Below are 445,482 nucleotides of genomic sequence, written 5' to 3'. Positions count from 1 at the left end.
GCCGAGCCCGTACGGCTCCTCACTGAATCTCTCGGCGGTGAGCACCTTCGCGTACGGATCCTGCGCGGCGTCGCCGGCCAGTACGGTGTCGTCACCGGAGATCCCGTACGCCTTGCCCTGCTGGAAGAGCACCAGGCAGCCGGTGTCGGAATCGGCGGTGATCGGCTTGACCGCCGGGTTCTCCTTGATCAGGTTCGTCAGGCTGGTCGATCCCGCGGGGGCGCAGATGGTCTTGCCGGACAGCTGCTTGACGCTGGTTTCCTTCGCGTTGAGAGGTACCAGCGTCTTCTGGCCGGAGCGGTAGTACTCGGCCGAGAAGGCAATCTGGTCCCACCGCTCACAGTTGATCGTCATGTTGCGCGCGACGATGTCGACGGAGCCGTTCTGCAGTGACGGGATGCGCTGCGGGCTGGAGATCACCCGGAGCTCGAGATGGCCTTCCCAGGTGCCGAAGATCGCCGTCGCGACGGCCTTGACCATGTCGATGTCGAAGCCCTCGATCTGGCCGGTGATCGGGTTCCGCGCGCCGAGGTGCAGGCTGTCGGCCGAGACGCCGGCGATCAACCGTTGGCGGTCCCTGATCGTCTTCAGGTATCCGGTCACCGGCTCCTCGGGTTTCGGCAACGTGGCCGGCGGCACGTACGAGGCCAGCGGGTCCTTCCCGTCCGTACAGGCCTTGGGCTCGGTCGGGGTCGGCGGTGCGGCTGCCGACGGCGACGGCTTGGTCGGGATCTGGGTGGCGGCGTAGTTGCCGGTGCTGCAGGCGGTGAGGAGCAGGGCGGTGGTGGCGGCGATCGGGATCAGTTTCTTCATCGGTACTCCTCCAGGCGCTGCGACATGCCCCAGGCGACCAGCAGTGCGGCGACGATACCGATCGGTATCCCGAGCCAGCCGATGGGAGGCAGGCCGTCGCGCGCGTCGGACAGGTCGCTCGACACCGCGTCGCTGCTCGCGGTCAGTTGTTGCGACGAGGAAGCGTCGAAGGCGGCGAACGTCTGCGCCGAATCGTCGGTGCCGGCCTTCTCGCCGCCGACGGCCATCACGACTGCGCCGTCCCAGTTGCCGCTGGAGTCGGCCTCGCGGACCTTGCTGTGCACCTGCTTGTACTCGGCCCAGGCCTGCTGGAGGCCGTCAGTGGTGCCGGACGACTTGCCCAGCTGGTTGTCGACCTCCGCGGCGGCGGTGTTGTACGCCTTGTCGAAGGCGTCGCCGGAGCCGCGGGCGATGAGGGTGAGGCTTTCGTTGGAGCGTGCGTCGTACGCGGCGATGCGGGCTCGGGAGAGCGCGAGCGTGCGTTCGTACTCGGAGTTGCGGGTGTCCTTCGCGGCACCGGAGGCGCTCGCGAGGGAGACGCCGCCGATGACCGTGGTCAGCAGGACGAGGGCGGCGCCGGCCGCGATCGGGAGGTTGAGGTAGCGGTGCGTACGGCGCGCCAGCCAGCGCAGGGTGATCACGAAGACCACCAGGCTGAGGAGGCCGCCGACGAGGATCCAGATGGTGCCCTTGCTGATGCCGTCGAACTCGGCGTCGACGCGCTTCTCGTTCGCCTCGACCAGCGCCTTGACCAGCGGGAGCGAGTCGTCCTGGAGTACCGAGTTCGCGTCCTTCAGGTACTGCGAGCCGATCGGGAGGCCCTGGCGGTTGTTGGCGCGGGCCTGTTCGATCAGGCCTTCGTAGGTGATCAGCGTCTTGTTCAGCGCGCCGAGGACTTCGCGGTCCGCGGGCTGGGCGCTCGCGGCGTCGGCGATCAGCCCCGCAGCCGCGGCCATCGAGTTGACGAAGTGCGCGCGCTGTTCGGGCGGCTCGAGTCCGCCGACCAGGAACGCGTTGGTCGCGTCGGCGTTCGCGCTGACCAGGTTGGTGTGGATCGCCTGGATGCGGACGAGCTGGGCGGTGTTCGCTTGCGCGCGTTCGAGGGAGCCGTCGGCCTGGCTGAAGCCCTGCGCGGCGGCGAGCCCGAACACCACGCTCATCGCGGCGGCGAGGATCAGGAACGCGCGCATCCGGCCCGGCGTACCCTCGAACCACTGCGCGACCGCGCCGCGTGGACCGGCGCTCCGGGCGTTCGGCGCCTGCCCGGCCGCACCCTGCGGCGGGGCCGCCGCCACACTCGGGGGCGGCGCACTCTGCGTCTGGGTCACGCCTGTTCTCCTCGTTCGCTCTGCTCCGTCTGCAAACCCTCGGCCGGCGTACTCGGCCCGGCCTCCGCAGCCTCAGCCTGCCCGGCCTCACCCTGTGCCGGCTCACCCTGTGCCGGCTCGCCCTGTGCAGCCTCACCCTGTGCCGGCTCGCCCTGTGCCGGCTCGCCCTGCTGCGGCTTGACCGCCGGTGCCGGCTGTTCTGCTTCGTCGGTCAGGTCGGCGGCAATGATCTGACGCAGTTCGTCCCTGGTCGGTGCCTTGACGTCCCGGAGGCGCCAGGCCTGGCGGCCGATGGCGGCTTCCAGGATGTTGCGGGCGAAGCGCCCGTTGCCGAAGGAGCTGTCTCGTGGGGTGACCGCGAGGATCTCGTGGAACTCGTCGACCGCCTCCGGCACCAGCTCGTAGTCGGCGGCCTCGGCGAGCCCGGTGAGGATGTCGGTGAGCTCGTCGTCGCTGTAGTTCTCGAACTCGATGGTGGTCCGGAACCGGCTCGCCAGCCCGGGGTTCGCGGCGATGAACACTTCCATCGGTTCGGGGTACCCGGCAACGATCACGACCAGGTCGTCGCGCCGGTCCTCCATCTCCTTCACGAGCGTGTCGACGGCTTCCCGCCCGTACTGGTCGGCGCCCAGGTCACCGGCGGTCAGGCTGTACGCCTCGTCGATGAACAGCACGCCGCCCGCGGCCGACGCGACCACCTCGGCCGTCTTCGTCGCGGTCTGCCCGAGGTACCCGGCGACGAGCTCGGACCGGTCGACCTCGACCAGCTGCCCCTTCGACAGCAGGCCGAGCGCCTTGTAGATCCCGCTCACCAGCCGCGCGACCGTCGTCTTCCCGGTCCCCGGATTCCCCACGAAGACCAGGTGCCGCGTGATCGTCGGACTCTTCAGCCCTGCCTCGGTTCGCAGCTTCTCGACCCGCAGTACGGCGACCTGTCGGTGCACCTCCTGCTTGACCCGGGCCAGCCCGGTCAGCTCGTCCAGCTCCGCCAGCAGCTCCTCGACCGTCTTCACCGGAGCAACGTCCTCCGCCGCCGTCGTAGCCACCGCAGCCGCCTCGGTCGTGCCGGCTGCGGCGGCCGGTGCGTCCGCGGTCGGCGGCACCTGCGCAGGTCCATGTCCGACCTGCAGCGGCCGCGCGCCCGCCGCCTGCAGTTGTGCAGCAGCCGCGACCGACGCATTCCCTACGACCCGCATCGTCGGTTCGCCCAACGTGCAGGCAGCGGAGGCCACCTCCGCGAGCGCCTCGGCGTACGCCGACTTCTCGGACGAACCGTTGGCGATCAGCTCGGTGAGTACGGCTGTGGGCGCGCCTCGCCAGCGACGGCCGCGAACGGCGGCGTCGAAGAAGTCCTGTGTTGTTCCGCCCGGGACCGCCTTGCCCCAATCCGCCGAAGCGCCCGGCGCCGACTCGGCCAGGGCCGCGGCGAGCGACAGCGCCTCGCTGCGCGCGGTGTCTTCGGCGACGCCGGCCCGGCCCGCCACGGTGAGGAGCGCGGACAGCGCCTCCTGAAGTCCCCCCGCGCCGCTCATGACCCTCCTCGTCCAGGTGGTGGTGCCAACGGTCCCGCCCCGGGATCGGGTGGCGGGGTCGACGCGGTCGGTCCGAGGGCCAGTCCGCCGCCGGTGGAGCCGGTGCCGAACTTCTCCTGCAGGAACCTGCCGTGGGCGATCAGCGCCGCCGCGTCGGCGCGGTTCACCGCGTCGAAGACCTTGTCCATCGTCGCGGCCAGGAGGTCCAACTGGTCGATCAGGATCATTAGCGACGTCTTGCCGCGGTCCACCGGGCGGGTGTCGGCCCACTGCCGCGGCAGCCGCAGGTACCCGCCGATCGCCTCCGGCAGGTAGTCCGTCGCGGTCGCCATCACCGAGTACGCCTGCACGCTGCCGCCCAGGTTGCCGAGCCGCGGGATCGTCTCCCGGACGACGCGCACCACCCGTGCGACGCGGGACGCCACCACAGCCGGTACGGCGCCGCCCGCGACCAGCTGCTCGACCCGGACCAGCGCCGCCAGCAGGTCGTCGTTCGTCGGCGGCCCGGGAACCGGCGCAGGCTCGGGCTCCTCCTTGCGACCGGTCAGCCGCGCGAAGAAGTCACCCAGAGCCAACGCCGTACCCCCTTACTTCCTGTTGCTTTCCAGTGACTCAGCGACCGAGGTTGAGGTCGAGGCTGCCGTGCACGACCTGCTGGTTCTGCTGGGCGACCCGGTCCAGGTACGAACGGGACTTGGTCACCTCGGTCTCCAGCGTGCCGATCGTCGCGGCCATGTTGTCCAGGGCCTCCACCTTGAACGTGTCGATCGCGTCCATGGTCGCGTAGATGTTCGCGAACGCGGCCTGCAGCTGCGGCAGCCCGATGGTCGCCGACGCGGCCTGCTGCTGGATCGCCACCGAGTTGTCCTTCAGCATCTGCGAGGTGCGCTCGATCATGCCGCTGGTGGTGGTGTTCAGCGCGGTGATCTGGTCGAGCACGAGCTTCTGGTTGCCGAGCGCCTGCGCGACGATGACCGCCGTACGCAGCGCCGACACGGTGGTCGTGGACGCCCGGTCGACGCCCTTGATCAGCTCGATGTTGTTCTTGATCACGATGTCGATCGCCAGGTAGTTCTGGATCGACACGGCGAGCTGGGTGAGCAGGTCCTGGTGTTTCTGCCGGACGTAGAACAGCACGTCCTCGCGGAACGCCTTCGCCTTGTCCGGGTTGGTCGCCTCCAGCTCCGCGATCGCCGCGGACAGCCGCGCGTCGAGGCGCTCGGCGACGTACACGTACTGGTTCAGCCGGGTCATCGCGTCCCAGAGCTGCTGCTTCTCCAGGTTCAGCGCGGCGTTGTCCTTGCCGAGCTCGTCCTGGCCGTTGCGCAGGCTGTGCAGGATGCCCTCGAGGTGATTCTGCGCGGTCTGGTACTTGCGGAAGTAGTCCTCGATCTTGTCCCCGAACGGGATCATCCCGAGGAACTTCTTGACCCCGGTGGCTTCCTTCGGGTCCAGCTCCTCGACCGTACGGCGCAGCTCGAGCAGGGTCTTGCCGACCGTCGACCCCTCCGACAGGCCACCCTCCTGCAGCGCCCGGACCGGCGACTGCAGCAGCCGGTTCGAGCTCTCGGCCGCGGCGCGGATGTCGACGTCACCCATGCTCCGCACGTCACTGGCCTTCGCCGCGAACTCCGGCGACCGCGGCTCGGCCGCCATCAACGCGGTCAGGAACGTGTCCACCTTGCTGTCCAGCCCCGGCAACGCGGCCGGGTCGACAGCCGGCGCCATGCTCGGCGCCGCAGTGGCCGCAACAGGCTGTGACGGCGCCGGAGCGGTCAGTATCAACCCCGGCGCGGTCGCGGTCGGCGGCTGCAGCGGCATCGCCGCGGGCTGCGCGGCAGCGGCCTGAGCAGCTGTGTTGTCGGCTTCAGTCATCGTGTTCCCCTCCGAGAGGTCCCCTGGACACCTCCGTGACGCGCGCCCAATCTACGCGGTTCCAGGTCTTCCTGACTGCCCCGTTGCCTACTCGTTGTTGGCTGCGACGAAAGGAAGGACGGGTGGTCTTGCGTGACCCAGCGTAGTGCGAGCGAGTTATTGCGCAGGCTGCTTCCAGCCAGGCCGCCGCATGGTCCTGTCGTTCAGGATGCCAACAACCGCTGCGCCTCGTTGAGTCAGACTCATGTCGATGATTTCGCGGATGTGTTCGGTCGACGCTCCACTGGTTCCGATTAGGCCCAACGACAAGAGGTCTGTGAATATTGACATTGTCATGTAGGACTGAACGTTCTTGAACGAGAAGTAGCGTCCGCCGTGATCGCCGCGTGCGTCGCGGTCATTGAGGTGTATCTCGGCCTGCTCGCGTGCCAGGTAAATGCCGGGAACGACGGAGAATTTGTCAAGTTGCATCGATTCGAGCTGGCATATCTTCAGATAGCTGGGAGTCGGCGACAATCGGTACTGTGAGCCATCTTGAGCCATGCAATCGGAGTCGAGTGCTCGCATTCGCGCGATCTGCTGATCGAAATGAGCGTCTGGTCGGTAGCGCATCTCGCCAGATTCGGATGTCATTCGCTTGTACTGCAGTAGCGCATAGCTGTGATGCTGGACGTTGTAGTAGATAAGGTCGCATCCCAATGCGGTCTCGGTGGCCCATCGATTGACATTCAAAATGCGCAGTTCTTTGCCGGCTCCGTTCGTGAACGACCGCACGCCGATCTCATCGGTCTCTTCGGGTTCCCAGCCTAGAAACCTTCCCCGATCGTGCTCGATCATCGTGTCCTCGAGTGGAGTGATGCCATGTGTGCTGGGAAGGAAGGTTCGCCTGTTCCCGGTGAGCCATGAGCGGTCTGTGCTCAGAGCCGCGTCAGGTGTGAACCTGGCGATCTCGAGCAGCGTCGCGACGGCGTCACGTTGCTCGGCGAGAGGACGAAGATCTGGCCTTTCCGGCGGCAGGGACTCAGCTAGCAGTGCGCTCAACGCATCGGTTAGGGAGGGGCGTTCTCGCATCAATACGTCTAGAACTCGCTGGGTCGCCTTCTCGGACAGAGATCCTCCGGGCCGTTGCAGCGGCCTCCGCTGCGTCGAGAGAAGTGCGGCTCGTAACTGGTTCGCGGGCAGCGGCGGTTCAACCTTGCTGACCAATTCCAGTTTGATGCTACGTCGAGGTCCTGATCGATGGCCACGCGTAAGCCTGCCGACAAAAACTATACTGTCCTGCCAGACGAGGAGCGCCATGGAACCCCGGATCGGACTGTCCTGCGCCTCCTGCAGAGAAGTCTCGGCGCTGAACTGAGGTCCAAGGATGTGATAGAGATGGGCCAAATAGTCGAAGTCCAGTTGCTCGAGGAATCCCACCCCGGCTGTTGTCCTCATAGCACCTCACTATTCGGAGAGGCCAACGCAATTGGAATTGTCGCGTCGTGTCAAGGCGTACAGCCGGGCCAGTAGCTAACGAACGAGTACCCGTCGCGTGGGTCGCGACGGGTTTCGGTCCAGGTGTCCGGAGTCAGGGTCGGGAACGTGACGTCGCCGTCGGGTGACTGGTCGACCTCGGTGAGTTCGAGGGCGTCGGCGTGCGGGAGGGCCTGGCGGTAGATCTCGCCGCCGCCGGCGACGTACAGCGTGCCGTCGTACTTCAGGGCGTCGTCGAGGGAGTGGACCACCTCCACGCCCTCGGCGGACCAGTCGTGCTGTCGGGTGACGACGACGGTACGGCGGCCCGGGAGCGGGCGGCCGATCGAGTCGTAGGTCTTGCGGCCCATGACCAGGGTGTGACCGAGAGTGAGCTGCTTGAACCGCTGCAGGTCTTCGCGGATCCGCCAGGGCAGGTCGTTGTCCCGGCCGATCACACCGTTCTGTCCGACGGCCGCGATCAGGATGATCGTCATACGGCGATCGGGGCCTTGATGCCCGGGTGCGGGTCGTAGCCGATCAGCTCGACGTCGGCGATCTCGTAGCCGTCGATCGAGTCGCGCTTGGCCAGCTGGAGCGTCGGCAGTGGCCGCGGCTCGCGGGTGAGCTGCAGGCGGGCCTGGTCCAGGTGGTTCAGGTACAGGTGGGCGTCGCCGAGCGTGTGCACGAAGTCGCCGGCCTCGAGCCCGGTCTGCTGAGCGACCATGTGGGTGAGCAGCGCGTACGACGCGATGTTGAACGGCACGCCCAGGAAGATGTCGGCCGACCGCTGGTACAGCTGGCAGGACAGCCGGCCGTCCGCGACGTAGAACTGGAACATGGTGTGACACGGCGGCAACGCCATGTCGTCCACGTCGGCCACGTTCCACGCGTTCACGATGTGCCGGCGGGAGTCCGGGTTGTTCCGGATCGAGGCGATCAGGTTCGCGATCTGGTCGACGTGCCGCCCGTCCGGCGTCGGCCAGGACCGCCACTGGTAGCCGTACACCGGGCCGAGCTCACCGTTCTCGTCGGCCCACTCGTCCCAGATCGAGATGTTGTTCTCGTTCAGCCACTTGACGTTCGTCGAGCCGCTGAGGAACCAGATCAGCTCCCCGATCACCGACCGCAGATGCAGCTTCTTCGTGGTCACCGCCGGGAACCCGTCCCGCAGGTCGTACCGCGACTGGTACCCGAACACGCTCAACGTGCCCGTCCCGGTCCGGTCCCCCTTCTCGGTCCCGTTGTCCAGCACGTGCCTCAACAGATCCAGGTACTGCTGCATGCCGCCACGCTACAACCTGCCGTCGGGGTCACCGAGTCAGACTCGCTCGGGCCCCCACCTCGTCGGCCAGCGCCTCGAGATGACCGGCCAGGTCCGGCGTGACGGCGAGCACCTCCCGGAACGCGGCTTCGGCCTTGGCGGTCTTGCGGCGTACGAGGTGCTTCGCGCACTCCGCGGCCGCCTGCGCGTCGCCGTCCACGCGCTTCCAGACCTTCTCGGCCTCCTTCACGTTGCCGCCGTACACCAACCGGCAGCCGAACATGAACCAGGCCCGCGCGGTCAGCTCGGGTCGCCCGATCTCGGTGAGCCGTCCGATCGCCGCCTCCGCTCCGCGCATACCCTCCACCTGGTGGAAGGCCGCCGCGACCCAGGCGGCGCCCTCGGGCGCGTGGATCGGGTGACCGGTGTCCATCGCCTTCTCGAAGGCCCGGAGTGCGGATTGCAGGTCGCCCTCGTGGAGGAACTGTTCGCCGGCGTGGACCGCGCTCGCACCGACCAGGTCGGGGTCGGACAGGTCGAGCTGCTGGGCGCGGGCGTGGACCTCGTCCAGGTCGCCCAGCTCGGCGAGCTGTGCCAGCAGGCGGTTGCCCTTGGCGACGTCGTCGGGGTCGCCGATTTCGACCGCCAGCTGGTACGCGGCCGCCGCGCCGCGGACATCCATCAGCCTGCTCCGGACCAGGCCCAGGTTGATCGCGGCCTGACCGCTGACGTGCGGCTGGCGTAGCTCGGCCGCCTTCGCGTAGGCGTCCCGCGCGTCGGTCAGGTCACCGTCGTCCTCGAGCAGGTTGCCCAGCTCGAACAGCGCACCCGCGGCGATGGCCGGCACCGGGCACTCGCCGGCTTGTTGCAGGGCGTCGGCCACCGCGTCGTAGTCACCCTCCGCGCTCAGCAGGGCGGCCCGCGCGAAGGCTGTCCGGCCGACGACCTCCTCGGGGGTGGCCGGTTCGGCTCGTACGGCGATCTCGTGCTCGCCGAGCAGGTGCAGATTCTCGGCGGCGAACCCGGCGACATCCCCGGTGCCGTTGTCGGCGGCGTACCGGAGCGCGGCCTGGGCAGTCTCCAGGTCCTGGTCGACGAGCAGCCCGGCGATCCGCAACGCCGCGTGCGGGCCCAACTCAGGCTCGCCGCCCTCGACGATCCGCGAGAACCACTCCAGCGCGTCGGCGGTGTGGCCGTGGACGGCAAGGTCTTCGGCGCACTCTGCCATCAGCTCGGCGGAGGCTCGGTCGCCGGGCAGGTTGGCCGCCATCGCCAGGAACGCCAGGTTGACGCCGCTCTCCGGCGACAGCTGCGGAACTCTCGTGATCTTTCTCGTCATCGCCCTGTCAACGTAGTGCATCCGAGGTGCTGGCAGACTCGCGGCGTGGAACAGGTGCTGACGCTCGTGGTGCGCGTCGAGAAGAACGCCCGGCCGGCGCAGACTGATGCGCTGGAGACGGCGGCGCGGGCGGTGCTCGCGATGCTGGCCGACGAGCGGTCGTACGGCGAGGGGGAGTGGGCGGAGGCGATGGCGGCCTGGCAGGACAACCGCATCCGCAAGATCACCAAGCGTGCCCGCGGTATCGAGTGGCGCCGCGCCGAGGCCCTGCCGGGAATCACCGTCCATGGGTACGGCACCGGCGCCGAGCCCGAGTCCGCGGCGGCCGAGGTTCGGGTGTTTCCGCCGACCGGGGTGGACGAGGTGCCGGTTGACCTGTTCAAGCTTCAGGTGAGTGGTACCGACTTCGAGGACTCCGGTGAGCTGCCGCCGGTCGCGGCCGGCGTGCCCGTGCTGTGGGTGAATCCGGCACTGGAGATGTCGAGCGGGAAGGCGATGGCGCAGGTTGGTCATGCTGCTCAGCTCGCCTGGTGGGCGTTGCCGGCGCAGGCGCGGAAGGAGTGGGTGGCAACCGACTTCGAGCTCGCCGTTCGGACGGCGACCCCGGAGCACTGGCGAACGCTGCTTACCAGCAATCTCCCCGTGGTGCAGGACGCCGGCTTCACCGAGATCGCCCCCGGCTCCCGCACCGTCATCGCCGACCACCCTCAACTCCGGCGGTAACCCTTCTACCGGACGACGCGGTAGTGCAGGTGGGTGACGCGGTCGCCGTGGACCACGCGAGGGTTGTCCAGCAGGACTTGCGGGCCCACGTAGTCGCCGAAGAACTTGATGCCGGTGCCGAAGAGGACCGGGACGACGTTGTAGGCGATCTCGTCGGCCAGGCCCGCCGCCAGCGCCTGGCCGGTGAGGTTTCCGCCGGTGACTGCTACGTCGTGGTCGCCGGCGTGTTCCTTGGCGCGGGTGATCCCCTCCTCGATGCCGTTGACGAACGTGAACGGGGCGTCGGGGAACGGCCATTCGGCCGGCGGCTGATGGGTGACGACGAAGACGTGGTCACCCACCGAGGGCACGCCGTCCCAGCCGTTGGTGATGTCGAACAGCCGCCGCCCGATCACGCAGGACCGGACGTTCGGCCAGGTCGAGTTGATGTAGTCCGCACTCGCCCGGCTGACGTGGAAGGGCCGTCCGGGGTCGGTCCCGTACACCTCGACCGGCCCGTTGTTGTACCAGTCGAACAGCGGCCCGACCGCGTCCTCGGTGTCCGCGACGAAGCCGTCCAGCGAGACGGCCGCCGTAGCGATGACGCTGCCCATTACCTCACCACCCGGTACGTGAGGTGCTGCGCGGCCGGCGTCGACACGGCCTCGATCAGCTCCAGCGCGTACGCCGGTGCGCTCTCGGCTGGGAACAGCCGGGTCCCACCACCGAGCACGATGGGCGCCAGGTGCAAGCGCAGTACGTCGGCCAGCCCTTCCGCGAGCACCTCGTGGCAGATCTGCCCGCCGCCCATCACGTACACGTCCTTGCCGCCGGCAACCTCCTTGCCCTGGGCGACCGCCGCGGCCGGACTGCCGACGAAACGGAACCGGTCGCCCAGCCGGGGACTGGCCGGCGGTGTGTGGGTGACGACGAAGACCGGCGGGTTGACCTCGCCGGTCGGCTTCGCGCCGTACCCCATCTCGTCGCTCCACCCGTCCGGGGCGTCGATGACGTCGAAGAGGTTCCGGCCCTGGACGACCGCTCCGCTCGCGTCGAAGGCGGCGTCGAGGACGGCGCGGTCCGCGTCGGTGCCGTGGAAGACCCAGTCGTGCAGAGCCTCGCCGCCGTCGCCGAGCCCGTTGCCGACGCCGGCGTTGGGCCCGGTGACGTAGCCGTCCAGCGACACCGAGATGTCGACGACGACCTGGCTCATGTCAGCCCTCCTTCGCGACCAGCTCGGCCAGGCGGTCCATCGAGTCCTCGATGCCGTTGGCCATGCCGTACTCGATCGACTGGTCGCGGGCCTCGACCGACGGGAACACCGACCGCTGGTGCAGCCGGACGCCCTTCTCGGTGGGCTCCAGGGTCATCTTCTCGATGCACACCTCGCCCGGCGCGCCCTCCCACTCGAACGTCTGGATGACCAGCTTGTCCGGCTCGACGGTGTGGAAGACGCCGCGGAACGCGTACTCACCGGACTCGTCCTTGTGGATGTAGCGGTACTTGCCGCCGGTGCGGACGTCGTACTCCTCGATGGTCGCGTCGAGGTTGCGCGGGCCGAGCCACTGGGCGACCAGGTCGCGGTCGGACATCACCCGGAACAGCTGCGCCGGCGTCGCGGCGAACTCGCGGGTGACCTCGACGAACGGGGTGCCGGCCGGGGTGTTGATCGTGGTGCCGTTCATGGTTACTGCTCCTTGTCCAGTAGCGCTTCCATCCGGCGGAAGCGGCGTTCGGTCTCGAGCCGGTACTCGTCGATCCAGCTCGTCAGTGCTTCGAGGGCGGCCGGCACCAGGTGGCACGGGCGGCGCTGGCCGTCCCGGGTCCGGGTGATCAGCCCGGCGGCCTCGAGCACCTGGATGTGCCGCGACACCGCCTGCTTGGTGATCGGGAACGGGTCGGCCAGCTCGTTCACCGTGGCCGGTCCGCGCGACAGCCGCGCGATCATCGCCCGTCGCACCGGGTCGGCCAGTGCCGCGAACGCCCGGTCGAGCTGATCGTCGTCAACCATCATCTTTATCAACCATTCCTTTGATCAACTGATGCGTTGAATATAGTCAGGCGCCGAGGCGGTCGTCAACCCGTCGATTCGAGCAACTGTGGTTGACAATCTTGAGTTGTCAACTTAGGTTGCTTAGATGACCGAGTTGGTGGATCCCGAGGACCCCGCGGCCGGCCTGGCCGCGGTGGTGGCGCTGCGCCGGCTGGCCGACCGGCTGGAGGACAGCCAGGTGGAGCGCGCGATGCGGGCCGGCTGGAGCTGGTCCGACGTGGCCGAGGTGCTGGGGGTCACCCGGCAGGCCGTGCACAAGAAACACGCCCGGCGGCTGGTCGCCGCCGGCGTCGCCCTGAGGAGGCGCTGATGCCGTCCGACGTTCGTTCGATCCTGGTGCGGTCCGCGCGCGACGAGGCGCGCCGCGACGGCTCCCGCACCATCGAGGCCGAGCATGTGCTGCTCGCGCTCGCACGCCGCGACGAGACCGCGGCCGCGCGGTTGCTCGCCGAGGCCGGGCTGACCGAAGGCGCGATCCGCGACGCGCTGAACCGCGAGTGGGAGCAGAGCCTGGCGATCGCCGGGATCGCCGTCCGGATCGGCTTGTTGCCCGAGGCAACGCCGGACCCCGATCGGCACCCGCAGATCGGCGAGTCCACGAAGCTGCTGCTGAAGCGCGCGATGGACGCGCCGCCGAAGATCGGTGGCGGCGGCATGGGGCCGATGCGGATACTGGTCGGCATCCTCGACACCGAGCGCGGCCGCGTGGCTCGCGCCTTCACCGCGGCCGGCGTCGACCGCGCCGCCCTCCGTGCCCGAGCTGTCACGGCCTTGGCCGCCGGCACTCGCTGATCCGGCGTGCCTAGATCGTCTCGAAGGCCGCCATCATGGCCATGTCCTCGTGTTCGAGGTTGTGGCAGTGGATCAGGTACTTGCCCTTGTGGGCCGTGAACCTGACGAGCACCTCGACAACCTCGGCCGGGCGGATGTCGACGGTGTCCTTCCAGCCGCGGTCGTACGCCGAGATCTTGCCGCCGCCGCGGCTGAGGACCTGGAACGGGGCGAGGTGGACGTGCACCGGATGATGGACATCGGTGACGAACGACCAGATCTCGTCCTGGTCCAGCTTCACCTGCGCCTGCATCACCGCCGGATCGAATCCCTTCCCGTTGATCGTCCAGCCGCGGTGATCGCCGGCGCTCCCGCGCCGGAACCGCCACTCGCGCCGTACGACGCCCTTCGGCCGCGGAGTCGTGGCGTACGACGAGAGCGTCGCCGGGATCCTCGTGTCGTCCGGCGCCTTGCGCGCGATCTTGAAGCGCAGCACGTTCGCGTTGCCGTCGAGCTTGTTGACGACCGTGACCTCGTCGCCCGGCTGGTACTGCGAGAAGTCCACGATCACGTCGAACCGCTCGGCGGGCGCGATCACCAGCGTCTTGTGCTCGACCGGCCTGTCGAGCAGTCCGCCGTCGCTGCCGATCTGCACGAACGTCGCCGGGCCCTTGTCGAGAGCGAGCTCGTACCGGCGGGCGTTGCTCGCGTTCAGAATGCGGAAGCGGTACCGGACCGCGTCCACCTCGTGCACCGGCCACGGCGCGCCGTTCACCAGGGTGACGTCGGCGACGACACCCTCCATGTACGCCGACTCGACGCCGGGGCCATCCTTCGCGGCCGGGTACAGGAACGACCCGTCCGCGTCGAACGCGCGGTCCGCGATCACCAGCGGGATCTCCCGATCGCCCTTCGGCAGCGGAAGATTCTCCTCCTCGTCGTCGCGGATGATGTGCAGGCCGAACAGGCCGCGGTACACCTGCGGTGCGGTGTAGTCCATCGTGTGGTCGTGGTACCAGAGCGTCGCGGCGCGCTGCGTGTTCGGGTACGTGTAGGTGCGCTTGCCCATCGCCATGTCGCCGCCGGACATGTGGTGTCCGCCGTGCTGACCGTTCGCGGGCATGATCAGGTCGAGCGGCCAGCCGTCGCTCGGCGCGGGTGTGTGGCCGCCGTGCAGATGCACCACGGTCGACACGTCCAGCTCGTTGACCTGCTCGACCACGGTGGTCCGCCCGCTCCGCACGTCGAAGGTGGGGCCGGGGAACAGGCCGTCGTACCCCATCACCTCGGTCTTGAGACCGGGCAGGATCTCCAGGCTCGCCTTGCGCTGGACGACCCGGTAGTAGTCGGCCTTCGCGTCCGACCGGGTCGGCTTCTTGACCGGTGGGACCGGCAGCGGCACCTGGAACGGAGCAGGGAGTTTCGCCTTGCTGCGCAGGAGTTCTCCGGCCTGCGCGGGCTTGGCCTCCTGGCCGCAGGCGGTGAGAACCACGGCGCCGCCCGTGGCGGCCAGAAGTCCTCGGCGGGAAAGCCTCATCGTTTCGCCTCCTGGCGGCTCAGACGTGCGGTGCGGCGGAACGACCAGACGGTCATCCAGCAGACGGTGCCGACGATCGCGGTGCCGAGCGGGACGTGGACGGCGAAGTTCTGCAGGTAGCCGAAGGTGAGCTGGACGATCTCGGCGACGACCAGGACCACGGAGATCAGGGCCGGCCAGATCCGGCCGCGGCTGCCGATCGCGTAGCAGACGGCCGCGACCGTCTGGAGCAGCGCGATCATCCAGATGGTGCCGCCGATCACGCTGTGCACGTTCGTCATCGCATCGACGTTGCCGGCCAGGAAGTACCCGGCCGCGATCGGCTGCGCGATCACGAACGCGGTGTGCAGCAGCAGGCTGCCGCGCAGCACCTGCAGACTGACGCGCGGCCGTCGTACCTTGGCAGCCGGCTGGGGCTCGAGGGTGATCACGCGGCGACCGCCTGACGCCTGCCGACCCGGAGCGCGAAGGCGACCGAGACCACGACCAGCGCGATGCCCAGCGGGACGTGGATCGCCAGTTGGCGGCCGTACCCCATCGCGACCTGGACGACCTCGCCGGCCACGATCAGCAGACTGACCGCCGGCGCGATCCGGTCGCCGCCGGCCCGCCACCAGACCGTTGCCAGCAGCAACTGCGCGAGTCCGAGGAAGACCAGCGCCAGGCCGATCGGTTCGTGCAGGCGCAGGCCGGACGGCGAGCCGTTCAGGTACACACCCGCGAACACCGGTTGCAGGCAGATCGCCAGCGCATGCACCGCGGCCGTCACGCGGAGCGCGTTCAACACCTTCATGTAGACAGACAATAGTAGTCTGGCTACATGTAGAGCAATCAGGTATTACCCCGAGGGGTCAGGTGAGGTGCCCCAGGGGTGCGACGGTGATGCCGGCCCGCTCGCAGACCCAGTGCGGGTCGGGGCCGAGCTCGGGCTCGATGCGGAGCTCGTGGTCATGCAGGTCGTCGCAGGCCGTGCAGCGCGGCCAGCGGACGCCGGAGTCGACCAGGCGGTCCTGGACGTCCTGCGCCACCAGGCCCGCGATGTGCTCGGCGCCGTCGGGCCACTGGTCCAGCCACCACTGACGACCGGCGACGGCGTCCTCGAGCAAGGACACCATCACCGCGTCGTCGAAGCCGCGCGCGGCGAGGTCGTGCAGCACCATCGCCCGCGCGGTCAGCAACACCCCTGGCTCGTTCATCGCCCTTCAGGGTGCCAGACACCTCCGACAAAACCACGCCGCCGCCTGTCCGCATTTGGCTGGCTGACCAGCCAAATGCGGGGTTCGTCACTCCTGTTCAGGGTGGAGAACCCGCAAGCTCGGTGGTCAGCCAGGCAAATGGGGGGCGGTCAGCGGGCGGGGCTGGGGCAGGTGGGGGTGGGGTCGATTCGGTTGGCGAGACGGAGCTCGCGTTCGGCGGCGGACCGCAGTACGGCGCTCAAGCGCGCGCGGACCGCGATGGTACGGCGCGGCGTTGGCTCGTCGTGTGGCTGCTGGGGAGCGTTCGGGAGCGCGGACTGGGTGAGAGTGCGCGCGTTCTCGACGGCGGTGTTGCCGGCAATGAAGTACGTCATGGTTCTGCTCCCTCCTGAGAGCGTGGTCGATCGACCCGGGAACCGGACGGTTCCTGGGGAGATGTGTGTGGTTGTCAGTGCTTGTTAGGGCTTGGGCGCGGGTCCGCTGCTGGAGCGGACGATCAGCTGCGTCGGCATCAGCAGCTGGCGCTCGGTCGAGGCCGGGTCGAGCAGGATGCGGCCGACCGCGCGCCCCTTGTCCTTGATTGGCTGGCGGACCGTCGTCAGCCCGGCGGCCGCGGCGGCCGGAATGTCGTCGAATCCCGCCAGGGTCAGATCGCGACCCGGGGTCAGGCCCCGGACCTTCATCGCCTCCAGTGCGCCGAGCGCCTGCACGTCACTCAGCCCGACGATCGCCGTCGGCCGGTCCTGCGAGTCGAGCACGAACTCCGCGCCCTTCAGCCCGGACGCGAACGCGTTGTGCCCACCGGAGACGATCCGCAGCCGGGCGTCCGGCATCGCCTTCTGCAGGCCCTGGATCCGCAGCTCGCAGTCGGTGTACCCGACCTCGTCGAGCGTCAGCTCCACCGGCCGGCCGCCGGCCGCCTGCGCGTTGTCGACCAGGACGACGACCTCGCGGTGACCGAGCCGGGCCAGGTGCTCGCCCAGTTGCGCGGCCGCCTCGACCTCGTCGATCGCGACCCAGGACAGGTCCGGGTGGTCGCCCCGGTCGGTCGACACCGCCGGGATCCCGCGGTTGGCGAGGATCTCGAGCGCCGGGTGCCCGCCCGGTACGCAGAAGATCGCCGCCGCGTCGATCGCGGCCTGCTGGACGGCGTTGCTGCCGCCGGCGATGTCGGTCGAGCTGAGCGGCATCAGCAGCAGGCTGGTGGCGAACTCCTCGGCGACCTCCGCGAGCCCGGCCAGGAAGCCGACCGCGTACGGGTCCGAGAAGGCGTAGGCCAGCTTGTCCGTGAACAGCACCCCGACGGCGCCCGCCTTCCCGCTGCGCAGTGCGCGGGCCGACGCGTCCGGTCCGGCGTACCCGAGCTCCTGGGCGGTGGCCAGGATTCGCTCGCGCAGCGCCGTGGAGAGCTGGTCGGGCTTGTTGTAGGCGTTCGAGACGGTCGACGGCGAGACGCCCACGGCCTTCGCCACGGTCTTCAGCGTCACTCCCGCCACCTCGATCACCTCGTCTGTATCGTTCTTCTAAATCGTTCTAGAAAAACGATACAGATGGTCGTGCGCGAGTGCAACCGCAATATGGGAGATGATGGCGCGCATGGGTTCGTTGCTGGAGATCATCGCGTTGCATCCCGCGGACGCGGAGGCGGCGCAGGAGGGCGGGGCGGACCGGCTGGAGCTGTGCGCCTCGATGGAGGCGGACGGGTTGTGCCCGTCGGTGTCGACGGTCAGTGCGATCCGCCGGGCCACCGACCTGCCGCTGCGGGTGATGCTGCGGCTGGAGAACTCGTTCACCGCCAACGGCGCCGACCTCAACCGGCTGACCGCGATGGCGCAGTCCTTCCTGGCCGCGGGCGCGGACGGCTTCGTGCTCGGGTTCCTGACGCCGGACAACCAGGTGGACGTCGAGTCGGTGTCCGCGCTGGTCAGCACGTTCGCCGGGACGCCGTGGACGTTCCACCGCGCGATCGACGCGGTCCTGGATCAGCAGCAGGCCTGGCGCGCACTGCGCACGCTGCCCGGTCTGGACTGCGTGCTGACGGCGGGCTCGTCGATCGGTGTCAGCCACGGTCTGGACGACCTGTGCAAGCTGGCGAAGGAGGACGCCGCGGTGGCGGGCGTGATGATGGCGGGCGGCGGCCTGCAGCCCGAACACGTGCCCTGGCTCTACCAGAGCGGCGTCCGCCGGTTCCACGTCGGTACGTCGGTCCGCCAGGACGGCTCGTGGACGAAGGCGTACGTGAACTCCCGGTTCGTGCGCTCGTGGCGCACCCTGCTCGACGCCCAGGACGCGCGCGAATGATCCTCATCGACCCGCCCGCCTGGCCGGCCTGGAACCGGATCTGGTCGCACCTGGTGAGCGACGAGTCCCACGAGGAGCTGCACGCGTTCGCGAAGGCCAACGGCATCCCGGAACGCGGCTTCGACCGCGACCACTACGACGTACCCAGCGACCGGTACGACGACCTGGTCGCCGCCGGCGCCGTACCGGTGTCCAGCCGTGAACTGGTCAGCCGGTTGATCGCGTCGGGGCTACGGCACAGAAAACGGCCCCCGACCGGGTAGGTCGGGGGCCGTCGTTCAGTCGAGCAGCTCGGTGACGGTGCCGGCGGCGACCGTGTGGCCGCCCTCGCGGACCGCGAAGCCGAGGCCGACGTCCATCGCGACCGGCTTCTCCAGCTCCACGCCGAGCTCGATCGTGTCGCCGGGCATCACCAGGGCGATCGCACCCAGGTCGATCCCGCCGGACACGTCCGTGGTCCGGAAGTAGAACTGCGGCCGGTAGTCCGCGGCGAACGGGGTGTGCCGGCCACCTTCGGCGGTGGACAGCGCGTGCAGGTTCGCCCGGAACCTGCGGTGCGGCCGGACACTGCCCGGCAGCGCCACCACCTGGCCGCGACGGACCTCGTCGCGCTTCACGCCGCGCAGCAGCACCGCCGCGTTGTCGCCCGCGTCCGCGGACTCCAGCGACTTGCCGAACGTCTCCATCCCGATCGCCGTGCTGGTGATCGTCGGACCGAGCCCGACCACCTCGACCGCGTCGCCGAGCTTCAGCGAACCGCGCTCGACGGCACCGGTGACCACGGTGCCGCGGCCGCTGATGGTGAGCACGTTCTCGATCGGCATCAGGAACGGCTCGCCGAGCTCACGGTCCGGGACCGGCACGTAGTTGTCGACCGCGTCCAGCAGTTCGCCGATCGCGGCGGTCCACTGCGGGTCGCCCTCCAGCGCCTTCAGTCCGGACACGCGAACGACCGGTACGTCGTCGCCGGGGAAGCCGTACTCCGAGAGGAGCTCACGGACCTCCAGCTCGACCAGGTCGAGCAGCTCCGGGTCGTCGACGGTGTCGGCCTTGTTCAGGGCGACGACCAGGTACGGTACGCCGACCCGGCGCGCGAGCAGCACGTGCTCCCGCGTCTGCGGCATGGCGCCGTCCTGCGCGGACACGACCAGGATCGCGGCGTCCACCTGGGCGGCGCCGGTGATCATGTTCTTGACGTAGTCGGCGTGCCCGGGCATGTCCACGTGCGCGTAGTGCCGGGTCGCGGTCTCGTACTCGACGTGCGAGATGTTGATCGTGATCCCGCGCTGCATCTCCTCCGGCGCACGGTCGATGCCGTCGAAGGCGACGAAGCGGTTGACACTCGGGTCGCGCTCCGCGAGCACCTTGGTGATCGCGGCGGTCACCGTGGTCTTGCCGTGGTCGACGTGACCCATCGTCCCGATGTTGAGGTGCGGCTTGGTCCGCACGAACTGGCTCTTGGCCATCAGAAATTCCTTTGTCTGTCAGAAGGTTCGGTGTGAGCCAGGACCCTCCGGCAAGCCCTCACAGCGCTGTCACCGCGTGGAGGGGGCCGGTTCGGGCCACCCTCCTCCGCGGGTCCTGCTGGGCAGGAGGAGGGTCAGCTTCGCGCGCCGGTGCAATCGACTGACAGAGCCCACGTGGGAGCGCCCGTCAGGCCGGTGCCTGACAGGTCGGACTCGAAAACCACGCGGAACATGCGGATCACGGTAGGTGTCAACAGTGCCGGGAGCAACAGAATTCCCGGGCCCTCAGTTGAGCGCGAACAGCCGGGTTCCGTCGGAGAAGATCGGGCGGGCGGCGGCCACCGTGACGGCCGGCCTGTTGCAGGTGACTTCCTCGGACTTGGCCACCGGCTGCGTGTTCGGGCTGGGCAGGATCGGTCGCGGCTGGACGCCGGTGGTGCCGATCATCACGGGGGAGCAGCTGCCGTTCGGCTGCGGCATCAGCGTCACCACGCGCCCGTCCGGCAGCAGTGCGAACCCGTTCCGCGGGTACTCCGGCTGCTGCAGCCGCGGCGGTACCTGCAGCAGGTGGTGCCACTGCGGTGTCCCGTCGGCAGGGCTCGACGACGACACGTCGTACGTCTGCGGTTGTCCGGGGTCGTTCCCGGTCCGGCAGGTGATCAGCACCAGTGCGGCGTGCGTCGCGGCCAGCTGCGCGTCGCAGGACGAGGAGCCGAGCCGCGGGCGCGGGGTGCCCGGGACAGGCGTGGTCCAGATCAGGTGGCCTTCGCTGATGTCGACCGACCACTGGTACAGGGTGCCGCCGGCGGCGCCGGTCCAGATCAGGCCGGAGACCTCACGGGTGTCCGGTACGGCGACCAGGTCGCCGACCCACGTCGACGGGTCCAGCTCCGAGCTCAGGTCGATCCGTGCGCCCAGGTCGACCTCCCACCGCTGTGCGCCGGTCTTGATGTCCAGGCCGCGGACGACGGCGCCGTTGCCAGCACACGCGTCAACGACGACTGCCTGGTCGCCGACCAGCGCGCCCTGGGTGACCGTGCAGCGCACTTGCGCCCGCCAGTGTGTCGGGCTGCTGACGCCGTGCGCGACCACATAGTTGTCTTCAGCCACGAGCAGCTGGTCGGCGTCGACGGCCAGCGCGGTCCCGTCGGTGTCGACCTCGGTCAGCACCTGTCCGCTCACCGCGTTCAGTACGGCGTACGTCGGCAGCTTGATGCCCGCGGGGGCACGGTTGTCCGAGCGCGGGAGATGCGCCACGACAGTGCGTCCGTCGGCGGACACCACCAGGCCCTTGGCGCCACTGGACGCGGCGTCCTGGACGTCGGCCCGGGAGTACCGCCACCTGATCTGGCCCGTGGCCGCGTCGGACATGACGACGCCGTCCGGCCGCAGCTCCGCGACGCCGCCCGCCGTACCGGTGATAGCGCCGGTCGCCGGGACCTCACGGCTCCACGCCAACGTCCCGTCGAGCTGGACCGGCAGCTGGGTCGGCTGCGCGGTCGTGGTCGTGCTGACCGTGTTGGCCGTCTCCAGCCGGGCCTGGACGAACGGTTCGCCCGCCGAGACGACGACCCACGCCAGCAGCGCGCCGCACACGACGGTCGCGCCGACGCCCAGCCAACGCGGGGGAGCCTGGGCGTATGGCGGGGCGAGCCGCAGCCGTCGTGCCAGCGCCAGCAAGGCGCCGGCGAGCACCAGTGCGACCGAGGCGATCAGGAGGTACGGCCAGCGCTCGGACATGGCTGCACCGGGCTGGGCGACCGGCCAGCGCCACCAGCACACGCCGACGGCGATGAGCCCGACAGCCGCGAAGACGATCGCCGGAACGGTCACCAGCCGCTGCTGCGACCGCCGGAACCACGCACAGGCCAGCGCGGCCGCCACCGCCGTACCGGCGATCGGGGCCCACACCGGGAAGCCGCTGATATCGGCCGGTTCGGCCGGCCACTTGGCGGCCGCGCCGAGGCCGCGGCCCAGCAGGACCGAGGACGCGACGACCGCTCCCAGTGCCGCACCGAAGTAGACGACCGGGATCAGCCCGCCGATCGGTCGGGCCGCCTTAGGGCCCAGCGAACCGACCTCCCGGGTCAGGTTCTCCCTGGCCGGCCGTTCCCATTCCTCGTGGCCCTTGGCGGTCGCGTACAGCCGGGTCTCGCTCAGACTCTGCAGGAACGACATCCGGCCGCGGGCGAAGTCCCGGTCGGCGATGTGCTCGTACTCCTGCCGGATCCCGGCGGCGTACTCGTCGTACCGTGCGGCCGGCAGGCTCAGGATCCGCAGGTCGGCGTCGCAGAGCACGGCGCCGTTGCGGTCGTCCGCCGCGCAGTCGTGCTTCGCGGTCAGCCGGACCAGGCGGCCGATCTCCTCGACCCGCGCGGCCTCGACGCCGTACGCCGCCAGCTCGAGCTCGGCCAGCTGCGCCGAGACCTCTTCGTTCTCGCCGGGGTCGGCCTGCGGGTCGTAGATGGCGTCGTGGAACCAGGCCGCCAGCCGCACTGTGTCCGCGTCGTCGGCGTACTCGGCCAGCTCGTCGATGGTCTGGAGGACCTCGGCGAGGTGCTGCTGGTCGTGATAGTGGCGATGTTGCTCTGCGTAACGAGCCAGCAGGTCGTCGCCCAACGGCTGCGCGTGCGGCAGCAGGCGATTCCACTGGTCGCGCAGGTCCATGGCCAAGGAGTCTGGCACCGGTAGGGAGCCGTCGCCGACCGATCCGGCGTTCCCGGATCGGTCCGTGGCCAAAGCGATATCGGCTCGTCACCTGACCGCTCCGGCAACTGCGCTCCGCAACGAATTGCACCCGTGGAATTGCGGCGCAGATCACACTCCGGCGCGGCCTCCGGGCCTCGCGGACGACCCCGGCTACGCGCAGTCACTAGCGCAGGGCGATGACGGTGTTCCGGCCGGAGGTGAGGACGAGGTTGCCGACGGCGCGGGGGTCGCGGCTGCAGGTGATGCCGGTGGGCAGGCGGGTCTGACGGAAACCGGCGCGGCTGATCACGTTGGCGACGCAGGCGGTGGTGCCGCGGGCCAGTGAGACGACTCGGCCGTCCGCCGTGACCGTGACCTTGTTTCGCGGGTTCACCGGTGCCAGGGCCTGCCAGGCGGTCAGGCCGGTGTTGGCGTCGATGGCGGTGACGATCGTCCGGCGGCTCACCGTGGTGCTCGGGCCGGGGCAGTCGATGACGATCAGGTACTTCCCGGCCGCATTGAGCAGCGTGCGGCAGGCCCAGGTCTTCGGCACCTCCCACCGCCACCGGATGTCGCCGGTGCGCGGCTCGATCGCGGTCAGCGCTGCCGGTACGTCGGAGTCGCCGCCCGGCTCGGCCACGACGACGAGACCCGCGACCACGACCGGGCGGCGGTAGGTGTCGGCCGAGGTCTTGGTCCACAGTTTCTTGCCCGACTGGACGTCCAGGGCGGTCATCTCGTCCGGCCGGTCGTCGCAGGTGTGGCTGACGAAGGTGAGCACGGTCTCGGCCGTGGCGATGGCGCCCATGTCGGTGCAGTCGCCGGAGTCGTACGTCCAGCGCTCGTGACCGCTGGGGTCGACACCGTGCAGCTTGCCGGAGCGTTCGCCGACCAGGAGCGGTTGAGCCTGCAGTACGAAGCGGTCCCGGGTCCGGCCGGGCCACGCCGCCTTGCGGTGACCGGTGTTCGCGTCGAGCAGCAGGTAGCCGACGTCGGCGAACTGGGCGAGCACGTACTCGCCGTTGCCGGTGGCCGCGATCACGGGCTTCTCGTCGGAGTCGGAGCGGCTGTAGCGCCAGCGCAGCGCGCCGGTGGCCGCGTCGAGCATCTCGACCACGCCGTTCGGGCGCGGGATCGCGACGCCGTACCGGGTGCCGATCGCCTCCTCCGCTCCGGTGCCCGCGACGGAGTCGCTGACCCACGCGACGCCGCCGTCGAGCACCGACGGGCTGGCCTTTCCGGCCGCACGCGCGGCTCCCTCGATCCGCTCGTTGGACCGGAGGACGTACCCGCGGGACAGCGGTTGGACGATCAGCAACAGGACGAGGGCGACTGTTGCGGGTACGGCGAGCCAGGCGAGCTGCTGACCGAGGTTGCGGGCCGGCAGGAAGCGAGCGGTCCGCGTACGGAGCAGCGAGGCGACGAGGGCAGCCGCACCGGCGCCGAGCAGCAGGATCAGTGCGGAGATCAGCAACGGGACGCGCAGGCCCACGCCGACGGCCGGGTTGGTTCTGGGCGCTTGAGCCCAGGCGATGAGCAGTCCGGTGACAGCAACCGCCACTACGGCGCCTGCGATGAGGCGGGCGCGCTGGCTGGCACTGCGGGCGCAGCGGAAGAGGACTGGTGCGCTGAAGAACGAGAGGACGGCCAGGGCTACCGTCGGCCAGCCGGCCTGGTCTTGTGCGGCCGGGGTCTGCCAGGACGCGCCCGACGCCGCAATGGCGACAACCGCGGCCGCAATCGCGGTGAAGGTGGCGATTGCGGTCAGGGCTGCCTGTTGCCAGCCACGCCACGGGGCCGGGAGCTCGCTGTCCAGTTCGGCGAGCTCTGCCTCGAGGTTGACCCGGGCGACCGGACTGAGGCGTTGTCGCGCCAGTTGGGTCCGGTACAGGTGGCCGCCGAGCAGTTCGCGGACCTCGTCGTACCTGTGCTCCAGTGCGGCCTTCCGGTCGCCGGCGTCGCGTCGTACCTCGGCTGTGTGGACGGCGTACCGGCTGGGGTCGGACGCGAGGACGGCGTTGACGGCATCCAGCAGTACGTCACCGTTCGCGTCGCGGCGCGGCGGCGCGTAGGAGTCCGGCGGCGGTGCGGCGAGGTCGCCGGTCAGCCGGATCAGCCGGGCGACCTCGGCGATCCGGACAGGAGGTACGCCGTACTGCGGCAGCAGCTGCTCGGCGAGCCGGGCCGATGCTTCGGCGTCCTCGTCCGGGGTGCCGCCCGGCTCATGGACCGCTCGATGGAACCAGGCCGCGAGGCGGACGCTGGTGGGGTCCGTGGACAGCTGGATCAGCGAGTCCAGCGCGGTGAGGACGATGCCGAGGTAGTGGTCGCGGTAGGCGCGACGGGTGCGCTCGACGTACCGCGCGACCAGGTCGTCGGCCAACGAGGCAGACCCGGGCACCAAGTCGTCCCACCGCGCCCGGAGCTCCACCACTGCTTCAGTCTGCCAGCCGCACTTCTACAACCGTCCCACGATCACCCCACCGCGAGCTTGCGGTTGCCTACTGCTTCGCCGACAGGATGCCCGTGAGCAGGCCGGGGTAGAGGGCCTCGAGGTCTTCGCGGCGCAGGATGCTGATCCGACGGGTGCCGTCGGTGTGGGTGGACAGGACGCCTGCCTCGCGCAGGATCTTGAGGTGGTGGGCCCGTGTGGACGCGGTCACCGGCAGCTCGATCTCGCCGCAGCAGACGCCGGCCGGGTTGTCGGCGAGCGCGCGGACGATGGTCAGCCGGACCGGCTCGCCCAACGCCTGGAGAACCGCCTCGACGCGGATCTCGTCCCGCCCCGGCTGCGGGAGAACTTTCGTGGCCATGGCTCCATAGTACGACGCCTGTCGAAGTTCGATGAACTTCGTAGTACGATGATCGTCGAACTAGTGAACCTCGTCTCCGGAAGGTCTTCGATGTCCGCACGGATCTACTTGCTCGGCGCCGGTGCGTTCGCGGTCGGCACCAGCGCGTACGTCGTCTCCGGTGTCCTGCCCGACGTCAGCTCGGAGCTGCACGTCTCGCTCACCGCCGCGGGTCAGCTCGCCACCGCGTTCTCGCTCTCGTACGCGATCGGCGCCCCGATCCTGTCCACACTGACCGGCCGGTGGGAGCGTCGCACCCTCCTGATCGCCGCACTGGTCCTGGCCGCGCTCGGCAACCTGATCGCCGCGGTGGCCGCCAACTACCCGGTCCTGATCGCCGGCCGGGTCGTGGCCGCGCTCGGCGCCGCCCTGTACACACCGGCGGCCACACTGTTCGCCACCAGCCTGATGCCACCTGAGGAACGCGGCAGGGCAGTGGCCATCGTCTTCGGCGGTCTCACCTTCGCGCTGGTCCTCGGCGTACCCGCCGGGACACTGCTTGGTCCGACGCTCGGTTACAAGGGCGTCTTCGCACTCATCACCGCGGTCGCCGTACTGGTCGCCATCGCCGAGCGTGGCGTGCTCCCGAAGGTCGACGCTCCGCCCGTGGTCAGTCTGCGCGAGCGCTTCGCGGGTGTGACCGACCGGCGTGTGCAGGTCGTCCTGGCCATCACGGTGCTCGCCGTCCTCGCAGCGTTCAGCGTGTACATCTACATCGTGCCGCTGCTCAAGCACACCGCCGGACTGACCGGCAACGTCACCGGCCTCCTCCTGCTGCTGTACGGCGTGGGCGCGGTGATCGGGAACTTCCTCGGCGGACGGATCACGGACCGGTTCGGCAGCCTCCGCACGCTGGTCGTCCTGATGGCCGGCATCACGGCCGTCCTCGCCACGCTGGACCTGACGCTCACGACCGAGGCCGGCGCCGGGGTGGCCCTCGTGGTGTGGGGCATGCTGACCTGGGCGTTCAACCCGCCGATCCAGAACCTGCTGATGGAGCTCGGCGGCGGACTCCTGATCTCCCTGAACGCGTCCGCGATCTACCTGGGCGCCGGACTGTCGGCCGTGGTCGGCGGACTGGTCATCCAGACCGTCGGAGTCGGCTATCTCCCCGTACTGGCCGCAGCGCTGTCGCTCGTCGTGCTCGGCCTGGTCTACGTGCTGTGGCGTGACCCGTCTCTGCAGCGCGTCGAGGAGCTCGAGCGTGACGAGGACATCTACGTCACGGCTACGGCTGACTGAGAACTGCGGGCAGGTCCTCGCTGTGCAGGACGACCAGTGAGGTGACCGCACGAGTCAGACAGACGTAGAGGCGGCGGAGCCCGGTCCGCTCGTCGGCTTCACCAGCCACGATGCCGGCCGGCTCCACCAGCACCACGTGGTCGAACTCGAGACCCTTGGCGAGTGAGGCCGGTACGACGTCCAGGTGGGCCTCGACGTCGTCCTCGTCGCCCAGCACCGAGAACGGGATGCCCTGCAGAGCCTTGCGGGCCGCGGGGACCAGCGCGTCCGGGACGATCAGCCCGATCGAGCCGAGACGCTCCGACACCTCGCGGACGGTGGTGACCGCGGCGGCCAGGCTGTCGGGCACGCGCGTGATGGTCAGCTCACCGCGTGCCCGCCGTACCGCCGTCGGCGGTTTCAGGTGCGGGGCGATCGACGGCAGCAGGCGGGCGGCGTACTCGATCACCTGACCGGGGACGCGGAAGCCGGCGGTCAGCTCCTCGGTGTGGGCGCTGGTCTTGCCCAGGTGCTTCAGCGCCTCGTCCCACGACGGCGTGGCCCACGGCGTGGTGCCCTGTGCGATGTCGCCGAGCACCGTCATCGAGCCGGTCGAGCAACGCCGCCCGACGGCCCGCAGTTGCATCGCGGACAGGTCCTGCGCCTCGTCCAGCACCACGTGCCCGAGGGACGGCGTACGGTCGACCAGGTCGGCGATCTCGTCGATCAACGTGGCATCCGCGACGGACCACTTGGCCGCGCCCGCGGACCGCGGCACCTTGTCCCAGATCAGCAGCGCCTGCTCTTGCGCGGTGAGGATGCCGTCGGCGTGCCGGGCCAGGAGCTCAGGGTCGGTGAGCAGGCGGAAGAGCAGCTTCGCCGGGTCCACAGCCGGCCAGAGCGCGTCGGCGTACTGCTTGACCGGGCGGCTGCGGGCCACCGAGTCCTGCACGCGGTCGTCGGGGGAGTCGCCGGCCGCCTCCATCCGCAGCAGGACAGCGTGCGCGAGCCGCTGCGGCAGCATCGCGCGGCCGGCGCCGTACCGGATGCCGCGGCCGCGCAGCTCGGTGACGAGCTCCTCGGCCTGGTACGCCGCCACTCGCCAGCGGTGCGCCCCACGGGGCACCACGAGCGACTCCTCGGGCAGCTTGACGTGGGACCAGACGGCCCGGTGCAGCACCTCGGCCATCCGCGCATCGCCCTTGAGTACGTCGACCAACGCCGGCCCGGGCCCCGCCACCTTCACGCGGGCGACCATGTCCTCGACGGTCGTCTGCTTCGCTTCGATCTCACCCAGCGCGGGGAGGACGTCGCCGATGTACCGCAGGAAGCTCGCGTTCGGACCCACGACGAGGACACCGGCCCGGCTGAGCTGGTCCCGGTACGCATAGAGCAGGTACGCCGCCCTGTGCAGCCCGACCGCGGTCTTACCGGTACCGGGGGCGCCCTGGACGCAGATGGTGTCCTCGACGCCGGCCCGGACGATCACGTCCTGCTCGGGCTGGATGGTGGCCACGATGTCGCGCATCGGGCCGGACCGTGGGCGCTCGATCTCCGCGTCGAGGATGTCGCTGTGCTGGTCGTCCTGACCACTCGCGGTGAGGTCCTCGTCCTCGAAGGCGGTCATCTCGCCGTGCGTGAAGCCGAACCGGCGACGGACCCCCACGCCCATCGGCTCGGTCTTGCTGGCCCGGTAGAACGGCACCGAGATGTCGGCCCGCCAGTCCACCACCAGCGGCTCGCCCAGCGCGTCGTTCACGTGCCGGCGGCCGATGTGGAACGTCTCGTCGGTCGGCTCGAGGTAGTCCAGCCGGCCGAAGAACAGGGGTACGTCGGGGTCGTCCTCCAGCTCCTTCATCCGCTGGAAGATGGCGGCCTGCAGGAACTCCTGGTTCACCCGGTCCGCGCTGTGGATCTCCAGCGCGCCGGTCTTCTCCCGCATCTGCGCCAGGGCCGCCCGGGAGGTCTTCAGGTAGTCCTTCTCGGCCTGGAGAGTGTCGGACGTGTCTGAGGGCATGCTGAAACCTCCGGCGAGTGTGGGGAGCCCAGCTACGTTACTTGAGCACTCTGCGCGGCGGAACTGAATTACGGGTCCATGGCCTGTCTGCGTGCAGGCCGCGCCGCAAGAGCAACGGCAGGCTGGCCGCCAGCAGGACCAGCGCGACCAGGCCGTCCAGCCAGTAGTGATTGGCGGTCACGACGACGACGCCGAACGTGATGATCGGGTGCAGCAGCCAGAGCCAGCGCCAGCGCGACCGGGTGATCAGGATCATCGACAGCGCGATCAGGGCGGCCCAGCCGACGTGCAAGCTCGGCATGGCGGCGAACTGGTTCACCGCTCCGCCGGTGTGGTCCGGTCCGTAGACGGACTGACCGAACCGCAGCCCGGTGTCGACGAAGCCCGGCATCATCCGCGGCGGCGCCAGCGGGAACGCGATGTGACCGATCAGTGCCAGTCCGGTCAATGACACCATCGTCCAGCGGACATGCGAGTACGCCTGCGGCCGCCAGATGCTCAGCCAGAGCAGTACGGCGGCCGTCAGCGGCGCGTGCACGCTGGCGTAGTACAGGTTGGCGCCCTGGATCAGGTGGGGGAACTGGAAGGCCCAGTGCTGGACCGCGGCCTCGTTCGGCAGATGCAGCCAGTTCTGGAACGACAACACTTCGTGGGCGTGGTCGAAGGCCGACCCGGAGTGCCGGGCAGCGAGCTGCCGGCCGGCGCTGTAGACGAGAAAGAGGGTGGCCAGCAGGACTGCTTCCCGGGCCACTCTCCAAAAAACCTTCTGCTGTTGTTCCCTGCCCTGCCCCACCCGCTCCAGCGCCTGTATCCCCATACCGTTCGACGGTACTCGCCGGACCCTCAGGATGGGCCCAGGCCGGTCCCTGACGTTGCCCTGGGCAACCCCTGAGCGGTCAGCCCTTCACGGCGCCGGTCAGCACCCCCTTCGCGAAGTGCCGCTGCAGGAACGGGTAGATCACCAGGATCGGCACGATCGAGACGACCAGGATCGCCATCTGGATCGAGGCCTGCGGCGGCAGCAGTTCGGTGCCGAGCTCGGCGCTGCCGAGTTGCGTGTCGTTGATGACGTACGTCCGCAGGACCAGCTGCAACGGCCACAGCCTGGAGTCGTTCAGGTACAGCAGCGCGGAGAAGAACGCGTTCCAGTACGCCACCGCGTAGAACAGGCCGATCACCGACAGCACGGCCTTGGACAGCGGCAGCACGATGTACGAGAACGTCTTCAGCTCACCCGCGCCGTCGATCCGTGCGCTCTCGGTGATCTCGTTCGGCAGGTTCATGAAGAACGCCCGCAGGACGACCACGTTGAACGCGCTGATCATCGTCGGCACGATCAGCGCCCAGATGCTGTCCAGCAGCCCGACGCCCTTCACCGTGAGGTACAGCGGGATGATGCCGGGGGAGAACAGCATGCTGAACAGCACGACCAGCAGGATCGGCCGGCCCGCCACGAAGCCGGGGCGGCCCAGCGCATAGGCCAGCAGGCACGACACGGTCAGGCTCAGCAGTGTGCCGACGATCGTGACGAAGATGCTGACGAACAGTGCCCGCGTCACCACACCGCCGGCGAACAACGACTCGTACGCCGCGAAGTTGATCGACTTCGGCAGCAGCACCAGACCGCCGGACTCGTTGATCTGCTTGTTCGGTGCCACGCTGGTCGAGATCACGCCGACGAACGGAATGATCACGACCGCGCAGAAGACCAGCAGCACCAGGCCCTTGAAGGCCCGCATCGGCCAGCCAGGCATCGGGACGCCCTGGACGATCTTCCGGCTCATTTCTGGTACACCCCTTGCTCGCCGAAGATGTGGGCGACCTTGTTCGCGGTCAGCACGAGCACCACGCCGACAATGCCCTTCACGAGCCCGACCGCCGCGGCCACGCCCCAAGCGCCGCCCAGCACGCCGTTGTTGTAGACGTAGGTGTCGAGCACTTCGCTGACGTCACGTCCGACCGCCTGCTGCTGGAGGATGATCTGCTCGAAGCCGACGGTGAGCGAGTCACCGAGGCGCAGGATGAACAGCAGGATGATGATCCCGCGCAGGCCCGGCAGCGTGACGTGCCAGAGCTGTTTCATCCGGCTCGCGCCGTCCACGCTGGCCGCCTCGTACAGCTGCGAGTCGATCTGGGACAGCGCGGCCAGGAACAGGATGGTCGCCCACCCGGTGTCCTTCCAGATGATCTGCGACGTCAGCAGCACGTGGAACAGCTCGGAGTTCCCGATGATGTCGATCGTCGACAGGTCGTGGGACCGCAGGTAGTTGTTCAGCAGCCCGCTGCCGCCGAGCATCTGCTGGAACAGCGCGACCACGATCACCCAGGACATGAAGTGCGGCAGGTACAGGATGCTCTGTGCGATCCGCTTGATCCGCTCCGAGAACAGTGAGTTCAGCAGCAGGGCGAGCAGGATCGGCGCCGGGAACACGAAGATCGACTGCAGGCTGGTGAGGATCAGCGTGTTCTTCAGCGCCCGCAGGAACGCCGGGTCGCCGTTGAAGATCACACTGAAGTTCGCCCAGCCCGACCAGTCGCTGCCGCCGATCCCGAGGAACGGCTGATAGTCCTTGAACGCGATCACGTTGCCCAGCAGCGGCACGTAGTGGAACGCGACGATCAGCGCGACACCGGGCAGCGCGAACAGCAGCAGCACGCGGTCCCGCAGCAGCCGCCGGCCGAGGCTCAGGCGCTGCTGCGGGTGCTTGGCGGATCTCTGCAGCATTACTTCCCTGCCGTGTCGGCGTGCGCCTGCTCGAGCTCGGTGCGGATCTTGTCGCCGCCCGAGGACTTCCAGGTCTGCACCGCGGCGGTCCAGTCCGACACCGGCTTCTTGCCCTGCACGATCTGGCCCTCCAGGTCGGTCATCGTCTTGGACAGCTGCGTCTGCTTCTTCGACTGGGTGTCGGAGTACAGCCCGTACGACGCGTCGTACACGAGCCGCTTCGCGACCTTCTCCTGGATCGCGTGCTGCTTGCGCGGGACGTCAGGCTTGCCGGCCCAGTACAGCGCGAGCGTCGAGTCGCTGATGTACTGCAGACCGATGCCCGTCTCCACTACGCCGACCTTCGTCGGGACCGGGTCGGTGCCCTGCAGCGTGTAGTGCCGGCCCGCGACGCCGTACTTGCGGAACATGTACTCCTCGGTGCCGAACGGGGCCGCCATCCAGTTGGCCACCTTCAGCAGCGTCTCGGCCGAGTGCTTGCTGGCCTTGCTGAACGACGTCACGTTGTTCAGCGCCGAGCCCATCCACGGCTTGCCCTCGCCGCCGTCGAAGCCCGGTACGTCGAGCATGTTCACCGCGAACGCGTCGCCGGCGGTGTTGTCGTTGTAGTACTGGTTCCAGGCGACGAAGCTGTCGTAGTCGAACGCGGCGATGCCGCCGTTGAACCACTGCTTGCGGGCGCTGGCCTTGTCGTTGAAGGCGTCCGGGTTGATCACCCCGGCGGCGACCATCTTGCGGCCGGCCTCGAGCGCCTCGAGCTGCGCCTCGTCCTCGAACGTCGAGGTGAACTTGCCGCCCTCCTCCTTCCAGACGTTGGCGATCCCCAGCATCTGCCGGATGGTCGACAGCGGCACCCGCGTCCAGGCCCACTTGTTCTGTTTGGCCGCGGTCATCTCCTTGGCCAGGTCGAAGAACTCCTGGAAGTTCTTCGGCGCCGGGTCCTTGATGCCCTTGGCGGCGAGCAGGTCCTCGCGGTACAGCGCGAGCGACGTCCGGGACATGCCGCGCGGCACCGGCACGCCGTAGATGGCGCCGTTGAACACGCAGCCCTTCCAGTACTCGGCCGGGATGTTCGCCAGGAACGGGTATTTCTTGATCGCATCACCCGACAGGTGCTCGGTCAGGTCCATGCACTTGGACTTCACCAGGCCGGGGATCTGCGGCGTGTCGGTCGGGATGTTCAGGATGTCCGGCAGGTCGCCGCCGGCGATCCGGGTCGCGAACTTGTCCTTGTACTCGTCGTTGGACGCCATGCTGATCTGCAGCTCGGAGCCGAGCCGCTTGTTCAGCTCCTGCCAGAACTGGTTCTTGTCGGCGGCCGGCGGGATCGCGCCGGGGATGTTCGTCATGAACGTGATCGGCGAGCCGTCGCCAGGAGCCTCGGCGATCGCCTTGACCGGGTTCGCCGGGTACTTCAGGAAACCGTCCAGCACCACGTCGGTGCCGGGCAGGTCCGGCGTGATCTCGCCGTACTTCGTGTACGTCGGCAGCTTCACGGCCGCGTTCGCCGCGGCGGTGTTCTTCTTGTCGGACGCGCACCCCGCCAGCAGCGGCGTACCCGTGACCGCGACAGCGGCGGCGGCCAGACCGCCGCCGAGGAATGTTCTTCTGCTGACCGGCATGAGGCCTCACTTCCATCGGAGGCCCACACCATGACATAGTACGTCCTATGTCATCAAGAGTCGGCGCTTCGGAAATCTTCGATCCGGCGGGCAGCGGGTATCACACGTTCCGCATCCCGGCGATGCTCGCGCACGGCTCGGTGCTGCTCGCGTTCTGCGAGGGCCGCCTGCACGGCTCGGGTGACGCCGGCGAGATCGAGGTCGTGCTGCGCCGGTCGCTCGACGGCGGGCTCTCGTGGTTGCCGTTGCAGGTGGTTTCGGCGCAGCCCGGCAAGACGTGTGGCAACCCGGTGCCGCTGGTCGATCCCGCATCGGGCGACATCGTGCTGGTGACGGTGCAGAACGGCGCCGACGCGGTCGAGATGTCGCTTGCCCGGGGCACCGATCCGGTCGACGGCCGGCGGGTCTTCGTGCAGCGATCCGCGGACGACGGCGCGACCTGGAGTGCGGCCGTGGAGATCACGTCCCAGGTGAAGCCGGGCGACTGGGGCTGGTACGCGACCGGTCCGTGTCACGGCATCACGCTGCGCTCCGGGCGTCTCGTCGTACCGGCGAACCACTCGTTCGTCCTGGACCGGCCGGTGGACAACCTGATCCGGCTGAACGGCGGGCACTGCATCTACAGCGACGACGGCGGTGTCACGTGGTCGGTCGGATTCGTCGACCGCAACGACGGCGCCGAGATCAACGCCAACGAGACCACCGTCGCCGAGTTGCCGGACGGCCGGTTGTACTTCAACGCCCGCAATCACCAGGGCACCGGACCGGCCCGGGTGCACGCGTGGTCGTCGGACGGCGGTCAGACGCTCGATGCGCCGTACGCCGGGATTCCCGAGATCACCGCACCCGGGATCCAGGGCAGCGTGCTCTGCCTGCCCGACGGGCGGTTGCTGCTGTCCACGCCGGTGAACCCGGACAGCCGTCGTGAGCTGACCGTCTTCGTGAGTTCGGACGACGGCGCGTCCTGGAAGCCGGCGCTGGTCGTGCACGAAGGCATGGCCGGCTACTCCGACCTGGTGCTGCTCCCCGACGGTTCGGCCGGAATCTTCTACGAGGCCGGTGAGACCTCGTCGTTCGCGACCTTGCGTTTCACACCATTCGCCCTTTGAGGTTGGGAGACCCCTTGACCGCATCCGCCCGTCTGGCCGGCGTCGTACCGCCGCTGGTCACTCCGCTGACCCCCGAGTACGACGTCGACACCGCATCGCTGGCCCGGCTCATCCAGTACCAGCTGTCCGGGGGTGTGGACGGGGTGTTCGTGCTCGGCACCTCCGGCGAAGGCACCTTCCTGACCGACGAGCAGCGCCAGGTCGTGCTGGAGACGGCTGTCGGCGAGGTGGCCGGACAGGTCCCGGTCCTGGCCGGCGTCATCGACACGTCGACCAACCGGGTTGCCTCCCACGTCTCCGCGGCACTGAAGGCCGGTGTGTCCGGCATCGTCGCCACCGCGCCGTTCTACGCCGCCACCCATCCGGCCGAGATCGAGCGCCACTTCACGCGCCTGGCGGAGCTGACCGGCGACACCCCGTTGTACGCGTACGACATCCCGCCTCGCGCCGGCACCAAGCTGCCTGCGTCGCTGGTGACATCCCTCGGCGAGCGGGGCGTGATCGCGGGGGTGAAGGACTCGTCCGGCCAGGAAACCTCTTTGCGCGAGCTGGTCATATCCCGCCGTGAGAAGAACCTGGACGACTTCGTGATCATGACCGGCTCGGAGGTGACGGTCGACTCCGCACTGGCGTTCGGCGTCAACGGCGTCGTCCCCGGGCTGGGCAACGTGGACCCGGCCGGCTACGTGCGTCTGTTCAAGGCCGCGGTGGCCGGCGACGCGGCGGCGGCACGCGACGAGCAGGACCGGTTGTTCCGGCTGTTCGAGATCATCAACGTCGCGGACCGCTCGCGGATGGGGGCGAGCTCGGCGGCGCTGGGTGCGTTCAAGGCCGGCCTGTACCTGTTGGGCGTGATCTCCTGCCCGCTCACGGCGTACCCGAGCATCCCCTTGGACGACACGGAGATCGCCGCTGTCCGGCCGCTGCTGGAACGCGCCGGATTACACTGAGCGATCTCAGACAATGGGAGGCCGGCAGTGACAACGGGTGGGCTCAGCCGGGCACGTGGTGCGGCAGGCAACCAGTCCTTCATCCGGGACGCGATGAAGTCGTACATCCTGGAGCGGGGGCTGAAGGCGGGTGACCCGCTGCCCAACGAGCAGGAACTGATGGCGCAGCTCGGTGTCGGCCGGCATCCCTTGCGCGAGGCGATGAAGGCGCTGCAGGCGGTCGGCATCATCGAGATCCGGCACGGGTACGGCACGTACGTCGGAGAGGTGAACCTGCAGTCCCTGGAGGACGGACTCGCCTTCCGGATGTCGCAGTCGATGGCGGGCGACCTCCGCGACGTACAGAACGTCCTGGAGGTCCGCCAGGCCATCGAGGTCGGCCTCGCCGACGACGTGGTCGACCACTTCAAGCAGCACGGCTACGAGACCCTGGAACCGATCGTCGAGCGCATGGAGGCCACGGCCGCCGAGGGCAAGTACTTCCCCGACGAGGACTGGGCCTTCCACCAGGCCCTCTACGAGCCGCTCGGCAACGCCCTCGTCATCGACCTGCTCTCGGTCTTCTGGCGCACCTTCGCCCAGGTCGACGCCCGCCTCCCCGGCGCCCGCTACACCCCCGCCGACGCCGCCGCCTGGCACCGAGACCTCCTGGTAGCCCTGGAGTCCGGCAACCCCGCAACCTACGCCCACTCCATGAAGTCCCACTTCAACGGAATCCACACCCGCTTGGACTCGTAGCGACCGTGCAAGCTCGACAGGACGTATACGTCCACTGAAAGTGACTTGTCGGTCGGCTGAGCGTGCCTTGCACACTCAGATGCGGACACGTCCTGTCGAGCTTGCACGCCTGTGGATGAACCACAGCACTGTGCGGCCGGTCTGGGGCACCATCCTCGGATGGAATCGGTCGGCGCGGTCCTCGAGCGCCATGGCGGTTGGGCGACCCGGTCCGAGCTGATCACGGCGACTTCCCGCCGCGCCGTCGAGACCGCGCTCGAGTGCGGTGAGGCAGAGCGGATCGCGCTGGGGATCTATGCGTTGCCGGGTCTTCCGGCCGAAGAGCTCGCCGTGGTCGCGTACGACGGAGTGCTCTCGCATATGAGTGCAGCGCATGCGCTCGGGCTCCCGCTGCTCACAGTGCCGGAGAAACCCCACGTCATCCTCCCGCCCAAGCGCCATCCCCGTCCGGGGCCGCCGGCTGTTCTGCATTGGGCCGACACCACCTCCGGCGAACGCCGCAAGCGGATCACGTCACTCCTGCGGACCGTCGTGGATTGCTCTCGCACCCTTCCGTTCGGCGAAGCGTTGGCGGTCGCGGACGCGGCTCTCGCGACCGAACGGCTCAGCCAGGACGAGTTGCTCGCCGCCACAGCCGCGCTACGTGGTCACGGCTGTCCGAACGCTCGCCGAACAGCCGCGGCAGCGAGCGGCCTGTCCGACAGTTTCCTCGAGTCCGTTCTCCGGGCGCTTCTCATCAGCGCGGGTGTCGAGGGCTTCGAACCGCAGATGCTGGTGATCCATGGGTGGTTTCGGGCTCGGGTCGATCTCGGGCACCGGGCAGCTCGGTTGGCGCTCGAGGCGGAAGGGTTCGAGTTCCACGGCTCCCGGCGCGACTTCGCCGCCGACTGCCATCGGTACGACGAGTTGGTGGCCGCGGGGTGGCTGGTCCTCCGATTCACCTTCGAGCAGGTCATGGGTGATCCGGCCTGGGTCGTCGCGACCGTCAGGGCCGCGCTGGCTCAGCGGCTCGCAGGGTGACCGTGTGCCAGCTCGACAGACATGTCCTTCGGATCACGCCCGGTACTGCGAGCGCTGAGCGTGCGGCACACGTCCGCACCTCGACACGTCCTGTCGACCTTGCACGTTTCTCAGGCGAAGAGGTTTTCGGCGTCGACGATGGTGTAGGCGTAGCCCTGTTCGGCGAGGAAGCGTTGGCGGTGGGCGGCGAACTCGGCGTCGATGGTGTCCCGGGCGACGATCGAGTAGAAGCGGGCGGTGCGGCCGTCGCCCTTGGGGCGCAGGACGCGGCCGAGGCGCTGGGCCTCCTCCTGGCGGGAGCCGAAGGTGCCGGAGACCTGGATGGCCACGGACGCCTCGGGCAGGTCGATGGAGAAGTTGGCGACCTTGCTGACCACCAGCCGGGTGATCTCGCCGTTGCGGAACGCGTCGAACAGCCGCTGCCGTTCGCGGACCGTCGTCTCGCCCTTGATCACCGGGCATTCCAGTCGCTCGCCGAGCTCGTCCAGCTGGTCGATGTACTGACCGATCACGAGCAGCGGCTCACCGGCGTGGTGCTCGGCGATCCGGCGGACCAGCTTCGACTTGGCCGGTGTGGACGCGGCCAGGCGGTAGCGGTCCTCGGGCTCGGCGGTCGCGTACACGAACCGCTCGGTCTGCTCGAGATCCACCCGCACCTCGATGCAGTCCGCCGGCGCGATCCAGCCCTGCGCCTCGATGTCCTTCCACGGCGCGTCGTACCGCTTGGGGCCGATCAGCGAGAACACGTCGCCCTCGCGGCCGTCCTCGCGGACCAGCGTCGCGGTCAGCCCGAGCCGGCGCCGGGTCTGCAGGTCGGCGGTCATCCGGAAGATCGGCGCGGGCAGCAGGTGCACCTCGTCGTACACGATCAGGCCCCAGTCGCGCGCGTCGAACAGCTCCAGGTGCGTGTAGACGCCCTTCCGGCGCGTCGTCATCACCTGGTACGTCGCGATCGTCACCGGGCGGATCTCCTTGCGCGCGCCGGAGTACTCGCCGATCTCGTCCTCGGTCAGGCTGGTGCGGCGGAGCAGCTCGTCCTTCCACTGCCGCGCGGACACCGTGTTCGTGACCAGGATCAGGGTGGTCGCGGACGCCTGCGCCATCGCGGCCGCGCCGACGATCGTCTTACCGGCGCCGCAGGGCAGTACGACGACACCGGAGCCGCCGTGCCAGAACGAGTCGGTGGCCTGCTCCTGGTACGGGCGCAGCTCCCAGCCGTCCTTCACCAGGTCGATCTGATGCGCCTCACCGTCGACGTACCCGGCGAGGTCCTCCGCGGGCCAGCCGAGCTTCAGCAGGGTCTGCTTGAGGTGACCGCGCTCGGACGGGTGCACCAGGACCGTGTCGTCGTCGATCCGGGCGCCCAGCATCGGCTTGACCTTGTTGCTGCGCAGGACCTCTTCCAGCACCGGCCGGTCGGTCGTCACCAGGACCAGTCCGTGCTGCGGGTGCTTCTCGAGCCGCAGCCGCCCGTACCGATCCAGGGTCTCGGCGATGTCGACCAGCAACGAGTGGGGGACCGGATAGCGGCTGTAGCGCAGCAGCACGTCGATGACCTGCTCTGCGTCGTGCCCTGCGGCCCGCGCGTTCCACAAGCCGAGCGGGGTGAGGCGGTAGGTGTGTACGTGCTCCGGCGCCCGTTCCAACTCGGCGAACGGCGCGATGGCCTTCCGGCACTCGTTGGCGTCCGCGTGCGCCGTTTCCAACAACAGCGTCTTGTCCGACTGCACGATCAGTGGACCGTCTGTCACCCGCAACTCCTATCGTCGCCCCGACCCTCCATTGTGCCTCCTACCTCAAAAGGACTCGGTGGCTCGGCGCTCCTCCCGCATCTCCCGGCGCGTTCCCGGGTTGCCTCCAGCGGCGAAGACGACCTCTGCGCGGATGTGCTTCGCGTAGGCCGACAGGTCTTCGTCGGCCGAGCCGGGCCAGCGCTCCCACGGGCCGCCTTCACCCAGGAAGCGCTGGGCGTAGGCAGTGCCCAGCTGCTCGTCGAGGTAGATCAGCGTGGCGAGTGCCTGCCCCTGGCACTGGGTGTTGTGGCCCTCCGGCTCGACGGGCAAGGCGAGCACGTGGTCGAGGTAGCCGGCGAGGATCCGGGCGTCGGCCTCGGTACCGAGGCAGGCCAGCGCAGTGCAGTAGCTGTAGGTCCAGCCGAAGCCGCGTGGCCGACCCGCGAGCATGTGTTCTTCGATCACCGGGCGGAGGTCGGCCCGCTGCGCGGACGCGATCAGCCAGATTGCGGCCATGTTGGTCCGCCAGCCGCCGGATTCCAGCATCAGAGTCAGGTCTTTCGCGGGCGCCAGCCGGCCGCCCCACCGAAGGCGGAACTGGTACCACCACTGTCGCGGCCGTGGCCAGACCCACGCTCGGACGATCAGGGGCAGGTAGCCGCCGTTCGGCGACCAGCGAAACATCGCCCAGAACGCTCGGTTGTCGTCGTCGTCCATCAGTCGACCGCCCGGGCCGCAGAGATGCGGTGCAGCGCGTAGGTGCGGGGGTTGTCGGTGGTGTCGTCGTAGGCGGTGAGCCAGCCGTCGGCGACGCGGACCGGCTCGACGATGCGCTCGGAGGAGTGGCCGTTGTGGTCGACGTACGCGATCCAGGTGCGGGTGTGCGCCTCGGCGGCGTTGGTGAGCACGGCGATGGTCTCCGCCGGGGCCGCGGGCTCGATCAGGCCGTCGTCGCCGGGGCGCTCGGCGGCGATCCGGTCGCCCGCGCGAACCTTCTCGATGACTGCCTTCACCTGGTCGTCGGTCAGGTCGAACGCGCTCTCGTTGAAGTCCCTGCTGGTACGACGACGCGGCGCCTCGCCACGGCGCGGCGCACCGGTTACATGCACCGATCCGTCGAACGTCTCCGCCAGCGGCGCCAGCCCCGCGTCGCGCAACCTGCTCAGCACCATGTCCGGCGGTGACGGCGACACGACCACGGTCGGTGCCAGCCGACGGAACCGCACACCGGGCAGATTCGAGTTGAGCAGCTGGGTCAGCACAGTCTCGTCGTCACAGCGCAGGTACGTCGACGCGGTCCCGAGCCGCAGTACGCCGTGGCGCCGTGCAACGTCGTCGATCAGGTACGCCAAGGGCTGCGGCACCGGGGTCCGGGAATGCTCCGCGAGCCACGTGTGCAGCTGCTCCGCGGTACGTCCCAGGTCGAACGCACGCCGTACTGAGCTCTCACTGAACCGGTAGACGCCGGCACCGCCGTCGGACTCCACGTCCGCCATCGCCGACAGCTCGTCCTGCACCGTACGCACCAGCGGTCCAGGGGCCACTGCGGTGAGGTCGGCCTGCAACAGCACCTCGGAGACCGGTTCGGGCATCAGCGGACTGATCGCCTCGGCCAACTCGTCGGCAGTCGGCTCGGATCCCAGCAAAGGCTGAGCGTGCGACGCCAGCATGCCCAACCCGGTCAGCCCGAGCAGGGCGGCCTCGGACACGCTCCACTCGACCAGGTCGTCCCGGAACTGCCCGCCACGTCGTGGGCGATGCCAAGCCACCCAGGTCACCACGGTCTCCGGAGCCGGCGCAGTCCCCGGACCGGCCTCGGCCAGCGCGTGCAGTGCCAGCAGCCGGATCTCCGGCGCCAGCAACCGCTCCAGGTCCGGTGCCAGTGCGTTGATCAACCTCTCGCGCGCAGCCGCAGTACTACCTGTGCTATCGCGCCGTCCGATCAGCCCGATCGCGCGGAGACCTGAGAACCAGGCCATGACGAGCTGAGCCCACCGATGCGCCAGGTCCAGCTCCAGCCAGTCGTCGTACGAACTGGTTGGCAGCCACAGCTCGCTCGTACCGACTTCTACCGCTGCTACCAGCCCAGCGGCGTACGCCATCTCCAGCACAGCTGCCGCGGTGTGCTCCTCGGCACCGATCTTCCCGGCCAGGCTGCGCAGCTCACGGACACCGACACCACCCGTACGCAGGACGGGCGGCGGCTCCGTGCCCAGCTGCTCCAGTGCCCGGTCCACCAACCGCACCAGGTCCAGAGCCGCACCGGCAGCGGCCCGGTCCGCGATAGTGGCAGACACCTTCTTGCCGTCCAGCGGCGGCGGTACCGGACGCGTCGACGCCAGCACCCGCCCGCCGCGGAGGTGCAGGCCGATCTGCCGCGGCAGCACCACCGTGTTCGCGTCCTTGGGTACGACGAGACCGCGCGCCAGCAACCGCTCCACAGGCGTGCGCGCCGACGCGATCGTCACCGGCCGGTCGGCCTTCTCGACCGAGCCGGTCGGCGGACCCCAGGTCAGTTTGTCGAGGACCGCGCGCGCGTCCGGGCCGGCGTCGTCGATCAACTTGTCCAGATCACCGAAGTGCCGGGTCGTGGTCGGGCCGAGTCCCGCCGGCGTCGGTCCGAGCAGCTCGTGCACCGCACGGATCGGACGCAGGTCGTCCTCGGCGCCCCAGACCAGGGCGAGGTCCAGCAGCTCGGCGACCCGCGGCTGGACGACCTCGACCGGCTGGCCGACGCCCCGCGCCAGCGCCTCCAGGTCCACCGGCTCCGGCAGCGCGGACAACGACTCCAGCAGGTCCACACCGAACTCGTCGAGCCGGTTGATCGCCCGCGCCGCGGACGCGTTGCTCGTCGCCCGGGCCGCGAGCTGCCCGGTGTCCGCGGGAATCGGCAGCGCCAGATCCGGCCGCCGCCGCAGCAGCTCACCGAGCGCGGCGTCACCCCAGCCCCGCAACGCCTCGGCGAGGGTACGGGGGCGGGTGGGCTCGGTCGTGCTCATCCCTACAACGGTACGGGATCCGCGCCGAGGTCGGTCAGGATCTTCGCTACGGTCTCGTCCAGCGTGCTGCCGGGGCCGATCACGGTCTGCTGGACGCCGTCGAGTACGTCGCGCTCTCGGTACCAGTCCTGCATCATCTCGGGGCTGACGCCGGGCAGGTCCCGCGTCCCGTGCCGTACGACGGTCTCCGCGAAAGGGATGTCGAAGTAGTAGTGCAAGGTCGCGCCACGGTGGTCCGCTGTGAGGCGGCGCAGCATGTCGCCGTACCGTGCGGCGTCCAGGATGCCCTCGAGCACCACGTCGTACCCGTGGTCGAGCGCGTAGCGGACGGTGGTGTCGATGAGCCCGATGTTCACCCCGCGGGGGTGGTCGTGCTCGCGGAGCAGGATGCGGCGGATGTGGTCCTGCTCGACCCAAGCCGTACCGCGGCCAAGGCGTTCACGCAGCGTCCGGGCCGTGGTCGACTTGCCGGAGCCCGAGTTGCCGCGCAGTACGACCAGACGGGTGTCCGGACTCCCTATCACTCAGCTGCTCCGGCGTGTCCGATCCGGTGGAAGCCGACGCGTTCGTAGACGGCTGCGACCGCGTCCGACTCCGCGGACAGCAGTACGACGTCCACACCGTTGTCCAGCGCGTGCTCGACGAGCGTCGAGGTCACTGCGGCACCCAGGCCGCGCCGGCGCATGGACGGCAGCGTGCCGACGCCGACGATCTCCGTCATGGAGCCGACCGGCTGGTGAGTCCCGCTGGCGACCATGCCGTCGTCGGTGAACGCACCGGCGGTCACAGAGACACCACGCCGCATCCGGTCCTGCAGGGCCGCGACCGTGTCGGCCGCCATCCCGGCAGCCGCAGCGTCCCGCTCTGCCGGCCCGGCCGAGCCAACAGCCGTGCCTGGCTCGCCGAATGCGAGTCCGGCGACCGCACGGGCCTGTCGTACCGGGCCGTCGTCGGCCGAGATGATCTCGCAGCGGGCATCTGCCACGGCAGGGCGGAAGTCCGCGCGCTCCAGCACCAGCAAGGGGTGTTCGACCACAGTGAGCCCGGCTGCCGCCGCTGCCGGACCCAACGACGGGCAGGTCTCCACGACCCACTCGAAGCTCAGCGGGATCTCCAGCTCGGCACACCGCTCCCGTACGAGCTCGATGTCAGCCGGCTGGATCGTCGCCCCGGAACTGGGCACCGGGCGTGCGTAGTACGGCCAGATCGTCGTACTGCGGAACAAAGTGAACGGCCCGACCTGTTCGGGAACCGCGCCGGACAAGGGAACCTTGTGCAGGTAGTCATCGACTCGCGTGATCATCGCGAAGCAGTGAACCACCCCGGCAGCCCAAGCGCCACCGACTATGTCGAAGTGCGTCGTCGGGCTCCGACGTCGCTGACGTCAGCCACGACGAGCGAGGAGCATCAGATGGAGAAAGTGACGTCAGCGGACGGCACGACGATCGCCTACGACCGCCTGGGCAGCGGGCACCCGCTGATCCTGGTCGGGGGAGCGCTGTGCGACCGGCACGCGCTCCGGCCGCTGGCCGACGAGCTGGCGAGCGACTGCGACGTGGTGACGTACGACCGCCGCGGCCGCGGGGACTCCGGCGACAGCACCCCGTACGACGTCCAACGCGAGGTGGAAGACCTCGCTGCGCTGCTGACGGCCTTCGGCGGTACGGCGGCGGTGTACGGGCACTCGTCCGGCGCAGGCCTGGCGGCGATCGCGGCGAGTCAGCTGCCGGTCACGAAGGTGGTGCTGCACGAGCCGCCGTACGGACCCGACGACGTGGACCCGACGGACGACGGCGAGCGGGTGCTCGAACTGATCCGCGAGGGCCGGAACCGGGAGGCCGTCGAGCTGTTCATGCTGATGACCGGTGCGCCGCGGCCCGACGCGCTGGAGGTGGCCGCGCTACCGGGTGTCGCGGAGCTCGCGCCGACGCTCGCGTACGACTTCGCGGTGATGGCCCACGAGGCCAACACACCGGTCGAGACGCTCCGCGCGGTCACGCAGCAGACCCTCGTGGTCGCCGGGACCGCCACCGCGCCGTTCATGCTCGACGCGGCCCACCGGATCGTCTCGATCCTGCCGAACGCGACGCTCACCGAGCTCCCCGACCACCACCACGTCGTACCGCCGGAGGTGCTCGCCCCGGTGATTCAGGCGATGATCTCGATGGACACCTTGTCCGGGTAGAACGCGACGTGCTCGCGGATGTCCGCGACCGCGTCGTACGGCTGCTCGTACGTCCAGACGGCGTTCACCAGGTCCGGCAGGATCGTGTAGTACGACGCGTCGCCCTTGTACGGGCAGTAGGTCTGGTGCTCGGTGCGCTCGAGCCGCGTGAAGTCGACGTCCGCGCGCGGGATGTACTGCACCGCCGGATAGTTCGCCTCCTGCAGCGACAGCGCGTCGCGGGTGTCCGCGATCACCACGTCGCCGACCTTCACGACCACCCGGTCCGGGTTCTTGCCCACGGTGATCGGGTGGTCCGGCCCGGGAATCTTCACAGTCTTGTCCGCCATAACCGCTGACAACCCCGCCCGGCCCGGCGCCATTCCCAGGATCGGCGATGATCGGCGGGTGGAGTTCCGACAGATCCAGTACTTCGTCACCGTCGCGGAGCTGCTGAACTTCGGCCGCGCCGCGGAGCAGCTCGGGATCGGCCAGCCGGGCGTGAGCCAGCAGATCGCCCGTCTGGAACGCGAGCTCGGCGTCCAGCTCTTCGACCGCTCGGCCCGCGCCGTCCGCCTCACCGAGGCCGGCCAGCGCTTCCTCCCCGCCGCCCGCTCCGTCCTGGCCGCCGTCGAACACGCCCGCACCGCGGCCACCGCCGCTCCCACCCGCCGCCTCCGGCTCGGAACCAGCACGGGACTGGGCGAACGGCTCGAGGTCGTCGTCGCGGAGCTTTCGTCCGAAGGCATGCACGTGGAGCTGGTGAGTACGTCGACGCGCGCCCGGCTGGAGCGGGTGAAGGCAGGCCAGCTCGACGCGGCCTTCGTCCGCGGCACGGACGAGGCAGCCGGCCTGGAGTTCGTCCCGGTCTGGGAGGACGACCTGCTGATCGCCCTGCCCAGGACCGCCGCGCCGGGCCACGATGTCGACCTGACCGATCTTCGCGAACTTCCCCTGAGGATCACCGACCGCCGCACGAACCCGCCGCTGGTCGACCTGGTCCTGTCGGCCTGCGCTGCCGCCGGCTTCGAACCGGTCCTCGGCCCGCGCTCGAACAACCTGCAGGACACCCACGCCGCGATCGGCGCCGGCGCCCCGAGCTGGACCGTCATCTACGAGTCCCACGCCCGCCTGCTCCGCGAGGGACGCGTCGTCTTCCGCAGACCACGCCCACGGCTGGCGCTGACCACCAGCCTCGCGGTCCCGGCCGGTACGACGGTCGGCGGCGACCTCGCCGTACTGCTGGAGGCCTGCCGGAGGGCGTCCGATCAGTTCGAGTGATCGCAGGACATCGCAACTGCGTCTCGTTCGCGGCGGCCCTGGCGACTGGAATGGGCTCAGAAGCCGTCAACGAAAGGAAATCCGATGCCCGTCGTCACCGTCCTGCAGGGTCCGCGGACCCCGGAACTCAAGCGCGAACTGGTCCAGAAGGTCACCGACGCGTTCGTCGACAGCCTCGGCGTCCCGGCCGAGAGCGTCCAGGTCTGGATCCAGGAGACCCCGCCGGAGAGCTGGGCGATCGGCGGCACACTCACCGCCGACAAGTAGACCCAGCCCTGCCTACGGTCGTCGGGTCAGTCCGCGGTGAGCTCGACGACCAGGCAGGGGCCGCCGTCGAAGGCGCCGCCGTCGATGCCCAGGGCCAGGCCATCGGCGTACAGGTGCGGCCCGGTCAGGAACTGCGGGTCGATGCCGAGCTGGTCGGCGACGATGCTGTGGCCGTGCACGATCCGGCGGCCGCCGAGATGCTGCAGCATGATCCGGGCCACCTCGGGACCGCTGGGGCCGCGGAACGCGTACCGCGACGTCATCCGGCGCCAGATCTCCCACCACACCTCGATGTCGTCGGAGTGCAGCTCGGCCCGGGCCGCGGCGTTGATCTGGTCGATCGTGTCGCCCCACTCGACGTACTCGGCGGTGTCGGAGTGCATCAGCAGCTGGTCGGCGTCCAGCCCGAGCATCGGCCGGTCGAGCAGCCAGGCCACGTCGTCGTCGGTGAGCAGCTCCTGGTCGCGGTCCTGGCCGCCGTTCAGGGCCCAGGAGCGCTCGAAGCTGCGCAGCGTGAGGCCGTCGTGCGGGACGAACGTGTCGCCGAACTTGTACATCCCGAGTGCCAGGATCTCATGGTTGCCGAGCAGCATCCGGACAGTGCCGTCGGGTGCCTGGTCGATCAGGCCGCGCACGAAGCGCAGGACGCCGATCCCGTCCGGGCCGCGGTCGAAGAAGTCGCCGAGGAACCACAGCCTGACGTCCGCGCCCGCCCAGTTGCCGTCGGCATCGGTGAGGCCGGCGGCGTGCAGCGCGGCGGTCAGTTTCTCCAGGTGGCCGTGGATGTCGCTGACGGCGTACACCCGGGTCACGTCATCCCCGCAGCGTCAGCACGATCAGTACGACGTTGAGGGCCGTGACGGCGGTGGCTACCAGGCATGCCGCGAGAGTAGTCGCCCGGCGGTTGACGAAGTCGCCCATGACGCGCCGGGAGGCGGTCAATCTCACCAACGGCCACAGCGCGCACGGGATGCCGAAGCTCAGCACCACCTGTGAAACCACCAGTGCGCGGCTGGGGTCGATGCCGATCGCAAGGACGAGCAGCGCGGGGATCAGTGTGATCAGGCGCCGTACTGGCAGCGGGACATGACGCTGCCAGAAGCCGTCCAGGATGACCGAGCCGGCGTACGTCCCCACCGACGAGGAGGCGAAGCCGCTGGCGAGCAGCGCGAGCGCGAACAGCAGGGCCGGCAGCTGACCGAGCCGGTCACCGATCGCGACGTGGGCCGCCTCGAGGGAGTCGGCGCCCGTGCCCTTCAGGGCCGCCGCGGCCACCACGACCATCGCCAGGTTGACCGCGCCGGCGAGCGCCATCGCGACCGCGACGTCGAGCCGGGTGGCCCGCAGCACGCGGGACTTGCCGTTCTCGGAGCGGATGGTCTTCCAGTGCCGGTCCGTCACCAGTGCGCCGTGCAGCCAGATCGCGTGCGGCATCACGGTCGCGCCGAGCATGCCGGCCGCCAGTACCAGCGACTCAGTCCCGTCCAGCCGGGGCACCAAGCCGCCGATGACGCTGCCGGCCGACGGGTCCGACTTCACGGTGGACACCACGAAGCCGACCAGGACGACGGCGAGCAGACCGATGATCGCGGCCTCGAACGGCCGCTGGCCGCGTTTCGACTGGTAGACCAGCAGCGCGAACGACACCACACCGGTGATCACGCCGCCGACCAGCAGCGGTACGCCGAACAGCAGGTTCAGCGCGATCGCGCCGCCGACCACCTCGGCCAGGTCGGTCGCGACCGCCACCACCTCGGCCTGCGCCCACAGCCCGGTCGACGTCGAGCGCCGGAACTCGTCGCGGCACAGCTGCGGCAGCGTCCGCCCGGTCGCGATGCTCGCCTTGGCCGCCAGGTACTGCACCAGGACGGCCATCAGGTTGGCGCCGACGACCACCCAGCACAGCAGGTAACCGTAGGTCGCACCGGCGGCGATGTTGGTCGCGAAGTTACCGGGGTCGACGTACGCGACGGCAGCCACGAACGCCGGCCCGAGCAGTAACAGCCCGGACCGACTCAGTTGCCGCCGCAGCGGTGCCGGTGCGTACATGAGAGAAGTCTCTCTGTCTGTACCCAGCGCGCAACCCCTGTGCGCGTTTTGAGACGCGAGTTACGCCCAGGCGAAGTGCACCTGGAGCGAGACCACGACGGTTTCGTCGCCGGGTACAACGTTGATTGCGGAGTCGTACGCGCCTTTGGCCCCGAGCATGGCCTCAGGACGCATCGGGACGTGACCCTGGGTTTCGGAGATCGCGGTCACCGAGCCGAGTGAGTAGCCGGACAGGGCGGCCAGGTGCGCCGCCTTCTCCTTGGCCTCCTGGAAGGCCAGCTCCCGGGCCTGGGCCAGCAGCGCGGACTTGTCCTCGATGTCGAACTGCAGCCCGTGCAGGGCGAGGCTGTTGCCGATAGCACCGACAGCCGCGTTCAGCAGCGCGCCGAAGCCGGTCAGGTCCTTCGTCTCCACCAGCACCGTGTGCGAGGCCCGGTACGCCGGGTCGGTGCCGGGCTCCCGGTACTCCTGGAACACGCTCACAGAACTGGTCCCCAGCTGCGAGTCCTGGACGCCCTGGGCGCGCAGAGCCGCCAGCACGGCGTCCGTCCGCTCCCCGACCGTAGCGACAGCCGCCGCCACATCAGGCGCCACCTGCTCGACGCCGAACGTCACCCGCAGCACATCCGGCTTACCGGAGACCTGCCCAGACCCGACAACACTCACCCCTGTGTCCATAACGGTCAGTTTGGCATCACCTGCAAGTCATCTGGGCATCTCACACTGCAGCATCGACTTTCGATCCGAGGAGACCGTCAATGCGCAGACGACTGCTGACATTCGCCGCCCTGACCGGTGTGTTGCTCACCGGTCTGACCACCGCCCAGGCAACCGGGCGGGACTCCGACGTCACGCGTGCCTTCCAGGCCACGGACCGCAGTACGGCCTGGAAGCTGGTGCAGCGTGTGCCGTTGAAGTTCCCGACATACCACCCGCAGGGGATCGCGCTGGTCGGGGACCTGATCTTTCTGAGCAGTGTCGAGGTGCTGGAGGCGCCGGTGAAGTACCCGGTGCCGGTGGACGGGTACGACCGGACCCCCGGGAAGGGGATCGGGCATGTCTTCGTGCTGGACCGGCAGGGGAATCTGAAGAAGGACATCCGGGTCGGTGAGGGTACGGCGTACCACCCGGGCGGGCTGGACTTCGACGGGAAGGACGTGTGGGTGCCGGCGGCGGAGTACCGGCCGAACTCGCGGGCGATCGTCTACACGGTCGACCCGAAGACCTACCGCGTCACGGAGCGCTTCCGGGTGCAGGACCACGTCGGGGGAGTGGTGCGCGACCGGACGACCGGTCAGGTCCACGGGGTGAGCTGGGGCTCCCGCACGCTCTACGACTGGACGCCCGCCGGCAAGCAGCTCGGCAAGATGGCCAACGAATCCCACCTGCTCGACTACCAGGACTGCGACTACGCCGCCCGCGGCAAGCAGCTCTGCGGCGGCGTCACCACCCTGGCCGGCCCCAACAACACGTCGTACGACCTGGGCGGCCTGGCCCTCCTCGACCTCCGTACCAACCGCATCCTGCACGAGATCCCGTTCCCGTACTTCTCCCCGACCACCAACCACAGCGCCACCCGAAACCCGGTAGCCCTCGAAACCACCCCCACCACCCTCCGCCTCTACACCGCCCCCGACGACGGCGAAAACCCCGGCGGCACCGAACTCCAGGTCTACGAATCCCCGCTCAACTAGCCCGCGGAATGATGCGGGCGGGGATGTCGTGGTGGTGGCAGAGGGCCAGTAGGGCGGTGCCGTCGATGAGTTGGAGGGGTTTGCCGTTGGCGAACTGGTAGCTGGTGGGGCCGAAGCCCGAGGTGGTGATCAGGATGCCTTTGGTGGCGCCGGCGTCGACGACGGTGCCGAAGAGGTCGCGGACGGCGGACGGTGGGACGGTGCGGGTCCAGAGCTTCGCCTGGACGACGAACTTGCCGCCGGTGATCGGCCGGGGGTCGTAGGCCACGCAGTCGATCCCGCCGTCCGTCCCGCGCCGGAACAGTCTGGTCTCCAGCCCCATCCGCGTGAGCAGGTTGTGCACCAGGTGCTCGAAGGCCTCGGGAGTGAGCTCCAGCAGGTTCGGGCGGGCGTCGATCTCGCTGATCACGTCGACCGCCTCGACGGCGCGCGGGTCGGCGAGATCGAACTCCAGCACCGGCTCGACCGGCTGCAGCTCCTCCGGGTGCCGTGACACCTCAGCGGCGAAGTAGTGCCGCACGCACGCCACCGGATCGAGCTGGTCGAGCACCAGCGCCTGGTACTGCTCCCGGGTCGCCCGCAACGTGATCAGACAGGGCCGCACGGTCTGCCCGGTCGTGAGGTCGACCGACTCGACCATCCCGTTGAACACGACGGTCTCGACCACGCCGTACCTGTCGCTCCCGAACACCGAGTGCAGCGCGCGCAGAGCCAGCTGCGCCACCAGCTGCTGATACAGCCGCCGCAGCTCCAGCGGCTCCCGCATGACCGGCAGCACCGCATCCAGCGAGCGGTCATAGCGGTACGACGCCTCGGCCGGTACGGCGCCGACGTCGGGCAGATCCCACTCCACAGCGAGCAGCGTCGACTCGGGGACGTACCCGACCTTGCGCCGGCGTGGAAAGTCGAGCGGCTCCAGCACGCGATCCAGCGCCCGGGTGAAGTACCGCGTCACGGCGGCGCGATCGCGGGTGCGGACCGCGTGTTCGTACGCGTCGATCCGCGCATGCTGTTCCGCGGTCGCCTCGTCGAGCCGGCGCTGGTGCTCGAGCTGCTCCCGCAGCGCTCGTGCCACCCGCTCCTTGCGGGCTTCCTCAAAAGCACGGTGCCGCTCGATCGCCTCCGCGAACCTGTCCTCCGCATCGGCGAGCCGGCGCATGAACCGGCGCTCGGCGCCCCACCACCGGAACCGGCCCGGCTGCTGGGGCACGAACGCATCCCAGACAGGTCCGGGATGCGCCTCGAGATCGGCCGGCGGCACGGTCGGCGGTGCGCGCCGCGGCGCCCGCTTCAGGGTCTGCAGATCGGTGCCGTGGACGTCGACCGCCAGCGCGCCGGCGAGGATGCCGCCCAGGACCTGGACGCGTTCCTGCACCGCAGCGGTACGTTGCGCCGCCTCGGCAGTACGCCCGGGCGGACGGTCGCTGCGGGCGTGACCTTCCACGGATCGGCCCATCGCCTCACACCTCTCCACTCCAAGGTAACGGCCCAAACACGCTCCGCGACCGACGTGACGCAGAGTTGGTAAGGACATTGCTTGCCGTCCACCCCCTGTTTCCTGCCGCACGTGCACTTGCAGACGCATTTGACGAGCGTGACGATGGCAACCATGAGCCAGCCGTCGTACGCGTCCGGGGTGTCCGAGGTTCCGTTGCTGGGCGAGACGATCGGCGCGAACCTGAGACGCACGATCCGCGAGTACGGCGACCGCGAGGCGCTCGTCGAGGTGCAGACCGGGCGGCGCTGGACGTACGACGAGTTCGGCGCCGAGGTCGAGCTGGTCGCGCGCGGCCTGCTGGCCCGCGGCATCGCGAAGGGCGACCGGGTCGGCATCTGGGCGCCGAACCAGGCGGAGTGGACGATCACGCAGTACGCGACCGCGCTGATGGGCGCGATCCTGGTGAACATCAACCCGGCGTACCGCACCCACGAGCTGTCCTACGCGCTGAACCAGTCGGGGGTCCGGCTGCTCGTCTCCGCGACCGAGTTCAAGACCAGCGACTACCGGGCGATGGTCGACGAGGTGAAGCCCGACTGCGCGGCCCTCGAACAGATCGTCTACCTCGGCACCGGCGACTGGGACGGACTGCGCGACGACGCGTCCCGGATCCCGCTCGACGGGCTGCACGCCCGCGAGGCGGAGCTGTCCTTCGACGACCCGATCAACATCCAGTACACCAGCGGTACGACGGGGTTCCCGAAGGGCGCGACGCTCAGCCACCACAACATCCTGAACAACGGCTTCTTCGTCACCGAGACGATCGCGTTCACCGCCGACGACCGCCTGTGTATCCCGGTCCCCTTCTACCACTGCTTCGGCATGGTCATGGGCAACCTCGGCTGCACCACGCACGGCGCCTGCATGGTGATCCCGGGGCCGGCGTTCGACCCGGCCGCGACGCTCCAGGCCGTCCAGGACGAGCGCTGCACCGGGCTGTACGGCGTACCGACGATGTTCATCGCCGAGCTCGGCCTGCCGGGCTTCGCGGACTATGACCTGACCAGCCTGCGGACCGGGGTGATGGCCGGGTCGCCGTGCCCGGTCGAGGTGATGAAGCGCTGCGTCGCGGACATGCACATGGCCGAGGTCGCGATCTGCTACGGCATGACCGAGACCTCGCCGGTGTCCACGCAGACCCGGCGCGACGACGACCTGGACCGCCGGACGTCGACCGTCGGCCGGGTGATGCCGCACGTCGAGGTGAAGCTCGTCGACCCGGCGACCGGGCTGGTCGTCGAGCGCGGCGAGACCGGCGAGCTGTGCACCCGCGGGTACTCGGTGATGCTCGGGTACTGGGACGAGCCGGACAAGACCGCGGAGGCGATCGACGAGGCCCGCTGGATGCACACCGGCGACCTCGCGACGATGCGCGAGGACGGCTACGTGAACATCGTCGGCCGGATCAAGGACATGGTCATCCGCGGCGGCGAGAACGTGTATCCGCGCGAGATCGAGGAGTTCCTCTACACGCACCCGGCGATCGCCGACGTCCAGGTGATCGGGGTCCCCGACGAGAAGTACGGCGAGGAGCTCTGCGCCTGGATCAAGCTCAAGCCGGGCGCCGACCCGCTCGACGCCGACGCGGTCCGGACATTCGCCGCCGGCAAGCTCGCGCACTTCAAGATCCCGAAATACGTCCTGCTCGTCGACGCCTTCCCGATGACGGTCACCGGGAAGATCCGCAAGGTCGAGATGCGCGAGAAGTCCGTCGAGCTCCTCGGACTGAACTGAGCAGCGACCCCGCGCCGAAGGCCGCGCCCAGGACGCACACGGCAATCCAGCCGGCACGCTCGTACAGCGCCGTGGAGGCGATCGCGCCGACGGCGCTGCCCAGCGAGTAGAACATCATGTACCCACCGATCAGCCGGCTGCCGGCGTCCGGCCGGTAGATCAGGCTCTGGTTGGTGACGTGGATCGCCTGTACTGCGAGGTCGAGCAGCACGGCGCCGATCGCCAACCCCACCAGGGAATGCGCCGTCACCAGCCAACTCGTTGCCAGCAGCATCGAAGCTCCGATGACGACGATCCGCCCCTGTCCGCGATCCGCCAGCCGCCCGGCCGGCCCGGCGGCGAACGCCCCCGCCGCGCCGATCAGTCCGAACGCGCCGATCTCGGTGTGCGACAGCCCGCGCTCCGTCAACGGCAGCGCGATCGAGGTCCACAACGTGCTGAACGACGCGAACACGAAGAACGCCCGAACGGCACTCTCCCGGAACAGCGGCTCCCGCCACAGCCCAACCGTCGACCTCAGTAGCTGACCGTAGGTCGGCACCGAACCCGCGCCCAACGGCGCCGGCGCGCTTCGGCGGGTGAAGAGCAGGGCGATTGCCAGGCAGGTGGCGCAGGCGGCGAGGTACACCGCTCGCCAGCCGAGGAGGTCGGTGAGGATGCCGGACGTGGTTCTGGCGAGGAGGATGCCCAGGACGATTCCGGTGGTGACGGTGCCTACTGCGCGGCCGCGTCGGGTGGGATCAGCCAGCGCGGCGCCGTACGCGACCAGGGACTGGGTGACTACGGCGAGGGTGCCGACGGTGGCCAGGCCCAGCAGGAGCATCGCGGCGTTCTGGGCGAGGCCGGTCGCGAGCAGGGCTGCGGCGAGCAGCAGGAACTGGAGTTGGATCAGGCGGCGCCGGTCCAGCAGATCGCCCAACGGGACAAGGAAGAACAGGCCGAGTCCGTAGCCGGCCTGCGTCACGGTGACGAACAACCCGACCGTCCCGGCGGCGATCCCGAGGTCCGCGCCGATCGTCACGAGCAGCGGCTGGGCGAAGTACACGGTGGCGACCGCGACACCGGCTGCCATCGCGAGAAGTTTTGGTTGCATCTTGCTACCGTAAGATCAGTTGGTAGCATGTTGCAACCAGGAGGTGCGGGATGGTCAAGAGGACCCGGTTCGACGACGAGAGTTGCCCGGTCGCGCGGTCGGTGGACGCGGTCGGCGACTGGTGGTCGCTGCTGATCGTGCGCGACGCGTTCGACGGCAGCCGCCGGTTCGGCGACTTCCAGCGCAGCCTCGGCGTCGCCAAGAACATCCTCAGCGCCCGGCTGCGGTCCCTGGTCGACCAGGGGATCCTCGAGACGGTCCCGGCCGGCGCCCGGCACGAGTACGTGCTGACCGCCAAGGGCGAGGCGCTGTTCCCGGTGATCGTCGCGCTGCGCCAATGGGGCGAGGCCTTCGCCTTCGAGCCCGGCGAACCGCATTCACACCTGCTGGATCGCCGCGATCAGCAACCGCTCCGGCCACTAGAAGTGCGCGCTGCCGACGGCCGTCTCGTCGCTCCCGCCGACACCGAGGTGCACAAGCTCGTCAGCTGACCTTGAGGTGTTCCGCGAACGCTTGCAGGGCAGGGGTTTCCTCACCGCGGCGCCAGCTCAGGGCCAGGGCCGAGTCGGGGACGCCGGTCAGCGGGATGCTGATGATGTCGGCGCGCTGGTTGCGGCTGGCGGTGGCCTGGCAGACGAGCATCGCGCCGCGGTCGGCGGCGATCAGTGAGAGGCCCTCCGAGAAGGTGCGCACCTCGGGGCCACGATGGATCAGTGATCCGGCCGGGGTCTGCGTCGGGGCCTGGGTCAGGCGCCAGTAGGTCGGGGCCGGGCCGGAGAAACCGATCAGGGTCTCGCCGGCCAGGTCCTCCACGTCGACCGACGGGCGGCCGGCCAGCCGGTGCCGCTTCGACACCGCGAGGGTCTGCGGCACCTTGGAGAAGATCGGTCCGACCACGAGGTCGTCCTCCGCGATCGGCAGCAGCGCGACGGCCGCGTCGACGTCGCCGCGCCGCAGGGCGCTGAACGGATCGTTCATCGGGAGCTCCCAGACGTCGATCAGGCAGTTCGGGTTGCGCGACTGGAAGGCCGACACCGCGTTCAGGATCTCGTCGTTCACCGTGCCCTGGAAGCCGATCCGGAGCTGCCCCTTGACGCAGGCGGCGTACTCGCGGGCATTCTCGACCACGCGCTCCAGGGCGACGTACGCCGGGCGCAGCGACGTCAGGAACTCCTTGCCCAGCGGGGTCAGCGCCACCCGGCGACTGGTCCGCTCGAACAGCGGTCCGCCGATCCGTCGCTCCAGCGCCTGCAGCAGTTGACTGACCCGGCTCTGCGAGAGGTACAGGCGTTCCGCCGTACGGCCGAAGTGCAGCTCGTCGGCGAGGACGAGGAAGCACTCCAGCTCACGGATCTCGACAGCCACGGCGTACCTCCGATCGATGAGCTCAGCTAATACAAGCATGACCAGATCGCCGTTGTTCCGCACCTCCTCCTGACGGCTCACTGGAGGTATGACGACGATCTGCGCCGACGAGACAGTCACCCGGGGATGGGCCGCACCGATCACGATGGCCGTGACGGTGTTCACCGTGGTGACCGCCGAGATGCTCCCGGTCGGCCTGCTCACACCGATCGGCGAATCACTCCACGTAACAGAAGGCACCGCGGGCCTCGCACTGACGACAACAGGCCTTGTCTCGGCAGTGGCCGCGCCTGTGCTGCCGCTTGCGCTGGGCAGGTTGGACCGCCGGGCAGCGCTGGGTGGGTTGATGGTGTTGCTCGCCCTCGGGTCGTTCGTCGTCGCGATCGCACCGGTCTACTGGATGTTCATCGCAGCGCGAGTCCTGATGGGCCTTTCCATCGGCGGTGTCTGGACGCTGACCATCGGCCTGGCCCGCCGCGTCGTACCCGAGCATGCAGCCGGTCCTGCAACCTCACTCATCTTCAGTGGCATCGGAATCGCTTCGGTGCTGGGCATCCCGGCCGGCGCATACGTCGGTGAACTCCTCGGCTGGCGCTGGGCCTTCGCAGGCGTCGGCGTGCTGTCCCTGGCGCTGGCCGTCGCACTGACCTTCCACCTTCCGTCGCTCGCACCGGAGCAGGCGGTGGGGTGGAAGGACGTACGCGATGTCCTGCAGATCAAGCAGGTCCGCGTCGGCCTCCTGCTGGTCACGTTGATCGTGACGGGCCACTTCGCGGCGTACACCTACATCCGTCCGCTCCTCGAACCGCACACCGGTCCGGCGCTGATCGGGACCTTCCTGCTCGCGTACGGCGTGGCGGGTGTCATCGGCAACTTCCTGACCGGCGCCCTCCGCCCGTCCCGGGCCCTGACCGTCATCGCGGGCGGCATCGCACTGTCCGCACTGGCCATGCCTCTCATCGGTACGACGATCGCGGGATCCCTTGTCCTGCTGGTGATCTGGGGTCTCGCGTACGGCGGGACGAGCGTCAGCACCCAGGCTTGGGGACACGCGGCGGCGCCCAGTGCCCCCGAATCGTCGTCCGCTGTCCTGGTGGGGGTGTACAACGGAGCGATCGCACTGGGCGCCTTCACCGGCGGCCAGGTCGGCGACCGCCTCGGTACGACGGCGGTCACCTGGCTGCCCGCGGTCCTCGCGACCGCGGCGCTGCTCGTCCTGCTAGCGAACCGCCGCCAGCGCGGCTGAGTCCTCGTCGCCGAAGTCGTCCTCGAGCTTCTCCGGCGAGTAGTCGAGATCGATCCCGGCGACGTCGGCGCCGACCGCCGACTCGATCGCGCCGAGCCGGCGGGTGGCGCGATCGCCGGCGTACGTCATCAGGGCCGTCGGGTTGATCTCCGGCGGCAACTCCGGCGAGTTGTCGAGCGCCCACTGGATCTGTACCAGTGCGTGCGGGAGGAGCTCCTCCATCGTGTCGGTGACGACCTTCCAGTTCGACGCGTCGGCGGCGACGTGCCGGCGGCAGGTGAACGTGCCCCACGCCATGTGCCGCCGTTCGTCGTCACCGATCCGGCGGATCAGCTCCTGCATCCCCGGCAGCACGCCGCGCGACGTACAGAGCAGGTTCCACGCGTGGTACCCGGTCAGCGCCAGAGTCCCTTCCACCACGTGGTTGTAGGTCACCGACGCGCGGACCTGGTTGGCCGGCGACGGGTCGTCGGACAGCGACTTCAGCGCGACCGGCAGTGCCTCGTAGAAGATCGCGCGATAGCCCGGGTTGTTCTCGACGTAGCGGTGCAGGTCCTCGGTGACGCCGACCGCGTCCAGCCAGAGCCGGAAGACCGCGGTGTGCTTGGCCTCCTCGAAGCAGAACTGGGTCAGGTACATTTCGTCGCCGAACCGGCCCTCGGCCGCCATCGCCTGCAGGAACGGCTGCAGGTCCTCGGTCACCGCCTCCTCGCCGGCGATGAACTGCGAGCAGAGCATCAACGCGTTGTCCTTGTCGTTGTCGCTCAGCTCCTGCCAGTCCTTCGCGTCCTGGCTGAAGTCGATGTCGCGCGGGTTCCAGAACTTGCGGTTGCCCTTGTCGAACAGCCGCAACGGCATCGCGTCCCAGTTGAGGCCGCCGGCCTTGAGCGAGCTGAAGCCTTGCCTGTGCAGGTCGTTCATACGTGCTGCCTCCGGGATTCGGCGAGGAAGGGTGACAGAACACGAGCCAGCTGCGCCGCCACCACCGCCGGGGGAGGGCCGGGGGTGACGATGTGGCTGATGACGACGCGCAAGGCGACGTCGACGCAGCTGGTCGCGTCTTCCGCAGGCACCTCCGGCCAGTGCTCCCTGACATGGGCATCCAGTCGGAGGTGTGCCAACTCCAGCACCTGCTGCCCCCGTGTGGTCAGCAGTTGACTGGCCTGGTCCGATCCCGGCTGACCCAGCGCCGCCTTCACCAGCGGGTTCTCCCCGGCCAGTGTGAGCGCCCGCTCCACGGCGGCCCGGAGGCCGTCGATCGGATCGGACTGCTCGGCGAGCGCTGCGTTCACATGCAGCAGGAACCGCTCGGTCTCGCGTGCCGCGACGGCCTCCAGTACGCCCCACTTGTCGCCGAACTCGTTGTAGACGGTCTGCCGGGACACCCCGGTCCGACGAGCCACTTCGGCCATCCGAAGCCCGTCGTACCCACCTGTCTCGATGGCGTCCTGCGCAGCGTCCAGCAACTCGTCCCGCAGCCGGCGTTTGGTCCGATCGGCAAACGAGTCCATGCGGACGAGGGTTTACAAAATCGGTCCTGATGTCAAGCACTCGGACATCATGTCTTCAGTTGTCAAGTGCAGAGAAATGCGACGCGTCGCCCGTTCGCGGCGTACTGCGGACACCGTCCACGCTCACCGGGACGTCGCCGGCGAGCGTGATCCGGTGCAGCCGGCGCGGCTGGTCGTCGTAGTCGGCGACCCCGTAGTGCTGCGTCGCGCGGTTGTCCCAAATGGCCAGGTCGCCCGGCTGCCATTGCCAGCGGACGGTGTTGTCGAGGTTCGTGACCCGGTTCTGCAGGAGCTGGAACAGCGCGGTCGTCTCGGCGCTGCTCAGCCCGACGAACCGGCGGACGAAATGGCCGAGCACGAGCGCGCGCTCGCCGGTCTCGGGATGGACGCGGACCGCCGGGTGCTCGGTCTCGAACACCTTCGACTCGAACTGCCTGCGGTGCTCCTCGACCTTCACGTCCACGCCGCCGATCCGCCCCTCGTCGGCGTGCCCGGCGTAGTCGTACTTGTTGCTGTGCACGGCCCACAGTCGGTCGACGAGGGCTTGCAGGGACCGCGGCAGGTTCGCGTACGCCGTGACCGTGTTCGCCCAGCTGGTGTTCCCGCCGTACGCCGGGAGCGTGACCGCGCGGAGCAGGCTGATCGCGGGGATCCGGTCGACGAACGTGACGTCGGTGTGCCAGCTGTTCGCCTTGCTGTAGTCGGAGTCGATCGGCAGCACGTTCGCGGCGCCGTCGAGGCTCTTCGAGGTGGGATGCGCGAGCGTCGGCGTACCGAGCAGCTTCGCGAACGCGAGCTGACCCGCGTCGTCCAGATGGTGCTGCTCGCGGAAGAAGATCACCTTGTGCTCGAGCAGGGCCTGCCGGATCGCGGCCACGGTCTCCCCGGCCAGGTCGCCGCCGAGGGCGACGTTGCCGATCAGGGCGCCGAGCGCCCCGCCGGCCTTGGTGACGGTGATCTCCGGTGCGTCCAGTTGCGTGGTCATGACGGCTCCTTCACGGTCGGTTAACAGCCATAATCCAACCGAATTACTAGACATATCGGCCGTTTCGGGATGCGAGACCACGCCGCCGGCGGGAGCACGTAGGGTTGGGGACGTGTCAACCGCCGCTCTTGAACCCGCCCCCGATACCGCCGACGTGCCGGAGTTGGTGGTCGGGTTCGACCTGGACATGACGCTGATCGACTCCCGCCCGGGGATCCAGGCCGTCTGGGACCTGCTGGCCGCGGAGACCGGCGTACCGATCGACACCGACCTGGTGGTGAGCCGGCTCGGGCCGCCGCTGACCTGGGAGATGGCGAACTGGTTCCCGGCCGAGCAGGTCGACACGATGGTCGCGCGGTATCGCGAGCACTACCCGTCGCACGCGATCACCGGCAGCCTGCCGCTGCCGGGCGTGGCCGAGTCGCTGGCCGCGATCCGGGCGCTGCGTGGGCGGACGATGGTCGTGTCCGCGAAGCACGCCCCGTCGGTCCGGCTGCATCTCGAGCACCTCGGGCTCGACGTCGACCAGCCGGTCGGCGACCTGCACGGCGCCGAGAAGGGGACCGCGCTGCGTGAGCACCGGGCCACGATCTTCGTCGGCGACCACACCGCCGACATCGACGGCGCGCACGCGGCCGGTGCGGTCGCGGTGTCGGTCGCGACCGGCCCGTTCACCGCGGACGAGCTGCGGGCGTACGGCGCCGACGTCGTGCTGAACGACCTGACCGAGTTCCCCGCCTGGCTCGACGCGTACGTGCTCGAGCAGCGGCTCGAAGCGCTCATGCGGCGGCTGTCGTCGTACGACAAGATGGTGGTCGCGTTCAGCGGCGGCGCCGACTCGGCGTTCCTGCTCGCGGCCGCGGCCCGGGCGATCGGCCCGGCGAACGTGGTCGCGGCGACCGCGGTGTCGCCGTCGCTGCCCACGGCCGAGCTGGAGCCGGCGGCGCGGTTCGCGGACGCCCTCGGGGTCCGGCACGTCACGCCGCACACGCACGAGATGGAGCGCGAGGGGTACCAGGCGAACTCGGGCGCCCGGTGCTACTTCTGCAAGGCCGAGCTGGTCGAGACGCTGCAGCCGATCGCGGACGACTTCGGCATCACCGCGATCGCGACCGGGACGAACGCCGACGACGCGATCGCCGGGTTCCGGCCGGGCATCCGGGCCGCCTTCGAGCGGGGCGCGCTGACGCCGCTGAAGGACGCCCGGCTGACCAAGGCGCAGATCCGGACGGCGTCGCGCAGCTGGGGTCTGGAGACGTCGGACAAGCCCGCCGCGGCCTGCCTGTCCAGCCGGATCGCGTACGGCATCCGGATCACCCCGAACCTGCTCGTCCGGGTCGACCGCGCCGAGCAGGCGGTCCGCGCGCACCTCGCGTCGTACGGCGTGCAGAACGTGCGCGTCCGGGACCTCGGGGAGACCGCCTCGATCGAGATCGACGCCGCGTTGCTGGACCGCGTGGACCACGAAGCGCTGGTGAATGCGGTCATGGCCGCAGGGTTCCCGGCCGCGCAGGTGGACCCGCGCGGGTTCCGCTCCGGCTCGATGAACGAACGGCTGGCGGAGCCGGAGAAATACCGGAACCTGTAAGGGGTGCGGGGAGGCTGCTCGATCAGGTAGTTTCCCGGAGGCGCCGTCGCGCGGTGTCACGTACGCTGGGTTTCCTGATCGGGCCTCACGGCCCTGTTGCTTCCGACGATCGACTGAAGAGGTTGCCGTGCCCGTTGGCAAGGTGAAGTGGTACGACTCCGAGAAGGGGTTCGGATTCCTCAGCAAGGAGGAGGGCGGGGACGTCTATGTCCGCGCCGAGGCCTTGCCGTCGGGTGTGACCAACCTGAAGCCGGGCCAGAAGGTCGAGTTCGGCGTCGTCGAGGGACGCAAGGGCGAGCAGGCGCTGCAGGTCCGGCTGATCGACCCGCCGCCGTCGGTGGCCAAGGCGATGCGCCCGAAGCCGGAGGAGATGCAGGTCGTCATCGAGGACCTGATCAAGCTCCTCGACCGCCTCGGCGAGAACTACCGCCGCGGCCGCCAGCCCGACAACAAGTCCGCCCGCCAGGTCGCCACCGTCCTGCGCGGCGTCGCCGACAAACTCGACTACTGATCAGCCGCTGCGGCGGTTGATCAGGGCCTCGATACCGTCCAGCACCGTGGTGAGGCCGAAGTAGAACTCCGACGGGTCGTTGTCGACGTAGTCCTGCGGCTCGTCGAGCCCGGCCGCGATGGTCGGGAACCGGTCCGGGTCGGCCAGGCTCCGCAGCCGGCGGGCATACCGCTCGCCGGCCACCGCGGCCTCGTCCGGCGGCAGGCTCAGCATGCTCGCGCTCAGCCCGGTGGTACCGCGGACGTAGATGTTCACCAGCAGCATCGCCGACATCCGGTCGGGCGGCGTCAGCGGTGTGTTCTCGAACGCGCGCAGGCCCTCCTCCATCCAGACCAGCTGGTTGGGTGACAGCGGCGGCTCGACCACCGGCACCTGCAGGATCCACGGGTGTTTCAGCAGCGCGGCCTGGAACGAGGTCGCCCAGGCGGTGATGCGGTCCCGCCAGCCGTCCCCACCGCTCGCCCGGGCCGGTAGTCCGAACGCCTGGTCGAGCATGACGACGTACAGGTCGTCCTTCGACTCGACGTAGCGGTAGAGCGCCATCGTGGTGACGCCGAGCTCGGCCGCGACCTTGCTCATCGACAGGGCGCCGAGCCCGCCCGCGTCCGCGAGCTTGATCGCCGCACGGCCGATGTCGCTCACCTGGAAGGCCGGCTTCGGCCCCGGGCGGCTCCGCCCCTCGATACCCCACAACTGCTGCAAGACCCTCGGCAGCTCGCTCTCGTCCATGCGCCGCAGTCTATCTGTTTACAGCATAGACAGTCTTGTGTATGGTCTGTGTACGGCGCACACAGTGTGCGGCATATACAGATAAACCGGAGGGGTGTCATGGGTACCACCGAACGGGCGGGCCGCAAGGAATGGATCGCGCTCGGCGTGCTCGCACTGCCGCTGCTGCTGGTCTCGATGGACGTGTCGGTGCTGTACTTCGCGGTCCCGTTCATCAGCGCGGACCTCGGCGTCGACGCGACCGAGCAGCTGTGGATCTTCGACATCTACGGGTTCGTGCTGGCCGGCCTGCTGATCACCATGGGGTCGCTCGGCGACCGGATCGGCCGCCGCCGGCTGCTGCTGTTCGGCGCGATCGGCTTCGGGCTCGCCTCGGTCGCGGCGGCGTACGCGCAGAACCCCGAGCAGCTGATCGCGGCCCGCGCGCTGCTCGGGATCGGCGGCGCGACCCTGATGCCGTCCACCCTGGCGCTGATCCGGAACATGTTCCACGACCCGAAACAGCGGTCGAAGGCGATCGCGTTCTGGAGCGCGGTGATGATGGGTGGGATCACCCTCGGTCCGGTGCTCGGCGGGTTCCTGTTGGAGCACTTCTGGTGGGGGTCGGTGTTCCTGATCAACACTCCGGCGATGGTGCTGCTGGTCGTGCTCGCGCCGGTGCTGCTGCCCGAGTTCAAGGCTCCGGTGCGCGGGCGGTTCGACCTGCTGGGTTCGGTCCTGTCGCTGGCCGCCGTACTGCCGGTGATCTGGGGGATCAAGGAGCTGGCGGCGCACGGTGTGTCCGCGCTGCCGGTGGCGGCGATCGTGGCCGGGCTGGTGTTCGGGGTGCTGTTCGTCCAGCGGCAGCGGACCGCGGAGCACCCGATGGTCGACCTGTCGATGTTCCGCAACCGCGCGTTCAGCGGGTCGCTGGCGGCGAACACCATCGGCACCCTGGCGCTCGTCGGCAACGCGGTGTTCCTGACCCAGTACCTGCAGCTGGTGCACGGCCTCTCCCCGTTCAAGGCCGCTCTGTGGTCGCTGGCCCCGTCGGTCCTGGTCGGCGGCGCGGCTCCGCTCGCCACCGCGCTGGCCGGGAAGATGGACCGCGCCTATGTGATCGGTGGAGCGTTCGTGCTCGCGGCTTCGGGGTACGGCGTGCTCACCCAGATCCAGGTCGACTCGTCACTGGTGGTGCCGCTGCTCGGCGCCGGGCTGCTCGCGGCCGGGCTGGTGATGGTGATGACCCTGGTGACCGAAGCGGTGGTGGGCTCGGTCGCGCCGGAGCGGGCCGGGTCGGCGTCCGCGGTGATGGAGACCTGCGCGGAGTTCGGTGGCGCGCTCGGGATCGCCGTCCTGGGCTCGATCGGCACCGCGGTCTACCGCGCCGACGTCCCGTCCGGTCTGCCGGCCGGCGTCGCGGCTCCGGTCCGCGAGGGGCTGCCCGCGGCGACCGCCGCAGCCGCCCAGCTGCCCGCGCAGCTGGCCGACACCGTCCTGGCCACCGCCCGGCACGCCTTCACCCACAGCATGAGTGTGGTCGCCCTGGTCGGCGCCGTCCTGCTGCTCGTCACCGCAATCGGCAGCACCCTCACCCTCCGCGGCACCAGCCACGCCAGTGCTCCCGCCGAGGAGCCGGCGGGCGAGGAGGCGGACGTAGCCACCGTCTGAACCAGGGGCAGATGGGAGCGCGGACACCTGGTGTCCGCGCTCCTTGTCGTTTGCCCGTGGATCAGCGCGGTGGGCGGCGGGGGTTGCTGCCGGGGCGGCGTTTGAACGGGCTGCGGTTGCGTTCCTCGGTGGGTTCCTCGGACCAGGGCTGCGGGTTCTCGCCGGTGTTCTCGTCGTCCTCGGGCTGGCCGCTCCACCAACGGCCGATGGGCTGCTCAGGCGGCGGCTTCCGGTCGCCGGTGCGCCACTCGACGGTGGGTTCGTCGTGCGAGCTTGAGCGGCGCCGGCGGTTGGCCCGCTGCTCGGCAACGCTGAGGATCGTCCGGGTCGTGCTGTCCGCGTGGTGATCGCCCTCGTACGCCGGGTCGTGGTCGCGGTCGTGCGGGTGCGCCGCAGCGTGCGGCTTGGTGTGTGCGTCGGTGCGCGGGCCGCCAAGACCGCCCGGGCGCAGCGGCCCCGGGGTCGTCCGGGAACTCGGCCGCATCCGCAGTACGAGGATGACGACCACCAGCAGCACGCCCGCGAGGAAGCCGAACCCGAGGCGCGGGATCAGCGGCAGCACGATGCCGCAGCCGCCGCCGATCACCCACGCGAGCTGCAGCACCGTCTCGGACCGCGCGAACACCGATGTCCGCACGGACTCCGGCACGTCGCGCTGGATCATCGCGTCCAGCGACAGCTTGCCGAGCGAACTGCACAGGCCGGCCACCAGGCCGAGGGCGATCAGGATCGGCAGGCCGTACAGCACCGCGACGGCGACCGCGACCGCCGCGTCGACGAGCAGCACCACGAGCACGACCGTTTCCGGTTTACGGGCCCTGAGCAACGATCCGAGGAGGGTGCCGAGGCTGTTGCCGATACCGGCCGCGGCGATCACCGCCGCGGCCGCGACGGCGCCCTTGACCCCGCTGACCGGCTGGTCGCGGAGCAGGAACGCCAGATACATGGTCAGGAACCCGGACACGAACCGCAGTCCCAGGTTGCACCGGATCCCGCGCGCCACCGCGGCGGTGATCGCGCGCCGCCGGGCGTCGCGCCCCGCCGTACCGGTCACCTCTTCGTCGGCGGGGGAGTCGACCGCGGCGGGCAGCCGGATCGCGAGGATCAGGCCGACGATGTACACCAGCGCGGCCCAGCGCAGCGACCACTGCGGCCCGATCGCGGCGAACGCGGCCGCGATGCCGGCCCCGATGGTCGCGCCCGCGACACCGGCCAGCGAGATCCGGGAGTTGGCCGTGACGAGCGTGATCTGCTTGGGCAGCAGCCGCGGTACGGCGGAGGCGCGGGTGACGCCGTACGCCTTGGAGGCGACCAGGCAGCCGAGCGCCGCCGGATACAGCCAGGCGGAGCCGTCGCCGGCGATCGACGACGCCAGGCTCCAGACCAGGAACGCGCGGACGCCGAGGGTCGCCCCGATCGCCCAGCGGCGGCCGTGCCGGAACCGGTCGAGGATCGGGCCGACCAGCGGCGCCATCAACGCGAACGGCGCCATCGTCAGCAGCAGGAACAGCGCCACCCGGTCGCGCGCCTCGCCGCTCGGCACGGTGAAGAACACCGTCCCCGCCAGCGACACCGCGAACGCCGTGTCACCCGCCGCGTTCACCGCGCCGAGCTCGATCAGCCGCGACAGCCCCGACTCACCCGCGCCCTGGGCGCTGGTCAGCCCGCGGATCCGGCGCCCGGTCGCGCGACCGACCTTCCCGCTGACCTCCGCGGCCTTCTTCGACGCCGACGCGACACCTTCCGCGCCCACCTTCGACGCGTGCCCGACCTTCTTCCCCGCGGTCCCCATCCGCCCGCGCGCGTCACTGAACCGGTCGCCGGCGGACTTCCCGGCGGCCTTGGGCCCGCCCGCGTCGCCGCGCGGCGGACCGCCGGCGGCGTTGCCGCCGGGATTCGCCTTCGGGTCCGGGGAGTGCATGGAACCATCCTGCCTCGTGCCGGGGACAGACCGCAGGCAACCGCGCGTACGAGCGGTGCGCGGCGGCCTGGGTGACGGCGGTTCGGCGTACTGCGGACGGCGTGCGAGAATGGGCGATTGTGACTCCCGTCAGAACCCCCGAACCGGTACGCGCCAAGCCCGACGCCGTCTGCGTCGCGGCGGTCGAACCGGCACGTGAGGCCGCGATCGCCGAGGCCGGCGCCGCGCAGGTCGGGGAGCACCTCGGTCATTCGGTCGAGGGCGAGCGCCTCGTCACGCACTACTTCGCCTCCACCCACCCCGGGTACCGCGGCTGGCGCTGGGCCGTCACGCTGACCCGCGCGTCACGCGCCAAGACCGTCACGGTCAACGAGGTCGTGATGCTGCCCGGCGACGAGGCCGTCGTCGCGCCGGAGTGGATCCCGTGGTCGGAGCGTGTCCAGCCCGGCGACCTGCGCCCCGGTGACCTGTTCCCGACCCACGCCGACGATCCGCGCCTCGAGCCCGGGTTCACCGACACCGCCGACGCGCCGGAGGAGGTGCTCACGGTGGTCGAGGAGCTCGGCCTCGGCCGCGAGCGCGTACTCTCGCCGGTCGGGCGGGAGGAGGCGGCCGAGCGGTGGTACGCCGGCGACTTCGGGCCGACGTCCGCGATCGCCCAGGCCGTGCCGTACAAGTGCTACTCCTGCGGCTACTGGATCCGCCTCGCCGACAGCCTCGGCCAGGCCTTCGGCGTCTGCGCCAACGAGATGGCCCCCGGCGAGGCCCGCGTCGTCGCCTACGACTACGGCTGCGGCGCCCACTCCGACGCCACCATCGACATCACCGAACCCCCCACCCCCGACCACGCCTTCGACACCACCGGCTACGACACCCTCGAACTCGAGAACTAGCCCGCCAGATCGCGTCTGTTCGGCCGGGGGAGGTCAGTCTTCGGTTTCGGGGCGGTGGCCGGCTTGGATGGCGGCCCAGCGGCGTTTGCAGTACCAGAGGCCGATCAGGCCGAGGCCGATGCCGGCGACGGGGACCCAGAGCCACCAGTCGAGGCCGTTGGCCTCGAGGTGGTCGCGGAAGATGAACAGGACGACGAGGGCGACGGCCCAGAGGGCGATGCCGGTGATCACGCTGGGGATGCCGGACAGGTCGAGCGGCTTGACCTCGGCGTGGACCAGTTCGCCGCGGGCCAGCTGACTGGTCGGGTCGGTCCGCTTCTTGGCTGCCCCCTGATCCTCCGTCACGCCACCTACCTTAGGGCATGTCTCCCGATCCCACGCCTACTGCGCGGCACTCGGCACGGCACCTCGCCGCACGGGTGCAAAGGCCACGATGCTCCGCATCGAGACCTTCGCCCCCGCACGCCGATGCACCGCACCGAGCACCTGCTCGCTACGACGTGGGATCGGGAGACATACCCTAGCTTCGTTTCCGATTAGTGCTCGCAACTGCCCGGCAGGAACTGGCACGATGCGGTCATGAGCTCGTCCCAGGCCGCGACGGCCCGCTCCGGTTCCGGTCCTCTCGACTCGTTCTTCAAGATCACAGAACGCGGATCCACGCTCGGCCGCGAGGTGCGCGGCGGGCTGGTCACCTTCTTCACGATGGCCTACATCGTGGTGCTGAACCCGCTGATCATCGGCACCGTGAAGGACGGCGCCGGTCAGTTCATCGGCGGCGGCACCGACCCGGCGGCGGCGATCGCGAAGGTCGCGGTGGCGACCGCGCTGGTGGCCGGCGTGGTGACGATCCTGATGGGCCTGTTCGCGAACTTCCCGCTGGCGCTGGCCACCGGCCTGGGCCTGAACGCGTTCATCGCGTTCTCGGTGGCGACCAAGATGACCTGGGCGGACGCGATGGGCCTGGTGGTCCTCGAGGGCCTGATCATCCTGGTGCTCGTGCTGACCGGCTTCCGCAAGGCGGTGTTCGAGGCCGTGCCGCTGCAGCTGAAGATCGCGATCAGCGTCGGCATCGGCCTGTTCATCACGTTCATCGGCGTGGTCGACGCGGGCTTCGTACGGCGTCCCGCGGCGCCGGGCGGTCCGCCGGTCGAACTCGGTGTCGGCGGCAACCTTCACGGCTGGCCCGTCCTGGTGTTCGTGGTCGGCCTGCTGCTGATCGTCACGCTGTACGCCCGGAAGGTGAAGGGCGCGATCCTGATCGGCATCCTGGTCTCGACCGCGCTGGCGATCGTGCTCGAGTCGATCGCGACCATCGGCGCCCGCACCGACAAGAACCCGGGCGGCTGGGGCCTGAGCGTGCCGAAGCTGCCGGACCGGTGGTTCACCACACCGAACCTGGACACGATCGGCGAGTTCAACCTGTTCGGCTCGTTCGAGAAGATCGGGGCGGTGTCGGCGCTGCTGCTGATCTTCACGCTGATGCTCGCGGACTTCTTCGACACGATGGGCACGATGACCGCGATCGGCGCCGAGGCCGGCCTGAACGACAAGGACGGCATCCCGCCGAACTCGCAGCGGATCCTGGTCGTGGACAGCCTGGCGGCGGCCGCCGGCGGCGCGGCATCGGTGTCCAGCAACACGTCGTACATCGAATCCGCATCAGGTGTCGGCGAGGGGGCGCGGACCGGGCTCGCGAGCGTGGTGACCGGGGTCTGCTTCCTGATCTCGATGGTGGTCGCGCCGCTGGTGACGCTGGTTCCGTACGAGGCGGCGACGCCGGCGCTGATCCTGGTCGGGTTCCTGATGATGACGCAGGTGAAGGGCATCGACTTCGACGACATCGAGGTCGCGTTCCCGGCGTTCCTGACGATCGTGCTGATGCCGTTCACGTACTCGATCTCGGCCGGTATCGGCGCGGGCTTCGTCTCGTACGCCGTGCTCAAGACCGTCCGCGGCAAGGCCCGCGAGGTGCACCCGCTGATGTGGGTGGTGTCGGCGCTGTTCGTGGTCTACTTCGCGATCGGCCCGTTGACCGACTGGCTCACCTGACGCAACTCGAGGTACTCGGTGCGCGCGGTGAACAGGTCGCGCAGTTCGGCGCTGACGGTGTCGAGGAACTCGGTGCGGTACGTCGAGTCGGTGAGCAGCGCGATCGAGTAGTACAGGCCGGTGAAGTTCGCGATGCCGACGGCGACCTTGATCAGCGAGGCGCTGAGGACGAGCGGGTGGTCCAGCAGCGTGAGGTGGTACGACCAGGAGCCGGCGTCGACGCCCCACTGTTCGTAGATGTGTTCGCTGATCGCGAGCATGCCGAAGGCAACGAAGAACAGTCCGACGCCGGCACTCACCACCAGGACCTGCATCCACTGCCGGATCACCAGGCTGACGCTGACGTTGAAGCGCTGGATCGGGCGCAGCGGCGGACCGGACCCGGCGGTGCGCTCGATCGCGTCCACCTCCAGCGGCAGCCGGATCAGCAGGAACACCGTGCTCAGCAGGGTGAAGGCGATCACCGAGAAGACGATGAAGGCGGCGGGCATCCCCGCGAACACCTGCCACATGTCCGCGGTCATGAACAGCACCAGTGAGAAGACCAGCAGGAGCGGCAACGCCCGGATGAAGCTGGCGACCGAGTTGGCCAGCTCGCGGGCCAGCTGGCGCATTCCCCAGACGACGGTCGCGATGAAGCCGTAGCCGACCACGACGTACACCGCTCCCAGCAGCACCAGGTTGCCGCCGGCGACGCCGAAGAACTGCTTGAGCTGTCCCTGGGTGACCACCGGCAGCAGTGCGGGCAGCAGCACGAACACCGCCAGCTCCGGGATCCCGAACCGGGTCGGCAACGACCAGAACGGCCGGCCGCGGAACCCGTTCAGCAGGCCGAAGCCGACGACGAGCGCGACCAGGCCGCCGATCGCGGCCAGCAGGTTCTGCCACCACAGCCAGTCCAGCGAGGTGGCGCCGAGCATCTCGGCCAGGAACACCAGCCAGAGCAGCGGCGCGGCCCGCGTGTAGATGTCGTGCGTGGGCGAGAAGTCCTCGATGAACAGCGGCAGTCCCGCCCGCCGGAACCGCTGCTCGTACCGCTCCAGCTCGGCCGTCGTCCCCATGACCGCGAACTCTAGGCCATGGCCGTGGCGGGCCGGGGAATACCAGCCGGTGGAAACCGGTTTTAGTTAGCAAAAGTAATGAGTTAAGGTAACGACATGCCCGAAGTCGTAGCGCAGCAGGTGAAGAGTGACGTCGGGCTGGCGAGTGCTCTGCGGTCGTCGACCCTGCGGCTGTCCCGGCAGATCCGCCGGCAGCGCGAGCCCGGTCACGACCTCACCGCGAACCAGCTGAGCGTGCTCGGCGCGCTGGCCAAGCACGAGGCGATGACGATCGGCGAGCTGGCCGCGCACGAGCAGGTGAAGCCGCCGTCGATGACGCGGATCGTGACGAACATGGAGGAGGCGGGCCTGGTGGTCCGCCGGCCCCATCCGACCGACAAGCGCCAGATCATGGTCGAGCTCACCGCCAGGGCCGACGAGCTGATCCTGGCGAACCGCCGGCGCCGCGACGAGTGGCTGCAGACCAAGCTGAAGCAATTGACCCCCGAGGAGCGCGACATCCTGCGCAAGGCAGCACCTGTACTGGAACGACTGGCGGCTCGATGAGCCCCACGTTCCGTGCCTTCAAAGTCCGAAATTTCCGTCTGTACGCCTCCGGCGCGATCGTCTCGAACGTCGGTACCTGGATGCAGCGCGTCGCTCAGGACTGGCTGGTCCTGGAGCTGACCCACTCCGGTACGGCGCTCGGTATCGTCACCGGTCTCCAGTTCCTTCCGGCCCTCCTGCTCGGCCCGTACGCCGGGCTGGTCGCCGACCGCTTCCCGAAGCGGCAGGTGCTGACCGTGACCCAGATCGCGATGGCGAGCGTCGCCCTCGTGCTCGGCGGCCTCACGATCGCCGGTGTGGTCCAGCCATGGCACGTGTATCTGCTGGCGCTGCTGTTCGGTGTCGGCACCGCCTTCGACGCCCCGACCCGGCAGGCGTTCGTGGTCGAGATGGTCGGCCGCGACGAGCTGTCGAACGCGGTGGGTCTCAACTCCGCGTCGTTCAACGCGGCCCGGCTGCTGGGCCCGGCGCTGGCGGGCCTGCTGATCAACTGGATCGGCACCGGACCGGTGATCCTGATCAACGGGTTCACCTACTCCGCCGTGATCCTGTCGCTGCACCTGATGCGGGTGGGTGAGCTGCACACGCCGAAACCCGCGGCCCGGGACAAGGGCATGATCCGCGACGGCATGCGGTACCTGTGGCGCCGGCCGGATCTGATGATGGTGCTGGTGGCGGTGTTCTTCGCCGGCACCTTCGGCCTGAACTTCCAGCTGACCTCGGCCCTGATGGCGACGGAGGTCTTCCACAAGGGCGCGGGGGAGTACGGCATCCTCGGTTCGGTGCTCGCGATCGGCTCGCTGGCCGGTGCCCTGCTGGCGGCCCGCCGGGTCCGGATCCGCGCTCGACTGGTGATCGGTGCCGCCCTGGCCTTCGGGATCGCCGAGGTCGTCAGTGCGCTGATGCCGAGCTACCTGGGCTTCGCGCTGGTGCTGCCGCTGGTCGGCCTCGCCTCGCTGACCATGCTGACGTCCGCGAACGCGACGATGCAGCTGAGTATCGAGCCGACGATGCGCGGCCGCGTGATGGCGCTCTACATGACCGTTCTGATGGGCGGTACGCCGATCGGCTCGCCGCTCATCGGCTGGGTCGGGCAGGAGTTCGGCGCCCGCTACTCGCTGATCGTCGGCGGCGGGCTGACCGTGCTCGGAACCGTCGGCTCGGTGCTGTACTTCTCCCGCCGGCGCGGTCTGGCGATCCGGCCGCGGCTGCTGCCGCGCCCGCACCTCGAGGTGCTGCCGCAGACCGAGCTGCTCGGCGAGAAGGCGGTCCTCGACGGCTCCCCCGAGGTCGAGCCCAAGAAGACCGCGGACCCGCAGGTCGCCTAGGGCCTGATCCGGGTCAGCAGCCGGGCCGCGAAGAAGAGCGCGTCGACGTCCGTGTGCCGCCGGCTCACCATCGCCGCCGGGTCGTGCCTGGGCTTCGGGCGTACGTCGGGGGTCGCGGCGGTCGCGATCCGGAGGAATCCGCGCGCGCCGAAGCGGCGCTGCTCCGGCATCCACTCGACGTCGAGGATCTCGCCGAGCGGCACCGGCCAGAGGTCGCCGTGCGCCTTCTTCTTCCGGCCCGCGAACCGGTGGTAGGTGAACGTGAGGCGCCCGTTGGCCACCACCAGCGTCGCGTCGTGTCCCTCGAACTGGTCCGGTGCGGCCGGCGGCGCGACCAGCCACGCGGCGGAGGCGGTCTCCGGTACGTCGCGCCGTACCAGGACCTGGGCGACGTCGCGGGCGATGTCCTCGGCGAGATCCCGGTCGACGTCGGGGAAGTCGTAGACGTCGATGAGCCGGGTCACCGACCGCAACGGGTCGGCGCCGTCGCGCAGGACGAGCCGGAGCCCGGTCCCGGTCACCTCGACCGACCGTAACGCCTCGACCGGCAGCACGCGCTCGCCCAGCCGGGCCCGGACCGCGGCGGCGAGCGGATGGAACCCGCCCGGCGTGCCGTCGTACCGGATCCGGAGGGTGCCGAGGCCGTCCCAGACGACCGTGCCGTGCCTGCTCGTCAGCTCACCACTCACCACGTGTCCTATCTTTCACCGTGGGCGGGTCCAGCGCAGTCCTTGCGGGTCAGGGGCACAATGAGGCGTGACCCATTACGACCTCGTCATCATCGGGACCGGCTCCGGCAACACCATCGTCAACCGGCGGTTCGCCGATTGGAAGGTGGCGATCGTCGAGCGCGGCACGTTCGGCGGCACCTGCCTGAACGTCGGCTGCATCCCGACGAAGATGTTCGTGCACGCCGCCGACGTGGCCGCGACACCGTCGGTGAGTTCGCGGTACGGCGTCGACGAGCAGCTGCTCGGCGTCCGCTGGCCCGAGGTCCGGGACCGGATCTTCGGCCGCATCGACCCGATCGCGGCCGGCGGCTCGGAGTACCGGCACCACAACCCGGACAACGCCAACGTCACCGTGTACGACGGCACCGGGCGGTTCACCGGCTTCAAGGAGCTGACCGTCGACACCAAGGACGGGGCGTCGAGCGTGTTCAGCGCGGACCGGTTCGTGATCGCCACCGGCAGCCGGCCGATCGTCCCGCCGATCCCGGGGCTGGAGGACACCGGATTCCACACGTCGAACACGATCATGCGGCTCGAGGAGCTGCCGCGCCGGCTGGCGATCATCGGCAGCGGGTTCGTGGCGGCCGAGTTCGCACATGTGTTCGCGTCGTTCGGGGTCGAGGTCACCGTGGTCGCCCGCTCGAAGGAGCTGCTCCGGACCGAGGACGCGGAGATCGCCGCGCGCTACACGGAGATCGCGCAGGCGAAGTACGACGTCCGGCTCAACCACGAGACCATCCGCGTCGCGCGCCGTGACGACGGCACGATCCTGCTCGGGATGCTGCACCCGGACGGCTCCGACGAGCTGGAGGTCGACGAGCTGCTGGTCGCCGTCGGCCGGGAGCCGAACTCGGACCTGCTGAACCTGGACGCGACGGGTGTCGAGGTGGACCACGAGGGGCGCGTGGTCGTGGATGCGTACCAGCAGACCACCGTGGAGGGCATCTACGCGCTCGGCGACGTGACGAACCCGCACCAGCTGAAGCACGTCGCGAACCACGAGGCCAGGGTGGTGAAGCACAACCTGCTCAACCCCGACGACCGGATCGAGGCCGACCACCGGTTCGTCCCGCACGCGGTGTTCAGCTCGCCGCAGATCGCCTCCGTCGGACTCACCGAGGAGCAGGCGCGGGACCGCGGGATCCCTTATGTGGCGGCGGTTCAGCGGTACGGCGACATCGCGTACGGCTGGGCGATGGAGGACACCACCGGCTTCGCGAAGGTGCTCGCCGACCCGGAGACCGGGCAGATCATCGGCTGCCACGTCATCGGCCCGCAGGCGCCGACCGTGATCCAGCCGGTGATCCAGGCGATGAGCTTCGGCCTGGACGCGTACACGATGGCGCGCGGCCAGTACTGGATCCACCCGGCGATGCCCGAACTGATCGAGAACGCCCTGCTGAAGCTGGACCTACGTCCGGAACGCTGAGATCACGTCGGCCACCGTGGCGAGCGTGTCGAGGTCGGGGAGGCTGATCATCACCTCGGTCACCCCGGCCTCGGACAGTTCGCGGAAGCGGCCGATCTGATCGTCGACGGTGCCTGCGTTCACGTGGGCCGCGTACTTCGCGGGGTTCACGTTCCGCGGCCGGAGCTTGCGAATCAGCTGGTCGAGCTGTTCGTGGTCTTTCCCCACGAGCGTTGTGGACAGATGCGTCAGCTCGGCACGGCTGTCCTGCAGGTGGCCGGCGGCCTTGCGGACCGCGGTGGCGTCGCCGAACACGTTCACCGCGTCGGCGTACCGCGCCGCCAGCCGCAGGGTTCGTGGGCCGCTGCCGCCGACGAGCACCGGCAGATGTTCCTGCAGCGGGCGCGGATAACACGTGGTGTCCGGTACGTCGAGGACCTTGCCGCGGAACGGTTTATTGCCAGGGCCCCATAAAGCCGGCAGCAACTGCAACGCGTCTTCGAGCAGCGCGTAGCGCTCACCGACCGGCGGGAACGGCCAGCCGTACGCCTTGTGCTCGGCCTCGAACCACGCGAGCCCGACGCCGCAGACCGCCCGCCCGCCGCTCAGCACGTCGAGCGTCGCCGCGATCTTCCCGAGGTGCGCGACGTTGCGGTACGTGATGCCCGAGACCAGCGTGCCCAGCCGGACACGCGTCGTACAGGCCGCGAGGTAGCCGAGTGTCGTCCAGCTCTCCAGGAAGTCCTCCCAGGCCCGCCCCACCTGCGGGATCTGCCGGAAATGGTCCATCACGTAGATCGCGTCGAACCCGGCCGCCTCGGCCCGTTCCGCCACGTCACGAACCCACGTGGCCGTCCCCGCCCGTCCCGCCGGATGGCTGTAGCTGCTCAGCTGCAGCCCGAAGCGCAGCCCGACCGGCGCTTCCGACTGCCGGGTCTGCGCCGCGGTCGACTCGACGAACACGTTCGGCACCACCCGCGCGGCGGTCGGCTCCAGTACGTCGTCGTACCCCTCCGTCGGCAACTCTTTCTTCACCGTGGCCCACGACCGCAGCTGTGCCGTCAGGGCGTCGGCAGGGATGCGCTTGTCCCGTTGACGATTCCGCCGCCGGCACTCCTCAGCAGGTGTATCGAAAGCCACCGCAACACAAGCCATCCCGGCATCCCGGGCCAGCGCCAGCCAGGACCTTCGCCGGTCAGCGTCCAGCCCCAGGGTGTCGATGACAGTCGTCAGGCCTCGCCCGATTCGTTGCCGCACCACCACGTCCAGCACCGCGAACGCATCCGCGCTCGCCGCGATGTCGTCCTCGCCGGCCCCGACCAACGCCCGCAACCGGTCACTGGACACGATCAGGTCGGCGGCGAAGTGCTCCGCCGCCCAGGTCGACTTCCCCGAGGCCCCCGGACCGGCCAGGATCACCACACACGGCGACGGCAGCTTGAGCTCGGACACAAAAGCAGTTTCCACCACGGATACGCTTTTCGGATGCGATTGTTCGTGGCCGTCGTGCCACCCAGCGAAGTAGTGGAGGATCTGAGCGAGTTCGTCGAGCCGCGCCGGCAGCATCCGGACGACGACATCCGATGGGCGTCGGACGAGCACTGGCATCTGACGCTGGCGTTCCTCGGCGAGGTGCCGGACTGGAAGACCGAGGAGCTCGAGGAGCGGCTGGAGCGGGCCGCGAAGCGGCAGCAGCCGTTCGCGCTGCAGCTCGCCGGAGCGGGTGCGTTCCCCGGGGTCCCGGACGCCCGGGTGCTGTACGCCGGGGTGCGCGACGAGACCGAGTCGCTCAAACACCTGTCGATGACCACCCGGGCGGCCGCCAACCGGGCCGGCGTCACCGTCGAGGGGCGCAAGTTCAACCCGCACCTGACGCTCGCGCGGCTGCGGCGGCCCGTCGACGTCACCAAATGGGTGCGGATCTTCGACACCTACGAGAGCCCGGTGTGGACCGCGGGCAGTCTCCAGCTGATCGAGTCCAGGCTCGGCGAGGGCCCGGGCCACAGTGCGGCGTACGTCACGGTAGGCGAATGGGACTTCTTAGGTTAACCTCAGGAAGGTTAGCCGTACCTAATGCAATGAGAGAGTCCCGCCATGCTCGCGAACTACCTGATCGGACTCCGTGAAGGACTCGAGGCCTCGCTGGTCGTCAGCATCCTCGCCACCTTCCTGGTCAAGTCGGGCCACCGCGATCGACTCAAACTGGTCTGGATCGGTGTCGCCACGGCGCTTGCCGTGGCGGTCGCCGCCTGGGGTCTGCTCCAGTTCGTCACCGCGCTGACCGCGAAGTCCTTCACCACCCAGGAGACCGTCGGCGGCGTGATGTCGATCCTCGCGGTCGGCTTCGTCACCTGGATGATCTTCTGGATGCGCAAGGCGTCCCGGAGCATCGCCCGAGAGCTCCGGGAGCGGATGGGCCAGGCGCTCGAGGTGGGGTCGCGCGCGGTCGTGATCCTGGCGTTCCTGGCGGTCTTCCGGGAGAGCATCGAGACCGCGTTCATCGTGTACGCGTCGGCCGCCACCGCGACCACCGCCGTACCGTTCGTCGGCGTCCTGCTCGGGCTCGTGACCGCGGTGCTGCTCGGCGTCGCGATCTACAAGGGCGCGGTGAAGATCAACCTGGCCGTGTTCTTCAAGTGGACCGGCGCGGTGCTGATCCTGGTTGCGGCCGGGATCTTCGCCTACGGCTTCCACGACCTGCAGGAGGCGAACATCCTGCCCGGCCTGCACACGCTGGCCTTCGACATCTCCCACGTGATCCCGCCCGACAGTTGGTACGGCGTACTGCTCAAGGGCATCTTCAACTTCAACCCGGCCCCGACCGTGGTGGAGGCGACCGCGTGGGTCGTCTATCTCGTCCCGGTGATGGTGCTCTACTTCCGCCCGGTGAAGAGCTCCGCACCGCCCGCCGTACCGGCGACGACCGCTCACAAAGCGGCCTGAATCCCCAGGAGAACCATGCGCAGCACTGTGGCCCGTCGGGCCTGTGTCATCGGTGTCGTCCTCGGCCTCGCGGCGCTGACCGCGTGTGCGAAGGAGGAGCCGGCGGCCAAGGACGACGGCACCGGCCCGGTGTCGGTCAAGGCGTCCGACTCCGGCTGTGACCTGAGCCGCCGGGACGTGAAGTCCGGCACCAGCACCTTCTCGGTGGAGAACGCGGGCAGCAAGGTCACCGAGTTCTACGTGTACGCCGACGGCGACCGGGTGATGGGCGAGGTGGAGAACATCGGGCCGGGCCTGAAGCGGGATCTGATCGTCGAGCTGCCGACCGGCAAGTACCAGGCCGTCTGCAAGCCCGGCATGGTCGGCGACGGGATCCGCGGCGACCTCACCGTCACCGGCGACGCGCCCGCGCAGGTCGACACCGACGCCGCGCTGAAGCAGGCGACCGAGAGCTACCAGCGGTACGTGAACTCGCAGACGGTCGCGCTGGAGCAGAAGACCACCGAGTTCGTCACCGCGGTGAAGGCCGGCGACGTGGCGAAGGCGAAGGCGCTGTTCCCGGTGTCGCGCACGTACTGGGAGCGGATCGAGCCGGTCGCCGAGTCCTTCGGTGACCTGGACCCGAAGATCGACGCCCGCGTCAACGACGTCGAGCCGGGCACCGAGTGGACCGGGTACCACCGGATCGAGCAGGCGCTGTGGGTCGCGAACTCGACCAAGGGCATGGACAAGTACGCCGACCAGCTGCTGACCGACGTGAAGACGGTGGTCGCGAAGGCGAAGACCGTGAAGCTCACGCCGCTGCAGCTGGCCAACGGCGCCAAGGAACTGCTCGACGAGGTCGCCACCGGCAAGGTCACCGGCGAGGAGGACCGCTACTCGCACACCGACCTGTGGGACTTCCAGGCGAACGTCGAGGGTTCGCAGGCCGCGATCCAGGCGCTCCGCCCGGCCCTGCAGAAGCGCGACGCCGCGCTCGTCACCCAGCTGGACACGCAGTTCAAGGCCGTCTTCGCGTCGCTGGACAAGTACCGCGAAGGCGACGGCTTCAAGCCGTACACGGCCACCGAGCCCGAGAAGAAGGCCCTCGGCGCGGTCGTCGACGGCCTGGCCGAGCCGGTCAGCAAGGTCGCCGCAGTACTGGCCAAGAAATGAGCGGACGCACGGGATTGTCCCGCCGCGGCCTGTTCGGGGCCGCGGGTGCCGCTGTCGCCACCGGAGTCGCAGGGTACGTCGCCCACTCGGCACTGACCGGTGAGGAGTCGCAGGCGGCTGACGACAACGGGCCGGTGGAGTTCCACGGACCGCACCAGGCCGGTATCACCACGCCTGTGCAGGACCGGCTGCACTTCGCTGCCTTCGACGTGACCACGACCAAGCGGGACGACCTGATCGCCCTGCTGAAGGAATGGACCGCCGCGGCCGCGCTGCTCACGGCCGGCCGCGACATCGGGCAGTACGGCGCGGTGAACGGACCGGGCGAGGCGCCGCCGGAAGACACCGGCGAGGCGGTCGGCCTGCCGCCGGCGCGGCTGACGCTCACGATCGGGTTCGGGCCGTCGCTGTTCGACAAGCGGTTCGGGCTGGCGTCGAAGCGTCCCCAGGCACTCGTCGACCTGCCGCACTTCATCGGCGACGACCTGGACCCGGCACGGTCCGGCGGCGACATCGCCGTCCAGGCGTGCTCGGACGACCCGCAGGTCGCCGTACACGCGATCCGGAACCTGGCGCGGATCGGGTTCGGGCGGGTCGCCGTCCGGTACTCGCAGCTCGGATTCGGTCGGACGTCGTCGACGTCGCGGGCGCAGGCAACGCCGCGGAACCTGTTCGGGTTCAAGGACGGGACCAACAACCTGAAGCTCGAGGAAGCCGACAAGCTCGAGCAGCAGCTGTGGGTTCAGCCCGAGGACGGCCCGGACTGGATGGTCGGCGGCGCGTACCTGGTGTCGCGGCGGATCCGGATGAACATCGAGATCTGGGACCGTACGTCGCTCGGCGAGCAGGAGACGATCATCGGCCGCGGCAAGGGCACCGGCGCGCCGCTGGGCAAGGCGGACGAGTTCGACGCGATCGACTTCACCGCCAAGAACGCCGACGGCGCACCGAAGATGCCGGTGGACTCGCACGTGCGGCTCGCGCACCCGCAGTTCAACAAGGGCGCCGAACTGCTCCGCCGCGGCTACAACTTCGTCGACGGCTCGGACGGTCTCGGCCGGCTCGACGCGGGCCTGTTCTTCCTCGCCTACCAGCGCGACCCGCGCAAACAGTTCATCCCGATCCAGAACCAGCTGGCCAAGAACGACACGATGAACGAGTACATCCACCACGTGGGCTCCGGCATCTTCGCCTGCCCAGCAGGTGTGACACCCGGCTCGTACTGGGGCGAGAAGCTCTTCAGCTGAACCGGTCGGTCACTAGATTGTGGCGGTGAGCAACCATCAGGGCGGTTACCCGGGTCAGCAGCCGCCGTACGGGGGACAGGCTCCGCAGCAGCCGCCGTACCCCCAGCCGTACGGGCAGCAGCAGTACGGCGGTTACCCGCCGCCACCCCCGCCGTCGCGCAAGGCGGGGCCGATCGTGGTCGCGATCGTCGGTGCGCTGATGCTCATCGGTGCTGGTGTGTTCGTGGTCACCCGGTTCACCGGCGGCTCCGACGACGCCGCTGACGGTTCGGCCAAGCCGGTCGCGCCGTCGGCGAAGCCCACGGCGAGCGAGGCCCCGACGGAGGAGCCGAGCACCGGGGGCAGCCCTACCGCTGGTGACAGCCCCAGCGCCGGTAGCAGCCCCAGCGCACCGGCTGCGCCCTGCAACGGGTGCATCCCGGGCGCCACGGTCACCTCACTCGTCACGTCGTTCAAGTCCAAGGGCTACGTCTGCAAGCTGGACCGCCGCTGGGAGTGCAACAAGGGCACGCTGGACGTCTACATCAGTCCTCATTACTCGAACAAGAACTACGCCGAGTACGTCGACGTGAGCGGCAGCAGCAGCGCCCGCGTGCAGAACTGCCCGCAGTGCATCACCGGCGCCGTCGCCTCGCTGAAACAAGGCCTGCCCGGAGCGCTGGCGCTGTTCGTCAAAGACGCATCCGTGCGCCAGCAGATCGCCGCGTTCGCGATGCAGGGCGCAGGCATCCCCACCTCCGGACCCAGCTCGACCCGCGACACCAAGATCGGCGGCTACCGCCTGTCGACCCAGGGCTACAGCGGCGCAACCGTCGGCAAGAACGGCAAGTACGCCAGCTTCTACTCGACCTCGGTCTCCATCCGCGGAGTCTCCGAGTACTGAGGCCGGACCGCCAGCACTCATCAATCGCAGCCGAGGAAGGGCCGCCACGCTCAGGCGGTCGTTCCTCGGACGATTGATGAGTGCTGCAGATCCGTCTACTTGACCGCGCCGGCGGTTACCCCGGCGACGAAGTGTCGTTGGGCCAGGAGGAAGCCGATGACGACGGGGACGCTGACGACCAGGGCCGCGGCCATGATCTGGTTCCAGTAGATGTTGGTCTGCGTGGAGTACTGGCGCAGGCCGACCGACAGGGTGCGGTTGGCCTCGGTGGTCATCACGGACGCGAACAGGACCTCGCCCCACGCGGTCATGAACGAGTAGATCGCGACCGCGATCACGCCGGGCCGGGCCGCGGGCAGGACGACCCGCCAGAGCGCACCCATCGGACCGCAGCCGTCGACCAGCGCGGCCTCGTCCAGCTCACGCGGGATGCTGTCGAAGTACCCGGCCAGCATCCAGATCGAGAACGGCAGGCTGAACGTCAGGTACGTAATGATCAGCCCGAGCCGCGTCCCGACCAGCTGCAGCCCGAACTGGTTGTTGATGTTCACGAAGATCAGGAACAACGGCAGCAGGAACAGCACGCCCGGGAACATCTGCGTCGACAGCACCGTCGTGGTGAACACGGTCCGTCCGCGGAACTTGAACCGCGACACCGCGAACGCGGCCAGGATCGCGATCGCCACCGAGAACACCGTCGCGGCCACCGACACGATCGTCGAGTTCACGAAGTACTTCGCCAGCGGCACCGTCTTCCACATGTCCACGAACGGCGCCAGCGTCAGGTTCGACGGCCACCAGGTGAACGCGCCCTGCACGTCCTTCAACGGCTTCAGCGACGACGTCGCCATCACGTACAGCGGGACCAGGACGAACAGCCCGAGCACCGTCAGCGTGACACCGCGGTAGATCTTGAAACCCCTGGTCTCACGCACGGCGCGACCTCCTTCCGGTGACGAGCAGGTACGCGCCGGTGACGATCATCAGGAAGATCAGCAGCAGCACGGACATCGCCGCACCGGTGCCGAAGTTCCAGGTCAGGAACGACGCGTTGTAGATGTGGAAGGTGATCAGGTCACCGGCCGGCGGCTGCGCCGTACCGAACAGCACGTACGGCGTGTTGAAGTCGCTGAACGTCCACAGGAACAGGACCAGCACGAGCACCAGGTTGACCGGCCGCAGCGACGGCAGCGTGATGTTGCGCCACTGCCGGATGTTGCCGGCGCCGTCCACCGACGCGGCCTCGTACAGGTCCCGCGGGATGCTCTGCATACCGGCCATCAGGGTCAGGAACGCGAACGTCCACAGCTTCCAGCCGGCCACCGTGATCAGCGAGATCAACGCGTTGCCGCCGATCAGCCAGAACGTCCCGCCGTCGCTGAGGTGCAACTGTTCGAGGACGTGGTTGACGGCGCCGGTGTCGCGCTGGAGCATGAAGTTCCAGGTCAGGATGCCGGCGTACGCCGGGAGCGCGTACGGCACCAGGAACAGCGTGCGGACCAGGCCCCGGCCGCGGAACTCCGGCTGCAGGGCGACCGCGGCGGCCATCCCGAGCACCCACGAGAACGCGACCGTGACGAGCGAGAAGACGACCGTGACGCCGAAGGACTTCAGCAGCCCTGCACCGACCGTGTTGTTGAAGTCGAGCGCGACCTTGTAGTTGCCGAGCCCGGCGCTGGGCGCGGAGGACCAGTTCGCGATGAAGAACTTGGTCAGTTTGACGAAGCTCATCCAGATCCCGACCAGCATCGGGATGATGTGGATGAACAGTTCCAGCAGCACGGCCGGGGCGAGCAACGCGTACGGCAGCCACCGGTTCAGGCCCGGCCGGTGCTCGAGGCGGTTGCGGTTCCTGGCCGGCTTGGCCGGCGCCGGAGCGGCGGTTTCTGTGGCGACGGACATCCGGGGGTGTCGCCTCCTGTCTGTCGGATCGGTGGGCTGACGCGGGCAGTGGCCCGGACGCTGCCGTCCGGGCCACTGGGGACAGGTCAGCTACTCGCCGCCACCTGGTCCTCGGCGGTCTTCAGCGCCGCCTTGACGTCGTCGGCGGTCACCGTCCCGCCGGTCGCGATCTTGGCGAACATCGCGTTCATCGCCTTGCCGACGGTGCTCTCGAACTGGTCCTCGGCCGGCACCAGCGGCAGCGGCTTGGACTTGGTGTTGTAGACGTCCTGGAACGTCGCCGCCTCGGCCGCGTCGGTGGTGAACACCGGCTTGGCGTCCTTCAGCACCGGCAGCGACGAGAACGGCTTGCCCAGCGTGGTCTGGGTCTGCGCGTCGGTCATGTACTTCACGAACTTGAGCGCCGCGTCCTTGTGCTTGGTGTTCTTGAAGACCGACAGGTTGATACCGGCCACGTGGCTGGCCACCTGCTCGCCGCCGGCCGGAGCCGGGAACGGTACGACGCCGTACTCGCCGGCCTTCATGCCGTTGGCGACGATCGAGGAGTCGGCGTTGTTCTGGTTGATGACCATCGCGACCTTCTTGGTGGCGAAGTCGTTCACCGACTTGGTGCCGTTGTCGTACTGCGCGTTCGACGGGTTCGCGACCTTGTCCTTCTGCATCAGGTCGAGGTACCGCAGCACGCCCTGCACGTTGCCGTCACCGGTGAAGGTCGGCTTGCCGTCGCCGTTGAACCAGTCGGCCTTGTTCTGCGCGGCGTTGATGAACGCGAAGTGCACGTTCTCGGTGTAGCTGCCGGCCGCCAGCGCCATACCCCACTGCTTCTTCGCCGGGTTGGTCAGCTTCTGCGCGGCCGAGACCATCTCTTCCCAGGTCTTCGGCGCCTGCAGGCCGGCCGCGGCGAACATCGCCTTGTTGTAGTACAGGCCGTAGGCCAGACCGTAGAGCGGGACCGAGGTCGGGTCGGTGCCTTCCTTGCCGCCGGTCGCCAGAGCCGTCGGCACGAACTTGTCCTTGCCGCCGATCGCGGTCATCGCGTCGCCGTCGAACGGCAGGAACGCGTCGGTGGCCTGCAGCGAGGCCGCCCAGGTGTTGCCGATGTTGACCACGTCCGGCGCCTGGCCGGAGGTGATCGCGGTCTGGATCCGGGTCTGCAGGTCGTTCCAGCCGATCACCTCGAGGTTGACCTTGATGCCGGTGTCCTGGGTGAACTTCTGCAGGACCGGGGTCAGCACCTCCTTGTCGTTGTCCAGGCTGGTGCCCTGGTTGCTGGCCCAGTAGGTCAGCGTCTGGTCACCACCGGAACCGCCGCCGGACGCATCGTCCGAATCGCCGCCCCCGCAGGCGGCCAGGCTGATTCCCAGGGCGGTCGCCGCCACCGCGGCTACAAGCGAACGCAGTCTCACGTCGGACTCCCTCGTCCCGTCTCGAGCCCCCGCGGACCTGCGGGGGCGGATCGGCCCCATACTGGCCTAACCGGTTAAGTTCCGAAACCCTAACCGGTTCAGTTCGAGCGTTTTCGTTACGACCTCGTGACCCGCCCAACCTTCACCGCGCACGCGGAAAACGCAATCCAACACTCTCTGGAAGCGCCCGATTTCACACAGTCTTCAAACTGAGCCACAGTACTCCGAAACGCGGCCCCGCCCCGCGCGACGCGGATGAGCGCCCCGGGTGGACCCCATTTGCCTGGTTGGCCCACCAAATGCGGGGTTAGGCACCCTGAACCTGGGTGGATAACCCCACATTTGCCTGGTAGGCCAGGCAAATTTCGTGGTGAGCTTCAGGAGGGGGCGGGGCCTGAGGATTCACGGTGGCGGAGTTCGCCGGGCGGCGCTTCCTCGTGGAGGGCGGTGTCCGCGGTGATGGTGCGGAGCAGCAGGTCCGCGGCGGCGCGGCCGCGTTCCATGGTCTTCTGGTCGACCGCGGTGATCCCGGGCCGGGCGAGTTCGCACAGCGGTGAGTCGTCCCAGGCGACGATCGAGACCTCGCCCGGCACCGCCGTACCGAGATCCATCGCGACCCGGAGCGCCGCGACCGCCATCAGGTCGTTGCCGAGCACGATCGCGGTCGGCGGGTTCGGGCCGGTCAGCAGCCGGCGGGTGAGTTCCGCGCCGTCGTCGTACCGGTAGGTGCCCTCGATGTGCCGCACCGTGATGCCGTGCCGCTCGGCGTGCTGGAGCAGCGTCTGCACCCGCAGCCGCTCGTGAATGAACGTGAACGGCCCGCTGATGTGCGCGATGTCGGTGTGCCCGAGCCCGGCCAAGTGGTCGAGCAGCAGCCCGACGGTCTCGTCGGGCGAGCTGATCAACCGGCCGACCGAGTCGTCGGGCGCGTTCGAGCTGACCACGACGCACGGCATCCCGAGGTCCTTCAGCAACTGGATGCGCTGGTCGTCCTCGAGTTCGTCGAACAGGATGAACCCGTCCACGCGACCCTGCCGCGACCAGCGCCGCAGGACGTCGAGGTCCTCGCCGTGCTCGCCGGTGAGCCGGAGCAGCAGCGACGAGTCGACCTCGTTGAGGTACTGCTCGATGCCGACCAGCGTGCGCATGTAGAACGCTTCGGTCGAGATCAGCGTGGGGTCCCTGGCGATCACGATCCCGATCGTCCGGGTCCGGCTCGCCGACAGCGCGACGGCGGCGGAGTTCGGGTGGAAGCCCAGCTCTTCGGCCAGGTCGAGCACCCGCTGCCGAGTCTCCTCGCTGACGCCGGCGCGGCCGTTCAGTGCATACGAGACCGAGGCCTTCGAGATGTGCAGGCGACGCGCCAGGTCGCTGATCGTGACCCGGTGGCTGCGACGCGTGCCGCTCCCCGGGCCGTCGCCGTCGGCGTCGTCGCCGTCCGCAACGGATCCGCTCGTCGTCATCGCCCGGCCACCCCTCGCACAGACGGAAAAGTGTTCATGTCAGACCGGAGGTTAGCAGCGGCGTTTGAGGGCTGGTCTGTGTCCCGAGAATTGGATAGCGTTTTCCCATGCTGCCGAACGAGCCGTTGCGACTGGATTTCCTGCCGTGGGAGTACGCCCGGAAGGCCTCGGACGCGGAGCGTGAGAGGCAGGCCGAACGGCAGGCGCGGCTCGGCGGGTCGGTCGAGCTCGCCGCCGATGTGTACGTCGCCGAGTCGGCCGCGGTGTACTGCGACGAGCTGCGGATGGGGGACCGGTCGTACATCGCCGCGCACGCCTACGTCACCGGCCACATCGCGCTCGGCGCGGACTCCACGATCAACCCGTTCGCCGCGGTCCGCGGCAAGGTGACGATCGGCGACGGCGTCCGGATCGGCGCGCACACGTCGCTGCTCGCGTTCAACCACGGCACCGCGCCCGGCGAGCCGATCTTCAAGCAGCCGCACACCGCCGTCGGCATCACGATCGGCGACGACGTCTGGATCGGCTCCAACGTCACGATCCTGGACGGCGTCACGGTCGGGCCGCACACGATCATCGGCGCCGGCGCGGTCGTCACCAAGAACATCCCGGCCAACTCGGTCGCGGCCGGGAACCCCGCCCGAATCCTCCGCTCGCGGACAGGAGCGTCCATGTCAGGTGATCTGCCCACCCTGCTGAAGGAGTTCGCCGCCAAGGCCCGGGAGCAGGTCGACGACGTGCTCGCGCGGTGCTGGGACGGCGTCCGATTCGTCGACCGCCCCGGCATCGACCGGGAGCCCGAGATCCGCCCGTGGTGCGACGCCGTCGAGATCGCGGACCTGCTGGTACGCCGTACGCCGGCCGGGCACACCCGCGACGACCTCGTCCGGCGGCTCCGCGCGCGCCAGGATCCGGCGACCGGACTGGTATCGCCAGGAGACCTGTCCGACGACGGTCTGGGCAAGCCGTCGGATGCCGAACTCGCTGTCCTGGAAGGCCCCGCGAGCTATCACGTCCTGTGTGTCGGCTACGCGCTCCAGGTCCTCGGAAGCAGCTTCGAGCACCCGATCAGCACCGACTTCACCCTCGACCAGCTCGACAACTTGCCCTGGGCAAGGAGAGCCTGGTCCGCCGGCTCCGGTATCGACGGCCTCGGTACGGCGCTCGCCTTCAACGGGAAGCCCGGCGAACTCGAGCTGCTGATGGGCTGGCTGCACACCCGCGTCGATCCCGGGACCGGCGCGTGGGGCTCATCGCATCCCGACGACGGGCTGCTGCAGGTCGTGAACGGTTTCTACCGCCTCACCCGCGGCACCTACGCGCAGTTCGGCCTCCCGCTGCCGTACCCGGAGCAGGCCGTCGCCACGGTTCTTGCGCACAGCAACGACCGGCGGATGTTCACCGGCGACAACTACAACGCCTGCAACGTTCTCGACGTCATCCACCCGCTGTGGCTGGCCCGCAAACAAACGGCGTACCGCGAACAGGACGGCCGTCGCTGGGCCGAGGAGCAGTTGCGCGCGATCCTCCCGCGCTGGATCGACGGCGCCGGCTTCGCCTTCGCCCCCGACGGCACCGACGACCGGGCGATCCCGGGCCTGCAGGGCACCGAGATGTGGCTCGCGATCATCTGGCTGCTGTCCGACTACCTCGGCCACTCCGACGCCCTCGGCTACCGACCACGCGGCGTACACCGCCCGGAGCCGCTGGTCAGCCTGCGCTGAACCGGAGTCGCGGCGGCCGCGCTGCGGGAGATCGGGCGGCGGGTCGACCCCCACGGCACTCCGGCCGGGAACTTCCCCATACCCTGACCACGTGGACCCCCGCACGCGCCGACTGGTGACCTCGCTCGTACTGGCCGCCCTGGTCGTCATCGTCGTGGTGGCTGCCCTCGTCCGATAACGTCGCCGCATGACGCCCTCCGCCGGTGAACGTTCGTCGTACCTGATGCGGGCCGGGCTGGTCCGTAACGTGCGGTCCGGGGAGCACCTGACCACGTTCGTGGTGTCCGGGGTGGCGACGGTACTGGTGACCCGGCTGATCCTCAGCCTCAGCGGATACCCGCAGATCGGCGGCAAGGGCCTGCACATCGCCCACGTCCTGCCCGGCGGGCTGCTGATGCTGATCGCGATCTCGCTGCTGCTCGGGTACGTCGGGCCGGTGGTGCGGCCGGCCGCGGCGACGATCGGCGGGATCGGGTTCGGGCTGTTCATCGACGAGGTGGGGAAGTTCGTCACCTCGGACAACAACTACTTCTACCAGCCGACGGCCGCGATCGTGTACGTCGTGTTCGTGCTGATCGTGCTCGGCACCCGCTTCCTCAGTACCCGCCGGCCGATCGACCCGCGGGAGGAGCTGGCCAACGTCATCGACCACGCCGTCGAGGGGGTCGCGGGCGGTCTGTCCCGGCGCCGCCGGGCCGAGGCCGCCGAGCTGCTCCGCACGGTCCCCGCGCAGGTCGAAGGGCGCCGGCAGACGTCCGAGCTGCTGGCTGCCTGCCCACCTGACGAGGTGGAGCTGGCTGCTCCGGTGGACGCCGCCTGGCGGGCGCTGCAGCGCGGGTTCGAGCGGCTCGCCACGCATCCGAAGGCGCCGCCGATCGCTGTCGCCGTACTGGCGGTCCAGTTCTTCGCCGCGCTCGTCATCGCCGCGGTGCTGGGTAACGGTGTCAACCACCTCCCGGTGCTCGGGGTGGCGATCGGGAGCTTGCTGTCGGCAACGTTCACCGTGCGTGGCGCTCTGGCGCTGCGGAAGCGGAACCGGGCGCGTGCTGTCCGCTTGTTCGAGCTGGCGGTGCTGGTGTCGTTGCTGATGACGCAGGTCTTCCAGTTCGCAGCCACGCAGTTCGCGGCGGCAGGCGGGATGCTGCTGGACCTGGTGATGCTCGGGCTGCTGCGAGCGGAGCGGGAGCGGATGCGGCGCGAGCTGGACAACGCCACCAAGGCTAGGACGCTCCGACTGCCACCCGATCTGGATCTGCCGCCGTTCCCGGAGGATCCGTCGGACCCGGTGTAGCCCGCCACTTCTCGTGCCGGCCGATCAGCACCGGTGACATCGTCGCGATCAGGTAGATCACGCCCCCGGCGAGCAGCGCGGGCGCGAGACCAATGGCCGTCACGGCAGCCCCGGCGACCACGCCGCCCAGCGGTACGCCGGTCCAGCAGGCCGCGTTGGACAGCGAGTTGACCCGTCCGAGCAGGTGGCCGGGGATGCGCTCGATCTGGATCGCGCCGAGCACGGGGTTGATGAAGCCCGCGCCGATGCCGCCGACGGCGTACACCGCCATCAGAGACCAGATCGGTACGTCGGTGGCCATCGCCACGAAGCGCGGCGCTCCGGCGATCAGGAACGCGACCGTGAAGACCAGTTTGCGCGGGATGCGGTCACCGATGGCCGACGCGAGCAGGGCGAACAGCGTCGCGGTCACTCCGAACGAGGTGAGGATCAGACTGGTGTGACCTGGACCGTAGCCGTGCTCCTTGATCCAGACGGGCAGCAGTACTGTGCTGGTCGCAGCGTCGAGCAGGTTGGTCACCGCGATCATGACGACCAGCGGCAGCAGGAGCCTGTCGGTGCGCAGGAAGGTCCAGCCCTCCAGGAGCTGGCGACCGTAGCCCTGCTCCTTCGGCGCGGACGTGGCGGACTTGGGGACCCAGCGGGTGATCAGTACGGCGCAGACGCCGAACGACGCCGCGTCGATCCACAGGGCGTTGACCGCTCCGACCAGGGTGATGAGGCCGCCGGCCAGCGCGTACGCGAAGAAGCCCGCCAACCGTTCCGTCGTACTCTCCAGACCCGTCACCCGCTCCAACGGGACCCTGGCCGCTCTGGCGATGTCGGGGATCAGCGTGGCCTTGGCGGCGTCGCCCGGTCCGCGGAGCGCTCCGGCGATCGCGACCAGCACCAGCAGCGTCGGGAAGTGCAGGAAGCCGAGTGTGTGGAGCAGGGGGACCAGCGCCACCACCGCCGTACTCGCGGTGTCTGCCACGACGCTGACCCGGCGGGGGCCGACCTTGTCGATCAGCGGGCCGCCCATCGCCTTCACCACGACCAGCGGCGCCATCTCGGCCATCGCCACCAGGCCGGTCTTCACTGGCGATCCTGTGGTGATCAGTACGAACCACGGGATCGCGATCGCGCTGACCCGGGTCCCGCAGATCGACACGACGTTCGCCACCAGGAACGCAGCCAACGGCGCTCGATTGCCCTTGTCGCCCATCATTGCCTCACCCCGTGTGCTTACTGGCGCGTCTCGCGCGGGAACGCCTGGATCTGGACGGTGACCTGCTCGGCGCCCTCCGGCAGCGGAGCGGTGAGGTCCGGCGTCTTGTACTTCTCGAGGACCGCCATGACCTCGCGCATCATCGCCGCCAGCTGGTCGGGCCTCAGATGGAAGAAGTAGTCCGAGAGCATGCTGGCGTCGCGCCAGTCCTCGGGCATCGTCTGCATCGCGTCGATGAAGCCGAAGATGTTCTCGGCGTACGTCTGGCCGACGCCGTGCAGGAAGCCCAGCGCCAGCTCAGGCTCCTGGTCCAGCAACTCGGCCGCGTTGAACTCGGTGCCCTGGTGCGCCGACTTCCACCAGCGGTCGCGGGCGTTGCCGCGGCTGTCGTCCTCGACCACCAGTCCGGCGTCGGCGAGCTGGCGGAGGTGGTAGCTGGTCGCGCCCGTGTTCACCCCGAGCCGCCCGGCCAGGGTCGTTGCGGTCTGCGGCCCGTACACGCGGAGCAGGCCGAGGATCCGGTTCTGCATCGGGTGCGCCAGCGCACGCACGAGGTGCCGATCCAGCTGGACGGTGCGGGTCGGCTCCACGCTGTGGTTCTCGTCGCTCATGGCTCAGAGCATAGGATTGCAAAGACTCTTTGCAAAGTGTTTTTGCAAAGAAGTTCTGCAGTCTGGTTGTCCACAGATCGCAGATCGCCCCGCCGGACCGGGCGCGATCACGGCATCTTCTCTGTCGACCACGAACTCCTACGTGCCTACTTGAGGAAGAGAGATGTCCCGATGATCCGAGTGATGTTCGACGACGCCGACTACTGCGACGTGCCCGCCGATCTGATGACCTTCACCGACGGCGCGGTGATCTTCTGGCTCAAGGGCGAGGAGGTCGGCCGCCACCGCCAGGCCCGCATCCGCTCCCTGGAGCCCGTCAACCCGCACTCGATGACCCGCAAGATCCAGAAAGCCCGCAGAACCCACCCCAACGCCTTCCGCCCGTGGTCCCCCGAAGACGAGCAAACCCTGATCGAGATGCACAACAACGGCGCCCCCATCGACGACCTCAGCGAAGCCCTCGGCCGCCAGGAAGGCGGCATCATCACCCGCCTGAGAAACCTGGGCCTCCTCGACGAAGACCCAGACCCAGCCACCCCCACACCCACCCCATGACTCCACCCAACCGCCCTCGGCGCACGCCCCGTCCACCCCAACGAAGCAATTGCCGTCCGCAGGACCTCCGCGAAAGGATGCCGTCTGGCCCCGTCCTTCGCCGACAACACATGCCGCCGGACGTGCCGTGGGGCGGCGGCTGTGTTTCCGGCGGCCTTCGGCGCCCCGTCCTGCCGTGCGACTGCGTCGGCGTGGCAACTCCTGTCCGCGGGACCGCCGCGAGAGGACGCCCCCTCACGGTCGCATCCTTCGCCGACCACTCGCACTACCGGCGGCAAACTGCCCTCCGACCGCCTGCGGCACGAGCCCTGTCCTGGCGCCTAACCGCCCCGACGAAGCAACCGCCGTCGGCAGAACCGTCGCGAATGACCGCCACCCCGCGCTCCCGCCCTTCACCGACATCACGCACCGCCGGACGTGCCGTGGGTGTCGACTATGTCCGGGCGCCCTCGGCGCCGGGACCTCTGTCCTGCGACGCGACCGCCCCGGCGAAGCAGTTGCCGTCGGCGGGAGCATCGCGAAGGACTCCGCCTCGCGCCCCGGGTCCTTGGCCGACTGCAGGTGCCGCTTGGCGTCCTGTCTGCGGCGGGTTGGAAAACCCCTGTCGCCGCAGACCCCCGACGAATATGGTCGCGCTCATGACCGACGGCGACTGGAGAGATGGCGGTTTCAGACAACGTCGTCCCTCCGCGGAGACCCTCGCCTGGGTTGCGGCGTCGATGGGCCGAGGCAGCCGCGTCGTCGGCTATCGCCGATTGACCGGTGGCGTCTGCTCCGCCGTGAATCGCCTGACTGTCGAGCGACGTGGAACGCGAACGTTCGTCGTACTGCGGCAGTACCCGGCCGGCCTTGACCTGCAGGAAGCCCTGAAGAAGGAGATCGCCAACCTAGGTGTGGTGGCCGGAAGCGGGCTCCCGGTTCCAAGCATCCTGGCCACCGACGTTGCCGGTGCTTCGACGGGCGGCGCGCCATCGTTGCTGATGACACGCCTGCCGGGCCATGTTCACCTGAATCCAGCAGAGCCTCGGTCGTGGCTGACGAGGATCGCGGAGATCGCCGTACTGCTGCATTCCCTCGATCTCCCCGCAAAGACGTTCAGACCATGGACAGATTCCTGGATCGCTCCTCGGGACGGGTTTCAGGTGCCGGTCGACGCACAGAAGCCGGCGGTGTGGAAGTCGGCATTCGGTGCCATGGCCGCACCACCGCCAAAGGACACCGCCGTCTTTCTGCACTGCGATCTGCTGCCCGTCAACATGCTGTGGTCACGCGGAAGAATCACCGGCCTGACCGACTGGAACTCCATCCACCGGGGATCGCGCGCGATCGACGTCGGGCACTGCCGGCGGTACCTGGCGGCGCTCTACTCGCCCGAGTGGTCGGAGCAGCTCCGGTCGCTGTACGAGTCGATCGCCGGGGCGACTCTCGATCCGTGGTGGGACCTGTACACCCTGCTGCACTACGACGCCAGCGGCTCGAAGTGGATCCGCGGTCAGGTCGCCGGGCGCCGCCCCGTCGACGTGCCCGGCATGACGTCCCGGGTCGAGCTCGCCATCGAATCAGCCCTACGGCGCCTCGGCTAACCGCGGGTTCCCCACTGGCCAGCCTTCCAGTTCTGGTACGCCGCGACCTGCGCGCCCGACCTACACGTTCGACGCCGGCGTGCGTCGTGGGCGGGCGACCTGCGCGTACGACGCGGGCGGGCGACGAGGGCGGGCGACTGCGCGCCCGACCTGCGCGGGCGACGTCGCCGTACGACTGCACGGGCGACGCCGGCGTGCGACCTGCGCGACCGACCTGCGCGCCCGACCTACGCGGGCCAGCGTCGGTGTACGACGTGGGCGGGCGACCTGCGCGTTCGACGAGCGCGCAAGACCTGGGCGGGCGACCTGTGCGTCTGCGCCTTGTTTGCTGTGGGGGAGGAGGGGGCGGGGATGGTCTGTGTGGGGTTTGTGTGCGGGTAATTGCGGTGCGTTGGCGAGGTGCGGGGGTTAGATTGCGTGGGATGACTGCGGACGACGGTGTGCTCTCAGGCCTTTCGTTTCTTGGTGTGCCGCGGGGGCCGATGGTTCGTGTGCATGGCGGGTTTGCCAATCGGATGTATCGGCTCGAGACCGACCAAGGGTCGTTTGCGGTGAAGGAGTTGAATCGGGTCGATCGGCGCTGGGTTTATCGCGTCGAGGACGTGTTCAGGTTCGAGCGGGCGGCGTTTGCTGCTGGTGTCCCGATGGCTGAGCCGATCTGGGCCGGCAGCGATCTGCTCGTACACCGGTGGGTCGAGGGGGAGAAGGTGCCTGAAGAGCCGGTGGCGGTTGCTTTTGCGTTCGAGGTCGGGGAGATTCTCGCGCTCATCCATTCGCTCAACGTCGAGTGGACTCGCGGGGTGATTGACGAGCCGACGCCGCGGGACTGGCCGGAGCTTGCCGAGCGGGCGGTGGCGACCGGGCAGCCGTGGGCGGATGAGCTTGCCTCCCGTGTCGAGACGTTTGTTGCGATCGCCCAGTTCGTCGACGCGTGCGAACGTCCTGGTCCAGTTGTGTTGACCCACAGGGATATTCAGCCGTGGAACCTGCTTGCTCGCGACGGACGGCCGGTGGTGCTCGACTGGGAGCTGTCGGGGATGATCGATCTGTCCGGTGAGCTCGGCTCGACCGCGCTCAGCCTCTCGAAGGGGCGTGGATTCGACGGCGTCGAGCCCGAGGTCTTCCGCGCGGTGCTCGACGGGTACGTCGCAGGGGGCGGGGTGCTGCCGCCGCCGGGGCCGAGCTGGTTCGCGTACATGATCGCCGGTTGGTTGGGACACATCAGGTGGAACATCCTGCGCTGCCTCGCCGGCGTCGAGGCGACCACCGGTCCGGAGTTGGCGCTGTCCCACGAGTCTGTGCGCAACGGTGTGCGTGGTCTCCCTGACCTGTTCAGCCGGCTCCCGGAGCTGCAGAAACTGCTCGCCTGACCTGTGGCTGGTTGGCGTGTGGCCTTGCGCTGGGGTGCGCCGTCGGGAGTGGTGTGTCTAGGCGTTGCGTGCTGTTCGGCAGGCTGGGGCGTCGTCTAGCGGGAGAGGTAGTGGGTGATTACGTCTACGCAGCGCTGGAATTGGGCTGGGGTGGCGGGGTTTTTCCAGGCGAGGAGTTCTAGGGTCCAGTCGATGGCGAAGGCGGCGGTCAGGGTGGGGTTGGCTGGGGCAGTGATGCGGGCGTAGCCGCGGCGGAGGAGATCTGGGCGGTCGTGGAGAGGGGCGCCGGCGGAGACCTCCCAGCGGGCCAGGTCGAAGGCGGGGGAGGCTGGGCCGGCGAATTCCCAGTCGATGACGCCGGTGAGGGCGCCTTCGTGGATCAGGAGGTTCTTGGGCAGGAAGTCGCCCTGGGCAAGTGAGACGGCAGGCGGCGGAGTGGTCGTCACGACCTGGCGCAGGAAGTCGGCGCCGCGTTCGACAACCTGCGCTGCCGACGTGTCGAGGGTCTCGGTGACGATCCGCAGGATCCGGGTGACGGCGGTCTCCTCGGGCAGTCGCAGGTCGTGCTGGAGGCCGCGCCCGGCGTCCGGCGTGACGCTGTGTACCCGCGCCAGAATCTCACCAGCGTCCACAGTCAGGCGCTCTACATCAGTCGCAGGCAGCGCGCCCATGAGCTCGTCCAGAGAACGGCCAGGCAGGTACTGCTGGATCGAGAAGGAGAGCAGCTCGCCGTCGTGGTCCAGGTGCTCGAGGCCGAGCACTTCTGCCGTCGGAACGCCCGCAGCGCGCGCCTGCCCCATCAAGTGCGCCTCGTCGATGAACCACGGCGTCCTCTGCCGCGCGATCCGGACGACGACCCGGGCATCGCCGGCCAGGTCGGCGCGGTAGGTCTCGTTCATCCCTCCGCCAGAGAGAGGCACAAGACACTCGACGTCGCGGCCACAGACCGACCGAACCACCGAGTCGATAATCGTGCGAGGCGTCGTCACCATCGGCCCAGTTTCACGCAGCGCCGACGGCACGGCATCCGTATTTCGGTCACCCGGAGTAGGCAGTCGGTAGGAGACCCTTTTGTGATCGACCCGAGTGGTCGGCGACAATGGCGCGATGCAGCCAGAGGTGCGGTCGGGCGAGCCGGCGCGGCCGGAGGAGTCCGGAGCGCTGGGGGTGATCCGCGCCGCCCTGCTCGATCGGAGCGGTCTGGTGCGCGCGCTGGCCTCGGGGCGGCGGCGAGGGCTGGACGCGCCGGCGTACCTCCGGGTCGAGGTGCGGTACGTCGATCTGAAGGGGCAGCGGCACCTGCAGATCACCGAGTTCGACGAGCGCCAGGCCCACACGCGGAACGTGCCTGAGGCCGAGCTGGAGAAGACGGTCGACGAGCTGCTCGACCTGCCGTACGGGTCGTGGCACGTCGAGACGACGACGGAGACGCTGCGGCTGCGCTACACCAAGAAGGGCAAGGAGCTGCTGCACCGGCAGGAGGACCGCCGGGAGCAGGCGACCAGCCACGACCGGGTCAAGCGCCGGGTGCTCGACCCCGCCGCGCCGTTCCTGATCGAGCTCGGGATCAGCGACCACCAGGGCCGGGTGAAGCCGTCGCGGCAGGCGAAGTACAAGCAGATCGAGGAGTTCTGCAAGCTGCTCGCACCCGCGCTCGACGAGGCGGTTTCGGCCGGGCGGATCGCGCAGAACAGGCCGCTGCAGGTGGTCGACCTCGGCTGCGGGAACGCGTACCTCACCCTGGCGGCGTACCACCTGCTCACCGCCGCCGGGCACGACGTCCGGATGACCGGTATCGACCACAACCCGGCGGCCCGGAAACGGAACACCCGGGTGGTTGAGGCGCTCGGCTGGCAGGAGCACCTGCGGTTCCTCGATGCGACGATCGAGGGCGCGGAGGTGGACGTCCGGCCGGACGTCGTGCTGGCGTTGCACGCCTGCGACACCGCGACCGACGACGCGCTCGCGCGGGCCGTCGGCTGGGAGGCTTCGCTGGTGCTGGCAGCTCCGTGTTGCCATCACGACATCCAAAAGCAGCTCAAGAGCGTCACACCACCGGCGCCTTATGCGCTGATGACGAGATATGGCATCGTTCGTGAGCGGTTCGCCGACGTCCTGACGGATTCCCTGCGGGCGGCGGTGCTGCGACAGGTCGGTTACCGGGTGGAGGTCGTGCAGTTCGTGGACAGTCAGCACACGCCGCGCAATCTGCTGCTCCGCGCTGCGCGGACCGGCGCCAAGCCGACCGCCGATCTGCGCGCCGAGTACCAGGCGATGGTGACCGAGTGGCACGTCACACCCCGCCTGGCCGAACTGCTCCTCCCACCATCGGAACAGCCGGCGAAGGCCGGCGCCGAGGTGGTGTCGTGAGGCAGCTCCGCACTGCGTTCGCGCTGCTGGCGGCGACGCTCTGCACCCTTGCGGGTGTGGCGCTGCCCACATCGACAGCGAGCGCGACCTCGGACGCGGGCCCGACGACGCCGGCGCCGAAGAAGCTGTTCACGATCCGGGACAGCCGGATCCAGGAGTCGTCGGGACTGGCGAAGAGCGTCAAGCACCCCGGCGTCTACTGGACCGTGAACGACTCGGGTGACACCGGGCGGGTCTTCGCCGTCGACACCGCGGGCAAGGTGAAGGCCGTGCTCCGGTTCGGCGCGAAGGTGGTCGACGTCGAGGCGCTCGGCGTGGACCGGGACGGCACGATCTACATCGCGGACATCGGGGACAACAAGGCGAGCCGGGACCAGATCGAGATCTACACGATCCCGGAGCCCGAGACGCTCGAGGACGAGTCGAACGTCAAGTACCACCGGTACGACTTCAAGTACCCGGACGGCGCCCACGACGCCGAGACCCTGCTGATCGAGCCGGGCACCAGCCAGCTGTACATCGTGACGAAGGCGCTGAAGGGCACCGGAGCGATCTACGCGGCACCGCCTGCCCCGTCCCGTGAGGGCACGAACGACCTGACCAAGCTCGCCGCGGCGCCGTCGGGCGTGATCACCGACGGCACATTCATGCCGGACGGCCAACGCGTCGTACTGCGGACGTACGCCGACGTCACGACCGTGGCCTGGGGCGAGACGCCGAACGCCATCGCCCGCGGCACCGCGCCGCTGGGGCAGGGGGAGACAGTCGCGGTCGGCCCCACCGACGAGACCGTCCTGGTCGGCAGCGAAGGCCCGAACTCGGCCGTCTACCAGGTCCAGGTCCCCGCGAAGGCCGCCGCCTCCAAGCCGCCCGCGGCCGGTGCCACCCCGAAGCCCGGCAGCGCGACCGAGAGCAACAGTTCCAGCTCGGGCAAGAGCAACAACTTCCGCTGGATCATCGTCGGGGCCGCGCTCTTCGCGCTGATCATCACCGTCGTCACGTTCCCGCCCGGCCGCCGCGAGCGCCAGGACCGCCAGGCCGAGAACGCCCGCCTGACGGGCCAGACGTCTTCCACTTCCCGCCGCCGGCAACACTCCTGACGCCAACGAACAACCGCCGCCCCCCGGACGGGGAGCGGCGGCTGTGAAGGGCAGTGCGGTTACTTGAGGTTCTCGACCACGTAGTCGATGGCCTGGGTCAGCTTCTCGACGTCGTCCGGGTCCACCGCGGGGAACATCGCGACGCGGAGCTGGTTGCGGCCGAGCTTGCGGTACGGCTCGGTGTCGACGATGCCGTTCGCGCGCAGCGTCTTCGCGACCGTGGTGGCGTCGATCGCGTCGTCGAGGTCGATGGTGCCGACCACGAGCGAGCGGGCGTCGGGGTCGGTGACGTACGGCGTGGCGTACTCCGACTTCTCGGCCCAGGTGTACAGCCGGTTGCTGGAGTCCGTCGTCCGGGCGACGCTCCACTCCAGACCGCCCTGGCTGTTGATCCAGTCGGTCTGCTCCGCCATCAGGAACAGCGTGGCCAGCGACGGGGTGTTGTAGGTCTGGTTCTTGCTGGAGTTGTCGACCGCGGTCGCCAGGTCCAGGAACGCCGGGATCCAGCGGCCGGACGCGGCGATCTCCTCGACGCGCGCGAGCGCCGTCGGGCTCATCAGCGCGATCCACAGGCCGCCGTCGGACGCGAAGCCCTTCTGCGGCGCGAAGTAGTAGACGTCGGCCTCGTTGAGGTCGACCGGCAGGCCGGCCGCGCCCGAGGTGGCGTCGATCGCGACCAGCGCGCCCTCGTCGGCGCCCGCGGGCCGCTTGACCGGGGCCATCACGCCGGTGGAGGTCTCGTTGTGCGGCCACGCGTACAGGTCGACTCCGGCCTCGGCCACCGCGACCGAGCGGCTGCCGGGCTCCGCCTTCACGACCGTCGGGTCGGCCAGGTGCGGTGCCAGCTGAGCGGCCTTGGCGAACTTCGAGGAGAACTCGCCGAAGCTCAGGTGCTGGCTCTTCTCCCGGATCAGCCCGAAGGTCGCGACGTCCCAGAAAGCGGTCGAGCCGCCGTTGCCGAGCACCACCTGGTACCCGTCGGGCAGCTGGAAGAGCTCGGCGACGCCCTCCTGGACGCGCTTCACCAGGTTCTTCACCGGCGCCTGCCGGTGGGAGGTGCCGAGCAGCTTCGCGCCCTCGGTCGCCAGCGCGGCGACGGCTTCCGGACGCACCTTCGACGGACCGGCGCCGAAGCGGCCGTCGGCGGGCTTGAGCTCTGCAGGAATCTGAATCTCGCTGGTCACCAGCGCGTTCCCTTCGTCGTCTGCCAACTAGTAGGCCGACGACGCTGTCAGCGCACCCCATCTTCGCACACCGTCCCCAGCCCGCCCCGCCAAGGTCCACTTTGTGCATCGGATCCGCACGCCGGGCACCCCGCCGTACGGATCCGGTGCACAAAGACGGGCCCCAGGGACGGGCGGCGGGCTACTCGTGCTTGCGGTCGATGGTCTGGGTGCCGGTGAGGAGGGCTACCGGGCCGTCGGGGGTGTCGGTCCACTCGCCGCAGGCGCCGCCGCCCTCGGCCACCTCGAGCGTCAGTTCGGTGCCGTCCATCCGCAGCGCCGGGTGGTAGTACTGCGCGACGCGCTCGGCCTCGCCCTCGATGTAGTGACCGATGAGCGCGCGCCGGAACCGGTCGGTCGTCGTGTTCGGGTTGCTGCCATGGACCAGCGCGCCGTGGAAGAACAGCACGTCACCCGGCTCCATCACCACCGGTACGGCGGCCTCGGCCGTCGGCAGCGGGACGGTGACATCGGTGAAGCTGACCGTGGTGTCGGCCTTCTCCGTGCACAGGATCGGCCACCGGTGCGACCCGGGGACGACCTCGAGGCACCCGTTCGCCTCGTCGACTCGGTCGAGCGCCATCCAGGCCGCGACGCAGGTCCCGGGATCGGCCTTCAGATAGAAGTTGTCCTGGTGCAGCGCCTGCCCGCGCGAGCCCGGCGGCTTGAAGTAGATCATCGTCTGCACGGCGTACGGCGACCTGCCGAGCAGCGTCGTCATCACCTCGTCGATGCGCGGGTCGATCATCCACCGCAGCGACTCGTCGTCCCAGCGGTGCATCTGCGCCATCCGCGGGTACCGCTTGAGCGGGTCCCGGTCGGTGGACGTGTGACCCGCGAAGTCGTGCGCCCGCGGCCCGTGCTGCCGGACGTCCATGTAGTGGTCCCGCAGCCGCTCGGCCTCGGCGGGGGAGAACAGTCCCCGCACCAGCGTGTACCCGGTCCGCTCGAACTCCGCCCGGTGCACCTCGGCGACATTGTATGAAACGCTCATGCACGACTCCCGCGAAGCTGTCCTAGGATTCCGTCGACTCCAATTTTCCTTCCGAGGCGTGACGCACGGCCACGGACGATCCACGCGAGGAGTTGAACTTTTGTCGCATCGGCTGCGGATCGAGCGGATGACGGCGCCCACCTTCTGGCGCTGTGAGGCGAGCTGGTCCTGGACGTCGCGCCCGCTGTCCGACCACCTGCTCTGGTGTGTGCTGGACGGGCGTGGCGAGCTCGAACTCGCCGGCCGGCGGCGCGAGCTGCGCCCGGGGGTGTGCGCGGTCTTCGAGCCGGGTGACGCGCCGCGGGCAACGCACGACCCGCACCGGCGGCTGCTCGTCTTCGGCATGCACTTCGACGTCGGCCCCGATCCCGGCGTGAGCGCAGGCGTGGCACCCGAGCCTCGCTGGGGCGAGGTGAAGGACCGCGAGTTCCTCGGCGTCCTCGCCCGAACCAGCGACGCGTCGTACCGCCGGGCGGACGCACTGGGCAGGCACCAGGCCGAACTGTGCCTGGAGCAACTGGTTGCGCTGGTCCGGGACGCCGTCCACCACCCGGGCCGCAGCGCGACCGACGCCCCGGTCGACGAGATCGCGAGGCAGCTGCGGCAGGACCCGGGCCGGGACTGGACCGTTGCGGAGATGGCGCGCCGCGCCTCGCTCAGCAGGGCCCAGTTCACGCGTCGTTTCGTCGCGCAGCTCGGGATGTCACCCGCCCAGTACCTGATCCAGGCGCGGATCGACCGCGCACACCAGTTGCTCACCGAGAGTGGCATGACCGTCACCGAAACGGCCGCCGCCCTCGGCTACACAGACGTTCCCTACTTCAGCCGCCAGTACAAGCAGCGCACCGGCCGCACCCCGAGCCAGGACCGCTAGGCCCAGGAGGGGTTCCAGCCCTCGACCGAGTCGGCCGGACGCGTCGCCGGGCCCGAGTAGATCGCCGACGGACGGATCAGCCGGCCGGTGCGCTTCTGCTCCAGCACGTGCGCGCTCCAGCCCGCGGTCCGTGCGCAGGTGAACATCGACGTGAACATCGGCGGCGGCACCTCGGCGAAGTCCAGGACGATCGCCGCCCAAAACTCCACGTTGGTTTCCAGCACCCGGTCCGGACGCCGCTCGCGCAGCTCGGCCAGTGCGGCCTGCTCCAGCGCCTCGGCCACCTCGTAGCGCGGCGCCGCCAGCTCACGCGCCGTACGACGGAGCACCCGGGCACGCGGGTCCTCGGCGCGGTACACGCGGTGCCCGAAGCCCATCAGCCGCTCGCCCGCGTCGAGCAGACCCTTCACGTACGCGCGGGCGTCGCCGCTGCGCTCCACGCCTTCGATCATCGTCAGCACCCGCGCCGGCGCGCCGCCGTGCAGCGGTCCGGACATCGCACCGACCGCACCGGACAGCGCCGCGGCGACGTCCGCCCCGGTCGAGGCGATCACCCGCGCGGTGAACGTCGACGCGTTCATGCCGTGCTCGGCCGCGGACGTCCAGTACGCGTCGACCGCCCGCACGTGCTTCGGGTCCGGCTCGCCGCGCCAGCGGATCATGAACCGCTCGGTGATCGTGGTCGCCTTGTCCACTTCGCGTTGCGGCACCATCGGCTGCCCGATGCCGCGCGCCGCCTGCGCGACGTACGACAGTGCCATCACCGCCGCGCGGGACAGGTCCTCGCGGGCCTGGACGTCGTCGATGTCGTAGAGCGGCCGCAGCCCCCAGGCGGGTGCCAGCATCGCCAGCGCGGACTGGACGTCGACCCGCACGTCGCCGGTGTGCACCGGCAGCGGGAACGGCTCGGCCGGCGGCAGACCCGGCGTGAACGCGCCGTCGACGAGCAGGCCCCAGACGTTCTCGAACGGCACCCGGCCGACCAGGTCCTCGATGTCCACGCCGCGGTAGCGGAGCGCCGAACCTTCCTTGTCCGGCTCGGCGATCTGCGTGTCGAACGCGACCACACCCTCCAGCCCGTGCTGCACCTCGGTCCTCGGATCAGACATGCGACTCCCTCGTCCTCGTGTCGGGACACAGGCCCACCAGGAGAGCCCGCGCACCCTGGGCGCTCAGGCAGCATAGTTCTCGGTGACGGCGTGCGGACAGATTTGTGACCGGTTCGGAGGTTCCCGGGGTGGACCGCACCGAGGTCTAGTCTCGAGGCATGACCAAGCCCCTCCCCGCCCTCGGGCTCGTGATCGGCGTCATCGCTACCTACGTCGCCGTGGGTACGGCGTCCTATGCCACCACCCGGCTGACGGTGCGCCTGCAACTGTTCCGCGACAACCTGGGCGAGCTGCTGCCCTGGCTCGCGCTGCTGGTCGTCATCGCGGTCGTGCTCGGCCTGCTGATGATGGCGCCGGCGATCGGCGCCGGCGTGACCACCGGATCGGGGCTGCTGCTGACCATGGTCGGGCTGGCCGTCATGCTGCTGCCGGTGCGGCAGTCGTTCGACCTGGTGAAGCTCTTCCAGTTCCCGGGGTCGCGGTTCGGCTCGTCGTACCTGCTGTTCGACGGCTCGGTCATCCTGCTCGGCATACCGCTGTTGCTGGTCGGCATCCGGCGCTGGAGCCAGGAGGCCAAGCTGGCCAGGCTTCCCAAGCCGCCGGGGCTCCAGGACTCCTCCGGCTACCAGTCGACCTACCCCACGCAGCAGTGGGGCGGCTACCCGGGCCAGCAGCCTTACCAGCCGCCACAACACCCGGGCCAGCAGCAACCACCGCGGTAACTTTCCCGGCGGAGCCCGCATCTGGCTCTGCATGGAAACGCTGATCGCCTACACCTTCGCGAACGACAGCGCGGCGCGGGCCGCTGCCGGTCATGCGCGCGTGGAGGGGTACTACGGCGCTCTCTGGCGGAACGAGGCCAAACACCAGGGGTACGACGGCCTCACGGTCGGACTGCACATGTGGGACCGCCACGACGGCTCCTGCCTCTGGCCGTCGTGGCACGACACCGGTGACGTCCGCGTGGCCAGTGTGCACGCGCCGCTCGGCTATCAACGGCTGATCGGCGACATCGAGCCGTACGACGCCCCGGCGTACCTCGCGAAGGCGGTACGGCGTACTCCGGCAAGCTTTCTCGACCTGGCGCCGCCGTTCACGATGGCCGTCCTGGATCCCGATGCGGAACGCCTCGACCTGTTCACCGACTCGGTCGGCGTCGGACGGCTGTTCCAGCTGCGGCTGCGCGACGGATGGGTCTGGAGCAATCGGCCCGCCGCAGCCTTGCTCTTCGCGGGCGTGCCTGCCGCGGCAGCGCCCAGGGGCTGGACCTTTGCCGCGGCCTGCGGCTGGTTCATGGACGACAGCACGCCGTACGACGGGGTGCTGACCGTTCCCGGCGCAACCCACATCGTTGCCGACGGCCACCGTCAGCAGCGCACCGTCAGCCGGATCGAGACCACCAGCGTCTGGTCGACGGACGACACGGACACCGCGGAGGAGACGGCGGCCGCCCTGCAGGACGTGGCGCGATCGGTCGGCCGGCTGTGGCCGGGCAGGCCGACGGTCGACCTGAGCGGCGGCCGTGACTCGCGGGTGGTCGCGGGCGCCTTCCTGGCGGCAGGCGTCGACCTGAAGCTGAACAGCTACGACGCGGTCCCCGGCGAACTGGACGTCGCGGAGTCCCTGGTCGAGTTGCTGCCGCAGCCGGTCGAGCACGTCGTGAGCCGGAAGACACCGGGCAAGTCTGTGCCGGCCAAGCCGATCGCCGCACCACCGTCGCTGGAGATGGTCGACCGAGCGCTGCGCTGGCACCGGTACGCCGAGGGGCTGCGGCCGGCCAGCTACCTCTTCCACACTCCGCCGGCATCGCTCGCCGGCGTCACCCATCTCGCGATCGGCGGCGCGGGCGGAGAGGTGGCGCACGGCCACTTCTACCCACGCGACGTCCTGCACCTCGACGCACTACCGCTGCAACCCAAGCTGCATGCCTTCAGCAACCATCTGCAAGCCCGGCTGGTGCCGGCCGCGGGACCTGCGCACGAAGCCCGCTCAGCCGTCGCCGAGCAGGTCGACCGGGTCCTGCGGGCCGCGGTCCACGGCGGCATCGAGAACGCGACGATGCTCGACTACTTCTACGTCGTCGAACGCCTGCGCCGCTGGGGTACGACGGGGGAGCGCACCGGCGTCGTCTCGCCGCTCTTGATCCCGTCGTTCGTCCGGTCGGCCTTCGCGCTCGACCCCGCGCAACGCGTCGAGAACGCCTTGCACCGCGAACTCGTCCGACGGCTGGTGCCCGCGTGGGCCGACGTACCCTTCTTCACACCGAGTCCGACGGTCAGCACGCGCAGGCGCCCGGCGAAGGTTCGTTGCCTCGCCGACGCAGCTGACCGCGACCTGATCGAGCAGTTGCTCCGCGACGTCGAAGGATTCGAGTCGCTCGGCACGCTGTGGGCCGCGTCCGTCGCCGGGGCCAGCTCGGCGGCAGGCGAGGCGACGCTCCGTCAGGCGCTCTGGCGCGCCGCTTTCGACCAGCACGTGGCCGAGGTGAACCGGCACATACCGAACGCACGCACCAAAGTTCCAGCAGTCACACCCAAGCCGCCCGGCCCGCGTCGTCGCGGCCCGCTGGTGCGCGCGGTCGGACGCAGCAGGTTGTGGAGGGCCTATCGGCGAATCCAGCGCGGCCGTCAGTAGGCTCGTGGTTGTGGACCTTGCGGAGATGCGGGAGACGTACGGACTCGGCGAGCTGCTCGAGAGTCAGGTCGCTGCCGACCCGGTCGTGCAGTTCCAGACCTGGCTGGAGCAGGCCAGGGCGGTCGGCCTCGCAGAGCCGAACGCGATGGTGCTCGCGACGGCCGACACGGACGGACGTCCCTCGGCGCGGACCGTACTGCTGAAGCGCGTCGACGAGCGCGGGTTCGTCTTTTTCACCAACCAGCAGTCCCGTAAGGCCGACGACCTGGCCGCGAACCCGCGCTGCGCCCTGGTGTTCCCGTGGCACGCGATGGAGCGGCAGGTCCGGATCGAGGGCACCGTCTCCAAGCTGCCCGGTGACGAGGTCGACGAGTACTTCGCGAGCCGCCCGCGCGAGTCACAGCTCGGCGCGTGGGCGTCCCAGCAGAGCCAGCTGGTGGAGTCCCGCGAGGAGCTCGACCTGCAGTACGCGTCGTACGAGCGGCAGTGGCCGGAGGGCACCGAGATCTCCACGCCGTACTTCTGGGGCGGCTACCTGGTCGCCCCGGAGGCGTTCGAGTTCTGGCAGGGCCGCACCGGCCGGCTGCACGATCGCCTCGCCTACCGCCGGACCAGCTCGTCCTCCTGGGAGCTGCTCAGGCTCCAGCCCTGAGGTTCCTCGCGGAAACCGTGCCGCGACCACCACTGCGCGAACGGCCGCGGCGCCCACCAGTTCGCCCGGCCGAGCAGCCGCATCGTCGCCGGCACCAGCAGCGCCCGCACGATGGTCGCGTCCAGCGCGATCGCGATCACCAGCCCGACGCCGATCATCTTCACGAACACGATGCCCGAGGTGGAGAACGCCGCCACCACGATGATCAGCAGCAACGCCGCGCTGGTGATGATCCCGCCGGTCCGCTGCAGCCCGAGCGCGACCGCCTGGGTGTTGTCGCCGGTCCTGTCGTACTCCTCCCGGATCCGGCTGAGCAGGAACACCTCGTAGTCCATCGACAACCCGAACAGGACCGCGAACAACAGCACCGGGTTGGTCGCGTCCAGGAACCCGGCCGGGGTGAAGTCGAGCAGCCCGGACAGATGCCCGTCCTGGAAGATCCACACCATCGCGCCGAACGCCGCGGACAGCGACAGCACGTTCATCAGCAGTGCCTTCGCCGGCAGCACGAACGAGCCGAAGGCAACGAACAGCAGCGCGAACGTCACCAGCACGATGAAGCCGGCCATGTACGGCGCGCGCGCCTTCAGCACGTCGAGCAGGTCGATCACCGCGGCCGTCTCACCACCGACCTGTACGTCGGTCCCTGACGGCGCCGGCACCGCCCGCACCCCGTGAACGACGTCTCGCGCCGGCAGCTCCTGCGCGGTGAAACGGGTGTGCACGACAACCGAGGCGACACCGTTCTCGTAACCGCCGAGCCGGACGTTCTCCACGTCCCGGACCTGCTGGAGCCGAGCGATGTACGGCGCCAGCGCCGCCGCGGGATCGGTCGGCGCGGCGGAGAACCGCACCGCCGCGTAGATGTCCGACCCGCCGGCTCCCGGGAAGTCGCGCTGCAGCGTCTCGGTCACCGTTCGCGAGGTGGCGCCGGCCGGCAACGACCGGTGGTCCACGCCGCCGAGCTGTGCGCTCAGGAAGGGAATCCCCAGCACCAGAAGCACCGGCACGAGGATCAGCACGTAGCGCACCGGCCGCCGCATCACGCTGTGCGCCAGCCGGTACCAGGCGCCGTGCTCGGCGGCCGCGCGACGGGTCTTGAAGATCCGCAGGTTGTTGACCCGGTGGCCGAGGACCGCGAGCAACGCCGGCAACGCGGTCAGGGCCGCGAGCATCGCGATCGCCACCGCGGCCGCGCCGCCGTACGCCATCGACTTCAGGAACATCACCGGGAACAGCACCAGGCTGCTGATCGCCACGCCGACGGTCACCCCGGAGAACGCCACCGTCCGCCCGGCGGTCGCCATCGTCGCGGTCAGCGCCGTCTCCACATCGTTGCCGCGAGCAAGCTCCTCGCGGAACCGGGTGACGATGAACAACGCGTAGTCGATGGCCAGCCCGAGACCGATCATCGTGACGATGTTGATCGAGAAGATCGACACATCGGTGATCGCGGACAGGCCGCGCAGCAGCACGAACGCGCCGAGGATCGCGAGCGCTCCGACGAACAGCGGCAGCGCGGCGGCGACCAGACCGCCGAACACGACCACCAGCAGCACCAGCACGATCGGTGTCGAGATCGACTCGGCCTTCACGATGTCGTGCTCGGTCTGCGTGTTGACCTCGTCGAAGACCGCGACCTCGCCGCCGACCTTCGTCTCCAGTCCGGCGGGCCCCGTCCGGATCTGCGAGGCGATCCGGTGGAACGTCTCGAGCCGGTCCTCCGGCGTCGCGCCGGCCAGCGTGAGCACGGCGTACGTGCTGTGCTGGTCCTTGGAGACGAAGACCGGTGACTTGGTGCCCCAGTAGGTGGCGACCTCGGTCACGTCGGCGGCCGGCAGCCCGGACAGGTGCTGCTCGACCGCTTGCCGGAACGCGGGATCGGCCACGGTCGACGACGGGCTGCGGTAGAGCACGACCACGTCGGTGCCGGTGCGGCCGACGTTCTGCTCGATGGTCTTCACGGCGTTCGCGGCCTCGGTGTCCGGCGCGTCGAACCCGCCGTTGGCCAGCGAGCCGAACACGCCGGTGCCCCAGGCGAGGCCGAGGACGACGAACAGGCCGGTCAGCGCGAGCACCAGACGGCGCCGCCGGTAGGCGAAATGGCCGAGCGTCTCGAACACGGAACTGTCCCCCAGGGCGTAGATTGAGCGGCAGGAGCTTGAGTGAACAGCGTTAACTGTTAACGGTGTTCACTCTAAGCTCGCCCCCTACGGTGATGTCAAGGAGAGTTCTGACGGTGGACAGCCGGGATCGGCGACGCGCCGCGACGGTGGCGGAGATCAAGGCGGCGGCGCGCCGGCTGCTGGTGTCCGGCGGTACGGCGGCGGTCGGTCTGCGGGCCGTGGCCCGTGAGCTCGGCCTGACGCCGCCGGCGCTGTACCGGTACTTCCCGAGCCACGAGGCCCTGATCAGTGCCTTGATCGCGGAGCTGTACGACGAGCTGACCGCGGCGCTGATGGACCTGCAGTCCACGGACGGCGAAGTGGATCTCGGCGCCCGGCTGTACCTGCTCGCCAACGGCCTGCGGGACTGGGGCCTGGCGCACCCGGCCGAGTTCGCGCTGCTGTTCGGGACGGCGGTGCCGAGCCCGGACGCGGAGGACCACGAGGAGACCCCCGGGCATCAGGCGGCGATGCGTTTCGGCTCGGTGTTCAAGGAGCTGGTGGCGCAGATCTGGCACTGGAAGCCGTTCCCGTACCCGCCCGACGAGGTGCTCGGGTCCGAGCTGGTCGCGCAGCTCACCCGGGAGTCGGAGCACTTCGGCGGGATGCCGGCCGGCGCGATCTACCTGTCGCTGACCTACTGGACGCGGCTGTACGGCCTGATCTGCATGGAGATCTTCGGCCAGCTGCACTGGGTGCTGCCCGACGCGGCGGCGTACTTCGAGGCGCAGCTGTTCGAGATCGGCCAGGCGCTCGGGCTGGACTGCCCGGCCCCTGAGTAGCGGTCCGGACAGAAAGAAGCCCGCGAGCGCTTCCAGGGACACGACCGGGTGGCCGAACTCTGGGTCAGGCGGACTGACCTGACTGCCCGCGGGCCCGGTGGCGGCGTTGGATTGGCCGACCACATGCCCACTAACTTGTGGTTGGCGGTTAGCCCGCCGCCACCTCACGAGTCCGATAGCAATTCATGCGTTGGACCACCTCCCTTCGCGTGTACTGCGAACCTACTGCCACGCGGTTCGCCCTTCAACCGTTTTTCGCCCAGGGATGAACCACAATCAGGACATGATCAGACTCGGACTGCCGGCGATCGTGCTGTTGATCGGAACCGCCTGGGTTGCGTGGGCGTCGTACCGCCGGGCCGTGAACGCGGAGCAGGCACTGGCCGAGCTGAACGCCGAACACCGGGCGCTGATGCACGAGGTCAGGGCGCTGGAACGGGCGGTCGCGGCTGCGGAGCAGGGCCTGCGTACGCTCAGCTCGCATCCGTCGGTGCCGCGGGACGTCGCGGTCACCGCCGACCTGACCCTCGCCGATGTCCGGCGACTGGTGAAAGAACACAAGGAGCTAGACGACTGATGGCAAAGCTGGGGAACGCTGCTACGGCGATCAAGCCCAAGGGGGGCGGCAGCGGCAAGGTCAAGGTGATCGGATTCCTGATCCTCGCCGTGATCGTGGTCATCGTGCTGTTCAACATCTTCAACTTCGCCAACACCGACGCGAACCGGATCGGCCTGCACTACGGCGGCGGCGTGATCGAGGACAAGAAGTTCAAGTCGGTCGTTCCGCCGGGCTCGACGAACAAGATGATCGGTCCGGGCGACACCCTGTACACGTACCCGATCGACCAGCGTTCGTACATCATCGGCGGCGACGGCGCGGACACCGACGCGGCCGACGAGGTCACCGTGGTCAGCAAGGACAACGTCCGGCTGGGCGTCCGCGTCCAGGTCTACTTCACGCTGAACCGCGACAAGGACGTGCTGAAGTCGTTCCACGAGCGGATCGGCCTGAAGACCGAGGCGTACGAGGAGCAGGGCTGGAACGACATGCTGCAGAGCTACTTCCGCCCGCAGATCGACCGGGCGCTGTCCGCGGTCGCGACCAACTACGGCTGGGCGGAGCTCTACAACAACGAGAAGATGAAGTCGCAGTTCCAGTCCGCGGCGGCCAAGGAGTTCACCCGGCTGCTGCCGGCCGCGGTCGGCGGCGACTACTTCTGCGGCCCGGGGTACAACGGCAACAACGACTGCGGTGAGCTGTCGTTCACGGTCCAGAAGCCGATGCCGCTGGACAAGGGCATCATCGACGGCCTGGAGGCCAAGCAGCGCGCCGAGCTGGCCCGGGCCACCCAGGAACAGAAGAACCAGCAGGTCCAGGTGGAGCTGCAGTCGGTCCAGCAGCAGGTCAAGCTTCTCGGGGCGAACGGCTACCTGCTGAAGTCCGCGATCGAGTCGGGCAGCGTCCAGTTCATGGTCATCCCGCAGAACGGCAACATCAGCATCCCGGTGCCGACCACGACCAGCCAGCAGCCGACCACGCAGCCCTCGCAGCCGACGACGCAGCCCTCGCAGCCTGCGCGGTGACACGATGAGTGCGCTGCCGTCCCATCTCGAGCTGGTGCAGGGCGTCGTCCTGCCCAAGCCGGTCGGCGCGCACCCGGTGCTCGACTTCGTCAACACCCGGTCCGAGTGGACAGGCAGTGGCCCCGCCCGGACCGAGTGGCTGACGTCGTACGAGGCCTTCCTGGTCTGGAACTCGTACGTCGGCCTGCTGTCGCCGGCGACCGTGCTCCGCCTGATCGAGCAGGCCGGGGCGGGCGAGGCGGCGCGGCGGCTGCAGGCCACGCTCGACTTCCGCGCCGAGCTGTACGACGTACTCACCGGGCAGGCGACCGATCACGCCTTCGAGGCCGCGGCCCGGCTGATCGAGAAGGCCTCCGGCCGACGGCACCTCGCGCGCTCCGAGGACGGCGCACAGTGGGAGCTGCCCGAGGACCTGGAACTCCCGCTGCACAACCTCGCGGTCCTGGCCGGTGAGTTGCTCACCGGCCAGGACCGCGCGCACGTCCGTACCTGCCCTTCGTGCGGGTGGCTGTTCCTCGACCCGCGTGGCCGTCGCCGTTGGTGCTCGATGGCGACCTGCGGCAACCGCGCGAAGGTCCGCGCTCACGCCGCCCGCACAGCAGCTAGTTGAACGCCGCCGGGTCGACCGTGATCCATGTGTGCTTCGCGCGGGCCAGGACGCGGCCGTCGGCGTCGTACAGGGTGCTGGCGGTGTAGGTCTTGCGGCCGTCCTCGCCGAGGTAGCGGCCGAGCGCGACGCACTCCTCGCCGGCTTCCGGCCGGGCGTCGACGCAGGCGGTGAGCTGGCCGAGCACGGACGGGCGTCCCTCGAGATCGATCGTCCAGCCGCCCGGGCAGTCCAGAGCCGCCCACAGGAACACCTCGTCGACCAGGCCATCGGTGGCCAGATCCGCGGCGGGCGTCCACGTGCACGCCGTCCGGCCGTCGCCGATCGGTCCGGGCTTCAGCTGCAGGCCCTGCCGGTTGGACGGCCCGCAGACGAAGCAGGTCGGGAACGGGTGGCCGTGCAACCCGCGGTACGACGCCTCGGCCGCGCGGGCCTCGTCGGGTTGCACCGGATCGATCGTCGCGTCGGCGAGGAAATCGCTGCCGACCGGTGCCGCTTCCGCGACCACGGCGTCACCGTCCGTGAGCTTGCCGGCCGTCAGTTCCAGGTCCTTCTCCAGTGGCGGCGGCATCCGAAGAGTCACCTTCGGGACCGACTCCGCCCCGAGCTCCGCTGCGAATGCAGTCCCGACCCGGCCGGCGACGTACCCGCCGTTGCCCGACCGCTCCGGCCCCTGGAACCGCCGCTCGACCCGCACCAAAGTCATGGCTCGCGAGCATAAGGCACTCACAGTTTTCACTCGTTCGCGCACAGGCTGTGGTGGAGGTGTGAAGGAAGAAGTCGGTGGGAAGAAAAGGGTTTCAGAGAAATCTGAGGATTTCTCGGGACAAGTGAGCTGAGCCCTCCAGTTCAAACGACCGTTTGAACTATGCTGACTGCAGGCTACTGCGCGTGAGCAGGTGGGGTGCCTGCGCGAGCAGTAGCCGGGGGGAAGGAGAACTCTGTGGAGACACCGGTCGAGACGACCAGGGAGAGGTTGCTCAACGTCGCCGAGCAACGGTTCGGTGAGGGGGGCTACGAGGGAACGTCGCTGCGGGCCATCACGGTCGCGGCAGCCGCGAACATCGCGGCGGTCAACTATCACTTCGGTTCGAAGGAAGCCCTGCTGCGCGCCGCCGTGTCCCGGGCGATGGCGCCGGTCAACGCCGAACGCCGGCGCCGGCTGGACCAGTTGGAGGCCGGCGGGTCGCCGGCGCCGGAGGCCCTGATCCGGGCCTTCGTCGAACCCGGCCTGGAACTGGTGCTGCGCCGCGGTGAGCGTGGCGCCGTGGTCGCGCGGTTCATCGGCCGGATCGCCTTCGATCCGAGCCGGCGGATCCGGGAGCTGTACGCGGCCGAGTCGGAGCCGATCGAGAGCAGGTACCTGGCGGCCCTGCAGCAGGCACTGCCGCAGGCGTCACCCGACGCCGTCGCCTTCGGGTACGTGAACATGCTCGGCCTGCTCGCGCTGCACCAGTCGCAGGCCCTGTCCCCGACGCCGGGTGCCGCCGGCCCCGAGGATCCGGGCAAGCTCGCGGAGAACCTGGTCACCTTCCTGGTGGCCGCGTTCGACCACGGCCTGGGTTCCTGACGCCGGAATCGACGGGACCACGTGCGCATTGGTCCGGGTGAGTTTTGTCCGGGTTTTGCTCATGGATGTTCGGACTGCCGGGTAACGCTGCATAATGGCGCTCCGTGGACCCCTGTGAAGTCGTGGTTGCCGTCGACCTCGGTGGAACCCGGATGAAGTGCGGCCTGGTCGCCGCGGACGGTGCCGTGCTGCACCGCGAGACCAGGCCGACGCCCCGGGCCGACGTACGTGACGGCGGCCGCGCCGTGCTCGACGCCCTGCTGGAGACCGTCGTCGAGCTCAGCCAGAAGGCGACCGCGGAGGGGCATCGCGTGCGCGCCATCGGTGTCGTCGTGCCCGGTGTGATCGACGCCGAGCACGGCACCGTCGGCGCCGAGAACCTGGAGTGGGTCGGGACGCCGGTGCTCGCCGAGCTGAAGGCGGCGGTTCGGTCGACGGGCGGCGACGACGTGCCGATCGTGCTGGCCCACGACGTCCGCGCCGGCGGGTACGCCGAGCTGCGCCAAGGCGCCCTGGCCGGCACCACGAATTCGATGTTCCTGCCGCTCGGCACCGGGATCGCGGCCGCGATGATCGTCGACGGCTCGCTGGTCAGCGGCGACGGGTACGCCGGTGAACTCGGCCACTCGAAGTTCATCCACGGCGACGCCGCCGAGCTCTGCGCCTGCGGTCAGTGGGGCTGCCTCGAGACGGTCGCGTCCGCGGCGGCCCTGGCCCGGCGGTACGCCGCCCGTACCGGAAGGACGGTCGACGGCGCCCGCGAGGTGATGGAGCTGCTCGCGGCCGGGGACCCGGACGCCGCTCAGGTCTGGCAGGACGCTCTGGCCGCGCTCGTCGACGCGCTGGTTCTCTACACGACCCTGGTCGCGCCGACCCGGATCGCGATCGGCGGCGGTCTGGTGGGCGCCGGCGAGACGCTGCTGCAGCCGCTGCGCGAGGGTGTGCATGCGCGCCTGACGTTCCAGCGCGAGCCCGAGATCGTGGCGGCGGTGCTGGGCGAGGAAGCCGGCATGCTCGGCGCCGCCTTGATGGCCTGGGACCGCGCCGACGAGGAGACGACAGCATGACAGTATTGATGCCACGACTCCGTCGCGGCAGGTCATGGGGCTGTTGCTCCCAGTCTTCCCTCGTCGCTCCGGTCGCTTCGCTCCCTCCACTCCTCAGTCCAGACCGGGAGGCCCCATGACCACGTACCGCGTGGGCCGTGTGGTGACGCCGGACGACGTTCTGGAGAACGCCTGGATCCAGGTGGACGGCGAGGACATCCGCGCGTTCGGCCGCCGGTCCGAAGGGATGCCGGCCGACGGCAAGCGGCCCGAGGACCTCGGCGACGTGACCGTCGTCCCGGGGTTCGTGGACATCCACACGCACGGCGGCGGCGGGTCGACGTACTCGACCCTCGATCCCGAGGAGGCGCGCAAGCTCGCGGCCTTCCACGCCAAGCACGGGACGACGACCACGCTCGCCAGCCTGGTCACGGCGCCGCTCGACGAGCTGGTCGCGCAGACGGCCTGCCTGGCGGAGCTGATCGCCGACGGCGTGATCGCGGGCGTCCACCTCGAGGGGCCGTTCCTGTCCGAGGCGCGCTGCGGTGCGCACGAGCCGTCGCTGCTGCGGCCGCCGCTCGAGGACGACGTCGCGAAGGTGCTGAGCGACGCGGTGAAGATGGTGACGATCGCGCCGGAGCTCGAGAACGGGCTGGACGCGATCCGTCAGGTCGTCGACGCCGGCGCGGTCGCCGCCCTCGGGCACACCGACGCGACGTACGAGCAGATGGTCGCGGGCGCCGACGCGGGCGCGACCGTGGCCACCCACCTGTTCAACGGGATGCGGCCGTTCCACCACCGCGATCCCGGCCCGGTCGGCGCCGCGCTGAACGACGAGCGGCTGCTGCTCGAGGTGATCAACGACGGCATGCACCTCGACCCGCAGGTCGTCCGGGTCGCGCTCGCCGCGGCCGGCGTGAACCGGATCGCGCTGATCACCGACGCGATGGTCGCCACCGGGATGCCGAACGGCCGGTACAAACTCGGCAGCCTCGAGGTCGACGTCACCGACGGCCTCGCGACACTCGCCCACGGCAGCCACTCGATCGCCGGCAGCACGCTGACCATGGACGTCGCGTTCCGGAACGCGGTCAACGCCGGGGTATCGCTGGTGGACGCATCGCGGATGGCCTCGACGACGCCGGCCCAGACGTTCGGCTGGTACGACGTGGGCTCGATCGAGACCGGGAAGCGGGCCGACCTGGTGCTGCTCGACGACGAGTACGCCGTCCAGAAGGTGATGCGGGCCGGGTCGTGGCTGGACTGATCGGCACCGTCACCCTCAACCTCGCGCTGGACGTCACCTACGAGGTCGACGAGTTGCGGGTCGGCGGCAGCCACCGGGTGGACCGGATCCGCAGGCGCGCGGGCGGGAAGGGCGTGAACGTCGCGCGCGTCGCGGCGACCCTCGGGCACCAGGTGCTGGTGCTCGGATTCGTCGGCGGCGTCACCGGTGAGCTGGTCGCCGAGGAGCTGTTCGACGCCGGGCTGACCGCGCTGCTCACCCCGATCGCCGGCGAGACCCGCCGTACCGTCGCCATCGTCAACGACGCCGATGGGGACGCGACGATCTTCAACGAGTCCGGGCCGTCGGTGACCGCGGACGAGTGGCGCGCGTTCGGCGACCGGATGCCGTGGGGCCGGCTCGGCGTGCTCGCCTGCTCGGGCAGCCTGCCGCCGGGACTGCCGGCCGACGCGTACGCCGAGATCGCGGTGCGCGCCCGGCATCACGACGTCCTGACCGTGATCGACGCGGGCGGTGACGCGCTGAGCGCCGCGGCCCGGGCCGGTGCGGTGGTGCGAGCGAACGCGGCCGAGCTGCGCGCCGCCGTCGGTGACGTCGAGGTCGAGGAGGGCGCGTCCGAGCTGGTCGCGCTCGGCGCGACCGCGGCCGTGATCACCGACGGGCCGCGCGGCATGGTTGCTGCGAGCAACAAGGGTGTTTGGCGGGCGCTGCCGGTGGAGACCGTCCGCGGCAATCCGACCGGCGCCGGCGACGCGTGTACGGCGGTCGTCGCCGCGGCGATCGCGGAGTCGCCCGAGCCCGACTGGTCCGTCGTCCTCAAGTCCGCGGTGGCCGCGTCGGCCGCCGCGGTTCTGACGCCCGTTGCCGGCGACATCGATCTCGCCGCCTACCGGCGTTGGCAGCCTCAAGTGACTGTGAATGTAGGGGGTGTCTGATGGGTTCACGCCTACTGCGGCGCACTCGGCACGGCACCTCGCCGCACGTGAGCAAAGGCCACGATGCTCCGCATCGAGACCTTCGCTCCCGCACGCCGAGCTACCGCACCGAGCACGTCCTCGCTACGGCGTGAACCCATCAGACACCCCCTAGGAGAACTCATGCCGTTGGTATCCGGTGCCGAGGTCGTACTGGCCGCCGCCAAGGCCGGTCGTGGGGTCGGCGCGTTCAATGTGATCCAGCTGGAGCACGCGACCGCGCTGATCGCGGGCGCCGAGCAGGTCGGCGCGCCGGTGATCCTGCAGATCAGCGAGAACGCGGTGAAGTACCACGGCGCGCTGAAGCCGATCGGCGTCGCGACGCTCGCCGCGGCCGCGGCGTCCTCGGTGCCGGTCGTCGTGCACCTGGACCACGCGATGGACCGGGACCTGGTCACGGAAGCCGTGCAGCTCGGGTTCACGTCGGTGATGTACGACGCGTCGAAGCTCGAGTACGCCGACAACGTCGCCGCGACCAGCGAGGTCACCGCCTTCTGCCACGACCACGGGGTGTTCGTCGAGGCCGAGATCGGTGAGGTCGGCGGCAAGGACGGCGTGCACGCGCCCGGCGCCCGCACCCGCCCCGACGAGGCCGTCGCGTTCGCCGAGGCCACCGGCGTCGACGCGCTCGCGGTGGCCGTCGGCTCCTCCCACGCCATGACCGAGCGGACCGCGACGCTCGACTTCGAGCTGATCGCCCGCCTGCACGAAGCGGTCGCCGTACCGCTCGTCCTGCACGGGTCCTCCGGGGTCGCGGACCCCGACCTCACCCGCGCGGTCGAGGCCGGCATGGCCAAGGTCAACATCGCCACCCACCTCAACAACGTCTTCACCGACAAGGTCCGCCAGGTCCTCGCCGACAACCCGAAGCTCGTCGACACCCGCAAATACCTGGGCCCCGCCCGCGACGCGGTCGCAGCCGAAGTCGCCCGCCTCCTCGGCGTACTGAAGGCGGTCTGAAGCCGGTCTAGAGGGTCGCGCTGCCGCGGGTCCAGTGGGCGCGGAGGTCGTCGCGGGCGCGCTGCACCTCCGCGCGGGCGGCGGGGTCGGGGACCTCGAAGTCCTCGATCAGGCGGGTGAGCGCGAGCTCCAGGGCCGCGACCAGCGCGTCCTCCTCGGTGAGGTCGGCCTCGGCCACGCCGCGCAGGCCGGCCGCGAGCGCGGTGAGCCCGGCCCGCTCCTGGTCGGTGAACCGCACCTGGATCTCGGTCCTGGTGTCCACGCTGTCCTCCTCGACGGTTGGTACAGTCATGGTGCAGTGCAACGACCGTGTTGCACAAGAGTGAGGGGCCGCGGATGACGGTGGCGGTGGACGAGACGCTCCGGACGGCGACAATCGCCGTCCTGGCCGAGCACGGCTGGTCCGGCGTGACCCTGGAGCGGGTCGCGGAGAAGGTCGGGCGGTCCCGGGTCACGCTCTGGCGCCAGGGACTGACCGTCGAGACCCTGCTGGACTCGCTGCTCGACGCGCTCGCCGACGACTACCGGGACACGATGTGGCCGGTGCTGGCCGGCTCCGGGACCGGGCGTGAGGGCCTGATCCGGACGCTGGAGGCGTTGTTCGACGTGATCGACCGGCATCTGCCGCTGATGCTGTCGTCGGACCTGGTCTTCCACCAGGAGCAGGCGCGCAACGGGCCGGTCTCGTTCCTGGATCCGTTCGAGCGGTTCCTCCGCGAGGGCGAGATCGACGGCACGCTGCACCCGCACGGGCGGGTCAGTGACGTCGCTGAGGTGTTGCTGGTGTCGGCGGCCTTCACCTACGTGCACATGCGCGGCCGGCACCACTGGTCGCGATCCCGGGCCCGGCGCCTGACCCTCGACCTGGTGCTCCGCGGAGTCGTCGAAGCGTGAAACATGCCTGTTGCATTTTCCGCAACGAGCATGTTTCACTGGCGGCATCGACAACCGTTTCTCGCTGGAGGCCGCCATGACACTTCCGTACGCCGAACCGCTGGTTCGCCTCGAGCCGCAGCCGCGGGTGATCCCGGAGCCGGCCCGCGTCGGTGAACCCGGCGGCCCGCACTGCGGTCTGTGCGACTGGCTCGCCGACTTCGAGCACTCCGAGCACGAGCCGCCGATCTGGTACGACGACAACTGGGCCCTGTGCCGCGCGACCGGAGTCACCATTCCGGGGCTGGTGTGGCTGGCCAGCCGCGGCCACCACGACTCGTTCGCCGACCTGCCCGACGACGTCGCGCAGAGCTACGGCCCGGTCGTCGCCCGGATCGAGCGGGCGATCCTGTCCGTCGGCGACATCGCCCGTCCACGTCTACCGCTGGGGCGACGGCTCCGCGCACTTCCACGTCTGGTTCTACCCGCGTCCGCTCGGCATGCTGGAAGCGCGCCGTGAGATGCTCCCGCTGTGGGCGGAACTGATGCCCGAAGCTCCGAAGGAGGCCGTCGCCGATGCCGAAGCCAAGATCGCGGCGGCGATGGCGGCGGGCATCTGACGTGAACAACGCCCAGCACGAGCAGCGCCGGCCGGACCCGGGGCAGGCCGAGTCCGGCACGGAGCGGCAGGCATCCCCGGCCGGCGCCGGGTTGGCGCGGCGGTTGGGGCTCGGGGACGCTGTGCTGATCGGGCTGGGGTCGATGGTGGGGGCCGGGGTGTTCGCCGTCTGGTCACCCGCTGCTCGCGCGGCCGGCTCCGGCCTGCTGGTCGGTCTCGTGATCGCCGCGGTTGTTGCCTACTGCAACGCGGTGTCGTCGGCGCAACTGGCGGCGGTCTACCCGGTCTCGGGCGGGACGTACGTGTATGGCCGCGAACGCCTCGGCGAGTGGTGGGGGTTCGCGGCCGGCTGGTGCTTCGTGATCGGGAAGACCGCCTCGTGCGCCGCGATGGCACTGACCTTCGCCACCTACGTGACGGACATCAACTGGCTGCGCCGGCTGATCGCCCTGGCGGCGGTCCTCGCGCTCGCGGCCGTCAACTACCGGGGCGTGACCAGGACGGCGCGCCTCACCAGGGTCCTCGTCACCTGCACCCTCGTCATCCTTGCCCTCGTGCTGGTCGTCCTGTTCACCGGTGCACCGCAGCAGCACGCGACGACCGGCGCCACGCCGTACGGCGTCCTGCAGTCGGCGGGCCTGCTGTTCTTCGCGTTCGCCGGCTACGCGCGGATCGCGACCATGGGGGAGGAGGTCCGCGAACCGGCGCGCACCATCCCGCGAGCGATCACGATCGCGCTGGTCATTGCCATCGGCATCTATCTCGCGGTCGCCCTGGCGCTGCTCCGCTCCGGCGACCCCGCGTCGACCGCGGCGCCCCTCGCAGCCGCGGTCGACGGGGCCGGTGCGGTCTGGGCGGTACCGGTCGTCCGGATCGGTGCCGCGCTCGCCAGTCTCGGCGCCCTGCTCGCCCTGATCGCCGGCGTCGGCCGCACCACGCTCGCCATGGCCCGCAATCGCGACCTGCCGTCCTGGCTGGCCGCCGTCCATCCCCGCTACCAGGTCCCGCACCACGCCGAGCTCGCGCTCGCCGTGGTGGTCGGGATCCTGGTGCTCAGCACCGATCTGCGGGGCGTGATCGGCTTCTCGTCCTTCGGTGTCCTGCTGTACTACGCGATCGCGAACGCCTCCGCCTTCACCCAGCCCGCCGAGCAGCGCCGCTGGCCGCGGGCCGTCAACGTGCTCGGCCTGACCGGCTGCGTCGTGCTCGCGGTCACCCTGCCCTGGACGTCGGCGGTCGTCGCCGCGGCCTTCCTCGCCGCGGCCCTGGTGGTGCGGCGGTTCACGACAGGTCGCGCCGGATCCGCCAGAAGCTGAACCCGCAGAGCAGCAACGCCAGCCCCAGGAACAGGCCGAACTCGCGCCACTGCAGCGCCCAGAACGTGTTCGCCGTGTAGTACCGCACGTGCTGCCGGTACCCCTCGTCGGCGAGCCGCTGGTAACACGCGCTGCGATCCGCCGGGTTCGTCCCCTGCTGGGTCATCCCGGGCGGCACGGGCGCGCAGTCGATCACCCAGGACGGCAGCGTGCTGACCGCCTTGCCGGACTTGTCAACGGTCTCGTCCGACAGCTTCCAGGCGCCGACCGCTCCGGTCGCGACCTCGAGCTCCTTCACCTGCGGACTCGGCCCGTCTCCGCTGAGCCCGAAACCCCGGACGTTCTCTGCGGTCGCGACGATGTACTTGTCCGTCGGCGCGAGCAGCTGCGGCCGGATCAGTGTCGGTGTGAGGACCTGCACCAGGATCACCACGGTCAGAGTGACCGCGAGGGCGACCACGGTACGCCGGATCACGAGCCCCGCCGCGACACCGAAGGCGAACGCGAACGCGGCGTACCCCACCGGGACCAGCCCGCGGCCGGAGAAGACCGACGGGAACATCCGGGGGAGGTAGGTGTTCGAGTCCTGCCCGGCGTTGATCGCGCTGTCGATCGGGTCGGACCACCAGGTCACCGCCAGGCTGAGCAGCCCGGTGATCGCGATCGCGGCTCCTCCGGCCAGGCCCAGTTTGGTCGCGAGCCAGCGCCACCGGCCGATGCTCTGGCTCCACACCAGTCGGTACGTGCCGGTCTCGAGTTCCCGCGCGACCAGCGGTGCTCCCCAGAACGCTCCGATCACCGGCGGAGCGGTGTACAGCAGAATCTGGCCGATCCAGTACAGCAGTGGGTTGAGCCGTTGGAAGCCGAGGTTCTGGATGAACGAAGTGGTGAGCCGCCGGTAATCGTCGGCGAGCCCCGGACCGGTGACCGCGAGCGTGATGCCGGCCGCGAGGATCACCGCGGCGACCACCAGGAACTGGACGCGGAACTGCCGCCATGTCAGCCAGATCATCGCTGCACCTCCAGCGCCGGGCGCTCGGGCTGGACGTCGCGGCCCATGTAGGCCAGCACCAGGTCCTCGAGCGTGAGTTGGGTGACCGTCCAGGCCGGATCGAGGATCGGCTTGTCGGTTCGGATCAGGTACGTCGACTGCCGGTCGGTATGGCTCGCGGTCACGACGTGCTGATCGCGCGGCAGATCCTTCTGGTCGCGCCGCGGCCCGGTCAGCCGGAAGTGGGTCGCGAGCAGCGTGTCGATCTCGCCGCTGACCTGGACGCGGGACTCCACCAGCACGACGAGGTAGTCGCAGGCCCGCTCCACGTCGGAGACCAGATGCGAGGACAGCACCACACTCAACTCCTGCTCGGCGACCGCCTCCATCAGGTCCTGGAGGAACTCGCGCCGGGCCAGCGGATCCAGCGCGGCCACCGGCTCGTCGAGGATCAGCAACTCGGGGCGCTTGGCCAGGCCGAGCGTCAGCGCGAGCTGCGCGCGCTGACCACCGGACAGCCTTCCCGCCCGCTGCTTCGGGTCGAAGCGGAGGTGCTGGATCCGTTGCTGGGCAAGGGATTCGTCCCACGCGGGGTTGAGTCGCGCGCCGAGCCGCAGATGGTCCGCGACACTCAGCCGGCTGTACGTCGGCGTGTCCTGCGCGACGTACCCGACCTTGGCCTGCTGCGTCCCCGCGGCCGCTCCCAGCACCTCCACCGATCCCGCGCTGGGTGTCAGCATCCCCACCGCCAGATTCAGCAAGGTGCTCTTACCGGCCCCGTTCGGCCCGACCAGCCCGACGACATGCCCGGCCGGCACCTCCAGATCACAATCGGTCAGCGCCCACCGCCGCCCGTACTTCTTCCCCAGCCCCTGGGCTCGCACAACCGTGTTCACGCTATGTCCTCCTGAGCGGCGGACCGAAAGGTGGTCAGGAACAGGGCCTCGATGCTTTCGTCGTCGAGGCCTGCTTTGCGGGCCTTGGCCAGCCAGCGGCGGAGGTCCTGGCGGAGTGGGCCGTGGGCGGCGAGCGTGTTGTCGGTGAGTGTGCGGGTGACGAACGTGCCGCGCCCGGGCCGGGCCTGGACCAGGCCCTCGTGCTCCAGTTCGCGGTATGCCTTGAGCACAGTGTTCGGGTTGATCGCCAGCGCCGCCACCACGTCCTTCACGGTCGGCAACTGGTCACCTTCCCGCAGCAGTCCGAGCCGCAGCGCGTTCCGGACCTGCTGAACGATCTGCTGGTACGGCGAGACCCCCGACCGGCCGTCCAGATGGAACTCGATCATCCATAACCCCATTCATCTAGGTAACTAGCACTATAGATGTGTGAGGCAAGTGGGCGTCAAGGGGGCGGACGCGCAGCACTCACCAACCGCGCGGACCGCGGGGGTGCTGAGCGTGAGGTGAGCCGCCGAGCGGCGGTTGATGAGTGCCGGCGGTCCGCGTCAGCGGATCGCGTCGTAGCGGCGAAGGGATTCCTGGCGCGCCTCGGCATGATCGACGACAGGAGCGGGATATCCGTCGGCGCCGCCGTGCTTCCACGGCTCGTGCGCGGCCTTGCCCGCGAGGTCCCGCAGCTCCGGGACCCACCGCCGGACGTACTCGCCCTGCGGGTCGAACTTCAGCCCCTGCGTGATCGGGTTGAAGATCCGGAAGTACGGCGCCGCGTCCGCGCCGCAGCCGGCCACCCACTGCCAGTTCAGCGAGTTCGACGCGAGATCGCCGTCCCGCAGCGACTGCATGAACCACCGGGCGCCGTGCTTCCAGTGCACATGCAGGTCCTTCACCAGGAACGACGCGACGACCATCCGCACCCGGTTGTGCATGAACCCGCTCCCGGCGAGCTGCCGCATGCCCGCGTCGACGAACGGGAAGCCGGTGCGGCCTTCGCGCCACGCCTCGAACAGCTCGTCCGGTTCGTCGTACTGCATCTTGTCGAACTCGGACCGCAGCGGTTTCCACGCGGCGTGTGGGTTCCGGGACAACAGGTCCGCGCAGAACTCGCGCCAGGCGAGCTCGCGCGCGTACGCCTTCGCGCCGTCGCTGCGCCGGCGAGACAGGTCCGCGAGCATCGTCCGCGGGTGGATCTCGCCGTACTTCAACGGGATCGACATCCGCGACGTGCTGTCGAGGTCGGGCCGGTCGCGCTGGTCGTCGTACTCCGCGACGCTCTCGAGGTAGTCGTTCCAGTGCTTCAGCGCCGCCTGCTCGCCGGCGCCCTCCGCGTCGCCGTCCGGCAGGTCGTCGCCGTCGGCCGGCACCCAGGTCACCTTCGGCGGCGCCTCGACGGGCTTGCGCCACCCGTGCTCGAGCCAGGCCTTGAAGTACGGCGTGAACACCATGTACGACCGGCCCTGCTGGTTCAGCACCCGCCCGGGCGCGATCGCGTACGGCGAGCCGGTGCGCACCAGCGGACAGTTCAATGCGGCTTCAACTTCTCGGTCGCGCTGCTGTCCGTACGGCGCGTAGTCGGCGGCGATGTGGACGCCGGCCGCCCCGACCTCCTCCGCAAGGGCCGGGACAACGGTTGCCGGATCGCCCTTCCGCAGCACGAGCCGGCCGCCCATCGACTTCGACAGGCTGCGCAGTGACGCGGCCAGATGCTCCCGCCGCGGGTCGCCGGATCGCTCCCAGAGCAACGGATCCAGGACGAAGACGCCCAGAACCCGGCCGTCGCCCGCGGTCACCGCGTCCAGGAGCGCGGGGTTGTCCGTCAGCCGGAGGTCTCGCCGGAACCACATCACCGATGTCATCGCGCTCATCCTGCACCGGTACCCAGCCGGAATTGGGTAAGGCTTGCCTCAATAGGTGAGAATGGTTGTCGTGAGCGACCTGATCGATACCACCGAGATGTACCTGCGGACCGTCTACGAGCTGGAAGAAGAAGGCATCGTGCCGCTGCGGGCGCGGATCGCCGAGCGGTTGCACCAGTCCGGCCCGACGGTCAGTCAGACGGTCGCGCGAATGGAACGCGACGGTCTGATCAAGGTGGAGGGCGACCGCCACCTGGAGCTCACCGACGTCGGCCGCAAGCAGGCGGTCCGGGTGATGCGCAAGCACCGCCTGGCCGAGCGGCTGCTGGTCGACGTGATCGGGCTCGAGTGGGAGGACGTGCACACCGAGGCCTGCCGCTGGGAGCACGTGATGAGCGACGCGGTCGAGCTGCGGCTGCTGCAGCTCCTCGGCAACCCGACCGAGTCGCCGTACGGGAACCCGATCCCCGGCCTGGAGGAGCTGCAGAAGGACCACCAGGTCAGCGACATCGGGGACTTCCGGATCGGCGTCGAGCCGCTCGACCAGGTCCTCGACGCCGCGACCGGCGAGAGCGTGCGGGTGCTGGTGCGGCGGATCGCCGAGCCGGTGCAGACCGACGACGGCGCGATGGCGGTGCTGCGCAAGGCCGGGGCCCTGCCGGGCCGTGAGGTCGACTCCACGCTGGATGCCGAGGGTGTTCTGGTCGGCAGCCGCGAGGCCGGCGGCGTGATCAGCGACGAGACCGCCGGGCACATCTTCGTCAGCCGCGTCTGACAGTCCCACCTGGTCAACTCTCTGTTAACGCAGTGCACCCGATGCGGCACGTCGGGTGTACTGCGGGTAGCGTCGGGCCGCGATGTCTGAGAATCCTGTCGACTGGCCGCAGTACCTGCGGGAGTTCCATACCGCCACCCCGGGCAGCACCGAGGCGTTGCTGTCGCGTGCGGTGGCCGGCGACCACACGCCGTACCGCTGGCTCGTCCGCGCCGTCTCCGGCGAGGCGCGCAGGGTGCTCGACCTGGCCTGCGGCAACGGCCCGGTGGCCCGCGAGCTGTACGGGCGGTGGGTGGTCGGTGTCGACAACAACGCCGCCCAGCTCGAGAACGCGCCCGGCCCCAAGGTGCAGGCGGACGCGCTGCACCTGCCGTTCGCGAACGAGGTCTTCGACGTCGTCACGTGTTCGATGGGCCTGATGGTGCTGCAGCCGCTGCCGGAAGTGCTCGCCGAGGCGGCCCGGGTGCTGCGGCGCGGCGGCGTCCTGGCCGCGATCGTGCCCGCCGTACGGCCGCTGCGGCGGGGGGATATCCGCACGCTGAGCGGTCTGACCACGCGCCTGCGTTCGACGCCGCAGTTCCCGGCCGGTGGTGAGATCACCGAGCTGAAGGATCAGCTGAAGCACGCCGGGTTCGACGTGATGGAGAGCCAGCGCGAGCGGTACGTGTACATGATCCACAGCCGCGACGACGCCACACGTCTCGTCAACGCCCTGTACCTGCCGGGGACGCCGGACGCCCGCCGGGACACCGCCGTGGCCTGGCTCGCCGACCGCGCCGAGTCCAAGGACGGCCTCGAGGTCGCGATTCCGATCCGCCGGATCACCGCGATGCGGACCAAGGTGGCACTCGCCACCTCCTGACGGCCGCCAGTCGGTACGGTGTGCTCGTGAGTGCGCTGCGCTGGTCCGTCCGGACGCTCGACCGGGCGCTCGACGGTGAGACGGTCTACCGCGAGCTGCTGGCCGGCGAACCGGTCGCGTTCTGGCTCGACGGCAGCCTGACCGACCGCGCGTCCCGGCGGATCTCGGTCCTCGGGACGACGGCCGGCGCCGACGTCGTGGTCCGGGACGTGGCCGACGGCGACGTCTTCGCCGAGCTGAACGAGCTGCTCGCGGCCCGGGCCGCGGAGCCGCCGCCCGAGCTGACCGGGCTGTTCTGCGGCGGGTACGTCGGTTACTTCGGCTACGAGCTCAAGGCCCTGACCGGGGGAGCGACCGCGCACGAGGCCCCGACGCCGGACGCGCTGTGGATCTGGGCGGACCGGTTCCTGGTCATCGACCATGACCGCGACCTCACGTACCTGGTCGCGCTCGACGGCGGCGAGGACTGGCTGGACCGGGCCGAGGAGGCCGCGTCGAACTGGTGGATGGGCAGCGTCGACGTCCCGGCGATCGCCCGGATGGATCTCGAGGCGCACCTGGAGCAGGACCGGGCGACGTACCTGGCCGGTATCGCGCGCGTCCTGGCCGAGCTCGAGGCCGGCCAGACGTACGAGGTCAATCTGACGAACCGGATCCGCCTGCCGGCCGTGCCGGACCCGTTCGAGTTCTTCCGCTGGCAACGGTCCGCGAACCCGGCGCCGTACGCCGCCTTCCTCCGGTACGGCGATCTCGCCGTGGCCAGCTCGTCGCCGGAACGGTTCCTGACCGTGGACGCGGACGGGTGGGCCGAGTGCCGGCCGATCAAGGGGACCGCGCCACGCGACCTCGACCCGGCGCAGGACCAGCTCGCGGCGAAGGCGCTGGCCGAGGACGACAAGACCCGCGCCGAGAACCTGATGATCGTCGACCTGATCCGCAACGACCTCGGCCGGGTCAGCGTGCCGGGGACCGTGACGGTTCCGCAGCTGATGCAGGTCGAGAGCTACCGCACCGTGCACCAGCTGGTGACGACGGTGCGCGGACGGCTGCGCGACGGCGTGACCGCGGTCGACGCCGTCCGGGCGTGCTTCCCGCCGGGATCGATGACGGGCGCGCCGAAGATCCGCACCATGGAGATCATCGACGAGCTCGAGTCGAGTGCGCGCGGGGTGTACTCGGGCGCGCTCGGCTACCTGGGCGTGGACGGGCGGGCGGATCTCAGCGTGGTGATCCGGACGGCGGTGCTGACGCCGGACGAGACCGTGGTCGGGGCGGGCGGTGCGATCGTGCTCGATTCCGACCCGGTCGCGGAGTACGAGGAAATGGTGCTGAAGGCACAGGCTGCCGTCGGCGGACAAGGTGGGGGAGAATGACGGAACTGCAGGTGGCGGACTCGTTCCTGGTTGCCAATGGCAAGGTTCGGGGGCTGGAACTGCATCGGGAGCGGTTCGTCCGGTCGGGTGCCGCGGCGGGGGTGGCCGCGGAGCGGTACTGGGACGAGCAGATCGGGCGGCTGCCCGGGTTCGGGCGCTGGTTCCCGCGCTTCGAGCTGCGCGCTTCGGGTGAGCTCGCCGTCCAGCTTCGCCCGGCGCCGCCGATCGGCGGCCGGGTGCGGGTCGCCGTTCACGACGGGCCGGATCCGCGGACCGCGCCGCGGGTGAAGGGGCCGGATCTCGAGCTGCTCGGCAAGTTGAAGGAGTCCGCGGCCGATCGTGCCGACGAGATCCTGCTGCTGGACGCCGACGGGACGGTCCTCGAGGCCGCGTATTCGGCCGTCGCGTGGTGGGAGGACGACACCCTCTGCTTCCCGGAGTCCGACCGTCCGTTGCTCGCGTCGGTCACTGCCCAGTTGCTGCGCCGGATCGCCGCGGCGCAGGGCGTCGAGATCATCGAACGCTCGATCACTCCGCAGGCCCTGCAGAACAGCACCGAGGCCTGGCTCCTGAACGCGCTGCACGGCATCCGCCCCATCCACGCCTGGGGTCCGTCGGCCATCGACCCGCTCCCGAACTCGCACTCCACGCTGTGGCAGTCGCACCTCGAATCCCTCGCCACCCGGCTGCCCTGACAGCTCCCAGTCCCCGCGTCCTGGCGGCCGCCTGTTGTAAATGTGATATCACTTTGCTACCTTGGAGCTATTCGAGAGGAGCATGTGATGGTGGATGTCGCGGTGGAGATGCCGGCCCCGAAGGTCGTCGAGCGTTCCGGGTGGGAGCTGAACGGGTGGCCGATGGCGGGGCTCGCGTTCGTGCTCGCGGTGGTCGGCGTGCTGGTGTTCGTGCTCGGCGCCGGTGACGGGAACGGCGTGCTGATCACACTCGGGATCCTGGTCTTCCTGGCCGCGTTGATCGTCGCCGCCGGGCTGACCGCGGTCTCGCCGGGTCGGGCCCGGGTGCTGCAGATCCTCGGGCGGTATGCCGGAACCATCCGGACGGACGGCCTGCGCTGGGTGCACCCGCTGTCCTCGCGGCGTGAGGTCTCCACCCGGATCCGCAACCACGAGACGGCTGTTGCCAAGGTCAACGATGCCGACGGCAACCCGATCGAGATCGCCGCGGTCGTGGTGTGGCAGGTCGAGGACACCGCGCAGGCGACGTTCGAGGTGGACGACTTCGTCGAGTTCGTGGCCATCCAGACCGAGACCGCTGTCCGGCACATCGCCAACAGCTATCCGTACGACGTGCACACCGACGACGGCGGCCTGTCGCTGCGGGACAGCACCGACGAGATCACCGAGAAGCTGTCGGCGGAGATCGCCGCGCGCGTCCAGGCGGCCGGTGTCCGGGTGATCGAGTCCCGCATCACCCACCTCGCGTATGCGCCGGAGATCGCCCAGGCGATGCTGCGCCGCCAGCAGGCCGGTGCGGTCGTCGCGGCCCGCCAGCGGATCGTCGAGGGCGCCGTCGGCATGGTCGAGCTGGCGCTGGACCGGCTGTCGGAGCACGAGGTGGTCGAGCTGGACGAGGAGCGCAAGGCGACCATGGTGAGCAATCTGATGGTGGTGCTGTGCGGCGATCGCGACGCGCAGCCGGTGGTCAATACCGGCTCGCTGTACCAGTGAGCCCGTCGTGGCCGTCGAACGGAAGAAGGTCCTGCTCCGGCTGGATCCCGCGGTGCACGACGCGCTGGCCCGGTGGGCGGCCGACGACCTGCGCAGCACCAACGCCCAGATCGAGTATCTGCTCCGCCGGGCATTGGCCGAGGCCGGCCGCTTGCCGAGCGGCGTGACCAAACAGCGCCGCCCGGGCCGGCCGTCCAAGGAGGAAGCCGATGACTAGACGCAGTGCGCCGGCCGGGGCGGACCCGGCGGCGCGGAGGGGCGGGCGGCGAGGTTCGGTGAGGACTGCAGGCCGGCTGGGTCCCCGTCTTCCCGCCGGGCCGGCTGGTGCGACCGGGAGGGCACGCGGGGCCGGCAGGCCAGTTGTTGCTCTTGGCAACACTGGGGTGCCGGATTCCATCGCCGCCAGGGTTTTCCTGCTCGCCTACGATCCAGCGAAGGGGCGGCTGACGGCGCGGTCGAAGCTCGGGAAGGTTGTCCGGGCGGCGGTGCTGGTCGATCTCCTGCTGCAGGGAAACCTGGTCGACGAGGACGGCCGCGCACGGGTGACCAACGCCCCGGCGCCCGCGAACCCGGTGGCCGCGGCGGTCCTCGAGGAGCTGCGCGCGACCGGCCCACGGCGCTGGCGGCACTGGATCGATCGGCGGGGTGGTGCGACCGTGCGGCAGGTTCGGGACGAGCTCGCCCGCGCGCGACTGATCAAGGTCGAGCCGCGCCGGGTGCTCGGGATCTTCCCGGCGGACCGCATCACGCTGCGCCATCCGCTGGTACGCCGCCACCTGCTGCAGAGCGCCCATGACACGTTGCGACCGTCCCGGCTCGTGTCCCGCGTGGACCTCCGGGACGCGTCCGTCGTCGTCCTCGCGTCGACGGCGGCTCTGCGCACGGTGCTGACGAAGGACCAGCGCACCCGCCACAAGGACCGCCTGGCGCAGCTCGCGGTCCGCGTCGGTCCCGTCGTACCGGCGCTGAAGAAGTCTCTCCAGCAGTCGCAGTACTCCGCGGGTGGGTGACCCGGTCAGGCGCTACGGTTCCTTACTCAGGTAACGAACCGAGGAAGGGGGTGGGTGATGTTCGACGACCGGAGTCCGATCTACCTGCAGATCGCCGAGCAGATCAAGAACGACATCGTCTCCGGCGCGCTGGCCGAGGACGAACAGGTGATGTCGACCAATCAGTACGCCGCCTTCTACCGGATCAACCCGGCGACCGCGGCCAAGGGATTCGCCCAGCTGGTCGACGACGGCATCCTCTACAAGAAGCGCGGGATCGGCATGTTCGTCACGCCGAACGCCCGCGACCTGCTCCGCACCGGCCGCCGCGACTCGTTCTTCGCCGACGTCGTCGACCCGATGATCCGCGAGGCGAAGGCGATCGGCGTCCCGCTGCAAGACATCGTCCAGCACGTCCGGACCTACGGAGACGCCTGATGACCGCCCTGACTGTCAGGACCGAGAACGTTTCGGTCCGGTTCGCCGGTGTGCCCGCGCTGGACCGGCTCGACCTGCGGCTGGCGCCGGGGAAGATCCACGGGCTGCTCGGCCGTAACGGTTCCGGCAAGAGCACGCTCGCCGCGACCCTGGCCGGGTTCCGGCGGCCCGACGAGGGGCGGGTGCTGATCGAGGGCGGCGACCTCGGCGCGGCGCAGGAGCCGTACGAGAACGCCGTCGTCACCAGCCGCGTCTGCCTGATCCGCGAGTCCGGCGACCGCCCGGACGCCGTACCGGTGAAGTACGCCGTCGGGCTCGCCGCCGCGCTGCGCCCGTACTGGGATGCCGACCTCGCCGGCGACCTCCTGGACCGCTTCGAGATCCCGCTGAACAAGAAGATCCAGAAGCTGTCCCGCGGTAAGAAGTCCGCGCTCGGTGTCGTCGTCGGCATCGCCAGCCGCGCCCCGCTGACCATCTTCGACGAGAGCTACCTGGGCATGGACGTGCCGTCGCGGAACCTGTTCTACGACATGCTGCTCGCCGACTACGCCGAAGTGCCGCGCACGATCGTGCTGTCCACCCATCTGGTCAGCGAGGTGAGCCCGATGCTCGAGGAGGTCCTGATCCTCGACCGGGGCCGACTCGTCACCCAGTCGCCGGTGGACGCGCTGCGCGGTCGCGGCGCCTCGATCGTTGGACCGGCCGCGGCGGTCGACGAGTTCACCGCGGGCTTCACCGTGCTCGCGGAGGAGCGACTGGGCGGGACCAAGTCGACCACTGTCCTCGGTGACCTCGACCCGGCGTTGCTCGCGCAGGCGACCGCGGCCGGCCTCGAGATCGGCCCGGTCGGTCTGCAGGACCTCTTCGTCCACCTCACGGGAGCAAAGGCATGAGCACGGCGGTTCGGAGCAGGGCGTTGCCGCGGGGCGCCACCGACGTACACCGGTTGAAGAACGTGCTGTGGTCGCTGGTCATCGGTCTCCGGCCGATGCTGCTCGGCTACTGGGCCGTGATGGTGGTCGCGTTGTTCTTCGGAGGACTCGCCGTCCAACTCGTCACCAGCGGCGTCACCACCAGCGCGTGGGACTACGGAACCCAGTCGCCAAAGTACTTCTCGATGGCCGTCGGCATCACCGTCACCCCGGCGTACTTCGCGTTGCTGATCTCCCAGGGCATCACTCGCCGGATGTTTTCGTTTGCCTCAGGCATCTATCTGGCGGGTGCCGCGGCCGGCACCTCGCTGCTCTGGGTGCTGATGTATCAGCTGGAACGCTTGCTTTACGCGGCGCAGGGCTGGCCCGACACGATGACGAACCCGCACCTGTTCACCAGCACGACGCAGGCCGGCCTGATCTTCGCCGAGTTCTTCCTGCTGATCCTGTCGCACGAGGTCACCGGCTGGCTGCTCGGTATCACGTTCGTCCGGTTCGGGGCCTGGCGCGGCATCGTGCTGCTGCCGCTCGCGCTGCTGCCGGCCGCGGCGGCCGAGTTCCTGCTCGTCGCCCAGTGGCTCGCGGACGTGCTCGACAACATCGGGTACCGCCGTCCGCCGCTCGCGATCGCGGTACCGGCGGTCCTCGTCGTCAGCGCACTCGGTGTGTACGCCGGCTATCGCGTTCTGCGACCGATGGCAGTCAAACCAACGAAAGGTTGAGGGACGTTATGCACAGGGGGTGTGTATAACTCGGACCAATTCTGTGGATGGGTGCACAATCATTGTGGACGACGGAAAACTGCTGCCTGGAAGGGGTTGTGCGGGCCCGTCGGCAGCGGTAGAAATATCGACACGCTACTTCGATCGGGGTGGCGGGTCGAACGGAAACCGAGTGCCCTCGCGGTGGGGATCCCCACCGAGGTAGACCGGTGACGGGGTCTGCCGGCATCTACGGACCCGCTTCGGGAAGCTGGAGACGTCACTTTCCTTCAGCTGTGCGGGCCCCTCCGACTCATACTCGGAGGGGCCCGCTTTCTGGTCCGCTCGAAGACTCCGCAGTGCCGATATCCGGACAGCACAAGGCCGGCCGGTGCGCGGAACGGTCGCGCACCGGCCGGCCAGGGCTCAGCTCAGGTCCGACTCACTGCAGCGTGATGGTGAGCGCCGTGTGCGCACCGCGCGCCGGCACCCGGACCTCCGTTCCACGGCTGGTCGTGACGAGCTGGTACGTCGCCGCGTGACCGTCGACCGCCACGCTCCGCACCGTCGCGCCCTTCGGCAGTACGGCGCCGACCGTGAGCGCCGCGCCGACGCCCTTCGCGGTCACCTCGGTCGACAATGCCTTATTTGTAAGGCGTGCCGACACATCGACGGCTCCATGACCGACCTTGATATTGCTACCGGCAACCTTCTGCTGACCTTCCGGCAGCTGCGGTACGACGGCGATCCGGCCGTGGCCCAAATCAGGGTCGACGCCGAGCTGCTGGTGGATCACCGGCCAGAGGATCCCGTACGCGCCCCAGGCCTGCAGTGCCATCGAGCGGTCGTAGAACGGCCGGCCGATGTTCGCTGCGGAGTCGGGCGACGGGGCGATCTCCGGCATCGCGCCGGGCAGTTCCCAGACCGACGGGTCGAGCTGGATCCGCGCGTTGCCCGTGGTGTAGACCTGCTGCTGCTTCGTGCCCAGCCGCCCGAAGTTGCCCTCAGCAACGGCCATGATGGAGGTGTTCAGGCCGAAGATGCTGCGCTCGCTCTGTACCTGCGACACGATCGGGTCGCAGGAGTCGCCGCGGTTGCCGCCCTCGGCCGACGTCGGGCCGGTGCCGGTGTGGAACAGGCCGAACTCGCCCGTGTAGCAGGTGGTTTCGCGCTGGTCGAGGGCGATCCGCGCGTGCGCGTCCGACGCGAGCGGCGAGGTCTGTCCCGGCCGGGTCAGCACCGCTTCCATCGGCGTGACGCCGATCCAGTGCCGCTGGAAGATCGGCGTGTTGTCGTTCGCCGGATCGGCGGGGTCGTCGACCGAGTCGGCGTACCCCTTCGCGGCCGGCACCCACCACTGCGCCTCGAACTTGGACTCGAGGCCGGTCGCCCGGGCAGTCGCCCACTGCTGCACCTTCGTGTCGTGCTTGGACGCGGCCAGGTCGGCCAGGTCCCGCAGGCCGCGGGCCAGGTACACGGTGCTGTCGAGCTTCTCGACACCCATCCCGGCGCGCTCGACGTTCGCCAGGCCCTCGGGCCAGCCGTCGTTGTCCTTGTCGAGCTCGCGGTACACGTACTGCAGGTTCCGGACGCTGAAGTCGTACATCTCGTCGCGGAACTTGTCGTCGCCCGTCCACCGCCACAGCAGCGCGACCGTGCTCGGGAACTTGACCGTCTCGTCGGTGTTGCCGGCGCTCTGGTTCGACCCGAAGTACACGTCACCGGTCGGCGTCACCTCGTGCGCGACCTTGCCGCTGCGCTGGTTGAGCAGGTCGCTGACGTCGCGGAGTGCGCGCAGGTGTTCCTTCACCGTGTCGAACTGACCGGCCGCGACGGCCGCGAACGCGGTGTATTCGCCATCGGTCGCGAACAGCCAGGGGTAGTCCGGGAAGCCGGCGCCGAACCAGCGCGCGGCCGGGACGGTCCCGACCGGTGCCGGGTAGTCCTTGCCCTCGTTCACGTCCCGGATCCGCAGGTTGCGCGCCTCCTGGACCGAGTCCGCGAGGTTCTGCTTGCTCCACTCGACGCTCTGCTGCAGCAGCCGGTCACCAGGAAGGTCCACTGCGGACTGCGCGTCGATCAGCTGCCGTGCGGAGGTCTTTGCCCGCAGCAACTTCTCCGGGTTGCTCAACGCCTTGCCGAACTCGCGCTCCGCGGCGCCGCTGCCCTGATCGGATCCGGCGACCGCGAACCAGATGGTCTTCGACTGTCCGGCCGCGAGCGGTACGTCGTAGGTGAGCCGGCCGCCCGTGCCCTTGCCGACGAGCGAGTCGTCGCACCGCGCGGGTGTCGTACCGTCGGCCGGGCAGATCACCGCCGGGCTCTGCGGTCCGCGGTGATCCGGACCGAGTTGGTGGTCCGACGGACGCAGGGACGATCCGACGAACGCGGCGTAGTCGTGGGCGGCGGCGTTCGGGTACGTCGGGGTGCCTTGTTCGCGGAAGCGCAGTGCGCTGCCGGTGAAGTCGCCGGTGTCCGGGAGGTTCGCGTCGGCGGCGCTCGGCGTGGTCCAGCCCCACGGGTACGACTGCATGAGTTCGGAGTGCGCGTCGACGTCGAGCGTGACCGTCTTCGCCGTACTCGAGCTGAGCGTGAGACCGACGAGCGTCGCGCGGATGCCGTCCGGCACGAAGTCGGTACGGCGGACGTTCACCGCGCCGGAGTAGTCGATCCGGCTGTAACCGTGCCCGCTGGTGTACTTCGCGGCCGGCATCTGCTTGCCGAGCCAGTTCCCGTCGAGGCCGAACCAGATGCCGTCGAGGAGCTTGATCGGCTGCGACCAGAAGCCGCCCATCTCGCCGCGGACGTGCCACCCGGCGGCGGGGTACAGGCCGGACTCGTCGCCCATCGCGTAGGCCCGGTCGCCGACGACCAGCGAGCGGCGATCGGTCAGGCGCGTGGTCTCGGAGAGTTCGGACCCGCCGGTGGCGACGGCGGTTGTGGTCGAGGACCCGGCGGCCGGTCCGGCGATCGCGGAGGCGGTGCCGGCCAGAACGGTCGCGGCGGCCAGCAGAGCGATCCCGGCGGTCCGGCGGGCCGGTCTGCTTCGGGGCGGGGCGGAGCTACTTCGGTTGGTCGGATAGGGAGTCATGGCGGTTCCTCCTTCTCGCGGCGCCCGGGGAGAAGCGCCGAATATCAGCCAGGGGCCGAGCTGCCCCTGATCACCAGTTCCGGTTGCAGCAGACGTCCGGCGCGTGCGGTTTCACCAGGCCCACCGGTCAGGATCGTGATCAGCTCCTCGGCGATCTGTTCCATCGGTTGCCGGAGGCTGGTCAGGCCGGGGGAGACGACTTCCGCGAGCGGCGAGTCGTCGAAGCCGGTGACGCCGACGTCGCGGCCGGGAGCGAGACCGCGGCGGGTCAGCTCGCGGAGCGCGCCGAGCGCGAGGATGTCGCTCAGGGCAACGATCCCGTCGACGGCGCCGTCGTCGTCGAGCAGCCGCGCGGTCGCGCGGGCGCCGTCCTCGATGGTGTCCTCGCGGCAACGGACCGCCAGCCCGGCGGTCGGCAGCCCGAGGTCCGTGCACGCGTCGCGCCACCCGCCGGCCCGGTCCTCGGCCAGGCCCGACGTCTTCGGCCAGCCCAGGAACGCGATCCGGCGACGGCCGGTCGCGTGCAGGTGCCGGACCGCCGTCGCGGAGCCGGCGGCACCGTCGACGTCGACCCAGGCACCGGGCTGAGTGGTTTCCTTCCACACCCGGCCGAAGCTGACGAACGGGATGCCCTGCTGTTTCAGCCACCCGTGCCGCGCGTCGTGCGTCTCGGTCTGCGACAGCACGAACCCGTCGACCAGCCGGCGCGCGTGCAGGTCGTCGTACGTCGGCATGCCGTCGACGCCGCCCGGTGCGGTGAACAGGAGGATGTGCCGGCCGGTGCGTTCCGCGGCGGCGCACAGCGCGTGCAGGAACTGGTCCATCACCAGGTGCGTCTGGTTCGGCCAGCTCGGCACGCAGTACCCGATCAGTTCGACCGCGCTGGTGCGCAGACTGCGGGCGTTACGATTGGGCCGGTAGTTGAGCAGCTCGATCGAGCGGTTCACCCGTTCGAGCGTGTCCGGGCGGAGGCGGTGCGGAGCGTTCAGCGCGTTCGACACCGTCTGCACGGAGACCTCCGCGTGGGCGGCAACCTGCTTCAAGGTAGCCACAGCGACCTCCCACGGGGGTTTTGAACGTTAAAAACATCCGCAGTCTGCACCGGAGCCGTCGCGCTGTCAACGGTTCAGAGCGCCGGCGGCCCCTGGCGCACGATCGCCAGGGTCTCGTCCGCCGGCATCGGCGCGATCCACCGCCCCCACCACGTGGCACCCGCCACCGCGAACGCGCTCGGGTCCCCGCCACTCACCTTCACGTCGGACGCGCCCGCTGCCAACAGCCCGACGACATCATCGGGCGTGATCTGCTGCGGTGCGTCCGTACTGCCTTTGTAAGCACACGATCCGTCCCACCGCAGGATCCGCCGCCGCACCGCGGGCACAAGAAAGTTGCCTCCGACCCAGATCGGTATCCGCGGCGTCTGCACCGGCCGCGCCGTCAGCTGTGCGTTCTCCAGCGTGTAGTGCTTCCCGCGGAAGGTCACCGGCCGGCCCGTCCACAGCTCGTCGATGATCGCCAGCCCTTCGTCGAGCATCTCCGCCAGCACCCGCGGACTCCTGCCCTCCAGGAACGGATCGCCCGGATCCCCGATCCCGACGCCGAGGATCATCCGTCCGCCGGACAGCTGATCCAGGGCGACCGCCTCCGCCGCCACCTTCCACGGCCGGCGCCGAGGCAGTGGAGTGACGGTCGTCCCGATCCGGATCCTCTCGGTGGCCATCGCCATGGCGGCCAGACAGATCCACGGGTCGTACGTCGGCTGGGACGCGTCCCCCTGGTAGACGAGGTAGTCCTCCAGGAAGCACCCGTCCCACCCGGAGTCCTCCACCACTCGAGCAAGCTCCGCCAGCCCGCGCGGATCCCGCCCGACCCCTGCCGCCCCCACCGTCACCGAAAACTTCACCCACCCGACGGTAACCCCACCCACCGTCAGGAGCGGGGGACCGCTCGACAGGTAGTGCACCTGCGAGACGCTGTACGCGCGGCGGCGATTGCGCTCAGCTGTACTACCTGTCGTGCGGACACCTCCTGTCCGGAGGCACCGGATCAGGCGGTGTGCCCGCCGTCGATGGTGAGCTCGGTGCCGGTGATGTACGCGGCGTGCGGGCCGGACAGGTAGGCGACCGCGGCGGCCACCTCGGCGGGGGTGCCGAAGCGGTCGAGGGCCAGGTCGGCGATCTGGGGCGCCGCGAACGGGCCGTCGGACGGATTCATGTCGGTGTCGGTCGGTCCGGGCTGGACGACGTTGGAGGTGATGTTGCGCGCGCCGAGCTCGCGGGCGAGCGCCTTGCTCAGGCCCACCAGCGCGGCCTTGCTCATCGCGTACAGCGTCATCCCGGGGCTCGTCACGCGCGCGGCCGCGCAGCTGCCCAGGTGGATGAGGCGGGCCCCGTCGGACAGCAGCGGTACGGCGGCCTGCGTGGCGGCGTACACGCCCCGGATGTTCACGGCGAGCACGCGGTCGACGTCCTGCGGTGCGAGATCGGTGATCGGGGCGATCGCGCCGACGCCGGCGTTGTTGACCAGGATGTCCAACCCGCCCAGGGATTCCGCGGCCAGGCGGACGCCGTCCGCGACCGCGACCGCGTCACCCGAGTCGACGGCGTACGCGAACCCGCGCCGCCCGAGTGCCTCGATCTCCTTCACCACCGCGGCCGCGGCGTCCGCGGACGAGTTGTACGTGATCGCGACGTCCGCTCCGCGCTCCGCGAGCGCCACCGCCGTCGCCGCGCCGATTCCGCGGCTGCCGCCGGTCACCAGGGCCTTCTTGCCAATCAGTTCGTTCATGTCTCCAGTCCAGCGGCCCGGGTCTGCCGACGCTGGCGAGAATCCGCCACCGGATCCTTGCGTCGCATTCCCGCGACCGGCCCTCCACCTCCATGTCGTAAATCCGCTAGCGACTGTCGGTGGCGGCAGGGATGCTGGAGGGCGTGTACGAGTGCAGGGAGCGATGCGTCCGCGCGGTGCAGTCCAAGGACGCCCGGTTCGACGGGTGGTTCTTCACGGCGGTGCTGACGACCAAGATCTACTGCCGGCCGAGTTGCCCGGTGGTGCCGCCGAAGGTCGAGAACATGCGGTTCTACCCGAGCGCGGCCGCCGCCCAGCAGGCCGGTTTCCGGGCCTGCAAGCGGTGCCGGCCGGACGCGAGCCCGGGCTCGCCGGAGTGGAACGATCGCGCCGACCTGGTCGCGCGGGCGATGCGCCTGATCGCGGACGGCGTCGTCGACCGCGACGGCGTACCGGGCCTGGCCGGCCAGCTCGGCTACAGCGTCCGTCAGGTGCAGCGCCAGCTCCAGGCCGAGCTCGGCGCCGGCCCGCTCGCGCTTGCCCGTGCGCAGCGGGCACAGACCGCGCGCCTGCTGATCGAGACGAGCGAGCTGCAGATGGCGGACGTCGCGTTCGCCGCCGGGTTCTCGAGCGTACGGACGTTCAACGAGACCGTTCAGGAAGTCTTCGCGCTGGCGCCGACCGAGCTGCGCCGGCGGGCTCGCCGGGGGACGACGACCGCGGCGCCCGGCACGATCTCGCTCCGGCTCCCGTTCCGCGCGCCGTTGACGCCCGACAACCTGTTCGGCCATCTGATCGCGACCGGCGTGCCCGGGGTGGAGGAGTGGCGCGACGGTCACTACCGCCGCACGTTGCGGCTCCCGCACGGTCACGGCGTCGTCGCGCTGCGACCGATGCCGGACCACATCGCCTGCCAGCTCTCGCTGACCGACCAGCGCGACCTCGCGATCGCGATCAGCCGTTGCCGCCGGATGCTCGACCTGGACGCGGACCCGGTCGCCGTCGACGACCTGCTCGCCACCGATCCCGTGCTCGCTCCGCTGATCGCGAAGGCCCCGGGCCGACGTGTCCCGCACACCGTCGACGGCGAGGAGTTCGCCGTCCGGGCGGTGCTCGGGCAGCAGGTGTCGACGGCGGCGGCCCGGACCCACGCGCAGCGCCTGGTCCTGCAGCACGGCGAGCCGATCGAGGACCCGTCCGGCGGGCTCACGCACCTGTTCCCGACGATGCAGGCGCTGGCCGGGCTCGACCCGGAGACGCTGGCGTTCCCGAAGTCCCGCCGTACGACGCTCACCACGCTGATCGCGACGCTCGCCGCCGGTGAGATCGACCTCGGGGCCGGCGCCGACTGGGACCGTGCGCGCGAGCAGCTGGCCGCCCTGCCCGGGATCGGGCCCTGGACAGTGGAGTCGATCGCGATGCGCGCGCTCGGTGACCCGGACGCCTTCGTCGCCAGCGATCTCGGTATCCGTTACGCCGCGCGTGACCTAGGCTTGCCCGAGGCCCCCAAACTCCTGACCGACCACGCCCGCGCGTGGCGGCCCTGGCGTGCGTACGCCGTGCAGTACCTGTGGGCCACCGGTGACCACGCGATCAACACGATCCCCGCGGAGTGACGATGACCGAACTGACCACCGACCGCCTGCTGCTCCGGAACTGGCGCGATTCCGACCGGGAACCGTTCGCAGCGCTGAACACCGACCCGGCGGTGATGGAGCACTTCCCGGCGCCGCAGACGCGCGAGCAGAGTGACGCGCTGATCGACCGAAACCAGCCGCTGATCGATGAGCGCGGCTGGGGGCTGTGGGCGCTGGAGGTCCGGGACACCGGTGAGTTCATCGGGTTCACCGGGTTGTCGGTGCCGAGCTTCGAGGCGCACTTCATGCCGGCCGTGGAGATCGGCTGGCGGCTCTCGAAAGGTGCCTGGGGCAACGGTTATGCGACCGAGGCGGCCCGCGCGGCGCTCGCGCACGGGTTCGGCCCGGGCGGGCTGGACGAGGTGGTGTCGTTCACCACGACCACCAACCTGCCGTCCCAGCGGGTGATGCAGCGGATCGGGATGACGCACGACGAGCCCGGCGACTTCGACCACCCGCGGATCCCGGAAGGCCATCGGCTGCGCCGGCACGTGTTCTACCGGATCGACCGCGCGCAGTGGGAGTCCACCCGGTGACGTACGCCGTCGTCGACAGCCCGCTCGGTCCGCTCACCCTGGTGGGCACCGACGCGGGCGAGCTGACCGGCCTGTTCATGGACAAGCAGCGGTACCGCCCCGATCCGACCAGGTTCGGCGATCGCGACGACTCCGCCCTGTCCGCGGTGGCCGAGCAGCTCGACGAGTACTTCCACCACGGCCGCACGACCTTCGACGTACCGCTGCTCCTGACCGGGACGGAGTTCCAGCGGCGGATCTGGGCCGCTCTCCAGGACATCCCGTACGGCGTGACCACGACGTACGGCGGTCTCGCCGCGGACCTCGGGCTGAAGCCGCAGTCGGCCCGCGCGGTCGGACTGGCCAACGGGAAGAACCCGGTCAGCATCATCGTCCCGTGCCACCGGCTGGTCGGATCGACCGGGAGTCTCACCGGGTACGGCGGCGGCATCGAGCGCAAGCGGGCGCTGCTCGCGCACGAACGCGGAGAAAAACTGCTCATTGGATGAGCACTTATCCGGCGCAAGCTGGTCCCATGGAGACCTTGGACTGCGTGGATGCGAACCAGTGGCGTGCCTGGCTGGAAGCCAACGGCCGGAGTGAACGATCCGTCTGGCTCGTGGTGCACCGCCAGGCCGACGGCCTGAACCTCGCGGCCGCGGTCGAGCACGCGCTGTGCTTCGGGTGGATCGACAGCAAGACGGTCCGGCGCGACGAGCGGACGACGTACCAGTGCTTCACGCCGCGGAACCCGCGGAGCACCTGGAGCAAGGTGAACCGCGAGCGGGTCGAGCGGCTGACCGCGGCCGGCCTGATGCGCGCGCCGGGGGAGGAGCTGGTGGCGCACGCCCGGCGGACCGGCACGTGGGACCTGCTGGCGGACGCGCAGAACCTGATCGTCCCGCCCGACCTGCAGGCCGCGCTCGCGGCCGACCCGCGGGCGGACGAGCAGTTCCGGGCCTTCCCACCGTCCACCCGCCGCACGATCCTCGAATGGATCACCCTCGCGAAGCGCCCGGAGACGCGAGCACGGCGCATCGCCGAGACCGTCGCCCGGGCAGCCGCCGGAATCCGCGCACGCTGACGCTCCGCTGGTCGGGCGGACGCCCCGCACTCACCAACTGGCTGTGCACGAGTCGACGCACGCTCAAGCCCGGCCGTAGTCGGGGCACCAGCGGTGGTTGGTGAGTGGTGGCGGTCCGCGTCGCCGATCAGCTTGTGGGTGACGAAGGCGCCGTGGCTGTGTCGTCCAGACGCTCCGCGGCCGGGGCGTCGGTCGGCTTCCGCGGTTTACGGGTCAGGCGGCGGGCGATCGGTTCGGTGTAGCGGGCCGCGACCGGTCCGAGGATGACGAGGATCAGGACGTACGCCGTGGCGAGCGGGCCGAGCTTCGGCTCGACACCCACCGCGAGACCGGCGATGACGATCGAGAACTCGCCGCGCGCGACCAGCGTCCCGCCGGCCCGCCAGCGACCCGCGGGCGAGATGCCGGCGCGCCGGGCGGCGTACCAGCCGGTGGCGATCTTGGTCAGCCCGGTGAGGATCGCCAGCCCGAACGCGACCGCCAGCACCGGCGGGATCTTCGCCGGATCCGTGCTCAGGCCGAAGAACACGAAGAACACCGCGGCGAACAGGTCCCGCAGCGGGCTGAGCAGGTTCCGGGCGCCGTGCGCCACCTCGCCGGACAACGCGATCCCGACCAGGAACGCGCCGACCGCCGCCGACACCTGCAGTTGCTGTGCGATCCCCGCGACGAGCAGCGTCAGGCCGAGGACGACGAGCAGCAGCATCTCCGGGTTGTCCGAGGAGACCGCCCGGCTGATCACCCGCCCGTACCGGAGCGCGACGAACAGCACGACGCTGACCGTGCCGAGCGAGATCAGCAGCGTCATGCTCCCGCCGGCCAGTCCGACACCGGCCAGCAGCGCGGTGAGGATCGGCAGGTAGACCGCCATCGACAGGTCCTCGAGCACCAGGATCCCGAGCACCACCGGCGTTTCCCGGTTGCCCAGCCGTCCGAGATCGCCGACGACCTTCGCGATCACGCCGGACGAGGAGATCCAGGTGACACCTGCCAGCGCGACCGCCGCCACCGGGCCCCAGCCGAGCAGCAAGGCGACAGCCGCACCGGGCAATGCGTTCAGCAGGAAGTCGACTGCTCCCGAGATGTACTGCGTCTTCAAGGTGCCGACCAGATCCGACGCGGTGTACTCGAGTCCGAGCAGCAACAGCAGCAGGATCACGCCGATCTCGGCGCCGGTGGCAACGAACTCCTCGCTCGCAGCCAGCGGCAGCAGGCCGCCGTGCCCGAACGCGAGCCCGGCCAGCAGGTACAGCGGGATCGGCGAGAACCCGAGCCGGCCGGCGATCCGGCCGAGGATGCCGAGGGCAAGGATGACCGCGCCCAGCTCGATCAGCAGGGCAGTGATGTTCTCGTGCATGCTCAGCCCCCGGCGATCAGGTCGGCCACGGCGTCCACACCTTCGCGGGTGCCGACCACGACGAGCGTGTCGCCGGTCGCGAACCGGAAGTCCGGCGTCGGCGACGGCGTCGCCCCGGTGCGGCGCAGGACCGCGACGATCGACGCGCCGGTCCGGCTGCGGGCCTGGGTGTCACCGAGCGTCCGCCCGGAGTACGGCGACTTGGCGGTGACCGGGATGTGCTCGGTGACCAGGTCGATCTCGATCTCACCGCGGACCGGGTCGAGCGGTTCCGGGATCAGCAAACTCGCCAGCGCGGCCGCCTCGTCCTGCCCTAAGGGGACGCTGGCCTGGCACTCGTCGTCGTCCTCGGGATTGTGGAAGCCGAGGAACCGGCGCCCGTCGTTGTGCACCACCACCGAGACGTGTTTGCCGGCGTCGGTGACCAGGTCGTACCGCAAGCCGATACCGGGCAACGTCGTCTTCGTCGGGTGGTTCATGGATACTCCGCTCCGGGATAGATGGCGTCTGCAACCATTCTCTCAGACCTCATCAACCTTGTCCGGACAAGTGATGTGACCTGGGCTGCAATCAGGTGCACTGCAACGAGTTGCATAGGTACGCTCCGGGAATGGCGCTGGAGCACGCGATTCTGGTTTCGCTGACCGAGCGGGCCGGGTCCGGGTACGAGCTGGCCCGGCGATTCGACCGGTCGATCGGGTACTTCTGGCCGGCCACGCACCAGCAGATCTACCGGGTGCTGCGGCGGATGGACGAGGCCGGCTGGGTGAAACACACCGAGATCGCCCAGGACGGCCGCCCGGACAAGAAGGTCTACCGGGTCGCGGCGGCAGGGCGTGCGGAGTTGTCGCGCTGGTTGGCCGAGCCAGAGGACCCGGCCGTCCTGCGGGACGGGCTCGGCGTGAAACTGCGCGGCGCCTCGCTGGGTTCGGTCGACGTGGTGCTGAAGGAGATCGAGCGGCACCGGGCCGAGCACGCGACGCGGCGCGAGGTGTACCGCGGGATCCAGAAACGCGACTTCCCGAAGCCGGCCACGCTGCACGGCCGGGACCTGCATCAGTACCTCGTGCTGCGGGGCGGGATCCGCGCCGAGGAGTCCTTCGTCGCCTGGTGCGACGAGGTGATCGACGCCCTCCGGAAGGACAGCCGATGAGTTCGTACCCGAAGCTGCTGGAGCCGCTCGACCTCGGCCATGTGGTGCTGCCGAACCGGGTGATCATGGGGTCGATGCACACCGGCCTCGAGGACCGGTTGAGCGACCTACCCAAGCTTGCCGCGTACTTCGCCGAGCGTGCCCGCGGCGGCGTCGGGCTAATGGTCACCGGCGGCTACGCGCCGAACCGGACCGGGTGGCTCACGCCGTTCGGGTCCACGCTGATGACCAAGCGGCAGGCGCGCAGGCACCGGCTGCTGACCGGCGCCGTGCACGAAGCGGGCGGCCGGATCGCGCTGCAGATCCTGCACGCCGGCCGGTACTCGTACCACCCGTTCAGCGTGTCCGCGTCCGCCCTGAAGGCCCCGATCAACCCGTTCCGGCCACGCGCGCTGTCCGATCGCGGCGTCCGGAAGCAGATCCAGGCGTACGTCGACTGCGCGGCGCTCGCCCGCGACGCCGGGTACGACGGCGTCGAGATCATGGGCTCGGAGGGGTACTTCATCAACCAGTTCCTGTCCGAGCGGACGAACCGGCGGACCGACCGCTGGGGCGGCAGCCCGGAGAACCGCCGCCGGCTCGCGGTCGAGATCGTCCGGCGGACCCGGGAGCGGGTCGGCGACGACTTCCTGATCATCTACCGGTTGTCGATGGCCGACCTGGTCGAGGGCGGGCAGGCCTGGGACGACGTGGTCACGCTCGGCCGCGAGATCGAGGCGGCCGGGGCGTCGATCATCAACACCGGGATCGGCTGGCACGAGGCGCGGGTCCCGACCATCGTCACGTCGGTGCCGCGGGCCGCGTTCACGAGCGTGACCGCGGCGTTCAAGCCGCACGTGACGATTCCCGTGGTCACGTCGAACCGGATCAACCTGCCGCAGGTCGCCGAGGAGGTGCTGGCCCGCGGCGACGCCGATCTGGTCAGCATGGCCCGGCCGTTCCTGGCCGACCCGGAGTGGGTGCTGAAGGCAACGACCGATCGGGCCGACGAGATCAACGTCTGCATCGCCTGCAACCAGGCGTGCCTCGACCACGTGTTCGCGAACCAGAAGGCGAGCTGCATGGTTAACCCCCGGGCGGCCCGCGAGACCGAGCTGCGGCTGCTGCCGACCCGGCGGACGAAGAGTATTGCGGTTGTCGGGGCCGGGCCGGCCGGACTGGCGGCGGCCGTGACGGCGGCCGGGCGCGGGCACCGGGTCGAGCTGTTCGAGGCGGACGCCGAGCTCGGCGGGCAGTTCGGGATCGCGCGCCGGATCCCGGGCAAGGAGGAGTTCGCCGAGACGATCCGGTACTACCGGCGGCAGCTCGACCTGACCGGTGTCAAGGTGCACCTCGGCCGCCGGGCCGGCGTCGACGACCTGACCGGTTTCGACGAGATCGTGCTCGCGACCGGCGTCGTGCCGCGGGTGCCGGCGATCCCCGGGATCGACCACCCCAAGGTGCTCTCGTACGTCGAGGTGGTCCGCGACGGCAAGCCGGTCGGGGACTCGGTCGCGGTGATCGGGGCCGGCGGGATCGGGGTCGACGTCAGCGAGTTCCTGACCGGTAGGTCGCCGGATCTCGAAGCCTGGAAGGCGGAATGGGGCGTCGGCGATCCGACCCAACTGCCGGGCGCGCTCGCCGTACCGCGACCGGAACCGTCGCCGCGCACGGTGTATCTGCTGCAGCGCAAGGCCGGGAAGATCGGCGCCGGGCTCGGCAAGACGACCGGCTGGGTCCATCGGGCCGCGCTGAAGAACAAGCAGGTCGAGCAGTTGCGGGGCGTCAACTACGAGCGAATCGACGACGAGGGGCTGCACATCACGTTCGGCCCGAAGCGCGAGAAGGCCCGCGTCCTGGCGGTCGACACCATCGTCGTCTGCGCCGGCCAGGAACCGGTCCGCGACCTGGCCGAGGCACTGCGCGAATCCGGCCGCCCGGTCCACCTGATCGGCGGCGCCGATGTCGCCGCCGAACTGGACGCCAAGCGGGCGATCGAGCAGGCGACCCGGCTGGCCCTCTCACTCTGAGGCGGACCTGGGTCACTCACCAACCAGGCCCGCCGCAGCGGTCGCACGCTCAGCGTCGGGCGTGCACGGCCGGTCGGCCGCACTTGGTGAGTGGTGGCGGTCCGCCCCCGCCGGGCGGATCTGGTGCACCACGGCCGGTGTACTAGTGCGCGCTGGCGTCACACCCTCTACCTAGTGCACCGTGTACGGCGTACGCGCACTAGTGAAGGGGTTTGTGAGATGAAGACTGTGCTGATTTCCGGTGGCGGGATCGCGGGGCCGGCGGTGGCGTTCTGGTTGCGGCGGTTCGGGTTCGCGCCGACGGTGGTCGAGATCGCGCCGGGGCCGCGGCCGGGCGGGCAGACGGTGGACCTGCGCGGGGTGTCGCGGGTGGTCGCCGAGCGGATGGGGCTGATGCCGGCGGTCGCCGAACGGCAGCTGCACGAGCGCGGGCTCGCGTACGTGCGGGCCGACGGGCGGCAGTCCGCCGCGATGCCCGCGGAGCTTCTCGACGGCGCGGGGCCGGTCGCCGAGATCGAGATCCTGCGGGGCGACCTGGCCGGGATCCTGGCCGACGCGACGCACGAGGTGGAGTACCTGTACGGCGACTCGGTCACCGAGCTGACGCAGGACTCGAGCGGCGTCGACGTCACGTTCGCGAGCGGGACCCGGCGGCGGTTCGATCTGGTGCTCGGCGCGGACGGGGTGCACTCCCGGGTCCGGCGGCTCGCGTTCGGGCCGGAGGAGGAGTTCGTGCACCACCTCGGCGGCTACACGTCGTACTTCACGGTCGAGGCGCCGGAGGACCTGAAGCACTGGATGAAGCTCTACACCGCGCCGGGCGGGCGCTGGGTCGGCCTGCGGCCGGATCGCGATCCGCGGTTCGCGAAGGCGCTGTTGAGCTTCCGGTCGCCGGTGCTCAGCTACGACCGCCGGGACGTTGAGGCGCAGAAGCAGTTGGTGCGGTCGCGGTTCGAGGGGCTCGGCTGGCATGCCCCGCACATCCTGAACCAGCTGGCCGCGGCCGACGACTTCTACCTCGACTCGACCAGCCGGGTCGTCGTACCGCAGTGGTCCCGCGGGCGGATCGCTCTGGTCGGTGACGCCGGGTACTGCGGGTCCCCGATGGCCGGCCACGGTACGGCGCTGTCGCTGGTCGGTGCGTACGTCCTCGCGGGCGAGCTGGCCGCCGCGGACGGCGATCACGCGCGGGCGTTCCCGGCGTACCAGCGCCGGATGCGGGCGTACGTCGAGCAGCGGATGGAGCTGCCGCCGGGCGGGATCAAGATGGCGATGCCGATGAGCAGGTTCGGGATCGCGTACCGGGATCTCGTGCTGCGCGTCATGACGTCGCGGCTGATGGCCGGGACGCTGGCGAAGGCAGCGATCGCGAAGCCGGACGCGATCGACCTGCCCGACTACTCAGTCCAGCGGGGAGACCCACTCCGGGTTGCGGCCGAGGAGGCCGAGTAGCTGGTCGAAGTCGGGGGCCGTGCCGGAGACCTTGACGCTGCGTTCGAACGCGTAGCCGGCGCCGCGGTTCGCGTCGGTGTCGGGGATCCGGCGGGCCAGCTGGAGCGCCTGCTCGACCATGTCCGGCGGCGGGTTGTACGGGACGTCGATCGCGCGGGCCAGGTCCCAGGCGTGCACGACGCAGTCGAGCTGGTGGAAGGTCAGCGCGATCCGGCGCGGGAACGAGCCGAACTCGCGGACCTCCACCAGCCGGTCCAGCGCACCGCCGTCGGCGAATGCGTCCGCGACCCGCACGTTCGAGCGGCGATAGGCGCCGGCCGGGTTGTCGCCGAGACGTCCGCTGTTCCAGGTGTGGACGGAGGCGGTGCCGTTCAGCGCGGCGGCGGCCAGGCCCTCGTTCTGGCTGACCAGGTGGCGCATCAGGCCCCGGACTGTCCAGTCCGGGCACGGGGTGGGAAACCACAGGTGCTCAGGCCGGACCTGCATCACGACTTCCCCGAGCACCGCACCGGCCCTGCGATCCAGATCCCGGATGTCCATCCGCGCTCCTCCCGTCGCCCTAGCGAGCATAGAGCGGTACGCCGGACTTCGCAGGGAATCTCGTGGAGTACAAGGGACAACCCGCGCCCGGCTGCTACAGATCGGGCGCCGGTGTCTCGTGGATCAGGCCTTGGCGGCCGCCTTCGCCGCCTTCTTGAAGTTGCGCACCTCGCCCAGGGACGCGGCGTCCGTGACGTCGGCGATCGAGCGCCGCGAGCCGCGGTCGCCGTAGTTGCCGGCCGCCTCGCGCCAGCCCTTCGGTGTGACGCCGCGCTGCTTGCCGAGCAGAGCGAGGAAGATCTTCGCCTTCTGCTCCCCGAACCCCGGTAGCGCCCTGAGCCGCTTCAGCACCTCGGCGCCGTCCGGCTTCGGGCGGCCGGCCAGCCAGATGTTGGCGGCGTCGCCGTCGTACTTCGCGATGATCTCCTGCGCGAGCGCGTGCACCCGGCGGGCCATCGAGCCGCCGTACCGGTGGATCGCCGGCGGGGTGACGCAGAGCTCGACGAACGTCTCCAGGTCGGTCGCGGCGATCTTGTGCAGGTCGAAACCGTCCATCCGGTTCGCGATCTTCAGCGGGCCGGAGAACGCGTGCTCCATCGGGTACTGCTGGTCGAGGAGCATGCCGACCAGCAAGGCGAACGGGTCGTCGTTGAGCAACTTGTCGGCGTCCGGGTTGCCGGTGAGGTGCAGTTCGCGCAGCATGCGGCCCATCTTGACACGACGATCAGCGCGTGGGCACCCGCGTTCGCCAGAGCAGATGGACGAAGTACGGCGCCCCGATCAGCGCGGTCAGCAGACCGGCCGGGATCTGCGCCGGGGCGAGCACCGTACGACCGAGGCTGTCCGCGAGGATCACCAGGTACACGAGCCCGAACGTCAGGACCGCGGCGACGGCCGCGACCCCGGACAAAAGCCAGATACTTGCGGACGGCAACAGGATGAGCGTCGCGATCACGGCACCGCACAGTACGCCGGAACTGGCATAGTGCGCGTACGATGTACGTGCACTAGGAGGGGTGATGGGTGAAGCGCCGTACCAGATGATCGCCGCGGAGCTACGGCGGCGGATCGAGGCCGGGGAGTTGCGGCCGGGTGAGCGGGTGCCGTCGACGCGGGCATTGGTCCGCGACTTCGGAGTGGCGATGGCGACCGCGACCAAGGCGTTGCAGGTGCTGCAGGCCGACCGGCTCGTGCATGCCTCGCCCGGCGTCGGGACCGTGGTCGGTCCGCCGCCGCGCTCCCGGCGTACCGCTGCCGGTCCCGATGACGTGCCCGACCTGGACCGCGACGAGATCGTCCGGATGGGGATCGCGATCGCGGACGCCGAAGGGCTCGCGGCGTTGTCGATGCGCCGGATCGCGACCGAGCTCGGGGTGTCGACGATGGCGCTCTACCGCTACGTCGGGGGCAAGGAGGCGCTCGTCGTCCAGATGGTCGATGCGGCCCTCGGCGAGTTTCCGTTGCGAGAGGTCTCCGGGAGCTGGCGAGACGCGGTGACGGCGGTGGCGCGCGTGCACTGGGCGGCGTACCGGCGGCATCTCTGGCTCGCCAGCGCGATCAGTCTGAGCCGGCCGCAGTTGGTGCCGCGGCTGCTGCCGCACACGGATGCGGTCCTGCGGGCGTTACGTGGGTTCGGGAAGAGCGCGGCGTTGTCGGCGACGATCAGCCTGTTCGCGTACGTGCGGGGGATCGCGCTGGTGATGGAGTCCGAGGCGCAGGCCGAGCAGGACACCGGCGTGACCGCGGACGAGTGGGCCGACCGGCAGGGCGACCAGCTGGCGGCGATGATCGCGGCCGGAAACCTGACGGCGTTTCAGGAACTCCTGGCCGACGGCTTCGACTACGACTACGACCTGGACCAGTTGTTCGAGTTCGGCCTGGCGATCTTCCTCGATGGACTTTCCGCACGGCTACGCTGAGTGCTGACGTCTTCTCCGGAGGTGGCGATGGAGCCTGTGTTCGCGCCGGGTGTGCCGGTCGGCGTACGGCGCTTGTACGAGCGCCGGCCGGAGTTGTTCGTGGCGGCCGACGCGCCGCGGCCGAAGCGGCAGACGTCGTGGTCGGCGGCGCCCGGCAACACGTTCGGGACGTTGCTGGTGTGGCTTGCGGTGTGTGTCGGGGGATGGATCCTGGCGCTGATCATCATGGCCGCCACGCTGCCGGCCTCCGTTGCCGCGTGGGGATCCGTCGGGCTGGCGGGGGTCGCGGTGCTGGCGACCGGCGGCATCCTGGTGAAGACGGCGGTCGAGGACCGCGGGCACAAGGCGGTCCGGTTGCAGCACCGGAAGTACCTGCTGCCGCAGGACTTCGACGACCAGGCCGCGCGGCTGCTGACCCGGGCGCAGCGCGCGGTGAAAACGGTGCTCGAGGCAACGGTCACCCGGCGCGGTCTGCTCGACGAGGTGAAGAACGAGCTGGTCCTGCCGGAGCAGCTGTGGGACATCGCGCAGGTGCTCCGCGAGCAGACCGTACTGCGGGCCAGGCAGGCGGACGTCGCACCCGGCATGGCGACCGCTGAGCTCGACGCCGTCCTCGGCCCGCAGCGCCGGGCACTCGCGCTCTCGGCTGAGGCGATCACCCGCAAGGTGGACCTGCTGGACCAGTACGCCGACCGAGTCCGCTCCGCAGACGCCGCCCTGCGCGCCGAGGCGGCACTGGAGGACGGCGACCGCTACATCGAACTCCTCGCCCGCACGGAACCCGTAGGCGACACGTCCGTAGTCCAAGGCTTCACCGACGAGGCAGCCGCCCTCAAGGACACCCTCACCCGCTCCATCAACGCCGCCCGCGACGCCGGCCGGACACTCGCCCTCCCCGAGTAGGCCGCCCGCCCGAATTTGGCTGGTCAGCCATCGAAATGAGGGGTTCGGTACCCGCAACCAGGGTGCAGAACCCGGACGTTGGTGGGTCAGCCAGGCAAATTGTGATGGGCGAGGAGGGTGGCCTCGGCGTCTGGGGTGAGGCCGATGGCGAGGGGTGGGACGCCGCGGTCGCGATCCCAGTGGAGGACGTCTTCGACGGTCTGGCGGAGGGGTGTGACGGGCATGCCGGCGGCGCGGGCCTTGGCGGGGTTGCGGCGGCGTTCGCCCCACTCGGCTTCGGGGTCCATCAGCGGGAAGCGCGGCGGTACGGCGTCGAACGGGATCGGGATGATGTCGGCGGTTGTGCCGGACAGGTCGGCCGCGGTGTGGATCAGTTCGGCGATCGTGGAGTCGGGGCCGACGGCGTTGTAGGCGCCGGAGCGGTTGTCGGCGACGAGACGTAGGATCAGGCCGGCGACGTCGCGACTGTCGACCAGTTGCAGCGGGGCCTCAGGACTGGTCGGGAGGGCGATCCGTCCGCCCCGGGCGCCGCGGCGGATCCAGTACAGCGCCGTACCGGAGGAGTCGCCGGGCCCGGTGACCCGGCCGGGGCGGACGAGCGTGGCGCGATCGCCGTACCGCTCGACGACGTCGTCCTCACAGGCGACCTTGCAGGGGCCGTACGTGTCGTTCGTGAGCACGTCGGCGTCGCGCAGCGGCTCGCGGCGGGGCGCGGTCTCGTCGGTCCCGGCCGGCAGGTCCCGGACGTAGACCGCGTGGCTCGAGACGAACACGTACCGCCCGACCCGGTCGCCGAGCACGTCCATGGCCTGGCCGACGTCCCTGGTCCGGAACCCGCTGGTGTCCACGACCGCATCCCACTCACCGGTCCGCAGCGCCGCGTAGTCCCCGGCCTCGCGGTCCCCGATCAGCTGCGTCACGCCCGCGGGCAGCGGCCCCCCGCTCTTCCCGCGACTGAACGACGTCACCTCGTGGCCCTGGGCCAGCGCGTCGTCCACGATCGCGCGCCCGACAAACCCGTTCCCGCCCAGCATCAGAATCCGCGCAACCGCCCAACCTAGCCCCGCCCCGTCCCCACCGCGACCTGATTAGGCTGGCCGCCATGACCAACACAGTGGTGGTTGCCGGTGGCACCGGTGCGCTCGGCGTGGCGGTGACCGCGGAGTTCCTGCGCGCGGGGTGGCGGGTCGTCGTCCCCGGGCGGTCCGAGGAGTCGCTCGCCCGGCTCGGCACCGACCCGGCGCTGAACCCGATCGTCGCCGACCCGTTCGACCCGGCCGGTACGGCGGACGTCGTGGCGCTCGCCGCGTCCGACGAGAACGCCCCGCTGACCGCCCTGGTCAACCTCGTCGGCGGGTTCGCGTCCGGCGCGCGGGTGCACGAGACGCCGGTCGAGGACTTCGAGAGCATCCTGCGGCTCAACCTGCGGCCGACGTACCTGATCACCCGGGGGGTCCTGCCGCACCTGGTCGCGGCCGGTGGTGGAGCGATCGTTTGTACGTCGAGCCGGGCGGCGCAGCACCCGTTCTCCGGCGCGGCCGGGTACATCACCGCCAAGGCCGGGGTGATCGCGTTCGCCGACGCCCTGCACGCGGAGTACGCGCGTGACGGCATCCGGGTGAACACCATCCTGCCCGGCACCATCGACACCCCCGCGAACCGCGCCGCGATGCCGGGCGCCGACACCAGCCGGTGGACGCCGCCGGAGCGGATCGCCGCCGTGGTCCGGTCGCTCGTCGAGACCGAAGGGTTCGACGGCGCTCATCTGACCGTTTGACAACCGATTGACCCTGTAACACGTCTGAACAGGTACAGCGTGCATCCTTCGGGGCACACTGATAGCGGGGGATCGACGGGGAGACAGGGATGCCGATGGGGACTGCGCGCGCGACCGCGAAGCGGCCGCGGTCGATGCCGAACTTGCTGGGATTCACCCTGCTGGGCGCCCTGCTTCCAGGACTCGGGCTGATCATCGGCGGGCGGCGGCGGATCGGTGCGTTCGTGCTCACGCTCTTCCTCGGCCTGATCGGGCTCGGCGTGTACGTCGGTCTGACCCGGCGTGACGAGGTGCTCGCGGCCACCGTCGTACCGAGCCGGCTGCTGATCACGTCGGTGGCGATCGGCGCGCTGGCGTTCGCCTGGATCGTGGTCGTCGTGGCGTCGCACCGGTCGTTGCGCCCGGCAACGGGAGGGGCCGGCGGCCGGGCCTTCGGCGCGCTGTTCGTCGGGCTGTTGTGCTTCGCGATCGCCGCGCCGGCCGCGGTCGGCGTCCAGAGCGTGCTGGCGCAGCGGACGCTGGTGCAGGACGTCTTCCAGGCGCAGGGCGAGAGCAAGAGCGCGACCAGGCCGTCGACGGTCAATACCAAGGACCCGTGGGAGAACAAGCAGCGGCTGAACCTGCTGCTGCTCGGCGGGGACGACGCGCCCAGCCGCGAGGGTGTGCGCACCGACACCGTGATCGTCGCGAGCATCGACACCAAGACCGGGAACACGGCGCTGATCTCGCTGCCGCGGAACCTGACCTTCATGCCGTTCCCGCCGGACTCGCCGCTGTACAAGTACTACCCGGCGGGCTTCGGCAAGGAGGGGCTGAGTCTGGACGGCCGGCTGGAGTGGATGCTGACCGCGATGTACCAGAACGTGCCGGACGCGCACCCGGGCATCCTCGGGCCGTCGGACAACGAGGGCGCGGACGTGCTGAAGCAGTCGGTCGGCGAGGCGATCGGGCTGAAGCTCGACTACTACCTGCAGGTCAACCTGCAGAGCTTCCCGGAGATCGTCGACGCGCTCGGCGGGATCCGGGTGAACGTCAACGAGCGGGTCGCGATGGGCGGCATCAGCAGCTCGCACATCCCGCCGAAGGAATGGATCGAGCCCGGACCCGGCCAGCACCTCGACGGACGGCACGCACTGTGGTTCGCCCGCGGGCGGTACGGCGCCGACGACGACCAGCGGCAGATCCGGCAGCGGTGCGTGATCAAGAGCATCGTCGACGCGGCCGATCCGCAGACGCTCGTCACGAAGTACAAGGCGATCGCCCGCGCCGGCCAGCACCTGCTGCGGACCGACATCCCGCAGGAGTTGCTGCCCGCGATGGTGCAGCTGGCCCTGAAGGTGAAGTCGGGGACGGTCTCGAACGTCACGCTCGACTCCGAGAAGCTCCGCCTGAAGTACCTGCATCCCGACTACCAGGCCCTCCGCGAGACCGTCGAGACCGCGCTCGAGTCAACGCCGCCGCCGACGACCACCCCACCGGCCACCCCGGCCGCGCCGCCCACCACCCGCAAGCCGGCCGCCCCGACGACCACCGCACCCCCGGGCCCGACCCAGAACCTGGCCGACGCCTGCGCCTACAACCCGGCCGGCGACCAGCCCAACTGAAATTACCCGGTGCCGGGTGTCGATCCGGCCGGGGCCTGCTCGACGTGAGAGTAAGTGATGAACCGAAACCACGAGGAGCGGCAGCGATGCGTTACATGATCATCAACAAGGCGGACGCCGACAGCGAGGCCGGGAAGTTGCCGGCGCCGGAGGTGGCCGAGGGGGTCGGCGGGGTCGTCGAGGACCTGTCGAAGGCCGGCGTGCTGCTGTTCGCGGAGGGCGTGCATCGCAGCTCGCTCGGCGCCCGGGTCAGTGTCGACGGCGGCAAGCGCACGGTGACCGACGGCCCGTTCGCGGAGACCAAGGAGCTGGTCGGCGGGATGATCGTCGTCGAGGTCCGCAACCGCGACGAGGCGATCGAGTGGGCGGCCCGGCTGGCCGAGGCCCTCGGCCAGGAGGTCGAGGTCCGCCGGGTCGTCGAGGAAGCCGACTTCGGACCGGATGCGGACGTCTTCTCCAGCTGACTGTCCATTCGGCGCGGTCCCGTTCGTGGCACTGCCATGAACAACACACTGAAGGTTTCCGACGCAGAGCTGTACTACGAGGTGCGCGGATCAGGACCGCTGGTGGTCCTGGTCGGCGCGCCCATGGACGCCGACGCGTTCGCGCCGCTGGCCGACCTGCTGGCGGCCGACCGCACCGTGCTGACGACGGATCCGCGCGGCGTGAAGCGGAGCACGCTCGAGGCCGGCGGTACGTCGCGGCCCGAGCAGCGCGCCGACGACCTGGCCCGGCTGATCCGGCACGTCGACGCCGGGCCCGCCGTCGTCCTCGGCTCCAGCGGGGGAGCAGTCAGCGCGCTGGCGCTGGCGCAGGACCACCCGGAGCTGGTCCGGACCGTGATCGCCCACGAACCGCCGCTGGATCGGCTGCTGCCGGATGCGGACGAGCTGCTCGCGAAGTCGGAGAAGTTGATGGCCGACTACCTCGCCGGGGACGTGACCGGCGCCTGGAAGCAGTTCTTCGCGGTCGCGAACATCCAGCTGCCCGACGAGGTCGTGGAGATGATGTTCGGCGCCGACCGCGACCCCGAGCAGCTGGCGACCGAGCGGTTCTGGTTCGGCCACGAGATGCGCGAGTCGATCAGCTGGCTGCCGGACTTCGACCGGCTCCGCGCGGCCGACGTCGTGGTCGGGATCGGCGAGGAGTCCACCGGTCAGCTCTGCGACCGGACCTCGACCGCGCTGGCCGCCGGCCTGGGCGTCGAGCCGACCCGTTTCCCCGGTGACCACACCGGTTTCGTCGAGCGTCCGGAGGCGTTCGCGAAGGCGCTGCGCGACCTGCTGGAAGCCGTCCGCCGGTCGAGGTGAGACTCGCGCGTGGGTTGTCGGGGAGAGTATGTGAAGCTGGGGGTGTTCGGTGCGTACGCCGGGGTGTGCGGGCGGTCGCATCGGGCACCGGTCGGGACGCCGCGTTCGTCCGCGTGGCGACTTGACCTCAACCGTGGTTGAAGTTTCAAGCTGGTGCCGCTGAGACAGGACATCGGAGATATCGGCCCTCGCGCGGGGCCCTGACGAAGGAGCAGAGTTGACCACGTACACGCTTCCCGACCTCCCTTACGACTACGGCGCACTCGCGCCGAGCATCGCCGGCGAGATCATGGAGCTGCACCACGACAAGCACCACGCGACCTACGTGAAGGGTCTGAACGACACCCTCGACAAGCTGGCCGAGGCCCGCGAGAAGGGTGACTTCGGCGCGATCGTCGGGCTGGAGAAGACGCTCGCCTTCAACCTCGGCGGTCACGTCAACCACTCGATCTTCTGGAAGAACCTGTCTCCGGACGGTGGCGACAAGCCGGACGGCGAGCTGGGTGCGGCGCTCGACGACGCGTTCGGTTCGTTCGACGCCTTCCAGGGCCACTTCACCGCGGCGGCGACCACCATCCAGGGCTCCGGCTGGGCCATCCTCGGCTGGGACGCGCTGGCCGGGCAGCTCCTGGTCCACCAGCTGTACGACCAGCAGGGCAACCTGCCGGCCGGCCAGATCCCGCTGGTGATGCTGGACATGTGGGAGCACGCGTTCTACCTGCAGTACAAGAACGTGAAGCCCGACTACGTCAAGGCGTGGTGGAACGTCGTGAACTGGGCCGACGCCCAGGCTCGCTTCGACGCGGCCCGCGCCGGCGCCGGCGCCCTGATCACCGGCGCCTGACACACCCCGCACTACGACGAAGGGCGTCCGGCGTGCAGCCGGACGCCCTTCGCGTGTCAGGCACAGAACCCGGCGATCACCGGGGCGATCGCCGCCGCCTTGATGACGTGGTTCTGACCCGGTACCTCGGTGTGCGCGGCACCCGGTACGGCCGCCGCGAGCGCCCGGGTCGAGTTCTTCATCCAGGTCGGGCTCTTGCCGCCGTTCACGACCAGCACCGGCTGCTCGATCCCGGCCCACTGGGTGGCGTCCATCGGGTCGCCGAAGCAGTTGCCGCCGAGCACCTGGGCGTCGTACGGCAGGGTGTGCGCGATCGCCTTCATCGGCTTCCAGGCCGGCATCAGCTTCATCATCGTGACGAAGATCCCGGGCAGCCCGATGCCCTTGGTGAAGAAGTACCTGATCGCGTCGTTGGGCTCGAGCGCCTGGAGATCGGACACCCAGCTGCGCGGGATCTGCTTCCGGCTGTCGTCGACGACGTACGGCGGCTCGAACGCGACCAGCTTCTCGATCGGCAGCCCGGCCGCCGCCGCCCGCAGCGCCAGCGCCGCACCGGACGACGAGCCGTAGACGTACGCCGACCCGCCGGCCGCCTCGATCACGGCGGCCAGATCCTCGATTTCGCGCTCGACCGAGTACTCGTTGGCGTCGCCGGAGTCGCCGCGGCCGCGCCGGTCGTAGTTGTGGACGGTGAACCGGTTCGCCAGCGCCTCGGCGAGCTCGGGCATCGGACCCTGCGCGCGGGAGCAGAGTGCGCCGTCGACCAGGACCAGGGCCGGGCCGTCGCCGCGCCGGTCGTACGCGATCGCCGTACCGTCCTTGGAAACGACAGTGCTCATCGGTGCGCTCGCTTCGTTCGGGGCGCGGCCGGTGGGCGAGCCGCGCTGTGGTTGACGAGGACTTCACTCGGCTCGTTCATCCGAAGAACTCCGTGAGGAACGGCGCCAGGGCGGTGGGGTCGACATTGTGCTGCTGGTCGGGGACCACGCGGTGGGTGGCGCCGGGGATCGCAGCCACGACTGCTTCGTTGCCGAGCTTCATCCAGTCCTCCGACGCGCCGCCGGTGAACACCCGGGTCGGCACCTGCACCGCCGACGCCGCGGCCGGGATCGAGTAGTCGCCCATCACGGTCGCGTCGTACGCGAGGGTGTGCGCGATCGCCTCCTGGGCCGGCCACCACGGCGACTCCTTCGCCATTGCGACGAACTCGGCCGGCAGTCCGACCACCTCGGCCATGAAGTACTCGGCTGCCTTGTCCCGGCGGCCCTCGGCGACGAACGCGCGGTAGATCGATGCGGTATCGGCCGGCGGCATCTTCCGGGTGCCTTCGAGGATGTACGGCGGCTCCCACAGCGCGAGCTTGGTCACCGGGCGCCCGGCCGCCGCGGCGAGCAGGGCGAGGGCGGCCCCCGACGACGTGCCGTACAGGTGGGCTGTGCCACCGGCGGCGGCGAAGATCGCGTCCAGGTCCTCGAACTCGCGCTCGATCTGGTACTGCGCGCCGTCGCCGGAGTCGCCGCGGCCGCGCCGGTCGTAGTTGTAGACGGTGTGGTCCTGCGCCAGCAACGCCGCCAGCGGTGCGTTCGACATCCGGTCGACCGACCCGCCGCACACCAGAACAACCGCGGGTCCGTCACCCAGCCGGTCATACGCAATGGCGGTGCCGTCCGCGGAAGTGACCTTCTCCATGATGTTTCCTCCAGTCTCGAGAGGCCACTTGGCCGGCCTCGTCTGGTGCGTCGAACGTTGGGCCGGCGGCTCGACACTCTGTGATCCAGATCACAGCAAGCCTTGACGATTCACAGGGTCCGGTCGAGCCGACACACTGCGTGGCCTCCGTGCGGATGGGTACCGGGCGGTCAGCCGAGGATGGGAGGAACCATGACGACGCGCCCGGATGTCGTCCGGCGCGAGGCCGGAGTGACCAAGGTGAACGGCCAGAGTGAGCCGGTCGGTGCGTTGGTGAGTCACCTGACCACCGACCTCAGCCGGCTCGTCCGCGACGAACTGGAACTGGCCAAAGCCGAACTGAAGGTCAAGGGCAAGGAGGCCGGCGTCGGCGCCGGGCTGTTCGGCGGGGCGGGCACGGTCGCGCTGTACGGTCTCGGGGTCCTGATCGCAGCGGCAGTCCTCGGACTCGCCACCGCGGTCCCCGCGTGGTTGTCGGCCCTGATTGTGGCCGGTGCGCTCTTCGTGATCGCGGCCGTCGCGGCCCTGCTCGGCAAACGCCACATCTCTCGTGCCACTCCGCCCGTTCCGCAGCGTGCCGTCGGCGGCATGCACGACGACATGGAAGCACTCAAGGGCCACCAGCCGCAGGGAAAGGCGATGCCATGACCACGAAGAACGCCACGCATCGGGAGCCGATGTCCGAAGCCGAGACGCTCCGGGTCGACCTCGAGCAGACTCGAGCGAGCCTCGCCGACACCGTGCAGGAACTGAGCCGTCGGCTGAACGTGCCGCATCGGGTCAAGGAGTCCGCCGGAAACGCCGGGCACCGGGCGGCCGACGCGGCCGGTCGGGCCGGGCACCGGGCGGCTGCGGTCGCCGGTCAGACAGGTGAGCGGATGAGACACGTACCTGGCGCGCTGATGGAGTTGCCCGCGCTCGGCCGGCGCCACCCGAGGGCCTCGGCGGCCGTCGGCGGAGCGGTGGCGCTGTGCGTCGGCGTCGGGGCCTGGATGGCAAGACGAACCAAATAGGGCCGCCCGGCTATTGGCCGGCCGGCAAGCAGGCCGCCGCCCGCTCGAGCAGGAGCTTCCGCTCGCGTTCGTTGCGGGTCAGGGCGGCGGCCTTCTCGAACTCGACCCGTGCCTCGTCGAGCCGGCCGAGCTTGAACAGCAGGTCCCCGCGGACGCTCGGCAGTAGGTGATAGTCCTTCAGGGACGGGTCGTCCGCGAGCAGGTCGACCGCCCGCAGGCCTTGTTCCGGGCCGAACGCCATCGAGATCGCGACCGCCTGATTCAGCTCCACGACCGGTGACGGGGTGACCTGGGCGAGGACGGCGTACAGGCCGGCGATGCGGGCCCAGTCGGTGTCCTCGGGGTCGGCCGCGCGGGCGTGGCAGGCGGCGATCGCGGCCTGCAGCAGGTACGGGCCGGGCGGCTTCTCCAGGGCCCAGGCGCGGTCGATTCCTTCGAGGCCCCGGCGGATCAGCAGCCGGTCCCAGCGGCGGCGGTCCTGGTCGAGCAGCAGCACCGGCTCGCCGTCGGCGCCGACGCGCGCGTTGGCCCGCGACGACTGCAGTTCCATCAGCGCCAGCAGGCCGAGGACCTCGGGCTCGGTCGGCATCAGCTCGACGAGCAGCCGGCCGAGCCGCATCGCCTCGTTGCACAACGCCGGCCGCATCCAGTCGTCGCCGGCGGTCGCCGAGTAGCCCTCGTTGTAGATCAGGTAGACGACCTCGAGCACGGACTGGAGCCGGTCCAGCAGGTCCGGTCCGGACGGCACCTCGAACTGGACCTCGGCCTTGGCCAGGTTGCGCTTGGCGCGGACGATGCGCTGCGCGATCGTCGCCTCCGGGGAGAGGAACGCCCGGGCGATCTCGTCGGTCTTCAGGCCGCCGAGCAGTTTGAGCGTCAGCGTCACCCGTGCGTCCATGGTGAGCACCGGGTGGCAGGCGGTGAACACCAGCCGGAGCAGGTCGTCCTCGATATGGTCCTCGAGGATGGCCTCCACCCTGCGTTCCACGCTGTCCTCGACGCTGTATTGTCCGCCGTCGATCTCCAGCTCGTGGCCCATCTCGGCGAGCTTGCGCTGGTAGGTCTCCTTGCGCCGGATCAGGTCGATCGCCCGCCGCTTGGCGATCGCCATCAGCCAGGCGCCCGGGTTGTTCGGTACGCCGGACTCCGGCCACTGCTCCAGCGCGGCCACCAGGGCGTCCTGCGCCAGCTCCTCCGCGAGCCCGACGTCCCGCACGATCCGCGCGACGCCCGCGATGATCCGCGCCGACTCGATCCGCCAGACCGCGTCGACCGCCCCGCCCGCGTCAGTAACCGTCACCCGCCGATAGTAGCCAGGAACGCGGTCGTCAGGTCCTGCTCGGCGGCTGTGCCGACCGGCGCCAGCATCAGGTCGGTGGCGCCGGTGCCGGCGAGCCGGGCGAGTTGGTTCGTGAGCGACCGTTCGTCGCCGGCGAGCAGTACGTCGGCCGGTCCGGCGACGCCTTCGCGGTCGAGCATCGCGCGGTACTCCGGTACCTGCCCGGCCAGTGCGAACTGCTCGGCGAACCGCTCCCGTACGGCGTCCTCGGCGGACGTGAGACACACAGCAAACCCCGCCACGACCCGTGGTGCCCGGCCGCCGGACGCTCGGGTGATCGACGGTACGACGTGGTTGGTGAGCGTCCGGGGTCCGGTCATCCAGGTGATCGTGCCGTCGGCGAGTTCGCCGGCGACCGCGAGCATCGCGGGCCCGAGCGCCGCAACCAGCACGGACGGCGCGGCGACCGTGCTGCCGCTGTCCGCGGGAAGAGCCAGGGCGCTGGACGCGGTGTAGTACTCGCCGCGGTGATCGACGGGTTCGCCGCGCAGGAGCGGGCGGAGCACTTCGAGGTACTCACGCAACCGTCGCGCCGGACGATCGGTGGGCAGGCCGTACATCGAGCCGACCATCCGCGAGATCCCGGCGCCGATCCCGAGCGTGAGCCGGCCGCCGACCGCGGCCTGGGTGGTCAGGGCCTGTCGGGCGAGGATCAGCGGATGCCGCTGCGCGAACGGGACCACCCCGGTGCCCAACTCGATCCCGCCGGCCGCAAGCCTCGGGCCGACGGCCGCAAGGGCCGTCAGGGCGTCCCAGCCGACGCCGTCGGACAGCCAGGCGGCGGGGACGCCAGCCGCGGCCGCTTCCTGAATCTGCTGGGCGATCCCGGGCAGCGGGCTCGGTCCCCGCACGTCGCCGAACGCCATACCGATGCGCATGCAAAGTCCTTCCGATTAAGTGGGGTGTCACCCCGTTTACGCTTCGGTACGATATGGGGGACCACCCCATTTAGGCAAGGACACCTCGATGCGAGCCGATGCGCAGCGGAACCGGGAGCGGATGGTCGCGGTCGCGGCGGAGGTGGTCGCGGAGCAGGGTGCGGACGCGTCGCTGGAGGAGATCGCCCGGCGCGCCGGCGTCGGATCGGCGACCCTGCACCGGCACTTCGGCGGCCGGAGCGCGCTGCTGGAGGCGGTGTTCCGCAGCAGGATCGACGCGGTCTGCGAACGGGCCGCCGAGCTGCTCGCCGAGCCGGATCCCCTGCGGGCGTTGACGGTCTGGCTGCGGCTGATGGTGGCGCACGCGACCAGCAGCCGAGGTCTGGCGACGGCGCTGATCCTCAGCGGGGACTGCGGTTCGGACGCGCACACCCGCCTGCTCGACGCCGGCCGGAAGCTGCTCGAGCGCGCTCAGCACGCCGCCGTCGTACCGTCGGAGGTCCGGATCGAGGACCTGCTGAAACTGGTCAACGGCATCTCGCTGGCCAGCGCCGAGGACACCGCGCAGGGCGACCGGTTGCTCACCCTGGCGATCCGGGGGATAGCACCGGCAGGCAGCGAATAGACTTCGTGACCGGAAACCCCCGACCGATGGCATGAGGTTTGCTGTGCTCACCATGCAGGACGCGCTGCTCGCGCTGACGAAGTACTGGACCGACCGGGGCTGCATGGTCGTGCAGCCGTTCAACACCGAGGTCGGTGCCGGGACGCTGAACCCGGCGACGATCCTGCGGGTGCTCGGTCCCGAGCCGTGGCGGGTGGCGTACGTCGAGCCGAGTGTCCGGCCGGACGACAGCCGGTACGGCGAGAACCCGAACCGGCTGCAGACGCACACCCAGTTCCAGGTGGTGCTCAAGCCGGACCCGGGCAACCCGCAGGAGCTGTTCCTGGACAGCCTGACCGCGCTCGGTATCGACATCGACGCGCACGACGTCCGGTTCGTCGAGGACAACTGGGCGAACCCGGCGACCGGCTCCTGGGGTCTCGGCTGGGAGGTCTGGCTGGACGGCCTGGAGATCACCCAGTTCACCTACTTCCAGCAGGCCGGCGGGATGACGGTGGACCCGGTGTCGGTGGAGATCACCTACGGCATCGAGCGGATCATGATGGCGCTGCAGGGCGTCTCGCACTTCAAGGACATCGCCTACGCGCCCGGCATCTCGTACGGCGAGGCCTTCGGCCAGGCGGAGTACGAGATGAGCCGCTACTACCTCGACGACGCGGACGTGGAGTCACAGAAGCGTTTGTTCGAGGAGTACGCCGCTGAGGCGCGCCGGATGATCGACGACCGGCTCCCGGTGCCCGCGCACATCCAGGTGCTGCGCTGCTCGCACACGTTCAACGTCCTCGACGCCCGCGGCGCGGTCAGTACGACGGAGCGCGCGAAGGCCTTCGGCCGGATGCGCACGCTGGCCCGCGAGGTGTCCCGGCTGTGGGCGGAGCGCCGCGAGGAGCTGAAGCACCCGCTGGGTCTCGCCGAGCTCCCGCCGGCCGCGCCGGAGCCGACCGAGTTCCCGAAGATCAGCGGGACCCGGCAGCTGACGTTCGAGATCGGCACCGAGGAGATGCCGCCGTCGGAGGTCACCAAGACCGCCGCGGCGGTCCAGGCTGCGCTGGAGGAGAAGCTGGCCGCGACGCGGCTCGGCCACGGGAAGATCACGACGTACGCGACGCCGCGCCGGGTGGTGGCGTTCGTCGCCGAGGTGCAGGCCGGCGAGCCGGACGCCGAGCGGGTGGTGCGCGGTCCGCGGAAGTCGGCCGCGTACGACGCCGACGGCAACATCACGAAGGCCGCCGCCGGGTTCGCCCGCGGTCAGAAGGTCGATGAGAGCGAGCTGCACGACCTGGACGCCGACGGCGTCGAGTACGTCGCGGTCACCAAGCCGGACCCGGGCCGCGGTGCGGCCGAGGTGCTGAGCGGCGTCCTGAGCGAGATCGTCGCCGGGCTGCGCTCCGACAAGAACATGCGGTGGAACGACGCCAAGCTGTCGTTCACCCGGCCGATCCGCTGGCTGGTCGCGTTGCTCGGCGACGAGATCGTGCCGGTCTCCGTCTCCAGCCTGGCGGCCGGCCGGACGACCCGGGTGCACCGGACCGCGGCGCAGCCGAAGGTCGAGATCGCCTCCGCCGAGGGGTACCTGGACCTGCTCCGGATCCACGGCATCGAGGCCGATCCGGCACGGCGCCGCTCGACGGTGGTGGCCGCGGCGACCGAGCTGTCGAAGACCGTCGGCGGCACCGTCGACGTCGAGGGCGAGGCCGCGCTGGTCGACCAGATCGTCAACCTGATCGAGGAGCCGACGCCGATCCTCGGCGGCTTCGCGGCCGACTACCTGGATCTGCCGAGCGAGATCCTCACGACCGTGATGCGCAAGCACCAGCGCTACCTCCCGGTCCGGGACGCCGACGGCAAGCTGCTGCCGCACTTCGTTGCCGTGGCCAACGGTTCGGTGGACGAGGACGTGGTGCGGGCCGGCAACGAGGCGGTCCTGCGGGCGCGCTACGAGGACGCCGCGTTCTTCTGGCGGGCCGACCTGGACACGCCGCTGGACGCGATGAAGAACGAGCTGGACAAGCTCGCCTTCGAGGAGCGGCTCGGCTCGATGGCCGACCGCGCCGGCCGGATCGCGCGGGTGGCCACGAAGCTCGCCGAGGTCGTGGAGCTGGGCGGCGACGACCTGACCACGCTGCAGCGGGCGGCCGAGCTGGCCAAGTTCGACCTGGGCTCGCAGATGGTGGTCGAGCTGACCAGCCTGGCCGGCACGATGGCCCGCGAGTACGCCCGGCGCGCCGGTGAGACCGAGGCGGTCGCGCAGGCCCTGTTCGACATGGAGCTGCCGCGGTCGGCCGGCGACCCGGTGCCGTCCACGACGCCGGGCGCGCTGCTCGCGCTCGCCGACCGGTTCGACCTGCTGGCCGGCCTGTTCGGGATCGGCGCGAAACCGACCGGAAGCTCCGACCCGTTCGCGCTCCGGCGCGCCGCGGCCGGTGTGGTCGCGATCCTGCGCGAGCACCCCGAGCTGCGGGCGATCACGCTGCCGGTCGGCCTGCAGGCGGCGGCGGACGAGATCGGCGCGCAAGGCATCGACGTACCGGCCGACTCTCTCGACGAGGTGGCCGACTTCACCGTCCGGCGGTACGAGCAGCAGCTGCTCGACCGCGGCGACGACCACCTGCAGGTGGCCGCGGTGTTGCCGTTGGCAACTGCTCCGGTGGTCGCCGACGAGACCCTGGAGACGCTGCACGGCCTGGTCGGCAACAGCGAGTTCGCCGACCTGGTCGCGGTGCTCCAGCGGGTCCGCCGGATCGTGCCGGAAGGCACCGCGGCGGAGTACGACGCCGGCAAGCTCACCGAGCCGGCCGAGGTCGTGCTGCACGAGGCGGTCCAGAAGATCGGCGCCGCGCCGACCGCGCTGGCCGACTTCGTCGCGTCCGCGACGGTGCTGGTCGAGCCGGTGAACGCGTTCTTCGACGAGATCCTGGTGATGGCCGAGGACCCGGAGCTCCGGGCGGCCCGGCTGGGGTTGCTGGCAACCATCAGCAAGCTGGCGGCTCCGGTGCTGGACTGGCAGGCGCTGGGTACCAGCCTGAACCCCACGGACTGATGACGGCACCATGTCGTCCTCGACCTTGGTAGCTGCGCTTGCGTGAGTTCGTCGTGCTCGGGACCGGCAGCCAGGTGCCGTCCCGCGAACGGACGCAGAACGGGTACTTCCTGCGCTGGGACGACGAGGGCTTCCTGTTCGATCCCGGCGAGGGGACGCAGCGGCAGATGATCTTCGCCGGGATCGCGGCCGGCGCGATCACCCGGTTGTGCGTGACGCACTTCCACGGCGATCACTGCCTCGGGGTGCCGGGCGTGGTGCAGCGGCTGTCGCTGGACGACGTACCGCATCCGGTGCGGGCGCACTACCCCGCGTCGGGGCAGACGTACTTCACGCGGTTGCGGTACGCCGCGTCGTTCTACGAGCGGGCCGAGCTGCTCGAGGAGCCGGTCGAAGAGGACGGGTTGTTGTCCGTCGGCTCCTTCGGGCAGTTGTGGGCGCGCCGGCTTGAGCACCCGATCGAGTCCTTCGGGTACCAGTTGATCGAGCCGGACGGCCGCCGGATGCTGCCGGACAAGCTCGCGGCGTACGGCGTCACCGGACCGGCCGTCGGGCGGCTGCAACGGGCCGGGTCGTTGGAGGTGAACGGCCGGACGGTCAGGGTCGAGGACGTCAGCGAACCGCGGCCCGGCCAACGGTTCGCGTTCGTCATGGACACGCGGCTGTGCGAGAACGTGCTGCGGCTGGCCGACGGCGCCGATCTGCTCGTGATCGAGTCGACGTACCTGTCGTCCGAAGCCGAGCTCGCGCGGCGTTTCGGGCATCTCACCGCCCGGCAGGCCGCCCGCGTCGCCGCCGAGTGCGGTGTCCGGAAGTTGGTGCTGACGCACTTCTCCCAGCGGTATCTGGAGCCCGAGCGTTTCCACGAGGAGGCCGCCGCCGAGTTCGCGGGGGAGATCGTAGTGGCTTCCGATCTCAGCCGGCTCTCAGTTCCGGCCCGTCGTTGACGAACAGTGCGTGACGCCTGGGCAAACAAGGGCTTCGGGCCGCGATTGCGGAATTAGCATTACCGGCGAATATAAATCGCCGATCCCCAGGAGCCCTCCGTCGTGCGCAGTCCACGTCCCGTGCCGGCGGCTGTCGCAGTGGTTGCCCTGGGCACCCTTCTCGCGGTGACGGTGTGGCGACCGTGGAAGAGCTCGGCCGACGCAAGTACCGCCTCGACCGGGATCACGGTGTCGCGCAGTCAGTGCGGACAGGGCTGGACCGGCGCGAAGGCCGGACGGCAGACACTCGTCGTGCACAACACCGGCGACGCGGCCGCCGAGGTGGATGTGGTCGAGGTCGACAGCTCGAAGGTGTACGGCGAGGTGGAAGGGCTGGGCCCGAACACGAGCGCCTCGATGGAGGTGCAGCTCGGCGCCGGGCGGTACGCGATCCGCTGCCTGATCGAGGACACCGATGTGATCACCGGCCCGACGGTCACGCTGACCGGCGACGCGGCGGGCGGCCCGGCCGTCGTACCTGTCACGAAGAACGACCTGCTGCCGCTGGTGAAGAAGTACCAGGCCGGTGTCGCTCGCGGTGTCGCAGACTTGGTCGTGAAGACGGACAAGCTGCGTACGGATGTGGACGCCGGTGACCTCGCGGCTGCTCGCGCCGACTGGCTGCCGGCGCATCTGGCGTACAACTCCCTTGGTGCGGCCTACGATGCGTTCGGAGATTTCGCGGACAAGACCGACGGGTCCGGCTCGGGCTTCCATCGGCTGGAGAATGGCCTGTGGCACCAGGCTTCGGCCGCCGGGCTGAAGCCTGTCGCGGATCAGTTGGCGGCAGATGTCCACGGTTTGCAGAAGGACCTGCCTGACGAGCAGGTGGATCCGAACGACCTCGGGCTGCGTGCGCACGAGATCATGGAGAACGCGCTCCAGTTCGAGCTGACCGGCGAGAACGACCAGGGCAGCGGTACGTCGCTGAACACCGCACTGGCGAACCTGAACGGCACGGCGAACGTGCTGGCCGTCCTGAACCCGGTGCTGAAGCCCCGCTATGCCGATCTGCCTGAGGTGCAGAAGTGGGAAGACCGAGTGCGCGCGCTGCTGACGGCGCATCAGGGCACCCCGGTCGAACGGCTGGACCGGACGACTCGGGAACAGCTCAACGGCGCCGTCGGCGAGCTGCTGGAGAAGCTGGCACCGGTCGCCACCATCTGTGAAGTCCGGAGGGCGTCATGACGGGCGTCGGGCGTCGGTCCTTCCTCCGTGGCGCGCTCGCCGGCACCGGTGCGGCAGCGGTCGCCGGGCTGCCGGCGTCTGCCGACTCGGCGACGCCGGCCGCGGTGCCGTTCCATGGCGTCCACCAGGCCGGTGTCACGACCGCCCAGCAGAAGCAGGCGATCTTCGCATCGTTCGATGTGATTGCTGTAGGCAAGCATGAACTGACCGACCTGTTCAGGACGCTGACGGACCGGGCGCGACTGCTCACGGCAGGTAGTGCACCGGCGCCGCTCGGCATCACCGCCCCGCCGGCCGACTCCGGCGTACTCGGTCCGGACATGCCCGGCGACGACCTGACCGTCACCGTCGGCGTCGGAGCCTCGCTGTTCGACGAGCGGTACGGCCTGGAGGATCGCAAGCCGGCGAAGCTGACGCCGATGAAGGAGTTCCCCGACGACAGCCTGGACGAGAGCCTCTGCCACGGGGACCTGAGCCTGCAGTTGTGCGCGTCGGAGACCGACACCGTGCTGCACGCGCTGCGGGACGTCGCGCGGCACACGCGCGGCGCGATGCAGCTGCGCTGGCGGGTCGACGGCTTCCGGAGCCTGCCGCGGCCGGCCGGTACGCCGCGCAACCTGATGGGGTTCAAGGACGGCATCGTCCAGCCGGCGCCGGTCGACCACGACAAGCTCGTCTGGGTCGGCAAAGGGACCGGTGAGCCGGCGTGGACCGAGGGCGGCAGCTACCAGGTGCTGCGCCAGATCCGGATGCTGGTCGAGTTCTGGGACCGGGTGCCGGTCGGCGAGCAGGAGAACATGTTCGGCCGCCGCCGCGACTCCGGAGCGCCGCTGGACGGCAGCAGCGAGACCGATCGCCCGGACTATGCGGCCGACCCGACCGGTACGGCGATCCCGCTGACCAGCCACATCCGCAGGGCCAACCCGCGGACCGCGGAGACGGCGGCCAGCCAGTTCCTGCGCCGCGGCTACAACTACGACAAGGGCACCGACGCGGTCGGTGACCTGGACATGGGGCTGCTGTTCTGCGCCTACCAGCAGGACATCGCCCGGCAGTTCGAGGCCGTGCAGACCAGGCTGGCCGACGAGCCCCTCGTCGACTACATCCGGCCGGTCGGCGGCGGCTACTTCTCTGTGCTTCCCGGTGTTCGGGACGGCGACGACCACTTCGGGCGGTCGTTGCTCGGATGAGTAATCCAGAAGGAGAGAGGCATGCGCGCAAGACTCCCTGTCGCCGCCACAGCCGTTGCGGCTGCGACGGGCTTGTTGCTGGCCGCCTGTAGCGCCCCCGGCGCCACCCAGCAGGTGACCAACGCCGCCGCGACGTACCCGGTGGCGAACCCCGCCGACTGGCATCAGGTGGTCCGCCCCACCACCCCGATCCAGCATCTGGTGGTGATCTTCGGCGAGAACGTGTCGTTCGACCACTACTTCGGCACCTACCCCAAGGCCGCCAACACCGACGGTACGCCGTTCACGGCGGCCCGGCACACGCCGACGGTGAACGGCCTGTCCGGGAAGTTGCTGACCGACAACCCCAACCTTTACGACCCGAAGCGGCTGTCGCCGGCGCAGGCGCTGACCTGCGACCAGAACCACGGCTACGGGCCGGAGCAGAAGGCCGTCAACGGCGGCAAGGACGACAAGTTCGTCGAGAACACCGAGACCGGCAAGTGCACCGGCCAGCCCGTCCTGTTCGGCGAGCCGGGTCTGGTGATGGACTACTACGACGGCAACACCGTCACCGCGCTGTGGAACTACGCGCAGCACTTCTCGATGAGCGACAACTCGTTCGGCACCGTGTACGGCCCGTCCACACCGGGCGCGCTGAACCTGATCTCCGGGCAGACCCACGGCGCGCAGGCGTACGACCCGAAGACGGGGCAGCCGACGACCGACGCGTACGCCGTCCAGTCGCCGGACGCGCACGGGATCGGCACCGTCACCAACGACCCCGACCCGTTCTACGACGACTGCTCGAACAACAACGGCAAGTCGGCGAACAACCTGGCCGTCATGCACGGGCAGAACATCGGCGACCTGCTCAACCAGAAGCACGTCACGTGGGGCTGGTTCCAGGGCGGCTTCAAGCCGACCGGATCCGCCAACGGCAAGGCGGTCTGCGGCGCGCAGCACACCAACGTCGGCGGCAACGCGTCGACCGACTACAGCCCGCACCACCAGCCGTTCGAGTACTACAAATCGACGGCGAACCCGAAGCACCTGCCGCCGTCGTCGGTCGCCGCGATCGGGCACACCGACCAGGCCAACCACCAGTACGACACGTCGGACTTCGATGCCGCGCTGGCGGCGAACAACCTGCCGGCGGTCAGCTTCCTGAAGGCCGGGGAGTACCAGGACGGCCACGCCGGCTACTCCGACCCGCTGGACGAGCAGGCGTTCGTCGTCCGTGAGCTCAACGCGCTGCAGAGGTCGAAGGACTGGTCGTCGACCGCGGTCGTCATCGCGTACGACGACTCCGACGGCTGGTACGACCACGTCACGCCGCCGAGCGTGAACGGCTCGAAGGACGCCGCGCTCGACCAGAGTGCGCTGTGCGGGACGAAGCCGGTGTCCGGCGGGTACGCCGACCGCTGCGGGTACGGTCCGCGGCTGCCGTTGCTCGTCGTCTCGCCGTACGCGAAGACCAACCACGTCGACCACACGCTGACCGACCAGACCTCGATCCTGAAGTTCATCGAGGACAACTGGCGGACCGGCCGGATCGGCGACCATTCGTTCGACGAGCGCGCCGGCAGCCTGAACAGCATGTTCAGCTGGCGGGCGCACCCGAACCCCGCGAAGCTGATCCTGGACCCGAAGACCGGAGCCGTCGTCAGCTAATCCTCGGCATCGCCCTGATCGGCGAGGAAGTCGTCGATCAGGGCGTTGACCTCTTGCGGCGACTCGAGCGCCGCGAGGTGGGCGGACTGCTCGAGGACGACGAAGCGCGCGCCCGGGATCGAGTCCGCCATCTCCTCGGTCTCCGCGACCCCGAAGGTGGGGTCCTCGGCGCCCGCGACCACGAGCACCGGCGTCCGGATGCTGCCGAACAGGGCGCGCTGATCGGGCCGGTGCGGGACCACGCTGGTGACGGCGTGCCGGCCGGACGTGATGTCCACCGTGCGCGCAAGCTCGTTGACCCTGGCAACGACCTCGGGCTTCTCGCGTTTCGCGGTCGGGCCGAGGAAGGCGTCGCGCACCGGCCCGGTGAGCGGTCCGCGGATCCCGCCGAGCAGCCGCGCCGCGCCGACCAGCACGCCGTACTCGAACCGTTGCCGCCGTCCGGCGGGGGAGGCGGTGGCGTTCATCAGGACCGCGATGCCGAGCCGGTCCGGATACCGGGCCGCGAAGGTGCCGCCGATCATCCCGCCCCAGCTGTTGCCGATCAGGTGGATCCGGTCGACGCCGAGGTCGTCGACGATCGCCAGGATCACGTCGGCGCACTGCTCGAACGTGAACGGCCCGGTGAGCGGCGCACTGCCGCCGTGCCCGGGCGGATCGACCAGGATCACCCGGAAACGGTCCGCGAAATGCGCGGCCTGCGCGGACCACAGGGTGCCGTCCATCAACAGGCTCGGCCAGAACAGCATCGCGGGCCCCGACCCGTCGACGCGCACCCGGATCCGGCCCAGCACGGTCTCGACGTACCGATCCTGCATGTCTGAACGGTACCGGTCAGGCCCCCGCGATCGATGCTGACAGGCGCGTCGTGAGTTCGCGGATCGCGTCGACCAGCTCCGGCGGGTCCTGGACCTCGAAGGGCAGGCCGAGGATGCCGAGGTACAGCGCGACCTGGTCGAGCGAGTTCGCGCCGGTCTCCACCAGCGTCGTCGCCTCGTCGATCGGCGTCACCGACGCGACGTTCGGCCCGTAGCGGTCGGCCACCTCCGCGGCGGGCGCGTGCACCAGGATGCGCGCCCGGTAGCGGTAGCCGCCGTACGCGACCCCTTGGTTGGTGGTCGCCAGCTCCGGCACCTCGCGCGGGGTGAAGCGCGGGCCGGTCGGGATCCGCGGCGCGATCCGGTCGACGCGGAACGTGCGCCAGTCGTCGCGGTCGACGTCCCACGCGACGAGGTACCACCGGCGCCCGGTGTGCACGAGACGGTGCGGCTCCGTCGTCCGCGTGGTCGCCGTATCGTCGTGGTTGCGATAGTCGAAGCGCAGCCGCTGATGGTCGCGACTGGCGGCGGCCACGGCCAGCAGCACGTCGGGTTGCACAGACGGGCCGCTCGCGGGTGTGACCGTGATCTGCTGGAGCAGCTCGATGCGATAGCGCAGGCGCGACGGCAGCACCTGCTCCAGCTTCGTCAGCGCGCGTACCGATGCCTCTTCGGTGCCGGCCACGGTTCCTTGGGCGGCCGCGCGCAGCCCGACTGCCACCGCGACGGCCTCCTCGTCGTCGAGCAACAGCGGGGGGAGTGCGGCTCCCGCGCCGAGGCGGTAGCCGGCCACCCCGGGGACGGCATCGACCGGGTAGCCCAGGTTGCGCAGCTTGTCGACGTCGCGCCGTACCGTCCGGACTCCGACGCCGAGCTCGCCGGCCAAGGCGGTGCCGCTCCACTCCTTGGGTTGCTGCAGGAGGCTCAGCAGTTTGAGCAGTCGTGCGGACGTCTCGATCATGTTGTCAGTCTGCCAGCCAGCTAGGACTGAAGCTGTCCTAATCGGCTGTCAGAGTAGAGACATGATCAAGCCGTTCAGCATCGACATCCCGCAGAGCACCCTCGACGACCTCGCCGCCAAGCTGGCGAGCGTCCGCCTCCCCGCTCCGTTGCCCGGCGACGACTGGGACACCGGCGTCCCGGTCTCCTGGCTCGCGTCGCTGGTCGACTACTGGCGTACGTCGTACGACTGGCGCGCCGCCGAGAAGGAGCTGAACTCGTATCCGCAGTTCACCGCCGAGATCGAGGGCCAGCGGATCCACTTCATCCACGTCCGGTCCGCGGAGCCCGACGCGCTGCCGCTGGTCCTCACGCACGGCTGGCCCGGGTCGATCGTCGAGTTCCTCGACCTGATCGGGCCGCTCACGGACCCGGTCTCGTTCGGCGGCCAGGCGTCGGACGCGTTCCATGTGGTGATCCCGTCGTTGCCCGGGTTCGGCTTCTCCGGGCCGACGGCGGACGGCGACTGGACGTTCCCGCGGATCGGGCGCGTCTGGGCGGCGCTGATGGCGGAGCTCGGCTACGAGCGGTACGGCGTCCAGGGCGGCGACCTGGGCGGCTCGGTGTCGCCGGAGGTCGGGCGGGCGGCGCCGTCGCACGTCGTCGGCGTCCACACCAACGGCGGGACGAACCTGCCGCCGCTGCAGATGTCCGAGGAGGAGCTGCAGACGCTGACTCCGCTGGAGCAGGACAAGATGGCGCGGATCGGTCAGTTCATGAAGGACGAGTTCGGCTACATCTCGATCCAGTCGACCCGGCCGCAGACGTTGGCGTACGGGCTGGTCGACTCACCGGTGGCGCAGCTCGCCTGGATCATGGACAAGTTCAAGGCCTGGACGTATCCGGCCGAGACCCTGCCGGAGAAGATCATCAGCAAGGACCGGCTGCTGACCAACGTGATGATGTACTGGCTGACCGGCACCGGAGGCTCGGCGGCGTACATCGGCTACGCCCAGCCGCGCTCCTGGGCGCCGCGCCCGAGCTCCGGCGTCCCGACCGCTGTCCTGGCAACCGCCCACGACGTCGCGATCCGTCGGTACTGCGAGACGTCGAACAACGTCACCCGCTGGACGGACCTCGACCACGGCGGGCACTTCGCAGCGCTCGAGGTCCCGGAGGAGCTGGTCGCGGACGTCCGCGCCTTCTTCCACGACCTCCGCGGCTGACCCGCGGACGCCCACCCGTCAGATGCGTCAGCTGAAGTCGGTCGACGTGCTGAGGTGGGCCCAGGTGGCGGCCTCGTCGGCGCGGGAACGCGACGAGCTGTCCGCAAGGGTGAGGGCGTCGGTGCCGAGCAGGAGCCGCAGCGGCGGGTTGTCGAGCGCGACGATCTGAAGGATCGCCTGGGCCGCCTTCGCGGGGTCGCCCGGCTGCTTGCCGTCCATCTCGATCCGGCGCCGGTGCATCTCCCCGACGGTGGTCTCGTAGTCGGGGTGGACGTCGGCGAGCTCCATCGACGACCCGCCCCAGTCGGTCCGGAAGCCGCCCGGCTCGACGATCGTCACCTTCACGCCGAACGGGCGCACCTCGTTGTTCAGTACCTCGGAGAAGCCTTCGACGGCGAACTTCGCGGTCTGGTACGCGCCCATCCCCGGTGTCCCGCCGGCGCGGCCGCCGATCGACGAGAACTGCAGGAAGTGCCCGCTGCGCTGCTCGCGGAACACCGGCAGCGCGGCCTTCGTCACGTTCACGACGCCGAACAGGTTCGTCTCGACCTGCGCCCGGAAGTCGTCGTCGGCCATCTCCTCGATCGACGCGCTGTTCGCGTAGCCGGCGTTGTTCGCCACCACGTCCAGCCCGCCGAACTCCTCGACCGCCGTCCGGACGGCGGCCCGTGCGGCGCCGGCGTCCGTGACGTCCAGCGCGACCGCCCGGAGCTGGTCGCCGTACTTCGCGGCCAGGTCGTCGAGTTGCTCGGGTTTGCGGGCGGTGCCGACGACGCGGTCGCCGGCCGCGAGCACCGCCTCGGTCAGCGCGCGACCCAGGCCGCGCGAGCTGCCGGTGACCAGCCAGATCTTGCTCATGTTCCGTTCCTCACTAACCGTTCGGTTGGATGACCTCTATCTAACCAACCGGTTGGTTGGAAATCAACTAACCAGTTGGTTGGTAAGCTCGCCGTATGCAGCAACGGAACGCAGACCGGACCCGGGCCCGCATCCTGGAGGCCGCCACCGAGGAGTTCGCGGCGCGCGGGATCGCCGGCGCCCGGGTGAGCCGGATCGCCGAGGTGGCCGGCTGCAACAAGGCGATGCTCTATGCGTACTTCGGGAACAAGGACGACCTGTTCGACGCGGTGTTCAGCGCGTCGCTGGAGAAGTACCTGGACGAGGTCGGGTTCGACGTCGACGACCTGCCGGCGTACGCGGGGCGGGTGTTCGACTACTTCGAGGAGCACCCGGACCGGTTGCGGCTCTCGGTCTGGTACCGGCTCGAGCGGCCGGACGGGCGTCCGCTGGAGGCGATCGTCGCGGTCAACCAGAGCCGGCTGGACGAGCTGCAGCGCGGCATGCGCCGGCGGGCGGTGCCGAAGCGCTTCACCCCGGTCAGCCTGCTGTCGCTGATCCAGGCGATCGCGACGAGCTGGTCGTCGATGAATCCGGAGCTCGGCGTCGAGCTGCCGGACCCGGCCGTGCGGCGGCGCGCGGTGGTGACGGCGGTGCAGCAGATTCTCAGCTGATTCATTGGCCGGCCCGATGGAGTTCTCAGCCTGGCGAGCTCTACTCGAAGGCAGAGGGAACTGGCCGAGGAGGGCGACAGCAGATGAACGAGAGCGCTGGACCGGGAGAGTACAACGGGCCGCAGCACGGCGGGCAGCAGTACCCGCAGTACCAGCAGGTGCCGCAGCAGGGGCAGCCGTACGGACCGCAGTACCAGTACGGGCCGCAGTACGGGCCTCAGTACGGTCCCCAGTACGGGCCGCCGCAGTACCCGTTCGGGGGGCAGCCTCCGGCGCCGAAGAAGCGCGGACGGCGGCTGCTCGGTGCGGGGGCGCTCGGGCTGGCCGCGGTGCTCGTCGCCGGTTCGGTTGCCTGGGGCCTCGACCAGCGGGCCGGCACGAACAGCTCGCAGCTGTCCCAGAAGGCGTTCGACGCGGCGGCCGTGGCAGCTCAGGTGTCGCCGGGACTGGTCGATGTGAACACCGTCCTCGGCTACCAGAACGCGCGGGCGGCCGGTACCGGCATCGTGCTCACCTCCGACGGCGAGGTCCTCACCAACCACCACGTGATCGAGGGTGCGACGTCGATCACCGTGACGGACATCGGCAACGGCAAGACGTACAACGCGAGCGTCGTCGGGTACGACGAGGCGCACGACATCGCCGTCCTGAAGCTGAAGGACGCGTCCGGCCTGCAGACCGCGAAGACCGGGAACTCCGACCAGGTGAAGCTCGGCGACCAGGTGGTCGGCGTCGGCAACGCGGGCGGCGTCGGCGGGACGCCGAGTTACGCGGCCGGGAAGGTGACCGGACTCAACCAGGCGATCACCGCGACCGACGAGAACGGGCAGGACCCGGAGAACCTGACGAACCTGATCCAGACCGACGCGAACATCCAGGCCGGCGATTCCGGCGGGCCGTTGGCGAACGCGAACGGCGAGGTGGTCGGCGTGGACGTGGCTGGCAACGGCGGCAACAACGGCGGGCAGGGCCGGCCGGGACAGACCGCGGCGTCCACCGCGCAGGGCGCCACCGCGACGCTCGCGGCCTGGGGTGACGGCGGCACCGGCGACGGCAACGGCTTCCCGTTCGGCAACGGCGACGGGACCGGTAACGGCAACGGCTTCGGTAACGGCAACGGCTTCGGCAACGGGTCGGGCGACGGCTCGGGCGACGGGTCCGGCAACGGATCGGGCCAGGGCAACGGCTCGGGGCAGGGCGACGGCAGCGGGACGACGACCGAGGGGTACGCGATCCCGATCAACCAGGCGCTCGACATCGCCGACCAGATCGAGAACGGGAAGGCGTCGGCCGACGTCCACATCGGTGACTCGGCGATGCTCGGGATCTCGGTCGTGCCGACCACCGGTACCTCCGGCGCCGTCGTCGGCGACGTGGTCGCGAACGGCCACGCGGACGAGGCCGGGATCGAGGCGGGCGACGTGATCACCTCGTTCGCGGGGCACACCGTCGAGTCGCCGGACGCGCTGTCCGGGCTGCTCAACCAGCAGCACCCTGGCGACAAGGTCGAGGTCGGCTGGACCGACCAGGCCGGCCAGACCCACAAGGCAACCATCGAACTCATCACCGGCCCGGTCCGCTGACCCAGCGCTCCCCTCGCTGCAGCGGACCGTCGAGATCGGGCCCGAGCGCTCTCTCCCCCTCGGAGCGCCGGGCCCGATCTCTCGTTCGCGCCCGTTACACGAACCCGGCTCGCCACGTGGGGTGGGTGGGGGTCCAGCCGAGGGTGCGGGCGTGGGTGTTGGAGGCGCCGCGGGCCCACGGGGTTCGTGGACCGGCGTACGACGGGGTGGGCGCGCCGGCCGATTCGGCGAACGCCGGGGCCCACGCATCGGCAGGAGCCGGCTCGTCGTCGACGACGTTGACGGGGCCGGACGGCCAGGACAAGGCGGCGACAGCCGCGCCGGCGGCGTCGTCGACGTGGAGGAAGCTCGTCACGTCGGGTCCGGCGGGGAGCTTGCCGGCCGCGGCCAGGTCGGCCATCAGGCCGCCCTTGGTGTACCAGGTGCCGGGCCCGTAGAGCATTCCGTAGCGGAGGACGACCCACTCGGGTGCTTCGGCGGTGATCGTCTCGAGGGTGGCGACGGCTTCGACCGTCGTACGGCGGTGGGGGTCCGTGGCGTGCAGGTCCAGCGGGGTGGCCTCGGTCGCGGGCGTCGGACCGGGCTCGTAGGCCCACGCGATGCTCTGCGCGACGATCCGCCGTACGCCTGCAGCGAGCGCGGCGTCGACCAGGTTGCGGGTGCCCTCGCGGCGGAGCCGGCTGTTCGCGGCGAAGTCCCGCGATCCGAGGTCGGTCAGCTGATGCATCACCACCTCCGGCCGCGCCGCCACGACGAACTCCCGCAGCCGCTCCGCGTCGTACACGTCGCCGGCGACGGTCGTCACGCCGTCGACAGCCGAGGCTCGACGGCTGAGCGCGGTGACCTGATGCCCGTGGGCGACCAGGAGCGGGACGAGGCGGCGGCCGATTGCGCCGGTCGCGCCGGCGACGAAGATCCTCATGCGCACCACCGTAGGTAACTGTCCACCGGTCACCCTGGTCCAATCGGTGAGCGGTTTCCCGGTCCACTTCCGGATGGGGTGAACGAGCGTTTACGATGCCTCGAGTAAACAACTGTTCACCACTGTGAGGACTCCGCCGACCGTGCCCGCTCGCCCCCGCCTGATCCTTGCCGCGCTCGCGTTCTGCGGCGTCCTGGTCTCGATCAGCCAGACGATCGTCGTCCCCCTGCTCCCCGAACTGCCCGCGATCACCCACAGCCCGGCGTCCGACGTCAGCTGGCTGATCACGGTCACGCTGCTCACCGGCGCGGTGTTCACGCCGCTGCTCGGCCGCGCCGGCGACATGTACGGCAAACGCCGCGTGCTGCTGATCGCCCTGTCCTCGATGGTCGTCGGCTCCCTGCTCTGCGCGAGCAGCTCGAACCTCAGCGTCCTGATCGTCGGCCGCGCGTTCCAGGGCGCCGCGGTCGCGGTCGTACCGCTCGGCATCAGCATCCTGCGCGACGAACTGCCGCCGCGCCGGGTGATCCCGTCGATCGCGATCATGAGCTCGACCCTCGGCATCGGCGCCGCGTTCGGCATCCCGGCCGCGACGCTCGTCGTCGAGTACGCGAACTGGCACACGATGTTCTGGATCAACCTCGGACTCGGCCTGCTCGACATCGTGCTGGTGCTGCTGATCGTGCCGGAGTCGGCCGTTCGCACCAGCGGCCGCTTCGACGTGGTCGGCGCGCTCGGCCTCAGCGGGTTCCTGGTCTGCCTGCTGCTCGCGGTGTCGAAGACCAGCACCTGGAGTACGCCGACGATCGTCGGTCTGTACGGCGCCGCGGTGCTGCTGATCCCGTTGTGGGGCTGGTACGAGCTGCGGACCACCAGCCCACTCGTCGATCTCCGGGTGTCCGCGCGGCCCCAGGTGCTGTTCACGAACCTCGGCGCGTTGCTGATCGGCTTCGCGTTCTACGCCAACTCGTTGTCCACGGCCCAGCTGGTGCAGGAGCCGACCTGGACGGGGTACGGGCTGGGCGAATCCATCGTGGTCAGTGGCCTGTGCCTCCTGCCCGGCGGTGTCGCGATGGTGCTGCTGTCGCCGGTGTCCGCACGGATCTCCGCCGCCCGCGGGCCGCGGTTCACGTTGGCGATCGCGTCCGTGATCATGGCGGCCGGGTACGTCGTGCGGCTGTTCACCAGCGGCAACGTCGCGGGGATCGTCGTCGGCGCGACGGTGGTGAGCGCCGGAACGGCCGTGGCGTACTCGGCACTTCCGGCGTTGATCATGCATGCTGTGCCGGTGACCGAAACGGCCGCCGCGAACGGACTCAACACGCTGATGCGCACGATCGGGCAGGCGATCTGCAGCACGATCGTCGCGACCGTGCTCGCCAATATCACGCTCACGAACGCGGGCCGGGTCGCGCCGGCGCTGTCGGCGTACCTGATCGTGTTCGTGATCGCGGGTGTCGCGGCCCTGGTCGCCGCCGGGCTGGTGCTGCTGATCCCGGTCCGGCGTCCCGCGCCGGCGTACGAGGTCACGACGCCGTGACCGATCCGGGGCGGACCGCGATCCTCCGCGCGGCGCGGAAGGCGTTCGCGCGCGAGCCGTACGACGCGGTCACGCTCCGCGGGGTCGCCGCGGACGCGGGGGTCAGCGCGGCCCTGATCGTCAAGTACTTCGGCGGCAAGGAAGCGCTCTTCGAGCGGGTCGCGGACTTCACCGAGGCCGCCCAGCTGCTGCTCGGCGCGCCGAACGAGCGACTCGGCGAGCACGCCGTCCGCACCCTGGTCGGGTACCGCCGCGAGAACGACCAGGATCTGCTCGTCCGCGTCGTGTTCGCGGCCGGCAAGGGCGACGAACGCGCGTTGATCCGTGAACACTTCCGCGACCAGGTGACCCGGGCCTTCGCCGCCCGCCTGACCGGCCCGGACGCCGACTTGCGGGCCGGCCTGATCACCGCCCACCTGCTCGGCCTCGGCGCCGCGCTCGCGATCGACAAGACCGGCCCGATCGCCGCCGCCGGCCTGGAAACCGTCGTCGCCCTCTACGCGCCGGCGGTCCAGGGTCTCATCCACTGATTGAACGCCCGTCCTAGAATGTGGACAGGGCACTTGGCGTCAGGTGTGACGCCACTAACATGGAGCATCCAGGCCGAGAGGCGCTGCAACGGACCCAGGTCCGCCACGCTCGACCTGGAGCACCGACTGCAAGGGCGCCTCCGGAGAGTTCTTCTTCTGGAGGGGTTGGCAGATGAGTGAAACCGCGCTGCGGGAGCTGCTGGATCAGCGGATCGCGGTCCTCGACGGCGCCTGGGGCACGATGCTGCAGGGCGCCAAGCTGCAGACCGCGGACTTCCACGGCGATCGGTTCGGCAACCACACGCACGACGTGACCGGTGACCCGGACCTGCTGAACCTGACCCGGCCGGACCTGATCCTCGACGTCCACCGGCAGTACCTGGCGGCCGGCGCCGACATCACCACCACGAACACGTTCACCGCGACCAGCATCGGCCAGGCCGACTACGGCCTGCAGGACTACGTCCGCGAGATGAACGTCGCCGGCGCGCGGCTGGCCCGCCAGGCCGCCGACGAGGCCGGCAACAAGTTCGTCGCCGGGTCGATCGGCCCGCTGAACGTGACGCTGTCGCTGAGCCCGCGGGTCGAGGACCCGGCGTACCGTGCGGTGTCCTTCCAGCAGGTGAAGGACGCGTACGCCGAGCAGATCGCGGCGCTCGCCGAGGGCGGTGTCGACCTGCTGCTGATCGAGACGATCTTCGACACGCTGAACGCCAAGGCCGCCGTCGCCGCGGCCCGCGAGGTCGCGCCGCAGCTGCCGTTGTGGATCTCGGTGACGATCGTCGACCTGAGCGGCCGGACCTTGAGCGGGCAGACCGTCGAGGCGTTCTGGAGCTCGGTCGAGCACGCCGACCCGCTCGTCGTCGGCGTCAACTGCTCGCTCGGCGCCGCGCAGCTGCGCCCGCATGTCGCCGACCTCGCGCGGTTCGCCGGCACCTACGTCGCCTCGCACCCGAACGCCGGCCTCCCGAACGCGTTCGGCGGGTACGACGAGACGCCCGACCAGACCTCGGCGCTGCTGCAGGAGTTCGCGGAGTCCGGCCTGGTCAACATCGTCGGCGGCTGCTGCGGTACGACGCCCGCGCACATCGAGCGGATCGCCGAGTCGGTGCGCGGCCTCGCGCCGCGCGACGTCGTACGGACCGACCACACCACCCGGTTCTCCGGGCTCGAGCCGTTCAGGATCGGGCCGGACACCGGGTTCGTGATGATCGGCGAGCGGACCAACGTCACCGGGTCGGCGAAGTTCCGCCGGCTGATCGAGGGCGACGACCACCAGGCTGCGGTCGACGTGGCGCTGGAGCAGGTCCGCGGCGGCGCGAACCTGCTGGACGTGAACATGGACGCCGACCTGCTGGAGAGCGAGCAGGCGATGACCACGTTCCTGAACCTGATCGCGACCGAGCCCGAGGTGGCCCGGATCCCGATCATGATCGACAGCTCGAAGTGGTCGGTCCTGGAGACCGGGCTGAAACACGTGCAGGGCAAGGGCGTGGTGAACTCGATCAGCCTGAAGGAGGGCGAGGACGAGTTCCTCGCGCACGCCCGGCAGATCCGTGACTACGGCGCCGGCGCGGTCGTGATGGCCTTCGACGAGCAGGGCCAGGCCGACACGGTCGCGCGCAAGGTGGAGATCTGCGGCCGGGCGTACGACCTGCTGACCGGGATCGGCTTCCCGGCCGAGGACATCATCTTCGACCCGAACGTGCTGGCCGTCGCCACCGGCATGGCCGAGCACAACGACTACGCGAAGAACTTCATCGACTCACTGCCGCTGATCAAGGCGCGCTGTCCGGGCGTGCACATCAGCGGCGGCATCTCGAACCTGTCCTTCGCGTTCCGCGGCAACGACATCGTCCGCGAGGCGATGCACTCCGCGTTCCTGTACCACGCCGGCAAGGTCGGCCTGGACATGGGCATCGTGAACGCCGGCCAGCTCGCGGTCTACGAGGACATCCCGAAGGACCTGCTGGAGCTGGTCGAGGACGTCATCTTCAACCGCCGCGACGACGCCACGGACCGGCTGGTCGCCTTCGCCGAGAACGTGAAGGGCAAGGGCAAGCAGCGTGAGATCGACCTGACCTGGCGGGAGGGTTCGGTCGAGGAGCGGCTGTCGCACGCGCTCGTGCATGGCATCGTCGACTACATCGAGGACGACACCGAGGAGGCGCGGCAGCAGCTGCCGCGGCCGCTGGAGGTCATCGAGGGTCCGCTGATGGCGGGGATGAAGATCGTCGGCGACCTGTTCGGCGCGGGCAAGATGTTCCTGCCGCAGGTGGTGAAGAGCGCGCGCGTGATGAAGCGCTCGGTGGCCTACCTCGAGCCCTTCATGGAGGAGGAGAAGGAGCAGGCCCGCCGCGAGGGGCGCGCGGAGATGGTCCGCGGCCAGGGCAAGGTCGTGCTCGCGACCGTGAAGGGCGACGTCCACGACATCGGCAAGAACATCGTCGGCGTGGTGCTCGGCTGCAACAACTACGAGGTGATCGACCTCGGCGTGATGGTGCCGGCGGCACGGATCCTGGACACCGCGGTGGCCGAGGGCGCGGACGCGGTCGGCCTGTCCGGGCTGATCACGCCGTCCCTCGACGAGATGGTGTCGGTGGCCGACGAGATGCAGCGGCGCGGGCTGAAGCTGCCGCTGCTGATCGGCGGCGCGACCACGTCCAAGCAGCACACCGCGGTCCGGATCGCCCCGGCGTACGAGAACACCACGGTGCACGTGCTGGACGCGTCGCGGGTGGTCGGTGTGGTGTCCGACCTGCTCGACGCCGACCGCGCCGTAGAGCTTGCCAAGAGCAACAGCATCGAGCAGGAGCGGCTGCGGGAGCAGCATGCGAACAAGCAGCGCGCCCCGATGCTGACGCTGGCCGAGGCGCGGGCGAACCAGGAGCCGGTCGAGTACGGCGAGCTGCCGATGCCGGCGTTCACCGGGCTGCGGCACGTGTCGCCGTCGATCGAGACCCTGCGGGAGATGGTCGACTGGCAGTTCCTGTTCCTGGCCTGGGAGCTGAAGGGGAAGTACCCGGCGATCCTGGAGCAGCCGGTGGCGCGGGAGCTGTTCGACGACGCGAACACCTTGCTGGACGAGATCATCGCCGACGGGTCGTTCACCGCCGAGGGCGTGTACGGGTTCTGGCCGGCGCACAGCGAGGGCGACGACATCGTCCTGGACGGACTGGACAGGTCGTTCCCGATGCTGCGCCAGCAGACCGCGAAGCCCGCCGGCCGGGCCAATCGCTGCCTCGCGGATTACATCGCCCCGGCCGGGGACCACCTCGGCGGGTTCGGCGTCGCGATCCACGGCGCCGAGGCGCTCGCGAAGTCGTACGAGGACCGCAACGACGACTACCGGGCGATCATGGTGAAGGCGCTGGCCGACCGGCTCGCCGAGGCGTTCGCGGAGTGGATCCACCTGGAGGCGCGGCGGGCGTGGTTCGAGCCGGACGCGGAGCCGGTGCTGGAGGACCTGCACGCGGAGCGGTTCCGCGGTATCCGGCCGGCGCTCGGCTACCCGGCCAGCCCGGACCACACCGAGAAGCTGGACCTGTTCGAGCTGCTCGGCGCGGACAAGATCGGGCTCGGGCTGACCGAGTCGTTCGCGATGACGCCGGCGGCCGCGGTGAGCGGGCTGATCTTCGCGCACCCGGCGTCGCGGTACTTCAGCGTCGGACGTCTCGGCCGCGATCAGATCGAGGACTACGCCGTCCGTCGTGGGCTCCCGGTCGCGGAGGTGGAGCGCTGGCTGCGGCCGAACCTGGCGTACGACCCGGAGTGAGCGGCGTCATCGCCGGGTCCTGAGTGAGCCGCCTGAGCAGCGGATCCACCTTCTCGGCGACCGTCCGGACGGAGTCGGCCGCGAGCTCCGGCTTGCCCTGCTCGACGGCCGCGGAGAAGTCGCGCCGCAGAGTGCCGAGCGCTCGCCAGTGCTCGCCCTCGGACAGTTCGTCGGTGCCCGGAAGCAGCGAGATCACTGCTTCCCAGCGCTGGTCGGATTTCACCGACAGCATCCAGTCGGAGAGTGCGGCGAAGTCCTCGGGTCCGGCCGGCGTACCGCCTTGCTGCCGGACGACTTCGGTCAGCAGCGCCCGGGCCGCCGCCGTGGCCGCCGGATCCCGGCCAGGGAAGGTGAGGTCCGGCACCTGGTCGGCGGGGAGGAACTTCGCGGACTCGGTCTTCGGCCAGACCTCGGCCAGGCGTTCCTGCGTCCAGACGTCGGCCAGACCGGTGTCGAGCGCGGCCTCGACCTCCCAGATCCCGCCGATGTGGTCGGGCTCCGGGCTGCTCAGTCCGGCCGCCTGGGCCGTCATGTACGCGGTCGCCTGCACCAGCTTCGCCTGGTCCCGCACCGGAAGCCCTGCCGCGCTGCGGGCGTGTGCGTCGCGGATCGAGTCGGCCTGGTCCTCTGGCAGGAACAGCGGGATGCTCAGCTGCCGCAGGTCGTCCTTGGGGTCGCGCGGCGTCCATCCCGCAGGCTTCTGCACGATGTCGATGCCGCGCCAGCGGATGGGGCGGTTCGTGGTCTCACTGACGGCTTCGGCGACCGAGTCCGTCCAGGAGAAACACGGATCGTCGGGGTGGATCAGACCAATAGCCATTGTTCTCCTCGGTGAGCCCGGCGCAGTCAGCGTAGGGGCGCGCCGGGTTCACCGGGGCGATGTCACACTTCGACGCCCGGAAACCTCATAAGCGGTATGAACCCAACGGAGGAGTTCCTCGAGCACCGGGAGCTGTTGTTCTCGATCGTGTACAACGTGCTGGGCAGCGTCGCGGACACCGAGGACGTGCTGCAGGAGACCTGGCTCGCCTGGTCGGGGCGGTCCGGCGTCCAGAACCCGCGGGCGTACCTTGTGCGCGTCGCGGTGAACGCCGCACTGGCCCGGCGTACGTCGATCAGCCGTCGCAAGGAGGAGTACGTCGGGCCTTGGCTGCCGGAGCCCGTCGTGACGCCGATCGACCCGGTGGAGCGCAGCGAGGCGGTGTCGCTCGCGGTGCTCGTCGTCCTGGAGACGCTGTCGCCGCTGGAGCGGGCGGTGTTCGTGCTGCACGAGGTGTTCGGGTACCAGCTGACCGAGGTCGCGGAGATCCTCGGGCGGACACCGGCCGCCGTCCGGCAGCTCGCCCATCGCGCCCGCGAGCACGTCCAGGCGCGACGGCCGCGGTTCGTCGCGGATCCGCAGGTGCGGCTCGAGGTGACGCAGCGGTTCGTCGACGCGGTCGTCGGCGGCGACCTCGACGCGTTGCTGGAGGTGCTCGCGCCGGACGTCACGCTGTGGGCCGACGGCGGCGGCAAGGCACGCGCGGCCGGGCTGTACCCGGTGCTCGGCCGGGACCGGATCGGCCCGCTGCTGATCGGCGACCGGATCCGGCGCCCGGTGCCGTCCCTCGACGTGCGCTACCGACGGGTCAACGGCGATCCGTCCGCCTTGCTGCTGTCCGGCGACACGCCGTTCGCGGTCGTCGTACTCGATGTCGAGGGCAACCAAGTCACCGGCATCTACGCGATCACCAACCCCGACAAGCTCACCTACGTGGAGATCTGATGACGCTACGGCTCGTCGTCCTGGTGACCGTCGCGATCAACGCGTTCTCCGGCACCGCCGCTCTGCTGCACTGGAAGCCGATCCTGCACGGGATGGTGAAGGCCGGTGTCCCGGAGTCCTGGCTCAGCTTCCCGATCGGGACCCTGAAGACGGCCGGTGCCTTGGGCCTGCTCGCCGGTCTGCTGGCGGGGTCGCCGGCGCTGACGGCCGCCGCCGCGATCGGCCTGGTGCTGTTCTTCGTCTGCGCGCTGTACACGCATGTGCGCGTCGCGGACTACACGGCACAGTTCTTCCTCGCGGTGTTCTTCCTGGGCATGGCGTGCGCCTCGCTGGTGCTTACCCTGACGGCATGACTGTGAGACCTGCTGTTGCCGGGGACGCGGAGGCGGTGGCTGCGATCTGGTACGCCGGCTGGCGTGACGGGCACCTGGGGCATGTGCCGGACGAGCTGGTCGCCGTACGGACCGAGGAATCGTTCTGGACCCGTGCGGCAGAACGGATCGCGGACACCACCGTGGCCGTCGTCGGGAACGAGGTCGCGGGATTCGTGATGGTGGTGGGGGACGAGGTCGAGCAGGTGTACGTCGCGGGCGCGCATCGCGGGTCGGGCGTAGCCGGGACGCTACTCACCGAAGCCGAGCGCCAGGTGCGCGCAGCGGGCCATCAAGCAGCCTGGCTCGCCGTCGCGACCGGTAACGCGCGGGCCCGCCGGTTCTACGAGCGCAACGGCTGGCGGGACGGCGGCGCGTTCGACTACCCGGCGACCGTCGGCACAGGCAGCATCCCCGTCCCGTGCCACCGCTACGTGAAGCCTGTCTGAACGCAGGTTTCCCCTGGAGTTGCGGCGTGCGGCAGGTACATCGGCCACGGATGGAGTTAGCGTGCCTCTCGCAAGCTTTTCCGGTTTTGGAGGGGTCACCATGACATTCCGGACATTCCGGGCATTCCGGGCATCCCGTACCTGGCGCCGGCCGTCCCGCCGCATGGTTCTGAGCAGCGTCGCGGCGGTCGCGATGACATCGGTCGTCGGCGGGGTCGCGTACTCGGCCGGTGTCGCGACGCAGCAGCCCGCGATCCAGACGTCGACGCCGCACAGCGAGAAGCAGGTCACCAACATCGACGTCCTGCGCCAGCAGTTGCGCAACTACTACGGCGACCCGCTCGGCTCCGGCACGTTCGCGGCGGACAGCAACTACGCGAAGGAAGCGCAGAAGGCGGCCGCGGCGGGCACGCACTGGATCTCCGCTGCGCACCACACCGGCGCAAAGACCAAGGCGATCGTGCTCGACGTCGACGACACCACGCTGGCCACCTGGAACTACGAGATCTTCAGCAACTGGGCGTTCAACCCGGTCACGAACGCCGACTACGTGCTGAACCAGCGGTTCCCGGCCGTCCCGGGCATGGTCGACATGGTCAAGACCGCCGAGCGGGAGGGGTACGCGATCTTCTTCCTGACCGGGCGCGGCGCCGCGCAGGAGCAGGCCACCCTCGGCAACCTCACCGCGGACGGTATCGGCATCGACGCCGGCTACCCGAAGCCGACGACGCTCAGCAACGGCGAGGACGGCCTGTTCACCAAGCCCGCCGTGGCGAACTACCCGGACTACCTCAAGCAGGCCTGCGCGAACGACCCGAACGGCGCCTGCACGACGATCCACTACAAGTCGGCCACCCGCGCGCACATCGAGTCCCTCGGCTACGACATCGTCGCGAACTTCGGAGACCAGTTCTCCGACCTGAAGGGCGGCTCCGCCGACCGCACCTTCAAGCTGCCGAACCCGAACTACTACCTGCCCTGACGCGGCAGCGCGCCGTACAGCAAGGTTCGAAGGCCGTCGGTCAGGGCCGGCTCGAACTCCAGCCGGAGTGCGGCCAGGCCCGGATCGGCCTCGTAGGCGGCCAGGATCGCCGGGACCGGATGGGAGTGGGACCAGAGCGCCCCCGCGAGCAGGCTCGCGTGGGCGATGAAGCGGCCCGCCCCGTCCGGCCCCAGTTCGGGCAGGACGCCGGCGATCACCGCGATCATCCTTTCGAACGCGACCGCGGCCGCGCGCTTGAACGCGAGCGCGGTCCCGGTCGTGATGTTGCGCTCCAGCACCGCCGCCTGTGAGCTGATCAGGTCGCAGAGCACCGGCCGCTTCGCCAGTGTGCCGACGACCGTCGCGACCAGACGCTCCGCTCGCTCGCCGGTCTCCGCGGCGGGGGAGATGTCCGCCGTCGCGCTCGCCAGGTCCTCCACCCAGGCTGCCAGTTCGCTGCTCGACAGCTCGAGCAGGACGGCCTCGCGGGAGTCGAAGTAGTTCAGCACGTTCGACTTCGCCAGGCCGACGCGACGGCTCAGCTCGTTCAGGCTGACGTCCGCGACCGGCATCTCGGTCAGCATCGCGGCCGCGGTGGCGAGGATCGTCCGCCGCCGCTCGGCTCGCTGCTCGGCACTCCGGGCGCGCTGGAAACTCATGCCCACAGTCTACAGACCGACGGTCTGTTGTTATCGGACCATCGGTCTGATAACGTCAGAACCGTAACAGACCATCAGTCTTTTATGGAGTGTGGATCATGTACGACGTCCCCGACCAGACCGGCAAGCTCGTCGTCGTCACCGGCGCCAACAGCGGGACCGGCAAGGAGGCTGCCAAGCGGCTCGCGGCCGCCGGTGCGCGGGTGATTCTGGCGGTCCGGACGCCGGCCAAAGGTGCGGCGGCGCGCGCCGAGATCCTCGCCGAGCAGCCGGACGCCCAGCTCGAGGTGCGGCGGATCGACCTCGCGGATCTGGCCTCGGTCCAGGAGTTCGCCGAGAAGCTCGCGGCCGACGAGCAGCACCTGGACCTGCTGGTGAACAACGCCGGCGTGATGACGCCGCCGGCCCGGATGACCACCAAGGACGGTTTCGAGCTGCAGTTCGGCTCGAACTACCTCGGCCCGTTCGCGCTCACCGTCCGCCTGCTGCCGCTGATCCTGGCCGCCCCGGCCCCGCGGATCGCGATCATGTCGAGCGGCGCGGCGTACCTGGGCCGGATCGGCTTCGACAACCTGCAGTGGGAGCGGCGCTACCGCCCGACCTCGGCGTACGCGCAGTCCAAGCTGGCCGACCTGATGCTCAGCAACCACCTCGCCAAGCTGTCGGTCGACCGGGACTGGGGCCTGGTCAGCGTCGCGGCGCACCCCGGCTACACGCGCACCAACCTGCAGACCGCCGGCGCAGCCCTCGGCCGCGAGCGCCCTTCGCTGCTCAACCGGCTGATGATGCGCTACAACCCGCTTCCGAAGCAGGACGTCGAGATCGGCACGGAGCCGCTGCTGTACGCCGCCGCCGACCCCGCGGCCAAGTCGGGCGAGTACTACGGACCCGCCGGACGCTTCGGCCTGGTAGGCCCGACCACGCTGGTCCGCAACCCGAAGAGCGCCACGGATCCCGAGCTCAACGCCCGGCTGTGGCAGGTCTCGGAAGGTCTGACGGGGGTCTCGCTGCCGTCTATCCTGCGCAAGTGACTGAATGGTCGAGCGGGGGAATCTACGAGTCGTACGTCGGGCGCTGGAGCCGGCTCGTCGCCCCGCAGTTCGTCGGCTGGCTGGAGCAGCCGGCCGGACTGCGCTGGCTCGACGTCGGCTGTGGCACCGGCGCGCTGACCAGCACGATCCTCGGGACGGCCGATCCGGCGTCGGTGCTCGGGATCGACCCGTCGGAGGGCTTCATCGACTACGCCCGGCAGGCCGTCCAGGACCCGCGGGCGGCCTTCGAGGTCCGGTCCGCGGCCGAGCTGCCGGACGGCCCGTTCGACGTCGTGGTCGCCGGTCTGGTGCTCAACTTCGTCCCTGAGCGGGTCGAGGCGCTGCGCCGGATGCGCGAGATCGGTACGACGGTCGCCGCGTACGTGTGGGACTACGCGGGCGGTATGCAGCTGATGCGGTACTTCTTCGACGGGATGCGCGACGTCCGGCCGCAGGACCGGGACCACGACGAGGGCCGCCGGTTCCCGTTCTGTACGGCGGAAGGCCTCGAGGCGATGTTCCGCGAGGCCGGATTCGCCGATGTGCGGACGCGCGAGATCGTCGTACCGACGGACTTCGCGTCGTTCGACGACTACTGGCAGCCGTTCCTCGGCGGGCAGGGCGTCGCGCCGGCGTACCTGCGCAGCCTGGATCCCGCGGACCAGGAGGCACTGCGGGAAGCGGTCCGGGCACGGCTGCCGATCGAGGCGGACGGGTCCGTCAAGCTGACGGCCCGGGCGTGGGCGGTAGCCGGCTGAGGTAGTCGTCGCGGAGCAGGCCGAACAAGACGTCATCGGTCCATTCGCCCTTGAACCAGGAGTTGGACAGCCGCAGTCCTTCGCGGGTGAAGCCGACGCGCTCGAGCAGCCGGGCCGACGCGGTGTTGCGGGCGTCGGCCTCGGCGGACACCCGGTGCAGCTCGCGGTCCACGAACAGGTGGTGCAACAGCCCGCGCACGGCTTCGGACGCGTAGCCCTGGCCTTGGTACTGCGTAGCGAGCGTGAAACCGAGGTCGGCCTGCATCAGGTTCTCGGACAGGTTCAGCCCGAGATCGCCGATCAGTACGCCGTCCAGGTCGACGGCGTACTGGAACCAGCCGGGCTCCTCCGGATCGCCTTCCGCGAACCGCTCGACCGTCCGCCGCGCGTCGTCGAGCGGCACCGGTGCGTCCCAGGACTGGAAGCGGGCGACGGCCGGATCGGAGCGGTACGCGGCGAACTGCTCGGCGTCCGCGGGGGTGAAGCGGCGCAGGATCAGCCGGTCGGTCTGCACGAACATCCGGTCATCATGTCAAGACCGCGCGCTCGACTCCGTCGTACCTGTGAGAGGAGAGCGCCGATGAAGTTCTTACTGATCCTGCAGGGTGAGGGTGAGCCGCGGCTGCAGCGCGACGAGTTCGAGCGGGTCGCCCAGGACGCCGGTGAACTGGTCAGCGGCGAACTGCTCGCGGACCGCCAGCTGTCGGTCTGCCTGCCGGCTGCCGAGCCGAACCGGATCGACGGGTACTACGTGATCGACGTCGAGAACCGCGACCGCGCCGTCGAACTCGCCCGCCTGCTACCGGACAGCCGAGCCAGCGGCCGCTCGGTCGAGATCCGCGCCGTCATGCACTCCACCGCTGCCGACTTCTGAGGGCTTACCTGAGCACCTTGAACCAGAGGCTGGTGGCGAGTGGGGTTTCGGTGGTGCTGAGGCGTTCCAGGCGGACGGTGCGGCCGCCTGGGTGGTCGAAGAGGCGGGTGCCGTCGCCGAGCATGACCGGGGCGTAGAGGAGCAGGACCTCGTCCAGCGCGCCGGCCTCGATGCACTGCTTGGCGATGTTCGCGCCGATGACGTTGACGTACTTGTCGCCGGCCGCCTCCCGGGCCTCGGCGAGTGCCTTCGCGAAGTCGTCGACGTACGTGACGCCGGCCTCCGGCGCGGGCGGCGGCCGGTGCGTGACGACGTACGCCGGTCCGCTCCAGCCACCGCCGAACGCCTCGCCCTCGCCGGCCTCGCCCTTGTACGGATCGTCGCCGTCGTGCGACCGGCGCCCGATCAGCAGCGACCCGATCCGGGGGATCAGGGCGTCGACCTCCGGGTTGGGGCCGAGGTACGGGCGCATCCACTGCATGTCGCCGCCCGGGCCGGTGATGAAGCCGTCCACCGACATCGTCACCGAGTACAGAACCTTCGCCATCGTCGTTCCTTTCGTTCGGTGGTGTTGAGACGAACGACGCGGGTAAAACTCATCGGCGGCGGCCCCGGTGCGGTCCGCGGACGGCTGGGTGGATAGCCTTCCGAGAATCCGGCTTTCCGGATCACGGCTGACGGATCGAGGTGCGGCGCGGCGATGCCCCGACACGACGACACGCACCGGCCGCCGCGCGCCGACGAAGCGGCCGCGATCGACCTCGCCCGCGCCTCCCAGGCCCGGGTCTACGACCTGCTGCTCGGCGGCAAGAACAACTTCGAGGTCGACCGGCAGTTCGTCCAGGAGCTGCTGAAGATCGCGCCCGAGATCTCCGAGCTGACCCGGCAGAACCGCCGCTGGCTGGCCGACGCGATCGGCCGGATGAGCGCGGACGGCGGGATCGACCAGTTCCTCGACCTCGGCGCCGGCCTGCCGACCGCGCTGAACACCCACGACATCGCGCTGCACGCCGACGCCGCGGCGAAGGTCGTGTACGTCGACAACGACCTGACCGCGGTCTCGCACGGACAGGCGCTGCTCGCCGACGACCGGCGCAGCTTCTTCGCCGACGCGGACGTCGCCGACCCGGCCGCGGTCCTCAGCCATCCCGCGGTGACCGAGGCGCTCGACCTGACCCGCCCCGTCGGGATCCTGCTCGGCCTGGTGCTGCACTCGATCCCCGACCCGGCCGGTGTCGTCGCGGACTACCTGGCCGCGGTGCCGTCCGGCTCCTACCTGGCGCTCACGCATCCGCTCAACCCGCGCGACGGCGGCCGGCTGGCGGAGTTCGCGACCGCGATCGAGGAGAAGCTGCGCGACGCGTTCCCGCACATCCGGTTCCGGACCCGCGACGAGATCGCGGAGCTCGTCACCGGGCTCGACCTGGCCCGGCCCGGCCTGGTCGACCTCGCCTCCTGGTGGCCGGACGGCGAGCGGACCCTGAACGCGTCCGGCACCGGCCGGCTCGTGCTGGTCGCCCTGGCCCGCAAACCGTAGGAATTCGCTGGTGTCCGGCGAGCACCCGGACCATGATGGGTCGCATGTCTGCCAAGGCTGCTGCCGCTCACTGATCGTCACCGCGCCCGATGACTCCCGGCGCGTCCGATCAAGCCCGTCCCGTGGACGGGCCCCTCAGCGTGCAGTCCATCAGCCTTGGAGCCGGTCTTTCCATGACTTCTCAGTCCTGGGTCGAGGTCGCGTGTGACGAGTCGGGGTTCTCCGGAACCAACCTGCTCGACCCCGCCTCACCCGTCATCACCCATGCCAGTGTCGATCTCTCCGTCCCCGCGGCCGCCGACGTGATCGACGTCCTGCGAGCCCGGCTGCACCGCCGGACGGAGTACAAGTCCAACCAGTTGCTGCGGCCTGAGCAGCGGCCCGCGCTCGAGTGGCTGCTCACCACCTTGCAGGGGCACGCCCATGTCCACGTCATCGACAAGACCGCGTACGTCGCCGCGCGGGTGTTCGAGCTGTTCACCGAGGAGCCGTCGTACGGCGCCGGCACCAGCCTCGGCACGGACCACTCGGAGCTCGTCCTGGCGCTGCGGCACCGGACCGGCTTCCTGGCCGCCTTCGTGGACCTGGCCAGGACGAAGCGGGTGCGGCTGATGGACCACGCCGCCGTCGACCGGTTCTTCGCGACGATGCCGGCCGACGTCCCGGCGTTGGGCGGGCTGACGCGGTCCCGCGTCGAGGAGGTGATGCAGCGGCTGATCGACGAGGACCCGGAGCTTCCGCCGCCGTTGGAGCCGCTGGTCCCGGCGCTCGCCGAGACGGTGCTGTACTGGAGCGCCGACGGTCGCCAGGTCGCCGTGGTGCACGACGAGCAGAGCGCGCTGACACCGGGCCGGGTGGCCAGGCTGGGCGCGTTCCTCGCCGCGGGTGCGGAGCCGGGGCCGCTGCGGTCGTTCGTCCAGGTCGATTCCAGATCCGATCCACGGGTCCAGGTCGCCGACTTCCTGGCCGGGATCGCGCGCCGGCGGACGCCGGACCTCGAGCAACTGCTGGAGCCCTACACCTGCGCCGCCACGAACTCCTCCCAGGTGTGAGTGCCGACGGTGGCGCCGGTGAGCGTGAGGTTGCCGCCCGCGCGGTACACCTTGCCTGCCTTGCCCGGGACGCGGATCGGCAGTGACAGCCGGTGCTTCCCGGTGGTTCGCAGGTAGTCGCGGGCCAGCTCCGCCAGGCTGTAGACCTTCGGGCCGACCAGATCGGGGACGAGGCCGAGCGGCTCACCGAGCGTCAGTTCAGCGAGCCGCTCGGCCACGTCCCGGCTGTCGACCGGCTGGAACCGGAGGCCGCCGGGCACCGGCAGGACGGGCAACTTGGCCATCGTCCGTACGGCGTTCCAGGCGAACTCGTGCAGCTGGGCAACCCGCAGCACGGTCCAGGGCACCGACGACCCGCGGACCGCCTGCTCGGCGCCGAGCTTCGACGTGAAGTACGTGAGCGGCAGCTGGTCGACCGCGGTCACCGAGATGTGCACCAGGTGCCCGACCTTCGCGCGCTCGGCCGCCGCGACCAGGTTCCGGGTGCCGATCTCGTCGCCCTTCGGGCCGCCGGCCAGATGCACGACGACGTCCACGCCATCCAGGGCCTGGTCCAGCCCTTCACCGGTCAGGAGGTCGACGGCCAGGTACTCGATGCCGTCGCCGCGGTCGTCCGCGCGCCGGCTGAGGACGCGGATCTTGCTGCCGGCCGCCTGCAGCAGCGGGACCACCCGGCGGCCGATCGTTCCGGTACCGCCTGTCACCAGGATCATGAGCTTCTCCGTTCCTCATCGTGCCTCTGCAGCGCTGACGGAGCCCGGTGGGCGGAGTGTGACCGAATGTGATCCGGAATACATCGGGGCAGAATGTCGAGGGCCTGCCGGCGCCTCCGACGTCCGGGGTGCACGGGATACCGACACAGGAGGTTCTGTCATGAAGTACGTGGTCCTGATCCACTCCAACCCGCAGCCGTGGGGTCACCCGACGATCGACTTCACCGAGGTCGGCCGCGCGATCCCGGCGGACGAGCGGGCCGCGATGGGCAAGGAGTTCGACGAGATGCTGACCGAGCTGTCCGCGTCCGGCGAGCTGGTCACCGGTCTGGCGTTGGACGCACCATCGACCGCCCGGACCTATCGCTGGGAGGGCAAGCGCCCGGTCAACACCGACGGCCCGTACGCCGAGTCCAAGGAACAGCTGGCCGGCTTCTTCGTCCTGGACTGCGCCACCCGGGCCCGGGCCGAGGAGCTGGCGGCCAAGTTCGCCGGTCCGGGCGACGTCATCGAGCTGCGCCCGGAAATGGAGTTCTGACGACGATTGCGGACAGTAACGCGCGGATGTGACGTAGGACGGGGTTTTGGAGTGACGTACGCCGTACCGCGGGCGCGGCCGGTCCCATAATCTGGGGGACTCACCAGGGGTCAGGAGGGGCGCCATGACGACTGTCTTGTTGATGGGACCGCCGGGCGCGGGCAAGGGGACGCACGCGGGTCACCTGGCCGGACATCTCGGCGTGCCCGTCATCTCCACGGGTGACCTGTTCCGCCGCAACATCAAGGACGGCACCGAGCTCGGCCGGACCGCGCAGCGCTACCTCGACGCCGGGGAGTACGTGCCCGACGAGGTCACGAACGCCATGGTCCGCGACCGCCTCGCGGCCGCCGACGCCCGTCCGGGATTCGTCCTGGACGGGTATCCGCGCACGCTCGAGCAGGCCGGCGTCCTGGACGACATCCTCGGCGGGCAGGGCCGCTCACTCGATGCGGCCCTGGTGCTGCAGGTCGAGCCCGACGCGCTCGTCGACCGGCTGCTCCGGCGCGCCGAGATCGAGCACCGCTCGGACGACACCGAGGACGTCATCCGCCGCCGCTTCGAGGTCTACCACGAGCAGACCGCTCCGCTGATCGAGTTCTACGCCGGCCGTGGCATCCACCACGAGGTCGAGGCCTCGGCCGACATCGACACGGTCCGCGCTCGCGTCTGGCAGGTCGCCGTACGCCTCAAGCCGGCCGCGTAGCCGTCCGTCGTCAGGCGCGCCAGGTCGGGGCCACCGTCTTGCGGTAGGAGCGGCCGAAGACGCCGGCGATCACGGCCAGGACCGGCTTCGGGACCGTGCCGGTGATGGCGGCGGACTCCGCCGGGGTGGCTCCGTCGAGCGCCCAGGCGAAGAAGGTTCCGCCCTGCGCCGGGCCGACCTTCGCGAACTCGCGACCCATCGCCTTCATCTCGGGCGAGCCCTCGTTGGCCAGGTAGACCGGTTCGATCTCGGCCTCCTCGTGCTCGAGGTGCTCGACAGTGACCCGTTGCAGCTCCTGGATCGCTGCGTGTGCGGCTGCGGCGTCCTCCGCGCTCGCCGTGCGTCGCAACGTACCCATCGCGGTCCGCGACGCCGCCAGCGCGGCCGCCATCGTGTCGTGCTCGGCGTCCAGCTGCGTCAGCAACTCCGGGCTGACGCCGAGTTTCTCCAGCGCCGGCCACGCGATCTCGTGCTCACCCTCGTGGTGCCGGGTGAGCTGACTGTCGAAGTTCTGCCAGGCCGTGGCCAGTTGCACGGCCCGCGTGCGGTCCCCGGCCGGGAACCGTTCCAGTGCGTCCAGGAACCGATCCAGATCCCGCCGGACAGCGGCATGGATCGCCTTGTTCATGCTCATCTCCCCCATGGGTGGGAGTATCCGTCCCGGGAACAACTGTTGACCAGAGCAAGTTGGTGCTGAATATGCATGGTGAGTACAAGGTCCCGGGCGGGAAGCTCGTCGTCGCCGACCTGGACGTCGTCGACGACCACGTCCGGAACGCGCAGATCTCCGGTGACTTCTTCCTGGAGCCCGACGACGCGCTGGAACGGATCAACGGAGCCCTGGCCGGTCTGCAGGTGGCCACGTCCGCGGCCCAGATCGCGGCCCGGGTGCGCGGCGCGCTCGGCGACGGCGTCGAGATGCTCGGGTTCTCACCCGAGGCCGTCGCGGTCGCGGTCCGGCGGGCGGTGACCGGCGCGACCGGCTGGCGCGACCACGAGTGGGAGTTCGTGCACGACGTACCGCGGGATCCGGCATTGCAGATGGCGCTCGACGAGGTGCTGACCGAAGAGGTCGGGTCGGGGCAGCGGCCGCCGACGTTGCGGGTCTGGGAATGGGCGTCGAACGCGGTCATCATCGGCAGCTTCCAGTCGCTGCGCAACGAGGTCGACCTGGGCGGTGCGGCCCGCCACGACGTCACCGTCGTCCGGCGGATCAGCGGCGGCGGCGCGATGTTCGTGGAGCCGGGCAACACGATCACGTACTCGCTGTACGTGCCGGAGTCGCTCGTGTCCGGCCTGTCGTTCGTCGAGTCGTACGCGTTCCTCGACGACTGGGTCATTGGCGCGCTCAACGATCTCGGCATCGCGGCGACGTACCAGCCGATCAACGACATCACCTCGCCGGCGGGCAAGATCGCCGGTGCCGCGCAGAAACGGTTCGCCGGCGGCGCGGTGCTGCACCACGTGACGATGGCCTACGACATGGACGCCGGCAAGATGCTCGAGGTCCTGCGGATCGGGCGCGAGAAGCTGTCCGACAAGGGCACCACGAGCGCGAACAAGCGCGTCGACCCGCTGCGCAGCCAGACCGGTCTCGACCGTACGGACGTGATCTCGCGGATGGTCGGCACGTTCCGGAACCGCTACGGGCTGGCGGACGGCGTGATCTCGGCCGGCACCGTCGCGCAGGCCGAGGAGCGGGTCGGCGCCAAGTTCGGCACCGAGGAGTGGCTCACTCGGGTGCCGTGATCGGTACGGCGTTGCCGCTCACCCGCACGCGGTTGTCGTCCGGGCGGAGCTCGACCGTGATGAGGCTCGGCCGCCCGAGATCCGCGCCCTGGTGCAGGGTGATCGTCGGCCGCGACTCACCGAGCTCCCGCAGGTAGGCGCCGAAGGCGGCCGCGGCGGCGCCGGTCGCCGGGTCCTCGACCACACCGCCCACCGGGAACGGGTCGCGCACGTGGAAGACGGCCGGCGATTCCCGCCAGACGAGCTGCAGCGTGGTCAGGTCGCGGTCGAGCATGTACGCGAGCAGGCGGTCGAAGTCGTAGTCCAGGTCGGCCAGTCGTTGCCTGGTCGCCGTACTGAGCACGAGATGCCGCGCCCCGGCGTACGCGATCCGCGGCGGCAGGGCAGGGTCGAGGTCGTCGGGTGACCAGCGCAGGATGTCGAGCACGTCGCCGAGCTCGCCGGCCGGCTCGACGTACGGCTCGACGCTGGTGAGTGTGGCGCGCAGGTTGTCGTCGACCGTCACCGGGACTTCACCGGCCTGCGTCGCGAAGACGATCTCGCCGGGGCCGGTCCGCTCCGCCAGCGCGACGGCGGTCGCAACGGTCGCGTGACCGCAGAACGGGACCTCGGCCTTGGGGGAGAAGTACCGGACCGGGCGGATGTCGCCCTCGCCGGTGAGGAATGCAGTTTCGGAGTACCCGACCTCGGCCGCGATCGCCTGCATCGCAGCGTCGTCGAGCCCACCCGCGTCGAGCACCACACCGGCCGGATTTCCACCGGCCGGGTCGGACGTGAAAGCCGCGTAGCGGAGAACAGTCGCCATACGCCTCATCCAATCACCCTGCGCGCGAAGATACGGCGCGGCGCCGACAATTGGCGGTATGGAGATCGGGTACGTCATCTTGTACGTCGAGGACCTGGACGTGTCCGTGCGGTTCTACCGCGACGTGGCCGGGCTGGCGTACAAGTTCACGGACGCGGGGTACGCCGAGTTCGACGCCGGCGGGGTGCGTTTCGCGTTGTACGAGCGCCGGCGGGCGGAGTGGTTGACCGGGCGGGCGGTGACGCCGGGCGCGGGCGGGGAAGTGGTGGTGCCGGTGGAGGACGTCGACGCGTACGCCGAGCGGCTGCGGGCGGCCGGCGTACCGGTGCTGAGCGGGCCGGCGGACCGTCCGTGGGGACACCGGACGGTCCACGTCGCCGACCCGGACGGGTTCGTCGTGGAGTTCGCGGAGGAGATCCCGCGGACCCGGGGGCGGCTCTAGGTCAGCGGTCGATCAGCGGTAGTGACGCCTGCGGGACATGCCGCTGATGAGGATGATCCAGAACATGCCCCAGAGGAGCCAGGGCGCGGTGAGCGCGACCGACGTGACCACCAGGCCGATCATCAGGAACGGCACCAGCATCAGGAACGGCGGCGGCGGACCGGTACGACGGCGGAGGGCCGCCGGAGGTTGCGCGACCTGCAGCTCCGTCGACGCCGGCAGGTCGTCGAACAGCGGCTCGAGGTCATCGGCGTACCGTGCCTGCGTCACCACCTCGCTCCGCTCCTCGAACTCGGCCTGGGTCAACCGGCCGGCCACGAAGTGCTCGCTCAGCATCGAGACGGCGCGGTCCCGCTCGGCGTCACCGATGCGCACCCGCTTCACGTCGCTCCGCGGCCGCTCCGGGGTCTGCGCACCTGACGCGTCGGCGCGGCCGGCGTCGTCCCAGCGTGCTTCGCGGCCGGCATTATCCGAGGCGTCGTCGGGGCGGTCGGTGTTCCAGGCGGCGGCTCGCCACTCGCCGCTCCAACCGCGGCCGTGCCAGTCTCCGCCCCAGCCGTGCTGCTGCGGACGACCGCCCGGCTCACCGAACCAGCCCTGCCCGTTCCAGACCTGTCCGTCCCAGCCTTGGCCTCGCCGGCGTGGCCGGCCGCCGGGACCGCCTCGCCGGGGGCGGTCCCGATCGGCGGAGCTCATGAACGGTCCTGCTCGTTGCCGTCGTCGTCCTCGGCGAGGATGCCGTACAGCTTCCGGCGCAGGTCGGCGACCGCCTCGCGGGCCCTCGCCTGCTGCTCCGGCGTACCGCTCGCCAGGATCTGCCACATCGCCGTCGCGACCTGCCCGAACAGCGGCTTGAACCCGTTCTCGTCGTCACCCGACGGAGCGCTCATCGCCTCCCACGGCGCGGACACCTCGTCCTGGTGCTCGGCGACATACGTGCGGCCCTCGTCGGTCAGCCGGAACGTCCGCCGCCCGACCTCCGCGTCCGCGGTCACCAGGCCCTCGTCCTCGAGCTGCTGCAGCGTCGGGTAGATCGAGCCCGGGCTCGGCTTCCACACGCCGCCGCTGCGCTCGGCGATCTCCTGGATGATCCCGTAGCCGTTCATCGGCTGCTCCGCGAGCACGGCGAGGATGGCCGCCCGGACGTCGCCGCGGCGCGCCTTCGGTCCACGCCAGCGCGGCGGCGGTCCCCACGGCGGCCCGAACATCTGCCCGCCGCCGCCGAACATGCCCCACGGCGGCCCGAAGTTCTGCTGATGCCCCCGGTGCCCCTGGTGCCCGCGGTGACCGCTCATCGCCGCGCGCAACTCGTCCAAGATGTCGTCGAAGGTTGAACAGTGCCGCGCGAACTGCGCCCAAGGCCAGCCCGCGGCGTACGCCGATCCGGTCATCTGGACCACCCGTCCCTCACGAAAAGTGATTGCGATAGTTCGACGATATATCGCGAACCATCGCAACCCAAGGGACTCATCCGTTGAACTTGAGGTCCTTCGCGGCCGCGGTCACGACGACCGAGTTGTCCACGACGCGGATCCCGGTCAGCTGGGCGCCGAACGGCAGCTCGGGCAGCGTGATACCGGTCGCGAGCTGGCTGCGGATCGCGTCCTGGACGTACGACGGGATCGAGTCCGACATCTGGCCGAGCGCCAGTGCGACCCGGCCGTCCGTGACCTGCGGCGTGATCGGTACGTCAAGGTTGAAGCCGCGGATCGAAGCCTTCGCGTGCAGCCTGCCGTCGACGACGGCCAGCGACAGCCCTTCGAGCCCCGTACTGCGAACGGCGAGCCGGGCCAACTCGCGCGGCGAGAGCTGCAGTTGCAGATCTGTCGTGTCGATCGTCACCGCGCCGGACTGCTGGGTCAGCAGCGATCGCGGCACGTGCACGTTCTGCAGCTCGACCTTCAGGTCCTCGCCGGGCACTCCCGAGAACGTCGGCTTCTCCATCGTCAGCGTGACCTTGGAGAAGTCCTCCTTGGCCAGCTGCGGCAAGAACCCGAACCCGCCGATCTTCACCGACGTGCCGGCCGAGCGTACGTCGTACTGCTTGGCCTCCTTCTCGGCCATCGACGCGAGCTGGTTCTCCGCCACGTACGCGGCGGCGCGATCGACGACGATCGCCAAGACCGCCAGCACCACCAGCGTGACGACGAGCCGGCGGAACCACCGGCTTGGTCTCCTGGAACTCATCACTGCCCTTCTCCGGTCGACGCGCACAGCCTAGGCCCTGTCTGGTGAGACTCCGGCCGGCGTCACCCGGTTGGCGCCGGCGCCGCTCCGGAAAAAACGATTGCCTCGAGGGGCACGGCTCGCGTTGGCTGGACGGCATGGCTGAACTGCGTACCGATCGCCTCGTCCTGCGCCGATGGCGAGACTCCGACCTCGAACCATGGGCGGCGATGAATGCCGATCCCGAGGTCCGTGAGCACCTGGGCGACCTCCTGACCCGCGAACAGAGCGATGCCTCGGTGGCAGCGTTCCAGGCCGAGTTCGACCAGCGAGGCTACGGCTGGTGGGCCGTCGAGGTGCAGGCCACGAGCGAGTTCATCGGTTTCGCGGGCCTGGACCGGGTGGACGACGACATGCCGTTCACCGGAGTGGAGATCGGCTGGCGGCTCGCCCGATCGGCCTGGGGCCACGGCTACGCCACCGAGGCCGCGCTGGCGGTGCTGACGTACGGCTTCGACGCTCTCGAACTCCCCGAGATCCTTGCCGTGACGACGGCTCTCAACCAGCGTTCCCAGGCGGTGATGCGCCGGATCGGCATGACCCGTGACCCTGCCGACGACTTCGACAACCCCACCGCACCCGAAGGTCCGCTGCGTCCGAACGTGCTGTACCGCATCGAGCGTGGTGCGACCGGACGCTGACGTTCTCCGCCGTACTAGCGCCGCAGTTCCTCGACGGATTCGCGGAGTGCGTCGTCGACCGGCGTCGGTTTGATGCCGAAGGCAACAGTCGCGGCGGTCGAGTCGAGGACGAACGGGCGCCGCCACTGGTACTGCGTCTCGACCAGTGCGCGCGCTGCCGGGTTGAACAGTCCGGCCAGACGCAACGCGGTCACCGGCATCGCGGCGATCCGCGCGGGCGGTGCGCCGGCCAGGTCGGCCGCGCGGGCCGCGAGGGCCCGGACCGACACCGGCTCCGCGCTCGGCACGTGCCACGCGCGACCCCACGCGCGCTCGTCGTCGCCGACCGCGATCAACGTGCGCGCGACGTCTCCGACGTACGTCCAGGTGTGCGGCGCGTCCAGATCGGCCGGTACGGACGCCCGCTTGCCGGCGACCACCTTGGGCAGCACCATCACGCTGAACGTCGTGAGCGCACCGGCGCCCAGATAGTCCGAGCCCCGCACCTCCGCGGTCCGGATCCGCCCGGAGCGATGCGCCTCGAGGGCGTCGGTCCACAGTTTGGCCCGCACCTGTCCCTTGATCGAGTTCGGACGCAGCGGCATGTCCTCGGTCATCGGCCGGTCCACGGCGCCGTACCCATAGAGGTTTCCGGTCGTGACGAGGACGGCCCCGCTCGCTTCGGCCGCCTTGACCAGCGCCGCTCCGAGCGGGGGCCAGTCGGTCGGCCAGCGGTGGTACGGCGGGCCGGCGCACGAGTAGATCGTCGACGCGCCCTCGGCGTACCGGGCCAGCACATCGGCATCCGTCGCGTCCGCCGCGATCCGCTCGACGCCCTCCGGGCCGCTGCCGGAGCGGGTGATGACGCGGACCTGGTCGCCCCGCTCGGCGAGCAGGCGTGCCGTGGCCGTGCCGACCGGTCCGGCGCCGACGACGATCTGCAGAGACATGAGACCCCTCCGGGTGGAGAACACTGTTCTCGGAACAGTTCACTGCACTGCGACGGTCTTGTCAAGAACAGTGTTCTCGTTACGCATCAGCGTTCTCGATCTGTGCCAGACTGGGGCCATGTCAGCACCGTCGCTCCGCGCCCGCGTCCGATCGGAGATGAGTCAGGAGATCAAGGCGGTCGCCCGTCGGCACCTTGCGACCGACGGCGCCAACCTGTCGCTGCGCGCGGTGGCCCGCGACCTCGACATCGTCGCCTCGGCGCTCTACCGGTACTTCCCGAGCCGCGATGCGCTCCTCACTGCGCTGATCATCGACGCCTACGACGACCTCGCCGATGCCGCGGGCGCCGCCGAGTCCGCCGTACCGCGCGACGACCTCCGCGGGCGGTGGCTCGCCGTGTGCCGCGGCGTCCGTGACTGGGCACTCGCGCATCCGGCCGAGTACGGCCTGATCTACGGCAGCCCTGTGCCCGGGTACGCGGCGCCACCGGACACCGTCGAGCCGGCGACCAAGGTGATCCTGGTGCTGGCGGCGATCGTCGCCGACGCCGATCCGCCGTCGGCCGGCCTGCCCTCGGCGCTCCACGACGATCTGCATCGCCTCATCGCGGGCCGCGGCGGCACCATGCCCGAGGATCAGCTCGACCGCGTGCTGGTCGCCTGGACGCACTTGTACGGCGTCCTCAACTTCGAGGTGTTCGGCCGCCTCGACGGCATGATCGAAGCCCGCTCCGGCTACTTCGACCACCACATGCGCCTGATGGCCGATCTGGCCGGTCTCCCCGAATGACAGCGGGGCGGGACCATGTCCCGCCCCGCTGCCTGGGTTGACGTCAGGAGGTGGCCGCCAGGGCGTTCACCATTCCGGCGCCGTAGAAGGTCGTGCTGGACGGTCCGCCGGTGCACTGGCGGACGTCATCGGCCGGCCAGTTGGCCGGGCAGGCGGTCGGTGTCGCAGTGCGGCGGATCTGCGCCGCCACGGCACCTGGGCTCCAGTTCGGGTGCAGCTCACGGATCAGCGCCGCCACACCGGCTACGTGCGGCGAGGCCATCGACGTACCGCTGATCCAGACCCAGCGATTTCCGCTGGCGTCCTCGACTCCGCGTCCCGCGGCGGCCAGGGCCTCCCACTGACCGGTTCCGTCGGTGCTCGACCAGCCGGCGAGGATCCGGCCGTACGTCGTACCCGGGGTCTGGGCCGCGTCGCCACCTGGTGCGGTGACGTCGACGGTCGGACCGCCGGTGTTGGAGTAGCTGGCAAGCGTGCTCACGCCGGACGCCGATACCGCAACCACGCCGGGGAGTTCAGCCGGCGCGACACGGCAGTTGTTGTGCACGATGCGCTCGACTGCCGCGTCCGGCGGCCAGTCCGGGCTGATGACGTCGGTCGTCGGGTGCCCGAGGTCCTGCGCCTCGTTGCCGGCCGCTGCCACGATCACGACACCGCGCTGCTGTGCGTACCGCGACGCGCTCTGCAGGTCCTGCAGGAGCGCCCGCTGCTCGGCGTCGTTGCCGCAGAAGTACAGCCACGGGTCGGCGAACAGGCTCAGGTTGACGACGTCGAGACGCTGGTCACCGGCGTACCGGAGCGCGGCCGCGACCGAGTCGGCGAAGCAGTAGCCCGCGATCGTGCAGGCCTTGATCGCGACGATCGTCGCGTTGGGGGCCACCCCGGCGATGCCGACACCGTTGAGGCGTCCGGCGATGGTAGTGGCCACGTGCGTGCCGTGGCCCTGCAGATCCTGTACGGCGGCCTTGTTGGCGCAGTTACCGTTCGCGATCTCCTGCGGGTCGGCCGTCGGCGTGGTCGAGAAGATGAACGAGCAGGACCGAGCGACGTCCAGATGCCCGGTCAGGTCGGGGTGAGTCAGATCGACGCCACCGTCGATCACCCCGACGTTGACGCCGGCGCCGGTCGCGTTGGCGTACGACGCCGAACCGACCCCGATCCGCCGCATGTCCCACTGACAGGCAGACAACGGCTCGGGACCCTGCGCGACACCGAAGAACGCAGCGCAGTTGGCTGACGCCTGTGCCGGCGTCAGAGCGCCCGGGGTGGCGGCCGCGGCTGGAGTGATCAACCCCACCATCAGCGCGAGCACAGCCCCCACGAGCAGCACGAACTTTCTCATTCCGAATCCCCTTCCCCCAAGGCGGTGCGGTGGCACCGCCCGATCGATGCCTCATAATCGGTCGGCACCTGTGGTCGCGCAACGACTCGGCGATGATGGGCAACAGGTACCGCCGTTGCTAGGGGGGCTCGCCACTATGTTTCTGCTTCAGATGTCAGGCGTTCCGGGCTCCGGGAAATCCACCGTCGCCGCGCACGTCGTCGCCACCCACGGCGCGGTCGCCGTCGACTACGACGTCCTCAAGAGCGCCGTCCTCGACGCGGGCTTCGACCTCACCAGCAGCACCAAGGCCGCGTACGAAACCATGTACGGGCTGGCGCGGCATCTGCTCGCCCAGGGGCACAACGTCGTCATGGACAGTCCTTGCTTCTGGCCCCGAATCCTCGACGAGGGCATGGCCATGGCGGCTTCGCAGGGCGCGGTTTACAAGTACATCGAGTGCCGGATCACCGATCTGCAACTGATCGACCAACGCCTCCGCCAACGCCCCCGCCTGAGAAGCCACCGCCCGGCTGTGAACGACGCACCCGCGGACGTCGGCACTGAGGCGTCGGACGGCGAGACCCTCTTCCGGCAATGGCTGGATCGCGCCGAACGTCCCGCAACCAGCTACCTCCAACTGGACATGCACCGCCCATTGCGGGAAGTCCTGCCCGAGGTCGACGCCTACCTGAAGACCTAGCTCCTCCCGCAGGCCGCACCGCGGAGCGCATCGCGTGACCCCGGCATGGTTTCGCCTCGGCCGCTCAGCTGTTGGTCGTCAGCTGGTGCTGGGTGTGGAGTTTGGTGAGCCAGGCGGCGAAGGCGCGAAGGTCTTCGACATTCGTCTGGGGGATGTGGAGTTTGCGGCCGCGCGTGGAAATGATGGTCAGGTAAGGCGCGGCGAGGCCGCTGTTGGGTGTGACGAGGGTGGTGCCCTCGAACTCGGCCCACGGGATCTGCCGCCACCAGGCGGACCGGATGCCGGTGGCGCTGACGGTCACTCGCGGGTGCCCGAGGAGGAACAGGACGGCGAGCGCGATACAGGCGGCGAAGAGTACGGCGAGGAGCGCCACCCGGACCGTGAACCACGTGCCGCGGCTGTCGAGGTCCCGGACGACCGAAAGGATCGGGATGCCGGCCAGCGTCAGCACGACGACCAGCCCGCCGAACGCCAGCGCCCGCCGAACCGCAAAGACCACCCGGCCGGAACGATGCCACTCGGCGTCCCAGGCGTCGATGTCCTGATTCCCCATCACCATGTGCCGATCCCCTCCGCGCGCAACTGTACTGACAGGCGTCCGCGACCCTGGCAGCCGGATGAACGACCAGGCTGGTGCTAGGCGCTCTTGACCGATGGGGATGGTGCGGGCGGGGATGCGGGGGCAGGTGCTCTGCCGTGGCGCCAGGAGAGGATGACCCAGAGGATTCCGACGGCTCCGACGATGGCCAGGGAACCGTCGTACACCCCTTGGAAGACCCACATCTCTCCTTGTGTCGGGAGCCCCTCCCAGTAGGTTCCGTCCGGCCAGTCCGCGATCCATCCGTGCCCGGTGAGTCCTTGAGACAGCCAGATGGACCAGCCGTTCGATGCGTCCCAGGTTCCGTGGAGTGCCGCCACGCCCAGCAGCGTCCACAGGACCCGCGGGGTGATGCGGAACCCGCCCTTGGGCGGAGCGGCAGCGGCGAACAGAGCACCGCCGAGCAGCGCGGACCACGTCAGGTGGCCGAACGGGGCGAGCATGGCTCGCGACACCTCGGTTTGCAGAATGCTCAGCTCGGGGTGGGCGTCCGTGTGCTGGACGTACGCGTAGAAGGCGTAGCCCGTACTTTCGAAGGCGGCGAAGCCTGCGCCCACCGTGGCGCCCAGGACCATACCCCCGTGCACCGTGCGTTCGCGGACCCGCCAGGCGACCGCCACGAGCACAGCACCCTTGGAGACTTCCTCGATCAAGCCGACGCCGAAGAACCCGAGCGCGTTACCCACCGGCCCTGCACCGGTCGGCAGCAGATAGATCTCCGTCACGGCCGACACGACCACTCCGACCGTCCCCGCGGCGAGAAACCCCAGCAGGATCACGTTGCTGGTCAGGTGACAGTCGTCCAGACGAGCCAGCGCGAACACCACGACCGTGACCGGCACCAGGAAGCTCCCGATCAGGAACAGTGTCGGAACCAGGATGTCGTCCTGGGTGATCGCCGTGACACCGGCTGCCAGTATCCAGACCAGCACGCCGGCCAGCAGAACCACGAGCCATGCATGCTTTCGCGCGGCAACAGGGAACCCGACAGATCGATCGGACACAAACCAACCCTGCCACTCGACCGGCCGCACAGCCTCCCCCAGCGAGGGTGAATGTCGCCCGAGTCGCCATGAGTTCGGCTGTCGGTTCGGGTAGCGGCTCCGCCTGCATTCGGCCCGCCGCAATCATCCGGTCGGGATGAGTGCACCGCCCTCCGCCATCGGCACGATGGTGACGATCGACGCGGGAGGGATGTGCCGTGGCATGAGCGAGCAGGCCAGCGCACGTGGATGGCGCTGGTCGAGCGTTTGTGCGGTGATCGCGCTGGCTGCGCTGGTGACCTCGTGTACGTCGTCTCCGAAGGCCAAGCAGACGTCGGACAACGGCTCGCCGAACCCGGCGGTGCATCTGGTCGCGGCCGCGCCGGGAGTGGTGACGTTCTATCTGGCCTTGCCGTACAACGCGAACTCGTTGACCGATGCCGCAACCAAGGCCGCCAGCCCTGGCCCCGAGTACCGCCACTTCGTCCCACTCGCGCGGGCCGGTGGCCAGTACGGCGCCACCGACAAGGACATCTCCACGGTCGGCGATGCGGTGACCGGCCTGGGCCTCGGCTTCGCCGTTGACCCGACACGGCTGTTCGCCCGGGTGTTCGGTACGCCGGCACAGTGGCAGAAGGCGCTCGGGTCGCCGCTCGGGCAGCAGGCCGGATCAGCGAGCAACCCGTTCGTCACCTACTCCCTGCCGGATGAGGTCCCGGACCAGTTGCAGTCGAGCGGAACGACTCTCTTGGTCGGCGATGCCGATGTCTACGACGCTGCGAGCGATGGATCTCGTCCCTCCTCGATCAACAGCCCGGACGCTACGAAGCCGGGCGCAGAGGCCTGGCCGGTAGACACCGGCAGCCCACTCACTGCGTCGTGCCAGAACCCGCTGCTGACGGCGAAACAGGTCTACACACCCGCCCAGATCCTTGACGCCTACGGGATCGACCAGTTGACCGCACGAGCGAAGGGAACTCCCGTGGTGACCGTGATCGACCTGGGCGGAGGCTGGTCCGACCAGGATTTGGCCCTCGCCGGCCAGTGCTGGGGATACGCACCGCCGGCAGTCGCGCAGTCGCAAGGCGACGGCGTACCGACCCGGATCACCAATGTCGACGACGAGACGTCCTTGGACTTACAGACCGTCGCGGCCGTCGTACCGGGAGGTCAGCTGCGACTTGTCCAGACGACGAACGGCGACGCCGCCTTCCTGGACGGCTTCAGCCGGGCGATCGCCGACCCGAAAGGGCAACCCGACGTCCTCACGGTCTCGTACGGCGGGTGCGCGATCGCCGAGCAGGACGCCGATCCCGGCTACGTCAAGGTCGTCGACTCCGTCCTCGCGATGGCCGCGCTCACCGGCGTGGCGACCCTGATCGCAGCAGGTGACTCCGGTTCGACCACCTGTGGCGCCGCGGTGGCGGGGACCACCATGTCGTACCCGGCCGTCTCGCCGTTCGTCACCGCGGTCGGCGGCACGCGACTGGTGCTCGGGCAGGGCAATGAGCGCACCGGCGAAGTGGTCTGGAACGACAGCGTGTACGGCGGCCAGGGGGCCGGCGGTGGTGGTACGAGCCGCACCCAGTCCAAACCGTGGTACCAGAGCAAAGTCAACCCCGGACCGATGCGCACCGTCCCCGACGGCGCGGCGCTGGCGGACATGAGCCCGGGCTGGCCCGTGGTACTCGACGGCGCCCTGCAAACCGTAGGCGGAACCAGCGGAGCCACTCCGTTCACCGCCGCCGCACTCGCTCTGGTCAGCGCCAACGAGCGCGCCGCCGGACGACCACCCATCGGATTGGCCAACGGCTGGTTCTACTCGGTCGAAGGTCAGTCCGGAACGTTCTACGACGTCACCGAAGGCAACAATGACCTGGAGTCGGTCGGCTGCTGCCAGGCCGCCCCCGGCTACGACCGGGCAAGCGGCCTCGGAGTACCTCACTGGGCGACGCTGCCTGCCACGGTGCCAGCGGTCGGCTGAGCGATCCGGCGCCGAATGCAGGAATCCGTAGACAGAGTGGTAGGCGGCGATGAGAGCCCGTGGAGGAAGATGATCCCAGCTATCGTGCCCGCCAGCGGCCAGGTGACCCCGAAAGCGCCCGTCGGCTCGACGGCGGCGAACAGGGCGCCGCCGAAGATCGCCGTCCAGTTGCCGGCGCCGGGTTCCGCGAAGGAACCTCTGTTCAGAGGCGCAGGAGTGAGTCGCCCACAACTTGCGTCGCCAGCAGTTCGCACCATGGATGGCCGTACTTGAACGCAAGCGCCGGAGGCTGACTCCCGGCACGAAGCGTCTGACCTGCACGTTTCTATGGTGCCCCGGCAGGATTAGGAAACCGACGCACCCGACCGACACGCGTCCCTGCCCGTGCCGCAGTGGACTGAACTGGGCTTGTGGTCGAGGCTGCAGCCAGCAGCCCGGTCCGGCCAGATGCAGGCCCAGTATTAGTTGGGCACCGGACCTGCAGATCACAGCTGGGTGGGTCGGCCGGGTTCGAGCCACGTGACGAGGTGCCGGACGCCGGCGGCGCGGTCGAGCGTGGTGCGGACATGGTTCGTCGGTTCGCTGAAGTGTGACCAGCCGTCGTAGTGGACCGGTACCGCCAACCGTGGTCCGAGGAGGGCTAGGAGCGACGCCGCGTCGCGGCTGTTCATGGAGTAGCGGAGCGGACCGGTGATGGGAAATCGGACGTTGCCCAGGTGCATGAGGACTATGTCGACGTCGAGTTGGCGGGCGAGTCGGCGGATCGGTCGATGCAGGACTGTGTCGCCTGTCATCCATACCGACACGGTGGAGGCGTGTCCGAGGGTCAGGGCGAATCCGATGACTGGACCTGTCACGGGTCTGCTCAGAGCTGGGCCGTGGCGGCAGGGCGTGGCTTGGATGGAGAGGTGTTCCTTCCCGGCCGCGTCCAGCGAGGTGGTCTCGCCGGTGCCCAGGCCGCGGACGTTGGAGGCGGCGAGCCGCCGAGCGCCTGGCCTGGTGGTGAGCACAGTGCCTGCAGCGGTGAGCAGGTCGCGGCCGCGGTCGTCGAGGTTGTCGGCATGGTGGTCGTGGCTCAGCAGGACGACGTCGACGGGCCCGATCTCGTCTGGCTGGAGTGCAGGGCCTGCGGTCTTGATGGAGGATGTGCCCCAGCCGAACTTGTACTTGCGTCCTGGTGGGTCGAATGTGGGGTCGGTGAGTATCCGCCATCCGCCGAGCTCGAGGAGGACGGTAGGCCCGCCCAGGTGCGTCATCTGAACCATGGACGGGCCGTCCGATCTATTGTTGGTTGTCGGTCAGGAGGTGGCGGTGCGGCCGGACACGACTTGCGCGTGCTCGAGTGCCCAGGTGAGCGCGTGGTCGGCCACGGCCTCCCAGCCCGGGCCGCCGCAGGTCCAGTGGTCGCGGCCCTTGAACTCGTGGTACTCGGTGAGGGCAGGGGACTTCTTGTAGTGGTTGGCGTTCGACTTGTTCACCGACGGCGGCATGATGTGGTCGTTCTCGCCGGCGATGAACAGCAGCGGAGCGCGGTCGGCGGAGTAGTCGAGCCAGGTGTCTTGGTGGCCCGGTTTGAAGTTGGCCAACAGGCCGAACTCCCATACCCAGTTGCCCGGCGCGGGGATGTGGTAGCGGTCCCAGACCGCCTTGGACTCCTCCTCGCTGAGGGTGTTGGTGAAGGCATAGTGGAACTCCTCGGGGGTGAAGCCCACGGCCTTGTGTCGGTTGGCCGGGTTCTTCAGCGCGGGGAACAGGGACTTGGCCTGGGACAGCGGGCTCACGCGTACGCCCTCGGTCGGGGCGGAGTCGACGACGACGCCAGCGGAGCCGAGGCCGCGGGCCAGCAGCAACTGGGTGAGGGTTCCGCCGAAGGAGTGGCCGATGATGATCGGCGGAGTCTCGATCTTCTCGATCACGGTGGCGAGGTGGTCGAGGGTCTCGGGCACGGTCAGGTTCGCGATGATGTCGGGGCTGGTGCGCAGGCCTTCCACTTCGATGTCGAAGCCGGGGTATCCGGGTGTCAGGACGGTGAAGCCCTTGGCCTGGTAGTGCTGGACCCAGTTTTCCCAGCTGCGGGGCGTCATCCACAGGCCGTGCACGAGGACGACGGTGTCGGGACGGCGGTTGTCGCTCATGATGTTTCCCTTCCGGTCAGACGTCGATGAACTCGAGCAGATCGGCGTGCAGCCGGTCGCGGTCGGTGTCGGGCAGTGCGTGGCCGCTGCCTCCGTAGACCTTGAGTACGGCGCCGTCGATCATCTCGGCGGATCGCTTGCCGCCGACCTCGAACGGCACGATCTGATCGTCGTCGCCGTGGATGACCAGGGTCGGTACGTCGACTTTCTCCAGATCGGGGCGGAAGTCGGTGGCCGAGAATGCGGCGATGCACTCGTAGGCGCCCCGGTGGCCACAGGCCATGCTTTGCAGCCAGAACGCGTCCCGGAAGCCCTGGTCGACGTCCTGCTTGCGGTTGTGCCCGAAGAACGGGCCGTCGGCAAGGTTGCGGTACAGCTGTGACCGGTCGGCGGCCTCCCCGGCCCGGATCTCGTCGAACACCTCGATGGGGAGTCCTTCGGGATTGTCGTCGGTGCGCAGCATGAGTGGCGGCACGGCGGACACGAGGACGAGCCGGGAGACGCGGCTGCTGCCGTGGCGGCCGAGGTAGTGGACGATCTCGCCGCCGCCGGTGGAGTGCCCGACAAGGGTGAGGCCGTGCAGGTCCAGGGTGTCGATGAGGCAGGCCAGGTCGTCGGCGTAGGTGTCCATCTCGTTGCCGTTCCAGGTCTGGCTCGAGCGCCCGTGGCCGCGGCGGTCGTGGGCGATGACGCGGTGCCCGTGTTCGGCGAGGAAGCGGGCTCCGGCTTCCCAAGCGTCGGAGTTCAACGGCCAGCCGTGGCTGAGGATCACCGGGGAGCCACCGGCTCCCCAGTCCTTGTAGAAGATCTCGGCGCCGTCATCGGCGGTGATGTAAGGCATGGGTCCTCCTTGACCGAGGTTTTCCCCGAGCCTGCACCGGTACGGGTAGGCGCGGACCACGTGAAGCACGTAGTCCTGACGATGTGCCGGCCGTCAGGATGGCGGGTGGATCCGGTCGGCGAGCTGCCGACGGGAGGAGACTCCGAGCTTTTGGAAGACCTTGCGCAGGTGGTAGTCGACGGTGTTGACGCTGAGGAACATGGTGGCGCCGATCTCGGCGTTGGTGTTGCCGGCCGCGGCGAGCCGCGCGACTGTCAGCTGCTGGGCGGTGAGGTCGAACGGACCGGGTTCTCCGGCCGCGGGCGCGTGCTCTCCGATGGCCTCCAGTTCGTTGCGAGCGCGTTGCGCGAACCCGGGCGCCTCGACGCGCTCGAAGATCTCCACGGCTAGACGCAGCTGTTCCCGCGCGTCACGGCGGCGCCGCGTACGGCGCAGCCATTCGCCGTACAGAAGATGGGTCCGGGCCAGCTCTATCTCGATGCCGGTCGGGGCGAGCGTGGCGACAGCCGCTTGGTAGTGAGGTTCGGCCCCGTGGTCGTCGACGAGCGCGCGCGACCGCTGCGCGAGACCAGCTGTCCATGGCGACCCGTTGGCCCGCGCCAACCCTTCCAGGTGCTGTACCAGGCCGGCTGCCTCCTCGAGATGTCCGCTGCGGACCGCGGCCTCGACGAGATCGGGGATCTCCAGCGGCGTGACCTGCAGGAAGGGGTCGTCCACGAGCGGTTTCAGGCGGTCGTACGCGTCGCCGTAGCAGCCTTCGGCAAGGTCTCGGACGGCGAGGGCTGCGACCCCGGAGGCGTGCACGCCGCCAAAACCCATCGCGCTCGCGCCCTCGGCGATCATTTCGATTTGGGGTCGGGGCGCCCCGGTCCAAGCCAGCAAGGCGACGTTGACCACGTGTTCGGCGTCGTAGCCGATGGCGCGGCGCAGCTCACGAACCTGCTCGATGTACTGGCCTGCTCGTTGCGGAGTTCCACCCTTCAGCTCGGCCAGGGACATGATCCAGAGCGCGGTGTCGAGCAGTTGCAGCGAGCCGGCGTCGCGAGCGGCCACGGCCGTGCGCTCGAGGCAGTCGCGTCGCGCAGCTGCGTCCCACAGGGCCGTGGTAAGGGCGACGCTGATCGAGCCATACTGCAACAGGGACTCTGGGCCCAGCTGGGCGATGGCGTCCACGGCAGTCCGCATGATCGGGACCGCCTCGTCGTAGGGCAGCAGGATGTGAGCGCTGAGGGCGCGCAGGATGGTCGCGGCAATGCCATCGCGGAGCTCGGCGCCCTTCCGCATGCGGGCGCCGAGCTCGGTGAGAGTCGCGCCTTGAGCGAGGCGTTCGGCCGGCAACGTGTACTCGAACGCCTTGATGAGGGCGTTTTGCTCCAGTGTGGCGTCGTGGCCACGGAACAACTCGGCAGCGGCCAGCATATTCGCGCCCGCGTTCATCAGCGCCGGGTCCGCGGTGAAGATGGCGATGCTGGCACGGGCTGAGATCAGTCGGCCCCGCGAGACCGCGTCCAAGGCATCATCGTCCACCTCGTCGAGCAGGCTCTTGGCCAACTGTGCCGCGCCCGCGGCCAGGGCCGCCTCGGCGGCGGCAACCAGCCGCGCGTACTTGCGACCTCCCTGTGGCGTCAGCGCGGAGGCCTGGGCCAGCACGCTGGCGCGGGACGAGAAGCCACCGCGCCGCCCCGCCAGGTCGGCGACGCGTTCCAGCCGATCCGCCACGGCAGGGTCGGTGCCCAGCGTGGCCTTGGCGGCGTGCCAGGCTTCCAGCTCGACCAGGCCTAGCCGACCGGCTGCCACCGAGAGCGCACCGTGGACGCGCCGCCGCTGTCCTCCCTGGGCGGCGTTGTATGCCGCCGACCGCACCAGCGGGTGCCGGAACCGCGTTGACGGCGAGAGCTCCACCAGACCGGCGGCCTCGGCCGCCTCACCAGCGCTGTCCGGCACGTCGAGTTCCTGACCAGCTGCGCGGATCAGGTCGACGTTCCCGGTGGAGTCGGCTGCTGCGATCAGTAACCACTGCTGCAGATCAGGAGCGAGGTGGCGGATGCGGCGCACATAGAACGCTTCGAGGTGGCGTCCGACCGGAAACGGCTCGTCGGCGAAACTGGATTCGGTCAGCTGTTTGATGCTGAGCTCGTTGGCCAGGTCGATCAGCGCGAGCGGGTTACCACCCGACGCCGCAGCGATCTGTGCTGCCGCCGCCGGATCGATGACTTCGGGCAGGGAGGACATCAGCAGCCTGATCGCCGATTCGGGAGCGAGTCCAGCGAGGCTGAGGGTGGGGATCCCGGCCATCTGCGCCACGCGATCGGCATCGTCGCGGCCGGCGAAAATGATTGCGGCCGACTCCGCCTCGAGTCGTCTGGCAACGAATGCCAGCACGTCCAGCGACTCGGAATCCAGCAGGTGCGCGTCGTCAATCGCGCACACGACCGGCTCTACCTCGCCCGCGGCTGCCAGCATCCCCAGCACGCCCAACCCGACCAGGAACCGGTCCGGTGGCGGGCCGTCGGCTACCCCTGCCGCCACCTGCAGCGCCTGTTGGTGGCGGCCCGGAAGCACGGGCAAGTACGCACGCAGCGGGATCATCAAGCGTTGCAGGGCGGCGAACGGGATTGTGGACTCCGCTTCGTAGCCATCAACCCGCAGCTGCCGCATACCGGTCGCACCCGCCAGAGCGGCTTGCAGCAGCGAGGTCTTTCCTATCCCTGGCTCGCCGGACACAAGCAGCGCACCACCGCGCCCATTTCGCGCGTGCCCAAGCAGAATACGGACCTGTCGCTGCTCAGCATCCCGCCCGAGCAGACCCCCCTCTACTCCCATGACTGCTGACCCTAAACCGGCCGCGTCAGACCCACCAGCGATAACTACTACGCGTCTCACGTGGTCCGGGCCAACCGGAGGTCGATCCAGGATGCGTTCACTGGTACCGACCCAAGGAGAGCATCATGAAGCTCCGAGCACCACGCCGTCTGCATGTGCTGGCTACAGCGCTGGCCGCAGGTCTCGTCGGGATCCTTCTGCTGACCGGGTCCCTTCTCAACGCCACCGCCTCCCCGAGCACGCAGCAGGCCAAGTCCCCGCAGGCGCGCGCCGCAGCCCTACACTCCGTGGCAAAGCCCACCATCGTCTTCGTACATGGCGCATTCGCCGACTCCAGCGGCTGGAACGCAGTTGCCGGCCGCCTGCTCGAGGCTGGTTACCCGGTCCTCGCGTTCTCGAACCCACTGCGCGGACCTCTCGCCGACGGCGCGTATCTCCGCGACTTCCTGGCCACCATCGAGGGGCCGGTCGTGCTGGTTGGCCACTCCTACGGAGGCGCCGTCATCACGAACGCGGCCACCGGCAACCCGAACGTCAAGTCCCTCGTGTATGTCGCCGCCTACGCCCCAGACGAGGGAGAGAGCGTCGCCGCCGCCAACACGTTGGGGGGCGGGCACACCGAGGTCACCGACCACCTCGTGCTCCGACCCTTCCCTGGAGCCGCTGAAGGAGACGCCGACGCCTACATCGACCCGGCCCATTTTCACCGGCTCTTCGCCCAAGACCTGTCACAGGAAGCTACCCGAGTCATGGCCGCAACTCAGCGTCCCGGCGCACTGGCCGCGCTCGTGACGCCCTCCGGGCCACCGGCCTGGAAGACCATCCCCAGCTGGTACCTCGTAGCCAATCAAGACCGCATCATCCCGCCCGAGGCGGAGCGAGCGATGGCGGCCCGGGCCGGCTCGACCGTCGTACAGATCAACAGCTCACATGTCGCGATGATGAGCCACCCCGGCGACGTGGTGAGGCTCATACGGGCCGCCGCCAGAGGCTGACCAGCGACCCTGCACGGGCCGACGCCCAGCCGCCCCGCACACGCGGGGCGCCTGGGGTGTCGATCACACGGTCGGCTACTTGGCGCACGGTCTGCCCCGCTCGATCGATCCCGACAGCGGTGTCACACTGTGAGTTCCGGCATGGTAGGCGATGCCAAAGTGAAATCCGCGCACAAGCACTGGTGCCCCCGGCAGTGTTGTGGTTCAACACATACCGGACGGGTGTCTCACGACATACCGGACTGATGTCTCAAGACATCGGAGACAGATCGTGCACGCTCGGGCATGTCGAAGGCCCGGTTGGTGATCACCGCGATCACGGTGGAGAAGCGTGCGGTGGCGGAGGTGGTCGCGGAGTACGGTGTGGCGCGGTCGTGGGTGTATGAGTTGCTGGCGCGGTGGCGGGCCGAGGGTGAGGCGGCGTTCGAGCCCCGGTCGCGGCGTCCGAAGACCTCGCCGCGGGCGACTCCGGCCGCGACGGTGGAGCTCGTGCTGGCGCTGCGCAAGCAGCTGGCCGAGCAGGGTTTGGACGCGGGCGCGGACACGGTCGGGTGGCACCTGCAGCACCACCACGAGACCACGTTGTCGCGGGCGACGATCCACCGGATCCTGACCCGGGCCGGCGCCGTCGTTCCCGATCCCGGGAAGCGGCCCAGGTCGTCGTACCTGCGATTCGCCGCCGAGCAGCCCAACGAGTGCTGGCAGTCCGACTTCACCCACTACCAGCTGGCCGGCGCCGGCAATTCAGCTGGCCGCGGCGTGGAGATCATCAGCTGGCTGGACGACCACTCCCGCTACGCCCTCAGCGTCACCGCCCACCCGCGGATCACCGGCCCGATCGTGGTCGCGTCGTTCCGGGAGACCGTTGTGCAATATGGGATCCCGGCCTCCACGCTCACCGACAACGGGATGGTCTACACGACGAGATTGTCCGGCGGGAAAGGCGGCCGCAACGGCCTCGAGACCGAACTGCGCCGCCTGAACATCATCCAGAAGAACTCCCGCCCCAACCACCCCACCACCTGCGGCAAGGTCGAGCGGTTCCAGCAGACGATGAAGAAGTGGCTGCGCGCCCAGCCGGTCCAGCCAGCCACAGTCGCTGAGCTGCAGGCGCTGCTCGACGTCTTCGTCGACGAGTACAACCAGCGCCGCCCGCACCGGTCGCTGCCGCACCGAGCCACTCCCGCGGCCGCCTACACCGCCCGGCCGAAAGCCAGCCCCAGCGGCGACCGGACCGGCGAGGTCCACCACCGGGTCCGCACCGACCGGATCGACCACACCGGCGTGGTCACCCTCAGGGTCAACGGCCGGCTCCACCACATCGGCATCGGACGAACCCACGCCCGAACCCACGTCTTGATCCTCGTCCACGACCTCCAGATCCGCGTCGTCGACGCCGCCACCGGCGAACTCCTCCGCGAACTGGTCCTCGACCCAGACCGCGACTACCAGCCCACCGGCAGACCACCCGGACCCATCCCCAAAAGAACCAGGTGAACCCACGAATCGTGGGTTCACCTGTCCGGTATGTCTTGAGACATCACATGGTGCCCCCGGCAGGATTCGAACCTGCGACGCACGGTTTAGGAAACCGACGCTCTATCCCCTGAGCTACGGGGGCGCACGCGGGGACAGCTTAGCGGAGTTGGGGGGTGGGTCAGCCGGTCAGGGCGGTGACGCCGAGGTGGCCGGTGATGGACTTGTAGCGTTCGGCGTAGAGGGTGGTGCAGCGGGAGGCGGCGCAGCCGGCGCCGGCGAAGGTGATGCCGCGGACGGTGGCGGAGCTGGTGCCGCGGCGTGAGTAGACCGGGCCGCCGGAGTCGCCGCCGATGATCGCCACCAGCCCGCCGCGGGTGGCGCGGATGACGTACGTCGTACAGCCGTCGGCGTCGCAGTACTTCGCGGACGTCGAGCGGACCGTGAGGTTGCACAGCGACGTACTGAAGCTGCCGGACTGGCAGATCACCGTGCCGACGCCCGGGTCGCCGCCGCCGGTGACGGTGCGGGTGTTGACGCTGTCGCCGGGGCCGTCTGTCCAGATCTTCGCGCCGTACGCGCTGCCGGTGACCAGGGCCTGGTCGTAGTCCGGGTAGTTCGTGCGGACCGTGGTGGTGCCGTAGTAGTTGGGGCCCGACTTCCAGACCGTGCCGGGCGCGCCGCAGTGGCCTGCGGTGACCGACCCGCGCTGACCGTTGGAGCGCCGTACGACGGAGAAGCCGGCGCTGCAGTTCTTCAGCGACGAGGTGATGCGGGCGCCACCCCAGTGGCCGCCCTTCGGGGTGTCGCTCAGCCGCGACGTCCGGGCGAGCGACCCCGCCACCAGCTGTACGCCGGACAGCTCGTGAAGCCCGGCCAGCGACGCGGGGGAGGTGGTCGCCTGGTCGTACTCGACGACGACATTCTCACTGACCGGGTCGAGGTCTGCGGAGTACGTCGTCCGCGACGCGTCGTTGGACCACGCGCGGTCGCCGACCGCGTTCCAGGCGTCGGCGATCGACTGCGCCGAGCGGCAGCTGGCTTCGACCTTGACCAGCGGTTTGCCCGCGGCCGGCAGCTTGCGCGCCATCGCGGACTGGTACTTCTTCGCGTCGAGCTTCGCGGAGTCGACGACGACCTTGTAGCCGCTCGTCGCCGAGCCGACCACGCCGATCACGCCCTGGCTCAGCCCGTACGGCAGGCCGGACGTCGGGCGGCCGCTCGCATCCAGCGGCTCGAGCGACTGGACCGCCGCGGAGATGCCGTCACCGAGGGACTCGCCGAGCGGTCGCGCGTCGGAGGCGGACGTCGGCTGCGCGAGCCGTTTCGCCTCGGTCGAGCTCGTGCTCGGTTGGGCGTGGGAGCACGCCGCGGCCCCCGTCACCGCACCCGAGGAGGGCGGGGCGAGAGCGACTGCAAAGAGTGAAGCGGAGCCGAGTGTGACGAGCGGGACGGTGACAGAGAGTCGCACAAAGCTCCCCAGATCGGTGGACCAAACCACTAGATGGTCCGGTCAGGGACTCCGTTCCGTCAAGCCCTGATCACCGTCCGCGAACAGATTCGACTACCGTGCGCGAGCGTAACTGGCAAGTTGACGCCCGTCGGCGCCGAAGAGCTGCAGCGTGTCGCCGCTGACCGCGATCCGCTTCGCGGCGTGCAGTATGCCGGTGTGCGGCACGTTCTCGCAGCCGACGAGGTGCTGCGGGCCGACCGTCGCGGTGAACGCGCCACGCTGACCGATGGTGTACGTCCCCTGCAGCCCGTTGCAGCCGTCGGAGCCCGTCCAGGTCCCGTCCGGCTTGAACACCAGCACCGGATCCTCGGGCCGCGCTTCCCTCAGCGCCCGCGTGCCGACCATCTGCACGGCCCGCCACTTGCCGGCCACGGCCTGGCTGGACAACACCTGTGGTGTCGCGCCCACAGCAGCGGTTGCCTCGCCGGTGGCGACCGGCGTTTGCGTCGGCTTGTCCTGCGAGCCGGCCAGCCCGAACCCGGCGACGGCGATCGCCGCCACGGCGGCAGCGGCGCTGCCGGAAATGATCCAGGTACGCCGCTGGGCGCGGCGGGCGCCGACGGTGGCGCGCTCGGCCAGCCCGTCGGCCTCCGGCACCGAGGCCGCGGCGCGTTCGAAGGTCCCTCGCAGGTCATCCTCGAGATCGGTGTTGCTCACGACAACCTCTCATCAACACGGTTGGAGTCTCTGGTGGAGTCCCTGGCTTTGCGGAGCGAGGCGAGCGCCCGGCTGGCGGTCGCGCGCACCGAGGACGGTTTGATGCCGAGCACGTCGGCGATCGTCCGGTCGTCCAGGTCCTGGTAGTAGCGCAGGACGAGCACGACCCGTTCCCGGGCGGACAAGGTCGCCAGCGCGCGCCACAGGTCGTCGGAGTTGACGACGTGTGTCGCGTGGTCCGGCACGGTGCGGCGCGGTTCGAGGTCGGCCGTCGGCGCCTCGCTGAACGAGCGCCGCCGCGTCATCGAGAGGTACTCGTTCACGAGGATCCGCCGGACGTAGTGGTGCGGGTCGTGCGCGGTACGCACCTTCCGCCAGGAACGGAACGCCTGCATCAGCGCGATCTGCGCCAGATCCTCCGCCCGCTGGTAGTCGCCGGAGACTGTGAACCCGAGCCGCACCAGTTCCTGTCCACGGGCGGACACGTACTCCTCGAACTCCACTCGCCACTCCCTGGCTGGGCGTGCAACTCCTCACGTCTATTAGACGCATCGAGTCGCCCAGCTGATGCAACCGTTCGTACACAGTTCGATCTCTAGTGCAGTAGGAACTCCCGGACCTCCTCCTGCCCGCGCGGATCGCGCTGCACGCTGTGGCCGCTTCCCGGTACAACCACCAGCTTCGCGTCGCGCGCGTGCGCCTCCTCCCATCTGGCCCAGTCCAGTGGGCAGAACAGGTCGTTGCTCCCGTGCAGGATCAGTGTGCGCGGCAGGAGCTCCTGCCCCGGCGGGTACGTCGACACGCGGGCGGCCGGCCAGCGCAGACAGCCCTGGATCATCAGTTGGCTGCGTGCGGTCGCCACGTCGTACGGGTACAGCTGTTTCGGGTCCAGGCGGTGTATCGCGTCGTCGAGGGCGGCCTTGCGGTCGGGCTTGCCGGACCAGGGGAACCGGAGGTCCGAGCAGAGGGTTGCCATGTGGAGGCCTGCGGACAGCGTGTCGTAGGTCAGGCCCTTGCTGGTGGTTTTGTAGAACAGCTGCTTCAGGCCGGCGTCGTCGCCGTTGCGGGCGGCGTGCAGGATCGCTGGGATGCCTTTGAGGGACGGGTTGACCGAATTGAGGCTGGCGACCGACAGCGTCTCCATCAGGTCGGTGCCGCTCACACCGTTCCGCACGAGCCAGGCCAGGTCTTCGACCGGATCAGTCGTGCACGCGACGTCCTGCCGGCAGGTTGCCTTGAGGATCTCGGCGGATGCTGCCATGAGGTCCACGCCCAGCGGGTCGAAGCCCTTGTGCGGTACGACGGAGTCCAGCACGAGCGCCTGCACGTGGTCGGGGTACTTGAGTCCGTACTGCGCTGCGGTGAAGCTGCCGTACGACGTGCCGTCCAGCGTCAGCCGGTCGACCTTCAGGGACTGGCGCAGCTGCTCGATGTCCTCGACGGTGTCCGGTGTGCCGTAGTACCCGAGGCCGGGTCCGATGCGCTGAGCGCACTCGTCGACCGCCGTGGCAGGTGGGGTGAGGAAGTCCGAACCGCCCACAGTCTCTTGCAGCGCAGGGCAGTTGATGCCGTTGGATCCCGTGCCGCGCTGATCGAACATGACGAGCCGGTACTCGCGCAGCACGTCAGGGTGCACGTTGCGGCGCAGGTTACGAACCAGCGGTACGCCGGGTTGGCCGGGACCGCCGGTGAGGAGCAGGAGAACGCCCCGGGGTGCGTCGACGTTGTCGGCGGCGATGACGGAGAGGTCGAGCGACGGGCCGTCAGAGCGTTGCCGGTCGAGCGGCACGTGCAGCGTCGTACAGGTGAAGCCCTGGATGCAGGGGCTGCTCTCTGTTTCCGAAGTCGAGCAGGCCGTGCAGGCGAGGACGAGCGCGCACAGCAGCCGGATCGTTCGCATTCGCCCCTCCCTCACGCCGAGGGTGCGGTACAGCGGCGACCGCCGCAACCTGCCTCGCGGGTCGACCTCGAGAGGGACCCGCAAGGCAGGCGCGGGTTGACCCCACGTCGGACGGCTTCGGGGTGCGCGTCCGCGCGCGAGGTCAGCGCAGGCCGAGTGACTTGGTCAGCTCGGCGGTCACCTGGCGCGGTGCCGGCAGGGCGCCAGGCTTGCCCTGGCCTTCCAGGGAGGTCGCCACGAGGCGGCGGCAGCCGAACGCCTCGGCGGTGAACGACAGCACGCCGCGGTCGTTGTCGGTGAACCGCAGGACGTACGTGGGGCCGAGCTCCTTGGTGCAGACGGCCGGCTTCTTCGCGACGGGTTTCGCCGCGTCGATCAGGGCGAGCAGTTCCGTGGCCTGCTTACCCATCCGCTTGGTGGTGACCGTCGCGTAGTCCTGCCCGGTCGCCTGTGGTTCGTACTGGCAGATCGCCACGCTGACGGGGTTGAACTTGGAGGTCGCCGCACCCTGGCCCCACACCGCTTTGTCGGTGGCGGCCCGGACGGCCGCGACGGTGTCCGGGCAGTCCATGCTCGGCGTACCGCTCGGGCTTGCTGTCGGGCTGGCGGAGGGGGTGGCCGACGGGGTCGGCGATTGGGTGGGCTGGGCGGCGGGCGGGGACGAGGCGTCCTCGGTGCCGCAGGCGGCGGCAACTCCGAGTACAGCCACGACGAGCGTCGCACCGATCAGGCCCCGTGTCCGTTGTGCACTCACGACTCGGTCCTTCCGGGTTGGCAAGGTCCACCATCATGGTGGAACGGGGTCACGTCGCGCGTGCCGGAACATCACGGCGGCGCGTCTATCCGGTCACGTCGCCGGATCGATCCCCAACCGAGGCGCAGCTGTAACGTCCGGGCACTGGCCGCAACCGCCGCTCCGTGCGGCCGCCGACGTTCCGCCCGCAGAGGTGATGAGGGCGGAACTCGATCCCGGACCGTCGCGCCGACTCGGTAATCTGGAGGCATGACGAGCCCGTACGAAGACGACGAGCCGCTGCTGCCGGACCAGACGCGCGACGACGACCCGCGGACCTGGGGTGACAACGACTTCGGCAGTGACGACGACGATCGCATCCTGAACGAGGTCCCCCCGCACCACGGATGACGGCGGCGGTGCTCCTCGTCCACGGCGGCCTCTGGGAAGCCATGGACGCAGAAGCGTTCTGGGGTACGACGGGCATCACCGATGGACTGCGCGCCGCCCTGGACACCGAAGTACTTGCCCCCGACCGGCCGCGATGCGCGAGCCGATGGGACGCCGAGGTCGAGGCCCTCGGTGAACAACTGGCGAAACGTTCCGGTCCGGTAAGAATCGTTGGAGCCTCCAATGGGTGTACCGTCGCGGTCCTGCTGGCGCTGAGGTTTCCCGGGCTGGTCGATCGCCTCCTTCTGGCCTGGCCCGCGACGGGTGACGACGCCGCCGCGAACGAGCGTGCCCGGGCCGGGATGGTGGGTCGTGGCTGCCCGTCGGCGGCCGCGGACGGGCTGCTCGCGGGCGGCATCCTGCGGGGCGTGGCGGACGACGAAGTGGCGTCGCTGGAGCGAATTCGGGTGGCGGTCCTGCCGTCGGTGCCGGAGAATCCGTCGCATCAGCGAAAGACGGTCGACGCGTTGCTGCGGTCGATCCGGGGGAGTCGTGAGCTGGCCGGGTGTCCGGAACCGCCGACGCCCGCGTTCCGTGACCGGAACGGCCCGCCGTACCTGGATCAGCTGGTGCGAACGATCGTGGAGTTCGTCAACTGAGGGGATGAGCGTGGAGCTTCGGGGGTTCGACGACGGGTACGGCGTCCAGGTCGCCGGCTGGGCGCTGGACGAGAAGGAAGTGGCGTTGCTGTCCGGGCGGGTGGTCTACCCGTTCCCCGACGAGCTGCTGGCGAGTTGGCGGACGGTCGACTCCGACATCCACTCCTATCTGCTGTTCGACGGCGAGCGGCCGGTCGGGTACGGCGAGGTCTGGCTGGACGACGAGGAGGACGAGGTCGAACTCGCCCGGATCATCGTCGATCCGGAGGTCCGGGGTCGTGGGGTCGGCGGTGAACTCGTGCGGGCGTTGCTCGGGCCGGCGCTGGATGCCGGCTACTCGGAGGTGTTCCTGCGGGTCCGCCCGGAGAACGCCGCGGCGATCCGGGCTTACCACGGCAGCGGCTTCGTCGACGTCCCCGCCGCGTTGATGGAGGAGTGGAACGACGGCCAGCCGGTCCCGTACCGCTGGATGCGTTATGCCGGTGAGCAGGTGGACGTCGGCGAGCTCAGGGGCTGAGGGTTTGCGTCCACCTGCCGCGGCGGATGTTACCGACGGGCGCTCAGCAGGTCCCGGATCTCGGTGAGCAGTTCCTGGTCGGTGGTCAGCGGGGCGGGCTCGGGCTCCTCGCCGCGCTGGCGACGCTCGGCCAGCTTGTTCAGCGGCATCACGATGAAGAAGTAGACGGCCGCCGCGACGAACAGGAAGTTCAGCGCCGCGTCCAGGATCAGGCCGATCGAGAACTCCGCGCCGTTGATCTTGAAGTTCCAGACGCCGGTCAGATCGGTCTCGCCGAAGATCGCCGCGATCAGCGGGTTGATGAAGCCGGCCACGACCGCATTGATGATCTTGGTGAACGCTGCGCCGATGACGACGGCGACCGCGAGGTCGACGACGTTGCCGCGCATGATGAATTCCTTGAAGCCCTTGAGCATGTGGGTGCCTCCACGAAGCGGGTGGTTGTCCCCGGACAAGTTAGGGCTGCAGGTTCGGCAGAGCGAGCGACCGCGCCGCATCGTGACACATCGTGCCGTGACAAATCCGACGAGTGATCAACTCGTGTCCGGCGTCAGCGCGACAGTGATGCGTGCGTTGGCCCCGGCCTGAGCTAGCCGGGCGGCCGCCTCCGGCGCGGCGGCGACCACGATCAGCGCTCCCGAGGTGATCGATCGAGGGGCCGGCAGAGCGACCACGGGAACGGCGCGGGCCAGCACGGTCGCGGCGTCCGCGGTGGTGCTCGCCGCGGCGTACAGAGTGATGCGGTCGCCGACGCGGAGGAGGGCGGTGACGTCGGCGTCGTCGACGCGGAACGGGTAGGCGACCGAGCCGGACGGCACGGCCGGCGGCGCCAGGAATCTGGCGTCGGTGAGCGGTTCGCCGGCCCTGACCGGTCCGCTGAGCACGCGATTCGTCAGCTCGCTGCCCGGTCTGAGCGCACCGGTCGGCACCGCACCCGCTGGTAGATCGACGGTCCGCAGATCGTCGCGCGCCGGTGTGACGCCGCCGGTCAGGTCATGCGCGGCAGCCAGCACTGCGACGGTCGGTGGCGGCGCCGGGGACAGGGCGAGAAGCCCGAAGTACACGGCGGCCGCGGCGGCGACTCCGGCGAGCAGCCGGCGGTGCCACCGGGCGGCCCGGAGCAGGTCACGAGGGGAGGGGATTTTCATGCCGGAGAAGGTACGAGTTTCTCCGGCAACCGCCCTTCAGTTATCCACAGGCGACGGTCAGGCCGCGCTGGAGCCCGAGGACGACGACGAGCTGCTCGAGGACGAGGAAGATCCCGAGGACCCGGTGGACGACGACCCCGAGGATGTCGACGAAGAAGACGAGGACGAGCCGGACGACGAGGACGACGACTCGGCCTTCGCCGGCGCCGAGCCCTTGCCGGACGACCGGCTGTCGGTCCGGTAGAAGCCGGAGCCCTTGAACACGACGCCCACCGCGTTGAAGACCTTGCGCAGGTTGCCCTCGCAGTTCGGGCACACGGTCAGAGCGTCGTCCGTGAAGCTCTGGCGCACCTCGAGCGCTTCGCCACAGTCGGTGCACTGGTACTGGTACGTCGGCACGGTCGGTTCCCTTCAGGCCGCTGGCACTCCTACTACCCGACTGCTAATAATGCGTCAGCCGCCCGAAGTATTCCAAACCCGTGTCCACTTACCTCAACTCTGCGTCCATGTCCAGCCGACGCAGAGCAACGCAAAGTTGTGAGGGACCCCATTTGGGGAGGGCGGGGGGATTCTCTACGGTTGGGTCCGTGCGTCGCCTGCTTCGAGTTGTCATCATCAGCGGAATCGCCCTCGCCACGGTCCTCCTGGTGATCGCGGGAACCGTCGTCTTCGTCGTCCGCCACTCGTTCCCGACGTACGACGGAACGATCGAGCTGGACGGCCTGGACGGCGATGTCAGCGTGGTCCGGGACGCCAACGGCATCCCGCAGATCTACGCCGACACCCCGGCCGACCTGTTCGCCGCGCAGGGCTACGTGCACGCGCAGGACCGGTTCTTCGAGATGGACTTCCGCCGGCACGTCACGTCCGGCCGGCTGAGTGAGCTGTTCGGCAAGACAGCGCTCGAGACGGACAAGTTCATCCGGACCCTCGGCTGGCGGCGGGTCGCCGAGAAGGAACTGCCGCTGCTCAGCCCGACCACCCGGCAGTACCTCGACGACTACGCGCGCGGCGTCAACGCCTACCTGACCACCCACAGCGGCTCCGGTCTGAGCCTGGAGTACGGCGTCCTGTCCCTCCAGCCCGGCGGGCCGAAGAACTACCGCCCTGAGCCCTGGACCGCCGCGGACTCGCTGGCATGGCTGAAGGCGATGGCGTGGGACCTCGGCGGCAACCTGGACGAGGAGGTCACCCGGACGAAGCTGCTGTCGGCGTTCCCGGCGCGCAACGTCGAGAGCCTCTACCCGCAGTACCCGTACGACCGGAACCAGCCGATCCTGTCCGGCGGCTCGATCGGCAAGGACGGCAAGTTCACCACCGCGCCAGTCAGTCCGGAGCTCCGCCGCGGGATGCTCACCCAGGACCTCCTGAAGTCGCTGGACTCGGTGCAGAAGGTCGCGAAGGGCCTGCCCCAGCTGCTCGGCCAGGGCGACGGCGTCGGCTCGAACTCCTGGGTGGTCTCCGGTGACCACACGACCACCGGCAAACCGCTGCTGGCCAACGACCCGCACCTGGGCGCGACCATGCCGGGCATCTGGACGCAGGTCGGCCTGCACTGCAACAACGTCGGCAAGAGCTGTCCGTTCGACGTCTCCGGCTTCAGCTTCTCCGGTCTGCCCGGCGTGGTGATCGGCCACAACAACGCGATCTCCTGGGGCTTCACCAACCTCGACCCCGACGTCCAGGACTTGTACCTGGAGCGGATCGACGGCAACAACGTCCTCTACAACAACAAGTGGCGCGCCATGGCCACCCGTGAGGAGACCTTCAAGGTGGCCGGCGAGGACGAGCCGGTGAAGATCACCGTCCGCGAGACCCGGCACGGTCCGCTCATCTCGGACGTCGGCGAGGACGAGCGCAAGGTGGGTGAGTCGGCCGCCACGCAGGCGAAGTACCCGACGGCGTACGGCGTGGCGCTGCAGTGGACCGCGCTGAATCCGGGCCGGACCGCCGACGCGCTGTTCGCGATCAACACCGCGCAGAACTGGACCGAGTTCCGGGCCGCCGCGCAGCAGTTCGAGGTGCCCTCGCAGAACCTGGTGTACGCCGACACCGACGGCCACATCGGCTACCAGGCGCCCGGGCTCGTGCCGATCCGCACCACCGGCCGCGGCGACTGGCCGGTCCCGGGCTGGGACCCGAAGTACGCCTGGAAGGGCTATGTCCCGTTCGACGCGCTGCCGACCGAGTTCGACCCGCCGGACGGCATCATCGTCACCGCCAACCAGGCCGTGGTGCCGAACGCGTACAGCTACTACCTGACGAACTCCTGGGACTACGGCTACCGGTCGCAGCAGATCCTCGACCGGATCAAGGCCGCCGGGAAGCTGGACGCGAACGCGATGGCGTCGATCCAGTTGGACACCAAGAACAAGATCGCCGAGATGCTTGTCCCGTACCTGCTCCGGATCAGCATCGACGACGCGTTCGACAGGCAGGGCCAGGACACCCTCCGGAACTGGGACTTCACCCAGCCGCCGGACTCTGCGGCCGCGGCCTACTTCAACGTGGTCTGGCGCAACCTGCTCGCGCTGACGTTCCACGACCAGATGCCCGAGGGCACCTGGCCGGACGGCGGCTCGAGGTGGTTCGAGGTGATCCACACGCTGATCGCGCAGCAGAACAGCGCCTGGTGGGACAACATCGGGACGCCGCAGCGGGAGAGCCGCGACGACATCCTGCGCGAGGCACTGATCAACGCGCGGACCGAGATCACCCAGAAGATGGCGCGGGAGCCGTCCAACTGGCAGTGGGGCCGGCTGCACAAGCTCACGCTGACCAACCAGACGCTGGGGACGTCGGACATCAGCCTGGTCCGGAAGATCTTCAACCGCGGCCCGTACGAGCTGGGCGGCGGGGCGTCGATCGTCGACGCCACCGGCTGGGACGCCGCCGAGGGGTACGCCGTGACCGCGACCCCGTCGATGCGGATGGTCGTCGACCTGTCGGACTTCGACAAGTCCCGCTGGGTCAACCTGACTGGTGTCTCGGGCCACGCGTTCTCCTCGAACTACACCGACCAGACCGACCTGTGGGTCAAGGGCGAGACCCTGCAGTGGGCCTACACCAAGGGCGCCGTGGAAGCGACCCGCAAGCACTCCCTGACGTTCACCAAGCCGGACCGGTAGTCACCAGGCGGGCGCGACGGCCTCGGCGAACAACTCCTCCGGCCAGGTCCAGAGCGCCCGCTGGGTCAGCAGGATCGAGATGGTCCCGTCGACCGGGCTGTTCGACCACAGCGTTCCCAGACCGCCTGCCCAGCCGTACCGGTCGGCGCTAACGGACACCCCGTAGCCCCAGCCGGTCTCCGGCCCGAGGAAGTCAGCAGCCGCGGCACGCTGTTTCGGGGTGAGTTGATCGGTCGTCATCTCGGCGGCCGCTGCCGGCGACAACACGCCGGCGCCGCCGGTGAGCAGCATCCGCGCGAAGGCGTGGAAGTCGTCGACCGTCGAGATGAGTCCACCGCTCGCATCAGGGAACGGCGGCGGCGTCAACCACTGGCTCCCCGCAGCCGGGTCCAGCAGGTCCTCACCGATGTACGCCGTGGTCAGCCGCCCCGGATCCACCGCCGTGAACCCGGTGTCGCGCATCCCCAGCGGCTCGAAGATTCGCTCGCGCAGGAAGTCCTCCAGGGGCTGACCAGTGACCCGCGCGATGAGTACGCCGAGCACATGCGAGCCCGTCGAGTACAGCCAGCGCTCACCCGGCTGGTACTGCAACGGCAGTGTTCCGAGCCGCCGCATCCACTCGCCCGGCTCGAGCGGAGTCCGCGGCACAGGTGGACCGAAGGTGTGGAGCTCCAGTTCCTCCTCTCGCTGCCTTAGCGAAGCGTTGTCCGATTCGCCCAGCCCGAGCCGGAAAGTGAGCAGGTCCCTGACCGTGATCGGCCGCGCCGCCGGCACTGTGTCGTCGAGCGGTCCGTCCGGATCCCGCAGTACGACGGGGTGCGCCAGCTCCGGCAGTACGTCGTCAACTGGCGCGTCCAGGGACAGCCGAAGCTCGTCGACCAGAACCATGGTCGCGGCCGCGACGATCGGCTTCGTGAACGAGGCGATGCGAAACAGGCTGTCCCGCTGCAGCTCCGGGCCGTCGTACGCCGTCCTCCCGAGCACCTCGACGCGTGTCTCGTCGCCTCGGCTCAACAGGCTGATCAGACCGGGCACTACACCGCTGTCGACGTATCTCTGCAGCATCAGCTCAGTCCAGCAGCGAACGGCATCTCCCGCCACTGCGCGGCGAACATGCGGATGCCGTCGGCCAGTCCGGGGAACTGTGGGACCAGTGGGGTGCACACCAGGACCTGGAGTGCACGGGCCAGGTCCATCACCTGCTGGACGCGGGAGTCCAGCGTCGGGAGCCCGCGGGCGCGTGCGCCCTCGTCGTACGCGTGGCACAGGTCCGGGCCGAAGCCGGCGAGGTCCCACTCGAGTGGGCCGACGGACACGTCCTCGAAGTCCGCCCACAGCGGCCCGTCGACGGTGGTGATGAGGTTCCACGACGGGGCGTCGCCGTGCAGCGGCTGGACGGTCGCGGACGGGAAGACCGCCTCGAAACCGGACCTGCTGGTCAGGATCGGCTCCAGGACCTTCCACTCGGCTCTCGCCCGGTCCAGGTCGTCCTGCTCGAACAGACCCGGCACTGCCTCGGCGGTCGCCAGACCGGATCCGATCAGCCGCAGCGGACTCATCCAGGACAGCTCGCCCGGGTAGCTCGCGAGCCGAGCGTGCAGCTCCGGTACTCGCGCCGTCGCCGCGATGTAGTCCGGTTCAGCGGCCTTGTCGACCTCGACGTACGTCCAGAAGGTCATGGTCAGCCCGTCCTGCTCCGCCGGTTTCAGCGGTACCAGAGGGCTCGGCGGCACCACGGGCACACCCTGGTCCACCAGCCAGGTCACCACGTCGAGCTCGCGTTGCTGGCGCCCTGGTTCCTGTTGCAGGTCGCCTGGCAGGTTCATAGGCACCCGTGCGACGACAGGGGACGGCTGCAGGTGCACGACTGTCGAGAACGCCTCGTAGAGGACAGTCGGGTCGGCGACCGTGAGGCCGAGGGAACGTGCGGCTGTGGCTGCGGCTTGAACCGCGGTCTCAGTCATCTCCTGATCTTCGCAGCGGGATCAACCGATTTGGCGTCAGTGCGGCGTCGACCGGCTGGTCGTGCGTGTCGCAGGGGAGGGCGTCGACGATCTCCGTGTCGTAGACGGCTGCCCACACCGGCGTACCGGGACGGACGCGGGCCAGCGCACGGTCGTACGAGCCGCCGCCGCGACCGAGGCGTACGCCGTCACGGGCGACTGCCACGGCCGGGCAGATGACCAGGTCGGCGGTGGCGATCGCGTCGGAGCCCAGGTCGATCGGCGGCTCGGACAGTCCGAGCCGACCGGGTACCAGGTCCGCTGCGCCGGGTGCGACGCCCCAGCCCAGGTCGTTGTCTGCGTACAGGATCGGCAGCAGCACCTCGCGGTGCGTCGCGAGCAGCCAGTCGATCAGCGCCCCGGTCTGGGGCTCCGGCACCCTGGACACGTAGAGCGCGACTCGGTACACCTCGGGCAGCACCTGTTGGGCGCTCGCCAGCAGTCCCTCGGCGCGGGGCCGCTGCCCCCGCGCCGCCAGGAAATGCTGCCGCGCCACGGCCTTCGTCTGGAACACAGTCCGATCGTATGAGCGTGACGAGCGCAACACTGGGATTACCGTGCGTCCCCTAGGGTTGGTGCATGGGTGAGGTGGGTCTCAGACAAGCGCAGGAGAAGATGCGCGCGGCCGGCGCTGCCGATGTCGCGATCCGCGTCTTCACGCACTACTACCAGTTGCTCGAGTCCGGTCAGCAGGGAAAGATCCGCGAGGCCGACATCGAGCCGGTGGGCGAGCTGCCACACCTGGACCACCTGGACACCGATCCGGAAGCGCTCCGCTCCGCGCTGGCCGAGACGGTGGTCATCAAGCTCAACGGCGGCCTCGGTACGTCGATGGGCGTCACCGGCCCGAAGTCCGCGCTGCCGGTGAAGAACGGGCTGAGCTTCCTGGACATCATCGCCCGCCAGATCCTGAGCACCCGGCGGGCGTACGACGTACCGCTGCCGCTGGTGCTGATGAACTCGTTCCGCACCAGGACCGAGTCGCTGCAGATCCTGAGCGAGTACGACGGGCTCGCGGTCGACGGCCTGCCGCTCGACTTCCTGCAGAACATGGAGCCGAAGCTGCTCGCCGACGACCTGACGCCGGCCGAGTGGGAGGCGGATCCGGAGCTCGCCTGGTGCCCGCCCGGGCACGGTGACCTGTTTACCGCTCTGGTCGCCTCCGGCACCCTGGACGCGCTGCGGGAACGCGGTTTCCGGCATGCGTTCATCTCGAACGCCGACAACCTCGGCGCGACCCCGGACGCGCGGATCGCGGCCTGGATGGCCGAGCACGACGTGCCGTTCGGGATGGAGGTCTGCCGGCGGACCCGGTCCGACCGCAAGGGCGGTCACGTCGCGGTCCGCACCTCCGACGGCCGGCTGATCCTGCGCGACAGCGCGCAGGTCGCGGACGAGGACTCGCAGTACTTCCAGGACATCACCCGGCACAAGATGTTCAACACCAACAACCTCTGGATCGACCTCGACCGGTTCGCCGAGCTGATGGCGGGGCACGACGGGATCCTCGGGCTGCCGATCATCGTGAACCGCAAGACCGTCGACCCGGCCGACCCGTCCTCGCCGAAGGTGATCCAGTTGGAGACCGGGATGGGGACCGCGATCGAGACCTTCGAGGGATCGCAGGCCGTGGTCGTCGACCGCAGCAGGTTCAAGCCGGTCAAGACCACCAACGACCTGCTCGTGCTGCGCTCGGACGTGTACGAGCTCGACGAGGCCGGCGACCTGACCACGACGCACGAGGGCGACGAGCCGTACGTCGACCTGGACCCGGAGTACTTCAAGATCCTCGCCGACTTCGACGCCCGGTTCGCGGCCGGCGTACCGTCGCTGGTCCGCGCCGACCGGCTGGAGGTCCGCGGCGATGTTGCCTTTGGCAAGGACGTGGTGGTGGTCGGGGACGTCGAGGTGGCCGCGCCCGACGGCGAGCGCCGGGTGATCCCGGACGGAACCGAGCTGCGTTGATCGACGACCTCCTGGTGCGTCCGCTGGAGCCGTCCGACACGGGCGAGGCGGCCGCGCTGTGGTGGCGGTCCCGCCACGCCGACGGGGCTCAGCTGCCGCCGGCGATCCATACCGCGGAGCAGGTCGCCACCTGGTTCGCCGACGTACTGCTGCCGGACGGGCAGACGTGGCTCGCGCTTGACGACGGCCGGATCGTCGCGGTCCTGACGCTCGACGGCGACGACCTCGACCAGCTGTACGTCGCCCCGGAGGCGGCCGGCCAGGGCATCGGCTCGGCCCTCGTTGATCTGGCCAAGGACCTCCGGCCCGGCGGTCTGGCGTTGTGGACGTTCCAGAGCAATACGCGCGCGCAGGCCTTCTATTCGCGGCACGGCTTCCAGGAGGTTCGCCGGACCGACGGCGCGGCCAACGAGGAACGGGCCCCGGACGTCCGCATGGTGTGGGGTCGCCACCCGGAGGCGGACCTCACCTAGAACCCGGCCGGACTTCTTGGCGCACCCTCCCGGAACTATCGCCTGGAACGGCGGATCCGTGGATTAGGGTCGAGCTCGTGAGACGAAGTGTGGATGAGCATCTAGAGGTCGTACTCGGTCGGGTCGCGGCCCTGCCGGCGTTCGACCAGCCGTTGATGGACGCGGTCGGGCTGGTGCTCTGCGAGGACATCGTCTCGGGGGTGAGCCTGCCGGGCTTCGACAACTCCGCAATGGACGGATACGCCGTTCAGGCGGCCGACCTGGCCGGCGCCTCGGACGAAAACCCGATCAGCCTGCCGGTGGTCGGGGAGTTCCGGGCCGGGCACAGCGAGCCGATCGTGGTCACCCCCGGGACCTGTGTGCGGATCATGACCGGCGCGCCGATGCCGCGCGGCGCGGACAGTGTGGTGCCGGTCGAGTGGACCGACGGCGGGACGGTCAGCGTGCGGATCACGCAGCAGCCGCCGCTCGGCGGGTCGGTGCGGCGTGCGGGCGAGGACGTGACGGCCGGGGCGCAGGTGCTGGACGGCGACACGGTCCTCGGCCCGCGGCAGATCGCCGTGCTCGCCGCGGTCGGCCGGGCGCGGGTGAAAGCGAGACCGCGGCCGCGGGTCGTGGTGATCTCGACCGGGGCCGAGCTGCGCGAGCCGGGCAGCCGGTTGGGCGACGGACAGATCTACGACTCGAACAGCTACACCCTGGCCGCGTGCGCGCGGGACGCCGGGGCAGTGGTGTATCGCGTCGGCATCGTGGACGACGACCCCAAACGGATCATGGACACGCTGTCCGACCAGTTGGTCCGCGCCGACCTGGTCATCACCACCGGCGGCGTCAGCATGGGCGCGTACGACATCGTGAAGGAGGAGCTCTCCAAACTCGGCACGGTCGACTTTCCGCAGGTCGCGATGCAGCCGGGGAAGCCGCAGGGGTTCGGGGTGATCGGGGAGGACGAGATCCCGATCTTCACGCTGCCCGGCAACCCGGTCTCGGCGTACATCTCGTTCGAGGTGTTCGTGCGGCCCGCGCTGCGCAAGATGATGGGCCAGATGCCGTACCGGCGGGCGCTGGTCCCGGGCGTGACGCTGGACGGGTTCAGCTCGCCCGCGGGGCGGCGGCAGTTCGTTCGCGCGGCGGCCACATCCGGCGACGAGGGCTGGATGGCCAGTACAGTCGGCGGGCACGGCTCACACCTGCTGGGCGGGTTGAGCCGGGCGAATGCGCTGATCGTGGTGCCCGAGGACGTGACCTCGGTCCGCGCCGGCGATCAGGTCGAGCTGATGCTGTTAGGGGATGTCTGATGACCGAGCCGCCCACGGGCCTGACCCATGTCGACGAAACCGGGGCCGCGCGGATGGTCGACGTCTCGGCGAAGGAGACCGGCGCCCGGCGAGCTGTTGCCAGCGGCAAGGTTCTGGTCTCGGCCGAGGTGGTGGCGGCGCTGCGCGGCGACGGCGTGCCGAAAGGCGACGCGTTAGGGGTCGCGCGGATCGCCGGCATCATGGGTGCGAAGCGGACCCCCGATCTGGTCCCGTTGTGCCATCCGATCGCGATCACCGGTGCCAAGGTCGACCTGGAGGTCGCCGACGACGCTGTGCTGATCCAGGCTCAGGTGAAGACCACCGACCGGACCGGCGTCGAGATGGAGGCGTTGACCGCGGTCGCCGTCGCCGGGCTGGCTGTCATCGACATGGTGAAGGCGCTGGATCCGGCCGCGGTGCTGACCGACGTGCGGGTCGAGCTGAAAGAAGGCGGTAAGACCGGGCATTGGGAGCGGCCGTGAGGGCCCTCGTCGTCAGCGTCTCCAACAGGGCGGCCGCTGGGGTCTACACCGACACCACTGGTCCGCTGATCGCGTCGCGGCTGGCGTCGTGGGGTTTCGACGTGTCAGGACCTGAGGTCGTGCCCGATGGTGCGCCGGTCGGTGATGCGCTCCGCGCGGCGGTCGACGCGTCGTACGACGTGGTGCTGACGACTGGCGGCACTGGGATCTCCCCGACGGACGAGACACCCGAGCAGACAGCCGCAGTGCTGACGAAGATCGTGCCGGGCATCGCCGAAGCCATCCGGGCGTACGGCGTGGCCAACGGCGTACCAACGGCGTCGCTGTCCCGCGGGCTGGCTGGAGTCGCCGGTCGCACGGTCATCGTCAACCTGCCTGGTTCACGGGGTGGTGTGAAGGACGGTCTCGCCGTGCTGGAGCCGTTGCTGCGCCACGCGGTCGAGCAGGTGCACGGCGGCGACCATGTCCGGACGGACGGCGACTGATGGCAGTTGTCCAGTGGCCGGTCGAGCTGAAGCACGGCCAGGTCGGGCTGCGACCACTGCGAGCCGCCGACGGGAGCGAGTGGGCCGCCGCACGCCAGCGAAACGTCAGCTGGCTGCGGCCGTGGGACGCGACGCAGCCACCGGGTGCGGACGACGGTGCGCGCACGTTCCGCGCGATGGCACGCGACTGGAACCGGCAGGCGCGGTATGGGCGGATGCTGCCGTTCGTCATCACGTACGGCGGTGCCGCGGGCGCCGGCGCGCGGGCGAAATGGCCGCTGGTCGGGCAGCTCACGGTGTCCGGAATCACGTACGGCTCGGCGCGCTGGGCGAACCTCGGCTACTGGGTCGACGAGCAGTACGCCGGGCGCGGGATCGTGCCGACCGCCGTCGCGATGGCCGCGGACCACTGCTGGTTCACCCTCGGCCTGCACAGGATCGAAGTGGCCATCCGGCCGGAGAACAAGGCCAGCCTGCGCGTCGTGGAGAAGCTCGGCTTCCGGTTCGAAGGCGAGCGGCCGAGGTTCCTGCACATCGACGGCGACTGGCGCGATCACCGCATCTTCGCGCTCAACGTCGAAGAGGTCGGCCCCGGTCTCGTAGCGCGACTGGTTTGACTACCCTGCGTGCTATTCACATCAGTCACACGAGTCTTCTTGCGACACACCGACTCACGTACCTCATCTGGCCCCCGCCGCGCCTTAGCGTCGTCGCATGGGGACGACAGGGCTGATCTATGTGGCGATCGTCGCCGCGTGGGCCGCCTACCTCGTCCCGATGTGGCTGAAGCGGGGGGACGAAGCGCGGCGCCGCCCGATGGTGCCGTCGTCCGCCGAAGCGCGCGTCCTGTCCCGTGACCCGTCGCGGCCGCGGTACGTCGTACGCCCGGCCGGTCCGACCGCCACCGACGACCCGTCGCCACCCAAGCGGTACGTTCCCAACCGAGCCCGCCGGGTGGCCGCGATGCGCCGTCGGCGGGTGCTGTCGATCCTGACCCTTTCGCTGCTGTCCGTCGTGGCTCTCGCCGGACTGGCGATGCTGCCGTGGTGGTCGGTGGCGATCCCGGGCGCGTCGATCGCCGCCTTCGTCGTCCTCACCCGGGTGCAGCTGCGCCGCCAGGACCGCGCCCGCGCGGAAGCCGCCGCGGAACGCCGCGCCCGCGCCCAGGCACGCCACGACCGCGGCCCCGCCGGCAAGCCCGCGCCGTCGGCCGACGAGGAGATGACCATCGAGGTCAAGCTCCCCGCCGAGCCCGCTCCGGAGCCCGAGGTCAAGCAGCCGTCGGAGGGCCTGTGGGACCCGGTGCCGGTCACGCTGCCGACGTACGTGCTCAAGGAGAAGGCCCCCGACCGCACCGTCCGGACGATCTCGCTGACCGACGACGAGGTCTTCTCCAGCGCCCGCACGACGGACCCCGCCGACAAGCCCGCGATCGCCGAAACCGTCGCCCCCAAGCCCGAAGAACTGCCCGAGGTGAAGCGCGCGGTCGGCGACTGATATCCGGTTTTAGTCTGCGGGCCTCTACGTGTTAGAGTTTCGCGGTCGCCAGGGAAACCAGGTGACCAGTTCGGGGCTGTGGCGCAGTTGGTAGCGCGCTTCGTTCGCAACGAAGAGGCCAGGGGTTCGAATCCCCTCAGCTCCACGAAGACGATAGGCGAGGTGTGCCGCGCAGTTGCTGCGCTGGCCGCCTCGCCTTCGTCGTGTTGTGCGGCTGCGCTTCGCTTGCCGCGGGGCGGGGGCTCCGCCACCCGCACCCCCTGCGCCTTCGCTTCGCTCGGCTCCTGGGCTGGGTTGGGCAGTCGGCGCGGAGCTTGGCTCGGGCCTGGTGGTTCGCGTTGGCTCTGGAGTGGTCAGCTCGGGGCGTAGGGCTGGAAGGCCGATCTCCGTCACGTCCAGCGTCGCGGATGCGACGGCTGTGTGTTGCTCTCGGCGCAGTTCGTCGAGGATCTCGTAGGTCTTCATGACATCAGCCTGGCTATGCCGCCAGGGGCTGAAGACCGGCTCGGCGCGGGGGCTCAGGTCAGTGAGGTGGTGGCGGTGCGGAGGTCTTTCAAGGCGGCTAGGACGTGGGGGGCCAGGTCGGTGTTGGCGTGGGACGGGTCGGTCCAGGTCGTGTAGCCGCGTTTGAAGGCCAGGACTCCTAGCTCGGCGGCCAGGTGGGCTAGTGGGTCCGGGACGCCGCGGGCGAGGAGGGCCTCGGTCATGGCGGTGGCTAGGCCTACGCGTTTCAGGGTGTCGCGTTCTTGGAGTTCGGTGCTGGCGGCGATGGCGGCTTTGAGGCGCGGGCCCAGTTCGCGGTTCATCGGGCCCATGGCGTTCGAGGCGCGTTCGAGGCCTACGGCCACTGCCTCGAGAGGAGTGGCTGTTTCGGGTGCTTCGGTGATGCCCTCGACGAGCAGGCGGCACAACGTTTCCTGGCCGGCTACCAGGAGCTCCCGCTTGTCGGGGAAGTGGCGGAAGAACGTGCTCTTGGTGACGCCGGCGCGTTCGGCGATCTGGGCGACCGTCGTCGCGTCGTAGCCCTGGTCGGCGAACAGGTCCACCGCGGCCAGGACCAGCCGATCGCGCGCGCCGGGTTCCCATCGAGCCATGTGGCCATTCTAGGTGATGGGACCTTTGTCCCGTCAGGTGCTACGGTGATGGGACAAAGGTCTCATCACTCCCAAGGAGCATCTCCATGCAGGTCTTCATCACCGGCGGTACCGGGCTGATCGGGTCCGCCGTCGTCCGCGAGCTGCTCGACAACGGCCACACGGTCCTGGGGCTCGCGCGTTCCGGCGCGTCCGAAGCGACGCTGAAAGCCGCCGGCGCGGACGCCGTTCGTGGCGGGCTCGCCGACCTGGATGTTCTGCGCGCCGGTGCGGCCAAGTCCGACGGTGTGATTCATCTTGCCTTCAGCAACGACTTCAGCAGCCCGGAGGCGCTCGCGGCGGGAATCGCCGAGGAGAGTGCCGCGCTCGCGGCCATGGGAGAGGAGTTGGTGGGCAGCAATCGTCCGCTCGTGACCGTGTCGGGTACGCCGTGGATTCCGGGCCGCGCCTCGACCGAGGCTGATCCGCTGCCGACCGAGGGGCCTGTCGGTGGGCGGGGTCGGTCCGTCATGGCAGCCCTCGCGCTGGCCGAGCGCGGTGTGCGAAGCGCCGCCGTACGGATGCCGCGCACGGTTCACAACCAAGGCGACGGAGGATTCGCCGGCCTGCTGACGCAAATCGCGCGCCAGACAGGTGTCTCCGGCTATCCGGGTGACGGCATGCAGCGCTGGCCCGCCGTACACGCGCTCGACGCCGCCGTACTCTTCCGGCTGGTCCTCGAGAATGCGCCGGCCGGGACCGCGTGGCACGCCGTCGACGACGAAGGCGACGCCGTACGAGACATCGCAGCCGTCATCGGTCGCCGCCTCGGCCTCCCGGTGCAGTCGGTCCCGGAGGAGACGTACGGCCCACTCGGCCCGATCTTCGCCGCCGACCAGCCGTCATCCAGTGCCCACACCCGCCAGGCCCTCAACTGGCAACCGCGCCACCCGAGCCTGCTCGAGGACCTCGAGAACGTCCAGCCAGGTTTAGGCCCTGTCTGGTGATCCATCGCCTACTGCGGGGCACTCGGCACGGCACCTCGCCGCACGGGTGCAAAGGCCACGATGCTCCGCATCGAGACCTTCGCCCCCGCACGCCGATGCACCGCACCGAGCACCTCCTCGCTACGGCGCTGGATCACCAGACAGGACCTAGGAAACGCGGAAGCTAATCTTGACTCATTCCAGAAAACGCGGAAGACTGCGGGGCGTGCCGACAGTGGATGAGCTCCAGGGGTTGTTGCGTGGAGCGTCGTTGCGGGTGACTCGGCCGCGGCTGGCTGTGCTGGCCGCGGTGTACGGGCATCCACATGCGGACACCGACTCGATTATCGGTGCCGTGCGCAACGAATTGCCCCAGGCGTCGCACCAGGCGGTGTACGACTCGCTGCACACGTTGACCGCGGCGGGACTGGTGCGGCGGATCCAGCCGCTGGGGTCGGTGGCGCGGTACGAATCGCGTGTGGGGGACAACCATCACCATGTCGTCTGCCGCTCGTGCGGCGCCATCGCCGATGTCGATTGCGCGGTCGGGCATGCGCCCTGCCTGACCGCGTCGGACGACCACGGGTTCGTCATCGACGAGGCCGAGGTCATCTATTGGGGCCTGTGCGCGGACTGCGCACGACGTACCTGACTTCCTTTGAAAACGTCCAGTCCTGGAAGGAATCCGATGTCCGAGAACCATGAGCCCCTGCCCGGCGAAGCCTCCGCGGAGAGCCGCGGCGCCGAGACCGGCGGCTGCCCGGTGAACCACGGTCAGGGCGTGCACCCGACCAGCGGGAACGCCAACCGCGGATGGTGGCCGAACCAGCTGAACCTGAAGATCCTGGCCAAGAACCAGCCGGTGTCGAACCCGCTCGGGGAGGAGTTCGACTACGCCGCCGAGTTCGCGACGCTGGACCTGGCCGCGGTCAAGGCGGACATCGCCGAGGTGCTCACCACGTCGCAGGACTGGTGGCCGGCCGACTTCGGGAACTACGGCCCGCTGATGATCCGGATGGCCTGGCACAGCGCCGGCACGTACCGGATCCACGACGGCCGCGGCGGCGCCGGCGCCGGTCAGCAGCGGTTCGCGCCGCTGAACAGTTGGCCGGACAACGGCAACCTGGACAAGGCCCGCCGGCTGCTGTGGCCGGTCAAGAAGAAGTACGGCCAGAAGATCTCCTGGGCCGACCTGATGATCCTCACCGGCAACGTCGCGCTGGAGACGATGGGCTTCAAGACCTTCGGGTTCGCCGGCGGCCGCGAGGACGTGTGGGAGCCGGAGACCGACGTGTACTGGGGCCCGGAGACCAGCTGGCTCGCCGACGAGCGGTACTCCGGTGAGCGCGACCTCGAGCGTCCGCTCGGCGCGGTCCAGATGGGCCTCATCTACGTGAACCCGGAAGGCCCGAACGGCAACCCGGACCCGGTCGCGGCGGCCCGCGACATCCGCGAGACGTTCGGCCGGATGGCGATGAACGACGAGGAGACCGTCGCGCTGATCGCGGGCGGCCACACGTTCGGCAAGACCCACGGCGCCGGCCCGGCCGAGAACGTCGGCGCGGAGCCGGAGGGCGCGCCGATCGAGGCGCTGGGCCTGGGCTGGAAGAGCACGTACAACAGCGGCAAGGGCAAGGACTCGATCACCAGCGGTCTCGAGGTCACCTGGACCACGAAGCCGACCCAGTGGACGAACGACTTCTTCGAGATCCTGTTCGGCCACGAGTGGGAGCTCAGCAAGAGCCCGGCCGGCGCGAACCAGTGGGTCGCCAAGAACGCCGAGGCGATCATCCCGGACGCGTACGACGGCCCGAAGAAGCTGCCGACGATGCTGACCACCGACCTGTCGCTGCGCTTCGACCCGATCTACGAGCCGATCTCGCGACGGTTCAAGGACAACCCCGACGAGTTCGCGGACGCGTTCGCGCGGGCCTGGTACAAGCTGACCCACCGCGACATGGGCCCGATCGTGCGGTACCTCGGCTCCGAGGTCCCGAGCGAGGTGCTGATCTGGCAGGACCCGCTCCCGGCCGTCGACCACGAGCTGATCACCGACGCCGACGTGACCGCGCTGAAGGCTGCGATCGCTGCGTCCGGCCTGTCGGTGTCGCAGCTGGTTTCGACCGCGTGGGCGTCCGCGTCGACGTTCCGCGGCAGCGACAAGCGCGGTGGCGCCAACGGTGCGCGGATCCGCCTGCAGCCGCAGAGCGGATGGGAGGTCAACAACCCCGACGAGCTCGCGCAGGTACTGCGGACGCTCGAGGGCATCCAGCAGTCGTTCGCGAAGCCGGTCTCGCTCGCGGACGTGATCGTCCTGGCCGGCGGTGTCGGTGTCGAGATCGCCGCGAAGAACGCCGGGTACGACGTCGTTGTACCGTTCACGCCCGGCCGGGTCGACGCCTCGGCGGAGCAGACCGACGCGGACTCGTTCGCCGCGCTCGAGCCGGTCGCGGACGGGTTCCGCAACTACTACGGCAAGAGCAACCGGCTGCCGGCCGAGTACCTGCTGCTCGACCGTGCGAACCTGCTCACCCTGAGCGCGCCGGAGCTGACCGTGCTGGTCGGCGGCCTGCGTGTCCTGGGCGCCAACTACGACGGCTCGAAGCACGGCGTACTGACCGAGAACCCGGGCACGCTCACGAACGACTTCTTCGTGAACCTGCTCGACCTCGGCACCGAGTGGCACGCCACCGACGAGAGCGAGGAGACGTTCGAGGCCACCGTCGACGGGGCGGTCAAGTGGACCGGCACCCGCGCCGACCTGGTCTTCGGCTCCAACTCCGAACTCCGCGCCGTCGCCGAGGTCTACGCGAGCGACGACGCCAAGGAGCGGTTCGCCGCCGACTTCGTCGCCGCCTGGCACAAGGTCATGGAGCTCGACCGCTTCGACCTGCACCGCTGACGAAACCGAACAGGCTCCCCCGCGACGGGGGAGCCTGTTCGCGTGTTCAGCGGGTGTGACCCTGCTTGGCTTCCTTGCCGCGGATGACAGCGGCGAGGGTCTTGTCGTCGACGCCGGCGTCCTTCAGTTGCTGGTAGTTCTCGTGCGGGCTCCCGGGCGGCGCCTGAAAGCCGGATCCGGTGAACTTGGCAACCAGCCCCGCGGCCTCGCGGGGATCCCGCGCGTCACCCAGCCGGGCCCGGGTCTCTTCTTCGCTGATCTCGTCGGCCATTCAGCACTCCTCGGATATTCGCAGCGTGTTGACCCGAGATCTTTCCGCAGGACGGGTTCAGGTTAGTTGCCGCAGGTACGCGGCGGGGCCGACGGCTGCTCCGAGCCGCCGTCGGGGTCCACGAGGACCGGGCGGAGGTCGGTGACCCGAAGGGGGACCGAGCGGCTGAAGTCGAGGGGGATGTCGCCTTGCATACCGCCGCCGGTCCAGTGGACGGTCCAGTACGCCGTCGCTGTGACGTTGTAGGCGCCGGACTTCTCACAGCGCGAGGACTTGGCGTATCTGAACCCGCAGGTCGGTGAAGCAGGCATGTCTTTCAAGGACTTGCCGGCTGCCATCTGGCGGGTGAACGGCGTACCGGCGCCTTTGCAGGACACGGTCTCGCCCGCGCCCATAGACCATTCGATCCGGTCGACGGTGCCGGTCGCGGTAATGGAAACGCCGCCGAGCGCGGCAGTCTTCGTCTGCGGCCCGGTCGTCGTCGGTCCGGGATCGGTCACCCACATCCAGACCGGCACGTTGACGATGCCCACGCGGTCAGCACTCTGCACATACGGCGAGACCCCAAGCTGCGGCGCCACGAAGCTCATCGTCTCCACCACCTGCCGAGCCGCCACCCGCGGATCAATCGTCCGCGTCTCACCTGGCTCCCGGATCACCGGCTCGAACTTCTCAATACCTTCCGGCTTTCCGTCCACAACATCGAGAATCACCCAGCATCTGTAGTACTTGGTGCCCGGTGGCCGCTCGCCGCCCTGAGTCATCGTAGGCAGCCACGTGTCCGCCAGCGTCAGGTAACAGCCCGACGCCGCATCAAAGAACCCATTCTCCGTCCGACACGGCACCACCTGCCCCTCGAAGACGCAGGCAGATCCACCGGGTTTCTTGCTCCCCGGGGTGTTCTTGACGGACGTCGTCGGCGGATGTCCGTCGTCGCCGATCCGCAGTAGGCATTTGCCGGTCACTGGATCCCTGTCGCAGGCAGGCGCGGGAGGGGTCTGGGGAGAGAGCGGAACTCCGAAAAGCAGGCTGACCGCTACGAGGGAGGAGATCAGCACGATGCCCCCTGGTTCTTGCCCTTGACGACCTTCCAGACACCGCCGATAAGTTGCAGATCGCGGTTGTCGAGCCAGCGAGTGGGTGTCCCCGGAACGCGGATGGTCTTACCGGTCGAATCGACCGCTCGGGCCTTGGACGTGTCGTAGCAGGCCTTGACAGAGGCTGTCGTGATGTCGGCGCCTGGGGGACCCATCTTCACCGCCTTGACCCAACGGATCTCGATTCCGCCGATTGTCTTGATCTTCTCGCCCCGATACCGCTCGGCTTGAATCTGCGATTTCGCGAGTTCGACGCCAGAGGCAACCTTTGGCAAGTCCTGCACCGCAGTACCGCCGCTTGACGTCATCGTGTTGATCACGGCGATGTATCGACGGTAGGCGGCAACGGCTGCGTCGCCGGCTGCCTTCGACTTATCTACGGGTGTGCTGGTTGTACTGGGGGTCTCGGAGGGTGGCGTGGTGTTCGGTTGGCCGGCATCTGGGGAGCCCTGGCAGGCGGTTAGCGTCAGGAGGGCGCTGAGGGCTGCGGCGGTGGGTCCGAGGGCCGGGTGGCGCGGCATGGGGGCTCCGTTCTGGATGCTGGGGGTGTAAGCGTCGCATACGGAGGGTGTTCGTCGGGTTGGTTATCCACAGGGCTGCGGGGGTTACCAGTTGGTGAAAGAGCCGTCGGGGCGATGGAGGGTGGGGAGGGGGCGGGGTGGGGTGGAGTGGGCTCGGGCTAGGTCTCGGTCGATGTCTATGCCTAGGCCGGGGGTGGTTGACGGGAGTACTCGGCCGGGGGTGATGGTGGGGCGGTGGGTGAAGAAGCGGGCCAGAGTGTCGTCGGGGTCCGACTGGTGTTCCTGGATGGCGGCTACGGGGGTCGTGAGGTTGAGGTGCAGGGATGAGGCGGCGGTGACGGGGCCCAGGGGGTTGTGGGTGGCTAGTTTGATGTAGTGGGTTTCGCAGGCGGCGGCGATCTTGCGGGCCTCGGTCAGGCCGGCGGCGATGGCGATGTCGACGCGGGCGTAGTCGATGAGCTCGTTCTCGATCAGTGGCGCGAACTCCCACTTGGACGCGAACTGTTCGCCGGCCGCCAGCGGTACGCCGGTTCGCGCGCGCAGCATCCGGTACGAGTCGGGGTGTTCGGCGCGGAGCGCGTCCTCGACGAAGTACGGGCGGGCGGATTCGATCTCGCGGCACAGCGTGACCGCTTCGGGTGGGTCGAGCCGGGTGTGGACGTCGAGGATCAGCTCGACGGAGTCACCGACCGTGTCGCGGACCTCGTGGAACAACGCGATCCCGTCCCGCAGCGTCCGGCGCTCGTCGAGGACGTCGCCGTCGTGCGGCACCGAGAATCGTAGGTGGGTCCAACCGTCGGCGACGAGCGTGCGGCACCGTTCGAGGAAACGCGGGCGGTCCGCCATCCCGTCGCCCAGGTGGACGTAGCACGGCACGTAGTCCCGCACCTGCCCGCCGAGCAGTTCGTGCACGGGGACGCCGTACGCCTTGCCGCGGATGTCCCACAACGCGACGTCGATCGCCGCGATCGCGGACGCGATCACCCGGTCGGCGGGGTAGAACCCGGACCGGAACATCAGCTGCCACAGCTGCTCGGTGCGCAGCGGGTCCTCGCCGAGCACCAGCCCGCCCAGATGGGACAGCGCGCCGGCCACGGCCTGTTGCCGGGACCGCAGGCCGACCTCGCCGATGCCGTGGATGCCCTCGTCGGTGTCGACCACGACGAGCATCATCGCGTCGCCCCGGTCGGGGAGGGTGAGCACTTCCCAGCCCGTGATCTTCATCTGACCTCTGCTCTGTTTCAGGAACGTTGTCATCGCACCGTATCTCACGATTTCAGGCGTACGCCAGAGCTTCTGTGAGAAAACAGAAACGAGCTGTTGACACAACCAGGAACGATTGCAAACATGTTTCAACGCTGAGCCCCGAGATGCGAGAGCAAGGAGATCCGGATGGCCGCCACGGTCAGGGAAGTCGCGCAACTGGCGGGTGTGTCCCCGTCGACGGTGTCCCGGGTCTTCACCGCGCCCGACCAGGTGCAGGAGGCGACCCGGCAGCGGGTCACCGACGCCGCGCGGCAGCTCGGGTACCGGCCCGACCCCGCGGCCCGGACGCTGCGCAGCGGCCGCACCGAGTCGCTGGGGCTGGTCGTCCCGGACATCGCGAACCCGTTCTTCCCGCCGATCGTGAAGGCGATGCAGGCGCGGGCCCGCAACCACGGCTACACGCTCCTGGTCGCGGACTGCGACGAGCGCGAGTCCGACGAGCTGGAGACCATCGACGCGATCGTGAAGAAGGTCGACGGTCTGGTGCTGTGGGCCTCGACCCTGTCCGACGGCCGGCTGCAGGAGCTGGCCCGGGAAATCCCGCTGGTCCTGGTGAACCGGCAGGTCAAAGGCATCCCCGAGCTGCACATCTCGCTGACGTCCGGCATCAGCCAGGCCGCGGAACATCTGCGCGCGCTCGGTCACACCAGTTGTGTCTTCGTCAACTGCTCGCGCCCGGAGCACCTGCGGGGCAAGTCGATAAGAGAAACCTTCGACGCCCAGGGGCTGTCGGTCGTCGAGCTCGGTCCGTACGAGCCGCGTTTCGAGACCGGTCTGCACGCCGCGACCCTGGCCGTGGCGAACGGCGCCACCGCGATCCTCGCGCACAACGACCTGGTCGCGATCGGCATCCTGCACCAACTCGCCCACTCCGGGGTGGACGTGCCCGGTCAGGTCAGCGTGATCGGCATCGACGACACGCTGCTGGCCGCGATGTCGATCCCGGCCCTCACCACCATCCGGATCTCGCCGCAGACCGTGGCCACCCACGCCACCGACCTGATCGTCGAGACCATCAACGGCGCGGAGCCGCAGTCCGTCGAGGTCGGCTCGCGGCTGATTCCCCGCGCTTCCACAGGTCCCGCGCCACACCGCGCCTGACCCGAGCAGGTCCCACCACAGTACGGCGCGCCGCCCCGCCGTACCGATCCCTCCTGGAGACATTCAATGGCTACACCCATGCGTGTTCGTGCTGCCCTGGTGGCGGCCGCGACCGGGCTGGCACTGACCGGCTGTGCGGGACTCACCCCTGCCAAGGACGATGCCGGCACCGACGTCGTACTGCGGGTGCAGGGCATGCCGGCGCCGACCGACAGTGCCGCGCTGGCCCAGTTCAACCGGCTGGTGCAGGACTTCCAGGCGAAGAACCCCGGCATCACGATCGAAGGCAGCGAGAACCGCTGGGATCCGCTGACGTTCTCGGCCAAGCTGGCCGGCAAGACGATCGAGGACGTCATCCAGGTCCCGCTGACCGAGCCGCAGGGCCTGATCGCCCGCAAACACGTCCAGCCGATCACCGAGCAGCTGAAGCAGTGGACGCACTACCAGGAGTTCAACCCGCAGGTCTTGCAGCCGCTGAGTGACGGCGCCAAACAGGTGTACGGCGTTCCGCAGGCGCCGTTCGCGCAGGGCCTCGTCTACAACCGGAAGCTGTTCACGCAGGCCGGTCTGGACCCGGACAAGCCGCCGGCGACCTGGGACGAGGTCCGCGCGGCCGCCAAGCAGATCAGCGCGAAGACCGGGAAGGCGGGGTTCGTCCACGAGTCCAAGGGCAACACGGGTGGCTGGCAGTTGACCATGCTGACCTACACCCACGGCGGCTCGATGGAGACCGAGCAGGACGGCAAGGTGGTTGCTGCCGTCAACGACCCGGCGACGAAGCGGTCGCTGGAGCTGCTCAAGGCGATGCGCTGGGCCGACAACTCGATGGGCCAGAACCAGCTGATGGACCAGGACGACGTGGTCAAGCAGTTCGCCGCCGGTCAGATCGGCATGTTCATGGGGACGCCGGGCACGTACAAGCTGGCCAAGACGAAGTTCGGCATGAAGAGCACGGCTGACTACGGCGTCACGTCATTGCCGCAGGCCGGCGGGAACGCGACCCTTGGCGGCGCCGAGGTGTTCATGGTCCCGGCGTCGGTGCCGAAGGAGAAGGTCGACGCGGCCGTGAAGTGGCTGCTGTTCGCCCAGGCCGAGGCGCAGTACGAGCCGGCGGTCGCGGCCGAGCGCGCGAAGGAGCTGGCCAAGGATCCGAAGGCCGCGGTCGGCGTACCGACACTGCCGATGTTCAGCACCGCGCAGCAGCAGAAGATCGACGCGGCGATCAAGCCGTACGTGAACGTGGAGCTCGAGCATTTCCGGCCCTGGCTGGAGGGTACGCCGAAGCTCACGCTGAAGCCCGAGCCGCCGCTCGCGGCGCAGAAGCTCTACACGATCCTCGACACCGTGGTGCAGTCCGTGCTCACCAAGAAGGACGCGAACGTGGACGCCCTGCTCACCAAGGCGCAGGCGGACGCCGACAAGATGCTCGCCGCGGAGCAGAAGTGACAACACTGCTGGAGCGCCCGGAGGTCACCAAAGCCGAACCTGCGGCGGTGGCCTCCCGGCGGCGGGCGGGACTGCGCCGGGAACTCCTCGGCCTGCTCTTCCTGGCGCCTGCTCTGCTGGTGTTCGGGCTGTTCTCGTGGTGGCCGATCGTGCGCGGTCTGCTGATCTCGTTCCAGGAGACCAATCTCGTCGACCCGGCGGTGTGGGTCGGCCTGGAGAACTTCCAGGCGGTGCTGACCGATCCACTGGTCGGCAAGGCGATGACGAACACCCTGCTGTTCGTCGGCCTCGGGCTGGTCATCGGCTTCCCCGCGCCGATCGTGCTGGCGGCCGTGATGTCGACGGTACGGCGGTTCGCCGGTGTGTACCGCGTCGTCGTCTACCTGCCCGTCGTCGTACCGCCGGTGGTCGCGATCCTGCTCTGGAAGTGGTTCTACGACCCCGGCTCCGGTCTGTTCAACCAGCTGCTCGGCCTGATCGGACTCGGCCCGTACCCGTGGCTGCAGTCGCCGCACACCGCGATGCTGAGCCTGGTGCTCGAGGCGACGTGGGCCGGGATGGGCGGGGCCGCACTGATCTACCTGGCGGCAATGACCGGCGTACCCGCGGAGCTCTACGAAGCGGCCGAGAGTGATGGAGCTGGGATCTGGCGGCGGATCTGGCACGTGCTGCTGCCGCAGCTGCGTCCGGTGATCGGGTTGCTGCTGCTGTTGCAGCTGATCGGCACGATCCAGGTCTTCACCGAGCCGTACATCTTCACGCAGGGCGGTCCGGACGACGCCACGCTGACAGTCCTGCTGCTGATCTTCCGGTATGCGTTCCAGGACGGCCGCTACGGGCAGGCCGCCGCGTTGTCCGTCCTGCTCGCGCTCGTTCTCGCTGTGCTGTCCGCGGTCTACCTCCGCCTGACCAGAAGCTGGAGCACCAAGTGAGCGAACCGATGACGACGTTCACCTCGAGCAACGACCTGCGCAGACCGGCGACGGCGTTCGCGCTCCGGGCGGTCCAGGTACTGACGCTGCTGGTCCTGGTGGCGATCGGGATCGGGCCGCTGTACTGGACCGTCAAGGGCGCGGTGTCGTCGCCGACCGAGATGGTCACGAACCCGCTGCGGCTGTGGCCCGCCGAGGCCGAGCTGGGCAACTTCGCCCGGGCCTTCACCGAGCTCCACGTCGGGCGCTACCTGGCCAACACGGTGACGGTGGTGATCGGTTCCTGGGCGGTGCAGTTGCTGGTGGCGATGACGGCGGGGTTCGCGTTCGCGGTGATCCGCCCGCGGATCGGCCGGTACGTGTACGGCGCGATCCTCGCCACCATGTTCGTGCCGTACACCGTCTCGCTCGTCAGCCTGTTCCTGACCGTACTGGACGTGAATCTGCTCGACACCTACTGGGCGATCTGGCTGCCCGCGGGAGCGAACGCGTTCAACGTGCTGCTCGCGACGCGGTTCTTCGAGGCGTTGCCGCAGGAGCTGTACGACGCCGCGAAGGTCGACGGCGCCAGTACCTGGCAGCTGCTCACGAGGATCGTGCTGCCGATGAGCCGGCCGGTGATCGCGGTGATCAGCCTGCTCGCGATCATGCACTCCTGGAAGGAGTTCATCTGGCCGCTCGTGGTGATCTCCGACCCGCGGCTGCAACCGATCAGCGTCGCGCTGGCGAACCTGGTCGACTCGGCGCCGCTCGACGAGCTGATCGCGGCGATGGCGATGGCACTGGCGCCACCCGTGCTGGTCTTCCTCGTGTTGCAGCGCTACGTGGTCGCCGGGCTCGGATTCACCGGGGTCAAAGGATGATCAGCCGGCGAGCAGTCCTCGGCGGCGCCGTGGCCGCAGCGGCCGCCGGGAGCGCCACGAGTCCGGCGTATGCGGCCGATGTGCAGATCACCGACACCGGGAACACGATCACGCTGATCGGGGCACCTGACACTGGTGAGGTCAGGGTGCTCGACGGCGGCGGGATCCAGCGCTTCGCCCTGACGACGTTCGAATACGCGTACGGGACCGGCACGAGCAAGGTCGTCGTCCGGACCACCGGGATCACGAAGATCGAGGCGAACGGCGGGCAGCAGTTCACGGTCACGTACGGCGCGCCCGTCGGCCAGGTGGTCGGGACGTTCACGCTCGGTCTGCGGAAAGCACGGATCCGCTGGGACGTGACCGGCGTGACGGATCTGCGGACCGACAGTTTCCGCGTCGCGCGGGTCGTGTCGGGGACGGCGACCGAGCACTTCGACCCGGTCGTGTTGTGGAACCGGGACCGGGATCCGGGCACCGGCGCGCTGCGCGGCGGCGTGCCGTACGAGACGACCAACGGTGTCTGCTACTCCTACACCTGGGCCGACAACCGTGCCGTCATCCGTTTTCCGCAGAGCACGGTTGCCTTCAGCAACAACGGCTACCTGCACGCGGTCGGCGACGACAGCGGTTTCCTGGAGAGCACGATCGTGCTCGGCGCGATGCGGCCGCACTCGGCCGGCGTCATCGCGCGCGACGGCGATCTCGGCATCGACCTGTGGACCGCCCAGCCCTTCGGCCTCTGGAACACCGGCGGCGCCAGGACTGTCAGCTTCGAGGTGGTCAATGCGGCGCTGAGCACCCGGACCGTGCGCGTCGACTGGGTCGCGCGGGACTGGAACGGCGGCTCGACCAGCGGTACGGCGAGTGCATCGGTCGGGCCGCGCGCGGTCTGGAACGGGAACTTCTCCGTCACCCTCGGCGCCCGCGACATCCGCTTCGTCGAGGCGGTAGTGTACGAGGGCTCGACAGAGGGGGCGTTCGCCCGAACAACGCTTTCCGTGCTGTCCGCCTACACGTACGGCGACTCCGAGCAGAGCATGTTCGGCATGGGTAACTTCGCCTACCTGTCGGAGCCGTCGAGCACGGATGTCCTCGGGCTCATGAAGCTCCTCGGCATGCAGTGGATCCGGACGGCGTATCGCCAGTACAACGCGCTGCCGGCCTCGCCCGGCCCGACCGTGGACGCACTCGACCAGGCCGGTTTCCTGCACAACATGCAGCTCGCCGGCACGCTGCCGTGGGGCGTGGACGGAGCGGCCTGGGCCGACGACATGGTCGGCCGGGCGACGTACTCCGGCGCCCGGTACTACGAATGCGCCAACGAGCTGAACCTCACCGCGTCGGACAAGACACCGGCCCAGTACGTGAACGACGTCCTCGAACCGTTGCGCGCGGCAATGACCGCCAAGGGCGCGACGTTCAAGGTGATGACCTGCGGTCTTGCCGGATACCCCGAGCAGTGGGTGCAGGACCTCGGCGCGGCCGGCGGCTGGGACCACGTCGACGTCCTGGCGTACCACCCGGGCCGCGGAAACTACACCGCCGACTACGAGCCCGTGGAACCGTGGACGAACGAGACCCGCTGGAACTTCCTCGGCACCCTGAAGAAGGCAACCACGGCGAAGGGCACCAAAGAGCTCTGGCTGACGGAGGCGTACGCCGGAACGCAGCCGAACCGCTGGTGGACCGACACCTACCGGAACGCCCCGGAAAACGTTCTACTCCAACTCGCGCTGGCCAAGGCGTACGGCGTCCGCTGCGTGACCTGGTACACGCTCAACGACTCGATCCAGCAGCAGCCGATGGAAGCCGATCCGGACAGCGTCGAGTACCACCACGGACTGCTGCACCGCGACCTCGGCGCGAAACCCTCGCTGCTGGCCTTCGCAACCGCCGCACGCTGGCTCGACCAGTCCACGTTCGCCGGCTGGGCGGACCTGGGCGATCCGGACCTGTTCGGGCTCGTGTTCAACACCCCGACGGGCAAGGTCAATCTGCTCTGGTCCCGCAAGGACGGCTACATCCTCAACAACGACCCGGCCCGCCGCAGTCAGGCGAGCCCTGCCTACTACCGCAGTCCCGAGCCCTGGGAAGACCTCTGGCCGACCAAGACGAACGTCACCGTCCCGACGCCGGCCGCGACCACGTCGGTCCGTGAACTGAACTGCCTCGGCATGGACGTCGGCACGCACCAGGCAAGCAACTCCCAGGTGACCGTCACCCTCGACGGCGCACCGCGGATCTTCATCGGTCTCTCCCTGCCTCTCCAGACCACCGGAGGATTGTCATGAAACCCACCAGGCGGACGTTCGTCGCCGGATCGCTCGCAGCCGCGGGGGTGGCCGGCGGCCTGCTCCCCGCGGGCGTCGCCCGCGCCGCGACGGCGTACACGATCACCGCGGACGGCATCACCGTGTCCGCCGAGACCGACGGCACGATCGTCGTCGGCGACGGCACCGAGCGGATCCGGATCGCGCACTTCCAGGTCAAGGACACCGTGCTCGGCGGGCAGCGCACGTTCGGCGGCAAGCCGTCGCTGGTCACGCTCCCGGACGGCCGCCAGGCGATCCGCGTCGACTATGTGATGGGCGCCGCCGCGAAGACGATCACGGTCACCGGCACCTTCGACGTCACCGCCCGGCGCCTGCACATGCGCTGGGACGCGACCAGCTCCAACCAGATGTACCTGAACTCGCAGTTCACTCGCACCGTCGTCAGCCCGACCGCCGCGGAGTACTCGACCGCGGTCACGCGCTGGAACCGCGACGCCGGCGGCGGCGTGCCGTACGAGACCAACGACGGCATCCTCTACACCGAGACCTGGGCCGACACGAAGGCGTACTTCCGGCTTCAGTCGAGCCGCCCCGACTGGACGACGGCCTCCTGGATGCACATCGTCGGCACGTACGACGCGCTCGGCGTCCTGCGGCACGAGGCGGATCTCGTGTTCGGAAACCTCCGCGAAGTTTCCGCCAACGCGGCCGCCGTCGGCCGCCCGGTCGGCCTCGACGTGTGGACCGATCAGCCGTTCAACCTCTGGTACGAGAGCGGCCACGCGATGCCGGTCAACGTCCAGGTCGTGGCCGGCAGCACCGTCACCGCGCCGGTGACGCTGAGCTGGTTCGCCCGCGACTTCGACGGTACGACGCTGACGAGCGGATCGACCGTGCTCACGCTGGCGCCCGGCCAGAGCGCCGACCACAAGATCGTCGTACCGGCGCTGCAGCAGCAGGGCGTCGCCTTCCTGGAGGTGCAGGCGGGCGAGGCGTTCGCGCGGACCACGCTTTCCGTGCTCCCGTCGTACGACTACCAGGGCGGCGGCATGTTCGGGATCGCGAACTATCCCTGGCTGCTCAAGCCCAGCAAGGCGGACGTGGCGACGCTGCTGCAGAAGATCGGCGTCGCGTCGGTCCGGATCGCCTACAACGGGGCGCCCGGGATCCCGCCGGCCGAGCTGGAGGCGCTGGGCATCACGCCGAACATCCAGCACGGCGACGTGGTGTTCGACGCGACCCCGGAGCAGGCGAAGACCTGGGCCGCCGAGCTGGTCGACGTGGTCGTGGACGCCCGTGCCCGGTACTTCGAGGTCGACAACGAACGCAACCAGCCGTGGATGTCCGGCCTGTACGCCGACAAGTACATCCGCGACGGCCTGCGCCCGGTGGTCGAGCGGCTCGCCGAGGTCGGGTCCGACGTGAAGGTGATGAACAACGGCCTCGGCGGCATGGACGTGAACTGGGTCGACAGCTTCCACGCGCACGGCGGCTGGGACCTGATCGACGCGTTCGCGTTCCACCCGGGCCGCGGCAACTTCACGCCGGACTACGCGCCGACCCCGGACGAGTGGGTCACCGGGTCCAACGGCAGCTACTGGAACTTCCTCGGCGGCGTCCGCGAGGCCAAGCGGCGGATCCGCGAGTACGGCGGCGGCAAGGAGCTGTGGCTGACCGAGGCGTACGCGTGCACCCGGCCGAACCAGTGGTGGAACGACACCATGCGCCAGGCGGCCGAGAACGTGCTGCTCACGATGGCGCTGGCAAAGGCCGAGGGCGTCGACGGCGTGAACTGGTACCAGCTGTACGACAGCACGATCCACCATCCGCAGGAGGCCGATCCGGCGAACCCGGAGTACCACCACGGGCTGATGAACCGGGACCTGTCGGCGAAGCCGTCGCTGCTGGCGTTCGCGACCGGCACCCGAGTGCTCGAGGAAGCCGAGTTCGTGCGCTGGCTGGACCTCTCGAAGATCGAGCGGCATCTGCAGGGCCTGCTGTTCATGACGCCGGACGGGCCGCTGTCGGTGCTGTGGAGCCGCAAGGACGGGTACCTGCTGAACGTCGATCACACCGAGGGGCAGGCGTACTACCCGCACCCGGAGGTGTGGGAGGACGACTGGCCGACCAAGACACACCTCACCGTCCGTGGCGGCGAACTGGTCGAGATCGACTGCATCGGTCGCCGCCGGACGCTCAGCGGATCGCGGATCAAGCTCACCCTCGACGGTGCGCCGAAGCTGTACCGCGGGTTGTCCGCGCAGCCCGAGCAGCAGCTCCGGCTCGCGTGAACCGGGTCCTCGTCACCGGAGCCGGCGGCCGCATCGGGCGAGCCGTGGTGGACGCCTTGCAGGTACGCCGCGTCGCGGTCACCGCCCTGGTCCTGCCGGGGACGCCGTGCCAGGCGGATCGAGTGGTCGAGGGGTCCGTGTGCGACCTGGCCGCGGTGCGGGCCGCGATGGCCGGGGTGGACGGTGTCGTCCACCTCGCCGCGCGGCCGGCGCCGCACCGCGGGACGCCGTACGAGGTGTTCGGCGAGAACACGCTCGGCACGTTCACGGTGCTGGAGGAGGCCGGGCGCGCCGGGGTCCGGAACGCGGTGGTCGCGAGCAGCCTGGCCGCGAACGGGCTGCCGTTCGCGGCCGGGTCGCTCAGCCCGGCGTACGTTCCGCTCGACGCGGCGGTGCCGAGCCAGGCCGAGGACCCGTATGCGTTGTCGAAACTCGCCGACGAGCAGACCGCCGCGATGATGGCGCGCCGGCACGGGACGACCGTGGTCGCGCTGCGGTACCCGTTCGTCGGCGGTTTCGCCGAACGCCTCGAGGAGCACGCCCGCAAGGTCGCCGCCGACCCGGCGCTCGGCGCCGCCGACCTGTGGTCGTACCTGGAGACCCGCGACGCCGCCCGCGCCGCCGTGCTGGCCTTGCAGGTCCAGGGCGGTTCGCACGTCTTCCACGTCGCGGCCCCGGACACGCTGGCGCCGTACCCGACCCTGGACCTGCTCCGCCGCTACCACCCGAGCACCGCGATCCGCGCCGACCTGCCCGGCCGCACCACCCCGCTCGACCTCGGCCCCGCGCGCGAGCTGCTCGGGTTCACCGCCGAACACACGGTGTAACGGCGCTACGCTGGTCGCGTTCGGACACGGGCGGAAGGGGTCTGACATGCGGTTTCACCATGATCGGGAGCCGGCGGGAGACCTCACTTTCAGTGACGTGTTCCTGGTGCCGAATCGGTCCGGCGTGGCGTCGCGACTGGACGTGGATCTCTCGACCAGCGACGGTACGGGAGCCTCGATTCCGGTCGTGGCGGCGAACATGACCGCGGTGTCGGGGCGGCGGATGGCCGAGACGATCGCACGCTGCGGCGGCCTCGCGGTGATCCCGCAGGACATCCCGGTCGACGTGGTGTCCGAGGTCGTTGCCTGGATCAAGGAGCGGGACCCGGTCCACGACACCGCGCTGACGCTGCCGCCGACCGGGACCGTCGGCGAGGCGCTGAACCTGCTGCCCAAGCGCAACCACGGGGCAGTGATCGTGGTGGACCAGGGCCGGCCGGTCGGCGTGGTGACCGAGGCCGACTGCTCCGGGGCCGACCGGTTCACCCAGCTCGACGCGGTCATGTCGCGCGAGTTGCTGACGGTGCCCCAGGGGATCGATCCCGAGGCCGCGTTCGAGCTGCTGCACGACGGCCGCCACCGGCTCGCCCCGGTGGTCGATGCCGGCAACCGGATCGTCGGGATCCTCACCCGCCAGCGCGCGCTCCGGGCGACCCTGTACGACCCGGCGCTGGACGGCAACGGCAAGCTCCGGGTAGCCGCCGCGATCGGGATCAACGGCGACGCGGAACAGAAGGCGAAGGCGCTGCTCGAGGTCGGGATCGACGTCCTGGTCGTCGACACCGCCCACGGCCACCAGGAACGGATGCTCGAGGTGGTCGAACAGGTCCGTGCCCTCGGCCCGCGGGTGCCGATCGTGGCCGGCAACGTCGTCACCGCCGAAGGCGTCACCGACCTGGTGAACGCCGGCGCGGACATCGTGAAGGTCGGCGTCGGGCCCGGGGCGATGTGCACGACGCGGATGCAGACCGCGGTCGGCCGGCCGCAGTTCTCCGCGGTCCTGGAATGCGCGACCCGCGCGCGGGAGCTCGGCAAGCACGTCTGGGCGGATGGCGGCGTCCGGCATCCGCGCGACGTCGCGCTGGCGCTGGCCGCGGGCGCGTCGAGTGTGATGATCGGGTCCTGGTTCGCCGGCACCTACGAGTCGCCCGGCGACCCGCACCGCGACAGCCAGGGCCGGATCTACAAGGAGAGCTTCGGGATGGCGTCCGCCCGCGCCGTCCGCTCCCGGACCGCCGAGGACTCCGCGTTCCAGCGGGCCCGCAAGGCCATCTTCGAGGAAGGCATCTCGACCGCGCGGATGTACCTGGACCCGGAGCACCCGAGCGTCGAGGACCTGCTGGACTCGATCGTGTCCGGCATCCGCAGTTCGTGCACGTACGTCGGCGCTGCCACCCTGCCCGAGTTCCACGAACGCGCGGTGGTCGGCCTGCAGACGGCCGCCGGGTACGCCGAGGGCAAGCCGCTCGACACCAGCTGGCTGTGATCGTGGACAACGCCCTCATCCCCAGGATGAGATCGCGGGTCCGCCGGAATCATGCCCCGGGCGATGGTGACGGTCGGCCATCGGTGGCACCTTGTAGGCAACAGGGGGAGGAAGGGCACCGGAACCATCCGTCGGGGGGTCGGGGATCTCGCTGGGGGCAGCGGGTCCGATCGACGCGGGGGCTCAACAGTCACCGGTGTCCTGCTCGTGGTCGCGGGTGGTGGCAGAGGGTTCGGCCGAGGCTTGGGAGGGCGACTCGGGGACCTGCATCCCACCGCCCGCGACTGCTGTGCGGTGGACGGCCCTTGATCACGTGCGGGTGACGGCGCATAGTCGAGTGATCGATACCGCACTGGTTGTGGGGAGTCGCCGTCGTGGAAGGAGAAAGGGCCGTCCCGCTGCGGGTTGACGCGGAGACGGCGATCATCCTGCGCGAGGCGTATCACAAGATCGAGGCGCTGTTCAGATCCGACCACTACGGTCTGTACGACTACGTCCGGGTGGTGGCCGGGAAGATTGCGCATGTCGACGCGTTCTTCGTCGGCTTCCTGCAGGGCAGCAACCGGGTGCGGTACCCGTACGGGTACGACGACGGCGACTACGTGACCCCCGACACCCACATCTTCGGCCCGGACGGGCAGACGGCCTGGCTGCTCAAGCACCGGCACACCTACCGCTTCGCCTACGACGACGGTGCCGTGCTGCACGCCGGCATACCGGTCGGCGACCCGGCCCGACGGTCCCGGGACGCGGTCACGGTGCCGATCTTCCGGCCGGCCAAGGACGGGCCCGACCAGTTGTTCGGGCTGCTCTCGATGCAGAGCTACATCCCGAAGTCGTACGACGACAACGCGGTGCGGGCGTTCGAGTGGCTGTGCGAGGTGGTGGAGCGGGTGCTGAGCCGGGAGGGCGAGGACCGGGAGGCGCTGCGCCGTCTGCCCGCGGGCGATGTCGGCCCGAACCTGCTGACGTCCGACCATGTGATGGAGTACCTGACGCACCGGGTCGCGTCGATCCGGGAGATCGCGACCGAGGCGCTGGACGAGTCGGACCTGGGGGCGCCGGTCCGCACCCATCTGGAGCGGATCGTGGACACCGCCGAGCACATCCAGTCCGAGCTGATCGAGATGCTGATGGAGACCGACGAGGCGCCGGAACGCCGGTTCACCAGCCTCACGAAGGCGCAGCAGGGGGTCGCGCTGCTGCTGGCCGACGGGCTCGACAACGACCAGCTGGCCGCCGAGCTCGGTGTCAGTCTCAACACCGTCAAGACCCACCTCAGCGCGATCCTCCGCAAGTACGGCTTCCGCAGCCGGTCCCAGGTGGCCGACGACGTCCGCAAGTACCTCGCCCGCTAGGCCCTGTCTGGTTATCCATCGCCTACTGCGGGGCACTCGGCACGGCACCTCGCCGCACGGGTGCAAAGGCCACGATGCTCCGCATCGAGACCTTCGTCCCCGCACGCCGATGCACCGCACCGAGCACCTCCTCGCTACGGCGCTGGATAACCAGACAGGACCTAATACGAGCGGGCCACGTACGCGACCACACCGGGCTCGTCGTCGCTCAACGGCAGCGCGCCGTCGGCACGCTGCAGGCAACGGACCGTGACGCCGGACTCGGCCAGTCGGTCCTCGCCCTCCTCGCCGACCGCGTCGTACGGCAGGGTCGCCCAGCCGGACGCGGCCGCCTCGATCGCCTCGTCCACCGTCGACACGGCCGTGACGCGAGCAGCCCGGCGAGCGGTTGCCGCGGCCAGCAGGTGCGCCTGATCAGCCTCGAGCGCCGACACCACCGCCATCGCGAGCCCGGACAGCTCGACCGCGGTCTTGGCCGAGTCGCGCAAGCGCCGTACGACGGTTGCGGTGCCCGCGGCGAGATCGCGCGGGCCGAGCTCGATACGGACCGGGACGCCCTTCAGCTCCCAGTTCACCGCGCGTCGCCCGAACGGCTGGTCGGCGCGATCGTCCACGCCGACCCGCAGACCCGCCGCGCTCAGCTCGTCGGCGATCCGCCGGGCGGCGGCGGTCGACTCGTCCTTCACCGCGAGGACGACGACCTGCACCGGAGCGACCGCGGGCGGCACCCGGAGGCCGGCGTCGTCGCCGTGCACCATGATCAGTCCGCCGACCATGCGCGTCGTACTGCCCCAGGAGGTCGTCCAGGCGAGCTCGCGCCGGCCTTCGCCCGACAGGTACCCGATGTCGAAGGCGCGCGCGAAGTTCTGCCCGAGCTCGTGCGAGGTCGCCATCTGCAGCGCCTTGCCGTCGCCGGTCATCGCCTCGAGCGTCATCGTGTTGATCGCGCCCGCGAACCGCTCCCGCCGGGTCTTCCGGCCGGCGACGACCGGGATCGCCAGCACGTTGACCATGACGTCGCGATAGACGTCGGACAGGATCCTGGTCGCGAAGGCGCGCGCGTCCTCGGCGGAGACATGGGCGGTGTGGCCTTCCTGCCACAGGAACTCCGTCGTCCGCAGGAACAGCCGCGGGCGCAGCTCCCAGCGGACCGCGTTGGCCCACTGGTTCAGCAGCAGGGGCAGGTCGCGGTAGCTCTGCACCCACTTCGCCATGTACTCGCCGATCACGGTTTCCGACGTCGGCCGGATCACCGCGGGCTCCTCGAGTTGCTTGCCGCCGGCGTGCGTCACGACCGCGAGCTCGGGGCTGAAGCCCTCGACGTGCTCGGCCTCGCGCTGCAGGTAGCTCTGCGGGATCAGCAGCGGGAAGTACGCGTTCTGCGCGCCGGTCGCCCTGATCCGGCGATTCATTGCCTCCTGCAACAGTTCCCAGATCCCGTACCCGTACGGTCGCACGACCATGGTCCCCCGGACCGGCCCGTTGTCGGCGAGCTCGGCCTTGGCGATCACGTCCTGGAACCATCGGGGGTAGTCCGTCTCCTGCGACGCGAGAACGGAACGGGAAGCTGTCATGCCGGCCAGTGTAGGAACCCGATCGTGGGCCCGGCCACGCATTTGTGCCGGCCGCTCAGCCGAAACTCAGTCGGTGGAATTCACATCGCGGTCCACGGTCGTTCATCGGCGGGCCGAAAAGTTGGCTCGTGTTCCCCGTGGACTTGGAGGAGTTGTGAGAGTACGTCGTACGCCTGTGATCTCCGTCTGCCTGGCGCTGATCGGGCTCGCGGTCGGCGGTCCCGCCGCCGCCGCGGACAGCGGTCCGCAGACCTACACCTTCGCCGTGATCGGCGACATCCCGTACGGCCCGGCGCAGATCGCCCGCTTCCCGGCGGTCGTCGACCAGATCAACGCGGACAAGCCGGTGCAGCTGGTGACCCACCTCGGTGACATCAAGGACGGCTCCTCGGTCTGCAGCGACGAGTACTTCGCGCAGGTGAAGACCCAGTTCGACCGCTTCGCGGATCCGCTCGTCTACACCGTCGGCGACAACGAGTGGACCGACTGCCACCGCGTCAACAACGGCGGTTACAACCCGTTGGAGCGCCTGGCCAGGATTCGCAGGGTGTTCTTCCCCGAGCCGGGCCGCACGCTCGGGCGGCACTCGGTGAAGGTCGAGAGCCAGGTCGCGCAGGGCATTCCGGAAGACGTCCGTTTCACCCGGGGCGACGTGGCGTTCGCCGCCCTGCACATCGTTGGCAGCAACAACAGTATGGCGCCGTGGACCGGCCGGACGGCGCCGACGCCGGAGCAGACCGCCGAGGTGCTGAACCGGACGGCGGCGGTCATGCAGAGCATCCGCGACACGTTCGCCCAGGCGCGCGACGAGCACAACAAAGCCGTCGTACTGCTCACCCAGGCCGACATGTTCGACCCGACGGTGACGTCGCCGTCGTTCGCGGACTACTACGCGTTCCAGCCGATCGTGCAGGAGATCGCCCGGGAGGCGGCGAACTTCCGCGGCCCGGTGTACCTGTTCAACGGTGACAGCCACGTCTACAACAGCGACAAGCCGCTCGCGGCCACGTCGGCGTGGACGAAGCTCTACGGTGTGACCGCGCCGGTGGACAACCTGTCCCGGATCACCGTTGACGGCTCGACCGGCGACAACGACTACCTCCGCGTCACGATCGACTCCCGTAACCCCGCGGTCCTGAGCTGGACCCGCGTCCCGTTCACCTCCTGAACAAGGCAAAGACGCCCGGCGAGCAGGTCGCCGGGCGTCTTCGCGTACTACGTCACAGCGAAGCGAGCGCGTCGTTCCAGGTCTTGGAGGGGCGCATGACGGCGGCGGCCTTCGCCGGGTCGGGCTGGTAGTAGCCGCCGAGGTCGACGGGGGTGCCCTGGACCGCGAGGAGCTCGTCGACGATGGTCTGCTCGTTCGCCGCGAGCGTCTCGGCGAGCGGGGCGAACGCCTTGGCCAGGTCGGCGTCGTCGGTCTGCTGCGCCAGCTCCTGCGCCCAGTACAGCGACAGGTAGAAGTGGCTGCCGCGGTTGTCGATCCCGCCGACGCGACGGGTCGGGGACTTGTCCTCGTTCAGGAACGTGGCGGTCGCCCGGTCGAGCGTGTCGGCCAGGATCTGCGCCCGGGCGTTGCCGGTCGCCTGCGCCAGGTGCTCGAAGCTCGCGGCCAGCGCGAAGAACTCGCCCAGGCTGTCCCAGCGCAGGTAGTTCTCCTTGACCAGCTGCTGCACGTGCTTCGGGGCCGAGCCGCCCGCGCCGGTCTCGAACAGACCGCCACCGGCCATCAGCGGAACGACGGACAGCATCTTCGCGCTGGTGCCGAGCTCGAGGATCGGGAACAGGTCGGTCAGGTAGTCACGCAGCACGTTGCCGGTCACCGAGATGGTGTTCTCGCCGCGGCGGATCCGCTCCAGCGAGAACGTGGTCGCGTCCACCGGCGCCAGGATGCGGATGTCCAGGCCCTCGGTGTCGTGGTCGAACAGGTACTTCTGCACCTTGGTGATCAGGTTGGCGTCGTGCGCGCGGGTCTCGTCCAGCCAGAACACCGCCGGGTCGCCGGTCGCCCGGGCCCGGTTGACGGCCAGCTTCACCCAGTCCTGGATCGGGGCGTCCTTGGTCTGGCAGGCGCGGAAGATGTCGCCCGCGGAGACGGCCTGCTCCAGGACGACGGCGCCCGTGGTGTCGACGAGGCGGACGCTGCCGGTGGTCTGGATCTCGAAGGTCTTGTCGTGCGAGCCGTACTCCTCGGCCTTCTGCGCCATCAGGCCGACGTTCGGCACCGAGCCCATGGTGGCCGGGTCGAAGGCGCCGTTGGCGCGGCAGTCGTCGAGGACCGCCTGGTAGATGCCCGAGTAGCTGTGGTCCGGCAGGACCGCGAGGGTGTCGTGCTCGGCGCCGTCCGGGCCCCACATGTGGCCCGACGTCCGGATCATCGCCGGCATCGACGCGTCCACGATCACGTCCGACGGGACGTGCAGGTTGGTGATGCCCTTGTCGGAGTCGACCATCGCCAGCTTCGGGCCGGCTGCGAGCTCGGCGTCGAAGGAGGCCTTGATCGCCGGCCCCTCGGGCAGCGCCGCGATGCCGTGCAGGATGCCGCCGAGGCCGTCGTTCGGCGTCAGGCCGGCCTTGGCGAGCACATCGCCGTACTGCGCGAACGTCTCCGGGAAGAACGCCCGGACCACGTGGCCGAAGACGATCGGGTCGGACACCTTCATCATGGTGGCCTTGAGGTGGATCGAGAACAGCACGTCCTCGGCCTTCGCCCGGGCGACCTGCGCGGTGAGGAACTCGCGCAGCGCGGCCACGTGCAGGACGGACGCGTCGACGACCTCACCGGCGAGCACCGGGACGGACTCGCGCAGAATCGTCGTGGTGCCGTCGTCGCCGACCAGCTCGATCCGCAGCGATCCGTCGGCCTCGATCACCGCGGACTTCTCGGTGGCCCGGAAGTCGTCGGTGTCCATCGTCGCGACGTTGGTCTTCGACTCGGCGCTCCACGCGCCCATCCGGTGCGGGTGGGTCTTGGCGTAGTTCTTCACCGAGGCGGGCGCGCGGCGGTCGGAGTTGCCCTCGCGCAGCACCGGGTTCACCGCGGAGCCCTTGACCTTGTCGTAGCGGGCCTGGATCTCCCGCTCCTCGTCGGTCTTCGGCTCGTCCGGGTACTCCGGCAGCGCGTAGCCCTGGGACTGCAGCTCGGCGATCGCGGCCTTCAGCTGCGGGATCGAGGCCGAGACGTTCGGCAGCTTGATGATGTTCGCGGCCGGCGTCTTGGCCAGCTCGCCGAGCTCGCCGAGCGCGTCCGCGATCCGCTGGTCGTCCTGGAGGTACTCCGGGAACACCGCCAGGATCCGGCCGGCCAGTGAGATGTCCCGGGTCTCCACGCCGACACCGGCCTGGCCGGCGTACGCCTGGACGACAGGGAGGAACGAGTACGTGGCGAGCGCCGGAGCCTCGTCGGTGTGGGTGTAGATGATCGTCGAGTCAGTCACGGGCCCACCTTATCCGGCGGACGTCGGACTCCTACGTGGGCCGGATCACGCTCAGGACAGGTCGTCCGGGTGCGCCAACGTGATCCCGGCGGCGACGGTCACGGCGCTCGTGAAGGCCAGCGTGTCGATCGGGGACGCCGCCGCCACGGTCGCCCCGGCCAGCGAGGCGAGGCCCTTGGCGCCGTCCCAGGTGCAGTCGACGAACACCGCTTTGGCCGCCTTGACCTGGGAGAACTCCACACCGGACAGGTCACAGCCCCGGAACACGGCGCCGGTCAGGTCGGCGGACACGAAGTCGGCGCTCTGCAGCCGGCAGTCGGTGAGCTCGACCTTGACGAACTTCGCGAACCGGAACGACGCGAAGTCCAGCACGGTGTCGCGGATCGTCACGTGCTGCAGCACCGCGCCCGGACCGGCGAACCCGATCATCCGGGCGCCGGCGATCGCGACCCGGGTCAGCGCCGCGTCGGACCAGCGGGAGTTCGCCAGGTCGCACTGGGTGAGCTCGGTGTCGACCAGGATCAGCTTCTCCAGATCCGAACCGGCCAACTTGCTCCGGGTGAAGCGGCAGCCGCTGATCTCGACGTGCTCGGCCTCCAGATCGCTGAGGTCCGCATCCTCCAGCCCGAGATCGAGCAGTCGCTCCTCGTCCTCGATCTCGTTGGGCAGGCCGGACTCAAGCCGGGCACGGAGGCGGGGCGCGGCGATCTTCACGGTCCCGACCGTAGCGGGGGTTACCGACAGGTGGCGGACCTGCGTCACTCAGCAAGCGCCGGGCACGCGGCCTGGCTCACGCTCAGGCGGCGTCGTGGAGAGGCCGCTGGTCAAGGTTGGTGAGTGGCGCAGGTCCGCCTCAGGAGCGGAGGTAGTGGGCGGCGGCGCCGATCAGGGCGGAATGTTCGGTGTCCTTGGTCGCCGAGGCCGGGAAGTCGAGAGTCGATGTCACCAGGTCGAAGGCGCCCGAGATCGAGCCGCCCAGGACTGTGTGAGTGACCCCGAAACGCTCCAGCCAGGGCCTCAGCGCGTCCACGAGGTCGGTGAACGCGGCGCGCAGGACGGCGAGAGCGGCGGAGTCGCCGGCGCGGGCCTGGTCGGCGATTTCCTTGACGCCGGGGGCCTCGCGGCCGGTGCTCTCGGCGTAGCGGCGCAGGATCGCGCGGGCGGAGATCGAGTCCTCCAGCGGTTTCCCGGCGTACGACGTCTTGTACAGCTCACCGCCGGGCGGGACCGTGCCGCCCTCGCGGACCACCTGGCCGTCGGCGAGGAACGCCGTACCGATACCGGTGCCGATCGTGACGCCGACGCAGCGTGCGGCGCCGCGGACCTCGCCCGCGGTCCACTCGCCGACCGCGAACGCCTCCGCGTCGTTCATGAACAGCAGCCGGTCGATCCCCAGCTCCTCGCTCAGGGCGGCGCCGAGGTTGAACCCGTACAGCCGGTCGAACTTGCCCTGCCCGCGGTACCACGCGACGCCGGTGGCGAAGTCGAACGGACCGGGCAGCGCGATCGCCAGACCGTTTGCCAGCGGCAACTTCCGGGCCGTGTCCGCGAGCTGCGCGACCACTGCCTCGGCGGCCGCCCGGGACTCGAGCTCGGCCCGGTCCACCTCGGTCACGTCCCACGTTCCGGGCGCCACCACGGCCGCCGTGACGTGGCTTCCCCCGATCTCCAGCACAGCTACGTCCATCCGCACATCATCGCAGCAGGTCAGTACTCCGCCCGGAACACCCGCTTCCCGGCGCCGTCGTACATGCTGACGTAGATCGGGTCGGCGTTGCCGTTCCTGATGTCGGCGGTGTACACGCGGTGCACCCAGTACCCGTCCTTCATCGCGGCGTCCGCGTGCTGTCCGAGGCCGGCGAACGCGATCCGGGTGACTCCCTCCGGCACCCGGCCCGCGTAGCTGTAGACGACGCCCATGCAGGACGCGAAAGCGGGCCGCTCGACCTTCGCCGGACCGCACGCCTGACTCCAGTACCGCTGGATCTGGTAGGCGCGGGTGATGATGCCGGTGTTGAGCAGGGTCGCCCCGAAGCCGCCCAACTGGTGGCCGCGGATCGGTACGCCGGCCACGCAGTAGGCGTATTGCGATCCGTCGGGCGACCGGCGGACCGTGATCGTGCCGTCGGCATCGCTGGCCTCCACGACCTTGTCGGTCCACCCGCTGCTGACCTGCCGGCGCCAGGCGTCGTCGTTCGCGGTCCGGAAGAAGTCGTCGGACTTCGCGCACAGATCGGTGACGGCGGCGGGAGCGGGCTCGCTGGGCGTCGGCGCCGGTTGCGGCTGCGCGGTGATCCGGCCGACCAGTACCGCGGCGACCACGGCGGTCGCCGCGGTGACGGCCGTGGCAGCGGTCAGCGTCGCGCGACGGACCCGGGTCCGGTGCCGGCCGGCGGCGACCAGTTCGGTGACGTCCGGCGCGAACGACGTACCGCGTTCGGTGGCCCGGTCCAGCAGGGTCTTCAGGTCGTTCGTCATCTCGTCCCCACAACCTCGAAGAGCTCGGCCAAGGACGGGTGCTCGCGCAGTTTGTCCAGAGCGCGCAGCGTTTGGCTCTTCACGGTTCCGGGGCGGCAGTCGAGCGCGATGGCGGTCTCCTCGACGGACAGCTCGTCGAAGTACCGCAGGACGACGCAGGCGCGCTGGCGGGGCGGCAGTTCGGCGAGGGCCTTGGTGATCACCAGCCGGTTCTCGACGACGCCCAGCGCGTCGGCGTCGGCCTCGTTGGCGAAGTACTCGTCGCCGCCGACGACCTCCTGGCTGGACTTGCGGCGGAGCCCGTCGAGAGTGGTGGAGACGACCACCTTCCGCGCGTACGCACCGATTGCGCCCTTGCGCTGGATGCGGCCCCAGATCCGGTACAGCCGGATCAGTGCCTCCTGGGTCGCGTCCTCGGCCCGGCGCCAGTCCCCGCACAGAAGGTAAGCGGTCCGGCACAGAGAGTTGGCGTGATGGGTCACGAACTCGACATAGTCCTGCTCCGTCTCCGGTCTCACCCGCGACCCTCCCCAGTCATGCCGGGTCAAACGTGGTGGGGTACACGTTCGGTTGCACGACGACGGCACTCTCTTTCAGTGCTCGAGCACTGAGGGAACGCCCGCGTGCTCCCGACCGTACAGTGACTGCGAGGGGATGAGATGCCGACCGAGAGCAGGACGACGTCCGTGGTCGCGGCGCTGAGCGTCGCGGTGGCGGTGGTCGGTCATGCCCTGGTCGGGGGCGGCGGCGTGCCGCTGGGCATCGTGCCTCCGTTGGCCGCGCTGGCCGGTGTCTGCTGGCTGCTGGGTGAGTATCTGGCAGGCGAGCGGTTGCTGACCGGCCTCGTGCTCGCCGGTGTGCAGCTGTTCGTCCACGTCACGCTGGACTCGGTGACCATGCACCACGGCATGTCTCTCGCGACCAGCGTGCTGATGACCGCGGCGCATCTCGCCGCGCTGCTGGCGGGCGTTCTCGCGATCGGCCGGGCGCACAGCTGGCTCCATCGGGTACGGCGGGTCTTCGCGCGCCTGCTGCCCGAACTGCCGGTGCTCCGTCCGGTACGGCGGATCGCGGCGGAACACGTTTTCTTCGCGGCCTGGACACCGAGCGGGTCCCCGCTCGGCACGAGTCTGTCCGGGCGCGGGCCTCCCGGCGTACGAGGAATCGCAGCTGCCTGAACCGGCCGACCGTGCCGGACTACTCGTATGCCCCGAAAGGTTCTCTCATGCCCAGGAGATTCGCCCTGCGTGCCGCCGCGATCGGCGCGGCGTCCGCACTCGTCGTGATCGGCGCCGCGAGCTCGGCGTCGGCCCACGTCTCGGTGTCGTCGCCGGACGCCAAGCCCGGCGGGTACGCCAAGCTCGTGTTCCGCGTGCCGACCGAGTCCGACGACACCAGCACCACGAAACTCGTCGTCTCGCTGCCCACGGACCATCCGTTCGCGCACGTCGGTGCGCAGGTGAAGGACGGGTGGAAGGTGGAGAAGAAGGAGACGAAACTGCCCGCCGCGGTGAAGGTCGGGGACGTCACACTGACCAAGGCGATCACCACGGTCACCTGGACCGCGACCGCGGGCGGGATCCCGGCGAACGACTTCGACGAGTTCGCGTTGTCGGTCGGCAAGCTGCCCGAAGGGGTGGACTCGCTGAGCTTCCCGGCGGAGCAGACGTACAGCGACGGCGAGGTGGTGAAGTGGGCCGACGTCGCGAAGGACGGCGCTGACGAGCCGGAGCACCCGGCGCCGGCGCTGCAGCTGACCGCGGCGGTCACGCCGGTCGCGGCGACGACGTCGACCGACTCCTCCGACACCGTCGCGCGCTGGCTGGGCGTCGGCGGACTGGTGGTCGGACTGCTCGGTCTCGCCTTCGGGCTCCGGTCCCGCCGGCCCGTGGCGGTCGCAGGGGAGAAGCAGTAGCCGTGCGCCGACTGATCGCAGTACTCGTCGCGTCGCTGGTCGCGCTGGTGGTCTCCGCCGGCGTGGCGGCGGCGCACGCGAAGCTCGAGTCGATGACGCCGGCCGACGGTTCGTCGATGGCCGCGCCGCCGACGAAGGTGGTGCTGACCTTCAGTGAACCGGTCGGCGCCACCGGGACGCAGGTCCAGGTGAAGTCGCCCGGCGGCACGAACGTCGCGACCGGCGACGTCCAGGTGGTCGACAACACCGTCACCCAACCGGTGGGCGCGATGATCGAGGCCGGTAAGTACACGGTCGAGGCGCGTGTGGTCTCGGCCGACGGTCACCCGATCACGGTCGCCGGGTCCTTCACGGTCACGCACGCCGGTCACCCGGCGACCCAGCCGGCCGGGGCCCCGCCCCAGGCCGAGGGGAACTCCAGTGTCGTGACGATCGTCGCCATGTGCCTGGTGATGCTCGTCGTCGTGGCGCTGGCCGTCGTCATCGTCCGCCGCCGCCCGGCCGCCTGATGGAGGTCAGGCGTCCCCGGCTGCTCGTCCTGGCGATGATTGCCGCAGGCATCGGTGTGATGCTGGTCGCGCTGCTCGCCGCCGGCGGTGCCCCGGGGAAGCCGGCCGACGGGCTGCTCGGCGCCTCGCTCGGTGTGTCCTGGGCGGTTCCGGTCCTGCGGTTCCTCGCCGACGCGGCCGCGGTGGCGACCGGCGGGGCCGTGGTGGCGGTGATCCTCTTCCTGCCGGCGAAGGACGGGCAGCTCGGCGCCAAGGCGATCCGCGCCTGTCAGGACGCCGCGCTGGCCGCCGGGATCTGGGCGGTCGCGAGCATCGGCGGCCTGGTCGCGACCGCGACGGTGATTCTCGGTATCCCGCTGTCCCACCTCGCCGAGCACGCCGAACCGGCCGGCCAGCTGAGCCAGGTCCGCGCGCTCGCGGTCGCCGTCGTGCTCACCGCCGTACTCGCCGTCGTTCTCAGCGGCACCAAGACGCTCCGCACCGCGCGGCTGGCCGCCGTACTCACGATCGCGGCTCTGACCGGCCCCTTGCTCACCGGCCACGGCGCGCTCGACCGCACCGACCTGTGGTCCGTCCTCGCGACAACCTCGCTCGTCGTCCACGTCGTCGCCGCGACCGCGTGGATCGGCGGTCTGGCTGCGGTGCTGCGCTACACCCGCTCGCGCGAGGCCGTCGAGATCTTCAGCACGCTCGCCCTCGTGTGCGCGGTGACGATGGGGGTCACCGGGCTCCTCACCGCCGAGATCCACCTCGACGGGCGGCAGAGCGGCTGGGGCCTGGTCACGCAGTGGGTGACGACCGGGTACGGCGCGCTGGTGTTCTCGAAGGCCGTCGCGTTCGCGATCCTGGTGACGATCGGCTGGTGGCACCGCCGTACGACGCTGCCCGAGCTCACCGCCGGCAACCCCGCCGCGTTCCGCCGGCTGGCCGCGGTCGAGCTCCTCGTCATGGCCGGCACGGTCGGCCTGGCCGTTGCCCTGTCGCGCACTCCCTAGCGCGAGTCGATGACATGTCAACTTTTGTCCGTACAATGGGCAGATGGTGGAACCGCGGTGGCTCGGCGAGCAGGAGGCCGCACTCTGGCAGTCGTACCGCGACACGCATCGTGAACTGATGCGTGCCCTCGAGGCGCGGATGATCACGAACTCGGGACTGTCCGGCGCCGACTACGCCCTGCTGCACCCGCTGTCCGAGGCCGAGGACGGCGTGCTGCGCACCCGCGACCTGGGCCGGTCCGTCGGCTGGGAACGCAGCCGCCTGTCGCACCAGGTCAGCCGGATGGAGAAGCGCGGCCTGGTCTGCCGTGAGGAGTGCACCTCCGACGCCCGCGGGTCGATGGTCCGCCTGACCCCGCTCGGCCGCAAGGCGATCGAGTCCGCGGCCCCCGACCACGTCGCCGCCGTTCGCACGTACTTCTTCGACCACCTCACCGCTGAGGAACAGACCCAGCTCGCCACCCTCCTGGACCGCGTCGCCGCCGGCATCCCCAGGACCTGCGTCACCCCGGACTGCGACGAGTAGGCGGGACCGAAGGGCAGGACGTAGTGCCCTTTGCCGGCCGTCTGGCTCGGCGGCTGAGCGCGCGCGTGCACCGGTCGGGCGGACACCTCCTGTCCGTCGGGACCGGTGACACGCCGTTACGGCGGGCGGGTTCCGGCATGCCCCCGACAGAATGATCGCGTCGGGTTCGGATGCGCGCTGGATTTGACAATCGTTTTCACTAAGGTGAGGATGTGGCGCGTGTCCGAGGCTTTGGGTAGGCGTGGGTTCCTGGGGATGGCCGGGGGTGCCGGGCTGGCGGCGATCGCCGGCTGCGGGGCGGACGGGGGTGCGGCGGCGCAGCCCAAGCAGGGCGGGCTGCTACGCGCTGTGTACGCCGGGGGCGGGGCGAAGGAGGTGCTCGACCCGCACGTGCAGAGCCTGTTCGTGGACATCGCGCGGCACAAGGCGATCTACGAGAAGCTCGTCGAGCTCGGGCCCGATCTGCGGCCGGTGGGCCGGCTGGCGTCGACGTGGGAGCACGACGCCACGGCGACCACCTGGCGATTCACGCTGCGGGACGCGACGTTCCACGACGGCGCGAAGCTGGTCGCGGACGACGTGCTGTACAGCTTGAGCCGGATCGTGGATCCCGCCGTGCCGGAGCGGGTCGCGCAGTCCTCGCTCGCGACGCTGGATCTCAAGCGCAGCAAGGCGATCGGCCCTTCCACGGTCGAGCTGGTGCTGACGCAGCCGAACGCGGAGTTCCCCGCGTTGCTGGCCGGCATCGGCACTCAGATCGTGCGGGACGGCTTCAAGGATCCGGCCAAGCCGATCGGCACGGGTGCTTTCCGGCACGTGTCGTTCGAGGCCGGGCGCTCGCTGGTGGCCTCGCGGTACGACGGGTACTGGGACGAGCCCGCGCGGATCGAGGAGTTGCACATCCTGTCCGCGGACTCCGAGGCGCGGGCGACCGCCGTCCAGGGCGGGCAGGCGGAGTACGCCAACGACATGACCGCGACGTTCGCGCGCACCGCGGAGGCCGGGAAGACGGTCCGCATCGTGGCGTCGAAGGCCAGCACGATGCAGGCGTTCGTGATGAAGGTCGACCGGCCGCCGTTCGACAACCCCGACGTACGGCTGGCGTTCAAGCTGGTGGCGGACCGGCAGCGGCTGGTCGACGTGGTGCTCGCCGGGCGCGGCGAGGTGGGGAACGACCTGTTCGGCAAGGGATATCAGTACTACCCGGCCGATCTGCCGCAGCTCGAGCGGGACGTCGACCGCGCGAAGTCGCTGCTCGCGAAGGCCGGGTTGGCGGGCAAGGAGATCGAGATCTTCACCGCGGACGCGTCGGCCGGGTTCGTCGAGGCGGCGACGCTGTTCGCGGAGCAGGTCGCGGAGGCCGGCGTCCGGCTCAAGGTGACCACCGGGAGTCCGCAGACCTACGCCAAGGACCTGCTCACGAAGGGTGCCATCGGCAACCACCGGTCCGGCGCGATGCCGATCCCGCAGTACGTCACGGACCGGCTGCTGTCGCACTCACCGTTCAACGTGACGCACTGGCGGCGGCCCGCGTTCGATGCGGCGTTCGCGGCGGCGCGGGCGGTCACGTCCGAGGCCGAGCGGTCGGCGAAGTACGGCGCACTGCAGAAGACGGTGCGCGGCGAGGGCGGGATCCTCGCGTGGGGCCTGCCGGACTACCTGATCGCGGTGTCGGCCAAGGTCCAGGGCGTGCAGGCGGTGCCGCCGAACACGCTGGACCAGGGCCGGTTCGACAAGGTGTGGCTGGCCTGAATGCGGTCCTACGCCGTCCAGCGGGCAGGGCTCGCGGTCGTGCAGCTGGCCGTGCTGTCCGTGCTGGTGTTCGTGCTGACTTCGTTGCTGCCGGGGGACGCGGCGGAGATGCGGTTCACCGAGACGCTGACGCCGTCGCAGGTCGCTGCGCTCCGGGCCGAGCTCGGTCTCGACCAGCCTCCGGCCGAGCGGTTCGTGCACTGGCTGGGGAACGTGCTGACGGGTGATCTCGGGACGTCGCTGATCAGCGGGGGACCGGTGGCCGACATCGTGCGGGACTCGATCGGGGCGACGCTCGTGCTCACGCTGACGACGCTCGCGGTCGTCGTACCGCTGGCCGTTGCCCTCGGCATCGTGATGGGCACGCGCGAGAACGGGCGCCTGGACCGGGCGATCACGTCCGTCACGCTGGCGTTGTCGGCGATCCCGGACTTCGTGATCGCGGTCGTCCTGGTCGCGGTGTTCGCGCTGAAACTCGGCTGGTTGCCCGCGACCTGGGTCGGCGGGGATCTCCTGGCTTCGCCGGCTCTGCTGATCCTGCCGGTCGGGGTGCTCCTCGGCCGGACGGTCTGCCTGTTGTCGCGTCAGGTCCGGGCGGGGACGGTCGCGGCGCTGAACGCGGAGTACGTGACCCAGGCCCGGCGGCTGGGCGTTCCGCGCCGTCAGCTGCTGCTTCGCCACGTCCTGCCCAACGCGGCGGTTCCCGGCGTACAGGAGCTGGCGCGGACCGGTGACACGCTGCTCGGCGGAGTGCTGGTGGTCGAGGCGATCTTCGCGATCCCGGGCTTCGCGACGGCGCTCGTGGACGGTGTGGAGACGCGGGACGTCCCGACGGTGCAGGGCCTGACGCTTGTGCTGGCCGTCGCCGCGCTGCTCATCAACCTCGGTGCCGACCTCGTCTGCAACCGTCTCGTACCCCGGACGGAGGCGCTCCGATGAGCGTGCTGCGCGGGGCCGCGGGGTGGGTGGCGGTCGCGCTGTGTGCGGTGCCGTTGGCGGTGGCTGTGCTGGGGCCGTTCCTGCCGTACGAAGCACGCGCTGGGCTGCCCTACTCGTCCGAGGGTCTGCTGGGGACGGACGGGCTGGGGCGCGACGTGCTGGGGTTGTTGCTGGTCGGTGGGCGGACGGCGTTGGGGATGGCGTTCGGCGCGGTGGTGCTGGCGTACCTCGTGGGCGGCCTGATCGGCCTGACGGCCGCGTCGACCCGGCACCGCTGGTTGGACGAGGGGATGATGCGGCCCCTCGACGTCCTGCTGCCGCTTCCGTCGTTGCTGGTGATCAGCGTGGTCGCCGTCGGCTGGCAGGCGTCCGCGCCGGCGATCACGGTGGCCGTCGCCATGGTGAACGTGCCGACCGTCGCGCGGCTGGTCCGGGCAGCGGCCTTGGACGCAGCCAGCGGACCGGTGGTCGAGGCGCTCCGGATGCAGCGGGAGTCGTGGTTCACGATCCAGCTCGGGTACGTCGGACGCTCGGTGCTCGGGCCGGTCGCGGCGGATCTCGGTACGCGGATCACGCTCGCGGTGTTCCTCGTCGCCTCGGTCAACTTCCTCGGCCTCGGTCTGAGCCCGACCGCGCCCGACTGGGCGGTCAGCGTGTCCCGCAACCGCGAGGGCCTGCTCCTCCAGCCCTGGTCCGTGCTCGCCCCTGCCCTCCTCCTCGTCTCCTTCACGCTCGGCTTCAACCTCCTCGCCGACCGCCTCGTCCACCGCTCCCGTCGTCTTGTCGGGAGCCCCGCATGAGCCGCGACCCGCAGACGACCGAGCCGCGGGTGGGTGAGCCCGACGCGGGCGAGCCTCACGCGGTCGAGCCTCGCGCGGCCGAGCCGGAGGGGGAGTCGGCGGTCGGCGAAGCGTTGGTGCGGGTGGTTGGGCTTTCTGCGGTTGCTGGGGTGGAGGTGTTGGTGGACGGGGTGTCGTTCGAGGTTGTGGCGGGGGAGGTGACGGCGCTGGTCGGGGCGTCCGGGTCGGGGAAGACGACCTCGGCGCTGGCGTTGCTCGGGGAGCATGGCGACGGGGTTCGGCTGGGCGGGCGGGTCGAGGTCGGCGGGCGCGTGGTTGTCGATGGCAACGGCGTGACTGCCGCCGCGGCGGCGGTGCGCGGCCGAGTCGTGGCTTACATGCCGCAGCACCCGGGGAGTGCGCTCAATCCGGCGCGGAGGATCGGTACGACGCTCCGGGAGCTGGCGAAGCTGCACGGCGGCGATCCCGAGGAGGCTGTCCGCCAGGCGCAGCTGCCCGGCGATGACGCCGTCCTCAAACGTTTTCCGCATCAGTTCTCCGGCGGTCAGCGGCAACGCGTGGCGCTCGCGCAGACGCTCACCTGCCGCCCTGAGGTGCTTGTGCTCGACGAGCCGAGCACCGGCCTCGACTCGGTCACCCGGCTGCAGCTCGTCCACGAGCTGAGGGAGCTCACGGCCACCGGTCTCGGCATCTTGCTGCTCAGTCACGATCTCGACCTGGTCCGTGCGCTCGCCACCCGCGTGGTCGTCCTCGACGCCGGTCAGGTGATCGCCGCCGGCACCACCGACGTAGTCCCGCGAACGCCGGACCTGGACGCCCCGGGAACCTCCACGGCGGGCAAACCGTTGCTAACGGCAATGAACCTGAAAGCCTCGCTGCGTCCGCGCGGCCGTGAAGTCGTCCTGCACGAGGCCGATCTGTCCGTCCGCGCCGGCGCCTGCCTCGGCATCGTCGGGCGTTCCGGCAGCGGTAAGACCACGTTGGCGCGCTGCCTGGCCGGACTGCACGAGCGCTACACCGGCAGCATCCTGCTGGACGACCTGCCGCTGCCGGTCCTGCGCAGGCGCACCCGCGACCAGCACCGCCGCGTCCAGTACGTCTGGCAGGAGGTCCGCGGCTCCTTCGACGAACGCCGTCCCGTCGACCAGCAGGTCGCTCGTACGGCGCAACGCCTGCGTGGACTCGCGCCGGACCGGGCCTACGCCGAGGCCGTCGCCATGCTCGCCCGGCTCGGCGTCGCCGCGATCACCGCCGCCCGTCCGCCGAGCCGTCTGTCCGGGGGCGAGCTGCAACGGGCCGCCCTCGCGCGTGCAGTGCTCGCGCACCCTGACGTCCTGATCTGCGACGAGATCACCACCGCCCTCGACGACCGCGGTACGGAGCTGGTCCTCGACCTCCTGACCGAGCTCAAGCAGCGCGGTACGGCGCTGATCTGGATCGGTCACGACCTGCGGCTGGTCGCGGCCGTCGCCGACCGGGTGATGGTCCTCGACGCCGGCCGCGTGGTCGAGCAGGGCCCGCCCGAAACCCTCACCACCGAACCGCGCCACGCCCTGACCCGCCAACTGGTCGCGGCTGCCCGGATCGGCCACCCCTCATCTCCGCCCGTGCCATCCATCGACACAAGGAGCGAACCGCGCCGATGACGCGACTGCACGACCACCTGGCGGAGGCCATCAAGGATCCCGATCCAATCCGGGTCGGTTCCGCCGCGGGCGACGACCTGATCTGCCTGCGGTTCGAGACCATGAAGGTGTACTCCGCGCTCGGCGCCGTACGCCATCTGCTGGACACCGGGCAGGTCCGGCCCGGCGACACGCTGATCGACAGTTCGAGCGGGATCTACGCGCACGCACTCGCACTCGCCTGCCACCGGTACGGGATGAAGTGCCACATCGTCGGCTCGACCACGGTCGACCGGACGCTGAGGATCCAGCTCGAGATCCTCGGCGCGACCGTCGAGCAGGTGCCGTCGTCGAACAACCTGCAGCTCGACCAGAACCTCCGGGTCCGGCGGATCGGCGAGATCCTCCGCGACAACCCGTCGTATCACTGGATGCGGCAGTACCACGACGACATCCACTATCTCGGCTACGCGGCGGTCGCGGACCTCGTGGCGCGGCTGGTGCCGGCGGGTCCGCTGTGCCTGGTCGGCGGCGTCGGGACCGGAGCGTCGACCGGCGCGATCGCGGCGTACCTGCGCGAGCGCGGGCGGGACGTGAACCTGGTCGGCGTGCAGCCGTTCGGCAGCGTCACGTTCGGGGCCGGGCACACGCAGGACCCGGAAATGATCATCGCCGGGATCGGCAGCTCGATCGAGTTCCGGAACGTGCGCCACGAGCTGTACGACCGGCTGCACTGGGTCTCGTTCGACTACGCGATGTCGGCGGCGGTCGACCTGCTCCGCACGTCCGGCGTTTTCGCGGGACTTTCCGCCGGTGCGGCGTACCTGTCGGCGTTGTGGGAGCACAACTGCGACCGCGGCCGGAAACACGTTTTCCTGGCCGCGGACACCGGAACGCGGTACGTCGAGTCCGCGTTCGCGCGGCACGCCGAGGCGCGGCCGCTGGCGTCGATGCGGCCGCGCGAGATCGACTCGCTGGACGAGCTCGCGGTGCCCTGGTCGGCGATGTCCTGGGACCGCCGGGAGTCCGCGCAGGCCCGGCGCGAGGAATTCCCATCTGCGACTCCGTCGCATTAATGTGGTCCTGCTGGTTGCACTACAACCCCGAAAGGCCGGCCGATCTCCCATGACCGCTCACGTGGCTGATCTCATCGCTTCTGTTCTGGACGGATCGCGCGGTCCTGCACCGGCAGAGTTCGACGTCACCAGTGCGTTCTGGCTGCACCACACCACCCGGCTGACCGGCGCCGACGTCACCTACCGGAACTACTACGTGCTGCTGCGAGTGGGCGAGGTCTTCGGTGCCTGCTCCTTCGAGGCCGGCGAGCTCGACCCGGCGTACTGCGCCGACACCTCCGGCCGCACGCTCGCCGACGTACTCTCGTCCGACGATCCGCTCCCGGTCCGCATCGCGGCGCTGGACGCGTACCTGGCCGCGGTCGAGCCGCACCACACCTCGCCGTATGCCGAGGAGATCGTCCTCCCCGCCGGTACGCCGGATGTCCGCGCCCGCGCCCGCGACGCCGCCGTCGCGGGACTGCTCGACGTTGCCGAAGGCACCAAGGTTGCGCTGATCGGCGTCGTCAACCCGCTCGTCGACGCGATCACCGAGCGCGGCGGCAGCTGTCTGCCGTGCGACTTCAACCTGCGGGAAACCGCGTCCGGCCTGCCCGTTTCCCGTGACATGACCGAGGTGGTCGACGCCGCCGACGCGGTCGTCGCCACCGGGATGACGCTGTCCAACGGCAGCTTCGACCTTCTCCTGACTCGTTGCCGTGAGCAATCGAAGCCGCTCGCGATCTACGCTCAGACCGGCAGCGCCGTGGCCCGCGCGTTCCTCGGGGCGGGCGTCACCGCGCTGTCGGCGGAGCCGTTCCCCTTCTCCCAGTTCAGCTCCCGCCCGAGCAGCCTCTATCGCTACAGGACGGATACATGACACAGACCCAGCCGGTCACCACCGAGGTGCCGGGCGACCTCCGGATGGCCAAGAGGCTGTGGCCGTTCCTGCTGGCCTCGACGGTGAGCCTGATCCCGTTCACGGTGTTCGGGATGTTCCTGGTGCCGATCGCGGACGCCGCCGGCGGGAGCGTGGCGGAGATCGGCGGCCTGCGCGGGCTCGGCGGGCTGGCGGCATTGGCGGTCGGGGTCCTGCTCGCGCCGCTGATGGATCGGGCGCCGCGCGAGCTGGTCGCGGCCGGCGGCCTGGCCTTGCTCGGTATCTCCGCGGCATTGGGGGCTGTGGGCAACGTCTTCGCGCTGGCCGCGTTCTGTCTGCTGATCGGCGCCTCGACCTCGATCCTCGCGCCGTCGATCGGGGCCGCCGCGGCCGACCGTTTCAGGTCGCCGGCTGCGGCCGGTCGCGCGGCGACGCTGGTGTCCGCGACGACCTCGGCGATGGCGATGCTGGCGGCCCCGGTGCTGGCCGGGCCCGGGCTGATCTGGGGCTGGCGGGGCAACCTGCTGGCGGCCTCGGCGATCTCGCTCACCCTGTCGGCGCCCTTCTGCTGGCGCGGGCGCGGCCGGAAGGCGCCGATCACCGGCAAGGAGCGGGTGAGCTATCTGGCGACGTACCGCGAGCTCGCCCGAATCCCGGGTGCCCTGCCGCTGCTGGCCGTGGCGATGCTGAGGACGGCCGCCTTCATGGGCTACCTCGCGTACCTGGCCGCGTTCTACGACGAGAAGTTCGACCTCGCGCCCGGCTGGTTCGCGCTGGTCTGGTCGCTGAGCGGCGCGTCGTTCTTCCTCGGCAACCTGCTCGCCGGCCGGTACCTGGCGACCTCACGTCCGTGGATCGCGCCCGAGCAGCTGCTCCTCGCGGGGATCATCGTCGCGCTGATCGCGGTGTCGGCGTTCTACTTCTCACCGACGCTGCCGCTCACCTTGCTGCTGACCGCGGTGATGGGCGCCAGTCACGCGACGGTGGCGGCCTGCGTCACGACCTTGCTGGTGCACCGCAGCGGTGCGCTGCGCGGTTCCGCCCTCAGCGTCAACGCCGCCGGGATGAGTCTCGGCACGTTCCTCGGCGCCGCGATCGGCGGCCTCGGCCTGGGCCTCGGCGGCTACCCCGGTACGGCGATCACGTTCGCCGCGATCACATTCGTCGCGGTGGGATGCGCACTGCGGGTGCAGCGCCGGAGGATCGCCGGGTAGGGGCTGGCTCCGGGATGAATCGGGGTCCTCACCGAGCCGCTGACGATATATCGTTCGGTCTTATGGAGAACCTGCCCGACCGCCCGCACCCGCACGCGCATCTGCGGGCGTCCGACACCGATCGTGACCAGGTCGTCGACGTACTGCGGGAGGCCCTGATGTCGGGCCGGTTGACGCAGGACGAGCACGCCGACCGGCTCGAGCAGACGCTGGGGGCGAAGACCCTCGGCGAGCTGGAGCCGATCACCCGCGACCTCGTCGTCCCCGGTCAGCCGCTGCCCGCGGCGCAGCCGGTGCGGGCCGCGTCGACCAGCCTGGTCCCGATCGAGGAGCCGGCCGACCCGTCGCAGAGCTTCGACACCATGGTCGCGGTCTTCGGCGGCGGTGAGCGGAAGGGCCGCTGGCGGGTGAAGCGCCGGACGAACGCGTTCGCGGTCTTCGGCGGGCACGACCTGGACATGACCAACGCGGTCTTCGAGGGCCGCGAGGTGACGATCTACGCGTTCGCGGTGTTCGGCGGGATCGACATCACCGTGCCCGAGGGCGTGACGGTGCGCAACGAGGGCGTCGGCATCTTCGGCGGCTTCGGCGCCCGCGGCAGCGACGACCCGGACCCGAACGCTCCCGTCGTGGTGGTCAAGGGCCTGGCGTTGTTCGGCGGCGTCGGCGGCCAGTCCTCGGTCAAACGCCACGGCAAGAAGAACAAGGGCAAGGGCCACCACGAGCTGCACTGAGCAATTCAGGTGCGACCCGGCGGCGGCGCGACCTAACCTTCGGCCATGGACTTCGTGCCGGCCGATTTCGACGTGCCCACCGAACTGATCACGCCGCGGTTCCGCCTCGAACCACTCGGTCCCGAGCACAACGTCTCCGACCACGCCGCGTGGACCGGCAGCATCGACCACGTCCGCGCGACCGCGGGGTTCCAGGGCAGCTGGCCGCCGGCCGACGGCATGTCACTCGAGCGGAACCTCGCCGACCTGCAGCGTCACGCGGACGACTTCGCCGGGCGCCGGGGCTTCACGTTCACGGTGCTCGAGCCCGGGACCGGCGAGGTGATCGGGTGCGTGTACATCTATCCGTCCCGCCAGGACGAGCGGATCACCGACGTCCGTTCGTGGGTGCGCGGCGACCGCGCCGCGTTGGACAAGCCGTTGTACGACACCGTGCACAACTGGCTGACAACCGACTGGCCGTTCGAGACGATCGACTACGCGCCTAGATCCACGACTTGAACCACATGCGGCTGAGCCAGTCGGGGTGCGGGAGCACCTTGTCGGTCAGGATCGGCCAGATGTAGGCGAAGTTCAGGACGACCAGGACGACGAAGGCGCCGACGACCGCGCTGCCGATCAGGCGGCGGGGCGTGGCGGTGCTCATCGCGGCGCGGGCCGGGCCGAGGACCTTGCCGAGGACCAGCGCCAGCGCCATCACCGTGAACGGGATCATCGTGACGGCGTAGAAGAAGAAGATCGGTCTGTCGTCGAACGCGAACCACGGCACCCAGCACGTCACGAACCCGACGATCGGCACGCCGAACCGCCAGTCGCGCGCGCCGATCCACAGCACCAGCGCGGCGATCAGTGCGAGCGCACCGCCCCACCACAGCAGCGGCGTGCCGAGGGCAGAGATCACCTGCAGACAGTTGGTGCCGGCGGGCGCGTCACACCCCGGCGTACCGGGCTTGATGTCGTTGACCGCGTCGAAGCCGATCGGGCGGGCGATGATCGGCCAGCCGGCCGGGTTCGAGGCGTAGGGGTGGGTGGCGTGCTTGATGTAGTCGCCGGTGTGGAAGGCGAGTACTTCCTTGTGGTAGTAGGCCAGCGACCGGAAGTCGTCCGGCACGACCTTCATCACGCCGTGCGCCGGGTTGCTCGCGGCCCAGTTGTGGTCGTAGGCGTTGTCGTGCAGCAGCCAGCCGGTCCAGGTGGCGACGTACGTGACGCAGGCGACCAGCACCAGGCTGACGAACGCCGGGATGCCGTCGACCAGCGCCGACTTCACGAACGCGAACCGGACGCCGAGGGCGCGGCGGGCGCCGAGGTCCCAGGCGAACGTCATCACGCCGAACGCGGCGAGCACCCAGATCGCCGACCACTTGGTGCCGAGCGCCAGGCCGAAGCAGACACCGGCGGCGAGCCGCCACGGCCGGATCAGCAGCCAGCGGCCGACACCTCGACGCTCGCCGTCCGGGGTCGGCTTGTCGAGGGTCTCGGCGTGCCGGCGGCGGGTCCAGTCCCGGTCGGCGACCAGGCAGGAGATCGCGGCGACCAGCCAGAACGCGAGGAAGATGTCGAGCAGCGCGACCCGGGACATCACGAAGTGCAGGCCGTCGACCGCGAGCAGCAGGCCGGCGATGCAGCCGATCAGGGTCGACCGCGTCATCCGGCGGACGGTCCGGATCAGCAGCAGCACGGTCAGCGTGCCGAACAGGGCCGGCATGAACCGCCAGCCGAACGGGGTCATCCCGAACAGCTGCTCACCGGCCGCGATCATCCACTTGCCGACCTCGGGGTGCACGGTCAGGCTCGGGGTGTCCTTGAAGACGTCCAGGTTGCCGGCCAGGATCGCCTTGTCGGCGGCGCCCTCGGGCTGGTCGATGAACTGCCGTGCGTAGCCGAACTTGAGCAGGCTGTACGCGTCCTTGGCGTAGTACGTCTCGTCGAAGACGAACTTCACCGGGTTGCTCAGGTGCCAGAACCGCAGCACGCCGGCCAGCAGAGTGATCGCCAGCGTGGCGATCCAGCCCCCGTCGAAGTCCCGCGGCATCGCCGGGTACAACCGCTCCTTGAGCGGCGGCAGCCGTCGTCCGAGCACGTCCCGCCCGAGCGTCTCCCGCTCCGCGCCGGCGTCACTGCGCCGCGCCGTACCGTCCTCGATCACAGCAGCCACGCCCGCCATCGTACGGACGCGGCGGTACCACCGCCTCCTCCGACCTGTGGAAAACCGGAACCTACGGCGCCCGACCTCCTAGAATCACCCGTATGAGCACGCCCCGCGAGGAACTGCACGCGCTGATCGACGAGCTGCCCGACGAAGCCGCCGCGGAGCTCGTTCCCGACATGCGAGAGATCCTCAAGCACCGCCTGGAGGTGCGCCGGCGCCGCGCGGCCGAACCGCGGCCGTGGCCACCGTCCTGGTTCGGCGCCGGCACCGGCAGCCGGCCTGACATCGCGCGGCGGAGTGAGGAGATCCTGCGGGACGAGTTCGGCCGGCCCGAGTGATCGTCGTACCCGAGGTCTGCTACCTCATTCAGCGTGAGGTCGGTGCGAAGGTGGAAGCCGATTTCGTGGAATCGCTCGCTGCGGGCGACTTCACGATCGCCGAGTGCGACACCGAGCTGGATCGGATCGCGGATCTGATGCACAAGTACGCCGACCTGCCGCTCGGACTGGCCGATGCCTCCGTGGTGGCTGTTGCAGAAGCGCTCGGCGCACGGGAGATCGCCACGCTGGATCGGCGGCATTTCAGTGTGGTCCGGCCTCGGCACCTCGACGCGTTCACCCTTCTGCCATGAGCGGGCGACTGGTGCTGGCAGGGACCCCTATCGGGGACGTCGGGGACGCGTCGGCGCGGTTGGGGCGGGTGCTGGCGGAGGCTGATGTGGTGGCCGCGGAGGATACGCGGCGGCTGAAGCGGTTGACCTCCGAGTTGGGGATTCAGGTCGGTGGGCGGGTGGTCAGCTACTTCGAGGGGAACGAGCGGGAGCGGACGCCGGAGTTGCTCGAGGCGCTCCAGCAGGGGCAGACGGTCGTCGTGGTGACGGACGCGGGGATGCCGAGCGTGTCCGACCCCGGGTACCGGCTGGTGGCGGCTGCGATCGAGGCCGACGTGGACGTGACGGCCGTACCGGGCCCGTCGGCGGTGCTGACGGCGCTCGCGCTCAGCGGGCTGCCGGTCGACCGGTTCACCTTCGAGGGGTTCCTGCCGCGCAAACCCGGCGAGCGCGGGCGACGGCTCGGCGAGCTGAAGGACGAGCAGCGGACGATGGTGTTCTTCGAGGCGCCGCACCGGCTCACGCAGTCGCTGGAGGCGATGGCCGAGGCGTTCGGGGGCGACCGGCGGACGGCGGTGTGCCGGGAGCTCACCAAGACGTACGAAGAGGTCAAGCGCGGCCCTCTCGACGATCTCGTCCTGTGGTCGAAGGAGGGCGTCCGGGGTGAGATCACCGTGGTCGTGTCCGGCGCCGACCCGCACCGGGTCATGACGCCGGAGGACCTGGCGCGGGAGGTGGCCGTGGACGAGGAGGCAGGGACGCCGCGCAAGCAGGCGATCGCCGACGTCGCGAAGCGCTTCAATGTGCCGAAACGGACGGTGTACGACGCCGTACTCGCTGCCCGGGACCCCGGTAAATAGCACTGGCGCGCGCCACTACCCTTGTTGACATGTCCGAGAAGGTCTATTACGTCACCACCCCGATCTACTACGTCACGGCCGCGCCGCACATCGGCAGCGCGTACACGACGGTGGCCGGGGACGTCCTGAGCCGCTGGCACGCCCAGCGCGGCGAGCGCAAGTGGTACCTGACGGGTACCGACGAGCATGGCGAAAAGGTGATGCGCAGCGCGCAGGCCCAGGGCATGACCCCGAAGGAGTGGACCGACAAGCTCGTCGAGGAGGCCTGGAAGCCGGCCTGGGTGGACGTCGACATCGCGTACGACGACTTCATCCGGACCACCGAGCAGCGGCACACCGAGCGGGTCCGCGAGTTCTGGCAGACGCTCTACGACAAGGGCGACGTCTACAAGGGCGAGTACGAGGGCCTGTACTGCGTGGGCTGCGAGGAGTTCAAGCTCCCGGCGGACATCCGCACCGACTCCGACGGCACCCAGCGGTGCATGATCCACGGCACCGAGCTGGAGACGGTCTCGGAGACGAACTACTTCTTCCGGCTCTCGGCGTACGCCGACAAGCTGCTCGAGCTGTACGAATCGCAGCCGGACTTCGTCGCGCCGTCGAGCGCCCGCAACGAGGTGATCGCGTTCGTCAAGCAGGGTCTGCAGGACCTGTCGATCACCCGCTCGACGTTCGACTGGGGCATCCCGGTCCCGTGGGACGAGGACCACGTCCTCTACGTGTGGATCGACGCGCTGCTCAACTACGTGACGGCCGCCGGCTACGGCACCGACCCGGAGCGGTTCGAGGAGCTCTGGCCGGCGAACGTGCACCTGGTCGGCAAGGACATCCTCCGGTTCCACGCGGTGATCTGGCCGGCCATGCTGATGGCTGCCGAGGTCGCCGTACCGAAGCAGGTCTTCGCGCACGGCTGGCTGCTCGTCGGCGGCGAGAAGATGAGTAAGTCCAAGCTGACCGCGATCGCGCCGCACGAGATCACCGACCACTTCGGCTCCGACGCCTTCCGGTACTACTTCCTGCGCACGATCCAGTTCGGGTCCGACGGCTCGTTCTCGTGGGAGCACCTGAGCGCGGTCTACACCTCCGAGCTCGCGAACGGCCTGGGCAACCTGGCCAGCCGGATCGCGGCCATGGTCGGCAAGTACTTCGACGGCGCGCTGCCGGAGCCGACCGACCACGGCCCGGCCGAGCAGGCGCTTGCGGACAAGCTCGCGCAGACCGTGGCCACCGCGGACAAGGCTCTGGACTCGCTCGCGTTCCAGGACGCGCTGGCGGCGATCAACGAGCTCGTCGGCGCCGTGAACGGGTACGTCACCGAGCAGGAGCCGTGGAAGGTCGCGAAGGACGACTCGCAGCGGGCCCGGCTGGCGACGATCCTCTACAGCGCCGCCGAGGTGCTGCGCGGGGTCGCCGTGCTGCACAACCCGACGATGCCGAAGACGTCCGCGAAGCTGTGGACGCTGCTCGGCGCGGAGGAGAAGCTCGGCGCGCTCAAGGACCAGCGTGTCCAGGACGCCGGCACCTGGGGCCAGCTCCCGGCCGGCGCCACCCTGACCAAGGGCGAGCCGTTGTTCCCGCGCCTCGAAGAGGCCTGAGAAAAAGTTCGGCCGGGCTGTCGAAGCCGCGGTGGTGGCTCCGATAACGGGGTGAAAGTGACCCTGATGATCGGAGCGAACGATGAGTGAGCGCGTACTTCCTGGAGTGGTCCGGCCCGCCGCGCGGGTTCGAACCGTAGTGCGGACAATGGCCGTCTGGGCCGTGCGGGTGGCTCTGGCCGTGCAGTTCGGAGTCGGCGGGGCCGGCAAACTCGCCGGCTCCGACCAGATGGTGCGGATGTTCGACGACATCGGGGCCGGGCACTGGCTCCGCGTGCTCGTCGGAGTTCTCGAGGTCGCCGGTGCGGTCGGGCTGTTGGTCCCGCGGCTGGCAGGGCCGGCGGCGGCGGGCCTGGTCGGCCTGATGATCGGCGCGGTGGTCACGAACGTGGGGATCCTCGGCAGTTCGCCGATCGCCCCGCTGGCGTTCGGCGTCCTCGCCGCGGTGGTGGCGTACGCGCGGCGGCAGCAGCTGGTCGTACTCGGCCGTTCCGTCCGTCGCTGACCCTCGAGGAGACCATCATGTCCGAGCAGTCACCCGCCGACGCCCTGCGCACTCTCGCGCCGCTGATCGGCACCTGGAAGGTCGAGGGACCGGGCCACCACGGCACCGTCAGCTACGAATGGTTCGAGGACGGCGCGTTCGTCGTCCAGCGGGTCGAGCTGGTGAGCGACGGCGAGACCAGTCGCGGTGTCGAGTACATCGGCGTGGACGCCGATACCGGTATGCTCCGGTCCCACTACTTCTCCAACACCGGCAAGATCCTCGAGTACACCTACCAACTGGCCGGCCGCACGTTGACGATCTGGTTCGGCGGTACCGACTCGCCGGCCAAGTTCGTCGGGGAGTTCGACGCCGGCCACACAGTCAACACCGGTGCCTGGCAGTGGCCGGGCGGCGGGTACGAGTCGACCATGACGCGCGTGGGGTGATCGGCAGTGAAGTACATGGTCATGACGTTCGGGGACGAGTCGGCCTGGGACACCCTCGGGCTCGGCGGCCGGGAATCGACCTGGTCGCGGGAGCAGGTGGACGCGCATTACCAGGCGATGGGCGAGTTCTACGGCGAGCTCGCGGCCAACGGTGAACTCGTCACCGGTTTCGGGCTGGCCGACCCGTCGCACACGCTGACGATCGAGGTCGTGGACGGCCGTCCGGTCGCCTCCGACGGTCCGTACGCCGAGGCGAAGGAGGTGCTGGCCGGCTTCGGCATCATCGAGGTCGACTCGCACGACCGGGCTGTCGAGCTGGCCGCGCGATTCTCGGCGCTGGTCGAGACCAGGGTCGAGCTGCGGCCGGTGCTGGAGCAGGGCGGCCAGGAGATGTGACAGGGCCGGCCGAGGAGGTCCCGGCGGAGGCCCGGATCGAGGACCTGCTGCGCGAACTCGCGCCGCGGGTCCTCGCCGCTGTCACGCGGCGGTTCGGCCGGTTCGATCTCGCCGAGGACGCGGTCCAGGAGGCGCTGCTGGCGGCGGCGAGCGGCTGGTCCGAAGACGGCATACCGCCCAGCCCCGCCGCCTGGCTGACGACCGTCGCCGTCCGCCGGATGACCGACATGCTGCGCAGCGAGCAGGCCCGGCGCCGGCGGGAGCAACTGGACGCGACCCGCCGGCTGCCCGAGAGCCTGCTCGGCGACGACAGCATCACGACCGCCGACCAGGACGACACCCTGGTGATCCTCTTCCTGTGCTGCCACCCCGACGTCCAGCCGGCCAGTCAGCTGACTCTCACGCTGCGGGCGGTGGGCGGTCTGACGACAGCCGAGATCGCCCGGGCGCTACTGGTACCCGAGGCGACCGTCGGGCAGCGGATCAGCCGCGCGAAGCAGCGGATCAGCCAGTCCGGCGCACGGTTCCGGCTGCCGGCGCCGGAGGAGCGCCGGCAGCGGCTCGACGTCGTGATGCAGGTGCTGTACCTGATCTTCAACGAGGGCTACACCGCCTCCTCGGGGACGACGTTGCAGCGGGTCGAGCTCGCCGCCGAGGCGATCCGGCTGACCCGGATGCTGCGCGAGAAGCTCCCGTCCGAGCCCGAGGTCGGCGGCCTGCTGGCGCTGATGCTGCTGACCCATGCGCGCCGGCGGGCCCGCACCGGTCCCACCGGTGACCTGATCCCGTTGGCGGAACAGGACCGGAGCCGGTGGGACCGCGAGTTGATCTCCGAAGGTGTCGCCCTGCTCGAGGACGTGCTGCCGCGACGCCGGCCCGGGCCGTACCAACTGCAGGCCGCGATCGCCGCCGTTCATGCCGAGGCCGAGCGTTTCGAAGACACCGACTGGGCGCAGATCGTCGCGTTGTACGACGTGTTGGTCCGGATGTCCGCGGATCCGGTGGTCCGGCTGAACTCCGCGGTCGCTGTCGCCATGCACCGGGGACCGGCCGCGGGCCTGGAGTTGCTCGACAGCCTCGCGACCGACCCGAAGCTGGCCGGTCACCACCGGCTGGCCGCCGTCCGGGCGCACCTGCTGGAACAGTCCGGTTCGCCGGACACGGCCCGCCAGGCCTACCTCGCCGCCGCCAAACTCACCACCAGCGCACCCGAGCAGCGCTACCTCCGTGCCCGCGCCGCCCGCCTGGTCTAGGCCCTGTCTGGTCTAAACCGCGAGGTAGAGCGCGGCGGCCTGGGTTCGCGTGGTCACGTCCAGTTTGGTCAGGATGTTGGCGACGTGGAACTTCACGGTCGACTCGCTGATGTGCAGGTCGTCGGCGATCGAGCGATTGCGTTGCCCCTGGGCCAGTCGCTCGAGCACCTCCAGCTCGCGGGCGCCGAGCGCGGCCAGCGGGTCGGACGTGACGGTGAGCGGCGCCGGTGCCGTGCGGAGGGTGATCCGGGCCGTCAGGCCCCACCCGGGGACGGCGTCCAGGTCCAGGTCGCCCTCGTGCAGACGCAGTCGCTCGGACAACTGCCCGAGGTCGAGGACGTTCTCGATCCGGCCGGGGCCGTCGTCGCGCACGGTCGCCTGCAACTCGGTGCCGCTCCAGCGCCAGCCGACGCGGATCCGGGTCAGCCGGTCCTGCGTGAGCATCGCGAGCACCACCGCCCGGACCGCCACCCGGCCGGCATGCGCGACCCCGCCCGGGATCAACCGGTCGTTGCCGGGGGCATCCAGCTCGAGCTCGACCGGGCCGTGCCGGAGCAGCGCCCGCAGCGAGTCCGCGAGCCGGTCGAAGGCCTTGCCGACCGGCTCCTCGCCGCTGCAGACGCGGTCGCGCTGGGTGTCGTTGCGAAGTTCACCGAGCCCGTTCAGCGCCAGCTCGACCGCCATCGTGCGAGCGGTCGCGTCGTCGATCCGCTGATTCCGCAGTACGCCGAGAAGCGTCGCGAGCGTCGCCGCCTGAGCTTCACCCAGCTCGGCCGCCACATCGTTGCGGGCCTCGGCGACGGCGCGGTTCTGGGCGATCGCGCCTGGTTCGCGTTCGAGAGTCAGCCGGTACATGTGGGCGGTGACGACGTCCCACAACGCCTGCAGCGCGTCGGCGGCGATCGGTTCGTCGGCCGCGCGGAGGAAGACGACGACCGAGCCACGCGGCGCACGATCGCTCGCGACGGCGAGGACCGGGTGTGTGGATCCGGCGATGTTCACGAGGCCCTGCCAGGGATGTCCGGCAGTGACGGTTCCCAGGAGCGCGGCTAGGTCGGCACCGGTGATCGCCGCGGCGAGCGCGGGATCGCCGTGCGCGGTGACGGGGGTGGACGCGCACTGCGAGGCCAGTTGGGCGACGGCGCGGTGCGGGATCAGGTCGGCGGTGGCGGCCGAGAGCCGGGAGAGCAGTTCCTCGGCCGGCCCGTCGATGACCTGCGCGGCCGCCGCCAGCACCTGTGCGTCGGCGGTCGGCACGAGCGGTTTCGCATCCGGGACCTGCGCGTCCGCAAGCACGTCCGTTTCTCCCATGCCCCTCAGCGTACGTCGGTTGACGCGTCCACCCGGGCCCGTCTTTCGGACGGGGAAGAACTGTCCGATCGGCCAGTCGGGAATAGCCGCGGATCCGCGAACATTTTATTAAAGCGACAACCAAATTGTGGAGGCAGTGCGATGCGAGCGGTGGTGTTCGAGGAGTTCGGCGGGCCGGAGGTACTCGAGGTCCAGGAGGTGCCGGGGCCGCAGGCGGGGCCGGGGCAGGTGCGGATCAAGGTCCGCGCGGCCGGCGTGAACCCGATCGACTTCAAGGTGCGCCGCGGCTGGACGAAGGGTTTCATCGACCCGGTGCTCCCGGCCGTGCCGGGGCTCGAGGTGGCCGGTGTGGTCGACCAGGTCGGTGAGGGCGCCGAGTTCGCGGTCGGCGACGAGGTCGTCGGCTGGTCGGACGGCGGTGCGTACGCCGAGTACGCGATCGCGGGGAACGTGGCGCGCAAGCCCGCGGGCGTGAGCTGGGAGCAGGCTGCCGGCGTACCCGTGGCCGGTGAGACCGCACAGCGCGTGCTTGACCTGCTCGGCGTGAAGTCCGGCGAGACGATCCTGATTCACGGCGCCGCGGGCGCGGTCGGCTCGGTCGCCGTACAGCTCGCGAAGGCTGCGGGTCTGACAGTCGTCGGTACGGCGTCGACCGCGAACCACGACTATCTGCGGTCGCTCGGCGCGGTGCCGGTCGAGTACGGCGAAGGTCTGCTCGAGCGGGTGCGCGCGGCGGCTCCGGACGGTGTGGACGCAGTGTTCGACACCGCGGGCCAGGGCGGTCTGCAGGAGTCGATCGAGCTGCGCGGTGGCACCGACCGGATCGTCACGATCGCCGACTTCGCAGCGGCCGAGCTCGGCGTCACCGCTTCCATGGCCGGGACGGCGACGCCCGCCGAGGTCCGGGCCACCCTCGGTGCCCAGCTGCAGGCGGTCGCCGACGGCACGCTGACGATCCGGATCGCCGAGACCTTCGACCTCGCGGACGCGGCCAAGGCTCAGGAGCTGAGCGAGTCCGGCCACGCCCGCGGCAAGATCGTCCTTGCTCTGTAGGCGGACCTCCAGCACTCATCAACCTCCGCCGGCGGCGGATCGGCCGGGCAGTTCACGCGGGCGCTCGGTCGGCTGTGGCCGGTTGATGAGTGGTGCAGGTCCGGCGCTCAGGCGTACGCGAACCGGGACCGCGGTGTCGGTACCTCGTCGACGCGTGGGTCCCAGCGATCTACGAAGTGCACCCCGGCGGGGACCTCGATGCAGTCTGTCGAGGTCCAGCCGCGGGTGAGGGTGGGGAAGTCCGGCACGTCCGGGTGATAGTGCGGCTTCCCGGTGCCGAGCAGGTCGACGGCCATGGGTGCGCTTGCCGCCTGGTACCGGAAGTCGGCCGACAGCCGCAGGCGTTTCGTCCGGTTCGGCATCGCGCCGTGCACGGTCAGGCTGCCGAACAGCAGCACGTCGCCCGGCCGGTACGACGTCGTCCGCCACTCCGGATGGTTCTCGTCGGCCTCGGCGCGCATCATCCCCGGCCCGTCCGATGCCTTCACGGGCAGCACGCCGAGCCGCGGCGACCCGGCCAGCACCCGCAACCCACCGATCTCGGGCGGCGCCGCACTCAACGGCAGCCAGGTGGTGAGCGTGTCCACACACCCCTGGATGAACCGGTAGTCCTGATGGATCGGCGTCGGATTCGCACCCGGCGACGGCGGAGCGATCCGGCAGATGTGCGCCGGATGCGCGAACGTCTCCTCACCCAGCAACCGCGCGGTCAACGACAACAGCTCCGACCGCACAGCCAACCGGTGAAACGCCTCCGTGCTCTGGATCGCCGTATAGGCCCCGAAGAACCCGGCCGACCCTTCCTCGACGGCCCTCCCGGACGCCACCAACTCCCGCGGATCGGCATCCCGCGCCAACCAGTCGCTGTCGTACAGAATCCGTGCGAGCTGCTCGTGCACATCCCCTACGACATCGGCAGGCAACAGCCCCCTGAAGAACAGGTATCCGTCGCTCGCCAGCCGTTCCCGCAGTACGTCGGCATCCAGTACCTCGCCGGACGAATCCGTCAGTTCTTTCACTTGTTGTTTCCGATCTTGTCCATGGCGGCGGCGATGTCGGCGACGCCAACCTTGTTCAGGTACAGGTCGTTGACGGTCTTGTTGATCTCGGGGGACTTCGCGGTCCAGCCTTCGGCGATCGGGAGGTTGACGGTGCTGCCGGCGGCCGATTCGAGGAAGGGCTGGACGTCGACGTTCTTCTTCTTCCAGAACGCCTGGTACCCGGCGCCGGCGTCGTTGAGCGCCGGGATGATGTAGCCGGCGTCGCCCATCAGCCGCTGGGCCTTCTCCGAGCCGAGGAAGGCGACCAGCTTTCCGGCCTCGTCGGGGTGCTTCGTCTTCGCGAACATCGCCTCGGCGAGCCCGTTGATCACCACGGTCCGGCCGGCCGGTCCGGCCGGCATCGCCGCGACCCCGATCGGGAACTTCACCTCGGGCAGCGCGAACGGCAGCAGGGCGTTGTTCGCCGGGAACATCGCGACTTCGCCGCGGTAGAACATCTCGGTCGCCTGGCCGGTCGGCGGGTTGGTCCGGGTGCCGTCCGGCGACACCTTCCACTTGAACACCAGGTCGCGCGCGAACTGCAGCGCCTCGACCGACTTGTCCCCGGCGAAGTCGAAGCTGCCGTACGGCTTGTCCATCGCGTGGCCGCCGTTCGACGCGATCCAGTTCAGCCACTGGGTCTGGCTGTGGTTCCAGGAGCAGAAGCCCCACTGTTTGCCGACGGTCAGCTTGCGGGCGACCTCGAGGAAGCTGCCGGAGCCGTCCGGTGCCCAGGTCAGCTCGGTCGGCATCGTGACGCCGGCCTTCGCGAACAGGTCCTTGTTGTAGAGCAGGCCGACGATGCCCATGTCCTTCGGCATCCCCAGCTGCTTGTCCTCGAACTTGTACGACTGCACGACGTTCGGGTGGTACGAGTCGAGTTTCAGGCCGGCCTTGGAGATCAGGTCGTCGAGCGGCGTCAGGACGCCCTTGCTCGCGAAGTCGGGGAAGTAGTCGACGGTCAGCCAGAACACGTCCGGTGCCTTGCCGCTGGCCAACTCGGTGGTCAGCTTGGTCCAGTACTGGTCCCACGGCAGCACTTCCATCCGGACCGTGATGTCCGGGTTCTCCTTGGTGAACTCGGCGAAGACGGTCTTGTAGCCCACCTCCTGCTGCTCGTCCCACAGCCGGTAGACGAGCTCGACCTTGCCGCCGCCGGCGGCCTTGTCGTCGGACGAGCCGCAGCCGGCGAGCGCGAGCACACTGCCGGCGCCGATCAGAAATGTCCTCCTGGACAACGACATGAGAGTCTCCGACCTACTTGAGCCCGGTAACGGCGACCGAGCGGACGATGAAGCGCTGGAAGACGACGAACAGGACCAGCAGCGGCGCCAGCGCGATCAGGCTGCCGGCCATCACGGCGTTGTAGTCGACGCCGATCTCCCCCTTGAACAAGGCGATCCCGACCGACAGCAGCCGCTTGTCCTCGCTGCTGGTGACGATCAGCGGCCAGAGGAAGCTGTTCCAGTTCGCCACCACGGCGAGCGTGGTGACCGTGACCAGGATCGGTTTCGACAACGGCAGCACGATCGACACCAGCGTCCGGACCCGCCCGGCGCCGTCGATCCGGGCCGCGTCCTCGAGATCCGCGGGGATGCCGCGGAAGAACTGGCGGAGCAGGAAGATCGCGTACGGCGTCCCGAGCATCGTCGGCAGCATCAGGCCGGCCCAGGTGTCCACCAGTCCGAGCTTCTGCATCATCAGGTACAGCGGGATCATCGTGACCACCGGCGGGACCATCAGTGTCGACAAATACACCCAGAACAGGGCGTCCCGGCCCGGGAACGACAGCCGCGCGAACGCGTACGCCGCGAGGATCGCGAACACCACCTGGCCGAGCGTGATGCCGGCCGTGACGAGTGCGGTGTTGACGAGGTAGCCGCCGAAGCCGGAGCCGAACAGCCGCTCGAACGCCGCCGTACTCGGTGGCAGTCCGGGCTCCCACGGCATCGTCTCGGACAGTTGCCCGGGGCCCTTGAACGCGGTGAGCACGGTCAGGAAGTACGGGAAGATCGAGAACACGCACCCGATCACCAGCACGGCGTAGGTGAAGACGCGCAGTCTCATCCGGACACCTCATAGGTCGTACGGCGTTCGAAGTACGCGAACTGGCTGATCGTCGCGACCAGCACCACCGCGAACAGCAGCACCGAGATCGTCGACGCGTACCCGAAGTCGAACTTGCGGAACGCCTCGTCGTAGATCAGGTACGTCGCGACCTCGGTGCTGTCACCGGGACCGCCCTCGGTCATCACGAAGACCGTGTCGAAGGCCTGGAACGAGCCGATCACGTTGGTGATCAGCACGAACAGCATCGTCGGCCGCAGCAGCGGGAGCGTGATCGTGAAGAAATGCGCGACCGGTGACGCGCCGTCCAGCGACGACGCCTCGCGCAACGACCGCGGGATGTTCTGCAGCCCGGCCAGGAAGAACAGCATGTTGTACCCGGCGAACTGCCAGATGTGGACGGCGGCCACGCTCGGCATCGCGAGCACCGGCGACGACAGCCACGCCGGGCCGTCGATCCCGAACAGTCCGAGGAACTGGTTCAGCGCGCCGCGGCCGGGGTCGAAGATCCAGCTCCACACCAGGCCGAGAGCGACCGGTGTTGCCATCCACGGGATGACCAGCAGCGCCCGGAAGTACTTCATGCCGCGCAGCTTGCGGTCGACCAGCAGCGCCAGGAGCAGCGACAGGATCGTCGTGCCGGGGACGCAGATCACCACGTAGTACAAGGTGACCAGCAGCGAGTGCCAGACGTCCGAGTCCGCGAAGAGCTTCTGATAGTTGGCGAAGCCGATGAACTCCGGCGTCGACAGCAGCTTCCAGTCGAACAGGCTGACCACCAGCACGATGACGACCGGCGCGAGCAGGAACCCGAGTACGCCGACCAGGCTCGGCGCGAGCAGGGCGTAGGCCGCGGCGGTCTGCCGGGCCTGGCCGATCCGGCGGGTACGCCGGGGTGCCGGCCTAAGCATCGGGATCCTTCAGCGGATGCGGGCGCGGCGAACTCGGGACGAGCAGCTCACGGGTGCGGTCGATGCCCCACCGGTCGAGCGCGCCGATCGGGTCGCTGGACATCCGCAGGCCGGGGCCCTGCTCGATGTGCTGCGCCCACAGCTCGCGCTCCTGGACGTCGGGCCGGACGATCAGGCAGTCGGAGTCGTTCGCCCACCACCGGCCGTGCAGGAACTCGCGCGCCACCGAGGTGGACCGGGCGCCGCGCTGGCCGGGCTGGCTGATGTCGCCGGACGGCGGCTCGACCAGCGGATCGGTGTCGGGCGAGATCCGCATGCAGTCGACGAGTCCGAGGCTCGGGAGGATCGGGGCGCCGCAGCCGTGCAGGATCCGGTTCGATCCGACAGCTTGGCGCAGCAGCCGCAGTCCGAGCCGGTACGCCGCGATGCCGTCGACCTGCTCGTGCCGCGGTCCCTCGATCGCGCCGGCGTACAGGAAGTCGAGCTTGAAGTGGTCGTACCCCTGGCGGCACAGCTCGGTGAACACGTCCTGGATGTGCCGCACGGCGCCCGGATGCGTCACGTCGAGGACCAGTTGCTCCTGGCCCCAGTTCGTGCCCGCGGAAATGCCCGGAACGAGCCATTCCGGGTGTTTCCGGGCCGTCTCGCTGCCGCTCGCGACCAGGAACGGCGCGACCCAGATGCCGGCCCGGCGACCGCTCGAACGGATGTCGGCGGCGAGCGTCACGGTCGAACCGAAGTCGTCGCGCGGCGTCAGCCAGTCACCGATCGCGGCTTGGTAGCCCTCGTCGAGCAGCACCAGGTCGACGCTCAGGTCGTGCTGGTCGAACTGGCGTACGTCGGTCATCACGTCGCGCTCGGTGACCTTGCCCCAGTACGCGTACCAGCTGCACCACGACGGCCCGAACACGCGCACCGGCGGCGCGCCGGCCGCGAACGCGTCGGCCCAGTCGGCGAGCGCCTGGTTGGGGTTGGCGTGCGTGCTGGTCCTGACGTCGACCTCGCCGTCGGCCTCGATCACCAGCTTGTCGCCGCGCACCTCGGCGCAGATCGACGGGACCGCGTCGGGGGTGGTGGCGGCGACGGTGGTGACCTCGCCGCCGGTCGCGACCGCGAGCAGGCCCTCGCCCTGGAAGCGGCCGGCCTCGACCCCCGGGCGGTACGCCATCACGTGATGATTCGGCGCAGTCGGGCGGGGCGGGCGGGCGTCCAGCCGGTACCACCCACTCGGGCTCCAGGACTGCCACCCGTGCTCGAAGACCAGCGTGCCGGTGTCGTGGTCGAGCTCGGCGACGGGGCGGAAGGGCACGGGATCCTCGATTCGGTCGGGTGCAGGATCTTGCTGTGGTTCCGCTAATCTTGGAGCGCCGACGAGGGGATCCACCATGACGGAGCCTGCTGACTTCGAGCACGATCTTGCTACCCAGGTCCTCATCGAGCTGTACAGCGAGATCCCGCCGCCGAGCAAGCTGGTCACCGGCCACTTCCACAGCGGCGGCGACTACCGGGTCGTGCGGCCGGACGGTGTGGGTAGTTGGTACCTGCTCTACACGGCGTCCGGCACGGGCCGGTACCTGATCGGCCAGAACAAGCTGATGCTGCGCCACGGGGACGTCGTACTGGTCAGCCCGGGCACCCCGCACGACTACGGGACCGTCGGCACGTACTGGGAGTCCTGGTGGGCGCATTTCCAGCCGCGCCGCGAATGGCACTCGTGGTTGTCGTTGCCCCAGGCAATGCCGGGACTGTCGTACGTGCGGCTGACCCGGTCGTCGGAGACCGATCGCGTGGTGTCGGCGTTCGACCGCCTGCATCGCGACGCGCAGCGCGCCGGGCTGTCCCCGACCGGCGACACCGAGCTGCATCTGCTGGAGAAGAGCGTCGCGACCGAGCTGACGATGAACGGTATCGAGGAAGTGCTGCTGACCGCCGTCGCCAGCCTGCGCCGGGAGACGCAGCACCTGGACGCGCGCGTGCACCTGGTGCTCGAGGCCATCACCGCGGACCCGGCCCGCCCGCACACGTTGACCTCACTGGCCGGGCTGGCGCAGGTGTCCGTGTCCCGGCTCGCGCACCTGTTCAAGGAGCAGGTCGGCGACTCGATCATGAACGTCGTGCTCGCGCTCCGGCTGCAGCGCGCCGCCGAGTTGCTCGGCGCCACCGACATGTCGGTGGCGCAGATCGCGGCCGCGGTCGGGTTCGACTCGCCGCACTACCTGAGCCGGCAGTTCGGCCGCCGGTACGGGATGTCCCCGACGGCCCATCGCAACGCGGTCAGGAAGCCGGAGCTAGAGCTATATTGAGCTCGGTCGCCGCCGCGTAGTCCGCACCGCCGGCCAGTCCGACGAGCCGCACGTAGCGTGCCGTCGTCCCTGCCGGGAAGCGGGCGATCTTCGCGTCGACCGTGCCGTCCCAGGATCCCTGCACCGCCGAGGTGAACGTGACGCCGTCGGTGCTCGTCCGGACGTCGTACGACGAGATGCGGCCGTTCGGTACGTCGGCGTCCTGGCGCGGCGTGTAGACGAGCGCTTCGATCGCCCGGGGTGTCTTGAGGTCGAGGGTGATGTGCTGCGGGAGCGGGGCGTGCGGGCTCCAGTTCGAGTGCCACATCGTCGTACAGCTGCCGTCGATCGCGGCCGACGCGCTGTACGCGGCCGAGCCCTGGCTCGTGGCCGTGGCCGTCATCTCGCTCTGCGGCAGCAGCGTCAGCGGACCGAACGGGCCGTCGGCCGGCGGCGGCGTACCGGGGATCGCGGTCACCCGGCCCAGACTGGGTGCCTTGAGCAACGGGTGGGTGCGCAGGTAGGTGAGGAACACTTCCTGGCCCATCCGCGGCGCTCTGGTGAGATCCGTGTACTGCTGGAAGCCCGGATAGCCGTACTGCGCGCCGTGCAAGGGCATCGCGGCGCTCGTCGTCACGCGATACGTCTTTCCGAGTTGCAATGGTTTGCCGTCGATCAGCACTTTGGCCGGATCGACCCGGTCGCCGACCGGCCGGCCGAGATCGTAGGTGTAGCGGAAGTTCGCCGAGGTCGCGAGCGATGACAGCCGGCTGCAGCCGTACGCCGGTGGGATCCACTGCTGTTCCAGGACGGCCTCGACCGTGGAGCCCTTCATCGACAACGTGGTGATCGGCGAGATCCCGGCGACCGGCCACGCCTCGCCGTACGTCACCGTCCCGGCCTGCAGCCCGGCGGCGATCACGTCGACGCCCAGGTCGGCCGGTACCAGCGCGAAGTCGCCGTCCGCCTCCGACTTGTAGAGGTCCGCGACCAGGTTGCCCGTCCGGCTCTCGGCGGTACGTGCGAAGTCGAGGTCGCGATCGAGCTTCGTGAGCGGCTCCTGCTGACGTGCCGCCCACTTGTCGGTCCAGTACTTCACGATCTTCTGGACACCGGCGTCCGGCGTGATGTCCTTGGTGACCGCGTGGTTGGTGGCGGTGGTCGCGTCCCGGATCACCTCACCGGTGGATGGGTCGAGCGAGAGGTTCACCTCGCCCAGCACGCGCCCGTGGTTGCTCGCCTCCAGGACCGGACGCGGTACGCCGTTCGGGTCCGGAATCATGCACTTGAACGCCGTGTGCCAATGGCCGCCGAGGATCACGTCGATGTCCGGCGACATCGTCCGGGCCGCGTCGAAGATTGGTCCGGTCGGGTTCTTGCACTCGTCGTACAGGCCGCCCTGCTGCCCGCCTTCGTGCATGCTGACGACGATCGCGTTCACGCCCTGGGCCTTCAGCTCGGCCGCGGCCCGGTTCGCTGCCTCGACGACGCCCTGGAACTCGAATCCGGAGCCTTCGATCGACAGCGTCTCGGTCGGCGTGCCCGGAAAGCCCAGCCCGATGAACCCGATCCGCTGCGATCCCGCCCGGGCGATCCAGTACGGCGGCAGCACCGGGCGCTCGGTCCGCGGGTCGACGATGTTCGCCGCGTGGTACGCGTAGTCGGTGCCGTGGAAGTTGCGGCCGGTGGAGTCCTTGAAGCAGCTGTCGAAGCCGGGCTTGCCGTAGCAGGCTCCGGTCGTCATCCGCCGCAGGAACGGGAACTCGCGGTCGAACTCGTGGTTGCCGGCCGCGTCGAAGTCCATCCCGAGCGCGTTCAGCACCTCGATGGTCGGCTCGTTCGCGAACGCCTGCGTGTAGTCAGGCCAGCCGCTGAACTGATCGCCCGAGCCGATCAGGAAGCTGTTCGGCTTCCGGAGCCGGTCCAGGTGCGCCTTCAAGTACCCGGCACCGCCGACCTGCTGGGTGCCCGACGGGCCGGCGATGGTCAGGTTCTCGGTCTCGGTCAGATACCCGTGCAGATCGGTCAGGCTGAAGACCTGCACGGGAATCGGCGCGGGCGTTTCGGCCGGCAGCGCGGTCGACCCCGTCACCAGGCCGAGAAGGGCAAGAACTGAGCTGATCCGGGACATCGACTGCTCCTGTCGATCGGGGCGGAACCTCGCTGCAAGTTACTGGCCGCCGCCCGGCGCGGAACATGGCCCCGAATGCTGACTTCCTGCACGATCCGGCTGTCGATCAGAGGTACGTGATCTGTCCCGGCGGTCCGGACTGCCAATGCGCCGGCAGGAACATCCGGGACTGACTCCGGCACGGCCCTTGGCACACCGGGCAGCCGGCGGCGCTGCAGGTGAAGACCGCCCAGACGCCGTACGGCTCCGGCAGTTCGCGGTACTTCTCGGCCATCCGTCCCTTGCAGTGCAGGCACCGCGGGGCGTCCTGCACCACCCGCGCCGGCGGTGCGAGGTCGGGCCCGCCGAAGAGGTGACGTACGCCGCGCGTGATCGCGCGGAGGACGCGCACCGGCAGCGGCCCGACAACCAACCGGATCGGCGGTCCGACCGGTCGGTCCACGGCCGGCCGGACCACTGCCCGGGCGTGGTAGGCGGCCGGATACCGACGAGGCCGGCGGGGGCTGGTGGACGGTTCGGGTAGGCGTGGCTGGATCGCGTTCATTGGATTCCCCCTCGAGGACCGCCGCGGGTTCGCCGTGCGGCCCGAAATCCGGGTTTCGAACTGGTCTAGCTCCCACGGTCGGGCCACGGCGGTGCTCGGTGCGGGCACGCGCAGATCTCCGTACAAGGACGTACACGGCGGCGTACAGCGCCGGCGCTCGTCGTCCTGTAGCGTCGTGACTACTCGCTGTGGGAGTTGGGGCTTTGAGGGGGGCGCCATGGACGAGCCATTGGTCGAGCCGCGGACAGCTTCACCGGATCATGTCCAGACCCGGATGCAGTTCGCCGACGAGCTGACCGTGCTGCGAACCCGGGCGGGCCTGACCGTCCGGAACATCTCCACCATGGTCGGTGGCGCCCAGCCGCACAGCACGATCGGCGAGTGGTTCGCCGGCCGTAGCGTGCCGTCGGACGCGTCGAAGGCCTTGTTCGTGGAGGTTCTGCGGATCTGCGGGATCACCGACGAAGACGAGATCGAGCGCTGGCTTGAAGCGCGCCGACGCGTCCGGCAGTTGCCCGGGCCGAAGGGCGGAAGTCCGCCGTACCGCGGGTTGCGAAGCTTCCAGCCGGCCGATGCCGAGTGGTTCTTCGGTCGCGAGGTACTGACCGAGCAGATCGTCGACCAGGTCATCTCACGGCACGCCGCGGGTGGCGGAATGCAAACGATTGTCGGTGCGTCGGGCTCAGGAAAGTCTTCGCTGGTGCGGGCGGGCGTGATCCCAGCGCTCACCGACCGGGCTGCTCCCGGCCGGCCGGCGTGGCCAGTCGTGTTGATGGCGCCGGGCGCGGAACCCCTGCGCCAGTTGGCGTCCGGGCTGACGGCCGGTACGCGGGTCGGGTCCGAGGTGTTCGCCGAGCAGTTGGCGAGTGATCCCGCCGCGGTCGTCGAGCAGGCGGCGGCGTACGTGCAGGCGGCGCGGACCAATGCGCCGGAAGGGGCCGCTGTCCCGGCGCTCGATCGCTTGATCATCGTCGTCGACCAGTTCGAGGAACTGTTCACGATGTGTCCGGACGAGAAGGAACGCGGTGCCTTCGTCGCGGCGTTGGACGCTGTCACGCGGGCGCCTGTTCCACGGGAGTCGACGGAGCTGCGATCGGGGGTGGCCACCGTCGTCGTACTGGCTTTGCGGGCTGACTTCTACCCGCAGGCATTGCAGTACCCCGAGATCGCGGCCGCCCTGCAGGGCGCGCAGTTCGTGGTCGGTCCGCTGACCGAGGACGAGCTGCGCAGGGCGATCGTCGAGCCGGCCGCCAAGGCCGCCGTGCAACTCGACGAAGGGCTTGTCGAGTTGCTGATCCGGGACGCGTCACCGGCGCTGGCGCCGGCCGACGCCGCGCCCTCGACGGCCGGGTCGCTGCCGTTGCTCTCGCACGCGCTGCTCGCGACTTGGCAGCGGGCCGAGCGGGGGCGCATGACCACCCACGGGTACCTGCTGACCGGCAGCATCAAGGGCGCCGTCGCGGCGACCGGCGAGGCCGTCTACAACGACTTGAACCCGGCCCAACAGGCCATCGCCCGGCGGCTGTTCCTCCGGCTGGTGAATCTCGGCGACGACTTCGCGATCAGCCGGCGCAAGGTCGTGCGCAGCGAACTCGAAGGCAACGGCGCCGATCTCGGCGAAGTGGTCGAACACTTCGTCGGAGCCCGGCTGCTGACCATGGACGCGGACAGTGTCGAGATCAGCCACGAGGCGCTCATCACCGCGTGGCCCCGGCTGCGACGATGGATCGACAACGACCGCGAAGGGCTGCGGCGGCATCGGCAGCTCGCGGACGCCGCCCGGCAGTGGCGTGATCTGCAGCGGGATCCCGGCTCGCTCTACCGGGGCGGCAACCTGCAGGGTGTCCGCGACTGGACGATGGCCGACCGCGACCTGAACACGCTCGAGACCGAGTTTCTCGAGGCCAGTCTGCGGGCAGAGGAGGCCGAGCACGCGGCGGCCAGGCGTGGGACCCGCAGGCTGCAGCAGTTCGTGGCGGCGCTGACCGCCTTGTCGCTGGTGGCTGTCGGGCTGACCGTGTATGCCTTCTGGAAACGCCGGCTCGCTGACCGGGAACGCGATTTGGCGATGTCCCGCCAGGTCGCGATCACCGCCGACAGGTTGCGGACGACCGACCCGGGACTGGCGGCCCAGTTGTCGCTCGCGGCCTACCGGATCGCCCCGACGGTCGAGGCCCGGTCGAGTCTGCTCGACGCGACCGGTTCGCCTTCGGTGACACGGATCGTGCGTCCGTCCAAGGGAGCACAGAGCGTCGTGCTCAGCCCGGACGGCCGCATCCTGTACGCCGCCGGTACCGGACCCAGCGACACCGCGATCCTGATCTGGGACATCGGTGACCGACGCCGGCCACGCAGCATCGGCGGACCGTTGACCGGGCACACACTGTCGGTGTTCGGGCTCGCCGTCAGCCCGGACGGTCGCCTGCTCGCCACCGGCGGTCGGGACAAGACGATCCGGCTGTGGGACGTCACCGAGCCCGAACACCCGATGTCCCTGGGGGTTCTGCCCGGTAGTCCGAACGGCACGGTCTACTCGCTGGCGTTCTCTCCGGACGGCAGGACGCTCGTGGCGGGGAGCTCGGACAAATCGGTGCGTCTGTGGGCTGTCGACGATCCACGCCGGCCCGTGCAGTTGACGACGATCCCGGCGCTGAGCGGATTCGTGCAGACGGTGACCTTCAGCGAATCCGGCAACGTTCTCGCAGCCGGTGATGCGACCGGTGCCTTGTACCTGTGGGATGTCGCGGATCGTCGTACGCCGCGGTTGGTCAGCCGGACACAGGCCGGGTCCACCCAGATCAACGTCGTACGGTTCGTTCCACGGCACGACGAGGTGCTGATCGGCGGATCGAAAGGTCTGTTCCAGCGGTGGAACGTGGCCAAGCCGGAGGCACCGGCCAAGATGGCGATGCAGATCCAGGTGCCGGAGAACTGGGTGAACGCGGTCGATCTCACCGCGGACGGCCGGCTGATGGCGCTGGGCAGCTCGGACAACGTCGCCCAGGTCTGGGATCTGGCGAGCGGCCGGCTGGTCGCCGAGCTGCCACACCCGGAGCCGGTGTCGTCGGTGGCGTTCGCCGACGGCGACCGGACTCTGGTGACGGCGGGTTCCGACGGCGTGGCGCGGTTGTGGACGATCCCCGGGCCGGTGATCACCGGACCGACCGCGGCCGTCGCCTCCACCGCGTTCACTCCGGACGGACGGTCGTTGGTGACGTTCGGCGGCGGAGCCTTTCTGCTGAACGTCTCCCGGCCTCGAGCTCCTGCGGTGCTGGCGCCACCGCTGCTGTCGCCGCTCGCCGATCAGCCGATCAGCGGCGCCGGTGCGCTGAGCCCGGACGGCAAGACCGCGGCCGGCGGTACGACGGTGAACTCGGTCGTCCTGTGGGACGTCGGAGATCCGGCCCGACCGAAGGTCTTGGCGCCACCACTCACGGGGCCGGCTGCGGTGGTCGAATCGCTCGCGTTCAGCCCGGACCGCCGTACGTTGGCAGCCGGCTCGGACGACGGCAGGGTCTACCTGTGGGACGTCCACGATCCGCAGCACGTCACGCCGCTGCCGACCGCTCCTGGTCCGGACGGCAACTACGTCTACATGGTTGCCATCAGCCCCGACAGCCGAACACTGGCCGGGGTCACAGCTGACGGCATGATCCGGTTGTGGGACATGAGCGACCCGCGCCGGTTGCGCGCCTTTCCCTCGGTCAAAGGCTCCGCCGACCTGCTGTTCTCGGCTGCCTTCAGCGGCGACGGCAAGATCCTCGCGACCGGCAGCGCGGACGGGACGGTGCAACTGTGGGACGCCTCGGACCCGGCGCGGCTGTCTCCGGTCGGAGACGTCCTCCGAGGACCGGACGGCACCGTGACCAGCGTCGCCTTCGGCCCCGACGGGCACACGCTCGCCGCGAGTACTCGGAGCGGGCAGGTCTGGTTCTGGAACGTCGGCAGGCCGACGGTGCCGGCCACCGTCGCGATCCTCTCCGCTTCTCAGGCCGCGGTGTGGGCTGTCGGGTTCAGCCCGGACGGCCACACGGTCGTTACCGGCGGGTCGGACCGGACAGTCCGGTTGTGGGAGATGGAGCCGGGCCGGGCCGTCGACCTGATCTGTGCCGCCGGTGGGGATTCGGTGTCGGGCGACGAGTGGGCGAAGTACCTGCCCGGTGTGCCGTACGAACCGGTGTGCTGACGCTTTTCTCCAAGCGCATGCGGGCAGGGAACCGTACGGTCAGGGGAGAAAGGAGTTCACGATGACTGGGTATCTGGCCGTGGCCGAGATCGATATCGACGCGCCGGCGGCGCGGGTGTGGGACGTGCTGACGAGTCCCGAGCAGCTGAAGAAGCTGTGGTTCGGCGCCGAGGTGGAGACGGACTGGGAGGTGGGCAGCCCGATCACCTGGAGCGGCAACTGGGAGGGCAAGCCCTATCAGGACAAGGGAAAGATCCTCGAGGTGCAGCCCGAACGCCTGCTGAAGCTCACCCACTTCAGTCCGCTCACCGGGCAGGACGACGTCCCGGAGAACTACCACACCCTCACCTACACCCTGACTGGCAACACCCACCTGAAACTTGAGCAGGACAACAACGCAACCGAGGAGGAGGCCGACCACTCCCAGGACATGTGGGAGATGCTGGTGGCCAAGGTCAAGGAGGCCGCGGAGACTCAGTAACCTGGCTCGCATGGGTGATGGTGTGGAGGTGGGTCGGCCGACTCGGGAGCGGGCGGCGGTGGGGGAGGACGGGCGGTCGCGGGACCGGAGCCGGCCGGCGGTGCCGGATCCGTTGCCGATGAGCGTGGTCGACGCGCACTGCCATCTCGACATCGCCGACGGGGAGGACGGGGACTGGCTGAGCCCGGCGGAGGCGATCCGGCTGGCGTCGTCGGTCGGCGTCACCCGGATCGTCCAGGTGGGGTGTGACCTGCCGGGCGCGGCGTGGGCGGTCGAGGCCGCCACGCAGTACCCGAACCTCGTCGCCGGTGTCGCCCTGCACCCGAACGAGGCGCCGAAGCTGAAGGCGGCCGGCGAGCTGGACAGCGCGCTCGCCGAGATCGAACGGCTCGCCGCGAGCTCGGACAAGGTCCGGGTGATCGGCGAGACCGGCCTCGACTACTTCCGCACCGGGGCTGACGGGCGGGCCGCGCAGCACGAGTCGTTCGCCGCGCACATCGAGTTGGCGAAGCGGCTCGGCAAGACACTGATGATCCACGACCGGGACGCGCACGACGACATCCTGCGCATTCTGGACCGCGACGGCGTGCCGGACCGGCTGGTGATGCACTGCTTCTCCGGCGACACCGAATTCGCCCGCGCCTGCGTCAACCGCGGCGCGTACCTGAGCTTCGCCGGCGTCGTCACGTTCAAGAACGCCCAGTCCCTGCGCGACGCCCTGGCCGTCACCCCGCTCGACCGCATCCTGGTCGAGACCGACGCCCCGTACCTGACCCCGTCGCCGTACCGCGGCAAGCCGAACGCGTCGTACCTGATCCCGCACACGGTCCGCAAGATGGCCGACGTCCTCAACATCTCGGTCGCCGAACTCTGCGGAGCCCTCAACGACAACGCGAACCGCGCCTTCGGGGGTCCCTGGTAATGGTCCGGTACGACGACGTGGACGCGCAGGTGCTGTCGCAGGCCGATGCGCTGCGCGGGGCCGACGAGGCCACCGTGGCCGCCGAGGTCGACCGCCTGAAGGCCCTGGCGGAGCAGATCGACGACGAGCGCGATCGCCGGCTGGCACTGATCAGGGCCGCGAAGCTGCCCGAGCTGATCAACGGGGCACCGGCGCCCACCAGCCCGGAGTTCGCGCGGGCGTCCATGCTGCTGGCGCAGGTGCTCGGCAACAAGGGCTCGGCAGCGGACCAGATCGCCCACGCCGAACGCGTGAAGACCGAGATCGCCGAACTGTCCCGGCAGGCGCCGCCGCGCGAATCCCGCACGATCCTGCGGCTGAACTCGACCCTGAAGCGGCTGATCGAGCGCCGCCGGCGCGAGGCCGCGGACGACGGATCGTGACCGACGACGCCGTCGAGATCTCCTCGCTGTCCTGGGAGTACCGGCTGGTGGCCGCGGTCGTGTACGCCGTCGAGCAGCGCGCCGGCGGCGCCGCGGCCGGCGCACGCACGCGGTGGAACGGCCGACTGGTCGAGGAGCAGGATCCGGACTTCGTAGGCGCGGCGGAAGAGGACGGCAGCCTGTCGGTGTCCGTCGCTCAGGTCCTGGAGCCGTTGCGCAGGGCCCGCGATCTCGATCGTCCGCTGACCGACGACGAGGCGTGGGAACTCCGTGATGCCTTCGCGACGCTGACGCACGAGGCCGCGCACCTGCTGGCCCGGTTCGGTGACCCGGACGCACCTGACGCGCACCCGTTCGACGATGCCTCGGAGGCCGACAACGAGGGACGCACCGAGCACTGGACTCATCGCAACCTCGACGCCGTCGTGCTCGCCGTCTTCCCGGACGCCGGGCTGGAGCACGCTCAGGAGGCGGTGCTGTCACAGGTCAACGACGATGCCTACGCGGCGTACACGACGGCTGCCCGGCAACTCGATCAGGCCCTCGCTGAACGCAGCGGGCTGACCAGCGCCGAGGTGACGCAGAAGCTGATGTGCGCCGACGACGTGCAGCGATGGAACGTCGCGGTCGACCTGGTGATCGACGAGCGTCTCGTCAAACCAGGCCTGATGCCCGAGGCACATCGAGCCGAGGTGCGCGAAGCCCTGATCGCTCCGTTGCGCGCTTCCCTCGCCGACCTGGTCGCCGTCGAGGCCGACGAGTCGCTGAGCGACGACGAGAAGTCCGCCGAGTCCGAGCAGGCGGCGCAGAACGCGATCGCCGGACTGGATCACGAACTCGATCGCATCGAACGCAGGTACCGCGTCGAGAAGGCGCAGCGAGCACAGCAGCAAGCCGGGCGGCCGGGCACGCGGCGCACGCAGGCCGTTCGGCAGGCGCAGGACCGGCTGTCGCCGGATCTCGAGCGGCTGCGGGCGGTGACGAGTGGGCAGGCGCCGGCGGCCGGCGCCACCAGTCGGTCGGCGGAGGCCGTCGACCACGCACAGCAGGGACCGAACGACGGCTCGCGTGGGCGGCAGGCCCCTGGCCGGCCGTCAGGGCCGCGGGCGCCGGGGATCGGCTGAGGGGCCTGATAGACAGGGCTCATGGAGTTCAGTGAGGTCGTGCGGCGGCGGCGGATGGTGCGGAACTACGACCCTGAGCGGCCGGTGGCCGCGGAGGTGCGGGAGCGGATTCTGGAGAACGGGCTGCGCGCGCCGTCGGGCGGGTTCAGTCAGGGGTGGGCGTTCCTGACGCTGGAGGGGGACGACCGGGAGCGGTACTGGCGGATCGCGGCCGAGGATCCGGACGAGAAGTATGTGGATTGGATCACAGGGCTGCGCCGGGCGCCGCTGCTGATCCTGGCCTTCGCGCACAAGGACGCGTACCTCGATCGGTACACCGAACCCGACAAGGGCTGGACCGATCGCGACGAGGGCCGCTGGACCGCGCCGTACTGGTACGTCGACACCGGGATGGCGGTGCTGCTGATGCTGCAGACGGTCGTCGACGAAGGCCTGGGAGCCTGCTTTTTCGGGCCTCCTGCGGACAAAGCGGGCCGGTTGCTCAAGGAGTTCGGGGTGCCGGACGGGTTCGATCTGGTCGGGGTGCTGTCGGTCGGTCACCGGGCCCCGGACAAGCGCTCGCCGTCGCTGAAACGAGGGCGCCGGACGACCGCCGAAGTGGTCCATCGGGGGCAGTGGGGCCATCACACGGCGTAAGGGTCCCGTTACACCTTTTTGCGACTCGCCGACCAGGGGATTGGCACTTCCGCGACTTCTTCGTTATGGTCCCGTGATGTTGGCCGGGATCGGGGAAGATTCCGGATGGCACAACCCCTCGGCGGGATCAGGGGCTCCGGGCAGCCAGTCCGGCGTTCGTGATCGGCCTGTGCCGTCCCACCCCGTGCCCGGGTAGCCCTACCTGGGAGCGTTAGTGCGTAAGTCCATCATCGTGGCCGTCAGTGCGACGGCCGCGTTTGCTGTCGCGGGTGGCTCCGCGGCGTATGCCGCGAAGAGCAAGACCGTCAGCCTCTCCGTCGACGGCCAGGTGCGGAAGGTGCACACCTTCGGATCCACCGTGGCAGACGCCCTGAAGGCCGAGAAAGTTCAGATCGGTGCGCACGACCTCGTCGCGCCCGGTGTGGACTCGAAGCTGAAGGACGGTCAGGAGATCGCCGTGCAGTACGGGCGGCAGTTGACCGTCAACGCCGATGGCACCAAGAAGGCCTACTGGACCACGGCCGACAGCGTCAACGAGGCGTTCGCCGACCTGGGTCTGCGGTACGACGGGGCTCAGCTGTCCACCAGCCGGAGCGCGCCACTGGGCCGCCAGGGGCTGGAGTTGACCGTCACCACGCCGAAGACCGTGCAGATCGTGCACCTGGGCAAGACCGTGACGATCAAGTCGCTGGCCGGCACCGTCGGTCAGGCGCTGACCGAGGCGAAGCTGCGCTGGGACGCCGACGACCGGATCACTCCGGCCGCCGCGACCCCGCTGAAGGCCGGCGTGAACAAGGTCGGTTTCGTGCAGGTCCTGCAGAAGACCGTCACCAAGACCGAGGCGGTCGCGCACGGCACCGACGAGACGAAGTCGGCGACGTTGCTCGAGGGCACCAAGAAGACCACGGTGAAGGGCACGAACGGCGCCAAGGCCGTCACGTACCTGTACACCTACCTCGACGGCAAGCTGTCGACCACCAAGGTGGTCGGGTCGAAGCTGGTGACCGAGGCGGTCGACGAGCAGATCCTGGTCGGCACCAAGCCCAAGCCGGAGGAGCCCACCGTCACCACCCAGACCGACACCCCGGCGACCGGTGACACGAGCGCCTGGGACCGGATCGCCGAGTGCGAGTCCGGCGGCAACTGGGCGATCGACAGCGGCAACGGGTATTACGGCGGTCTGCAGTTCGACCACGGCACCTGGGCGGCCTACGGCGGTACGGCGTACGCCAACAACGCCAACGGCGCGTCGAAGGCGCAGCAGATCGCGATCGCGGAGAAGGTCAAGGCCGACCGCGGTGGCTACGGCGCGTGGCCTGTCTGTGGCAAGCGGGCGTAGTGAAACACTGACGAGGTGACCTCGTCTGATTCATCCACATCAGCCGGACCGAGACTGCTCGGTCCGGCTGATGTGCGTTCACTGGCCGCCTCGCTCGGGGTCCGCCCGACCAAGCAGCGCGGCCAGAATTTCGTCATCGACCCGAACACGGTGCGCCGGATTGTGCGCGCCGCCGAGCTGTCCGACGGCGAGACCGTGCTGGAGATCGGGCCCGGCCTCGGCTCGCTGACGCTGGCGCTGCTCGCGGACGGTCACCGGGTCACCGCGGTCGAGATCGACCCGCTGCTCGCGCGGGCGCTGCCGTCGACCGTCGCGACGTACGCGCCCCAGCAGGCGGAGAGCCTGACCGTGGTCGAGGCGGACGCGATGGACGTGGGGCCGGCCGAGATCGGTACGCCGACCGCCTGCGTGGCGAACCTGCCGTACAACGTCGCCGTACCGGTGCTGCTGCATCTGCTCGAGGTCTCGGACTCGCTGCGGCACGGTCTGGTGATGGTGCAGTCCGAGGTCGCGGACCGGCTGGCCGCCGGGCCGGGCTCGCGGACGTACGGCATCCCGTCGGCGAAGGCCGCGTGGTACGCCGACGTGCGGCGCGCCGGGCCGATCGGGCGGAACGTGTTCTGGCCGGCACCGAACGTGGACTCCGGGCTGGTCGCGTTCGAGCGCCGAGACCCGCCGGCGACGGCGGCGAGCCGCGCGGAGGTGTTCGCGGTGATCGAGGCGGCGTTCTCGCAGCGCCGCAAGACGATCCGGTCCGCGCTGGCCCGCTGGATGCCGGACCGTTCCCGGCTCGACGAGGTGCTCGAGGCAGCCGGGATCGACCCGCGGGTGCGCGGCGAGATGCTCGGGATCACAGAGTTCGCCGCCCTCGCCGGTGCAGCTAGGACTGGGTAAGGCACTAGCCTGTCCGACGTGCCACCTTCTGCTGAGGTCACGGTGCGGGCGCCGGCCAAGATCAATCTGGGTCTGTCGGTCGGTCCGCCGCGGCCGGACGGGTTCCACCCGGTCGCCACGGTGTACCAGGCCGTTGCCCTGTACGACGACGTGACCGCGGTCCTGCGGGACGAGGACGGCGAGATCTCGGTCGAGATCGCCGGGGACTTCGCGGACGACGTACCGACCGACGAGACCAATCTCGCGGTCCGGGCAGCGCAGTTGCTGCAGGCGGAGTACGACGTCGACGAGGGCGTCGACCTGACGATCCGCAAGACGATCCCGGTGGCCGGCGGGATGGCCGGCGGCTCGACCGACGCTGCGGCGACCCTGGTGGCGTGCAATCGGCTGTGGGGCCTGCAGCTGACCCAGACCGAGCTGCAGCACCACGCGGCCGAGCTCGGCAGCGACGTCCCGTTCTGCCTGGTCGGGCACACGGCGCTCGGCCAGGGGCGTGGCGAGCAGGTCACCGAGGTGATGTCCCGCGGGACGTTCCACTGGGTGTTCGCGATCGCCGACGGCGGGCTGTCCACGCCGGAGGTGTACCGCGAGCTGGACCGGATGCGCCCGTTGCGGCGCGTCGAGCCGCCGCAGGTCCGCCCGGAGCTGATGTCGGCGCTGCTGTCCGGTCAGCCCGGCGCGCTCGCCGTTGCGCTCAGCAACGACCTCCAGGCGGCCGCGCTGTCGCTGCGGCCGGAGCTCGGCGACACGCTCCAGTTCGGCCTCGACCAGGGCGCGCTGGCCGCGCAGATCTCCGGCTCCGGCCCCACCTGCCTCTTCCTCGCCGCCGACAGCCGCAGCGCCGTCGACCTGGCCGTCGAACTCGCCGAGTCCGGCCGCTGCCGCATGGTCCGCCAGGCCGAAGGCCCCGTCCCGGGCGCAAGGATCCTGCCCGCGATCGTCAGCCGGTAGTACACTTAGCTAAGTGGACTAGGAGGACCGATGGCGCTGACGCAGTACAACATGCACGATGCGAAGACGCAGCTGTCCCGGATCGTTGAGCGGGTGGAGCACGGTGAGACCATCCTCATCAGCCGGGCGGGGAAGCCGGTCGCCAAGGTCGTCCCGTTGACGGACGTGCGGCGGCGCACCGGTAGGGGCTCGCTGGCGGGCCGGATCCGGCTGTCCCCCGACTGGGACTCGGCCGAGGTGAACGAGCAGATCGCGGACGACTTCGGTCTGCCGTCATGAGCTCGGCGCCGGGCACTGCCCGGCTACTGCTGGACACACATGTCCTGCTCTGGTGGGCGCAGGACGCGGACGAGCTCTCGGACGAGCTGAAGGAGCGGATCGACACCGAGTTGGAGGTCTACGTCAGCGCCGCCACCCTGTGGGAGCTGTCGATCAAGGCCGCGGCCGGGAAGATCGACCTGCCGGACGATCTGTCCGACTGGGTCGAGCGCAGCGGGTTGCGTGCGCTGCCGATCGATATGGCCCACGCGGCGGTGGCCGGCCTCCTCCCGATGATCCATCGGGACCCGTTCGACCGGATGCTGGTGGCGCAGGCGGTCGCGGAGCGCCTGACGCTGGTGACGCGGGATCGGTTCATCCAGAAGTACGACGTACCGGTCCTCGCAGCCTGAAAATTCGTTCGTCACCGGTGATGGCCGGTGCTAGCGTCCCCGGGGACACATCTCTCATCGACAGACAGGAGACCGGGATGCGCCGCGGATCGATCGACCTCAGGGTTACTGATCGCTTCGACGCATTCGCGAGGACTCTTGAACTCTCTGACGATGGGTATTGTGGCGCATGTCGACGCCGGTAAGACCAGCCTGACCGAGCGGCTGCTGTATGCCGCCGGCGTGATCGACCGGGTCGGTCGCGTCGACGACGGGAACACGCAGACCGACTCGATGGACCTCGAGCGGAAACGCGGCATCACGATCCGCTCGGCGGTGGTGTCGTTCGCGCTCGGCGACCTGCCGGTGAACCTGATCGACACGCCCGGGCACTCGGACTTCATCGCCGAGGTCGAGCGCGCCCTGTCCGTGCTGGACGGCGCGGTGCTGGTGCTGTCCGCGGTCGAGGGCGTACAGCCGCAGACGCGCCTGCTGATGCGCACGCTGCGCCGGCTGCGGATCCCGACGCTGCTGTTCGTGAACAAGATCGACCGGGTCGGCGCGCGGTACGACGAGTTGCTCGCCGACATCCGGCGGCTGCTGACGCCGTCCGCCGTACCGATGGAAACCGTCATGGACCTGGGGACCCGCCCGGCCGCGGTGGAACCGCTGGCGGTGCAGCGTTCGGAGCTGACGGAGATTCTTGCTGAGCGCAACGATTCCTTCCTGGAGTCGTACCTCGAGGGCGCCGCGGTGGATCAGGCGGCCGAGCTGCGCCGGCAGGTCGCGACCGCGGAGGTGCATCCGGTGTACTTCGGGTCGGCGATGACCGGGACCGGCGTACCGGAGCTGATCGACGGCATCCGTACGTGGTTGCCGCGGGCAACTGGAGCGCCGGGCGACGAGCTGCGCGCGCGGGTGTTCAAGGTCGAGCGTGGCGCGGCCGGGCAGAAGATCGCGTCGGCGCGCGTGGTCAGCGGGACGCTGGCGGCACGGACGCCGGTCGTGGTGCATCCCGTGGACGGACCGGAGTACCAGGTACGACCGAGCGGCGTCGAGGTGTTCGCGAACGGCGCGCGGCAGCCGATCGAGCGGGTCGAGGCCGGCCAGATCGTCGCGCTGCGTGGGCTGAAGAGCATCCGGATCGGCGACCAGCTCGGCGTACCGACGACGCAGGTCGGGCGGTTGTTCGCGCCGCCGACGCTGGAGACCGTGGTCAGTGCACGGGACCGGGTGAAGCTGTTCCAGGCGTTGACGCAGCTCGCCGAGCAGGACCCGCTGATCCGGGTCCGGAAGGCCGGCGAGCTGACCGTGAGCCTGTACGGCGAGGTGCAGAAGGAGGTGATCGCGTCGCTGCTGGAGTCGGAGTACGGCGTCCAGGTCAGCTTCAGCGAGACGACGCCGATCCACGTCGAACGACTGAACGGCGTCGGTGCGGCGATGCGTGACATCACCGAGGGACCGTGGGCGGCCGGTGTCGGTTTCCGGGTCTCACCGGGCCGCGACGGGCTCGAGTACGAGCTGGAGGTGGAGCTCGGCGGGCTGCCGCGGGCGTTCCACACCGCGATCGAGGAGACGGTCCGGCAGACGCTGCACCAGGGGCTGTTCGGCTGGGAGATCCCGGACATCCGGGTCGCTCTGACGCACACGGCGTACGACAGCGCGGGAACCGTGGCGGCCGACTTCCGTCGGTTGGTGCCGTTGATCCTGCTGCAGGCGATCGCGGAGGCCGGGACGACGGTTCTCGAGCCGGTGAACCACTTCGAGCTCGACGTGCCGCCGGACACCATCTCGCGCATCCTGGCGCACGTCGCCGAACACCGCGGCGTCGTCACGCAGGCGACCGACACCCACCTGGAGGGCACGATCCCCGCCGCGACCACGCACCCCTTCGAGTCCCAGCTCCCCACCCTCACCCACGGCGAAGGCCTCCTCACCACGACCTTCCACTCCTACATCCCCGTCGCCACCGAACCTCCGATCAGACCCCGCACCGACGGCAACCCGCTCAACGAGAAGCAGTACGTCCTCCACCTGAACCAGTCGTGAGCGGACGTGTGCCACCCATCAACGGCCGGTCGGCGCCGCGGTTCACGCTCAGCAGTGCGCCGCCGACGGCCGCGGACGGCGGTTGGTGAGTGGCACAGATCCGCCCTCGTCAGTCGAACTGTTCGAGGATCGTGTGGATCTCTTGGACTGTTTCGGCGCGGTCGGGCCAGTGGGCGGTGATGCAGAGGAGTTCCCGCAGGTGCAGGAGCGGGAGGCGGGCACGCCAGCCGGGCGCCGGCGGGTGGACTTCTTCGTAGGCGTCGAAGAAGGTCTCGGACAGCTGGCCGTAGATGAAGAGCGTGGCGAGGTCGGCTTCCGGCCAGCCGTAGTGGACGGCGGGGTCGATCATCGCCGGCCCGCCGTTCGCGGCGGGGAGGAGGTTGCCGTGCCACAGGTCGCCGTGCAGCAGCGACGGCGGCTGGACCGGGACGAGGTTGACCAGGTTGCCCGCGATGCGCTCCAGCCGGCGGCGGTCGTCCGCGGGGAGCTGGTTGTGGCAGTTCGGCTCCTCCAGGTAGCGCAGGAGCCGGTGCTCGGCGAAGAACGTGTGCCCGTCGCCGGTCCACGGGTTCCGCTGCGGGAGCGTGCCGAGGTGGTTGTCGACGTGGTACCCGAACTTGTCCGCGGTCTGCTGGTGCTGCAGCGCCAGCGCCCGCCCCGCGTCCTCCCAGTACGTCGGCGACGGTTCCGACGTACCGAGGTCCGACAGCACGATGTACGACGGCGTCACCCGGAGCACCTCGGGGACGGCGAACCCGCCGGGTGCGCGCAGCGCGTCGAGCCCGTCCGCTTCCAGCGCGTACAGGTTCTCCGGCAGGTTGTCCTGCGTCTTGACGACCACCGATCCGCCCAGGGACGTCCGCACGCGGAACGTTCTGCTGGCGTACCCGCCTTCCAGCGGATCGGCGGCGATCGGGTCGCCGAGGGACAGGCCGTCGAGCCAGGCGGAGGTCAGCACCTGGACGATCCTGGCACGCCTCCCGCGGTCAGCTACCCTTGGGCGCGTTATGGCGGCACCTAACTTGGTCAATCTGGAAGCTGTTTCGAAGGGCTTCGGGACCCGCACACTGCTCGACTCGGTCAGTCTCGGCGTAGGCCGTGGTGAGCGGATCGGCGTGGTCGGGCGCAACGGCGACGGCAAGTCGACGCTCCTGCAGGTCCTGGCCCGGCGTGAGGAGCCCGACGGCGGCCGGATCACCCACAACCGCGACCTCAGGCTCGGGTATCTCGGCCAGAGCGACGACCTCGACCCCGACCAGACCGTGCTGCACGCGGTGCTCGGCGACGTCGAGACCTACACCTGGGCGGCCGACCCGCGGGCACGCTCGGTGATGGAGCACCTGCTCGGCGAGGTCGACCACCAGGCGCGGGTCGGCAGCCTGAGCGGTGGTGAGCGCCGGCGGGCGTCGCTCGCCAGGCTGCTGCTCACCGAGGTCGACCTGCTGATCCTCGACGAGCCGACCAACCACCTCGACATCGAGGCGGTCAGCTGGCTCGCCGAGCACGTCGTCGACCGGGCCGGCGCGCTGATCGTGGTCACCCACGACCGCTGGTTCCTGGACGCGGTCTGCACCGACACCTGGGAGGTGCAGGGCGGCCGCGTCACGTCGTACGACGGCGGGTACGCGGCGTACGTACTCGCCAAGGCCGAGCGGGCCCGGACCGCGCAGGTCACCGAGGCCAAGCGGCAGAACCTCCTGCAGAAGGAGCTCGCCTGGCTGCGCCGGGGCGCGCCGGCCCGGACCAGCAAGCCCAAGTTCCGGATCGAGGCCGCGAACGCGCTGATCGCCGACGAGCCGCCGCCGCGGGACAAGCTCGCGCTGTCGCAGCTGGCGACCGCCCGGCTCGGCAAGGACGTCTTCGACGTCGAGGACGTGAGCCTGAGTTTCGGCGCGCGGACGATGCTCGACCACGTCACGTTCCGGCTCGGGCCGGCCGACCGGATCGGGCTGCTCGGGCCGAACGGCGCCGGCAAGACCACGTTCCTCAAGGTCCTCACCGGGCAGCTCGCGCCGGACCGCGGCCGGGTGAAGCAGGGCAAGACGGTCCGGATCGCGAACCTGTCGCAGACCCTGGAGGAGGTCGACGGCACGGTCACCGTCCTCGACCACATCACCGCGATCCGGCGTACGGCGGCACTGGCCGGCCGGGGCGGTGAGCTGACGTCGTCGCAGCTGCTCGAGCGGTTCGGGTTCACCGGCGACAAGCTGACGACGAGGATCTCGGACCTGTCCGGCGGTGAGCGGCGCCGGCTGCAACTGCTGCGGATCCTGCTCGACGAACCGAACGTGCTGATCCTGGACGAGCCGACCAACGACCTGGACGTCGAGACGCTGACCGTGCTCGAGGATTTCCTCGACAGCTGGCCGGGTGTCGTCGTCACCGTCACCCACGACCGGTACTTCCTGGAGCGGGTCAGTGACATGGTTTACGCGATCATGGGCGACGGCCGGGTCCGGCATCTGCCGCGCGGTGTCGAGCAGTATCTCGAGGAACTCGCGGCCGGAATTCCGCGGCGGCCGGCGTCAAATGCGCTGACACCGGCGGCGGAGATGTCCAGTGATTTGGCGGCCACCGGAAATGGTCAGGTGGTTGAGCGTCCGACGGCTGACGCGGCAGTGGCCCGGGCGGCGAAGAAGGAGCTGAACCGGATCGAGCGGCAGCTCACGAAGCTCACCGAGGCGGAGGCGAAGCTGCACGACCAGCTGGCCGCCAGCGCGAGCGATTACGAGCGCCTCGCCGAGCTGGACGCCGAGCTGCGCAAGCTCGCCGACGAACGCGGCGAGCTCGAGACTGCCTGGTTCGAAGCGGCCGAACGCGCCGAATAGCAGGGCTTCCGAGCCGCGGCGCCCCCTCCGATCCCCTGTGATTCGGAGGGGTGCGCCGAGCTTCTGGGTGAGCGGGCCCCGTGCCGGCCGGCGTTGTTCGGGCCCCGAGCCCCGGACACCACGCGACCGCTTTCGGCGGACCACCTCTTGCCGCCGAAGTCACCGTGTTCTGACATTTTGTAGTCGTTCAGCCACCGACGGTGACGACCCTAGTAGTGGGCCCGACCGGTGTCGATAGTCGACGGCTACAGCAATCTCACGATCTCATTGCAACTAGCAACGATCGGGACGGGGCGGAAGTGACGGGTCGTCTTTTCGGATAATTCCGGCGTTATTTCGGCCGTGCTTTGTCCGCACGAACAGACGGCTTTGTCGGTAGTTACCGGCCGGTTTTCTTTCAGTGCTTTTCGAGGTCGAACGGCCGGACGAGTTCGCGCAGTACGCGGGCGATCTTCTGCTGGTCGCGGTCGCTGAGGCCGCCGAGCAGGGTGCGCTCATGGGTGAGCAGGTCGGCCATCGCGGCGTCGACCTTGTCCCGGCCGGCAGGCGTCAGTTGTACGAGCACCCCGCGGCGGTCGTGCGGGTCCGGGAGGCGCTCGACCAGGCCGCGCGCGGCCAGCCGGTCGACCCGGTTCGTCATCGTGCCGGACGTGACCAGGGTTTCCTTGAGCAGCCGGCCGGGGGACAGTTGGTACGGCGTGCCCGCTCGGCGGAGTGCTGCGAGGACGTCGAACTCCCACGACTCCAGGCCGTGCGTGTCGAAGGCCTGACTGCGGGCCCGGTCGAGGTGCCGCGCCAGCCGGCTGACCCGGGACAGCACCTCCATCGGCGCCACGTCGAGGTCGGGGCGCTCACGCCGCCAGGCCTCGATCAGCCGATCGACCTCGTCCTCCATGGGTTCGAGAGTACTCATCAAGACTCTTGACATCAAGACAAGTCGCGAGGTTAGAGTATCTCGACATCAAGATAAATCCCATCAAGAGGTTCGAGCAGAGAGGTGCAGCCGATGCGCACGTCACCGGTGTGGAGTCCAGTGCAGTACGGCACGTACGCCGACGAGCGCGCCCGGCCGTTCCGGGACCTGGTCGAGCGGGTCCGGGCGACCGGCGTACGGTCCGTGGTCGACCTCGGCTGCGGTCCGGGCGCCCTGACCGCGACGCTGCGGCAGGTCTGGCCGGACGCCGACATCCGCGGGGTCGACAGCTCGCCGCAGATGCTCGAGGCCGCCGCGCAGTACGCCGACGACCGCCTGAGCTTCGAGCTCGGCGACGTCCGCGAGTGGAGCGGCGCCGATCTCGACGTGATCGTCACCAACGCGACCCTGCAGTGGGTGCCCGACCAGCTCGACCTGCTGCCGGGGTTCGTGCGGGCCCTGCGCCCCGGCGGGTGGCTGGCGATCCAGATCCCGGGTAACGGGGACGCGCCGTCGCACGCGATCCTGCGTGAGCTCGCCAACACACCGCCGTACGCCGAGTACGCGAAGGACGCGTCGCTGCGCCCGGATGTCCCCGGCGCGGCGGAGTACGTCGACGCGCTCAGCGCGGAAGGGTGCGTGGTCGACGCGTGGGAGACGACGTACTTCCACCTGCTGTCCGGCGACAACGCCGTCCTGGAGTGGGTGAAGGGGACGGGCGCGCGGCCGGTGCTGCAGTCGCTGCCGGATGATCTGCGGGTGCGGTTCGAGGCGGAGTACGGCGCCCGGCTCGCGGAGGCGTATCCGCAGAAGGACTACGGGACGCTGCTGCCGTTCCGCCGGATCTTCGCGGTCGCGCAGAAGAAGGGCTGACGATGCGACTCGATCATGTGCAGGTCTCGTGCCCGCCGGGAGGTGAGGACGTGGCGCGGGCGTTCTACCGCGACGCGCTCGGGATGACCGAGGTGGAGAAGCCGGAGCTGCTCAAGCCGCGCGGCGGGTGCTGGTTCCGGGCCGGGGCCGCGGAGATCCACATCGGCGTGGAGGAGGGGTTCGCGCCGGCGAAGAAGGCGCATCCGGCGCTGGCCGTCGACGACCTGGACGCCTTGGCGGCCCGTTTGGCAGACCTGGGCTATCCCGTGACCTGGGACAACGAGACGATCCCGGGCCGCCGGCGATTCCACACCGCCGACGGCCATGGGAACCGCGTGGAGATCGTCTGACGGGGACCGTGCGACAGGAGGTGTCCCCGTCCGGGCGGCGCACCTGCGCTCAGCCGAGCGCTTAGCGGCGTGCGAACGGGCGACACCTCCTGTCCTTCAGTACCTAAGCGGCTCGCCCGGCCCCCTCAAGCCAGGCGAGCCGCCGGCTCATTCGGACGCCAGTGCGCCGGCGGGGGCGACCTTGGCGGCGCGGCGGGCGGGGAGCACCGAGGCGAGCAGGCCCGCGACGGCGGCGACGGCGGCGATCGCGATCAGCAGCGTCCCGGGTACGGCGTACTCCACGCTGCCGTCGACCGTCTGGCCGCCCATCAGCGCGCTCGTCCCTGTCCAGCCGTAGATCAGGCCGAGCACGATCCCGAGACCTGCGGCGACCAGTGCCATCAGCAACGACTCGACCGCGAGCATCCGGCGCAGCTGGCGGCGGGACAGGCCCATTGCCCGCAGCAGCGCGTTCTCCCGGGTCCGCTCCAGCACCGACAGGCTCAGCGTGTTGCCGACGCCGACCAGGGCGATCAGCACCGAGACCCCGAGCAGGCCGATCCCGACGATCAGCAGGACGTCGAAGATCTTCGTGTAGCTGGTCCGCTCCGCGAGTCCGCCGCCGACCGACAGCTCCTTGACGGTCGGGACCGACTGCTGCACGGCGTCGAGAACGTCCGAGCCGTCCGCCTTCGGGTCCGAGGCCAGCCAGAAGCCGGTCACCGCCGCGTTGGGCGCCAGCTTCGCGAGATCCGTCGACGCGACCGTGATCGGGTCCAGCCCGTGCGACCGCTGGACCTTCACGGTCAGCTTGTGCGGCCCGGACACGATCGTCAGCGGGCTGCCGTCCTCGACGTCCAGCATCGCCATCGTCTGGCGGTCGACCAGCGCCGTACCGGGCTCGAGCCGGGCCGCCAGCGCCGGGTTGTGGATCACCGAACCGGCCGCGGCCGCGTCGATCCCGGTGACCTCGACCTCCTGGCTGCCGGACTTCACCAGCACCTTGCTGACCGGGACGACCTGGGTGATGCCCTTGATGTCGCGGAGCTGCTGCTCGGCGCCGGGCGGCATCTTCTCCTGGTACGTCGTGACCATCAGGTCGACCGGGTACTGCCCGTCCATCGACACGTCGAACGTCTTGCGCACCGAGGCGATCCCGACACAGGTCAGGCTGATCAGCGTCACGCCGATGAGCAGGGCGGACGTGGTGGCCGCCGTACGCTTCGGGTTGCGGATCGCGTTCGCGACGGCGAGCCGGGCGGGTACGCCGCCACCGCGGGCGGGGAGCGCGCCGATCAGGCGGATCAACGCCGGCACCAGCAGCGACCCGATCGCGAGCACGCCGAGGAACGAGAGCGCTCCACCGGCGACACCGATCAGTACATCTTGCAGCACCGCGCCGCCCGCCAGCAGCGCACCGCCACCGGCAAGGAGCAGGAAGCCCAGGATCAAGCGCAGCAGACCGGCCTTGCTCGCGGCCGCAGGCGCCACCTCGGGCCGGAGCGCGGCCAGCGGCGCCACCTTGGTCGCCCGTCGGGCCGGTACGACGGCTGCCAGCAGCGTGACCGCGATGCCCAGCAGCAGCGGCAGGAACACCGACAGCAGGTCGAGATGCAGCGGGAGCGGCGGGATGCCCCAGTCGAACTCGCGGGACAGCGCCAGACCCAGCGCGGACAGCGCGACACCGAACACGACGCCGATCGTGGACGCGACCGCACCGACCACGGCGGCCTCCGCGAGCACCGACGTGAACACCTGCCGCCGGGACGCGCCGACGCAGCGCAGCAGCGCCATCTCGCGGGTGCGCTGGGCGATCACGATCGTGAACGTGTTGCCGATCACCAGGCAAGCGACGAACAGCGCGATCACCGCGAACATGCCGAACACGCCGCCGAGGACGTCGATACCGTGCGTCCAGCTCTTCACCTCGTGGTCGATGAACGCCTCACCGGTGAGGGTCTGTACGCCGCCGGTCACCGCGGCCCGGGTGGCGTCGGCGAGCTGTTGCTGGGTGACGCCGGGCTTCGCGGCGAGCGCGATCGCCCGGGTGTACGCGCCCGGGTCGAAGATCTTCACCGCGGCCGGGGTCGCCACCGCGGCGGCGGTTCCGACGTACTTCGAGTCGTCCACCAGCCCGACGACGGTGACGGTCCAGGACTTGTCGTCGTACGAGCTGATCCGCAGCGTCTGGCCGACGGTGACCTTGTGCTTCGCGGCGGTCCTGGCCGGCAAGGCGATCTCGTTCGTTGCGGTTGGCAACCGCCCGGACGAGGTGCCGGGGCCGGCGATCCTGGAGCTGTCGTACAGCGCGTCGATCGGGATCGTGGTCGGGCGGACCAGGTCGGCGAACGCGACCTCCAGGTAGGCAGTGGTCAGCGTGACGACCGACGCGGCCTCGGGGACCTTCTGCGCCTTCGCGACGTCGCCGGGGGAGATGGTCGACGAGTCCGGGGCGACGACGGCGTCGACACCCTTGTACTGCGCGCCGATCGTCTCGTCGACGCCGTGCGACGCGGACGAGTGCACGATCATCGCCAAGGAACCGAAACCGACCCCGAGCACGATCGCCAGGCAAGCCGCGATCAGGCGGCCCAGGTGGGCGCGCAACGAGGAGAGGAGCGAGCGTCGCACGTCAGGCCCCCAGCTGGCGCAGTGCGTCGAGAACGCTCTCCGGGGTCGGCTGCAGCAGCTCGCCGGCCAGCTTGCCGTCGGCAAGCATCACGACGCGGTCGGCGTACGACGCCGCGAGCGGGTCGTGCGTCACCATCACCACGGTCTGGCCGAACTCGCGGACCGAACGCCGCAGGAAGCCGAGCACCTCGGCGCCGGACCGGGAGTCCAGGTTGCCGGTCGGCTCGTCGGCGAACACGACCTCCGGCCGGCCGGCCAGGGCCCGCGCCACCGCGACCCGCTGCTGCTGGCCGCCGGACAACTCCGACGGACGGTGCGTGAGCCGGTCCTGGAGGCCGAGTACGTCGATCAGCGTGGTCAGCCACTGCTCGTCGGGCTTGCGGTTGCCGAGTTCGAGCGGGAGCAGGATGTTGTCGCTCGCGGACAGCATCGGCAGCAGGTTGAAGGACTGGAACACGAACCCGACGCGGTCCCGGCGGATCTTGGTCAGCTCGGCGTCCGGCAGCCGGGTCAGCTCGGTCTCGCCGAGCAGAACCTGGCCGCTGGTCGGGGTGTCGAGTCCCGCCAGGCAGTGCATCAACGTCGACTTGCCGGAGCCCGACGGCCCCATGATCGCGGTGAACCGGCCGACCCCGAAGTCGACCGAGACCCCGTCGAGCGCGGCGACCGCGGTGTCGCCCTGTCCGTACACCTTGCGCAGCTCGTGCGCCCGGATCGCGGTCCGCGGCTCCCCGTCCTGCGGCAGCCGCCCCGCCGCAAGCTCCCCGGTCTGCAAGCTCATGTCACTCCTTGGTTTCGTTGTTGGCCAAGAAGTTAGTGATCTCGCCGGCGAATCTCGTCGGACCGCAGACTGGAGTCCGCGTACTACCTGGGTATTACTTGCTGGGCCGGACCAGCCCGGTCTCGTACCCGAGGACGACCAGGGCGACCCGGTCCCGGAGGCCGGTCTTGGCCAGGATGCGGCCGATATGCGTCTTGACCGTTGCCTCGGACAACGTGAACAGCTTGGCGATCTCGGTGTTCGACAGGCCGCGGGCGACCTCGATCAGCACCTCGCGCTCGCGGGCGGTCAGGTCGGCCAGGTCCGGCTGCTCGGTCTGCTCGTCGGGCAGGGCGCCGGCGAAGTGCTCCAGCAGGCGTTTCGTCGTACTGGGGGAGACCACGGCGTCACCGGAGTGCACCTGCCGGATCGCGTTCAGCAGGTCGGCCGGCGGGGTGTTCTTGAGCAGGAAGCCGGCCGCGCCGGCCTTGATCGCGGCGAACGCGTACTCGTCCAGGTCGAAGGTGGTCAGCACGATCACTTTCGGTGCTTCGGGCAACGACTGGAGCCGGCGGGTGGCCTCGACGCCGTCCAGCCGCGGCATCCGGACGTCCATCAGGACCACGTCGGACGCGGTCACCTGGATCTTCTCGATCGCCTCGCCGCCGTCACCGGCCTGCCCGACCACCCGCATGTCGGCCTGGGAGTCCACCAGCATCGTGAATCCGGCCCGGACGAGTTCCTGATCGTCGACAAGGAACACCCGGATCACGTCGTCTTCCATTACTCTCCAGTCGGCAGGTTGTACGGCAGCCTGGCGATCACCTCGTAACCGCCGCCGGCCTTCGGTCCGGCGCTCACCGTACCGCCCGAGACCGACGCGCGCTGCCGCATCCCGACCAGACCGTGACCCGGGTCCGCGCTCGGCGCGACACCGGCGCCGCGGCCGTCGTCGGTGACCACCACGGTCAGCATCTCGCGCCCGAAGTCCAAGGTGACGGAGGTCCGCGCTCCCGGCCCGGCGTGTTTCAGCGTGTTGGTCAGCCCCTCCTGCACGATCCGGTACGCCGTCAGGCCCAGCAGCGCCGGCAGATCGCGAGGCTCGCCGGTGACGTCGTACGTGACGTTGAGGCCGGCCTCCCGGACGTTGTCGATCAGCTCGGGGAGGCTGGAGACGCCGGGCTGCGGGCGGGGCTGGTTCGGGTCGAGGTCGTGCTGCTCGTCCTGTTTGAGCAGACCGAGCATCTTGCGCATCTCGGTCAGACTCGCGCGGCCGGTGTCGCCGATCGTGGCGAGTGCCTTCTTCGCCGCGTCGGGGGACTGGTCGGCGGCGTACAGGCCGCCGTCGGCCTGGACGATCATGATCGACAGCCCGTGAGCGACCACGTCGTGGATCTCGCGGGCGATCCGGGTCCGCTCGTTGCCGACGGCCAGTTTCGCCTCGCGGTCGCGGTCCCGCTCGAGCTGGGCGGCCCGCTCCTCGAGCTGCGCGACGTACAGCCCGCGGGTCCGGCGGCGCTCGCCGAACGCCCAGACGCCGAAGACCAGCGCGCCGAGCGCGACCATCATCGTGACCTGCTGCTTCCAGTCCGAGTTGGCCCAGTACCGCGAGGTCGCCATCAGGACGCCGAGGCCGCCGATCCCCAGCGCGATCCGGCTCAGCCGCACGTCGCCGTACACGGAGATCGCGTAGAGGGCGACGAGCAGGCCGACGTTGCCCGGCATCAGCTGGACGCCGCCGAGCCATTGCAGCACCGCGACCGCGCAGACGCCGAAGAAAACCAGCTCGGGGTGGGTGCGGCGCCAGATCAGCGGGGCCAGCATGCCGAACGCGAGGATGCCGCTCAGGTGCGCCTGGGCCAGCGACAGGAAGCCGAAGATCATGCAGAGGCTGCCGGCCAGCAGCAGATCGAACGCCCTGCTCCGGGCAGGCACCGGCCGCGCGGTCAGGATCCCCGTCATGCTGGCCAGGGTACGGGCTGGCTCTTCGGCGGGGGTCATGCCGCGGGCTGATGTCGCCGTACGACCGGGGTATGCGGACGCCCACCACTCACCAAGGCGGCGCAATCGGCCGTCGGACGGCCGTTCCACGCTCAGCCGGCCCGGCGGGGGTGTGGTTGATGAGTGCTGGCGGTCCGCTACTTGTGGGGCCGGGTGGAGAGCGTGGGCTTGGCTTCGAGGCCGGAGAGGCCGTTCCAGGCGAGGTTGACCAGGTGGGCGGCGACGTCCGGCTTCTTCGGTTTGCGGGCGTCCAGCCACCACTGGCCGGTGAGCGCGACCATGCCGACCAGCATCTGGGCGTACATCGGGGCGTTCTTCGGGTCCAGGCCGCGGCGCTTGAAGTTCTCGGCCAGGATGTGCTCGACCCGGGTCGCGACGTCGCTCAGGATCGAGATGAACGACCCGGTCGACGACCCGACAGGCGAGTCGCGGACCAGGATCCGGAACCCGTCGGAGTTGTTCTCGATGTAGTCGAGCAGCGCGAGCGCGGCCTGCTCGACCAGTTCGTGCGCCCGGCCGGCCGTCAGCGACTGCGTGACACCGTCGAGCAGCGCCCGGACCTCACGGTCCACGACGACGGCGTACAGCCCCTCCTTGCCGCCGAAGTGCTCGTACACGACCGGCTTGGAGACCTCGGCCCGGGCCGCGATCTCCTCCACCGACGTGGCCTCGTACCCCTTCTGGGCGAACAGGCCGCGGGCGATGGTGATGAGTTGCTCGCGACGTTCGGCACTGGTCATCCGGATCCGGCCGGACCGCCGCGGTTTGGGTTCCGTCACGTCGTGATCACGTCAGCATCATGCCGTACTTCGGGTGTTGCTTGCGGAGGTTTAACGGTCAGGCCGCTTTGAGAGTGCGCTGCGAGTTGTCGGTACGGCGCGCCTCGAGCCGCTCCTTGACCGGCCAGCGGACGTCGGAGACCCAGCCGCGCTTCTCGAAGAACCAGATGCAGCGCGCGGACGTGTCGATCTGGCCCTTCAGTACGCCATGCCGTGCGCAGGTCGGGTCGGAGTGGTGCAGGTTGTGCCACGACTCGCCCTGGCTCAGGATTGCCAGCCACCACACGTTGCCGGACTTGTCACGGCTCTTGAACGGCCGGTCGCCGATCGTGTGGCAGATCGAGTTGATCGACCAGGTCACGTGGTGCAGCAGCGCGATCCGGACCAGGCTGGCCCAGAAGAACGCGGTCAGCGCACCGGTCCACGACCACGACCAGAGGCCGCCGATGACGGCCGGCGCCAGCAGGCTCACGGCGACCAGCAGCGGGAACATCCGGGACACCTTGACGATGTCCTTGTCCCTCAGCAGGTCGGGCGCGTACTGGCGCTGCGGGGTCTGCTCGGTGTCGAACAGCCAGCCGACGTGCGCGTGGAAGAACCCCTTCGTGAGCGCGCCCAGCGTGTTGCCGTACTTCCACGGGCTGTGCGGGTCGCCGTCACGGTCGGAGAACTTGTGGTGCTTGCGGTGGTCGGCCACCCAGCGGATCACCGGACCCTCGATCGCGAGCGAACCGGCGATCGCGAGCGCGTACTTCAGCGGGCGGTTCGGCTTGAACGACTTGTGCGTGAACAGCCGGTGGAACCCGATCGAGATCCCGTGGCCGGCGATCGTGTAGAAGACCACCGCGAGCACGACGTCCCGCCAGCCCAGGAACCCGCCCCACGCGATCGGCACCGCCGCCAGCACCGCCAGGAACGGGATCCCGATGAACAGCGCCAGGGCGACCTGCTCCCAGACCTTCTTCTGCTCACCACCGAGCGTCCCGGTGTGCACCTCCTCGTCGACCGGCACGGTACGGGTGGGCGCGTCCGGAGTGGCTACGGCGGGTGGAGTCATAGCTGTTCATCCCTCGAGTCAGGGGTTCCTTACCTACGCCACCGTAACCTACGGACCCGTAGGTAAGGAACCCCTGAGCGTGCATCCACCCCACTCATGGCAAACTGTCCCGGCAACCACGATCCCCCGTGGGGTAATCGGCAGCCCGCGAGACTTTGAATCTCGAAGACCAGGATCGAAACCTGGCGGGGGAGCTAGTACGTCGCACGTTTCCCCACGCGGCACCACGCGCGGCTCCTCTTTCGCCGTGCCGTCGGGCGCCCCATGGACCCGCCACACCGGTTACCCGACCGACGGACGCTCGTAAGTTCGGGCCCATCGCACACCTTCCGGTCGTCAGTGTTCGTCCGGGGCTGAGTGGCGGGCGGGTGGTTGGGGGCGGCGGTGGGCTTGGACTACGGCTGTGATCCAGGTCAGGAGGGCTAGGGTGAGGCCGGTTGCGGCGCCGGGGACGGGGGCGTGGAGGAGGCTGCCGAGGAGCGCGCCGAGGGTGCCCAGGGTGAGGAAGGCGGCGAAGAGGATTGAGAAGGCGTCGCCGCCGGTGCTCAGGTCGCGCAGTCGTTTGGCGAGTGGGCGGTCGCGTTCCATCAGCAGCAGGAGCTGTGCGCTGAGGACCAGCGCGATCAGCAGGCCGAGTGCGTACGGAAGGATGCCCACAGGTTCAGTGTGAGGGGTGGGGCGTTGAGGCGGTTGGGGCTTGCGTTGTGGTTGGTGGTTGCGTTGGGCGGGTGTGGCGCCAGTGGGGGAGGGGCAGCGGTGGACGAAGCGCCTGCGCGGTTCCGGATCGTGCCGGACGACTATCACGTGCCGTACGCCGGGACGGCCGGTGACGGGCGGCGGTTCTTTCTCAGTGACGAGCTGTTCGATCCGTCGAGCGGCGCGGCGTACGTCGGGTTGTTCCTGTGGAACGCGGACGGGACGTTCGACGAGGTGAAGGTCGACGAGGCGGTCCGGGCGGAGTGGGTTCCGTCGGGGCAGGCGGCGTCCGCCGGGGCGGATCAGGTCGTCGCGTCGCGGCTCGCCGAGCTCGGGAAGTACGTGCTCGAGCCGATCGACGTCGCGCCGTTCGCGGTGGAGGTCGACGGCGTGACGTTCGGCTGGGTGGGCGAGGACTTCGAAGGTACGTACTCGCTGCACATCGAACCGGGCAACTTCATCGCGTACTACGAGCCCTGGGACGGCCTCGGCTACGACACCTGATGATTCGGCGGCCTGGGTGGACGGTGGGCACCCAGTACGCGCCGGCGGGTGTGGGGACCGGCGAGGCGTTCCTCGGGCACACGCCGCGCGCGTACTTCGGGGACCCGGCCGCGCCGACGGCGGCCGACACGGCGATCGAGGCCGCTGGACTCGCCGCGTGGGCGGAGCTGGCCGGCACGTCGCCAGCCCCGGACGAGATCGAACGCTTCCTGGCGAGCGACGACAAGCAGCCCGACGACAGGCAGGACGACGTACCTGACGAGGATGTCTTCGTGGAGCTGAAGACGGCCAGGTTCCTGCAGACCCTCGGGCTTCCGCCGCTGCCGCGTTGAGTCAGGACAAGGTCTTCTTGTAGAAGACCGCGGAATCGTCGTACCCGAGTGCCAGATAGAACGGTCCGGCCCGGCGACTGGCCAGTGCGAGGTAGGCGGCGCCTGTGGCGTGAGCCCAATGTTCGGCGTGCTCCATCAACTGGCGGCCGATTCCGTGCTGCCGCAGGTTCTCGTCGACCATGAGCTCCTCGACCCACGCGACACGACCGTTGGCGAGGAACGTGAGATGGGTGTTGCCGAGGAGGTAGCCGGCGATTCTTCCGTCAGCCGTCTCTGCAACAAGCAGCAGCGTGTCAGGTACGTCGACCAACTGCGGCCATGTCGCGTCGAACGCGGTCTTCTCGGGACTGAACGAGGTGGCGAACGCCTGTGCGAGTGGCCAGACGTGCTCGCCGTCGTCGACGCGGGCCGGACGGATGACGATCGGTTTCATAGCTCGTCCTCGAGGCGTAGTGGGGTGCGGCGGAAGTGTTCCTGGTGGGCTTGTGGTTGTGGGGTTCGCAGCAGATGAGGCCCAGGTCGGCGGTGCTGGATTCGATGCGGCGGCAGGCGGTTGCGACGAGGCGGCCGGCCCAGCTTTCGGTGCGGAAGGACGGGAACGTCAGGACGCTGGTCAGGGCGGCGACCTTGTACGTCGTGCCTTCGTGGTGCAGGTCCAGGTGGACGATCTCCAGGTGGCTGACGACGAGGTCGCCGGCGACGTACAGCAGGTGGTGCGGTTCGTACGCCGGGTTGGTGATCCAGTCGCGATACCTGAGCTCGCCGGTGAAGCCGTCCGGCCAGACGATCCGCAGGAACGACAGCACCTGAGCCTTGAGTACCGCGGGCAGCAGTCCCGGCCCGTACTCGGCGTACCGCACTTCCTGACCTTCCATTGCCCGAGTCTCAGTTCGACCCGGCACCCTGAGCAATCCAATATCTGTGGCTGGCCGTTCGGGTGGTGAGTGGGCGCCTGGGGTCACGTTCTAGGGGCGAGCTCGGTTAGTAGGTGGCCGAGTTGGGGTGGGAAGACAGTCTCTGTTGTCTCGAGCAGGTCCTGTGCCGTCCACCAGGCGAAGCCGAGGATGGTGGTTGTTTCGTACGGCGAGAGTTCGGTGGGTGTGGGGGTGAAGTGGGTGACTCGGTGCAGGAGCCATTCCTCGTGGACGTCGATGGATTCCCCGTTGAACTCGTACGTGTGGTCGCGGGTCCAGACATGGCGGCCCGGCGGTAGATCGCGCAGGCCCGTTTCCTCGTACGCCTCGCGGGCTGCGGCTGACTGCAGCGTTTCGCCGGGGTCGCCGCCGCCGCCGACCGGGTACCAGCATTCGGCATGGGTCTTCGGGTCCCGGGCGTGGATGAGCAGCACGCGGTCGTCCTCGTCGAGGAGCAGGAGCTTGACCGCGAGCCTCGCCATCAGAGGCCGACCCAGCGCCGGTACTTGTCCTGGTCCACGTTGCTGCCGCACACGATCGTGACCACCTGCCGGCCGGCGAAGCGGTCGCGGTCCTCGAGGATCGCGGCGATGCCGAGCGCGGCGGACGGTTCGACGACGAGGCCGGCGTGGTCGAGGAGCAGGCGCAGGCCGGCGACGATCGAGGATTCCTGGACGAGGACGGCGTCGTCGGCGACCACGAGCAGGTCGTCGAGGACCTCCGGGATCGGGATCCGCCCGGCGACGCCGTCCGCGATCGTATCGGCAGTTTCGGTGGTGACAACGCGCCGCTCGTGCCAGGAGCGCGTCAACGCCGGCGCGCCGAGCGGTTGGACGCAGATCACCTCGACGGCGGGTGCGAGGGTCTTCAGGACGTACCCGACACCGGTCGCCAGTGCGCCACCGCCGAGCGCGATCAGTACGGCGGGGTCGGTCCCGTGCAGCGCGTCGACGAGTTCGAGGCCGATCGTCGCGGCGCCCTCGCAGGTCTCGAGGTCCAGGCTGTCCTCGAGCAGCCGGATCCCGTCGTACCGCGCGATCTCGGCGGCCCGGACGCGGGCGAGCTCGTGGTCGCCGTCGACGAGCTCGAGTTTGGCGCCCAGTGCCCGGATGCGGTCGAGCTTCGCCGTGGTCGCGAACCGTGATGCGACGACCGTGACGTCCAGTCCGCGGTCGCGACCGGACCACGCGAGCGCCTGCCCGAGGTTGCCCGCGCTGGCACAGACGACCGCGCGCGAGTCGCTGGTCGCGAGCTGACTCGCGACGACCTCTGTACCGCGGCCTTTGAAGCTGCGCACCGGGTTCGCCGTCTCGAGTTTGATGTCGACCGCGCAGCCGAGCTCGAGCGCTTCGCAGCGATACAGGGGACTGTCCAGGAAGATCGGGGCAATGACCTGCCGGGCCGCGCGAATCCGGTCCATGTCGAGCCGTGTCCCCTGCACGACACCGCAGCCTACGGCACACTCGGGGAATGGCAGCGGCGGTCGTCTCGTGGCGTGACCGGGTCGAGATCGCCGTCCTGGTCCTGGGCGCGGCGGTTCCATTGCTGTTGCCGCTGGTGGTGTTCCAACAGCAGTTCGCGCAGGTCGATCCGAGCCAGGACAGCGCAGGTATCACCAGGGACGGGCATCCGCTGAGATGGGGGATGTTGGTGGCAGTGCTGTGCCCGACGCGTGCGCTGGTGGATCCGGGCAACGGTGCCGGTGGCAGTCCTGCTGGCGGCACTCGGCGCCCAGTACGCCGTGTGGGACACATACCTGCTCCCGCTCTTCCAAGCCCCGCCTCCTTAACCGTCCAGGAACTCGCGGATGTGGGACGACCAGGTCTCGGGCTGTTCGAAGTGGCACATGTGGGCGGTGTCGGGGATGACGATCAGGTGGCTGGGGACGGCCTCGTGGAGGCGGTGGGCGAGTTGGACGGGGAAGCCCATGTCCTTGTCGCCGTGCAGGATGAGGATGGGCTTGGCGAACGAGCGGAGGATCTGCTCGGGATCGCCGGGGCACCACGGGTGCATGAGGCCCTGGAGCGCGCGTTCCTCGGACCAGTCGCCTAGGTCGGTGCCCAGGGATTCGAGCAACCGCAGGTACGCCGGGGCGCGGTCGAGGTCCCACACGAAGACCGTGGAGTTGCGCAGGGTGCCGTTGGCCTCGTCCTCGACGCGTTGGCGGCGCTGATACTCGTCCCAGCCCGCCAGATAACCGGCCGCGTCCGCCGACGAGTACGCCGAGGTCGACGCGAGCACCAAGCGCCGTACCTGCTCCGGATGCTTGTCCACGAACTGCATCGCGGCCCGCCCGCCCGTCGAGAACCCGACCAGATCGACCGCGCCGAGCCCGAGCCGGTCGATCAACCGATGCGTGTCCTGCACGACGTACTCCGGCTGCAGATCGTCGTCCGGCAACCCGCGGCTGCTCCGCCCGCACCCACGGAAGTCGAACAGCACCACGTGATGATCGCGGGCCAACGGCTCGAACCCGGGCACCAGGTATCCGTGCCCGACGTCCGGCCCGCCGTGCATCACCACCACAGAAGGCCCGTCGCCCCGCTGCCCGAGCTCCCGCACGAACAGCGTGACGCCGCCGACGTCGACCAGCGAATCACCCATGCCCGCAAGGGTTTCAGGCCCCACCGACAAAATCGGACGACAGCGCCGCGGCGCGCGACTAGGGTCTTGCGGCATGCCGCTGTCCGACGCTTTCCTGCAGGAACAGCTCCGCATCCTCGGGTACGGCGGTCCCGAGCAGATCGCGATCGGGATGCAGGGCGCGGTCTTCCGGCTCGGCGGCGGGAAGGTCGCGAAGATCTGGTTCCACGCGGGCGAGACCGAGCTCCGGACGCTGAGTGAGCTGTACGAGGCGCTCGACGGCCAACTGCCGTACCGGACCCCGCGCGTTCTCGAGCTGCATCACCCCGGCCCGTACTGGGTGACGATCGAGGAAGAACTGCCGGGCGTCCCGCTGCACGAGGTGGCGCCGGAGTTCGGTACGCCGGGCTGGAAACGCGTGCGGGACTGTGTCGTCGAGGTGGTCGACGCGCTGGCGCAGGTGGCGGCGCCGGAGGTGCTCCGCCGTACGTCGGTGCTCGACGAAACCGGCCCGTTCCGCCCGGGCGGCGTGTCGTGGCGCGAGGCCCTGACGGGTCTCGTCCAGCGCCGGGCCGCTCGCTTCGACACGCGGATGGTGGACGACTTCGACGCCAAGCTCGAGGCGCTGCTGCGGCTGCTGGCCGACCTCAAGGAGCCCGAGCCCCGGCTCGTCCACGGCGACGTCACTGCCGGCAACGTCCTCGTCGACGACGACCTGCGCCCGGTGACGCTGCTCGACTTCGGTCTGCTGACGATGGCCGGCGATCCGGTGTTCGAGGCCGCGGCCACCGCGAGCGTCATCGACCTCTGGTCGCCGCGGGCCCGCGAGGTCGAGGCCACGTACGACGCGGCGTTCGCCGACGGCCTCGGGTACGACGCCGATCAACTCCTGCTCTACCGCTGCGCGTACTCGCTGATCATCGCCAACGCCCACGACGACGACCCCTACGACCGCGACAGTCACGCGCCCCTGACGGCGAAGTTCTTCAACAGCCCGCAGATCGTCGCACTGCTCAGTCGATGACGCAGAAGACAGTTCCGTCCGGCGCCTTGAGGACCGTGAAGTCGGCGTCCGGCGGGTAGATCCAGTCCTCGACCCGCTCGGCGCCGAGGCCGATCAGCCGCTCCACTTCGGCTTCCGGTGTCGAGGAACCGTCCACCCACAGGTCGAAATGCGTGCGGTCGGTGCTGTCGAGGTGGACCCTGGTCGGCCGGGTGCCCGGCGGTGGAACGAGGAAGTCCGGGTTCTCGGCGGGGGTGAGGCCGAGGGCCGCGCGCCAGAACTCCGCGGCCGGGCCGGTCGACGGCACGTTCAGGACGATTGCTCCGAGTGTGAGGGCCATGTCTTCCAGGGTTGCAGAAAGCCGCATGTAACGCAGCGAAGGAGTCGCAGCGTCGAGAGGGATGTAGACGACGCCGTACTCGGAGGGGAATCGTTGTGAGACTGAAGACATGCATCCTGGTCGCGCTGACCGGGTCCGTGCTGACAGCAGTGCCCGCGGCCGCCCAGCAGGCCGGGGAACAGGACGGATCGTTGCGCTGGGCAACGACTGCGACGAACCGGCAGCCGGCCACGTTCAACGACGTGGCCACCGGAGCGGGCGGCACCTGGGCGGTCGGTGGCGACAGGAACGGCACCAAGTGGCAGGTCGTCAAGCCTCCTGCCGTACCCGCGGGATCCTTCGACGACGTCGTGATCGCGCCGGACGCTTCGGTCTGGGTCACCGGCTGGGCGGACGTCGGCGGCAAGGAACGCGCCGTCGTCTACCGCTACGCCGGCGGAAAGTGGCGAGCACTCAACGCCGGTCTGGAAGGTTCCGTCAACGGCAACGTCCTGGCCGTGCTGTCCGCAAAGAACGCCTGGCTGGGCCTCAACGCCGGTCTTGCGCACTTCGACGGAAAACGCTGGACGCTGGTCACGGACCTGCCCACCGACGGTTCCCAGATCCCGACCGCTATGGCGGCCGCCGGACCGAAGAACATCTGGCTCGTCGGCGTCCAGTACACGTCGGGCATCGCCCCGCTGGCCCTGCACTACAACGGGACGAAGTGGACCAAGGTCGCGGTCCCGGCCGGCATGGCCCAGCTGTACGACGTTGCGCTGCGTGACAATCGCCCTGTCGTGGTCGGTGAACAGTTCAAGGACAACCAGACCGCGACGCCGTACGTCCTCCAACTGAGCGGCTCGAAGCTCGTCGCCGCTCCCGCACCGAACGCCGCGACCGGCACGCTCACCGGCATCGAGACCGCGAAGGACCGGGTCTGGACGGTCGGCATGTCGGCCGCGTCCACGCAGTCCCCGTTCACCGCTTTGGCCGCGTTCACCCGCTGACCTGCGTCGGCTCGACAGCAGCCGCCCGATCGCGGTGACCGGCGGCTGCTGGAACGCGGTGAAGTGGATCACGAGAACCACGGAGAGTAATCAACGCTCTACGCGCGGTGCGGGGGAGGGTGAGATCGGTCTCGCCGTCCCCGTGCGAGGGGCCGTGCGAACAGCAAGTAGGCTTGCGCGGGCGCTGTTTCGGGTGCCCATGCTGATACTTGTTGAAAGAAACTCGCAGGGAACTCGAGGAGAAGACCGCGTGACTTCCCATCGCCCCACGGCGGTCGTCATCATGGCCGCCGGTCTGGGCACCCGGATGAAATCGGCGACCCCGAAGGTGTTGCACGAGATCGGCGGGCGCAGTCTCGTCGGGCACGCCGTGCACACCGCCCGGGCGCTCAGCCCCGAACACCTCGTCGTCGTGGTCGGCAACGGCCGCGAACTGGTCGAGGAACACCTGAAGGCGGTCGACCCCGAGGCCCGCACGGCCGTCCAGGAGCAGCAGCTGGGCACCGGCGACGCGGTCCGCGCCGGCCTGAGCGCCGTACCGGCCGACTTCGACGGCTCGGTCGTCGTCACGTCGGGTGACGTCCCGCTGCTCGAGGCGGAGACGCTGCACGACCTGATCGCCGACCACGACAAGCAGGGCAACGCGGTCACCGTGCTGACCGCGCGGGTCCCCGACCCGACCGGGTACGGCCGGATCGTGCAGGGGCCGGACGGCACCGTCGCGGCGATCGTCGAGCACAAGGACGCCACCGCCGAGCAGCGCGCGATCGACGAGATCAACGCGGGCATCTACGTGTTCGACGCGGCCACCCTGCGGGACGGCCTGAGCCGGCTGACCACCGACAACGCCCAGGGCGAGCTCTACCTGACCGACGTGATCGGCATCGCCCGGAACGACGGCAAGCGGGTCGGGTCGCACGTCACCGGCGACGCGATGCAGACCGAGGGCGTCAACGACCGCGTCCAGCTCGCAACGCTCCGCGCCGAGCTGAACCGGCGTACGCTCACCCGCCTGATGCGTGCGGGCGTGACGGTCGTCGACCCGAACACCACCTGGGTCGACCAGACCGTCCAGGTCGCCCGCGACGTCACCCTGCTGCCGAACACCCAGCTGCACGGGGCGACCACGGTCGACGAGGGCGCCACCATCGGCCCGGACACCACACTCACCGACATCACCGTCGGGGCCGGCGCGACGATCATCCGCACGCACGGCTCCGGCGCCGAGATCGGCCCGCAGGCCAGCGTCGGCCCGTTCGCGTACCTGCGCCCGGGCACCAAGCTCGGCGTGAAGGGCAAGATCGGCACGTTCGTGGAGACCAAGAACTCCACCATCGGCGACGGCGCCAAGGTCCCGCACCTGACGTACGCCGGCGACGCGACGATCGGCGAGGGCGCGAACATCGGCGCCGGCACGATCTTCGCGAACTACGACGGTGTCGCGAAGCACCCGACGCACGTCGGCAAGCACTCGTTCATCGGCAGCAACTCGGTGCTGGTGGCGCCGCGGACGATCGCGGACGGCGCCTACCTCGCGGCCGGCACGGCGCTCACCGAGGACGTCGGCCCGGGCGAGATCGCGGTCGCCCGCGGCCGGCAGCGCAACATCAAGGGCTGGGTCGCGCGCAAGCGGGCCGGCACCAAGACCGCCGCGGCGGCCGAGGCGGCGCTCTCCGAGCAGCCGGCGGACCAGCCGGACGAGCAGGCCTGAGCGGTACGAGGACAACGGGAGGCGCGGGCGATGAGCGGGATGAAACGAACCACCGAGAAGAACCTGATGGTTTTCTCCGGCCGGGCGCATCCCGGTCTCGCCGAGGAGGTGTCCGAGGAGCTCGGGTCCGGCCTGGTGCCGACCCAGGCGTACGACTTCGCCAACGGCGAGATCTACGTCCGGTTCGAGGAGTCGGTCCGGGGCAGCGACGCGTTCGTGATCCAGAGCCACACCTCGCCGATCAACGAGTGGATCATGGAGCAGCTGATCATGGTCGACGCGCTGAAGCGGGCGTCGGCCAAGCGGATCACCGTGGTGCTCCCGTTCTACGGGTACGCCCGGCAGGACAAGAAGCACCGCGGCCGGGAACCGATCTCGGCCCGGCTGATGGCCGACCTGTTCAAGACCGCGGGCGCGAACCGGCTGATCTGCGTGGACCTGCACACCTCGCAGATCCAGGGCTTCTTCGACGGCCCGGTGGACCACCTGATGGCGCTGCCGATCCTCAGCTCGTACGTCGCCGAGAAGTACGGCGACCAGCAACTGGCTGTGGTGTCGCCGGACGCCGGCCGGATCAAGGTCGCCGAGCAGTGGTCGGCGCGGCTGAACAACGCGCCGCTGGCGTTCATCCACAAGACCCGCGACATCGACCGTCCGAACGAGACCGTTGCGAACCGGGTCGTCGGTGAGGTCAAGGGCCGGGTCTGCATCCTGGTCGACGACATGATCGACACCGCCGGCACGATCACCAAGGCCGCCGACGCGCTGTACGCCGAGGGCGCTGCCGGCGTGGTGATCGCGGCCACGCACGCGATCCTGTCCGGCCCGGCGGTGGACCGGCTGAAGAACTGCCAGGCCAGCGAGGTGATCGTCACCAACACGCTGCCGATCGCCGAGGAGCGCCGCTTCGACAAGCTCACCGAGCTGTCGATCGCGCCGCTGATCAGCCGGGCCATCCGCGAGGTCTTCGAGGACGGCTCGGTCACCAGCCTGTTCGACGGCCGCGCCTGACCGCGACCTCCCGACGCGGCGGCGTCCAGTCGCGCCGCCGCGTCCCAGCAGTGCCGGCGCCTGTCAGGCGGTGATCCGGCGTCCGCTCAGCTTTCCGGTGCCGGAGTCCACGACCTGGCTGAGGCTGCCCGGTGCGAACACGGTGAAGCGGTACTTCGCCGTGATCGTGCCGTGGGACACCGAGCCCCAGGCCTGCACGCGGATCGTCGGCCCGACCGATTCCGGCCCCTGTTCACCGGCGGTCCCGGTCCACATCGTCAGCCGGAAAGACTTCCCGTGCGATGCCCAGGTCCCGGTGAAGGGCGGCCCCGCCGGGCTGATGTCGTGCGACACGATCACCCCGCCGCCCGCGAAGCTCAGCACCAGGCGGACCTTGTCGGGCGTTCCGTCGTCCTGCCGCGTGCAGATCCAGCTGCCCAGCAACCCGCCGCCGCTGTCCGCCATCGCCGGTGTGGTCGCCGCCAGACCGGCGACGGCGACACCTCCTGCTGCCATTCCCGCACCCCTCAGCGCCTGCCGGCGCCCGATCGCGTTCTCGCTCATGAAACCCTCCCCCTGAGGACCGCTGTTCCTGTCCACGCTGCACCCGGGCACGGCGATGTGACAACGGTTCGCCGGGAACGGTGACTGACATAGGTTGGGCGGTAACTGACCGAATCGAGGATCGGACGCCGCATGCGGATCACCGTGTTCCACCCGGGAGCGATGGGCTCGAAACTCGCTGCGCAGCTGGTTGTCGCCGGTCACGAGGTGCACTGGGTGCCGGACGGCCGCAGTGCCGCCAGCCAGGCGCGGGCCGACGAGGCCGGTCTGATCGGTACGCCGTTCGCCGAGGCGGTCGGGGCCGCGGAGGCGATCCTCTGCTCCTGCGCGCCGCAGGGCGCCGTCGACATCGCCCGGCAGGTCGGCGGTGCGGGCTTCAGCGGTCTGTACGTCGAGGCGAACCCGCTGTCCCCGGCGTCGCTGGCGGAGGCGCGCTCCGCCGTACCCGAGGCGAGGTTCGTCGACGCCGGCGTGATCGGGCCGCCGCCGACGGGTGGGGCGAGTCCGACGCATCTGATGTTGTCGGGCGCGGAGGCCGAGACCGCGGCGGGGTTGTGGGCCGGTACGGCGGTCACCCCGATGGTGGTCGGCGCCGAACCGGGCGCGGCGAGCGCGGCCAAGTCGTCGTACGCGCTCTACAACAAGGGCAAGGCGGCGCTGGCGGTGCTCGCGTTCCAGTTGGCGGACAAGCACGGCGTGACCGACGCGCTGATCGCGCAGCAGACCCGGGCGGACGCTGGGTCCCTGAAGGATCCGGGACTGCCCGAGCAGCTCCGCAGCGTCGCGTGGCGCTGGGGCCCCGAGTTCGACGAGCTCGCCGAGACGCTGGACGCCGCCGGCCTCGAAGGCGACGCGGCCCGGGCGCTCCGTCAGGTCTGGACCAGACTCACCTAGACCCGAGCCCTGCAGGACGAACGGCGCGACCTCGGCAACGGACCGAAGATCGGGTGCGGCAACGGGTCACCGGGAACGTCGCCGTCGCCGGAGCAAAGTGCCCCAGGAGGACGGATTTCCCGTCTGGGCAGGCTCGTGGGTAGACTGTTTTGGTTGCCTCGGCGAGGGACGCCCCCCGGAACTGTTGGGCGCGGCTCCGTGATCGACGCGGTGGTTCGTTGCCTGACGCCTTCTCGGGGTCAGCAGGCGCCCGCTGAGGCCGCAGCCGAGTTCCATCCAGTCAACAGATCACCGCAACGCTTTTGAGGAGTGTCATCTCGTGGCCGAGGTCAAGATCCAAGCCGAAGCGCGCAACGAGTTCGGCAAGGGTGCTGCCCGCCGAATCCGCCGGGACAACAAGGTCCCTGCCGTCCTGTACGGCCACGGCACCGACCCGGTGCACATCACGCTGCCTGGTCACGACACCATGCTGGCCCTGAAGACCGCCAACGCCCTGCTGATGATCGAGGTCGAGGGCGGCGAGTCGCACCTGGCGCTGCCGAAGCAGGTCCAGCGCGACCCGCTGAAGGGCTTCATCGAGCACGTCGACCTGGTGATCGTCCGCCGCGGCGAGAAGGTGCAGGTCGAGGTCGCGGTGCACCTCGAGGGCGAGGCCGCGTCCGACGCGCTGGTCGTCACCGAGCACGCCGCGGTCCTGGTCGAGGCCGAGGCGACGCACATCCCGGAGAGCATCGTCGTCTCCATCGAGGGCCTGGAGATCGGCGCCCAGATCCACGCGTCCGACCTGACCCTGCCGTCCGGTTCCACGCTGGCGATCGAGCCCGACACGCTGATCGTCAACGTCACCGCGCAGCCCACCGCCGAGCAGGTCGAGGGCGAGCTGGCCGAGGCCGAGGCCGAGGCGGGCATCGAGCGCGACGAGCCGACGGCGGCCGAGGAGCCGGTGGCCGCCGCGGCCGAGTAACCTCTGCCGCAGCACCAGACATCTTCGGGAGGGCCGGGATCCGTGGCGGACGACGTGTGGTTGGTCGTCGGACTGGGGAATCCCGGCCCTTCGTATGCCCGCACCCGGCACAACATCGGGCATCTGGTCGCCGATGAGCTGGCCGCCCGGTCGGGTGCGAAGTGGAAGCAGAGCAAGCAGGTCAAGGCCGAGGTGATCGAGACCCGGATCAGCGGCCTGCGGGCGGTGCTTGCCAAGCCCCGCTCTTATATGAACGAGTCCGGCGGACCGGTCTCCGGGCTGCTGAAGTTCTTCAAGCTGGATCCGGCCAACCTGCTCGTCGTGCACGACGAGCTGGACATCGACTTCGGTGTCCTGCGGTGCAAGTTCGGCGGCGGCGACAACGGCCACAACGGGCTGAAAGCGCTGCGCAAATCGCTTGGCACCGGTGAGTACTATCGAGTCCGGTTCGGTGTGGGTCGTCCGCCGGGCCGGCAGGCGCCCGCCGACTTCGTCCTCAACGAGTTCTCCGCGGCCGAACGCAAGGACCTTCCGTTCGCCGTCGACCGGACCGCGGACGCGGTCGAGTCGCTGCTCACCGACGGCCTCGAGTCCACCCAAGGGAAGTACAACTCGTGAAGCTCAGCGGTCTGGTCGACACCCTGATCACCGATCCGGTGGTGTCCGAGGCCGTCCGTGACGCCCGCAACGACGGGGTCACGACGCTCGATCTGAGCGCGCCGACGCCGGTGCGCCCGGTCCTGCTGGCCGCGATCGCCGCGGCGCAGAACGGCGCCGGCCGGCCGGTGCTGGCCGTCACCGCCACCTTCCGTGAGGCCGAGGAGCTCACCGAGGCCCTGCAGTGCCTCGTCGAGGAGCCCGGCACCGTCGCGTACTACCCGGCCTGGGAGACCCTCCCGCACGAACGCCTCAGCCCGCGGTCCGACACCGTCGGCCGGCGGCTGGCCGTGCTGCGCCGGCTCGTGCACCCGGATCCGTCCGACGAGACGACCGGCCCGATCAAGATCCTGGTCGCGCCGGTGCGGTCCGTCCTGCAGCCGCAGGTCGCCGGCCTCGCGGACCTGAAGCCGGTCCAGCTGCACGTCGGCGACACGGTCGAGCTCGAGGACGTCGTCGAGCGGCTCGCCGGCGCGGCGTACCACCGGGTCGACCTGGTCGAGCGGCGCGGCGAGTTCGCGGTCCGCGGCGGCATCATCGACGTCTTCCCGCCGACCGAGGAGCATCCGCTGCGGGTGGACTTCTTCGGTGACGACGTCGAGGAGATCCGGTACTTCGCGGTCGCCGACCAGCGCTCGCTCGAGATCGCCGAGCACGGCCTGTGGGCACCGCCCTGCCGCGAGCTGCTGCTCACCGACGAGGTCCGCGCGCGGGCCGCCGTCCTGGCGAAGGAACACCCCGAGCTGGCCGAGCTGTTCGAGAAGCTCGCCGAAGGGCACGCGGTCGAGGGCATGGAGTCGCTGGCTCCGGTGCTCGTCGACAACATGGAGCTGCTTGTCGACCTGATGCCCGCCGGGACGCACGTGGTCGTCAGCGACCCGGAGCGGGTCCGCGCCCGGGCGCACGACCTGGTCGCGACCAGCCAGGAGTTCCTGGAGGCGTCGTGGGCCGCGGCCGCAGGCGGCGGCGAGGCCCCGATCGACCTGGGCGCGGCGGCGTACATATCGCTCGGCGACGTCCGGTCGCACGCACTGGGCAACGGCCTGGCCTGGTGGAGCCTGTCGCCGTTCGCGGCCGCGCCGACCGACCAGCCCGAGCTGCGGGACTCGATGGGCGAGCGGGTCGCGTTCGACATCGACACCGAGGCCGGTGCGGTCACCAGCCGGATCCTGGCCGCCCACGAGGTCGACCCGTACCGCGGTGAGACCGCGGCGGCGACCGAGGACATCCGCGGCTGGCTGCGGGACGGCTGGCGGGTCGTCTGCGTGACCGAGGGCCACGGCCCCGCGCAGCGCCTGGCCGAGGTGTTCTCCGAGGCGGAGCTGCCGGCTCGCGTGGTCGAAGGGATCGAGGAGATCCCCGAGCCCGGGGTCGTGCTGATCTCGCAGGGCCAGCTCGAGCAGGGGTTCGTTGCTGACGGCATCAAGTTCGCGGTGCTCACCGAGAACGACCTGTCCGGCCAGCGCTCGGCGGCCGAACGCCGTTCCCAGCAACGGATGCCGTCGCGCCGCAAGAAGACGATCGACCCGCTGGAGCTGCAGCCCGGCGACCACGTCGTGCACGAGCAGCACGGTGTCGGCCGGTACGTCGAGATGATGCAGCGGACCGTCGGCACCGGGTCGCAGAAGGCCACGCGCGAGTACGTCGTGATCGAGTTCGCGCCGAGCAAGCGCGGCCAGCCCGGCGACCGGTTGTACGTGCCGACCGACCAGCTCGACCAGGTCACCAGGTACGTCGGCGGCGAGCAGCCGAGCCTGGACAAGATGGGCGGCGGCGACTGGGCCAAGCGCAAGGGCCGCGCCCGCAAGGCGGTCCGCCAGATCGCCGGCGAGCTGATCAAGCTGTACGCCGCGCGCCAGGCGACCAAGGGGCACGCGTTCGCCAAGGACACCCCGTGGCAGCGCGAGCTCGAGGACGCGTTCCCGTTCGTGGAGACGCCCGACCAGCTGTCCACCATCGACGACGTGAAGCACGACATGGAACGCGTCATGCCGATGGACCGGATCGTCTGCGGCGACGTCGGGTACGGCAAGACCGAGATCGCGGTCCGGGCGGCCTTCAAGGCGGTGCAGGACGGCAAGCAGGTCGCCGTACTGGTGCCGACGACGCTGCTCGTGCAGCAGCACTACGCGACGTTCGCCGAGCGGTACGCCGCGTTCCCGGTGAACGTGGCGCCGCTGTCGCGGTTCCAGACCGACAAGGAGGCCAAGGCCACCGTCGACGGTCTCGCCGACGGGTCGATCGACGTGGTGATCGGAACCCACCGGCTGTTCAGCGGCGAGGTCGCGTTCAAGGACCTCGGCCTGGTCATCGTCGACGAGGAGCAGCGGTTCGGCGTCGAGCACAAGGAGCAGCTGAAGCGGCTGCGGACCGCGGTCGACGTCCTGACGATGTCCGCGACGCCGATCCCGCGGACGCTGGAGATGTCGATCACCGGGATCCGCGAGATGTCCACGATCGCCACCCCGCCCGAGGAGCGGCACCCGGTGCTGACCTTCGTCGGCGCGTACGACGAGCACCAGGTGACCGCCGCGATCCGGCGCGAGCTGCTCCGCGAGGGCCAGGTCTTCGTCGTCCACAACCGGGTGAACACGATCGAGAAGGCCGCCGCCCGGATCCGCCAGTTGGTGCCGGAGGCCCGGGTCAGCGTCGCGCACGGCCAGATGAACGAGCACACCCTCGAGCAGGTCATCCAGGACTTCTGGGAGAAGCGCTCGGACGTGATCGTGTGTACGACGATCGTCGAGTCCGGGATCGACATCTCGAACGCGAACACGATGATCGTCGAGCGCTCCGACCTGCTCGGCCTGTCCCAGCTGCACCAGCTCCGCGGCCGGGTCGGCCGCGGCCGCGAGCGGGCGTACGCGTACTTCTTCTTCCCGCCGGAGAAGCCGCTCACCGAGACCGCGCACGACCGGCTGGCGACGATCGCGCAGCACGCGGACCTCGGCGGCGGGATGGCGGTCGCGATGAAGGACCTGGAGATCCGCGGCGCCGGCAACCTGCTCGGCGGCGAGCAGTCCGGGCACATCGCGGACGTCGGCTTCGATCTGTACGTCCGGCTGGTCGGCGAGGCGGTCGCGGAGTACCGCGGCGACACCCAGGCCGAGGAGCCCGAGGTCAAGATCGAGCTGCCGATCGACGCGCACCTGCCGCACGACTACATCCCGTCGCAGCGGCTGCGGCTGGAGATGTACCAGCGGCTCGCGGCGGTCCGTGACGACGAGGGCATCGCCGAGCTGGTCGAGGAGCTGCACGACCGGTACGGCGACATCCCGCAGGCGGTGCTGAACCTGATCGAGGTGGCGAAGTTCCGCAACCACGCCCGCCGGGCGGGGCTGCACGACGTCACGCTGCAGGGGAACATGATCCGGTTCGGGCCGGTCGAGCTGCCCGACTCGAAGGTGCTGCGGCTGAACAGGCTGTACCCGAAGAGTCTGGTGAAGCCGCAACTGCATACCATTCTGGTGCCGAGACCTGCGACCAGGCAGATCGGCGGGCAGCCGCTTCGCGACCAGGAGCTGCTGCAGTGGTGCACCCGGTTGATCGACGACGTGATCGCCGAACCTATTGTGGTGCCGGCGTGAATCTGCCCGACCGGGATGGTGGGGCGGGGCAGAAGATGACAGGAACGCGAGGAGATTCGGTGAGCACACGGCTTCGGGCTCTCGGTGTGGTGGCGGCGACGGTGCTGCTGACCGGTGGTTGTGCGGCGGGAACCCACCCGGGCGCGGCCGCCGTGGTCGGCGGGACGGAGATCAGCAGCAGCCACGTCGACGACACCGCCCGCGCGTTCTCGGCGGCGGTCGGCGAGAGCGTGCCGGTTCCGGCGATCGTCAACCAGATGGTCAGCGACGCGCTGACCGCGCAGGTCGGGGAGCAGAAGTCGATCTCGGTCAGCGACGCCGAGGTCGCGGCCGCGATCCCGCTGATGTTCAACGACCAGGTCACCAAGAAGCTCCAGGCCGACCCGCTGAGCAGCGCGTTCCTGAAGGAGATCGCCGCCGGCGCGGTCACCTCGGCGAAGCTCGCCGGCGGCAACGGCCGGCTGGACACCGCCGACGCGCAGCAGCAGCTGCAGGCGGGGTCGGAAGCGGTCAAGGAGGCGGCGAAGGACATCAAGGTCACTGTGTCGCCGCGCTACGGCCAGTGGACCAACGGCAAGCTCGACACCACGATCTCCGGGTCGCTGTCGCAGGAGTCCGACCAGACCGCCGCGAAGCGCAAGGCCGCCGAGTCCGCCCAGCAGCAGGGCCAGGGCTGACGACGCCGCATGGCTGACGAGTCCGCGGGCGGGATCAAGGTCGTCCTCACGAGCCCTCGTGTCGCCCCCGGGCTGCTCACCCGCGCCACCTGGCAGGCCCTCGAGGCCGCCGACGAGATCGGCGCGGCGGGCGGGCCCGACCGTCCCGACGTCCAGGCGGTGATTGGCTCCGGCCTCGTCGTCACCCAGGTCGAGGCCGGGGTCTCCGCGGCGTGGACGTGGCTGTCGTCGGCGGCCGCCGACGGGCGCCAAGTGGTGTGGCTGACCGGTGACGACGGCGAGCCCGGCCTGCTCCGCGTCGTGTCCGACGAGCTCGTCCGCGAGCCGTCGTACGCGGTGGAGATCCTGCACGGCTCGTACGACGTCCCGGGTTCGCGCCTGATCGACCTGGTCCGGGTGATGGACCGGCTGCGGCGCAACTGCCCGTGGGACCAGGAGCAGACCCACGAGAGCCTGGCGAAGTACCTGCTCGAGGAGACGTACGAGACGCTCGAGGCGATCGACACCGGGGACCGTGAGCACCTGCGCGAGGAGCTCGGTGACCTGTTGCTGCAGGTCGTGTTCCACTCCCGGGTCGCGGAGGACGACGAGGAAGGCTTCACGGTCGACGACGTGGCCGGCGGCATCGTCGAGAAGCTGATCCGCCGCCACCCGCACGTGTTCGGCTCGGTCGACGCCGCCGACGCGGCCGCCGTCGAGGCGAACTGGGAAACCATCAAGGCCGCCGAGAAACAACGCTCCTCGGTCCTCGAAGGCATCCCGCTCGCCCTCCCCGCCCTCGCCCTGGCCGACAAGGTCCTGGGCCGCGCCGCGAAGGTCCTCCCGGCCGAGTTCGCCACTCCCGGCGACTCGGACGCCGACCGCATCGGCCACCAACTGCTGGCCGTCGTCCGCGAGGCCCGCACGCTCGGCATCGACGCAGAACAGTCCCTCCGCGTCGCCGTACAACAGTTGGCCACCGAGATCCGCGCCGCCGAATCCTCCTGACCTACTGCGGCTCGTTCGTCCTCGGAAATCGGATGTACGGCGCCGTGCGCGGCTGGCAGGGTGGGGCGGGTGGATGCTGCCGAGGTACTGCGGGAGTACTGGGACCTGAAGCCGTTCCGGGTCGAGGTGCTGACCGGTGGGATGAACTCGGCTGTCTGGCTGGCGCGCGCAGACGAGTGGCGGGTGGTGCTGAAGGCTGTGGATGCGGGCGACTTGGCGTTCGAGCCGGGGCTGCAGCTGGCTGCGCGGCTCGACAATGCCGGGATCCGGACCGGGCGTCCGCGGGCCAGCAAGCACGGCCGGTACGTCGAGTGCGTCGACGGGCGGCAGGTCGCGGTTCTGGAGTACATCGACGGTGTGCCGTTGCCCATGGCGGATCACGCGGCCATCGGGGACCTGCTCGGGCGCGTGCACTCGGCCGCTGCCGTCGAGCGGGGCGAACTCGCCGACTGGTTGGGGTTCCTGCTGCCGTTCGAGGAGTGTCTGGACCTCGAGCCCTGGATCCGTCCGGCGGTGGAGGGTGCGATCGCCGACGCTGTCGCGCTCGGCCCGCTGTCCTGGTCCTGGCTGCACGGCGACCCGGCGGCCGAGGCGTTCGTTCGGCAGCCTGACGGGCAGGTCGCGCTGATCGACTGGGGGAGTGCGATGCGGGGCCCGATCCTGTACGACGTCGCGTCGGCCCGCATGTACAACGACGAGCCCGTCGTACCGGCGTACCTGCAGCGGCGCCCCGACCTGACCGACGAGGTCGAGCGCGGCCTGAACACCTTCCTGCGCGTCCGCTACGCGGTCCAGGCCGGTTACTTCGCGTGGCGCATCACCAACAACCTCCTGACCGGCATCTCCGGCCCCGAAGACAACCACAAGGGCCTGGCCGACGCCCGCCGCTCCTTCGGCCACTAGTACTTTCCTGCCATGAGCCGCGATAGCAGAGCGATCTCCCGCCTGCTCCGTCACACCGCAGGTGAACACGACCTCACGATGAGTGCGGACGGCTGGGCCGCGATCACCGACGTACTGCGGGTTCTCGGGCTCACCCGCGAACGGCTGGACGTCGCGGTGCGGGAGAACGACAAGCAGCGGCTGCAGGTCGGCGGAGAGCGGATCCGGGCGTGTCAGGGGCATTCGCTGGCCGGGATGCCGGTGACACGTGAAGCGCTGGAGAACAGTTGGGAACGGGTTTACCCGGCGGATCTGCTGTGGCACGGCACGAATCGGGCGGTTCTGGCCGCGATTCAGCGCGAAGGGCTGCACGCGGGACGGCGTACGCATGTCCACCTGGCGCCCTCGAAGGACAGCCACGTCGGGCGGCGGACGAGAGTAGAAGTCTTGCTGGGCGTGGATTGCGGCGATCTCGCCGTCTATCGGGCCCCCAACGGAGTGTTACTGACGCGCGAGGTACCTCCGGATGCGATTGTTAGGGTCGACGCGGTCCACTGAGCCCGGTGGTCTGGGGACTAGGCTCAGCAGCGATTCGTCATCGAGAACTTGGGAGTCAATGTGGCCACCATCGAGGCCGTCGGCGCGCGCGAGATCCTCGACTCGCGCGGCAACCCCACTGTCGAGGTCGAGGTTCTGCTCGACGACGACACCATCGCCCGCGCGGCCGTCCCGTCGGGCGCGTCCACCGGCCAGTTCGAGGCCGTCGAGCTGCGCGACGGCGACAAGGACCGCTACGGCGGCAAGGGCGTGCAGAAGGCCGTCACCGCGATCCTCGAGGACATCGACAAGGAGATCGTCGGGTACGACGTCCACGAGCAGCGCCTGATCGACCACGCGCTCCTCGACCTGGACGGTACCCCGAACAAGGCCAAGCTGGGCGCGAACGCCATCCTCGGCGTCAGCCTGGCGGTCGCGAAGGCCGCGGCGGACAGCTCCGGCCTGCCGCTGTTCCGCTACGTCGGCGGCCCGAACGCGCACGTCCTGCCGGTGCCGATGATGAACATCCTCAACGGCGGCGCGCACGCGGACAGCAACGTCGACGTCCAGGAGTTCATGATCGCCCCGATCGGCGCCGCGACGTACGGCGAGGCGCTGATGCAGGGCGCCGGCGTGTACCACGCGCTGAAGGCGGTGCTGAAGGAGCGCGGCCTGTCCACCGGCCTCGGCGACGAGGGCGGCTTCGCGCCGAACCTGGACAGCAACCGGGCCGCCCTGGACCTGATCGCGGTCGCGGTCGAGAAGGCCGGCCTGCAGCTCGGCAAGGACATCGCACTGGCGATGGACGTGGCCGCGAGCGAGTTCTTCACCGACGGCGTGTACGCCTTCGAGGGCGGCAAGAAGTCCGCCGACGAGATGATCGCCTACTACGCCGACCTGGTCGCGTCGTACCCGATCGTCTCGATCGAGGACCCGCTGAACGAGGAGGACTGGGACGGCTGGAAGGCCATCACCGGTGAGCTCGGCAGCAAGATCCAGCTGGTCGGCGACGACCTGTTCGTCACCAACGTCGAGCGCCTGCAGCGCGGCATCACCGAGAAGTCGGCGAACAGCCTGCTGGTCAAGGTGAACCAGATCGGCTCGCTGACCGAGACCCTGGACGCCGTGGACCTGGCCCACCGCAACGGCTTCACCTGCATGATGAGCCACCGCTCCGGCGAGACCGAGGACACCACGATCGCCGACCTCGCGGTCGCGACGAACTGCGGCCAGATCAAGTCCGGCGCGCCGGCCCGGTCCGACCGCACCGCCAAGTACAACCAGCTGCTCCGGATCGAGGAGGAGCTCGACGACGCGGCGACGTACGCCGGTCGCTCGGCCTTCCCGCGCTTCCAGGGCTGATTCTGCGGAGGTTCAGCTATGCCGTCCCGTCGGGATTCCGGTGCACGACCCGGCTCGCGTCCGTCGAGCCGGACCCAGTCGCGCCCACCGGCCCGGCGGGGCGACCAGCCCAAACGCCGTACGGCGGGGACGTCGGCCGAGCCGGCCAGGACCCGCGGGTCGCGCAACCTGACCGGGCGCGCGGCCGTCGTACTGCTGGTGCTGGGCGCGTTGATCGTGTCGTACGCGCAGAGCCTGCGGGTCTGGTTCGACCAGCACCAGCAGGTCAGCGCGCTGCAGCAGGAGATCCGGGACCGGGAGAAGCGGGTCGCCGAGCTGAACGACGAGATCTCCCGCTGGGGCGACGACGCCTACGTGAAGGCACAGGCACGGCAACGACTCGGATGGGTTATGCCCGGCGAGGTCGGGTACCGCGTGATCGGCGCGGACGGTAAGCCGGTCGGTGCCCCACCGGAGCCGTCCGCGCCCTCGGACGGTACGACGGACGCGCAGAAGCCGACCTGGTACACCAAGCTGTGGGGGAGCGTCGAGGGCGCGGGCACGCCGCCGGCGCCCGCCACTCCGGCTCCCGCCAAGCCGACCCCGTCGACGATCCTCACACCGACCCCCGAGGCGACCCGGTGAGCATGTCGGACGAGGAAGCGGTCAGCAAGCAGCTCGGCCGCACCGCCCGCGGGATCCGGTCGATCGCCCACCGCTGCAGTTGCGGCCTGCCCGACGTGGTCGAGACCGAGCCGCGGCTCCCGGACGGTACGCCGTTCCCGACCACGTACTACGTGACGTGCCCGCGGCTCGCGTCCGCGATCGGCACGCTCGAGTCCTCGGGTCTGATGAAGGAGATGACGGACCGGCTGGAGTCCGACGAGGATCTGGCCGCTCGGTACCGCGCGGCCCACGAGTCGTACCGCGCGCACCGCGAGTCGATCGAACACGTCGAGGAGATCGCCGGGATCACCGCCGGCGGCATGCCGAACCGCGTCAAGTGCCTCCACGTCCTGGTAGGCCACTCCCTGGCGGCAGGCCCGGGCGTCAACCCGCTGGGCGACGAGGCCCTCGAAGCCCTGGAGGACTGGGGCCGCCGGGGCCCCTGTGTCTGACGCGGGTGTGCGGGTTGCGGCGGTGGACTGTGGGACCAATTCGATCCGGTTGCTGATCGCCGACCTCATCGACGGTCAGCTGGTCGAGGTCGACCGCCGGATGACGATCGTCCGGCTCGGTCAGGGCGTGGACTCGACGGGCGCTTTCGCGCCGGAAGCCCTGGCCCGGGTCTTCAAGGCCGCCGAAGACTTCGCAGCTGTCATCCAGTCCAAGGCCGTCAGCCGGCTGCGCTTCGTCGCCACCTCCGCCGCCCGCGACGTCAGCAACCGGGACACGTTCGCCGCCGGCATCGAGGAGCGCCTCGGCGTACGACCGGAGATCATCACCGGCACCGAAGAAGCCGAGCTGAGCTTCCGCGGCGCCACCACGTCCCTGGACCTGCCCGCGCCGTACCTGGTGGCCGACATCGGCGGTGGCTCCACCGAGCTCGTCCTCGGCGACGCGACCGGCGTCATCGCCGCCGAGTCCCTCGACATCGGCTCCGTCCGCCTCACCGAACGCCACGTCACCACCGACCCGACCTCCGAGCCCGAGCTGGCCGCGATCACCCAGGACATCGACGCCCTGCTCGCCGGCACCAAGGTCCCGTTGGCCGACGCGCGAGCCCTGATCGCCGTCGCAGGTACGGCGACCACTGTCGCCGCGGTCGCCCTGAACCTCCCGGAGTACGACCGCGACGCCGTACACCACGCCCGCCTCAGCACGACTCAGCTCCGCGACACCACCACGTGGCTGACCACCTCGACCCGAGCGGCCCGGGCGGCCGTCCATTCGATCCACCCCGGCCGGGTCGACGTCATCGGCGCCGGCGCCCTCATCCTGCAACGCCTCGTCGACCGCCTCCCCGTCGACACCCTCACCGTCTCCGAACACGACATCCTCGACGGCGTGGCGCTCTCGCTCGGTTAACGCGCGCGGACGCCGTCCAGGGCGATGGTCAGGACTCGGTCGCGCTGTGCCTGGTCGACGAAGCCGGCGGCGGTCAATCCGCTGACCATGCGGAGAAGGTCGTCGAACGACACGTCCTTACGGGCCTCGCCCGCCTCCTGGGCGCGCTCGAACAGCGGTGCGCCCGCGGCGTACATCGCCTCGCGGGCCGCCTTGAAGCTGTCGGCCTCCCGGTTCAGTGACTCCCAGATCGCGCGTTTCGTCGCGGCGTACCCGACGAAGCGGTGCAGCCAGGTGGTGAGCGCCTCCCACGGCGGGAGGTCGGCGGCCTGCTCCGCCGCGAGGCACAGCTCCTCGATCTCGCCGAAGTAGACCGCGTTCAGCAGGTCCTGACGGGCCGGGAAGTTCCGGTACAGGGTGCCGATCCCGACGCCCGCCTGCCTGGCGATGTCCTCGAGCGACGCGCCGACGCCCTTGCTCGCGAACGCGTCCCGGGCGGCGGCCAGCAGTGCGTCGAAGTTGCGCCGCGCGTCCGCCCGCTGCGGCCGCCGTACGTCGACCTGCAGCACAGGCCTGCTCTGCTCCATTCGATCACCTTAGCCAGTTGATAGCGGAGGCAACCCTCCGTTATAGTGGAGGCATACCTCGACTTTACCAGGCCGGGGAGATCTCGCGCCCTCTGTGTGGCGCACACACCCCTTTCGAAGGACTTCTGCATGCCTGTCATCAGGTCTGGAAACCCCCGCGTGACCTTGGCGGTGCTCGCCACGGTCGTCGCCTCGTTCTCGATGCTGCAGTCGCTGGTGAGCCCGGCGCTGCCCGTCATCCAGCACGACCTGCACACCACCCCCGGCACGGTCACCTGGGTCTTCACCGCGCTCCTGCTCTCGGTCTCGGTCGCCACGCCGCTGCTCGGCCGGATCGGCGACATGGTCGGCAAGGAGCGCACGTTGTTCGTCGCACTGATCGCGCTCGCGGTCGGCTGCCTGATCGCCGCGCTCGCGCCGAACGTCGGCGTCCTGATCGCCGCCCGGGTCTTCCAGGGCGTCGGCGGCGCCGTCTTCCCGCTGTCGTTCGGGATCATCCGGGACGAGTTCCCGGCCGAGCGGGTGCCGTCGGTGGTCGGCGTGGTGTCGGCGATCATCGCGGCCGGCGGCGGACTGGGGATCGTGCTCGCCGGCCCGATCGTGGAGTGGCTCGGCTGGCGCTGGCTGTTCTGGATCCCGATGGCGGTCGTCGCGGTCTCGACGGTGCTGGTCCGGCGGTACGTGCCGGAGTCCCCGAACCGGGTCCCCGGCCGGATCGACTGGCTCGCGGCCGCGTTCCTGTCCGGCTGGCTGATCGCGCTGCTGCTGCCGTTGAGCACCGGCCGGTCGTGGGGCTGGGGCTCGTGGCGTACGACGGGGCTCTTCGGGCTGGCCGTCGTGCTGTTCGCCGGCTGGATCATGGTCGAACTGCGCTCGCGGAACCCGCTGATCGACATGCGGATGATGCGCCGCCCGGCGGTCTGGACGACGAATCTCGTGGCGCTGCTGTTCGGGGCGGCGATGTTCGCGGTGTACGCGTTCGTGCCGCAGTTCCTGCAGATCCCCAAGGCGGCCGGTTTCGGCTTCGGCGCGAGCGTGACGCAGGCCGGCCTGCTGATGCTGCCGATGCTGGTGACGATGGCGATCACCGGGTCGATGAGCGGCCCGCTCGCGGCGCGGTTCAGCGCCAAGGCGCAGGTCGTCTCCGGGTCGGCGCTGAGCCTGGTCGCGGCGCTGATGTTCGCCGAGTTCCACGCGGCGCAATGGCAGGTGGCGGTCTCGACGGCCCTGTTCGGCGTCGGGCTCGGCCTCGCCTACGCGGCGATGACCAGCCTGATCGTGCAGAACGTCCCCCGCGAGCAGACCGGCGCCGCCACCGGCATGAATGCGAACATCCGCACCATCGGCGGCTCGATCGGCACGGCGCTGGCCAGCTCCATCATCACCGGCCACATCCAGCCGTCCGGCCTCCCGGCCGAGTCCGGCTTCACCGACACCTTCCTCCTCCTGTCCGCCTTCGCGGCCGCGGCCGTCGTACTCGCCCTGGCCATCCCGAGCCACCGCCGTACGCCGGTGGTCCCCGTCACCCAGCCGTCCGAGGAGCAGTTGGTCGCTTGACCGTCATGGGCTTGGGGAGGATTTTGTGCCGTCGCGCGCCGCAGATCCTCCCTGAGCTCGCCGTTTAGGCTGAGCGGATGAAGCTTCCGCATCCGTTGACCGGGCAGCTGTTCGACAGTCCGGTGCCGCCGGGGACGGGCTGGCCCGAGGATCCCGCCGTACGGCGTACTCCGGTGGCTGGGGATGCTGCGGAGGTTCGACGGCTCGCGGAGACCGGCGACCTGGCGGAGCTCGAGGCGCGGGTGTCGGTGTGCCGGGCGTGCCCGCGGCTCGTCGAGTGGCGCGAAGACGTTGCGGTCGGCAAGCGGAAGTCGTTCGCGGACCAGCCGTACTGGGGGCGGCCGATCGCGGGCTGGGGTGTCGCCGAGCCGCGGATCCTGATCGTCGGTCTCGCGCCGGCGGCGAACGGCGGGAACCGGACCGGCCGCGTCTTCACCGGCGACCGATCGGGCGACTGGCTGTTCGCCAGCCTGCATCGCGTCGGCCTCGCCAATCAGGCCACGAGCGAACACGCCGGCGACGGGCTGCACCTCATAGGCACGCGCATGATCGCCGCGGTCCGCTGCGCCCCACCCGCCAACAAACCCACGCCGGGCGAGCGCGACACGTGCGCCCCGTGGTACCGGCGCGAGCTCGAGCTCGTCCTTCCGGGCACCAGGTCGATCGTCTGCCTCGGCAAGTTCGCGTACGACGCCCTGCTCGCCGCACTGGTCGCGCTCGGCGCCGACATACCGCGGCCGCGGCCGAAGTTCGGCCACGCGGTCGAGTACCGGATCCCAACCCCACAAGGCGAAGTCAGCATTCTCGGTTGCTTCCACCCCAGCCAGCAGAACACGTTCACCGGCAAGCTCACCGAAGAGATGCTCGACAACGTCCTGATCCGCGCGAAAACCCTGTCAGCTCTCGGCTGACAAGAGTTGACCTGGATACGGGGCGTATTGGAAGCTGCCGACTATGCATGCCGCCCCACGCCGCAGCCCTTATGACGCGTGACAACCTGCCCGAGCACTCTCGGGGACGCCCGGCCGAGCAGAGGCCCGCAGGTGGCGGCGTGGAGCGCGCACCGGCCGCGCCGCGGATGCCGACCGCGCACGAGGCCGCACCGCTGGGGTTCGTGCCGAGCCCGGACCGGTACCACTGGTGGGCGGAGATCCACGACGACGTCAAGGCGTACCTCGAGCGCAAGGTAGGACCTTCGATCGAGTGGTGGGCCGACCTGCACGAGCGTGAACGCGACCGGCCGTACGCCGTCGTGTTCGGGCCTCAGGGTCTGGCCGTGACCACGCCGCGCGTCAACAACCAGGGACAGCGGACGCAGAGTGTGCGGATCGATGCGTTCGTGCCGGGGAGCATCAAGCACGCCGTCGTACAGCAGCAACCGTCGAGGCCGCGCGGCGGTCTGCGTTCGCTCGTGTCCCGCGGCCGCGACGAGCCCTCGCCGCCTGCGCTCGAGCTCACGCAGGACATGCGCGGCACGCTCGGCAACCTGCCGCTGGAAGCGCAGCAACGGCTGCAGACCCCGTTCCTCGGGTCGCAGGCCATCAAGCACTACCGGTATTACTACTACGGCAACGACGAAGACCTCGACCTGTGGGTCTACCTCGCAGGCGACCGGACCGTCACGTTCGCGTCCGGCCACCGCACCCTGCCCACCGGCGCCGACCCGCAGCAAGTGTCCTGGCGACTGACCTGCTACCAGGCGGACGTCGCTAGATGAACTCGCGGCGCGACTTCCGCGACCTCGACGGAGCCGACCCCTGGAAGCTGCTGGGCGTAGCCCGCGACGCCGGCCCCGAAGAGATCAAACGCAGCTACCGCCGCCTGTCCCGCAGCCACCACACCGACGTAGGCGGCAGCGCCACCCAACAGGCCAAGCTGAACCGCGCCTACGAGATCCTCTCCGACCCAAACCGCCGCGCCGACTACGCCGTTCTCCTCAACCCCAAGCCCAAACCACCCGAAACGCCGCACCGCCCCACCCCCGACGAGCCCGCAGACGACCCCTTCGAATGGTCCTCCGGCCCCGCCCCCACACCCCCACGCCGAGACACGTACACACCCCCACGCCATCCCCGGCAGAACCCGCACACCGCCCCGCCGTACCGCGAGTCCTACACCGCCCCGCCGTACAACGACCCCTTCACCGCCCCGACCTACCAACCCCGCCGCCACCCAGGCGTAAGCCGCCAGGCAGTAGCCGCCCTACTCACCGTCCCGTTCTGCTCCCTGGTCTCCATCTACCTGGCAGTCACCGCCCTACGCCAAATCCAATGGAGCGGCCAACGAGGCAAGTCAATCGCCTGGCTGGCCCTCCTACTCAACATCGCCCTGTTCGTCTTCGTCATCATCGGCGGCGTCCTCACCAAACTCTGACCCCTCGCCCGCGCGGCCTCCTCGGTCGCAGCCAGCATGTCGGTAAAGGTCGCCGTCAACATCCGGTCGATCAACGGCCCGGTAAGCCGCCCGAGCGGGCCACCCCTCGGCACGTACCGGTAGTCGAACGTAGCCAACGTCCCCTCGGCCTCAGGGTCGAGCGTCAGCGACGACTCTGCCGCCTTGAACGGCACCGCCCGACTGGGCCGATTCCGAGTATCGATCCGCCGCCCCTCGTCCCAGGCAGTCACGACCTCATCCATACTCCCCACCGGCCGCAACTCCACATGCCGCCGAGCCCCCACCCCCCTGGCCTGCTCCCCAACCCCCACAGTTCCCCGAGGCCCACCCCAGTGCTCGGCAAGATTCGGAAAGTCAGCCAGCACAGGCCAAACCGAACCGGCAGCCGCCGACATGTGCCTGTGCACCACAATGTGACGTTCCTGCACGACAACCACCCCAACTCTCACCCACAAGGAGAGCCGCGCCGTCCCCCCATCGTTCCGAGACGCCCGACAGGTTCCCTCGCCCGGCACGGATGAGATCACCCTCCTCGTGTACGAGACGGTCCCGGGTGGTTCGAGGAGCCGCGCATGGTCACGGCGGTTGCGCATCAGTCAGGCTGATATGTACGGGGATCGAAGTACACCGTGATGGAGTACCAGTCCTCGCCGTCGTCCGTCAGTTCATCGCTGTGGAGCACCAGGTCCATGACCTTGACCGGACCGAGGCCTTCCAGTGTGTCGGCGACCCTGCGCAGCAGTGCTGGGACGTTCCCCTCGCCGGCGCCCCTGGGGTTGCTTTGAGAAAAGTGGCGTATGGTCCAGGACTCTGCCTCGGAGGTATTCACGGCGCAACCATGCAACGTAGGAGAGTTGGGCCCAGCAATCACCGATCGCTGACCACTTCCATGCGATGAGCGCGGGTCGCCTAGGCGGCACGGCGCCTGTTCCTTTATCTACAAGGGGTTGTGGGGTGGGTCGATCCCAAAGTCCTCGCACGGTAGTAGACGGTCTGGTGGCCCACCGACTTTCGCAGTCCGCCGCACGTTTGGTTCGGACCGTGGTCTGGAGGGCGTTTAGCCTGGGGGCCGTGCGAATTCCCGGTATCGGTGTTGACGTTCTGCGGCCTGAGGTCGACGAGTCACGGCTTGCGGAATGGAGCGACGTGATGCGTACGGTGGGTGCGATCGAGCGCGGGGAGTATGCTCCCGCACCTCCTCAGTCCTCACAGCGTCTCCGCGAGCAGCTCACCGACCCGAAGACGACTCGGTGGGCTGGTTATCTGGACGGGACGGTGATCGGTGCCGCCGAGGTCCGTCCCGCCGGTGAGCCGAAGACGGCATTCACGCGGATCTACGTTCTGCCCGAGAGGCGTGGCCGCGGCGTCGGCCGGTCGCTTCTCACTGAAGTAGTCCGTGACCAGCGGGCTGCGGGTATGGAGCTTCTCGCCACGACAGTCCTCGCGGATACACCCGGCGCGAAGTTTGCCCTCGATCTCGGCGCCATGGTCGGTGACGAACTCGTCATCAATGTGCTGGACTTCGCGACCCTCGACCGTGCTGCCCTCGAGCGGAGCGTCGCTACTGACCACGACGGTTACCACTTGGTGCACTGGGCCGGCCGCGCTCCGGACCTCCTGGTCGACTCATATGCCGTGGCAAAGCGCGCGATCGCCGATGCGCCGAACAACCACCTGCCGCCGGGCGCGGTCGTCGTGTGGGACCGCGATCTCGTACGCCGGAGTGAGCGCGAACGCGCCGACCGCGGTGTCCAGCTGTGGGTCACCGCCGCCCTCGTCGCCGGCACGTCCACGGTGGCGGCATTCACCGCGGTGGAGGTCGGCCGCTCAACCGTCGACGTGGGCCAGGAGGACACGGTTGTTGTGGGCGAGCACCGACGACATGGACTAGCGACTTGGGTAAAGGCCGCCATGACCCTCCGGCTCGCGGACGAACTGCCGAACGTACGTCGCCTGTCCAGCACCACCGCTGCCGCCAACACCGGAATGCGAGCCGTCAACGCACGCACAGGCTTCCGCGAACTGACCCGACGACTCCTCGTCACCATCGATATCGCCGATCTGGCAGAGCGACTCCACCTCTGACGGGCCAGACGCTGGGCAACGGGGCGGGCGCCGGGATCACAGCGAATGGCAGCGTTGACCGAAGTGCCACGCCGCGATGCACGAGCTGGTGGCGACTCCACGATCACGTTCGTCAACCACCACGATCTCGCCACCGCCATCACGAACCTGACCGACGCCCAGGTCCTCACCGTCGGCGAGCTACAAACCCCTCTGTCGCAGGTCGATCTGAGTGCTCTCGCTCCCCACGAACACAACCAGATCGACTACTGGAAACCGACTACCGGCGGCGAGCTGCTGTTCAACTTCTGGGACTGAAAACCAATAGCCTGACAGCAGAAACAGTCCAAGATCGTCAAGCCGGACGTATCACGGATGGTCAACCAGGGGATCTGCGACAGCCGAATGCGAGGATCGCGGCTGAGTGCGGTTCGGTGTCAATGTCGTGTGGCCGCGAGCCACCAGTCGAGGGTGGCGGTTCCAGCCTCCAAGCCGTCGAGCTGCTTTCGCGCATGCTCGACGAGATCCGCTGGTAGACGAACGGCGTGGTCGTAGACGTAATGGGCTAAGCCTTCGGGCCACTGATAGGTGCCGTCGGAGAACTCCAGCGCGCCGTTGTGCTTGCCACAGACGCGGCAAGGCGAGAGTCCCATGTAGGAGACGACCATTGTGCCGCTGCAGAGGTAGGACCAGACCAGGTGCCGCTCGTCTGCAGCCCATGACTCATCGACAAGATCCGTCGGGTCCGGGTACTCGGGATGCTTCTCGTTACGCCAGTAGCCGATGAGCCGCCGTTCCTTCACGGGAACAGTCTCGTCCCGCAGTCTGGCGTGCGCCAAGTTGCCGGGCCCCACACGGAACGCACTGAACTCGACATGACCGCGCGGAACGCGGCTGCCATGAGCGGACGTTCGGTGACAGGGTCCGCTGAACCACTACTGTCGAGGCCATGGAGCGTGCTGAGCGTGGGGGTTTGTGCCTGACCCTTGAGGAGGCTGAGATCGTTCGAGCCGCCCTCTTCACCATTGAGCATTACCTGAACAACGTTTGGGATCAGACCGAGGTCCGTGCAGTATCTGGTTTCACGGTCGACCGGTTTGCGAGTGTCCGTCGGGCGATCGACGCGGCCAGCGATGGGCCATCCCGCTGAGCTCGTAGGCCGTGACGGGTGATCACCACTCCGCCTTGATCGCGGCTGCCGGACGTTACTGCTGAACGATGTGGATGAAGACGTCAGGTCGTTCAGCGGCGGGACGGTCGACTAAGAGGTCCACGTATGGCGGCAGCCCATTCGAGTTCGTGTCGCTGACTTGATCGATCGTTCGCGACGTTGTCCACGTGCTCGGCTGCCACTGCATGAACCTGGCGGGCAACTCCTGGTCCCAGCCGGATTCCCTTGGCGGAGCCGGCGATGACGACGAAGGTGAGGGCGGCGTCAGGGCGCTCCAGGTGAGGCGGTAGTCCCCGAGAAGCTTCGCCAATCCGGCGCGATCTGTGGAGAAACGCAGGTAGATCTGGTTGACGTCCCAGTCGCGCAGTTGCACCCACTCGAGGACTTTGACATCCGCTGACAGATCGAGGTCGTAGTACTCGATGTGGTCGCCGAACTCTCGACTCTCGGCAGTCCCACTCGTGATCTCGACATGAGGCTCGAGCCCACAGCCCACGGTGGCGGCGAAGGCGAGCGCAATGGCTGCACCTAAGGTTGCACGACTTCGGCTGCGCACAGCGCCACAGTACGGCAGCCGAAGACACGAAGAGATAGCGATCGGACGGCGCGACTCCGTGTGCTGGTTGGTCCGGTCCTCGGCATGACCGCGCGGAATGCGGCAAATCAGTGAGTTCTAGGTTGCGGCCGGCGGCCCTGGACTCGGCGGCGATCCCGCACAATATGTTGATGGGGACCGTTCCGTTCATACTCGGCTTGGTGGTCGCGCTCATGGTCAGTGGGCAAGTCTTGATGCTGATGGAGCGCCACCGCTCATTCGCTAAGCGGCTTCGTGACCTGGGGTGGGGCGGCGACGCCTTCGGGCTGCTGCTCGTCGGGGTGCTCACGGTGGGCGTGGCAGGTGCCGTCGTAGGAAGCCTGTTCAGCGCACCCGGGGGCGGTGCTGCGGCGGGCCTCGTGATGGCCCTGCTGATGTGGACCGCTGCGGTCATCTGGGCGCATCGACAGCCGCAGTCGGCTGCGCGACATCAACGGTCCGAGCACTAGGCCACAATCGCCGCGGTCACCACGCCTTGGCATGCGCGGATTGCGGCAGAAGCGGACGTTGATCAGGTCGGTCTCGGGTTAAGACCACCTCGGGGAATTAACTGGAGCGACGTGCCGGCCAACTCCTCGATCTTGGCTAGGAGGCCCGGAGCCACTTCCGTGCCCCCGAACGCGAGGACCCGTATCGCCGACGGCGGATCGCCAATGAGACGGACACTCTTCGCGGGCTGGAATTCGCTGAGATGGAACTGGATCTTCGTCCAAGCCACATCCGTGATGCGCAAGGCACCGCCCGCAGAGACCAGGTCGAATTCAAAGAGATCACTCGCAGCCACGGAGCGAGGGTAGCCGTCTCGTGCCGTGAAGTGCCCAATGAATATCCTGAATTCGGCAGTTCCGCGCTTCACCATCAGCGGCATGAGCGAGCGTCGGTGACAGGGGTCCGTAGAACCACTACTGTCGAGGCCATGGAGCGTGCTGAGCGTGGGGGTTTGTGCCTGGCCCTTGAGGAGGCTGAGATCGTTCGAGCCGCCCTTTTCACCATTGAGCATTACATGAACAACGTCTGGGATCAGACCGAGATCCGTGCCGTTTCAGGTTTCACGGTCGACCGGTTTGCGAGCGTCCGTCAGGCGATCGATGCGGCCAGCAATGGGCCATCCCGCTGAGTTCGTAGGTCGCGTCGGGCGATCACCACTCCGCCCTGATCACGGCAGATCCGGACAACTTGCTTCAGTCGCTTCACCAGCTGCCGGCGCACGCTTCGATCCACGCCGCGAGGTCCGGCTCGTCATCGAAGGTGAGCAGTGAGTACGGCGGGCAGCCCGGCAGGGGCGTAACCCCGGTGAATGCGTGGTCCGGCGCGAACAGCAGCAATTGGCCGCCATGACGGTGAGCAAGCGTGAGGTTTCCATTGGCTTCAACCGCCACGGCGTAGTACTCCTCGGGCTCGATAGGGATCGTCAGTCCATCGTTCTCCCAGAGCCATGAGTAGTCGGCAAGCACGTCAGCGACAGGTGTTCGCGCCGCGGCCACGGTGAGGACCTGATTCTGGTTCATCCACTAGGTTTCAGGCTCTCCGAAGCGCTCGATGATTCCGCCGCAGACGACCCAGAAACTCCTGTGAGTGCTGTGGACCTGGCCGGTATCTGGGCGCAGCGGCGGGTAACCGAGCCATCCCCGTCGGTCGCCCGGAGGTCCCCAGGCCAGCAGCTCGTAGTCCGCTCCCGATACAGACACTGGCGTGAGAGTCGCCGACCCCAGCAGAGCTGAGAGCCGGGGTAACCCGTCGACCGCCGCTCGGGTCCATGGCTACTCCTCGCCAACCAGCGCGGTATCTCCGGGTTGGAGGAACCAGGGAGTTTGCCCGAGGAGATGATCCCAGTCGCGCATGATGTGCCAGATCATGACACACGTGCTTTGAACAGCGCGGGCAGCTGTGATTGGCGACGGCGTCCGAACATCGGCTGCTTGTTGTATTGCCTCTAGGACCGATCCTGGCGAGGCTCGGTCCAGGCGCTCGGTCCGTCGCTCTCACATCGGCTGCCCACCGTGCGGTGTGGCTCTCATTTGGCCTGCGCGGGCCGGGCGTCGCCAGGGCCAGGAGAGGCTCAAGAGGGGTTTGCTCGGCTCGAAGCAGCGTTGCCCTCCAGGCTCGACATCCAACAGTGGTTCGAGCATCGGAGAAGTGACCGTGAGCACACGAGCAGCACCGGGTCGGGTCGTCCTAGGGATGGACCCACACAAGCGCTCAGCGACGATTGAGGTGATGACCGCCGACGAGACCGTCGTCGGTAGCGGCCGGTTCAGTACTGATCGCGACGGCTATGCCGCGATGCTGGGCTTCGCCAGGCGGTGGCCCGACCGGGTCTGGGCGATCGAGGGCTGCGCGGGGATCGGCAAGCACATCGCGGTCCGGCTGCTGGCCGGTGGCGAACAGGTCGTCGACGTCCCGCCCAAGCTGTCGGCACGAGCCCGGGTCTTCGCCACTGGGCAGGGCCGCAAGACCGACGCCACCGACGCGCATTCGGTCGCGCTGGTCGGCACACGGATGACCGGGCTGCGGCCAGTGGTCAACGACGAGCAACTCGCGGTGCTGCGGATCCTGGTCGACCGGCGCCGCTCACTGGGTGAGGAGCACACCCGCAAGGTGTCCCAGCTGCACCAGTTGCTGCTCGAGCTCATCCCCGGCGGCGCGAAACGGGACCTGTCCGCGGCCCAGGCCAAGGCACTGCTCGCGACCGTCCGGCCGCGCGACGCGGTCGGCAAGACTCGCCGCCGCGTCGCCGCAGAACTGGTCGCTGACCTGGAGCGGATCTATGCCCGGAAGAAGGCCGCGAACAAGGAACTCGAAGAGCTGGCCAAAGCCACCGGCACGACGCTGCTCGACCTACACGGCATCGGACCCACCGGCGCCGCCCGGCTACTGGTCGAGATCGGCGACATCACCCGATTCCCGAACAAGGCACACTTCGCATCCTGGAACGGCACCGCCCCCATCGACGCCTCGTCGGGCGACCAGACCCGACACCGCCTGTCGCGGGCCGGCAATCGCCAGATCAACCGTGTCTTGCACACCATGGCCCGCGTCCAGCTCCGCAACCCCACCCCAGGCCGGGACTACTACGAACGCAAGAAAGCCGACGGCAAAGCACCCATGGAAGCCATGCGCTGCGTCAAACGCCGACTGTCCGACATCGTCTACCAGACGATGCTCAACGACACCGTCCGCGCAGCCGAGACGGGCCCGGGAGGACAACGGGGACACGACTCTGACTCCAGCGTGACCGGCTCACATCCCCACAACGCCGGCTCTTCGGACAAGTCACTTCCCGGACCCGCCGAACAACAGCCTACGACCCCACTACCGGCCACCTGTTGACACAGAGGGGAGCCTGATCCGTGCGTTCGCCGGGTCCTGTTGGCGGATCAGAGCGCGGAGACTGGCGAGGTTGTTTCCGTGGCGTCCGAGATGTGGCGGTCTCCGGAGTGCGACCATCAACCGCAATCGGGCTGGGCCGCAGAGAGTGCGTGCCATGCGCGAACGGGCCGCGAGGATCGCTGTCCCGTGCGCGTCAGGCGCGGGGCCGCGCGACGCTGCGGTCGTTCGCGCGCGGGAGCGCGCAAGACCCGGGCCGCAGCCCGGAACCCCGCGGGTGCTAGCCCGCAGCAAGCCGGTGTCCGTCGGCAGCGGGAAGATCCGGCGCTGAGCCGGGGGTGGGTGGGAGCGGCCGGAGTGGAGGCGGTGAGGAGCGGAGCGACGAAGTAAGCGCCTGCGTAGGACGCGTGGGTCAGTTCTGTGCCCGGGACGGGATTCGAACCCGTATGCCTGTGAGGGCCGCGAGGTTTAAGTTCGACCTGATCCCCTTCACGACGGTCCGTGGTCGTTCGTGGCCGTCGCGGCCAACTTGGGTGGCACCTCCCCGACTGCTGGCGAACAACTGTGAACTGCAACCGCTGGTGCAACCGCGTCTCCTCGTTGCACGTGGCACGTTAAGTCTGGCGCCATGTCGGCGCGCGTTGTCCCGCATGCTAGACGTGGCCGTAGGGTCTTCTTCAGTTCAGAGGGCCAGGCCCTGGGTGGAGGAGATCAACATGTCGGTTCCGGATTGGATCGCTGCCGGTGCTGCCGTAGGCGCAGCAGTCTTGGTCGGCTGGCAATCGTGGGAGACCCGGAAAAGTGCCCATGCTGCCGCAGATGCGGCGACTACGGCCAACTCCGCAATCGAACTCTCGCGATCCGCGCTTGAAGTTGCGCGGACGGAGGAGGGACACACAAGGCGACTCATCGTTGAGGCGATCAAGACCCGGATTGACGCCAACGCTCATCCGCTGTCGGTGTTCATCAACCACTCGGCCGAGTGGCCACCGCTCGAGCCATCGATCAGTGGTGGTCAAGCTAACCCACTGCCGACAGACAGGATATACCGGCTTCCAAAGGATGGCGGTGAATTAATTCTCGTCCGGTTCGGGTTCCGGATTAACAATCTTGGTGGTCATTCAGTAACAGTAAACATCAACGACGCGTGGATCGGGGATGATGGTACTGGTGGAAATCAGACCGTTGCTGCTGGAGAACAGTGCGTCCTTCCGAATAGCGCTCTGGACGGGTTCTTCGAAATCCAACGAACCGTGTCCGAATGGGTCGAGATCGCTCGTCGTCGCCAGGACGGTCATCCTGGTGAGGAAACGACGTGGACAGTCACGCTTTCCGATGATTCTGAAACCGGTGCTATCGATCGGTTCGAGTTGGTGGCCGGCGGAACGCCTCTGGTCAAGGTCGAGAACGAGGAAGGTGGTTGGCGGCTGAGTCCTGGGCAGTATAAGGATTACGCAAGGTCTTCCCCCGTCATGGCAGCAGTCGAACTCCCGCGGAAACGCGACTACTACCTGTCGAGAAGCAAGGGCCTTCTGCTGGACGAGGCGTTCGCAACCGACCTCAGCACGAATTGACGGTTACGCGTCAAGCACACGGGCAGTCCTCCCGCATCGCCCCGATAGCTGCCGACCTTAGGTTCGGTGCGGTGCGGGTCAAGGGGCGGAGATCCCGGAGGGACGCCGTAGGCGCCCTTGACGCGTGCCGTGCCGGACCGTCCCTTCTATGATTGCTAGCGGGGCGATGCGGGAGCCCATGGCAGGCAGGCGATGGCGGGGCAAGCTGGCCGGAAGCGATGGCCGGCATTCCGGCGCGTGGTGCATCCGCAGGGTGCCGAGCGTTGACGGCGGGTTCTGCTGTCTTCGGCCAGGCACCCTTTGGCACGTGCGCGCCAAGCCAAGGGACGCGTCCAGAGCGCAGCGAAGCGGAGCGGCGGGCAGGCGGCCCGCCCTGTGGTGGCGGCGCGCTTTCGGGCCCTGGAGGGGGCCCGTCTTGAAGACGTAGAGAAATTTGTCAGGTTGACGCTCTACTACTTGAATGCGGTCGCAGCCTTCACCACAATTAGGCCGACAAGTCCGCAACTCTGCTGGCCCATTTGGCCAGCCAACACCTTCGGAGGAAGCATGCCCCAGTACCGCCTGAACTCCCTGGGAGACGGCGAGTTCGAGCGGATGGTGCAGGCATTGCTGAAGGAGGCTATCGGCAGTGGGACGACTACCTTCGGCGCAGGTCGTGATGGCGGCCGAGAGGCCACCTTCTCTGGGACGGCTCCCTATCCGTCGGCCAATGAGCAATGGTCGGGAGAGTGGATCTTCCAAGCTAAGTTTCACAATTTGGATTTGGTCGGGACAGCCAATGCCCGAAAGACGATTCTTCGCGAACTTGACGCGGAGCTAGACAAGATCGTCAATAAATACAAAATGCCGTGCGACAATTACATCTTGATCACGAATGTTCCACTTTCGGCCGTGGCCGGATCCGGCACGCACGACAAGGTTGATAAGATCTTCCTTAAGTACGAAGACTCGATCAAGAACTGTGCGATTTGGGGGGCAGATGATGTCTCTCGGTTACTCGAGAAATATGCCGGAGTCCGCACGGCATATCTGGAGTTCATCGTTCCCGGTGATCTTATTGCCGCATTGCTTGAGACTCACAACAAGCAACTTGATGAGACTGCTACCACCATTCGAGCCTACTTGCAGGTCTTGTACGGCCGTGAGGAAAACGCTCAGCTAGACCAGGCGGGTGACGTATCAGAAGAGCCCGTACGTTTGCAGGAGGTCTTCTTCGAGCTGGACGCACAGCCAATCTCCGCTGGAGCTAGTTTGAAAGGGCAACTCCGAGCAGTAGTGGAAGAGTCCTATGGGCAGGGCCGTAGTGGTGACAGGGTAGCGATGGCTCGCCTGCTCGTTTCTGACAAGGTAACGCGCGCAGTTGTGGTCGGCGGTCCCGGCGAGGGCAAGTCGACAGTCGGTCAGTATGTCGCGCAGTTGCATCGAGCTAACCTTCTGGGGCGGCTCGAAGACATAACCACTGATGAAAGATATTTCCCGGTACTTCCTCGCATTCCATTTCGAATTGTCCTGCGAGACTTTGGGCAGTGGTTGGCTGAGCGGAGTCAGAATCTGCCAGCATCGGACGCGGACACGCTTGATATGTTTATCGCGGAACAAGTCCGCGCGGTCTCTGCACGTGAGATTTCTGTTAGTGAGTTGCACAGAGTTATAAGAGAAAACCCAATCTTGCTAATTTTGGACGGGCTGGATGAAGTAACAGATCCAAATCTTCGGAAGCGCTTGCTCGATCGGCTTGGAGAATTCTCCCTAAAATGTGAGACAGTGTTGAAGGCGGACGTGCAGGTGTTGGCAACCACTCGTCCAACTGGATATTTGGAGCAGTTCGACCCATCGACACACCTTCACTTCAGGCTCGTCACGCTCGAGCCTGATCAGGTTCGCGACTATGTAGAGAAATGGATACGCGCGCGAAACTTGGATGCTGGCAAATCTTCGAGATTACGTGAGAATATAACTGAGTGTCTGGCCGACCCTCAGGTTCAATTGTTGATGAATACTCCGCTCCAGGTAACGATTCTTGTGCTGATTATTTCTGCCGGAGGAACGCCTCCTCGTCAGCGCGAGGCGTTGTTTAACGAGTATCTGGAAGTCATCTACAAGCGTGAAACGGCAAAGGGTCGCAATATTATCCAGTCTGAAAAAGAACTCTTGATTGGGTTGCACAAGTACCTCGGGTACGTCTTGCATGAAGAGGCAACTCGGGCGACGGCCATGAGTGCGGCGTTGGAGCGTCCTGGCTATATCAAACTGGTCGAGACGTTTCTCAAGGCTCATGATCCGTACTCACCCGCCGACGCGCGTCGCCGTGAGCTTCGAGCAATCACGCAAGATGCCGGCGAACGCCTGGTTCTCATCGTTGAATCACCGGCCGATGTTTTTGGATTCGAACTCAGGTCTATTCAAGAGTTCTTTGCTGCGTGTCACCTTGCAGATACATCACTCGATACTGCTCAACGTTACCAACGTTTCGAGGCGATAGCGACCGCGGCCCATTGGCGAAACAGTGCCCTGTTCTTTGCTGGCCGTGTTGGCCGCAATTATCCAGGCGAGGCGTCAAATGTCATTGAGGTTTGCCGATCCATCGACAGGGAGGGTCATGATCGCTTCGTACGTCGAGGAAGCTACCTGGCTTTGGAACTTGCCGCGGATCGGGCGTTCGGACCGAATCGACGGCTGCAGCGTAGCCTGCTCGAAGTAGGATTGGAGGTTCTGCATAGGCCTCTGGCCGCCAGTGGCTTAAAGGCGGTAGCCGATCTGCTACGGCGGCTCCCGTTGGAAGACCTACGCGATCACGTCGTGCCCATCTTCGAAGATGCAGTCACATCGCTCTCGCCAGAACGCCTCGTAAATTTTCTATCTGTTGTGAAAGAGACACGTCCTGACAACGAAGTCGTTCGGATGCTCGTCCGAAGGATTACAGAGTCTCCGAAAGATCGTGTTGAAATGCTGTCCAGGATCGTGGGGAGTAGTATCCCACCAGAAATGATCGGAGATACAGTCCGCGAAGTAGCAGATCAGCTCGACGACGAACAGCTCGGACTGGCATGTCGGTCAAACCTTTGGAATGTAACGCGAACCCGATTGGATTGGCTTTCAAGAGCAGGGGTGACGGAGTCGCGCCTTGCTGGAGTTATGGAAAGTGTTGCTCATACCCGACTGATCGTTCCGATTGGCGAGCGGCATCGTGATGCGGCGATGGAGACGATGGCGTCCTCGTGGCCCGAACGCCCTTTGGATGTTCAGATGCACGCCGCTTCAGTGGTCGCAGGGTTTAATGCGTTCAGTAATCAGATGCGTCGTGGTCGTGTTGCCGGTACCAATGCTGATCAGCGTGTACTGGAAGCCGCAGCGGCCCAATTGCCGCCTCTCGTCAAATCTGGCGATATAGATAGATTCGTTCTCTCGGTCGGGCCGGTTGGGCCCACCGTTGTTGGATTGTTCTGGCTATTGCACTTCCTCCTCGGGGAGGTCAGCCCCCGGTCGATTAAGCAGTTCGGGGACTACTATCAGAAGTTCGACGGTGATTCGCTGCAGGATTTGATGGAGTTTTCTCCGCTGAATGTCTCTCCTGCGCTGGACTATTACCGGGCGGGACACAGTACGGGCGACCCTGACGTGATTGCGAGCGCTGCTGCGATACTGGGTAAGTACGGTGGTTTGCAAGGCGTCCTGGCGTGGGTTAAGGACCGAAACACTGCGTTCCCGCAGTCGATGCGCCGCGAGCACGCTGAGCCTGAGCTGGTTCTTGCTCTGCCTACCGGTCGTCGCGATCTCGAGTCGGCCGTCGGCGCCGCCCTGGTTGACTATGTGCCGTACGGGATCAGCGGTCGCCATGTCTTGCGGTTGGAGCCCGCTGCATTCATGGCAATCGTTGATCATATTCGCGAGAACTCGGTCATGACTAGGCCGAAACGAATGCTAATCCGCCGCCTGCTTGCCTATGGGCGCCGGCGTATTCCGATCGAGGCGCTCGATTCGATTCTCACTTATTTGCTCTCGGTCCAGACCAAGGGTCGAGATCTGGACCTGGTCGCCTGGGTGTTATGCAGGCGTCTTGCGGAACCTACCGAAATTTCCGAAAAGCTGTTGTCCCGTGGTCTGGCGAAGGTTGCAGAGATACCATTCACTCGCGAGGGGTACCTGGGTATTGAAGGAGGTAACCCGGTATTCCGCGCGATATTATCGCGCCTCCTGCCGATAGCGACAGCCGGCAGTTCAAGCACCCGTACTAGGGGTGCACGGTTGATGCTGATCTGGATGGTGTGGACGCGCCTTGCAGAAGCGGAGGAGGGGCCGCTCGTAGAACCGAAGTTCAAAGGCTTTGCTGATCTCCATCGCCAACTATTGCGCTCGAACTCTCCTGACGCGCAAGTTGCTGGTGTAGGACTGTTCTGTCTACGATCTCCATCTTCTGCTGACGACTGGGATCGGCTGCGATCACTGATCCTGACTTGGCCGAGTGCCCAAGGATTCCCGGTCTTGTTGGCGAGCCTTCACGCGGCGACGGATCAGACTCGTCAGCCAGATCAGTGGATAAGCTTTATCTCCTCGTTGCTTGAGCGTGAGACGGAGCTTCCCGGCGAATTGATTGAGCTTCTAGGCCAACGCCTCGATTTTCTTCTCGCTTTTGGCAACCAAAGTCTGGAGGATCACGAAGCAAGCTTGGGATTGCCGCTGCAGTCGAGCGACTAGTGTCGCAATCCCCCGTTACCTCACGTCAATCTGCTGAGACCACCCGTACGACGACGGTCCCCGGGCGCGTTGAATCGAGCCTCGATCCGATCGGCCGGCAACCGCGAAGGACGAGGACTCGCTTTGGGGTCGCCATCGGCTTCCGAGCTGAGGTGTGCTAGAACAGTGCAAGTGGAGCTGCTGCATCGGGGCAAGGTTCGGGATGTGTACAGCGATCGCCCGGGGGAGGTGATCCTGGTTGCGACTGATCGGGTGTCGGTCTATGACGTGGTGCTGCCGACGCCGATCCCTGACAAGGGGAAGTTGCTGACGAGTCTGTCGCTGTGGTGGTTCGAGCAGTTGGCGGACGTGATGCCGAACCATGTCATCTCGGCGACCGATGTGCCGGCTGAGTTCGAGGGTCGTGCGGTTCGGTGCCAGCAAGTGGACATCGTCCAGGTCGAGTGCATCGCCCGCGGCTACTTGGCCGGCCTCGGCTGGGACGCCTATCGGGAGACTGGGAAGATCTCTGGTGTTGAGATCGCCCCTGGACTTCTCGAAGGTGACAGGCTTCCGGAGCCGGTGTTCACGCCGACGACCAAGACGGCTCCTGAGGATGGGCACGACGAGCCGATGACCTTCAATGAGGTCTCGGAGGCGGTAGGGCCGGAGCTCGCGGAAACTCTGAAGGAGAAGACGCTAGAGCTCTTCAAGCGCGCTACGGCGATCACGGAAGGTCGCGGGGTCCACCTCGCGGACACGAAGTTTGAGTTTGGCCTCGCGAAGGACGGAACTCTCGTGCTCGCGGATGAGGTTCTGACCTCGGATTCCTCGAGGTACTGGCGCGACGAGGACTGGAAGCCGGGACAGCGGCAGATCTCGTACGACAAGCAGTTCGTGCGGGACTGGGCTCGGGACCTCGGAACGTGGGACAAGACGCCTCCGGGGCCTGAGATCCCTCCCGCGGTCGTTGAGGAGACACGGGCTCGCTACGTTGCCATGTACGAACGCATCACGGGTCTGAAGTGGGAATGACGATGGCCACCTGGGAAGAGATTTCGGAAGCGCGTCTGCGCGACGCGCTAGAGATCCAGAGGGTGCACAAGCGCCTGATCGCTGCCAAGGCGCAGGGCGTCGAGCCGGATCCGCACGACGCCGAGATCGCCCGTTCTGTCGCCGCGACAGGGTACGGCGGTATTGACCCGATCAACGCGCGGGACGATTACTAGACCGCTGCTAGGTGTTCCATCTATGCTGGCGGTGTTCTAGAACACCGACTAGAGAGTTCGAGGCCTAGCGATGCCCCCGAAGCTGGAGCGTCCCGCTCCGCCGTATCAGCAGATCGCCACCGAGATTCGCACTCGGATCTCCAGTGGTGAGTTGCAGGCCGGCGACTTGGTGCCGTCCGTGCGGTCACTGATGCGGGACTACGGCGTGGCGATCGCTACTGCCCAGCGCGCGCTATCGACCCTGCGCGCCGAGGGGTACATCAAACCTGAGCGCGGCGTCGGAAGCATCGTCACGACCGAGGAAGAGCGCGGTCGAGCCGCCAACGATCGCGTCGACAACTCTCGACGTACCGGCAAGATCTATCCCACCGGTAGCTACGCGAAGATCACTGAAGCTGGCATTGCCGAAGCGTCGGAACAGGTTGCCGACGCATTAGGTCTGAAGCTCGGCGCCCCTGTGATTCGCCGCGTTCGGACGACCTATCGGTCAGACGACAAGCCGACCTCCGCATCGACCTCGTACTACCGCGGGCACCTGGCGGAGAAAGCGCCGCTGTTGCTGAGCAGGGAGCGCATCAAGGAAGGCACGTTCGCCTATATCGCGAACATCCTGAAGCGCGAGGTCGACGCTTGGCAGGACCAGTTCGAGCCAGCAGCCGCTACCGCTGAGCAAGCAGAGAGACTGGGCCTGGACGAGGGTGCCCTCATAATGCTCGGGCGGAACTGGATCTACGACGACACCGGCGAGGTCCTGGAGTACGGCGAAAGCATCACCTTCGGACGTGTGACCTACCGAGGTCGACTCGGGGACTCTCCCACGCGCGTCTCCCGTTGACACTTAAGCGTCAACAGTCGGTCATCAATTAGTTGCAGTCAGTGCTTGTCGATAGCTGGTAGGTGTTCTAGTATCTGAACTAGAACACTCGCTCAACGGGAGCGGGTCGGACGCCTAGAAGGGGCGATTCCTGATGAAGCTGAACATCGACACCACGGGCAAGACGTTCACGGTCACCAAGGGTGTGGAGGAGAAGAAGGACCAGAACGGCCGGCAGAAGGCTGACCGGAACACCAACGAGCTGCTCTGGTCGGTTCAGGTGATGGCGCTCGACGAGACGGGCGGCGAGGTGATCAACGTGACTCTGGCGGGCAATGCCATGCCGAAGGTCAACGTTGGCTCCGTTGTCGTGCCGGTCGAGCTGGAGGCCATGCCGTGGGCCACCAACGGGCGGAACGGTGTCGCGTTCAAGGCCAAGAGCCTCAACGCCGCGTCGGGTTCTGCGAAGTAGTTCTCCACTCGTTCCCGTGATTCGTGCACTGCTCAGCTAGGGGGTAGTCATGTCGCAACCGATGGAAGACCGAACCGTCACAGCGAATCAGGCACGGGCCGAGTACGTGGCCAAGTGCAACGAAATCATCGAGATCGAGATGGTGCTGACCTACCTCGAAACCGCCCTCGTGCGCGGCCTGCAGGTCGCCGAACCGGTCGTGACCGACCATCGCGAGGTGCATGCCGTTTACGCGTCTGACGCGTTCTGGCAACTGCTGGAGATGTACCGCGAGGCCGAGAATCGGCGTCGTGATCTATACACCGCACGCGATTACGCGTTGCTGGTGTGGAAGTCGGCTTCCCCGATGGAAGCCACCGCGGTTGACGCTTACGTGTCAACGCTGATCGACACCATCAACAACCGCTAGCACAACCGCTGGAAACCAAGAACGGCCCTCGAAAGGGCCGCTCCCTGGAATCGAGACGCGAAGTCGGGCTCATGGCCTAGGAAACCGTTCCCGGCTTCGTGTCTTTCCTGACTCAACCCCCTGATCGGGAGGTCTTGTCATGTCCAAATCTACCCGCGCGCGCTCGACACGTCGAGCAGGACGCGGAAGCACCGCCACCGGAACCATCGAAACCATCATCCGGCCGTCTCAGTCGACACCGGTCAAGGTTCTGCTCGCGGTCTGGCGCTGGCGCTGGGAATTGCTCGTCCTGGCCAGCCTCGCCTACGTCACCATCGCCCACGGCGAGGCGATCACCGGCTACTTCCAGTCGAACCCGCTGTGGCTCAACGCCCTGCTGATCATCGTCCTCTGTGGCTGGATCGTCACCGACAACCCGGCACGCCGGTTCGTCCTGAACCGGATCTGGTGCGTGATCACAAGGCATCGGCTGCGCGCCTGCCTGGTTGAGATGCGGACCCTGAACTACTCAGGGAATCTGCCGTTCATCTTCGGATGCCTGTCCACCAAGACCGGCCAGATCGTCTGGCTGTGGATGCGTCCCGGCCTGTCGATGGAAGACCTCGACAACAAGGCCGAAACCATCGCGTCGGCCTGCTGGGCACGCTCAGCAGTCATCGCCCGGTCCAAGCGCAACGCCGCTGTCGTGCGCATCGAGATCAACCGCCGCGACCCGCTGTCGAAGACTCACATCACCTCACCACTGCTCAACGACACCAGCGACATGCCCGAAGCGGCAGTCGCCGACGACGCTGTCATGGCCTTCCTCACGCCCGACACCACCGACAGCGCCCCCAACGAGTCCACCGCGCGGCCGCCGGCCAAGTCCGGCAGTGCCGACACGACCGGTGAGACCCGCACTCGAACTTCCAAGACCAAGACCACCGCTGCCACCAACGACAGCCAGACGGTGATCTTGGGCGCCAACGGAGAAGACGTGTCCGACTATGTCTAGCTTCAACCCGAAATCGGTGTTCCCCCGGCTCACGCCGGGGGCCGCCCCCGCACCCAAGGGTGCCCTGTCCATCTACAACCCGACCTACCTAGGTCTCGACACACGCGGCAAGCCCGTTCGCGTCGGCATGCCGTACCGCAACATCCTCATCGGCGGTGAACCCGGCGCGGGCAAATCCGTAGCCCAAGGCAACATCGTCGCCCACGCCGCACTATGCATCGACGTGGATCTCATCCTGATCGACGGCAAGATCGTTGAACTGCTGCCGTACGCGCCGGTCGCGAAGGAGTTCGTCGGCAACGACATGCCCAAGGCCCTCCGCGTCCTGCGCGGTCTCCAGGGCGACTTGGACGAGCGCTACCTGCACCTGGCCCGCACGGGCCGCAAGAAGATCGTCGCTGGCGACGGCTTCCGCGCCAAGCTCCTGTGCGTCGACGAGTTGGCGTACTTCACCGTCACCGTAGGCACCAAGGAAGAGCAGGAAGAGTTCCGCGTCCTCGTGCGTGACGTCGTCGCTCGCGGCCGCGCCGCGGGCATCATCACCGTCGCATCCACCCAGCGCCCCAGCGCTGACATCGTCCCGACCTCGCTACGCGACCTGTTCGGCTACCGGCTCGCGTTCCGCTGCGCCACCGATTCCAGTTCGGACATCATCCTCGGCACCGGCTGGGCCAAGCAGGGCCACACCGCCGTGGACATCGAACCCGAAGCACTGGGCGTCGGATTGCTCCGCGCCGAAGGCGGATTCCCGCGCCGCATCAAGACCGCGCTGCTCGAAGACGAGCAAATCAACCAGATCGTCCGCCGCGCCGCTCACCTCCGGAGGGCCGCATGATCACCATCAAACCCGTCCCCGCCGACGCCTTCACTCGCGTCCGCGACAAGGACGGCAACACCGGCTGGCTCCACGACTGCGGAGCCTTCGCTTACTCACCCGACCAACCCCATCGCTGCGGCGTGTGCTGGTCCGCCCTGCGCAACGGCCAAGCCCACAACGGCAACTGGCAACGCGCTTACGTCACCAAGGAGGCGTCATGACCACGTACTACGACGCCAACGGCGGCGAACGCGACGACCGGATGTTCATCGGCTATGAGTTCACCGACAACTCGGTGGCCGGCATCAACCTCGCCTGCAACGGCGAAACCCCGCTGGTCGCGATCGACCTCGGCAACACCCCGATCGAGCTCGAGCTCATCACCGGCTCCGTGACCGCGCTGAGCAAACTCATCGACGCGCTCTACGAGGCACGCGCACTCCTCGAAGAACACCTCGTCGACCACGCCACCAAGACCGACACCTGGAACCAGGACCAGGTCTACATCCCCAACGACTGGACGGAGGACCAGCCATGAACACCGACCGATCGGCACGGTTCGAGTCCTGGAAACAAGGGCTCGAAGACATCGGCGCACTCATCCCCAACGATGGGCGACTGCCCGAAGGCACCAAGGTCTGGACCCCATACGGGGACATGGACCGCGGCGGCGATATCCCCGTGACCTACCGCGACCCCGCGTGGGCCTGGTACCAGGGACGAATCCTCGGCCAGTGCGACACGCACTGGTGGTTCGTCTTCCTCGGCTACGAAAACCTACCGTTCCTCTGCCAACGGCACATCACCGAGATCCGCCCGGTCGTCACCCCGCAGGGCACCGAGACGAGCGGACAGAACGAGGCGGTGGATCAGTCATGAGCACCGTCCGCAAGCCGACCCCGGCGAAGCTGGCAGCTCGCTACCGGCGACTCGATCAAGCCATGTACGCCGTGTTCAGCGATGTCCTCGACCACTGCGAAGACATCCGCGTCGAAGCCGAACAACGACTCGGCACCACCGACGAAAACGTCGTGATCGATGACCCCGAGTACGGCAAGGCCCTCGACCTGTTCGGTGAGGTCTTCGACATCAAGACCCGCATCCAGAACTTCCGCACGACGTGGATCGGAGACAACTGATGCACATCGCAACCACACACTCGGCCACTCCGGTCACAGTGCCAACTCTCCAGCCAGAAAGGCCGGCCACCACGACCAAGCTCACCGGCCTCACCATCCACAACACAACGGCCCTCACAGGTATCGACGGATGGATGGTCACCAAGACCACCGCCACCTACGCGGGCAGTCCCACAGCGGCGCTCAACGCCGTACAGAAGCAGATGGATCACGTCCGGGCCACCGAGGGCGGCAGAGCTACTGGCTACGCCTCGCTCATCGCGGTCCGCAACAAGCTGAAGGAACTCAGCACCGGCGGCAGTCACCCGGCCGTCTCGGTCACGATCAAGCGAGCCAAGAAGACCACGGCTCCCAAGGCTCGAAGTGGAACGGGTCTGTCACCGAAGGCGCGGCTGACACGTAAGCGTCAAGACGAGTACACCACCGCTGAACTGGTCTCCGCGCTCGAAGGAGCCTGGGCGGCGATCCGCATCAACCACACCGAAGTGCCTGCCGTCGTGATCATCGTCGGTTCCGGCACTGCCACCAAGCAGGCCAAGTACGGGCACTTCGCAGCCGGTCGCTGGCAGCACGGCGAACAAGCCCTGGCCGAAGTCCTCATCTCTGGTGAAGGACTCAAACGGCCCGTCGAAGAGGTCTTCACGACCCTGCTCCACGAAGCCGCGCACGCTCTGGCCGACGTCCGCGGGATCAAGGACACCAGTCGTCAGGGCCGGTGGCACAACCAGAAGTTCGCTGCACTCGCCTCCGAGCTCGGCCTCGACAGCACCAAGGATCCCCGCATCGGGTGGTCGCCCTGCACGCTCCGCACCGAGACAGCCGCCACCTACAAGAGCGTCCTGATCGACTTGAAGAAGGCGCTCATCGCCTACCGCCACCCCGAGATGGTGGCCGGCACTTCCACGAAGAACAACAACAACGCCATCGCGTGCGCATGCCAGTGCCCCCGGCGTATCCGCGTCGCCAAGCAGGTCCTCGAAGAGGGAGACATCACCTGCGGCGTCTGCGAAGCCGCCTTCGTGGCCGACGAGTAATCCCAGTCACCGAATCCGTTCGTTGCTGGCTCCCGTCTCCGGAACCCACCAGGTCCCGGAGGCGAGGGCGAACACCGAACACCGAACACATCCAGACCACCGAAGGGACACAGCAGTGACCACCGTTGACATCAACGCCTACGCCAACATCACCGCCCACCGGGCGATCGCCGACGTCGAGTTCCTGTGCGACTGGGTCGCCAATGACCACCTCGGCGGCCACGACTGGTGCCCCACCGTCCTCGAGCCCGGCGACGACTACGCGCTGGTCGTCATGATCAACCCCTCCACCGACCCCGAGCCCTACCAGGTTGTCGGCCGCTACTGCATCGGCTGCGGCTACCACCTGTTCGGCACCCCGGACTTCGAGATCGCACCCCCGCCGCTGGCCTGACACGTACGCGTCAACCCGGACGGCCCCGGCGCTACTGGACTGAACGCCGGGACCTGGACCACACCTCACCCGGGCCCGGACTCAACAGGGGCGGCCTTAATCAACCGGTGGCCCCCCAAAGCGACACCAAAACGTTCCGAAAGGAGGACCGACGATGACCACCACCCACAACCACCCGCACGACGTTCTCGGCGGCCTCCAGGAACCGCTCATTGCACTCAAACCGCTCCTGCCCCGCCCCGACGCTGGTAGGCGCTACAACCCCGCCTCAGCCGTCGAGCACGCCGTCCAACGCGCAGCCCAAACCGCGGACTACACCGCCTGGATCGAGCACACCGGATCGGCGGGCGGCTGCGTCCGCCCTATCCAGTTGCGCGGCGAAGCACACGTGGTGTCCGAACGCACCGGACGGATCATCTCCACCCGGCACACCGACGACATGCCCGACCGCGTCATCTACAAGGCCTGCGGCAACCGCCGCGCCGCCGTCTGCCCTTCGTGTGCAGAGACCTACCGCGGCGACACCTACCAACTCGTCCTGGCCGGTCTCCAGGGCGGCAAGGGCATCCCCGCCACCGTCGCGCAGCATCCGTCCGCATTCGTCACCTTCACCGCCCCCACCTTCGGGCCCGTGCACGGCACCCGCTCGGTCCGCACCCGTGACGGCCAGACCTGGACCATCAGGAACCGGGCCTGTCGCCCCCGCCGCGAACCTGACCTCTGCCCCCACGGCGTCGACCTGCGCTGCCACCAGACCCACCGCGACGGCGAGAAGATCCTCGGCACCCCGCTGTGCCTGGACTGCTACGACCACGACCACCAGGTCGTCTGGAACGCCCTCTCGGGCGAGTTGTGGCGACGCACCATGGACCGCGCCAAAGAGATCCTCCGCGCCGAAGCCAAGAAGCACGGGGCGACGGTCAAGCTCTCCTACGGCAAGGTCGCCGAGATGCAGGCCAGGGGAGTAGCCCACTTCCACGCGCTCATGCGCCTCGACGGCGTCAACCCACTCGATCCCGGCGTGATCGAGCCGCCTGCCTGTGCCGCGACCTTCAGCATGCTCGCTGACGCGGTACGCCGCGCCGCTGCATCCACCCGGTTTCGGTCCCTCCCGCACCCCGATCGGCCCGAAGGCTGGCTCATCGAGTGGGGCACCCAACTCGACCTGCGCCCAGTCCGGCTCGCGGTCGACGGCGCGATCACCGACACTGCGGTGGCTGGGTACCTCGCCAAGTACGCCACCAAGGGCGCCGAAGCCACCGGGCACTCCTCCGCGCGGCTCACCAATGCCACCGTCCACCGCTACGCCAATCACCACAGCCATGCCGGCCGATTGGTCGACGCCTGCTGGCGACTCGGACGCCCCGGCTCCGACCTCGACGAAGCCGAAGCCGTCAAGAATTCCGGACGCCTCTCCTACCGGCGACTCCAGCGATGGGCGCACATGCTCGGCTTCGGCGGCCACTTCTCCACCAAGTCCCGCCAGTACTCCACCACCCTCAAAGCGCTCCGTGAGGCACGCGCGAACTGGCGACGCGACCACCACCGCACGAAGGACCACACCGACGACGTAGAGACCACCCTCATCGTCGGCAACTTCACCTACGCCGGAACCGGCTGGAAGACCATCGGCGACGCACTCCTCGCCAACACTGCTGCGGCCAAAGCGCGCGAGCATCGGCGTCTCGTCAAGGAGCTACTTGCCGAGAGCAACATCTAGTGACACGTAAGCGTCAACGAAAGGAGGTTCAGACATGACCGACATTCAGATCTTCCTGACGGTCGAGGAGGCCGCTGCCGCGCTTCGCATCGGCAGGACTCGGATGTTCGATCTGATCGCTAAGGGCGAGGTCAGTTCGGTGCTGATCGGTCGCTCGCGTCGCGTGCCGGTGGATGCGTTGCGCGAGTACGCCAAGAAGCTCGAATCAACCGCGGCTTAGAGGGGAGGAGATCCAAATGGCGCGTAACGCCAACGGTAGGTCATCGATCTACGAGGACGCTGACGGCGTCTGGCATGGCTGGGTGACGGTCGGCATCAAGGCGAACGGCAAGCCGGATCGACGGCACCGGCGCGGGAAGACGAGGACGGAGGTAACCAACAAGGTCAAGGAGCTCGAACGGCAGCGTGCCGAAGGCGTTGTGGCCGTCGCCGGGAAGGTGCCGACCGTCGCTCAGTGGATTCGAACCTGGCTGTCAGACATCGCTCCCCGAACCGCGAGCGAATCCACGATCGAGTCCGTCTACCGTCCTCGGCTCGAGAACTGGGTGATTCCACGAATCGGCCGGCATCGCCTCGACCGACTGAAGCCGGAGCACCTGGACGCTCTCTACATCGAGATCGCCGATGCCGGGTTGGCGAGCAAGTCTGTTCTCATGGTTCATCAGCAGATCAGCCGATGCCTCAAAATGGCGGTTCGTCGGAAGATCATCAGCGTCAACGTCGCCACGCTGATTGATGCGCCGAAGCACCGTGACGCCGAAATCGAAGCGTTCGCGCAGGAGGAAGCACGGGCGATCCTTCAGCAGTCTGTCGGAATGCGGAACGGCGCGCGGTGGTCAGTGGCGTTCGCACTTGGGTATCGGCAGTCTGAGGCGCTCGGTATGCGCTGGAAGTACCTCGACCTGGAGAAGCGGCGCATTCAGGTGTGGCAACTGAAGCGGAAGCGGTTCTCGCATGGCTGCGCCGATCCACGCGGGTGCGCAAAGAGTCGCCACACGAAGAACTGCATCGCCGGATGTGCAAAGCATGCTCGGTACTGCCCAGAGAGACAGGGCGGCGAATGGGAGTTCCGGCCGCCGAAGGGTGGGAAGACCAGATGGAGCGCACTACCGGAGGAACTGATTCCCCAGTTGCGGGCCCAGAAGGCCGCACAGTCGGCGGAACGACTCGCGGCGGGGGAGCTGTGGGAAGACTGGGACTTAGTCTTTGCCGGCCCGACCGGGCGACCGATCAATCCGCGGCGCGACTGGGCCGAGTTCAAGAGCATGCTTCGGGCGGCCGGCCTTCGCGACGGTCGTCCTCATGACGCACGACACACGGCGGCAACGCTGCTGTTGGAGCAGGGCGTAGACATCCGCGTCGTGCAGGAGATCCTCGGGCACTCCACCTTGGCTGTGACCAAGCGCTACACGCATGTGACGAGCAAGCTCGCCGAGGACGCGGCGGCGAAGATCGGAAAGGCTCTGTGGGCGTGATTCAGAGGGCAACTGCAACCGCTGGTGCAACCATCACCAGGCTCGAGAAGCTCTGGCTTATATTACTGACCGCCTATCTATGCAGGTCAGATCAGAGTGCCCGGGACGGGATTCGAACCCGTATGCCTGTGAGGGCCGCGAGGTTTAAGCTCGCTGCGTCTGCCGTTCCGCCACCCGGGCTGGAGGCTCGGGATGAGAGTACTCGTTACTGGTAGACCTTTCGGGGGTACACGGCGTGGGCGCCGGCTACTTGGTCGAGGAAGAGTTTGCCGTTGCAGTGGTCGATCTCGTGCTGGAGGGCGCGGGCCTCGAAGGCGTCGGTGGTGATGGTGAGCTGTTCCGTCGTACCGGGGAGGACTCCGGTGACGGTGAGCCGCGTGGCGCGTTTGACGTCGCCGGTGAAGTCGGGGACGGACATGCAGCCTTCGCGGGCCTTCTCGTTGCGGGAGGCTTCGACGACGACGGCGTTGCACAGGACGAAGACGCCGTGGCAGGTGCGGGTCTTCGGGTGATCGGTGACGTCGAGCGAGAACATCTGCGCCGCGACGCCGACCTGCGGCGCGGCCAGGCCGACGCAGCCGGGGGAGACCCGCATGGTCGCGACGAGGTCCGCGGCGAGCTGGATCATCTCCGGATCGAGCGGGTCGACGAGAGCGCCTTCCGTCGCCAGCACCGGGTGCGGGGCCCGGACGACCTCCAGAATGTTGCCCGCCACGTCAAGCCGGGCAGGTGACCAGTCAGTGATCACAGTTCGTCGCTCTCGGCCGGGCGCAGCGTGACGCCCACCCCGAGCTCCTCGGCGGTGATCTCGAGCGCCCGGCTCAGCGTCTCGAGCTCGGCGGTCGGCGGCAGCTCGACCTCGGCGGTCAGCACGTACAGGCCACCGCTCAGCCGGGTCGTCAGGTCGGTGATCGTGCCGCCGGCGGACGCGATCATCCGGGTCACGGCCGCCACGATCCCGGGCCGGTCGGCGCCGTGCACGCTCAGCATGTACGGCGCGCCGATCGGCGCGTGTTCGTGCTCGGGGCCCATCGTCCGGACCGTGATGACCAGCTCGCCGCGCAGCGGCTCGAGCGCCGCCTCCACCTCGTCGTACGGGCCGGCGCAGACGATCATCATCGCGAAGTGCCCGCGCAGCAGCGTCATCGTGGAGTCCTCGAGGTTGACGCCGGTACCGGCGAGGGCCTCGGTGACATCGGCGATGATGCCCGGGCGGTCCGGGCCGATGACGGTGACTGCGAGCTGACTCATGCCCGGCAACCTACCGTCGACCTAAGTACCGAACCGCACCGACTTCGGTATCCGGACACCCGCAAACGCCCCGGAGATCGCTTACTCACCGCTACATTCATGCCATGAGCGAACCGCGTCGTACCGCCCGTAACTGGGTCGTGGACAGCGTGTCGTTCGTGCTGGCGGTCCTGATCGGGCTGCTCGCCTACAGCGAGGGTGAGTCCGACCCGGTGTCGCGGACGCTGCTCGCGGTCGACTTCTGGTCGGGGATGGTGCTGTGCCTCGCCCTGTGGTTCCGGCGCTGTTGGACCGTCCCGCTGGCGCTTCTCGCGGCTGCGGTCTCGGTGTACTCCGACGCCGCGGCCGGGCCGGTGCTGGTGCTGACCATGACAGTCGCCATCCACAAGCCGTGGCAGACCTCGATCTGGGTCTTCGCGGTCAACTGCGCGGCCACGCTCAGCTACCTCCAGGTGCGGCACAAGGACGACTGGAAGACGCAGCTCATCATCGGCATCACCTTGTACGCCGCCATGGCCGGCTGGGGCTTCTACATCCGCTCGCGGCGACAGCTCCTGCAGACGCTGCGCGACCGCGCCGATCGGGCGGAGACCGTGGCGACGTTGCAGGCCGAGCAGGCCCAGCTCAGAGCCCGCGAGGAGATCGCCCGCGAGATGCACGACGTACTCGGGCATCGGCTGTCACTGCTGAGCGTCCACGCCGGCGCACTGGCGTACCGTCCGGACGCGTCCACCGAGGAGGTCGCCGGCGCGGCGGAGATCATCCGGGCGAGCGCGCACCAGGCGCTGCAGGACCTCCGGGAGGTGATCGGCGTACTGCGGGCCCCTGTCGGCGACCTGCCGCAGCCCGCGTTCGCCGATCTGCCCGCGCTGGTGGAGGGCTCCCGGGCGGCGGGCATTCCGGTCGAGCTGACGCTCGATGCGCCCGGTGCGCTGCCGGAGCACGTCGGGCGTACGGCGTACCGGATCGTGCAGGAAGGTCTCACCAACGCGGTCAAGCACGCGCCGGGCGAACCCGTGACGATCAGCGTGACCGGTGCCCCGGGCAACGGATTGTCCGTCGAGCTGCGCAACCCGGCGCCGAACCGCCGGCGCGGCGACGGCCAGGGACTGAAGGGATTGAGCGAACGCGCCGCCCTGGTCGAGGGCCGCGTCGAACACGGCCGCACCCCCGAAGGCGACTTCCGCCTCCTCGCCTGGCTACCGTGGCCCCCGTGAGCGAGCGAAGCGAGGTCACCATCAAGCACAGCCCATCTTGTGCCTCATCCGCGCCCGCAGCGAAGCGAGGACGTGGATGAGTATTCGGGTGCTGATCGTCGACGACGATCCGTTGTTGCGGGCCGGGCTGAAGTTGATGCTGGGCGGCGCCGAGGACCTCCGGGTGGTCGGTGAGGCCGGTGACGGGTCCGGCGTGCAGGGGCTGATCGACCGGCTCGCGCCGGACGTGGTCCTGATGGACATCCGGATGCCCGGCACCGACGGCCTGACCGCGACCGAGACGGTACGGCGGCGCCCGGGCGCGCCCGAGGTCGTCATCCTCACCACCTTCGACGCCGACGAGCACGTACTGCGGGCCCTCCGGGCCGGCGCCGCCGGGTTCATCCTGAAGGACACCCCGCCCGCGGAGATCGTGGAGTCGGTACGCCGGATCGCGGCCGGCCAGCCCGTCCTCTCACCGGCGGTCACGAAACGGCTGATCACCCGCGTCGCCGACGCCGGCCAGGACGACCGCAAGGCCAGGGCCGGCGCCCGGCTCGCGGACCTGAACGACCGCGAACGCGAGATCGCGGTCGCCGTCGGCGAGGGCAAGTCGAACGCCGAGATCAGCGCGACGCTCTACCTGAGCGTGCCCACCGTGAAGACGCACGTCTCCCGCATCCTCACCAAACTGGACCTGAACAACCGCGTCCAGATCGCCCTCCTGGTCCACGACGCCGGCCTGCTGCACGACTAGCGCGGTTCGAGCACCACCACCTGGGTCGGTTTGGAGCGCCGCGCGGCCCAGGCGTCCAGCTTCTTGTCGATCTGCTGCCAGCGTGCCCACAACCGGTCCCGCTCCTCGCCCTGCGCGGCGCGGCCGCGCACCGACCGCTTCCCGTCCGCGACCACGACCTCGGCGTCCGGGTGCGCCTGCAGGTTGAGCCACCAGGCGGGCTCCGGTTCTTCCCAGCCGTTCATGGCCATTGTGACCAGGTTCGGCCCGTCCTCGAAGTACCCGAGGATCACGCTGCGCGGCTGACCGGTGCGCCGGCCGGGCACGGTGAGCCGCAGGGTGCCGTAGTGCTCGCGGTCCTTCGGCAGCGACAGGCCGAGCCGGCCGCCGCTGGCGTTGTAGATCCCGCGATGGATCTTCCAGGCCAGCCACTTCACCCAGTGCGGTGGTACCCATGCCGTCTGCTCCGACGTACTCATGTCCCCCTCCAGACACTCGTAGCATCCAGGGTGACAGAAGGCCGGGGCCTCCGGCGAGTTGGAGGCCCCGGCCGATCAGGTGGTGTTACGACTGGATCGCGCGGCGGAACTCCTCGTTCGGGGTCTGCAGGCTGCCGAGGCTGGTGACCTCCCGGCGGAAGAACAGCGCCAGGGTCCAGTCGAGGATGACGCGGGCCTTCCGGTTCAGGGTAGGCACGCGGGACACGTGGTACGTCCGGTGTAGGAACCACGCCAGCCAGCCCTTGACCTTCACGCCGTACAGCTGCGCGACGCCTTTGTGCAGGCCGAGGCTCGCGACCGAGCCGACGTACTTGTGCTTGTAGTCCTGCGGCGGCTGCCCGTCGATCACCCGGAGGATGTTCGCGGCGAGCTGGCGCGCCTGGCGGACCGCGTGCTGCGCGTTCGGAGCGGTGTACGCACCGGTCTCGCTGGTCAGGTCGGGCACGGCCGCGTTGTCGCCGGCGGTCCAGGCGTCGTCGACACCCTCGACCCGCAGGTTCGCGAGCGTCTTGATCCGGCCCTTCTCGTCCAGCGGGAAGTCGGTCGCTGCCAGCGCCGGGTTGGCCTTCACGCCCGCCGTCCAGACGATCGTGTCGGCGTCGAACTCGTCGCCGTCACTGAGTACGACGTGACCCTTCTCGCAGGACTCCAGCCGGGTCTCCAGCCGGATGTCCATGTTGCGCTTGCGGAGCTGGTCCACGGTGTACTTGCCGAGATCCTCACCCACCTCGGGCAGGATCCGGCCGGTGGCCTCGACCAGTACCCAGTGCATGTCCTCGGGCTTGATGTTGTCGTAGTAGCGGGTGGCGTAGCGGGCCATGTCCTCGAGCTCGGCGAACGCCTCCACACCGGCGTACCCGCCGCCGATGAAGACGAAGGTGAGCGCGGACTTGCGCAGCGCCGGGTCGGGCTGCGACGAGGCGACGTCGAGCCGGTCCAGAACCTTGTTGCGCAGCGCGATGGCCTCTTCGACGTTCTTGAACCCGGTGGCCTCCTCGGCCAGCCCCGGGATCGGCAGCGTCCGGGCGATCGAGCCGAGCGCGACCACGATCTGGTCGTAGGCGAGCTCGTACTCCGGGCCCTCCTCGGGCAGCACCTTGGCGACCTTGTGTGCGTGGTCGATGCCGGTGACGCGACCGGTCACCACCCGGCAGCCCTTGAGGGTCTTGCGCAGCGGCACCACGACGTGCCGCGGCTCCACCGAGCCGGCCGCGGCCTCCGGCAGGAACGGCTGGTACGTCATGACCGAGCGCGGGTCGACGACGGTCACCCGGATCCGGCCCTTGCGAGCGGCGCGGCGCAGACCGTACGCGGTGTACATCCCGACGTAGCCGCCTCCGACGACGAGGATGTGCGGCACCTGGGCTGTCATGCGGTTCACTCTCCCTGAGTGGTTCTCCGACTTCATGTTCACTTCAACGCTAAACGCTCGTGAAAGATTTCACAAACCCTCTCGCGGGTGATCTCACCCACCGAACATCCCCCACCCGAGGGACTCCTCATCTCCTCATGGTGGGTTCTGGGGCCGGTGCCCACCAGCCCTGTGCGGGAACCGTAAGCACCACACCGCTCGAGCATCCGGAGCCCGCCAGGACGACCGCTCGTCGGCGGGGGCCATTTCAGGGGTGAACCTGCCCCGTGCGCCCTTCGCGATCCGCATGCGCGTGGTGAGGGGGCATGGGCAAGGGTTCACCTCTCAAATGGACCCGCGCACATCCAGGATCACTGCTCGGTCGGTCCTTCGAGCGCCAGGCGGTAGCCGCTCGGCGTACGGAGCAGGAGCCGCCTATACGTCCAGCCGGGCGCGGGGGTGTTGTGCTCGAGCTCGTAGTCCAGCCCGGCCTCGCGGCACCGATCAGCTGCCGCGTCCACGTCGGACACGGCGATCTGCCACGTGAGCACGCTCGGCGGATCGTTCGGCGCGGGCGCCTGCTGGATGCCGAAGTGCACGGTGTCGGTGCCGAAGGCGATGAAGTCGGGGTACTCCGGACCTTCGTAGATCACCGGAAGGCCGAGCCGTTCGTAGAACGCACGCTCGGCGGGTAGGTCCGAGACATTGAGCACCGGGGCGAGGCGGGTGAACAGCGGATCGGTGGGCACGGGTACCAGCCTGCGCTATCCCAGTGGCAGGCGGTAGACGGAGACGTGGGAGGGCGAGGTGGCGGTGAACGGCGTACCTGCCCAGTCGGCGTGGCGGGATTCGAGGGTGAAGCCGGCGAGTTGGGCCATCAGGTCGAGCTCGGCGGGCCAGATGTAGCGGTGCGGGGAGCGGAAGAGCTGGGCATCGGTGCCCTCGCCGAAATGGAAGTGGTGCGAGACGACGTGCTGCTTCAGTACGTCGTACGTGTCCAGCAGGATGTAGCCGGGATCGGCGACGCCGACGGTCGCGGGGGTGCCGGGCGGGAGGCGGCGCAGCTCGGGGACCCAGAGCTCGATCACGAACCGGCCGCCGGGGGAGAGGTGGCGGGCGGCGTTCCGGAAACTCTCGACCTGCTCCTCCTGGGTGAGCAGGTTCGAGATCGTGTTGTACACCAGGTAGACCAGCGAGAACTCGCCCGGTATGCGAGCCGTGGCCATGTCGCCGGCCACCACCGGAATCGTGTCCGCGTCCGCCTTCGTCCGCAGCCGGCCGAGCATCGCGTCCGACATCTCGATCCCGCTCACCGGCACGCCGTACTCCGACAGCGGTACGGCGACCCGCCCGGTACCGATCGCGAACTCGAGCGCACGACCACCAGCGGCAAGTTCGGCCAGCCGCTCCACGGTCGGCCCGAGGACGTCAGCTGCGAACATCCCGGCGCCCGGCGTGTCGTACCGCTCAGCCACGTCCGCGTTCCACTGCCGGTTCTGCTCCGCGGCCTTCGTCCACTCCATGACGTCCTCCTTGTCGTCCCCGCCGATCCTCACGAAGCCGAGCCGGTCGTACAGCCGCCGGGCGTTGGGGTTGTCGCGCTCGACGTGCAGCCGCAGCGGTACGCCGCGTCGCGCGGCCTCCGATTGGAGCTCGGCGATGATCGACGTACCGACGCCGCGGTTCTGTACGTCCGGGTGCAGCTGGATGCCGTTCAGCTCGACCGACTCCGCCGTACGGCTGACGCGCAGGCGGCCGGCGCCGCGGCCGTCGACCTCGACCACGGCCAGGTCGGTGGTGGGATCGGCCACCGACTCCCGGCTCCAGCCCTCGAACTCGGCCCGCCAGGCGGCCTCGTCGACATCGGCGGGCATGCGCCCCTGACCACTCGTGGCAGCGAACGCCACCTTGGCCAGCAGTGCGGCATCGGACGGCTCGGCGGGGCGAAGGCGGTAGCGGTCGGCCATGGGCGCCAACGTAGCGGGGGCGTCTGCGACCGACCACGGGTTTTCGGCTACTCGCCGACCAGTCCGTCGGTCGACTCCCGGAGCAGGTCGAGGTGACCCAGATGCCTGGCGGTCTCCTCGATCAGATGCGCCAGGGCGTACCGCAGGGTGAAGGTCATTCCGTCCGAGTGTGCGCGCTCGTCGAGCGCCGCCGCCGCGGTGATCTCGCGCGACCGTGCGCATTCCTCGCGGTACGACGCGAGCAGGCGGTCGACCGTGTCGCCGGGGCCGAGCGGGAAGCAGCCGTGCGGATCCTCCTCCGTCCACGGCCAGTCGACGTCCAGGCCGGCGAAGTCGATCGCGAACCAGAACCGCTCGACACCGGTGAGGTGCTTGACGATCCCGCCGGGAGTGAGCGCCGACGGATGCACCGGGCGGGCGTGCGCCTGCTCGTCGGTGAGACCTGCGAACTTCAGGTCGACCGTGGACCGGAGGAAGTCCAGCAGACCGGTCAGGGTGCCGCGCTCATCGGCGTCCTCGGCCGGCCGGACGCGGGCGATTTCGGGCATGCAGACACCGTACGGTTGTCAGACCTTTGTGAGAACTGTTGATCCCGTGCCCGCGGTGAGCATCAATGGTGACGTGGAGAGATACCGCAACTGGGTACTGGCTGGTTCGCTGTTGGTTCCACCGGCTGTCTGCGCTCTGCTGGCGCCGTTCCGGGACGGATTCGACAACGCGAACGCGGCCTTGCTGCTGGTGGTCGTGCTCGTGGCGGTCGCCTCCTTCGGGTTCCGGCTTCCCGGCGTGCTCGCGGCCGTGTCGAGCGCGGTGTGGTTCGACTTCTTCCTGACCACGCCGTACAACACCTTCACCATCAACAGCCGGGATGACGTCGAGCAGACCATTCTGCTGCTGGTTATCGGTGGAGTGGTCACCGAGCTGGCGATCTGGGGCCGCAGACAACAGGCCAAGGCGTCCCGGCATCGCGGCTACCTGGACGGGGTGATCACGGTCTCGCAGGCGGTCGCGGCCGGCGGGTCCACCGACGACCTGATCGAGCAGGTACGCGCCGAGCTGACCGCCGTACTCGGGATCGACGGCGCGAAGTTCGTTGCCGGGGACAAGCAGACCCAGGCCCCGCGGCTGAACCCGGACGGCTCCGTGACGCGCGGGACCCACGTCCTCAGGGTCGAGCGCGACGGCCTGCCGACGAACGCCGAGATCGAACTCACGGTCCAGCACGCCGGCGAGACCCGCGGCCGTTTCCTCCTCACCGCCGCCACCCGCGTCACCCGCCCCGACCTCGAGCAACGCCTGGTGGCCGTGGCCCTCGCCGACCAGGTGGGCGCCGCCCTCACCACCCACGAACCAACCCGTCCCCACCTCTGACCGGCCTGCGTGAGCACGACGTCCCGGGTGGCCGCCGGTCCGGCGTCGTACCTGCCCATACGGGTACGACGACGCACGACCGGATCTTCGTGTAACGCCGGCGGCCGCGCGGCGATGAGTCGCATGTGAACGAGCAGGAATTCGCCCTCCGTGCCGGTGAGCTGGCAACCAGAATCGGGTACCCGATGCCGTCCGTCGCGTGGACGGATCGCCGCGGGCGGTACGTGACGATCGACGAACGCCGAGTCTCAGCGCCGGTGCTGCTGATGCGGCCGGAAGTGGCTCAATGGTGCTCGAGCCTGCGGGATGTGATGATCGCCCAGACGATGCTGTGCGCCCGCTTCGGGATGTACCGCCATCACCGGCAGCTGAAGATCTGGGGTTTCGGGTTGACCGCCGCGGTCGCACTGGTGCTGGGGTTCAGGTTCGGTTCGTGGGCGTATGTCTGGCCGTTGGTTGCCTGGGCGTTGTTGACGGCGGCGTCGGCGATCTATGCCCGGCGGCTGTTCCGGAAGGTCGACCGCGAGCTGATCGGGATCTTCGGGCCGGCCGTCGTACTGGAGGTGCTCGAGCATCAGCGCTGCCCACTCACGCCCGCGAGCTTCCTCAGTTGGTTGTGGGGCGGTGCCGGGGTGCTTCCGGCCGAACGGATCAAGTGGCTACGGGCGTCGGTCCCCGGAAATTCATCCGTGGCCGATTGATTTACCCAACTACTTTCCGCGGTTTCTGGTGGGGGAACAGCAGGGGGATTCTCAGATGTTGTTAAGGGTGGGACCGTAGTATCTCGATACGGCCCCGGATGTGGGTCATCAGGAGGAAGAGATGCAGAGCAGTAACCCGGTGCTGAACCGGTCGAGTGCGTTTGCGCCTGGCCAGGGCCAGGCCTATCCGGGGGCCGCTCCGTACGGTCAGCCGGGCCCCTACGGTTACGGCGGATCGGGTATGCCGCCGCAGCAGTACCAGGGTGCTCCGGCCGCGAGCCGCCCCATGACGCTGGACGACGTGATCGTGAAGACCGCGATCACCCTGGGTGTGGTCGTGGCGGCTGCCGCGGTCGCCTGGTACACGGTTCCGGACACGGTGGTGACGCCGGTCTTCCTGGCCGGTGCGCTGGTCGGGTTCGCGCTCGCCATGGTGCTGTCGTTCTCCCGCAAGGTGAACCCGGCCCTGCTGATGGCGTACGCCGTGGCCGAGGGCGTGTTCCTCGGGATCGGCAGCAAGTTCATCGCCAACTGGGTCGGTGACCCCGGCATCATCGTGCAGGCCATCCTGGCCACGCTGGTGACGGCCGGCCTGACACTGGCGACGTACAAGTACTTCGCGATCAAGGTGACGCCGCGGTTCACCAAGATGGTCATCATCGGCACGATGGGCTTCGCCGGCGTGCTGGTGATCAACCTGCTGCTGAGCCTGTTCGGCGTCAACACCGGGATCAGCGGAATGGGCCCGATGGGTCTGCTGTTCGCCGCGCTCGGCGCCGGTCTCGCGGTGTTCAACCTGATCCTCGACTTCGACATGGTCGAGCAGGGCGTCCGTCACGGCGCCCCGCAGAGCGAGGCCTGGCGGGCCGCGTTCGGCCTGACCGTCACGCTGGTCTGGCTGTACTGGAACATCCTGCGGATCCTCGCCATCCTCCGCGGTGGCGACTGACAGCGGGTACTGAACAACGGAAGGGCCGGTCCAGGTGGGCCGGCCCTTCCGGCTGACCCGCACCGCAGGTCCCGCGTCCGCGTGCCGTGGGTCAGCCGGTGGGGCCAGGTCCCGACGGCCGCCGGTTCAACGGCCCTTTCGTCGCCTTCCCCGCGACCAGGCCGTGTCGAACGGCGATACCGCCGGCGACCGCGCTGACCGCGATCGTGATCAGCGCGCCGAGGATCAGCGCGGACGACTCACCCGGCTGCAGCACGTGCAGCGACGTACCGACGGTGGCCGCGGCCACCGGGACACCGAGCTGGGCCGACGCCAGCGCACCCATGCTCAGCGGTTGCCGGGTGAGCATCCCGGACAGGTGACTGATCACGGCTCCGACGCCGAGCCCCGCGCCGACGGCGATGAACTCGGGTTTCGTGCCGAGCTCCCGCAGGTCGAGTGACGCCCCGAGCCACACGAAGAACACCGGACCGAGAAACCCTTCGGTCAGCGCGAACAGCTGCCGGGCCAGCCGCCGCGGCTCCCCGACCGCCGCCACCGCGAGGCCGAGGACGAAGCCGGCCAGCATGATCGACACGTGCACCGCGGTGGCCAGACCGGCCAGCGCGAACAGCACCACCAGGCTGACCCGCAGCTCGACCGCGAACCGCCGGTCCTCGGAGACGGTGTGGACCCGATGCCGGACACCGGACCGCTCCGCCTTGTCCAGCAGGAAGAACACCACTACCCCGGCCGCGATGACCGCGAGCGCGCCGAGCGCCGCCCGGCCCGCGTGCGGCGGATCAATGGCGAGCGGCAGCGCCACGATGCAGGTGGCGTCGGCGATCGCGACCTGGGGCAGTAGCTCGGTCACCGGCCGGCCACCGAGCCCGAGCGAGTCGATGATCGGCAAGATCAGCGCGGCGGACGACGACGCCATCAGGACGGCGTACAGCGCCACGTGGCCGGTGCCGAACACCGCGTCGAGCACGAAGGCGAGAGCGGTCGCGAGAGCGCCGGTGAGGACCGCGCGGAGCAGTCCGGGGCGGATCGCCCGCCGCAGGCTCTCGTCACGGACCGGGACGTGAGTGCCGGCCACGAACATCACCAGGCCGAACCCGATGTCGGCGAGGAACGCGAACCGGGCGTCGGACGCGGTCAGATAGCCGATGCCGGTCCTGCCCAGGAGGACGCCGGCGGTCAGCTCGCCGAGCACGACCGGGACGTGCCAGCCGCGGCGCAACGCCAGCGCCGGTCCCAGCAGGCCGACCGCGACGACGACCGCCAGCATGGTGAAGCTCATCGCGCAGCCCCTTCCACAGACCGTCATTGTGCATCCGCGAGGTCACGGATCGGCGAGCGCGCGCCCGACGTTCCGGACGCGCACCGTCCGGTTCTGGCTCTACCGTGATCAGCATGACTGCTGTTTGGTACGACGCTGGCTCGCACGCCGCCGGCGCGGCGCTGGCCGCAGCCCTCCCGGCAACCATCGACGTGGACGTGCGGGCGACCGGCGTCCGCGTGCACACCGACGCCCTCCAGGAGGTCGATGCCACGGCCGCCGAGCTGGGACTGACGGCGGATCCCGCGGCGGTCCAGACCCTGCGGCTCGGTCTGGATGCGGCCGATCCCGCGACGGTGCGCTCGTTCTGGGAGCCCGTGCTCGGGTACCGGCGTGCGGGGGCCGGCTGTCTCGAGGACCCACTTCGGCGGGACCCGTCCTTCGCGGTACGGAGGCTCGACGAGGCGCGGCCGTTGCGCAACCGGATCCATGTGGATGTGGTGCGACCGGCGGCCGAGGTGACGCGCGCACGGGCGGGCCGCGAACCGACCGGCCCGTTCGGTGTGATGCTCGCCGACGACGAGGGCAACGAGGCCGACCTGGTGCCCGGGGACCCGCTGCCGGGGACGACGGATTGGTGCGCGCTGTTCGGCGCGATGACGTTCTATCCGCAGGCGACCGCGCAGTTCGTGACAAGCGTGGCGGAGCTGGCCGACGCCGCGGGCCTACCGCTGCTGATCGACATCCGGCCGGAAGGCGTTGTCCTCGACAGCGGGAAGGACGCGTGGGAGGACGGCAGCGGCGGCGCGGATCCGGCGTTCGCCGCGCTGGCACGGCGAATCGAGTCCGCGGCGGAGGACTTCGGGTTGCGGGCGGATCCCGCGCCGCTGCGGTTCGTGCAGTTCGGCATCGACGCGCTCGACGTACCGGCGATCCGCGCGTTCTGGATGCGGTTGCTCGGCTACCGGGCCGACCCGCGGCCGGACGTCACCGACATCTACGATCCGCGCCGGCTGAATCCGGTGCTGTTCTTCCAGCAACTGCAGGAACCTCGGCCGCAGCGCAACCGGATCCGGTTCGAGCTCGCCGTACCGGACCCGGAGGACAGGATCGCGGCGGCGGGTGGGCGGGTGCTGTCCGAGAAGCCTTACCTGGTGGCCGATGCGGAGGGCAACGAGGTGGTGCTCAGAACGACGAAGACCCGCCCTTCCACCTGAAAGGGCAGGTCTTCGAATTCTTCTCCTTTGCGGCTCAGCCCATTCGCCGGTGCGCCTTGACCAGGTCGTACTCGTGGACGATGGCGGTAGCGTGCCCGTGCGCGAGTGTGTACTCGCCGGCAAGCCATCTCACTCTGTCGTCGAAGCGCAGGAACGACGGTCCGTCGTTCATCAGCTGGAACCACTCGGTCATTGCGCGTCCGGTGCATCTGGGCACGGCCTCCACCAAACGCCGATGCGTCTCCTCGGAGTGGTTCAAGCCCATCTTCGCCTCCCGTCATCGGGGTACCGCGTAGTTATCGACTGTGCACCACCCGGCCGTCCGGAGGCAAGACTCCCGACATGAAAGTCCCCGCTCAGCGGACGCACAAGTCCGGCAACTACTGACCCACCGGGATCGCGTCCGTCGGCTCCTCCACCCGGTCGACCTCGGCCTTCGGATGGCGGCGGCGGTGGCGGAGCTCGGCCCACCGGCCCCGGGGACCGCGGGAGCGCCCGCCGACCTCGGTCGCGGCGACCTCGGTACCGGCCTGGCGCGCGGCCTGGACGGCGGCTTCGGCAATCGGCAGGATCGCCTCGCCGCGGAACGGCTCCGGGTGCACGAACGACTCGGTGCCGATGCCCATCGCGGCCGCCACCGACGGCAGCAGCGCCGCCGACGCGGCGGCGTACCCGGTGGCCGACGGGTGGAAGTTGTCCCGGCCCCACATCGACGGGTTGGTCCGGAACACCTCGCCGAGCAGCGAGCCGAGCGACACGGACCGGCCGCCTGCCTCGACCACTGCGATGGTCTGGGCGGCGGCCAGCCGGTGACTCAGGGACCGGGCGACCCACCGCAGCGGCGGCACGATCGGCCGGACCACTCCGAGGTCCGGACAGGTTCCCACCACCACCTCACAGTTGGCGGCGCGCAGCCGGCGGACGGCGGCCGACAGCAGCCGGACCGAGGTCGACGGCGGCATCTTGGCCTTGACGTCGTTCGCGCCGATCATGATCGCCGCGACATGCGGGCCGGCCTGCAGCGCGGCGTCGACCTGGGCCGCGAGGTCGGTCGACTTCGCGCCGGTCTTGGAGACGTCGACGAGGCGGACCGGCCGTTGGGCCAGCTCGGCCAGCCCGGAGGCGAGCAGCACCCCGGGGGTCTCGTCCGGCGAGTCGGTGCCGTACCCCGCGGCGCTCGAGTCGCCGAGCATGGCGAACGTGATCGGATGTCCTGGATACCGGCCGTACAGACCGTTGCCCGGAGTCGGGTAGTAGCGCATCGGTCCGATCACGCGTTTCGCATACTCGGCCTCAGCGGTCAGTACGCCGTACAACGTGGCACCGATGAGTCCGAGTCCCCCGCCCCCGAAAGCTGCGGCCTGGGCCAGCTTCTTCGCTGCCCTGGCTCTACTCATGAGTACAGGATTACACGCTGTGACAGCGACGCAAGTGAAAATAGGGGAAAGCCGTGCGTATCACTACAGTGAAGATGTGCGCTACGCAGAATCTCTCCTGGACCTCGTCGGCAACACCCCGCTGGTGAGGCTGTCCAAGACCACCGACGGTGCCAAGCCGCTGGTGCTCGCCAAGGTCGAGTACTTCAATCCCGGCGGCTCGGTGAAGGACCGGATCGCGGTCCGGATGATCGAGGCCGCGGAGGCCTCCGGCGAGCTCAAGCCCGGCGGCACCATCGTCGAGCCGACCTCCGGCAACACCGGTGTCGGGCTGGCGATGGTCGCACAGCAGAAGGGCTACAAGTGCGTCTTCGTCTGCCCGGACAAGGTCAGCGAGGACAAGCGCAACGTCCTGAAGGCGTACGGCGCCGAGGTCGTGGTCTGCCCGACCGCGGTCGCTCCCGAGCATCCGGACTCGTACTACAACGTCTCCGACCGCCTGGTCCGCGAGATCGAGGGCGCCTGGAAGCCGAACCAGTACGCGAACCAGAACAACCCGCGCTCGCACTACGAGACCACCGGCCCGGAGATCTGGGAGCAGACCGAGGGCAGGATCACGCACTTCGTCGCGGGCGTCGGCACCGGCGGCACGATCAGCGGCACCGGGAAGTACCTGAAGGAGGTCTCCGGCGGGAAGGTGCAGATCATCGGCGCCGACCCGGAGGGCTCGGTGTACTCCGGCGGTACCGGCCGGCCGTACCTGGTCGAGGGCGTCGGTGAGGACTTCTGGCCCGAGACGTACGACCGCGACATCTGCGACCGGGTCATCGAGGTCTCCGACGCCGACTCGTTCGCGCTCACCCGGCGGCTGGCCCGCGAGGAGGCGATGCTGGTCGGCGGTTCGGCCGGGATGGCGGCCGCGGCCGCGATCCGGCTCGCGCACGAGCTCGACGACCCGGACGCCGTCATCGTGGTCCTGCTGCCGGACGGCGGCCGCGGCTACCTGACCAAGGTGTTCAACGACGACTGGCTGGCGCAGTACGGCTTCCTCGCGCACACCCGGCAGGGCACCACCCTCGGTGACGTGCTGGCCGGCAAGGACGGCAGCCTGCCGCCGCTGGTGCACACCCACCCGCACGAGACGATCGCCGAGGCGGTCGCGATCCTGCGGGAGTACGGCGTCTCGCAGATGCCCGTCGTCCGGGCGGAGCCGCCGGTGATGGCGGCCGAGGTGGCCGGCGCGGTGTCGGAGCGGACGCTGATGGACGCGCTGTACTCCGGCAAGGCGCGGCTGGCCGACATCGTCGAGCAGCACATGGACCCGGCCCTGCCGTCGCTGGGCGCCGGTGAACCGGTCGCCAAGGCGGTCGAGCTGCTCGAGGGTAGGGACGCCCTGATGGTTCTGGACGACGGGAAGCCGGTGGGCGTCTTGACCCGGCAGGACCTACTGGTCCACCTGTCGGCCGACTGACCTCAGCGGTCCGCGACCTCAGCGGTCCACGACTGACGGGATGATGGCGATCAGTGCCGTGATCACGATGCCGATCACGATCACTGCCGCTCCGGCGATCTGAAGGATTTCCATGTCTCAAGAGTCCTTCAGCAGCGCCCGGTAGACATCGGCCTCCCGGCCGGTCTTCCGCTCATCCCAAGGTCGTACGCCGGGTCGCCCGGACTCCTACTCCAGGAGTCCGGGCGATCACCTAATGGACGACGGCGAAGTCCGCGGGATCGAGCCGCCTGGTCCGTCGCCAGTACGCGAAGGTCCACTCCGGCCAGATCGTGGAGTTCCGCCCGGAACCGTCCAGGTACCAGCTGGTGCAGCCCGCATTCCAGACGGTGTCACCGAGTTCGCCCTGGACCTCGCCGACGAAGCGGTCCTGGACCTCCTCGCGGACCTCGACGTACGTCGCGTTCCGCCGCCGGAGCAGGTGCAACGCCTGCATCACGTAGCGGACCTGGGCCTCGATCATGAGGACCATCGACGAGTGGCCGAGGACCGTGTTCGGACCGACCAGCAGGAACAGGTTCGGGTACCCGGCGACCGTGATGCCGAGGTGCGCGCCGATCCCGCTGCGCTTCCAGTGCTCGGCGAGGTCGACGCCGTCCTTGCCGAGGATCGGCATCCGGGTCAGGTTGGCCGAGACGTCGAAGCCGGTGCCGAGCACGATCGTGTCGCAGGCCCGCTCGGTGCCGTCGGCGGTGACCACGCCGGTCGGGGTGACCCGTGTGATCGGGTCGGTGATCAGATCGACGTTCGGCCGGGCCAGGGCCGGGTAGTAGTCGTTCGAGATCAGGATTCGCTTGCAGCCGATCTGGTAGTCCGGGGTCAGCTTCGCCCGCAGTTCCGGGTCGGTGACCTGCTTGTGCAGGTGCCGTTTCGCCTGCAGCTCGAGGCCTTTCATCAGCTTCGGGTTCCCGGCGAAGCCGGCGCCGCGGCCCTCGAGACCCCAGTAGATGGCGTTGCGGATGGTCCGCTGGCCGGCCGGGAACCGCTGGTGCAGCTTGCGTTCCCAGCCGCCGATCGCACGGTCCGGCTTCCCGGTGATCCACGGTGGCGTCCGCTGGTATACGTCCAGGTGGGCGACCTGCGCGGCGATCTCCGGCACGAACTGGATCGCCGACGCGCCGGTCCCGATCACGGCGACGTTCTGCCCGCGCAGGTCGACCGAGTGGTCCCACTGCGCCGAGTGGAACGTCGTACCGGCGAAGGACTCGAGGCCGGGGAGGTCGGGGAGCTTCGGCCGGTGCAGGCTGCCGACGCCGGCGACCAGCGCCTGGGTCTCGATCGTCTCGTCGCCGTTGACCGTGACGGTCCAGTGGCCGGTGGTCTCGTCGAAGGCCGCCTCGGTGACCTCGGCGCCGTACCGGATCTTGTCCGCGATGCCGTACTTGTCGGCGCAGTGCCGCAGGTAGGCGAGGATCTCGTCCCAGGGCGCGAACATCCGCGTCCAGCGCGGGTTCTGCTCGAACGAGAACGAGTAGAGGTACGACGGGATGTCGCACGCGCAGCCCGGATACGTGTTGTCCCGCCAGGTGCCGCCGAGGTCGTCGGCCTTCTCGAGGATGACGAAGTCCTCACACCCGGCCTGCCGCAGCTTGATTCCCATGCACAGCCCGGCGAACCCGGACCCGATGATGACGACCTCTGCCATACCGCCCGAGGTTACCGGCCGGTCACCGCGCGGTGGAAGAGGTTCGCCGCCTACGCCTTGAGCCGGTACAGCGTCTCGCCGGCGTTCGGTACGACGAACGTTTCCGGGTCGGCCTCCCACGTGGCGAGGTCGACGTCGGCCGGATCGAGGTAGCCGAGGTTGGCCCGGCGGACGACGTCCTCGGGGATGCCGGTGGCGAGCGTGACCCGGACCCGGAGGTGCTCGCCGTTGACCGGGTCCCAGGTGCCGGCGCCGCGCAGGTGCGTGGAGTGCGCGAGGACACCCCAGTGCAGGTCGCGGAACTTGTCCCACTGGCCGAGGAAGTAGTCGCGGCAGTGGTAGCCGATCTCCTCGATCTCGGGGTGCATCGCGGCCAGCTGGGTGACGTGCGGCGCGTACAGGATCACCTCGCCGCCGTCCGCGACGATCGGCTCGACCTTGTAGAAGCCCTTGGCCGCGGTCCAGATGTCGGCGTACTTCGGCGGCATCACCGAGACCACGCGCCGCACCGGGTGGTCGAGGTAGCGGACGTGGGTCTGCGCGGAGATCCCGGCGGCCGCGCGCCAGGACGAGATCGTGTCACCGAACGCGACCGCGTGCAGCGCGTCGGTGCCGGACTGGGCGACCACCGACAGCGCGAGCTTCTCGGCCGGGATGAGCGCGGCGGCTTCGTCGATCAGCGCCCGGACGGGCGTGACACCCGGCGTACCGATGATGTTCGCGCTGGTGATCAGGGCGCCGAGCCAGTGCGAGAAGTCGATGACCTCCTGACCGGCGACGCCCGGGAAGAAGTACTTGTTGCCGCCGGAGAAGCCGACCACCTCGTGCGGGAACACCGGTCCGACGACCAGCGCGACGTCGTGCTCGACGACCGCGCGGTTGAGCTTCACCGGGACCTCGTCGCGCAGCATCTCGCCGGAGATCTCCCCGACCCGGTCCGGACCGATCGTGCCGAGGTCGGCGAACGTCTCGGGCTTCCACCACTCGTGGTTGATCACGTTCGGATAGTCACCGCCGAGGTGCTTGCGCAGCTCGTCCAGCGTCATCTCCGCGTGGGTGCCCAGGGCAACCAAGATCGTGACCTGGCTGTCCTTCAGGGCCTGGGTGACCGCCTTCAGGAGCAGCGGCAGCGGGCAGCTCCGGGTGGCGTCCGGGACGATCACGCAGACACTCCGCCCGGCCAGGCCCGCGCCGGCCAGGGCCTCGCCGACGAACGCCGTCACCTCGTCCTCGGTCAGGACCTGACCCGCACCGCCGATCACCGCCGCATCAGTCACCCCTCGACCCTACCGACGGACGGCCGGTGATCACAGACCGTCTCGGGGCGTGATCGCCCGAAAGCCCTTGGTGGACACGCGATCACGTGACGCCGCGGTAACCGGCCGGGCGTTGACCCCGACCGGGCCGCGTTGCACGATCGGTGGATCACCTGGGGGAGTGAGCAAGGGGGAGTCCCACCATGTCCGACACGATCGAGCACGCTCGGCCCCACGGGTTCGGGGGAGTGGTGCTGCAGGACGGCGACCCGGCGTACGACGAGGCCCGGGCCGTCTTCAACGGGATGATCGACAAGCGGCCGGCGATGATCGCGCAGTGCGAGTCGGCGGCCGACGTCCAGGCGGCGCTGCGGTACGGCGTCGACCGGGAGCTGGAGATCGCGGTCCGCGGCGGCGGTCACGGCGTGGCCGGGACGGCTGTCACCGACGGCGGTCTGGTCGTCGACCTGCGCCGGATGAACAGCGTCCAGGTCGACCCGGAGGCGCGGATCGCCCGGGTCGGCGGGGGCGCGACCTGGGGCGACTTCGACCGCGCCTGTACGCCGCACGCGCTGGCGACGACCGGCGGCCGGGCCTCGACGACCGGCGTCGCCGGGCTCACCCTCGGCGGCGGCTCCGGTTGGTTCGAGCGCAAGTGGGGCCTGGCCTGTGACGCGCTGGTCTCGGTCGAGCTCGTGACCGCCGACGGCCGGCTGGTGATCGCGGACGAGACCCAGAACACCGAGCTGTTCTGGGCCCTGCACGGCGGCGGCGGGAACTTCGGCGTCGCCACGTCGCTGACCTTCCGCCTCCAGCCGTTGCCCACGGCCACACTCGGGTTGCTGCTGTGGCCGGGCGAGGCCGGGCCGCAGGTGCTGCGCGCGTACCGGGACCTGATCGAAGGCGGCGCGCCGGACGAGCTCGGCGGCGCGGCGGTGTACCTGACCGGTCCGCCCGAGGAGTTCGTCCCGGCCCATCTGCAGGGCAAGCTCCTGGTCGGGGTCGCCATGGTCTACGCCGGCACCGAGGCCGACGCCCGCGAGGTGTTCGCGCCGATGTTCGCGCTGGCTCCGGAGGGCGTGATGGTCGCCGAGATGCCGTACGACGTGGTGCAGTCGGCGCTCGACGATCCGCCGGGGTTCCGCAACTACTGGTCGGCCGAGCACCTGTCCGCGTTCCCGGACGCCGCCGTCGACGCGTTCTGCGACCGGGTCAGGGACATGCCCAGTCCTTCGCCCTCACAGCAGCTGATCGCGCCCTGGGGCGGCCAGGTCCTGCGGGCCGCGGACACGTGGCCGTTGCCGCACCGCAAGTCGGCCTGGGTGGTGCACCCGTTCGGCCTCTGGGAGGACGCGGCCGACGACGCGCGCGGGATCCGCTGGGCCCGCGACCTGTGCGCGGACCTGCAGGAGTGGGCCACCGGCTACGTGTACCTGAACTTCATCGGCAACGAAGGGCAGGGCCGCGTGATCGCGGGCTTCGGCGAGGACAACTACCGGCGGCTGGCGCGGGTGAAGTGCGAGTACGACCCCGAGAACGTCTTCCACCTCAATCAGAACATCGAGCCCGGGTGGCCTTGCTGACGCGTGACCACTGCACGGCGACGATCACGGCGTACGCGATCGCGCCGAGCGGGAACGCCCAGAACCGGAAGAACGGGAGCTGGCCGGTGACGGCGGTCGCGGCGAACACCACGCCGAACGCCGTCAGGCCGGCGACCGTACCCCGGCGGCGGGAGTCGAGCGCGGTGCTCGGCAGCGGGCCCATGTGCCGGTCGAGCACGGCGCCGAACGCGCTCAGGCCGACGAGCGCCGCGACGAGGAACAGGACGGCGCCCGGAAGACTCCCGAAGACGATCGCCGCCGCGTTCAGGAGCGTGAGGAACGCGAACGCGACCGCCATGTCCAGCGCTCCGTACACCAGGTGCGATCGGCGGCGGCGGTTGAGGTCGTCGCCGCCGGTCCTGGTCGGGCCGGGGTCGCCGCCGAGCCGCCGTACGGTCAGGATCAGGCCGGTCGCGATCACGACCAGCAGCAGGACACCGACCACCGACAGCACCGCCGAGCGGGTCGTCGACATGTACTGACGGACCTCGTCGCCGGACACGCAGCTCGCCGAGGGCGGGAACCAGCTGGTCCGCGGCACCGCGTCGACGGCGCCGACCTTGCGCGCGCAGTCCTCGCCGGGGTCGTACCAGTTCGGCATCGACAACGTGACGACCGTCGTCCACACCAGCCCGCCGACCAACCCCACCCCGAGCAGGGATCCCGCCCGCCGCCGTACCCAGTCCACGGCCCTACCCTCTCATCCGTGGACTCCTACCTCTCCGGGCTCCGGCGCGACGTCGGTTCCCGGCTGCTGTTGCTGCCGGGCGCACAGGTCCTCGCGATCGACCCGGACGGCCGCATCCTGTTCCAGCGAAGCCGCGACTCCGGCCGGTGGGAGCTTCCCGCGGGCGGCGCCGAGCCGGGCGACAGCTTCCGCCGTACGGCGGCCCGCGAGTTCACCGAGGAGACCGGGCTGGCCGTGGCCGAGGACGACCTGGTGCCGTTCGCCAGCCTGTCGCGCGCCGACGTCCACACCCTGACCTATCCGAACGGCGACGTCGTGCAGTGCTTCGCGCTCTGCTTCGAAACCCGCCGCTGGACCGGCACGCTCCGTCCCGACGAGTCCGAGGTGGTCGAAGCCGGCTTCTTCGCGAGCCCACCCGCACCCTTGCACCCACCGACCGAGGTGGTGCTGCGCCTGCACGCCGTCTATCGGGAAACGGGACTCTTCCAGGCTTGTTAGGTTGCCGTCATCATCGCAGGTATGACGACGTTCGACGCGCTGCCGAAGGTGGAGTTGCACTGTCACCTGGAGGGCACGATGCGGCCGGCCACGGTGGTGGAGCTTGCCCGGCGCAACGACGTACCGCTGCCGGTCGCGGAAGCCTCGGAGTTGTATCGGTACGACTCCCTCGACGGCTTCCTGCGGGTGTTCTGGCTGGTGCAGTCGACCCTGGTCAGGCCGGAGGACTGGAGCCGGCTGGCCTACGAGTCCGTGGTGGACGGGGCCCGGCACGGCGTCGTGTACCGGGAGGCGTTCTTCACCCCCGCGCGACACCTGGCCGACGGGCAGGACCTGGCGTCGATCGTGGCCGGTCTGGACGAGGGACTGTCCGCGGCTGAGGCGGAGACCGGTGCAAGGTGCTTTCTGATCGCCGACATGGATCGCGCCTTTGGGCCGGCGGCCGGGCTGGAGCTGGTCGAACGGCTCGCTGCGCTGCGCCGGTCCGGCGCCCGCGGGATCGAGCGGGTGCTTGGCATCGGGATGGATTCGACGGAGCTGGGCATCGATCCGGCCTCGTACCTGCCGGCCTACCAAGCGGCGCGCGCGGCCGGTTTCCGGCTGACGGCGCACCAGGGCGAGAACTCGCCGGCCTCCGCGATCGCCGCCTGCGTCGACGTCCTCGGCGTCGAGCGCATCGACCACGGCCTGTCGGTCATCGAGGACCCCGAACTGGTCCGGCGCCTCGCGGACACCCGGGTCCCGCTGACGATGTGCCCGACCTCGAACATCCTGATCGCGAACGCGTTTCCGCGGCTCGAGGACCACAGCTATCCGCAGCTGCGTGCCGCCGGCCTGCTCGCGACCGTCAACACCGACGACCCGGCCCTCATCGACCTCGACCTCGCCGCCGAGTACGACGCCGTCGCCGCGGCCTTCGGCTACTCCTGGCAGGACATGGTCGGCATCTCCCTCGACGCACTGGAGGCGAGCTGGCTTGACCCCGAGCAGAAGACCCGCCTCCGGAAACACATCACTTCAACGGCGTCCCGCGAGGCGAGCTCCGGACCTCCGGGGACCTCTTCCCGGCCGGACAGGAACCCGATCCCTGGCACCGGACGGGACGACGGCGGTGCAATCGGGTCATGAGTGAGCGAGCTGATTTCCTGCAGTGGGTGGAGAGCGAGTTGCGGGACGCGGAGATCGCGGTCCACAACGGTGACGCCGGCCCGCGCCGTGCGATCTGGTCGACCGCAGAACCCGTCACGGTGTTCGGCGCCTGGAAGACCGGCACGACGGCGGCCGAGGCCGACGCCGTCTTCGGCCTGCTGGAGCAGAACTTCTCCGACTGCACGTCGTACGTGCACGAGGTCGTTTCCGCGGACGTGAGCGGTGACCTCGCGTACACGGTTGGCTACGAACATACGTCGGCCAGCTGGAACGGTGAGCCGCGCACGTACACGCTGCGGGTCACTCAGCTCTATCGGCGGGAGAACGGCGCTTGGAGGGTGTTCCATCGCCATGGTGATGAACTGAGCTAGCTCTGAGCTGCCTGCGCGCGGAGGAAGTCGGTCGTCGGGTGCGGGACGATTCCCCTGCTGCGTAAGGGCTCGTCGGTCCAGGGCACGTCCTGCAGGGAGAACAGCAGGCCGATGCCGAGCACCGACGCGACGGCCTCGTTCCTTCGGCTGAGGAGTTTGATCGCCGGCCGGGCGACGGGGGCGGGCAGCCGCTGCACCTTGAGCTTGCGCTGCAGGAGGTTCTCCGCGAACGCGATCGCTTCGGTGCGGCTGAGCGCCTCCGGTCCGCCGAACTCGATCAGCTCCGGCGGATCGGTCTCCACCGCCACCGCGGCGATCAGCGCCGCGACGTCCGCCGTGCTGACCCAGCGATGCTTGGCGTTCCCGTTGCCGATCACGCCGACCTTGCCGTGGGCGAGATCGAACCGCCCGAGCGGCCCGAGGTGGATCTCCTGGAACGCGTCGGGCCGGACGACGACGTACTGCAGGGCGGATCGTCGCAGCCGGTCCTCGACGGCGAGTTTGGCGTGCTCGATCGGCACGCCGAGTCCCGCGTCCACACCGGCGTACGAGACGTAGACGAACCGCCGGACGCCGGCCTCCTCGGCGGCGCCGACGAGCGCCAGCATGCCGAGCTCGTCGGTCTCCCGGATCGACGGTCCGCGCACACCGGCCAGCAGCCGCCCGATCGCGGTGGCCGTCGCCACCACCGTTTCCGTCCCCGCACACGCTTTCCGCAAGCTCGCGGGATCGGTCAGATCGCCCGTGACCACCTCGGCCCCGGGAATCCCGGCGCCGGAACGCACCAGGCACCGTACGTCCACCCCACGCTCGACCAGTTCCCGAACGACCTGCCCGCCCAGCTCTCCGGTCCCGCCGACCACCAGCATCATGGCAACCACCCCATCTCCGACGGTCCACCCTCGCCGGCTGTCCGCGCAACTGTCCGGAAAATGCCAGGCGGACCGGGGGCCGCGGATGGGATATTGCCGGGATGCGCGCAACGGAGGCAGTGACCGGAGCGGATCTCGTCGACGGGCTGCGGAAGCTCGGGCTCGACCGGACGTCCGAGGTGATCGTGCACTCGTCGCTGAGTTCCTTCGGGCACGTCGACGGCGGCGCGGAGGCGGTCTGCGCGGCGCTGACCGAGGTCTGCGGGACCGTGCTGATGCCGGCCGGCACCTGGGACCTCACCGGGCTCCCGGCACCCCCCGGACTGGTCCGCCCGCACAACGCCTACTGGAACGCGGACAGCTGGCCGGACTTCGACCAACGGTTGTCGCAGGCAACCAGTTTCCGCCCGGAGCTCCCGATCGACCGCTGGCTCGGAACGATTCCGGAAACTTTCCGCCAGACCTGCTCGCCGTTCCGCACCGGACATCCGCTGTTTTCCTACCAGGCCGCCGGTCCGGCCGCCGAGCGGCTCCTCGAAGCCCAGCGCCCCGACTGGCCGCTGGGCCCGATCGAGGCCCTCGACGGCGACGTCCTGCTGCTCGGCGTCTCCCACACCTCGAACACCACGATCCACCTCGCCGAGCAGCGCCTCGGCCGCTCCCGCTTCTACCGGTACGCGAAATCCGCCGACGGCCTGTGGGTCGAGCTCCCGAACATCCCCGGCGACAGCCGCGAATTCGACGCCATCGAGCCGGCCCTGCGCTCCGCGACGAAGGAGGTCCGGATCGGCCAGGCCCGGGTCCGCCGGATCCCGAAGCAGGCGGTGCTCGCCGCAACCCGCCAACTCGTCGAGAACGACCCCGCCGCACTGCTCTGCACCGACGACCCGGCCTGCCGCTGCGCAGCCGCCCTGCAACAACGCCTGGCGTTCCTCGCCGCCGCCTAGGCCGCCTCGCCTTCCTGCTGGTCAGTCCGGGACGACGTCGATCAGGACCTTGCCGACGATGCTGTCCTCCACGGCGGCGTGGGCGTCCGCGGCGCGCTCGAGTGCGTAGTGGTGCAGCGGCAGGCCGGCTTCCGGGCCGATGCGGACGGCGCCGGCTTCCACGGCGGCGGTGACGTCGGCGAGGGCGCGTGGGCGCCAGGACTCGGGTGCGGTGTAGAGCAGGACGAACTGCCAGCGGGCGTTGGGCACCATCGACGCGCGGACCGGGAGTTCCATCGTCGGGCCGCCGTCGGTCGCGTACACCGCCACCGAGCCGTGCGGGGCGATCACCGCGGCGTCGATGGCCGCGTTCGCCGCCGGGGACACCTCGACGATCGTGTTCACGCCGCCGGGCGCGATCGCCCGGACCTCGGCGACCACGTCCTGCTGCTTGTAGTCGATGACGTGGTCGGCGCCCGCGAGCCCGGCGAGATTGCCCTTCTCCGGACCGCTCACAGTGGTGATCACCGTCGCGTCGGACCACCGGGCCAGCTGGATCGCCGCGTTGCCGACCGCCCCGGCGCCGCCGGCCACCAGCACGGTCCGCCCGGCGAGCCTGCCCGGTCCGAGGCGGTCGGGGCCGTCCTCGGTCACGGTCAGGCAGCGGTGGGCGGTCAGGAACGGTACGCCGAGCGCGGCGCCCAGGTCGTACGACGCGTCGTCGGGCAGCGGCATCACGTGCCGCACCGGGACCACGGCGTACTCCTGCGCCGTCCCGCCGGCGGGTCGTTGGTACGCGGCCTCCCAGAGCCAGACCCGGCGCCCGGTGAGCGCCACGTCGACCCCCTGGCCGACGGCGTCGACGACACCGGCGCCGTCCTGGTTCGGCACCTGCGCGGGGTGCACCGCCGTACCGGCCTCGTTGCCGCGGCGCGACTTCCAGTCGGTGGGGTTGACGCCCGACCGGTGGATCCGCACCCGGACCTCGCCGGGTCCGACCTCCGTCAGCGGCCTGTCCACCAGGGTCAGGACGTCGGGCTCACCGGTCACGGAGTACTCGATCGCACGCACCCCATCGACGCTACCGCAGTTGTTTGGTGAACATCAGGGTGGCGGAATCGTCGTTCCTGATCATTTCCATCGGCGGTACCTGGCGGCCGTCGTAGATCAGCCCGCGGCCGTCCGGGAGGTAGCCGCGGCGGACGTACATCCGCTGCGCCTGCCCGTAGTCCGGGTACAGCCCGACCCCGATCCCGACCACCGCCGACCGTTCCGCGACCAGCGCCTCGGCCGCGTCCATCAGCGCGGTCCCGATCCCGCGCCGCCGCAGCTCCGGCAGCACGTTGAAGTCCTGGATCTCCGGGATGCCGCCGAACGGTTCGTACGGCGACTCCCAGCGCACCGTGACGTAGCCGGCGTACCCGTCGTCGACCGTGGCGACCAGGATGTCGCGCGTCCCGGCTGTCTGCTCGGCCAGGTACCTCTCGTACTGCGACAAGGGCTTGTTCCAGCCGATCGCGGTCATCGCCCCGGAGATCATCTCCGGATCGCCGGCCCGCAACGGCCGGATCTGCAGCGCGTCGTTCACCCGGTCAGCCTGGCGGGACCGGCCGGAGCGCGCAAACGATTTGGCGAGCAGGGCGCCGCCCGGCGGACGGCGCCCTCGCTCCGCTCGACTTACGGTGTCGGGTCGGGGTAACTGCCTCCGAGGATGTCGGTGTTGCCGAAGGTCGCCGGGCAGGTCGCCAGCACGTTCGGCGCCGGCAACGGGCTCGTCGTGTAGAGCGAGGCCCGGTACGCGTTGATCGACCCGCAGACGCCCGCTTCGTGGGCGTCGTTCCAGACCGCGACGGCGCGGTCGTTCGTCGCTGCGGCGTACACGTAGTCGCCGAGGAACTCCGAGATCAGCGCGTTCGCACTGCTGCCCCGGGGGTCACCGCCCGACACGCGCTCGAGCGTGGTCCAGCCGGACGGTACGCCGCCGGACACGTTCGCGTGCCGGACCTCGCCGACCAGGCCGCGCGGATCCGTCGTGTTGGCGCGGTACGGCGTCGTGAACGAGTTGTGCACGATGTACAGGTCGCTGCCGTCCGGGGACACCGCGGGCGCGGTGTAGACGGGGCGGTCCCCGGCCGTCAGGCCGAGCGGCGCCGGGGTGACCCAGGACGTGCCGCCCCTTGCCGACCAGGTCAGCATCAGCTGCTCGTTGTTCAGGCCTGCCCGTCCGTCGGACCAGGTCATGAAGAGCTCGTCGGTCGCGCCGGCGCCGGTCGGACGGCCGTTCGCGATGTCGACGTTCGGTCCGCCGGCCAGGTCGACGCGGGCGCCGGCGATGCCGTCCATCACGGGACGACCCTCGACCGGGTCGAAGACGCCGGGCTTGACCACGGGCGCGACCAGTGTCGGCCCGGACCAGTGCGCGCCGCCGTCGGTCGACTTGTACATCAGCTGGAAGTTCGTGCCGCTGCGGGCGCCGACGCCGAAGACGTAGACGTTCCCGGTGCTGTCGGTACGGACGACGCAGCCGTCGGCCTGCTGGTTGACGCCGTTGCTCGAGGCCGGTCCGACCTGCTTCGTGATCCAGGTACGGCCACCGTCGGCCGACCGTGCCACGGTCAGCGGAATCGGCAGGGCGTTCCCGTGGCTGTTGCTGCGGAAGCTGGACCAGCAGGTGTACACATGACCGAAGAACCGGCTGCTCGCCGCGTTGTCGGCGTAGATCTGCTCCTTGTCGGAGAAGGTCGTCGAGGACTGCCTGGAGATGATCACCGGCGCGGTCCAGGCCGAGGCGTTGCCGGCCGCCGCCGCGCGGACGTCGTCGGTGGTCGACACCGCGATCGCCTCGACACCGCGGAACGTCTCCAGCCGTCGGTTGGCGGAGAAGTTCGACGTCAGGTTCGCGTAGTACAACCGCGAGCCGTTGGCCCAGGAGAACGTGCCGTTCGGGCCCGGTCGCGGTCCGAACGCGACGGCCGGGTCACCGTCGGAGACCAGTCCGGCCTCGAAGTAGTGCGGCAGCGTACCGATCGGGCCGAGGCGCGGAACGCAGACCGCCGGGCCGAGGCAGTGCCTGGCGGTCCAGCCGGTGTACGTCGGCTGGGTCCAGTTCTGGCCGCTGTCGAACGAGAAGTAGACGCCGGAGACGCCGACGCCGTCGGTGAACGGACAGGTGCTCGGGTCACCCGCCGCGCACGATTCCATGTCGATCTCGTCATTCACCCCCGCGGCCAGCACCGCCGGATCGTGCGCGTCGATCGCTACCGCGGGCTCGTTCTGCTTGTTCTGCGAGAACGGTGTCGGCGGACTGCCGACCGTCACCTCGGTGGCCGGTGCCGCGTAGGCAGCGACGGCGGCTCCACACAGGGCGGCTGCGAAGGCAGCGACGGAAGCGATGATGAGGCGTGGTCTGCCCATGATCCCTCCCCGGGACCGACCATCGGTCCGGGACCGTTTCCCGGCCCGTCTGGTCTTTTCCGACCTAACACCTGGGGGCGGGCCGCACAACACCTCGCGCCGGGTGATGACGGCCTGCGCAGGGTCGTGCGCAAGCCGTCATCGACGGTCAGCGGGTGGCGCGGACCGCGGTCTTGATGACCTTGGTGATCGCGTCGGGGTCGGTGATCAGGCCGAGGTGGCCGGTCGGGATGCGGGTGATGGTGGAGTGCGCCCGGGTGGCCATGAAGTTCTGGGCGTCCGGGGTGATGATCAGGTCCTTGGTGCCGAGCACGTACCAGGACGGGATGGTGGCCCACGCGGGCGGTCCGGACGGGGTGAAGCCGGCGCTGAGCGTGAGCGGGCGCTGGGACGGGTAGAGGTTCTCGGCCTGCCGGCGCGGTACACCGGAGGCGAACGAGGTCAGGAACGTGTCGTGCTTGAGGTACAGGTCGACGTCACCGGCCGGTGCGCCGGGGTAGGGGACGAAGTCGAAAACGTTTTCCGGCGGGACGGCGAGGGCTGAATCGGCGCCGGCCAGCGGGAACACGACCTCGCCCTCGGCGGGTGCGAACGCGTCGACGTACACGAGCGCCTTGACGTTCGGGTTGCCGGTGGCGGCGTTGGTGATGACCGCACCGCCGTACGAGTGCCCGACCAGGACGATCGGGCCGGACAGGGTGGAGAGGAAGTCGCGGATCGTCGCGGCGTCGGTGGTCAGGTTGCGCAACGGGTTCGGTGGGACCCGGACGGTGTAGCCGTCGTCGAGCAGCCGGCTGGTGACCTTCGACCAGCTGGACCCGTCGGCCCAGGCGCCGTGGACGAGCACGACGGTCGGTCTCGGGCCGCCCGAGTCCGACGCCGCGGCCGGGGTCACGGCCGCGATCAGGACAGCGAGGACGGCCCCGAGGACCGCCAGAAAACGTGTTCTGCGGAGGTGCATCGGTGATGCCTTTCGTCAGGCGACTGTCGCCGGGAGGGCGCGCTGATGCGTGACGAAGCCAGGAGGGTGGACTACGACTGGAAGAACTCGAGGAGGTCGGCGTTGACCACGTCGGCGTGCGTGGTCGGCAGACCGTGCGGGAGGTCCTTGTAGGTCTTCAGGACCCCGTTCTTGAGCAGCGCGGCCGACTTCGGGCCGGCGTCGGCGTACGGGACGATCTGGTCGTCCTCGCTGTGCACCACCAGTACCGGGAGGGCGATCTTCTTCAGATCCTCGGTGAAGTCGGTCTGGGAGAACGCGACGATGCCGTCGTAGTGCGCCTTGGCGCCGCCCATCATGCCCTGGCGCCACCAGTTCGCGATGACCGCTTCGTTCGGCACGGCGCCCGGCCGGTTGAAGCCGTAGAACGGCCCCTCCGGGAGCGCGCGGTAGAAGGCCGAGCGGTTGGCCGCGAGCTGTGCCTGGAGGTCGTCGAAGACCGCCTTCGGCAGGCCCTCCGGATTCGCGTCGGTCTGCACCATCAACGGCGGGACCGCGCAGAGCAGCGCGGCCTTGGCGGCCCGGCCCTCGCCGTGCCGGGCCAGGTAGTGCGTGACCTCGCCGCCGCCGGTCGAGTGGCCGACGTGGATGCAGTCGCGCAGGTCGAGGTGGTCGACGACCGCCTTCAGGTCGTCGGCGTAGTGGTCCATGTCGTGCCCGTCACCGGTCTGCGTCGACCGGCCGTGCCCACGACGGTCGTGCGCGACCACGCGGTACCCCTTCGACAGGAAGAACAGCAGCTGGTTGTCCCAGTCGTCGGCCGACAACGGCCACCCGTGACTGAAGACGATCGGCTGCCCCGTTCCCCAGTCCTTGTAGAAGATCTCCGTACCGTCGCTGGTCGTGATCGTTCCCACGGTGAACCCCCTTGCTCACAAAGGGACCGGCCCTGTCGCCGCCCCCGCGAAACGCTAGCCCCCAAGCACCCGCCACGAGAAGCGGTAACTCGAGCAACCACGTCCGAACCACGCACCGACCACGAACCCGCCACGGTTTTCTGTAGAGGTCAGAAGCTGACCGCTATGAGATCTAGAGTTCTTGGCATGACGACAAACGAGCGGGCGGACATCCTGGAGTTTCTCGGGAAGCACCGGTACTTCCTGCGGCACACCGCGCAGGGGCTGACCGACGAGCAGGCGCGGACCCGGAGCACCGTCAGCGAGCTGACGGTCGGTGGGCTGATCAAGCACGTGAGCGCGACCGAGCAGCACTGGGCCGAGTTCGCGCAGGGCAAGGGGGAGAGCACGCCGACGGAGTACACGCCGGAGATGATGGCGACCTGGCAGGACCAGTTCCGCCTGACCGAGAGCGAGACGCTGGCCGGGGTGCTCGCGGAGTACGAGAAGGTCGCGGCCGCCACCGACGAGCTCGTCCGCACGCTCGACCTGGACACCAGCTACGAACTCCCCGCAGCTCCCTGGCAGCCGCCGGGCGTCTTCTGGAGCGTCCGCCGCGTCTTCCTGCACATCGCGGCCGAGACCGCCCAGCACGCCGGTCACGCCGACATCGTCAGGGAAGCGATCGACGGCCAGAAGACCATGGGCTGAACCAACGAAAACCTGAGCGCCAGGACTTCTCCGGGGGTCCTGGCGCTCTGTCGTGTTCGCAACCTTCGGCGGTCCGGGCGCATCAAGGCAGGTAGGGGAGATCAAACCTCGGTGAGCTGACCGCCCCCGCGGACTCCGCGGGCTGCCCGAGGTCGGGCGCGCTGTGTGCGCGCCGGTTCGGTCAGTGACCGTCGCCGGCGTCCGGGGGCGGTGGGGGAGAGGTACAACTTCATGCGATTCAGGGGAACGGCCGTTGCGGCCGTGGGGATCGTTGTTCTCTTGCTGGGGGCAGGAACGGCGTCAGGAGAAACTCGTACACCGGGGGAGCCCCCCGGCATCCAGATCGTCCCAGGGCCGGAGGAGCCGGGCGGGGCCGAGTTCGTGCCGGGCGCGAGCAACGTCGTACCAGCGACGGCGGCTCCGGCCACGGACATCGGCACCGCGGCGGTCCAGAGCCTGGCGGCACCGTTCTACGCGTGCCCCGGGTTCAGCGGTCTGCAGACACAGAACCCGTTGGCGAACCTGTACGCCGACAAGTTCACCTGGGGGCCCTACGCGGCGTACAAGGTCGGTAACGGCGGCGGGAACATCAACTGGGCGTTGAACCCGTACAAGAACGCCAGCTGGTACATGTGGTTCCACTCGCTTCGTTGGCTCGGCCAAGGAATCGTCGCGGCCGGCCAGGGCAACCTGACCGCACTGTCCCGGGTGAACACGATCGCGTACGACTGGTACCGCGACAATCCGTACTCATGGAAGGCGAACGTCGGCGCGTGGGAGTCCACCATGCATCGCACGAACGTGCTGATCTGCCTGCGGCAGGCGATCCTGTCCGGGCTGAAAGTCACCACAGTCCCGGCTCGGTACGCGTGGGTGGACGCGGCGCTGCTCAGTCACGCGCGGTTCCTCACCAACTACTGGAGCGGCGCGTGGAACCACGGCACGGACGAGAGCATCGCGCTCTTCGGCGTTGGCGTCACCCTCAATCGCAGCGACTACAAGAACCTCGCCGTCAAACGTCTCGCGGCTGGCATCACCACCTCGATCGACGCGCAAGGTTCCACCAACGAGCAGTCGACCGGCTACGCCTCGTTCAACTACTCCTTGTGGGGCAGGGCTGCCGCGGTGCTGCAGAACGGCGGGGTGAGTCCGGGGACGACGATCACGACCCGGCGAGCACTGCTGGCGAAGTGGCTGACGCTGGCCACGAACTCGCTCGGCAAGCTGCCCCAGATCGGCGACACCGAGCTGCAAGCGACGTACCCGTGGAGCGGTACGCCGATGGAGTACGCCGGTTCGCTGGGCACGAAGGGTTCCGCGCCGCCGTGGCGGGTGGGGGTCTACTCGGCCGGGTACGTCTTCGGGCGCACCGGGTGGGGTACCGATCCGGCGCGCGGGTTCACCGGCGAGTCGGCGTACAGCATCAGGTACGGCCCGCCGCGGGCGTTCCACGGGCACCTGGACCACACCAGCATCACGTACACGGCGCGCGGTCGGGACATCGTGGTCGACGGCGGGTACGCCGCGTACAACGCCGGCGCGTACCGGACGTGGGCGGTCAGTCCGGCCGCGCACAGCGTGCTGACGACTCCGACCTCGGCGGCGCTGAATCCGACCACCAGGCTGGCGGCGTACTCGGTGAAGACCACGTCGGAGTCGTACGTGCTCACCGACGCTCCCGGCAGCGGGATCAGCCGGGTACGGCGGGTACTGGTGCTGAAGGACCCGGATCTGCTGGTCACCTGGGACAGCGCGTCGGCGCGGACCGCGCAGGCGTTCCAGACCTTGTGGCACCTGCCGTCGGATCAGCGGGCAAGCGTGTACTCGCGGACGACCGCGGTCGCGATGGCGCCCGGGGACGCCACGAAGACGATCCTGTTCCAGGTCCCGTTCAAGCAGGCGCTGCCGCCCGGCGCGATCCTGGTCAAGCAGGCTCAGACCAACCCGATCCAGGGCTGGCAGTACCCGAGCAGCTTCGTCCGCAAGTCCGCCCCGACGCTGCTGCTGGCCCGCTCGGGCAGGACGGCCTCGATCCTGTCCTTCGTGGTCCCGGTCCGCGCCAGCGGCACGGTCACGTACTCGGTTCGCCAGTCGGGCACGACCTTCATCGTCAACCTCTACGTCGGCGGCAAGCGGACAGCCATCGCGATCTCCGCCGGCGGCTCCCTCTATCGCGCCGGCTGACCCATGGGGTGCCCCGGGGGCTACCGGGGCACCCGCCGGAGCTCCTCGAAGGCAGTCGGCGGAGCCTGATCCAGGCGCTCGCGGATCCGTACGGCGCATTCGGCCGGCGTGTGCCGCTCGGAGTCGACCTCCACGTCGTACCCGCCGTGCGCGTGGACGAGCGGGAACTGGAGGGCGGCGCGGCCGATCGTCCGGTTCCCGCGCTCGCGTTCCCGCCGTTCGAGCTCCGGCAACGAGCAGCGGACGCCGACGAACAGCACCGGCAACCCGTCGAACACCGTGAGGCAGTCCTCGAACCGCCAGCGCTCGCCGAGGATGTGGTCCACGATCACGTCGTTCCCGGCCGCCGCCATCCCCGCGACCGCCCGGTGGAACCCCAGCACGGTCCGCTGGAACACCGGCAGGAACTCCGCCTCGGTCCAGTCCCCGCGGGACCGGATCCGATGGAACTGGTCGATCGCCAGGTGGTACCAGGCGCCGTCCAGCGTCGCGAGCAACTCCTTCGCGATACTCGACTTCCCCGAACTCGATGTCCCGTTGAGCAACACCACCCGCCCCGCCCGCGCGGTCCATGCCCCAGGAACCAACTCATGACTCGCACTCATCGACACCGGCCCATGGTGTCTCATTCGTGGACACGATGTGTTCGAATTGAGCAGTTAGGGTAGCCTCACCTCTGTGATCGTCTGCCACTGCGAGGTCGTCAGCGACCGGGACGTCGTCGAGAGCATCGACGCCGGGGCCCGGACGCTCGCGCAGGTGTGCGGGGCAACTGGGGCGGGGCGGAACTGTGGCGGCTGCGTCTTCTCTGTGAAGCGCCTGTTGTGCCAGCATGGGAGGTCGGTCTCGGCAACTCCGTTCACGGAGGTGGCAGGTGCAACCGGTTAACCCACGCGTCGTCGAGCTCCTCAACGCGGCGCTGACCCTTGAACTGACCGTCATCAACGGGTACTTCCTGGAAGCCAGGATGCTCGACAACTGGGGCTTCGGCCGGCTCGGCAAGACGTTCTACGACCTCTCCATCGACGAGATGAAGGACGCCGACGAGCTCATCAACCGCATCCTGCTGTTCGACGGTCACCCGAACCTGCAGAAGCTCGGCGCGGTCACGGTCGGCGAGGACGCCCAGGAGATGCTCCGCCTCGGCCTCGAGGGCGAGCTGGCCTCGGTGGCCCAGTTCAACGCGTCCGCCAAGGAATGCCACGACCTCGACGACCACGGCACCGCCGCCGTCTTCGAGGAAATGGTCCGCGACGAGGAACGCCACGTCGACTGGTTCGAATCCCAACTCGACGCCATCGAACGCATCGGCGTACAGCAGTACCTCGCCCAGCAACTGGACGCCGGCAAGTCTCCCGGCTGAGCTACACACCCCGACCAGTGGCCTTCTCGAAGCGCAGGCGATCGGCAGTTCCCACGGCCAGCGTCTCGTCGACGTATTGCCGGGTCGACCGGGTGAGGAATCGGAGATCGGCGTTCTCGATCTCGCGGTACCTCGCCGGCAGTTCGGCGGTGCGGTCGGCTGCGCCACCGCCACGGATCCAGTCGGCCACAGCCGCGCCCTGGTCCCGGGTGGAGTTCCACCGCGCGCGGGTCAGCGGCCCCTACCTGCCTCGATCGTCGCCAACACCTCGGCCGGCGTTTCAGACCAAGAGCACCAGTCACTCACCACCTCGACCAGATCGAGATCGCTGTCTTGTATGGGTTCAGGTCTAGATCTGTGATTACGTGACTGCGTGATCGACTTCTCGAACGGCTCAGTTTTCAAGCTCAGCCCCGCAAGCACGAACGACCTGGCGCCACTCGTGGCGCCGCTGATCATCCCCGGGGAGCAGATCGTCGCTTGCTTCCGGGCGATGCGCGATTTCGTCGTCTTCACAGACAAACGACTGATCGCAGTGAACGTGCAGGGTATGACCGGCAAGAAGAGAGACTTCACCTCGCTGCCGTACAGCAAGATCCAGGCCTTCTCGGTTGAGACGGCGGGCACGTTCGACCTCGATGCAGAACTGGACCTTTGGTACAGCGGCCTTGGCAAGGTACGACTCGAGTTCAAGGGCGCTTCGGACATCAGGCAGCTCGGTCACATGATTGCCAGCTACGTGCTCTGATCACCAGGAGCGTTTCGTGCGTCGGTGTTGCTCTGACAGCGGCAGCCGCAGGGTTCTTGTGGAGCTACCGCGCGGGTAAATGGCAAGCGCTCGGGTGCCGAAAGTGTCAGGATGCCTGGATGGTTGCGCGGGCGTTGAGCTTCGGGTCGGTGGCAGAGGCGTACGAGCGGTTTCGGCCGGGGTATCCCGTGGACCTCTTCGAGCTGGTGAGGGCGTACGCCGGGGAGCCGATCCGGACCGCGCTGGAGATCGGGGCCGGAACGGGTAAGGCGACCCGGCTGTTCGCGCGGGCAGGGATCGCGGTCACGGCGACGGAGCCGGATGCGGCGATGCTCACGGAGTTGCGCAAGCACGTGCCGGCGAGCGTCACGACCCGGCAAGCCGCATTCGAGGATCTGCCGCTGGATTCGTCCTACGACCTGGTCTATGCGGCCGCGGCGCTGCACTGGACCAACCCCGAAGGCCGCTGGGACCGGATGGCCGCACTCGTCCGGCCCGGCGGCGTCTTCACCTCGTTCGGCGTACCGATCCAGCTGGCCGACCCGGCGCTGAGGGAGGCCGCCCGCGCGGCACGTGCGCCGTACCTGGAGGAGGACGGCGTCCCGTCGCCTGACGGCACACCGGCGGATCGCCCGATGCAGTGGCCCGGCACGGAGCTCCAGCAGTCCGAGTGGTTCACCGACGTCCGGCAGGCGACGATCGAACGCCGCCTGACGATGAGCGCCGACGACTTCATCGGACACCTCTCGACGGTGTCGGCCTACGTGATGCTCGCACCCGCCGACCGGACCGAGGTCTTCCGCCGAACCGCCCAGGTCCTCCCCGCCACCGTCGAAGTCGACGCCGAAATCACCGCCCACCTCGCCCGCCGCCGCTAACACCCGAGGACCCCACCGCCCTGGTGAGGCCCTCGAACGCTCTCAGCTCTCAGCCGGGAACGGCGCGCCGGTGTTGCTGTGGCAGCGGTAGCCGTTCGGGTTCTTGTGGAGGTACTGCTGGTGGTAGCCCTCCGCGTAGTAGAAGGTCTGCGCGGGGGCGATTTCGGTGGTGATGTCGCCGTAGCCGAGGGGCTTGATGACCGGGGCGTAGAGGTCGCGGGTGCGCTCGGCCTCGGCGCGCTGGGCGTCGGTGGTGTAGTAGATCGCCGAGCGGTACTGCGAACCGAGGTCGTTGCCCTGCCGCATGCCCTGTGTCGGGTCGTGGGTCTCCCAGAACACCTTCAGCAGGTCGGTGAAGGTGGTCTTGGTGGGGTCGTAGACCACCCGGACCGCCTCCGCCTGGCCGGTGCGGCCGGTGCAGACCTCTTCGTACGTCGGGTTCGGGGTGTAACCGCCCGCGTACCCGACGGCGGTGGTGTAGACGCCCGGCTGCTGCCAGAAGATCTCCTCGGTGCCCCAGAAGCATCCGGTGCCGAACCAGACCTCCTCGAACCCCTCGGGCGCGGCGGCGGTCTGCGGCGTGTGCAGGACGATGTTCTCGTCCGGTACGGCGAAGCCCGGGGTGGGTCGGCCCGGCAGCGCGGCCTCCGGCTCGACCATGGCGGTGTTGCGGGTGAAGAACGACATTCTCACGCCTCTCGCAGAGTGACTCTCATAGTCTCCCAACGCCCACGGTAAGGCGAACCTTCCCCGCGCCCCTTACGGCACGATGACGTGCCGGGGCGGACCTGCATCACTCATCAACCGGTGTCGGAGAGCGTCCGGGCACCGAAGCTGAGCGTGTCGCGGCGCCCGGGCGGGAGGTTGGTGAGTGATGGGCGTCCGCCTCAGGCGATCATCACCCCGGTCCGGCGGGCCGGGGCGGTGGTCAGCGAGTCGTACGACGCGGCCAGCCGGCGTACGCCCTCCCGCAGGGCGTCCTCGTCCAGCGTGAACGGGAGGCGGATGAAGGATTCGAGGCCGCCGTCGGGGGAGAAGCGGGATCCGGCCACCAGCAGGGCGCCGTTGCGCTGGGCGACGCCGACCAGGCTCGACCCGACCGGCTCGGGCAGCTCGCACCACAGCGACAACCCGCCGCCGGGCAGACGGAACTTCCAGGACGGCAGCTCGGCGGAGACCGCGGCGGCCAGCGCGTCCCGCCGCCGCGCCAGCGTGACCCGGCGCTCCGGCAACAGCGTCGAGCGGCGCCGCAGGAGGTCGGCGACGACCAGTTGCTCCAGCACCGGTGCGCCGAGGTCCATCGACGCGCGCGCGTCCAGCACCCGCGCGACCAGCGCCTCCGGCACCCGCATCCACCCGATCCGCAGCCCGCCCCAGAACGACTTGCTCACCGAGCCGACCGTGATCACGCCGTCCGGGTCGTACGACGCGAACGGCGGTGGCATCTCCTGCCCGTCCAGCGACAGCTCGAACAACGTCTCGTCCACGATCGCCGTCGTCCGCGACCGGGCGAACGCGCGCGCCAGCCGCTGCCGGTCCGCGGCCGGCATCAGGAAACCGGTCGGATTCTGGAAGTCGACGACCATCCACGCCGCCCGCGGCGCCGTCTGCCGAATGGTTGCCTCCAGCAAGGGCAGGTCCCAGCCGCCCGGCGACGTCGGTACGGCGACCACGCGGCAGCCGCTGCGCCGGATCGCGTCCACCGAGTTCGGGTGCGTCGGGCTCTCGGTCAGGACCCGGTCGCCGATCTGGGTGATCGCCCGCACTGCGATCGACGTCGCGGCGAGCGCGCCGGCGGTGACGACGATCTGGTCCGCGGTCGTCGGCAGCCCGCGTTCGCAGTACGCCGCCGCGATCTCGGCCCGTAGTACCGGCAGGCCCTGCGGGTGGTACCCCGGTGTGGCCAGGTGGAGCGGCAACTCACGAGCCGCGGACTCCACCGCCGTACTGATCCCGGGCACGGCGGCCGGTGCTGCGCAGGTGAAGTCGACCAGCCCGTCGGTGTCGATCCCCGGCGCGTGGTGCCGCCCGAGCTCCGGCTCGACCTTCGACGGCAGCGCGGTCACGCTGCCTGAACCGCGCCGACTGGTCAGGTAGCCGCTGTCCCGGAGCTCCCGATAAGCAGACGCGACCGTCGTCCGGCTGACGCCCAGCGACTCGGTCAGTTCACGCTCGCTCGGCAGCCGCGACCCGGGCATGATCCGCCCGTCGGCGATCAGCAGCCGCAGCCGCTCGGACAGGACCCGGTATGCCGGACCGGTCCCGTCGGCCCACTCGCCGAGCAGGCCGGTCAACGTGCTGGCGGGGAGATAACGCGCTTGCATGCAGTCCACTATCGCGCAATTGGCTATCGAACACCAGGCCACTTACTCCGGACACTGGACATCGTGACCGCCACCTCCGATGCCCCGCCGCGCCAGCTCGCGCCCATCAACCCGATCCAGCAGTTGAAGGCAGGCCACCTCCCGCGCCGCCTCGTGCAGCTGTACGTCGGCCTGGCCCTGTACGGCGCCTCGATGGGCCTGATGATCCAGGGCAACCTCGGACTGGACCCGTGGGACGTGTTCCACTCCGGCATCACCAAGCACGTCTCGCTCAGCTTCGGGACCGTGGTGATCGCGATCAGCTTCGTCGTCCTGCTCGCGTGGATCCCGCTGCGGCAGTGGCCCGGCCTCGGCACGATCAGCAACGCGATCGTGATCGGCCTGGTGACCGACCTGACCCTTGCCACGGTCGACCGCCCGGACGCGCTCTGGCTGCGGATCGTGTTCATGCTCTCCGGCGTCGTCCTCAACGCCCTGGCCGGCGCGCTCTACATCGGCGCCCAGTTCGGCCCGGGCCCGCGCGACGGCCTGATGACCGGCCTGGTACGCCGTACCGGTCTGAGCGTCCGACTGGTCCGGACCACGCTCGAGCTGACCGTCCTCGCGACCGGCTTCCTGCTCGGCGGCTCGATCGGCGTCGGCACCGTCGTCTACGCCCTCTCGATCGGCCCGCTCGTCCACGTCCTGCTGCCGATCTTCACCGTCCGCCTGAAGCACGAGTAGACCCCGGCGACCGTAGCCTGTGCTGGTGCCGACCGACCCGTCAGTGAGTCCCTTCGACCTGCCGGACTCCAGCCAGGTGGTCCCCGATCAGGAGCTGATCAAGCAGCTCCTGGACGAGATGGAGATCAAGCACCTCGTCGACGAGGAAGGCGATCTCGCGGCGCCGTGGGAGAACTTCCGGATGTACTTCATGTTCGGCGGTGAGGGCAACCTGCCCACCCTGGCGGTGCGGACCTTCTACGACCGGCCCTACGGTCTCGACGACAAGCCGCGGCTGCTGGAGACCGTCGACGACTGGAACCGGATCACGTTGTGGCCCAAGGTCCACACCCACACGAGCGACGACGGCACGGTCCGGATCGTCGGCGAGAGCCAGATGTTCATCTGCGACGGCCTGGTCTTCGGCAACTTCGTCTCGACGATGGTGAGCTGGATCAAGGCCGCGGCCGAGTTCGACCGCTGGCTGGTCGAGCAACTCGGCTGAAACGCAACGGGTCCCGGACCATCCGTGGTCCGGGACCCGTTCTCGCAGGACCCCTCAGCCTGCGGGCTCTCCTTAGGCGCTAGCCGACCGGCTCCAGGTCACGCTCCTGCGTCACCGACCGGATCTTCAGGCGGCGCGGCCACCAGGCGCGGGTGCCGAGCAGGGCGATCACGCTCGGGACCAGGAAGCTCGACATCACGAACGCCGAGATCACGATGCCGGCTGCGACCGAGAAGCCCATCTCGGTGAGCAGCGCCATACCGGCCAGCATCAGCGACGAGAACGTGCCGGCCAGGATCAGCCCTGCCGCCGCAACCGACGGGCCGCCGTGCTCGATCGCGCGGTCGGCCGCGGTCCGTGGATCCGTCCCGCGCTCGGCCTCCTCACGCAGCCGGGCGATCATCAGGATGTTGTAGTCGGTGCCGATGGCAACGACGAACAGGTACAGCATGATCGGCAGCGAGAACGTCACGCCCGCGTGGCCGGCCGCGCCCTGGAACACGAACACGGTCGCGCCGATCGAGCTGAAGAAGCTCAGCACCACCGCGAGCATCAGGATCAGCGGTGCGATCAGCGACCGCAGCAGCAGCGCGAGGATGACCGCGATCAGCCCGCCCGCGACCGGGAAGATCACCGAGAGGTCCCGGCTGTTGGCGTCCCGGATGTCGGTGTACCCGGCGGTCACGCCGCCGAGCAGCGTGGTCGTGCCGGCCGGCGCCTCGGCGTGCGCGGTGTCCCGCAGCGGGCCGTCGACCAGGTCCAGCGACTTGTTCGCGTACGGCGCGCCGTCGAGCACGACGTTGATCTGGGCAACGGTCTTGTCCTTGCTCAGCAGGGCCGGGCTGCCGTCCGCGGCGGCCGGAAGGACCCCGCCGACACCGTCGACCTTCGCGAGCTTCCCGGCGTACGCCGTGAGCGCGGCCGGGTCGAGCGGCTTGCCGTCGGTGCTGCGCACGTACACCGTGGTCGGGTTCAGCGCGCCGGCCGGGAACCCCGCCTGCAGGTCCTTGATCGCGCGCGCCGACTCGGTGCCGTCCGGCAGCTGGCTGAACGCGTCGTAGTCGACCTTCATGCCGAGCGAGCCGAGCGCGAGCACGACCATCACGCCGCCCGAGATCGCCGCGACCACCGCCGGGCGGCGCGCTGTGAAGGTGCCGAGCCGCTTGAACATCGCGCCCTTCGGGGTCTTCTGCCACGACTTCGACGGCCAGAACACCTTCGGGCCGAGCAGCGAGACCACCGCCGGGACCAGCGTGATCGCCGCGAGGGCCATCACTGCGACCGCGATCGCGAGCCCCGGGCCGAGGCTCTTGAACCCGCCGAACACCGCGAGCAGCAGCGCGCTGAACGCGACCACGATCGCGCCCGCCGCCGACACGATCACCTCGGCGACCCGGGCGACCGCGTTCACCAGCGCTTCCTTCGGCTGCTCGCCGGCCCGGAGACGCTCCCGGAAACGGAACAGCAAGAACAGGATGTAGTCGGTGCCGACGCCGTACAGCACGACGGTCAGGATCGTCTGCAGATCCTGGGTGACCTGCAGGCCGGTCGCCTTCGCGACCAGCGCGATCAGGCCGGGCGCGATCGCGGCCACCAGGCCGACCGTGAGGATCGGCAGGAACGCGGCGACCGGGCTGCGGTAGATCACCAGCAGCAGGCCGATGATCAGCACGACGGTCGCGATCCCGACCACGATGAAGGCGTTCTCGAACGCGTCCTGGTTGTCGAGCATCAGCGCCGCGTCGCCGGTCACGCCGTACTCGAGGTCCGCACCGGTGAGCGCGGACCCGGTCACGTCCCGGATCTTCTGGACGGCGTCGAGCACCGCCTGCTCGTCCGGTGCGCCCTTGAGGCCGATGCTGACGATCTGCACCTGCTTGTTGGGCGAGACCGCCTGCGGGCCGGTGACCGCCGCGGTCACCCGATCGATCTTGGCGGCGCTGATCTTGGCCGCGAGCTCGGTGACCTTGGCCTGGTCGGCCGCGGTCAGCTCGCCGCCGGCGCCGCGCTTGACGACGATGCTGGCGGTCGCGTCGTTGGTCTGGCCGAACGTGTCGGCGGCCAGCTTCTGCGCCTGCACCGACTCGTACTTGTCAGGCAGCAGCGCCGCCTGGTCCTTGGTGGTGACGTCCGCGAGCGTCGGCGCGAACGCGATCACGGCCACCGCCGCGACCACCCACGCGGCGATCACCTTCCACGGGTTGTGGACGACGAAGCGTCCGAGTCTGGTGAACACCCCGAGAACCTTTCTGTCTACCTGCCGGTCGGTAGGTAGACTACCTGCCGGTCGGTAGGCAAGTGAAGGTGAGAAGGTGGTGACGTGCAGCACGCGACGAGTTCCCGCGACACCAAAGCGGCGATCCACCGCGCCGCGGTCGACCTGTTCTCGAGCCAGGGGTACGACAAGACCAGCCTGCGGGAGATCGCCGAGCAGGTCGGCATCACCAAGGCGTCGTTGTACTACCACTACTCGTCGAAACAGGAGCTCCTGCGCGCGATCGTCGGGACGTTCCTCGACGACGTGTTCGCGGTCCTGCGGAAGGTCGAGGATCTCCCGTGGTCACCGGAGAACGAGCGCGAGCTGCTCGCGGCGTACGTCGACGTGGTCATCGCGCACCGCTCGACCGGGCCGACGCTGATGCGCGACATCGCCGCCGTGCTCGCCGCTTTCGGCGACGACCTGGACATCCTGATCGCGCAGTCCCGGCGCTTCCAGCTCTGGCTCGCCGGCCCCGATCCGACGCCCGCCGACCGGTTGCGGGCCGCCGCCGCGGTCGAAACCATCGGCGCCGCGATGTCGGCCGAGCTCGACCTGGGCGTCTCGGACGCCGAGATCCGGGCCATCCTCCTGGACGCCGCCTCCGCCATCCTGGCCCGCCGCGGCGCCCCGGTCACCGAATGACGGCGCCGGACTATCGGTTCACGGCACCGCTGTGGCAGTACCCGGGCGAGGGCAGCTGGTACTTCATCACCGTTCCCGAGGAGATCAGCGACGACATCGCGGCGCTCACCGCGGGCCGGCGGAAGGGCTTCGGGTCGGTGCGGGTCACTGTGACGGTTGGTGGCAGCACGTGGCAGACGTCGGTGTTCCCGAGCAAGACCGGCGCCTACGTCCTCCCCGTCAAGAAGCCGGTCCGCACCGCGGAGAACCTCACCGAAGGCACTCCAGTAGAAACGCAGCTGACGCTGACCGACTTCTGACAACCCCTGTGGTCCGCGGCAGTGTCCGTGTCATGTCCGTAGCATGTCCGTGTCACCGTTCCGAGGCCGGGCCGCGGGCCGTAGGGGACTGCCGGCCCGGCATCTGGTGATCCGGTCTGGCGCCCTGGCCGGACTGGCTCGACTGGCCCGACTGGTGCAGCGGTGCGGTGGACGCACGCGGCGGCGCGCTGGCGCGACCGGTCATCGACGTCGCGTCGGCGTTCAGGTTCTGCGCGACCCCTTCGCTCGAGGTGCTGATGGTCGCGTTGCCGGATATCGACTCGGCGCGGACGATCCGGGGCCCGTTCTCGGCCCGATCGACCACATGGATCCGGGCATTGCCGGACATGGAGCCGGCGCGCGCCGACCCGCCGGCGAACTGGTCGACCGAAACGTTCCCGCTCTGTGTCTTCGCCCGCACATCGCCTTCTGCGCGGCCGACCCGCACGTCCCCGCTCTGTGACCTGGCATCGACCTTCTGCGCCCGGTCGACGGATACGTCTCCGGACTGGGTCTCAGCGGCGACGTTCTGGGCGGTGTCCACCCGCACATCGCCGGACTGGCTTTGTGCCTCGACGATGTCGAGGCCACTCGCCTCGATGTCGGCGCTCTGGGTCAGCGCGCTCAGATCACTCCCGGGCGGCACGACGGCGGTCACCTCGATCGGCGACGGGGCCGGGGTCGCGGAGCCGTCGCCATTGATCTGCACCCCGTTGACCTGGATCGAACCGCTGTATCCGGAGATCTGGATACCGTTCCCGGTGGTGATCACGCTGCCGTTCGAAGAGCCGGCAACCTTCGCGGACAGTATGCCGTCGGGGCTCTGCCCGAGCGTCGCGCGCTGCACCGCCTCGGCCGAAGGCCCCTCGGTGTCGGCCGTCGAGATCTCCAGCCTCGCTTGCGTGCAGTTCGGATCGACCCTGACCGAGACCTTGCCGGCAGATCGCATCAGCTCGGCATCGATGGTGACGGGCCCGGGTGTGTCTGCCACGAGTTCCCGGCGGGTCGACGGCGTTCTCCTCGGCGCCTCCCCTGCTGCGGGCTCTTGCGGTCCCTGCGCGGGCAGTTGCTGGTCGGTGCCGGGTTGCTGGGGGGCGACGGCTGGTGCTGGGGTGCTTGCCGGGTCCTGCGTGCCGGCTGCGGGTGCGTCCAGTTCGCCGGTCGGCCGCAGGCCTCCTTGTGCCTCGGCGGATTTGGCGGACTCGCCCTGGGTTTCGGACGAGACGGTCCAGTCCTCGGCGGGGTTCCGCGCTTCCGCGCCGTCGACCTCCGGGCCGGCCTGAGGCGTCCGCGGCTCTGCGCCTTCACCGACCTGCGGCCCGTGGTCGCCCCCGACCTCGGCCTCACCCGTCGCCCGCGGCTCAGCGGGCTCGCCGACCTCGGCTTCACCTGTGGTGCGGGGCTCGCCGATCTCGGCTTCACCTGTCGCGCGGGGCTCGGCGGTCTCGCCGGTCTCGGCTTCGCCTGTGGTGCGGGGCTCGCCGGTCTCCGCTTCGCCTGTCGCGCGGGGCTCGCCGACCTCGGGTCCGCCTTCGGCGCGCTCGCCTGGTTCCTGGCCGGTGCCCGGCTCGAGCTGATTGACGCCTTCCCGCTGCTGATCCCGACCGGGCTCCAGGGCAGGGCTCGTGCCGGCGTTCTCCTGCTGGAGTTGCTGGACGCGCGCCTCGAGCAGTTGACGCATCTCGGCCTGGAGGCGGTTGTTCTCCTCCATCAGCGTGAGCATCTGCTGCTGGCTCTCGAGAATCGACTGTTGCAGCGCCGCGATCCGCTGGGCCACCTGCTCGGACTGCTGAGGCGTCTGCCGGACCGCGTCCCGGGATTGGATGCCCTGCCGTCCGGCGCCGTTCTGCTGCCCCGGCACCCCTTGGAAGCGGCCCTCCGGCCGGAACACCTCGTCCATCCGGCTCGAGGCCAGCGCCGCGAGGTCCGCGCTGTTCAGCGTCGATCGGCCGATGGCCCGCAGCACGGACGGATCGGTCCGTTTGATGTCCTTGGCCGCCTGCGTCAGGGCAGCCTTGAGCGCCTTCGTCCCCCGACGTTCGTTCCGCCCCCAGCGTGAGTACCGGCGGGCGATCCTGCGGACCGGATTCCTGGTCCTGGACACGCGCGGTTGTCTGGGGGCGGGGCCCGCCTCCTGCAGCCGGTCACTCGCCCGCTGGCCGAGCCGCTCCGAGACACCGGCATACCGGTCCGGGCGCATTTGTGCGTCGACGTGGAGGCTCGCCAGTTGCTGCAGGTCGGACTGCGTCATGTTGGCGCGGCCGATCCGCTCGCGGACCGCCGGGTCCATCCGCATCACGTCGCGGGCCGCCTGCGCGTACGCCGCCTTCAGCGTCTTGCGACCCCGCGACGTGGCGCGCCAACGGGAGTACCTGGCGCGAACGCCGGTGCCTTCCTGCGAGGGCTCACTCATCGGGTCTCCTAGTCGATGTACACGGCGTAGTTGACGCCGACTGAGGTCGTCAGCGGGTCCTTGCTGGGCTTCGTGCTGTACAGGTGGATCTGGGCGCCCGGGCGCAGCCAAACGGCCAGGTGCCGGCGGCCGGTCCCGGCGCCGGGCTCCCACTCGTCCGCGAACGTCGGGCTGCTCTCGTCGCCGACGTAGTCGGGCTGTCCCCAGTGCTTGGTGGCGAGCGCGAGGTGGTCCGGCCAGTGCGTGTCCAGCCCGAACTCGGCGGCGGCGATGTCGTCCGGACCGATCTCGTACGCCGACCAGCCGCTGTCGGGGCAGTCGGGGAACGCCAGCCCGTCGAACACGATCATGGTGGTGCCGCGGCGGGTGGTGAATCCCCAGGAGACCATGTCGGCGCCGATCACCTCACCGGCCTGCAGCGGCCACGGCTCCCAGGCGGTCTCGCCCATCACCCGGTGCACCAGGGCGCGCACGACCTCCGGCCCGGCCTCGTCGCCGTCCGGACCCGCGATCACGGTCCAGTCCGGAATCTCGGCGAGATCCGCCATCGCCAGGTCGTCCTGGTCGAGCGGCCTGTCCTGCGTCTTCATCCGGCCCCGACGTCCTTCCTGCCCGGTTCGCTGACCGCAACCCTCTGTAGAACTTCTGTGCGCAACCGTAGGCGGCCCAATGGGTCATTCGCCAGCCGGTACGACGCAGCTGTGGACAACTCGGATCCACCCGATCGGCCCGCTCCCGGACGGCGTGCGGGAGCCCAGCAGACCAGGCCGTACGCTGGTCCGGTGAACAGGGAACACCACTACGGCTTCGAGACGCTCGCCATCCACGCCGGGAACGAGCCCGACCCGACCACCGGTGCGGTGGTGCCGCCGATCTACGCGACCAGCACCTACAAGCAGGACGGCGTCGGCGGCCTGCGCAACGGCTACGAGTACTCGCGCTCGGCGAACCCGACCCGGACGGCGCTCGAGGAGTGTCTGGCCGCGATCGAGGCCGGCACCCGCGGCTTCGCGTTCGCCAGCGGCCTGGCCGCCGAGGACACGCTGATCCGGTCGGTGTGCGCGCCGGGTGACCACGTGGTGTTCCCCGACGACGCGTACGGCGGCACGTTCCGGCTGTTCTCCCGCGTGCTGAGCAACTGGGGTGTCGAGATGACGCCCGCCGCGGTCACCCACCCGGAGGCGATCCGGGCCGCGATCCAGCCCGGCAAGACGAAGGTCGTCTGGCTGGAGACCCCGACCAACCCGCTGCTGAACGTCGCGGACATCGCGATCGTCGCCCAGATCGCGCACGACGCCGGCGCGCTGCTGGTCGTCGACAACACGTTCGCCTCGCCGTACCTGCAGCAGCCGCTGGAGCTCGGCGCGGACGTGGTCGTGCACTCGACGACCAAGTACATGGGCGGCCACTCCGACGTGGTCGGCGGCGCGCTGATCGTGCGGGACGCCGAGCTGGCGGACAAGATCGCCTTCCACCAGAACGCGATCGGCGCCGTCGCCGGCCCGTTCGACTCGTGGCTGGTGCTGCGCGGCATCAAGACGCTCGGGGTCCGGATGGACCGGCACAGCGACAACGCGGAGCGGGTCGTCGAGTTCCTGCAGCGGCACGACTCCGTCACCCAGGTGCTGTACCCGGGCCTGGACGGGCACGCCGGCCACGAGACCGCGGCCAAGCAGATGAAGCGGTTCGGCGGGATCGTCAGCTTCCGCGTCGGGGGCGGCGAGGCGCAGGCCCTGGACATCTGCAACAAGGCCGAGGTCTTCACCCTCGGTGAGTCGCTCGGCGGCGTCGAGTCCCTCATCGAGCACCCCGGCAAGATGACGCACGCTTCGGTCGCCGGCACCCCGCTGGAGGTCCCGGCGGACCTGATCCGGCTCAGCGTCGGCATCGAGACGATCGACGACCTGCTGCTCGACCTCGATCGCGCAATGGCGTGAGTCTGGTGGTGGCGGTCGACTTCGGGTCGACCTTCACGAAGGCGGTCGCGGTGGATTCCGGCTCGGGCGAGCTCGTCGCCCGGGCCGAGCACCGCACGACGATCGGCACCGACGTCATGGACGGCTGGCACGCGTGCCGTGCCGTCCTGGAAGCAGCTGACCGGGGCGTCCGGGACGCCGAGGTGCTCGCCTGTTCGAGTGCGGGCGGCGGGCTGCGGATCGGTGTCGTGGGCAACGAGGAGCTCGTCACCGCCGAGGCGGGCAAGCGGGTCGCGCTGTCCAGCGGCGGACGCGTCGTGGCGGTCGTCAGCGGCGGGCTGACCGCGACGAGTCAGAAGGAGCTGCGCAAGGACCGCCCGGACGTCGTGCTGCTGCTCGGCGGGACCGACGGCGGCAACTCGGCCGTCCTGCTCAAGGCCGCGGAAACGCTGGCGAAGTACCGCTGGCGGAAACCGGTCGTTGTCGCAGGCAACATCGACGCCCAAGCGGAAATCACGGAAACACTGACCGCGGCGGAAGTCCCGCATGTGCTGGCGGAAAACGTCGTACCGGAGATCGGCGTGTTCGCGCCGGACAGCGCCCGCGCCGCGATCCGGGAGATGTTCCTCGCGCATGTGATCGGCGGGAAGAACCTGTCCCGGGACCCGTCGTTCGCCCGGGTGGTGCGCGCCGCGACGCCGGACGTCGTACTGCGCGGTGTCGAGGTGCTCGCCGCGCTGCACGGCGACGTTGCGGTCGTCGACATCGGCGGCGCGACCACCGATGTGCACTCGGTCATCGAGCTCGATCCCGAGGACGCGAACCTCGGCCGCGAGGTGGTCGCGACGCATCCGGTCACCAGGACCGTCGAGGGCGATCTCGGGATGCGCTGGAGCGCCGTACCGGTGGTCGCTGCGGGCGAGGAGGCGGGACTGGTCGCGGATCCCGGCGAGCTGCAGGCGGCGGCCGAGCGCCGGCGCGCGGACCCGTCGTACCTTCCGGGCAGTGACCGGGAGGCGTCGTACGACGAGGCGCTGGCGAGTGTCGCCGCGACGGTCGCGCTGCGCCGGCACGCGGGACGGCAGCGGATCGTGTTCGGGCCGGGCGGACGCGTGATCGAGCGGTCCGGGAAGGACCTGCGCGAGGTGGACCTGCTGGTCGGGTCCGGGGGAGTGCTGCGGCACAACCCGCCCGAGGTCGCGGCCCGGATCCTCGGGTCGATCGGGACGAACGCGCAGGCGGAGGGCTGGCTGGTCCCGGAACGCGCCGAGGTGTGCGTCGACACCGACTACGTGCTCGCCGCGGTCGGCCTGCTCGCCGACGACGCCCCGAAGGCCGCCGAAGGCCTGGCCGCCCACATTCATGGAACGAGCCGCACCGGGCACTAGTCTCGTCATCACCAAGCCTGCGGAGGTGGGATGAGCGAGACGGGGCGGGACCGGGCCGAGGACCGCGACGAGTCGAGTCCGGTGGCGGACAACGACGTGCTGGAGTCGTCGAGCGCCGAGCCGGCGGCGCACTCGGTGCCTTCGGAGCCCGCGGCGCGCAAGAAGGTGGATCACGGCGTGACGCCGGCGATGGAGATCGCCAGCGCCTGGGCCTGGCGGTTCCTGGTGATCGTGGCGGCCGTCGGCGTGATCGGCTACGGGATGCGGTACCTGTCCGAGGTCGTCGTACCGGTGACCGTCGGCGTCCTGCTCACCGCGCTGCTGGTGCCCGTCACCACCGGCCTGCAGAAGCTTCGCCTGCCGCGCGGACCGGCGGCCGGGATCACGGTGATCGCGACGATCATCGTGCTCGCCGGCCTGCTGACGCTGGTCGGCACGCAGATCGCCGGGCAGTTCGAGGACCTGTCCAACCAGGTCGGCGAGGGTGTGCAGAAGATCCGCGACACGGCCCGGATCAACTTCGGTCTGACCGACGCCGACATCACCAACCTGTTCAAGCAGGTCCGCGAACAGATCACGTCCGGCGGCGCGCTCGGCCAGCAGGCGGCGGCGGTCGGTACGACGGCGACGCACGTGGTGGCCGGGCTGTTCATCTCGCTGTTCTGCCTGTTCTTCTTCCTCTACCAGGGCGAACAGATCTGGTCCTGGCTGGTCCGGCTGTTCCCGCGCCGGGCCCGGGACAAGGCCGACTCGTCCGGCCGGAAGGCGTGGGTGTCGCTGACCGCGTTCGTCCGGGCCACGGTGATCGTCGCCGCGGTCGACGCGATCGGGATCTCGCTCGGGGCCGCGATCCTCGGCCTGCCGCTGGTGAGCGCGATCGGCATCCTGGTGTTCGTCGGCGCGTTCATCCCGGTCGTCGGCGCCCTGGTCAGCGGGATCGTCGCCGTCCTCGTCGCGCTGGTTGCCAAGGGCCCCATCGTCGCGATCATCATGCTCGCGGTCGTGATCGGCGTCCAGCAGCTCGAGGCGCATGTGCTGCAGCCGTTCCTGCTCGGCCGCGCGGTCAGCGTGCACCCGCTGGCGGTCATCCTCGCCATCGCCACCGGCGTGGTCATCGCCGGCATCGTCGGCGCCCTGGTCGCGGTCCCGACCGCAGCCGTCCTCAACACCATCGTCAACCACCTGGCCGGCAACGACGTCGACCCCGAACCCCCCAGACCGCTCCCCAGACGCCGCAACCACCAGGGAGCCACCGACGACTCCCCGATCGTCGACTAACTGCCCCGCTCGCCCTTCGACCGCTCCTGGCTGAGGGAGTGCCCGGTCCGTCCGGCCGCGCCGCTCGTGCCGGCGGCCTGCACCTGGCCGGGCATCGCCTGGCCGGAGTTCAGCAGCCCGACCGACTTGTCGATGTCCGGGTTCGCCTCGCGGGTGCGGATCTGGTTCGCCCAGGCGCCCATCCGTCCCCGCAGCCCGGCGGTCTGCTCGGCGTCGAGCCCGTACTTGGCGTATTCCGCGTCCGGGATGCGCTGGGCGTCGTCGAGCAGACTGGCGAACATCTGCCGGTCCATCGGGGACGCCTCCCGGGCGTCGGCCAGCTGGAGCAGATGGTCGGTCGAATACCCGGCCTGCATGGCGGCGTCGACGTCCACGAAGTCCTTGGCCTCGCCGCGGGTGTAGATCGAGGCCGCCTTCGAGCCGACCGCGTCCTCGACCGAGATCACCGGGCCGACCTCGGAGTCCACCGGCGGTTTGGCGCGAAAGTCCTTGCCGAAGTCGATCTGCGCCTTCTCCTCGCCCCTGGCGACCTCGATGCGGGCGTGGTGCGGCCCCTGGCGGATGATCTCCGTGCTGTAGCCCTGTTCCTCGAACGCCGCCCGGGCGTCGTTCATGGTCTCGCCGACGTCCTGGTTCATCTGGTTGGTGAACAGGTCGATGTCGTCGGACTGGCGGCTGCCGATGCCGTGCTGTGCGAGGGCGTTGCCGCCGGCCAGCGCGAAGCCCTTGTCGCGGAGGGCGTCCAGAGCGATCCGGGTGGCGCGTTCGTGCTCCGGCTTCATCCTCGGGTTCCGTTGCCCGCGGCAAGCTGCGGGAAGGCCTGGTTCCACAGGTCCGCGCAGCGGCGCGGGAGCCGGAGCCGCGGCCAGAGGGCGACCAGGATGTCGCGACTGAGGTACTGCGTCAGGTCGTCCTGCGTCGACGCCTCGCTGATCACCTTGCTGTACAAGGCGGTGGCTTCGTCGATGTTCGACAGGTCGTACCGGCCGTTCGGTCCCCAGTCGAGGCGCGTGGGCAGGTCGATGACGCCTGCGGTCGGCCCCTGGAGCAGGTCCAGTGACTCGGGGACGACGTACGGGATCATCGACGCGTAGGTGTCGCCCGGCTGCGCCTCGTGCTTGTCACTCATGAGGACATCGTCCCAGATGACCCGTCCACCGGGTGGTCGGTGAGCGCCGCGGCCCAGTCGGCCGCCGTACGCCGGATGCGCGCGATCTGCTCCGGAGCAGCGCCGTAGCGGAGGAAGCCGGCGTCCGGGAGACGGGCGCCGGCCCGCAGCTGGCCCGCGAACATCTGCCGGTCCAGCGGGGTGGCCTCGCGGTGGTCGGCCAGCTCGAGCAGCCTGCTCCGGTCGTATCTGCCGCTGTCGAGGACGAACTGGACGTCGATGAAGTCGCGAGGCTCGAGCCGGGAGTACACGGCGCCGACCTTGCTGCCGATCGCATCCGCCTCGGACAGCACCGGACCGATCTGCAGCGGCACCGGAGGCTGCTGCCGGTGATCCACACCCAGGTCGGCCTTGGCGCTCGACTCGACCACGAGCCGGGCGAACAGCGACGCCCGCCGCGCGACCTCGGTATCGAGGCCGGCTGACCGGAACGCGGTGACCAGGTGCTCGACGGACTCGGTGAAATGCGCCGGGTCGAGGTCGTCGGTGAAGAGGTCGATGTCGTCGGACTCGCGGTGGCCGAAGCCGTGGGCCTGGAGGGCGTAGCCGCCGGCGAGGACGAATCCGCGGTCGGCGAGGGCCTGCAGGCCGACGGTGGCCATCCGGGTCTGCAGCGGATTCATGGGCCCAGTCTGCCGTGCGAACAAGCGAAGACGCCGCCGAGCCAGGCCCGGCGGCGTCTGTTCGGGTTCGGGTCGGGTGTCAGCCCTTGCCAATGCCCTTGTTGTCGGCGTTCTTCTGCAGAGTTGTGGTGGCGGCCTGCTCGGTCGCAGGGGTCTGGGTGCCCTGGCCCTGGTTGACGGCCTGCCCGGCCGGTGCCAGACCACCGAGGGCGTGCGCCTGGGTCTGGGCGTCCATCTGGGACTGGAGCCGCTGCGCCACGTCCTGTGCGGCTGCCAGCCGGGCTTCCAGCGTGCCGCCGGTCATGATGCGGCTGTGCTGCTGACTCAGGTGCGCCAGATCCTGCGTTGTCACACCCGGCATGTTCCCGTCGAACCGTGCCATGGCGATGGTTGCGCGGGCGCCTTCGGAAGCCCTGCTGACACGGCCTTTCTGGGCCTGGAGCCAGCGCCCTGCCCGGTCACGGAGATCGCGGCCGGCGTCCATCGCACGTCCGCCGAGCTCTGTCGCCCGGTCGACCTGCCGACCACCGAACGCGGCCGCCCGGTCGACCTGCTGGCCGCCCCACTCGCGGCCGGCCTGGATGCCGCGGCCGGCCGCTTCGACGCCGGCCTGGTAGGCACCGGCGGCCTGCTGGCCGAACTCCGCTGCCCGGTCGATCTGCCGGTCGCGGAACGCGGCGGCGCGGTCGACCTGCTGGCCGCCGAACGCGGCGGCCCGGTCGATCTGCTGACCGGCCCATTCGCGACCGGCCTGGGCCTGCTGACCGGCCCACTCACGCCCGGCCTGCAGACCCTCACGCCCGGCCTGGATCTGCTGGCCACCCCATTGGCGACCGGCCTGGATCTGCTGGTCGGCCCATTCGCGGCCGGCGTTCAGGTACTGACCGGCCTGGCTCTGCAGGCGCTCGGCCATGTCGCTCAGGCGCTGCGTCTCCCGGTCGAAGACTGCCTGGACCCGAACGGTGGCGCTCAGGACCTTGTCGTTCACCTTGTCCTTGAACGGCACCTTCTGGGCCTGCTTGATGAGGCGATCGAACTGTTCCTTCTCCAGCGCGGCCAGCCGGCCGAGGTTCTCGAAGTTCTGCTGGGGCTGGCTGGCCAGCCAGTCCAGGGTCTCGGTCCAGGTGCGTTGCGGCTGCGGGCCTTCGGTGGGCTGCGACATATCTCGGACTCCTAGTCGATGTAGACCGCGTAAGTGACGCCCACCGCTTCGGTCAGCGGGTCCCGCGTCGGCTTGCTGCTGAACAGGTGGAATTGCGCGCCCGGGCGGACCCAGGCGGCCAGGTGCCGCTTGTCGGCGCCCGCACCGGGGCGCCACTCGTCGAGGAAGTGCGGGCGGCTGTCGTCGCCCACATAGTCCGGCTCGCCGAGGTACTTGCGCGCCAGGTCGAGCATCGCCGGCCAGGCCTGGTCGAGCCCGGCCTCGGCCGCCGGGATGTCGTCGGGGCTGATCTCGTACGCCGACCAGCCGCTGTTGCGGGCGTCCGCGAACGCGAGCCCGGGAAAGACCACGACGGTGCTCCCGCGCTTGGTGGTGAATCCCCACGAGGCGAGCACGTCGTCGATCTGCTGTCCTGGCAGCAGCGGCCAGGGCTGCCAGTCGGTGACCGACGTGACGCGCTGGACGATCGCCTTGACCACCTCGGGGCCGGTCTCGTCGTTGTCCGGTCCGGCGATCGGTCGCCAGTCGGCGATCTCGGCGAAGTCGGCGATCGCTGCGGCGTCTTCGTCGAGGGGCCTGTCCTGGGTTTTCATTCCGGGCTTTGTTCCTTCCGTCAGTACTCGAGCCGTCGGCGGCAACCGTACGGCGGTAGCGGGGTCAGCATCTGGAGGGCGATGAGCCCTGGAAAGCGGACTGATCCGCAGTCAGCGGGCGGGTCCGCCGCGGTCGGGTTTGCGGGTTTCGAAGGTGCTGGACTCGGTGCGAGAGCCGTGCACATCGCCGGTCCGCGCCTGCCCCGGTGCGACCCGGGGCAGGGTTGCTGCCTGGACGCTCTTGGCGAGGTCGGGGGACAGTTCTGACGGGCCGTTCCCGCTCATCGCGGCGACCTGCCGCGACATCCGGGTCAGGGCCTCCTGCGACACGCTGCTCTCCGGTCCGGTGGCCGGCGCGACGTCGCCGTTCGCCATCTGGTCGCGGAGCGCGGTCCGGGCGGCCCGGCGCTCGTCGAGTGCTGTCATGACCCCTCCTCGTTGAGGTACACCACATAGTTGATGCCGACCGACGTCGACCTCGGCGTCGGTTTGTTGCTGTACAGGTGGATCTGCGCGCCCGGCGGCGTCCAGACCGCCAGGTGCCGGCGGTCGGTGCCGGCGCCGGGGGCCCAGTCGTCCTCGAAACCGGTCTTGCTCTCGATTCCGACGTACGACGGCTGTCCCCAGTGCCGGCAGGCGAGGTCGAATTTCGCCGGCCAGTGCTCGTCGAGCCCGGCGGCCGCGGCATCGACGTCGGCCGGCTCGAGGGCGAACGCGACCCAGCCGCTGAACGGACTGTGCGGCAGCACCTGGTCGTCGTACACCGCGAGCTCGGTGTTGCGGCGGGTCAGGAAACCCCAGCCGTCGAGCTGGTCGTCGATCACCGTCTTGCGGTTGATCGGCCACGGCTTCCAGTTCGTCGCGGACTTCACCCGGCGGATCAGGCGGCGGACCGGCAGCGGTCCGGTCTGGCCCGCGTGCGGGCCGCCGAGGCGTCGCCAGTCGCGGACCTCGGCGATGTCGGCCATCGCGCGGTCGTCGTCGTCCAGCGGCCGGTCAAGTGTCTTCATCCGTGCGGCAGTCCCTGTCGGTTGCGGTACGTGTCGAAACTAAGTCCCCGGAGGGGTCAGGCGGACGTCCTGCTCCCGGCCTGTCCGCGGACAGAACGAGAACAGCCGCCCTGGGAAGCTTCCCAGGGCGGCTGTCGGGTAGGTCAACCGAAGTTCGGTATCGGTTCGGTCAAGCGCCGGTCAGTGCATCGCGGCGGCCGCGGAGGACTCCAGCGACTCCTCGCCCTCGGGCTTGGGGCCGTCGTTGCGGCCGGCCAGCCGCTGCTCCGGCGTGATGACCGCGAGGACCAGTGCGATCGCCAGGAACGGCAGCGAGACCAGGAACACGTCGTCCATCGCGTCGACCAGACCGTGCAGCGCCCAGCCCTTCATCGGCTGCTGGAGCAGGTGCAGTGCCTGCACGCTGTTCGCCGCGTCGGCCAGCTTGTCGACCATGCCTTGCGCGGCCTGCGGCACCAGGTCGGTCAGGTGCACCTTCAGCCGGCTGGTCAGGACCGCGCCGTACACCGCCGTACCGATCGCGCCGCCCATCGAGCGGAAGAACGTCATCGTCGAGGTCGCGGAGCCCATGTGCTGCCGGGGCACGCTGTTCTGCGCCGCGGTGACGGTGATCTGCATCGACAGACCCAGACCGGCGCCCATGACGAACATGTAGATCGCCAGCTGCCAGTACGGCGTGCTCAGGCTCAGCGTCGACAGCAGCACCATCGCGCCGCTGACCATCACCGCGGAGATGATCGGGTAGATCTTGTACCGCCCGGTCTTGCTCATCAGCTGGCCGCTCGGGATCGACGCGGAGAAGATGCCGACGATCATCGGCAGCAGCGCCAGGCCGGAGCGGGTCGGGGACAGGTCCTTGACCGCCTGCAGGTACAGCGGCAGGAAGATCAGCGCACCGAACATCGCGAAGCCGAGCAGGAACGCGAACCCGGCGTACCCGGAGAAGATCCGGCCCTTGAACAGGTCCATCGGGATGATCGGCTCGGCGACCCGGAGCTCGATGAACACGAACGCGATGGCCAGCACGACGGAGCCCGCGAGCAGGGCCAGCGTGGTGCCGGTGCCCCAGCCGTTGGACGGGCCGCTCCAGGACACGGCCAGCAGCAGCGAGGTGACGGCGGCGGCCACGGTCGCGGCGCCCAGGTAGTCGATCTTGTGCGAGCGCTTCACGTGCGGCAGCTTCAGGACGGCGCTGACGATGCCCAGGGCAACGAGACCGATCGGCAGGTTGATCCAGAAGATCCAGCGCCAGCCCGGGCCGTCGGTGAGCAGGCCGCCGAGCAGCGGGCCGGCCACCGAGGACAGGCCGAAGACGGCGCCGAAGTACCCCATGTACTTACCGCGCTCGCGCGGCGGGATCACGTCGCCGATGGTGGCGAACGCGAGCGACATCAGACCGCCGGCGCCCAGGCCCTGGACGGCGCGGAAGCCGATCAGCATCTCGATGTTCTGCGACATCGCGGACAGCACCGAGCCGGCGAGGAACGTGAGGATCGCCGCGATGAACAGCGGGCGGCGGCCGTAGAGGTCGGAGATCTTTCCCCACAGCGGGGTGGAGGCGGTCGAGGTCAGCAGGTACGCCGTGACCACCCAGGACAGCTTGTCCAGGCTGTTGAACTCACTGACGATCCGCGGCAGCGCCGTGCCCACGATGCTCTGGTCCAGGGCGGCGAGGAACATCCCCGCCATCAGTCCGCCGAGGACGACCAGGATCTGCTTGTGGGACAGGTAGTTGGGACCACCGTCGGTTGGTGCAGCGCCGCCGGCGGTGGCGGGCTCTGTGGTGCTCATCTGGTGCTCTCCAGGTTGTTGTCGGTGTTCTCGCGGGGGACGGCGGTGTTGTCCGTGTTCGGGCCGTCGGCCGCGGAGTCTTGTTCGGTACGTCGCCCGGCCGGGGCGGAGCGGCCCAGTCGCGGCGCGACTGCGGCCCAGCCCTTGTCGGCCCAGGCGGCACTGCTAGGTGGTTCGGTGAGAGCGGCGACGCCGTCCGCGAAGCGGGTCATCAGCCGCTCGAAGGTCTGCACGTCCTCCTCGGACCAGCCCTCCATGGCCGCGCTGAGCAGCTCCATCCGGTGCCGGGCGCTGGCCTCCCACTGCTCGACGCCCTGCTCGGTCAGCTCGACGCGGAACGCACGGCCGTCGTCGGGGTCGGGGGAGCGGCGGACGAGGCCGAGCTGCTCCAGGGACCGGACGTGCCGGCTCGTGGTGGAGGCGTCGAGCTCCAGCCGCGCGGCGAGGTCGGACAGCCGCAGGGCGCCGTTGCAGCGCAGCGCGAACAGCACGATGTGGGCGCTGTGGTCGATGGTGTCGCCGGGCTGCTTGGCCTTCAGCCGGCGCCCGATCCGGGTGAACGCGTGCATGACGCCCTCGATGGGGGTCTCCGGGATGTACGCGTCGTTTACTTGCATGCTGCAAGCATATACATGCTTGCGTGATACACGCAAATGACTTTCCATGATCATCAACTGAGCCGCCACTCATTTGCTCTCTGTCGCCGGGTGATCACTTTCTGCAGCCGAATCGTGGGTGTGAGTAGTAATGCGACGGTGCAGGCCGGCGTTTTGTGACGCGAGGTAGTGCTGGCCTCCCCGCCGATGGTCGGCCCAGCACCCTCGTACGACCGCCGTGGCGCCACGAGGCTGTGGCGGTGATCAAACGGCGACTGGTGGAGTTCGGGGTCATCTGTCTGGTTCTGACCTGGGCGCCGTGGGGAGTCCTCGGCGTACTGGGGGCCGATCCGGACGAGGGGGTGGGCTCGCTCGTCTTCGCGCTGGCGGCCGCGGGGCCGTCGTTGGCCGCGCTGGTGATGTGGCTGCTGCACCGTGAGCGGCGGCGCGTCGTCCGGTGGTCGTTGGCGTGGCCGGTCGCCGCCGTCGTACTGGGTGCGCTGCCGCCGCTGGTGGCTACCGCACTGATGGGAGACCTCCCGGCGTTGCCGGATCACGCTGCCTCGGTCGTCGCGGGAGCTGGAGGGGTGCTCGGCGCGGCGGCCTACACGTTCCTGGCGGGGCCGGTGTCGGAGGAGTTCGGGTGGCGCGGGTACGTGCAGCCGCGGCTGCGTACGTACTTCGGGCCGCTCGGGACGACCGCGGTGCTGGGGGCGGCATGGGGTCTTTGGCACGTGCCGCTGTATTTCTTGCCCGGCACAGGGCAGTACGACGACGGGCTGTTCACCCAGCAGGGGCTGACGTTCTTCTTGGAGCTGTTCCCGCTGACGTTCGTGATGCTGTTCGTGAGTGAGCGTCTGCGCGGCGGGGTGCCGGCCGCGATCCTGGTGCACGCGGCCTGGAACCTGACGGAGGAGCTGGTGCCTCCGCTGGGCAAGGGCGTGTGGCTGGAGTTGCTGGTCCTCACTGCGGTCGCTGCCGCGTTGCTGCCATCCTGGACGGCAGTCCGGCGAGGCAGAAGGGTGACGGCATGACGAGGGTCGCGGTAGTTACCGGTGGCGGGTCAGGGCTGGGGCGGGAGATGGCGCTGGCCTTGGCGGCGGCTGGGTTCCAGGTGTGGGTGACCGGCAGGACAGAGGCGAAGCTGAAGGAGACCGTCGACGCTGCGGGCGGGGCGGTGCGGCACGTCGTACTCGATGTGGCCGACGGTGCTGCGGTGCGGGAGTTCTTCGGCGGACTCGAGCGGGTCGACGTCCTGGTGAACAACGCGGGTATCGGCTCACCGGCCGCGGCCGTGCAGGACGTCGCGGAGGAGGACTGGCGGCGGGTGGTGGACACCAATCTGACCGGGTCGTTCCTCTGCGCGCAGGCGGCGTACGACGTGATGCTGCGGCAGGACCCGAAGGGCGGGCGGATCATCAACAACGGGTCCATCTCGGCGCACGTGCCGCGGCCGCAGGGGATCGCGTACACCGCGACCAAGCACGCCGTCACCGGTCTGACCAAGAGCCTCGAGCTGGAGGGCCGGGCGCACGGGATCACGGCGTGCCAGATCGACATCGGGAACGCCGCGACCGCGATGACCGCCCGGATGGAGCAGGGCGTGCTCCAGCCGGACGGTTCGATCGCGGTCGAGCCGACGTTCGACCCGAAGATCGTGGCCGACTTCGTCGTGCGGATCGCCGAGCTGCCGACGTCGGTCGCCGTACCCACGCTGACGGTGATGGCGGCCGGCATGCCTTATGTCGGGAGAGGGTGACGAGACAGGTCGATGTCCGTCAGGTCGTACCACCGGCCTGACGGCGGCTGTTCGAGCAGCGGGTCCTTCCAGCGCAGCCGGACCCGCTCCGGCTGTACCTCTGTCAGCACGGCCTCCAGCCAAGGCCCGTCGGTCCGGGCCCACCACGTCTCGGTGAGACTCGCCAGCCCTTCTCGCTGGACCGTCTCGACCGCGCTGTCGTGGCTGCTCACCGGACCGAGCTCCGCGCCGAACACTGTCGTCGGCAACCAGCCGCCGGTCACCGGTACGACGCGGCCGAGCAGCTCTCCGTCCTCGCGCACCACGTCTTCCGGCGATGGGAACCCCGGGAACTGCGACTTCAGAGCTGCGACGATCCGGGCCGTCGTCTCTCCCAGGAAGCGGATGCTCGCCAGCTCTCGCTCGTCGTCGTACTCACGCTGCTCTCCGCCGAGCCAGGTCTGACGGATCCGCTGGGTTGCAGTGATGTCGGCCAGTGGATCGCCGTCGACCAGCAGCAGGTCTGCGCGGGCACCGACTGTCAGCCGGCCCCGGTCCACCAGGCCGAACACCTCAGCCGGTGCACTGGTTGCAGCCACGAGCGCCTCCGCCGGTGTGAGCCCAGCACGCACAAGATGGACCAGCTCCCGGTGCAGCGAGGCTCCGAACACCAGACCGGGGTTGGGTGCGTCTGTACCGGCCAGCACCCGTACGCCGGCCTGGTGCAGCGCCAGCGTGTTGGCGCGGGCCGCCGTACCGTCCGGTGGTTCCGGCGGCATCCAGCGACGGGACTGGTGGTCCAGCACTCGTCTCCAGCGCGCGGGCATGCGCGCCATGAGCTCTGGTTCGTCCAGCAGCGGCAGGTGTCCGGACGGCCCGTTGAAGCCGTCGACGGCGACCCCCAGTGTCGCGATGACGGCTACGTCTGCCACAGCTTCGATGTCCGCCGGGGACATGAGGTCGGACGGCACATGCGCCAGTACGTCGACCCCGCACTCGACCACCTTGACCGCGCCGGCTGCCGTCGACACATGTGCGACGACCGTGAGCCCGTGGGCATGCGCCTCGTCGGTCAGCGCCTGGACGGTGCGTGAGTCGAGCGTCGGGATGTTCAGCATCGCGCCGGAGCCGTCGTCGTAGATCAGCTTCAGGTGGTCGGCGCCCTCGGCGATCCGGTCCGCGACGAACTGCTTCGCGTCCTCGGGCCCGGTGACATACGGGATCGGCGGGAACGCGATCGTCGGATGCCCGCCGGGCGCGGTCGCGCCGATGCCGGACGTGCGGAACGACGACCGCGGGGTCTCGCGGTCGATCACCTCCGGCATGCTGAACTGGTCGAGCTGCGTCGTCACGCCGTACGCCGCCGCGAGCTGGACGCACCCCGGCGCCAGGTGGACGTGCGCGTCGATCAGCCCTGGGAGCAGGGTCGCGCCGGAGCCGTCGACGAGCGTGTCGCCCGGCTGGGCGATCTCCGGGCCGCCGATCGCCGTGATGCGACCGTTCGCGACCCGCAGGCAGTCCGCGGGCAGCGCCGCGCCTCGGTCGGCCAGTCGGGTGTGCAGGATCGTGAATGCCATGTCGCGGACGCTAAAGGCTGACGTAACGTCATACTCCAGTCTTGTTTCCGGAGGTGTCGTGGAGCGCACGGTCAGCGAGGTGGCCAAGCTTGCCGGTGTGTCCGTTCGGACGTTGCGGCACTACGACGCCATCGGGTTGCTCGCACCCGGCCGCGTCGCCGCGAACGGCTACCGGTACTACGGCCGGCCGGAACTGTTCCGCCTGCAACGGATCCTGCTGCTCCGTGAGCTCGGCGTACCGCTGCCGGGGATCGCGCGGATCCTGGACGAGCAGGACGACGAGGTGGCCGCGCTCGAGGGGCACCGCGAGCAGTTGCTGCGCGAGCGGGAACGGCTGGACACGATGCTCGGTGCGATCGACCGGACCGTCGCCGCCTTGTCCGGGGACGACTCGGTGGCCGACGACGAGTTCTTCGCCGGACTGTCGCAGGCTCGAACCCGGCTGCGGGACGACCTGGCCGAGCGGTACGGGGAAGGCACGGCGGAGGGGTTCGAGAAGGCGGTGCGGGAGGCCGAGGGGTGGACGCGGGAGGACTACGAGCGGATGGGCGACGAAGGGCGTCGCCTGTTGCTGCGCATGGCCGCTGCAAGGGACCGCGGTGTTCTCCCGCACTCGGCGGAGGCGCTGGAGCTGATCGAGCAGCATTACCTCGGCGTGCTGGAGGTTTGGCCGGCTACGCCCACGACGTACTACGGGCTCGGCGATCTGCTGGTGGAGAACGCGGACCAGCGCGCCATCATCGAGCTGGTGGACCGGGACCTGCCGGAGTGGCTCGCCGCGGGGGTGCGGGCGTATGCGGTCAAGCGGCTCGGTTACCCACAGGCAAAACACCAGGAAACTGTCCGGAGGTGCGTCTAGTGTCGGTCAGGTGAGTGCTGAGCGGGAGTCACTGGTGCATGTCCGCGGCCTGCGGAAGTCGTACGGCGACTTCGAGGCCGTGCGGGGGATCGACCTGGACGTGTGGCGGGGCGAGGCCTTCGGCTTCCTCGGGCCGAACGGCGCGGGCAAGTCGTCGACGATGCGGATGATCGGCGCGGTCTCGCCGACCAGCGGCGGCACCCTGCGGATCCTCGGCCTGGACCCGGCCGCCGACGGCCCCGCGATCCGCGCGCGACTCGGGGTGTGCCCGCAGGACGACACCCTCGACACCGAGCTCTCCGTCCGGGAGAACCTGACGATCTACGGGCGGTATTTCGGTCTCAGCCGGGCCGAGTGCCGCAGCCGCGCCGACGAGCTGCTCGAGTTCGTGGCGCTGACCGACAAGGCGAAGGTCAAGGTCGACGAGCTGTCCGGCGGGATGAAGCGCCGGCTGACGATCGCGCGCTCGCTGGTCAGCAAGCCCGACCTGCTGCTGCTCGACGAACCGACCACCGGCCTCGACCCGCAGGCCCGGCATCTGTTGTGGGACAAGCTGTTCCGGCTCAAACAAGCCGGCGTCACGCTGATCATCACCACCCACTACATGGACGAGGCCGAGCAGTTGTGCGACCGGCTGGTGGTGATGGACGGCGGCCTGATCGCGGCCGAGGGCTCCCCGGCCGACCTGATCCGCGACTACTCGACGCGCGAGGTGACCGAGCTGCGGTTCGGGCCGGACGTGATGCTCGCCGACCACGACGCCCTGGCCGGCAAGGTCGAGGACCTGGCCCAGCGCATCGAGGTGCTCCCCGACCGCCTGCTGCTCTACACCGACGACGGTGAGCGCGCGGTCGCCGCCGTCCACGAGCGCGGTCTGCAGCCGGCCGCCGTTCTGGTCCGCCGCTCGACCTTGGAGGACGTGTTCCTCCGCCTGACCGGCCGAACGCTGGTGGACTGACATGGCGCTCGCAGTGGAGAACGGGCGCCGGATGTTCGACTACTGGCTGACCGTCTACAAGCGGACCTGGAAGGGCACGATGATCAGCAGCTTCCTGCTGCCGATGCTCTACCTGGCCGCGATGGGGATCGGGCTCGGCTCGTTCGTGGACAGCAACGGGACCGGTGCGCTCGGCGGCGTCAGCTACCTGCAGTTCATCGCGCCGGGCCTGCTGGCCGCCACCGCGCTGCAGATCGCGGTCGGCGAGGCGACGTACCCGGTGATGAGTGGGCTGAAGTGGCAGAAGTTCTACCACTCGATGATCGCGACGCCGCTGCGGCCGGCCGACGTGGTCTACGGACAGCTGGGCTTCATCGCGTTCCGGGTGTTCACGTCGTGCGCGGTGTTCCTGGTGATCATCACGCTGTTCGGCGGGCTGAAGTCGCCGCTCGGGGTGCTCGGTCTGCCGGTCGCGCTGCTCGTCGGGATGGCGGTCGCGAGCCCGATCGCGGCGTACGCGACGATCCTCGACAACGACTCCGGGTTCGCGATGGTGTTCCGGTTCGGTGTGGTGCCGGCGTTCCTGTTCTCCGGGGCGTTCTTCCCGGTCTCGCAGCTGCCGGACTGGATCGAGTGGCTGGCCTACGTGAGCCCGCTGTGGCACGCGGTCGACCTGTGCCGCAGCCTCAGTCTCGGCACGGTCGACCCCTGGCTCGCGCTCCTCAACGTCACGTACCTGCTGGCGTGGTTCGTCGTCGGCACCTGGCTCGCCGTCCGCGGCTTCACGAAAAGGCTGGTCGGCTGATGGCGACGATCGCGGCGCGCGTGCTGCCGGTTCCGGTGCGGCTCGGCGGCGGCCGGCACATCGTCGAGCGGAACTTCCTGCTCTACCGGCGGTCCTGGGTGGTGTTCCTGTCCGGGTTCTTCGAGCCGGTGTTCTACCTGCTCTCGATCGGGGTCGGCGTCGCGCACCTGGTCGGCGACTTCACGTTGTCCGACGGCACGAAGATCGCGTACGCCGCGTTCGTCGCGCCGGCGATGCTCGCCAGCTCCGCGATGAACGGCGCGATCTTCGACTCGACGTACAACATCTTCTTCCGGATGAAGTACGCCAAGCTCTACGACTCGATGCTCGCCACGCCGCTGCGGCCGTGGGACGTGGCCACCGGCGAGGTCACCTGGGCGCTGCTGCGCGGCGCGATCTACTCCGCGATGTTCATCGTCGTGATGCTGCTGATGGGCCTGATCTCGTCGTGGTGGGCGCTGCTCGCGCTGCCCGCCGCGGTGCTGATCGGGTTCGCGTTCGCGGGTGCGGGGATGGCGCTGACGACGTTCATGCGCAGCTGGCAGGACTTCGAGTTCGTGCAGCTGGCGATCATGCCGATGTTCCTGTTCTCGGCCACGTTCTACCCGGTCGAGACCTACCCCGAGGCGATCCGCTGGCTGGTCGAGATCACCCCGCTCTACCAGGGCGTGGTCCTGGAGCGCGCGTTCAGCACCGGCAACGTCGACTGGTTCCTCCTGGTCCACGCGCTCTACCTGGCCGCCATGGGCGCCCTCGGCATGTACGTAGCCTCTCGCCGCCTCGGCAAACTCCTGCTGAAATAACGCGGAACCGATACAACAGTGGCCACCGTCGGAGCAGACATGGATATGTCCTTCCGCGATCTCGTGCGCGCTCCGAAGGTCGAGTTGCCGGGTGGGGCGCGGCGGTGGGTCGAGGAGGGGTTGGGGCTGCTCGTCGAGCACTGCGGGACGGACGGGTTGCGGCGGCCGGCCGTCGTGCCGGGGGAGTTCGTGCCGGACGGGTACGACGGGTCGCCCAAAGCCGCTCGTGAGCTGTGCTTGCAGGTGAGCGAGCGGATGGGTATCCCGTCGGCGCGGATCCGGTTCAGTTTCCAGCTGGAGCAGGTCGTCGAGGCGGGACAGTTGCTGGCGGCAACCCTCGTCGACGCGTACGTCGCGCGGTCCCTGCCGGCGTTCCGCGGTGCGGCCGCGGAGGACGTCGCCGCCGTCCGGAAGTACGCGCGGATGCCAGGCGCCGAGACCGGCGACCGGTTCGAGGAACTGCTCGTCGAGTGCGGCGTTCACGACGGCACGGACGGCGACGGCCTGCTGCCGGAGATCCAGCGGTTCGCGTTCCTCGACTTCCTCACCGAGCTGGTCCGCTGCCGGGAGATCGCGGCCGAGCCCGATCCCGTCCGCCGCGCCGAGCTCGAGCGCCGCCCCGATCGCCCGGACCCCGGAACCGCCGCCGCCGAGGCGTCCGCCGCCGGGCGCTGGACCGACCTGACCTACTGCCTGCCGGGCGTCGAGCTGCTGCCCGGCCACACCGCGGTGATGCTCGGCTCCGGCCTCCTCGCCGACCCGACCGTGCTGATCGCGGCGGCATCGCACGAGCTCGGCCACCAGGTCCTGCTGTCCTCCGACGTACCGGGTGCCGCCGGCCCGCTCCGCGAACCGCTGACCGACCTGTACGCCGTTCTGCACGGGTTCGGGATCGCGCACGCGAACGCGGCGCTCGACGAGAAGACGCTCGGCACACCGACCGTGGAAACCTTCGGCTACCTCGGTGAACACGCCGTCGCCGAAGCGCTCGCCGTGTACCGCTTCCGGCAGCACCAGCTGGTCCGCGACGGACCACTCCTCCCGCACTGGCACCAGGCTCTCGATCCGGAGCCGCGAGCCCGCTTCGTCGCCCGGCTGGAGGAGCTGATCGGCGGCCCGCCGACCGTCCTGGGCTGGTGATCCAGCCGCAACACTCCTGATGGAACGGCGCCGCGTGCGGCCGCGTCAGTTCCGGTATGAATCTGATCGGTGCGTGGCGGCGCCGGCAACGACATCGCGAGCAGCTGTACGGACCGAAGGTCCTGCTGCCCGGTGGGCCGGAGCAGTGGATCGAGAACTCGCTGGACTGGCTGATCGGCCGGTTCGGGGTCGAGCCGCTTCGCCGGCGGCCGGTTCTCCCCAGCGAGTTCGTGCCCGCCGGGTACGACGGTTCGGAGCCCGCGGCGCGCGAACTCTGCCTGAAGGTCTGCGCATGGATGGAGGTCCCCGACGACCGGATCCGGTTCAGCTTCCGGATGGAACAGGTCCGTGCGGCGGCCCGCAGCGCGGCCGTGCACCGGCTGCTGCCCGAGCAGGGCCGCGACCTGGTCGCGGTGTCGGGGCTGAAGGCAACGATGACCCCGGCCGAGGTGGCTGCGCTGGCCGCCGCCGGGTTCGCGGCCGAGATCGGCGTACTCGCGGAGCGCGAACTGCACGCCGAGGTGAGACGCTGTACGGCGATCCGCGCCGCGACCGACCCGGTCCGGCGGGCCGAACTCAGCCGGCGTGCCGAGGCGATCTGGTCGACGCCGGCCGGCAGCGGATCGCGCGCGGCCTGGCTGGATCTGCGCAGCGGCGGGCACCGGGGGACCGCGGTGATGCTGTCGGCAACCACCCTGGCCGACCCGGCCGCTGTGGTCGCGGCCACCGCTCACGAGCTCGGGCACGAGGTGCTCTGGGGTTACCACCTGATCGACCGCGGCCGGCCGGACGCCGAGGCGCTGACGGACCTGTTCGCGGTGTTCCACGGATTCGGGATCTTCCTGGCCAACCAGGCGGTCGAGCGCCTCCCCGGCCGGCGTTCGGCACTGCAGACGCTCGGCTACCTCGGCGAGCGCGGCGCCTGCGACGCGCTGGCGGCGTACGCCTTCCGGCGGCACCTGTTGTGGCCGGAGTCGCTGCTGCCGGTGATGCCCACCGAGGTCGACCGGGCGGTCCGGATCCGCACCTTCGCGCGGCTCGCGACGCTGGTGAAGGACGCCGAGATCGCGTCGATCCAGGAGGGCGCGCCGCTGCCCTGACGTCAACCAGCGGTGACGCAGCGGAACCGGGAGGTTTCGCTGCGGCGTCGTACAGGCATGATCCGGCGGGTGAGGAATCCGATCGGGATGATCCGGCGAAGTCAGCAGCTGCGATCCCACTTGAAGGCGCCGCGCGAGCGGTTGCCGGGCGGCAGCCGGCGCTGGATCCGATCGTCGATGGACTGGCTGGTGGCCGAGTTCGGGCGCGACGTACTGCTGCGGCCGATCGCGCTGCCGTCCGACCTGATCCCCGACGGGTACGACGGCAGCGTGGCCGCGGCGACCGAGCTGTGCGGCCGCATCGACGCGTGGATGGACCTGCGCCCGGGGCAATGCGGGCTGAGCTTCGAGCTGGACGGCGTACGGCGCCCTGTGAACGGCTTGGTGGTGAAGGAGCAGTCCGGGCGCTGGATCCGCACCAACGGGAAGAACCAGATTCTGCTCGTACCCGCGCTGGCGGCCGATCCGGTCGCGTTGATCGCCACCTACGCCCACGAGGCCGGCCACGAGCTGCTGCTCGGCAGCGGCCGGATCTCACTTGTCCGGCGGCCCGACCACGAGTCGCTCACCGACCTGCTCACGGTCTTCTACGGACTCGGGATCTTCACCGCGAACGCGGCCTACGAGCGCCGGCCCCGTCCGAACGGCCGCGGCAAGCAGCCGCTCGCCCGCGGGTATCTCCGCGAGTCCGCCCTGTCCGAAGCCCTCGCGCACTACGCGAAGCTCCGCGGCGAGCGCCATCCGGACTGGGACCGCTACCTCGACCCGCCGGTGCGCCGCGGGCTCCGCAACCAGCTAGTCGTTCTGCACCGCTAGCAGCTTCTCGAGCCAGACGGAGCCGCCGCGCAGCATCGACTGCTTGCTCGGGCCGCCGAGGTGGTCGACGAGGTGCAGGTAGGTGATCGTCTGGTAGAGGGTGCCGAGCTCCTCGGCCAGCGTCAGCGCGCGGCGCAGGTCGGCGGGCGTGGCGTACTCCTCCCACTCGGCCAGGTACGCGTCCCGCACGCGCGGGTCGCTCGACAGCGGCGACGACTTCTCCACGAACGTGACCAGGTCGAGGAACGGATGCGCCAGCGCCGCGTCGGTCCAGTCGAACGCGAGCACCTGACCGTCGCGTACCGCCAGGTTCCGCGGGTGCAGGTCGCCGTGCAGCAGCGTCTCCGGTACACCGATCGCCGCCAGCTCGGCGATTGCCTCACGCAACTGTTTCGCACGGTCCGGCAGCTTCGCCCGCTCGGTCGGATCGAGGCCCTCGGTCAGCGCGTTCGGCGCCAGCAGGTGGTCCAGCTCCGCGTCGAGTACGGCGAGCCGCCGGTCGGCGCAGCTGTACTCCAGCAGCCGTTCGGGCTCCGTGGCGTAACTGCGCTGCAGTCGCGCATGGTTGCGCACGGCATCGATCCACACCGCGATGTCGTTCTCGCCGGCGAGCGGCGACCCGAGGTCGGGCAGCAGCATCCAGGCGTGCTGCTCGTCGATCGCGATCGGCGCCGGGACCTCACCCGGGCGGTCGGTGGACGCGCGCTGCAGGAACTGGGGCTCGTTCGCGAACAGGAACGGCAAGACGTCCGGCTCGGTCGACGCCTGCGAGAGCGCCTTGAAGTACACGTCGCCGCCGGCGGTCGGGATGCGCAACACATTCGAGAGGCCCCACGACTTCACCTGCGCCCACGGGCCTGTCGCCTTCACACGCTCGGCGATCCACCGCGGCGCTTCGCCGAACCACTCCGGTCGTGACCAGTCGGGCAGGTCCGATGCGGTGACGGGATGGTCGTGCACCCAGCGGGCGCCGGCCGGCGGCTCGCCGGACAACAGCATCAGGTACGTGAGCGGGTCGTCGGACAGACACGTGAGGACGACGGCCTCGACGCCGTGCTCGTCCCGCAACGCCTCCAGAACCGACTCGACGTCCGGGAACCAGAAGTCGTCCGGCCGTGCGACCCGGGGGAGCCCCGACGGGAGCATCAGGACAGCTTGGTCGGACGGACGCACGACGACAGCAGTGGCTTCCACGTGCTGAAGCGTATGTACCGGGCGCAACTGCTTTTCGTTACGTGCTGCCGTGATCGCTGCGCCGACGCCGCCCTTAGCTGAGGCCTGCTGCGGGCACGGGCTCGCACGTCTTCACCAGCGGCGCGTGCAGCCGCTGGGCGAGCACTCGGCGCTGGGTCGGCTGGGCCTCGGTCTGGCGCCGCAGGCCTTCGTCGGTCAGCCGGACGTTGACGGCGCGGCGGTCCTCGGGGCACATGTGCCGCTCGACCAGGCCGGCCACCTCCAGGCGCCCGATCACGCGCGACAGCGCGCTCTGGCTGAGGTGCACGGACTTGGCGATCGTCGCCACCTTCGCGGAGTGCTCCGGCAGCTCGGCGAGCCGCTCGAGCACTTCGTACTCACTCATGCCGAGGGCGTGGCCGGCCTGCAACGCGCGGTCGAGGGCGCAGGTCAGGTCCGCGTGGCGAGCCAGCAGCTCGCGCCATTCGCGCACATCGGCGGTGGTTTCACTAGTCCCACCACTGACCTTCGTAGCGGTCATGGAGCCGACCATAGCATGCACGCGCAATCTATGCAAACGCATTTAATGCCTAGACATTAGATGCACACGCATGCAATAGTCTCTCCTCGTGACCGAAACAACGCACACCACATCACCGGCCCGCATGACCTGGGACGCGCGCCTCTGGGGCGCACTTCTGGTGGTCTGCGGCGTGATCTTCCTCGACGGCCTGGACGTGTCCATGGTCGGCATGTCCCTGCCGTCCATCGGCGCCGACCTGGGCGTCTCCCTGGCCTCTCTGCAGTGGGTCGTGACCGGCTACGTGCTCGGGTACGGCGGCCTGCTGTTGCTCGGCGGCCGGACCGCCGACCTGCTCGGCCGGCGCCGCGTCTTCCTGATCGCGCTGGCCGTCTTCGCCGTCGTCTCGATGCTGAGCTCACTGGCGAGCAACCCCGAACTGCTCATCGCGGCGCGGTTCGTGAAGGGCGTCGCCGCGGCGTTCACCGCCCCGGCCGCGCTCTCGATCATCACCACGACCTTCCACGAGGGCCCGGATCGCAACCGCGCCCTCAGCATCTTCACCACCTGCGCCGCCAGCGGCTTCTCGATGGGCCTGATCCTCGGCGGCGCGCTGACCGAGGTCGGCTGGCGCTGGACCTTCCTGATGCCCGGCCCGGTCGCCCTGATCGTGCTGCTGTTCGGCATCAAGCTGATCCCGAACAGCCCGCGCGACGACGCCGCCGGCGGGTACGACGTACCGGGGGCGGTCACCGTCACCGCGGGCATGCTGTCCCTGGTCTACGCGGTCGTCGGCGCCGAGCACGCCGGCTGGGCCTCGTTCCAGACCATCGGGCTGTTCGCGCTCGCGGCCGTGCTGCTGGCCGGCTTCGTCGCGATCGAGCAGCGCACCAAGCACCCGCTGGTCCGGCTCGGCATCCTGCGCAACGCCTCGCTGCGGCGGGCGAACCTGGCCATCCTGACCGTCTTCGGTTCGTACGTCGCCTTCCAGCTGATCGGCACCCTGTACCTGCAGAACCTGCTGGGCTGGTCGTCGTTCGAGACCGCGCTCGGCTTCCTCCCGGCCGGCCTGCTGGTCGCCACGCTGTCCCCGAACGTCGGCAAGATCGTCGACCGGGTCGGCACCGAGAAGATGATCATCGTCGCGATGGCGCTGTTCGTCGCCGGCTACGCGCTCTCGCTGCGCATCGGTCCGGAGTCCGCGTACTTCTCCGAGGTGTTCCCGACCATCATGCTGCTCGGTCTCGGGTTCGCGATCGGGTTCCCGTCGCTGAACATCCAGGCCGTGTCCGGGGTCCCGGACCACGAGCAGGGGCTGGCCTCCGGGCTGTTCAACACCTCCAACCAGGTGGGTGGCGCGGTGGTCCTCGCGATCGTGACCGCCGTGATCAGCAGCCAGACCGTCGGCGTCACCGCACCGACCGGGGTGTTGTCCGCGTACAAGTCCGGCCTCGGTGTCGTGACGGGGATCGCGGCACTCGGCCTGGTCATCGCGCTGACCGGTCTGCGCGGCCTGCGCGCCCGCCGGGCCGTCGAGGAACGGGAGGCCGCGGAACTGGCCGCCGTACAGGACGAACTGGCGTCGGAGGAGATGACCCCGGCTGCCTGACAACAACCAGCCCTCCCAGGCTGTGCGGTGATAGATGAAGTAGTGCGGATCCTTCCGGGGGTCCGCACTACTGCTTTTCGGGGCGATCCCCGATTGGTTTCGGACCGGTGGGGTGCTGGACTGGGGACATGAGCAACCAGAGCTACGACGAGAAGGTCAAGGCCATCCTCGACCGCGTCGCGAAAGGCCACCTGTCCACCGAGGAGGCCACCACCCTGATCGCCGCCATCAAACCGGCCGCCGACGCCGGTGACACCTCGACCGCTGATGGGCCGGGCGCCAAGGAGCCGGTTGCCGAGGAGGGGACCCAGGAAGTCCCGCGCCGGAACTCGACCGACTGGCCGGCCGCCGAGGACCTCGCGTCCCCGGAGGTCTGGGCGGACGCCGTCGACTCACCCGCCGCGGAACCCGTCGCCGAGCCTGCTGCTGAACCCGCCGCCGAACGTGCTCCCGAGCCTGCGGCCGAGGCGGTTGTCGAGCCGGCTGTGGAGGAGGCCGAGCCGGTCGAGGAGGAGCACAGCAACGTGCCGATCCCGTCGGGTGTGCAGCGGGTCACCGTGCGGGCGATCGGGCGGCGGGTGCGGCTGATCGGCGAGCCGGCCGTGAACGGTGTCGCCGTCGACGGGCCGCACGTGATCAAGCGCGACGGCGACACCCTCGCGATCAGCAGTGAGGGCGATATGGGCGTCTCGATCGACGGCTTCAGCATGCTGCGCAACCCGACCGACCTGAAGGCGCACGTCAACGGCCTCGCCAAGGAGCTGTCGATCCGCGTGAACCCGCAGCTCCAGGTCGAGGTCGAGGTCACCGGCGGCAGCGTGAACGCCGAGCGCCTGCCCGGTCTGAGCCGCGTCCGCGTCACCGCCGGTACGGCGAAGGTGTCCGACGTCGACGGCCCGATCGACGTTCTCGTCCAGGCCGGTTCCGCGAACCTGGACGCCCAGATCACCAAGGGCCGCTCCCGCGTCCGCGTCGAGTCCGGTACGGCGCAGGTCGCGCTCCGCCGCGGCTCCGACGTCCACGTCCACACCGAGGCCCAACTCGGCCGCGTCACCTGGACCGGCGCCGTCTCCGGCCAGTCCAAGGACGTGGAGATCGGCCGCGGCCGCGCCGCCCTGGATGTAGAGGTGCTGGTGGGCACCGCCCAGATCGCCTCGGACTGACGGCGCGCGGATCGCAAGGCCATCACAATCACGCGTCGGCCGCACCCCCACGCGGGCGCACGCCTTGGTCCGGCGATTGTGATGGCCCTGAGGTCCGCGCCACCTCGGGAGGAACGGTCCGCAAGGTGCGGAGTGGGGAGAAGTAGAGGAAGGCGTTGCCGGCCAGGGTGCCGAGGCCTGCTATCCACAGCGTGGTGTGCAGGCCGAACGCCGTACCGAGGGCGCCCCCGAGGAGACTGCCGACCGGTGCGGCGCCCCAGCTGACGAAGCTCATCGTGGCGCTGACCCGGCCCTGCAGCTCCGGCGGGCAGAGGCGCTGCTGTGTGCTGACCTGCAGGATGTAGCTGACGATGATGCAGAAGCCGGCCAGCAGCGTGGCCACCACGAACCAGCTCACCATCCAGCCGGGTGCGGTGAGTGCCTGCAGGGTGAATGCGAAGCCGATGCCCGTCGACGACAACAGCAGCGTGCGCGCATCGCCGTACCGGGTGCTGAGCTTCTCGGTGACGGCCGAGGCGACGATCGCGCCGAGCAGGCCGATCATGCTGAGGACGCCTATGGTCGCCGGCTGCAGATGGACGCCGCGCACCAGGTAGACGACCATGATCGCGCCCGCGGCGGCCTGGAAGAGCATGGTCACCATCGTGTTCAGCGCGAGCGGTCGCAGCAGCGGATGCTGGAAGACGTACCGCATGCCGTCGCCGATCTCGCGGCGCAGATTCGGCCGTTCGGGTTTCACGGGCTCGGCCTCCGGCGTCCGGATGCTTCGCAGCCAGAGCGCTGACCAGAGGAAGGTCAGTGCGTCCAGGCCGATGGTCAGCGCCGCCCCGAGCCATTGGACGAGCAGACCGCTCGCACCGGCGCCGATCACCGCCGCGATCGAGTGGTTCGCGGCCAGCTTGGCGTTGCCCGGCAGCAGGCGGTCCCGCTCGAGCAGCCGCGGCAGGTACGAGTTGTGCGCGACGTCGAACAGCACCGTCAGGATCCCGGCCGGCACCAGCACGACGTACACCTGCGTGAGCGTGAGTACGTCGAACCACCAGGCGATCGGGATCGACGCGAGCAGGAGTGCGCGGAGCAGGTCGGCGTACACCAGGACCGGTCGGCAGCGGATCCGGTCTGCCCAGGCGCCGGCGAACAGGCCGAGGACGAGCCAGGCGGCCGTCTCGCACGTCCGGAGCAGTGAGACCTGGAGCGTCGACGCGTTCAGGGTGAGGACGGCGAGCAGCGGGATCGCGCCCATGCTCAGGCGGGATCCGAGCTGACTGAGGAGGTCGGCGGCCCACAACCGGCGGAAATCGGGATGGCGGAGGATGCCCATTCCGCGACCGTAGGGCCAAACCTGAGCCGTGTCGACTCAAGTGTCAACAAAGTTGAGTCGAGCAGACTCAATATAATTTTGGAGTGAAATTGTCGGTGTTCTCCGACAGGATGGTGGCCCGCGTCACATCCAGAAGGGGGACGTGCGGATGGCTGCAATCGAGGCAACTGGCCTCGTGAAGACGTTCAAAGGCCGACAGGCCACGGTCAAGGCACTCGACGGGATCGACCTCGACGTGCCGGAAGGGACGGTGCTCGGCCTGCTCGGACCAAATGGGGCGGGCAAGACCACCGCGGTCCGGGTGCTCACCACGCTGATGAAGCCGGACGCCGGCTCCGCGCGCGTGCTCGGCCACGACGTGGTGACCGAGGCGGACACAGTCCGGTCGCTGGTGGGGCTGTCGGGGCAGTATGCCGCTGTCGACGAGCTGCTCACCGGCCGGGAGAACCTGTGGATGTTCGGCCGGCTGTACCGGCTGACCAGCCGGCAGGCGAAGGAGCGGGCCGAGGAACTGCTGGCGACGTTCGACCTGACCGACGCCGCGGACCGGATCCTGAAGACGTACTCGGGCGGCATGCGGCGCCGGCTCGACCTGGCCGGGTCGCTGATCGCGCACCCGAAGGTGCTGTTCCTCGACGAGCCGACCACGGGTCTGGACCCGCGCTCGCGCCTCGACCTGTGGCAGATCATCCGCGACCGGGTTCGCGAGGGCGTGACGATCCTGCTCACCACGCAGTACCTGGAAGAGGCAGACGAGCTGGCTGACAGCATCGCGGTCGTCGACCACGGCTCGGTGATCGCCCGCGGTACGGCGGACGAGCTCAAGGCGAAGGTCGGCGGCGAGCGGATCGAGGTCGTCGTGCACGATCCGGGCGACACCGTGCGGGCGCTGGAGCTGCTGACCCGCGCGCTCGGGATCGCGGATCCGGAGTCGACCACGCTCGAGGAGCACACCCGCCGGATCACGGTGCCGGCCCCGGGCGGCTCGAGCGCGCTGGTCGAGGTGATCCGGACGCTCGACGCGGCCGGCATCCGGATCGCCGACATCGGGCTGCGGCGCCCGACGCTGGACGACGTGTTCCTCAGCCTGACCGGGCACGAGGCCGAGCAGATGGAGACAGTGTGAGTGCGGAGCTGCCGGCCCGGGTGAACCCGATCGGCCGGGCGTTGTCGGATGCCGGGATCCTCGCCTGGCGGAGCCTGAAGCGGATCCCGCGGACGCCGGACATGCTGATCTACGCGACCATCCAGCCGATCATGTTCGTGCTGCTGTTCGCCTACGTGTTCGGCAACGCGATCCCGATCCCGGGCTTCCCCGGACCGCAGGCGTACCGGGAGTTCCTGATGGCCGGGATCTTCGCGCAGACGATGGCGTTCGCGGTCGCCTCGGCGAGTGTCGGGCTGGCCGACGACATGTCGAAGGGCCTCATCGACCGGTTCCGGTCGTTGCCGATGGCGAGGTCCGGGGTGATCGCCGGCCGGGTGGCCGGCGACCTGGTGTTCAACTCGTTCGTGATGGTGATCATGGTGCTCTGCGGCCTGCTCGTCGGCTGGCGCTGGCACAACGGGTTCGGGCAGGCACTGGCGGCGTTCGGGATCCTGCTGCTGTTCGCGTTCGCGATGCTGTGGGTGGGCGCGCTGATCGGGCTGTCCGTCGGCGGACCCGAGGTGGCGTCGTCGGCGGGGCTGATCTGGCTGTTCCCGCTGACCTTCCTGTCGAACGCGTTCGTGCCGACGCCGCAGCTGCCGAGCGCGCTGCAGCCGATCGCCGAGTGGAACCCGATCTCGTCGATCGTCGCGGCCTGCCGGCACCTGTTCGGCAACCCGTCGCCGTTCGCCAGCCTGGACAGCTTCCCGGCCCAGCACCCGGTCTGGCTGTCGCTGATCTGGTGCACGGCGATCATCGCCGTCTTCGCGCCGCTCGCGGTCCGCAAGTACCGCAGCGCGACCGGGCGCTGAACCGGCCCGCCAAGCCGAAGCGCCCGGGTGGGGGATCCCACCGGGGCGCTTCGGAAGCTTGGTGGGTCAGCCGGTGAAGGGTTCCGCGGCGACGATCTCGACGGTCACGTCCTTGCCGTTCGGCGCCTCGTAGGAGGCCTTGTCGCCCTTCTTCTTGCCGAGGATCGCCGCGCCGAGCGGAGACTGCGGCGAGTAGACGTCGATGTCCACCGACGCGTCCAGGGCGAGCAGCTCACGGGAGCCGAGCAGGAACGTCTCGACGTCGTCGTCACCGGCGAACTTGATCGACACCTTCATGCCCGGCTCGATCTTGCCGCCGGCCTTCGGGGTCTCGCCGACCCGGGCCCGGCGGAGCATGTCCTCCAGCTGCCGGATCCGCGCCTCGATCTTGCCCTGCTCGTCCTTGGCGGCGTGGTAGCCGCCGTTCTCCTTGAGGTCGCCCTCGTCCCTGGCCTCGCTGATCCGCTGCGTGATCTCGGCACGGGCAGGGCCCTTCAGGTGCTCGAGCTCGGACTTCAGCTGGTCGTAACCGTCCTGCGTCAGCCAGACAACGCTGTCCTCGTCGATCCTCTGCGTCACGGGCTGCTCCTTGTGTCGGATGGGATGGGCAGGAAAATACTCTTGGCCGCCGTCGTCGACGGCGACCAATCCAATGAGCGTAGCAAGAGACCGCAGATCACGCAGGGTCTCCAGACGGTCGCAAACGCTTGGAAAACGCTTGCTCGGCGACATTTCGCCGATCGTGGAAAGTTTCCTGGCAATCGGTTGCCGCCATGCCATCAATTGACGCCTGACCTGCGCTTTCCTACGCTCCCCAGGACAGCGGCCCGGGCGGGGAAAGTGGTTCATGTGACAACGAGTGCCGAGCGGCCGGGTCCGCACAGGCTGTGGATCGCGGGGGTGGCAGTGCTCGCGGTCCTGGCAGCCGCGGTGACCTGGTTCGTCGTGGGGCGGGGGGACAGCGGCGCCGATGTACCGGCGGCCGTGCCGACCACCACCGAACCGCCGTCCGAGGAGCAGCTGCTGGCCGGCGCCGAAGCCGTGCTGAAGGCTCGAGCGTCGGCCCTGCTGGCCAGCCGGCTGCCGCAGTACCTCCAGTACGTCGACCCGGAGAACCAGCAGCTCCGGCAACGCGACCAGCAGGTGTTCGCGAACCTGCGCAAGCTCGGCCTCTCCCGGCTGAGCTATCAGGTCGACACCAATTGGGCCCCGGAAGTGCAGGCGCAGCACGGCCCGAGCGCGCGGGCCTTGCGCGTCCTCATGCAGCTGCAGATCGCGGGCATCGACTCGGCTCCGCGGGCCACCTCGCTCGGCTACACCTTCGCCGAGCGCGACGGCCGTTGGCTGCTGGTCGACGACGACGATCTCGCGGCCGAGACGGACCTCAGCGCGTACCGCGAACCCTGGGACCTCGGCGCAATCGAGGTGGCCCGCCGCCCCGGCGTGCTCGTTGTCGTACCGGCCGGCGAACGCCCCAACGCCGAACGTCTCGCCCGGGAGGCCCAGCCGGCGATCCCGATCGTGCGCTCGATCACCCGGCGCGCCCAGGCCGGCACTCTGGTCGTCGCGATGGCCGACAGCCGCTCGATGTCCGGCGAATGGCGAACCGGCGGGCATCCGGCCGCCGCCGTCGCCGTGCCGAACTTCGCCCCGGCGAACCCGGAGGCGAGCGAGTTCAAGGTCACCGGCAGCCGCGTGGTCATCAACCCGGAGCAGCGCACCAGGGCCGACCGGTTGCTGCTCGCGCACGAGTTCACGCACGCGGCGATGGAGCCGCTGGGGGACCGGGCGCCGATCTGGCTGGTAGAAGGCTTCGCGATGTACGTCGAGAACAAGCTCGCGGCGCGGGACGAGTATCAGGACGAGATCGACGACCAGCGCCGCCAGTTGCTGCGCGACAAGATTCCGGCGCTGGTGGTGCTCCCGATCGACGGCGTGTTCCACGGCGACTACGACGAGGACAGCTACGGCGTCGCCTGGATCATCGTCGAGTACCTGGTGAGCAAGTACGGGCAGGCCAAGGTGAACGCGCTGTACGCCGACCTGGCGCACGGACCCGATGCACCCGCGGTCCGGGAGCAGGTGCTGCGCAAGCACCTGAAAGTCGGCGAGACGGCGCTCGTCGCGGCGCTCAAGAAGTACGACGGGCCCGGCTAGCGCGGGCGGTGCTGGTCCGCGGTGGTGCAGCCGACGAGGACGACCGATGTCGCCGAGCGTTGGGTTGTCAGCGTCACCGGGAGGACCTGGTGACGGGGTGCGTCCGCGGGGACCGTGAGCGTCACCTCACCGACGATGGAGAAGTCCGCCGCTTTCGCCTGCAGCCGGCAGTTCGCCGCGACCGACTTGCTGCGGTCGACCTTCACCGTGGCCTTCACGCTGGTCGGCGAGTCGATCTCGAAGCCTTGGAGCTGCGACGTCACCGGCGGATTCGACTGCACCCACGCCACCCAGATCAACCAGGCCAGTCCGGACAGTGCGATCACGCCCACGACACCGATCAGCAGCGGCCGGCGGGACCGTCCGGACCGGCCGTAGCGGGCGTTCAGGTCGGAGGGCGGACTGGCGGCAGATGACTCGGTCACGGGGTGTCCAGGGGGTCGGTCGTGGGTTTTCGCGGGTGTTGGAGGACCATTGTGTCTTGTGAGTGGAGATCTTCGGTTGTTGCATGTGCACGCCCACCCGGACGACGAGTCGAGCAAGGGAGCCGCGTCGACCGCACGGTACGTCGCCGAAGGCGTGGAAGTGATGGTCGCCACGTGTACCGGCGGGGAGCGCGGATCGATCCTGAATCCGAAGATGGACCGCCCCGAGGTGCTGGCGAACATCACCGAGATCCGCCGCAAGGAGATGGACGCGGCGCGCGAGATCCTCGGCATCCGGCAGGAGTGGCTGGGCTGGGTGGACTCCGGCTTCCCGGAGGGCGATCCGCTGCCACCGCTGCCCGAGGGCTGTTTCGCGGCGCAGAAGGTCGAGGACGCCGCCGCGCCGCTGGTGAAGCTGATCCGCGAGTTCCGCCCGCAGGTCGTCACGACGTACGACGAGAACGGCGGCTACCCGCACCCGGACCACGTCATGTGCCACCAGATCACCGTCGCCGCGTTCGAGGCCGCGGGGGACAAGGACGCCTACCCGGAGCTGGGCGAGCCGTGGCAGCCGCTCAAGCTGTACTACCACCACACGTTCCACTACGAGCGGATGAAGGCGCTGCACGACGGCATGGTCGCGCGCGGCCTCGAGTCGCCGTACGCCGAACGGCTGAAGGACTGGAAGCCGGACCCGGAGAACGAGCGCCGGATCACCACCCGGGTGGAGTGCGCGAAGTACTTCGAGGTGCGCGACCGGGCACTGCTCGCGCACGCCACCCAGATCGACCCGGACGGCGCCTGGTTCGCCGTACCGCTGGACGTGCACCAGGCGGCCTGGCCGACCGAGGACTACGAGCTCGCGCGGAGTGTGGTCGAGTCCGAGCTGCCCGAGGACGATCTGTTCGCGGGGCTGCACTGACGGGCGGCGCGGACAATGAGACAATGGTGGCGTGGTAACAGCGATGATCTCCCTTCAGACGGCCGAGATCGACCCCAACGTGGTGAAGCCGGGGTGGGTCGCGCTGCTGATCGTGCTGGCGCTCGGTGCCGCCACGGTGCTGCTGTGGCGCAACATGGGCAAGCAGCTGAAGCGGATCGACTTCGATCGCGATGGTGCGGACGACCCAGCACCGTCCGGCGACCCAGCGAGTCCGGACCGCTCAGCGTCCCCGGCTACCGATGCAGC

The 445,482-nt window shown here is 69.4% G+C and carries 456 protein-coding genes, 4 tRNA genes, 1 pseudogene and 1 riboswitch (2 of these 462 cut by a window edge); of the genes and pseudogenes, 262 read left to right on the top strand and 199 right to left on the bottom strand.

Translation table 11 applies throughout. The annotated features are described in order from the left end of the window. The 9 genes from AB0I12_RS10600 to AB0I12_RS10560 all read right to left on the bottom strand — a co-directional run. On the bottom strand, positions 1-813 hold the 5' portion of the coding sequence (locus AB0I12_RS10600) for a glutamate ABC transporter substrate-binding protein (protein ID WP_359927481.1). It extends 159 nt beyond the left edge of the window; only the first 813 of its 972 coding nucleotides appear in the window; the start codon lies at positions 811-813; its stop codon lies off the left edge, out of view. Then, complete coding sequence (locus tag AB0I12_RS10595; protein WP_359927478.1) at positions 810-2,141, bottom strand: hypothetical protein; 1,332 nt, start codon at positions 2,139-2,141, stop codon at positions 810-812. Before AB0I12_RS10595 ends, AB0I12_RS10600 begins: the two co-directional genes overlap by 4 nt. Continuing rightward, positions 2,138-3,673, bottom strand: coding sequence for an AAA family ATPase (locus tag AB0I12_RS10590; protein ID WP_359927475.1), 1,536 nt, complete (start codon positions 3,671-3,673; stop codon positions 2,138-2,140). The genes AB0I12_RS10595 and AB0I12_RS10590 overlap by 4 nt, the downstream gene beginning before the upstream one ends. After that, on the bottom strand, positions 3,670-4,248 hold the full coding sequence (locus AB0I12_RS10585; RefSeq protein WP_359927472.1) for a hypothetical protein: 579 nt from the start codon (positions 4,246-4,248) through the stop codon (positions 3,670-3,672). The genes AB0I12_RS10590 and AB0I12_RS10585 overlap by 4 nt, the downstream gene beginning before the upstream one ends. A 37-nt stretch (positions 4,249-4,285) precedes the next feature. Beyond that, on the bottom strand, positions 4,286-5,548 hold the full coding sequence (locus AB0I12_RS10580) for a toxic anion resistance protein (RefSeq protein ID WP_359927469.1): 1,263 nt from the start codon (positions 5,546-5,548) through the stop codon (positions 4,286-4,288). Between the two features lie 156 nt (positions 5,549-5,704). Beyond that, positions 5,705-6,985 (bottom strand): hypothetical protein, encoded by a 1,281-nt coding sequence (locus tag AB0I12_RS10575; protein WP_359927468.1) that lies wholly within the window; start codon positions 6,983-6,985, stop codon positions 5,705-5,707. A gap of 50 nt (positions 6,986-7,035) precedes the next feature. Continuing rightward, the gene (locus tag AB0I12_RS10570) at positions 7,036-7,500 is read right to left on the bottom strand and encodes a dihydrofolate reductase (protein WP_359927466.1); all 465 of its coding nucleotides are present in this window, start codon (positions 7,498-7,500) and stop codon (positions 7,036-7,038) included. Next, on the bottom strand, positions 7,497-8,288 hold the full coding sequence (locus AB0I12_RS10565) for a thymidylate synthase (protein WP_359927463.1): 792 nt from the start codon (positions 8,286-8,288) through the stop codon (positions 7,497-7,499). Before AB0I12_RS10565 ends, AB0I12_RS10570 begins: the two co-directional genes overlap by 4 nt. A gap of 28 nt (positions 8,289-8,316) precedes the next feature. Next, positions 8,317-9,606, bottom strand: a complete 1,290-nt coding sequence (locus tag AB0I12_RS10560; protein ID WP_359927460.1) for a tetratricopeptide repeat protein — start codon at positions 9,604-9,606, stop codon at positions 8,317-8,319. Between the two features lie 45 nt (positions 9,607-9,651). On the opposite strand from AB0I12_RS10560, the gene AB0I12_RS10555 reads away from it, so the two are divergent. Further along, entirely contained in the window at positions 9,652-10,329 is a 678-nt protein-coding gene (locus AB0I12_RS10555; protein ID WP_359927457.1) for a peptidyl-tRNA hydrolase, read from the top strand. Between the two features lie 5 nt (positions 10,330-10,334). On the opposite strand, the gene AB0I12_RS10550 is transcribed toward AB0I12_RS10555, so the two are convergent. Genes AB0I12_RS10550 through AB0I12_RS10535 form a run of 4 tightly spaced genes read right to left on the bottom strand, consistent with a single transcriptional unit; the run spans position 10,335 to position 12,322 of the window. Then, positions 10,335-10,922 (bottom strand): dihydrofolate reductase, encoded by a 588-nt coding sequence (locus tag AB0I12_RS10550; protein WP_359927455.1) that lies wholly within the window; start codon positions 10,920-10,922, stop codon positions 10,335-10,337. Continuing rightward, positions 10,922-11,521: a dihydrofolate reductase family protein gene (locus AB0I12_RS10545; protein WP_359927453.1), complete on the bottom strand. Its 600-nt coding sequence runs from the start codon at positions 11,519-11,521 to the stop codon at positions 10,922-10,924. Before AB0I12_RS10545 ends, AB0I12_RS10550 begins: the two co-directional genes overlap by 1 nt. A 1-nt stretch (position 11,522) precedes the next feature. After that, entirely contained in the window at positions 11,523-11,993 is a 471-nt protein-coding gene (locus AB0I12_RS10540) for an SRPBCC domain-containing protein (protein ID WP_359927450.1), read from the bottom strand. A gap of 2 nt (positions 11,994-11,995) precedes the next feature. Continuing rightward, positions 11,996-12,322: a metalloregulator ArsR/SmtB family transcription factor gene (locus tag AB0I12_RS10535; protein WP_355482873.1), complete on the bottom strand. Its 327-nt coding sequence runs from the start codon at positions 12,320-12,322 to the stop codon at positions 11,996-11,998. 124 nt (positions 12,323-12,446) lie between these two features. On the opposite strand from AB0I12_RS10535, the gene AB0I12_RS10530 reads away from it, so the two are divergent. Together AB0I12_RS10530 and AB0I12_RS10525 are read left to right on the top strand one after the other, a co-directional pair. Next, positions 12,447-12,671 (top strand): hypothetical protein, encoded by a 225-nt coding sequence (locus AB0I12_RS10530; RefSeq protein WP_355699594.1) that lies wholly within the window; start codon positions 12,447-12,449, stop codon positions 12,669-12,671. Continuing rightward, positions 12,671-13,153, top strand: coding sequence for a Clp protease N-terminal domain-containing protein (locus AB0I12_RS10525; protein ID WP_359927447.1), 483 nt, complete (start codon positions 12,671-12,673; stop codon positions 13,151-13,153). The genes AB0I12_RS10530 and AB0I12_RS10525 overlap by 1 nt, the downstream gene beginning before the upstream one ends. A gap of 10 nt (positions 13,154-13,163) precedes the next feature. On the opposite strand, the gene AB0I12_RS10520 is transcribed toward AB0I12_RS10525, so the two are convergent. The 6 genes from AB0I12_RS10520 to AB0I12_RS10495 all read right to left on the bottom strand — a co-directional run bounded on the left by AB0I12_RS10520 (position 13,164) and on the right by AB0I12_RS10495 (position 17,352). After that, positions 13,164-14,669 (bottom strand): multicopper oxidase domain-containing protein, encoded by a 1,506-nt coding sequence (locus tag AB0I12_RS10520; protein ID WP_359927445.1) that lies wholly within the window; start codon positions 14,667-14,669, stop codon positions 13,164-13,166. Further along, on the bottom strand, positions 14,666-15,100 hold the full coding sequence (locus AB0I12_RS10515) for a hypothetical protein (RefSeq protein ID WP_359927442.1): 435 nt from the start codon (positions 15,098-15,100) through the stop codon (positions 14,666-14,668). The genes AB0I12_RS10520 and AB0I12_RS10515 overlap by 4 nt, the downstream gene beginning before the upstream one ends. Further along, positions 15,097-15,462 (bottom strand): hypothetical protein, encoded by a 366-nt coding sequence (locus tag AB0I12_RS10510; protein ID WP_359927440.1) that lies wholly within the window; start codon positions 15,460-15,462, stop codon positions 15,097-15,099. The genes AB0I12_RS10515 and AB0I12_RS10510 overlap by 4 nt, the downstream gene beginning before the upstream one ends. 58 nt (positions 15,463-15,520) lie before the next feature. Beyond that, the gene (locus AB0I12_RS10505; protein WP_355482883.1) at positions 15,521-15,865 is read right to left on the bottom strand and encodes a hypothetical protein; all 345 of its coding nucleotides are present in this window, start codon (positions 15,863-15,865) and stop codon (positions 15,521-15,523) included. A 149-nt stretch (positions 15,866-16,014) separates the two neighbouring features. Next, positions 16,015-16,239, bottom strand: a complete 225-nt coding sequence (locus tag AB0I12_RS10500) for a hypothetical protein (protein WP_359927437.1) — start codon at positions 16,237-16,239, stop codon at positions 16,015-16,017. Between the two features lie 84 nt (positions 16,240-16,323). Continuing rightward, on the bottom strand, positions 16,324-17,352 hold the full coding sequence (locus tag AB0I12_RS10495; RefSeq protein WP_359927434.1) for a LacI family DNA-binding transcriptional regulator: 1,029 nt from the start codon (positions 17,350-17,352) through the stop codon (positions 16,324-16,326). A 109-nt stretch (positions 17,353-17,461) separates the two neighbouring features. Here AB0I12_RS10495 and AB0I12_RS10490 point away from each other — a divergent pair, with 109 nt between their 5' ends. Continuing rightward, positions 17,462-18,166 (top strand): copper homeostasis protein CutC, encoded by a 705-nt coding sequence (locus AB0I12_RS10490; RefSeq protein WP_359927431.1) that lies wholly within the window; start codon positions 17,462-17,464, stop codon positions 18,164-18,166. Beyond that, complete coding sequence (locus AB0I12_RS10485) at positions 18,163-18,429, top strand: DUF4031 domain-containing protein (RefSeq protein WP_355699602.1); 267 nt, start codon at positions 18,163-18,165, stop codon at positions 18,427-18,429. Before AB0I12_RS10490 ends, AB0I12_RS10485 begins: the two co-directional genes overlap by 4 nt. A 15-nt stretch (positions 18,430-18,444) precedes the next feature. Here the strand turns inward: AB0I12_RS10485 and tuf are convergent, their stop codons facing one another. The 4 genes from tuf to AB0I12_RS10465 all read right to left on the bottom strand — a co-directional run bounded on the left by tuf (position 18,445) and on the right by AB0I12_RS10465 (position 25,133). Further along, positions 18,445-19,632 carry an elongation factor Tu gene (gene tuf, locus AB0I12_RS10480; RefSeq protein WP_359927428.1) on the bottom strand — a complete coding sequence of 396 codons (1,188 nt, stop codon included), beginning with the start codon at positions 19,630-19,632 and terminating at the stop codon, positions 18,445-18,447. Positions 19,633-19,917: 285 nt separating this feature from the next. Further along, positions 19,918-22,299 (bottom strand): PQQ-binding-like beta-propeller repeat protein, encoded by a 2,382-nt coding sequence (locus AB0I12_RS10475; protein ID WP_359927425.1) that lies wholly within the window; start codon positions 22,297-22,299, stop codon positions 19,918-19,920. Between the two features lie 205 nt (positions 22,300-22,504). Beyond that, positions 22,505-24,754: a PQQ-binding-like beta-propeller repeat protein gene (locus AB0I12_RS10470; protein WP_359927422.1), complete on the bottom strand. Its 2,250-nt coding sequence runs from the start codon at positions 24,752-24,754 to the stop codon at positions 22,505-22,507. 67 nt (positions 24,755-24,821) lie between these two features. Next, positions 24,822-25,133, bottom strand: coding sequence for a metalloregulator ArsR/SmtB family transcription factor (locus AB0I12_RS10465; RefSeq protein ID WP_355699606.1), 312 nt, complete (start codon positions 25,131-25,133; stop codon positions 24,822-24,824). A gap of 90 nt (positions 25,134-25,223) precedes the next feature. Between AB0I12_RS10465 and AB0I12_RS10460 the strand changes: the two genes are divergently transcribed. Then, positions 25,224-26,414: an MFS transporter gene (locus AB0I12_RS10460; RefSeq protein ID WP_359927419.1), complete on the top strand. Its 1,191-nt coding sequence runs from the start codon at positions 25,224-25,226 to the stop codon at positions 26,412-26,414. Here AB0I12_RS10460 and AB0I12_RS10455 read toward each other — a convergent pair. From AB0I12_RS10455 to AB0I12_RS10435, 5 genes are all read right to left on the bottom strand, one after another. Next, positions 26,401-28,410: an AAA family ATPase gene (locus tag AB0I12_RS10455; protein ID WP_359927418.1), complete on the bottom strand. Its 2,010-nt coding sequence runs from the start codon at positions 28,408-28,410 to the stop codon at positions 26,401-26,403. The genes AB0I12_RS10460 and AB0I12_RS10455 overlap by 14 nt on opposite strands. 37 nt (positions 28,411-28,447) lie before the next feature. Continuing rightward, positions 28,448-29,161 carry a phosphatase PAP2 family protein gene (locus tag AB0I12_RS10450; RefSeq protein ID WP_359927416.1) on the bottom strand — a complete coding sequence of 238 codons (714 nt, stop codon included), beginning with the start codon at positions 29,159-29,161 and terminating at the stop codon, positions 28,448-28,450. A gap of 145 nt (positions 29,162-29,306) precedes the next feature. Further along, on the bottom strand, positions 29,307-30,194 hold the full coding sequence (locus AB0I12_RS10445) for a carbohydrate ABC transporter permease (RefSeq protein WP_359927414.1): 888 nt from the start codon (positions 30,192-30,194) through the stop codon (positions 29,307-29,309). After that, a complete protein-coding gene (locus AB0I12_RS10440; protein ID WP_359927412.1) occupies positions 30,191-31,135 on the bottom strand; it encodes an ABC transporter permease subunit in 945 nt (314 codons plus the stop codon). Before AB0I12_RS10440 ends, AB0I12_RS10445 begins: the two co-directional genes overlap by 4 nt. Continuing rightward, positions 31,135-32,757 (bottom strand): extracellular solute-binding protein, encoded by a 1,623-nt coding sequence (locus AB0I12_RS10435; RefSeq protein ID WP_359927409.1) that lies wholly within the window; start codon positions 32,755-32,757, stop codon positions 31,135-31,137. The genes AB0I12_RS10440 and AB0I12_RS10435 overlap by 1 nt, the downstream gene beginning before the upstream one ends. Before the next feature lie 47 nt (positions 32,758-32,804). Here AB0I12_RS10435 and AB0I12_RS10430 point away from each other — a divergent pair, with 47 nt between their 5' ends. The 4 genes from AB0I12_RS10430 (at position 32,805) to AB0I12_RS10415 (ending at position 36,574) form a co-directional block, all read left to right on the top strand. After that, positions 32,805-33,866: a sialidase family protein gene (locus AB0I12_RS10430; protein ID WP_359927406.1), complete on the top strand. Its 1,062-nt coding sequence runs from the start codon at positions 32,805-32,807 to the stop codon at positions 33,864-33,866. 14 nt (positions 33,867-33,880) lie between these two features. Beyond that, positions 33,881-34,816, top strand: coding sequence for a dihydrodipicolinate synthase family protein (locus tag AB0I12_RS10425; RefSeq protein WP_359927404.1), 936 nt, complete (start codon positions 33,881-33,883; stop codon positions 34,814-34,816). Between the two features lie 27 nt (positions 34,817-34,843). Next, positions 34,844-35,554 (top strand): FCD domain-containing protein, encoded by a 711-nt coding sequence (locus tag AB0I12_RS10420; RefSeq protein WP_359927401.1) that lies wholly within the window; start codon positions 34,844-34,846, stop codon positions 35,552-35,554. Positions 35,555-35,713: 159 nt separating this feature from the next. Beyond that, complete coding sequence (locus AB0I12_RS10415; RefSeq protein ID WP_359927399.1) at positions 35,714-36,574, top strand: DUF559 domain-containing protein; 861 nt, start codon at positions 35,714-35,716, stop codon at positions 36,572-36,574. Positions 36,575-36,684: 110 nt separating this feature from the next. Here the strand turns inward: AB0I12_RS10415 and AB0I12_RS10410 are convergent, their stop codons facing one another. Genes AB0I12_RS10410 through AB0I12_RS10390 form a run of 5 tightly spaced genes read right to left on the bottom strand, consistent with a single transcriptional unit; the run spans position 36,685 to position 42,609 of the window. Further along, complete coding sequence (locus AB0I12_RS10410) at positions 36,685-38,325, bottom strand: DNA repair helicase XPB (RefSeq protein ID WP_359927396.1); 1,641 nt, start codon at positions 38,323-38,325, stop codon at positions 36,685-36,687. 45 nt (positions 38,326-38,370) lie between these two features. After that, positions 38,371-39,024 carry a DUF6000 family protein gene (locus tag AB0I12_RS10405; protein WP_359927394.1) on the bottom strand — a complete coding sequence of 218 codons (654 nt, stop codon included), beginning with the start codon at positions 39,022-39,024 and terminating at the stop codon, positions 38,371-38,373. Next, the gene (locus AB0I12_RS10400) at positions 39,024-41,306 is read right to left on the bottom strand and encodes a helicase-associated domain-containing protein (RefSeq protein ID WP_359927392.1); all 2,283 of its coding nucleotides are present in this window, start codon (positions 41,304-41,306) and stop codon (positions 39,024-39,026) included. Before AB0I12_RS10400 ends, AB0I12_RS10405 begins: the two co-directional genes overlap by 1 nt. 2 nt (positions 41,307-41,308) lie before the next feature. Next, entirely contained in the window at positions 41,309-41,830 is a 522-nt protein-coding gene (locus tag AB0I12_RS10395; RefSeq protein ID WP_359927389.1) for an AAA family ATPase, read from the bottom strand. Further along, entirely contained in the window at positions 41,827-42,609 is a 783-nt protein-coding gene (locus tag AB0I12_RS10390; RefSeq protein WP_359927387.1) for a GNAT family N-acetyltransferase, read from the bottom strand. The genes AB0I12_RS10395 and AB0I12_RS10390 overlap by 4 nt, the downstream gene beginning before the upstream one ends. A gap of 108 nt (positions 42,610-42,717) precedes the next feature. On the opposite strand from AB0I12_RS10390, the gene AB0I12_RS10385 reads away from it, so the two are divergent. Continuing rightward, positions 42,718-43,491 (top strand): alpha/beta hydrolase, encoded by a 774-nt coding sequence (locus AB0I12_RS10385; RefSeq protein WP_359927384.1) that lies wholly within the window; start codon positions 42,718-42,720, stop codon positions 43,489-43,491. Here AB0I12_RS10385 and AB0I12_RS10380 read toward each other — a convergent pair. Beyond that, entirely contained in the window at positions 43,455-43,820 is a 366-nt protein-coding gene (locus AB0I12_RS10380) for a DUF427 domain-containing protein (protein WP_359927382.1), read from the bottom strand. The genes AB0I12_RS10385 and AB0I12_RS10380 overlap by 37 nt on opposite strands. A 58-nt stretch (positions 43,821-43,878) precedes the next feature. Here AB0I12_RS10380 and AB0I12_RS10375 point away from each other — a divergent pair, with 58 nt between their 5' ends. Further along, positions 43,879-44,751, top strand: a complete 873-nt coding sequence (locus AB0I12_RS10375) for a LysR family transcriptional regulator (RefSeq protein ID WP_359927379.1) — start codon at positions 43,879-43,881, stop codon at positions 44,749-44,751. 84 nt (positions 44,752-44,835) lie between these two features. Next, the gene (gene dmpI, locus AB0I12_RS10370) at positions 44,836-45,018 is read left to right on the top strand and encodes a 4-oxalocrotonate tautomerase DmpI (RefSeq protein ID WP_355699624.1); all 183 of its coding nucleotides are present in this window, start codon (positions 44,836-44,838) and stop codon (positions 45,016-45,018) included. 26 nt (positions 45,019-45,044) lie between these two features. Here dmpI and AB0I12_RS10365 read toward each other — a convergent pair whose 3' ends face one another. The 3 genes from AB0I12_RS10365 to AB0I12_RS10355 are packed head-to-tail and all read right to left on the bottom strand — an operon-like array spanning position 45,045 to position 47,733. Beyond that, a complete protein-coding gene (locus AB0I12_RS10365) occupies positions 45,045-45,830 on the bottom strand; it encodes a metallophosphoesterase (protein WP_359927376.1) in 786 nt (261 codons plus the stop codon). A gap of 1 nt (position 45,831) precedes the next feature. Further along, the gene (locus tag AB0I12_RS10360) at positions 45,832-47,067 is read right to left on the bottom strand and encodes an Nramp family divalent metal transporter (RefSeq protein WP_359927373.1); all 1,236 of its coding nucleotides are present in this window, start codon (positions 47,065-47,067) and stop codon (positions 45,832-45,834) included. A 60-nt stretch (positions 47,068-47,127) separates the two neighbouring features. Continuing rightward, entirely contained in the window at positions 47,128-47,733 is a 606-nt protein-coding gene (locus AB0I12_RS10355; protein ID WP_359927371.1) for an SIMPL domain-containing protein, read from the bottom strand. A gap of 92 nt (positions 47,734-47,825) precedes the next feature. Between AB0I12_RS10355 and AB0I12_RS10350 the strand changes: the two genes are divergently transcribed. Next, positions 47,826-48,761 carry a DUF6454 family protein gene (locus AB0I12_RS10350; protein WP_359927369.1) on the top strand — a complete coding sequence of 312 codons (936 nt, stop codon included), beginning with the start codon at positions 47,826-47,828 and terminating at the stop codon, positions 48,759-48,761. Here the strand turns inward: AB0I12_RS10350 and AB0I12_RS10345 are convergent. Next, a complete protein-coding gene (locus AB0I12_RS10345) occupies positions 48,754-50,217 on the bottom strand; it encodes a restriction endonuclease (RefSeq protein ID WP_359927366.1) in 1,464 nt (487 codons plus the stop codon). The two genes, AB0I12_RS10350 and AB0I12_RS10345, sit on opposite strands and share 8 nt — an antisense overlap. A 153-nt stretch (positions 50,218-50,370) precedes the next feature. Between AB0I12_RS10345 and AB0I12_RS10340 the strand changes: the two genes are divergently transcribed. After that, complete coding sequence (locus tag AB0I12_RS10340) at positions 50,371-51,993, top strand: AMP-binding protein (RefSeq protein WP_359927364.1); 1,623 nt, start codon at positions 50,371-50,373, stop codon at positions 51,991-51,993. Here the strand turns inward: AB0I12_RS10340 and AB0I12_RS10335 are convergent. After that, the gene (locus tag AB0I12_RS10335; protein ID WP_359927362.1) at positions 51,929-53,086 is read right to left on the bottom strand and encodes an MFS transporter; all 1,158 of its coding nucleotides are present in this window, start codon (positions 53,084-53,086) and stop codon (positions 51,929-51,931) included. The genes AB0I12_RS10340 and AB0I12_RS10335 overlap by 65 nt on opposite strands. Positions 53,087-53,136: 50 nt before the next feature. Between AB0I12_RS10335 and AB0I12_RS10330 the strand changes: the two genes are divergently transcribed. Further along, complete coding sequence (locus tag AB0I12_RS10330) at positions 53,137-53,577, top strand: helix-turn-helix domain-containing protein (RefSeq protein WP_359927359.1); 441 nt, start codon at positions 53,137-53,139, stop codon at positions 53,575-53,577. Here AB0I12_RS10330 and AB0I12_RS10325 read toward each other — a convergent pair. Further along, the gene (locus AB0I12_RS10325) at positions 53,570-54,532 is read right to left on the bottom strand and encodes a LysR family transcriptional regulator (protein ID WP_359927357.1); all 963 of its coding nucleotides are present in this window, start codon (positions 54,530-54,532) and stop codon (positions 53,570-53,572) included. The two genes, AB0I12_RS10330 and AB0I12_RS10325, sit on opposite strands and share 8 nt — an antisense overlap. A gap of 7 nt (positions 54,533-54,539) precedes the next feature. Here AB0I12_RS10325 and AB0I12_RS10320 point away from each other — a divergent pair, with 7 nt between their 5' ends. Beyond that, positions 54,540-55,697: an MFS transporter gene (locus AB0I12_RS10320; RefSeq protein ID WP_359927354.1), complete on the top strand. Its 1,158-nt coding sequence runs from the start codon at positions 54,540-54,542 to the stop codon at positions 55,695-55,697. On the opposite strand, the gene AB0I12_RS10315 is transcribed toward AB0I12_RS10320, so the two are convergent. From AB0I12_RS10315 to AB0I12_RS10305, 3 genes are read right to left on the bottom strand one after another with little or no spacing between them, the layout of a single operon-like run. Next, on the bottom strand, positions 55,671-56,618 hold the full coding sequence (locus tag AB0I12_RS10315; protein WP_359927351.1) for a R2-like ligand-binding oxidase: 948 nt from the start codon (positions 56,616-56,618) through the stop codon (positions 55,671-55,673). The two genes, AB0I12_RS10320 and AB0I12_RS10315, sit on opposite strands and share 27 nt — an antisense overlap. Continuing rightward, the gene (locus AB0I12_RS10310) at positions 56,615-57,208 is read right to left on the bottom strand and encodes a TetR family transcriptional regulator (RefSeq protein ID WP_359927349.1); all 594 of its coding nucleotides are present in this window, start codon (positions 57,206-57,208) and stop codon (positions 56,615-56,617) included. Before AB0I12_RS10310 ends, AB0I12_RS10315 begins: the two co-directional genes overlap by 4 nt. A 55-nt stretch (positions 57,209-57,263) precedes the next feature. Further along, complete coding sequence (locus AB0I12_RS10305) at positions 57,264-58,193, bottom strand: TauD/TfdA family dioxygenase (protein WP_359927347.1); 930 nt, start codon at positions 58,191-58,193, stop codon at positions 57,264-57,266. Between the two features lie 112 nt (positions 58,194-58,305). On the opposite strand from AB0I12_RS10305, the gene larE reads away from it, so the two are divergent. Beyond that, positions 58,306-59,781, top strand: coding sequence for an ATP-dependent sacrificial sulfur transferase LarE (gene larE / locus AB0I12_RS10300; RefSeq protein ID WP_359927344.1), 1,476 nt, complete (start codon positions 58,306-58,308; stop codon positions 59,779-59,781). 127 nt (positions 59,782-59,908) lie between these two features. Next, entirely contained in the window at positions 59,909-60,292 is a 384-nt protein-coding gene (locus AB0I12_RS10295) for a cold-shock protein (protein WP_355482957.1), read from the top strand. On the opposite strand, the gene AB0I12_RS10290 is transcribed toward AB0I12_RS10295, so the two are convergent. After that, positions 60,293-61,021 (bottom strand): TetR/AcrR family transcriptional regulator, encoded by a 729-nt coding sequence (locus tag AB0I12_RS10290; RefSeq protein WP_359927340.1) that lies wholly within the window; start codon positions 61,019-61,021, stop codon positions 60,293-60,295. A 99-nt stretch (positions 61,022-61,120) separates the two neighbouring features. Here AB0I12_RS10290 and AB0I12_RS10285 point away from each other — a divergent pair, with 99 nt between their 5' ends. After that, positions 61,121-62,671: an MFS transporter gene (locus AB0I12_RS10285; protein WP_359927337.1), complete on the top strand. Its 1,551-nt coding sequence runs from the start codon at positions 61,121-61,123 to the stop codon at positions 62,669-62,671. Positions 62,672-62,732: 61 nt separating this feature from the next. Here AB0I12_RS10285 and AB0I12_RS10280 read toward each other — a convergent pair whose 3' ends face one another. Next, positions 62,733-64,592, bottom strand: a complete 1,860-nt coding sequence (locus AB0I12_RS10280) for an MFS transporter (RefSeq protein WP_359927334.1) — start codon at positions 64,590-64,592, stop codon at positions 62,733-62,735. A gap of 119 nt (positions 64,593-64,711) precedes the next feature. Here AB0I12_RS10280 and AB0I12_RS10275 point away from each other — a divergent pair, with 119 nt between their 5' ends. Next, positions 64,712-65,485, top strand: coding sequence for a DUF3027 domain-containing protein (locus tag AB0I12_RS10275; protein WP_359927331.1), 774 nt, complete (start codon positions 64,712-64,714; stop codon positions 65,483-65,485). A 33-nt stretch (positions 65,486-65,518) separates the two neighbouring features. On the opposite strand, the gene AB0I12_RS10270 is transcribed toward AB0I12_RS10275, so the two are convergent. Continuing rightward, positions 65,519-65,830, bottom strand: coding sequence for a DUF2530 domain-containing protein (locus tag AB0I12_RS10270; protein WP_359927328.1), 312 nt, complete (start codon positions 65,828-65,830; stop codon positions 65,519-65,521). Between the two features lie 234 nt (positions 65,831-66,064). Between AB0I12_RS10270 and AB0I12_RS10265 the strand changes: the two genes are divergently transcribed. After that, the gene (locus AB0I12_RS10265) at positions 66,065-67,537 is read left to right on the top strand and encodes an NCS2 family permease (RefSeq protein WP_359927325.1); all 1,473 of its coding nucleotides are present in this window, start codon (positions 66,065-66,067) and stop codon (positions 67,535-67,537) included. Here the strand turns inward: AB0I12_RS10265 and AB0I12_RS10260 are convergent. After that, a complete protein-coding gene (locus AB0I12_RS10260) occupies positions 67,498-68,598 on the bottom strand; it encodes a hypothetical protein (protein ID WP_359927322.1) in 1,101 nt (366 codons plus the stop codon). The genes AB0I12_RS10265 and AB0I12_RS10260 overlap by 40 nt on opposite strands. 96 nt (positions 68,599-68,694) lie before the next feature. Between AB0I12_RS10260 and AB0I12_RS10255 the strand changes: the two genes are divergently transcribed. Then, positions 68,695-69,144 (top strand): MarR family transcriptional regulator, encoded by a 450-nt coding sequence (locus tag AB0I12_RS10255; protein ID WP_355701090.1) that lies wholly within the window; start codon positions 68,695-68,697, stop codon positions 69,142-69,144. Next, entirely contained in the window at positions 69,141-70,472 is a 1,332-nt protein-coding gene (locus tag AB0I12_RS10250) for an MFS transporter (protein WP_359927319.1), read from the top strand. The genes AB0I12_RS10255 and AB0I12_RS10250 overlap by 4 nt, the downstream gene beginning before the upstream one ends. Here AB0I12_RS10250 and AB0I12_RS10245 read toward each other — a convergent pair. Then, positions 70,469-71,161 carry a DUF4429 domain-containing protein gene (locus AB0I12_RS10245; RefSeq protein WP_359927316.1) on the bottom strand — a complete coding sequence of 231 codons (693 nt, stop codon included), beginning with the start codon at positions 71,159-71,161 and terminating at the stop codon, positions 70,469-70,471. The two genes, AB0I12_RS10250 and AB0I12_RS10245, sit on opposite strands and share 4 nt — an antisense overlap. 67 nt (positions 71,162-71,228) lie before the next feature. Here AB0I12_RS10245 and AB0I12_RS10240 point away from each other — a divergent pair, with 67 nt between their 5' ends. Continuing rightward, the gene (locus AB0I12_RS10240; RefSeq protein ID WP_359927313.1) at positions 71,229-72,632 is read left to right on the top strand and encodes a mycothione reductase; all 1,404 of its coding nucleotides are present in this window, start codon (positions 71,229-71,231) and stop codon (positions 72,630-72,632) included. On the opposite strand, the gene AB0I12_RS10235 is transcribed toward AB0I12_RS10240, so the two are convergent. Then, a complete protein-coding gene (locus AB0I12_RS10235) occupies positions 72,615-74,063 on the bottom strand; it encodes an LLM class flavin-dependent oxidoreductase (protein ID WP_359927312.1) in 1,449 nt (482 codons plus the stop codon). The two genes, AB0I12_RS10240 and AB0I12_RS10235, sit on opposite strands and share 18 nt — an antisense overlap. 33 nt (positions 74,064-74,096) lie before the next feature. Here AB0I12_RS10235 and thpR point away from each other — a divergent pair, with 33 nt between their 5' ends. The 5 genes from thpR to AB0I12_RS10210 are packed head-to-tail and all read left to right on the top strand — an operon-like array spanning position 74,097 to position 78,839. Continuing rightward, positions 74,097-74,660, top strand: a complete 564-nt coding sequence (gene thpR, locus AB0I12_RS10230) for an RNA 2',3'-cyclic phosphodiesterase (RefSeq protein ID WP_359927309.1) — start codon at positions 74,097-74,099, stop codon at positions 74,658-74,660. A 45-nt stretch (positions 74,661-74,705) separates the two neighbouring features. After that, entirely contained in the window at positions 74,706-75,554 is an 849-nt protein-coding gene (gene efeU, locus AB0I12_RS10225) for an iron uptake transporter permease EfeU (RefSeq protein ID WP_359927306.1), read from the top strand. Between the two features lie 15 nt (positions 75,555-75,569). Then, positions 75,570-76,709 (top strand): iron uptake system protein EfeO, encoded by a 1,140-nt coding sequence (efeO, locus tag AB0I12_RS10220; protein ID WP_359927303.1) that lies wholly within the window; start codon positions 75,570-75,572, stop codon positions 76,707-76,709. Beyond that, positions 76,706-77,956 (top strand): iron uptake transporter deferrochelatase/peroxidase subunit, encoded by a 1,251-nt coding sequence (efeB, locus tag AB0I12_RS10215; protein WP_359927300.1) that lies wholly within the window; start codon positions 76,706-76,708, stop codon positions 77,954-77,956. Before efeO ends, efeB (AB0I12_RS10215) begins: the two co-directional genes overlap by 4 nt. Positions 77,957-77,981: 25 nt before the next feature. Then, on the top strand, positions 77,982-78,839 hold the full coding sequence (locus AB0I12_RS10210) for a hypothetical protein (protein ID WP_359927297.1): 858 nt from the start codon (positions 77,982-77,984) through the stop codon (positions 78,837-78,839). A 95-nt stretch (positions 78,840-78,934) separates the two neighbouring features. Here the strand turns inward: AB0I12_RS10210 and AB0I12_RS10205 are convergent, their stop codons facing one another. The 4 genes from AB0I12_RS10205 to AB0I12_RS10190 all read right to left on the bottom strand — a co-directional run bounded on the left by AB0I12_RS10205 (position 78,935) and on the right by AB0I12_RS10190 (position 83,610). After that, entirely contained in the window at positions 78,935-79,774 is an 840-nt protein-coding gene (locus AB0I12_RS10205; RefSeq protein WP_359927295.1) for a carbohydrate ABC transporter permease, read from the bottom strand. Beyond that, entirely contained in the window at positions 79,767-80,741 is a 975-nt protein-coding gene (locus AB0I12_RS10200) for a sugar ABC transporter permease (RefSeq protein ID WP_359927292.1), read from the bottom strand. The genes AB0I12_RS10205 and AB0I12_RS10200 overlap by 8 nt, the downstream gene beginning before the upstream one ends. Positions 80,742-80,827: 86 nt before the next feature. Next, positions 80,828-82,147 (bottom strand): sugar ABC transporter substrate-binding protein, encoded by a 1,320-nt coding sequence (locus AB0I12_RS10195; RefSeq protein WP_359927289.1) that lies wholly within the window; start codon positions 82,145-82,147, stop codon positions 80,828-80,830. A 377-nt stretch (positions 82,148-82,524) separates the two neighbouring features. Next, positions 82,525-83,610, bottom strand: coding sequence for a LacI family DNA-binding transcriptional regulator (locus AB0I12_RS10190; protein WP_359927287.1), 1,086 nt, complete (start codon positions 83,608-83,610; stop codon positions 82,525-82,527). Between the two features lie 107 nt (positions 83,611-83,717). Here AB0I12_RS10190 and AB0I12_RS10185 point away from each other — a divergent pair, with 107 nt between their 5' ends. Next, positions 83,718-85,334: an acyltransferase gene (locus tag AB0I12_RS10185; RefSeq protein WP_359927286.1), complete on the top strand. Its 1,617-nt coding sequence runs from the start codon at positions 83,718-83,720 to the stop codon at positions 85,332-85,334. A 187-nt stretch (positions 85,335-85,521) separates the two neighbouring features. Beyond that, complete coding sequence (locus AB0I12_RS10180) at positions 85,522-86,625, top strand: hypothetical protein (protein ID WP_359927283.1); 1,104 nt, start codon at positions 85,522-85,524, stop codon at positions 86,623-86,625. Here AB0I12_RS10180 and AB0I12_RS10175 read toward each other — a convergent pair. Both AB0I12_RS10175 and AB0I12_RS10170 read right to left on the bottom strand, forming a co-directional pair. Continuing rightward, positions 86,555-87,832 (bottom strand): MFS transporter, encoded by a 1,278-nt coding sequence (locus AB0I12_RS10175; RefSeq protein ID WP_359927281.1) that lies wholly within the window; start codon positions 87,830-87,832, stop codon positions 86,555-86,557. The genes AB0I12_RS10180 and AB0I12_RS10175 overlap by 71 nt on opposite strands. A 17-nt stretch (positions 87,833-87,849) precedes the next feature. Continuing rightward, positions 87,850-88,443, bottom strand: coding sequence for a helix-turn-helix domain-containing protein (locus tag AB0I12_RS10170; RefSeq protein WP_359927278.1), 594 nt, complete (start codon positions 88,441-88,443; stop codon positions 87,850-87,852). A 183-nt stretch (positions 88,444-88,626) separates the two neighbouring features. On the opposite strand from AB0I12_RS10170, the gene AB0I12_RS10165 reads away from it, so the two are divergent. From AB0I12_RS10165 to AB0I12_RS10155, 3 genes are all read left to right on the top strand, one after another. Continuing rightward, positions 88,627-88,998, top strand: coding sequence for a hypothetical protein (locus AB0I12_RS10165; protein WP_359927275.1), 372 nt, complete (start codon positions 88,627-88,629; stop codon positions 88,996-88,998). Positions 88,999-89,777: 779 nt separating this feature from the next. Next, complete coding sequence (locus AB0I12_RS10160) at positions 89,778-90,581, top strand: aminoglycoside phosphotransferase family protein (RefSeq protein WP_359927272.1); 804 nt, start codon at positions 89,778-89,780, stop codon at positions 90,579-90,581. A 422-nt stretch (positions 90,582-91,003) separates the two neighbouring features. Then, the gene (locus AB0I12_RS10155; protein WP_359927269.1) at positions 91,004-91,951 is read left to right on the top strand and encodes an aminoglycoside phosphotransferase family protein; all 948 of its coding nucleotides are present in this window, start codon (positions 91,004-91,006) and stop codon (positions 91,949-91,951) included. Positions 91,952-92,046: 95 nt separating this feature from the next. Here AB0I12_RS10155 and AB0I12_RS10150 read toward each other — a convergent pair whose 3' ends face one another. Beyond that, entirely contained in the window at positions 92,047-92,943 is an 897-nt protein-coding gene (locus AB0I12_RS10150; RefSeq protein WP_359927266.1) for a phosphotransferase, read from the bottom strand. 115 nt (positions 92,944-93,058) lie between these two features. Here AB0I12_RS10150 and AB0I12_RS10145 point away from each other — a divergent pair, with 115 nt between their 5' ends. Both AB0I12_RS10145 and AB0I12_RS10140 read left to right on the top strand, forming a co-directional pair. After that, entirely contained in the window at positions 93,059-94,321 is a 1,263-nt protein-coding gene (locus AB0I12_RS10145; protein ID WP_359927263.1) for an SAM-dependent methyltransferase, read from the top strand. Continuing rightward, positions 94,318-95,421, top strand: a complete 1,104-nt coding sequence (locus AB0I12_RS10140) for a hypothetical protein (protein WP_359927262.1) — start codon at positions 94,318-94,320, stop codon at positions 95,419-95,421. Before AB0I12_RS10145 ends, AB0I12_RS10140 begins: the two co-directional genes overlap by 4 nt. A gap of 59 nt (positions 95,422-95,480) precedes the next feature. Here the strand turns inward: AB0I12_RS10140 and serC are convergent, their stop codons facing one another. Beyond that, positions 95,481-96,608, bottom strand: coding sequence for a phosphoserine transaminase (gene serC / locus AB0I12_RS10135; protein WP_359927755.1), 1,128 nt, complete (start codon positions 96,606-96,608; stop codon positions 95,481-95,483). Between the two features lie 178 nt (positions 96,609-96,786). Further along, the gene (locus tag AB0I12_RS10130) at positions 96,787-97,638 is read right to left on the bottom strand and encodes a phytanoyl-CoA dioxygenase family protein (RefSeq protein ID WP_359927259.1); all 852 of its coding nucleotides are present in this window, start codon (positions 97,636-97,638) and stop codon (positions 96,787-96,789) included. Positions 97,639-97,738: 100 nt separating this feature from the next. Here AB0I12_RS10130 and AB0I12_RS10125 point away from each other — a divergent pair, with 100 nt between their 5' ends. Continuing rightward, positions 97,739-98,512, top strand: a complete 774-nt coding sequence (locus tag AB0I12_RS10125) for an AraC family transcriptional regulator (RefSeq protein WP_359927257.1) — start codon at positions 97,739-97,741, stop codon at positions 98,510-98,512. On the opposite strand, the gene AB0I12_RS10120 is transcribed toward AB0I12_RS10125, so the two are convergent. After that, positions 98,509-99,621 carry a citrate synthase 2 gene (locus AB0I12_RS10120; RefSeq protein WP_355701117.1) on the bottom strand — a complete coding sequence of 371 codons (1,113 nt, stop codon included), beginning with the start codon at positions 99,619-99,621 and terminating at the stop codon, positions 98,509-98,511. The two genes, AB0I12_RS10125 and AB0I12_RS10120, sit on opposite strands and share 4 nt — an antisense overlap. A 158-nt stretch (positions 99,622-99,779) precedes the next feature. On the opposite strand from AB0I12_RS10120, the gene AB0I12_RS10115 reads away from it, so the two are divergent. Genes AB0I12_RS10115 through pdxH form a run of 3 tightly spaced genes read left to right on the top strand, consistent with a single transcriptional unit; the run spans position 99,780 to position 102,907 of the window. Further along, the gene (locus tag AB0I12_RS10115; protein WP_359927255.1) at positions 99,780-100,343 is read left to right on the top strand and encodes a hypothetical protein; all 564 of its coding nucleotides are present in this window, start codon (positions 99,780-99,782) and stop codon (positions 100,341-100,343) included. Positions 100,344-100,374: 31 nt separating this feature from the next. Beyond that, a complete protein-coding gene (locus AB0I12_RS10110; protein ID WP_359927254.1) occupies positions 100,375-102,255 on the top strand; it encodes a hypothetical protein in 1,881 nt (626 codons plus the stop codon). Positions 102,256-102,265: 10 nt separating this feature from the next. After that, positions 102,266-102,907: a pyridoxamine 5'-phosphate oxidase gene (gene pdxH / locus AB0I12_RS10105; RefSeq protein WP_359927251.1), complete on the top strand. Its 642-nt coding sequence runs from the start codon at positions 102,266-102,268 to the stop codon at positions 102,905-102,907. On the opposite strand, the gene AB0I12_RS10100 is transcribed toward pdxH, so the two are convergent. Further along, on the bottom strand, positions 102,856-105,030 hold the full coding sequence (locus AB0I12_RS10100; RefSeq protein ID WP_359927248.1) for an MMPL family transporter: 2,175 nt from the start codon (positions 105,028-105,030) through the stop codon (positions 102,856-102,858). The genes pdxH and AB0I12_RS10100 overlap by 52 nt on opposite strands. 116 nt (positions 105,031-105,146) lie before the next feature. Between AB0I12_RS10100 and AB0I12_RS10095 the strand changes: the two genes are divergently transcribed. The 4 genes from AB0I12_RS10095 (at position 105,147) to AB0I12_RS10080 (ending at position 108,048) form a co-directional block, all read left to right on the top strand. Continuing rightward, positions 105,147-105,854, top strand: a complete 708-nt coding sequence (locus tag AB0I12_RS10095) for a TetR/AcrR family transcriptional regulator (protein ID WP_355701122.1) — start codon at positions 105,147-105,149, stop codon at positions 105,852-105,854. A 283-nt stretch (positions 105,855-106,137) separates the two neighbouring features. Next, positions 106,138-106,431, top strand: coding sequence for a hypothetical protein (locus AB0I12_RS10090; RefSeq protein WP_359927245.1), 294 nt, complete (start codon positions 106,138-106,140; stop codon positions 106,429-106,431). Then, a complete protein-coding gene (locus AB0I12_RS10085; RefSeq protein WP_359927242.1) occupies positions 106,431-107,438 on the top strand; it encodes an SPFH domain-containing protein in 1,008 nt (335 codons plus the stop codon). Before AB0I12_RS10090 ends, AB0I12_RS10085 begins: the two co-directional genes overlap by 1 nt. 4 nt (positions 107,439-107,442) lie before the next feature. Then, positions 107,443-108,048, top strand: a complete 606-nt coding sequence (locus AB0I12_RS10080; RefSeq protein ID WP_359927239.1) for a CGNR zinc finger domain-containing protein — start codon at positions 107,443-107,445, stop codon at positions 108,046-108,048. On the opposite strand, the gene AB0I12_RS10075 is transcribed toward AB0I12_RS10080, so the two are convergent. Beyond that, entirely contained in the window at positions 108,041-108,751 is a 711-nt protein-coding gene (locus tag AB0I12_RS10075) for a hypothetical protein (RefSeq protein ID WP_359927236.1), read from the bottom strand. The two genes, AB0I12_RS10080 and AB0I12_RS10075, sit on opposite strands and share 8 nt — an antisense overlap. A gap of 237 nt (positions 108,752-108,988) precedes the next feature. Between AB0I12_RS10075 and AB0I12_RS10070 the strand changes: the two genes are divergently transcribed. From AB0I12_RS10070 to AB0I12_RS10050, 5 genes are all read left to right on the top strand, one after another. Continuing rightward, on the top strand, positions 108,989-109,615 hold the full coding sequence (locus tag AB0I12_RS10070; RefSeq protein ID WP_359927234.1) for a TetR family transcriptional regulator: 627 nt from the start codon (positions 108,989-108,991) through the stop codon (positions 109,613-109,615). A gap of 104 nt (positions 109,616-109,719) precedes the next feature. Beyond that, a complete protein-coding gene (locus tag AB0I12_RS10065) occupies positions 109,720-110,682 on the top strand; it encodes an ROK family protein (protein WP_359927231.1) in 963 nt (320 codons plus the stop codon). Positions 110,683-110,797: 115 nt separating this feature from the next. Continuing rightward, positions 110,798-111,928, top strand: coding sequence for an N-acetylglucosamine-6-phosphate deacetylase (gene nagA, locus AB0I12_RS10060; RefSeq protein WP_359927228.1), 1,131 nt, complete (start codon positions 110,798-110,800; stop codon positions 111,926-111,928). Further along, complete coding sequence (locus tag AB0I12_RS10055) at positions 111,916-112,842, top strand: hexose kinase (RefSeq protein ID WP_359927226.1); 927 nt, start codon at positions 111,916-111,918, stop codon at positions 112,840-112,842. The genes nagA and AB0I12_RS10055 overlap by 13 nt, the downstream gene beginning before the upstream one ends. A gap of 162 nt (positions 112,843-113,004) precedes the next feature. Further along, positions 113,005-113,841, top strand: coding sequence for a class II fructose-bisphosphate aldolase (locus tag AB0I12_RS10050; RefSeq protein ID WP_359927223.1), 837 nt, complete (start codon positions 113,005-113,007; stop codon positions 113,839-113,841). A gap of 7 nt (positions 113,842-113,848) precedes the next feature. Here the strand turns inward: AB0I12_RS10050 and AB0I12_RS10045 are convergent, their stop codons facing one another. After that, complete coding sequence (locus AB0I12_RS10045) at positions 113,849-114,133, bottom strand: hypothetical protein (protein WP_359927220.1); 285 nt, start codon at positions 114,131-114,133, stop codon at positions 113,849-113,851. Between the two features lie 44 nt (positions 114,134-114,177). Between AB0I12_RS10045 and AB0I12_RS10040 the strand changes: the two genes are divergently transcribed. The 3 genes from AB0I12_RS10040 to AB0I12_RS10030 all read left to right on the top strand — a co-directional run bounded on the left by AB0I12_RS10040 (position 114,178) and on the right by AB0I12_RS10030 (position 116,649). Then, a complete protein-coding gene (locus AB0I12_RS10040; RefSeq protein WP_359927218.1) occupies positions 114,178-114,735 on the top strand; it encodes a hypothetical protein in 558 nt (185 codons plus the stop codon). Positions 114,736-114,811: 76 nt separating this feature from the next. After that, positions 114,812-115,234 carry a hypothetical protein gene (locus AB0I12_RS10035; protein ID WP_359927216.1) on the top strand — a complete coding sequence of 141 codons (423 nt, stop codon included), beginning with the start codon at positions 114,812-114,814 and terminating at the stop codon, positions 115,232-115,234. 101 nt (positions 115,235-115,335) lie between these two features. Next, positions 115,336-116,649: an APC family permease gene (locus AB0I12_RS10030; protein ID WP_359927213.1), complete on the top strand. Its 1,314-nt coding sequence runs from the start codon at positions 115,336-115,338 to the stop codon at positions 116,647-116,649. Here the strand turns inward: AB0I12_RS10030 and AB0I12_RS10025 are convergent. The 4 genes from AB0I12_RS10025 to AB0I12_RS10010 form a co-directional block, all read right to left on the bottom strand. Continuing rightward, positions 116,615-117,661 (bottom strand): ABC transporter permease, encoded by a 1,047-nt coding sequence (locus AB0I12_RS10025; RefSeq protein ID WP_359927211.1) that lies wholly within the window; start codon positions 117,659-117,661, stop codon positions 116,615-116,617. The genes AB0I12_RS10030 and AB0I12_RS10025 overlap by 35 nt on opposite strands. Then, positions 117,658-118,536: an ABC transporter ATP-binding protein gene (locus tag AB0I12_RS10020; RefSeq protein WP_359927208.1), complete on the bottom strand. Its 879-nt coding sequence runs from the start codon at positions 118,534-118,536 to the stop codon at positions 117,658-117,660. Before AB0I12_RS10020 ends, AB0I12_RS10025 begins: the two co-directional genes overlap by 4 nt. Continuing rightward, positions 118,533-118,925: a GntR family transcriptional regulator gene (locus AB0I12_RS10015; RefSeq protein WP_165549724.1), complete on the bottom strand. Its 393-nt coding sequence runs from the start codon at positions 118,923-118,925 to the stop codon at positions 118,533-118,535. The genes AB0I12_RS10020 and AB0I12_RS10015 overlap by 4 nt, the downstream gene beginning before the upstream one ends. Before the next feature lie 159 nt (positions 118,926-119,084). Beyond that, positions 119,085-120,392 carry a deoxyribodipyrimidine photo-lyase gene (locus tag AB0I12_RS10010; protein WP_359927205.1) on the bottom strand — a complete coding sequence of 436 codons (1,308 nt, stop codon included), beginning with the start codon at positions 120,390-120,392 and terminating at the stop codon, positions 119,085-119,087. 70 nt (positions 120,393-120,462) lie between these two features. Here AB0I12_RS10010 and AB0I12_RS10005 point away from each other — a divergent pair, with 70 nt between their 5' ends. The 10 genes from AB0I12_RS10005 (at position 120,463) to AB0I12_RS09960 (ending at position 128,171) form a co-directional block, all read left to right on the top strand. Beyond that, positions 120,463-121,167, top strand: coding sequence for a metal-dependent transcriptional regulator (locus tag AB0I12_RS10005; RefSeq protein ID WP_359927203.1), 705 nt, complete (start codon positions 120,463-120,465; stop codon positions 121,165-121,167). 82 nt (positions 121,168-121,249) lie between these two features. Then, positions 121,250-122,029, top strand: coding sequence for a methyltransferase domain-containing protein (locus tag AB0I12_RS10000; RefSeq protein WP_359927200.1), 780 nt, complete (start codon positions 121,250-121,252; stop codon positions 122,027-122,029). A gap of 26 nt (positions 122,030-122,055) precedes the next feature. Further along, positions 122,056-123,402 (top strand): aminodeoxychorismate synthase component I, encoded by a 1,347-nt coding sequence (gene pabB, locus AB0I12_RS09995; RefSeq protein WP_359927198.1) that lies wholly within the window; start codon positions 122,056-122,058, stop codon positions 123,400-123,402. Further along, positions 123,399-124,097, top strand: a complete 699-nt coding sequence (locus tag AB0I12_RS09990) for an aminotransferase class IV (protein ID WP_359927196.1) — start codon at positions 123,399-123,401, stop codon at positions 124,095-124,097. The genes pabB and AB0I12_RS09990 overlap by 4 nt, the downstream gene beginning before the upstream one ends. A gap of 87 nt (positions 124,098-124,184) precedes the next feature. Beyond that, entirely contained in the window at positions 124,185-125,090 is a 906-nt protein-coding gene (locus tag AB0I12_RS09985) for an SPFH domain-containing protein (protein ID WP_359927193.1), read from the top strand. Between the two features lie 7 nt (positions 125,091-125,097). Next, a complete protein-coding gene (locus tag AB0I12_RS09980; protein WP_359927191.1) occupies positions 125,098-125,307 on the top strand; it encodes a hypothetical protein in 210 nt (69 codons plus the stop codon). Between the two features lie 166 nt (positions 125,308-125,473). Further along, positions 125,474-126,100, top strand: a complete 627-nt coding sequence (locus AB0I12_RS09975; RefSeq protein ID WP_359927188.1) for a GPP34 family phosphoprotein — start codon at positions 125,474-125,476, stop codon at positions 126,098-126,100. Between the two features lie 57 nt (positions 126,101-126,157). After that, positions 126,158-126,517, top strand: a complete 360-nt coding sequence (locus AB0I12_RS09970; protein ID WP_359927186.1) for a GntR family transcriptional regulator — start codon at positions 126,158-126,160, stop codon at positions 126,515-126,517. Next, positions 126,517-127,410: an ABC transporter ATP-binding protein gene (locus AB0I12_RS09965; protein WP_359927184.1), complete on the top strand. Its 894-nt coding sequence runs from the start codon at positions 126,517-126,519 to the stop codon at positions 127,408-127,410. Before AB0I12_RS09970 ends, AB0I12_RS09965 begins: the two co-directional genes overlap by 1 nt. Further along, positions 127,407-128,171, top strand: a complete 765-nt coding sequence (locus AB0I12_RS09960) for a hypothetical protein (RefSeq protein ID WP_359927182.1) — start codon at positions 127,407-127,409, stop codon at positions 128,169-128,171. The genes AB0I12_RS09965 and AB0I12_RS09960 overlap by 4 nt, the downstream gene beginning before the upstream one ends. A gap of 421 nt (positions 128,172-128,592) precedes the next feature. On the opposite strand, the gene AB0I12_RS09955 is transcribed toward AB0I12_RS09960, so the two are convergent. From AB0I12_RS09955 to AB0I12_RS09940, 4 genes are all read right to left on the bottom strand, one after another. Beyond that, complete coding sequence (locus AB0I12_RS09955) at positions 128,593-131,241, bottom strand: glycogen debranching protein (RefSeq protein ID WP_359927179.1); 2,649 nt, start codon at positions 131,239-131,241, stop codon at positions 128,593-128,595. A gap of 44 nt (positions 131,242-131,285) precedes the next feature. Continuing rightward, positions 131,286-132,293, bottom strand: coding sequence for a LacI family DNA-binding transcriptional regulator (locus AB0I12_RS09950; RefSeq protein ID WP_359927176.1), 1,008 nt, complete (start codon positions 132,291-132,293; stop codon positions 131,286-131,288). 74 nt (positions 132,294-132,367) lie between these two features. After that, entirely contained in the window at positions 132,368-133,144 is a 777-nt protein-coding gene (locus AB0I12_RS09945; RefSeq protein ID WP_359927174.1) for an LLM class flavin-dependent oxidoreductase, read from the bottom strand. Between the two features lie 143 nt (positions 133,145-133,287). Next, a complete protein-coding gene (locus tag AB0I12_RS09940) occupies positions 133,288-134,028 on the bottom strand; it encodes an SDR family oxidoreductase (RefSeq protein ID WP_359927172.1) in 741 nt (246 codons plus the stop codon). Positions 134,029-134,171: 143 nt separating this feature from the next. Here AB0I12_RS09940 and AB0I12_RS09935 point away from each other — a divergent pair, with 143 nt between their 5' ends. The 4 genes from AB0I12_RS09935 to AB0I12_RS09920 are packed head-to-tail and all read left to right on the top strand — an operon-like array spanning position 134,172 to position 137,264. Next, positions 134,172-135,644, top strand: coding sequence for an AlkA N-terminal domain-containing protein (locus AB0I12_RS09935; protein WP_359927169.1), 1,473 nt, complete (start codon positions 134,172-134,174; stop codon positions 135,642-135,644). Between the two features lie 2 nt (positions 135,645-135,646). Then, positions 135,647-136,201, top strand: a complete 555-nt coding sequence (locus tag AB0I12_RS09930) for a GNAT family N-acetyltransferase (protein ID WP_359927167.1) — start codon at positions 135,647-135,649, stop codon at positions 136,199-136,201. After that, positions 136,198-136,689, top strand: a complete 492-nt coding sequence (locus AB0I12_RS09925; protein ID WP_359927164.1) for a methylated-DNA--[protein]-cysteine S-methyltransferase — start codon at positions 136,198-136,200, stop codon at positions 136,687-136,689. Before AB0I12_RS09930 ends, AB0I12_RS09925 begins: the two co-directional genes overlap by 4 nt. 26 nt (positions 136,690-136,715) lie before the next feature. Next, positions 136,716-137,264, top strand: a complete 549-nt coding sequence (locus tag AB0I12_RS09920; protein WP_359927161.1) for a YdeI/OmpD-associated family protein — start codon at positions 136,716-136,718, stop codon at positions 137,262-137,264. Between the two features lie 127 nt (positions 137,265-137,391). On the opposite strand, the gene AB0I12_RS09915 is transcribed toward AB0I12_RS09920, so the two are convergent. Beyond that, on the bottom strand, positions 137,392-138,621 hold the full coding sequence (locus AB0I12_RS09915; protein ID WP_359927158.1) for a cation:proton antiporter: 1,230 nt from the start codon (positions 138,619-138,621) through the stop codon (positions 137,392-137,394). A gap of 2 nt (positions 138,622-138,623) precedes the next feature. Continuing rightward, on the bottom strand, positions 138,624-139,100 hold the full coding sequence (locus AB0I12_RS09910) for a TrkA C-terminal domain-containing protein (protein WP_355477479.1): 477 nt from the start codon (positions 139,098-139,100) through the stop codon (positions 138,624-138,626). A gap of 131 nt (positions 139,101-139,231) precedes the next feature. On the opposite strand from AB0I12_RS09910, the gene AB0I12_RS09905 reads away from it, so the two are divergent. The 3 genes from AB0I12_RS09905 to AB0I12_RS09895 all read left to right on the top strand — a co-directional run bounded on the left by AB0I12_RS09905 (position 139,232) and on the right by AB0I12_RS09895 (position 143,235). Then, positions 139,232-139,774, top strand: a complete 543-nt coding sequence (locus AB0I12_RS09905; protein ID WP_359927156.1) for a PadR family transcriptional regulator — start codon at positions 139,232-139,234, stop codon at positions 139,772-139,774. Next, on the top strand, positions 139,771-141,783 hold the full coding sequence (locus AB0I12_RS09900; protein WP_359927154.1) for an NADPH-dependent 2,4-dienoyl-CoA reductase: 2,013 nt from the start codon (positions 139,771-139,773) through the stop codon (positions 141,781-141,783). The genes AB0I12_RS09905 and AB0I12_RS09900 overlap by 4 nt, the downstream gene beginning before the upstream one ends. Positions 141,784-142,002: 219 nt before the next feature. Further along, positions 142,003-143,235, top strand: coding sequence for an FAD-dependent monooxygenase (locus AB0I12_RS09895; RefSeq protein WP_359927152.1), 1,233 nt, complete (start codon positions 142,003-142,005; stop codon positions 143,233-143,235). Here the strand turns inward: AB0I12_RS09895 and AB0I12_RS09890 are convergent. The 3 genes from AB0I12_RS09890 to AB0I12_RS09880 all read right to left on the bottom strand — a co-directional run bounded on the left by AB0I12_RS09890 (position 143,185) and on the right by AB0I12_RS09880 (position 144,730). Next, complete coding sequence (locus AB0I12_RS09890; protein WP_359927149.1) at positions 143,185-143,775, bottom strand: TIGR03086 family metal-binding protein; 591 nt, start codon at positions 143,773-143,775, stop codon at positions 143,185-143,187. The genes AB0I12_RS09895 and AB0I12_RS09890 overlap by 51 nt on opposite strands. A 123-nt stretch (positions 143,776-143,898) precedes the next feature. Then, entirely contained in the window at positions 143,899-144,477 is a 579-nt protein-coding gene (locus AB0I12_RS09885) for an HhH-GPD-type base excision DNA repair protein (RefSeq protein WP_359927147.1), read from the bottom strand. 22 nt (positions 144,478-144,499) lie between these two features. Further along, a complete protein-coding gene (locus AB0I12_RS09880) occupies positions 144,500-144,730 on the bottom strand; it encodes an iron chelate uptake ABC transporter family permease subunit (protein ID WP_359927145.1) in 231 nt (76 codons plus the stop codon). A gap of 64 nt (positions 144,731-144,794) precedes the next feature. Between AB0I12_RS09880 and AB0I12_RS09875 the strand changes: the two genes are divergently transcribed. After that, positions 144,795-145,694 (top strand): GntR family transcriptional regulator, encoded by a 900-nt coding sequence (locus tag AB0I12_RS09875; protein WP_359927143.1) that lies wholly within the window; start codon positions 144,795-144,797, stop codon positions 145,692-145,694. A gap of 27 nt (positions 145,695-145,721) precedes the next feature. After that, positions 145,722-146,597, top strand: a complete 876-nt coding sequence (locus tag AB0I12_RS09870; protein ID WP_359927141.1) for a hypothetical protein — start codon at positions 145,722-145,724, stop codon at positions 146,595-146,597. An 86-nt stretch (positions 146,598-146,683) separates the two neighbouring features. On the opposite strand, the gene AB0I12_RS09865 is transcribed toward AB0I12_RS09870, so the two are convergent. Beyond that, positions 146,684-147,631, bottom strand: a complete 948-nt coding sequence (locus tag AB0I12_RS09865; protein ID WP_359927138.1) for an NAD-dependent epimerase/dehydratase family protein — start codon at positions 147,629-147,631, stop codon at positions 146,684-146,686. 68 nt (positions 147,632-147,699) lie between these two features. On the opposite strand from AB0I12_RS09865, the gene AB0I12_RS09860 reads away from it, so the two are divergent. From AB0I12_RS09860 to AB0I12_RS09840, 5 genes are all read left to right on the top strand, one after another. After that, on the top strand, positions 147,700-148,374 hold the full coding sequence (locus tag AB0I12_RS09860; RefSeq protein ID WP_359927137.1) for an SDR family NAD(P)-dependent oxidoreductase: 675 nt from the start codon (positions 147,700-147,702) through the stop codon (positions 148,372-148,374). Between the two features lie 89 nt (positions 148,375-148,463). After that, positions 148,464-149,978: an LCP family protein gene (locus AB0I12_RS09855; protein WP_359927135.1), complete on the top strand. Its 1,515-nt coding sequence runs from the start codon at positions 148,464-148,466 to the stop codon at positions 149,976-149,978. An 86-nt stretch (positions 149,979-150,064) separates the two neighbouring features. Then, entirely contained in the window at positions 150,065-150,442 is a 378-nt protein-coding gene (locus AB0I12_RS09850; protein ID WP_359927133.1) for a YciI family protein, read from the top strand. Positions 150,443-150,478: 36 nt separating this feature from the next. Further along, positions 150,479-151,288 (top strand): alpha/beta hydrolase, encoded by an 810-nt coding sequence (locus AB0I12_RS09845; protein WP_359927132.1) that lies wholly within the window; start codon positions 150,479-150,481, stop codon positions 151,286-151,288. 217 nt (positions 151,289-151,505) lie between these two features. Next, entirely contained in the window at positions 151,506-152,132 is a 627-nt protein-coding gene (locus AB0I12_RS09840) for a superoxide dismutase (protein ID WP_359927129.1), read from the top strand. A gap of 56 nt (positions 152,133-152,188) precedes the next feature. Here AB0I12_RS09840 and AB0I12_RS09835 read toward each other — a convergent pair whose 3' ends face one another. Both AB0I12_RS09835 and AB0I12_RS09830 read right to left on the bottom strand, forming a co-directional pair. Beyond that, the gene (locus AB0I12_RS09835) at positions 152,189-152,971 is read right to left on the bottom strand and encodes an alpha/beta hydrolase (RefSeq protein ID WP_359927126.1); all 783 of its coding nucleotides are present in this window, start codon (positions 152,969-152,971) and stop codon (positions 152,189-152,191) included. Positions 152,972-153,047: 76 nt separating this feature from the next. Continuing rightward, positions 153,048-153,821 carry an alpha/beta hydrolase gene (locus AB0I12_RS09830; protein ID WP_359927124.1) on the bottom strand — a complete coding sequence of 258 codons (774 nt, stop codon included), beginning with the start codon at positions 153,819-153,821 and terminating at the stop codon, positions 153,048-153,050. A 192-nt stretch (positions 153,822-154,013) separates the two neighbouring features. Between AB0I12_RS09830 and AB0I12_RS09825 the strand changes: the two genes are divergently transcribed. Together AB0I12_RS09825 and AB0I12_RS09820 are read left to right on the top strand one after the other, a co-directional pair. Beyond that, positions 154,014-154,469 (top strand): phage holin family protein, encoded by a 456-nt coding sequence (locus AB0I12_RS09825; RefSeq protein WP_359927121.1) that lies wholly within the window; start codon positions 154,014-154,016, stop codon positions 154,467-154,469. Further along, entirely contained in the window at positions 154,466-154,834 is a 369-nt protein-coding gene (locus AB0I12_RS09820; protein ID WP_359927118.1) for a DUF3618 domain-containing protein, read from the top strand. The genes AB0I12_RS09825 and AB0I12_RS09820 overlap by 4 nt, the downstream gene beginning before the upstream one ends. A gap of 10 nt (positions 154,835-154,844) precedes the next feature. On the opposite strand, the gene AB0I12_RS09815 is transcribed toward AB0I12_RS09820, so the two are convergent. Together AB0I12_RS09815 and AB0I12_RS09810 are read right to left on the bottom strand one after the other, a co-directional pair. Next, complete coding sequence (locus AB0I12_RS09815) at positions 154,845-156,134, bottom strand: RNA polymerase sigma factor (protein WP_359927116.1); 1,290 nt, start codon at positions 156,132-156,134, stop codon at positions 154,845-154,847. Continuing rightward, positions 156,131-157,051: a TIGR03564 family F420-dependent LLM class oxidoreductase gene (locus tag AB0I12_RS09810; RefSeq protein WP_359927113.1), complete on the bottom strand. Its 921-nt coding sequence runs from the start codon at positions 157,049-157,051 to the stop codon at positions 156,131-156,133. Before AB0I12_RS09810 ends, AB0I12_RS09815 begins: the two co-directional genes overlap by 4 nt. Positions 157,052-157,139: 88 nt before the next feature. On the opposite strand from AB0I12_RS09810, the gene AB0I12_RS09805 reads away from it, so the two are divergent. The 6 genes from AB0I12_RS09805 (at position 157,140) to AB0I12_RS09780 (ending at position 165,733) form a co-directional block, all read left to right on the top strand. Next, positions 157,140-157,676 carry a helix-turn-helix domain-containing protein gene (locus AB0I12_RS09805; protein ID WP_359927110.1) on the top strand — a complete coding sequence of 179 codons (537 nt, stop codon included), beginning with the start codon at positions 157,140-157,142 and terminating at the stop codon, positions 157,674-157,676. A gap of 31 nt (positions 157,677-157,707) precedes the next feature. Further along, positions 157,708-160,716, top strand: a complete 3,009-nt coding sequence (locus AB0I12_RS09800) for a glycine--tRNA ligase (protein WP_359927107.1) — start codon at positions 157,708-157,710, stop codon at positions 160,714-160,716. A gap of 38 nt (positions 160,717-160,754) precedes the next feature. Further along, positions 160,755-161,663, top strand: coding sequence for a ribonuclease Z (locus AB0I12_RS09795; RefSeq protein ID WP_359927105.1), 909 nt, complete (start codon positions 160,755-160,757; stop codon positions 161,661-161,663). A 165-nt stretch (positions 161,664-161,828) separates the two neighbouring features. Continuing rightward, on the top strand, positions 161,829-162,890 hold the full coding sequence (locus AB0I12_RS09790) for a peptidase M75 family protein (protein ID WP_359927102.1): 1,062 nt from the start codon (positions 161,829-161,831) through the stop codon (positions 162,888-162,890). Further along, positions 162,887-164,080, top strand: coding sequence for an iron uptake transporter deferrochelatase/peroxidase subunit (gene efeB, locus AB0I12_RS09785; RefSeq protein WP_359927099.1), 1,194 nt, complete (start codon positions 162,887-162,889; stop codon positions 164,078-164,080). The genes AB0I12_RS09790 and efeB (AB0I12_RS09785) overlap by 4 nt, the downstream gene beginning before the upstream one ends. Positions 164,081-164,101: 21 nt before the next feature. Further along, positions 164,102-165,733, top strand: coding sequence for an alkaline phosphatase family protein (locus tag AB0I12_RS09780; protein WP_359927096.1), 1,632 nt, complete (start codon positions 164,102-164,104; stop codon positions 165,731-165,733). Here AB0I12_RS09780 and AB0I12_RS09775 read toward each other — a convergent pair. Both AB0I12_RS09775 and AB0I12_RS09770 read right to left on the bottom strand, forming a co-directional pair. Continuing rightward, positions 165,730-166,551: an alpha/beta hydrolase gene (locus AB0I12_RS09775; RefSeq protein ID WP_359927093.1), complete on the bottom strand. Its 822-nt coding sequence runs from the start codon at positions 166,549-166,551 to the stop codon at positions 165,730-165,732. The genes AB0I12_RS09780 and AB0I12_RS09775 overlap by 4 nt on opposite strands. Before the next feature lie 16 nt (positions 166,552-166,567). After that, positions 166,568-167,512, bottom strand: coding sequence for a YafY family protein (locus tag AB0I12_RS09770; RefSeq protein WP_359927091.1), 945 nt, complete (start codon positions 167,510-167,512; stop codon positions 166,568-166,570). Positions 167,513-167,573: 61 nt separating this feature from the next. On the opposite strand from AB0I12_RS09770, the gene AB0I12_RS09765 reads away from it, so the two are divergent. After that, positions 167,574-168,716, top strand: a complete 1,143-nt coding sequence (locus tag AB0I12_RS09765; protein WP_359927088.1) for an epoxide hydrolase family protein — start codon at positions 167,574-167,576, stop codon at positions 168,714-168,716. A 27-nt stretch (positions 168,717-168,743) separates the two neighbouring features. Here the strand turns inward: AB0I12_RS09765 and AB0I12_RS09760 are convergent, their stop codons facing one another. Then, on the bottom strand, positions 168,744-169,574 hold the full coding sequence (locus AB0I12_RS09760; RefSeq protein WP_359927086.1) for an oxidoreductase: 831 nt from the start codon (positions 169,572-169,574) through the stop codon (positions 168,744-168,746). Positions 169,575-169,669: 95 nt separating this feature from the next. Between AB0I12_RS09760 and AB0I12_RS09755 the strand changes: the two genes are divergently transcribed. Together AB0I12_RS09755 and AB0I12_RS09750 are read left to right on the top strand one after the other, a co-directional pair. Then, positions 169,670-170,227 carry a TetR family transcriptional regulator gene (locus AB0I12_RS09755; RefSeq protein ID WP_359927083.1) on the top strand — a complete coding sequence of 186 codons (558 nt, stop codon included), beginning with the start codon at positions 169,670-169,672 and terminating at the stop codon, positions 170,225-170,227. An 83-nt stretch (positions 170,228-170,310) separates the two neighbouring features. Continuing rightward, on the top strand, positions 170,311-171,810 hold the full coding sequence (locus tag AB0I12_RS09750; protein ID WP_359927080.1) for a trypsin-like peptidase domain-containing protein: 1,500 nt from the start codon (positions 170,311-170,313) through the stop codon (positions 171,808-171,810). 94 nt (positions 171,811-171,904) lie between these two features. Here AB0I12_RS09750 and AB0I12_RS09745 read toward each other — a convergent pair whose 3' ends face one another. Then, positions 171,905-172,732 carry an NAD-dependent epimerase/dehydratase family protein gene (locus AB0I12_RS09745; protein WP_359927077.1) on the bottom strand — a complete coding sequence of 276 codons (828 nt, stop codon included), beginning with the start codon at positions 172,730-172,732 and terminating at the stop codon, positions 171,905-171,907. A gap of 142 nt (positions 172,733-172,874) precedes the next feature. Between AB0I12_RS09745 and AB0I12_RS09740 the strand changes: the two genes are divergently transcribed. From AB0I12_RS09740 to metH, 3 genes are all read left to right on the top strand, one after another. Beyond that, a complete protein-coding gene (locus AB0I12_RS09740; RefSeq protein ID WP_359927075.1) occupies positions 172,875-174,272 on the top strand; it encodes an MFS transporter in 1,398 nt (465 codons plus the stop codon). Then, positions 174,269-174,802 (top strand): TetR family transcriptional regulator, encoded by a 534-nt coding sequence (locus AB0I12_RS09735; RefSeq protein ID WP_359927072.1) that lies wholly within the window; start codon positions 174,269-174,271, stop codon positions 174,800-174,802. Before AB0I12_RS09740 ends, AB0I12_RS09735 begins: the two co-directional genes overlap by 4 nt. A gap of 69 nt (positions 174,803-174,871) precedes the next feature. Next, a riboswitch (S-adenosyl-L-homocysteine riboswitch) is annotated at positions 174,872-174,949 on the top strand. A 25-nt stretch (positions 174,950-174,974) separates the two neighbouring features. Continuing rightward, a complete protein-coding gene (metH, locus tag AB0I12_RS09730) occupies positions 174,975-178,577 on the top strand; it encodes a methionine synthase (protein WP_359927069.1) in 3,603 nt (1,200 codons plus the stop codon). On the opposite strand, the gene AB0I12_RS09725 is transcribed toward metH, so the two are convergent. Then, positions 178,462-179,397 carry a hypothetical protein gene (locus tag AB0I12_RS09725; protein ID WP_359927067.1) on the bottom strand — a complete coding sequence of 312 codons (936 nt, stop codon included), beginning with the start codon at positions 179,395-179,397 and terminating at the stop codon, positions 178,462-178,464. The two genes, metH and AB0I12_RS09725, sit on opposite strands and share 116 nt — an antisense overlap. 96 nt (positions 179,398-179,493) lie before the next feature. On the opposite strand from AB0I12_RS09725, the gene sigJ reads away from it, so the two are divergent. The 4 genes from sigJ to AB0I12_RS09705 all read left to right on the top strand — a co-directional run bounded on the left by sigJ (position 179,494) and on the right by AB0I12_RS09705 (position 182,144). Continuing rightward, positions 179,494-180,342, top strand: coding sequence for an RNA polymerase sigma factor SigJ (sigJ, locus tag AB0I12_RS09720; RefSeq protein WP_359927065.1), 849 nt, complete (start codon positions 179,494-179,496; stop codon positions 180,340-180,342). Beyond that, positions 180,342-180,695 (top strand): DoxX family protein, encoded by a 354-nt coding sequence (locus AB0I12_RS09715; protein ID WP_359927063.1) that lies wholly within the window; start codon positions 180,342-180,344, stop codon positions 180,693-180,695. Before sigJ ends, AB0I12_RS09715 begins: the two co-directional genes overlap by 1 nt. Further along, positions 180,692-181,162 (top strand): GNAT family N-acetyltransferase, encoded by a 471-nt coding sequence (locus AB0I12_RS09710; protein WP_359927061.1) that lies wholly within the window; start codon positions 180,692-180,694, stop codon positions 181,160-181,162. Before AB0I12_RS09715 ends, AB0I12_RS09710 begins: the two co-directional genes overlap by 4 nt. Before the next feature lie 100 nt (positions 181,163-181,262). Then, positions 181,263-182,144, top strand: coding sequence for an HAD family acid phosphatase (locus AB0I12_RS09705; protein WP_359927058.1), 882 nt, complete (start codon positions 181,263-181,265; stop codon positions 182,142-182,144). Here the strand turns inward: AB0I12_RS09705 and AB0I12_RS09700 are convergent. After that, positions 182,132-182,803 carry a TetR family transcriptional regulator gene (locus tag AB0I12_RS09700; protein ID WP_359927056.1) on the bottom strand — a complete coding sequence of 224 codons (672 nt, stop codon included), beginning with the start codon at positions 182,801-182,803 and terminating at the stop codon, positions 182,132-182,134. The genes AB0I12_RS09705 and AB0I12_RS09700 overlap by 13 nt on opposite strands. A 98-nt stretch (positions 182,804-182,901) precedes the next feature. On the opposite strand from AB0I12_RS09700, the gene AB0I12_RS09695 reads away from it, so the two are divergent. Beyond that, on the top strand, positions 182,902-183,834 hold the full coding sequence (locus tag AB0I12_RS09695; RefSeq protein WP_359927054.1) for an SDR family oxidoreductase: 933 nt from the start codon (positions 182,902-182,904) through the stop codon (positions 183,832-183,834). Then, entirely contained in the window at positions 183,831-184,592 is a 762-nt protein-coding gene (locus AB0I12_RS09690; protein WP_359927051.1) for a class I SAM-dependent methyltransferase, read from the top strand. The genes AB0I12_RS09695 and AB0I12_RS09690 overlap by 4 nt, the downstream gene beginning before the upstream one ends. Here the strand turns inward: AB0I12_RS09690 and AB0I12_RS09685 are convergent. Next, a complete protein-coding gene (locus AB0I12_RS09685) occupies positions 184,555-185,112 on the bottom strand; it encodes a GNAT family N-acetyltransferase (RefSeq protein ID WP_359927048.1) in 558 nt (185 codons plus the stop codon). The two genes, AB0I12_RS09690 and AB0I12_RS09685, sit on opposite strands and share 38 nt — an antisense overlap. Before the next feature lie 60 nt (positions 185,113-185,172). Here AB0I12_RS09685 and AB0I12_RS09680 point away from each other — a divergent pair, with 60 nt between their 5' ends. Continuing rightward, positions 185,173-185,466 carry a hypothetical protein gene (locus tag AB0I12_RS09680; protein WP_359927046.1) on the top strand — a complete coding sequence of 98 codons (294 nt, stop codon included), beginning with the start codon at positions 185,173-185,175 and terminating at the stop codon, positions 185,464-185,466. Between the two features lie 4 nt (positions 185,467-185,470). Here AB0I12_RS09680 and AB0I12_RS09675 read toward each other — a convergent pair whose 3' ends face one another. After that, positions 185,471-186,013, bottom strand: a complete 543-nt coding sequence (locus AB0I12_RS09675; protein ID WP_359927043.1) for a dihydrofolate reductase family protein — start codon at positions 186,011-186,013, stop codon at positions 185,471-185,473. Positions 186,014-186,166: 153 nt separating this feature from the next. Here AB0I12_RS09675 and AB0I12_RS09670 point away from each other — a divergent pair, with 153 nt between their 5' ends. Both AB0I12_RS09670 and AB0I12_RS09665 read left to right on the top strand, forming a co-directional pair. Continuing rightward, complete coding sequence (locus tag AB0I12_RS09670) at positions 186,167-187,003, top strand: SAM-dependent methyltransferase (protein WP_359927040.1); 837 nt, start codon at positions 186,167-186,169, stop codon at positions 187,001-187,003. 173 nt (positions 187,004-187,176) lie between these two features. After that, positions 187,177-188,055 carry a DUF3800 domain-containing protein gene (locus AB0I12_RS09665; protein WP_359927038.1) on the top strand — a complete coding sequence of 293 codons (879 nt, stop codon included), beginning with the start codon at positions 187,177-187,179 and terminating at the stop codon, positions 188,053-188,055. Here AB0I12_RS09665 and AB0I12_RS09660 read toward each other — a convergent pair. Further along, positions 188,019-188,768, bottom strand: a complete 750-nt coding sequence (locus AB0I12_RS09660; RefSeq protein WP_359927035.1) for an NAD(P)H-binding protein — start codon at positions 188,766-188,768, stop codon at positions 188,019-188,021. The two genes, AB0I12_RS09665 and AB0I12_RS09660, sit on opposite strands and share 37 nt — an antisense overlap. A gap of 160 nt (positions 188,769-188,928) precedes the next feature. On the opposite strand from AB0I12_RS09660, the gene AB0I12_RS09655 reads away from it, so the two are divergent. Then, positions 188,929-189,306: a YciI family protein gene (locus tag AB0I12_RS09655; RefSeq protein ID WP_359927032.1), complete on the top strand. Its 378-nt coding sequence runs from the start codon at positions 188,929-188,931 to the stop codon at positions 189,304-189,306. A 124-nt stretch (positions 189,307-189,430) separates the two neighbouring features. Further along, positions 189,431-190,012: an adenylate kinase gene (locus AB0I12_RS09650; protein WP_359927030.1), complete on the top strand. Its 582-nt coding sequence runs from the start codon at positions 189,431-189,433 to the stop codon at positions 190,010-190,012. A gap of 10 nt (positions 190,013-190,022) precedes the next feature. On the opposite strand, the gene AB0I12_RS09645 is transcribed toward AB0I12_RS09650, so the two are convergent. Next, positions 190,023-190,655, bottom strand: coding sequence for a hemerythrin domain-containing protein (locus AB0I12_RS09645; RefSeq protein ID WP_359927027.1), 633 nt, complete (start codon positions 190,653-190,655; stop codon positions 190,023-190,025). Positions 190,656-190,711: 56 nt separating this feature from the next. On the opposite strand from AB0I12_RS09645, the gene AB0I12_RS09640 reads away from it, so the two are divergent. Beyond that, positions 190,712-191,761: a lipoate--protein ligase family protein gene (locus AB0I12_RS09640; protein ID WP_359927025.1), complete on the top strand. Its 1,050-nt coding sequence runs from the start codon at positions 190,712-190,714 to the stop codon at positions 191,759-191,761. Here AB0I12_RS09640 and AB0I12_RS09635 read toward each other — a convergent pair. After that, entirely contained in the window at positions 191,745-192,566 is an 822-nt protein-coding gene (locus tag AB0I12_RS09635; RefSeq protein ID WP_359927022.1) for a PhzF family phenazine biosynthesis isomerase, read from the bottom strand. The genes AB0I12_RS09640 and AB0I12_RS09635 overlap by 17 nt on opposite strands. A 58-nt stretch (positions 192,567-192,624) precedes the next feature. Here AB0I12_RS09635 and AB0I12_RS09630 point away from each other — a divergent pair, with 58 nt between their 5' ends. Beyond that, positions 192,625-193,008, top strand: coding sequence for a VOC family protein (locus tag AB0I12_RS09630; protein WP_359927019.1), 384 nt, complete (start codon positions 192,625-192,627; stop codon positions 193,006-193,008). A 12-nt stretch (positions 193,009-193,020) separates the two neighbouring features. Here AB0I12_RS09630 and AB0I12_RS09625 read toward each other — a convergent pair whose 3' ends face one another. From AB0I12_RS09625 to AB0I12_RS09615, 3 genes are all read right to left on the bottom strand, one after another. After that, the gene (locus AB0I12_RS09625) at positions 193,021-193,704 is read right to left on the bottom strand and encodes a DUF1707 domain-containing protein (protein ID WP_359927018.1); all 684 of its coding nucleotides are present in this window, start codon (positions 193,702-193,704) and stop codon (positions 193,021-193,023) included. Further along, positions 193,701-194,399 (bottom strand): PadR family transcriptional regulator, encoded by a 699-nt coding sequence (locus tag AB0I12_RS09620; protein WP_359927016.1) that lies wholly within the window; start codon positions 194,397-194,399, stop codon positions 193,701-193,703. The genes AB0I12_RS09625 and AB0I12_RS09620 overlap by 4 nt, the downstream gene beginning before the upstream one ends. 76 nt (positions 194,400-194,475) lie before the next feature. Further along, positions 194,476-195,195, bottom strand: coding sequence for a DUF2993 domain-containing protein (locus AB0I12_RS09615; RefSeq protein ID WP_359927014.1), 720 nt, complete (start codon positions 195,193-195,195; stop codon positions 194,476-194,478). Positions 195,196-195,332: 137 nt separating this feature from the next. On the opposite strand from AB0I12_RS09615, the gene AB0I12_RS09610 reads away from it, so the two are divergent. Then, a complete protein-coding gene (locus AB0I12_RS09610) occupies positions 195,333-195,875 on the top strand; it encodes a GNAT family N-acetyltransferase (RefSeq protein WP_359927011.1) in 543 nt (180 codons plus the stop codon). Positions 195,876-195,889: 14 nt separating this feature from the next. On the opposite strand, the gene AB0I12_RS09605 is transcribed toward AB0I12_RS09610, so the two are convergent. Then, positions 195,890-196,804, bottom strand: coding sequence for an NAD-dependent epimerase/dehydratase family protein (locus AB0I12_RS09605; RefSeq protein WP_359927009.1), 915 nt, complete (start codon positions 196,802-196,804; stop codon positions 195,890-195,892). Positions 196,805-196,922: 118 nt separating this feature from the next. Here AB0I12_RS09605 and AB0I12_RS09600 point away from each other — a divergent pair, with 118 nt between their 5' ends. Then, positions 196,923-197,594, top strand: a complete 672-nt coding sequence (locus AB0I12_RS09600; protein ID WP_359927007.1) for a TetR/AcrR family transcriptional regulator — start codon at positions 196,923-196,925, stop codon at positions 197,592-197,594. A gap of 43 nt (positions 197,595-197,637) precedes the next feature. Here the strand turns inward: AB0I12_RS09600 and AB0I12_RS09595 are convergent, their stop codons facing one another. Continuing rightward, positions 197,638-198,936: a S8 family serine peptidase gene (locus AB0I12_RS09595; RefSeq protein WP_359927005.1), complete on the bottom strand. Its 1,299-nt coding sequence runs from the start codon at positions 198,934-198,936 to the stop codon at positions 197,638-197,640. 151 nt (positions 198,937-199,087) lie between these two features. Here AB0I12_RS09595 and AB0I12_RS09590 point away from each other — a divergent pair, with 151 nt between their 5' ends. Next, entirely contained in the window at positions 199,088-199,618 is a 531-nt protein-coding gene (locus AB0I12_RS09590) for an AAA family ATPase (RefSeq protein ID WP_359927003.1), read from the top strand. Between the two features lie 64 nt (positions 199,619-199,682). On the opposite strand, the gene AB0I12_RS09585 is transcribed toward AB0I12_RS09590, so the two are convergent. Further along, the gene (locus tag AB0I12_RS09585; RefSeq protein ID WP_359927001.1) at positions 199,683-200,177 is read right to left on the bottom strand and encodes a hypothetical protein; all 495 of its coding nucleotides are present in this window, start codon (positions 200,175-200,177) and stop codon (positions 199,683-199,685) included. Between the two features lie 77 nt (positions 200,178-200,254). Next, positions 200,255-201,220, bottom strand: a complete 966-nt coding sequence (locus tag AB0I12_RS09580; RefSeq protein WP_359926999.1) for a PrsW family glutamic-type intramembrane protease — start codon at positions 201,218-201,220, stop codon at positions 200,255-200,257. Positions 201,221-201,356: 136 nt separating this feature from the next. Between AB0I12_RS09580 and AB0I12_RS09575 the strand changes: the two genes are divergently transcribed. Beyond that, entirely contained in the window at positions 201,357-203,183 is a 1,827-nt protein-coding gene (locus AB0I12_RS09575) for a S53 family peptidase (RefSeq protein ID WP_359926996.1), read from the top strand. A gap of 485 nt (positions 203,184-203,668) precedes the next feature. Here AB0I12_RS09575 and AB0I12_RS09570 read toward each other — a convergent pair whose 3' ends face one another. The 4 genes from AB0I12_RS09570 to AB0I12_RS09555 form a co-directional block, all read right to left on the bottom strand. Then, the gene (locus tag AB0I12_RS09570) at positions 203,669-204,439 is read right to left on the bottom strand and encodes an MBL fold metallo-hydrolase (protein WP_359926994.1); all 771 of its coding nucleotides are present in this window, start codon (positions 204,437-204,439) and stop codon (positions 203,669-203,671) included. A gap of 42 nt (positions 204,440-204,481) precedes the next feature. Continuing rightward, entirely contained in the window at positions 204,482-205,318 is an 837-nt protein-coding gene (locus AB0I12_RS09565) for an alpha/beta hydrolase (RefSeq protein ID WP_359926992.1), read from the bottom strand. A gap of 16 nt (positions 205,319-205,334) precedes the next feature. Beyond that, positions 205,335-206,159, bottom strand: coding sequence for an alpha/beta hydrolase (locus AB0I12_RS09560; RefSeq protein WP_359926989.1), 825 nt, complete (start codon positions 206,157-206,159; stop codon positions 205,335-205,337). Between the two features lie 93 nt (positions 206,160-206,252). Then, a complete protein-coding gene (locus tag AB0I12_RS09555; protein WP_359926987.1) occupies positions 206,253-208,982 on the bottom strand; it encodes an AAA family ATPase in 2,730 nt (909 codons plus the stop codon). A gap of 125 nt (positions 208,983-209,107) precedes the next feature. On the opposite strand from AB0I12_RS09555, the gene AB0I12_RS09550 reads away from it, so the two are divergent. Together AB0I12_RS09550 and AB0I12_RS09545 are read left to right on the top strand one after the other, a co-directional pair. Then, positions 209,108-209,977, top strand: a complete 870-nt coding sequence (locus tag AB0I12_RS09550) for an alpha/beta hydrolase (RefSeq protein WP_359926984.1) — start codon at positions 209,108-209,110, stop codon at positions 209,975-209,977. Between the two features lie 285 nt (positions 209,978-210,262). Then, the gene (locus AB0I12_RS09545; RefSeq protein ID WP_359926981.1) at positions 210,263-211,474 is read left to right on the top strand and encodes an IS481 family transposase; all 1,212 of its coding nucleotides are present in this window, start codon (positions 210,263-210,265) and stop codon (positions 211,472-211,474) included. A 48-nt stretch (positions 211,475-211,522) separates the two neighbouring features. Here AB0I12_RS09545 and AB0I12_RS09540 read toward each other — a convergent pair. The 6 genes from AB0I12_RS09540 to AB0I12_RS09515 form a co-directional block, all read right to left on the bottom strand. Further along, positions 211,523-211,598 (bottom strand) — tRNA-Arg (locus AB0I12_RS09540). Between the two features lie 36 nt (positions 211,599-211,634). Further along, positions 211,635-212,837, bottom strand: coding sequence for a hypothetical protein (locus AB0I12_RS09535; protein ID WP_359926978.1), 1,203 nt, complete (start codon positions 212,835-212,837; stop codon positions 211,635-211,637). Positions 212,838-213,017: 180 nt separating this feature from the next. Beyond that, positions 213,018-213,623, bottom strand: coding sequence for an META domain-containing protein (locus tag AB0I12_RS09530; RefSeq protein ID WP_359926975.1), 606 nt, complete (start codon positions 213,621-213,623; stop codon positions 213,018-213,020). After that, positions 213,620-214,126 (bottom strand): SigE family RNA polymerase sigma factor, encoded by a 507-nt coding sequence (locus AB0I12_RS09525; protein ID WP_359926972.1) that lies wholly within the window; start codon positions 214,124-214,126, stop codon positions 213,620-213,622. The genes AB0I12_RS09530 and AB0I12_RS09525 overlap by 4 nt, the downstream gene beginning before the upstream one ends. Before the next feature lie 92 nt (positions 214,127-214,218). Then, complete coding sequence (locus AB0I12_RS09520; protein ID WP_359926969.1) at positions 214,219-215,523, bottom strand: alpha/beta hydrolase; 1,305 nt, start codon at positions 215,521-215,523, stop codon at positions 214,219-214,221. A gap of 142 nt (positions 215,524-215,665) precedes the next feature. Further along, a complete protein-coding gene (locus tag AB0I12_RS09515; RefSeq protein ID WP_359926966.1) occupies positions 215,666-216,277 on the bottom strand; it encodes a hypothetical protein in 612 nt (203 codons plus the stop codon). A gap of 249 nt (positions 216,278-216,526) precedes the next feature. Here AB0I12_RS09515 and AB0I12_RS09510 point away from each other — a divergent pair, with 249 nt between their 5' ends. Genes AB0I12_RS09510 through AB0I12_RS09500 form a run of 3 tightly spaced genes read left to right on the top strand, consistent with a single transcriptional unit; the run spans position 216,527 to position 217,822 of the window. Then, on the top strand, positions 216,527-216,667 hold the full coding sequence (locus AB0I12_RS09510) for a hypothetical protein (RefSeq protein WP_355700801.1): 141 nt from the start codon (positions 216,527-216,529) through the stop codon (positions 216,665-216,667). Continuing rightward, positions 216,664-217,305 carry a hypothetical protein gene (locus tag AB0I12_RS09505; RefSeq protein ID WP_359926963.1) on the top strand — a complete coding sequence of 214 codons (642 nt, stop codon included), beginning with the start codon at positions 216,664-216,666 and terminating at the stop codon, positions 217,303-217,305. The genes AB0I12_RS09510 and AB0I12_RS09505 overlap by 4 nt, the downstream gene beginning before the upstream one ends. Before the next feature lie 10 nt (positions 217,306-217,315). Continuing rightward, entirely contained in the window at positions 217,316-217,822 is a 507-nt protein-coding gene (locus AB0I12_RS09500) for a GNAT family N-acetyltransferase (protein ID WP_359926962.1), read from the top strand. 29 nt (positions 217,823-217,851) lie between these two features. Here AB0I12_RS09500 and mscL read toward each other — a convergent pair whose 3' ends face one another. The 3 genes from mscL to AB0I12_RS09485 all read right to left on the bottom strand — a co-directional run bounded on the left by mscL (position 217,852) and on the right by AB0I12_RS09485 (position 219,369). After that, complete coding sequence (gene mscL / locus AB0I12_RS09495; protein WP_359926959.1) at positions 217,852-218,238, bottom strand: large conductance mechanosensitive channel protein MscL; 387 nt, start codon at positions 218,236-218,238, stop codon at positions 217,852-217,854. Between the two features lie 117 nt (positions 218,239-218,355). Then, entirely contained in the window at positions 218,356-218,970 is a 615-nt protein-coding gene (locus tag AB0I12_RS09490) for an SAF domain-containing protein (protein ID WP_359926957.1), read from the bottom strand. A 57-nt stretch (positions 218,971-219,027) separates the two neighbouring features. Then, positions 219,028-219,369 (bottom strand): FmdB family zinc ribbon protein, encoded by a 342-nt coding sequence (locus AB0I12_RS09485; RefSeq protein ID WP_359926954.1) that lies wholly within the window; start codon positions 219,367-219,369, stop codon positions 219,028-219,030. Positions 219,370-219,557: 188 nt separating this feature from the next. Between AB0I12_RS09485 and AB0I12_RS09480 the strand changes: the two genes are divergently transcribed. Then, positions 219,558-222,098: a penicillin acylase family protein gene (locus AB0I12_RS09480; protein WP_359926951.1), complete on the top strand. Its 2,541-nt coding sequence runs from the start codon at positions 219,558-219,560 to the stop codon at positions 222,096-222,098. On the opposite strand, the gene AB0I12_RS09475 is transcribed toward AB0I12_RS09480, so the two are convergent. From AB0I12_RS09475 to AB0I12_RS09465, 3 genes are read right to left on the bottom strand one after another with little or no spacing between them, the layout of a single operon-like run. Then, the gene (locus AB0I12_RS09475; protein WP_359926949.1) at positions 222,099-223,163 is read right to left on the bottom strand and encodes a serine hydrolase domain-containing protein; all 1,065 of its coding nucleotides are present in this window, start codon (positions 223,161-223,163) and stop codon (positions 222,099-222,101) included. Further along, positions 223,163-224,062 carry a phosphotransferase gene (locus AB0I12_RS09470; RefSeq protein ID WP_359926947.1) on the bottom strand — a complete coding sequence of 300 codons (900 nt, stop codon included), beginning with the start codon at positions 224,060-224,062 and terminating at the stop codon, positions 223,163-223,165. The genes AB0I12_RS09475 and AB0I12_RS09470 overlap by 1 nt, the downstream gene beginning before the upstream one ends. Then, positions 224,055-224,615, bottom strand: a complete 561-nt coding sequence (locus AB0I12_RS09465) for a 5-formyltetrahydrofolate cyclo-ligase (protein ID WP_359926944.1) — start codon at positions 224,613-224,615, stop codon at positions 224,055-224,057. The genes AB0I12_RS09470 and AB0I12_RS09465 overlap by 8 nt, the downstream gene beginning before the upstream one ends. Positions 224,616-224,680: 65 nt before the next feature. Here AB0I12_RS09465 and AB0I12_RS09460 point away from each other — a divergent pair, with 65 nt between their 5' ends. The 8 genes from AB0I12_RS09460 (at position 224,681) to AB0I12_RS09425 (ending at position 230,446) form a co-directional block, all read left to right on the top strand. Then, on the top strand, positions 224,681-226,066 hold the full coding sequence (locus AB0I12_RS09460) for a UTP--glucose-1-phosphate uridylyltransferase (protein ID WP_359926941.1): 1,386 nt from the start codon (positions 224,681-224,683) through the stop codon (positions 226,064-226,066). Then, positions 226,063-226,539 (top strand): GNAT family N-acetyltransferase, encoded by a 477-nt coding sequence (locus AB0I12_RS09455; protein ID WP_359926938.1) that lies wholly within the window; start codon positions 226,063-226,065, stop codon positions 226,537-226,539. Before AB0I12_RS09460 ends, AB0I12_RS09455 begins: the two co-directional genes overlap by 4 nt. A gap of 77 nt (positions 226,540-226,616) precedes the next feature. Next, positions 226,617-227,837 carry a gephyrin-like molybdotransferase Glp gene (gene glp / locus AB0I12_RS09450; protein ID WP_359926935.1) on the top strand — a complete coding sequence of 407 codons (1,221 nt, stop codon included), beginning with the start codon at positions 226,617-226,619 and terminating at the stop codon, positions 227,835-227,837. Then, the gene (gene moaC / locus AB0I12_RS09445; protein ID WP_355700788.1) at positions 227,837-228,319 is read left to right on the top strand and encodes a cyclic pyranopterin monophosphate synthase MoaC; all 483 of its coding nucleotides are present in this window, start codon (positions 227,837-227,839) and stop codon (positions 228,317-228,319) included. Before glp ends, moaC begins: the two co-directional genes overlap by 1 nt. Further along, positions 228,316-228,804, top strand: coding sequence for a MogA/MoaB family molybdenum cofactor biosynthesis protein (locus tag AB0I12_RS09440; RefSeq protein ID WP_359926932.1), 489 nt, complete (start codon positions 228,316-228,318; stop codon positions 228,802-228,804). Before moaC ends, AB0I12_RS09440 begins: the two co-directional genes overlap by 4 nt. Next, entirely contained in the window at positions 228,804-229,421 is a 618-nt protein-coding gene (locus AB0I12_RS09435; RefSeq protein WP_359926930.1) for a GNAT family protein, read from the top strand. Before AB0I12_RS09440 ends, AB0I12_RS09435 begins: the two co-directional genes overlap by 1 nt. Positions 229,422-229,518: 97 nt before the next feature. Continuing rightward, a complete protein-coding gene (locus AB0I12_RS09430; RefSeq protein ID WP_359926927.1) occupies positions 229,519-230,301 on the top strand; it encodes a hypothetical protein in 783 nt (260 codons plus the stop codon). Between the two features lie 72 nt (positions 230,302-230,373). Next, a tRNA-Ala gene (locus AB0I12_RS09425) sits at positions 230,374-230,446 on the top strand. A 373-nt stretch (positions 230,447-230,819) separates the two neighbouring features. Here AB0I12_RS09425 and AB0I12_RS09420 read toward each other — a convergent pair. Continuing rightward, a complete protein-coding gene (locus AB0I12_RS09420) occupies positions 230,820-231,395 on the bottom strand; it encodes a TetR/AcrR family transcriptional regulator (protein ID WP_359926925.1) in 576 nt (191 codons plus the stop codon). A gap of 86 nt (positions 231,396-231,481) precedes the next feature. On the opposite strand from AB0I12_RS09420, the gene AB0I12_RS09415 reads away from it, so the two are divergent. The 3 genes from AB0I12_RS09415 (at position 231,482) to katG (ending at position 235,262) form a co-directional block, all read left to right on the top strand. Next, the gene (locus AB0I12_RS09415) at positions 231,482-232,381 is read left to right on the top strand and encodes an SDR family oxidoreductase (RefSeq protein WP_359926922.1); all 900 of its coding nucleotides are present in this window, start codon (positions 231,482-231,484) and stop codon (positions 232,379-232,381) included. A gap of 205 nt (positions 232,382-232,586) precedes the next feature. Beyond that, entirely contained in the window at positions 232,587-233,012 is a 426-nt protein-coding gene (locus tag AB0I12_RS09410) for a Fur family transcriptional regulator (protein ID WP_355700780.1), read from the top strand. A gap of 36 nt (positions 233,013-233,048) precedes the next feature. Beyond that, positions 233,049-235,262 carry a catalase/peroxidase HPI gene (gene katG / locus AB0I12_RS09405; RefSeq protein WP_359926919.1) on the top strand — a complete coding sequence of 738 codons (2,214 nt, stop codon included), beginning with the start codon at positions 233,049-233,051 and terminating at the stop codon, positions 235,260-235,262. A 46-nt stretch (positions 235,263-235,308) separates the two neighbouring features. Here the strand turns inward: katG and AB0I12_RS09400 are convergent, their stop codons facing one another. From AB0I12_RS09400 to AB0I12_RS09385, 4 genes are all read right to left on the bottom strand, one after another. Then, positions 235,309-235,533 (bottom strand): hypothetical protein, encoded by a 225-nt coding sequence (locus tag AB0I12_RS09400; protein WP_355477317.1) that lies wholly within the window; start codon positions 235,531-235,533, stop codon positions 235,309-235,311. A gap of 62 nt (positions 235,534-235,595) precedes the next feature. Further along, positions 235,596-236,498, bottom strand: a complete 903-nt coding sequence (locus AB0I12_RS09395) for a hypothetical protein (RefSeq protein ID WP_359926916.1) — start codon at positions 236,496-236,498, stop codon at positions 235,596-235,598. 86 nt (positions 236,499-236,584) lie between these two features. Continuing rightward, positions 236,585-236,950 (bottom strand): hypothetical protein, encoded by a 366-nt coding sequence (locus tag AB0I12_RS09390; RefSeq protein ID WP_359926913.1) that lies wholly within the window; start codon positions 236,948-236,950, stop codon positions 236,585-236,587. A gap of 285 nt (positions 236,951-237,235) precedes the next feature. Then, positions 237,236-238,375 (bottom strand): mandelate racemase/muconate lactonizing enzyme family protein, encoded by a 1,140-nt coding sequence (locus AB0I12_RS09385; RefSeq protein ID WP_359926910.1) that lies wholly within the window; start codon positions 238,373-238,375, stop codon positions 237,236-237,238. Positions 238,376-238,543: 168 nt separating this feature from the next. Here AB0I12_RS09385 and AB0I12_RS09380 point away from each other — a divergent pair, with 168 nt between their 5' ends. The 9 genes from AB0I12_RS09380 to AB0I12_RS09340 all read left to right on the top strand — a co-directional run bounded on the left by AB0I12_RS09380 (position 238,544) and on the right by AB0I12_RS09340 (position 250,997). Beyond that, positions 238,544-239,518 carry a LacI family DNA-binding transcriptional regulator gene (locus tag AB0I12_RS09380; protein WP_359926907.1) on the top strand — a complete coding sequence of 325 codons (975 nt, stop codon included), beginning with the start codon at positions 238,544-238,546 and terminating at the stop codon, positions 239,516-239,518. A 78-nt stretch (positions 239,519-239,596) separates the two neighbouring features. Then, the gene (locus AB0I12_RS09375) at positions 239,597-240,964 is read left to right on the top strand and encodes an extracellular solute-binding protein (protein ID WP_359926904.1); all 1,368 of its coding nucleotides are present in this window, start codon (positions 239,597-239,599) and stop codon (positions 240,962-240,964) included. Next, entirely contained in the window at positions 240,961-241,896 is a 936-nt protein-coding gene (locus AB0I12_RS09370) for a sugar ABC transporter permease (protein ID WP_359926901.1), read from the top strand. Before AB0I12_RS09375 ends, AB0I12_RS09370 begins: the two co-directional genes overlap by 4 nt. Beyond that, entirely contained in the window at positions 241,893-242,759 is an 867-nt protein-coding gene (locus AB0I12_RS09365) for a carbohydrate ABC transporter permease (RefSeq protein WP_359926899.1), read from the top strand. Before AB0I12_RS09370 ends, AB0I12_RS09365 begins: the two co-directional genes overlap by 4 nt. Beyond that, entirely contained in the window at positions 242,756-245,053 is a 2,298-nt protein-coding gene (locus AB0I12_RS09360) for a hypothetical protein (protein ID WP_359926897.1), read from the top strand. Before AB0I12_RS09365 ends, AB0I12_RS09360 begins: the two co-directional genes overlap by 4 nt. After that, entirely contained in the window at positions 245,050-247,326 is a 2,277-nt protein-coding gene (locus AB0I12_RS09355) for a hypothetical protein (RefSeq protein ID WP_359926894.1), read from the top strand. The genes AB0I12_RS09360 and AB0I12_RS09355 overlap by 4 nt, the downstream gene beginning before the upstream one ends. Then, positions 247,323-248,153 carry an NAD(P)-dependent oxidoreductase gene (locus AB0I12_RS09350; RefSeq protein WP_359926892.1) on the top strand — a complete coding sequence of 277 codons (831 nt, stop codon included), beginning with the start codon at positions 247,323-247,325 and terminating at the stop codon, positions 248,151-248,153. The genes AB0I12_RS09355 and AB0I12_RS09350 overlap by 4 nt, the downstream gene beginning before the upstream one ends. A 46-nt stretch (positions 248,154-248,199) precedes the next feature. Then, complete coding sequence (locus AB0I12_RS09345) at positions 248,200-249,639, top strand: GuaB1 family IMP dehydrogenase-related protein (RefSeq protein WP_359926889.1); 1,440 nt, start codon at positions 248,200-248,202, stop codon at positions 249,637-249,639. 374 nt (positions 249,640-250,013) lie between these two features. Further along, the gene (locus AB0I12_RS09340; protein ID WP_359926888.1) at positions 250,014-250,997 is read left to right on the top strand and encodes a LuxR C-terminal-related transcriptional regulator; all 984 of its coding nucleotides are present in this window, start codon (positions 250,014-250,016) and stop codon (positions 250,995-250,997) included. 161 nt (positions 250,998-251,158) lie between these two features. Here AB0I12_RS09340 and proS read toward each other — a convergent pair whose 3' ends face one another. Further along, entirely contained in the window at positions 251,159-252,571 is a 1,413-nt protein-coding gene (gene proS / locus AB0I12_RS09335; RefSeq protein ID WP_359926885.1) for a proline--tRNA ligase, read from the bottom strand. A 154-nt stretch (positions 252,572-252,725) separates the two neighbouring features. Between proS and AB0I12_RS09330 the strand changes: the two genes are divergently transcribed. Beyond that, entirely contained in the window at positions 252,726-253,739 is a 1,014-nt protein-coding gene (locus AB0I12_RS09330) for a metallophosphoesterase (protein WP_359926882.1), read from the top strand. Between the two features lie 52 nt (positions 253,740-253,791). On the opposite strand, the gene AB0I12_RS09325 is transcribed toward AB0I12_RS09330, so the two are convergent. The 5 genes from AB0I12_RS09325 to AB0I12_RS09305 form a co-directional block, all read right to left on the bottom strand. Next, complete coding sequence (locus tag AB0I12_RS09325) at positions 253,792-256,008, bottom strand: NADP-dependent isocitrate dehydrogenase (RefSeq protein ID WP_359926879.1); 2,217 nt, start codon at positions 256,006-256,008, stop codon at positions 253,792-253,794. Positions 256,009-256,059: 51 nt separating this feature from the next. Continuing rightward, positions 256,060-256,722 carry a pentapeptide repeat-containing protein gene (locus tag AB0I12_RS09320; RefSeq protein ID WP_359926876.1) on the bottom strand — a complete coding sequence of 221 codons (663 nt, stop codon included), beginning with the start codon at positions 256,720-256,722 and terminating at the stop codon, positions 256,060-256,062. A 139-nt stretch (positions 256,723-256,861) separates the two neighbouring features. Then, positions 256,862-257,695, bottom strand: a complete 834-nt coding sequence (locus tag AB0I12_RS09315) for an ROK family protein (protein WP_359926875.1) — start codon at positions 257,693-257,695, stop codon at positions 256,862-256,864. Positions 257,696-257,715: 20 nt separating this feature from the next. Next, entirely contained in the window at positions 257,716-258,486 is a 771-nt protein-coding gene (locus AB0I12_RS09310) for a hypothetical protein (protein WP_359926872.1), read from the bottom strand. Beyond that, a complete protein-coding gene (locus tag AB0I12_RS09305; protein WP_359926871.1) occupies positions 258,483-259,004 on the bottom strand; it encodes a SigE family RNA polymerase sigma factor in 522 nt (173 codons plus the stop codon). Before AB0I12_RS09305 ends, AB0I12_RS09310 begins: the two co-directional genes overlap by 4 nt. Before the next feature lie 141 nt (positions 259,005-259,145). Here AB0I12_RS09305 and AB0I12_RS09300 point away from each other — a divergent pair, with 141 nt between their 5' ends. The 14 genes from AB0I12_RS09300 to AB0I12_RS09235 all read left to right on the top strand — a co-directional run bounded on the left by AB0I12_RS09300 (position 259,146) and on the right by AB0I12_RS09235 (position 271,931). Continuing rightward, positions 259,146-259,664, top strand: coding sequence for a hypothetical protein (locus AB0I12_RS09300; RefSeq protein WP_359926868.1), 519 nt, complete (start codon positions 259,146-259,148; stop codon positions 259,662-259,664). Positions 259,665-259,711: 47 nt separating this feature from the next. Further along, the gene (locus AB0I12_RS09295; protein WP_359926866.1) at positions 259,712-260,401 is read left to right on the top strand and encodes a YcnI family protein; all 690 of its coding nucleotides are present in this window, start codon (positions 259,712-259,714) and stop codon (positions 260,399-260,401) included. Positions 260,402-260,403: 2 nt separating this feature from the next. Then, on the top strand, positions 260,404-260,910 hold the full coding sequence (locus tag AB0I12_RS09290) for a copper resistance CopC family protein (RefSeq protein ID WP_359926863.1): 507 nt from the start codon (positions 260,404-260,406) through the stop codon (positions 260,908-260,910). Continuing rightward, on the top strand, positions 260,910-261,905 hold the full coding sequence (locus AB0I12_RS09285; protein WP_359926861.1) for a CopD family protein: 996 nt from the start codon (positions 260,910-260,912) through the stop codon (positions 261,903-261,905). The genes AB0I12_RS09290 and AB0I12_RS09285 overlap by 1 nt, the downstream gene beginning before the upstream one ends. A 43-nt stretch (positions 261,906-261,948) precedes the next feature. Further along, positions 261,949-262,431, top strand: coding sequence for a MarR family winged helix-turn-helix transcriptional regulator (locus AB0I12_RS09280; protein ID WP_359926858.1), 483 nt, complete (start codon positions 261,949-261,951; stop codon positions 262,429-262,431). Positions 262,432-262,650: 219 nt separating this feature from the next. Next, a complete protein-coding gene (locus AB0I12_RS09275) occupies positions 262,651-264,183 on the top strand; it encodes an ABC transporter substrate-binding protein (RefSeq protein WP_359926855.1) in 1,533 nt (510 codons plus the stop codon). Beyond that, positions 264,184-265,122 carry an ABC transporter permease gene (locus AB0I12_RS09270; RefSeq protein WP_359926852.1) on the top strand — a complete coding sequence of 313 codons (939 nt, stop codon included), beginning with the start codon at positions 264,184-264,186 and terminating at the stop codon, positions 265,120-265,122. Then, the gene (locus AB0I12_RS09265) at positions 265,119-265,922 is read left to right on the top strand and encodes an ABC transporter permease subunit (protein WP_359926849.1); all 804 of its coding nucleotides are present in this window, start codon (positions 265,119-265,121) and stop codon (positions 265,920-265,922) included. The genes AB0I12_RS09270 and AB0I12_RS09265 overlap by 4 nt, the downstream gene beginning before the upstream one ends. Continuing rightward, complete coding sequence (locus AB0I12_RS09260) at positions 265,919-267,568, top strand: ATP-binding cassette domain-containing protein (protein WP_359926847.1); 1,650 nt, start codon at positions 265,919-265,921, stop codon at positions 267,566-267,568. The genes AB0I12_RS09265 and AB0I12_RS09260 overlap by 4 nt, the downstream gene beginning before the upstream one ends. Next, positions 267,565-268,623 carry a pyridoxal-phosphate dependent enzyme gene (locus AB0I12_RS09255; protein ID WP_359926845.1) on the top strand — a complete coding sequence of 353 codons (1,059 nt, stop codon included), beginning with the start codon at positions 267,565-267,567 and terminating at the stop codon, positions 268,621-268,623. The genes AB0I12_RS09260 and AB0I12_RS09255 overlap by 4 nt, the downstream gene beginning before the upstream one ends. Positions 268,624-268,684: 61 nt before the next feature. Beyond that, a complete protein-coding gene (locus AB0I12_RS09250) occupies positions 268,685-269,482 on the top strand; it encodes a DUF364 domain-containing protein (protein ID WP_359926843.1) in 798 nt (265 codons plus the stop codon). After that, a complete protein-coding gene (locus AB0I12_RS09245) occupies positions 269,479-270,696 on the top strand; it encodes an MFS transporter (RefSeq protein WP_359926840.1) in 1,218 nt (405 codons plus the stop codon). Before AB0I12_RS09250 ends, AB0I12_RS09245 begins: the two co-directional genes overlap by 4 nt. Before the next feature lie 62 nt (positions 270,697-270,758). Next, positions 270,759-271,430 (top strand): DUF1707 domain-containing protein, encoded by a 672-nt coding sequence (locus tag AB0I12_RS09240; protein ID WP_359926838.1) that lies wholly within the window; start codon positions 270,759-270,761, stop codon positions 271,428-271,430. 45 nt (positions 271,431-271,475) lie between these two features. After that, positions 271,476-271,931 carry a hypothetical protein gene (locus AB0I12_RS09235; RefSeq protein ID WP_359926835.1) on the top strand — a complete coding sequence of 152 codons (456 nt, stop codon included), beginning with the start codon at positions 271,476-271,478 and terminating at the stop codon, positions 271,929-271,931. Here the strand turns inward: AB0I12_RS09235 and AB0I12_RS09230 are convergent. Beyond that, the gene (locus AB0I12_RS09230; RefSeq protein ID WP_359926833.1) at positions 271,915-273,597 is read right to left on the bottom strand and encodes a phospholipid carrier-dependent glycosyltransferase; all 1,683 of its coding nucleotides are present in this window, start codon (positions 273,595-273,597) and stop codon (positions 271,915-271,917) included. The two genes, AB0I12_RS09235 and AB0I12_RS09230, sit on opposite strands and share 17 nt — an antisense overlap. Positions 273,598-273,680: 83 nt before the next feature. On the opposite strand from AB0I12_RS09230, the gene AB0I12_RS09225 reads away from it, so the two are divergent. The 8 genes from AB0I12_RS09225 (at position 273,681) to AB0I12_RS09190 (ending at position 279,229) form a co-directional block, all read left to right on the top strand. Beyond that, positions 273,681-273,920, top strand: coding sequence for a hypothetical protein (locus tag AB0I12_RS09225; RefSeq protein WP_359926831.1), 240 nt, complete (start codon positions 273,681-273,683; stop codon positions 273,918-273,920). Further along, on the top strand, positions 273,917-274,213 hold the full coding sequence (locus AB0I12_RS09220) for a PIN domain-containing protein (RefSeq protein WP_359926828.1): 297 nt from the start codon (positions 273,917-273,919) through the stop codon (positions 274,211-274,213). Before AB0I12_RS09225 ends, AB0I12_RS09220 begins: the two co-directional genes overlap by 4 nt. Next, positions 274,210-275,052, top strand: coding sequence for a 16S rRNA (cytidine(1402)-2'-O)-methyltransferase (gene rsmI, locus AB0I12_RS09215; protein ID WP_359926826.1), 843 nt, complete (start codon positions 274,210-274,212; stop codon positions 275,050-275,052). The genes AB0I12_RS09220 and rsmI overlap by 4 nt, the downstream gene beginning before the upstream one ends. Before the next feature lie 29 nt (positions 275,053-275,081). Continuing rightward, on the top strand, positions 275,082-276,647 hold the full coding sequence (metG, locus tag AB0I12_RS09210; RefSeq protein ID WP_359926823.1) for a methionine--tRNA ligase: 1,566 nt from the start codon (positions 275,082-275,084) through the stop codon (positions 276,645-276,647). A 148-nt stretch (positions 276,648-276,795) separates the two neighbouring features. Continuing rightward, the gene (locus AB0I12_RS09205) at positions 276,796-277,152 is read left to right on the top strand and encodes a DoxX family protein (protein WP_359926820.1); all 357 of its coding nucleotides are present in this window, start codon (positions 276,796-276,798) and stop codon (positions 277,150-277,152) included. A gap of 17 nt (positions 277,153-277,169) precedes the next feature. Next, on the top strand, positions 277,170-277,580 hold the full coding sequence (locus AB0I12_RS09200; RefSeq protein WP_359926817.1) for a hypothetical protein: 411 nt from the start codon (positions 277,170-277,172) through the stop codon (positions 277,578-277,580). 15 nt (positions 277,581-277,595) lie between these two features. Continuing rightward, positions 277,596-277,976, top strand: a complete 381-nt coding sequence (locus tag AB0I12_RS09195; protein ID WP_359927752.1) for a YciI family protein — start codon at positions 277,596-277,598, stop codon at positions 277,974-277,976. Then, the gene (locus tag AB0I12_RS09190; RefSeq protein ID WP_359926814.1) at positions 277,973-279,229 is read left to right on the top strand and encodes a sigma-70 family RNA polymerase sigma factor; all 1,257 of its coding nucleotides are present in this window, start codon (positions 277,973-277,975) and stop codon (positions 279,227-279,229) included. Before AB0I12_RS09195 ends, AB0I12_RS09190 begins: the two co-directional genes overlap by 4 nt. Positions 279,230-279,241: 12 nt before the next feature. Here AB0I12_RS09190 and AB0I12_RS09185 read toward each other — a convergent pair whose 3' ends face one another. Beyond that, positions 279,242-280,540 carry a LuxR C-terminal-related transcriptional regulator gene (locus AB0I12_RS09185; protein WP_359926811.1) on the bottom strand — a complete coding sequence of 433 codons (1,299 nt, stop codon included), beginning with the start codon at positions 280,538-280,540 and terminating at the stop codon, positions 279,242-279,244. 141 nt (positions 280,541-280,681) lie between these two features. Between AB0I12_RS09185 and AB0I12_RS09180 the strand changes: the two genes are divergently transcribed. Continuing rightward, positions 280,682-281,593: an NADP-dependent oxidoreductase gene (locus tag AB0I12_RS09180; RefSeq protein WP_359926808.1), complete on the top strand. Its 912-nt coding sequence runs from the start codon at positions 280,682-280,684 to the stop codon at positions 281,591-281,593. 107 nt (positions 281,594-281,700) lie between these two features. Here AB0I12_RS09180 and AB0I12_RS09175 read toward each other — a convergent pair whose 3' ends face one another. The 5 genes from AB0I12_RS09175 to AB0I12_RS09155 are packed head-to-tail and all read right to left on the bottom strand — an operon-like array spanning position 281,701 to position 286,920. After that, entirely contained in the window at positions 281,701-282,612 is a 912-nt protein-coding gene (locus tag AB0I12_RS09175) for a phytanoyl-CoA dioxygenase family protein (RefSeq protein WP_359926805.1), read from the bottom strand. After that, the gene (locus AB0I12_RS09170) at positions 282,609-283,877 is read right to left on the bottom strand and encodes a sugar ABC transporter substrate-binding protein (RefSeq protein ID WP_359926802.1); all 1,269 of its coding nucleotides are present in this window, start codon (positions 283,875-283,877) and stop codon (positions 282,609-282,611) included. Before AB0I12_RS09170 ends, AB0I12_RS09175 begins: the two co-directional genes overlap by 4 nt. A gap of 13 nt (positions 283,878-283,890) precedes the next feature. Further along, positions 283,891-284,700: a carbohydrate ABC transporter permease gene (locus AB0I12_RS09165; protein WP_359926799.1), complete on the bottom strand. Its 810-nt coding sequence runs from the start codon at positions 284,698-284,700 to the stop codon at positions 283,891-283,893. After that, entirely contained in the window at positions 284,697-285,611 is a 915-nt protein-coding gene (locus AB0I12_RS09160) for a sugar ABC transporter permease (protein ID WP_359926798.1), read from the bottom strand. Before AB0I12_RS09160 ends, AB0I12_RS09165 begins: the two co-directional genes overlap by 4 nt. Continuing rightward, positions 285,604-286,920 carry a glycoside hydrolase family 36 protein gene (locus AB0I12_RS09155; protein WP_359926795.1) on the bottom strand — a complete coding sequence of 439 codons (1,317 nt, stop codon included), beginning with the start codon at positions 286,918-286,920 and terminating at the stop codon, positions 285,604-285,606. Before AB0I12_RS09155 ends, AB0I12_RS09160 begins: the two co-directional genes overlap by 8 nt. A 76-nt stretch (positions 286,921-286,996) precedes the next feature. Here AB0I12_RS09155 and AB0I12_RS09150 point away from each other — a divergent pair, with 76 nt between their 5' ends. Next, positions 286,997-287,914, top strand: coding sequence for a helix-turn-helix domain-containing protein (locus tag AB0I12_RS09150; protein ID WP_359926793.1), 918 nt, complete (start codon positions 286,997-286,999; stop codon positions 287,912-287,914). On the opposite strand, the gene AB0I12_RS09145 is transcribed toward AB0I12_RS09150, so the two are convergent. Then, on the bottom strand, positions 287,886-290,024 hold the full coding sequence (locus AB0I12_RS09145; protein WP_359926790.1) for a discoidin domain-containing protein: 2,139 nt from the start codon (positions 290,022-290,024) through the stop codon (positions 287,886-287,888). The genes AB0I12_RS09150 and AB0I12_RS09145 overlap by 29 nt on opposite strands. 106 nt (positions 290,025-290,130) lie before the next feature. Beyond that, positions 290,131-290,466 (bottom strand): hypothetical protein, encoded by a 336-nt coding sequence (locus AB0I12_RS09140; RefSeq protein ID WP_359926787.1) that lies wholly within the window; start codon positions 290,464-290,466, stop codon positions 290,131-290,133. A gap of 319 nt (positions 290,467-290,785) precedes the next feature. On the opposite strand from AB0I12_RS09140, the gene AB0I12_RS09135 reads away from it, so the two are divergent. The 12 genes from AB0I12_RS09135 (at position 290,786) to AB0I12_RS09080 (ending at position 304,222) form a co-directional block, all read left to right on the top strand. Next, the gene (locus AB0I12_RS09135) at positions 290,786-294,754 is read left to right on the top strand and encodes a hypothetical protein (RefSeq protein WP_359926784.1); all 3,969 of its coding nucleotides are present in this window, start codon (positions 290,786-290,788) and stop codon (positions 294,752-294,754) included. A 61-nt stretch (positions 294,755-294,815) separates the two neighbouring features. Further along, positions 294,816-295,235, top strand: coding sequence for an SRPBCC domain-containing protein (locus AB0I12_RS09130; protein WP_359926782.1), 420 nt, complete (start codon positions 294,816-294,818; stop codon positions 295,233-295,235). Positions 295,236-295,245: 10 nt separating this feature from the next. Continuing rightward, on the top strand, positions 295,246-296,157 hold the full coding sequence (locus tag AB0I12_RS09125; protein ID WP_359926779.1) for a TatD family hydrolase: 912 nt from the start codon (positions 295,246-295,248) through the stop codon (positions 296,155-296,157). Beyond that, the gene (locus AB0I12_RS09120; protein WP_359926777.1) at positions 296,157-296,579 is read left to right on the top strand and encodes a hypothetical protein; all 423 of its coding nucleotides are present in this window, start codon (positions 296,157-296,159) and stop codon (positions 296,577-296,579) included. Before AB0I12_RS09125 ends, AB0I12_RS09120 begins: the two co-directional genes overlap by 1 nt. After that, positions 296,576-297,703 carry a hypothetical protein gene (locus tag AB0I12_RS09115; protein ID WP_359926774.1) on the top strand — a complete coding sequence of 376 codons (1,128 nt, stop codon included), beginning with the start codon at positions 296,576-296,578 and terminating at the stop codon, positions 297,701-297,703. The genes AB0I12_RS09120 and AB0I12_RS09115 overlap by 4 nt, the downstream gene beginning before the upstream one ends. Before the next feature lie 21 nt (positions 297,704-297,724). After that, positions 297,725-298,339: a nitroreductase family protein gene (locus AB0I12_RS09110; protein ID WP_359926772.1), complete on the top strand. Its 615-nt coding sequence runs from the start codon at positions 297,725-297,727 to the stop codon at positions 298,337-298,339. A gap of 214 nt (positions 298,340-298,553) precedes the next feature. After that, the gene (locus AB0I12_RS09105) at positions 298,554-299,678 is read left to right on the top strand and encodes a transglycosylase family protein (protein ID WP_359926770.1); all 1,125 of its coding nucleotides are present in this window, start codon (positions 298,554-298,556) and stop codon (positions 299,676-299,678) included. 72 nt (positions 299,679-299,750) lie between these two features. Next, on the top strand, positions 299,751-300,572 hold the full coding sequence (gene rsmA / locus AB0I12_RS09100) for a 16S rRNA (adenine(1518)-N(6)/adenine(1519)-N(6))-dimethyltransferase RsmA (protein ID WP_359926767.1): 822 nt from the start codon (positions 299,751-299,753) through the stop codon (positions 300,570-300,572). An 18-nt stretch (positions 300,573-300,590) separates the two neighbouring features. Further along, on the top strand, positions 300,591-301,523 hold the full coding sequence (locus AB0I12_RS09095) for a 4-(cytidine 5'-diphospho)-2-C-methyl-D-erythritol kinase (RefSeq protein ID WP_359926764.1): 933 nt from the start codon (positions 300,591-300,593) through the stop codon (positions 301,521-301,523). A gap of 30 nt (positions 301,524-301,553) precedes the next feature. Next, positions 301,554-301,802 carry a type II toxin-antitoxin system prevent-host-death family antitoxin gene (locus AB0I12_RS09090; protein WP_359926761.1) on the top strand — a complete coding sequence of 83 codons (249 nt, stop codon included), beginning with the start codon at positions 301,554-301,556 and terminating at the stop codon, positions 301,800-301,802. Next, positions 301,799-302,194 carry a type II toxin-antitoxin system VapC family toxin gene (locus tag AB0I12_RS09085; RefSeq protein ID WP_359926758.1) on the top strand — a complete coding sequence of 132 codons (396 nt, stop codon included), beginning with the start codon at positions 301,799-301,801 and terminating at the stop codon, positions 302,192-302,194. Before AB0I12_RS09090 ends, AB0I12_RS09085 begins: the two co-directional genes overlap by 4 nt. A 153-nt stretch (positions 302,195-302,347) precedes the next feature. Continuing rightward, positions 302,348-304,222, top strand: coding sequence for a translation factor GTPase family protein (locus AB0I12_RS09080; protein WP_359926756.1), 1,875 nt, complete (start codon positions 302,348-302,350; stop codon positions 304,220-304,222). Positions 304,223-304,331: 109 nt separating this feature from the next. On the opposite strand, the gene AB0I12_RS09075 is transcribed toward AB0I12_RS09080, so the two are convergent. Next, on the bottom strand, positions 304,332-305,180 hold the full coding sequence (locus tag AB0I12_RS09075) for a fructosamine kinase family protein (protein ID WP_359926753.1): 849 nt from the start codon (positions 305,178-305,180) through the stop codon (positions 304,332-304,334). A gap of 49 nt (positions 305,181-305,229) precedes the next feature. On the opposite strand from AB0I12_RS09075, the gene AB0I12_RS09070 reads away from it, so the two are divergent. Then, the gene (locus AB0I12_RS09070) at positions 305,230-307,050 is read left to right on the top strand and encodes an ABC-F family ATP-binding cassette domain-containing protein (protein ID WP_359926750.1); all 1,821 of its coding nucleotides are present in this window, start codon (positions 305,230-305,232) and stop codon (positions 307,048-307,050) included. Between the two features lie 397 nt (positions 307,051-307,447). On the opposite strand, the gene AB0I12_RS09065 is transcribed toward AB0I12_RS09070, so the two are convergent. Continuing rightward, positions 307,448-307,963 (bottom strand): MarR family transcriptional regulator, encoded by a 516-nt coding sequence (locus AB0I12_RS09065; protein WP_359926747.1) that lies wholly within the window; start codon positions 307,961-307,963, stop codon positions 307,448-307,450. Between the two features lie 93 nt (positions 307,964-308,056). Here AB0I12_RS09065 and AB0I12_RS09060 point away from each other — a divergent pair, with 93 nt between their 5' ends. Continuing rightward, positions 308,057-308,836 carry a methyltransferase domain-containing protein gene (locus AB0I12_RS09060; protein WP_359926745.1) on the top strand — a complete coding sequence of 260 codons (780 nt, stop codon included), beginning with the start codon at positions 308,057-308,059 and terminating at the stop codon, positions 308,834-308,836. 2 nt (positions 308,837-308,838) lie between these two features. Further along, positions 308,839-309,186 carry a VOC family protein gene (locus AB0I12_RS09055; protein WP_359926742.1) on the top strand — a complete coding sequence of 116 codons (348 nt, stop codon included), beginning with the start codon at positions 308,839-308,841 and terminating at the stop codon, positions 309,184-309,186. Positions 309,187-309,333: 147 nt separating this feature from the next. Here AB0I12_RS09055 and AB0I12_RS09050 read toward each other — a convergent pair whose 3' ends face one another. The 6 genes from AB0I12_RS09050 to AB0I12_RS09025 form a co-directional block, all read right to left on the bottom strand. Beyond that, entirely contained in the window at positions 309,334-311,796 is a 2,463-nt protein-coding gene (locus AB0I12_RS09050) for an ABC transporter permease (protein ID WP_359926738.1), read from the bottom strand. A gap of 1 nt (position 311,797) precedes the next feature. Continuing rightward, the gene (locus tag AB0I12_RS09045; protein WP_359926735.1) at positions 311,798-312,577 is read right to left on the bottom strand and encodes an ABC transporter ATP-binding protein; all 780 of its coding nucleotides are present in this window, start codon (positions 312,575-312,577) and stop codon (positions 311,798-311,800) included. Between the two features lie 94 nt (positions 312,578-312,671). Beyond that, positions 312,672-313,340, bottom strand: coding sequence for a response regulator transcription factor (locus AB0I12_RS09040; RefSeq protein ID WP_355700714.1), 669 nt, complete (start codon positions 313,338-313,340; stop codon positions 312,672-312,674). Next, positions 313,340-314,518 (bottom strand): sensor histidine kinase, encoded by a 1,179-nt coding sequence (locus AB0I12_RS09035; RefSeq protein ID WP_359926731.1) that lies wholly within the window; start codon positions 314,516-314,518, stop codon positions 313,340-313,342. Before AB0I12_RS09035 ends, AB0I12_RS09040 begins: the two co-directional genes overlap by 1 nt. A gap of 176 nt (positions 314,519-314,694) precedes the next feature. Continuing rightward, positions 314,695-315,336, bottom strand: a complete 642-nt coding sequence (locus tag AB0I12_RS09030; protein ID WP_355477195.1) for a TetR/AcrR family transcriptional regulator — start codon at positions 315,334-315,336, stop codon at positions 314,695-314,697. Between the two features lie 58 nt (positions 315,337-315,394). Beyond that, positions 315,395-316,393 (bottom strand): acyl-CoA desaturase, encoded by a 999-nt coding sequence (locus AB0I12_RS09025; protein ID WP_359926727.1) that lies wholly within the window; start codon positions 316,391-316,393, stop codon positions 315,395-315,397. Between the two features lie 122 nt (positions 316,394-316,515). On the opposite strand from AB0I12_RS09025, the gene AB0I12_RS09020 reads away from it, so the two are divergent. Then, positions 316,516-316,587: transfer RNA gene (locus tag AB0I12_RS09020), tRNA-Gln, on the top strand. 142 nt (positions 316,588-316,729) lie between these two features. Here AB0I12_RS09020 and AB0I12_RS09015 read toward each other — a convergent pair. Next, positions 316,730-317,050 (bottom strand): hypothetical protein, encoded by a 321-nt coding sequence (locus tag AB0I12_RS09015; RefSeq protein ID WP_359926725.1) that lies wholly within the window; start codon positions 317,048-317,050, stop codon positions 316,730-316,732. Positions 317,051-317,149: 99 nt separating this feature from the next. Here AB0I12_RS09015 and AB0I12_RS09010 point away from each other — a divergent pair, with 99 nt between their 5' ends. After that, complete coding sequence (locus AB0I12_RS09010) at positions 317,150-317,593, top strand: hypothetical protein (RefSeq protein WP_359926723.1); 444 nt, start codon at positions 317,150-317,152, stop codon at positions 317,591-317,593. Positions 317,594-317,616: 23 nt separating this feature from the next. Then, positions 317,617-317,925 carry a hypothetical protein gene (locus AB0I12_RS09005; RefSeq protein ID WP_359926720.1) on the top strand — a complete coding sequence of 103 codons (309 nt, stop codon included), beginning with the start codon at positions 317,617-317,619 and terminating at the stop codon, positions 317,923-317,925. A gap of 1 nt (position 317,926) precedes the next feature. Here AB0I12_RS09005 and AB0I12_RS09000 read toward each other — a convergent pair whose 3' ends face one another. The 5 genes from AB0I12_RS09000 to AB0I12_RS08980 all read right to left on the bottom strand — a co-directional run bounded on the left by AB0I12_RS09000 (position 317,927) and on the right by AB0I12_RS08980 (position 321,443). Then, on the bottom strand, positions 317,927-318,235 hold the full coding sequence (locus tag AB0I12_RS09000) for a GNAT family N-acetyltransferase (RefSeq protein WP_359926718.1): 309 nt from the start codon (positions 318,233-318,235) through the stop codon (positions 317,927-317,929). Continuing rightward, positions 318,219-318,800, bottom strand: coding sequence for a GNAT family N-acetyltransferase (locus AB0I12_RS08995; RefSeq protein WP_359926715.1), 582 nt, complete (start codon positions 318,798-318,800; stop codon positions 318,219-318,221). The genes AB0I12_RS09000 and AB0I12_RS08995 overlap by 17 nt, the downstream gene beginning before the upstream one ends. A gap of 83 nt (positions 318,801-318,883) precedes the next feature. Next, positions 318,884-319,321, bottom strand: a complete 438-nt coding sequence (locus AB0I12_RS08990; RefSeq protein WP_359926712.1) for an NUDIX domain-containing protein — start codon at positions 319,319-319,321, stop codon at positions 318,884-318,886. After that, positions 319,321-320,280, bottom strand: a complete 960-nt coding sequence (locus AB0I12_RS08985) for a pyridoxal-phosphate dependent enzyme (protein ID WP_359926709.1) — start codon at positions 320,278-320,280, stop codon at positions 319,321-319,323. The genes AB0I12_RS08990 and AB0I12_RS08985 overlap by 1 nt, the downstream gene beginning before the upstream one ends. A gap of 344 nt (positions 320,281-320,624) precedes the next feature. After that, positions 320,625-321,443, bottom strand: a complete 819-nt coding sequence (locus tag AB0I12_RS08980; RefSeq protein WP_359926706.1) for an alpha/beta hydrolase — start codon at positions 321,441-321,443, stop codon at positions 320,625-320,627. Between the two features lie 73 nt (positions 321,444-321,516). Here AB0I12_RS08980 and AB0I12_RS08975 point away from each other — a divergent pair, with 73 nt between their 5' ends. After that, positions 321,517-322,446 (top strand): phosphotransferase, encoded by a 930-nt coding sequence (locus AB0I12_RS08975; protein ID WP_359926704.1) that lies wholly within the window; start codon positions 321,517-321,519, stop codon positions 322,444-322,446. Here AB0I12_RS08975 and AB0I12_RS08970 read toward each other — a convergent pair. Then, the gene (locus tag AB0I12_RS08970) at positions 322,436-322,765 is read right to left on the bottom strand and encodes a VOC family protein (RefSeq protein ID WP_359926701.1); all 330 of its coding nucleotides are present in this window, start codon (positions 322,763-322,765) and stop codon (positions 322,436-322,438) included. The genes AB0I12_RS08975 and AB0I12_RS08970 overlap by 11 nt on opposite strands. A gap of 95 nt (positions 322,766-322,860) precedes the next feature. Between AB0I12_RS08970 and AB0I12_RS08965 the strand changes: the two genes are divergently transcribed. From AB0I12_RS08965 to AB0I12_RS08955, 3 genes are all read left to right on the top strand, one after another. After that, entirely contained in the window at positions 322,861-323,754 is an 894-nt protein-coding gene (locus AB0I12_RS08965) for a hypothetical protein (protein ID WP_359926699.1), read from the top strand. Positions 323,755-324,004: 250 nt separating this feature from the next. Further along, the gene (glmU, locus tag AB0I12_RS08960) at positions 324,005-325,465 is read left to right on the top strand and encodes a bifunctional UDP-N-acetylglucosamine diphosphorylase/glucosamine-1-phosphate N-acetyltransferase GlmU (RefSeq protein WP_359926696.1); all 1,461 of its coding nucleotides are present in this window, start codon (positions 324,005-324,007) and stop codon (positions 325,463-325,465) included. A 30-nt stretch (positions 325,466-325,495) separates the two neighbouring features. Beyond that, the gene (locus AB0I12_RS08955) at positions 325,496-326,476 is read left to right on the top strand and encodes a ribose-phosphate diphosphokinase (RefSeq protein ID WP_359926693.1); all 981 of its coding nucleotides are present in this window, start codon (positions 325,496-325,498) and stop codon (positions 326,474-326,476) included. A gap of 63 nt (positions 326,477-326,539) precedes the next feature. Here AB0I12_RS08955 and AB0I12_RS08950 read toward each other — a convergent pair whose 3' ends face one another. Beyond that, complete coding sequence (locus AB0I12_RS08950; RefSeq protein WP_359926690.1) at positions 326,540-327,019, bottom strand: hypothetical protein; 480 nt, start codon at positions 327,017-327,019, stop codon at positions 326,540-326,542. A gap of 132 nt (positions 327,020-327,151) precedes the next feature. Here AB0I12_RS08950 and AB0I12_RS08945 point away from each other — a divergent pair, with 132 nt between their 5' ends. The 12 genes from AB0I12_RS08945 (at position 327,152) to AB0I12_RS08890 (ending at position 339,573) form a co-directional block, all read left to right on the top strand. Next, positions 327,152-327,913, top strand: coding sequence for a DUF1932 domain-containing protein (locus tag AB0I12_RS08945; RefSeq protein WP_359926687.1), 762 nt, complete (start codon positions 327,152-327,154; stop codon positions 327,911-327,913). Positions 327,914-328,232: 319 nt separating this feature from the next. Next, positions 328,233-328,877, top strand: a complete 645-nt coding sequence (locus AB0I12_RS08940) for a 50S ribosomal protein L25/general stress protein Ctc (RefSeq protein WP_359926684.1) — start codon at positions 328,233-328,235, stop codon at positions 328,875-328,877. A 42-nt stretch (positions 328,878-328,919) separates the two neighbouring features. Next, the gene (pth, locus tag AB0I12_RS08935) at positions 328,920-329,495 is read left to right on the top strand and encodes an aminoacyl-tRNA hydrolase (protein WP_359926681.1); all 576 of its coding nucleotides are present in this window, start codon (positions 328,920-328,922) and stop codon (positions 329,493-329,495) included. Next, the gene (gene mfd / locus AB0I12_RS08930; RefSeq protein WP_359926678.1) at positions 329,492-333,121 is read left to right on the top strand and encodes a transcription-repair coupling factor; all 3,630 of its coding nucleotides are present in this window, start codon (positions 329,492-329,494) and stop codon (positions 333,119-333,121) included. Before pth ends, mfd begins: the two co-directional genes overlap by 4 nt. Positions 333,122-333,180: 59 nt before the next feature. Continuing rightward, complete coding sequence (locus AB0I12_RS08925; RefSeq protein ID WP_359926675.1) at positions 333,181-333,798, top strand: hypothetical protein; 618 nt, start codon at positions 333,181-333,183, stop codon at positions 333,796-333,798. Positions 333,799-333,807: 9 nt separating this feature from the next. Next, positions 333,808-334,785: a MazG family protein gene (locus AB0I12_RS08920; RefSeq protein ID WP_359926672.1), complete on the top strand. Its 978-nt coding sequence runs from the start codon at positions 333,808-333,810 to the stop codon at positions 334,783-334,785. Positions 334,786-334,854: 69 nt separating this feature from the next. Next, a complete protein-coding gene (locus AB0I12_RS08915; RefSeq protein ID WP_359926670.1) occupies positions 334,855-335,688 on the top strand; it encodes a phosphotransferase in 834 nt (277 codons plus the stop codon). 12 nt (positions 335,689-335,700) lie between these two features. Further along, positions 335,701-336,225, top strand: coding sequence for an RNA 2'-phosphotransferase (locus AB0I12_RS08910; RefSeq protein WP_359926667.1), 525 nt, complete (start codon positions 335,701-335,703; stop codon positions 336,223-336,225). Positions 336,226-336,285: 60 nt separating this feature from the next. Then, positions 336,286-337,566 carry a phosphopyruvate hydratase gene (eno, locus tag AB0I12_RS08905; RefSeq protein ID WP_355700684.1) on the top strand — a complete coding sequence of 427 codons (1,281 nt, stop codon included), beginning with the start codon at positions 336,286-336,288 and terminating at the stop codon, positions 337,564-337,566. 18 nt (positions 337,567-337,584) lie between these two features. After that, positions 337,585-338,190, top strand: a complete 606-nt coding sequence (locus tag AB0I12_RS08900; RefSeq protein WP_359926666.1) for a septum formation initiator family protein — start codon at positions 337,585-337,587, stop codon at positions 338,188-338,190. Between the two features lie 2 nt (positions 338,191-338,192). Next, positions 338,193-338,663, top strand: coding sequence for a DUF501 domain-containing protein (locus tag AB0I12_RS08895; protein WP_359926663.1), 471 nt, complete (start codon positions 338,193-338,195; stop codon positions 338,661-338,663). 22 nt (positions 338,664-338,685) lie between these two features. Continuing rightward, positions 338,686-339,573 (top strand): Ppx/GppA phosphatase family protein, encoded by an 888-nt coding sequence (locus AB0I12_RS08890; RefSeq protein ID WP_359926661.1) that lies wholly within the window; start codon positions 338,686-338,688, stop codon positions 339,571-339,573. Here the strand turns inward: AB0I12_RS08890 and AB0I12_RS08885 are convergent. Further along, on the bottom strand, positions 339,570-340,139 hold the full coding sequence (locus AB0I12_RS08885; RefSeq protein WP_359926658.1) for a TetR/AcrR family transcriptional regulator: 570 nt from the start codon (positions 340,137-340,139) through the stop codon (positions 339,570-339,572). The genes AB0I12_RS08890 and AB0I12_RS08885 overlap by 4 nt on opposite strands. Before the next feature lie 129 nt (positions 340,140-340,268). On the opposite strand from AB0I12_RS08885, the gene AB0I12_RS08880 reads away from it, so the two are divergent. The 4 genes from AB0I12_RS08880 (at position 340,269) to AB0I12_RS08865 (ending at position 344,069) form a co-directional block, all read left to right on the top strand. Beyond that, positions 340,269-341,696: an MFS transporter gene (locus tag AB0I12_RS08880; RefSeq protein WP_359926655.1), complete on the top strand. Its 1,428-nt coding sequence runs from the start codon at positions 340,269-340,271 to the stop codon at positions 341,694-341,696. A gap of 77 nt (positions 341,697-341,773) precedes the next feature. After that, positions 341,774-342,607, top strand: coding sequence for a uracil-DNA glycosylase (locus AB0I12_RS08875; RefSeq protein WP_359926652.1), 834 nt, complete (start codon positions 341,774-341,776; stop codon positions 342,605-342,607). A gap of 140 nt (positions 342,608-342,747) precedes the next feature. Then, on the top strand, positions 342,748-343,413 hold the full coding sequence (locus AB0I12_RS08870; RefSeq protein WP_359926650.1) for a hypothetical protein: 666 nt from the start codon (positions 342,748-342,750) through the stop codon (positions 343,411-343,413). After that, a complete protein-coding gene (locus AB0I12_RS08865) occupies positions 343,410-344,069 on the top strand; it encodes a DnaJ domain-containing protein (RefSeq protein WP_359926647.1) in 660 nt (219 codons plus the stop codon). Before AB0I12_RS08870 ends, AB0I12_RS08865 begins: the two co-directional genes overlap by 4 nt. Before the next feature lie 29 nt (positions 344,070-344,098). Here the strand turns inward: AB0I12_RS08865 and AB0I12_RS08860 are convergent. Further along, a pseudogene (locus tag AB0I12_RS08860) lies at positions 344,099-344,683 on the bottom strand (SRPBCC family protein); the annotation flags it as partial. Further along, a complete protein-coding gene (locus tag AB0I12_RS08855) occupies positions 344,683-344,919 on the bottom strand; it encodes a hypothetical protein (RefSeq protein ID WP_359926644.1) in 237 nt (78 codons plus the stop codon). The gene AB0I12_RS08855 and the pseudogene AB0I12_RS08860, both read right to left, overlap by 1 nt. A gap of 212 nt (positions 344,920-345,131) precedes the next feature. Between AB0I12_RS08855 and AB0I12_RS08850 the strand changes: the two genes are divergently transcribed. Together AB0I12_RS08850 and AB0I12_RS08845 are read left to right on the top strand one after the other, a co-directional pair. After that, a complete protein-coding gene (locus AB0I12_RS08850; protein ID WP_359926641.1) occupies positions 345,132-346,175 on the top strand; it encodes a GNAT family N-acetyltransferase in 1,044 nt (347 codons plus the stop codon). Between the two features lie 45 nt (positions 346,176-346,220). Further along, positions 346,221-346,472 (top strand): hypothetical protein, encoded by a 252-nt coding sequence (locus AB0I12_RS08845; RefSeq protein ID WP_359926638.1) that lies wholly within the window; start codon positions 346,221-346,223, stop codon positions 346,470-346,472. A gap of 119 nt (positions 346,473-346,591) precedes the next feature. On the opposite strand, the gene AB0I12_RS08840 is transcribed toward AB0I12_RS08845, so the two are convergent. Next, positions 346,592-346,957: a hypothetical protein gene (locus AB0I12_RS08840; protein WP_359926637.1), complete on the bottom strand. Its 366-nt coding sequence runs from the start codon at positions 346,955-346,957 to the stop codon at positions 346,592-346,594. A gap of 146 nt (positions 346,958-347,103) precedes the next feature. Between AB0I12_RS08840 and AB0I12_RS08835 the strand changes: the two genes are divergently transcribed. Further along, on the top strand, positions 347,104-347,304 hold the full coding sequence (locus AB0I12_RS08835) for a hypothetical protein (protein ID WP_359926634.1): 201 nt from the start codon (positions 347,104-347,106) through the stop codon (positions 347,302-347,304). 55 nt (positions 347,305-347,359) lie between these two features. Here the strand turns inward: AB0I12_RS08835 and AB0I12_RS08830 are convergent, their stop codons facing one another. Beyond that, a complete protein-coding gene (locus tag AB0I12_RS08830; protein ID WP_359926631.1) occupies positions 347,360-347,881 on the bottom strand; it encodes a hypothetical protein in 522 nt (173 codons plus the stop codon). 170 nt (positions 347,882-348,051) lie between these two features. Between AB0I12_RS08830 and AB0I12_RS08825 the strand changes: the two genes are divergently transcribed. Continuing rightward, positions 348,052-348,369: a hypothetical protein gene (locus tag AB0I12_RS08825; RefSeq protein WP_359926628.1), complete on the top strand. Its 318-nt coding sequence runs from the start codon at positions 348,052-348,054 to the stop codon at positions 348,367-348,369. Positions 348,370-348,431: 62 nt separating this feature from the next. On the opposite strand, the gene AB0I12_RS08820 is transcribed toward AB0I12_RS08825, so the two are convergent. Next, entirely contained in the window at positions 348,432-348,704 is a 273-nt protein-coding gene (locus AB0I12_RS08820; protein ID WP_359926626.1) for a hypothetical protein, read from the bottom strand. A 132-nt stretch (positions 348,705-348,836) separates the two neighbouring features. On the opposite strand from AB0I12_RS08820, the gene AB0I12_RS08815 reads away from it, so the two are divergent. After that, positions 348,837-349,037: a hypothetical protein gene (locus tag AB0I12_RS08815; RefSeq protein ID WP_359926623.1), complete on the top strand. Its 201-nt coding sequence runs from the start codon at positions 348,837-348,839 to the stop codon at positions 349,035-349,037. A 73-nt stretch (positions 349,038-349,110) separates the two neighbouring features. Here AB0I12_RS08815 and AB0I12_RS08810 read toward each other — a convergent pair whose 3' ends face one another. Next, positions 349,111-349,428 carry a hypothetical protein gene (locus AB0I12_RS08810; protein ID WP_359926620.1) on the bottom strand — a complete coding sequence of 106 codons (318 nt, stop codon included), beginning with the start codon at positions 349,426-349,428 and terminating at the stop codon, positions 349,111-349,113. A 673-nt stretch (positions 349,429-350,101) separates the two neighbouring features. Between AB0I12_RS08810 and AB0I12_RS08805 the strand changes: the two genes are divergently transcribed. The 19 genes from AB0I12_RS08805 to AB0I12_RS08715 all read left to right on the top strand — a co-directional run bounded on the left by AB0I12_RS08805 (position 350,102) and on the right by AB0I12_RS08715 (position 367,992). Continuing rightward, the gene (locus tag AB0I12_RS08805) at positions 350,102-351,250 is read left to right on the top strand and encodes an IS110 family transposase (protein WP_359927749.1); all 1,149 of its coding nucleotides are present in this window, start codon (positions 350,102-350,104) and stop codon (positions 351,248-351,250) included. Between the two features lie 713 nt (positions 351,251-351,963). Then, positions 351,964-352,821 (top strand): hypothetical protein, encoded by an 858-nt coding sequence (locus AB0I12_RS08800; RefSeq protein ID WP_359926617.1) that lies wholly within the window; start codon positions 351,964-351,966, stop codon positions 352,819-352,821. Between the two features lie 546 nt (positions 352,822-353,367). Beyond that, positions 353,368-357,516: a hypothetical protein gene (locus AB0I12_RS08795; protein WP_359926615.1), complete on the top strand. Its 4,149-nt coding sequence runs from the start codon at positions 353,368-353,370 to the stop codon at positions 357,514-357,516. A 171-nt stretch (positions 357,517-357,687) separates the two neighbouring features. Then, positions 357,688-358,530: a phosphoribosylaminoimidazolesuccinocarboxamide synthase gene (locus AB0I12_RS08790; protein ID WP_359926613.1), complete on the top strand. Its 843-nt coding sequence runs from the start codon at positions 357,688-357,690 to the stop codon at positions 358,528-358,530. Between the two features lie 2 nt (positions 358,531-358,532). Continuing rightward, a complete protein-coding gene (locus tag AB0I12_RS08785) occupies positions 358,533-358,724 on the top strand; it encodes a hypothetical protein (RefSeq protein WP_359926611.1) in 192 nt (63 codons plus the stop codon). 70 nt (positions 358,725-358,794) lie between these two features. Then, positions 358,795-359,559: a GntR family transcriptional regulator gene (locus tag AB0I12_RS08780; protein ID WP_359926608.1), complete on the top strand. Its 765-nt coding sequence runs from the start codon at positions 358,795-358,797 to the stop codon at positions 359,557-359,559. Positions 359,560-359,692: 133 nt separating this feature from the next. Next, a complete protein-coding gene (locus AB0I12_RS08775; protein ID WP_359926606.1) occupies positions 359,693-360,010 on the top strand; it encodes a hypothetical protein in 318 nt (105 codons plus the stop codon). Between the two features lie 49 nt (positions 360,011-360,059). Further along, entirely contained in the window at positions 360,060-360,419 is a 360-nt protein-coding gene (locus tag AB0I12_RS08770; RefSeq protein ID WP_359926603.1) for a hypothetical protein, read from the top strand. Between the two features lie 139 nt (positions 360,420-360,558). Next, positions 360,559-361,413 (top strand): hypothetical protein, encoded by an 855-nt coding sequence (locus AB0I12_RS08765; RefSeq protein WP_359926601.1) that lies wholly within the window; start codon positions 360,559-360,561, stop codon positions 361,411-361,413. Then, entirely contained in the window at positions 361,406-362,248 is an 843-nt protein-coding gene (locus AB0I12_RS08760) for an FtsK/SpoIIIE domain-containing protein (RefSeq protein ID WP_359926598.1), read from the top strand. The genes AB0I12_RS08765 and AB0I12_RS08760 overlap by 8 nt, the downstream gene beginning before the upstream one ends. Continuing rightward, positions 362,245-362,451, top strand: a complete 207-nt coding sequence (locus tag AB0I12_RS08755; RefSeq protein WP_359926596.1) for a hypothetical protein — start codon at positions 362,245-362,247, stop codon at positions 362,449-362,451. Before AB0I12_RS08760 ends, AB0I12_RS08755 begins: the two co-directional genes overlap by 4 nt. Next, the gene (locus tag AB0I12_RS08750) at positions 362,448-362,768 is read left to right on the top strand and encodes a hypothetical protein (RefSeq protein ID WP_359926593.1); all 321 of its coding nucleotides are present in this window, start codon (positions 362,448-362,450) and stop codon (positions 362,766-362,768) included. The genes AB0I12_RS08755 and AB0I12_RS08750 overlap by 4 nt, the downstream gene beginning before the upstream one ends. Further along, positions 362,765-363,109, top strand: a complete 345-nt coding sequence (locus AB0I12_RS08745; RefSeq protein WP_359926590.1) for a hypothetical protein — start codon at positions 362,765-362,767, stop codon at positions 363,107-363,109. Before AB0I12_RS08750 ends, AB0I12_RS08745 begins: the two co-directional genes overlap by 4 nt. Then, positions 363,106-363,369 (top strand): hypothetical protein, encoded by a 264-nt coding sequence (locus tag AB0I12_RS08740; RefSeq protein WP_359926587.1) that lies wholly within the window; start codon positions 363,106-363,108, stop codon positions 363,367-363,369. The genes AB0I12_RS08745 and AB0I12_RS08740 overlap by 4 nt, the downstream gene beginning before the upstream one ends. A gap of 134 nt (positions 363,370-363,503) precedes the next feature. Beyond that, positions 363,504-364,403, top strand: coding sequence for a hypothetical protein (locus AB0I12_RS08735; RefSeq protein ID WP_359926584.1), 900 nt, complete (start codon positions 363,504-363,506; stop codon positions 364,401-364,403). Between the two features lie 115 nt (positions 364,404-364,518). After that, complete coding sequence (locus AB0I12_RS08730) at positions 364,519-364,797, top strand: hypothetical protein (RefSeq protein WP_359926582.1); 279 nt, start codon at positions 364,519-364,521, stop codon at positions 364,795-364,797. A gap of 154 nt (positions 364,798-364,951) precedes the next feature. Next, complete coding sequence (locus AB0I12_RS08725) at positions 364,952-366,517, top strand: replication initiator (RefSeq protein WP_359926579.1); 1,566 nt, start codon at positions 364,952-364,954, stop codon at positions 366,515-366,517. A 34-nt stretch (positions 366,518-366,551) separates the two neighbouring features. After that, positions 366,552-366,737: a helix-turn-helix domain-containing protein gene (locus AB0I12_RS08720; protein ID WP_359926576.1), complete on the top strand. Its 186-nt coding sequence runs from the start codon at positions 366,552-366,554 to the stop codon at positions 366,735-366,737. Between the two features lie 16 nt (positions 366,738-366,753). Next, a complete protein-coding gene (locus tag AB0I12_RS08715; protein ID WP_359926574.1) occupies positions 366,754-367,992 on the top strand; it encodes a tyrosine-type recombinase/integrase in 1,239 nt (412 codons plus the stop codon). A gap of 97 nt (positions 367,993-368,089) precedes the next feature. Here the strand turns inward: AB0I12_RS08715 and AB0I12_RS08710 are convergent. From AB0I12_RS08710 to AB0I12_RS08700, 3 genes are all read right to left on the bottom strand, one after another. Next, positions 368,090-368,172 (bottom strand) — tRNA-Leu (locus tag AB0I12_RS08710). A 25-nt stretch (positions 368,173-368,197) separates the two neighbouring features. After that, positions 368,198-368,740 carry a peptide deformylase gene (def, locus tag AB0I12_RS08705; RefSeq protein ID WP_359926571.1) on the bottom strand — a complete coding sequence of 181 codons (543 nt, stop codon included), beginning with the start codon at positions 368,738-368,740 and terminating at the stop codon, positions 368,198-368,200. Next, positions 368,737-369,243 (bottom strand): ACT domain-containing protein, encoded by a 507-nt coding sequence (locus tag AB0I12_RS08700; protein WP_359926569.1) that lies wholly within the window; start codon positions 369,241-369,243, stop codon positions 368,737-368,739. Before AB0I12_RS08700 ends, def begins: the two co-directional genes overlap by 4 nt. Before the next feature lie 104 nt (positions 369,244-369,347). Between AB0I12_RS08700 and AB0I12_RS08695 the strand changes: the two genes are divergently transcribed. Together AB0I12_RS08695 and AB0I12_RS08690 are read left to right on the top strand one after the other, a co-directional pair. Next, entirely contained in the window at positions 369,348-370,460 is a 1,113-nt protein-coding gene (locus AB0I12_RS08695) for a histidine kinase (protein WP_359926567.1), read from the top strand. Positions 370,461-370,536: 76 nt separating this feature from the next. Next, positions 370,537-371,196: a response regulator transcription factor gene (locus tag AB0I12_RS08690; protein ID WP_359926564.1), complete on the top strand. Its 660-nt coding sequence runs from the start codon at positions 370,537-370,539 to the stop codon at positions 371,194-371,196. Here AB0I12_RS08690 and AB0I12_RS08685 read toward each other — a convergent pair. From AB0I12_RS08685 to AB0I12_RS08665, 5 genes are all read right to left on the bottom strand, one after another. Further along, complete coding sequence (locus tag AB0I12_RS08685) at positions 371,193-371,654, bottom strand: nitroreductase/quinone reductase family protein (RefSeq protein WP_359926562.1); 462 nt, start codon at positions 371,652-371,654, stop codon at positions 371,193-371,195. The genes AB0I12_RS08690 and AB0I12_RS08685 overlap by 4 nt on opposite strands. 85 nt (positions 371,655-371,739) lie before the next feature. After that, the gene (locus AB0I12_RS08680; RefSeq protein ID WP_359926559.1) at positions 371,740-373,047 is read right to left on the bottom strand and encodes an NAD(P)/FAD-dependent oxidoreductase; all 1,308 of its coding nucleotides are present in this window, start codon (positions 373,045-373,047) and stop codon (positions 371,740-371,742) included. Positions 373,048-373,397: 350 nt separating this feature from the next. After that, a complete protein-coding gene (locus AB0I12_RS08675) occupies positions 373,398-373,775 on the bottom strand; it encodes a VOC family protein (RefSeq protein WP_359926556.1) in 378 nt (125 codons plus the stop codon). A 15-nt stretch (positions 373,776-373,790) separates the two neighbouring features. After that, positions 373,791-374,993: a GNAT family N-acetyltransferase gene (locus AB0I12_RS08670; RefSeq protein WP_359926553.1), complete on the bottom strand. Its 1,203-nt coding sequence runs from the start codon at positions 374,991-374,993 to the stop codon at positions 373,791-373,793. 47 nt (positions 374,994-375,040) lie between these two features. After that, positions 375,041-375,541, bottom strand: coding sequence for a DinB family protein (locus AB0I12_RS08665; protein ID WP_359926550.1), 501 nt, complete (start codon positions 375,539-375,541; stop codon positions 375,041-375,043). A gap of 55 nt (positions 375,542-375,596) precedes the next feature. On the opposite strand from AB0I12_RS08665, the gene AB0I12_RS08660 reads away from it, so the two are divergent. From AB0I12_RS08660 to AB0I12_RS08650, 3 genes are all read left to right on the top strand, one after another. After that, positions 375,597-376,364 (top strand): DUF4118 domain-containing protein, encoded by a 768-nt coding sequence (locus AB0I12_RS08660; protein WP_359926547.1) that lies wholly within the window; start codon positions 375,597-375,599, stop codon positions 376,362-376,364. A 125-nt stretch (positions 376,365-376,489) separates the two neighbouring features. Further along, positions 376,490-377,065: a hypothetical protein gene (locus tag AB0I12_RS08655; RefSeq protein ID WP_359926545.1), complete on the top strand. Its 576-nt coding sequence runs from the start codon at positions 376,490-376,492 to the stop codon at positions 377,063-377,065. A 121-nt stretch (positions 377,066-377,186) separates the two neighbouring features. Beyond that, positions 377,187-378,014, top strand: a complete 828-nt coding sequence (locus AB0I12_RS08650) for a Bax inhibitor-1/YccA family protein (RefSeq protein WP_359926542.1) — start codon at positions 377,187-377,189, stop codon at positions 378,012-378,014. 91 nt (positions 378,015-378,105) lie between these two features. Here the strand turns inward: AB0I12_RS08650 and AB0I12_RS08645 are convergent, their stop codons facing one another. Then, the gene (locus AB0I12_RS08645; protein WP_359926539.1) at positions 378,106-379,296 is read right to left on the bottom strand and encodes a cation:proton antiporter; all 1,191 of its coding nucleotides are present in this window, start codon (positions 379,294-379,296) and stop codon (positions 378,106-378,108) included. A gap of 113 nt (positions 379,297-379,409) precedes the next feature. On the opposite strand from AB0I12_RS08645, the gene AB0I12_RS08640 reads away from it, so the two are divergent. Beyond that, positions 379,410-380,492, top strand: coding sequence for a VOC family protein (locus AB0I12_RS08640; protein WP_359926536.1), 1,083 nt, complete (start codon positions 379,410-379,412; stop codon positions 380,490-380,492). A gap of 34 nt (positions 380,493-380,526) precedes the next feature. Here AB0I12_RS08640 and AB0I12_RS08635 read toward each other — a convergent pair whose 3' ends face one another. Both AB0I12_RS08635 and AB0I12_RS08630 read right to left on the bottom strand, forming a co-directional pair. After that, entirely contained in the window at positions 380,527-380,757 is a 231-nt protein-coding gene (locus AB0I12_RS08635; protein WP_355477090.1) for a DUF4287 domain-containing protein, read from the bottom strand. 115 nt (positions 380,758-380,872) lie between these two features. After that, the gene (locus AB0I12_RS08630) at positions 380,873-381,889 is read right to left on the bottom strand and encodes an SGNH/GDSL hydrolase family protein (protein WP_359926533.1); all 1,017 of its coding nucleotides are present in this window, start codon (positions 381,887-381,889) and stop codon (positions 380,873-380,875) included. Between the two features lie 76 nt (positions 381,890-381,965). Between AB0I12_RS08630 and AB0I12_RS08625 the strand changes: the two genes are divergently transcribed. Further along, positions 381,966-383,339: a cystathionine beta-synthase gene (locus AB0I12_RS08625; protein ID WP_359926530.1), complete on the top strand. Its 1,374-nt coding sequence runs from the start codon at positions 381,966-381,968 to the stop codon at positions 383,337-383,339. Between the two features lie 232 nt (positions 383,340-383,571). On the opposite strand, the gene AB0I12_RS08620 is transcribed toward AB0I12_RS08625, so the two are convergent. Both AB0I12_RS08620 and AB0I12_RS08615 read right to left on the bottom strand, forming a co-directional pair. Then, positions 383,572-385,023 (bottom strand): NAD(P)/FAD-dependent oxidoreductase, encoded by a 1,452-nt coding sequence (locus AB0I12_RS08620; protein WP_359926528.1) that lies wholly within the window; start codon positions 385,021-385,023, stop codon positions 383,572-383,574. A 50-nt stretch (positions 385,024-385,073) separates the two neighbouring features. Further along, on the bottom strand, positions 385,074-386,300 hold the full coding sequence (locus AB0I12_RS08615) for a lactate racemase domain-containing protein (protein ID WP_359926525.1): 1,227 nt from the start codon (positions 386,298-386,300) through the stop codon (positions 385,074-385,076). A gap of 182 nt (positions 386,301-386,482) precedes the next feature. Here AB0I12_RS08615 and AB0I12_RS08610 point away from each other — a divergent pair, with 182 nt between their 5' ends. Then, positions 386,483-387,862, top strand: coding sequence for an FAD-binding oxidoreductase (locus tag AB0I12_RS08610; protein ID WP_359926522.1), 1,380 nt, complete (start codon positions 386,483-386,485; stop codon positions 387,860-387,862). On the opposite strand, the gene AB0I12_RS08605 is transcribed toward AB0I12_RS08610, so the two are convergent. Then, complete coding sequence (locus AB0I12_RS08605; protein WP_359926519.1) at positions 387,828-388,571, bottom strand: hypothetical protein; 744 nt, start codon at positions 388,569-388,571, stop codon at positions 387,828-387,830. The genes AB0I12_RS08610 and AB0I12_RS08605 overlap by 35 nt on opposite strands. A gap of 18 nt (positions 388,572-388,589) precedes the next feature. Here AB0I12_RS08605 and AB0I12_RS08600 point away from each other — a divergent pair, with 18 nt between their 5' ends. From AB0I12_RS08600 to AB0I12_RS08590, 3 genes are read left to right on the top strand one after another with little or no spacing between them, the layout of a single operon-like run. Further along, a complete protein-coding gene (locus AB0I12_RS08600) occupies positions 388,590-389,069 on the top strand; it encodes an NUDIX domain-containing protein (protein WP_359926516.1) in 480 nt (159 codons plus the stop codon). 21 nt (positions 389,070-389,090) lie between these two features. Continuing rightward, positions 389,091-390,197 carry an adenosine deaminase gene (add, locus tag AB0I12_RS08595; protein ID WP_359926513.1) on the top strand — a complete coding sequence of 369 codons (1,107 nt, stop codon included), beginning with the start codon at positions 389,091-389,093 and terminating at the stop codon, positions 390,195-390,197. Beyond that, positions 390,194-390,589: a nuclear transport factor 2 family protein gene (locus AB0I12_RS08590; protein ID WP_359926510.1), complete on the top strand. Its 396-nt coding sequence runs from the start codon at positions 390,194-390,196 to the stop codon at positions 390,587-390,589. The genes add and AB0I12_RS08590 overlap by 4 nt, the downstream gene beginning before the upstream one ends. Here the strand turns inward: AB0I12_RS08590 and AB0I12_RS08585 are convergent. Continuing rightward, entirely contained in the window at positions 390,586-391,461 is an 876-nt protein-coding gene (locus tag AB0I12_RS08585) for an NAD(P)H-binding protein (protein ID WP_359926507.1), read from the bottom strand. The two genes, AB0I12_RS08590 and AB0I12_RS08585, sit on opposite strands and share 4 nt — an antisense overlap. A 101-nt stretch (positions 391,462-391,562) precedes the next feature. Between AB0I12_RS08585 and AB0I12_RS08580 the strand changes: the two genes are divergently transcribed. Continuing rightward, positions 391,563-392,408 (top strand): AAC(3) family N-acetyltransferase, encoded by an 846-nt coding sequence (locus AB0I12_RS08580; RefSeq protein ID WP_359926504.1) that lies wholly within the window; start codon positions 391,563-391,565, stop codon positions 392,406-392,408. A gap of 21 nt (positions 392,409-392,429) precedes the next feature. Here the strand turns inward: AB0I12_RS08580 and AB0I12_RS08575 are convergent, their stop codons facing one another. From AB0I12_RS08575 to AB0I12_RS08555, 5 genes are all read right to left on the bottom strand, one after another. After that, positions 392,430-393,458 carry an NADPH:quinone reductase gene (locus tag AB0I12_RS08575; protein WP_359926502.1) on the bottom strand — a complete coding sequence of 343 codons (1,029 nt, stop codon included), beginning with the start codon at positions 393,456-393,458 and terminating at the stop codon, positions 392,430-392,432. A 10-nt stretch (positions 393,459-393,468) separates the two neighbouring features. Further along, entirely contained in the window at positions 393,469-393,975 is a 507-nt protein-coding gene (locus AB0I12_RS08570) for a GNAT family N-acetyltransferase (protein ID WP_359926500.1), read from the bottom strand. An 89-nt stretch (positions 393,976-394,064) separates the two neighbouring features. After that, positions 394,065-395,801, bottom strand: a complete 1,737-nt coding sequence (locus tag AB0I12_RS08565) for a sialidase family protein (protein WP_359926497.1) — start codon at positions 395,799-395,801, stop codon at positions 394,065-394,067. A 148-nt stretch (positions 395,802-395,949) separates the two neighbouring features. Then, on the bottom strand, positions 395,950-396,762 hold the full coding sequence (locus AB0I12_RS08560) for an alpha/beta hydrolase (RefSeq protein WP_359926495.1): 813 nt from the start codon (positions 396,760-396,762) through the stop codon (positions 395,950-395,952). Between the two features lie 71 nt (positions 396,763-396,833). Next, positions 396,834-397,658, bottom strand: coding sequence for an alpha/beta hydrolase (locus AB0I12_RS08555; RefSeq protein ID WP_359926492.1), 825 nt, complete (start codon positions 397,656-397,658; stop codon positions 396,834-396,836). A gap of 186 nt (positions 397,659-397,844) precedes the next feature. On the opposite strand from AB0I12_RS08555, the gene AB0I12_RS08550 reads away from it, so the two are divergent. Together AB0I12_RS08550 and AB0I12_RS08545 are read left to right on the top strand one after the other, a co-directional pair. Continuing rightward, the gene (locus AB0I12_RS08550; protein WP_355700393.1) at positions 397,845-398,348 is read left to right on the top strand and encodes a DinB family protein; all 504 of its coding nucleotides are present in this window, start codon (positions 397,845-397,847) and stop codon (positions 398,346-398,348) included. 279 nt (positions 398,349-398,627) lie between these two features. Further along, positions 398,628-400,532, top strand: a complete 1,905-nt coding sequence (locus AB0I12_RS08545; protein ID WP_359926490.1) for a heparinase II/III family protein — start codon at positions 398,628-398,630, stop codon at positions 400,530-400,532. Between the two features lie 20 nt (positions 400,533-400,552). Here AB0I12_RS08545 and AB0I12_RS08540 read toward each other — a convergent pair whose 3' ends face one another. Then, entirely contained in the window at positions 400,553-401,137 is a 585-nt protein-coding gene (locus AB0I12_RS08540) for an AAA family ATPase (protein ID WP_359927746.1), read from the bottom strand. Between the two features lie 73 nt (positions 401,138-401,210). Here AB0I12_RS08540 and AB0I12_RS08535 point away from each other — a divergent pair, with 73 nt between their 5' ends. Together AB0I12_RS08535 and bfr are read left to right on the top strand one after the other, a co-directional pair. After that, entirely contained in the window at positions 401,211-401,420 is a 210-nt protein-coding gene (locus AB0I12_RS08535) for a (2Fe-2S)-binding protein (protein WP_355477059.1), read from the top strand. Further along, the gene (gene bfr / locus AB0I12_RS08530; protein ID WP_359926487.1) at positions 401,407-401,895 is read left to right on the top strand and encodes a bacterioferritin; all 489 of its coding nucleotides are present in this window, start codon (positions 401,407-401,409) and stop codon (positions 401,893-401,895) included. Before AB0I12_RS08535 ends, bfr begins: the two co-directional genes overlap by 14 nt. Before the next feature lies 1 nt (position 401,896). On the opposite strand, the gene AB0I12_RS08525 is transcribed toward bfr, so the two are convergent. Further along, positions 401,897-402,085, bottom strand: a complete 189-nt coding sequence (locus AB0I12_RS08525) for a hypothetical protein (protein WP_359926484.1) — start codon at positions 402,083-402,085, stop codon at positions 401,897-401,899. A gap of 183 nt (positions 402,086-402,268) precedes the next feature. Here AB0I12_RS08525 and AB0I12_RS08520 point away from each other — a divergent pair, with 183 nt between their 5' ends. Next, a complete protein-coding gene (locus AB0I12_RS08520; RefSeq protein ID WP_359926481.1) occupies positions 402,269-402,643 on the top strand; it encodes a PH domain-containing protein in 375 nt (124 codons plus the stop codon). A gap of 119 nt (positions 402,644-402,762) precedes the next feature. Further along, positions 402,763-403,521 (top strand): class I SAM-dependent methyltransferase, encoded by a 759-nt coding sequence (locus tag AB0I12_RS08515; protein WP_359926478.1) that lies wholly within the window; start codon positions 402,763-402,765, stop codon positions 403,519-403,521. A gap of 42 nt (positions 403,522-403,563) precedes the next feature. On the opposite strand, the gene msrA is transcribed toward AB0I12_RS08515, so the two are convergent. Further along, entirely contained in the window at positions 403,564-404,208 is a 645-nt protein-coding gene (gene msrA, locus AB0I12_RS08510; RefSeq protein WP_359927743.1) for a peptide-methionine (S)-S-oxide reductase MsrA, read from the bottom strand. 200 nt (positions 404,209-404,408) lie between these two features. Beyond that, positions 404,409-405,845: a PLP-dependent aminotransferase family protein gene (locus AB0I12_RS08505; RefSeq protein WP_359926475.1), complete on the bottom strand. Its 1,437-nt coding sequence runs from the start codon at positions 405,843-405,845 to the stop codon at positions 404,409-404,411. Positions 405,846-405,908: 63 nt separating this feature from the next. Here AB0I12_RS08505 and AB0I12_RS08500 point away from each other — a divergent pair, with 63 nt between their 5' ends. Together AB0I12_RS08500 and AB0I12_RS08495 are read left to right on the top strand one after the other, a co-directional pair. Beyond that, positions 405,909-406,568: a hypothetical protein gene (locus AB0I12_RS08500; protein WP_359926472.1), complete on the top strand. Its 660-nt coding sequence runs from the start codon at positions 405,909-405,911 to the stop codon at positions 406,566-406,568. Positions 406,569-406,593: 25 nt separating this feature from the next. Continuing rightward, positions 406,594-407,052, top strand: coding sequence for a YbjN domain-containing protein (locus AB0I12_RS08495; protein WP_359926470.1), 459 nt, complete (start codon positions 406,594-406,596; stop codon positions 407,050-407,052). 79 nt (positions 407,053-407,131) lie between these two features. On the opposite strand, the gene AB0I12_RS08490 is transcribed toward AB0I12_RS08495, so the two are convergent. Further along, a complete protein-coding gene (locus AB0I12_RS08490; RefSeq protein WP_359926467.1) occupies positions 407,132-409,288 on the bottom strand; it encodes an MMPL family transporter in 2,157 nt (718 codons plus the stop codon). 84 nt (positions 409,289-409,372) lie between these two features. Between AB0I12_RS08490 and AB0I12_RS08485 the strand changes: the two genes are divergently transcribed. Together AB0I12_RS08485 and AB0I12_RS08480 are read left to right on the top strand one after the other, a co-directional pair. Then, positions 409,373-409,954: a helix-turn-helix domain-containing protein gene (locus AB0I12_RS08485; RefSeq protein ID WP_359926464.1), complete on the top strand. Its 582-nt coding sequence runs from the start codon at positions 409,373-409,375 to the stop codon at positions 409,952-409,954. Then, complete coding sequence (locus AB0I12_RS08480) at positions 409,951-410,253, top strand: DUF1905 domain-containing protein (protein ID WP_359926461.1); 303 nt, start codon at positions 409,951-409,953, stop codon at positions 410,251-410,253. Before AB0I12_RS08485 ends, AB0I12_RS08480 begins: the two co-directional genes overlap by 4 nt. Before the next feature lie 52 nt (positions 410,254-410,305). Here AB0I12_RS08480 and AB0I12_RS08475 read toward each other — a convergent pair whose 3' ends face one another. Further along, on the bottom strand, positions 410,306-412,666 hold the full coding sequence (locus AB0I12_RS08475; protein ID WP_359926458.1) for a DUF4097 family beta strand repeat-containing protein: 2,361 nt from the start codon (positions 412,664-412,666) through the stop codon (positions 410,306-410,308). An 8-nt stretch (positions 412,667-412,674) separates the two neighbouring features. Further along, positions 412,675-413,256, bottom strand: a complete 582-nt coding sequence (locus AB0I12_RS08470) for a hypothetical protein (protein ID WP_359926455.1) — start codon at positions 413,254-413,256, stop codon at positions 412,675-412,677. Positions 413,257-413,448: 192 nt separating this feature from the next. Between AB0I12_RS08470 and AB0I12_RS08465 the strand changes: the two genes are divergently transcribed. Genes AB0I12_RS08465 through AB0I12_RS08455 form a run of 3 tightly spaced genes read left to right on the top strand, consistent with a single transcriptional unit; the run spans position 413,449 to position 417,248 of the window. Then, entirely contained in the window at positions 413,449-414,603 is a 1,155-nt protein-coding gene (locus AB0I12_RS08465; protein ID WP_359926452.1) for a cystathionine gamma-synthase, read from the top strand. Then, positions 414,600-415,970: a glutamate mutase L gene (locus AB0I12_RS08460; RefSeq protein ID WP_359926449.1), complete on the top strand. Its 1,371-nt coding sequence runs from the start codon at positions 414,600-414,602 to the stop codon at positions 415,968-415,970. The genes AB0I12_RS08465 and AB0I12_RS08460 overlap by 4 nt, the downstream gene beginning before the upstream one ends. A 30-nt stretch (positions 415,971-416,000) precedes the next feature. Further along, positions 416,001-417,248: an AI-2E family transporter gene (locus AB0I12_RS08455; protein WP_359926447.1), complete on the top strand. Its 1,248-nt coding sequence runs from the start codon at positions 416,001-416,003 to the stop codon at positions 417,246-417,248. Here the strand turns inward: AB0I12_RS08455 and AB0I12_RS08450 are convergent. The 9 genes from AB0I12_RS08450 to AB0I12_RS08410 form a co-directional block, all read right to left on the bottom strand. Then, complete coding sequence (locus tag AB0I12_RS08450; RefSeq protein ID WP_359926444.1) at positions 417,245-418,030, bottom strand: nucleotidyl transferase AbiEii/AbiGii toxin family protein; 786 nt, start codon at positions 418,028-418,030, stop codon at positions 417,245-417,247. The two genes, AB0I12_RS08455 and AB0I12_RS08450, sit on opposite strands and share 4 nt — an antisense overlap. Next, positions 418,027-418,377: a hypothetical protein gene (locus AB0I12_RS08445; protein WP_359926441.1), complete on the bottom strand. Its 351-nt coding sequence runs from the start codon at positions 418,375-418,377 to the stop codon at positions 418,027-418,029. The genes AB0I12_RS08450 and AB0I12_RS08445 overlap by 4 nt, the downstream gene beginning before the upstream one ends. Further along, positions 418,374-419,039, bottom strand: a complete 666-nt coding sequence (locus AB0I12_RS08440; RefSeq protein ID WP_359926438.1) for a nucleotidyl transferase AbiEii/AbiGii toxin family protein — start codon at positions 419,037-419,039, stop codon at positions 418,374-418,376. The genes AB0I12_RS08445 and AB0I12_RS08440 overlap by 4 nt, the downstream gene beginning before the upstream one ends. A gap of 79 nt (positions 419,040-419,118) precedes the next feature. Beyond that, positions 419,119-420,201, bottom strand: coding sequence for a hypothetical protein (locus AB0I12_RS08435; RefSeq protein WP_359926436.1), 1,083 nt, complete (start codon positions 420,199-420,201; stop codon positions 419,119-419,121). 11 nt (positions 420,202-420,212) lie between these two features. After that, complete coding sequence (locus tag AB0I12_RS08430) at positions 420,213-420,794, bottom strand: hypothetical protein (RefSeq protein WP_359926434.1); 582 nt, start codon at positions 420,792-420,794, stop codon at positions 420,213-420,215. A gap of 111 nt (positions 420,795-420,905) precedes the next feature. Next, positions 420,906-421,220: a hypothetical protein gene (locus AB0I12_RS08425; RefSeq protein ID WP_359926432.1), complete on the bottom strand. Its 315-nt coding sequence runs from the start codon at positions 421,218-421,220 to the stop codon at positions 420,906-420,908. Beyond that, positions 421,217-421,804: a hypothetical protein gene (locus AB0I12_RS08420; RefSeq protein WP_359926429.1), complete on the bottom strand. Its 588-nt coding sequence runs from the start codon at positions 421,802-421,804 to the stop codon at positions 421,217-421,219. Before AB0I12_RS08420 ends, AB0I12_RS08425 begins: the two co-directional genes overlap by 4 nt. 180 nt (positions 421,805-421,984) lie before the next feature. Then, entirely contained in the window at positions 421,985-423,595 is a 1,611-nt protein-coding gene (locus AB0I12_RS08415; RefSeq protein WP_359926426.1) for an MDR family MFS transporter, read from the bottom strand. Beyond that, the gene (locus tag AB0I12_RS08410) at positions 423,592-424,212 is read right to left on the bottom strand and encodes a MarR family transcriptional regulator (protein WP_359926423.1); all 621 of its coding nucleotides are present in this window, start codon (positions 424,210-424,212) and stop codon (positions 423,592-423,594) included. Before AB0I12_RS08410 ends, AB0I12_RS08415 begins: the two co-directional genes overlap by 4 nt. A gap of 239 nt (positions 424,213-424,451) precedes the next feature. Here AB0I12_RS08410 and AB0I12_RS08405 point away from each other — a divergent pair, with 239 nt between their 5' ends. Further along, on the top strand, positions 424,452-425,225 hold the full coding sequence (locus tag AB0I12_RS08405; RefSeq protein ID WP_359926421.1) for a type II CAAX endopeptidase family protein: 774 nt from the start codon (positions 424,452-424,454) through the stop codon (positions 425,223-425,225). Further along, a complete protein-coding gene (locus AB0I12_RS08400; protein WP_359926418.1) occupies positions 425,222-425,950 on the top strand; it encodes an SDR family oxidoreductase in 729 nt (242 codons plus the stop codon). Before AB0I12_RS08405 ends, AB0I12_RS08400 begins: the two co-directional genes overlap by 4 nt. Here the strand turns inward: AB0I12_RS08400 and AB0I12_RS08395 are convergent. Then, complete coding sequence (locus tag AB0I12_RS08395) at positions 425,932-427,506, bottom strand: amidohydrolase family protein (protein WP_359926415.1); 1,575 nt, start codon at positions 427,504-427,506, stop codon at positions 425,932-425,934. The two genes, AB0I12_RS08400 and AB0I12_RS08395, sit on opposite strands and share 19 nt — an antisense overlap. A 58-nt stretch (positions 427,507-427,564) precedes the next feature. Between AB0I12_RS08395 and AB0I12_RS08390 the strand changes: the two genes are divergently transcribed. The 7 genes from AB0I12_RS08390 to AB0I12_RS08360 all read left to right on the top strand — a co-directional run bounded on the left by AB0I12_RS08390 (position 427,565) and on the right by AB0I12_RS08360 (position 433,966). Next, positions 427,565-428,365 (top strand): MerR family transcriptional regulator, encoded by an 801-nt coding sequence (locus AB0I12_RS08390; RefSeq protein ID WP_359926412.1) that lies wholly within the window; start codon positions 427,565-427,567, stop codon positions 428,363-428,365. A gap of 10 nt (positions 428,366-428,375) precedes the next feature. After that, on the top strand, positions 428,376-429,323 hold the full coding sequence (locus tag AB0I12_RS08385; RefSeq protein ID WP_359926409.1) for an ATP-binding cassette domain-containing protein: 948 nt from the start codon (positions 428,376-428,378) through the stop codon (positions 429,321-429,323). 1 nt (position 429,324) lies between these two features. Then, positions 429,325-430,107 carry an ABC transporter permease gene (locus AB0I12_RS08380; protein WP_359926407.1) on the top strand — a complete coding sequence of 261 codons (783 nt, stop codon included), beginning with the start codon at positions 429,325-429,327 and terminating at the stop codon, positions 430,105-430,107. After that, on the top strand, positions 430,107-430,910 hold the full coding sequence (locus AB0I12_RS08375) for an ABC transporter permease (RefSeq protein WP_359926405.1): 804 nt from the start codon (positions 430,107-430,109) through the stop codon (positions 430,908-430,910). The genes AB0I12_RS08380 and AB0I12_RS08375 overlap by 1 nt, the downstream gene beginning before the upstream one ends. 39 nt (positions 430,911-430,949) lie before the next feature. Next, on the top strand, positions 430,950-432,050 hold the full coding sequence (locus AB0I12_RS08370; RefSeq protein ID WP_359926403.1) for a hypothetical protein: 1,101 nt from the start codon (positions 430,950-430,952) through the stop codon (positions 432,048-432,050). A gap of 56 nt (positions 432,051-432,106) precedes the next feature. Beyond that, positions 432,107-433,150 (top strand): hypothetical protein, encoded by a 1,044-nt coding sequence (locus AB0I12_RS08365; RefSeq protein ID WP_359926400.1) that lies wholly within the window; start codon positions 432,107-432,109, stop codon positions 433,148-433,150. 69 nt (positions 433,151-433,219) lie between these two features. Next, on the top strand, positions 433,220-433,966 hold the full coding sequence (locus tag AB0I12_RS08360) for a hypothetical protein (RefSeq protein ID WP_359926398.1): 747 nt from the start codon (positions 433,220-433,222) through the stop codon (positions 433,964-433,966). Here AB0I12_RS08360 and AB0I12_RS08355 read toward each other — a convergent pair. Then, positions 433,946-435,160 (bottom strand): aminoglycoside phosphotransferase family protein, encoded by a 1,215-nt coding sequence (locus AB0I12_RS08355; protein ID WP_359926395.1) that lies wholly within the window; start codon positions 435,158-435,160, stop codon positions 433,946-433,948. The genes AB0I12_RS08360 and AB0I12_RS08355 overlap by 21 nt on opposite strands. A 73-nt stretch (positions 435,161-435,233) precedes the next feature. Further along, the gene (locus AB0I12_RS08350) at positions 435,234-435,680 is read right to left on the bottom strand and encodes a MarR family transcriptional regulator (RefSeq protein ID WP_359926393.1); all 447 of its coding nucleotides are present in this window, start codon (positions 435,678-435,680) and stop codon (positions 435,234-435,236) included. 88 nt (positions 435,681-435,768) lie between these two features. Here AB0I12_RS08350 and AB0I12_RS08345 point away from each other — a divergent pair, with 88 nt between their 5' ends. Both AB0I12_RS08345 and AB0I12_RS08340 read left to right on the top strand, forming a co-directional pair. Continuing rightward, a complete protein-coding gene (locus AB0I12_RS08345; protein ID WP_359926390.1) occupies positions 435,769-437,268 on the top strand; it encodes an MFS transporter in 1,500 nt (499 codons plus the stop codon). 128 nt (positions 437,269-437,396) lie between these two features. Continuing rightward, the gene (locus AB0I12_RS08340) at positions 437,397-438,431 is read left to right on the top strand and encodes a hypothetical protein (protein ID WP_359926387.1); all 1,035 of its coding nucleotides are present in this window, start codon (positions 437,397-437,399) and stop codon (positions 438,429-438,431) included. 28 nt (positions 438,432-438,459) lie between these two features. Here the strand turns inward: AB0I12_RS08340 and AB0I12_RS08335 are convergent, their stop codons facing one another. Then, positions 438,460-439,752: an MFS transporter gene (locus AB0I12_RS08335; RefSeq protein ID WP_359926385.1), complete on the bottom strand. Its 1,293-nt coding sequence runs from the start codon at positions 439,750-439,752 to the stop codon at positions 438,460-438,462. Between the two features lie 148 nt (positions 439,753-439,900). On the opposite strand from AB0I12_RS08335, the gene AB0I12_RS08330 reads away from it, so the two are divergent. Both AB0I12_RS08330 and AB0I12_RS08325 read left to right on the top strand, forming a co-directional pair. Continuing rightward, positions 439,901-440,878: an ATP-binding cassette domain-containing protein gene (locus AB0I12_RS08330; RefSeq protein WP_359926382.1), complete on the top strand. Its 978-nt coding sequence runs from the start codon at positions 439,901-439,903 to the stop codon at positions 440,876-440,878. After that, positions 440,875-441,711: an ABC transporter permease gene (locus AB0I12_RS08325; RefSeq protein WP_359926379.1), complete on the top strand. Its 837-nt coding sequence runs from the start codon at positions 440,875-440,877 to the stop codon at positions 441,709-441,711. Before AB0I12_RS08330 ends, AB0I12_RS08325 begins: the two co-directional genes overlap by 4 nt. A gap of 66 nt (positions 441,712-441,777) precedes the next feature. Here AB0I12_RS08325 and greA read toward each other — a convergent pair whose 3' ends face one another. Next, a complete protein-coding gene (gene greA, locus AB0I12_RS08320) occupies positions 441,778-442,290 on the bottom strand; it encodes a transcription elongation factor GreA (protein ID WP_359926377.1) in 513 nt (170 codons plus the stop codon). 270 nt (positions 442,291-442,560) lie between these two features. Here greA and AB0I12_RS08315 point away from each other — a divergent pair, with 270 nt between their 5' ends. After that, positions 442,561-443,868 (top strand): hypothetical protein, encoded by a 1,308-nt coding sequence (locus tag AB0I12_RS08315; RefSeq protein ID WP_359926374.1) that lies wholly within the window; start codon positions 442,561-442,563, stop codon positions 443,866-443,868. Here AB0I12_RS08315 and AB0I12_RS08310 read toward each other — a convergent pair. Further along, positions 443,865-444,293, bottom strand: a complete 429-nt coding sequence (locus tag AB0I12_RS08310) for a DUF4307 domain-containing protein (RefSeq protein ID WP_359926372.1) — start codon at positions 444,291-444,293, stop codon at positions 443,865-443,867. The two genes, AB0I12_RS08315 and AB0I12_RS08310, sit on opposite strands and share 4 nt — an antisense overlap. 58 nt (positions 444,294-444,351) lie before the next feature. Here AB0I12_RS08310 and mca point away from each other — a divergent pair, with 58 nt between their 5' ends. Together mca and AB0I12_RS08300 are read left to right on the top strand one after the other, a co-directional pair. Continuing rightward, positions 444,352-445,215, top strand: coding sequence for a mycothiol conjugate amidase Mca (gene mca / locus AB0I12_RS08305; RefSeq protein WP_355700439.1), 864 nt, complete (start codon positions 444,352-444,354; stop codon positions 445,213-445,215). A 43-nt stretch (positions 445,216-445,258) separates the two neighbouring features. Then, a protein-coding gene (locus AB0I12_RS08300) for a hypothetical protein (protein ID WP_359926369.1) crosses the window boundary here: on the top strand, positions 445,259-445,482 show its 5' portion. 67 nt of this gene lie beyond the right edge of the window; the window shows 224 of its 291 coding nt (coding positions 1-224); its start codon is at positions 445,259-445,261; its stop codon lies beyond the right edge, outside the window.

The organism is Kribbella sp. NPDC050459 (assembly GCF_040655315.1).
GTDB lineage: Bacteria > Actinomycetota > Actinomycetes > Propionibacteriales > Kribbellaceae > Kribbella.
Note: the sequence above shows the minus strand (reverse complement) of the source record. Positions and strands in the feature narration are given on the sequence as shown.

What these genes read in the sequence shown, in the direction of transcription:
- AB0I12_RS10520 (WP_359927445.1), bottom strand. Translation starts at nt 14,669, where the DNA reads ATGAGGCTTTCCCGCCGAGGACTTCTGGCCGCCACGGGCGGCGCCGTG.
- AB0I12_RS08690 (WP_359926564.1), top strand. Translation starts at nt 370,537, where the DNA reads ATGAGTATTCGGGTGCTGATCGTCGACGACGATCCGTTGTTGCGGGCC.
- AB0I12_RS09590 (WP_359927003.1), top strand. Translation starts at nt 199,088, where the DNA reads ATGTCAGGCGTTCCGGGCTCCGGGAAATCCACCGTCGCCGCGCACGTC.
- AB0I12_RS08765 (WP_359926601.1), top strand. Translation starts at nt 360,559, where the DNA reads ATGTCCAAATCTACCCGCGCGCGCTCGACACGTCGAGCAGGACGCGGA.
- AB0I12_RS10035 (WP_359927216.1), top strand. Translation starts at nt 114,812, where the DNA reads ATGACACTTCCGTACGCCGAACCGCTGGTTCGCCTCGAGCCGCAGCCG.
- AB0I12_RS08540 (WP_359927746.1), bottom strand. Translation starts at nt 401,137, where the DNA reads ATGAGTGCGAGTCATGAGTTGGTTCCTGGGGCATGGACCGCGCGGGCG.
- AB0I12_RS09805 (WP_359927110.1), top strand. Translation starts at nt 157,140, where the DNA reads ATGCGAGCCGATGCGCAGCGGAACCGGGAGCGGATGGTCGCGGTCGCG.
- AB0I12_RS09675 (WP_359927043.1), bottom strand. Translation starts at nt 186,013, where the DNA reads ATGGCGAAGGTTCTGTACTCGGTGACGATGTCGGTGGACGGCTTCATC.
- AB0I12_RS08995 (WP_359926715.1), bottom strand. Translation starts at nt 318,800, where the DNA reads ATGGAAGGTCAGGAAGTGCGGTACGCCGAGTACGGGCCGGGACTGCTG.
- AB0I12_RS09205 (WP_359926820.1), top strand. Translation starts at nt 276,796, where the DNA reads ATGGCCGTCTGGGCCGTGCGGGTGGCTCTGGCCGTGCAGTTCGGAGTC.
- AB0I12_RS10460 (WP_359927419.1), top strand. Translation starts at nt 25,224, where the DNA reads ATGTCCGCACGGATCTACTTGCTCGGCGCCGGTGCGTTCGCGGTCGGC.
- dmpI (WP_355699624.1), top strand. Translation starts at nt 44,836, where the DNA reads ATGCCCGTCGTCACCGTCCTGCAGGGTCCGCGGACCCCGGAACTCAAG.
- AB0I12_RS10360 (WP_359927373.1), bottom strand. Translation starts at nt 47,067, where the DNA reads ATGTACGCACCGGCACCGCTGCGGCGGCAACTGAGTCGGTCCGGGCTG.
- AB0I12_RS10445 (WP_359927414.1), bottom strand. Translation starts at nt 30,194, where the DNA reads ATGAGCCGGAAGATCGTCCAGGGCGTCCCGATGCCTGGCTGGCCGATG.
- AB0I12_RS09310 (WP_359926872.1), bottom strand. Translation starts at nt 258,486, where the DNA reads ATGACGAACGACCTGAAGACCCTGCTGGACCGGGCCACCGAACGCGGT.
- AB0I12_RS10525 (WP_359927447.1), top strand. Translation starts at nt 12,671, where the DNA reads ATGCCGTCCGACGTTCGTTCGATCCTGGTGCGGTCCGCGCGCGACGAG.
- AB0I12_RS10405 (WP_359927394.1), bottom strand. Translation starts at nt 39,024, where the DNA reads ATGGACGACGACGACAACCGAGCGTTCTGGGCGATGTTTCGCTGGTCG.
- AB0I12_RS08395 (WP_359926415.1), bottom strand. Translation starts at nt 427,506, where the DNA reads ATGGCATTCACGATCCTGCACACCCGACTGGCCGACCGAGGCGCGGCG.
- AB0I12_RS08430 (WP_359926434.1), bottom strand. Translation starts at nt 420,794, where the DNA reads ATGAAAACCCAGGACAGGCCCCTCGACGAAGACGCCGCAGCGATCGCC.
- AB0I12_RS09615 (WP_359927014.1), bottom strand. Translation starts at nt 195,195, where the DNA reads ATGAGTTCCAGGAGACCAAGCCGGTGGTTCCGCCGGCTCGTCGTCACG.
- AB0I12_RS08700 (WP_359926569.1), bottom strand. Translation starts at nt 369,243, where the DNA reads ATGAGTCAGCTCGCAGTCACCGTCATCGGCCCGGACCGCCCGGGCATC.
- AB0I12_RS10575 (WP_359927468.1), bottom strand. Translation starts at nt 6,985, where the DNA reads ATGAGGACAACAGCCGGGGTGGGATTCCTCGAGCAACTGGACTTCGAC.
- AB0I12_RS10400 (WP_359927392.1), bottom strand. Translation starts at nt 41,306, where the DNA reads ATGAGCACGACCGAGCCCACCCGCCCCCGTACCCTCGCCGAGGCGTTG.
- AB0I12_RS09145 (WP_359926790.1), bottom strand. Translation starts at nt 290,024, where the DNA reads ATGTCCCGGATCAGCTCAGTTCTTGCCCTTCTCGGCCTGGTGACGGGG.
- AB0I12_RS09270 (WP_359926852.1), top strand. Translation starts at nt 264,184, where the DNA reads ATGCGGTCCTACGCCGTCCAGCGGGCAGGGCTCGCGGTCGTGCAGCTG.
- AB0I12_RS09700 (WP_359927056.1), bottom strand. Translation starts at nt 182,803, where the DNA reads ATGAGTTTCCAGCGCGCCCGGAGTGCCGAGCAGCGAGCCGAGCGGCGG.
- AB0I12_RS10500 (WP_359927437.1), bottom strand. Translation starts at nt 16,239, where the DNA reads ATGACGTACTTCATTGCCGGCAACACCGCCGTCGAGAACGCGCGCACT.
- AB0I12_RS08720 (WP_359926576.1), top strand. Translation starts at nt 366,552, where the DNA reads ATGACCGACATTCAGATCTTCCTGACGGTCGAGGAGGCCGCTGCCGCG.
- AB0I12_RS08620 (WP_359926528.1), bottom strand. Translation starts at nt 385,023, where the DNA reads ATGGCAGAGGTCGTCATCATCGGGTCCGGGTTCGCCGGGCTGTGCATG.
- AB0I12_RS09915 (WP_359927158.1), bottom strand. Translation starts at nt 138,621, where the DNA reads ATGCACGAGAACATCACTGCCCTGCTGATCGAGCTGGGCGCGGTCATC.
- AB0I12_RS09855 (WP_359927135.1), top strand. Translation starts at nt 148,464, where the DNA reads ATGCCGATGGGGACTGCGCGCGCGACCGCGAAGCGGCCGCGGTCGATG.
- AB0I12_RS09170 (WP_359926802.1), bottom strand. Translation starts at nt 283,877, where the DNA reads ATGTCGTTGTCCAGGAGGACATTTCTGATCGGCGCCGGCAGTGTGCTC.
- AB0I12_RS09900 (WP_359927154.1), top strand. Translation starts at nt 139,771, where the DNA reads ATGAGTTCGTACCCGAAGCTGCTGGAGCCGCTCGACCTCGGCCATGTG.
- AB0I12_RS09245 (WP_359926840.1), top strand. Translation starts at nt 269,479, where the DNA reads ATGACACAGACCCAGCCGGTCACCACCGAGGTGCCGGGCGACCTCCGG.
- AB0I12_RS09985 (WP_359927193.1), top strand. Translation starts at nt 124,185, where the DNA reads ATGGTGGATGTCGCGGTGGAGATGCCGGCCCCGAAGGTCGTCGAGCGT.
- AB0I12_RS09610 (WP_359927011.1), top strand. Translation starts at nt 195,333, where the DNA reads ATGGCTGAACTGCGTACCGATCGCCTCGTCCTGCGCCGATGGCGAGAC.
- AB0I12_RS08585 (WP_359926507.1), bottom strand. Translation starts at nt 391,461, where the DNA reads ATGATGCTGGTGGTCGGCGGGACCGGAGAGCTGGGCGGGCAGGTCGTT.
- AB0I12_RS09025 (WP_359926727.1), bottom strand. Translation starts at nt 316,393, where the DNA reads ATGACTCCACCCGCCGTAGCCACTCCGGACGCGCCCACCCGTACCGTG.
- AB0I12_RS08880 (WP_359926655.1), top strand. Translation starts at nt 340,269, where the DNA reads ATGCCTGTCATCAGGTCTGGAAACCCCCGCGTGACCTTGGCGGTGCTC.
- AB0I12_RS09600 (WP_359927007.1), top strand. Translation starts at nt 196,923, where the DNA reads ATGTCAGCACCGTCGCTCCGCGCCCGCGTCCGATCGGAGATGAGTCAG.
- AB0I12_RS10465 (WP_355699606.1), bottom strand. Translation starts at nt 25,133, where the DNA reads ATGGCCACGAAAGTTCTCCCGCAGCCGGGGCGGGACGAGATCCGCGTC.
- AB0I12_RS08640 (WP_359926536.1), top strand. Translation starts at nt 379,410, where the DNA reads ATGACTGCTGTTTGGTACGACGCTGGCTCGCACGCCGCCGGCGCGGCG.
- AB0I12_RS08970 (WP_359926701.1), bottom strand. Translation starts at nt 322,765, where the DNA reads ATGGCCCTCACACTCGGAGCAATCGTCCTGAACGTGCCGTCGACCGGC.
- AB0I12_RS10380 (WP_359927382.1), bottom strand. Translation starts at nt 43,820, where the DNA reads ATGGCGGACAAGACTGTGAAGATTCCCGGGCCGGACCACCCGATCACC.
- AB0I12_RS10505 (WP_355482883.1), bottom strand. Translation starts at nt 15,865, where the DNA reads ATGAACGAGCCAGGGGTGTTGCTGACCGCGCGGGCGATGGTGCTGCAC.
- AB0I12_RS09865 (WP_359927138.1), bottom strand. Translation starts at nt 147,631, where the DNA reads ATGCTGGGCGGGAACGGGTTTGTCGGGCGCGCGATCGTGGACGACGCG.
- AB0I12_RS08775 (WP_359926606.1), top strand. Translation starts at nt 359,693, where the DNA reads ATGAAGCTGAACATCGACACCACGGGCAAGACGTTCACGGTCACCAAG.
- AB0I12_RS09650 (WP_359927030.1), top strand. Translation starts at nt 189,431, where the DNA reads ATGACGACTGTCTTGTTGATGGGACCGCCGGGCGCGGGCAAGGGGACG.
- AB0I12_RS09755 (WP_359927083.1), top strand. Translation starts at nt 169,670, where the DNA reads ATGCAGCAACGGAACGCAGACCGGACCCGGGCCCGCATCCTGGAGGCC.
- AB0I12_RS09870 (WP_359927141.1), top strand. Translation starts at nt 145,722, where the DNA reads ATGGAGCCTGTGTTCGCGCCGGGTGTGCCGGTCGGCGTACGGCGCTTG.
- AB0I12_RS10310 (WP_359927349.1), bottom strand. Translation starts at nt 57,208, where the DNA reads ATGGACTCGTTTGCCGATCGGACCAAACGCCGGCTGCGGGACGAGTTG.
- AB0I12_RS10320 (WP_359927354.1), top strand. Translation starts at nt 54,540, where the DNA reads ATGACGACGATCTGCGCCGACGAGACAGTCACCCGGGGATGGGCCGCA.
- AB0I12_RS09255 (WP_359926845.1), top strand. Translation starts at nt 267,565, where the DNA reads ATGACGCGACTGCACGACCACCTGGCGGAGGCCATCAAGGATCCCGAT.
- AB0I12_RS09225 (WP_359926831.1), top strand. Translation starts at nt 273,681, where the DNA reads ATGAGCACGCCCCGCGAGGAACTGCACGCGCTGATCGACGAGCTGCCC.
- AB0I12_RS09555 (WP_359926987.1), bottom strand. Translation starts at nt 208,982, where the DNA reads ATGGGAGTAGAGGGGGGTCTGCTCGGGCGGGATGCTGAGCAGCGACAG.
- AB0I12_RS09565 (WP_359926992.1), bottom strand. Translation starts at nt 205,318, where the DNA reads ATGAGCGACAACCGCCGTCCCGACACCGTCGTCCTCGTGCACGGCCTG.
- AB0I12_RS08645 (WP_359926539.1), bottom strand. Translation starts at nt 379,296, where the DNA reads ATGAGCTTCACCATGCTGGCGGTCGTCGTCGCGGTCGGCCTGCTGGGA.
- AB0I12_RS08670 (WP_359926553.1), bottom strand. Translation starts at nt 374,993, where the DNA reads ATGGCCGACCGCTACCGCCTTCGCCCCGCCGAGCCGTCCGATGCCGCA.
- AB0I12_RS09380 (WP_359926907.1), top strand. Translation starts at nt 238,544, where the DNA reads ATGGCCGCCACGGTCAGGGAAGTCGCGCAACTGGCGGGTGTGTCCCCG.
- AB0I12_RS09200 (WP_359926817.1), top strand. Translation starts at nt 277,170, where the DNA reads ATGTCCGAGCAGTCACCCGCCGACGCCCTGCGCACTCTCGCGCCGCTG.
- efeO (WP_359927303.1), top strand. Translation starts at nt 75,570, where the DNA reads ATGCGCAGCACTGTGGCCCGTCGGGCCTGTGTCATCGGTGTCGTCCTC.
- AB0I12_RS09520 (WP_359926969.1), bottom strand. Translation starts at nt 215,523, where the DNA reads ATGCGAACGATCCGGCTGCTGTGCGCGCTCGTCCTCGCCTGCACGGCC.
- AB0I12_RS08365 (WP_359926400.1), top strand. Translation starts at nt 432,107, where the DNA reads ATGAATCTGATCGGTGCGTGGCGGCGCCGGCAACGACATCGCGAGCAG.
- AB0I12_RS09955 (WP_359927179.1), bottom strand. Translation starts at nt 131,241, where the DNA reads ATGACTCCCTATCCGACCAACCGAAGTAGCTCCGCCCCGCCCCGAAGC.
- AB0I12_RS08910 (WP_359926667.1), top strand. Translation starts at nt 335,701, where the DNA reads ATGAGCCGCGATAGCAGAGCGATCTCCCGCCTGCTCCGTCACACCGCA.
- AB0I12_RS09345 (WP_359926889.1), top strand. Translation starts at nt 248,200, where the DNA reads ATGCGGTTTCACCATGATCGGGAGCCGGCGGGAGACCTCACTTTCAGT.
- AB0I12_RS08750 (WP_359926593.1), top strand. Translation starts at nt 362,448, where the DNA reads ATGACCACGTACTACGACGCCAACGGCGGCGAACGCGACGACCGGATG.
- AB0I12_RS08795 (WP_359926615.1), top strand. Translation starts at nt 353,368, where the DNA reads ATGCCCCAGTACCGCCTGAACTCCCTGGGAGACGGCGAGTTCGAGCGG.
- AB0I12_RS08630 (WP_359926533.1), bottom strand. Translation starts at nt 381,889, where the DNA reads ATGAGTAGAGCCAGGGCAGCGAAGAAGCTGGCCCAGGCCGCAGCTTTC.
- thpR (WP_359927309.1), top strand. Translation starts at nt 74,097, where the DNA reads ATGCGATTGTTCGTGGCCGTCGTGCCACCCAGCGAAGTAGTGGAGGAT.
- AB0I12_RS09035 (WP_359926731.1), bottom strand. Translation starts at nt 314,518, where the DNA reads ATGACGGGGATCCTGACCGCGCGGCCGGTGCCTGCCCGGAGCAGGGCG.
- AB0I12_RS08580 (WP_359926504.1), top strand. Translation starts at nt 391,563, where the DNA reads ATGCGCGCAACGGAGGCAGTGACCGGAGCGGATCTCGTCGACGGGCTG.
- AB0I12_RS10265 (WP_359927325.1), top strand. Translation starts at nt 66,065, where the DNA reads ATGAGCTCGTCCCAGGCCGCGACGGCCCGCTCCGGTTCCGGTCCTCTC.
- AB0I12_RS09660 (WP_359927035.1), bottom strand. Translation starts at nt 188,768, where the DNA reads ATGATCCTGGTGACAGGCGGTACCGGAACGATCGGCCGCCGGGTGGTC.
- AB0I12_RS08380 (WP_359926407.1), top strand. Translation starts at nt 429,325, where the DNA reads ATGGCGCTCGCAGTGGAGAACGGGCGCCGGATGTTCGACTACTGGCTG.
- efeB (WP_359927300.1), top strand. Translation starts at nt 76,706, where the DNA reads ATGAGCGGACGCACGGGATTGTCCCGCCGCGGCCTGTTCGGGGCCGCG.
- AB0I12_RS09930 (WP_359927167.1), top strand. Translation starts at nt 135,647, where the DNA reads ATGACCGAACTGACCACCGACCGCCTGCTGCTCCGGAACTGGCGCGAT.
- AB0I12_RS09120 (WP_359926777.1), top strand. Translation starts at nt 296,157, where the DNA reads ATGGTCCGGTACGACGACGTGGACGCGCAGGTGCTGTCGCAGGCCGAT.
- efeB (WP_359927099.1), top strand. Translation starts at nt 162,887, where the DNA reads ATGACGGGCGTCGGGCGTCGGTCCTTCCTCCGTGGCGCGCTCGCCGGC.
- AB0I12_RS09435 (WP_359926930.1), top strand. Translation starts at nt 228,804, where the DNA reads ATGGCAGTTGTCCAGTGGCCGGTCGAGCTGAAGCACGGCCAGGTCGGG.
- AB0I12_RS10080 (WP_359927239.1), top strand. Translation starts at nt 107,443, where the DNA reads ATGAGTGCGCTGCCGTCCCATCTCGAGCTGGTGCAGGGCGTCGTCCTG.
- AB0I12_RS09165 (WP_359926799.1), bottom strand. Translation starts at nt 284,700, where the DNA reads ATGAGACTGCGCGTCTTCACCTACGCCGTGCTGGTGATCGGGTGCGTG.
- AB0I12_RS09780 (WP_359927096.1), top strand. Translation starts at nt 164,102, where the DNA reads ATGCGCGCAAGACTCCCTGTCGCCGCCACAGCCGTTGCGGCTGCGACG.
- AB0I12_RS10440 (WP_359927412.1), bottom strand. Translation starts at nt 31,135, where the DNA reads ATGCTGCAGAGATCCGCCAAGCACCCGCAGCAGCGCCTGAGCCTCGGC.
- AB0I12_RS10350 (WP_359927369.1), top strand. Translation starts at nt 47,826, where the DNA reads ATGCGCAGACGACTGCTGACATTCGCCGCCCTGACCGGTGTGTTGCTC.
- AB0I12_RS09080 (WP_359926756.1), top strand. Translation starts at nt 302,348, where the DNA reads ATGGGTATTGTGGCGCATGTCGACGCCGGTAAGACCAGCCTGACCGAG.
- AB0I12_RS10025 (WP_359927211.1), bottom strand. Translation starts at nt 117,661, where the DNA reads ATGATCTGGCTGACATGGCGGCAGTTCCGCGTCCAGTTCCTGGTGGTC.
- AB0I12_RS09070 (WP_359926750.1), top strand. Translation starts at nt 305,230, where the DNA reads ATGGCGGCACCTAACTTGGTCAATCTGGAAGCTGTTTCGAAGGGCTTC.
- AB0I12_RS09965 (WP_359927184.1), top strand. Translation starts at nt 126,517, where the DNA reads ATGACCGCCCTGACTGTCAGGACCGAGAACGTTTCGGTCCGGTTCGCC.
- AB0I12_RS08590 (WP_359926510.1), top strand. Translation starts at nt 390,194, where the DNA reads ATGAGTGAGCGAGCTGATTTCCTGCAGTGGGTGGAGAGCGAGTTGCGG.
- AB0I12_RS08435 (WP_359926436.1), bottom strand. Translation starts at nt 420,201, where the DNA reads ATGTCGCAGCCCACCGAAGGCCCGCAGCCGCAACGCACCTGGACCGAG.
- AB0I12_RS10485 (WP_355699602.1), top strand. Translation starts at nt 18,163, where the DNA reads ATGATCCTCATCGACCCGCCCGCCTGGCCGGCCTGGAACCGGATCTGG.
- AB0I12_RS10390 (WP_359927387.1), bottom strand. Translation starts at nt 42,609, where the DNA reads ATGATCACGCGAGTCGATGACTACCTGCACAAGGTTCCCTTGTCCGGC.
- AB0I12_RS08440 (WP_359926438.1), bottom strand. Translation starts at nt 419,039, where the DNA reads ATGAATCCGCTGCAGACCCGGATGGCCACCGTCGGCCTGCAGGCCCTC.
- AB0I12_RS10385 (WP_359927384.1), top strand. Translation starts at nt 42,718, where the DNA reads ATGGAGAAAGTGACGTCAGCGGACGGCACGACGATCGCCTACGACCGC.
- AB0I12_RS10340 (WP_359927364.1), top strand. Translation starts at nt 50,371, where the DNA reads ATGAGCCAGCCGTCGTACGCGTCCGGGGTGTCCGAGGTTCCGTTGCTG.
- AB0I12_RS10120 (WP_355701117.1), bottom strand. Translation starts at nt 99,621, where the DNA reads ATGTCTGATCCGAGGACCGAGGTGCAGCACGGGCTGGAGGGTGTGGTC.
- AB0I12_RS08650 (WP_359926542.1), top strand. Translation starts at nt 377,187, where the DNA reads ATGCAGAGCAGTAACCCGGTGCTGAACCGGTCGAGTGCGTTTGCGCCT.
- AB0I12_RS10335 (WP_359927362.1), bottom strand. Translation starts at nt 53,086, where the DNA reads ATGCAACCAAAACTTCTCGCGATGGCAGCCGGTGTCGCGGTCGCCACC.
- AB0I12_RS09920 (WP_359927161.1), top strand. Translation starts at nt 136,716, where the DNA reads ATGGAGACCTTGGACTGCGTGGATGCGAACCAGTGGCGTGCCTGGCTG.
- AB0I12_RS10570 (WP_359927466.1), bottom strand. Translation starts at nt 7,500, where the DNA reads ATGACGATCATCCTGATCGCGGCCGTCGGACAGAACGGTGTGATCGGC.
- AB0I12_RS09645 (WP_359927027.1), bottom strand. Translation starts at nt 190,655, where the DNA reads ATGGGGGAGATGAGCATGAACAAGGCGATCCATGCCGCTGTCCGGCGG.
- AB0I12_RS09560 (WP_359926989.1), bottom strand. Translation starts at nt 206,159, where the DNA reads ATGCCTTACATCACCGCCGATGACGGCGCCGAGATCTTCTACAAGGAC.
- AB0I12_RS09420 (WP_359926925.1), bottom strand. Translation starts at nt 231,395, where the DNA reads ATGGCTCGATGGGAACCCGGCGCGCGCGATCGGCTGGTCCTGGCCGCG.
- AB0I12_RS09635 (WP_359927022.1), bottom strand. Translation starts at nt 192,566, where the DNA reads ATGGCGACTGTTCTCCGCTACGCGGCTTTCACGTCCGACCCGGCCGGT.
- AB0I12_RS09775 (WP_359927093.1), bottom strand. Translation starts at nt 166,551, where the DNA reads ATGCAGGATCGGTACGTCGAGACCGTGCTGGGCCGGATCCGGGTGCGC.
- AB0I12_RS09415 (WP_359926922.1), top strand. Translation starts at nt 231,482, where the DNA reads ATGCAGGTCTTCATCACCGGCGGTACCGGGCTGATCGGGTCCGCCGTC.
- AB0I12_RS09960 (WP_359927182.1), top strand. Translation starts at nt 127,407, where the DNA reads ATGAGCACGGCGGTTCGGAGCAGGGCGTTGCCGCGGGGCGCCACCGAC.
- AB0I12_RS09750 (WP_359927080.1), top strand. Translation starts at nt 170,311, where the DNA reads ATGAACGAGAGCGCTGGACCGGGAGAGTACAACGGGCCGCAGCACGGC.
- AB0I12_RS08350 (WP_359926393.1), bottom strand. Translation starts at nt 435,680, where the DNA reads ATGACCGCTACGAAGGTCAGTGGTGGGACTAGTGAAACCACCGCCGAT.
- AB0I12_RS08565 (WP_359926497.1), bottom strand. Translation starts at nt 395,801, where the DNA reads ATGGGCAGACCACGCCTCATCATCGCTTCCGTCGCTGCCTTCGCAGCC.
- AB0I12_RS10430 (WP_359927406.1), top strand. Translation starts at nt 32,805, where the DNA reads ATGTCATCAAGAGTCGGCGCTTCGGAAATCTTCGATCCGGCGGGCAGC.
- AB0I12_RS10040 (WP_359927218.1), top strand. Translation starts at nt 114,178, where the DNA reads ATGACGGTGGCGGTGGACGAGACGCTCCGGACGGCGACAATCGCCGTC.
- AB0I12_RS09760 (WP_359927086.1), bottom strand. Translation starts at nt 169,574, where the DNA reads ATGAGCAAGATCTGGCTGGTCACCGGCAGCTCGCGCGGCCTGGGTCGC.
- AB0I12_RS09620 (WP_359927016.1), bottom strand. Translation starts at nt 194,399, where the DNA reads ATGACCGGATCGGCGTACGCCGCGGGCTGGCCTTGGGCGCAGTTCGCG.
- AB0I12_RS10090 (WP_359927245.1), top strand. Translation starts at nt 106,138, where the DNA reads ATGATCAGACTCGGACTGCCGGCGATCGTGCTGTTGATCGGAACCGCC.
- metH (WP_359927069.1), top strand. Translation starts at nt 174,975, where the DNA reads ATGAGTGAAACCGCGCTGCGGGAGCTGCTGGATCAGCGGATCGCGGTC.
- AB0I12_RS09595 (WP_359927005.1), bottom strand. Translation starts at nt 198,936, where the DNA reads ATGAGAAAGTTCGTGCTGCTCGTGGGGGCTGTGCTCGCGCTGATGGTG.
- AB0I12_RS08755 (WP_359926596.1), top strand. Translation starts at nt 362,245, where the DNA reads ATGATCACCATCAAACCCGTCCCCGCCGACGCCTTCACTCGCGTCCGC.
- AB0I12_RS10190 (WP_359927287.1), bottom strand. Translation starts at nt 83,610, where the DNA reads ATGACGACGAGCGGATCCGTTGCGGACGGCGACGACGCCGACGGCGAC.
- AB0I12_RS09585 (WP_359927001.1), bottom strand. Translation starts at nt 200,177, where the DNA reads ATGGTGATGGGGAATCAGGACATCGACGCCTGGGACGCCGAGTGGCAT.
- AB0I12_RS10175 (WP_359927281.1), bottom strand. Translation starts at nt 87,832, where the DNA reads ATGATGGGCGACAAGGGCAATCGAGCGCCGTTGGCTGCGTTCCTGGTG.
- AB0I12_RS10330 (WP_359927359.1), top strand. Translation starts at nt 53,137, where the DNA reads ATGGTCAAGAGGACCCGGTTCGACGACGAGAGTTGCCCGGTCGCGCGG.
- AB0I12_RS09810 (WP_359927113.1), bottom strand. Translation starts at nt 157,051, where the DNA reads ATGCGCATCGGTATGGCGTTCGGCGACGTGCGGGGACCGAGCCCGCTG.
- AB0I12_RS08330 (WP_359926382.1), top strand. Translation starts at nt 439,901, where the DNA reads ATGGCTGCAATCGAGGCAACTGGCCTCGTGAAGACGTTCAAAGGCCGA.
- AB0I12_RS09400 (WP_355477317.1), bottom strand. Translation starts at nt 235,533, where the DNA reads ATGGCCGACGAGATCAGCGAAGAAGAGACCCGGGCCCGGCTGGGTGAC.
- AB0I12_RS09680 (WP_359927046.1), top strand. Translation starts at nt 185,173, where the DNA reads ATGAAGTTCTTACTGATCCTGCAGGGTGAGGGTGAGCCGCGGCTGCAG.
- AB0I12_RS10165 (WP_359927275.1), top strand. Translation starts at nt 88,627, where the DNA reads ATGTTCGACGACGCCGACTACTGCGACGTGCCCGCCGATCTGATGACC.
- AB0I12_RS08445 (WP_359926441.1), bottom strand. Translation starts at nt 418,377, where the DNA reads ATGAGTGACAAGCACGAGGCGCAGCCGGGCGACACCTACGCGTCGATG.
- AB0I12_RS09890 (WP_359927149.1), bottom strand. Translation starts at nt 143,775, where the DNA reads ATGGACATCCGGGATCTGGATCGCAGGGCCGGTGCGGTGCTCGGGGAA.
- AB0I12_RS09835 (WP_359927126.1), bottom strand. Translation starts at nt 152,971, where the DNA reads ATGAGCACTGTCGTTTCCAAGGACGGTACGGCGATCGCGTACGACCGG.
- AB0I12_RS09045 (WP_359926735.1), bottom strand. Translation starts at nt 312,577, where the DNA reads ATGAGCTTGCAGACCGGGGAGCTTGCGGCGGGGCGGCTGCCGCAGGAC.
- AB0I12_RS09605 (WP_359927009.1), bottom strand. Translation starts at nt 196,804, where the DNA reads ATGTCTCTGCAGATCGTCGTCGGCGCCGGACCGGTCGGCACGGCCACG.
- AB0I12_RS08550 (WP_355700393.1), top strand. Translation starts at nt 397,845, where the DNA reads ATGACGACAAACGAGCGGGCGGACATCCTGGAGTTTCTCGGGAAGCAC.
- AB0I12_RS08455 (WP_359926447.1), top strand. Translation starts at nt 416,001, where the DNA reads ATGAGCGAGACGGGGCGGGACCGGGCCGAGGACCGCGACGAGTCGAGT.
- AB0I12_RS10150 (WP_359927266.1), bottom strand. Translation starts at nt 92,943, where the DNA reads ATGGTGACGACGCCTCGCACGATTATCGACTCGGTGGTTCGGTCGGTC.
- AB0I12_RS09090 (WP_359926761.1), top strand. Translation starts at nt 301,554, where the DNA reads ATGGCGCTGACGCAGTACAACATGCACGATGCGAAGACGCAGCTGTCC.
- AB0I12_RS09550 (WP_359926984.1), top strand. Translation starts at nt 209,108, where the DNA reads ATGAAGCTCCGAGCACCACGCCGTCTGCATGTGCTGGCTACAGCGCTG.
- AB0I12_RS08415 (WP_359926426.1), bottom strand. Translation starts at nt 423,595, where the DNA reads ATGAGCACCACAGAGCCCGCCACCGCCGGCGGCGCTGCACCAACCGAC.
- AB0I12_RS09505 (WP_359926963.1), top strand. Translation starts at nt 216,664, where the DNA reads ATGACGGCGGCGGTGCTCCTCGTCCACGGCGGCCTCTGGGAAGCCATG.
- AB0I12_RS09545 (WP_359926981.1), top strand. Translation starts at nt 210,263, where the DNA reads ATGTCGAAGGCCCGGTTGGTGATCACCGCGATCACGGTGGAGAAGCGT.
- AB0I12_RS09375 (WP_359926904.1), top strand. Translation starts at nt 239,597, where the DNA reads ATGCGTGTTCGTGCTGCCCTGGTGGCGGCCGCGACCGGGCTGGCACTG.
- AB0I12_RS10510 (WP_359927440.1), bottom strand. Translation starts at nt 15,462, where the DNA reads ATGAAGGTGTTGAACGCGCTCCGCGTGACGGCCGCGGTGCATGCGCTG.
- AB0I12_RS09860 (WP_359927137.1), top strand. Translation starts at nt 147,700, where the DNA reads ATGACCAACACAGTGGTGGTTGCCGGTGGCACCGGTGCGCTCGGCGTG.
- AB0I12_RS08895 (WP_359926663.1), top strand. Translation starts at nt 338,193, where the DNA reads ATGTCGGACGAGGAAGCGGTCAGCAAGCAGCTCGGCCGCACCGCCCGC.
- AB0I12_RS08685 (WP_359926562.1), bottom strand. Translation starts at nt 371,654, where the DNA reads ATGAGTACGTCGGAGCAGACGGCATGGGTACCACCGCACTGGGTGAAG.
- AB0I12_RS08900 (WP_359926666.1), top strand. Translation starts at nt 337,585, where the DNA reads ATGCCGTCCCGTCGGGATTCCGGTGCACGACCCGGCTCGCGTCCGTCG.
- AB0I12_RS09430 (WP_359926927.1), top strand. Translation starts at nt 229,519, where the DNA reads ATGGGGACGACAGGGCTGATCTATGTGGCGATCGTCGCCGCGTGGGCC.
- AB0I12_RS10110 (WP_359927254.1), top strand. Translation starts at nt 100,375, where the DNA reads ATGGAAACGCTGATCGCCTACACCTTCGCGAACGACAGCGCGGCGCGG.
- AB0I12_RS08610 (WP_359926522.1), top strand. Translation starts at nt 386,483, where the DNA reads ATGTCCGACACGATCGAGCACGCTCGGCCCCACGGGTTCGGGGGAGTG.
- AB0I12_RS09710 (WP_359927061.1), top strand. Translation starts at nt 180,692, where the DNA reads ATGACTGTGAGACCTGCTGTTGCCGGGGACGCGGAGGCGGTGGCTGCG.
- AB0I12_RS08425 (WP_359926432.1), bottom strand. Translation starts at nt 421,220, where the DNA reads ATGACAGCACTCGACGAGCGCCGGGCCGCCCGGACCGCGCTCCGCGAC.
- AB0I12_RS09570 (WP_359926994.1), bottom strand. Translation starts at nt 204,439, where the DNA reads ATGACGCACCTGGGCGGGCCTACCGTCCTCCTCGAGCTCGGCGGATGG.
- AB0I12_RS10280 (WP_359927334.1), bottom strand. Translation starts at nt 64,592, where the DNA reads ATGCACTCCCCGGACCCGAAGGCGAATCCCGGCGGCAACGCCGCCGGC.
- AB0I12_RS09060 (WP_359926745.1), top strand. Translation starts at nt 308,057, where the DNA reads ATGCGCACGTCACCGGTGTGGAGTCCAGTGCAGTACGGCACGTACGCC.
- AB0I12_RS09990 (WP_359927196.1), top strand. Translation starts at nt 123,399, where the DNA reads ATGACGGAACTGCAGGTGGCGGACTCGTTCCTGGTTGCCAATGGCAAG.
- AB0I12_RS10085 (WP_359927242.1), top strand. Translation starts at nt 106,431, where the DNA reads ATGGCAAAGCTGGGGAACGCTGCTACGGCGATCAAGCCCAAGGGGGGC.
- AB0I12_RS10530 (WP_355699594.1), top strand. Translation starts at nt 12,447, where the DNA reads ATGACCGAGTTGGTGGATCCCGAGGACCCCGCGGCCGGCCTGGCCGCG.
- AB0I12_RS10155 (WP_359927269.1), top strand. Translation starts at nt 91,004, where the DNA reads ATGACTGCGGACGACGGTGTGCTCTCAGGCCTTTCGTTTCTTGGTGTG.
- AB0I12_RS08815 (WP_359926623.1), top strand. Translation starts at nt 348,837, where the DNA reads ATGGAGCGTGCTGAGCGTGGGGGTTTGTGCCTGGCCCTTGAGGAGGCT.
- AB0I12_RS10010 (WP_359927205.1), bottom strand. Translation starts at nt 120,392, where the DNA reads ATGACATCGGTGATGTGGTTCCGGCGAGACCTCCGGCTGACGGACAAC.
- AB0I12_RS08950 (WP_359926690.1), bottom strand. Translation starts at nt 327,019, where the DNA reads ATGAGCGAGAACGCGATCGGGCGCCGGCAGGCGCTGAGGGGTGCGGGA.
- AB0I12_RS09875 (WP_359927143.1), top strand. Translation starts at nt 144,795, where the DNA reads ATGGGTGAAGCGCCGTACCAGATGATCGCCGCGGAGCTACGGCGGCGG.
- AB0I12_RS09185 (WP_359926811.1), bottom strand. Translation starts at nt 280,540, where the DNA reads ATGGGAGAAACGGACGTGCTTGCGGACGCGCAGGTCCCGGATGCGAAA.
- AB0I12_RS10415 (WP_359927399.1), top strand. Translation starts at nt 35,714, where the DNA reads ATGGAATCGGTCGGCGCGGTCCTCGAGCGCCATGGCGGTTGGGCGACC.
- AB0I12_RS10345 (WP_359927366.1), bottom strand. Translation starts at nt 50,217, where the DNA reads ATGGGCCGATCCGTGGAAGGTCACGCCCGCAGCGACCGTCCGCCCGGG.
- AB0I12_RS08920 (WP_359926672.1), top strand. Translation starts at nt 333,808, where the DNA reads ATGGCTGACGAGTCCGCGGGCGGGATCAAGGTCGTCCTCACGAGCCCT.
- AB0I12_RS09825 (WP_359927121.1), top strand. Translation starts at nt 154,014, where the DNA reads ATGACGACGCGCCCGGATGTCGTCCGGCGCGAGGCCGGAGTGACCAAG.
- AB0I12_RS08480 (WP_359926461.1), top strand. Translation starts at nt 409,951, where the DNA reads ATGACGGCGCCGGACTATCGGTTCACGGCACCGCTGTGGCAGTACCCG.
- AB0I12_RS09065 (WP_359926747.1), bottom strand. Translation starts at nt 307,963, where the DNA reads ATGAGTACTCTCGAACCCATGGAGGACGAGGTCGATCGGCTGATCGAG.
- AB0I12_RS10180 (WP_359927283.1), top strand. Translation starts at nt 85,522, where the DNA reads ATGACGCCCTCCGCCGGTGAACGTTCGTCGTACCTGATGCGGGCCGGG.
- AB0I12_RS08865 (WP_359926647.1), top strand. Translation starts at nt 343,410, where the DNA reads ATGAACTCGCGGCGCGACTTCCGCGACCTCGACGGAGCCGACCCCTGG.
- tuf (WP_359927428.1), bottom strand. Translation starts at nt 19,632, where the DNA reads ATGGCCAAGAGCCAGTTCGTGCGGACCAAGCCGCACCTCAACATCGGG.
- AB0I12_RS09665 (WP_359927038.1), top strand. Translation starts at nt 187,177, where the DNA reads ATGACTTCTCAGTCCTGGGTCGAGGTCGCGTGTGACGAGTCGGGGTTC.
- AB0I12_RS09970 (WP_359927186.1), top strand. Translation starts at nt 126,158, where the DNA reads ATGTTCGACGACCGGAGTCCGATCTACCTGCAGATCGCCGAGCAGATC.
- AB0I12_RS10435 (WP_359927409.1), bottom strand. Translation starts at nt 32,757, where the DNA reads ATGCCGGTCAGCAGAAGAACATTCCTCGGCGGCGGTCTGGCCGCCGCC.
- AB0I12_RS09300 (WP_359926868.1), top strand. Translation starts at nt 259,146, where the DNA reads ATGCCGACCGAGAGCAGGACGACGTCCGTGGTCGCGGCGCTGAGCGTC.
- AB0I12_RS10115 (WP_359927255.1), top strand. Translation starts at nt 99,780, where the DNA reads ATGACCAAGCCCCTCCCCGCCCTCGGGCTCGTGATCGGCGTCATCGCT.
- AB0I12_RS10200 (WP_359927292.1), bottom strand. Translation starts at nt 80,741, where the DNA reads ATGTCCGTCGCCACAGAAACCGCCGCTCCGGCGCCGGCCAAGCCGGCC.
- AB0I12_RS10145 (WP_359927263.1), top strand. Translation starts at nt 93,059, where the DNA reads ATGCAGCCAGAGGTGCGGTCGGGCGAGCCGGCGCGGCCGGAGGAGTCC.
- AB0I12_RS09085 (WP_359926758.1), top strand. Translation starts at nt 301,799, where the DNA reads ATGAGCTCGGCGCCGGGCACTGCCCGGCTACTGCTGGACACACATGTC.
- AB0I12_RS10305 (WP_359927347.1), bottom strand. Translation starts at nt 58,193, where the DNA reads ATGACCACGCAACTGGACGCACCGGAGATCACCGTCACCAAGGCCGGC.
- AB0I12_RS10455 (WP_359927418.1), bottom strand. Translation starts at nt 28,410, where the DNA reads ATGCCCTCAGACACGTCCGACACTCTCCAGGCCGAGAAGGACTACCTG.
- AB0I12_RS08370 (WP_359926403.1), top strand. Translation starts at nt 430,950, where the DNA reads ATGGATATGTCCTTCCGCGATCTCGTGCGCGCTCCGAAGGTCGAGTTG.
- AB0I12_RS08980 (WP_359926706.1), bottom strand. Translation starts at nt 321,443, where the DNA reads ATGGGTGATTCGCTGGTCGACGTCGGCGGCGTCACGCTGTTCGTGCGG.
- AB0I12_RS10075 (WP_359927236.1), bottom strand. Translation starts at nt 108,751, where the DNA reads ATGACTTTGGTGCGGGTCGAGCGGCGGTTCCAGGGGCCGGAGCGGTCG.
- AB0I12_RS08875 (WP_359926652.1), top strand. Translation starts at nt 341,774, where the DNA reads ATGAAGCTTCCGCATCCGTTGACCGGGCAGCTGTTCGACAGTCCGGTG.
- AB0I12_RS09905 (WP_359927156.1), top strand. Translation starts at nt 139,232, where the DNA reads ATGGCGCTGGAGCACGCGATTCTGGTTTCGCTGACCGAGCGGGCCGGG.
- AB0I12_RS08515 (WP_359926478.1), top strand. Translation starts at nt 402,763, where the DNA reads ATGGTTGCGCGGGCGTTGAGCTTCGGGTCGGTGGCAGAGGCGTACGAG.
- AB0I12_RS09910 (WP_355477479.1), bottom strand. Translation starts at nt 139,100, where the DNA reads ATGAACCACCCGACGAAGACGACGTTGCCCGGTATCGGCTTGCGGTAC.
- AB0I12_RS09575 (WP_359926996.1), top strand. Translation starts at nt 201,357, where the DNA reads ATGAGTGCACCGCCCTCCGCCATCGGCACGATGGTGACGATCGACGCG.
- AB0I12_RS08375 (WP_359926405.1), top strand. Translation starts at nt 430,107, where the DNA reads ATGGCGACGATCGCGGCGCGCGTGCTGCCGGTTCCGGTGCGGCTCGGC.
- AB0I12_RS09490 (WP_359926957.1), bottom strand. Translation starts at nt 218,970, where the DNA reads ATGAAAATCCCCTCCCCTCGTGACCTGCTCCGGGCCGCCCGGTGGCAC.
- AB0I12_RS09685 (WP_359927048.1), bottom strand. Translation starts at nt 185,112, where the DNA reads ATGTTCGTGCAGACCGACCGGCTGATCCTGCGCCGCTTCACCCCCGCG.
- AB0I12_RS10560 (WP_359927460.1), bottom strand. Translation starts at nt 9,606, where the DNA reads ATGACGAGAAAGATCACGAGAGTTCCGCAGCTGTCGCCGGAGAGCGGC.
- AB0I12_RS09630 (WP_359927019.1), top strand. Translation starts at nt 192,625, where the DNA reads ATGGAGATCGGGTACGTCATCTTGTACGTCGAGGACCTGGACGTGTCC.
- efeU (WP_359927306.1), top strand. Translation starts at nt 74,706, where the DNA reads ATGCTCGCGAACTACCTGATCGGACTCCGTGAAGGACTCGAGGCCTCG.
- AB0I12_RS09285 (WP_359926861.1), top strand. Translation starts at nt 260,910, where the DNA reads ATGGAGGTCAGGCGTCCCCGGCTGCTCGTCCTGGCGATGATTGCCGCA.
- AB0I12_RS10565 (WP_359927463.1), bottom strand. Translation starts at nt 8,288, where the DNA reads ATGCAGCAGTACCTGGATCTGTTGAGGCACGTGCTGGACAACGGGACC.
- AB0I12_RS09820 (WP_359927118.1), top strand. Translation starts at nt 154,466, where the DNA reads ATGACCACGAAGAACGCCACGCATCGGGAGCCGATGTCCGAAGCCGAG.
- AB0I12_RS08725 (WP_359926579.1), top strand. Translation starts at nt 364,952, where the DNA reads ATGACCACCACCCACAACCACCCGCACGACGTTCTCGGCGGCCTCCAG.
- AB0I12_RS08400 (WP_359926418.1), top strand. Translation starts at nt 425,222, where the DNA reads ATGACGAGGGTCGCGGTAGTTACCGGTGGCGGGTCAGGGCTGGGGCGG.
- AB0I12_RS08450 (WP_359926444.1), bottom strand. Translation starts at nt 418,030, where the DNA reads ATGAAGCCGGAGCACGAACGCGCCACCCGGATCGCTCTGGACGCCCTC.
- AB0I12_RS10315 (WP_359927351.1), bottom strand. Translation starts at nt 56,618, where the DNA reads ATGAACGACCTGCACAGGCAAGGCTTCAGCTCGCTCAAGGCCGGCGGC.
- AB0I12_RS10290 (WP_359927340.1), bottom strand. Translation starts at nt 61,021, where the DNA reads ATGGACGAGAGCGAGCTGCCGAGGGTCTTGCAGCAGTTGTGGGGTATC.
- AB0I12_RS09040 (WP_355700714.1), bottom strand. Translation starts at nt 313,340, where the DNA reads ATGGAAGACGACGTGATCCGGGTGTTCCTTGTCGACGATCAGGAACTC.
- AB0I12_RS08835 (WP_359926634.1), top strand. Translation starts at nt 347,104, where the DNA reads ATGGAGCGTGCTGAGCGTGGGGGTTTGTGCCTGACCCTTGAGGAGGCT.
- AB0I12_RS09640 (WP_359927025.1), top strand. Translation starts at nt 190,712, where the DNA reads ATGCATGGTGAGTACAAGGTCCCGGGCGGGAAGCTCGTCGTCGCCGAC.
- AB0I12_RS09240 (WP_359926838.1), top strand. Translation starts at nt 270,759, where the DNA reads ATGGAGAACCTGCCCGACCGCCCGCACCCGCACGCGCATCTGCGGGCG.
- AB0I12_RS08760 (WP_359926598.1), top strand. Translation starts at nt 361,406, where the DNA reads ATGTCTAGCTTCAACCCGAAATCGGTGTTCCCCCGGCTCACGCCGGGG.
- AB0I12_RS09110 (WP_359926772.1), top strand. Translation starts at nt 297,725, where the DNA reads ATGGAGTTCAGTGAGGTCGTGCGGCGGCGGCGGATGGTGCGGAACTAC.
- rsmI (WP_359926826.1), top strand. Translation starts at nt 274,210, where the DNA reads ATGAGCGGGCGACTGGTGCTGGCAGGGACCCCTATCGGGGACGTCGGG.
- AB0I12_RS09385 (WP_359926910.1), bottom strand. Translation starts at nt 238,375, where the DNA reads ATGAAGATCACGGGCTGGGAAGTGCTCACCCTCCCCGACCGGGGCGAC.
- AB0I12_RS10250 (WP_359927319.1), top strand. Translation starts at nt 69,141, where the DNA reads ATGAGCCCCACGTTCCGTGCCTTCAAAGTCCGAAATTTCCGTCTGTAC.
- AB0I12_RS10130 (WP_359927259.1), bottom strand. Translation starts at nt 97,638, where the DNA reads ATGAGCGTTTCATACAATGTCGCCGAGGTGCACCGGGCGGAGTTCGAG.
- AB0I12_RS08635 (WP_355477090.1), bottom strand. Translation starts at nt 380,757, where the DNA reads ATGGGCTTGAACCACTCCGAGGAGACGCATCGGCGTTTGGTGGAGGCC.
- proS (WP_359926885.1), bottom strand. Translation starts at nt 252,571, where the DNA reads ATGACAGCTTCCCGTTCCGTTCTCGCGTCGCAGGAGACGGACTACCCC.
- AB0I12_RS09160 (WP_359926798.1), bottom strand. Translation starts at nt 285,611, where the DNA reads ATGCTTAGGCCGGCACCCCGGCGTACCCGCCGGATCGGCCAGGCCCGG.
- AB0I12_RS09655 (WP_359927032.1), top strand. Translation starts at nt 188,929, where the DNA reads ATGAAGTACGTGGTCCTGATCCACTCCAACCCGCAGCCGTGGGGTCAC.
- AB0I12_RS10590 (WP_359927475.1), bottom strand. Translation starts at nt 3,673, where the DNA reads ATGAGCGGCGCGGGGGGACTTCAGGAGGCGCTGTCCGCGCTCCTCACC.
- AB0I12_RS10550 (WP_359927455.1), bottom strand. Translation starts at nt 10,922, where the DNA reads ATGGGCAGCGTCATCGCTACGGCGGCCGTCTCGCTGGACGGCTTCGTC.
- AB0I12_RS09130 (WP_359926782.1), top strand. Translation starts at nt 294,816, where the DNA reads ATGACTGGGTATCTGGCCGTGGCCGAGATCGATATCGACGCGCCGGCG.
- AB0I12_RS08470 (WP_359926455.1), bottom strand. Translation starts at nt 413,256, where the DNA reads ATGAAGACGCAGGACAGGCCGCTCGACCAGGACGACCTGGCGATGGCG.
- AB0I12_RS08740 (WP_359926587.1), top strand. Translation starts at nt 363,106, where the DNA reads ATGAGCACCGTCCGCAAGCCGACCCCGGCGAAGCTGGCAGCTCGCTAC.
- AB0I12_RS10045 (WP_359927220.1), bottom strand. Translation starts at nt 114,133, where the DNA reads ATGACTGTACCAACCGTCGAGGAGGACAGCGTGGACACCAGGACCGAG.
- AB0I12_RS09830 (WP_359927124.1), bottom strand. Translation starts at nt 153,821, where the DNA reads ATGGAGAAGGTCACTTCCGCGGACGGCACCGCCATTGCGTATGACCGG.
- nagA (WP_359927228.1), top strand. Translation starts at nt 110,798, where the DNA reads ATGACCACGTACCGCGTGGGCCGTGTGGTGACGCCGGACGACGTTCTG.
- AB0I12_RS08745 (WP_359926590.1), top strand. Translation starts at nt 362,765, where the DNA reads ATGAACACCGACCGATCGGCACGGTTCGAGTCCTGGAAACAAGGGCTC.
- AB0I12_RS08810 (WP_359926620.1), bottom strand. Translation starts at nt 349,428, where the DNA reads ATGAACCAGAATCAGGTCCTCACCGTGGCCGCGGCGCGAACACCTGTC.
- AB0I12_RS08800 (WP_359926617.1), top strand. Translation starts at nt 351,964, where the DNA reads ATGTCGGTTCCGGATTGGATCGCTGCCGGTGCTGCCGTAGGCGCAGCA.
- AB0I12_RS09460 (WP_359926941.1), top strand. Translation starts at nt 224,681, where the DNA reads ATGGGTGAGGTGGGTCTCAGACAAGCGCAGGAGAAGATGCGCGCGGCC.
- AB0I12_RS10580 (WP_359927469.1), bottom strand. Translation starts at nt 5,548, where the DNA reads ATGACTGAAGCCGACAACACAGCTGCTCAGGCCGCTGCCGCGCAGCCC.
- AB0I12_RS08475 (WP_359926458.1), bottom strand. Translation starts at nt 412,666, where the DNA reads ATGAGTGAGCCCTCGCAGGAAGGCACCGGCGTTCGCGCCAGGTACTCC.
- AB0I12_RS08505 (WP_359926475.1), bottom strand. Translation starts at nt 405,845, where the DNA reads ATGCAAGCGCGTTATCTCCCCGCCAGCACGTTGACCGGCCTGCTCGGC.
- AB0I12_RS10170 (WP_359927278.1), bottom strand. Translation starts at nt 88,443, where the DNA reads ATGAGCGACGAGAACCACAGCGTGGAGCCGACCCGCACCGTCCAGCTG.
- AB0I12_RS10255 (WP_355701090.1), top strand. Translation starts at nt 68,695, where the DNA reads ATGCCCGAAGTCGTAGCGCAGCAGGTGAAGAGTGACGTCGGGCTGGCG.
- AB0I12_RS09770 (WP_359927091.1), bottom strand. Translation starts at nt 167,512, where the DNA reads ATGATCGAGACGTCCGCACGACTGCTCAAACTGCTGAGCCTCCTGCAG.
- AB0I12_RS09055 (WP_359926742.1), top strand. Translation starts at nt 308,839, where the DNA reads ATGCGACTCGATCATGTGCAGGTCTCGTGCCCGCCGGGAGGTGAGGAC.
- AB0I12_RS09135 (WP_359926784.1), top strand. Translation starts at nt 290,786, where the DNA reads ATGGACGAGCCATTGGTCGAGCCGCGGACAGCTTCACCGGATCATGTC.
- AB0I12_RS09940 (WP_359927172.1), bottom strand. Translation starts at nt 134,028, where the DNA reads ATGAACGAACTGATTGGCAAGAAGGCCCTGGTGACCGGCGGCAGCCGC.
- AB0I12_RS10535 (WP_355482873.1), bottom strand. Translation starts at nt 12,322, where the DNA reads ATGATGGTTGACGACGATCAGCTCGACCGGGCGTTCGCGGCACTGGCC.
- AB0I12_RS09355 (WP_359926894.1), top strand. Translation starts at nt 245,050, where the DNA reads ATGAAACCCACCAGGCGGACGTTCGTCGCCGGATCGCTCGCAGCCGCG.
- AB0I12_RS08735 (WP_359926584.1), top strand. Translation starts at nt 363,504, where the DNA reads ATGGTCACCAAGACCACCGCCACCTACGCGGGCAGTCCCACAGCGGCG.
- AB0I12_RS09800 (WP_359927107.1), top strand. Translation starts at nt 157,708, where the DNA reads ATGAGGTTTGCTGTGCTCACCATGCAGGACGCGCTGCTCGCGCTGACG.
- AB0I12_RS09885 (WP_359927147.1), bottom strand. Translation starts at nt 144,477, where the DNA reads ATGCTGCGCGAACTGCACCTCACCGGCAACCCGGACGCCGACAAGTTG.
- mscL (WP_359926959.1), bottom strand. Translation starts at nt 218,238, where the DNA reads ATGCTCAAGGGCTTCAAGGAATTCATCATGCGCGGCAACGTCGTCGAC.
- AB0I12_RS08665 (WP_359926550.1), bottom strand. Translation starts at nt 375,541, where the DNA reads ATGCCCGAAATCGCCCGCGTCCGGCCGGCCGAGGACGCCGATGAGCGC.
- AB0I12_RS10475 (WP_359927425.1), bottom strand. Translation starts at nt 22,299, where the DNA reads ATGGACCTGCGCGACCAGTGGAATCGCCTGCTGCCGCACGCGCAGCCG.
- AB0I12_RS10540 (WP_359927450.1), bottom strand. Translation starts at nt 11,993, where the DNA reads ATGAACGGCACCACGATCAACACCCCGGCCGGCACCCCGTTCGTCGAG.
- AB0I12_RS08780 (WP_359926608.1), top strand. Translation starts at nt 358,795, where the DNA reads ATGCCCCCGAAGCTGGAGCGTCCCGCTCCGCCGTATCAGCAGATCGCC.
- AB0I12_RS08975 (WP_359926704.1), top strand. Translation starts at nt 321,517, where the DNA reads ATGCCGCTGTCCGACGCTTTCCTGCAGGAACAGCTCCGCATCCTCGGG.
- AB0I12_RS09260 (WP_359926847.1), top strand. Translation starts at nt 265,919, where the DNA reads ATGAGCCGCGACCCGCAGACGACCGAGCCGCGGGTGGGTGAGCCCGAC.
- katG (WP_359926919.1), top strand. Translation starts at nt 233,049, where the DNA reads ATGTCCGAGAACCATGAGCCCCTGCCCGGCGAAGCCTCCGCGGAGAGC.
- add (WP_359926513.1), top strand. Translation starts at nt 389,091, where the DNA reads ATGACGACGTTCGACGCGCTGCCGAAGGTGGAGTTGCACTGTCACCTG.
- msrA (WP_359927743.1), bottom strand. Translation starts at nt 404,208, where the DNA reads ATGTCGTTCTTCACCCGCAACACCGCCATGGTCGAGCCGGAGGCCGCG.
- AB0I12_RS08785 (WP_359926611.1), top strand. Translation starts at nt 358,533, where the DNA reads ATGGCCACCTGGGAAGAGATTTCGGAAGCGCGTCTGCGCGACGCGCTA.
- AB0I12_RS09150 (WP_359926793.1), top strand. Translation starts at nt 286,997, where the DNA reads ATGACGGAGCCTGCTGACTTCGAGCACGATCTTGCTACCCAGGTCCTC.
- AB0I12_RS09280 (WP_359926858.1), top strand. Translation starts at nt 261,949, where the DNA reads ATGGTGGAACCGCGGTGGCTCGGCGAGCAGGAGGCCGCACTCTGGCAG.
- moaC (WP_355700788.1), top strand. Translation starts at nt 227,837, where the DNA reads ATGACCGAGCCGCCCACGGGCCTGACCCATGTCGACGAAACCGGGGCC.
- AB0I12_RS09845 (WP_359927132.1), top strand. Translation starts at nt 150,479, where the DNA reads ATGAACAACACACTGAAGGTTTCCGACGCAGAGCTGTACTACGAGGTG.
- AB0I12_RS10000 (WP_359927200.1), top strand. Translation starts at nt 121,250, where the DNA reads ATGTCTGAGAATCCTGTCGACTGGCCGCAGTACCTGCGGGAGTTCCAT.
- AB0I12_RS10185 (WP_359927286.1), top strand. Translation starts at nt 83,718, where the DNA reads ATGCTGCCGAACGAGCCGTTGCGACTGGATTTCCTGCCGTGGGAGTAC.
- AB0I12_RS09230 (WP_359926833.1), bottom strand. Translation starts at nt 273,597, where the DNA reads ATGGCGGGCGTGGCTGCTGTGATCGAGGACGGTACGGCGCGGCGCAGT.
- AB0I12_RS10545 (WP_359927453.1), bottom strand. Translation starts at nt 11,521, where the DNA reads ATGAGCCAGGTCGTCGTCGACATCTCGGTGTCGCTGGACGGCTACGTC.
- AB0I12_RS09195 (WP_359927752.1), top strand. Translation starts at nt 277,596, where the DNA reads ATGGTCATGACGTTCGGGGACGAGTCGGCCTGGGACACCCTCGGGCTC.
- metG (WP_359926823.1), top strand. Translation starts at nt 275,082, where the DNA reads ATGTCCGAGAAGGTCTATTACGTCACCACCCCGATCTACTACGTCACG.
- AB0I12_RS09235 (WP_359926835.1), top strand. Translation starts at nt 271,476, where the DNA reads ATGGACTTCGTGCCGGCCGATTTCGACGTGCCCACCGAACTGATCACG.
- AB0I12_RS09670 (WP_359927040.1), top strand. Translation starts at nt 186,167, where the DNA reads ATGCCCCGACACGACGACACGCACCGGCCGCCGCGCGCCGACGAAGCG.
- AB0I12_RS08420 (WP_359926429.1), bottom strand. Translation starts at nt 421,804, where the DNA reads ATGAAGACACTTGACCGGCCGCTGGACGACGACGACCGCGCGATGGCC.
- AB0I12_RS09715 (WP_359927063.1), top strand. Translation starts at nt 180,342, where the DNA reads ATGACGCTACGGCTCGTCGTCCTGGTGACCGTCGCGATCAACGCGTTC.
- AB0I12_RS09625 (WP_359927018.1), bottom strand. Translation starts at nt 193,704, where the DNA reads ATGAGCTCCGCCGATCGGGACCGCCCCCGGCGAGGCGGTCCCGGCGGC.
- AB0I12_RS08805 (WP_359927749.1), top strand. Translation starts at nt 350,102, where the DNA reads ATGGACCCACACAAGCGCTCAGCGACGATTGAGGTGATGACCGCCGAC.
- AB0I12_RS10015 (WP_165549724.1), bottom strand. Translation starts at nt 118,925, where the DNA reads ATGATCGAGTTCCATCTGGACGGCCGGTCGGGGGTCTCGCCGTACCAG.
- AB0I12_RS08885 (WP_359926658.1), bottom strand. Translation starts at nt 340,139, where the DNA reads ATGGAGCAGAGCAGGCCTGTGCTGCAGGTCGACGTACGGCGGCCGCAG.
- sigJ (WP_359927065.1), top strand. Translation starts at nt 179,494, where the DNA reads ATGAACCCAACGGAGGAGTTCCTCGAGCACCGGGAGCTGTTGTTCTCG.
- AB0I12_RS10490 (WP_359927431.1), top strand. Translation starts at nt 17,462, where the DNA reads ATGGGTTCGTTGCTGGAGATCATCGCGTTGCATCCCGCGGACGCGGAG.
- AB0I12_RS08335 (WP_359926385.1), bottom strand. Translation starts at nt 439,752, where the DNA reads ATGGGCATCCTCCGCCATCCCGATTTCCGCCGGTTGTGGGCCGCCGAC.
- AB0I12_RS08560 (WP_359926495.1), bottom strand. Translation starts at nt 396,762, where the DNA reads ATGCACCTCCGCAGAACACGTTTTCTGGCGGTCCTCGGGGCCGTCCTC.
- AB0I12_RS08340 (WP_359926387.1), top strand. Translation starts at nt 437,397, where the DNA reads ATGAGCAACCAGAGCTACGACGAGAAGGTCAAGGCCATCCTCGACCGC.
- AB0I12_RS08990 (WP_359926712.1), bottom strand. Translation starts at nt 319,321, where the DNA reads ATGGCGAGGCTCGCGGTCAAGCTCCTGCTCCTCGACGAGGACGACCGC.
- AB0I12_RS08945 (WP_359926687.1), top strand. Translation starts at nt 327,152, where the DNA reads ATGCGGATCACCGTGTTCCACCCGGGAGCGATGGGCTCGAAACTCGCT.
- AB0I12_RS09765 (WP_359927088.1), top strand. Translation starts at nt 167,574, where the DNA reads ATGATCAAGCCGTTCAGCATCGACATCCCGCAGAGCACCCTCGACGAC.
- AB0I12_RS09695 (WP_359927054.1), top strand. Translation starts at nt 182,902, where the DNA reads ATGTACGACGTCCCCGACCAGACCGGCAAGCTCGTCGTCGTCACCGGC.
- AB0I12_RS09180 (WP_359926808.1), top strand. Translation starts at nt 280,682, where the DNA reads ATGCGAGCGGTGGTGTTCGAGGAGTTCGGCGGGCCGGAGGTACTCGAG.
- AB0I12_RS09125 (WP_359926779.1), top strand. Translation starts at nt 295,246, where the DNA reads ATGGGTGATGGTGTGGAGGTGGGTCGGCCGACTCGGGAGCGGGCGGCG.
- AB0I12_RS09315 (WP_359926875.1), bottom strand. Translation starts at nt 257,695, where the DNA reads ATGGACGTAGCTGTGCTGGAGATCGGGGGAAGCCACGTCACGGCGGCC.
- AB0I12_RS09295 (WP_359926866.1), top strand. Translation starts at nt 259,712, where the DNA reads ATGCCCAGGAGATTCGCCCTGCGTGCCGCCGCGATCGGCGCGGCGTCC.
- AB0I12_RS08715 (WP_359926574.1), top strand. Translation starts at nt 366,754, where the DNA reads ATGGCGCGTAACGCCAACGGTAGGTCATCGATCTACGAGGACGCTGAC.
- AB0I12_RS08695 (WP_359926567.1), top strand. Translation starts at nt 369,348, where the DNA reads ATGAGCGAACCGCGTCGTACCGCCCGTAACTGGGTCGTGGACAGCGTG.
- AB0I12_RS08825 (WP_359926628.1), top strand. Translation starts at nt 348,052, where the DNA reads ATGGGGACCGTTCCGTTCATACTCGGCTTGGTGGTCGCGCTCATGGTC.
- AB0I12_RS08955 (WP_359926693.1), top strand. Translation starts at nt 325,496, where the DNA reads ATGAGCGGGATGAAACGAACCACCGAGAAGAACCTGATGGTTTTCTCC.
- AB0I12_RS09745 (WP_359927077.1), bottom strand. Translation starts at nt 172,732, where the DNA reads ATGAGGATCTTCGTCGCCGGCGCGACCGGCGCAATCGGCCGCCGCCTC.
- AB0I12_RS09850 (WP_359927133.1), top strand. Translation starts at nt 150,065, where the DNA reads ATGCGTTACATGATCATCAACAAGGCGGACGCCGACAGCGAGGCCGGG.
- AB0I12_RS08680 (WP_359926559.1), bottom strand. Translation starts at nt 373,047, where the DNA reads ATGACAGCCCAGGTGCCGCACATCCTCGTCGTCGGAGGCGGCTACGTC.
- AB0I12_RS08845 (WP_359926638.1), top strand. Translation starts at nt 346,221, where the DNA reads ATGGCAGCGTTGACCGAAGTGCCACGCCGCGATGCACGAGCTGGTGGC.
- AB0I12_RS09895 (WP_359927152.1), top strand. Translation starts at nt 142,003, where the DNA reads ATGAAGACTGTGCTGATTTCCGGTGGCGGGATCGCGGGGCCGGCGGTG.
- AB0I12_RS09510 (WP_355700801.1), top strand. Translation starts at nt 216,527, where the DNA reads ATGACGAGCCCGTACGAAGACGACGAGCCGCTGCTGCCGGACCAGACG.
- AB0I12_RS09360 (WP_359926897.1), top strand. Translation starts at nt 242,756, where the DNA reads ATGATCAGCCGGCGAGCAGTCCTCGGCGGCGCCGTGGCCGCAGCGGCC.
- AB0I12_RS10260 (WP_359927322.1), bottom strand. Translation starts at nt 68,598, where the DNA reads ATGGGGACGACGGCCGAGCTGGAGCGGTACGAGCAGCGGTTCCGGCGG.
- AB0I12_RS09265 (WP_359926849.1), top strand. Translation starts at nt 265,119, where the DNA reads ATGAGCGTGCTGCGCGGGGCCGCGGGGTGGGTGGCGGTCGCGCTGTGT.
- AB0I12_RS08410 (WP_359926423.1), bottom strand. Translation starts at nt 424,212, where the DNA reads ATGCAAGTAAACGACGCGTACATCCCGGAGACCCCCATCGAGGGCGTC.
- AB0I12_RS09475 (WP_359926949.1), bottom strand. Translation starts at nt 223,163, where the DNA reads ATGCTGCAGAGATACGTCGACAGCGGTGTAGTGCCCGGTCTGATCAGC.
- AB0I12_RS10285 (WP_359927337.1), top strand. Translation starts at nt 61,121, where the DNA reads ATGGGTACCACCGAACGGGCGGGCCGCAAGGAATGGATCGCGCTCGGC.
- AB0I12_RS09705 (WP_359927058.1), top strand. Translation starts at nt 181,263, where the DNA reads ATGACATTCCGGACATTCCGGGCATTCCGGGCATCCCGTACCTGGCGC.
- AB0I12_RS10050 (WP_359927223.1), top strand. Translation starts at nt 113,005, where the DNA reads ATGCCGTTGGTATCCGGTGCCGAGGTCGTACTGGCCGCCGCCAAGGCC.
- AB0I12_RS09470 (WP_359926947.1), bottom strand. Translation starts at nt 224,062, where the DNA reads ATGACTGAGACCGCGGTTCAAGCCGCAGCCACAGCCGCACGTTCCCTC.
- AB0I12_RS08770 (WP_359926603.1), top strand. Translation starts at nt 360,060, where the DNA reads ATGTCGCAACCGATGGAAGACCGAACCGTCACAGCGAATCAGGCACGG.
- AB0I12_RS09725 (WP_359927067.1), bottom strand. Translation starts at nt 179,397, where the DNA reads ATGGCTATTGGTCTGATCCACCCCGACGATCCGTGTTTCTCCTGGACG.